At 58.9% G+C, this 461,373-nt stretch carries 388 protein-coding genes, 2 tRNA genes, 2 other RNA genes and 11 pseudogenes (1 of these 403 running past the window's edge); 220 read left to right on the top strand and 183 right to left on the bottom strand.

The features are described 5' to 3' along the window. Window positions 1–197: 197 nt before the first annotated feature. The 3 genes from V476_RS07615 to V476_RS07605 all read left to right on the top strand — a co-directional run bounded on the left by V476_RS07615 (window position 198) and on the right by V476_RS07605 (window position 4,476). The gene (locus V476_RS07615) at window positions 198–2,516 is read left to right on the top strand and encodes a mechanosensitive ion channel family protein (protein ID WP_024961302.1); all 2,319 of its coding nucleotides are present in this window, start codon (window positions 198–200) and stop codon (window positions 2,514–2,516) included. 153 nt (window positions 2,517–2,669) lie between these two features. Further along, window positions 2,670–3,554 (top strand): sugar nucleotide-binding protein, encoded by an 885-nt coding sequence (locus V476_RS07610; protein ID WP_074955834.1) that lies wholly within the window; start codon window positions 2,670–2,672, stop codon window positions 3,552–3,554. After that, on the top strand, window positions 3,547–4,476 hold the full coding sequence (locus V476_RS07605) for an NAD-dependent epimerase/dehydratase family protein (protein WP_024961301.1): 930 nt from the start codon (window positions 3,547–3,549) through the stop codon (window positions 4,474–4,476). Before V476_RS07610 ends, V476_RS07605 begins: the two co-directional genes overlap by 8 nt. Before the next feature lie 1,128 nt (window positions 4,477–5,604). Here V476_RS07605 and V476_RS07600 read toward each other — a convergent pair. From V476_RS07600 to V476_RS07580, 5 genes are all read right to left on the bottom strand, one after another. Further along, on the bottom strand, window positions 5,605–6,291 hold the full coding sequence (locus V476_RS07600) for an OmpW/AlkL family protein (protein WP_024960730.1): 687 nt from the start codon (window positions 6,289–6,291) through the stop codon (window positions 5,605–5,607). A gap of 103 nt (window positions 6,292–6,394) precedes the next feature. After that, window positions 6,395–6,919, bottom strand: coding sequence for a DUF3299 domain-containing protein (locus V476_RS07595; RefSeq protein ID WP_004412093.1), 525 nt, complete (start codon window positions 6,917–6,919; stop codon window positions 6,395–6,397). 8 nt (window positions 6,920–6,927) lie between these two features. Continuing rightward, window positions 6,928–8,193 carry an ABC transporter permease gene (locus V476_RS07590; RefSeq protein WP_003391841.1) on the bottom strand — a complete coding sequence of 422 codons (1,266 nt, stop codon included), beginning with the start codon at window positions 8,191–8,193 and terminating at the stop codon, window positions 6,928–6,930. 1 nt (window position 8,194) lies between these two features. Next, window positions 8,195–8,905 carry an ABC transporter ATP-binding protein gene (locus tag V476_RS07585; protein ID WP_004415925.1) on the bottom strand — a complete coding sequence of 237 codons (711 nt, stop codon included), beginning with the start codon at window positions 8,903–8,905 and terminating at the stop codon, window positions 8,195–8,197. 69 nt (window positions 8,906–8,974) lie between these two features. Continuing rightward, window positions 8,975–9,562: a DUF2796 domain-containing protein gene (locus V476_RS07580; protein WP_003317056.1), complete on the bottom strand. Its 588-nt coding sequence runs from the start codon at window positions 9,560–9,562 to the stop codon at window positions 8,975–8,977. Between the two features lie 301 nt (window positions 9,563–9,863). Here V476_RS07580 and V476_RS07575 point away from each other — a divergent pair, with 301 nt between their 5' ends. Together V476_RS07575 and V476_RS07570 are read left to right on the top strand one after the other, a co-directional pair. Beyond that, window positions 9,864–10,286: a nuclear transport factor 2 family protein gene (locus tag V476_RS07575; RefSeq protein ID WP_003317055.1), complete on the top strand. Its 423-nt coding sequence runs from the start codon at window positions 9,864–9,866 to the stop codon at window positions 10,284–10,286. A gap of 61 nt (window positions 10,287–10,347) precedes the next feature. Next, a complete protein-coding gene (locus V476_RS07570; protein WP_024960729.1) occupies window positions 10,348–10,701 on the top strand; it encodes a hypothetical protein in 354 nt (117 codons plus the stop codon). Between the two features lie 54 nt (window positions 10,702–10,755). Here the strand turns inward: V476_RS07570 and trxA are convergent, their stop codons facing one another. From trxA to V476_RS07555, 3 genes are all read right to left on the bottom strand, one after another. Further along, entirely contained in the window at window positions 10,756–11,628 is an 873-nt protein-coding gene (gene trxA, locus V476_RS07565) for a thioredoxin (RefSeq protein ID WP_003349508.1), read from the bottom strand. A 269-nt stretch (window positions 11,629–11,897) separates the two neighbouring features. Then, the gene (locus V476_RS07560; RefSeq protein WP_003391846.1) at window positions 11,898–12,551 is read right to left on the bottom strand and encodes a class I SAM-dependent methyltransferase; all 654 of its coding nucleotides are present in this window, start codon (window positions 12,549–12,551) and stop codon (window positions 11,898–11,900) included. After that, on the bottom strand, window positions 12,548–12,997 hold the full coding sequence (locus V476_RS07555) for a hypothetical protein (RefSeq protein ID WP_003317052.1): 450 nt from the start codon (window positions 12,995–12,997) through the stop codon (window positions 12,548–12,550). The genes V476_RS07560 and V476_RS07555 overlap by 4 nt, the downstream gene beginning before the upstream one ends. Window positions 12,998–13,173: 176 nt before the next feature. On the opposite strand from V476_RS07555, the gene nrdR reads away from it, so the two are divergent. The 9 genes from nrdR (at window position 13,174) to V476_RS07510 (ending at window position 19,852) form a co-directional block, all read left to right on the top strand. Further along, window positions 13,174–13,638, top strand: coding sequence for a transcriptional regulator NrdR (gene nrdR / locus V476_RS07550; protein ID WP_003317051.1), 465 nt, complete (start codon window positions 13,174–13,176; stop codon window positions 13,636–13,638). A 41-nt stretch (window positions 13,639–13,679) separates the two neighbouring features. Next, entirely contained in the window at window positions 13,680–14,780 is a 1,101-nt protein-coding gene (gene ribD / locus V476_RS07545) for a bifunctional diaminohydroxyphosphoribosylaminopyrimidine deaminase/5-amino-6-(5-phosphoribosylamino)uracil reductase RibD (RefSeq protein WP_161780167.1), read from the top strand. A gap of 47 nt (window positions 14,781–14,827) precedes the next feature. Then, the gene (locus V476_RS07540) at window positions 14,828–15,490 is read left to right on the top strand and encodes a riboflavin synthase (protein ID WP_003317049.1); all 663 of its coding nucleotides are present in this window, start codon (window positions 14,828–14,830) and stop codon (window positions 15,488–15,490) included. Between the two features lie 21 nt (window positions 15,491–15,511). After that, a complete protein-coding gene (gene ribBA, locus V476_RS07535) occupies window positions 15,512–16,603 on the top strand; it encodes a bifunctional 3,4-dihydroxy-2-butanone-4-phosphate synthase/GTP cyclohydrolase II (RefSeq protein ID WP_003421165.1) in 1,092 nt (363 codons plus the stop codon). Window positions 16,604–16,732: 129 nt separating this feature from the next. Then, a complete protein-coding gene (ribH, locus tag V476_RS07530; protein ID WP_024960727.1) occupies window positions 16,733–17,209 on the top strand; it encodes a 6,7-dimethyl-8-ribityllumazine synthase in 477 nt (158 codons plus the stop codon). Next, entirely contained in the window at window positions 17,206–17,703 is a 498-nt protein-coding gene (gene nusB / locus V476_RS07525) for a transcription antitermination factor NusB (protein WP_003317045.1), read from the top strand. The genes ribH and nusB overlap by 4 nt, the downstream gene beginning before the upstream one ends. 16 nt (window positions 17,704–17,719) lie before the next feature. Beyond that, window positions 17,720–18,685 (top strand): thiamine-phosphate kinase, encoded by a 966-nt coding sequence (gene thiL, locus V476_RS07520; RefSeq protein WP_024960726.1) that lies wholly within the window; start codon window positions 17,720–17,722, stop codon window positions 18,683–18,685. A 133-nt stretch (window positions 18,686–18,818) separates the two neighbouring features. After that, complete coding sequence (gene ribA, locus V476_RS07515) at window positions 18,819–19,436, top strand: GTP cyclohydrolase II (RefSeq protein ID WP_003317043.1); 618 nt, start codon at window positions 18,819–18,821, stop codon at window positions 19,434–19,436. Beyond that, on the top strand, window positions 19,433–19,852 hold the full coding sequence (locus V476_RS07510) for a hypothetical protein (RefSeq protein WP_003317042.1): 420 nt from the start codon (window positions 19,433–19,435) through the stop codon (window positions 19,850–19,852). The genes ribA and V476_RS07510 overlap by 4 nt, the downstream gene beginning before the upstream one ends. A gap of 48 nt (window positions 19,853–19,900) precedes the next feature. On the opposite strand, the gene V476_RS07505 is transcribed toward V476_RS07510, so the two are convergent. From V476_RS07505 to V476_RS07485, 5 genes are all read right to left on the bottom strand, one after another. Beyond that, entirely contained in the window at window positions 19,901–20,473 is a 573-nt protein-coding gene (locus V476_RS07505) for a HupE/UreJ family protein (RefSeq protein WP_024693502.1), read from the bottom strand. 26 nt (window positions 20,474–20,499) lie between these two features. Then, window positions 20,500–21,117: an urease accessory protein UreG gene (gene ureG, locus V476_RS07500; RefSeq protein ID WP_003347890.1), complete on the bottom strand. Its 618-nt coding sequence runs from the start codon at window positions 21,115–21,117 to the stop codon at window positions 20,500–20,502. Window positions 21,118–21,138: 21 nt separating this feature from the next. Next, window positions 21,139–21,813 carry an urease accessory protein UreF gene (locus V476_RS07495; protein ID WP_004412064.1) on the bottom strand — a complete coding sequence of 225 codons (675 nt, stop codon included), beginning with the start codon at window positions 21,811–21,813 and terminating at the stop codon, window positions 21,139–21,141. After that, a complete protein-coding gene (gene ureE / locus V476_RS07490; RefSeq protein WP_003317039.1) occupies window positions 21,810–22,310 on the bottom strand; it encodes an urease accessory protein UreE in 501 nt (166 codons plus the stop codon). Before ureE ends, V476_RS07495 begins: the two co-directional genes overlap by 4 nt. Window positions 22,311–22,543: 233 nt before the next feature. Then, the gene (locus V476_RS07485) at window positions 22,544–23,176 is read right to left on the bottom strand and encodes a TetR family transcriptional regulator (protein WP_002555418.1); all 633 of its coding nucleotides are present in this window, start codon (window positions 23,174–23,176) and stop codon (window positions 22,544–22,546) included. A gap of 223 nt (window positions 23,177–23,399) precedes the next feature. Here V476_RS07485 and V476_RS07480 point away from each other — a divergent pair, with 223 nt between their 5' ends. Further along, the gene (locus tag V476_RS07480) at window positions 23,400–25,466 is read left to right on the top strand and encodes an AsmA family protein (protein WP_024648031.1); all 2,067 of its coding nucleotides are present in this window, start codon (window positions 23,400–23,402) and stop codon (window positions 25,464–25,466) included. 121 nt (window positions 25,467–25,587) lie between these two features. Here the strand turns inward: V476_RS07480 and V476_RS07475 are convergent, their stop codons facing one another. Next, window positions 25,588–26,127: a ferritin-like domain-containing protein gene (locus tag V476_RS07475; RefSeq protein WP_003317037.1), complete on the bottom strand. Its 540-nt coding sequence runs from the start codon at window positions 26,125–26,127 to the stop codon at window positions 25,588–25,590. Window positions 26,128–26,337: 210 nt separating this feature from the next. On the opposite strand from V476_RS07475, the gene V476_RS29545 reads away from it, so the two are divergent. Continuing rightward, complete coding sequence (locus tag V476_RS29545) at window positions 26,338–26,424, top strand: small membrane protein YohP (RefSeq protein ID WP_441344152.1); 87 nt, start codon at window positions 26,338–26,340, stop codon at window positions 26,422–26,424. Window positions 26,425–26,490: 66 nt separating this feature from the next. Here V476_RS29545 and osmE read toward each other — a convergent pair whose 3' ends face one another. After that, window positions 26,491–26,829 (bottom strand): osmotically-inducible lipoprotein OsmE, encoded by a 339-nt coding sequence (gene osmE, locus V476_RS07470; RefSeq protein ID WP_003317036.1) that lies wholly within the window; start codon window positions 26,827–26,829, stop codon window positions 26,491–26,493. 310 nt (window positions 26,830–27,139) lie between these two features. On the opposite strand from osmE, the gene V476_RS07460 reads away from it, so the two are divergent. Further along, window positions 27,140–27,373: a hypothetical protein gene (locus tag V476_RS07460; RefSeq protein WP_003317034.1), complete on the top strand. Its 234-nt coding sequence runs from the start codon at window positions 27,140–27,142 to the stop codon at window positions 27,371–27,373. On the opposite strand, the gene V476_RS07455 is transcribed toward V476_RS07460, so the two are convergent. After that, a complete protein-coding gene (locus V476_RS07455) occupies window positions 27,370–28,251 on the bottom strand; it encodes a DMT family transporter (RefSeq protein WP_003391860.1) in 882 nt (293 codons plus the stop codon). The genes V476_RS07460 and V476_RS07455 overlap by 4 nt on opposite strands. A 152-nt stretch (window positions 28,252–28,403) precedes the next feature. On the opposite strand from V476_RS07455, the gene V476_RS07450 reads away from it, so the two are divergent. Next, window positions 28,404–28,694, top strand: a complete 291-nt coding sequence (locus V476_RS07450) for a PsiF family protein (RefSeq protein ID WP_024960724.1) — start codon at window positions 28,404–28,406, stop codon at window positions 28,692–28,694. Window positions 28,695–28,882: 188 nt separating this feature from the next. Then, on the top strand, window positions 28,883–29,893 hold the full coding sequence (locus V476_RS07445; protein WP_003347907.1) for an AI-2E family transporter: 1,011 nt from the start codon (window positions 28,883–28,885) through the stop codon (window positions 29,891–29,893). A gap of 277 nt (window positions 29,894–30,170) precedes the next feature. Here V476_RS07445 and V476_RS07440 read toward each other — a convergent pair whose 3' ends face one another. Continuing rightward, window positions 30,171–31,436: an Hsp70 family protein gene (locus tag V476_RS07440; RefSeq protein WP_003421150.1), complete on the bottom strand. Its 1,266-nt coding sequence runs from the start codon at window positions 31,434–31,436 to the stop codon at window positions 30,171–30,173. 327 nt (window positions 31,437–31,763) lie between these two features. Here V476_RS07440 and cbpA point away from each other — a divergent pair, with 327 nt between their 5' ends. Further along, the gene (gene cbpA / locus V476_RS07435; RefSeq protein ID WP_024960723.1) at window positions 31,764–32,708 is read left to right on the top strand and encodes a curved DNA-binding protein; all 945 of its coding nucleotides are present in this window, start codon (window positions 31,764–31,766) and stop codon (window positions 32,706–32,708) included. A gap of 75 nt (window positions 32,709–32,783) precedes the next feature. On the opposite strand, the gene V476_RS07430 is transcribed toward cbpA, so the two are convergent. After that, complete coding sequence (locus V476_RS07430; RefSeq protein ID WP_024692075.1) at window positions 32,784–33,914, bottom strand: sensor histidine kinase; 1,131 nt, start codon at window positions 33,912–33,914, stop codon at window positions 32,784–32,786. Between the two features lie 158 nt (window positions 33,915–34,072). Here V476_RS07430 and V476_RS07425 point away from each other — a divergent pair, with 158 nt between their 5' ends. Beyond that, on the top strand, window positions 34,073–34,459 hold the full coding sequence (locus tag V476_RS07425) for a thioredoxin family protein (protein ID WP_024960722.1): 387 nt from the start codon (window positions 34,073–34,075) through the stop codon (window positions 34,457–34,459). Further along, window positions 34,456–35,073, top strand: a complete 618-nt coding sequence (locus V476_RS28575; protein WP_027902950.1) for a thioredoxin family protein — start codon at window positions 34,456–34,458, stop codon at window positions 35,071–35,073. Before V476_RS07425 ends, V476_RS28575 begins: the two co-directional genes overlap by 4 nt. Window positions 35,074–35,120: 47 nt before the next feature. Here the strand turns inward: V476_RS28575 and ureC are convergent, their stop codons facing one another. From ureC to V476_RS07355, 13 genes are all read right to left on the bottom strand, one after another. Then, the gene (ureC, locus tag V476_RS07415; RefSeq protein WP_024960721.1) at window positions 35,121–36,821 is read right to left on the bottom strand and encodes an urease subunit alpha; all 1,701 of its coding nucleotides are present in this window, start codon (window positions 36,819–36,821) and stop codon (window positions 35,121–35,123) included. A 154-nt stretch (window positions 36,822–36,975) separates the two neighbouring features. Continuing rightward, window positions 36,976–37,281 carry an urease subunit beta gene (locus V476_RS07410; protein ID WP_024960720.1) on the bottom strand — a complete coding sequence of 102 codons (306 nt, stop codon included), beginning with the start codon at window positions 37,279–37,281 and terminating at the stop codon, window positions 36,976–36,978. Next, window positions 37,278–37,811, bottom strand: a complete 534-nt coding sequence (locus tag V476_RS07405) for a GNAT family N-acetyltransferase (RefSeq protein WP_003347923.1) — start codon at window positions 37,809–37,811, stop codon at window positions 37,278–37,280. Before V476_RS07405 ends, V476_RS07410 begins: the two co-directional genes overlap by 4 nt. A 10-nt stretch (window positions 37,812–37,821) precedes the next feature. Then, window positions 37,822–38,364 (bottom strand): GNAT family N-acetyltransferase, encoded by a 543-nt coding sequence (locus V476_RS07400; protein ID WP_024960719.1) that lies wholly within the window; start codon window positions 38,362–38,364, stop codon window positions 37,822–37,824. A 10-nt stretch (window positions 38,365–38,374) separates the two neighbouring features. After that, window positions 38,375–38,677, bottom strand: a complete 303-nt coding sequence (gene ureA, locus V476_RS07395) for an urease subunit gamma (RefSeq protein ID WP_003347927.1) — start codon at window positions 38,675–38,677, stop codon at window positions 38,375–38,377. Between the two features lie 301 nt (window positions 38,678–38,978). Next, window positions 38,979–39,824 carry an urease accessory protein UreD gene (locus tag V476_RS07390; protein WP_003317022.1) on the bottom strand — a complete coding sequence of 282 codons (846 nt, stop codon included), beginning with the start codon at window positions 39,822–39,824 and terminating at the stop codon, window positions 38,979–38,981. Window positions 39,825–39,872: 48 nt separating this feature from the next. Then, window positions 39,873–40,571, bottom strand: coding sequence for an urea ABC transporter ATP-binding subunit UrtE (gene urtE / locus V476_RS07385; protein WP_003419471.1), 699 nt, complete (start codon window positions 40,569–40,571; stop codon window positions 39,873–39,875). A 102-nt stretch (window positions 40,572–40,673) separates the two neighbouring features. Then, entirely contained in the window at window positions 40,674–41,534 is an 861-nt protein-coding gene (gene urtD, locus V476_RS07380; RefSeq protein ID WP_003391874.1) for an urea ABC transporter ATP-binding protein UrtD, read from the bottom strand. Beyond that, window positions 41,531–42,610: an urea ABC transporter permease subunit UrtC gene (gene urtC / locus V476_RS07375; protein ID WP_003391875.1), complete on the bottom strand. Its 1,080-nt coding sequence runs from the start codon at window positions 42,608–42,610 to the stop codon at window positions 41,531–41,533. The genes urtD and urtC overlap by 4 nt, the downstream gene beginning before the upstream one ends. Continuing rightward, on the bottom strand, window positions 42,610–44,199 hold the full coding sequence (gene urtB, locus V476_RS07370; RefSeq protein ID WP_024960718.1) for an urea ABC transporter permease subunit UrtB: 1,590 nt from the start codon (window positions 44,197–44,199) through the stop codon (window positions 42,610–42,612). Before urtB ends, urtC begins: the two co-directional genes overlap by 1 nt. A 188-nt stretch (window positions 44,200–44,387) precedes the next feature. Continuing rightward, entirely contained in the window at window positions 44,388–45,653 is a 1,266-nt protein-coding gene (urtA, locus tag V476_RS07365) for an urea ABC transporter substrate-binding protein (protein WP_024960717.1), read from the bottom strand. Window positions 45,654–45,908: 255 nt separating this feature from the next. Then, window positions 45,909–49,379 (bottom strand): dermonecrotic toxin domain-containing protein, encoded by a 3,471-nt coding sequence (locus V476_RS07360; RefSeq protein ID WP_024960716.1) that lies wholly within the window; start codon window positions 49,377–49,379, stop codon window positions 45,909–45,911. Between the two features lie 393 nt (window positions 49,380–49,772). Beyond that, complete coding sequence (locus V476_RS07355; protein ID WP_024960715.1) at window positions 49,773–50,234, bottom strand: copper chaperone PCu(A)C; 462 nt, start codon at window positions 50,232–50,234, stop codon at window positions 49,773–49,775. Between the two features lie 142 nt (window positions 50,235–50,376). Between V476_RS07355 and V476_RS07350 the strand changes: the two genes are divergently transcribed. Further along, entirely contained in the window at window positions 50,377–50,835 is a 459-nt protein-coding gene (locus V476_RS07350) for an REP-associated tyrosine transposase (protein ID WP_024960714.1), read from the top strand. A 2,054-nt stretch (window positions 50,836–52,889) separates the two neighbouring features. Here the strand turns inward: V476_RS07350 and V476_RS07345 are convergent. From V476_RS07345 to V476_RS07335, 3 genes are read right to left on the bottom strand one after another with little or no spacing between them, the layout of a single operon-like run. Continuing rightward, window positions 52,890–53,609 carry a cobalt-precorrin-6A reductase gene (locus V476_RS07345; RefSeq protein ID WP_024959388.1) on the bottom strand — a complete coding sequence of 240 codons (720 nt, stop codon included), beginning with the start codon at window positions 53,607–53,609 and terminating at the stop codon, window positions 52,890–52,892. Then, the gene (locus V476_RS07340) at window positions 53,606–54,718 is read right to left on the bottom strand and encodes a cobalt-precorrin-5B (C(1))-methyltransferase (protein WP_024959387.1); all 1,113 of its coding nucleotides are present in this window, start codon (window positions 54,716–54,718) and stop codon (window positions 53,606–53,608) included. The genes V476_RS07345 and V476_RS07340 overlap by 4 nt, the downstream gene beginning before the upstream one ends. Next, the gene (locus V476_RS07335) at window positions 54,718–55,920 is read right to left on the bottom strand and encodes a bifunctional cobalt-precorrin-7 (C(5))-methyltransferase/cobalt-precorrin-6B (C(15))-methyltransferase (protein WP_024650486.1); all 1,203 of its coding nucleotides are present in this window, start codon (window positions 55,918–55,920) and stop codon (window positions 54,718–54,720) included. Before V476_RS07335 ends, V476_RS07340 begins: the two co-directional genes overlap by 1 nt. A 135-nt stretch (window positions 55,921–56,055) precedes the next feature. Here V476_RS07335 and cobG point away from each other — a divergent pair, with 135 nt between their 5' ends. The 8 genes from cobG to V476_RS07295 all read left to right on the top strand — a co-directional run bounded on the left by cobG (window position 56,056) and on the right by V476_RS07295 (window position 63,672). Beyond that, window positions 56,056–57,399: a precorrin-3B synthase gene (cobG, locus tag V476_RS07330; RefSeq protein ID WP_080278435.1), complete on the top strand. Its 1,344-nt coding sequence runs from the start codon at window positions 56,056–56,058 to the stop codon at window positions 57,397–57,399. Further along, on the top strand, window positions 57,392–58,018 hold the full coding sequence (locus tag V476_RS07325) for a precorrin-8X methylmutase (protein ID WP_004415972.1): 627 nt from the start codon (window positions 57,392–57,394) through the stop codon (window positions 58,016–58,018). The genes cobG and V476_RS07325 overlap by 8 nt, the downstream gene beginning before the upstream one ends. After that, on the top strand, window positions 58,015–58,749 hold the full coding sequence (locus V476_RS07320; RefSeq protein ID WP_004415974.1) for a precorrin-2 C(20)-methyltransferase: 735 nt from the start codon (window positions 58,015–58,017) through the stop codon (window positions 58,747–58,749). Before V476_RS07325 ends, V476_RS07320 begins: the two co-directional genes overlap by 4 nt. After that, window positions 58,749–60,452 carry a precorrin-3B C(17)-methyltransferase gene (gene cobJ / locus V476_RS07315; protein ID WP_024959385.1) on the top strand — a complete coding sequence of 568 codons (1,704 nt, stop codon included), beginning with the start codon at window positions 58,749–58,751 and terminating at the stop codon, window positions 60,450–60,452. The genes V476_RS07320 and cobJ overlap by 1 nt, the downstream gene beginning before the upstream one ends. 348 nt (window positions 60,453–60,800) lie before the next feature. Then, window positions 60,801–61,616, top strand: a complete 816-nt coding sequence (locus V476_RS07310) for a hypothetical protein (protein ID WP_003391886.1) — start codon at window positions 60,801–60,803, stop codon at window positions 61,614–61,616. 58 nt (window positions 61,617–61,674) lie between these two features. Further along, window positions 61,675–62,373, top strand: a complete 699-nt coding sequence (locus tag V476_RS07305) for a hypothetical protein (RefSeq protein ID WP_024959384.1) — start codon at window positions 61,675–61,677, stop codon at window positions 62,371–62,373. Beyond that, on the top strand, window positions 62,366–63,001 hold the full coding sequence (locus V476_RS07300; RefSeq protein WP_024959383.1) for a hypothetical protein: 636 nt from the start codon (window positions 62,366–62,368) through the stop codon (window positions 62,999–63,001). The genes V476_RS07305 and V476_RS07300 overlap by 8 nt, the downstream gene beginning before the upstream one ends. 35 nt (window positions 63,002–63,036) lie before the next feature. Next, complete coding sequence (locus V476_RS07295; protein WP_024959382.1) at window positions 63,037–63,672, top strand: hypothetical protein; 636 nt, start codon at window positions 63,037–63,039, stop codon at window positions 63,670–63,672. A 7-nt stretch (window positions 63,673–63,679) separates the two neighbouring features. On the opposite strand, the gene V476_RS07290 is transcribed toward V476_RS07295, so the two are convergent. The 20 genes from V476_RS07290 to cpaB all read right to left on the bottom strand — a co-directional run bounded on the left by V476_RS07290 (window position 63,680) and on the right by cpaB (window position 86,242). Further along, a complete protein-coding gene (locus V476_RS07290) occupies window positions 63,680–64,276 on the bottom strand; it encodes a MarC family protein (RefSeq protein WP_003313945.1) in 597 nt (198 codons plus the stop codon). 69 nt (window positions 64,277–64,345) lie between these two features. After that, window positions 64,346–67,135 (bottom strand): hybrid sensor histidine kinase/response regulator RetS, encoded by a 2,790-nt coding sequence (gene retS, locus V476_RS07285; RefSeq protein ID WP_024959381.1) that lies wholly within the window; start codon window positions 67,133–67,135, stop codon window positions 64,346–64,348. Window positions 67,136–67,225: 90 nt separating this feature from the next. Beyond that, complete coding sequence (gene purD, locus V476_RS07280; protein ID WP_024959380.1) at window positions 67,226–68,521, bottom strand: phosphoribosylamine--glycine ligase; 1,296 nt, start codon at window positions 68,519–68,521, stop codon at window positions 67,226–67,228. A 130-nt stretch (window positions 68,522–68,651) separates the two neighbouring features. Continuing rightward, a complete protein-coding gene (gene purH, locus V476_RS07275) occupies window positions 68,652–70,256 on the bottom strand; it encodes a bifunctional phosphoribosylaminoimidazolecarboxamide formyltransferase/IMP cyclohydrolase (RefSeq protein WP_024959379.1) in 1,605 nt (534 codons plus the stop codon). A gap of 80 nt (window positions 70,257–70,336) precedes the next feature. Continuing rightward, window positions 70,337–70,657, bottom strand: a complete 321-nt coding sequence (fis, locus tag V476_RS07270) for a DNA-binding transcriptional regulator Fis (protein WP_002555375.1) — start codon at window positions 70,655–70,657, stop codon at window positions 70,337–70,339. Beyond that, window positions 70,654–71,667 (bottom strand): tRNA dihydrouridine synthase DusB, encoded by a 1,014-nt coding sequence (gene dusB, locus V476_RS07265; RefSeq protein WP_024693336.1) that lies wholly within the window; start codon window positions 71,665–71,667, stop codon window positions 70,654–70,656. The genes fis and dusB overlap by 4 nt, the downstream gene beginning before the upstream one ends. 317 nt (window positions 71,668–71,984) lie before the next feature. After that, the gene (locus tag V476_RS07260) at window positions 71,985–73,325 is read right to left on the bottom strand and encodes a DUF3426 domain-containing protein (protein ID WP_024959378.1); all 1,341 of its coding nucleotides are present in this window, start codon (window positions 73,323–73,325) and stop codon (window positions 71,985–71,987) included. Window positions 73,326–73,349: 24 nt separating this feature from the next. Beyond that, the gene (gene prmA, locus V476_RS07255; protein ID WP_024959377.1) at window positions 73,350–74,228 is read right to left on the bottom strand and encodes a 50S ribosomal protein L11 methyltransferase; all 879 of its coding nucleotides are present in this window, start codon (window positions 74,226–74,228) and stop codon (window positions 73,350–73,352) included. Between the two features lie 137 nt (window positions 74,229–74,365). Further along, window positions 74,366–75,709, bottom strand: a complete 1,344-nt coding sequence (accC, locus tag V476_RS07250; protein WP_024959376.1) for an acetyl-CoA carboxylase biotin carboxylase subunit — start codon at window positions 75,707–75,709, stop codon at window positions 74,366–74,368. A 17-nt stretch (window positions 75,710–75,726) separates the two neighbouring features. After that, complete coding sequence (accB, locus tag V476_RS07245; RefSeq protein WP_024959375.1) at window positions 75,727–76,182, bottom strand: acetyl-CoA carboxylase biotin carboxyl carrier protein; 456 nt, start codon at window positions 76,180–76,182, stop codon at window positions 75,727–75,729. Between the two features lie 76 nt (window positions 76,183–76,258). Continuing rightward, window positions 76,259–76,711 (bottom strand): type II 3-dehydroquinate dehydratase, encoded by a 453-nt coding sequence (gene aroQ, locus V476_RS07240; RefSeq protein WP_024959374.1) that lies wholly within the window; start codon window positions 76,709–76,711, stop codon window positions 76,259–76,261. A 129-nt stretch (window positions 76,712–76,840) separates the two neighbouring features. Beyond that, complete coding sequence (locus V476_RS07235; protein ID WP_024959373.1) at window positions 76,841–78,631, bottom strand: protein-disulfide reductase DsbD; 1,791 nt, start codon at window positions 78,629–78,631, stop codon at window positions 76,841–76,843. Window positions 78,632–78,737: 106 nt separating this feature from the next. After that, window positions 78,738–79,010, bottom strand: a complete 273-nt coding sequence (locus V476_RS07230; protein WP_004415996.1) for a DUF3613 domain-containing protein — start codon at window positions 79,008–79,010, stop codon at window positions 78,738–78,740. After that, on the bottom strand, window positions 79,007–79,744 hold the full coding sequence (locus tag V476_RS07225) for a tetratricopeptide repeat protein (protein WP_024959372.1): 738 nt from the start codon (window positions 79,742–79,744) through the stop codon (window positions 79,007–79,009). The genes V476_RS07230 and V476_RS07225 overlap by 4 nt, the downstream gene beginning before the upstream one ends. 35 nt (window positions 79,745–79,779) lie before the next feature. After that, entirely contained in the window at window positions 79,780–80,664 is an 885-nt protein-coding gene (locus tag V476_RS07220) for a type II secretion system F family protein (protein ID WP_003391913.1), read from the bottom strand. Window position 80,665: 1 nt separating this feature from the next. Continuing rightward, the gene (locus tag V476_RS07215) at window positions 80,666–81,550 is read right to left on the bottom strand and encodes a type II secretion system F family protein (protein ID WP_004416002.1); all 885 of its coding nucleotides are present in this window, start codon (window positions 81,548–81,550) and stop codon (window positions 80,666–80,668) included. An 18-nt stretch (window positions 81,551–81,568) separates the two neighbouring features. Then, complete coding sequence (locus V476_RS07210; RefSeq protein ID WP_003313926.1) at window positions 81,569–82,825, bottom strand: TadA family conjugal transfer-associated ATPase; 1,257 nt, start codon at window positions 82,823–82,825, stop codon at window positions 81,569–81,571. Further along, on the bottom strand, window positions 82,825–84,015 hold the full coding sequence (locus tag V476_RS07205) for a CpaE/TadZ family protein (RefSeq protein ID WP_003421096.1): 1,191 nt from the start codon (window positions 84,013–84,015) through the stop codon (window positions 82,825–82,827). Before V476_RS07205 ends, V476_RS07210 begins: the two co-directional genes overlap by 1 nt. Further along, complete coding sequence (locus tag V476_RS07200) at window positions 84,012–85,262, bottom strand: type II and III secretion system protein family protein (RefSeq protein WP_024959371.1); 1,251 nt, start codon at window positions 85,260–85,262, stop codon at window positions 84,012–84,014. Before V476_RS07200 ends, V476_RS07205 begins: the two co-directional genes overlap by 4 nt. Window positions 85,263–85,282: 20 nt before the next feature. Beyond that, the gene (gene cpaB / locus V476_RS07195; RefSeq protein ID WP_024662957.1) at window positions 85,283–86,242 is read right to left on the bottom strand and encodes a Flp pilus assembly protein CpaB; all 960 of its coding nucleotides are present in this window, start codon (window positions 86,240–86,242) and stop codon (window positions 85,283–85,285) included. A gap of 331 nt (window positions 86,243–86,573) precedes the next feature. Here cpaB and V476_RS07190 point away from each other — a divergent pair, with 331 nt between their 5' ends. Together V476_RS07190 and V476_RS07185 are read left to right on the top strand one after the other, a co-directional pair. Then, window positions 86,574–86,780, top strand: a complete 207-nt coding sequence (locus V476_RS07190) for a Flp family type IVb pilin (protein WP_024662956.1) — start codon at window positions 86,574–86,576, stop codon at window positions 86,778–86,780. A gap of 41 nt (window positions 86,781–86,821) precedes the next feature. Continuing rightward, window positions 86,822–87,229 carry a response regulator gene (locus V476_RS07185; protein WP_003340978.1) on the top strand — a complete coding sequence of 136 codons (408 nt, stop codon included), beginning with the start codon at window positions 86,822–86,824 and terminating at the stop codon, window positions 87,227–87,229. A 124-nt stretch (window positions 87,230–87,353) separates the two neighbouring features. Here V476_RS07185 and pbpC read toward each other — a convergent pair whose 3' ends face one another. Continuing rightward, entirely contained in the window at window positions 87,354–89,702 is a 2,349-nt protein-coding gene (gene pbpC, locus V476_RS07180) for a peptidoglycan glycosyltransferase PbpC (RefSeq protein ID WP_024959370.1), read from the bottom strand. A gap of 95 nt (window positions 89,703–89,797) precedes the next feature. Between pbpC and V476_RS07175 the strand changes: the two genes are divergently transcribed. Continuing rightward, the gene (locus tag V476_RS07175; RefSeq protein WP_003307908.1) at window positions 89,798–90,091 is read left to right on the top strand and encodes a hypothetical protein; all 294 of its coding nucleotides are present in this window, start codon (window positions 89,798–89,800) and stop codon (window positions 90,089–90,091) included. A gap of 346 nt (window positions 90,092–90,437) precedes the next feature. Here V476_RS07175 and V476_RS07170 read toward each other — a convergent pair whose 3' ends face one another. Beyond that, window positions 90,438–95,384 carry an alpha-2-macroglobulin family protein gene (locus V476_RS07170; RefSeq protein ID WP_024959369.1) on the bottom strand — a complete coding sequence of 1,649 codons (4,947 nt, stop codon included), beginning with the start codon at window positions 95,382–95,384 and terminating at the stop codon, window positions 90,438–90,440. Between the two features lie 291 nt (window positions 95,385–95,675). On the opposite strand from V476_RS07170, the gene V476_RS07165 reads away from it, so the two are divergent. Then, window positions 95,676–97,016 (top strand): MATE family efflux transporter, encoded by a 1,341-nt coding sequence (locus V476_RS07165; RefSeq protein ID WP_024959368.1) that lies wholly within the window; start codon window positions 95,676–95,678, stop codon window positions 97,014–97,016. On the opposite strand, the gene V476_RS07160 is transcribed toward V476_RS07165, so the two are convergent. The 6 genes and pseudogenes from V476_RS07160 to V476_RS07135 form a co-directional block, all read right to left on the bottom strand. Beyond that, window positions 97,010–97,915 (bottom strand): alpha/beta hydrolase, encoded by a 906-nt coding sequence (locus tag V476_RS07160; RefSeq protein WP_017278135.1) that lies wholly within the window; start codon window positions 97,913–97,915, stop codon window positions 97,010–97,012. The genes V476_RS07165 and V476_RS07160 overlap by 7 nt on opposite strands. Window positions 97,916–97,995: 80 nt before the next feature. After that, window positions 97,996–99,119 (bottom strand): annotated as a pseudogene (locus V476_RS07155) (contractile injection system protein, VgrG/Pvc8 family). A gap of 257 nt (window positions 99,120–99,376) precedes the next feature. Further along, window positions 99,377–101,290: an arginine decarboxylase gene (speA, locus tag V476_RS07150; RefSeq protein ID WP_003340965.1), complete on the bottom strand. Its 1,914-nt coding sequence runs from the start codon at window positions 101,288–101,290 to the stop codon at window positions 99,377–99,379. Between the two features lie 88 nt (window positions 101,291–101,378). Then, window positions 101,379–101,750, bottom strand: coding sequence for a translation initiation factor Sui1 (locus V476_RS07145; protein ID WP_024959367.1), 372 nt, complete (start codon window positions 101,748–101,750; stop codon window positions 101,379–101,381). A 188-nt stretch (window positions 101,751–101,938) separates the two neighbouring features. Continuing rightward, complete coding sequence (locus V476_RS07140; RefSeq protein WP_024959366.1) at window positions 101,939–102,484, bottom strand: NUDIX hydrolase; 546 nt, start codon at window positions 102,482–102,484, stop codon at window positions 101,939–101,941. Beyond that, window positions 102,484–103,563, bottom strand: a complete 1,080-nt coding sequence (locus tag V476_RS07135) for a DUF2333 family protein (protein WP_003313910.1) — start codon at window positions 103,561–103,563, stop codon at window positions 102,484–102,486. Before V476_RS07135 ends, V476_RS07140 begins: the two co-directional genes overlap by 1 nt. 264 nt (window positions 103,564–103,827) lie before the next feature. Between V476_RS07135 and V476_RS07130 the strand changes: the two genes are divergently transcribed. Continuing rightward, entirely contained in the window at window positions 103,828–105,483 is a 1,656-nt protein-coding gene (locus V476_RS07130; protein ID WP_024959365.1) for a response regulator, read from the top strand. Window positions 105,484–105,490: 7 nt separating this feature from the next. Here the strand turns inward: V476_RS07130 and V476_RS07125 are convergent, their stop codons facing one another. After that, entirely contained in the window at window positions 105,491–106,285 is a 795-nt protein-coding gene (locus V476_RS07125) for a response regulator transcription factor (protein WP_161780144.1), read from the bottom strand. 167 nt (window positions 106,286–106,452) lie between these two features. Further along, window positions 106,453–106,923, bottom strand: coding sequence for an A24 family peptidase (locus V476_RS07120; RefSeq protein ID WP_024665250.1), 471 nt, complete (start codon window positions 106,921–106,923; stop codon window positions 106,453–106,455). A gap of 75 nt (window positions 106,924–106,998) precedes the next feature. Here V476_RS07120 and V476_RS07115 point away from each other — a divergent pair, with 75 nt between their 5' ends. Further along, on the top strand, window positions 106,999–107,454 hold the full coding sequence (locus V476_RS07115; RefSeq protein WP_003313906.1) for a TadE/TadG family type IV pilus assembly protein: 456 nt from the start codon (window positions 106,999–107,001) through the stop codon (window positions 107,452–107,454). Continuing rightward, window positions 107,444–110,224 (top strand): PAS domain-containing sensor histidine kinase, encoded by a 2,781-nt coding sequence (locus V476_RS07110; RefSeq protein WP_024959363.1) that lies wholly within the window; start codon window positions 107,444–107,446, stop codon window positions 110,222–110,224. Before V476_RS07115 ends, V476_RS07110 begins: the two co-directional genes overlap by 11 nt. On the opposite strand, the gene V476_RS07105 is transcribed toward V476_RS07110, so the two are convergent. The 3 genes from V476_RS07105 to V476_RS07095 form a co-directional block, all read right to left on the bottom strand. After that, a complete protein-coding gene (locus V476_RS07105) occupies window positions 110,221–112,257 on the bottom strand; it encodes a TadG family pilus assembly protein (protein WP_024959362.1) in 2,037 nt (678 codons plus the stop codon). The genes V476_RS07110 and V476_RS07105 overlap by 4 nt on opposite strands. Before the next feature lie 137 nt (window positions 112,258–112,394). After that, entirely contained in the window at window positions 112,395–113,711 is a 1,317-nt protein-coding gene (locus V476_RS07100; protein WP_024662594.1) for a bifunctional DedA family/phosphatase PAP2 family protein, read from the bottom strand. Window positions 113,712–113,714: 3 nt separating this feature from the next. After that, window positions 113,715–114,386 (bottom strand): DNA-3-methyladenine glycosylase, encoded by a 672-nt coding sequence (locus tag V476_RS07095; RefSeq protein ID WP_024959361.1) that lies wholly within the window; start codon window positions 114,384–114,386, stop codon window positions 113,715–113,717. Between the two features lie 285 nt (window positions 114,387–114,671). Here V476_RS07095 and V476_RS07090 point away from each other — a divergent pair, with 285 nt between their 5' ends. The 12 genes from V476_RS07090 (at window position 114,672) to lipA (ending at window position 126,078) form a co-directional block, all read left to right on the top strand. After that, window positions 114,672–115,937, top strand: a complete 1,266-nt coding sequence (locus V476_RS07090) for a glutamate-5-semialdehyde dehydrogenase (protein ID WP_003421073.1) — start codon at window positions 114,672–114,674, stop codon at window positions 115,935–115,937. A gap of 22 nt (window positions 115,938–115,959) precedes the next feature. After that, a complete protein-coding gene (gene nadD, locus V476_RS07085; protein WP_161420682.1) occupies window positions 115,960–116,619 on the top strand; it encodes a nicotinate-nucleotide adenylyltransferase in 660 nt (219 codons plus the stop codon). A 60-nt stretch (window positions 116,620–116,679) separates the two neighbouring features. After that, complete coding sequence (rsfS, locus tag V476_RS07080; RefSeq protein ID WP_024959360.1) at window positions 116,680–117,066, top strand: ribosome silencing factor; 387 nt, start codon at window positions 116,680–116,682, stop codon at window positions 117,064–117,066. Window positions 117,067–117,075: 9 nt separating this feature from the next. After that, window positions 117,076–117,543, top strand: a complete 468-nt coding sequence (gene rlmH / locus V476_RS07075) for a 23S rRNA (pseudouridine(1915)-N(3))-methyltransferase RlmH (RefSeq protein ID WP_003313894.1) — start codon at window positions 117,076–117,078, stop codon at window positions 117,541–117,543. A 28-nt stretch (window positions 117,544–117,571) separates the two neighbouring features. Beyond that, the gene (gene mrdA, locus V476_RS07070; protein WP_024959359.1) at window positions 117,572–119,467 is read left to right on the top strand and encodes a penicillin-binding protein 2; all 1,896 of its coding nucleotides are present in this window, start codon (window positions 117,572–117,574) and stop codon (window positions 119,465–119,467) included. Between the two features lie 31 nt (window positions 119,468–119,498). Next, the gene (gene rodA / locus V476_RS07065; RefSeq protein ID WP_003313892.1) at window positions 119,499–120,602 is read left to right on the top strand and encodes a rod shape-determining protein RodA; all 1,104 of its coding nucleotides are present in this window, start codon (window positions 119,499–119,501) and stop codon (window positions 120,600–120,602) included. 17 nt (window positions 120,603–120,619) lie between these two features. After that, window positions 120,620–121,627 carry a lytic murein transglycosylase B gene (mltB, locus tag V476_RS07060; RefSeq protein WP_003313890.1) on the top strand — a complete coding sequence of 336 codons (1,008 nt, stop codon included), beginning with the start codon at window positions 120,620–120,622 and terminating at the stop codon, window positions 121,625–121,627. Further along, on the top strand, window positions 121,627–122,655 hold the full coding sequence (locus V476_RS07055) for a septal ring lytic transglycosylase RlpA family protein (RefSeq protein WP_003391978.1): 1,029 nt from the start codon (window positions 121,627–121,629) through the stop codon (window positions 122,653–122,655). Before mltB ends, V476_RS07055 begins: the two co-directional genes overlap by 1 nt. Before the next feature lie 240 nt (window positions 122,656–122,895). Then, window positions 122,896–124,056 (top strand): D-alanyl-D-alanine carboxypeptidase family protein, encoded by a 1,161-nt coding sequence (locus V476_RS07050; protein ID WP_003313886.1) that lies wholly within the window; start codon window positions 122,896–122,898, stop codon window positions 124,054–124,056. A 90-nt stretch (window positions 124,057–124,146) separates the two neighbouring features. Beyond that, window positions 124,147–124,422, top strand: a complete 276-nt coding sequence (locus tag V476_RS07045) for a DUF493 domain-containing protein (protein ID WP_003340907.1) — start codon at window positions 124,147–124,149, stop codon at window positions 124,420–124,422. After that, window positions 124,422–125,078, top strand: coding sequence for a lipoyl(octanoyl) transferase LipB (lipB, locus tag V476_RS07040; protein WP_003313884.1), 657 nt, complete (start codon window positions 124,422–124,424; stop codon window positions 125,076–125,078). Before V476_RS07045 ends, lipB begins: the two co-directional genes overlap by 1 nt. After that, a complete protein-coding gene (gene lipA / locus V476_RS07035; protein ID WP_002555327.1) occupies window positions 125,071–126,078 on the top strand; it encodes a lipoyl synthase in 1,008 nt (335 codons plus the stop codon). The genes lipB and lipA overlap by 8 nt, the downstream gene beginning before the upstream one ends. A 120-nt stretch (window positions 126,079–126,198) precedes the next feature. Here lipA and V476_RS07030 read toward each other — a convergent pair whose 3' ends face one another. The 6 genes from V476_RS07030 to leuS all read right to left on the bottom strand — a co-directional run bounded on the left by V476_RS07030 (window position 126,199) and on the right by leuS (window position 132,521). Then, the gene (locus V476_RS07030) at window positions 126,199–127,536 is read right to left on the bottom strand and encodes a lytic murein transglycosylase (RefSeq protein ID WP_024959358.1); all 1,338 of its coding nucleotides are present in this window, start codon (window positions 127,534–127,536) and stop codon (window positions 126,199–126,201) included. Between the two features lie 83 nt (window positions 127,537–127,619). Then, entirely contained in the window at window positions 127,620–127,775 is a 156-nt protein-coding gene (gene arfA / locus V476_RS07025; protein ID WP_002555325.1) for an alternative ribosome rescue factor ArfA, read from the bottom strand. 147 nt (window positions 127,776–127,922) lie between these two features. Beyond that, window positions 127,923–128,135, bottom strand: coding sequence for a hypothetical protein (locus V476_RS07020; RefSeq protein WP_003313879.1), 213 nt, complete (start codon window positions 128,133–128,135; stop codon window positions 127,923–127,925). A 5-nt stretch (window positions 128,136–128,140) separates the two neighbouring features. Then, on the bottom strand, window positions 128,141–129,178 hold the full coding sequence (holA, locus tag V476_RS07015) for a DNA polymerase III subunit delta (RefSeq protein WP_003368796.1): 1,038 nt from the start codon (window positions 129,176–129,178) through the stop codon (window positions 128,141–128,143). 41 nt (window positions 129,179–129,219) lie between these two features. Further along, window positions 129,220–129,825 (bottom strand): LPS-assembly lipoprotein LptE, encoded by a 606-nt coding sequence (locus tag V476_RS07010; protein WP_003340893.1) that lies wholly within the window; start codon window positions 129,823–129,825, stop codon window positions 129,220–129,222. 89 nt (window positions 129,826–129,914) lie between these two features. Continuing rightward, window positions 129,915–132,521, bottom strand: a complete 2,607-nt coding sequence (gene leuS / locus V476_RS07005; RefSeq protein ID WP_024959357.1) for a leucine--tRNA ligase — start codon at window positions 132,519–132,521, stop codon at window positions 129,915–129,917. 312 nt (window positions 132,522–132,833) lie between these two features. Here leuS and V476_RS07000 point away from each other — a divergent pair, with 312 nt between their 5' ends. Together V476_RS07000 and V476_RS06995 are read left to right on the top strand one after the other, a co-directional pair. Then, the gene (locus V476_RS07000) at window positions 132,834–133,175 is read left to right on the top strand and encodes a hypothetical protein (protein ID WP_024959356.1); all 342 of its coding nucleotides are present in this window, start codon (window positions 132,834–132,836) and stop codon (window positions 133,173–133,175) included. Window positions 133,176–133,276: 101 nt separating this feature from the next. Beyond that, on the top strand, window positions 133,277–134,047 hold the full coding sequence (locus V476_RS06995; RefSeq protein WP_024959355.1) for a YdcF family protein: 771 nt from the start codon (window positions 133,277–133,279) through the stop codon (window positions 134,045–134,047). Window positions 134,048–134,097: 50 nt separating this feature from the next. Here V476_RS06995 and lnt read toward each other — a convergent pair whose 3' ends face one another. The 5 genes from lnt to miaB all read right to left on the bottom strand — a co-directional run bounded on the left by lnt (window position 134,098) and on the right by miaB (window position 139,515). Then, the gene (gene lnt / locus V476_RS06990; protein WP_024959354.1) at window positions 134,098–135,618 is read right to left on the bottom strand and encodes an apolipoprotein N-acyltransferase; all 1,521 of its coding nucleotides are present in this window, start codon (window positions 135,616–135,618) and stop codon (window positions 134,098–134,100) included. A 28-nt stretch (window positions 135,619–135,646) separates the two neighbouring features. Continuing rightward, on the bottom strand, window positions 135,647–136,489 hold the full coding sequence (locus tag V476_RS06985) for a CorC family transporter (RefSeq protein ID WP_003368790.1): 843 nt from the start codon (window positions 136,487–136,489) through the stop codon (window positions 135,647–135,649). A gap of 5 nt (window positions 136,490–136,494) precedes the next feature. Beyond that, entirely contained in the window at window positions 136,495–136,995 is a 501-nt protein-coding gene (gene ybeY, locus V476_RS06980; protein ID WP_003319278.1) for an rRNA maturation RNase YbeY, read from the bottom strand. Continuing rightward, complete coding sequence (locus V476_RS06975) at window positions 136,988–138,010, bottom strand: PhoH family protein (protein ID WP_024959353.1); 1,023 nt, start codon at window positions 138,008–138,010, stop codon at window positions 136,988–136,990. The genes ybeY and V476_RS06975 overlap by 8 nt, the downstream gene beginning before the upstream one ends. Window positions 138,011–138,186: 176 nt before the next feature. After that, window positions 138,187–139,515: a tRNA (N6-isopentenyl adenosine(37)-C2)-methylthiotransferase MiaB gene (gene miaB / locus V476_RS06970; RefSeq protein WP_003368786.1), complete on the bottom strand. Its 1,329-nt coding sequence runs from the start codon at window positions 139,513–139,515 to the stop codon at window positions 138,187–138,189. A 139-nt stretch (window positions 139,516–139,654) separates the two neighbouring features. On the opposite strand from miaB, the gene V476_RS06965 reads away from it, so the two are divergent. After that, on the top strand, window positions 139,655–139,981 hold the full coding sequence (locus V476_RS06965) for a DUF1820 family protein (protein WP_003313868.1): 327 nt from the start codon (window positions 139,655–139,657) through the stop codon (window positions 139,979–139,981). A 42-nt stretch (window positions 139,982–140,023) separates the two neighbouring features. Here V476_RS06965 and V476_RS06960 read toward each other — a convergent pair whose 3' ends face one another. The 4 genes from V476_RS06960 to V476_RS06945 all read right to left on the bottom strand — a co-directional run bounded on the left by V476_RS06960 (window position 140,024) and on the right by V476_RS06945 (window position 143,795). Then, window positions 140,024–140,572, bottom strand: a complete 549-nt coding sequence (locus V476_RS06960; RefSeq protein WP_003313867.1) for a tetratricopeptide repeat protein — start codon at window positions 140,570–140,572, stop codon at window positions 140,024–140,026. Window positions 140,573–140,867: 295 nt separating this feature from the next. Next, complete coding sequence (gene hemL / locus V476_RS06955) at window positions 140,868–142,151, bottom strand: glutamate-1-semialdehyde 2,1-aminomutase (protein ID WP_003392017.1); 1,284 nt, start codon at window positions 142,149–142,151, stop codon at window positions 140,868–140,870. A gap of 205 nt (window positions 142,152–142,356) precedes the next feature. Then, window positions 142,357–142,974: a thiamine phosphate synthase gene (gene thiE / locus V476_RS06950; RefSeq protein ID WP_003313864.1), complete on the bottom strand. Its 618-nt coding sequence runs from the start codon at window positions 142,972–142,974 to the stop codon at window positions 142,357–142,359. A 23-nt stretch (window positions 142,975–142,997) separates the two neighbouring features. Further along, entirely contained in the window at window positions 142,998–143,795 is a 798-nt protein-coding gene (locus V476_RS06945; RefSeq protein WP_024959352.1) for a hydroxymethylpyrimidine/phosphomethylpyrimidine kinase, read from the bottom strand. Between the two features lie 365 nt (window positions 143,796–144,160). On the opposite strand from V476_RS06945, the pseudogene V476_RS06940 reads away from it, so the two are divergent. The 4 genes and pseudogenes from V476_RS06940 to V476_RS06925 all read left to right on the top strand — a co-directional run bounded on the left by V476_RS06940 (window position 144,161) and on the right by V476_RS06925 (window position 150,154). Further along, window positions 144,161–146,154, top strand: a pseudogene (locus tag V476_RS06940) (sensor histidine kinase). Window positions 146,155–146,276: 122 nt separating this feature from the next. Then, the gene (locus V476_RS06935) at window positions 146,277–147,926 is read left to right on the top strand and encodes an acyl-CoA dehydrogenase family protein (protein WP_024959351.1); all 1,650 of its coding nucleotides are present in this window, start codon (window positions 146,277–146,279) and stop codon (window positions 147,924–147,926) included. A gap of 52 nt (window positions 147,927–147,978) precedes the next feature. Next, window positions 147,979–149,442: an AMP nucleosidase gene (gene amn / locus V476_RS06930; protein WP_003392026.1), complete on the top strand. Its 1,464-nt coding sequence runs from the start codon at window positions 147,979–147,981 to the stop codon at window positions 149,440–149,442. Window positions 149,443–149,521: 79 nt separating this feature from the next. After that, window positions 149,522–150,154, top strand: a complete 633-nt coding sequence (locus tag V476_RS06925; protein ID WP_024959350.1) for a pseudouridine synthase — start codon at window positions 149,522–149,524, stop codon at window positions 150,152–150,154. Window positions 150,155–150,167: 13 nt separating this feature from the next. On the opposite strand, the gene V476_RS06920 is transcribed toward V476_RS06925, so the two are convergent. After that, entirely contained in the window at window positions 150,168–150,647 is a 480-nt protein-coding gene (locus V476_RS06920; protein WP_002555305.1) for an Lrp/AsnC family transcriptional regulator, read from the bottom strand. Between the two features lie 348 nt (window positions 150,648–150,995). Next, on the bottom strand, window positions 150,996–151,544 hold the full coding sequence (locus tag V476_RS29140) for a hypothetical protein (RefSeq protein ID WP_027902951.1): 549 nt from the start codon (window positions 151,542–151,544) through the stop codon (window positions 150,996–150,998). On the opposite strand from V476_RS29140, the gene V476_RS29135 reads away from it, so the two are divergent. Then, entirely contained in the window at window positions 151,488–152,207 is a 720-nt protein-coding gene (locus V476_RS29135; protein ID WP_024959348.1) for a DUF6515 family protein, read from the top strand. The genes V476_RS29140 and V476_RS29135 overlap by 57 nt on opposite strands. Window positions 152,208–152,213: 6 nt before the next feature. Here the strand turns inward: V476_RS29135 and V476_RS06905 are convergent, their stop codons facing one another. Together V476_RS06905 and V476_RS06900 are read right to left on the bottom strand one after the other, a co-directional pair. Continuing rightward, entirely contained in the window at window positions 152,214–153,107 is an 894-nt protein-coding gene (locus tag V476_RS06905; RefSeq protein ID WP_024959347.1) for a cation diffusion facilitator family transporter, read from the bottom strand. A 25-nt stretch (window positions 153,108–153,132) separates the two neighbouring features. Further along, window positions 153,133–153,552 (bottom strand): hypothetical protein, encoded by a 420-nt coding sequence (locus tag V476_RS06900; protein WP_003340868.1) that lies wholly within the window; start codon window positions 153,550–153,552, stop codon window positions 153,133–153,135. A 301-nt stretch (window positions 153,553–153,853) separates the two neighbouring features. Here V476_RS06900 and V476_RS06895 point away from each other — a divergent pair, with 301 nt between their 5' ends. Then, window positions 153,854–154,780 carry a Gfo/Idh/MocA family protein gene (locus V476_RS06895; protein ID WP_024959346.1) on the top strand — a complete coding sequence of 309 codons (927 nt, stop codon included), beginning with the start codon at window positions 153,854–153,856 and terminating at the stop codon, window positions 154,778–154,780. 74 nt (window positions 154,781–154,854) lie between these two features. Continuing rightward, the gene (locus V476_RS06890; RefSeq protein WP_024959345.1) at window positions 154,855–155,826 is read left to right on the top strand and encodes an alpha/beta hydrolase; all 972 of its coding nucleotides are present in this window, start codon (window positions 154,855–154,857) and stop codon (window positions 155,824–155,826) included. Window positions 155,827–155,835: 9 nt separating this feature from the next. Here V476_RS06890 and V476_RS06885 read toward each other — a convergent pair whose 3' ends face one another. Continuing rightward, the gene (locus tag V476_RS06885) at window positions 155,836–156,375 is read right to left on the bottom strand and encodes a DsbA family protein (protein ID WP_024959344.1); all 540 of its coding nucleotides are present in this window, start codon (window positions 156,373–156,375) and stop codon (window positions 155,836–155,838) included. A 199-nt stretch (window positions 156,376–156,574) separates the two neighbouring features. Next, a complete protein-coding gene (locus V476_RS06880) occupies window positions 156,575–157,270 on the bottom strand; it encodes a tRNA (adenine(22)-N(1))-methyltransferase (RefSeq protein WP_024959343.1) in 696 nt (231 codons plus the stop codon). Between the two features lie 167 nt (window positions 157,271–157,437). On the opposite strand from V476_RS06880, the gene V476_RS06875 reads away from it, so the two are divergent. After that, window positions 157,438–157,821: a RidA family protein gene (locus V476_RS06875; RefSeq protein ID WP_024959342.1), complete on the top strand. Its 384-nt coding sequence runs from the start codon at window positions 157,438–157,440 to the stop codon at window positions 157,819–157,821. 122 nt (window positions 157,822–157,943) lie between these two features. Beyond that, on the top strand, window positions 157,944–158,954 hold the full coding sequence (locus V476_RS06870; protein WP_024959341.1) for a J domain-containing protein: 1,011 nt from the start codon (window positions 157,944–157,946) through the stop codon (window positions 158,952–158,954). A 92-nt stretch (window positions 158,955–159,046) separates the two neighbouring features. Here V476_RS06870 and V476_RS06865 read toward each other — a convergent pair whose 3' ends face one another. Then, window positions 159,047–160,387, bottom strand: coding sequence for an aminotransferase-like domain-containing protein (locus tag V476_RS06865; protein WP_024959340.1), 1,341 nt, complete (start codon window positions 160,385–160,387; stop codon window positions 159,047–159,049). A 170-nt stretch (window positions 160,388–160,557) separates the two neighbouring features. Here V476_RS06865 and V476_RS06860 point away from each other — a divergent pair, with 170 nt between their 5' ends. The 6 genes and pseudogenes from V476_RS06860 to V476_RS26795 all read left to right on the top strand — a co-directional run. Beyond that, window positions 160,558–161,271: a serine O-acetyltransferase gene (locus tag V476_RS06860; protein ID WP_024959339.1), complete on the top strand. Its 714-nt coding sequence runs from the start codon at window positions 160,558–160,560 to the stop codon at window positions 161,269–161,271. Continuing rightward, complete coding sequence (locus tag V476_RS06855; RefSeq protein ID WP_024959338.1) at window positions 161,268–162,059, top strand: alanyl-tRNA editing protein; 792 nt, start codon at window positions 161,268–161,270, stop codon at window positions 162,057–162,059. Before V476_RS06860 ends, V476_RS06855 begins: the two co-directional genes overlap by 4 nt. Beyond that, complete coding sequence (locus V476_RS06850; protein ID WP_024959337.1) at window positions 162,056–163,258, top strand: MFS transporter; 1,203 nt, start codon at window positions 162,056–162,058, stop codon at window positions 163,256–163,258. Before V476_RS06855 ends, V476_RS06850 begins: the two co-directional genes overlap by 4 nt. Continuing rightward, window positions 163,255–164,157: a pyridoxal-phosphate dependent enzyme gene (locus V476_RS06845; RefSeq protein ID WP_024959336.1), complete on the top strand. Its 903-nt coding sequence runs from the start codon at window positions 163,255–163,257 to the stop codon at window positions 164,155–164,157. Before V476_RS06850 ends, V476_RS06845 begins: the two co-directional genes overlap by 4 nt. Before the next feature lie 155 nt (window positions 164,158–164,312). Continuing rightward, window positions 164,313–166,847, top strand: a complete 2,535-nt coding sequence (gene hrpB, locus V476_RS06840) for an ATP-dependent helicase HrpB (protein ID WP_024959335.1) — start codon at window positions 164,313–164,315, stop codon at window positions 166,845–166,847. Window positions 166,848–166,887: 40 nt separating this feature from the next. Then, window positions 166,888–167,262, top strand: a pseudogene (locus V476_RS26795) (SIR2 family NAD-dependent protein deacylase); the annotation flags it as partial. Here the strand turns inward: V476_RS26795 and tnpA are convergent. Further along, window positions 167,183–167,458 (bottom strand): IS66-like element accessory protein TnpA, encoded by a 276-nt coding sequence (gene tnpA, locus V476_RS26790; RefSeq protein ID WP_211254773.1) that lies wholly within the window; start codon window positions 167,456–167,458, stop codon window positions 167,183–167,185. The pseudogene V476_RS26795 and the gene tnpA overlap by 80 nt on opposite strands. Window positions 167,459–167,769: 311 nt before the next feature. After that, on the bottom strand, window positions 167,770–168,756 hold the full coding sequence (locus V476_RS06835) for a LysR substrate-binding domain-containing protein (RefSeq protein ID WP_024959333.1): 987 nt from the start codon (window positions 168,754–168,756) through the stop codon (window positions 167,770–167,772). Window positions 168,757–169,368: 612 nt separating this feature from the next. Here V476_RS06835 and V476_RS28010 point away from each other — a divergent pair. The 14 genes and pseudogenes from V476_RS28010 to V476_RS28565 all read left to right on the top strand — a co-directional run bounded on the left by V476_RS28010 (window position 169,369) and on the right by V476_RS28565 (window position 205,889). Further along, the gene (locus tag V476_RS28010) at window positions 169,369–169,545 is read left to right on the top strand and encodes a hypothetical protein (RefSeq protein ID WP_154232058.1); all 177 of its coding nucleotides are present in this window, start codon (window positions 169,369–169,371) and stop codon (window positions 169,543–169,545) included. A 237-nt stretch (window positions 169,546–169,782) separates the two neighbouring features. Continuing rightward, on the top strand, window positions 169,783–170,796 hold the full coding sequence (locus tag V476_RS06825) for a TauD/TfdA dioxygenase family protein (protein WP_024664313.1): 1,014 nt from the start codon (window positions 169,783–169,785) through the stop codon (window positions 170,794–170,796). Between the two features lie 74 nt (window positions 170,797–170,870). Beyond that, window positions 170,871–171,116, top strand: a complete 246-nt coding sequence (locus tag V476_RS06820) for an acyl carrier protein (RefSeq protein WP_003399878.1) — start codon at window positions 170,871–170,873, stop codon at window positions 171,114–171,116. A 152-nt stretch (window positions 171,117–171,268) separates the two neighbouring features. Further along, on the top strand, window positions 171,269–173,329 hold the full coding sequence (gene asnB / locus V476_RS06815) for an asparagine synthase (glutamine-hydrolyzing) (protein WP_235810960.1): 2,061 nt from the start codon (window positions 171,269–171,271) through the stop codon (window positions 173,327–173,329). A gap of 20 nt (window positions 173,330–173,349) precedes the next feature. Continuing rightward, window positions 173,350–183,045, top strand: a complete 9,696-nt coding sequence (locus V476_RS06810; protein WP_080278431.1) for an SDR family NAD(P)-dependent oxidoreductase — start codon at window positions 173,350–173,352, stop codon at window positions 183,043–183,045. A 10-nt stretch (window positions 183,046–183,055) separates the two neighbouring features. Further along, window positions 183,056–190,237, top strand: coding sequence for an SDR family NAD(P)-dependent oxidoreductase (locus V476_RS06805; RefSeq protein WP_024959329.1), 7,182 nt, complete (start codon window positions 183,056–183,058; stop codon window positions 190,235–190,237). 55 nt (window positions 190,238–190,292) lie between these two features. Next, on the top strand, window positions 190,293–197,075 hold the full coding sequence (locus V476_RS06800) for an SDR family NAD(P)-dependent oxidoreductase (protein ID WP_080278430.1): 6,783 nt from the start codon (window positions 190,293–190,295) through the stop codon (window positions 197,073–197,075). Between the two features lie 4 nt (window positions 197,076–197,079). After that, window positions 197,080–200,247 (top strand): ACP S-malonyltransferase, encoded by a 3,168-nt coding sequence (gene fabD, locus V476_RS06795; RefSeq protein ID WP_024959327.1) that lies wholly within the window; start codon window positions 197,080–197,082, stop codon window positions 200,245–200,247. A gap of 68 nt (window positions 200,248–200,315) precedes the next feature. Next, complete coding sequence (locus V476_RS06790; protein WP_024959326.1) at window positions 200,316–201,233, top strand: beta-ketoacyl-[acyl-carrier-protein] synthase family protein; 918 nt, start codon at window positions 200,316–200,318, stop codon at window positions 201,231–201,233. 138 nt (window positions 201,234–201,371) lie between these two features. Beyond that, entirely contained in the window at window positions 201,372–201,971 is a 600-nt protein-coding gene (locus tag V476_RS06785) for a LysE family translocator (protein ID WP_032628809.1), read from the top strand. 100 nt (window positions 201,972–202,071) lie between these two features. After that, window positions 202,072–203,628 (top strand): bifunctional aminoglycoside phosphotransferase/ATP-binding protein, encoded by a 1,557-nt coding sequence (locus tag V476_RS06780; RefSeq protein ID WP_024959324.1) that lies wholly within the window; start codon window positions 202,072–202,074, stop codon window positions 203,626–203,628. Between the two features lie 271 nt (window positions 203,629–203,899). Continuing rightward, window positions 203,900–204,121 (top strand): annotated as a pseudogene (locus V476_RS26785) (TauD/TfdA dioxygenase family protein); the annotation flags it as partial. A 148-nt stretch (window positions 204,122–204,269) separates the two neighbouring features. After that, window positions 204,270–205,145, top strand: coding sequence for a class I SAM-dependent methyltransferase (locus tag V476_RS06770; protein ID WP_024959323.1), 876 nt, complete (start codon window positions 204,270–204,272; stop codon window positions 205,143–205,145). A 546-nt stretch (window positions 205,146–205,691) separates the two neighbouring features. Continuing rightward, window positions 205,692–205,889, top strand: a complete 198-nt coding sequence (locus V476_RS28565) for a hypothetical protein (protein WP_003313844.1) — start codon at window positions 205,692–205,694, stop codon at window positions 205,887–205,889. 104 nt (window positions 205,890–205,993) lie between these two features. On the opposite strand, the gene V476_RS06760 is transcribed toward V476_RS28565, so the two are convergent. The 3 genes from V476_RS06760 to V476_RS06750 all read right to left on the bottom strand — a co-directional run bounded on the left by V476_RS06760 (window position 205,994) and on the right by V476_RS06750 (window position 208,263). Then, window positions 205,994–206,251: a hypothetical protein gene (locus V476_RS06760; protein WP_024959322.1), complete on the bottom strand. Its 258-nt coding sequence runs from the start codon at window positions 206,249–206,251 to the stop codon at window positions 205,994–205,996. Between the two features lie 173 nt (window positions 206,252–206,424). Continuing rightward, window positions 206,425–207,567 carry an endonuclease/exonuclease/phosphatase family protein gene (locus tag V476_RS06755; RefSeq protein WP_024959321.1) on the bottom strand — a complete coding sequence of 381 codons (1,143 nt, stop codon included), beginning with the start codon at window positions 207,565–207,567 and terminating at the stop codon, window positions 206,425–206,427. A gap of 33 nt (window positions 207,568–207,600) precedes the next feature. Continuing rightward, entirely contained in the window at window positions 207,601–208,263 is a 663-nt protein-coding gene (locus tag V476_RS06750) for a YciC family protein (protein ID WP_024959320.1), read from the bottom strand. Window positions 208,264–208,460: 197 nt separating this feature from the next. Between V476_RS06750 and V476_RS06745 the strand changes: the two genes are divergently transcribed. The 3 genes from V476_RS06745 (at window position 208,461) to V476_RS06735 (ending at window position 210,706) form a co-directional block, all read left to right on the top strand. Further along, window positions 208,461–209,165, top strand: coding sequence for a DUF2076 domain-containing protein (locus V476_RS06745; protein WP_024959319.1), 705 nt, complete (start codon window positions 208,461–208,463; stop codon window positions 209,163–209,165). 431 nt (window positions 209,166–209,596) lie between these two features. Next, window positions 209,597–210,073, top strand: a complete 477-nt coding sequence (locus V476_RS06740; protein ID WP_003313837.1) for an NYN domain-containing protein — start codon at window positions 209,597–209,599, stop codon at window positions 210,071–210,073. 21 nt (window positions 210,074–210,094) lie between these two features. Next, entirely contained in the window at window positions 210,095–210,706 is a 612-nt protein-coding gene (locus V476_RS06735) for a 3'-5' exonuclease (RefSeq protein WP_003392086.1), read from the top strand. 4 nt (window positions 210,707–210,710) lie between these two features. Here the strand turns inward: V476_RS06735 and V476_RS06730 are convergent, their stop codons facing one another. Further along, window positions 210,711–211,178, bottom strand: a complete 468-nt coding sequence (locus V476_RS06730; protein ID WP_024959318.1) for an Lrp/AsnC family transcriptional regulator — start codon at window positions 211,176–211,178, stop codon at window positions 210,711–210,713. A gap of 167 nt (window positions 211,179–211,345) precedes the next feature. Here V476_RS06730 and yedA point away from each other — a divergent pair, with 167 nt between their 5' ends. Together yedA and rhlE1 are read left to right on the top strand one after the other, a co-directional pair. Beyond that, window positions 211,346–212,260, top strand: coding sequence for a drug/metabolite exporter YedA (yedA, locus tag V476_RS06725; protein WP_024959317.1), 915 nt, complete (start codon window positions 211,346–211,348; stop codon window positions 212,258–212,260). Window positions 212,261–212,322: 62 nt separating this feature from the next. Then, window positions 212,323–213,651 carry an RNA helicase RhlE1 gene (gene rhlE1, locus V476_RS06720; RefSeq protein ID WP_003340788.1) on the top strand — a complete coding sequence of 443 codons (1,329 nt, stop codon included), beginning with the start codon at window positions 212,323–212,325 and terminating at the stop codon, window positions 213,649–213,651. A gap of 248 nt (window positions 213,652–213,899) precedes the next feature. Here the strand turns inward: rhlE1 and V476_RS06715 are convergent, their stop codons facing one another. Both V476_RS06715 and V476_RS06710 read right to left on the bottom strand, forming a co-directional pair. Next, on the bottom strand, window positions 213,900–215,138 hold the full coding sequence (locus tag V476_RS06715; RefSeq protein WP_024959316.1) for a TIGR03862 family flavoprotein: 1,239 nt from the start codon (window positions 215,136–215,138) through the stop codon (window positions 213,900–213,902). A gap of 105 nt (window positions 215,139–215,243) precedes the next feature. After that, on the bottom strand, window positions 215,244–216,161 hold the full coding sequence (locus tag V476_RS06710) for a histone deacetylase family protein (RefSeq protein ID WP_003313832.1): 918 nt from the start codon (window positions 216,159–216,161) through the stop codon (window positions 215,244–215,246). Window positions 216,162–216,281: 120 nt separating this feature from the next. Between V476_RS06710 and V476_RS06705 the strand changes: the two genes are divergently transcribed. The 3 genes from V476_RS06705 to V476_RS06695 all read left to right on the top strand — a co-directional run bounded on the left by V476_RS06705 (window position 216,282) and on the right by V476_RS06695 (window position 218,447). Beyond that, window positions 216,282–216,851, top strand: coding sequence for a GNAT family N-acetyltransferase (locus V476_RS06705; protein WP_003313831.1), 570 nt, complete (start codon window positions 216,282–216,284; stop codon window positions 216,849–216,851). A gap of 139 nt (window positions 216,852–216,990) precedes the next feature. Next, on the top strand, window positions 216,991–217,860 hold the full coding sequence (gene tesB / locus V476_RS06700) for an acyl-CoA thioesterase II (RefSeq protein ID WP_003313830.1): 870 nt from the start codon (window positions 216,991–216,993) through the stop codon (window positions 217,858–217,860). Further along, window positions 217,857–218,447, top strand: coding sequence for an HAD family hydrolase (locus tag V476_RS06695; RefSeq protein ID WP_024959315.1), 591 nt, complete (start codon window positions 217,857–217,859; stop codon window positions 218,445–218,447). The genes tesB and V476_RS06695 overlap by 4 nt, the downstream gene beginning before the upstream one ends. Before the next feature lie 282 nt (window positions 218,448–218,729). On the opposite strand, the gene V476_RS06690 is transcribed toward V476_RS06695, so the two are convergent. The 4 genes from V476_RS06690 to V476_RS06675 form a co-directional block, all read right to left on the bottom strand. Then, complete coding sequence (locus V476_RS06690) at window positions 218,730–219,719, bottom strand: hypothetical protein (RefSeq protein ID WP_003313828.1); 990 nt, start codon at window positions 219,717–219,719, stop codon at window positions 218,730–218,732. A gap of 4 nt (window positions 219,720–219,723) precedes the next feature. Beyond that, window positions 219,724–220,617 carry a KPN_02809 family neutral zinc metallopeptidase gene (gene ypfJ, locus V476_RS06685; RefSeq protein ID WP_003313827.1) on the bottom strand — a complete coding sequence of 298 codons (894 nt, stop codon included), beginning with the start codon at window positions 220,615–220,617 and terminating at the stop codon, window positions 219,724–219,726. A 170-nt stretch (window positions 220,618–220,787) separates the two neighbouring features. Continuing rightward, window positions 220,788–222,074, bottom strand: coding sequence for an MFS transporter (locus V476_RS06680; protein WP_024640227.1), 1,287 nt, complete (start codon window positions 222,072–222,074; stop codon window positions 220,788–220,790). A gap of 138 nt (window positions 222,075–222,212) precedes the next feature. Then, a complete protein-coding gene (locus tag V476_RS06675) occupies window positions 222,213–222,644 on the bottom strand; it encodes a BRO-N domain-containing protein (protein ID WP_004416053.1) in 432 nt (143 codons plus the stop codon). Between the two features lie 501 nt (window positions 222,645–223,145). Here V476_RS06675 and V476_RS06670 point away from each other — a divergent pair. Together V476_RS06670 and V476_RS06665 are read left to right on the top strand one after the other, a co-directional pair. Next, window positions 223,146–224,276: a DUF6861 domain-containing protein gene (locus V476_RS06670; RefSeq protein WP_024959314.1), complete on the top strand. Its 1,131-nt coding sequence runs from the start codon at window positions 223,146–223,148 to the stop codon at window positions 224,274–224,276. Continuing rightward, a complete protein-coding gene (locus V476_RS06665; protein ID WP_024664288.1) occupies window positions 224,276–224,761 on the top strand; it encodes a hypothetical protein in 486 nt (161 codons plus the stop codon). Before V476_RS06670 ends, V476_RS06665 begins: the two co-directional genes overlap by 1 nt. Before the next feature lie 173 nt (window positions 224,762–224,934). Here the strand turns inward: V476_RS06665 and trmA are convergent, their stop codons facing one another. Then, window positions 224,935–226,020 (bottom strand): tRNA (uridine(54)-C5)-methyltransferase TrmA, encoded by a 1,086-nt coding sequence (gene trmA / locus V476_RS06660; protein WP_003399943.1) that lies wholly within the window; start codon window positions 226,018–226,020, stop codon window positions 224,935–224,937. Then, window positions 226,017–227,312, bottom strand: coding sequence for an NCS2 family permease (locus V476_RS06655; protein ID WP_003396212.1), 1,296 nt, complete (start codon window positions 227,310–227,312; stop codon window positions 226,017–226,019). The genes trmA and V476_RS06655 overlap by 4 nt, the downstream gene beginning before the upstream one ends. Before the next feature lie 265 nt (window positions 227,313–227,577). On the opposite strand from V476_RS06655, the gene V476_RS06650 reads away from it, so the two are divergent. The 6 genes from V476_RS06650 to V476_RS06625 all read left to right on the top strand — a co-directional run bounded on the left by V476_RS06650 (window position 227,578) and on the right by V476_RS06625 (window position 234,351). Further along, complete coding sequence (locus tag V476_RS06650; RefSeq protein ID WP_024959313.1) at window positions 227,578–228,108, top strand: (2Fe-2S)-binding protein; 531 nt, start codon at window positions 227,578–227,580, stop codon at window positions 228,106–228,108. Beyond that, on the top strand, window positions 228,105–229,094 hold the full coding sequence (locus V476_RS06645) for an FAD binding domain-containing protein (protein ID WP_016569011.1): 990 nt from the start codon (window positions 228,105–228,107) through the stop codon (window positions 229,092–229,094). The genes V476_RS06650 and V476_RS06645 overlap by 4 nt, the downstream gene beginning before the upstream one ends. Then, a complete protein-coding gene (locus tag V476_RS06640; RefSeq protein WP_024959312.1) occupies window positions 229,091–231,292 on the top strand; it encodes a xanthine dehydrogenase family protein molybdopterin-binding subunit in 2,202 nt (733 codons plus the stop codon). Before V476_RS06645 ends, V476_RS06640 begins: the two co-directional genes overlap by 4 nt. Window positions 231,293–231,711: 419 nt before the next feature. Next, window positions 231,712–233,151, top strand: a complete 1,440-nt coding sequence (locus V476_RS06635) for a cytochrome ubiquinol oxidase subunit I (protein WP_003396216.1) — start codon at window positions 231,712–231,714, stop codon at window positions 233,149–233,151. Window positions 233,152–233,154: 3 nt separating this feature from the next. After that, window positions 233,155–234,162, top strand: coding sequence for a cytochrome d ubiquinol oxidase subunit II (gene cydB / locus V476_RS06630; protein WP_024959311.1), 1,008 nt, complete (start codon window positions 233,155–233,157; stop codon window positions 234,160–234,162). A gap of 21 nt (window positions 234,163–234,183) precedes the next feature. Next, window positions 234,184–234,351, top strand: coding sequence for a DUF2474 domain-containing protein (locus tag V476_RS06625; protein WP_002555239.1), 168 nt, complete (start codon window positions 234,184–234,186; stop codon window positions 234,349–234,351). Window positions 234,352–234,443: 92 nt separating this feature from the next. On the opposite strand, the gene V476_RS06620 is transcribed toward V476_RS06625, so the two are convergent. Together V476_RS06620 and V476_RS26780 are read right to left on the bottom strand one after the other, a co-directional pair. Next, window positions 234,444–235,568: a methyltransferase gene (locus V476_RS06620; protein ID WP_024649106.1), complete on the bottom strand. Its 1,125-nt coding sequence runs from the start codon at window positions 235,566–235,568 to the stop codon at window positions 234,444–234,446. Window positions 235,569–235,697: 129 nt separating this feature from the next. Beyond that, window positions 235,698–235,931: a helix-turn-helix domain-containing protein gene (locus V476_RS26780; RefSeq protein ID WP_003340758.1), complete on the bottom strand. Its 234-nt coding sequence runs from the start codon at window positions 235,929–235,931 to the stop codon at window positions 235,698–235,700. 336 nt (window positions 235,932–236,267) lie between these two features. On the opposite strand from V476_RS26780, the gene V476_RS06610 reads away from it, so the two are divergent. Then, window positions 236,268–237,044: a ferredoxin--NADP reductase gene (locus V476_RS06610; RefSeq protein ID WP_004416059.1), complete on the top strand. Its 777-nt coding sequence runs from the start codon at window positions 236,268–236,270 to the stop codon at window positions 237,042–237,044. Between the two features lie 412 nt (window positions 237,045–237,456). Here V476_RS06610 and mscL read toward each other — a convergent pair whose 3' ends face one another. Then, a complete protein-coding gene (gene mscL / locus V476_RS06605; RefSeq protein ID WP_003313807.1) occupies window positions 237,457–237,903 on the bottom strand; it encodes a large-conductance mechanosensitive channel protein MscL in 447 nt (148 codons plus the stop codon). A gap of 196 nt (window positions 237,904–238,099) precedes the next feature. Between mscL and radA the strand changes: the two genes are divergently transcribed. After that, window positions 238,100–239,467: a DNA repair protein RadA gene (radA, locus tag V476_RS06600; RefSeq protein ID WP_002555235.1), complete on the top strand. Its 1,368-nt coding sequence runs from the start codon at window positions 238,100–238,102 to the stop codon at window positions 239,465–239,467. Between the two features lie 14 nt (window positions 239,468–239,481). Here the strand turns inward: radA and V476_RS06595 are convergent, their stop codons facing one another. Then, window positions 239,482–239,856, bottom strand: a complete 375-nt coding sequence (locus tag V476_RS06595; protein WP_003313806.1) for a PilZ domain-containing protein — start codon at window positions 239,854–239,856, stop codon at window positions 239,482–239,484. Between the two features lie 284 nt (window positions 239,857–240,140). Here V476_RS06595 and V476_RS06590 point away from each other — a divergent pair, with 284 nt between their 5' ends. The 3 genes from V476_RS06590 (at window position 240,141) to yjiA (ending at window position 243,514) form a co-directional block, all read left to right on the top strand. Next, complete coding sequence (locus tag V476_RS06590; RefSeq protein ID WP_004416062.1) at window positions 240,141–242,216, top strand: carbon starvation CstA family protein; 2,076 nt, start codon at window positions 240,141–240,143, stop codon at window positions 242,214–242,216. 27 nt (window positions 242,217–242,243) lie between these two features. Continuing rightward, the gene (locus tag V476_RS06585; RefSeq protein WP_003313802.1) at window positions 242,244–242,441 is read left to right on the top strand and encodes a YbdD/YjiX family protein; all 198 of its coding nucleotides are present in this window, start codon (window positions 242,244–242,246) and stop codon (window positions 242,439–242,441) included. A gap of 95 nt (window positions 242,442–242,536) precedes the next feature. Then, window positions 242,537–243,514, top strand: a complete 978-nt coding sequence (gene yjiA, locus V476_RS06580; RefSeq protein ID WP_024959310.1) for a GTPase — start codon at window positions 242,537–242,539, stop codon at window positions 243,512–243,514. Window positions 243,515–243,619: 105 nt separating this feature from the next. Here the strand turns inward: yjiA and glyA are convergent, their stop codons facing one another. Continuing rightward, window positions 243,620–244,873 (bottom strand): serine hydroxymethyltransferase, encoded by a 1,254-nt coding sequence (glyA, locus tag V476_RS06575; protein WP_024959309.1) that lies wholly within the window; start codon window positions 244,871–244,873, stop codon window positions 243,620–243,622. A gap of 342 nt (window positions 244,874–245,215) precedes the next feature. On the opposite strand from glyA, the gene V476_RS06570 reads away from it, so the two are divergent. Beyond that, window positions 245,216–247,954, top strand: a complete 2,739-nt coding sequence (locus V476_RS06570) for a HopW family type III effector protein (protein WP_024959308.1) — start codon at window positions 245,216–245,218, stop codon at window positions 247,952–247,954. An 84-nt stretch (window positions 247,955–248,038) separates the two neighbouring features. Here the strand turns inward: V476_RS06570 and V476_RS06565 are convergent, their stop codons facing one another. The 4 genes from V476_RS06565 to V476_RS06550 form a co-directional block, all read right to left on the bottom strand. Continuing rightward, entirely contained in the window at window positions 248,039–249,490 is a 1,452-nt protein-coding gene (locus V476_RS06565) for an amidase (RefSeq protein ID WP_024959307.1), read from the bottom strand. Between the two features lie 47 nt (window positions 249,491–249,537). Further along, window positions 249,538–250,431: a SphA family protein gene (locus V476_RS06560; RefSeq protein ID WP_080278425.1), complete on the bottom strand. Its 894-nt coding sequence runs from the start codon at window positions 250,429–250,431 to the stop codon at window positions 249,538–249,540. A 138-nt stretch (window positions 250,432–250,569) separates the two neighbouring features. After that, the gene (locus tag V476_RS06555; RefSeq protein ID WP_024959305.1) at window positions 250,570–251,562 is read right to left on the bottom strand and encodes a helix-turn-helix transcriptional regulator; all 993 of its coding nucleotides are present in this window, start codon (window positions 251,560–251,562) and stop codon (window positions 250,570–250,572) included. A gap of 138 nt (window positions 251,563–251,700) precedes the next feature. Beyond that, window positions 251,701–255,537, bottom strand: coding sequence for a sensor domain-containing protein (locus V476_RS06550; RefSeq protein ID WP_024959304.1), 3,837 nt, complete (start codon window positions 255,535–255,537; stop codon window positions 251,701–251,703). A 382-nt stretch (window positions 255,538–255,919) separates the two neighbouring features. Here V476_RS06550 and ettA point away from each other — a divergent pair, with 382 nt between their 5' ends. Continuing rightward, complete coding sequence (ettA, locus tag V476_RS06545) at window positions 255,920–257,584, top strand: energy-dependent translational throttle protein EttA (protein WP_003399986.1); 1,665 nt, start codon at window positions 255,920–255,922, stop codon at window positions 257,582–257,584. Window positions 257,585–257,644: 60 nt separating this feature from the next. Here ettA and V476_RS06540 read toward each other — a convergent pair whose 3' ends face one another. From V476_RS06540 to V476_RS06525, 4 genes are all read right to left on the bottom strand, one after another. Then, window positions 257,645–258,142, bottom strand: coding sequence for a GreA/GreB family elongation factor (locus V476_RS06540; RefSeq protein WP_024959303.1), 498 nt, complete (start codon window positions 258,140–258,142; stop codon window positions 257,645–257,647). Window positions 258,143–258,216: 74 nt separating this feature from the next. Next, on the bottom strand, window positions 258,217–258,570 hold the full coding sequence (locus V476_RS06535; protein WP_003313791.1) for a lipoprotein: 354 nt from the start codon (window positions 258,568–258,570) through the stop codon (window positions 258,217–258,219). 134 nt (window positions 258,571–258,704) lie between these two features. Next, complete coding sequence (locus V476_RS06530; protein WP_003396257.1) at window positions 258,705–260,561, bottom strand: Lnb N-terminal periplasmic domain-containing protein; 1,857 nt, start codon at window positions 260,559–260,561, stop codon at window positions 258,705–258,707. Window positions 260,562–260,623: 62 nt separating this feature from the next. After that, window positions 260,624–261,112 (bottom strand): DUF3015 domain-containing protein, encoded by a 489-nt coding sequence (locus tag V476_RS06525; RefSeq protein ID WP_002555221.1) that lies wholly within the window; start codon window positions 261,110–261,112, stop codon window positions 260,624–260,626. A 276-nt stretch (window positions 261,113–261,388) separates the two neighbouring features. Between V476_RS06525 and V476_RS06520 the strand changes: the two genes are divergently transcribed. The 5 genes from V476_RS06520 to bamJ all read left to right on the top strand — a co-directional run bounded on the left by V476_RS06520 (window position 261,389) and on the right by bamJ (window position 266,131). After that, window positions 261,389–263,824: a Lon protease family protein gene (locus V476_RS06520; protein WP_003424634.1), complete on the top strand. Its 2,436-nt coding sequence runs from the start codon at window positions 261,389–261,391 to the stop codon at window positions 263,822–263,824. 179 nt (window positions 263,825–264,003) lie between these two features. Further along, the gene (locus V476_RS06515; protein WP_004416072.1) at window positions 264,004–264,333 is read left to right on the top strand and encodes a PA4575 family protein; all 330 of its coding nucleotides are present in this window, start codon (window positions 264,004–264,006) and stop codon (window positions 264,331–264,333) included. Between the two features lie 122 nt (window positions 264,334–264,455). After that, window positions 264,456–264,944, top strand: coding sequence for a TIGR00645 family protein (locus V476_RS06510; protein ID WP_003313787.1), 489 nt, complete (start codon window positions 264,456–264,458; stop codon window positions 264,942–264,944). A 108-nt stretch (window positions 264,945–265,052) separates the two neighbouring features. Beyond that, the gene (locus V476_RS06505; protein WP_004411837.1) at window positions 265,053–265,361 is read left to right on the top strand and encodes a DUF6482 family protein; all 309 of its coding nucleotides are present in this window, start codon (window positions 265,053–265,055) and stop codon (window positions 265,359–265,361) included. A 152-nt stretch (window positions 265,362–265,513) separates the two neighbouring features. After that, window positions 265,514–266,131, top strand: a complete 618-nt coding sequence (gene bamJ / locus V476_RS06500; protein ID WP_003340445.1) for a BamJ family beta-barrel-assembly machinery protein — start codon at window positions 265,514–265,516, stop codon at window positions 266,129–266,131. Between the two features lie 79 nt (window positions 266,132–266,210). On the opposite strand, the gene V476_RS06495 is transcribed toward bamJ, so the two are convergent. Both V476_RS06495 and V476_RS06490 read right to left on the bottom strand, forming a co-directional pair. Beyond that, window positions 266,211–266,453 (bottom strand): PA4570 family protein, encoded by a 243-nt coding sequence (locus tag V476_RS06495; protein WP_002555214.1) that lies wholly within the window; start codon window positions 266,451–266,453, stop codon window positions 266,211–266,213. 257 nt (window positions 266,454–266,710) lie between these two features. Then, window positions 266,711–268,294 carry a peptide chain release factor 3 gene (locus V476_RS06490; RefSeq protein WP_003396266.1) on the bottom strand — a complete coding sequence of 528 codons (1,584 nt, stop codon included), beginning with the start codon at window positions 268,292–268,294 and terminating at the stop codon, window positions 266,711–266,713. Between the two features lie 344 nt (window positions 268,295–268,638). Between V476_RS06490 and V476_RS06485 the strand changes: the two genes are divergently transcribed. Genes V476_RS06485 through V476_RS06470 form a run of 4 tightly spaced genes read left to right on the top strand, consistent with a single transcriptional unit; the run spans window position 268,639 to window position 272,081 of the window. After that, on the top strand, window positions 268,639–269,352 hold the full coding sequence (locus V476_RS06485; protein WP_003340453.1) for an ABC transporter permease: 714 nt from the start codon (window positions 268,639–268,641) through the stop codon (window positions 269,350–269,352). Window positions 269,353–269,366: 14 nt separating this feature from the next. After that, the gene (locus tag V476_RS06480; RefSeq protein WP_024959302.1) at window positions 269,367–270,260 is read left to right on the top strand and encodes a glycine betaine ABC transporter substrate-binding protein; all 894 of its coding nucleotides are present in this window, start codon (window positions 269,367–269,369) and stop codon (window positions 270,258–270,260) included. Between the two features lie 13 nt (window positions 270,261–270,273). Then, complete coding sequence (locus V476_RS06475; protein WP_003396269.1) at window positions 270,274–270,927, top strand: ABC transporter permease; 654 nt, start codon at window positions 270,274–270,276, stop codon at window positions 270,925–270,927. Continuing rightward, complete coding sequence (locus V476_RS06470) at window positions 270,924–272,081, top strand: osmoprotectant ABC transporter ATP-binding protein OsmV (RefSeq protein ID WP_024959301.1); 1,158 nt, start codon at window positions 270,924–270,926, stop codon at window positions 272,079–272,081. Before V476_RS06475 ends, V476_RS06470 begins: the two co-directional genes overlap by 4 nt. Window positions 272,082–272,121: 40 nt before the next feature. On the opposite strand, the gene V476_RS06465 is transcribed toward V476_RS06470, so the two are convergent. Both V476_RS06465 and V476_RS06460 read right to left on the bottom strand, forming a co-directional pair. After that, on the bottom strand, window positions 272,122–274,338 hold the full coding sequence (locus tag V476_RS06465) for a M60 family metallopeptidase (protein WP_373365889.1): 2,217 nt from the start codon (window positions 274,336–274,338) through the stop codon (window positions 272,122–272,124). Further along, window positions 274,335–274,715 carry a hypothetical protein gene (locus V476_RS06460; RefSeq protein WP_032628804.1) on the bottom strand — a complete coding sequence of 127 codons (381 nt, stop codon included), beginning with the start codon at window positions 274,713–274,715 and terminating at the stop codon, window positions 274,335–274,337. The genes V476_RS06465 and V476_RS06460 overlap by 4 nt, the downstream gene beginning before the upstream one ends. 468 nt (window positions 274,716–275,183) lie before the next feature. On the opposite strand from V476_RS06460, the gene V476_RS06455 reads away from it, so the two are divergent. The 4 genes from V476_RS06455 (at window position 275,184) to V476_RS06440 (ending at window position 281,534) form a co-directional block, all read left to right on the top strand. Then, on the top strand, window positions 275,184–276,347 hold the full coding sequence (locus V476_RS06455; RefSeq protein WP_003313775.1) for a type III PLP-dependent enzyme: 1,164 nt from the start codon (window positions 275,184–275,186) through the stop codon (window positions 276,345–276,347). Between the two features lie 282 nt (window positions 276,348–276,629). After that, entirely contained in the window at window positions 276,630–277,829 is a 1,200-nt protein-coding gene (locus V476_RS06450; RefSeq protein WP_024959300.1) for an alpha-xenorhabdolysin family binary toxin subunit A, read from the top strand. A 35-nt stretch (window positions 277,830–277,864) separates the two neighbouring features. Continuing rightward, complete coding sequence (locus tag V476_RS06445) at window positions 277,865–278,878, top strand: alpha-xenorhabdolysin family binary toxin subunit B (protein WP_024959299.1); 1,014 nt, start codon at window positions 277,865–277,867, stop codon at window positions 278,876–278,878. A gap of 133 nt (window positions 278,879–279,011) precedes the next feature. Then, window positions 279,012–281,534: a PepSY domain-containing protein gene (locus V476_RS06440; protein WP_024959298.1), complete on the top strand. Its 2,523-nt coding sequence runs from the start codon at window positions 279,012–279,014 to the stop codon at window positions 281,532–281,534. A gap of 86 nt (window positions 281,535–281,620) precedes the next feature. Here the strand turns inward: V476_RS06440 and V476_RS06435 are convergent, their stop codons facing one another. The 11 genes from V476_RS06435 to V476_RS06385 all read right to left on the bottom strand — a co-directional run bounded on the left by V476_RS06435 (window position 281,621) and on the right by V476_RS06385 (window position 296,791). Further along, window positions 281,621–282,595, bottom strand: coding sequence for a peptide ABC transporter ATP-binding protein (locus tag V476_RS06435; RefSeq protein ID WP_017278997.1), 975 nt, complete (start codon window positions 282,593–282,595; stop codon window positions 281,621–281,623). Beyond that, a complete protein-coding gene (locus V476_RS06430) occupies window positions 282,595–283,563 on the bottom strand; it encodes an ABC transporter ATP-binding protein (protein WP_003419031.1) in 969 nt (322 codons plus the stop codon). The genes V476_RS06435 and V476_RS06430 overlap by 1 nt, the downstream gene beginning before the upstream one ends. A gap of 10 nt (window positions 283,564–283,573) precedes the next feature. Continuing rightward, window positions 283,574–284,485 (bottom strand): ABC transporter permease subunit, encoded by a 912-nt coding sequence (locus V476_RS06425; protein ID WP_024959297.1) that lies wholly within the window; start codon window positions 284,483–284,485, stop codon window positions 283,574–283,576. Window positions 284,486–284,495: 10 nt separating this feature from the next. Beyond that, window positions 284,496–285,506 (bottom strand): ABC transporter permease subunit, encoded by a 1,011-nt coding sequence (locus V476_RS06420; protein WP_003400038.1) that lies wholly within the window; start codon window positions 285,504–285,506, stop codon window positions 284,496–284,498. A 74-nt stretch (window positions 285,507–285,580) separates the two neighbouring features. Then, complete coding sequence (locus V476_RS06415; protein WP_024959296.1) at window positions 285,581–287,176, bottom strand: ABC transporter substrate-binding protein; 1,596 nt, start codon at window positions 287,174–287,176, stop codon at window positions 285,581–285,583. 66 nt (window positions 287,177–287,242) lie between these two features. Continuing rightward, window positions 287,243–288,658, bottom strand: coding sequence for an OprD family porin (locus V476_RS06410; protein WP_003313762.1), 1,416 nt, complete (start codon window positions 288,656–288,658; stop codon window positions 287,243–287,245). Window positions 288,659–288,814: 156 nt separating this feature from the next. Beyond that, window positions 288,815–290,407: an ABC transporter substrate-binding protein gene (locus tag V476_RS06405; protein ID WP_024959295.1), complete on the bottom strand. Its 1,593-nt coding sequence runs from the start codon at window positions 290,405–290,407 to the stop codon at window positions 288,815–288,817. Window positions 290,408–290,726: 319 nt separating this feature from the next. Next, complete coding sequence (locus V476_RS06400; RefSeq protein ID WP_024959294.1) at window positions 290,727–292,352, bottom strand: ABC transporter substrate-binding protein; 1,626 nt, start codon at window positions 292,350–292,352, stop codon at window positions 290,727–290,729. Between the two features lie 257 nt (window positions 292,353–292,609). Next, window positions 292,610–294,217 carry an ABC transporter substrate-binding protein gene (locus V476_RS06395; protein ID WP_024649438.1) on the bottom strand — a complete coding sequence of 536 codons (1,608 nt, stop codon included), beginning with the start codon at window positions 294,215–294,217 and terminating at the stop codon, window positions 292,610–292,612. Between the two features lie 96 nt (window positions 294,218–294,313). Further along, window positions 294,314–295,870 carry an HET-C-related protein gene (locus V476_RS06390; RefSeq protein WP_024959293.1) on the bottom strand — a complete coding sequence of 519 codons (1,557 nt, stop codon included), beginning with the start codon at window positions 295,868–295,870 and terminating at the stop codon, window positions 294,314–294,316. 207 nt (window positions 295,871–296,077) lie between these two features. Beyond that, window positions 296,078–296,791, bottom strand: a complete 714-nt coding sequence (locus V476_RS06385) for an SIMPL domain-containing protein (protein ID WP_003395099.1) — start codon at window positions 296,789–296,791, stop codon at window positions 296,078–296,080. Between the two features lie 192 nt (window positions 296,792–296,983). Between V476_RS06385 and V476_RS06380 the strand changes: the two genes are divergently transcribed. From V476_RS06380 to V476_RS06335, 9 genes are all read left to right on the top strand, one after another. After that, entirely contained in the window at window positions 296,984–298,243 is a 1,260-nt protein-coding gene (locus V476_RS06380; protein ID WP_024959292.1) for an ATP-binding protein, read from the top strand. Then, entirely contained in the window at window positions 298,240–298,803 is a 564-nt protein-coding gene (locus V476_RS06375; RefSeq protein WP_003395104.1) for a response regulator transcription factor, read from the top strand. The genes V476_RS06380 and V476_RS06375 overlap by 4 nt, the downstream gene beginning before the upstream one ends. An 89-nt stretch (window positions 298,804–298,892) precedes the next feature. Then, window positions 298,893–300,611, top strand: coding sequence for an ABC transporter ATP-binding protein/permease (locus tag V476_RS06370; protein ID WP_024959291.1), 1,719 nt, complete (start codon window positions 298,893–298,895; stop codon window positions 300,609–300,611). Between the two features lie 113 nt (window positions 300,612–300,724). After that, window positions 300,725–301,474 carry a FadR/GntR family transcriptional regulator gene (locus V476_RS06365; RefSeq protein ID WP_003313750.1) on the top strand — a complete coding sequence of 250 codons (750 nt, stop codon included), beginning with the start codon at window positions 300,725–300,727 and terminating at the stop codon, window positions 301,472–301,474. Window positions 301,475–302,042: 568 nt separating this feature from the next. Continuing rightward, the gene (kdgD, locus tag V476_RS06355) at window positions 302,043–302,954 is read left to right on the top strand and encodes a 5-dehydro-4-deoxyglucarate dehydratase (protein ID WP_003313748.1); all 912 of its coding nucleotides are present in this window, start codon (window positions 302,043–302,045) and stop codon (window positions 302,952–302,954) included. Between the two features lie 164 nt (window positions 302,955–303,118). Beyond that, a complete protein-coding gene (locus V476_RS06350; RefSeq protein ID WP_003395109.1) occupies window positions 303,119–304,504 on the top strand; it encodes an MFS transporter in 1,386 nt (461 codons plus the stop codon). A 10-nt stretch (window positions 304,505–304,514) separates the two neighbouring features. Beyond that, the gene (garD, locus tag V476_RS06345; RefSeq protein ID WP_003395112.1) at window positions 304,515–306,068 is read left to right on the top strand and encodes a galactarate dehydratase; all 1,554 of its coding nucleotides are present in this window, start codon (window positions 304,515–304,517) and stop codon (window positions 306,066–306,068) included. A gap of 238 nt (window positions 306,069–306,306) precedes the next feature. Continuing rightward, the gene (locus V476_RS06340; RefSeq protein WP_003340505.1) at window positions 306,307–306,546 is read left to right on the top strand and encodes a PLDc N-terminal domain-containing protein; all 240 of its coding nucleotides are present in this window, start codon (window positions 306,307–306,309) and stop codon (window positions 306,544–306,546) included. A gap of 190 nt (window positions 306,547–306,736) precedes the next feature. Beyond that, complete coding sequence (locus V476_RS06335) at window positions 306,737–306,931, top strand: hypothetical protein (protein ID WP_003313744.1); 195 nt, start codon at window positions 306,737–306,739, stop codon at window positions 306,929–306,931. Between the two features lie 252 nt (window positions 306,932–307,183). On the opposite strand, the gene V476_RS06330 is transcribed toward V476_RS06335, so the two are convergent. The 3 genes from V476_RS06330 to V476_RS06320 all read right to left on the bottom strand — a co-directional run bounded on the left by V476_RS06330 (window position 307,184) and on the right by V476_RS06320 (window position 310,304). After that, on the bottom strand, window positions 307,184–307,384 hold the full coding sequence (locus V476_RS06330; protein WP_016568993.1) for a hypothetical protein: 201 nt from the start codon (window positions 307,382–307,384) through the stop codon (window positions 307,184–307,186). A 219-nt stretch (window positions 307,385–307,603) separates the two neighbouring features. Further along, window positions 307,604–308,389 (bottom strand): sulfite exporter TauE/SafE family protein, encoded by a 786-nt coding sequence (locus tag V476_RS06325; RefSeq protein ID WP_003400068.1) that lies wholly within the window; start codon window positions 308,387–308,389, stop codon window positions 307,604–307,606. Between the two features lie 91 nt (window positions 308,390–308,480). Then, window positions 308,481–310,304: a sensor domain-containing phosphodiesterase gene (locus V476_RS06320; RefSeq protein ID WP_003395119.1), complete on the bottom strand. Its 1,824-nt coding sequence runs from the start codon at window positions 310,302–310,304 to the stop codon at window positions 308,481–308,483. Window positions 310,305–310,667: 363 nt separating this feature from the next. Here V476_RS06320 and V476_RS06315 point away from each other — a divergent pair, with 363 nt between their 5' ends. Next, window positions 310,668–311,123 carry a GNAT family N-acetyltransferase gene (locus tag V476_RS06315; RefSeq protein WP_024959653.1) on the top strand — a complete coding sequence of 152 codons (456 nt, stop codon included), beginning with the start codon at window positions 310,668–310,670 and terminating at the stop codon, window positions 311,121–311,123. A 13-nt stretch (window positions 311,124–311,136) separates the two neighbouring features. Here V476_RS06315 and V476_RS06310 read toward each other — a convergent pair whose 3' ends face one another. The 5 genes and pseudogenes from V476_RS06310 to V476_RS26760 all read right to left on the bottom strand — a co-directional run. Then, a complete protein-coding gene (locus V476_RS06310) occupies window positions 311,137–311,646 on the bottom strand; it encodes a GAF domain-containing protein (RefSeq protein ID WP_003340514.1) in 510 nt (169 codons plus the stop codon). Between the two features lie 414 nt (window positions 311,647–312,060). Continuing rightward, window positions 312,061–312,849: a methyl-accepting chemotaxis protein gene (locus V476_RS29275; protein ID WP_370683556.1), complete on the bottom strand. Its 789-nt coding sequence runs from the start codon at window positions 312,847–312,849 to the stop codon at window positions 312,061–312,063. Between the two features lie 69 nt (window positions 312,850–312,918). Continuing rightward, a pseudogene (locus V476_RS29270) lies at window positions 312,919–313,686 on the bottom strand (MCP four helix bundle domain-containing protein); the annotation flags it as partial. A 266-nt stretch (window positions 313,687–313,952) separates the two neighbouring features. Next, the gene (locus tag V476_RS06300) at window positions 313,953–314,876 is read right to left on the bottom strand and encodes a proline iminopeptidase-family hydrolase (protein ID WP_024959654.1); all 924 of its coding nucleotides are present in this window, start codon (window positions 314,874–314,876) and stop codon (window positions 313,953–313,955) included. Window positions 314,877–314,971: 95 nt separating this feature from the next. After that, window positions 314,972–315,076, bottom strand: a pseudogene (locus V476_RS26760) (LuxR C-terminal-related transcriptional regulator); the annotation flags it as partial. Between the two features lie 22 nt (window positions 315,077–315,098). On the opposite strand from V476_RS26760, the pseudogene V476_RS06295 reads away from it, so the two are divergent. The 4 genes and pseudogenes from V476_RS06295 to V476_RS29265 form a co-directional block, all read left to right on the top strand. Further along, window positions 315,099–315,221: pseudogene (locus V476_RS06295) on the top strand (ABC transporter substrate-binding protein); the annotation flags it as partial. A 166-nt stretch (window positions 315,222–315,387) separates the two neighbouring features. Next, window positions 315,388–316,566: a Na+/H+ antiporter NhaA gene (gene nhaA, locus V476_RS06290; RefSeq protein ID WP_024959656.1), complete on the top strand. Its 1,179-nt coding sequence runs from the start codon at window positions 315,388–315,390 to the stop codon at window positions 316,564–316,566. Window positions 316,567–316,667: 101 nt separating this feature from the next. After that, window positions 316,668–317,678 (top strand): annotated as a pseudogene (locus V476_RS29065) (PAS domain-containing protein); the annotation flags it as partial. Between the two features lie 54 nt (window positions 317,679–317,732). Then, window positions 317,733–317,966, top strand: a pseudogene (locus V476_RS29265) (methyl-accepting chemotaxis protein); the annotation flags it as partial. 90 nt (window positions 317,967–318,056) lie between these two features. Here the strand turns inward: V476_RS29265 and katG are convergent. Next, window positions 318,057–320,327: a catalase/peroxidase HPI gene (katG, locus tag V476_RS06280; RefSeq protein WP_024959658.1), complete on the bottom strand. Its 2,271-nt coding sequence runs from the start codon at window positions 320,325–320,327 to the stop codon at window positions 318,057–318,059. A 389-nt stretch (window positions 320,328–320,716) separates the two neighbouring features. On the opposite strand from katG, the gene V476_RS06275 reads away from it, so the two are divergent. Next, window positions 320,717–321,148: a GNAT family N-acetyltransferase gene (locus tag V476_RS06275; RefSeq protein WP_024959659.1), complete on the top strand. Its 432-nt coding sequence runs from the start codon at window positions 320,717–320,719 to the stop codon at window positions 321,146–321,148. Between the two features lie 15 nt (window positions 321,149–321,163). Here the strand turns inward: V476_RS06275 and V476_RS06270 are convergent, their stop codons facing one another. Further along, a complete protein-coding gene (locus V476_RS06270) occupies window positions 321,164–322,249 on the bottom strand; it encodes a GGDEF domain-containing protein (RefSeq protein WP_024959660.1) in 1,086 nt (361 codons plus the stop codon). Between the two features lie 810 nt (window positions 322,250–323,059). Between V476_RS06270 and V476_RS26755 the strand changes: the two are divergent. Beyond that, window positions 323,060–330,578, top strand: a pseudogene (locus V476_RS26755) (Tc toxin subunit A-related protein). Window positions 330,579–330,847: 269 nt separating this feature from the next. Here the strand turns inward: V476_RS26755 and ssrA are convergent. The 3 genes from ssrA to smpB all read right to left on the bottom strand — a co-directional run bounded on the left by ssrA (window position 330,848) and on the right by smpB (window position 332,429). Further along, window positions 330,848–331,239, bottom strand: a transfer-messenger RNA (tmRNA) gene (gene ssrA, locus V476_RS26750). Between the two features lie 114 nt (window positions 331,240–331,353). After that, window positions 331,354–331,638 (bottom strand): hypothetical protein, encoded by a 285-nt coding sequence (locus tag V476_RS06255; protein ID WP_024959661.1) that lies wholly within the window; start codon window positions 331,636–331,638, stop codon window positions 331,354–331,356. 308 nt (window positions 331,639–331,946) lie between these two features. After that, the gene (gene smpB / locus V476_RS06250) at window positions 331,947–332,429 is read right to left on the bottom strand and encodes an SsrA-binding protein SmpB (RefSeq protein ID WP_003313649.1); all 483 of its coding nucleotides are present in this window, start codon (window positions 332,427–332,429) and stop codon (window positions 331,947–331,949) included. A gap of 113 nt (window positions 332,430–332,542) precedes the next feature. Between smpB and V476_RS06245 the strand changes: the two genes are divergently transcribed. Genes V476_RS06245 through V476_RS06235 form a run of 3 tightly spaced genes read left to right on the top strand, consistent with a single transcriptional unit; the run spans window position 332,543 to window position 334,695 of the window. Beyond that, window positions 332,543–333,946 (top strand): sodium-dependent transporter, encoded by a 1,404-nt coding sequence (locus tag V476_RS06245; protein ID WP_024959662.1) that lies wholly within the window; start codon window positions 332,543–332,545, stop codon window positions 333,944–333,946. Window positions 333,947–333,953: 7 nt separating this feature from the next. Continuing rightward, complete coding sequence (locus V476_RS06240) at window positions 333,954–334,388, top strand: type II toxin-antitoxin system RatA family toxin (protein ID WP_003340547.1); 435 nt, start codon at window positions 333,954–333,956, stop codon at window positions 334,386–334,388. Next, a complete protein-coding gene (locus V476_RS06235) occupies window positions 334,381–334,695 on the top strand; it encodes an RnfH family protein (protein WP_024959663.1) in 315 nt (104 codons plus the stop codon). Before V476_RS06240 ends, V476_RS06235 begins: the two co-directional genes overlap by 8 nt. Window positions 334,696–334,770: 75 nt before the next feature. Here the strand turns inward: V476_RS06235 and V476_RS06230 are convergent, their stop codons facing one another. Beyond that, the gene (locus V476_RS06230) at window positions 334,771–335,292 is read right to left on the bottom strand and encodes an outer membrane protein assembly factor BamE (protein ID WP_003431549.1); all 522 of its coding nucleotides are present in this window, start codon (window positions 335,290–335,292) and stop codon (window positions 334,771–334,773) included. A gap of 98 nt (window positions 335,293–335,390) precedes the next feature. Here V476_RS06230 and fur point away from each other — a divergent pair, with 98 nt between their 5' ends. Further along, on the top strand, window positions 335,391–335,798 hold the full coding sequence (fur, locus tag V476_RS06225; RefSeq protein ID WP_003313643.1) for a ferric iron uptake transcriptional regulator: 408 nt from the start codon (window positions 335,391–335,393) through the stop codon (window positions 335,796–335,798). A gap of 44 nt (window positions 335,799–335,842) precedes the next feature. Here fur and recN read toward each other — a convergent pair whose 3' ends face one another. After that, the gene (gene recN, locus V476_RS06220) at window positions 335,843–337,516 is read right to left on the bottom strand and encodes a DNA repair protein RecN (RefSeq protein WP_003418848.1); all 1,674 of its coding nucleotides are present in this window, start codon (window positions 337,514–337,516) and stop codon (window positions 335,843–335,845) included. A 270-nt stretch (window positions 337,517–337,786) separates the two neighbouring features. Here recN and grpE point away from each other — a divergent pair, with 270 nt between their 5' ends. From grpE to greA, 7 genes are all read left to right on the top strand, one after another. Then, window positions 337,787–338,350: a nucleotide exchange factor GrpE gene (gene grpE, locus V476_RS06215; protein ID WP_003313642.1), complete on the top strand. Its 564-nt coding sequence runs from the start codon at window positions 337,787–337,789 to the stop codon at window positions 338,348–338,350. 111 nt (window positions 338,351–338,461) lie between these two features. Continuing rightward, window positions 338,462–340,378 (top strand): molecular chaperone DnaK, encoded by a 1,917-nt coding sequence (dnaK, locus tag V476_RS06210; RefSeq protein WP_003313641.1) that lies wholly within the window; start codon window positions 338,462–338,464, stop codon window positions 340,376–340,378. A 326-nt stretch (window positions 340,379–340,704) separates the two neighbouring features. After that, window positions 340,705–341,847 carry a molecular chaperone DnaJ gene (gene dnaJ, locus V476_RS06205; RefSeq protein WP_003395180.1) on the top strand — a complete coding sequence of 381 codons (1,143 nt, stop codon included), beginning with the start codon at window positions 340,705–340,707 and terminating at the stop codon, window positions 341,845–341,847. Between the two features lie 21 nt (window positions 341,848–341,868). Next, window positions 341,869–342,672 (top strand): 4-hydroxy-tetrahydrodipicolinate reductase, encoded by an 804-nt coding sequence (gene dapB, locus V476_RS06200; RefSeq protein WP_024959664.1) that lies wholly within the window; start codon window positions 341,869–341,871, stop codon window positions 342,670–342,672. A gap of 216 nt (window positions 342,673–342,888) precedes the next feature. Further along, window positions 342,889–344,025 carry a glutamine-hydrolyzing carbamoyl-phosphate synthase small subunit gene (gene carA, locus V476_RS06195; protein ID WP_003395184.1) on the top strand — a complete coding sequence of 379 codons (1,137 nt, stop codon included), beginning with the start codon at window positions 342,889–342,891 and terminating at the stop codon, window positions 344,023–344,025. Between the two features lie 136 nt (window positions 344,026–344,161). Further along, on the top strand, window positions 344,162–347,383 hold the full coding sequence (carB, locus tag V476_RS06190; protein WP_003340565.1) for a carbamoyl-phosphate synthase large subunit: 3,222 nt from the start codon (window positions 344,162–344,164) through the stop codon (window positions 347,381–347,383). After that, window positions 347,380–347,856, top strand: coding sequence for a transcription elongation factor GreA (gene greA / locus V476_RS06185; protein ID WP_003340567.1), 477 nt, complete (start codon window positions 347,380–347,382; stop codon window positions 347,854–347,856). The genes carB and greA overlap by 4 nt, the downstream gene beginning before the upstream one ends. 79 nt (window positions 347,857–347,935) lie before the next feature. On the opposite strand, the gene V476_RS06180 is transcribed toward greA, so the two are convergent. Further along, a complete protein-coding gene (locus V476_RS06180) occupies window positions 347,936–348,247 on the bottom strand; it encodes a YhbY family RNA-binding protein (protein WP_003340569.1) in 312 nt (103 codons plus the stop codon). Window positions 348,248–348,350: 103 nt separating this feature from the next. Between V476_RS06180 and rlmE the strand changes: the two genes are divergently transcribed. The 16 genes from rlmE (at window position 348,351) to V476_RS06100 (ending at window position 364,361) form a co-directional block, all read left to right on the top strand. Further along, window positions 348,351–349,001, top strand: a complete 651-nt coding sequence (gene rlmE, locus V476_RS06175; protein ID WP_003313635.1) for a 23S rRNA (uridine(2552)-2'-O)-methyltransferase RlmE — start codon at window positions 348,351–348,353, stop codon at window positions 348,999–349,001. 193 nt (window positions 349,002–349,194) lie between these two features. After that, complete coding sequence (ftsH, locus tag V476_RS06170; protein ID WP_003313633.1) at window positions 349,195–351,099, top strand: ATP-dependent zinc metalloprotease FtsH; 1,905 nt, start codon at window positions 349,195–349,197, stop codon at window positions 351,097–351,099. A gap of 8 nt (window positions 351,100–351,107) precedes the next feature. Then, window positions 351,108–351,959, top strand: coding sequence for a dihydropteroate synthase (gene folP, locus V476_RS06165; RefSeq protein ID WP_024959665.1), 852 nt, complete (start codon window positions 351,108–351,110; stop codon window positions 351,957–351,959). 16 nt (window positions 351,960–351,975) lie between these two features. Beyond that, window positions 351,976–353,319 (top strand): phosphoglucosamine mutase, encoded by a 1,344-nt coding sequence (gene glmM, locus V476_RS06160; protein WP_003395197.1) that lies wholly within the window; start codon window positions 351,976–351,978, stop codon window positions 353,317–353,319. A 66-nt stretch (window positions 353,320–353,385) separates the two neighbouring features. Further along, window positions 353,386–354,141: a triose-phosphate isomerase gene (gene tpiA, locus V476_RS06155; protein ID WP_024959666.1), complete on the top strand. Its 756-nt coding sequence runs from the start codon at window positions 353,386–353,388 to the stop codon at window positions 354,139–354,141. A 4-nt stretch (window positions 354,142–354,145) separates the two neighbouring features. Next, the gene (gene secG, locus V476_RS06150) at window positions 354,146–354,526 is read left to right on the top strand and encodes a preprotein translocase subunit SecG (RefSeq protein WP_003313628.1); all 381 of its coding nucleotides are present in this window, start codon (window positions 354,146–354,148) and stop codon (window positions 354,524–354,526) included. A 45-nt stretch (window positions 354,527–354,571) separates the two neighbouring features. Then, window positions 354,572–354,657: transfer RNA gene (locus V476_RS06145), tRNA-Leu, on the top strand. Window positions 354,658–354,752: 95 nt separating this feature from the next. Further along, window positions 354,753–354,829, top strand: a tRNA-Met gene (locus tag V476_RS06140). Between the two features lie 130 nt (window positions 354,830–354,959). After that, window positions 354,960–355,418 (top strand): ribosome maturation factor RimP, encoded by a 459-nt coding sequence (gene rimP / locus V476_RS06135; RefSeq protein ID WP_002555126.1) that lies wholly within the window; start codon window positions 354,960–354,962, stop codon window positions 355,416–355,418. A gap of 59 nt (window positions 355,419–355,477) precedes the next feature. Beyond that, window positions 355,478–356,959: a transcription termination factor NusA gene (gene nusA / locus V476_RS06130; protein WP_003340582.1), complete on the top strand. Its 1,482-nt coding sequence runs from the start codon at window positions 355,478–355,480 to the stop codon at window positions 356,957–356,959. 27 nt (window positions 356,960–356,986) lie between these two features. Further along, complete coding sequence (gene infB, locus V476_RS06125; RefSeq protein WP_003424545.1) at window positions 356,987–359,512, top strand: translation initiation factor IF-2; 2,526 nt, start codon at window positions 356,987–356,989, stop codon at window positions 359,510–359,512. 159 nt (window positions 359,513–359,671) lie between these two features. Beyond that, window positions 359,672–360,088 (top strand): 30S ribosome-binding factor RbfA, encoded by a 417-nt coding sequence (gene rbfA, locus V476_RS06120; RefSeq protein ID WP_003424544.1) that lies wholly within the window; start codon window positions 359,672–359,674, stop codon window positions 360,086–360,088. 3 nt (window positions 360,089–360,091) lie between these two features. Next, complete coding sequence (gene truB, locus V476_RS06115) at window positions 360,092–361,009, top strand: tRNA pseudouridine(55) synthase TruB (RefSeq protein WP_003400189.1); 918 nt, start codon at window positions 360,092–360,094, stop codon at window positions 361,007–361,009. 159 nt (window positions 361,010–361,168) lie between these two features. Further along, the gene (gene rpsO, locus V476_RS06110) at window positions 361,169–361,438 is read left to right on the top strand and encodes a 30S ribosomal protein S15 (RefSeq protein ID WP_002555121.1); all 270 of its coding nucleotides are present in this window, start codon (window positions 361,169–361,171) and stop codon (window positions 361,436–361,438) included. A 175-nt stretch (window positions 361,439–361,613) separates the two neighbouring features. Beyond that, window positions 361,614–363,719, top strand: coding sequence for a polyribonucleotide nucleotidyltransferase (pnp, locus tag V476_RS06105; protein WP_003340592.1), 2,106 nt, complete (start codon window positions 361,614–361,616; stop codon window positions 363,717–363,719). 288 nt (window positions 363,720–364,007) lie between these two features. Continuing rightward, window positions 364,008–364,361 carry a BON domain-containing protein gene (locus V476_RS06100; protein ID WP_003400195.1) on the top strand — a complete coding sequence of 118 codons (354 nt, stop codon included), beginning with the start codon at window positions 364,008–364,010 and terminating at the stop codon, window positions 364,359–364,361. Between the two features lie 150 nt (window positions 364,362–364,511). On the opposite strand, the gene V476_RS06095 is transcribed toward V476_RS06100, so the two are convergent. The 3 genes from V476_RS06095 to V476_RS06085 all read right to left on the bottom strand — a co-directional run bounded on the left by V476_RS06095 (window position 364,512) and on the right by V476_RS06085 (window position 368,971). Further along, a complete protein-coding gene (locus V476_RS06095; RefSeq protein WP_003340594.1) occupies window positions 364,512–364,850 on the bottom strand; it encodes a DUF2845 domain-containing protein in 339 nt (112 codons plus the stop codon). After that, a complete protein-coding gene (locus tag V476_RS06090; RefSeq protein ID WP_024959667.1) occupies window positions 364,847–367,831 on the bottom strand; it encodes a DUF748 domain-containing protein in 2,985 nt (994 codons plus the stop codon). The genes V476_RS06095 and V476_RS06090 overlap by 4 nt, the downstream gene beginning before the upstream one ends. A 123-nt stretch (window positions 367,832–367,954) precedes the next feature. Beyond that, window positions 367,955–368,971, bottom strand: a complete 1,017-nt coding sequence (locus V476_RS06085; RefSeq protein WP_024959668.1) for a class I SAM-dependent rRNA methyltransferase — start codon at window positions 368,969–368,971, stop codon at window positions 367,955–367,957. Between the two features lie 157 nt (window positions 368,972–369,128). Here V476_RS06085 and V476_RS06080 point away from each other — a divergent pair, with 157 nt between their 5' ends. Both V476_RS06080 and V476_RS06075 read left to right on the top strand, forming a co-directional pair. Continuing rightward, complete coding sequence (locus V476_RS06080; protein ID WP_024959669.1) at window positions 369,129–370,712, top strand: alkaline phosphatase D family protein; 1,584 nt, start codon at window positions 369,129–369,131, stop codon at window positions 370,710–370,712. A gap of 107 nt (window positions 370,713–370,819) precedes the next feature. Beyond that, entirely contained in the window at window positions 370,820–371,761 is a 942-nt protein-coding gene (locus V476_RS06075; RefSeq protein WP_016568918.1) for an AEC family transporter, read from the top strand. Here the strand turns inward: V476_RS06075 and V476_RS06070 are convergent. The 6 genes from V476_RS06070 to gatC all read right to left on the bottom strand — a co-directional run bounded on the left by V476_RS06070 (window position 371,758) and on the right by gatC (window position 377,241). Continuing rightward, window positions 371,758–372,141, bottom strand: a complete 384-nt coding sequence (locus V476_RS06070; protein ID WP_003340604.1) for a carboxymuconolactone decarboxylase family protein — start codon at window positions 372,139–372,141, stop codon at window positions 371,758–371,760. The genes V476_RS06075 and V476_RS06070 overlap by 4 nt on opposite strands. A gap of 33 nt (window positions 372,142–372,174) precedes the next feature. Further along, the gene (locus V476_RS06065; protein ID WP_024959670.1) at window positions 372,175–373,206 is read right to left on the bottom strand and encodes a calcium/sodium antiporter; all 1,032 of its coding nucleotides are present in this window, start codon (window positions 373,204–373,206) and stop codon (window positions 372,175–372,177) included. Between the two features lie 78 nt (window positions 373,207–373,284). Further along, on the bottom strand, window positions 373,285–373,653 hold the full coding sequence (locus V476_RS06060; RefSeq protein WP_003307318.1) for a septal ring lytic transglycosylase RlpA family protein: 369 nt from the start codon (window positions 373,651–373,653) through the stop codon (window positions 373,285–373,287). A 378-nt stretch (window positions 373,654–374,031) separates the two neighbouring features. Further along, complete coding sequence (gatB, locus tag V476_RS06055; RefSeq protein ID WP_024959671.1) at window positions 374,032–375,477, bottom strand: Asp-tRNA(Asn)/Glu-tRNA(Gln) amidotransferase subunit GatB; 1,446 nt, start codon at window positions 375,475–375,477, stop codon at window positions 374,032–374,034. Between the two features lie 10 nt (window positions 375,478–375,487). Further along, on the bottom strand, window positions 375,488–376,939 hold the full coding sequence (gatA, locus tag V476_RS06050) for an Asp-tRNA(Asn)/Glu-tRNA(Gln) amidotransferase subunit GatA (RefSeq protein WP_003395221.1): 1,452 nt from the start codon (window positions 376,937–376,939) through the stop codon (window positions 375,488–375,490). Between the two features lie 14 nt (window positions 376,940–376,953). After that, the gene (gene gatC, locus V476_RS06045) at window positions 376,954–377,241 is read right to left on the bottom strand and encodes an Asp-tRNA(Asn)/Glu-tRNA(Gln) amidotransferase subunit GatC (protein ID WP_002555109.1); all 288 of its coding nucleotides are present in this window, start codon (window positions 377,239–377,241) and stop codon (window positions 376,954–376,956) included. A 205-nt stretch (window positions 377,242–377,446) separates the two neighbouring features. Between gatC and mreB the strand changes: the two genes are divergently transcribed. The 8 genes from mreB (at window position 377,447) to tldD (ending at window position 388,714) form a co-directional block, all read left to right on the top strand. Beyond that, window positions 377,447–378,484, top strand: a complete 1,038-nt coding sequence (gene mreB / locus V476_RS06040) for a rod shape-determining protein MreB (RefSeq protein WP_002555108.1) — start codon at window positions 377,447–377,449, stop codon at window positions 378,482–378,484. A 231-nt stretch (window positions 378,485–378,715) separates the two neighbouring features. Beyond that, window positions 378,716–379,783: a rod shape-determining protein MreC gene (gene mreC, locus V476_RS06035; RefSeq protein WP_003340611.1), complete on the top strand. Its 1,068-nt coding sequence runs from the start codon at window positions 378,716–378,718 to the stop codon at window positions 379,781–379,783. After that, window positions 379,776–380,258, top strand: coding sequence for a rod shape-determining protein MreD (gene mreD / locus V476_RS06030; protein ID WP_024959672.1), 483 nt, complete (start codon window positions 379,776–379,778; stop codon window positions 380,256–380,258). Before mreC ends, mreD begins: the two co-directional genes overlap by 8 nt. 67 nt (window positions 380,259–380,325) lie before the next feature. Beyond that, window positions 380,326–380,928: a Maf family protein gene (locus tag V476_RS06025; protein ID WP_004416173.1), complete on the top strand. Its 603-nt coding sequence runs from the start codon at window positions 380,326–380,328 to the stop codon at window positions 380,926–380,928. Beyond that, window positions 380,925–382,382 (top strand): ribonuclease G, encoded by a 1,458-nt coding sequence (gene rng / locus V476_RS06020; protein ID WP_003364105.1) that lies wholly within the window; start codon window positions 380,925–380,927, stop codon window positions 382,380–382,382. The genes V476_RS06025 and rng overlap by 4 nt, the downstream gene beginning before the upstream one ends. 180 nt (window positions 382,383–382,562) lie before the next feature. Continuing rightward, window positions 382,563–386,378: a YhdP family protein gene (locus V476_RS06015; RefSeq protein WP_024959673.1), complete on the top strand. Its 3,816-nt coding sequence runs from the start codon at window positions 382,563–382,565 to the stop codon at window positions 386,376–386,378. Window positions 386,379–386,426: 48 nt separating this feature from the next. Continuing rightward, window positions 386,427–387,272, top strand: coding sequence for a carbon-nitrogen hydrolase family protein (locus V476_RS06010; RefSeq protein WP_024648082.1), 846 nt, complete (start codon window positions 386,427–386,429; stop codon window positions 387,270–387,272). A 2-nt stretch (window positions 387,273–387,274) separates the two neighbouring features. Further along, window positions 387,275–388,714 (top strand): metalloprotease TldD, encoded by a 1,440-nt coding sequence (tldD, locus tag V476_RS06005; protein ID WP_003413412.1) that lies wholly within the window; start codon window positions 387,275–387,277, stop codon window positions 388,712–388,714. A 48-nt stretch (window positions 388,715–388,762) separates the two neighbouring features. On the opposite strand, the gene yjgA is transcribed toward tldD, so the two are convergent. Then, window positions 388,763–389,284, bottom strand: coding sequence for a ribosome biogenesis factor YjgA (gene yjgA / locus V476_RS06000; RefSeq protein WP_003364101.1), 522 nt, complete (start codon window positions 389,282–389,284; stop codon window positions 388,763–388,765). 107 nt (window positions 389,285–389,391) lie between these two features. On the opposite strand from yjgA, the gene pmbA reads away from it, so the two are divergent. The 4 genes from pmbA to V476_RS29060 all read left to right on the top strand — a co-directional run bounded on the left by pmbA (window position 389,392) and on the right by V476_RS29060 (window position 392,256). Then, window positions 389,392–390,738 carry a metalloprotease PmbA gene (pmbA, locus tag V476_RS05995; protein ID WP_003313601.1) on the top strand — a complete coding sequence of 449 codons (1,347 nt, stop codon included), beginning with the start codon at window positions 389,392–389,394 and terminating at the stop codon, window positions 390,736–390,738. Between the two features lie 288 nt (window positions 390,739–391,026). Then, window positions 391,027–391,488 carry a tetratricopeptide repeat protein gene (locus V476_RS05990; RefSeq protein WP_024959674.1) on the top strand — a complete coding sequence of 154 codons (462 nt, stop codon included), beginning with the start codon at window positions 391,027–391,029 and terminating at the stop codon, window positions 391,486–391,488. Next, on the top strand, window positions 391,489–392,100 hold the full coding sequence (locus V476_RS05985) for a superoxide dismutase (RefSeq protein WP_024959675.1): 612 nt from the start codon (window positions 391,489–391,491) through the stop codon (window positions 392,098–392,100). 27 nt (window positions 392,101–392,127) lie between these two features. Further along, window positions 392,128–392,256, top strand: a complete 129-nt coding sequence (locus V476_RS29060; RefSeq protein WP_080278461.1) for a hypothetical protein — start codon at window positions 392,128–392,130, stop codon at window positions 392,254–392,256. A 9-nt stretch (window positions 392,257–392,265) separates the two neighbouring features. On the opposite strand, the gene V476_RS05980 is transcribed toward V476_RS29060, so the two are convergent. The 10 genes from V476_RS05980 to V476_RS05935 all read right to left on the bottom strand — a co-directional run bounded on the left by V476_RS05980 (window position 392,266) and on the right by V476_RS05935 (window position 399,306). Beyond that, window positions 392,266–392,538, bottom strand: a complete 273-nt coding sequence (locus tag V476_RS05980; RefSeq protein WP_003395235.1) for an HPr family phosphocarrier protein — start codon at window positions 392,536–392,538, stop codon at window positions 392,266–392,268. Between the two features lie 16 nt (window positions 392,539–392,554). Then, window positions 392,555–393,412 (bottom strand): RNase adapter RapZ, encoded by an 858-nt coding sequence (rapZ, locus tag V476_RS05975; protein ID WP_003377550.1) that lies wholly within the window; start codon window positions 393,410–393,412, stop codon window positions 392,555–392,557. A 2-nt stretch (window positions 393,413–393,414) separates the two neighbouring features. Then, on the bottom strand, window positions 393,415–393,879 hold the full coding sequence (gene ptsN, locus V476_RS05970) for a PTS IIA-like nitrogen regulatory protein PtsN (RefSeq protein WP_024959676.1): 465 nt from the start codon (window positions 393,877–393,879) through the stop codon (window positions 393,415–393,417). A gap of 10 nt (window positions 393,880–393,889) precedes the next feature. Further along, window positions 393,890–394,198 (bottom strand): ribosome hibernation-promoting factor, HPF/YfiA family, encoded by a 309-nt coding sequence (gene hpf / locus V476_RS05965; RefSeq protein ID WP_002555091.1) that lies wholly within the window; start codon window positions 394,196–394,198, stop codon window positions 393,890–393,892. A gap of 75 nt (window positions 394,199–394,273) precedes the next feature. Then, window positions 394,274–395,767 carry an RNA polymerase factor sigma-54 gene (locus tag V476_RS05960; RefSeq protein WP_003340639.1) on the bottom strand — a complete coding sequence of 498 codons (1,494 nt, stop codon included), beginning with the start codon at window positions 395,765–395,767 and terminating at the stop codon, window positions 394,274–394,276. Between the two features lie 183 nt (window positions 395,768–395,950). Beyond that, window positions 395,951–396,676 (bottom strand): LPS export ABC transporter ATP-binding protein, encoded by a 726-nt coding sequence (gene lptB / locus V476_RS05955; protein WP_003313594.1) that lies wholly within the window; start codon window positions 396,674–396,676, stop codon window positions 395,951–395,953. After that, window positions 396,677–397,225: a lipopolysaccharide transport periplasmic protein LptA gene (gene lptA / locus V476_RS05950; RefSeq protein WP_003424523.1), complete on the bottom strand. Its 549-nt coding sequence runs from the start codon at window positions 397,223–397,225 to the stop codon at window positions 396,677–396,679. After that, window positions 397,212–397,784, bottom strand: a complete 573-nt coding sequence (gene lptC, locus V476_RS05945; RefSeq protein WP_024959677.1) for an LPS export ABC transporter periplasmic protein LptC — start codon at window positions 397,782–397,784, stop codon at window positions 397,212–397,214. Before lptC ends, lptA begins: the two co-directional genes overlap by 14 nt. Before the next feature lie 8 nt (window positions 397,785–397,792). Next, on the bottom strand, window positions 397,793–398,332 hold the full coding sequence (locus V476_RS05940) for a KdsC family phosphatase (RefSeq protein WP_003413390.1): 540 nt from the start codon (window positions 398,330–398,332) through the stop codon (window positions 397,793–397,795). Next, window positions 398,332–399,306 (bottom strand): KpsF/GutQ family sugar-phosphate isomerase, encoded by a 975-nt coding sequence (locus V476_RS05935; RefSeq protein ID WP_003313590.1) that lies wholly within the window; start codon window positions 399,304–399,306, stop codon window positions 398,332–398,334. Before V476_RS05935 ends, V476_RS05940 begins: the two co-directional genes overlap by 1 nt. Before the next feature lie 304 nt (window positions 399,307–399,610). Here V476_RS05935 and V476_RS05930 point away from each other — a divergent pair, with 304 nt between their 5' ends. From V476_RS05930 to hisC, 10 genes are all read left to right on the top strand, one after another. After that, window positions 399,611–400,420 (top strand): ATP-binding cassette domain-containing protein, encoded by an 810-nt coding sequence (locus tag V476_RS05930; RefSeq protein WP_003313589.1) that lies wholly within the window; start codon window positions 399,611–399,613, stop codon window positions 400,418–400,420. Further along, the gene (gene mlaE, locus V476_RS05925; RefSeq protein WP_003313588.1) at window positions 400,420–401,217 is read left to right on the top strand and encodes a lipid asymmetry maintenance ABC transporter permease subunit MlaE; all 798 of its coding nucleotides are present in this window, start codon (window positions 400,420–400,422) and stop codon (window positions 401,215–401,217) included. The genes V476_RS05930 and mlaE overlap by 1 nt, the downstream gene beginning before the upstream one ends. After that, entirely contained in the window at window positions 401,217–401,684 is a 468-nt protein-coding gene (gene mlaD, locus V476_RS05920) for an outer membrane lipid asymmetry maintenance protein MlaD (RefSeq protein ID WP_003313587.1), read from the top strand. The genes mlaE and mlaD overlap by 1 nt, the downstream gene beginning before the upstream one ends. Window positions 401,685–401,694: 10 nt before the next feature. Then, a complete protein-coding gene (locus V476_RS05915; RefSeq protein ID WP_003395243.1) occupies window positions 401,695–402,345 on the top strand; it encodes an MlaC/ttg2D family ABC transporter substrate-binding protein in 651 nt (216 codons plus the stop codon). Next, the gene (locus tag V476_RS05910; protein WP_003313585.1) at window positions 402,342–402,647 is read left to right on the top strand and encodes an STAS domain-containing protein; all 306 of its coding nucleotides are present in this window, start codon (window positions 402,342–402,344) and stop codon (window positions 402,645–402,647) included. The genes V476_RS05915 and V476_RS05910 overlap by 4 nt, the downstream gene beginning before the upstream one ends. A gap of 115 nt (window positions 402,648–402,762) precedes the next feature. Continuing rightward, window positions 402,763–403,002 (top strand): BolA family protein, encoded by a 240-nt coding sequence (locus tag V476_RS05905; protein WP_002555079.1) that lies wholly within the window; start codon window positions 402,763–402,765, stop codon window positions 403,000–403,002. Between the two features lie 22 nt (window positions 403,003–403,024). Further along, entirely contained in the window at window positions 403,025–404,290 is a 1,266-nt protein-coding gene (gene murA / locus V476_RS05900) for a UDP-N-acetylglucosamine 1-carboxyvinyltransferase (protein WP_003395244.1), read from the top strand. Between the two features lie 153 nt (window positions 404,291–404,443). Beyond that, complete coding sequence (hisG, locus tag V476_RS05895) at window positions 404,444–405,079, top strand: ATP phosphoribosyltransferase (RefSeq protein WP_002555077.1); 636 nt, start codon at window positions 404,444–404,446, stop codon at window positions 405,077–405,079. 123 nt (window positions 405,080–405,202) lie between these two features. Further along, window positions 405,203–406,549 (top strand): histidinol dehydrogenase, encoded by a 1,347-nt coding sequence (gene hisD / locus V476_RS05890; protein ID WP_024959678.1) that lies wholly within the window; start codon window positions 405,203–405,205, stop codon window positions 406,547–406,549. Then, on the top strand, window positions 406,549–407,601 hold the full coding sequence (hisC, locus tag V476_RS05885; protein WP_024959679.1) for a histidinol-phosphate transaminase: 1,053 nt from the start codon (window positions 406,549–406,551) through the stop codon (window positions 407,599–407,601). The genes hisD and hisC overlap by 1 nt, the downstream gene beginning before the upstream one ends. A gap of 849 nt (window positions 407,602–408,450) precedes the next feature. Here hisC and algW read toward each other — a convergent pair. After that, the gene (algW, locus tag V476_RS05880) at window positions 408,451–409,611 is read right to left on the bottom strand and encodes a Do family serine endopeptidase AlgW (RefSeq protein WP_003340656.1); all 1,161 of its coding nucleotides are present in this window, start codon (window positions 409,609–409,611) and stop codon (window positions 408,451–408,453) included. A gap of 111 nt (window positions 409,612–409,722) precedes the next feature. On the opposite strand from algW, the gene V476_RS05875 reads away from it, so the two are divergent. From V476_RS05875 to cysN, 4 genes are all read left to right on the top strand, one after another. After that, entirely contained in the window at window positions 409,723–410,481 is a 759-nt protein-coding gene (locus tag V476_RS05875) for a Nif3-like dinuclear metal center hexameric protein (protein ID WP_003364071.1), read from the top strand. 153 nt (window positions 410,482–410,634) lie between these two features. Next, complete coding sequence (cysD, locus tag V476_RS05870) at window positions 410,635–411,552, top strand: sulfate adenylyltransferase subunit CysD (RefSeq protein WP_024959680.1); 918 nt, start codon at window positions 410,635–410,637, stop codon at window positions 411,550–411,552. A gap of 58 nt (window positions 411,553–411,610) precedes the next feature. After that, a complete protein-coding gene (locus tag V476_RS05865; protein ID WP_024959681.1) occupies window positions 411,611–411,952 on the top strand; it encodes a four helix bundle protein in 342 nt (113 codons plus the stop codon). 53 nt (window positions 411,953–412,005) lie between these two features. Next, on the top strand, window positions 412,006–413,904 hold the full coding sequence (gene cysN / locus V476_RS05860; protein ID WP_016568910.1) for a sulfate adenylyltransferase subunit CysN: 1,899 nt from the start codon (window positions 412,006–412,008) through the stop codon (window positions 413,902–413,904). A gap of 113 nt (window positions 413,905–414,017) precedes the next feature. On the opposite strand, the gene V476_RS05855 is transcribed toward cysN, so the two are convergent. Continuing rightward, window positions 414,018–414,461, bottom strand: a complete 444-nt coding sequence (locus V476_RS05855) for a Z-ring associated ZapG family protein (RefSeq protein ID WP_003340664.1) — start codon at window positions 414,459–414,461, stop codon at window positions 414,018–414,020. 145 nt (window positions 414,462–414,606) lie between these two features. Here V476_RS05855 and V476_RS05850 point away from each other — a divergent pair, with 145 nt between their 5' ends. The 3 genes from V476_RS05850 to zapE all read left to right on the top strand — a co-directional run bounded on the left by V476_RS05850 (window position 414,607) and on the right by zapE (window position 417,782). Then, window positions 414,607–415,236: an alpha/beta hydrolase gene (locus V476_RS05850; protein ID WP_024959682.1), complete on the top strand. Its 630-nt coding sequence runs from the start codon at window positions 414,607–414,609 to the stop codon at window positions 415,234–415,236. 39 nt (window positions 415,237–415,275) lie between these two features. After that, complete coding sequence (locus V476_RS05845; protein WP_024959683.1) at window positions 415,276–416,625, top strand: tryptophan--tRNA ligase; 1,350 nt, start codon at window positions 415,276–415,278, stop codon at window positions 416,623–416,625. 62 nt (window positions 416,626–416,687) lie between these two features. Next, window positions 416,688–417,782 carry a cell division protein ZapE gene (gene zapE, locus V476_RS05840; protein WP_024692202.1) on the top strand — a complete coding sequence of 365 codons (1,095 nt, stop codon included), beginning with the start codon at window positions 416,688–416,690 and terminating at the stop codon, window positions 417,780–417,782. A 64-nt stretch (window positions 417,783–417,846) separates the two neighbouring features. Here zapE and V476_RS05835 read toward each other — a convergent pair whose 3' ends face one another. Beyond that, window positions 417,847–418,794 carry a GlxA family transcriptional regulator gene (locus V476_RS05835; RefSeq protein ID WP_003418804.1) on the bottom strand — a complete coding sequence of 316 codons (948 nt, stop codon included), beginning with the start codon at window positions 418,792–418,794 and terminating at the stop codon, window positions 417,847–417,849. Between the two features lie 452 nt (window positions 418,795–419,246). Between V476_RS05835 and rplM the strand changes: the two genes are divergently transcribed. The 4 genes from rplM to V476_RS05815 all read left to right on the top strand — a co-directional run bounded on the left by rplM (window position 419,247) and on the right by V476_RS05815 (window position 421,418). Continuing rightward, complete coding sequence (gene rplM, locus V476_RS05830; protein WP_002555065.1) at window positions 419,247–419,675, top strand: 50S ribosomal protein L13; 429 nt, start codon at window positions 419,247–419,249, stop codon at window positions 419,673–419,675. A gap of 14 nt (window positions 419,676–419,689) precedes the next feature. After that, entirely contained in the window at window positions 419,690–420,082 is a 393-nt protein-coding gene (rpsI, locus tag V476_RS05825) for a 30S ribosomal protein S9 (protein WP_002555064.1), read from the top strand. Between the two features lie 281 nt (window positions 420,083–420,363). Beyond that, window positions 420,364–420,981 carry a glutathione S-transferase N-terminal domain-containing protein gene (locus tag V476_RS05820; RefSeq protein ID WP_003424513.1) on the top strand — a complete coding sequence of 206 codons (618 nt, stop codon included), beginning with the start codon at window positions 420,364–420,366 and terminating at the stop codon, window positions 420,979–420,981. Window positions 420,982–420,998: 17 nt separating this feature from the next. After that, window positions 420,999–421,418 carry a ClpXP protease specificity-enhancing factor gene (locus V476_RS05815; RefSeq protein WP_003418802.1) on the top strand — a complete coding sequence of 140 codons (420 nt, stop codon included), beginning with the start codon at window positions 420,999–421,001 and terminating at the stop codon, window positions 421,416–421,418. A gap of 60 nt (window positions 421,419–421,478) precedes the next feature. Here V476_RS05815 and V476_RS05810 read toward each other — a convergent pair whose 3' ends face one another. The 4 genes from V476_RS05810 to V476_RS05795 all read right to left on the bottom strand — a co-directional run bounded on the left by V476_RS05810 (window position 421,479) and on the right by V476_RS05795 (window position 424,995). After that, window positions 421,479–422,057: a BON domain-containing protein gene (locus V476_RS05810; protein ID WP_003313570.1), complete on the bottom strand. Its 579-nt coding sequence runs from the start codon at window positions 422,055–422,057 to the stop codon at window positions 421,479–421,481. Beyond that, on the bottom strand, window positions 422,054–422,647 hold the full coding sequence (locus V476_RS05805; RefSeq protein ID WP_003418801.1) for a phosphoheptose isomerase: 594 nt from the start codon (window positions 422,645–422,647) through the stop codon (window positions 422,054–422,056). Before V476_RS05805 ends, V476_RS05810 begins: the two co-directional genes overlap by 4 nt. 162 nt (window positions 422,648–422,809) lie before the next feature. Then, complete coding sequence (locus V476_RS05800; protein WP_024959685.1) at window positions 422,810–423,184, bottom strand: YraN family protein; 375 nt, start codon at window positions 423,182–423,184, stop codon at window positions 422,810–422,812. Then, the gene (locus V476_RS05795) at window positions 423,181–424,995 is read right to left on the bottom strand and encodes a penicillin-binding protein activator (protein ID WP_024959686.1); all 1,815 of its coding nucleotides are present in this window, start codon (window positions 424,993–424,995) and stop codon (window positions 423,181–423,183) included. The genes V476_RS05800 and V476_RS05795 overlap by 4 nt, the downstream gene beginning before the upstream one ends. Window positions 424,996–425,275: 280 nt before the next feature. Between V476_RS05795 and rsmI the strand changes: the two genes are divergently transcribed. The 18 genes from rsmI to lpxC all read left to right on the top strand — a co-directional run bounded on the left by rsmI (window position 425,276) and on the right by lpxC (window position 444,709). Continuing rightward, window positions 425,276–426,145, top strand: a complete 870-nt coding sequence (gene rsmI, locus V476_RS05790; RefSeq protein WP_024959687.1) for a 16S rRNA (cytidine(1402)-2'-O)-methyltransferase — start codon at window positions 425,276–425,278, stop codon at window positions 426,143–426,145. Between the two features lie 85 nt (window positions 426,146–426,230). Continuing rightward, window positions 426,231–426,588: RNase P RNA component class A (rnpB, locus tag V476_RS26355), an RNA gene on the top strand. Window positions 426,589–426,895: 307 nt separating this feature from the next. Beyond that, window positions 426,896–427,351, top strand: a complete 456-nt coding sequence (gene mraZ, locus V476_RS05785) for a division/cell wall cluster transcriptional repressor MraZ (RefSeq protein WP_003406034.1) — start codon at window positions 426,896–426,898, stop codon at window positions 427,349–427,351. 2 nt (window positions 427,352–427,353) lie between these two features. Beyond that, the gene (gene rsmH, locus V476_RS05780) at window positions 427,354–428,295 is read left to right on the top strand and encodes a 16S rRNA (cytosine(1402)-N(4))-methyltransferase RsmH (RefSeq protein WP_080272655.1); all 942 of its coding nucleotides are present in this window, start codon (window positions 427,354–427,356) and stop codon (window positions 428,293–428,295) included. Further along, window positions 428,292–428,585: a cell division protein FtsL gene (gene ftsL, locus V476_RS05775; protein WP_003340690.1), complete on the top strand. Its 294-nt coding sequence runs from the start codon at window positions 428,292–428,294 to the stop codon at window positions 428,583–428,585. Before rsmH ends, ftsL begins: the two co-directional genes overlap by 4 nt. Beyond that, window positions 428,585–430,312: a peptidoglycan D,D-transpeptidase FtsI family protein gene (locus V476_RS05770; RefSeq protein WP_010427469.1), complete on the top strand. Its 1,728-nt coding sequence runs from the start codon at window positions 428,585–428,587 to the stop codon at window positions 430,310–430,312. The genes ftsL and V476_RS05770 overlap by 1 nt, the downstream gene beginning before the upstream one ends. Next, complete coding sequence (locus V476_RS05765; RefSeq protein WP_024959688.1) at window positions 430,312–431,775, top strand: UDP-N-acetylmuramoyl-L-alanyl-D-glutamate--2,6-diaminopimelate ligase; 1,464 nt, start codon at window positions 430,312–430,314, stop codon at window positions 431,773–431,775. Before V476_RS05770 ends, V476_RS05765 begins: the two co-directional genes overlap by 1 nt. Beyond that, entirely contained in the window at window positions 431,768–433,138 is a 1,371-nt protein-coding gene (locus tag V476_RS05760) for a UDP-N-acetylmuramoyl-tripeptide--D-alanyl-D-alanine ligase (protein WP_024959689.1), read from the top strand. Before V476_RS05765 ends, V476_RS05760 begins: the two co-directional genes overlap by 8 nt. After that, window positions 433,138–434,220 (top strand): phospho-N-acetylmuramoyl-pentapeptide-transferase, encoded by a 1,083-nt coding sequence (mraY, locus tag V476_RS05755; RefSeq protein WP_003313553.1) that lies wholly within the window; start codon window positions 433,138–433,140, stop codon window positions 434,218–434,220. Before V476_RS05760 ends, mraY begins: the two co-directional genes overlap by 1 nt. A 5-nt stretch (window positions 434,221–434,225) precedes the next feature. Further along, a complete protein-coding gene (gene murD / locus V476_RS05750; RefSeq protein WP_003424496.1) occupies window positions 434,226–435,572 on the top strand; it encodes a UDP-N-acetylmuramoyl-L-alanine--D-glutamate ligase in 1,347 nt (448 codons plus the stop codon). After that, window positions 435,569–436,783, top strand: a complete 1,215-nt coding sequence (gene ftsW / locus V476_RS05745) for a putative lipid II flippase FtsW (RefSeq protein ID WP_003313551.1) — start codon at window positions 435,569–435,571, stop codon at window positions 436,781–436,783. The genes murD and ftsW overlap by 4 nt, the downstream gene beginning before the upstream one ends. After that, complete coding sequence (gene murG / locus V476_RS05740) at window positions 436,773–437,843, top strand: undecaprenyldiphospho-muramoylpentapeptide beta-N-acetylglucosaminyltransferase (RefSeq protein ID WP_024959690.1); 1,071 nt, start codon at window positions 436,773–436,775, stop codon at window positions 437,841–437,843. The genes ftsW and murG overlap by 11 nt, the downstream gene beginning before the upstream one ends. Continuing rightward, a complete protein-coding gene (gene murC, locus V476_RS05735; RefSeq protein WP_003424493.1) occupies window positions 437,836–439,296 on the top strand; it encodes a UDP-N-acetylmuramate--L-alanine ligase in 1,461 nt (486 codons plus the stop codon). The genes murG and murC overlap by 8 nt, the downstream gene beginning before the upstream one ends. After that, on the top strand, window positions 439,293–440,252 hold the full coding sequence (locus tag V476_RS05730) for a D-alanine--D-alanine ligase (RefSeq protein WP_003424491.1): 960 nt from the start codon (window positions 439,293–439,295) through the stop codon (window positions 440,250–440,252). Before murC ends, V476_RS05730 begins: the two co-directional genes overlap by 4 nt. Window positions 440,253–440,255: 3 nt before the next feature. After that, window positions 440,256–441,125 (top strand): cell division protein FtsQ/DivIB, encoded by an 870-nt coding sequence (locus V476_RS05725; protein ID WP_003395370.1) that lies wholly within the window; start codon window positions 440,256–440,258, stop codon window positions 441,123–441,125. A gap of 14 nt (window positions 441,126–441,139) precedes the next feature. Further along, on the top strand, window positions 441,140–442,396 hold the full coding sequence (gene ftsA / locus V476_RS05720) for a cell division protein FtsA (protein WP_024959691.1): 1,257 nt from the start codon (window positions 441,140–441,142) through the stop codon (window positions 442,394–442,396). Window positions 442,397–442,497: 101 nt separating this feature from the next. After that, the gene (ftsZ, locus tag V476_RS05715; protein WP_002555041.1) at window positions 442,498–443,685 is read left to right on the top strand and encodes a cell division protein FtsZ; all 1,188 of its coding nucleotides are present in this window, start codon (window positions 442,498–442,500) and stop codon (window positions 443,683–443,685) included. A gap of 112 nt (window positions 443,686–443,797) precedes the next feature. Beyond that, entirely contained in the window at window positions 443,798–444,709 is a 912-nt protein-coding gene (gene lpxC, locus V476_RS05710; protein WP_003364012.1) for a UDP-3-O-acyl-N-acetylglucosamine deacetylase, read from the top strand. Window positions 444,710–444,826: 117 nt separating this feature from the next. On the opposite strand, the gene V476_RS05705 is transcribed toward lpxC, so the two are convergent. Continuing rightward, entirely contained in the window at window positions 444,827–445,282 is a 456-nt protein-coding gene (locus V476_RS05705; RefSeq protein ID WP_003313540.1) for a DUF721 domain-containing protein, read from the bottom strand. Window positions 445,283–445,587: 305 nt separating this feature from the next. On the opposite strand from V476_RS05705, the gene secA reads away from it, so the two are divergent. The 4 genes from secA to V476_RS05685 all read left to right on the top strand — a co-directional run bounded on the left by secA (window position 445,588) and on the right by V476_RS05685 (window position 451,293). Continuing rightward, window positions 445,588–448,329: a preprotein translocase subunit SecA gene (gene secA, locus V476_RS05700; RefSeq protein ID WP_003313539.1), complete on the top strand. Its 2,742-nt coding sequence runs from the start codon at window positions 445,588–445,590 to the stop codon at window positions 448,327–448,329. Between the two features lie 109 nt (window positions 448,330–448,438). Continuing rightward, a complete protein-coding gene (gene argJ / locus V476_RS05695) occupies window positions 448,439–449,656 on the top strand; it encodes a bifunctional glutamate N-acetyltransferase/amino-acid acetyltransferase ArgJ (RefSeq protein WP_024959692.1) in 1,218 nt (405 codons plus the stop codon). A gap of 57 nt (window positions 449,657–449,713) precedes the next feature. Then, on the top strand, window positions 449,714–450,340 hold the full coding sequence (locus tag V476_RS05690; RefSeq protein ID WP_024959693.1) for a glutathione S-transferase family protein: 627 nt from the start codon (window positions 449,714–449,716) through the stop codon (window positions 450,338–450,340). A 2-nt stretch (window positions 450,341–450,342) separates the two neighbouring features. Beyond that, window positions 450,343–451,293, top strand: a complete 951-nt coding sequence (locus V476_RS05685; RefSeq protein WP_024959694.1) for a Nudix family hydrolase — start codon at window positions 450,343–450,345, stop codon at window positions 451,291–451,293. Between the two features lie 262 nt (window positions 451,294–451,555). On the opposite strand, the gene V476_RS05680 is transcribed toward V476_RS05685, so the two are convergent. Genes V476_RS05680 through V476_RS05670 form a run of 3 tightly spaced genes read right to left on the bottom strand, consistent with a single transcriptional unit; the run spans window position 451,556 to window position 455,151 of the window. Next, window positions 451,556–452,134, bottom strand: a complete 579-nt coding sequence (locus tag V476_RS05680; protein WP_003313533.1) for a cob(I)yrinic acid a,c-diamide adenosyltransferase — start codon at window positions 452,132–452,134, stop codon at window positions 451,556–451,558. 15 nt (window positions 452,135–452,149) lie between these two features. Beyond that, complete coding sequence (locus tag V476_RS05675) at window positions 452,150–454,186, bottom strand: sensor histidine kinase (protein ID WP_003313532.1); 2,037 nt, start codon at window positions 454,184–454,186, stop codon at window positions 452,150–452,152. Between the two features lie 44 nt (window positions 454,187–454,230). Then, window positions 454,231–455,151 carry a putative 2-dehydropantoate 2-reductase gene (locus V476_RS05670; RefSeq protein WP_024959695.1) on the bottom strand — a complete coding sequence of 307 codons (921 nt, stop codon included), beginning with the start codon at window positions 455,149–455,151 and terminating at the stop codon, window positions 454,231–454,233. A gap of 169 nt (window positions 455,152–455,320) precedes the next feature. On the opposite strand from V476_RS05670, the gene V476_RS05665 reads away from it, so the two are divergent. Both V476_RS05665 and V476_RS05660 read left to right on the top strand, forming a co-directional pair. Then, window positions 455,321–455,800 (top strand): YajQ family cyclic di-GMP-binding protein, encoded by a 480-nt coding sequence (locus V476_RS05665; RefSeq protein ID WP_003304827.1) that lies wholly within the window; start codon window positions 455,321–455,323, stop codon window positions 455,798–455,800. 121 nt (window positions 455,801–455,921) lie between these two features. Next, on the top strand, window positions 455,922–456,752 hold the full coding sequence (locus V476_RS05660; protein WP_003395337.1) for a mechanosensitive ion channel family protein: 831 nt from the start codon (window positions 455,922–455,924) through the stop codon (window positions 456,750–456,752). 175 nt (window positions 456,753–456,927) lie between these two features. Here the strand turns inward: V476_RS05660 and V476_RS28810 are convergent. The 5 genes and pseudogenes from V476_RS28810 to V476_RS05635 form a co-directional block, all read right to left on the bottom strand. Continuing rightward, window positions 456,928–457,443, bottom strand: a pseudogene (locus V476_RS28810) (hypothetical protein). 40 nt (window positions 457,444–457,483) lie between these two features. Next, window positions 457,484–459,046 (bottom strand): type VI lipase adapter Tla3 domain-containing protein, encoded by a 1,563-nt coding sequence (locus V476_RS26725; RefSeq protein WP_032628976.1) that lies wholly within the window; start codon window positions 459,044–459,046, stop codon window positions 457,484–457,486. A 27-nt stretch (window positions 459,047–459,073) separates the two neighbouring features. After that, window positions 459,074–459,343 (bottom strand): PAAR domain-containing protein, encoded by a 270-nt coding sequence (locus tag V476_RS05645; RefSeq protein ID WP_024959698.1) that lies wholly within the window; start codon window positions 459,341–459,343, stop codon window positions 459,074–459,076. Then, window positions 459,340–461,028, bottom strand: a complete 1,689-nt coding sequence (locus tag V476_RS26720) for a type VI lipase adapter Tla3 domain-containing protein (RefSeq protein WP_161780150.1) — start codon at window positions 461,026–461,028, stop codon at window positions 459,340–459,342. Before V476_RS26720 ends, V476_RS05645 begins: the two co-directional genes overlap by 4 nt. Further along, window positions 461,025–461,373, bottom strand: the end of a protein-coding gene (locus tag V476_RS05635) for a T6SS effector phospholipase Tle3 domain-containing protein (protein WP_024959700.1). 1,694 nt of this gene lie beyond the right edge of the window; 349 of the gene's 2,043 nt are visible here — the last part of the coding sequence; the start codon falls outside the window, past its right edge; it ends in the stop codon at window positions 461,025–461,027. The genes V476_RS26720 and V476_RS05635 overlap by 4 nt, the downstream gene beginning before the upstream one ends.

Genomic DNA, 461,373 nt, shown 5'->3' with positions numbered 1-461,373 from the left:
TTCCGGCACTGGGGGTTTTGCATAGTTCAGTCGAGAAGACTGAGCGTACTGCCCTGACGCGTTTTTTCTGAAACATTGCCTCATCGTATTTGCATGCCAAAACCGAACTTGCCGCGCATACGGGAATCAGTTCATTGGGGTCGGGGCTTGCCTTGCCCTGTCCATGGTTTGACTTGCCCATTGAAGGAGAGAACTGCGTGGCGTCTCAGCTGAAAATCTTGATCCTTTCGGGTCTGCTGTTATTCGCAGGCAGTTTCAATCTCCAGGCGGCCGATGTACCTGCATTACCGATGGGCGCCGCGGTGCCGGCAGACGACAAGGCTGCTGAAAAGGTTGACCCCAAAGCCGACCCCAAGGCCGCTGACAAACCCGCCGCGAAAGCGGATGACAAGGCGGCGGACAAGGACAAGGCCGATGCGAAACCCGCCGATGGCGCAGAGCCTGCGGCCGAGACTCCTGAGTTGCTGGTGCAGGGTGGGTTGCTCGGTGCCATCAGTACCAGCATCGATGACGTCCAGGAAAAGCTCAATCTGGATGACAACCTGTTCGAAGCCTGGCAACTGCGCGCCGATCGCGCCGCCGACGAGCTGGAAACGCTGGTCAACAAACGCACCACACGCTCCCCATGGAGTGTCGCCGGGGACTTCCTCGCCCTGTCTTTTGTCTGGATCGCATCGTTTGCGGTTCTGACCACGCTGGGTCGTTTTCTGGCCGTACGCTTGTGCCGCACACCGTTCATGCGGGTGCGTGCCCGCAGTCAGGCGCTGCTCAAATACGTATTGCCGTTTACCCTGCCAGCCATCGTCTGCCTGCCGTTGACCCTTTACGTCAGCCACTTCATGCCGTCTTCGGTAGGCCGTGCGCTGGCGCTGTGTTTCGCGTATGCAACCAGCAGCGGCATCGTTTCGACCTCGGTACTGCTCTGCGTGATCGTGATGTTCAACTTCGGGCACAAGCGTGCCGGCGTGCGCATGATCCGCCGCTACGCGCCGAGGCCCCTGTTCGTGGTCGGCTTCCTGGCGGCGCTGAGCGATGCGTTGACCAGTCCGCAGATCGCCCGTCAACTCGGCAGTAACGTCACCACCAGTGTTGCGGTGTTTACCGGGCTGTTCGCCTCGGTGGTGTTCTGCATGCTGATCATCAAGGTGCGTCGCCCGGTGGCCCACCTGATTCGTAACCGCTCCTTGAGCAGTCGTCTGCAGCGGCCCGCGCTGCAACAATCGTTGAAGATATTCTCCAAACTGTGGCACCTGCCGATCCTGTTGATGATTCTGGTCTCGGCGATCAACCTGATTGGCGCTGGCGAGGACAGTCAGCAAGCGCTGCGGTGTGCGTTGTTCACCACCATTCTGCTGATTGCCACGGTGTTCCTCAGCACCGTGTTCCAGCACCTGTTCAAACCGACCGAGACCCTGGGCCGCGGCGGGCATGTGTACAAGGCGCGTCTGTTGAGCCTTGTGTACGCGGTGTTGCGTATCGCGCTGGCCATCGGGTTCATCGAGATACTGGGGCGGATCTGGGGCTTCTCGATGTTCGAGTTTGCCCAACGCAATACCCTGGGCCGAGTGATCAGTGATTCGCTGAGCAGCATCGGTCTGATCTTCGTCGTCACCTGGCTGTTGTGGGTAGTGCTTGACACTGCCATTCAGGAAGCCCTGAAACCGCCGGTCAATCATCGCAGCGGACGCCAGCCGAGCACGCGGATCAAAACCATTCTGCCGCTGCTGCGTAACGCGGTGAAAATCATTCTGGTGGTGATTTGCGCGATCACCACCATGGCCAACCTGGGCATCAACGTGGCACCACTGCTGGCGGGTGCCGGTGTGGTCGGTCTGGCCATCGGTTTCGGTTCGCAGCAACTGGTGCAGGACGTGATCACCGGCCTGTTCATCATCATCGAGGACACCTTTTCGGTGGGCGACTGGGTGGTGCTCAGTACCGGGCATTCCGGCTCGGTGGAAAGCCTGACCATTCGTACCGTGCGCCTGCGTGACGGCAAGGGGTTCGTCCACTCGGTGCCGTTCGGGCAGATCAAGGCGGTCACCAACCAGTCGCGGCAATTCGCGTACGCGTTCTTCTCGGTGCAGTTCACTTATGATTCGGACATCGATGACGCGCTGGCGTTGATCCGCGAGACAGGCCAGTCGATCAGCGAAGACATCCTGCTCAAGCACAACCTGCAGGGGCCGCTGGAGGTCTTCGGCGTCGACCGCATGGACCTCAACGGCGTGGTGCTGACCGCGCAATTTCGTACCTCTTCGGGCGGTCAGTACGCGGTGGGGCGCGCGTTCAACGAGCGTCTCAAGCGCCTTGTGGACAAGAACCCGAACGTGCGTTTTGCGCAGACTTATCCACAGATGGTCATGGGGCCGGGCTTCAATAACCCGCAGGCTGGCGTCGAAGCCGAAGGGCCGCCCGCGCCCTCGGACCCTGCCATGGCGACACCTTCTGCGCCCGCGCCGGCGCCGCTCAGTCTGTCCAAGGGCAACAGCACGCCCGGCCCGGCAGCTCAGTAACTCAACCGACGCACAGGGACGCTGCAACGCTTTGTCGCGGCGTCATTAGCCCGCCAGGCTGCGCAACTGTTGGGGGTTGGCAGGCAACGTGTTATGTTTGCAGGCGTTTTTCAATTGTTCGTTTGATTATCTGATACCGAGCCTGCTGACTCTATGCGAATGCGCCTTATGCTGTTGGGCGGCGGGAATGCCCTCGGGCAGGCGCTGATTCGTCTGGGTGCAGAGGAAGACATTGGCTTCCTCGCACCACGTCCACCGCAAGACGGCTGGGATGTGGCGAGCCTCACGCAACTGCTTGATGACACCCGTCCCGATGCCCTGATCAACCTTGCTTACTACTTCGACTGGTTTCAGGCGGAGACCGTGAGTGAAGCGCGCCTGACCCATCAGGAGCGCTCTGTCGAGCGTCTTGCCGAACTGTGTCAGCACCACAACATCACGCTGGTTCAGCCGTCCAGCTATCGTGTATTCGATGGTTCCCGCGCGACGGCCTACAGCGAAAAAGACGATCCTGTACCCCTGGGCCTGCGCGGTCAGGCCCTGTGGCGTATCGAACAGAGCGTTCGGGCGACCTGCCCGCAACATGTGCTGGTGCGTTTCGGCTGGCTGCTGGATGACAGCACCGATGGCGTGCTGGGCCGCTTTCTCTCGCGTGCGAAGGAACCCGGAGAGCTGCTGCTCGCCGACGATCGCCGCGGCAACCCGACGCCGGTCGATGATGCGGCACGGGTGATCATTTCGGTCATCAAGCAACTCGACTGCGAAGCGCCGCTGTGGGGCACCTACCACTACGCCGGACACGAGGCGACCACGCCACTGGCGCTGGGGCAGGCAGTGCTCACCGAAGCGCGTCTGCTGCACGCGCTGGCCATCGAATCGCCCACTGCGCAGGCTCATGCCGCGCGTCCCGATGCAGCCGAAGAACCGCAGCACGCGGTACTGGCCTGCAAGAAAATTCTCCACACTTTCGGCATCAAGCCCCGCGCCTGGCGGGCCGGCCTGCCAAGCCTGCTGGATCGGTATTATCGACATGTCTGACGCTCCTGTTCTGATCACTGGAGGTGCGGGTTTCATTGGCTCGCACCTGACCGACGCATTGCTTGCCAGCGGGCAGGCCGTGCGTATCCTCGACAACCTCTCGGCAGGCAAGCGCAGCAACTTGCCGCTCGATAACCCGCGGGTCGAACTGATCGAAGGGGACGTGGCCGATGCCGACCTGGTCAAGCGCGTGGCGCAGGGCTGCAAGGCCGTCGTGCACCTGGCGGCAGTGGCCTCGGTGCAAGCGTCGGTCGATGACCCGGTGCGTACTCACCAGAGCAACTTCATCGGCACGTTGAATATCTGCGAGGCCATGCGCGAAGCGGGCATCAAACGGGTGATCTTCGCTTCCAGCGCGGCGGTGTACGGCAACAACGGTGAGGGCGAAGCGCTCACCGAGGACACCACCAAGGCACCGCTGACCCCTTACGCCTCGGACAAGCTGGCCAGCGAGTATTACCTGGATTTCTACCGTCGCCAGCATGGCCTGGAACCGGTGATCTTTCGCTTCTTCAACATTTTCGGGCCACGCCAGGACCCATCGTCGCCGTACTCCGGTGTGATCAGCATCTTTGCCGAGCGCATCCGAAAAGGCCTGCCGATCAGCGTGTTTGGCGATGGCGAGCAGACGCGGGATTTCTACTATGTCGGGGATCTGCTCAAGCTGCTGCTGCAGGCCTTGTCACGGGAAGGCGCCATCGAAGGCGCGATAAACGTCGGCCTGAACAAGACCACGTCGCTCAACGAACTGCTGGCTGCGCTTGCGCAGGTTGTCGGCAAGCAGCCGGAAGTCACTTATCAGGCACCACGCTCGGGTGACATCAAACACTCCCGCGCCAGCAACCAGCGCCTGTTGGAACACTTCACCCTCGACGAGCCAACGCCACTGGTGCGCGGGCTTGAGTTGTTGATGGGGCAGTGAGCCCTACATCGAATGTAACTGCCTATTCGCGAACAAGTTCGCTCCTACAAAAGCCTGTGAGCACCTGTAGGAGCGAACTTGTTCGCGAAGGCGCTATTGCAGACGCAGAAATTACATCGAATGTAACTACCTATTCGCGAACAAGTTCGCTCCTACAAAAGCCTGTGAGCACCTGTAGAAGCGAACTTGTTCGCGAAGACGCTATTGCAGGCGCAGAAAGTACATCGAGTGTAACTACCTATTCGCGAACAAGTTCGCTCCTACAAAAGCCTGTGAGCACCTGTAGGAGCGAACTTGTTCGCGAAGACGCTATTGCAGGCGCAGAAAGTACATCGAATGTAACTGCCTATTCGCGAACAAGTTCGCTCCTACAAAAGCCTGTGAGCACCTGTAGGAGCGAACTTGTTCGCGAAGCCGCTATTGCAGACGCAGAAATTACATCGAATGTAACTGCCTATTCGCGAACAAGTTCGCTCCTGCAAAAGCCTGTGAGCACCTGTAGGAGCGAACTTGTTCGCGAAGCCGCTATTGCAGACGCAGAAATTACATCGAATGTAACTGCCTATTCGCGAACAAGTTCGCTCCTGCAAAAGCCTGTGAGCACCTGTAGGAGCGAACTTGTTCGCGAAGCCGATATTGCAGACGCAGAAATTACATCGAGTGTAACTGCCTATTCGCGAACAAGTTCGCTCCTGCAAAAGCCTGTGAGCACCCGTAGGAGCGAACTTGTTCGCGAAGCCGCTATTGCAGACGCAGAAATTACATCGAATGTAACTACTTATTCGCGAACAAGTTCGCTCCTACAAAAGCCTGTGAGCACCTGTAGGAGCGAACTTGTTCGCGAAGCCGCTATTGCAGACGCAGAAATTACATCGAGTGTAACTGCCTATTCGCGAACAAGTTCGCTCCTGCAAAAGCCTGTGAGCACCTGTAGGAGCGAACTTGTTCGCGAAGACGATATTGCAGGCGCAGAAAGTGCATCGAATGTAACTGCCTTCGGACCAGCCCGCTCCTGCAAAAAGCGCGGCATTACTTCGTCATGGAGTTGGTACGAGATCATCAGGTCTACAAAACACAAAGGCACCCAATAAGGGTGCCTTTGTGTTTGTGGCGCTTGAGACGTTCAGGTCAGAACTTGTAACCCACGCCCACCATGTACACCCACGGGTCGATGTCCACGTCGACCTTGGTCTTGCCGACGGCCAGGGCTGACGGGCCGTCCACGGTTGCTTTGGTGTCGATGTCGACGTACCAGACCGAGGCGTTGAGCAGTACGTTGTCGGTGATCATGTAATCCATGCCCAACTGCCCGGCCAGGCCGACCGAGTCCTTGAGCTTGAGGTTGCTGAAACCCTGATTCTTACGGTTGCCGGTCAGGTCGGTATCGAAGAACGTGGTGTAGTTGATGCCCACGCCAGCGTACGGCTGGAATTTCGACGACGGTTCCATCGGGTAGTACTGCAACGACAGCGTCGGCGGCAGTTGTTTGATATCGGCCAGCTTGCCATCCAGGCCAGGCCCGAGGCCTTTGACCGATACGGTGTGGTTGAACGGTGTGGCGGCCAGCAGCTCGACGCCGACGTGCTGGGTCAGCATGTAGGCGAAGGTCAGGCCCAGCTGGTTTTCGCCGTCGACAGTCGCTTTGGTGCCGGAAACCTTGGCACCGTCGAGGCGCACTTCGCCGCTGTCTTCATTGGGCTGGACGTGCGCGACACCGGCGCGAACGATGAAGTCGCCGGACTGGTAGGCGTGTGCCGCGACCGGGGCGGTGAGGGTAAGCGCGACAAGGGACGCGCGTAGCAGATGCTTGTGCATGGAGGCTCCAGAGATCAGTCAAAATTTATGGGCGTAATGTTAAAGCGCTGTCGAGCGGCGACTTTGACTCAGCTCAATGAAATCGCTGGGAACCTCGTGATCCTTATGAATCCGGCAACTCGTAGACAAGAATCTTGTCTGCCTGCATCTGATAACCCGCTTCTGCCAGTTCGCTGGAAGACGACTTGGCCTGCATCGGTCCTTCGATCCAGTACGGCTGATACAGCTCATCGACCTTCACACCCAGCTCGCTCGTGACATGCACGATCTGGTTCGCCGGTGGTGGCGGCACATGAATGCAGGCGCCGAAATACGGCACCAGCAAAAACTCCGTCACCCGGCCTTCCTCACTGACCTCGAGCGGCACGATGTAGCCCGGTAAGCGCACCAGTTTGCCGTCCAGTGCCTTGACCACTGGCGCATGCGGTGCCAGTTGGTGGGCCGCAGGCGCTGCCTCCATGGCCAGTGCATCGGACAGCTTGGACATATCGTGCAGCGGAGCCGTTACCGGCTTCACCACAGGTGCATCGGGTGGAATCATGTCATTCCAGGTCAGCTCACGCGGCTCGGCGGCCCACACTTGAGTGGTAACCGAGAACAGCAGAGTGAGTAGCATGCGCCGCATCATGAAGGTCCTCATAAACGAATCGACAGTCCATCGGCCAGTGACTGCCTGTAGGCTCGCCAGGCTGGCACGGTTCCCATCAACAGCGCGCAGCCGAGAATGGCACCGAGTAATGTCCATTCATATTGGCCAGGTGGCATAGACGACAGGTACAGACCGTAGTTGTCGAGCACGTAGTCGCGGGCCACGAAGATGCCGATATAGAGCAGCGCAAGGCCGCTGATGACACCCGCCAGCGCCAGGGCGAAGGCTTCGAGTATAAGCAGACTTGCGATATGCCAGGGGCGCGCGCCGACCGAGCGCAGGATGGCCATTTCCCGGCGCCGTTCATTGAGGCTGGTGAGAATCGCAGTCAGCATGCCGATCAGTCCGGTCAGCACCACGAACAGCGAAATCACGAACAGCGCCTTTTCAGCCGTACCCATCAGGCTCCACAGCTCCTGCAGTGCCACGCCGGGCAGAATCGCCAGCATGGGCTCGCCACGGTATTCGTTGATCTCGCGTTGCAGGCTGAAGGTGGAAATCTTGCTGTTCAAGCCCAGCATGAAGGCAGTGATCGCCGTCGGCGTCAGGTCCATATTGCGCGCCTGATCGGCTGAGATGCGCTCGTTGCCGCGTGCCGGGGCGCCGTTGTGCCAGTCGATATGAATGGCTTCCATGCCGCCCAGGCTGATATGCAGCGTGCGGTCCACCGGCGTGCCGGTCGGCTTGAGGATGCCGACCACAGTGAATGGCTTGTCGTCATGCTTGACCAGGCTGATCGCGGCGACACCGTGCGCCAGTACCAGCTTGTCGCCCAGCTTGTAATGCAACGCCTTGGCGACCTCCGAACCCAGCACCACTTCAAAGGGATCGGTCTTGAACTCGCGTCCTTCGGCTATTTCCAGGTGCTGTTGGCGACCGAACTGATAATGCTCGAAATACGCTTCATTGGTGCCCATCACCCGGTAGCCACGATGGGAGTCGCCCAGCGAAACCGGGATCGCCCACTTGACCTGCTTGCTGTTGGCGAAGTGCTCGAAGCTGTCCCAGCGAATGTTGTTGGTGGCATTGCCGATGCGGAACACCGAGTACAGCAACAGGTTGATCGAGCCGGAGCGCGCACCGACGATCAGGTCTGTGCCGCTGATGGTGCTGGCGAAGCTGGAGCGCGCTTCGGTGCGGACCCGCTCGACGGCCAGCAACAGGCAAACCGACAGCGCAATGGCGAAGGCAGTGAGAAACGCGGTGAAACGGCGATTGGCCAGGCTGGCCATGGCCAGACGAAACAGATACATCTCAAATCTCCACGGCGACGGCGGCGCGATTCAGGTCGCTCAGCGACAGATTGCGATCAAACAGCGGTGCCAGGCTCTGGTCATGACTGACAAACAGCAGGCTGGCCCCGGCCTCGCGGCACTCGGCGAACAACAGGCGAATGAACGCCTCGCGCGAATCCGCGTCCAGCGCAGACGTAGGCTCATCGGCAATCACCAGCTCCGGTTGACCGATCAGCGCCCGGGCGGCAGCGACTCGCTGTTGTTGGCCGATGGACAGCGAGTCGGCGCGGCGTGTCAGCATCGCCGGGTCTTTCAAACCCAGGTGGGCGAGCAGGGTAGTGGTGGCTTTCTCGACGCTGCCGTGGCGTTGCCTGGCACGCTCGGCGCGGACCTTTGAAAAGTGACAGGGCAGTTCGATGTTTTCTCGCACCGACAAAAACGGCAGCAGGTTGAACTGCTGGAAGATGTAGCCAGTGTGATCGACGCGAAAGCGATCACGAGCGGCCGAAGAGAGGGCCGACAGTTCCTGGTTCAACAGGCGAATGCTGCCGCTGACCGGTTTTTGTACACCGCCCAGCAGGCCCAGCAGCGTGGTTTTACCGCTGCCACTCGGGCCTTTGAGGAACAGGGTTTCGCCGCTTTGCAGGCGGAACTCGGGGATGTCCAGCAGTTGCGGATGGCCGGGCCAGTTGAAGCGCAGGTCCGACAGTTCGATCAGTGCTTGGGTCATAGGCTGACTCACGCTCGGTTGGAAATTAAAAGACCGGGCCAGGCCCGGTCGTTGTACTGCAGGGTGCTATCAGAATTTCAGCGTCGGGTTGGCTGCGATCACTTCTGCGCCTGACTGGCCGCCTGGCGAAATCAGTTGTACCTGAAGCTTCTTGGTGTCGGGAAAGGTTATGAAGATTTGCGACAGGTCGAGCTTCTTCAGAATGGCCGGTGCGTCACAGACGAACTTGTAGTGGCCATGGATTTCACTGTGCTCGTGATGATCGGCATCGCCAGCATCGGCGTGCTCGTCGTGATCGTCATCCTTGTCACCAAACAGCGGGCTTTCCAGCTTCACCGAAGTGGCCGAGCAATTGGCGGCATCGGCAATGCTGAACAACGCGTTGGGCTTGAGCAGCAATTCGCGCGCCTTGGCAACTTTGGCCTTGTCTTCATCCGAGGTCGCAACGTGTTCGAAGCCGACGATGTTCATGGCCGGGCTGTCGAATTCGAATTCCAGCGTCTTGCCTTCAAGCACCACATCCAGACGTCCGACGCCGTGCTCGTGCGCACCCAGACTGCCATGTTCATCGCCATGATCGTGGTCGTGTTCTTCAGCCGCGTGCGCAGCAACGAGTGGCAACAGGGCAAAAGGCAGGGCGAGTAGCAGACGGCGCATAGCGGGCTCCAGAACAATAATCGAGAAAAACTGTTATGTGATCTTATAACAAGTGACGGCCTGCGTGGACGTGTTTTTATCCAGACGCCTGTTGACCGGGCTGCAGCAAAGCGCTATTGACGGTCTTGTCGAGCATACCCGGTCCGGTGCTTATGCCTAAGTAGTCTCACACTTCGCGTCATCAAGTCCTACTCTGGAAGATGAAAATCGCTACACCTGCGCCGGATGCGCAGGAAGGTTTTCATCGCCAGTCAGGGCCTGCGCTCGACCTGGGCCGAGTGCGACATCAGGGAAGATACTCATGAACAAGCTCCATTCGAACAGAGAAGTCCTGCGTGCTGTGTACAAGGATATGACACGCATCACCGAATTCGCCGACGCTGACATCGTGCTGCACAAGGCGGATCAAGGCGCTGGCGGTGGCTTGTCCATAGCCATCGGCAGGGAGGCAGTGCTTTCCCACCAGATCAATCTGATCAGGCGTACCCATCAGACCCTGTACATGGATGTCCACGACATCATCGCCAATGATCACTTCGGCTCGGTGTTGGGCGAGATGCGCGCCAGTTGTGAGGGCCGGAAAATCATCATGCCGTTTTGCGACCTGTGGCGGTTTCGCGATGGCCGAATTATCGAGTGCTGGGAAAACGTCTATGACGTGCGGGCGCTTGGCAATTTCATCAACGGCAAGGAACCGGTCCTCAACCAGTGGCGTTACGGTTGATCATGGGAATGCGCGCCAGCCTGTGGGAGCATGTACGCCTGACTGTCAGCAGGTGCACATCATGTTGCGTATTCGTGGAACCGTAGGCCAGTGGCCGGTGGATTTGACCCTTGAACTGGACGAAGGAGACTGGGCGCAACTGGGCGCGCAGCTCAAGGGCGCGGCCCCGGAGGCACCTACCGCCGCTGCCGAGAACAAGCCGCTCAACCAGGACGACAGGCTCTGGCAAGTCGCTCAGGAATTGCTGCACAAGGCCGGGCAGATGAGTGGACCGGATCTGTTGGGGCAACTGGAAGGGTTGGCGGGCAGTACCGCTGCGGGCAAGCATCTGCTGGTGCGCTTGCGTCACTCGGCGAACGTGAAAGTCGAGAGCGGCGGAGATGCGCCGCTGTACAGCTGGGTCGAAGCGACGTGACCTGACCGCGCTCAGCAACAACAGGCACCCGAGCGGTGCCTGTTGCTTTGTACATTAGTACAGCGCGGCAAACAGCTTGCGACGGTACGCTGTTACCAGCGGGTGATCGTTGCCCAGCAGGTCGAATACTTGCAGCAGGGTCTTGTGCGGCAGGCCCTCGGCGTAATTGCGATTGCGGATGAACAGCTTGAGCAGGCCCTCGAGCGCAGCTTCGTACTGTTGACGCGACAACTGCTGAATCGCCAGTTGCAGTGCTGCTTCATCGTCCTGAGGATTTTGTGCAAGACGGCTTTTCAGTTCGGCAGCGTCCGGCAGGGTCGCGGCTTGCGCGAGGAACGTCAGCTGGGCCTTGGCACCGGCCAGTTCGGCCTTGTGTGCATCACCGGTGACCGCATCCAGCACGGCCTTGGCCTCGCTCAATTCGCCACGTTCAGCCAGGCAGCGCGCATACAGAATCAGCGCCGCGCCATTGGTGTTGTCCTCGCCCAACAGCACCTTGAGCTGTGCTTCGGCTTCGGCGAAACGACTTTCCGCAAACAGCGCCTGTGCCTGCTTGAGCGGGTCGGCGGCTGGCGGTGGCGGCATGACCACGTGCTGGTCGAGAATCTTGCGGATTTCCGACTCGGGCTGGGCACCGGCAAAGCCATCTACCGGCTGGCCGTCCTTGAACAGCACCACGGTCGGCAGGCTGCGAATGCCGAAGCGCGCTACGATGTCCTGCTCGATGTCGCAATTGACCTTGGCCAGCAGCAGCTCACCCTGATAACTCTCGGTGATTTGCTGCAGCAGGGGCATCAAGACCTTGCAGGGCGCACACCACTCGGCCCAGAAATCCACCAGCACCGGCTGGTCGAAGGACTTGTCGATCACCAGTTGATCGAAGTTCGCGGCGGTTGCGTCGAAGATGTAAGCAGTTTCCTGGCTCATTGCACGTCTCGAAGAATCTGAATGCTGCCAACTATAAAGCCCGCAGGGCAATGCTGAAAGCGGTGTCGTCTATTGGACATGATCGTGCCCACACTCATTGCTATTGATGCTGGCCGAAGGCCGTGGGAGCGAACCGGGCGACGCTTCGCTTGTTCGCGAAAGGGGTGGAAAGCTCTCTTGAAATTTATCGTTTGAACGACCGTCTTCGCGAACAAGTTCGCTCCTACAAAAGCCATTTAGCTGAGCAATCCCGGACTGTTATTTAGCGCTCACCGCGCCGCGTGATAGAGGCTCACGTCGCGAAATTCGTGCGGCTCGGCCAGGTCCGGCAGGGTGTGCGCATGGAGCATCGTCAGACGCTGGTAGGCAGCGTGCTTGAAGTCGCGCACGCGGGAATCGGCCACCAGTGCCTCGCGGCCTCGGGAGAGGAACTGGTCCAGCAACGGCAGGTTGGCGCGGTCGTAGAGCACGTCGGCGACCAGAATCAGATCGAAGCGGTCCGCCTCGGCAAAGAAATCCGTCGAGTAGCGCAACGGCACCTGATTGAGTTCGGCATTGGCCCGGCAGGCAGCGAGCGCCAGTGGGTCGAGATCACAGGCCACAACCTCAAGCGCCCCGGCCCTGAGCGCGGCAATGCCTGCTACACCCGAGCCCGCACCGAAATCCAGTACCCGTTTGCCAGCCACCCAGTGCGGGTTTTCAGCCAGAAAACGTGCCAGAGCCAGGCCGCTGGCCCAGCAAAAGCACCAGTACGGTGGATCTTCCAGAATGCGCCGCGTTTCATCCGGGCTGAAGGCGCGGTCCATGTTGGCATCGTCGATCAGCCACAGCTTCAACTCTGTGCCCGGCAGCGCAGTGATGGTCAGCCGGGCGTCGCCAAGCAGTTCGCTCAGCGTGCGTTGCAGATGTTGCGGAGCGATCATGGCGCCTTGACGAACTGCAACTGCCCCAGAGCCTGAGTTGCCGGCTGATCGATACGCATCGACGGCAGGTGCAGGATCAACTGCCCGGATTTACTGGCGCGACCGCGCAGCTCGACACGTCCGCCGACCGGAAAGGCTTCCGGGTTGAAGCGCAACTGGAACGGCAATGATTGACCGTTGCCCTTGAGCAGGGTGTTGGTCAGCAGCTTCTGCGGACGTCCGCGCTCGTCGATGACCAGCATTGCCAGCTCGACCTCGGCGCCAGCCGGCACGCCCAGCAATTGCCCGCTGAGTTCACGTTGGTACGGTTGCAGTGGCCCCGGCCCGGCAGGCAGCTTGATCGAAGGTGCGACCGGTGGCGGCGCAGCGGGTTTCGGCGCGTCATTGCTGCTGCACGCGGCCAGCAAGCCGATGAAGCAGAGTAGAAAAGCTGGGCGTAACGTCATCAAGAGCTCCACAAGGCAAAATTCGAAAGGCTGGGTGACGCCAAGCGTGCAGTATTACCGAGCCCGGACAATTTCACACCGCTTTAATGCGCGTCTCTATACCGTAAACCCTCAGCCTTGTCTTGCCAGCAGGATGCGCTAACATGGCGCTCCTCATTCTTTTGTTGCCAGCCACCATGCACTGTCCCTTCTGCGGTGCCAATGACACCAAAGTCATCGACTCCCGCCTCGTCGCCGAAGGCGAGCAAGTACGCCGCCGACGCGAGTGCCTGGCCTGCGGCGAGCGCTTCACCACGTTCGAAACTGCCGAGCTGGTCTTGCCGCGTCTGATCAAACAGGACGGCAGCCGCCAGCCTTTCGATGAAGAAAAACTGCGCGCCGGTATGCAGCGCGCGCTTGAAAAGCGTCCGGTGAGTGTCGAACGCCTGGAAGCGGCCCTGGTTCACATCAAACACAAGCTGCGCGCGACCGGCGAACGCGAAGTCAAATCGCTGGTAGTGGGTGAGCTGGTCATGACCGAACTGCAGAAGCTCGACGAAGTGGCCTACATCCGCTTCGCTTCCGTGTACCGCCGCTTTCAGGACCTCAACGAATTCCGTGAAGAAATCGACCGTCTGGCCCGCGAGCCGGGCAAGGAATAAATGCATTGCTGACTGAACAGGCGGCTCTCGACGTTCATTACATGGCGCGAGCACTCGAGCTGGCGCGCAAGGGGCTCTACTCCACACATCCCAACCCGCGAGTCGGCTGCGTGATCGTGCGTGAAGGCCGGATCGTTGGCGAAGGCTGGCATGCGCGCGCCGGTGAGCCGCATGCCGAAGTGCATGCGTTGCGCCAGGCTGGCGAGCTGGCCAGAGGTGCGACCGCCTACGTCACCCTCGAACCGTGCAGTCACCAAGGGCGCACACCGCCCTGTGCCGATGCACTGATCGAAGCCGGGCTGACGCGGGTTGTCGCGGCGATGCAGGACCCTAACCCCGAAGTCTCTGGCCGTGGCCTGTTGCGCCTCATGAATGCCGGCATCGGCGTTCAATGTGGCGTGCTGGAAAGCGAAGCGCGAGCGCTGAACAAAGGTTTTCTTAAGCGCATGGAGACCGGCCTGCCTTACGTGCGGGTCAAAATGGCCATGAGCCTGGATGGCCGCACAGCGATGGCCAGCGGTGAAAGCCAGTGGATCACCGGCCCTGAGGCACGTTCTGCCGTGCAACGCCTGCGGGCGCAGTCGAGTGTGGTACTCAGCGGCGCCGATACGGTGCTGGCCGACAAGGCTCGTCTCACCGTTCGCCCTGATGAATTGGGGCTCGATGCCGAACTGACCGCGCTGGCCGCTGCACGTGCACCGTTGCGCGTGTTGATCGACGGCCGTTTACGCGTGCCGCTCGATGCACCGTTTTTCCAGGCAGGCAGTGCACTGGTCGTGACCTGCGCCGCTGCGTCGGCGCGAGGTCGTTATCAGGAAGAGGGCCACGAAATGCTCGCCTTGGCCGACAGCGCCGGTCATGTGGACCTGCGCCGGTTGATGGGCGAGCTCGCCGCGCGGGGCGTCAATGAAGTACTGGTCGAGGCCGGTCCGCGACTGGCGGGGGCTTTTGCCCGGCTCGGGCTGGTCGACGAGTTTCAGCTCTTCATTGCCGGCAAGTTTCTCGGCTCATCGGCCCGTCCGCTGCTCGATCTGCCCCTGGCGCAGATGAGCGAGGCATTTGAGCTGAACATTGTGGAAATGCGTGCTGTCGGTAATGACTGGCGAGTCATCGCTCTCCCTGTGCGCACACCCGGCGTATAATTCCCGGCTTTCGCCTTGCGCGCAGCCCTTGTTCTCCCGGAGGACCCATGTTTACCGGCATTATCGAATCCATTGGCAGCATCCGCGCCCTGACTCCCAAAGGCGGCGACGTCCGCGTTTATGTGGAAACCGGCAAGCTTGACCTGACCGACGTCAAACTCGGCGACAGCATTGCCGTCAATGGCGTATGCCTGACCGCCGTCGAATTGCCCGGTGATGGCTTCTGGGCTGATGTCAGCCGGGAAACCCTGACCGTCACCGCCTTTGTCGACCTGAAGAGCGGCAGCCGGGTCAACCTGGAAAAGGCCCTGACCCCGACTACACGTCTGGGTGGCCATCTGGTCAGCGGTCATGTCGACGGCGTCGGCGAAATCGTCGCCCGTGCAGATAACGCCCGCGCCATTCAGTTCACCGTGCGTGCGCCACGTGAGCTGGCCAAATACATTGCCCACAAAGGCTCGATCACGGTCGACGGCACCAGCCTGACCGTCAACTCGGTCAACGGCGCGGAGTTCGAACTGACCATCGTGCCTCATACCTGGAGCGAAACGATCATGGCCGACTACCAGCCCGGCCGTAAGGTCAACCTGGAGGTCGACCTGCTGGCGCGTTATCTGGAGCGCCTGCTGCTGGGTGACAAGGCCGCCGAGCCGGGCCACGGCACGATCACCGAAAGCTTCCTGGCCGAGAACGGCTACCTCAAATCCTGAATTGATTGAAGGGGGTGCCGCGTGGCGCTCAACAGTATCGAAGAACTGGTCGAAGACATTCGCCAGGGCAAGATGGTCATCCTCATGGATGACGAAGACCGCGAAAACGAAGGCGACCTGATCATGGCCGCCGAATGCGTGAAGCCCGAGCACATCAACTTCATGGCGCGTTTCGCCCGTGGTCTGATCTGCATGCCGATGACTCGCGAGCGCTGCGAAACCCTCAAGCTGCCGCTGATGGCCGCGCGCAACGGTTCAGGTTTCGGCACCAAGTTCACCGTTTCCATCGAAGCCGCCGAAGGCGTGACCACCGGTATCTCGGCAGCCGACCGCGCACGTACTGTGCAGGCTGCCGCTGCCAAGGACGCCAAGGCCGAAGACATCGTCAGCCCGGGCCATATCTTCCCGCTCATGGCTCAGGCGGGTGGCACCCTGGCACGCGCCGGTCATACCGAAGCGGCCTGCGACCTGGCGCGCATGGCCGGTTTCGAGGCGACGGGCCTGATCTGCGAAGTCATGAACGACGACGGCACCATGTCCCGTCGCGCCGAACTCGAAGCATTTGCCCAGCAACATGACATCAAGATCGGCACCATCGCCGACCTGATTCACTACAGGATGATCCACGAACGTACCGTTCAGCGGATTGCCGAGCAGCCGATGGACAGCGAACTGGGCAGTTTCAACCTGGTGACCTACCGCGATTCGGTCGAGGGCGACGTGCATCTGGCGCTGACTCTGGGCACCATCTGCGCCGAAGAGCCCACGCTGGTTCGCGTGCACAACATGGACCCGCTGCGTGACCTGCTGATGGTCAACCAGCCCGGCCGATGGAGCCTGCGCGCCGCCATGCGCGCGGTTAACGAGGCGGGCAGCGGCGTGGTGCTGCTGCTCGGCCACCCGCTGGATGGCGATGTCTTGCTGGCTCATATTCGCGAAACTGCCGGTCAGCAACCGATCAAGACACCGACCACTTACAGCACGGTCGGTGCCGGTTCACAGATCCTTCGTGACCTCGGCGTGCGCAAAATGCGCCTGATGAGTTCGCCGATGAAGTTCAATGCGATATCCGGTTTCGATCTGGAAGTTGTAGAATACGTGCCCTCCGAATAAATACCGGCAGGTCGGGGCGTGTGAAAGATGGTTTTTCGCAGGTTTTGGCCTGACAGGCATGATTCGTGGCCTAATATCCCTCAAAGTCCGCCCCAAGGCGGGCTTGCTCTTTAATACGAGACTCACCGAATGACCTTGAAGACCATCGAAGGTACCTTCATCGCCCCCCAAGGCCGCTATGCCTTGGTAGTTGGCCGTTTCAACAGCTTCGTCGTGGAAAGCCTGGTTAGCGGTGCCGTTGATGCGCTGATACGCCATGGCGTGAGCGAAAGCGACATCACCATCATCCGTGCCCCGGGTGCGTTCGAGATTCCACTGGTTGTGCAGAAAGTTGCCCAACGCAGCGAGTTCGCGGCCATCGTCGCGCTGGGTGCAGTGATCCGTGGCGGTACTCCACACTTTGAATACGTGGCAGGCGAGTGCGTCAAGGGCTTGTCTCAGGTGTCCATGGAATTCGGCGTGCCGGTCGCTTTCGGCGTGTTGACCGTCGACTCCATTGAACAGGCCATCGAGCGTTCCGGCACCAAGGCCGGCAACAAAGGCGCTGAAGCCGCTCTGTCCGCTATCGAAATGGTCAGTCTGCTGTCGCAGCTGGAGGCCAAGTGATTTCCGACGATACCGACCAGTTCAACCCGCGCGACGCCAAATCGCCGGAAGCCGCCAAGGGCAAAAGCGCCAAGCGTCGTGAAGCACGTCAGATGGCAACCCAGGCCCTGTATCAGTGGCACATGGCCGGCCATTCGTTGAACGAGATCGAAGCGCAGTTCCGTGTCGACAACGATTTCAGCAACGTCGACGGCACCTACTTCCATGAGCTGCTGCACGGCGTGGCAACCAACAAGACCGAGATCGACACCGCGCTCTCGCCTTGCCTTGACCTGACCATCGAAGAGCTCGACCCGGTTGAACTGGCCGTGCTGCGGCTGTCCACCTTCGAACTGCTCAAGCGCATCGATGTGCCTTATCGCGTAGTGATCAACGAAGGCATCGAGCTGGCGAAAGTCTACGGCTCCACTGACGGCCACAAGTTCGTCAATGGCGTGCTGGACAAGCTGGCGCCGCGCCTGCGTGAAGTCGAAGTGAAGGCCCACAAGCGCTGATTCGCGCCTGACCTTCATGGGAGAGTTCGAGCTGATCCGCAATTACTTCGCCGCCGCGCCCTGTGCGCAGGTGGGCGAGGAAGTTGCCCTGGGGATCGGCGACGACTGCGCGCTGCTGGCGTTAGCGCCCGGTGAGCAGTTGGCGATCTCGACCGACACCCTGGTTGCCGGGGTACATTTTCCTGATGCCTGCGACCCCTTTCTGCTTGGCCAGCGTGCGCTGGCGGTGTCTGCCAGTGACCTGGCGGCCATGGGCGCCCGGCCTGTCGCGTTCACCCTTGCCCTGACCCTGCCGCAGGTCGATGCCGCCTGGCTGCAGACCTTCGCTCGCGGCCTTGACCAGATGGCGCAAGGCTGTTCGCTGCGTCTGATCGGTGGTGATACCACGCGCGGTCCCTTGAGCCTGACCCTGACAGTGTTCGGCGCTGTGCCGGCCGGATCAGCCCTGACCCGCGCGGGTGCTCAGGCGGGTGACCTGTTGTGTGTCGGCGGCATGCTGGGTGATGGCGCAGGTGCGTTACCGCTGGTATTGAAGCAGCGCAGCGCCGAGCCCTCGATCGCCGAAGCATTGCTGGCCCGCTACTGGTCGCCGCAACCGCAACTGGCGCTTGGGCAGGCCTTGCTCGGCAGGGCGACGTCGGCGCTGGACATCTCCGATGGGCTGCTGGCCGACTGCGGACACATCGCTCGCGCGTCGGGTGTTCGTCTGGTGGTTGAGCGGGACCGGCTGCCGATGTCTGACCAGTTGCTGACCTTGTTCGATCTGCCTTCTGCCCGACAGGCCGCGCTCAGCGGTGGCGACGATTACATCCTGGCCTTCACACTGCCTTCCGAACACTTGCCGACTTTGCTGAAAGAAGGCTGGCCGGTGCATGTGATTGGCCGGGTAGAGCAGGGGCAAGGCGTCATTCTTGTTGACGACACAGGTCAAGACGTCACGCCTGACACGCGTGGCTACCAGCATTTTGGCGGTGAGCAGTGAGCCGATGAGCGCTTCTATCTATCGAACTTTATGATCTAAATGCCCGAGAATTCACCCTGAGCGTCTGCAGGAACCTGCTGTTACAATGCAAATCTTGCGAATTTCCAGTCTTCATACTGATCAGGAGCACACGGTGCCCGTCGTCTTTGTCGCCGCTTCCAAACTGCCCACTCCCTTTGCAGAGTTTGCCATGCACGGCTTTATCGAGTCGGCAACCGGCCGTGAACACGTCGTCCTGAGTCTGGGCGATGTGGCGGACGGTGAGCCGGTTCTGGGTCGCGTACATTCCGAATGCCTGACGGGCGACGCCCTGTTCAGTCAGCGTTGCGATTGCGGTTCTCAACTGGAAGCCGCCCTGCGCGCCATTGCCACCGAAGGGCGGGGCGTACTGTTGTACTTGCGCCAGGAAGGGCGCGGTATCGGTCTGATGAACAAGATCCGCGCCTATGAGCTGCAGGATGGTGGTGCCGATACGGTTGAAGCCAACGAGCGGCTGGGCTTTGCTGCCGATCAGCGTGACTACGCGATCTGCCTGCCGATGCTTCAGCATCTGGGCGTGCAGTCGTTGCGGCTGATGACCAACAACCCGCGCAAGGTGAAGGCCTTGACCGACATGGGCATCACGGTCGCCGAGCGCGTGCCGCTGCACACCGGACAAAACCCGCACAACCGCCTTTATCTGGCAACCAAGGCGGGCAAGCTGGGGCACATGATGGGCAACGAACATCAAAGCGAGGTCGGCCCCGCGTGACACGCAGCGAGGTTCGTCAAAAGCTGGAGATGCAATGGTGGCGTCAACTGGGTCTGACCCTGGCGCCATTGCTGGTGGTCTGTCTATTTTTCGGTGCCAGCGAGCCGCTCATTCCGGTGTTGGCGATCCCGCTGTTCATCGCCGGCATAGGCTCGATGTTCGTCAGCCTGAAACCCTTCGGCGCCTACAAGCGCGCGCTTGCGGTCACCCAGGCTGCACTCGATACACCCGAGGAGCCGGCAGCGTGGCTCAAGCTCGCGGCCATTCGCCGCCTGGCGTTCCTGGCCGCCGGGTTGCCCGCCTGGATCGCCGCCATCGCGGTTCTGTTCGGTCTGCATCCCTTGCCGGTCTGTCTGCTGGCGTTTGCCAGCGCAGTGCTGCTCTACCTGTACCGCATTCCTGCGCCTTCGCGCTGATCATCCCCAACTGACGCGGACACGATCAGCGCGAAACTCGATCAGGGATCAGGCTGCCAGCAACCACACACCCGCTGCCGCAGAGGCTGCACCGGCGATACGCACCAGCGGTGCTGCCGCCTGAGGCAACATGCGAACCACTGCATAACCCAGCGCGTGCAAGGCCGCAGTAGCTGCAACGAAACCTGCTGCATACGCCCACGGGCTGGACATTTCCGGCAGTTCAAGGCCATGCGCCACGCCGTGGAACAAGGCGAACAGGGCTGTTGCGGCGACCGCCAACGCCAGCGGCGGACGTACTGCCAATGCCACGGCCAGGCCCAGAGCCAGTACCGATGCTGCAATGCCGCTTTCCAGCGCAGGCAGGTTCAGACCTTCAAAGCCCAGCATGCCGCCGATCAGCATGGTGCCGACGAAGGTGCACGGCAGCGCCCAGCGTGCCGACCCTTGTTGCTGCGCAGCCCACAAGCCGACGGCAAGCATGGCCAGCAAATGATCCAGCCCACCGATCGGGTGGCTGATACCAGCGATCAGGCCGTTATCGCCATGACCGGGGTGAGCCAGCGCCAGAGTCGGCACCAGCAACAGCGCGAGGGCGCCAAGGGCTTTTTTGTAGTTCATCGACGGGTTCCTTTTGGTTGTTGAATTCAGGCTGCTGCATTCAGCAGGCCCTGGCGCTCAATGAAGGCAATGATCTGTTCCAGACCCTGACCGGTTTTCTGATTGCTGAACACGAACGGCTTTTCGCCACGCATCCTGCGCGTGTCGCTGTCCATCATTTCCAGTGACGCGCCCACCAACGGGGCGAGGTCGATCTTGTTGATCACCAGCAGGTCGGACTTACAGATGCCCGGACCGCCCTTGCGCGGCAGTTTGTCGCCGGCCGACACGTCGATCACGTAGATGGTCAGGTCGGAAAGCTCCGGGCTGAAGGTCGCGGAAAGGTTATCGCCACCGGACTCGACGATGATCAGGTCCAGGCCTTCGAAGCGGCGATTGAGCTGGTCGACTGCTTCCAGGTTGATCGAAGCGTCCTCGCGAATGGCGGTGTGCGGGCAGCCGCCGGTTTCAACGCCGATGATGCGCTCAGGTGCCAGTGCCTCGTTACGCACCAGAAAGTCAGCGTCTTCTCGGGTATAGATATCGTTGGTCACCACGGCCAGGTTATAGCGGTCGCGCAGTGCCAGGCACAGCGCCAGGGTCAGCGCCGTCTTGCCGGATCCGACCGGGCCACCGATTCCGACGCGCAGAGGTTGGCTGTTCATTGAGTTCTCCATAAGGACTGATCAGGACCGGAATAACCGGCTGTATTGACGTTCGTGCGCCATGCTCGCCAGGGACAGACCGAAGGCTGCGCTACCGGCATGGCAGGGATCTTGTGCGCTGGCACTGACCTGCGCCTGCTGCAATAACGGCAACAGTTCGCTGGTCAGGCGCTGGGCGGCTTGCTGGCCCAGCGGCAGGGTTTTCATCAGCACGGCCAACTGGTTTTCAAGCCAGCTCCATAGCCAGGCGGCCAGCGCATCCTGCGGGCTGATCTGCCAGGCGCGTGCGGCCAGCGCCCAACCAAGGGCCAGGTGCGGCTCGGCAGTCTGCTGCAGAAAATGGCGCGCATCACGATCCAGTTCAGGCAGGCCATCGAGCAACTGCTTCAAGGAGTAACCCATCTGCCGGCTTTCCAGATGCAGCTCGCGAGTCTCGCGGCTGGCGCGATGCTGTTCGCTGACTTGCAGCAGCTGACCCCAGTCACCGGCTGCCGCTGCTTCGCAATGAGCCAGCAGCAGGGGCGCCTCGAAACGCGCGAGGTTGAGCAGCAGTTGATCGCCGATCCAGCGGCCCGCGGTCTGCGGGTCCACCACAATGGACTGCTCCACTGCCATTTCCAGCCCTTGCGAATAGCTGTAGCCACCGATAGGCAGCTGCGGGCTGGCCAAGCGCAACAGCGCCCAGGCGCTGTTCACTTGCGCACGCCAAACTGGTGCATGCGCGGCGGATAGTTGAAATCCTCCTCGCCTGCGCGCGAGTGATGATGCCCGCCGCCGTAGGCGCCATGTTCCGGCTGGAACGGCGCTTCGATGGTGTCGACAGTGGCGCCCAGCTGGTCGAGCATCGCCTTGAGCACGTAATCGTCGAGCAGGCGCAGCCAGCCATCGCCGACTTGCAGGGCCACGTGACGATTGCCAAGGTGATAGGCCGCGCGGGTCAGTTCAAAGGTGCTGCTGCACGTGACGTGCATGAGTTTTTCGGGACGCGCGCAGACACGCACCACGCGGCCATCCTGGGCTTGAAGAAACTCGCCATCGCGCAGCGGCGACTGGCCGCGTTGCAGAAACAGGCCGACGTCTTCGTTTTCCGCACTGAAGCAACGCAGTCGGCTTTTGCTGCGTGCCTCGAAATTCAAATGCAGTTCGGCGGCCCATTCGGCCTGAGGTTCGATTCGGTCGTGAATCACCAGCATCAGATAGCTTCCAGCCAATTGCGATGCTTCAAATCAGAGCAAGGGGCTTGCCAACAGTGCAGCTTACGGCGAAATGGCTGACAGAAGCGGGTGATGCGAGTATCGACACGCGCCGCATCGCTCTATTTAGGTGCGCAAGCGAGGTGGTGCCTTAATTTGGTGCGAGTCTTTTGGTTGATGGGAGCGTTAATAGTGAGACGTTTTTCTCGGGACGAAGCAGAGCGTTCCGACCGTCAATCGTGACTGCCCAGCCCCCGCCAATGCCGTGCGCCAATGAAGATGAAGCGCAGTTGCTGGGTGATCTTCGCCTGAGGTGTCAGGTGCGGGGCCAGTGAGGCAGGGGGCGGGTCGATCAGTTCCGGCAGCATCGCGAACACGCTTTTGACCACCAGGTCGGCGATGATCGACAGTGCATCGGCATTCAGGTGCTGCCATTTGGGCATCTTTGCCAGATCTGCGGTGAGGTCGGCGCTGATGCCTTCACGCAGCGCTCCGAGCGCCTGGCGCACCTTCAAGGAGCCGCCGTATTGTTCGCGCGCCAGAAACAGGAACTGCGAGCGGTTGGCTGCCACGCGTTCAAGGAATATCTTCACCGACGCACGAATCAGCCCGCCCATGGCGAATTCGTTGTGGCGCACCAGCCGGATGGTCTCGCGAAAGGTCTGGCCGACCTCGCTGACCAGCGCCAGCCCCAGCTGGTCCATGTCTTCAAAGTGCCGGTAGAACCCGGTCGGCACGATGCCTGCCGTGCGCGCCACTTCGCGCAGGCTCAGGCTGCCGAAGCCGCGCCCGCTCTCCATCAATTGATGGGCAGCATCGAGCAGGGCTCTTCGGGTCTGTTGTTTCTGTTCGGCGCGGGGCAGCATGGCTCAAACGATTCTTGGATTAGGCTGGGTTGCACTTTAGCAAATGCGCTTTACCTGCGTCGAAAGGGTTTTCAGTCAGGCTCCTTGACCAGTAATAGTGCATGAGTGCTGGCCTTCGATGCATTTTCGTATTCAAATCAAACCCTCGGCGCGTTTGTCAGTCGAACATTCATGTCGTATTCAGCGCGCCAGGGTCGGGGCGCTGTTTTCTGGAGAGTGACGCATGACGCGCAGCCGCAAGATTTTCGCCTGGACAGGTGCCACGTTGCTGGTGGTGCTGGCTATATTGGTCATTGTGATCGTCACTTTCGACTGGAATCGCATCAAACCCACCCTCAATGCAAAGGTCAGCGAAGCGCTGCATCGTCCGTTCGCCATCAATGGTGATCTGGATGTGCGCTGGACGCGTGAGCCCGAACTCGGTGGCTGGCGTGCCTGGGTGCCGTCGCCGCACTTTGTCGCCGATGACCTGAGCCTGGGTAACCCTGAATGGTCGAAGACCCCGCAGATGGTGACCCTCAAGCACGTCGAATTTCGTCTCTCGCTGCTGCCGCTGCTGGCGCAGCAAGTGGTTATCCCGCGTATCGATCTGACCGGCCCCGAGGCTAAACTCGAGCGTCTGGCCGATGGTCGCGCCAACTGGGTGTTCGATCTGCCCAAATCCGACCCGAATGCCGAGCCCTCCAAATGGGTGATGGACATCGGCGCGATCAAGTTCGACAAGGGACTGGTGAGCTTCAACGACCAGAAACTCAACGCCAATCTGGACGTGGTGATCGACCTGCTCGGCAAGCCGATCCCGTTCAGTGAAATCGTCGGCAGCAAGGAAGCGAAAAAGGCCCAGGACAAGGGTGCTGTACCGCAGGACTATGCGTTCGGACTGGCGGTCACCGGCCAGTATCACGGTCAGAAGCTGAGCGGCACCGGCAAGGTCGGCGGTCTGCTCGCGCTCAAGGATGCCAATCAACCGTTTCCGGTACAGGCTGACGTGAAGGTCGGTGATACCCATGCGCTGATCGCCGGGACCCTGACCGATCCACAGAACCTGGGCGCGCTGGATCTGCGCCTCAAGCTTTCCGGCGCGAGCCTGAGCAATCTTTACCCGCTGACCGGCGTGACCCTGCCGGATTCTCCGGCGTACTCCACTGATGGCCGCCTGATCGCCAAACTGCACGACCCGGCTGGCGCCAACTTCCGTTACGAAGGCTTCAACGGCAAGATCGGCAACAGCGATATCCACGGCGATCTGGGCTTCGTCGCCAGTCAGCCCCGGCCCAAGCTGAGCGGCGTGCTGGTCTCCAACCAATTGCTGTTCAGTGACCTCGCGCCGCTGATCGGTGCGGACTCCAATGCTGCGCAGAAAAAGCGCGGTGGCGAGAGCAAGCAGCCTTCGGGCAAGGTTCTGCCTGTCGAGGAGTTTCAGACTGATCGCTGGCGGGCGATGGACGCCGACGTGGAGTTCACCGGCAAGCGCATCGTGCAGAGCCCGGATCTGCCGTTCACTGACCTCTACACCCATCTGGTTCTCGACGATGGTCAGTTGAGCCTCGAGCCGCTGCGCTTTGGTGTGGCAGGCGGCAAGCTGGACGCGGACATTCGCCTGAACGGGCAAAACAAACCGATGCAGGGCAGGGCTAAATTGTCGGCGCGCAATTTCAAGCTCAAGCAGTTGTTCCCGACCTTCGAACCGATGAAAACCAGCTTCGGTGAGCTGAACGGCGACGCCGATATCAGTGGGCGCGGCAACTCGATTGCAGCCTTGCTGGGGTCTGCCAACGGCGAAATGAAGATGCTGGTGAACGACGGCGCGATCAGTCGTGGCCTGATGGAAATTGCCGGGCTCAACGTGGGCAACTACGTAGTCGGCAAGCTGTTCGGCGACAAGGACGTGAAGATCAATTGCGCGGCCTCGAACTTCGGTATCAAAGACGGGTTGGCGACCAGCCGGCTGTTTGTCTTCGATACCGAGAACGCCATCATTTACATCAATGGCACCGCGAACCTGAAGACCGAGCAACTGGACCTGCAGATCAACCCTGAGTCCAAAGGCTTCCGCGTGTTCTCGCTGCGCTCGCCGCTGTACGTCAACGGCCCGTTCGCCAAGCCCAACGCAGGCGTACAGTCCGGTCCGTTGTTGCTGCGTGGAGCCGGCATGGTCCTGCTCGGTGCAACCGTAGGTCCTGTTGCCGGTTTGCTCGCGCTGGTCGCCACTGGCGACAGCGAGCCGAATCAGTGTGGTCCGCTGCTGGAGCAGATGCGCACCGGCAAGGCGCCGAAGACGGTGAAGTAACGCTCCATCTCTCGTGCCCGCGCTGGAGCGTGCGCAACGATGTTCACGCATCTGGCTTGAGAAAATGCCGGCCACAAAAAAGCCAGGACACAGGTCCTGGCTTTTCATTTGCTGCTGCGGCTTACAGATCGTTAAGAATGTCTGCCATGTCATCGGCGTGCTCTTCTTCCTGAGCAAGGATTTCTTCGAAGATGCGGCGTGTAGTCGGGTCGCTGTCGCCGAGGTATTGAATGATCTCGCGATAGCTGTCGACGGCGATGCGCTCGGCAACCAGATCTTCGTAGACCATTTCTTTCAGTGTGTTGCCAGCCACGTACTGCGCGTGGGAGTTCTTCGACAGGGTGTCCGGGTTGAACTCCGGCTCGCCGCCCAGTTGCACGATACGCTCGGCCAGTTTGTCAGCGTGCTGCGCTTCCTGCTCTGCGTGTTCCAGAAACTCGGCTGCCGCGACGCTCGCTTTCAGGCCCGACGCCATGTAGTAGTGGCGCTTGTAGCGCAGCACACAGACCAGCTCGGTAGCCAGCGATTCATTGAGCAGGCGCAGGACCGTTTCGCGGTCAGCGCTGTAACCTTGAGTCACAGCACCATCCTCAACGTTCTGGCGTGCGCGCTGGCGCAGAGTATTTACATCGGAAAGCTGTGATTGCGGTGCAGAATTCATCATTTATCTCCAGGACTCATCAGGTTTTGCTGTCCCGCTCTGTGTATTGCCCGGCAGGATCAGCAAGGGTTGTGAGTGCTGGAGAAGGGAAAAAGTTTTATCGGATTTTCGTCGGTGCGCAAGGTTGTGACTGAATGTAAAAATATAAGAAACGAGTGCTGAGCCCCGCGGTCCCAACCTTGAGACCCAAATAAATCGTGGAGATACACAATGCTCAAGTTCCTGGGAAGCACCGTTGGCATCATCTTTCTGATCGGCCTGGTCGTGGTTATCGCCCTGTTCAAGCTGGTTTTCTAAAAAAGCATTCAACAAAAAGCCCGAGGCATACAGGCCTCGGGCTTTTTGTTTGTACCTGCGTTTTGATTACATCGCTTTTTCGTTCTTCTCGCGTTGTTCGCAAGTCATGAAACCTTTGTTGGTTACACGGCCGTCGCTGTTGAAGCTGACATGGTAAACCTGTTTGTGGCCGTCTTTGTTCATGACGTAGTTGTTGCAAGTGCCCGGGTTGACCCGGCGCTCGATGGTGCTCGACGGCTCACCGCCGATGGTCAGGACCTGCTGGCGCGTCATGCCGTTCTCGACCTGCTTGACCAGCGGCTCGTTGCGATAAGTGACGTAGTCCACCGGGTTCTGCACGGTTGTGTTGCTGCAGCCAGCCATCGTCGCCAATACAAAGGTCGCCGCGAAGAGTTTTTTGTACATCGTTATTGCTCCACATGTCAGAGCCGGTTTTGGCCCGGTACGCCTTGGAGCAGAGGAGAGGCCAAGAGTTCGAAAAAAAAGATGGCGATGAGGCAGTACCTTGCATCCACCCTGATGCCGGTGCTGCCCCCCCCGAACGGCATGACGATCGGGCATGAAAAGCGCTTTGAATATTCCTCGCACGTTCCCGAAAGGCCGAGGTCAATCTGATGGCATGGTTGAGCGTTTTGCTCAGCCTTGGGCTCGGTCATCGGTTGTCGGACCGTAGTTCGTTAATCAGCCGTTCCTCAGTGACGGCCAGGAAGATGCGATGAGCGATAAAGAGCTGTATGAGATCGAGTACACCCTGCTCGGCGAGCACCACGTAGACATTATCGAGAATCTGGACGTGCCCATCATCGAAGTCGTGCACGAACTGGCGCTCAAGCATCACGTAGAGCTGGACGAGCTGCCAATGGGTGAAGCCGGGCTGCCCCTTGCCGCCGGCATCACCGATGTGTCGATTCACAGCCTGGAGGGCAGCGAAGGCAGCGCGACTGTCTAATCCGCCTTTGACCGCAGCGGCGTTGTCCAGCGTTCCGCTAGGATGACGCCGCACAGGGTCAGCGCTCCGCCGAACAGGTGATAGAGCGCCAGTTTCTCGCCCAGTGTCGCCGCGGCAATCAAGGCCGTGGCGATGGGCATCAGGTTGAAGAACAGTGTTGTGCGGCTGGGGCCCAGGCGCATGATCGAGGTCATCCACAGCCACGGCGCGAGCATCGACGTTGGAATCGCGGCATACAGCACCATCGGGATGTTGCTCGCATTCAGGCCGGTTTTCGCCGACAGCATGAACGGCGGCAGTAAAACGATAATCGCCAGCAGGATCTGTACGTAAAGCAACTGCAGGGGCGGCAAACGCAACTGCCACTTCTTCAGCAGTGTGCTGTAGACCGCATACGACGCGGCGGCCACCAGCACCATCGCATCGCCCCGATTGACCCCCTGCTCGATCAGGCCGGCCGGATTGCCCGCCGAGACCACGACCACCACACCCGCGAATGACAGCGCCGCCCCCAGCAGCGCACCCGAGGTCAAGCGAGTGCCGAGGCAGGCTATCGACAGCCCCAGCGCCATCATCGGCACCATCGACTGAATGATCCCCATGTTGGTGGCCGTCGTCAGGCTGGCCGCGAAGTACGCCAGGCTCTGATACAGCGCTGTGCCAAGCACGGCCAGAATGAAGATCTTGCCCAGTACCGGTCTGATTGCCGCGCGGTTCGCCCACACCGGCCCGAGCATGAACGGCGTGAACAGCAAGCCGGCCAGCGCCCAGCGATAAAAGCCTATTTCAGCCGGAAAGATCACCCCGGCAGACGCCTTGGTGACGGCTGTGTTGATCGCCCAGATAAGGACGGTGATCAGCGGGAAAGCGTATTGCATAAGGGGATCATCGTTAAAGCGAGGCGTAATTATCCGCCTGTTTGTCGAGAATGCCAGCGGCGATATTCGGTGCCCCGTCACAGACTGCAGACGCTGACTACACTGAATCTCAGCCTGTGCCGCCCGGCGCAGTGGATCTGGAGAGTGGATCGATGAACAAGCTCGGTATTCCTGTGTTGCTCGTTGGCTTGATGTTGTCTGCCCAGGGTTTCGCTGCGACCGCGCAGCAGAACAAAATGACCACCTGCAATGCCGACGCCAGCACGAAGTCGCTCAAGGGCGATGAGCGCAAGGCGTTCATGAGCACTTGCCTGAAAGCGGCACCGCCGCCGGCGGCCACTCAGCAGGAGAAGATGAAAACCTGCAACGCGACCGCCAGCACTCAGGCGCTCAAGGGCGATGAGCGCAAGAGTTTCATGAGCGATTGTCTCAAGAAGAAATAATTTTTCAGTCGGCATCTTTACTGCGGGCAACAGGCGCGGGTGCAGTAAACACTGCACTTTCGCGCTGTTCTCGAGCCGATCATCGGGCAGATGATTGCGGCTTGTTTTTTACCGCTTTCGGATCACTGGTTATGGGCCAAGAAGGCTGGCAGACTGCCCACCTTCCTTGTGTTGCCCGTTGAGGGTCTATGCCAACGTTTTCTGCGCGTCAGGTGTTAATAGCCAGCTGGATTCTTGTATTTGGCGGTCTGTTATTGGTGTTGCCATTCAAGTTGTTGCCCAGCCTGCTGGCTGGACTGTTGGTGTTCGAGCTGGTCAACATGTTGACTCCCAAGTTGCAACGTCTGATCTCCGGCGAACGGGCCCGCTGGCTGGCTGTGGCGCTGCTGGGCACGCTGGTGGTCAGCCTGCTGACACTGATTTTTGCCGGTGCCATCAGTTTTGTGCTGCATGAAGCCGAAAATCCGGGTGCCTCGCTCGACAAGTTCATGACCCTGGTCGACCGCGCTCGTGGTCAGTTGCCTCCGTTCATCGATGCTTATCTGCCTGCCAGTGCAGCGGAGTTTCAGGTTTCGCTCGGGCAATGGCTGCAGAAGCACGTGGGCGAATTGCAGTTGATCGGCAAGGGGGCGGCGCACATGTTCGTCACCATGCTGATCGGCATGGTGCTGGGCGCGATCATTGCCTTGCAGCGTATCTCCGATGTGCATGCGCGCAAGCCGCTGGCGGCTGCTCTGTTCGATCGGCTGCACTTGGTCAGCCGGGCGTTTCGCAACATTGTTTTCGCCCAGATCAAGATTTCCCTGCTCAATACGGCGTTTACCTCGGTGTTCCTGGCCATCGTATTGCCGCTGTGCGGGATTCACCTGCCACTGACCAAGACCCTGATCATCATGACCTTCCTGCTCGGCCTGTTGCCGGTGGTGGGTAACCTGATGTCAAACACGCTGATCTTCATCGTTGGCATGTCCATCTCGATCTGGGTCGCGCTGGCGGCGCTGGGCTACCTGATCGTGATCCACAAGGTCGAGTACTTCCTCAATGCGCGCATCGTGGGCGGACAGATCAACGCCAAGTCGTGGGAGCTGCTGCTGGCGATGCTGCTGTTCGAAGCCGCATTCGGTCTGCCGGGCGTGGTCGCAGGGCCGATTTACTATGCCTACCTGAAGAGTGAGTTGCAGAAGGAAGGGTTGGTCTAGTGCGCTTGCGTAGATAGGCGTCCGAAAGAACGCCTATCGTGACAGTTCACCGCGTTGGCATGCAGCTCTGGACGCTCTGCGTCTGCGGTGCTGCAGAGCATCCACATGGCTCGAAACACTCCCGCCCGTGGGAGTGAGCTTGCTCACGAAGAGGCCCGTGCAGCCGCTGGAAGTCCATTGGTCAGGTAATCCGTCTTCGCGAGCAAGCTCGCTCCCACAAGATCAGCGATCTGTGACGCGGAGCATCACGAAGGGCATTCCCACAATAGGCGCATGACTAGCCGTAACGCTTCTTCGCTTCGATGGCCAGGCCGCTGCCGATGCTGCCGAAGATGTTGCCTTCGACGTGGCGCGCGTTGGGCAGCATGTTCGAGACGCTGTTGCGCAGGGCAGGGATACCGCTTGAACCGCCGGTGAAGAACACCGTGCTGACCTGTTCGACACTCACTCTCGCATCGTTCAGCAAGTTCGTCACGCTGTTGCGCACGCGCTCAAGCTGGGCGTCGATGGCGGCTTCGAACATCACCCGGCTCAGGTCCACGCTCAGGCCGGCTTCCACTCGATCCATGAGCAGGTGACGGCTGTCGGCGTGAGTCAGCTGGATCTTGGTTTCTTCCACTTCCATGGCCAGCCAGTGCCCGGCACGCTGTTCGATCAGTTTGAACAGGCGATCGATACCGCCAGTGTCTTCGATGTCGTAGCGCATGCTGCCCAGGGCCAGTTGCGATTTTTGCGAGTACACGGCGTTGATGGTGTGCCACGTCGCCAGGTTCATGTGGTGGCTGGTCGGCATGTACGCACCGCTTTTCATGCGGCTGCCATAACCGAACAGCGGCATCACGCCTTGCAGGCTCAACTGCTTGTCGAAGTCGGTCCCGCCGATGTGCACGCCACCGGTGGCGAGGATGTCCTGCTGGCGATCATCGTGCTGGCGTCGCTCGGGCGACAGACGCACCAGCGAAAAGTCCGAGGTACCGCCGCCGATGTCGACGATCAGCACCAGTTCTTCGTCCTGGATGGTGGACTCGTAATCGAACGCCGCAGCGATCGGTTCGAACTGGAACGACACGTCCTTGAAGCCGATCTTGCGTGCTACTTCAGCCAGCGTATCTTCGGCTTCCTGGTCGGCCTGGGCGTCGTCATCGACAAAATGCACTGGACGACCCAGCACGACTTGCTCGAATTCGCGTCCGGCCGTTTGCTCCGCGCGCTTTTTCAGCTCGCCGATAAACAGGGCCAGCAAATCCTTGAAGGGCATCGCCGTGCCCAGCACGCTGGTGTCATGTTTGATCAGCTTCGAGCCCAGTAGGCTCTTGAGCGAGCGCATCAGGCGGCCTTCGTAGCCTTCCAGATACTCGTGCAGCGCCAGGCGGCCATACACCGGGCGGCGCTCTTCCATATTGAAGAACACCACCGAAGGCAGGGTAATCTTGTCGTCCTCCAGCGCGATCAACGATTCCATGCCGGGTCGTTGCCAGCCGACAGTGGAGTTGGACGTGCCGAAATCGATGCCGCAGGCACGGGCCGGGGATTGGTCATTCATGTCTTTTACGTTCCAGTCAAAAAACGGCCGCGCAGTTTATGTCAGCGCGGGCAAATTGCGTAGCGCGACACGTCGCTTATATTTACCTGGCTGTATTTGCGGCCAAGCCTTGAACTGAAGCCTATTACCCCCAATCTTGAAGGGATTCCCGGTAGACGCTGTTGTCGGACATTAGGGTGTCGAGCTATCGACCCGCCGACAAAGGCAGCTGGTCTATCTGTATATTTTTCGACGTTAGGTAATCCAGATGCCTCGTGACAGAGGGAGCTGGGCGCGTGACGCCAGCGTATCTGGCTTTGCCGGATAATTCGGATGGGTGATCGTTACATGGATTTCAAAGACTACTACAAGATACTTGACGTGGAGCCGACTGCGGACGACAAGGCGATCAAGACCGCTTATCGCAAACTCGCGCGCAAGTATCACCCGGACGTCAGCAAGGAAGCAGGCGCCGAAGACAAGTTCAAGGAAGCCTCCGAAGCGTATGAGGTACTCAGCAGCCCTGAAAAGCGCGCCGAGTATGACGAGCTACGCAAATACGGTCGTCAGGGCCGTCCGTTCCAGACCCCGCCTGGCTGGCAAAGCCGCGCCGGCGCGGGGGCAGGCGGGTTCGAGGAAACGGCAGACTTTTCGGAGTTTTTCAGCTCCATTTTCGGTGGCCGGCCACAACAGGGCGGGCGTACCCGCAACCCTGGACGCACCGGGCAGGACGTGGAGATGGAACTGGCGGTGTTCCTCGAAGAGACACTTTCGGGGGAATCCAAGCAGGTCAGCTTCAAGGTGCCGCAGCACAGCCCCAACGGGCAGCGCATGAGCGATATCACTAAAACGCTGAATGTGAAGATTCCGGCAGGCGTAGTCGATGGCGAGCGTATTCGCCTGAAGGGGCAGGGCGCACCTGGCGTGGGCGGTGGTGCCCATGGCGACTTGTACCTGATCATTCGCCTGGCCCCGCATCCGCTGTTCGAGGTCGAGGGCCATGATCTGGTCATCACCGTGCCACTGGCCCCCTGGGAAGCCGTGCTGGGTACCAAGGTTGCCGTGCCAACGCTGACCAGCAGGATCAACCTGACCATCCGCCCGGACAGTCAGAACGGGCAGCGTCTGCGGATCAAGGGTAACGGCTTGATGAACAAGAGTGGCGAGCGCGGCGATCTTTACGCGCAGTTGAAAGTAGTCGTGCCCAAGCACACCGACGAGGCTACCCGGGCGCTCTGGCAGAAACTGGCAGACAGTTCGTCGTTCGATCCTCGCGCGCAGTGGAAGGGTTGAGCGGAGCGCTCTTGCGATTCTGTCTTTTCTGCCTGGGCTGATGCGGCACCCGCATCAGCAGGCAGTCAGCCTCGGTCAGTTTTTCGGCAGCACCACATTGAAGGTCGTGCCCTCGCCAATGGTCGAGGTCACAGTGATGCTGCCGCCGTGGGCGTTGACCACTTCCTTGACGATGAACAGGCCAAGACCCAGGCTGGTCGACGTGCCGCGTATTTCGCTGTTTTCCTCGGTGCTGCGCACCAGCGGATCGAAGATCGTCCCGATAGCGTCTTCGGCAATCGGTTTGCCTTCGTTGTGTACCACCAATATCACCGCTTTCTCGGCACCCGTGACAGTCACCGTTATCTCGTGACTGGCGGCACCATGCTGCAGGGCGTTGCCGATCAGGTTCTGTAACATCTGGCTGATCCGCCCGGCGTCCCAGTGGCCCTTGGTGTTGCCTTCGATGTTCAGCACCGGCACAGAGTCCGGTCGCCCGGCGCAGGCTTCCTCGATGGCCTCGCGGCAGGCGCTGGCCAGGTCCATGTATTTGCGCTCCACCGGCAGCCCGGCGCCCAGACGACTGCGCACGAACTCCAGCAGATCGCTGACCATCGAGCCCATGTGGCGGGTGCTGGTCTGGATACGTGAAACATAGGACTGGGTCTTTTCGTCCAGCGTTATTTTGCGGGCCAGCAACTCGGTGGACATGCTGACGGCTTGCAGTGGCGCGCGCAGATCGTGACCGAGAATGGCGAGAAAGATATCCCGTGAGCGCCCAACCCGCTCCGCATAGGCCGCGGTGGATTCGGCAAGCGCCTCGTCGATGGCTTCGTTGAAGCGAATCACGTCTTGAAAATCGGCCAGTTGCGGCGCTGCCAGGCTTTCTACCCAGAGGCGGATGACGCTGGCGCGCAGATGGCGAAACTCCGACGTCATCTGCACCAGATCAAAGCCGACCTCATGGCGCAACTCGCCATGGCTGCTGGCTGCTTCGTCCAGGCTTGGTGTCTTGTTCAGCTCTTCGCCTCTGGCCTTGGCAATCTCCTCGCTTTTGCTCTGCGCGGTCTTCATGTCCCGTGCTGCGGCGAGCAAAATCGAACTGGCATGATCCCGCAGCTCGGCCCTGGTCATCGTTTCTGCCGCCGGTTTCAGGGTTCTGGCGAAGTCTTCCCATTCATCGACGATGCGATCCACATGAATAACGATGAATTCGGAAAGGCGCATGGCCGGTTACCTTTGGAGGAGCGTGACGAAAGATGGCGCATATTATCGCCTTTACAGAGCACGACAAACAGAGTGTTTACTGTCATTTCTGTCAGTAGACGTGCTATTCGCTTCGTCCTATGTTTCCTCCGGGGATTATACGAACGGAGGGCCGGGACATGAGTGTCATTACGGTTACAGATGCAACCTTTCAACAGGAAGTTCTTGAAGCCAGCAAGACGAAGCCGGTCCTGGTCGAATTTTCTACCAGAGGTAAGGAAAGCAAACAAAAACTGCCTAATGCCAGTGCAAAAATGGACGCTGTCATAGACGAACTGGCCGTCGCGTACGCCGAGAAAATCAAGTTCGTCAGGGTCGAGATCGAGTTGGGTCCGGACTTGAAGGACACTCTGAATCCGGTGACGTCGAATACGTATGCCATCAACCACGGTCCGACGACCGTGCTGATCAAAATGGCCGAAATAGTTGGTGGTTATGACAAGCAGTACGTAGAGGACACGTTGAAAGCGTTTGCCGGCATTGTTGATGAGGGAGAAATTTCATGATCAATGCTGAATTATTAACGCTTGTCGAGGCGCGTATCACGCTGGCGGAGCAGGTACCGGCCGGCGCCAACGGTAAAACCAGTAACCGATACGATATGGCGAAAGGGAAACTCAGTGTTTTTCGCGTGCTGAGGCGTACCTTGCAAGGCAAGGCTACCGCAGAGGACCTGGGGACGCTGGACGCCATCAATGATACGTTGCAGGCATTGAAGATACTGGAGTCGGACGAGACATTTCTGAATCGCAAGGAAAAAACAGTTAAAGCAATAACCGTCTCGGATGACGATGATTTCAATAGCGAGTTCTCTAAAGCCAACCCTCTGGTGTTGGTCGAATTCAGCCGACCCGGGGTCAATGAGTATAACGAACCTGACCACAGCACACGGACTGGGGCGACTCTCGACGAGCTTGCGCCCGAGTTCAAAGGCACGGTCGTGATGCTTCGGGTGCCGATGGACAGCTGTGCAGCGACAGTTCAACAGTACAATGTGACCGTCGCGCCGACTGTTATCTTTTTCAAGAACGGTGTAAAGCTTAAGGAAACCGCTGATTTTCATCTGAAGTCCTGGTACAGGACCGAAATCAAAAAGCTGGACCCCAAACAGTCAGTCTGAGCTGAAACATCCCAGGGCCTTCGCACACCGAAGGCCCTTTTTTGGGTTCAAAACAGAAAGTACCGCTGCGCCATCGGTAGCACATCCGCAGGCTCGCACCACAGCAACACCCCGTCGGCCTTGACCTGATAGGTCTGCGGGTCGACTTCGATGTCCGGCAGGTAACCGTTGTGGATCAGGTCTTTCTTCTGCACGGTACGGCAGCCTTTGACGACACCGATCTGCTTCTTCAGGCCCAGTGACTCCGGTACACCGGCGTCGAACGCTGCCTGGCTGATGAACGTCATGCTGGTGGCGTGCAATGAGCTGCCGTAGCTGGCGAACATCGGGCGGTAATGAACCGGTTGCGGGGTCGGGATCGAAGCGTTGGCGTCGCCCATCAAGCTGGCGGCGATGGCGCCACCCTTGAGGATCAGGGTCGGTTTGACGCCGAAGAACGCCGGGCGCCAGAGCACCAGGTCCGCCCATTTGCCGACTTCAATGGAGCCCACTTCATGGCTGATGCCGTGGGTGATCGCCGGGTTTATGGTGTATTTGGCGATGTAGCGCTTGGCGCGGAAGTTGTCGTTGCCTGGGCCATCCTGCGGCAGTGGACCACGCTGTTTCTTCATCTTGTCGGCGGTTTGCCAGGTGCGCATGATCACTTCACCGACCCGGCCCATGGCCTGGCTGTCGGAGCTGAGCATGGAAAACGCGCCCAGGTCGTGGAGGATGTCCTCGGCGGCAATGGTCTCGCGGCGAATGCGGCTTTCCGCGAAGGCCACATCTTCGGCGATGCTCGGGTCCAGGTGGTGGCAGACCATTAGCATGTCCAGGTGCTCGTCGATGGTGTTGCGGGTGAACGGCCTGGTCGGGTTGGTCGAGCTCGGCAGCACGTTGGGTGAGCCGCAGGCCTTGATGATGTCCGGCGCGTGACCGCCACCGGCACCTTCGGTGTGATAAGTGTGAATCGTGCGGTTCTTGAACGCGGCCAGGGTGGTCTCGACAAAACCCGACTCGTTGAGGGTATCGGTGTGGATCGCCACCTGCACGTCGTATTCGTCGGCCACGCTCAGGCAGTTGTCGATGGCCGCAGGCGTGGTGCCCCAGTCCTCGTGCAACTTCAGACCGATGGCGCCTGCCTTGACCTGTTCGATCAGCGGGCCGGGCAGGCTGACGTTGCCCTTGCCGGTGAAACCGATGTTCATCGGGAACGAGTCCGAGGCCTGGAGCATGCGCGCCATGTGCCACGGGCCGGGTGTGACAGTGGTGGCGTTGGTGCCCGTGGCCGGGCCGGTGCCGCCGCCGATCATGGTCGTCACGCCGCTCATCAGGGCCTCTTCGATCTGCTGCGGGCAGATGAAGTGGATGTGCGTGTCGACGCCGCCAGCGGTGAGGATCATGCCTTCGCCGGCAATGACCTCGGTGGCTGCGCCGACTGCAATGGTCACGTCCGGCTGAATGTCCGGGTTGCCCGCCTTGCCAATGGCCGCGATACGCCCGTTCTTGATGCCGACGTCTGCCTTGACGATGCCCCAGTGATCGATGATCAAGGCATTGGTGATCAGCGTGTCGACTACGTCAGCGGCCAGCAACTGGCCCTGGCCCATGCCGTCACGAATGACCTTGCCACCGCCGAACTTCACTTCTTCACCGTAGGTGGTGAAGTCCTTCTCGACCTCGATCCACAGCTCGGTATCGGCCAGGCGAACCTTGTCGCCGACGGTGGGGCCGAACATGTCTGCGTAGGCTTGTCGGCTTATCTTCATCTATCGTACCTCGGATTCAGAGCGGCAAGTTGCAGGCCGCAAACTGTAATGTGTTCAAAGCGACAAGCTGAAAGCTGCAAGCCGCAAGTCTTTAGTCGTCATATGCTTTTCTCTTGAAGCTTGAAGCTTGAAGCTTGAAGCTTGAAGCTTGAAGCTAAAGCTCCCCCATCACCCGACCGGCAAACCCGTAAACCTTGCGCAAACCGGCCAGGTCCACCAGCTCGACTTCGCGGGACTGGCCCGGTTCGAAGCGCACGGCGGTGCCGGCCGGAATGTTCAGGCGCATGCCCCGACTGGCGACGCGGTCGAAGGTCAGTGCGTCGTTGGTTTCGAAAAAGTGGAAATGCGAGCCCACCTGAATCGGCCGGTCGCCGCTGTTGGCGACAGTCAGGCTGAGGGTGCGGCGTCCGGCGTTGAGTTCGATGTCGCCGGGCTGGATCTGGTATTGACCAGGGATCATGTCGGTTGCCCCAAGGTTTTGAAATAAATGGCGGTCGGCCGATAGCGACCGTCCGGTGTCGCGCAATAATCCGGCAGTTCACCGACACGGTGGTAGGCCAGTGAGCGATAGAACGCTTCAGCCGTCGAGCCTGCTTCGGTGTCCAGGTGCAGCAGTCCACGCTTGTGTTTCACGGCCGCCTGCTCAACGGCCTCCATCAACTGCCTGCCCAGGCCACGCCCGCGAGCCGCAGGCAGCACCATGAGCTTCTGTACTTCGGCGCGGTTCAGGCCATTGGGCTTCTGACACAGCGACAGTTGCGCACTGGCCAGGACGTTTTCGTTCTCGACCACCACCCATAGCAGCAGAGTGCCAGCGGCGACGTCGACTCTGAGCCCGTCGCACCAGCCGTAGGCCTGCGCCATGTCGAGGTCGGCCATGAAACCGACCGACGCGCCATCATGAACCGTATCGAACAACAGTTGCGCCAGACCCTGGCGGTAATGCGCGAAGCTTTCGGCGGTGACGCGGCGCAGCTGTGCTGGGTTCATGGCGTGCTCTCTAAAGGGCGGAAGGGGCTTGTGAAACCGGTGGCTGAGCACCGGGCGACAGGTCGAGCTGCATGAACGTCAGGTCCAGCCAGCGACCGAACTTGGTGCCGACCTGGGGCATTTGTCCGGTGGTCTTGAAACCCAGGCGATCATGCAGGGCGATGGACGCCGCGTTACCGCTTTCTATGGCCGCGACCATCATGTGCTTGTCACAGTCGCGGGCGCGCTCGATCAAAGCGGCCATCAGGCGCGGGCCCAGGCGTTTGCCACGCTGGTCGGAGCGCACGTAGACCGAATGCTCGACCGTATGGCGAAAGCCTTCGAACGGCCGCCAGTCGCCAAACGACGAATAGCCAAGCACGTCGCCTGCGTTGTCGACGGCCACCAGAATCGGATACGCCTGGCTCTGGCGAGCTGCGTACCAGGCCTGGCGGTTAGCCAGATCAACCGGCTGCTCGTTCCAGATAGCCGTGGTGTTGAGCACCGCATCGTTGTAGATGTCCAGAATGCCCGGCAGATCGTCCGGCAGGGCATCGCGAATCACGTCCGGCATGATCACTCCTTCAGGCAATCGGCTGATGCACGGTGACGAGTTTGGTGCCATCCGGAAAGGTGGCTTCCACCTGGATCTCCGGGATCATTTCCGCGATACCTTCCATGACCTGATCGCGAGTCAGCAGGGTCGTGCCGTAGTGCATGAGCTCAGCGACGGTCTGTCCGTCACGCGCACCTTCGAGCAGCGCCGCAGAAATATAGGCCATGGCTTCCGGGTAATTGAGCTTCACGCCGCGCGCCAGACGCCGTTCGGCGACCAGTCCGGCGGTGAAGATCAGTAGCTTGTCTTTTTCACGTGGTGTCAGGTCCATGGGGCTTCCGTTTGTTCAAATTCGGTGGTTGATCGTTCCCAGGCTGAGCCCTCATCGTTATGTATAAGTCTGTTTTGGGTTCTGGCCGAAGGCCGTGGGAGCGAACTTGTTCGCGAAGGGGCCGGTGTAGTCGCCGAACATGCAGCGCCTAAAACATTGTCTTCGCGAACAAGTTCGCTCCCACGCCCTGCGGGCAGAAGCGCTAAAAGCCCCGATTTTCGGGCTTTTCAGGACTTATGTACCACGCTGAGTGCATCAGCGCCGAGGGTGTAGCCTGGAATGCAGAGCGTCCAGTCATCAATCAGGTATTCCAGATTCTTGGCGTTACCGCCTCGCGTCCCAGCAGGGCTGGGCGCAGGTATTTCCAGATTTGTATCAGCCAGGCCCGGGCGTGCAATGCTTCGTCTGCCAGACAGCGAGCGACCAGCAGACCGGGCAATTGAGTCAGGTCGCCGCGTACCGGGTTGGGCATCGACAGCGAACGGCAGGCCTCGAGCAGCTCGCTGCCCACTTCGCCGGTCATCAGCAGGGTGGCGAACACGGTTCTGCCGTCCAGGCCGATGGGCGAGCCCAGCAGCCCGTCGCCACCGATAATGCGTTGTCGCTCATGCCAGAGCAATGTGCCGTCGCGACGGATATCCAGATGCGATTGAAAATGGCCGTGCTCGAACCGCTCGCCACTGGCCGGCCGGCCCAAAGCCACCACGTCCCAGTAGCATAGCTTTGCATCACCGTGCAGCTCTATCCGAGTGCTCAGTTCTGCCTGGGCATTGCTGAAGACGATGGTTTCCTGCGGCAGCCATTCCAGTGTCGCACCGGGCTGGACGTGCAGTTCCAGTTGCTGAAAGGCCGGGCTGGCGGCGCGATACCATTTGGCCGCGCCGGGGCTGGTCAGCTGTGCCCAGGCATCGGCACCGACGGTGGCCGAGATATCCAGCCGGTCACCCCCGGCGATACCGCCCGGTGGATGAACGATGATGTGCTGGCACACCTCCGGGCCTTCGGCGTACAGATGCTTTTGCACCCGCAGCGGTCCTTTGTGGCGCCGCAGTGTCGGGCGTGTGCTGTCATCGAAACGGCCGTAACCCAATTCCAGCTCGGCGTGCCAGCTGGGGGTGAAGAGGGCGGTGTTGGCAGGCAGGTTCATGGTGTCTTCATTGGTTTGTCGAATGCTGCACGATAACGGATTGACTCATCAAATGGTGACCAGACCTCGAACGCCGTCGCTCTCCATGTTCTCGCCACGGCCCTGCTGGACGATCTCGCCCCGCGACATCACCAGGTACTGATCGGCCAGTTCCGCAGCGAAGTCGTAGAACTGCTCGACCAGCAGAATCGCCATGTCGCCACGCTCGGCGAGCTTTTTGATAACTACGCCGATTTCCTTGATCACCGAGGGCTGAATACCTTCGGTGGGCTCGTCGAGAATCAGCAGTCGTGGACGGCTCGCCAGTGCCCGGCCTATGGCCAGTTGCTGCTGCTGACCACCGGACAGATCGCCGCCGCGGCGGTGCTTCATTTGCAGCAGCACCGGGAACAACTCGTAGATGAAGGCCGGCACTTCCTTGGCCTCGGAGCCCGGAAAACGGGACAGGCCCATGAGCAGATTTTCCTCGACCGTCAGCCGGCCGAATATTTCCCGGCCTTGCGGCACGTAAGCAATCCCGGCATGTACCCTTTGATGCGTCTTGAACTGGGTGATGGTCTTGCCTTCCCATTGCACCGAGCCTTCCTTCGATGGCAGCAGGCCCATCAGCACGCGCAAGAGCGTGGTCTTGCCCACGCCGTTGCGGCCCAGCAGGCAGGTGACTTCACCGACCTTCACATCAAACGACAGACCGCGAAGAATGTGGCTGCCGCCGTAATATTGGTGGAGCTGGCTAACAGTGAGCATGAGGGCCTCATGAGTTATAAGCTTCAAGCTTCAAGCTGCAAGTAAAGAGCAGCACGTTGTTTTTGCTTCTAGCTTGCAGCTAAAAGCTTGCAGCTGGACGCGCTAGCGCCCTAAATACACTTCGATCACGCGTTCGTCGGCCTGTACGTCGTTCAGCGAGCCTTCAGCCAGCACGCTGCCCTGGTGCAGCACGGTGACATGGTCGGCAATCGAGCCGACGAAACCCATGTCGTGCTCAACCACCATCAGCGAATGCTTGCCGGCGAGGCTCTTGAACAGCTCGGCGGTGAATTCGGTTTCGGCATCGGTCATGCCCGCGACGGGCTCGTCGAGCAGCAGTAATTGCGGGTCCTGAACCAGCAGCATGCCGATCTCCAGAAACTGCTTCTGGCCGTGGGACAGCAAGCCCGCAGGACGGTGCATCGAGCTGGTCAGGCGGATCGTTTCCAGCACCTCACCGATCCGGTCCTGTTGTTCGCCGCTCAACTGCGCACGCAGACTGGCCCACACCGATTTGTCTGTCTTCTGCGCCAGCTCGAGGTTTTCGAACACGCTCAAGGCCTCGAATACCGTGGGTTTCTGGAACTTGCGGCCGATGCCGGCCTGAGCGATCTGCACTTCGGTCATCTTCGTCAGGTCCAGCGTTTCACCGAACCAGGCCTTGCCGTGGCTGGGGCGGGTCTTACCGGTGATGACGTCCATCAGCGTGGTCTTGCCCGCGCCGTTGGGGCCGATGATGCAGCGCAGTTCGCCTACGCCGATGTATAGATTCAGATCGTTCAGGGCCTTGAAGCCGTCGAAGCTGACGCTGATGTCTTCCAGCGTCAGGATCGTGCCGTGGCGAGTGTTGAGGCCTTTGCCGGCGCTTTTGCCGAATCCCACTGCGTCGCGGCTGGTGCCAGCGTCGGAGTTTGGCGCCAGGATCGGTTCCAGCATGAAAGACGGGGTCGGAGTGGTTTTCATTGCTCGCTCCTTTTCTTCAGCATGCCGATCACGCCCTTGGGCAGATACAGCGTGACGATGATGAACAGCGCGCCAAGGAAGAACAGCCAGTATTCCGGGAAGGCCATGGTGAACCAGCTCTTCATGCCGTTCACCAGACCTGCGCCCAGCAGCGGGCCGATCAGCGTGCCGCGGCCACCCAAGGCTACCCACACAGCGGCTTCAATCGAGTTGGTCGGCGACATTTCGCTGGGGTTGATAATGCCGACCTGCGGCACATACAAGGCGCCAGCCAGACCGCACAGCACGGCGCTCAGGACCCAGACGAACAGTTTGAAGCCGCGCGGATCGTAACCGCAGAACATCAGGCGGTTTTCCGCATCGCGCAGCGCGGTCAGCACGCGGCCGAACTTGCTCTGCGCCAGGCGCCAGCCGATGTACAGGCTGGCCACCAGCAGTGCGACCGTGGCCATAAACAGCGCAGCTCTGGTCCCTTGGGCACTGATGCTGAAGCCCAGAATGCTGCGGAAGTTGGTGAACCCGTTGTTGCCGCCAAAGCCGGTCTCGTTGCGAAAGAACAGCAGCATGCCGGCGAAGGTCAGCGCCTGGGTCATGATCGAAAAGTAAACGCCCTTGATCCGCGAGCGGAAGGCGAAGAAGCCGAATACCAATGCCAGCAGTCCCGGTGCCAGGACCACCAGGCACATCGCCCAGAGGAAGTGGTCGGTGCCCGCCCAGTACCACGGCAGCTCGGTCCACGACAGGAAGGTCATGAAGGCCGGCAGACCATCGCCAGCGGCCTGGCGCATCAGGTACATGCCCATGGCGTAACCGCCCAGGGCGAAGAACAGGCCGTGGCCCAGCGACAACAGCCCGGCGTAGCCCCAGACCAGGTCCAGCGCCAGCGCGACAATGGCGTAGCAGAGAATCTTGCCCACCAGGGTCAGGGTGTAGGCCGAGACCTGAAAGCTGTTATCGGCAGGCAGCAGCGACAGCAGCGGCAGTGCCAGCAGCACCGCCAGTATTACGCAGCCTGCGGTCAGCGTGCCTCTGGGCCCGACTTTTTGCGCGGCAGTTACTATCAATGGCTGGCTCATCAGTCAATCACCCGTCCTTTCAGTGCGAAGAGGCCTTGCGGACGTTTCTGGATAAACAGAATGATCAGCGCCAGGATCAGGATCTTGCCCAACACGGCGCCGATTTGCGGTTCGAGAATCTTGTTGGCGATGCCCAGCCCGAAAGCCGCCATCACGCTGCCGGCCAGTTGCCCGACACCGCCGAGCACGACCACCAGGAACGAATCAATGATGTAGCTTTGCCCAAGATCAGGACCCACGTTGCCGATCTGGCTCAGGGCAACACCCCCCAGACCCGCGATACCTGAGCCCAGACCGAAAGCCATCATGTCGATGCGTCCGGTCGGTACGCCACAGCAGGCGGCCATGTTGCGGTTCTGGGTGACGGCGCGCACGTTCAGGCCCAGGCGGGTCTTGTTCAGCAGCAGCCAGGTCAGCACCACCACGAACAGCGCGAAGGCGATGATCACGATGCGGTTGTAAGGCAGCACCAGATTAGGCAGCACCTGGATGCCGCCAGACAGCCATTGCGGGTTGGCGACTTCAACGTTCTGCGCGCCGAAGGCCAGACGCACGGCCTGAATCAGCATCAGGCTGATGCCCCAGGTGGCCAGCAGGGTTTCCAGTGGACGGCCATACAGATGACGAATAATCGTGCGCTCCAGGGCCATGCCGATCGCGGCGGTGACAAAGAACGCCACCGGCAACGCGATCAGCGGGTAGTACTCGATGGCCCCCGGTGCGTAGCGCTGCAGCATCAGTTGCACGACGTAGGTTGAGTAGGCCCCCAGCATCAGCATCTCGCCGTGGGCCATGTTGATTACGCCCAGCAGGCCGAAGGTAATCGCCAGACCCAGCGCCGCCAGCAGCAGGATCGAGCCCAGCGACATGCCGCTGAACGCCTGGCCGAGGATTTCCCCGATCATCAGCTTGCGCTTGACCTGCGCCAGGCTGGTTTCAGCCGCCACGCGTACCGAAGCGTCGGTTTCCACGCCAGGTGCCAGCAATGATTCAAGGCGGGTACGCGCCAGCGGGTCACCGGTTTCGCCCAGCAGTCGCACGGCAGCCAGACGTACTGTCGGGCTGGTGTCGACCATTTGCAGGTTGGCCAGCGCCAGGGTCAGCGCGCTTTTGACGCTGGAATCGGATTCGCTGGCCACGCGTTCGGTCAGCAACTCAAGTTGTGCAGGGCGCGCGCTTTTTTGCAATTGCAGGGCGGCGGCCATGCGCAGTCGTGTGTCGGCTGCCAGCAACTGATGGCTGGCCAGCGCCGTTTCAACCAGGCCACGCAGCCGGTTGTTCAAGCGCAATTTACGCGGTTCGTCAGGCGTTGGAGCATCGACGGCGGCAGGGGCCTGTGCATCGACGGCCACGTATTGATCGTTGTTTTCGATCCAGGCGCGCTTGCTGCTGTCGGCACCCACACGGCCATCGCGCAAGGCTTCGAGCAGCTCGACACGTTCCGGCACAGGCTTGGCGGCCCAGGCTTCCAGCAGTTCTGCCTGTTGCGAAGAACTGGCTGCGACAAAGTCACTGGCATCGCCGGCCTGGGCAGCCAAAGGCAGCAGCAGGCTGATGGTGAGGATCAAACGGTAAAAATAAGAAGGCATATCAATATGGCCTTGGCTGTTTTTGATTCTGGCCGAAGGCCGTAGGAGCGACCGGGGCGGATCGCCGCCCCGGTCGCTCCTACGCCCTGTGGGCAGAAGCTTTGAAGCCCCGTATTTCGCGGGCTTCAGGACCTGTATATGACGCTTGGCGACGAGCGTGGGAACGATCAGCAGTCGGCTTTTATCCTTCAGTTGCTCTTCGCCGGGGTGTCCGGCTTCTTGTCGTTGCCAGGGATGTACGGGCTCCATGGCTGGGCGCGGATCGGCTCTTTGGTCTGCCACACGACGTTGAACTGTCCGTCGTCCTGGATTTCGCCGATCATCACGGGCTTGTGCAAGTGGTGGTTGGTCTTGTCCATGGTCAGGGTAAAGCCCGACGGCGCTGCGAACGTTTGGCCGGCCATGGCTTCACGGACCTTGTCCACGTCGGTGGATTTGGCTTTCTCGACCGCCTGCGCCCACATGTGAATGCCGACATACGTGGCTTCCATCGGGTCGTTGGTCACAGCCTTGTCAGCGCCTGGCAGGTTTTTCTTTTTGGCGTAGGCCGTCCAGTCAGCCACGAACTTCTTGTTGACCGGGTTTTCCACCGACTGGAAGTAGTTCCAGGCGGCCAAATGGCCTACCAGTGGCTTGGTGTCGATGCCGCGCAGTTCTTCTTCGCCTACCGAGAAGGCCACAACCGGTACGTCGGTAGCGTTCAGGCCCTGGTTAGCCAGTTCCTTGTAGAACGGCACGTTGGAGTCGCCGTTGACGGTGGAGATAACGGCCGTCTTGCCACCGGCGGAGAACTTCTTGATGTTGGCCACGATGGTTTGATAATCGGAGTGACCGAACGGGGTGTAGACCTCTTCGATATCGGTATCTTTCACGCCTTTGGAATGCAGGAATGCGCGCAGAATCTTGTTGGTGGTACGCGGGTACACATAGTCGGTGCCCAGCAGGAAGAAGCGCTCGGCCGAGCCGCCATCTTCACTCATGACATATTCGACGGCAGGGATCGCCTGCTGGTTAGGCGCGGCGCCGGTGTAGAAAACATTGGGCGACATCTCTTCGCCTTCGTACTGCACCGGGTAGAACAGCAGCCCGTTGAGTTCTTCGAAGACCGGCAGCACTGATTTGCGCGACACCGATGTCCAGCAGCCGAATACCACGGCGACCTTGTCCTGGGTCAGCAACTGACGGCCTTTTTCCGCGAACAGCGGCCAGTTGGACGCAGGGTCGACGACGACCGGCTCCAGCATCTTGCCGTTGACGCCGCCTTTGGCGTTGATTTCGTCGATGGTCATCAAGGCCATGTCCTTGAGCGACGTCTCGGAGATGGCCATGGTGCCGGACAACGAATGCAGAATGCCGACCTTGATGGTCTCGGCAGCCTGAACGGTCCAGGTCAGTCCCATGGCGGCGATCGATGCGGACAGGGTAAAGGCTTTGATCAGGCTGCGACGCTTCATCGACTGCTCCCTTAGTACATTATTTGATGGTTTGGCGGCGGTACATTTCATTGCGCTTTCAAGCTTTAGCAAGGTCTGGGCCAACGTAGAAACGTCGCAAAATGAAACGAATGTGTCGCGGTTCGTGGAGGGTGTGCACCAAGGTGGAACCCGGCTTTGCCCCGCGGGCGCTCCGGGCTCTGCAATGGTGCAAGGCTGCTTCGCAGGAGCGCCAGCCAGTTACGGCCGGCTTCCCGGATCAGCCGCGTGAGGGTTTCAGACCCAGAGTTCCTGTTCTCCGGTATAGAGATCGTAGGTCTGATCAACCAGTTGTTCAGGCGCATCAAACCAGGCAAACAGCTGTCCGTTGATTCGTTTGGTCGCGCCCAGTTGCACGTATGTCCCCGGCGCAATGGCCACGTGATCACCAAGAAAACCGGTGAACATGTTCTTCTTGGGCACCGCCGGTGCAAAGATGAAAAACACCGGGTGGTTTTCGGCATTGGCGTTGCGACTCACGAACCCGTCCTGGCTCCATCTGGAGGCATTGGCTCGCGACACCGATGCAGACTGCACGCCATTGTCGGTAAACACTGCACCCACTTCGCGCTCAAGGCAGGCCACCCCGTCGCTGGACACATAGGTGGCGCGAAATGCGGTGCCTTCCCACGCCTTGAGCTTATGGAACTGATTTAGAAACTTCCGTGTCCTGGCGTTGCGCACGCCGCTTCGCAGCAGCGGATTGATGTCCATTGAACCGCCTTCTACGTAGGCGGTGATTTCGGAAAAGTTTTCTGCGTTGGACGTCTTGGCCAGCGCCAGGTAGTCGGTCTCGAAACTCAAGCGTTCGGCGCTACTTGCTTCCTCCAGAGAAGCCGGCCAGAGGATTGTCAGGCTGGTCAACCGAGCCTGGGCATTGCGGATTGCGGACTGACTCATGCGCGGGATCTGTGTGCCCACGATTTTCCAGACGCCGGTCGTGCTGCGAAGAGCAAACTCCTGCCCGTGCACCAATTGCGTGGTATCCATCGGGTTTACCCGATAAAGGCGTGAGTGGCCGAACACGTTGGCCCGTCGGCTTATGAAGCAGGTCTGGCCTTCTACCTCAATGGCGACGAAGCGTTTGGGGTCCATGGCAGCGATCAATTTCGAGTCTGCGAAACGCGGCGCCTTTGAATGCGACAGGAGGTAGCCGATCTGTGCCTGACCATCGCGACCGACTCTGCGTACCAGGTGCGGACGTCTCACCGTTTTTGCGGCGATTCCTGCCGGCTTCAAGGCCAGCGCCAAGTGGCCGACCAAGGCAATGGCAAGGTAGCTGAGGGCGCTCAGAAACTCCTCGGCGGCGCCTTCCAGGTCGTTGTCATCGATTTTCGAAAAAGCGCTCCAGGTTTGGTAAAGGCCAGCGCCCAGCGAGGCAGGCATCATGATCGGGCCAGGCAGAAACAGAATCGCAATGCTCGCGATCAGATCGAATCCCCGACCCGATTGCCCTGTACCGGTGGTCAGGCTCATCTGCCGTTTGGCTTCGTTGATTAGATGGTTGATCTTGGTCTCATGATTTTCCTCGTAAATGTCTTTGCTCTGGCTGACAAACACGACCGGGCGCAGCAGCCTTGACGGGATCGGTAGCAGCGTCAGTTGGGTGAATACTTCGGGCAGACGCCAATGCTTCGCTTCCTTTTCGTACTGCATGGCATGCAGCGTCTCAATACGCCTGGAAACCGGTATTTGCTGAATCAGATACTGCTGGAAGGGTGCCTCTTCCAGAAAACTGGTGGTCAGGTGATACATGCTGTTGAACCAGCGGAAAACGACACCGTCGGCAGCATCCAGCGTGCACAGCACCAGCGGCCCCTTCTCGAATGTTCCGGCTGGAGCAATCAGCATCACGTTGGTCATCTTGAATTGGTTGACGCTGAAAAAACGAACTTCAATGACTTGCTCGTTGATGGTTCGCCGTCCTTGAATTCCTGGCGAATCCAGCACAGCCTTGATCCACTCTCGCCCGGTGGGTGCAAAAGCCTGTTGTTCGATCTCCAGCAGCGCCATCTTCATCTGAGCTCGCAACATGGCTTTTTCTGACCGCTTGAGCTGCTGTGCATACGCCGAGGTTTTCAGGTGCAGGTCAAGGTAATCACTGAGGTGTCGGGGCTCTTCCAGCGTGGCAATCAGCTCCGTTACGGCCTGCTTGTCCAAGTGCGCAAGGGGGACGCCTTCAGCGTCGACAGCGCGTAGAAGCACGGCATCCTTGGCCTTGGTGTGCAGGGCTTGGGTATGTGCCAGTTGCCTGAGCGAAACGCTCTCAGTCTTGGTTTCTGGCAATACAGGCGCGCCGGGAATATCGAGCACTTCGATGCCCGTCCAGTAGGTCAGTGAAATATTGATCTGTTGCGCTGTTGCAGCGATGGATAGCCGGTTCAGCAGTTGAGCCAGTTGCTGGTCGATAAAGCGCGTCGGATAGGTGCGGCTGTCGTTTTCCGCCTGGCCGAAGTGCTCCTTGCTGGCTTTGCGCATGTTCACCACCTGCTCGCCAAATCGCTGTGCCTGACGATGCCATGCCTGACGCTGCGTCAGCGTCATGGTTTTCCACCAATCGGGCATCTGGTTTTGCACCAGATCGCTGTCGAACCCGTCGAGTCGCCAGTGGTTGTCGAAGTAAATCCTGGGTTTCAGCAAATTCGCTATCATTTGCTCGAAACAGACCGCGTCCATCTTCTGAGAGCGGGCCAGCTGTACAGTCTGAGCGAAGACCGACTGCTGCGCGACAACCTGCCGGGCAAGCAGCAGGCTGAGAAAATTGCCGTCCATCAGGGTGTATTGCCATTGCAAGACAGGGGTGGGGTTGGTGGGGCTTGCCTGCCCGGCGGTGACGCCGTCTCCCAAACGTCCTCGGTACTCGGGTTCAGTCACTCGCTGAACAAGCGCATCGTTCAACTGTTGCAATGAGGCAAATGCTTCCAGCCCGTCATGGGGCGTAAACAGCAGGACATCTTCCAGCTCTTCCAGGTCTGGCTGGACCGGCGCATCACGAAGACGCCGGGCAATGGCAAACGCGCCGTAAAGTGACAGCGAGGGGCCGTCGCCGTCTCGTGCCGACAGGCTGTAAACACTGTGCGGCTGTAAGTCTGCGAAACCCTCTGTCGCATTTGTGGCACAGGGCCCGAGGGCGGCCGAAAGCAGGCTGTAGTGCCCGGTTGTCATCTTTCCCAAGGCGATCAGCACTGCACATTCGGATGTCAGGCACTCGATCTGCTCTGCGACAAACCGGCTGCTCCGGGTTTCGCCATCAAGCGTCGCAGTGCTCCAGTAGTCTGCAAGATTTTGTGTATAGCACTGCTCCAGTTGCTCGCTGACCTCGGTGAAGAACGTTACGGTCGCTGCCCGCCCCAGCGGCTGAATGGCTGGTGGCTTGACGTCAGGTTGCTGTGTGTCAGGCGTTGGGGAAGGCGTGTCAAGAGGTGGGTGGAGAGCGACTACATCATTGTCGATCAATTGCAAATGGCCGGTGAAGTATTCGATCAGGCCAGGGATCAGTGGAACCCTGTGTATGTTGCTCCCGTGGTCGAATTCGACCTCGCTGTCACGGTAGGTCAGCCAGGTCGTCTCGACATCCAGCTCGGGTTTGAGGGGGTGAAGCAGGGTACGGGCCAGTTCCTGGGTCGTCTTGCTGAAGTCGGGTGGATAGGTATCGCTGGCAAGCGAGGCGTTTAGAGCCTGGGTTGGTGCGGTGCGCGGTAAGGTCATGGTGCCGATTCGTCTGCATGATGGATGATCCGCTAGAGGCATATGCCGGGCGGTTCATTTCATATAGTCAGGCTTGAAGGCACGCGGGTATCGGCCTGCGCAGTCAGGGGACTGCAGCATCGGCTGTCTGATCGGTAGGAAGTCTCGGGAACGCGCAAGATTGAGGTGAGGGCGGGGCCTGAAACCGGGTATGAGGAGGAATTCATCACAACGCCACTCAGTGGTTTCAGGCCCCGCAGTGAGCAATCTAAGCTGTTGCCGCTGTTTTGGCAAAGCGCGAAAGCACTATTCGATCAAGCGCCCGGAGAATCAGCATCGGTCCTGGGTGCCAGGAGTGTCGCCGCGACAGTATCGCTGAAGACATCAGCTCTTGGCCCTGCCCGTGAAAACTACTCAGTGCTGATGTTCCGGAGCCTGTTTTTGTACCACGACCTGCACCTCGACATCCCCCGCCTTTTCGAAATGCAGAGTCATTGGAAAGCGCTGGCCGACGACCAGCTTGGAACGGTCCTTGATGTCCAGCAACATCACGTGCCAGGCCATCGGGGCGAAAGCCACCTTCGCGCCAGCCGGTATGTCGACCGCTTGAACGTGCTGCATTTTCATCAGCCCGTCGGCATGTACATGCTCATGCAATTGCGCCTGCCCGGCGATGGGCGTGTCGACGCTAATCAGGCGGTCAACGCTGTCACCTTTGTTCTCGAGGGTGAAATATGCCGCCACCGTCGGTGCGTTGGGCGGTAGCTCCATTGACCATGGATGGCCAATCAGCAATGACCCGGCCTTGTACTCATGGGCATGGACGACACAGGCTGGCAGCAGCAGTGCGGCCAGCAGCAATGCTTTTTTGAGCATGGGGAGATTCTCCGGGGATTCGATGAAGGAGTGAAAGGTAGCTCAATTGGACATCCGAAACACTTGGGCAAACCTTTGAGCGCTGCTGAGTGAGCCCGTTTCGTACAGTCGTTCCCCGGCATGCAGCCATTGGGTGATGAGGATGAATGAAAGGGCACAGTCACATCGTTTGCGCTTGGGGCGATTCTCCGGTAAGGGCCAAATGTATTTAGTCACCGCAAAAACATTTCAGAGAAATCCTGTTTTTTCCGATTGGCGCATGGGTCGTCTGCTGGTTGATGAACTTCGACAGGTTCAAGAGCAGCAACTGGCCGAGTCATTAGCCTGGGTGGTAATGCCCGACCACATTCACTGGCTGCTGCAGTTGAATAGTCACTCATTATCCAGCGTTGTACAGCGCGTTAAATCGAAAAGCGCGAACGCCATAAACAGAGCCAGAGGCTGCAGTGGACCTTTTTGGCAAAGCGGGTTCCACGACGTCAGCATCCGCACTGAAGAAAGCCTTTTGGATTTTGCCCGTTATATCGTTGCCAATCCTGTTCGAGCCAACCTGGTCAAAAGCGTGCGCGATTATCCCTTATGGGACGCAATTTGGCTGTGAAAAACCGGCCTCTGCGTGAGCAAGCTCACTCCCACAGGTCCGAGGTGTTTTCAAGCTATGTGGCTTATTTCCGAAGGCTCGGGGTATTTCGAGCCATGTGGATATTCTGCAGCACCGCTGAGCTTGCTTGCGAAGGCGCATTAACGGATCAACAGATTTTCAGCGGCTGCACCGGCCTCTTCGTGAGCAAGCTCACTCCCACAGGTCCGAGGTGTTTTCAAGCTATGTGGCTTATTTCCAAAGGCTCGGGGTCTTTCGAGCCATGTGGATATTCTGCAGCACCGCTGACCTTGTGGGAGTGAGCTTGCTTGCGAAGGCGCATTAACGGATCAACAGATTTTTAGCGACTGCACTGGCCTCTTCGTGAGCAAGCTCACTCCCACAGGTCCGAGGTGTTTTCAAGCTATGTGGCTTATTTCCAAAGGCTCGGGGTCTTTCGAGCCATGTGGATATTCTGCAGCACCGCTGACCTTGTGGGAGCGAGCTTGCTCGCGAAGGCGTATTAACGGATCAACAGATTTTCAGCGGCTGCACCGGCCTCTTCGTGAGCAAGCTCACTCCCACAGGTCCGAGGTGTTTTCAAGCTATGTGGCTTATTTCCGCAGGCTCGTGGTATTTCGAGCCATGTGGATATTCTGCAGCACCGCTGATCTTGTGGGAGCTAGCTTGCTTGCGAAGGCGTATTAACGGATCAACAGATTTTCAGCGGCTGCACCGGTCTATGCGTGAGCAAGCTCACTCCCACAGGTCCGAGGTGTTTTCAAGCTATGTGGCTTATTTCCAAAGGCTCGGGGGTATTTCGAGCCATGTGGATATTCTGCAGCACCGCTGACCTTGTGGGAGTGAGCTTGCTCGCGAAGGCGCATTAACGGATCAACAGATTTTCAGCGGCTGCACCGGCCTCTTCGTGAGCAAGCTCACTCCCACAGGTCCGAGGTGTTTTCAAGCTATGTGGCTTATTTCCGCAGGCTCGGGGTATTTCGAGCCATGTGGATATTCTGCAGCACCGCTGATCTTGTGGGAGCTAGCTTGCTTGCGAAGGCGTATTAACGGATCAACAGATTTTCAGCGGCTGCACCGGCCTCTTCGTGAGCAAGCTCACTCCCACAGGTCCGAGGTGTTTTCAAGCTATGTGGCTTATTTCCGCAGGCTCGGGGTATTTCGAGCCATGTGGATATTCCGCAGCACCGCTGATCTTGTGGGAGCTTGCTCGCGAAGGCGTATTAACGGATCAACAGATTTTCAGCGGCTGCACCGGCCTCTTCGTGAGCAAGCTCACTCCCATAGGTCCGAGGTGTTTTCAAGCTATGTGGCTTATTTCCAAAGGCTCGGGGTATTTCGAGCCATGTGGATATTCTGCAGCACCGCTGATCTTGTGGGAGCTAGCTTGCTTGCGAAGGCGCATTAACGGATCAACAGATTTTTAGCGACTGCACTGGCCTCTTCGTGAGCAAGCTCACTCCCACAGGTCCGAGGTGTTTTCAAGCTATGTGGCTTATTTCCGCAGGCTCGGGGTATTTCGAACCATGTGGATATTCTGCAGCACCGCTGACCTTATGGGAGCTTGCTCGCGAAGGCGTATTAACGGATCAACAGATTTTCAGCGGCTGCACCGGCCTCTTCGTGAGCAAGCTCACTCCCACAGGTCCGAGGGCTTTTCAAGCTATGGGGCTTATTTCCGCAGGCTCGGGGGTATTTCGAGCCATGTGGATATTCTGCAGCATCGCAGACCTTGTGGGAGTGAGCTTGCTTGCGAAGGCGCATTAACGGATCAACAGATTTTTAGCGACTGCACTGGCCTCTTAGTGAGCAAGCTCACTCCCGCAGGTCCGAGGTGTTTTCAAGCTATGTGGCTTATTTCCAAAGGCTCGGGGTCTTTCGAGCCATGTGGATATTCTGCAGCACCGCTGACCTTGTGGGAGCGAGCTTGCTCGCGAAGGCGTATTAACGGATCAACAGATTTTCAGCGGCTGCACCGGTCTATGCGTGAGCAAGCTCACTCCCACAGGTCCGAGGTGTTTTCAGGGGTATCAGTGAGGACTAAAGACCGCTCATTAATCCAACCCCAAGGCCTCCAGCACCTCATCCACACCCCAGAACAGCCGGTCGACGTCAGGCAACTGTGGGCGTTTGAGGATCAGGACGGGCAGGCCGTGTTCGCGGGCGACGTCGAGTTTGGGTTCGGTGGAGCTGCTGCCGCTGTTTTTGCTGATCAGTACGTCGATGCGGCGCTGTTCGAACAACTGGCGTTCGTCTTCCAGCATGAATGGGCCGCGTGCGCCGATCACTTCGCAGCGTTCGTTGCCGGGGTAGTCGTCCAGTGCCCGGAGTGTCCAGAACTGGTGCGGCGGTATTTCGTGCAAGTGCTGCAAGGGCTCGCGACCCAGCGTGAACAGCGGGCGCTTGAAAGGAAGCAGGGCAGTGGCCAGTTCTGACCAGTCAGCCACTTCGCGCCAGTCATCTCCCGGACCTGCCTGCCACGCGGTGCGGCGCAAGGCCCAGCAGGGAATGCCAGCCAGTTTGGACGCACGCGCTGCGTTGTGGCTGATCTGCGCGGCGTAGGGATGGGTGGCGTCCAGCAGCAAGTCGACGCCCTGTTCGCCCATGTACCGCGTCATGCCCTCGGCGCCGCCATAACCGCCGACCTTCATTTGGCAGGCCAAATCAGACGGCACCCGGCCCACGCCCGCCAGGCTGTAGATGTGCTCAGGCCCAAGCCTTCGCGCAATGGCCAGAGCCTCGGTAATACCGCCCAGCAGCAGTATGCGTTTCATGTCGCCTCTCTCTGTGAGTGAACGCCAGCCTGACCCACCAGCCCGCCCTGACGATCAATTGCGAAAACCTCCACCTGAACGCTCGCAGGCACGATGCTGCGCGCAAAATTCAGCGCATGGCGACACACTTCGTCACCCAGTGGCACACCCGCCGCGGCGCTTATCGCCAGCGCTTGCTGACTGGTGTTGGCTGCAAGGATCTGCTGTTGCAGGCCTGCATCCGCGCCAACATCCTTAGCCCATTGCGCCAGCTGTGGCAGGTCGATGCTGGAATGGCGGCTGTGCAGGTCCATATGTCCGGCGGCCAGCTTGCTGATCTTGCCGAAGCCGCCGCACACGCTCAACTTATCCACAGGCACCTTGCGCAAGTGCTTGAGCACCGCACCGGCGAAGTCGCCCATCTCGATCAGGGCGATGTCCGGAATTTTGTAGACGCGGCGCATGGTGTCTTCGCTGGCATTGCCAGTGCAGGCGGCGATATGCCGATAGCCGTTGGTGGTGGCGACGTCGATGCCCTGATGGATCGAGGCGATATAGGCTGCGCAGGAGAACGGCCGGACGATCCCGCTGGTGCCGAGAATCGACAGTCCGCCGAGAATGCCAAGGCGCGGGTTCATGGTCTTGAGCGCCAGCGCCTCGCCGCCCTCGACGCCGATCGTGACCTCGAATCCGCCGCTGTAGCCTTGTTCTTCGGCCAGTTGCAGCAAGTGCTCGGTCATCATGCGCCGAGGCACCGGGTTGATGGCCGGCTCACCGACTGCCAGCACCAGCCCGGGGCGGGTCACGGTGCCGACACCTGCACCTGCAACGAAGCGCACGCCCGCTGCTGTTTGCAGCCTGACACGGGCAAACACCAGCGCGCCGTGGGTGACATCCGGATCATCGCCGGCATCCTTGAGGGTTGCGGCTTCCGCGAAGTTATCCACAAGCCGGCAGAATTCCAGGCGCATCTGCACCTGTTTGCCCTTTGGCAGGACGATACCCACCGCGTCGCTGACCTGCCCGCAGAGCAACAGTCGCGCCGCCGCCAGGCTGGTTGCGGTCGCACAGCTGCCAGTGGTCAGGCCACTGCGCAGTGGCGCAGGCTGTTCGGCGGTTTCTTCGCGCATCAGGGTTTGACTACGTCCAGCAGGGTGATCGGCAACGCCTGACGCCACGTGTCGAATTCACCGAGGGGCTGCGCGTGGGCGACGTGGATACGGGTCAGCTCGCCGCCATGCCGTTCGCGCCAAGCCATCAAGGCGGTTTCGCTTTGCAGGGTGACCGCATTGGCGACCAGTCGGCCGCCCGGGCGCAGCTGTTCCCAGCAGGTCTCCAGTACGCCGATACGCGTCACGCCACCGCCGATGAAAATCGCATCCGGGCGTTCCAGACCACTCAATGCCTGAGGCGCGCTGCCCCGCACCACTTGCAGGCCAGGCACGCCGAGTGCGTCGCGGTTGAATTCGATCAGTTGCTGGCGGCCTTCATCGGCTTCGATGGCCATCGCCCGGCAGGTCGGGTGCGCGCGCATCCATTCGATGCCGATGGAGCCGCAGCCCGCGCCGACATCCCACAACAGTTCGCCCGGTAGTGGCGCAAGGCGGGCGAGGGTTATGGCGCGTACGTCGCGCTTGGTGAGCTGGCCGTCATGTTCGAAGGCGCTGTCCGGCAGACCTGAAATGGGGCTCAGACGGATGGCGCTGGCGTCGGCGCGACAATCGATGGCAACCAGGTTCAGCGCAGCGATCTCGGGGTTGCCCCACTCGCTGGCCAGCCCTTCGACGCGTCGCTCGGCTTCGCCACCCAGATGCTCCAGGACGGTCATGCGGCTTGGACCAAAGCCGCGCTCGCGCAACAAGCCGGCAATCACGGCGGGGCTGCTGCCGTCGTTGCTCAACACCAGCAGACGCATGCCATGGTGGAAGTGTGCGTTCAGCGCCGCTACTGGCCGTGCAACCACTGACAGGGTGACGACGTCCTGCAGCGGCCAGCCTAGGCGGGCTGCTGCCAGAGAGTAAGAGGAGGGCGCGGGCAGGATGCGCATTTCATCAATGCTGACCACGCGTGCAAGACTGGCGCCGACGCCGAACATCATCGGGTCGCCACTGGCCAGTACGCAGATCTCGGCACCCCGCTGCTCGAGCACAGGGTTCAACGAGAAAGGACTCGGCCACGCACGTCGCTCGGCGCGAATGCACGGTGGCAGCAACGCCAGCTGGCGCGGGCCGCCGAACACCTGATCAGCGTGCAGCAGAGCGTGTCTGGCGTTCTTGCCGAGCCCTTTGTAACCGTCTTCTCCGATTCCCACGACTGTCAGCCACGGTGACATGTACCTACCTCAATCCGAACTTCCGACAGAGCGCCTTTTCATGCCTGCGGACAAAGCAGGCATAATACCGCGCCCGACGGGGTACAAGTGCTCTAATCAACGTCCGTTTCCAGCCAGTTCACATCGGGTGACCCATTGAACGAGCAGCAGTCCGCTCGCACATCCTCTGCAACGCTACGCCCCTCGGCCTGTCCGGGGTTGCTGCGTATCGTCCCGGCACTGGACGGCGGGATCTGCCGGATCAAGCTGGCGGGCGGGGTGATCACCAGTGCGCAGGCCATGGCCGTTGCCGAGGCCGCACGCACCTATGCACACGGCGTTATTGAAGCCACCAACCGCGCCAACCTGCAGATTCGCGGCATTGGTGCTGATCATGACGGGTTGATCAGTGCCTTGATGGCGGCAGGGCTCGGCCCCGCCAACCCGGCCAGCGACGATGTGCGCAACCTGATGCTTAGCCCGACGGCCGGGCTGGACCCGCAGATGCTCTTCGATGCCCGGCCGCTGGCGGCGCAGATTCTCGACGCGCTGGAACATCACCCGCGTTTTCATGAGCTGTCCCCCAAGTTCGCCCTGTCGCTGGACGCTGGCGAAGCGCTGGTCATGCTCGAACACCCGCACGACGTGTGGCTGTCGGCGCTGAAATTCGATGACGAAGTGTTGCTGGCGTTCGGGTTGGCCGGCTGTCCGGCCCGTGATCGACCGCTGGCCGCTGTTCCTGTGGCCGAGGGGAAGACGCTGGTTGTCGCACTGCTGGAGCTGTTTCTCGACCTGGCCCGCCCCGAGCACACCCGGATGCGGCACCTGCTGGCCGAGGTATCGACCGCCGATCTGCTGCGCGAGCTGTCGACTCGGTCCGGCTGCACAGTGCGCACCGATAAGGCGATCGCCGATTGGCAGCGTCCGGCCATTCAGGGCACTCGGCATATCGGTGTTTATCCACAGGCCCAGCCTGACCAGGTTGCGGTGGGCGCTGCAGTACCGTTGGGGCGTCTCGATGCGGCGATGCTTTCCAGCGTGGCGCAACTGGCGGCGGATCAGGGCGATGGCACTCTGCGTCTGACCCCCTGGCAAAGCCTGTTATTGCCCAACGTGCCGGTCGAGCGCGCGACGGCGGTGCTGGGCGCGTTGCAGGCATCGGGTTTCCTCGGGGCGGCCGAGCAACCGCTGGCGCAGATGCTCGCCTGTACCGGTTCTGCCGGGTGCGCCAAGGGGCTGGCCGACACCAAGGCCGACGCCCTGCAACTGGCTGCCGTGCTGGCTACCGGCCAGGCTGTTCACTTGAGCGGCTGCACGCGTTCCTGCGCCGCCGCCCACGTAGCGCCAGTAACCTTGCTGGCTGTCGCGCCGGGCCGTTACGATCTTTATTTTCGCGATACAGCGCATGCCGGTTTCGGCGTGCTGCGCGCGCGCAACCTTACTATTAAAGCAGTCGGTGCGCAGTTGAACGCCGGCTCACGGAGCAACATGCATGATTGATTACATCCGCGATGGTCAGGAGATATATCGCAACTCTTTCTCGATCATTCGCGCCGAAGCGCGTCTTGACACGATCCCTGCCGACCTGGAAAAACTCGCCGTGCGCGTGATCCATGCCTGCGGGATGGTCGAAGTCATCGAAGACCTGCGCTTCTCGCCGGGTGCCGGTGCTGCCGGGCGCAACGCTCTGGCCGCCGGAGCGCCGATCCTGTGCGATGCGCGGATGGTCTCCGAAGGCATTACCCGCACCCGTCTGCCCGCCGATAACCCGATCATCTGCACCTTGCATGATGAAGGCGTACGGGAAATGGCCCTGGAGCTGGGCAATACGCGTTCTGCGGTGGCGCTCGAGTTGTGGCGTCCGCACCTGGAAGGCAGCGTGGTGGTCATCGGCAACGCGCCGACCGCGCTGTTCTACCTGTTGGAAATGCTCGATGCCGGTGCGCCGAAGCCTGCGCTGATTCTCGGTTTTCCGGTCGGTTTTGTCGGCGCCGCCGAGTCCAAGGCGATGCTCGCCGCCGACAGCCGCGGCGTGCCGTTCGTGATCATGCAGGGCCGTCGTGGCGGCAGCGCCATGGCCGTGGCCGCTGTCAACGCACTGGCCACGGAGATCGAATGATGCAGGCACGCGGTCGATTGATTGGCCTGGGCGTCGGCCCCGGCGACCCGGAGCTGATCACCGTCAAGGCCCTGCGCCTGCTGCGCGAGTCGCCGGTGGTGGCGTATTTCGTGGCCAAGGGTAAAAAGGGCAACGCATTCGGCATCATCGAAGCGCATCTGCAGGACGTTCAGACCCTGATGCCGCTGGTCTACCCGGTTACCACCGAGGCATTGCCGGCAACACTGTCCTACGAAAAGCTCATCAGCGACTTCTACGACGAATCCAGCCGGCACATTGCCGCGCACCTGGACGCCGGACGCGATGTGGCGGTGATCTGCGAAGGCGATCCGTTTTTCTATGGCTCCTACATGTACCTGCATGATCGTCTGGCCGAGCACTACGACGCTGAAGTGATTCCGGGCGTGTGCTCGATGCTCGGCGGTGCTTCGGTGCTGGGCGCGCCGCTGGTGTATCGCAATCAGAGCCTGTCGGTGCTGTCCGGTGTGCTGTCCCACGATGACCTGAAACGCAAGCTGGCCGATGCCGACGCGGCGGTGATCATGAAACTGGGGCGCAACTTCCACAAGGTCCGCGAAGTGCTGATCGAACTGGGGATGGCCGGGCGTGCGCTGTATGTCGAGCGCGCCACGATGAGCAACCAGAAAATCGTTCCGCTGGATCAGGTCGACCCGACGTCGTCTCCCTATTTTTCGTTGATTATCGTCCCTGGCGACAGGTGGCAAGGCTAATGACCTCCATGACTCCGGCCATCGTCATTCTCGGCAATGGCAGCCTTGCTACCGCGCGGCGCATTCAACAGCTGTTTCCCGATGCGCTGATTCATGGCCTGGCCGAGCGCGTGCAGGGTGCCGACCGTACTTACAGTGAGTTCGGCGCGACGCTGCGCCAGTTGTATCAACAGAACACGCCGATCATCGCCATTTGTGCGGCCGGTATCGTTATTCGCACCCTGGCCGCCGTGCTGCTGGAGAAGGGCGCCGAACCGCCGGTGCTCGCTGTGGCCGAAGACGGCAGCGCCGTGGTGCCGCTGCTCGGCGGCCTTGGCGGGGTGAATGTTCTGGCGCGCAGCATCGCCAGCGGGCTTGGCGTTGCGCCGTCGATCACTACCAGCGGCGAGCTGCGTTTCGGCACCTGCCTGCTCAATCCGCCAAGCGGCTATGCGCTGGGCGATCTGGAGCTGGGCAAGCGTTTCGTTTCCGACCTGCTATCCGGTGAACCCGTGCGCATCGAGGGCCAAGCCCCGTGGCTGGCTCAGGCGCAACTGCCCGAAGATCCACAGGCGGCGCTGGCCATCCATGTCGGCAGTGCCCTGCGCGAGCCTTCACCCCATGAATTGCTGATCTACCCGCGTAATGTGCTGGTTGCGCTGACTGACCTCACAGATCAACTGGTTGAGCACGTGCGCTCGGCCCTGCGCGAAGCACGTATCGCCGGGCAGTCTCTGGCCTGTTTGTTGGCTGCCGAGGAGCAGATGGCCAATCCGCACCTGCACAAGGCTGCCGCCGAGCTGGACGTTGCGGTGCGATTCGTCAGCGCCGCTGCGGCCAGCGAGATGGCCATGAAGGCTGTGCCGCAGCTGTTGCCACCGCTCTGCGTCGACGCCCACACAGCGATTGCTGTCGCGGCGCAACCGCTGGAGGTGCAGAGCATCGGTCGCGGACGTGGCCGCGTTGCAGTCATTGGCCTGGGCCCTGGTGCAGCAGATCTGATGGTGCCTGCGGTCAAGGCCGAACTGGCACGTGCCAACGATGTGCTGGGCTATGAGACCTATGTGCGCATGGCGGGGCCGTTTCGTGCCGACCAAGTGCTGCACTGCACTGACAATCGCGAAGAAATGCAGCGTGCCCGACATGCCTTCGAGCTGGCTGCTCAAGGCCGCTCGGTGGTCGTGGTGTCGTCCGGTGATCCGGGAGTGTTCGCCATGGCGTCAGCGGTGCTTGAAGCGTTGCATGAGTCGGATAATCCTCACTGGCATGCGGTCGAGCTGGAGATTCTGCCCGGTGTCTCGGCCTCTCTGGCCACCGCAGCCCAGGCCGGTGCGCCGCTGGGGCATGATTTCTGTGTGCTGTCGCTGTCCGACAACCTCAAGCCCTGGGAGATCATCGAAAAGCGTCTGGACCTCGCCTGCCAGGCCGATCTGGCTCTGGCGTTCTACAACCCGATATCGCGCTCCCGACCTTGGCAACTGGGGCGCGCGCTGGAGATTGTCCGCCAGCATCGCATCCCTGCAACGCCCGTGACGCTGGGGCGCGACATCGGCCGTCCTGGCCAGACTCTGAGGGTTATCACGCTCGGCGAGTTGACCCCGGAGCAGGTGGACATGCGCACCATGGTCTTGATCGGCTCTTCCCTGACGTGCACCTTTGCGCGCCACGAAGGCGGCAACTGGGTCTATACGCCGCGTTGGTACGGCAACAAGCCTACGGCGTGAGCTCGCACACGTGTAATACCAGCTGCTGCCTATTGTGGGAAAGTGCTGAAGTGGTGATCTCACTTCAAGCCTGTGAGTTGGTGTTTCGGCTCACAGGCTTGAGCGAATCGGCTCTCTTCAATCTGCGTAGTCTGTAGTCCGACGCCAGAAATCTCACCGGAATGTTCGCTCACCCGCGGTAAACCGGGAGGCAGATGGCGCGTCGAATTTCGCTCTGCGTGTCACGTTCGGCAGCCTGGTGCGCGAAAGCCATCACGGGGCAAACGGGAAGCACCGAGAAAACTGCCTGATTTATTTCGTTAGTCTCGATTCAGTCCACCAGGACTCATGAATTAAAGGACTAATGAAATGACACAGGAAAAAACCATGAACAGCACTGACAACCTCGATTACATCGCCGCCTGCGAGCTGGCTGAATGCCCATCTTCGTTCGGCGCGTACGCGGCGGCGGCCAATCCAGGCTTACTCAAGGCGCGTGACGTCACTGACGCGAAACCCGGCAATGAGGCGGCGGTGGTCGCAGGCAGTCTGCTGGCATTTGCCGCCGGGATGTCGGCGCAGAGCAAGCAGGACGTAATAAATTCCTTTCTGTTTGCCACCCTGGTGGCCAACAAGGCGTTCAGCGCTCAAACCCAGGGTGATCAGTGGTATGACAAGTTCAACGAAGTGCTTTCGAAGCTGGGCTGGCTTTCCACTCAGTGGAACTATGCGCGTTATCGTGCCACCCATCAGCGTTTCACGATGGACGAATTGGGTCTGGAGATCCTTGGTTCGGCCATTGCAGCTGCCGCGTTACCTGGGCCTGCATCGCTGCTGATGCTCAAGGTGGCTGGAGATGCAATCGCCGCATTGAGGGCCAAAAAAGAACCCCTGCGCCTGTTCGAGAGCCAGACCAAGGCACATCGTGGCGGTAGCTTCCGTATCGCCTCCTGTATCGAATCCGAGGACAGCATCGTCAGTCTGGCCATGGCAGCGGTCAGTTTTCAGGCTGACAGTGACGTCACCAACGTACTGTTCTGGGAGTGGCAGGACACCAGTGTCCAGACCTGGAAGGGTGAGGACAGCCTGTTGCTCAATACGGCGCTGTATGCGCGCCATCGCGACATGATCCAGCAACGGCTGGACGATAATGCCAGACGTGCGATTGCAGATTTCGAAATCTGACCGGAGTGTTGGCGGAGGCATGGACTGCCTCCGCCTTCGGGATAAAAGGAATTTTCCCATGAAACAGGAATTGGATGCCGTAGTCGTCAATGCGGGCTGTTTGATGTTTTTCCCCGAACCGCAGCGGGTATCCCTGAAAAACGATGTGCTGGATTCGATGCTGTACGTGCAGTTGGCCGCATCGAAGCAACACTCGAAGTTTGCCGAACCCGAAAAATGGAATGAAACCCGTCTCGCCGCAGCGCAGCGTTTCGGTTGGTTGCCGAGTGCCAACGAACACACCAGCCAGCCTTTGCCGGAAGAGTCTGTCGAAACGGTGTGGAGTTGCATGACGCGTGCGCTCGCCCCCTTCGTGCCAGCCGAGACGCTCCGGCATGCGGAGGCGTTCATGCGTAAGGTGGGCAATCAGTCCTTCACGAACGAAGCGCTTCATCTGCTGCGCAGCCAGACCATACAGAGCGGTTTGAATCACGCGGGCAAGTTGCAGGTCAGCGTGCTTCTGCAACTGGCGTTCGTCGACACCCGGCAGAACCTGAAACTGGCGCAGTTTCAGTTCGCCACACGTCAGCCGTTGTCATCCGGGTTTCTTTTCGAGGTCATCGAGCCGACAAGTGTCTACGGCAACATCGCTGTGACTGTCTATGCAATGCAGCTGTTCGAACAGGTCTATTCGCAGTTTCGCGATGGCATCGACACCGTGCTGTCGAGCAAGCGCGCGGGTCTGATCATGTCGCTTGGGGGCAGTTCAGATGTCTGATCCGGATGAAGCCCTGCTGACGGACGCCGGCCTGCTGTCCTTCGCCCGCAATGTTGAACCTGATTTGCGCCAGAACATAATCGATTGTCTGCGCCATGCCCGACTGGTCGCAGATGATCACCATTCTTCCAGGACGAAGTGGCGTGCATGGCTGGAGGCTTACCAGCGCTCGATTGCCGCCACTGGCGGTTTGCGGAGCGCCGGGATCAACGATGCCCGATTGAAAATCCACAGTTTCAGGGATATCGGAAAACTGCAGCTACCCGTGGTCGATAATGCCGGCGAGCTTCGCCAGTTGTACCGCAGTTCGTTCGACAAGTTATTGAGCAGTGATCATGCGGCGAGTTTTTTCAGCAGTTGGTTCACGTCCGGGCGTTCTGAAAGCTTTCAGCTCATGCCATGTGCAATGCGCAGTAAGGACGAAGTGTCGATCCTCCTGTGCAGCCTGCAGATGACCACCCTGGCGCTGCGGCCCGCGCGTTATTTCTGGCAGATAGTGGGCGGCGAAATGCAGGTGCATGCCGTCGCTACTGCGTTCCGCTTCAGTCGCCAGAGCTTCGAGCCGTTTCGCCAGACTGTGCAGGACGCGCTTGCTGATCGTGCCGCAGCCGAAATCATCAGTCTTTAATAACCTCGAAAAGCCCATGGAAGGGAGTAACGCAAATGAGTGCAGATACAGAGAATGCGGCCTATCTGGGCAATATCCCCAGTATGGTCGCGTTTCTGCCCGGACTTGCGAGCGAGGAGCGCACGGATATTCAGAACGTGCTTCTGGACGCTCAGTTGTTCGCGGGCAGGCAGTTTGATTTCAAGACCCAGTGGGGCAGCTGGATGCATTACTACCGCAGCCGCCTCAAGACGTGCGGCATACAGCAAAAGGGCCTGGTCTTGGGTGACTCACTGGTGGTGAGCAGTGTCGACGATTTATTAGAGGCGACGTTCAAGGTCAGTCATCCCGCGGATCGCAAGCGTCTTAGCGACATGGTGCAGCGTGCGGTTGCTGCAGTGGGGGTCAATCAGGCAGCGGAGTCGTATTTTCAAAACGGCTTGGATCAGGGACGTCTGGGCAGTTTTCAGGTCGTACCCTACGAAAAGTATGAGTCTGGCAGGATGCTCCTCTTGCTTTGCAGTCTGCACCTGAGCGTTGACGACCATGCGCCAGGAAGACGGAGACTGCTGTTTCACTTCAAGGGCGGCAGTTACATCTTTGACAGCAAGGTGTATGCAACTCACCGTGACGAGGTTATGCGTTATCTGGACGGCAGGGCGCTGGGGCTGGTGCGGTCTGCAAGTATCTGAACCCTGTCTAGGGCAGCAGGTAGCCCCTGATGCCAGTGAAAATGATTTGCGCGGCCAGCGCACAGACAAACAAGCCCATCAAGCGGCTGACAATCTGCAAACCCTGATCACCGAGGATTCGTTCGATACGGTTGGAGAGGTAAAGCACGACGCCGACGGTGAGGCTGGCCAGCGCAATACTCAGGATGGCGGTAAGTTTGTCGTCCCAGTGGGGCTGGCTGACGCCCATGACCAGCAACGCACCGATCGTGCCGGGGCCGACGGTAAGCGGGATGGTCAAAGGAACGATAGTCACATCCTGCTGGATATTATCGGTCTGCACCGCTGACTTGCCCTGTGCCATGCCCAGTGCCGATATGAACAGCACACTGCCGGCACCGATTCTGAACGCATCCACCGTGATGCCGAATACATCGAAAATAACCCGTCCGAACAGGTAGAGCAGCACGCTGGAAACCAGTGTCGCCAGTGCCACCTTCCAGGCCAGGCGCCGCTGCTCCTTGCGCGAGTGACCTCGCGTGAGGCTGATGAAGCAGGAAAGAACGAAAAACGGGCTGTAAAGCACCAGCATTTTCAGATAGACGCTGAACAACACGTGAAGCATGGCTTCGACTCACAGCAGCAGGTGGATGGCAGCGCCAGTCTATCAGGCCATAGGCCTTTCCCGTTGCTGTCAGTTTTGCCGATAGCGCTCGTCGTCAGCCGTCAGCCCGCGGGCCTTGTCACGGTGCGCCACCCAGTGCTCTACCAGTTCGCGCAACTGGGACAGCTCGATGGGCTTGGCCATGTGGCCGTCCATGCCAGCCTGGCGTGCCCGGTCCTTGTGCTCGGTGAGAATATGCGCGGTCAGTGCAACGACCGGGGTACGTACGCGCTGATTGCCGACTTCCCAGGCGCGCAATTGCTCGGTGGCCGAGAAACCGTCGAGTATCGGCATCTCGCAGTCCATCAACACCAGGTCATAACGCTGCGCCTTCATGGCACGTAACGCTTCCTCACCATTGCTCGCGGTATCGGGGTTGAGGTTGAGCTTGCCGAGCATGCCGCGGATGACCTTGGTCGAAATGCTGTTGTCTTCGGCCACCAGAATCCGGAAGTCGCCAGGGACGTTGACCGGCGGAGCCACGATCGGGCCGGGCTTGTTCGACACGACACCCTTGTTCAACTGGGTCAGTTCATCTGCCAACGTGGTCTTGAGCGTGTAGCCTGCTACCGGTTTGGCCAGAATCCGCTTGATGCCGGAGTTGCGCGCGATGATCTTGCTGGGCGCATTGCTGATGCCGGTCAGCATGATCAACAGAATGTCGTGGTTCAGGCTTGGATCTTCCTTGATCTTGGCGGCCAGTTGCATGCCGGTCATGCCCGGCATGTTCTGATCGAGCAGGACCACATCGAAATAGTCGCGCAGGTGCGCCTTGGTTCTGAGCAGGGCCAGGGCCTCCTTGCCGGACGCCACGGCGCTGACATTCAGGCCCCAGGCGCTACATTGCTGGACCAGCACTTTGCGGCATGTGTCGTTGTCATCGACCACCAGCACCCTGGCATCTTTCAGCGGGCTGTCCAGATCGATGGTCGGCTGTTCAAGCAGCTTTGCGTCCAGCGGCAGGTTCAGCCACAACGTATTGCCTTGCGCACCAGTGCTCTGAATGCCGAATTCGCCATCCATCAGCACGATCAGCTGACGAGCGATCACCAGTCCGAGGTGGCCGCCGAGCCGGCTGCTGGCCAGGAAGTTACGGCTGTGCAGTTCGGCGTGCAGCAGCTCTTCGCGCTCTTCATCGGAAAGCGATTCGCCGCTGTCCTGAACCGAAATGCGCAACCGCGTATTGCCGCTTTTCGAGGACTCGAGGGCGACGGCCAGAAGAATTTCACCTTCGTCGGTCTTCTTCAGGGCGTTTTCCAGCAGGCTCAGCAGCGTCTGGCGCAGGCGAGTCGGATCACCGTTGATGACACGCGGCACCTGAGGCTGAATCTGGCTGATCAGCTCGACCTGTTGCTGCTCGGCCTTGGCGCGGAAGATATTCAGGCAGTCCTCGACCAGCGCGCCGATGTCGAACTGCACGTCGTCCAGTTCGATCTGCCCAGACTCAAGCTTGGTGATGTCGAGAATCTCGTTGATCAGCGTCAGCAGTTCGTTACCAGCACTGTGAATGGTCTGCACGTAGTCGCGTTGTTTGACCGACAGCGGCGTGCCGAGCAGCAGTTCGGTCATGCCCAGCACGCCATTCATCGGGGTGCGAATCTCGTGGCTGATCTTCGCCAGGAACTCGGCCTTGGCGTTGATTTCGGCGGTGCTGGCTGCCTGATCGCGGCTGATGCTGAACCGGTCTTCGGTGATGCTGCGATGGCGTTCGCTGAGCGCCAGGCTCATCAGCAGTCCGCTGATGCAAAACACGCTGAGCAGCGCCAGTATCAGCCATTGCGGCGGCACCAGGCTCAGCCACAGCAGGCCGGGCAGGACCACCATGTAGCCGATATTGAAGGTGATCATCCCGAGGACAAACAGGCGCGCCGAGCGATAGCCCTTCTGCCAGTGCCACATCGACACCGCGAGAATGCTCAGGGTGGTCAACGAGACCAGGCCGAACGTCAGGATATTGATCGGCAACTGCTCGTCGAACAGCACCAGCGAGGCGCCGATCCCCATGAGCACCGCGGTGCCCAGCAACAGACGGTCGAGCTTGCGGGCATTGCGGTGGACGAAGAAATAGTAGGTGTAGATCAGTCCTGCGACAGCGGCCAGCAGCAGTGCCAAGTGCGCGCTAGGGGTTTGCGCGATATTCCACGGGTCGATCGGGCGCAGCAGGTTGAGCAGCAGCAGGGCACTGAGCCCGAGTAACGATTCGCAGGCGGCCAGCCACAGATTGCTGCGCGACCGGGTGTGTCCGTAACGCGTCAGGTTCTGCACGATCAGCATGGACAGCGCGCCAAAAAGCAGCCCGAACAGCAACGGCTGGGTCTCGTTGGCGGCGCTTTTTATCGCCGGTTCGAGGGTGATGCTGGGGCGCATTTTCTGTGCAGAGACGAGCTTCAGGTAGATATCCAGAGGGGCCGAGCTTTGCGGAACCGGTAGCAGGAAATCGTTGGACGGCAGTCGCTGATCTTCAATCGGCACGTCATTGCCGGTGCGCACGTGGTCAATCTGTTGATCGCCGTCCATGACATACAGATCGGCGCTGGACAGATCCGGGGCGAAGATGCGCAGGAGTTGTTCGTGCTGGGTCGGTTGCAGGCGGTAATGCAGCCACACGGCACCGCCGCGATCCGCAGCCGTGACACGTTCCAGTTCGGTGGGGCTGAATTGATTCTGATAGCGCGCCGAGCGGATTTCATCCAGCGTCAGGTGGGCCTTTTCGTCGAGCAGCGTCGACCAGCCTGCACCATGCTCGGCCTGCGCCGAAAGCATGAACAGCAGGGTCAGCAGTCCGACGGTTGAGGCTATGGCAATCCTGAGCCCGCGCACAATGAAATCCCTTCGTGAGTGAATGCCTGGTAAAACCGCGAATACCGGACCAACCGGCCAGCCTCTGGTTGAAGAGGCTGGTCCGATCGATTACTCCTGGTCTTCGCCACGCTCACGGGCAATGGCACGGTAGCCAATGTCCTTGCGGTAAAAACACCCTTGCCAGTCGACTTTTGCGGCCAGCGCGTAGGCATTTTCCTGCGCGTTGCCGACGCTGTCACCCAGCGCTGTGGCACACAGTACACGACCACCGCTGGTCACGACACGCTCATCCTGCAAGGCCGTGCCTGCATGGAAAATCTTGCCTTCGAGCTGTGCTGCTGCATCCAGACCCTCGATGACTGCGCCTTTGGTGTAGTCGCCAGGATAGCCTCCGGCGGCCAGCACGATACCCAGGCTCGGGCGCGGGTCCCACTGTGCTTCGATCTTGTCCAGCGCTTGCGCCAGCGCAGCTTCGACCAGCAGTACCAGACTCGATTGCAGGCGCAGCATGACCGGCTGGGTTTCCGGGTCGCCGAAGCGGCAATTGAACTCGATGACTTTCGGGTTACCCGCTTTATCAATCATCAGACCAGCATAGAGGAAGCCGGTGTAAACGTTGCCTTCATCGGCCATGCCCCTGACGGTCGGCCAGATCACCAGGTCCATGACACGTTGATGAACCTCGGCGGTGACCACCGGGGCAGGGGAGTATGCGCCCATGCCGCCGGTATTCGGCCCGCTGTCGCCGTCGCCGACGCGCTTGTGGTCCTGGCTGGTGGCCATGGGCAATACATTCTTGCCGTCGACCATGACAATAAAGCTGGCCTCTTCGCCGTCGAGAAACTCTTCGATGACAACGCGTGAACCGGCGTCGCCAAAGGCGTTGCCAGCCAGCATGTCACGTACGGCGTCTTCGGCTTCTGCCAGGGTCATGGCGACGATCACGCCCTTGCCTGCGGCCAGGCCGTCGGCCTTGATGACAATCGGCGCGCCTTTTTCACGCAGATAGGCCAGGGCAGGCTCGATTTCGGTGAAGTTCTGGTAGTCGGCAGTAGGAATCTTGTGACGCGCCAGGAAGTCCTTGGTAAACGCCTTGGAACCTTCAAGCTGCGCAGCACCGGCGGTCGGGCCGAAGCAGTCCAGGCCACGGCTGCGGAACAGGTCGACGACGCCTGCAACCAAAGGCACTTCAGGGCCGACGATGGTCAGCGCAACGTTTTTTTCAGCGAAGTCCGCCAGTTGCTCCAGTGCCAGAACGTCGATGGCCACGTTTTCGCATTTGGCCTCGATCGCCGTGCCCGCATTGCCCGGTGCGACAAACACCTTCTGCACGCGTGGGTCCTGGGCGACTTTCCATGCCAGGGCGTGTTCACGACCGCCGCTGCCAATGATCAAAATATTCAAAACAGACTCCTTTGGAGTAGCTACAAGCTGTTAGCTACAAGCTGCAAGTAGAAGCGGGGGCAGCTTGCGTGCAGCTCATGGCGTTGAATGGTTAGTGCGTTAGGCTTTAGCTTGAAGCTTGAAGCTGCCCTTAGTGCCTGAAATGACGCATGCCGGTAAACACCATCGCGATGCCGGCTTCGTCGGCCGCAGCGATCACTTCATTGTCACGCATCGAGCCGCCTGGCTGGATGACAGCGGTTATGCCGACCTTGGCCGCGTTGTCGATGCCGTCACGGAACGGGAAGAAGGCATCGGAGGCCATGACGGCGCCCTGAACCTGAAGTCCGGCGTGTTCAGCCTTGATGGCGGCGATACGCGCCGAGTTCACGCGGCTCATCTGGCCAGCGCCGACGCCGACGGTCTGGCGGTTGCGGGCGTAGACGATGGCGTTGGACTTGACGTACTTGGCGACTTTCCAGGCGAAGATCAGGTCATGCATTTCCTGTTCGGTCGGCGCACGCTGGGTAACGACCTTGAGGTCGGCCTCGGTGATCATGCCGATGTCACGGCTCTGTACCAGCAGGCCGCCATTGACGCGTTTGTAGTCCCAGGCAGGCAGACGCTCGCTCCACTGGCCGCTGGTCAGCAGGCGCACGTTGGCTTTGCTGGCGACGATGGTGCGGGCTTCGGCGCTGACGCTTGGTGCGATGATCACTTCGACGAACTGGCGCTCGACGATGGCCTTGGCGGTTGCAGCGTCCAGCTCGCGGTTGAAGGCGATGATGCCGCCAAATGCCGACTCGGAGTCGGTGGCATAGGCCAGTTCGTAAGCCTGACGAATGCCGCCTTCATCATCCGGGCAGACCGCGACACCGCACGGGTTGGCGTGCTTGACGATCACGCAGGCCGGTTTGACGAAGCTCTTGACGCATTCCAGGGCGGCATCGGTATCGGCCACGTTGTTGAACGACAGCTCCTTGCCCTGCAACTGGGTGGCGGTAGCGATACCAACCTCGGCAGGTTTGGCTTCGACATAGAACGCCGCGCTCTGGTGCGGGTTCTCGCCATAGCGCATTTCCTGAGCCTTGACGAACTGGGTGTTGAAGGTGCGCGGGAACTGGCTGCGGCCTTCGGTACTCAGGGTTTCGGCGGTCTGGTCGACGCCGCCCAGGTAGTTGGCGATCATGCCGTCGTAGGCGGCGGTGTGCTCGAATGCCTTGAGCATCAGGTCGAAGCGCTGAGCGTAGGTCAGGCCTCCGGCCTTGAGGCTTTCCAGGACCTGGCCGTAATCGCTGGCATTGACCACGATGGCGACGTCCTTGTGGTTCTTCGCCGCGGAGCGGACCATGGTCGGGCCGCCGATGTCGATGTTTTCGATGGCGGTCGGCAGGTCGCAGCCCGGCTTGGAAACAGTGGCTTCAAACGGGTACAGATTGACCGCAACCAGATCGATCGGCTTGATGCCGTGCTCGGTCATGATGGCGTCGTCTATGCCGCGACGACCCAGAATCCCGCCATGGATCATGGGGTGCAGGGTCTTGACCCGGCCGTCCATCATTTCAGCGAAGCCGGTGTAATCGGCCACTTCGACTGCCGCGACGCCGTTGTCCTTGAGCAGCTTGAACGTACCGCCAGTGGAAAGAATCTCGACGCCCAGCGCTTCAAGCTCGCGGGCAAACTCAAGGATTCCTGTCTTGTCGGATACGCTGATCAGAGCGCGGCGGATCGGCAGGCGGGTAGTCTGGTCGGTCATCTCGATTTCCATCAAAAGCAAAAGAAGTCAGCAAAAAAAAGCGACCGCGGTGCAAGGTCGCCTTTTCTGTTTTGAATGCTTTAAAGCAGATCGTACTGTTTGAGTTTCTTGCGCAGCGTACCGCGATTCAGTCCCAGCAGCTCGGAGGCCTTCGTCTGGTTGCCCTTGACGTAGTTCATCACGCTTTCCAGAAGCGGAGCCTCGACTTCCGACAACACCAGGTTGTAGACGTCAGTGACGGATGCGCCTTCGAGGTGGGCGAAATAATTGTGCAGCGCCTTCTCGACACTTCCGCGCAGGGTCTGACCCTCTTCGCTCGGCGTGTTGAGGTGCTGTTTCAAATTGACGTTGTCGCTCACGGGTGTTGTTCCACTCACTAAAGTCTCGGTCATCATCGTCATGCGGCCACCTCTTTATCATTCTCGTTATCCGGGCCCTTGCAGCCTTGGCTGAAGAACTCCCGGACGTTGGCGCACTGTGCTTCCGTATCTTCCAAACGATTGAAGTGGGCGCGAAACTCTCTGGCGCCCGGCAGGGTTGCGAGATACCAACTGACGTGTTTGCGTGCAATGCGCACGCCCATCACGTCTCCATAGAAAACGTGGAGCGCTGCCAGATGCTCAAGCAGAATGCGTTCCACTTCACTCGACTGCGGCGCCGGCAGTGTTTCTCCGGTCCGCAGGAAGTGTTCTATCTCGCGAAAAATCCAGGGACGCCCCTGTGCGGCCCTGCCAATCAGTAATCCGTCTGCACCGGTGGCCTTCAGCACGTGCCGGGCCTTTTGCGGTGAATCGATGTCGCCATTGGCAAAGACCGGTATCGACACGGCCTGTTTAATCTGGGCGATGGTGTCGTACTCGGCCTCGCCGGTGTACAGGTCGGCACGGGTTCGCCCGTGTACCGCCAGTGCCGTGATGCCCGCCTGCTCGGCAATTTTCGCCACTGTCAGGCCATTTCGGTTGTCACGATCCCATCCGGTGCGGATCTTCAGCGTGACCGGTACATCGACTGCAGCCACGACGGCCTGCAGGATGTCGTTGACCAGTTGCTCATCCTTCAACAGCGCCGAGCCTGCTGCCTTGTTACAGACTTTCTTGGCCGGGCAACCCATGTTGATGTCGATGATCTGGGCGCCCAGTTCGACATTGGCACGTGCTGCGTCTGCCAGCATCTGCGGATCACCACCGGCGATCTGTACCGAGCGCGGCTCGGGATCACCTTCGTGGATCATGCGCAGACGCGACTTGCGGCTGTTCCACAGGCTCATGTCACTGGTGACCATCTCCGAAACCACCAGGCCGGCGCCGAGTCTTCGGCACAGCTGACGGAAAGGCTGGTCGGTGACGCCCGCCATCGGGGCGAGAATCAAGCCGTTTTGCACTGTATATGGGCCGATGCGTACTGCCGACATAGCCTTACCTGTTGTGGAGGCCAAATCATCCGCAGGCCGTGTAAAAAACTGTTTCACCCGGTCTGCAACGGCTCATCCCGCCAGCCGCATGCGCCACCGCCAGATCGAACCGAGAGTTTGAAAAAGGGTTGGCATGATACCCGCTCTCGATGACTGGATAAAGGCTGAATTGGATAAAATCTGAACAGTTATTGCCGGGGCTCGACCACCTCGATAAGAGGGTATTTTGCCGCGAAATTTCTGCGATCGTGCAGCGTTCTTTGATGAAATTTACGTGTAAAGAAGCAGTCTTGACCGACACTTCGGCGTCGGGCGTGTCATTCCGGCGAGCGGAAGTTCAGGCTGTAGTTCACGGCCTTGGCACCTGGATCAAGGATATCCAGCGCGATATGGATCGGCGTCTGCGGCGGCATCTCTTCCTTGCCGGCCATTTCGCCACTCAGGTATTCACTGGGCTTGAACCGACGACTGGCAATCAACTGACCGCCGGTATCGGAAAAACGCAGCTCCAGCAGGGGAAACGGCTGGGAAAAAGAGGCGCGGTTGTAGATGATCGCGTCGACCACCAAAGCCCCCTGAAACTCCGGGTGACTGCGCACGACCAGGTTGCTGCTCTTGAGCTGGGAAATGTCGACTTTGCTCGGCACCTTGCAGCCAACCTGCGGGCAAATCTGCTGAAACAACGGGCGGTACTGGTCCTGGCGTGCCAGCTGATCGAAGTGATACCAGACGTACTGTCCCGCCAGGCCCGCCAGCGCCAGCACGATCAACAGCCCCCAGGCCAGGCGTCGGCCCCAGCGCGGTTTGGGCCGTTGCCAGTCCAGCTGTAAAGGGTCGTCGGTCAGGTCAAGGAGCGTCTGGTCGCGCACTGCCGGTTCGTTGCGGCTGCGCTTGCCCCGCGGTTCAGGCTCCGGCTCATGGTCGTCGTCTTCATCATCGTCATCCACCGCTGACCAGCGCTCGACCTTCTGGGCAGGCGCGGCCTTGCGCTGGATGATGACTGGCATCGGCGGCTCGTCATCGTCCAGATCCTTGTCCAGTGACAGTGACGGCTCGGTACGTTTGTCGTCCTCCGGCGGCTCGGCAGCTTCTGCAGAGTCGCTATCCGGGATAACTTCTGCATGCAGCTCGGGCAGTTGCTCGACATCGTCGTTATGCAGCGTATCGACCCATGCCGCCTCATCGCTCTGCCGGCTGTCACGCTTCGCCGTCAGGCTCACAGCGTCGTTGTCGATGTCGCTGACCGGGCGGGCAAAGGTGTCAGGCCTGCGCGTCTCGCGTTGTTCGAGGCGGGCCAGTTCTTCGTCCAGATTGAGATTGTCCAGATCCAGTTCGCTGACCTGCCAGGGGTCGTCCTCTTCGGGCACCTTTTCCGGCTCCGGCTCCGGCTCCGGCTGTGGCTCCGGCTTCTGCTCGGGCTCCGGCACTGGCGTCGGCAGGGGCTCCGGTTCGGGCAGGGCTGCGACCACCGGCGAGGCTGGCAGCGCCTCTTTTTCGGAATCATCGCTTGCGCGTTGCTCGAGCAACTGCCGCGCTGCGTTGAACACCTGCAGGCAGGCGCCACACCGCACCACGCCACGGGCCACGCTCAGTTGAGCGTGACTGACTCTGAAACTGGTCTGGCAGTGCGGGCACTGGGTGACGAAACTGTCGGTCATGCGGCTGTCCGGTTGAAGCGGCGGTTAACGGCGGCGACCCGTGATGCGTACCCAGCCATCTCGGTTAGCGATCGGGTCCAGATCAAAACTGTCAGCATAGGCTGCCGCAACTTCCTCACCCTGTTCGGCAAGGATGCCTGACAGTGCCAGGCGTCCGCCGGCTCTGATCAGGGTAGCCAGTTGCGGCGCCAGGGAAACCAGCGGGCCAGCCAGAATGTTGGCGACCAGCACATCGGCCTGCTGGTGTGGCAGATCCTCGGGCAGGTACAGCGGGAAGCGTTCGGCCGCGATATTGTTGCGTCCGGCATTGTCACGAGAGGCTTCCAGTGCCTGCACGTCTATATCGGTACCAACGGCCTGTTCGGCACCCAGCAGCAGTGCGGCGATGGCCAGAATGCCCGATCCGCAGCCGAAATCCAGCACGTTGCAGCCTTCGAGGTCCTGGCCGTCCAGCCACTCGAGGCACAGCGCGGTGGTCGGGTGGGTCCCGGTGCCGAAGGCCAGGCCTGGATCGAGCAACAGATTTACGGCGTCCGGTTGCGGCGCAGCATGCCAGCTCGGCACGATCCAAAGACGCTTGCCGAAACACATCGGCTGGAAGTTATCCATCCAGCTGCGTTCCCAGTCCTGATCTTCGATGACTTCGGCGCTGTGTTCGGGCAATTCTTCGCCGGTCAGCAGGCTCAGGTACGCCAGGGCCATCTCGGCGTTGGTGTCGGCTTCGAACAGCGCCAGCAGGTGGGTATGCGTCCACAGCGGCGTGGTATTGAGTTCGGGCTCGAAAATCGGCTGGTCTTCAGCGTCCATGAAGGTCACGGACACGGCGCCGACTTCAAGAAGGGCGTCTTCGTAGGTTTCGGCTTGTTCTGGGCTGATGGCGAGACGGACTTGCAGCCAAGGCATGGCGGATTACCTTCGATTTGGAAATAAGTGCGGCTAGTAAGGCCAGTGCGGCCGCAGGAAGCGGGCAAGTTTACTGCTATGCGCTGCAAACAACAAAGCCGCATCACTGCGGCTTTGTCGTTGTGAAGCAGACTGGCTTATTGATTGGCCAGTTTGTGCTCCAGGTAGTGGATGTTGACTCCGCCTTCGCAGAAGCCTTCATCGCGGGTCAGGTCGCGGTGCAGCGGGATGTTGGTCTTGATCCCGTCGACCACGATTTCGTCCAGGGCGTTGCGCATGCGTGCCATGGCCTCTTCGCGGGTCGCGCCCCAAGTGATCACTTTACCGATCAGCGAGTCATAGTTGGACGGTACCTTGTAGCCGCTGTACAGGTGCGAATCGACCCGTACGCCGTTGCCGCCCGGTGCATGGAAATGCTTGACCAGACCAGGGCTTGGTACGAAGGTCTTCGGGTCTTCGGCGTTGATCCGGCATTCCAGCGCATGACCCTTGATGACCACGTCATCCTGGGTGTACGACAGTTTGTTGCCGGCGGCGATGCTGAGCATCTCCTTGACGATGTCGATGCCTGTGACCATTTCCGAAACCGGGTGCTCCACCTGAACACGGGTGTTCATTTCGATGAAGTAGAAACGACCGTTTTCGTACAGGAACTCGAACGTACCCGCACCGCGATAGCCGATATCGATACACGCCTTGACGCAGGCAGCCAGAACATCCTCGCGCGCCTTTTCATCGATGAACGGTGCCGGCGCTTCTTCCAGAACCTTCTGGTGACGGCGCTGCAGCGAGCAGTCGCGATCGCCCAGGTGGATAGCCTGACCCTGGCCGTCGGAAATCACCTGGACTTCCACGTGACGTGGGTTGGTCAGGTACTTTTCCAGGTAGACCATCGGGTTGCTGAACCAGGCGGCTGCTTCGGCGCGGGTCTGCGACGCGGCTTCGATCAGGTCTTCTTCGCGATGAACCACACGCATGCCGCGACCACCACCGCCACCGGCGGCCTTGATGATCACCGGGTAACCGACTTCACGGCCAATGCGCAGAGCGGTGTCTTTGTCTTCCGGCAGCGGGCCATCGGAACCGGGAACGGTCGGTACATTGGCCAGCTTCATGGCGTCCTTGGCAGAAACCTTGTCGCCCATCAGGCGAATGGTGTCTGCTTTTGGACCGATGAAAGCGAAGCCAGATTTTTCAACCTGTTCGGCGAAGTCGGCGTTCTCGGCGAGAAACCCGTAACCCGGGTGGATCGCCGTGGCGCCGGTCACTTCGGCAGCCGAAATGATCGCCGGAATGTTCAGGTAGGACAGATTGGCCGGTGCCGGACCGATGCAGACGGTTTCGTCTGCCAGGCCCAGGTGCATCAGCTCGCGATCTGCGGTGGAGTGTACAGCGACGGTCTTGATGCCCAGTTCTTTACAGGCACGCAAGATGCGCAAGGCAATTTCGCCGCGGTTGGCGATCAGAACTTTTTCCAACATCGCAGGCTCTCCCCGGGTCAAACGATTGTGAACAGAGGCTGGTCAAACTCAACCGGATGACCGTTTTCTACCAGGATGGATTCGATCACACCGCTGGCGTCTGCCTCGATGTGGTTCATCATTTTCATCGCTTCGACGATGCAAATGGTGTCGCCTTTCTTGACGGTCTGGCCGACTTCGACGAATGCAGGCGAAGTAGGTGCCGGGGTACGGTAGAACGTACCGACCATTGGCGACTTGACCACAAAGCCGTTCAGTTTCGGAGCCGACGGTACTTCTGGCGCAGCCGGAGCGGCGGCAGGTGCGGGTGCGGCTACCGGCGCTGCAACCGGAGCGGGCGCGTAGTAAGGCTGCGCAGGGGTCTTGCTGTGGCGGCTGATCCGTACGGATTCTTCGCCTTCACGAATTTCCAGCTCGTCGATGCCGGACTCTTCCAGCAATTCGATCAGTTTCTTGACTTTGCGAATATCCATTAATCAACTCCCAAGGTTCTGTAAGGGCAATGTGTCGGCCGGCTCAAGCCATACGGTCAGCTTCAGGCTGGACTCGTCATGACTTGGCACTGGCGGCCAGTTGTTCCAGGGCGGCTTCCAGGGCCAGTCGGTATCCACTGGCACCCAGGCCACAGATCACTCCTACAGCGACATCTGAAAAGTAGGAGTGATGGCGGAAAGGTTCGCGTTTGTGCACGTTTGATAAATGCACTTCGATGAATGGGATGCTCACTCCCATCAGCGCGTCACGTATTGCAACGCTGGTGTGCGTAAAAGCGGCCGGATTGATCAAAATAAAATCCACACCCTCACCGCGGGCGGCGTGAATGCGGTCGATCAGTTCGTACTCGGCGTTGCTTTGCAGATACATCAGATGGTGGCCGGCATCGCGAGCGCGCTGCTCCAGGTCCTGATTGATCTGAGGCAGAGTGACGGTGCCGTAGACCCCGGGTTCCCGAGTGCCCAGCAGGTTCAGGTTGGGTCCGTGAAGGACCAGGATGGTCGCCATTGCGTGTTCCTTTTATTGTCTGCGAGCGGTTTACGCCCGGCGACTATGCCGGAAGGGCAATAGACTGTCCAGTTAACAACAGTAGCAAGCACAATGAGCGATATTCGCGCAAAGTTTGTGACTAAGGTGTCAGTTTTGGTCATTGGCGCTGTTCAGGCGCTCTATCAGGCCTGCTGCGTCGATTTCGCCGAGGACCCGGACAGTTTGCCGTTCTTCGCCGTTTTTATCGAAAAAAAGCAGCGCTGGCGGGCCAAACAGCTTGTACCGGTCGAGCAGGGAGCGCTGCTCTGCGTTGCTGTCGGTCATGTCGAAACGCACCTGTTTGTAACCCGACAAACGGGCGATCACGCCCGGGTCAGGCAGGACTTCGTGTTCGATGACCTTGCAACTGATGCACCAGTCGGCATACCAGTCGAGCACCAGCGGTTTGCCCTCGCTTTGGGCTTCCTGCATCACACGGTCCAGTTCGGCAGAGGTGGTGATCGTTTGCCACTGTGATGCGGCCGAAGCTGCCGCCCCGCTATTCGCCGTGGCGTACTCGCGGCCCAGCGGGCGCATGGGGTCGGTCTGCCCGGACAGCGCGCCGTACCAGCACGCCAGCGCATAGACCAGCAACGCCAGCCCCAGCAACTGGGCGAGTTTCTGCCGTGTGGTTTTGACGTTGAATTCCAGCGCGCCGAGAAACAGGGCGACACCGGCCGACAATAGGCCCACCAGCAACAGCGTGACCTGCCCTGGCAGCACACGGCTCAGCAGGCCGATTGCCAGCCCCAGTAGCAGCACGCCGATGGCGTTTTTCACCGTTACCAGCCAAGGGCCGCTTTTCGGCAGCCAGGTGGCACCGCCGGTGGCGATCAGCAACAGCGGCGCGCCCATGCCCAGCCCCAGCGCAAACAGTTTCAGAGCACCGCCGAGCGCATCGCCGCTGGCGCTGATATACAACAGCGCACCGGCCAGAGGCGCCGATACGCAAGGTGATACCAACAGGCTGGAGACCACGCCCAGCACCGCTGCACCCCACAATGAACCGCCCTGGGTCTTGCCGGCGATACGGTCCAGGCGAGAGCTGATCGATTGCGGCAGGCGCAGTTCGAAAGCGCCGAACATGGCTATGGCGAAGATCACAAAGAATGCCGAGAACGGCACCAGCACCCAGGCCGATTGCAATCGTGCCTGCAGGTTAAGGCCTGCACCGAACATCCCCATCAGCGCGCCCAGCAGGGCAAAGCACGCCGCCATTGGCAGTACGTAAGCCAGAGACAGGCTCAGCCCGCGTAACCCGCCAACCTGACCGCGCAGTACCACGCCGGACAGGATCGGTAGCATCGGCAGTACACACGGTGTGAAGGTCAGGCCTACGCCGGCGAGAAAAAACAGTGCCAGTTCTTTCCAGCTCCAGCCTGCCGTGGCGGCGGGTGGGGTGGCAGAGGCCTGATTGGCCGGGCTGGCGGCCACATCACCGATGCTCAAACGTTCGGTTTCAGGTGGGTAGCACAAGCCCTTGTCGGCGCAGCCCTGGTAGGTGACGGCGAGGGTGAAGGGGCGTTGTTCGCCGGGTTTGCGTGGCAGGTCGATATCGAGAATGCCGTGGTAGACCTCGACATCGCCAAAGTACTCGTCGTGTTTCTGCTCGCCCTTGGGCAGTTGCGCTTCGCCAAGGCCGATGTCGGCAGGCTCGGTGCGGAACTGGAAGCGGTGGCGATACAGGTAGTAGCCATCGGTGGCGACCAGCCTCAGCTTGATCGACTCCGGCGTTGTTTCGATCAGGCTCAACTGAAAGGCCTGACGCACAGGCAGGAAGTCCTTGCTGTTATCCAGCGAGCCACCGCCCAGGGTGGATGAAGGTCGGCTATCCAGCAAACCGGCTGCGGAGGCGGGTAGGGCCAGAATCAATAACAGCAGGCATAACAAACGGCGCATGGCAGTCTCGAATATCGAAAGTCCGCGCATGATAACGGAGTGCCCGGCGGCGTGCCGAGGGCAGGTTGTAAGAGTGGGTGTCAGCAGGCCCACGACCGTGCCGGAATTATTTCTTGCCCGAGGAAAAGCTGCCACCAGCCTCCTGATCGTAAAAATCCGGGATCTTGTACTTATACGTGTCCAGCCAGCGTTGCAGGCTGAGGTCGCGCTCTGCCGCGGTATTGACCTGCGGCGTCGGCGAAGCAGCCTTGCCGCTGGCCTGAAGCTGCAGCCAGGTCTCGGTCTGCCGGGTTTCAGAGGTCGCAGTTTCGTTGTTGTCCGCCCAGGCATCACCTGCGCTCAACAGCAGTACACACCCGGTGAGTATGATGCGTTTCATGGTTGTACCTCCTGGGACTGACGATCATTTTGCCCTGTCAGGCTCGCAATGGGCCGTGCAGATGCTCGAGGAGCGGCAGGGGGCTTTCGCAATTGCTCGGCACGCGCCTGGGCATCGGTCACCTGTTCAGGCGTCAGCCCGGCCCGCGACGCCAGTTCGGCGGCTTGCGTCCAGTTGTTCTGATAGATCAGCAGCGTGGCCAGGTTCACCGCCGCCAGCGAGTCCGATTGTTTGAGCTCCATGGCCGTCAGGAACTGAAAGCGTGCCTGTTCCAGTTTCAGCTGGTTGAGGTAGACGACGCCCAGATCATTGCGGATCTTTTCATCGGTCGGTTGCAGCTTGCTGGCCATCAGCAGGTGTTGCTGTGCCAGCGCGTTGTCGCCGCGCGCTGCGGCCAGTTGCCCGAGGCCATGCTCACCCTCGGCTGCCCGGCAGGTGCCCAGCAGGCTGCGGTACAGAGGCTCGGCCTCGTTGCTGCCCAAAAGCCGCAACACCCGGGCCTTGCGCAGGCGAACCTCGCCCAGGCTGTCGGGCAGGCTTTCCAGGTTGGCAAGGCTGGCATGCAGGCGGCCTTCATCGGCCATGTTCTGAGCCAGATTCAGGGAGAACTCCTGATCCGAGGTCAGCTTGGGGCACTGGCCCGGCTGAGCCGTGGTCTGCGTCCAGAGGGGGCGACCATCACTGGCGCAGCCGCCCAGCAACAGCAGCCCGAATAGTACGATCACTGGTTTCATTGCAATGCGTCCTTTCGTGCACGGGTAACACCGGGTCAACTGCCCAGTGCGCGGCTGATTGCCATAAATCCTGGCCCGGCCAGCACAATCAGCAGGGCGGGGAACAGAAACACCATCATGACCACCGACATCTTTGCCGAGAGTTTGGAAATGTATTCTTGCAGGCGGGTCAGGCGTCGGTCATCGATCAGTTGCTTGAGCGTGAGCAGAGACTTCAATGCGCCGCCGCCCTGATGAATCAGTTGATTGAGGATCACACAGGTGTCGCTCAACTCGTCGACGTCCAGCAGGGCGGCGGTTTTTCTCAGTTCTTCGCCCAGTTCCAGACCCGAATCGACACGCATCAACACCACGCGGATTTCCTCGGACAGCACCGGCAGCAGGTCTTTGCCTTCGTTGCTGAGCACCCGAAGCGCCTGCTCGACCGCCATGCCGGACTCGAACAGGATGCGCAGCAACGGGATGAAGGTGGAGATTTCCACCACCACTTGTTTTTGACGGCGCCGAGCCACGGTCGCCAGAATCCGCTTGGGCAGCAGATAGCCGGCGCCCAGGGCAAAGATCGGCGCGATCAGCGGTTGCTGGATGCCTTTGAAAAACAGCAGTTGGCCGAGGATGACAATGACCATCAGGCCGACCGGGACGCCGACCTGGCAGGCCGCGAATAACGAGCGTTTGCTGGCGCGCCGCCAGCCGATGCGGTTGAGCAGTATCTGGGTTTCCGAATCCAGGCTGATGCTGCGTTGACCTATGCGGGTGTCACCGAGCAACCGCAACAGGCTGCCGATGCGGCTCTCACGGATCACCTGGCCCCTTAAGCGTCTGGCCACCAGACGTTCATTACTACGTTGACGGGCTATGCCTGACAACAGCACAAATGCGGCAGCGGCAAGCATCATGGCGGCGAATAACAGTTCCATCTCAAATGCTCCTCAACATGCGCCACAACACCACGCACCCCGTGGCCTGCAGGGCGAAGGCCGCGCTCAGCATGATCTTGCCGCTTTCGTCGTCCCACATATGCAGCAGATAGTTGGGGTTCACCGCCAGAAAGTAACCGGCCATGCTGATCGGCAGCAGGGCCAGCACCACGGCAGTCATTCGGGTTTCGCCGGTCATTGCGCGCAATTGGCGACCGGCCTGTTCCCGATCACGAATCAGCTTGATCAGGTTTTCCATCAGCTCGCTGGCATTGCCGCCGTAGCGGTGATTGACCCGCAAGCCGATGGCGAACAGGTGAAACTCATCGCGCTCATACAGTTCGGCAAAGTCCCTTGCCGCATCCGGCAGGCTGACCCCCAGTTGTACGTTACGCTCGATCCGGCTCATGCCGTCCTTGAGCGGCTGGTCGGTGGCGTCGATGCCGTGCAGCACCGCGTCGGCCAGGGTTCTGCCGGACTTGAGGCTGCGCACGGTATGGTCGAGCAATTGCGGCAGTTGCTGGATCATGCGGCGCACGCGCACCTCATAGCGCCATGAAACGAACACACGCAGTGTCAGAGGCACCGCCAGCAGCACGCTGAGCGCACCGACGACGCCGGCCGTTGCGTAGCCGATCAGTATCAGCAGCGCATACAGCGACAAGGCCAGGCCCATGCGCTTGGTCGGCTGTCCCAGCCCGGCGCGCAAAAAGGCCCGATCCAGGTAGCTCCAGCCGGTCTTTTCGGCCACGGGCTGCACTTGCCCGGCCATCAGCCGCTGCCGGACCCGTTCACTGGCTCCCTGATTGAGCGCCAGGTAGAACATGCGAATGGACGCAATAAACAGCAGCAAGGAGATCAGGCCCAGTACCAGAGACGCACTCATGCCGACTCCTTGAGCATGTCAGTAGCCGGGCCGCAGCTTGTCGCCAGCGGCGTGGGCTGCTTCGCGCATGAAGCCGACCCCGGTGCGGCGATCAACGCGAAACAGGGTATTGGTGACATAGATGTCATCGCGGATGCCGACCACTTCCACCACTTCACTGACACAGCGGCGCCCGTCAGGCAGGCGCGTCAGCTGGATAATCACATCCAGCGCCGCGCAGACCATCTGGCGCAGGGTCTTTTCCGGGATCAGCCGCCCGGTCAGGCCCACCAGCGTTTCCAGGCGCAGCAGGGCATCCTGTGCATTGTTGGCGTGCACGGTACTCATCGAGCCGTCGTGGCCGGTGTTCATCGCCGTCAATACGTCCAGCACTTCGACGCCGCGGATCTCGCCGAGGATGATGCGGTCCGGGCGCATCCGCAGCGAGTTGCGGATCAGGTCGCTGGCGCGCACCTCGCCGTGCCCTTCGGCGTTGGGCGGGCGGGTTTCCAGGCGCACCACATGCGGGTGACTGAGCTGCAGCTCGGCAACGTCCTCGATGGTCACCAGACGCTGATTGCTGTCGATCAACTGGCTCAGCACGTTGAGCATGGTGGTCTTGCCCGTGCCGGTGCCGCCGCTGACCAGAATGTTGCAGCGCTTGCCGACGGCCTCCTGGAAGAACTCGAAAATCGACTGATCGATGGTCTGCATGGCCACCAGGTCGGCGCTCTTGAGCATGTCCTTGCGGAATTTCCGGATCGACAGGCAAGGGCCGTCCAGCGCAATGGGCGGAATGATGGCGTTGACCCGGCTGCCATCGGGCAGGCGTGCGTCGACCATCGGTGAAGACTCGTCCAGTCGCCGCCCGAGTGGTGCCAGGATGCGTTGCATCACACGCTCGACGTGGTGCGAATCGATAAAGCGCAGGTCGGTGTGGTGCAGCACGCCATCGCGCTCGACAAACACCTTGCCTGGCCCGTTGACCAGAATTTCCGTCACTGAGGTGTCGCGCAGCAGCACCTCCAGCGGGCCGAAGCCGGTCAGTTCGTCGACCAGTTCTTCAGCCAGGCGCTCCATTTCGTAACGCGAGATGGCCAGCCGTAGCCGTGCGACGTATTCGGCCACCTTGTCGATGACGAATTGCGCCAGGGCCGGTCGTGAGCCTTCGAGCAGACTTTTGCCGCTTTCTTCCATGCCGTCGATGATGTAGCGGTGCAGCACCAGTTTCAGGCCTTGCCCGTCATCAGGCTTGCCTTGCGTGCGCGATGAGACGCCAAACAGTTTCTCCGCCATTACCGGTTCCCCCACAGTCGAGCGAGCCAGCCCTGATCGGGTTTCTCGCGTGCCTCGGCATGCCGTGCCAGATGCTCGCCAAGCCGCCGCAGCCCGGAGCACAGAGCGTCGCGTGACGCCAGTTCGAACAGCGTCACGCCTTGATTCTTGGCGTTGAGGCGCAACTCCGGCGCAAGCGGCAATACCGCCAGCACCGGCAGGCCGAAGGTTTTGCTCACGGTTTCGGAGTTGGGCGCGACCGAGCGCTGATAACGATCGACCAGCAGGCCGGCGTGCTGCATTTTCATGCCTTTTTCGCGCCAGTTGTTGAGCACCGTCAGGTTGCGTCGACAGCCCAGTACGCTCTGGTCGGTGTACCACAGCAACTGATCGCAATGGCTGACCAGCGAGCGCAAGGCTTCGCTGTCGGGCTGCCCCACCAGATTCACGACCACATGCTGAAAATGCTGGCGCAGCGCGCTGAGCAGCATATAAAGCTCGGCGGCGCTGGACTGTTCCAGATGATCGTCGGCTTCGCTGTAGGCCAGAATGCGCAGGCCGCTTTCGCTGGTGGTGAAGGCGCTGTCGATCAGCGTTGCATCGAGCCTGCGCAAGTGGCGCAGGGCGTCACCGAAGCTGAAGGTCGATTCAAGACCGAGCATCAACAGGCTGTCGCCGCGTGGCAGGCCGAGGTCCAGCAGCAGCGTGCGCTGCCCGCTCTTGTGCACGACCATCGCCAGGTGCGTCGCGATCAAGGCCCCGTCGTCATCGCTTTGTACGCCATACAGCACCGACAGGCCGCTCATGTTCGGGTTGGGCGTCACGGCGGGCAGGCGCTTACTCAGACGTCTGACCAGGCCGGCGACCTCACTGGAGCGAGAGCCATAGGCAACGAAATCCCTGGCTCCGGCGCGCATGGCATTGAGCACCAGCTGGTTATCCATGCCATCGCCGAGCGCAACGATGGCCAGCATCGGTTTGGCTTCCAGCGCACTTTCGATCAGGGCGCTCTGGGTCATCAAATGCTCACGGTCCAGGCCGACGAACACCACGCTGGCGAACGTCACGTCCACCAGCGCCAGCAGGTCGTCGAGGCTGCCCGTACCGGCACTGACCACCTGGCCCAACGAACCTAAGGCACTTTGCAGCCACTCCAGATCGGTATTGTTACGGGTGATTGCCAGGAAGGTCTGGCTCAGGCTCTGGCTCATTTGGATAACCCGTCGCGGCGGTCGAAATCGCCGTTTTCCAGAAAATACAGACGCGGGAAGCTCGGGTCATAGGTGCGCAGCCCCTCACCCGGCAGCGAAGGCAGCCGGGCGTTGGCGGCCAGTGGCTGGACCAGATGCGGAGTGACGATCATCAGCAGTTCGCGCTCGTCGCGCTGGATCTGTGAGCTGCGAAAAAAGGCACCGAGAATCGGGATGTCGCCGAGGCCGGGAAACTTGTCCACCGAACCACTGTTGCTGGAACTGATCAGGCCGCTGACCACGAAGCTCTCGCCGTCGGCAAGCGCAATGCTGGTGTCGGTACGGCGGATGTTCAGCGCTGGCACTGTGGTCCCGGCGATGGTGATACCGGCCGAGAAATCCAGCTCGCTGACTTCCGGCGCGACCTTCAGCAGAATCCGGTCCCGGCCCACGACAGTCGGGGTCAGGGTCAGGCGCACGCCGAACTCCTTGTACTCGATGGAGATACCGTTGCCTTCGCCGTTGGGCACCGGCACCGGGAATTCGCCGCCGGCCAGGAAGCTCGCGCTTTGCCCGTTGAGGGCGACCAGGCTGGGGCGTGCCAGGGTGTAGGCGTAGCCGCTGTTTTCCATGGCATTGATCATGCCCAGCACCTTGCTGCTGCCACCGCCCCAGACGATATTGAAATTGCTGTTGTTCAGCGGAATGCTCGGCGTTATGCCGCCCACAGCGCCAGGTGTGACGTTGACGCCCGGCACCGTGCCGGGCGCGCCGAACAGAAAGTTGCTCGAGCCTTTGCCGAAGATCGAGGTGCTGGCCTCCTTGAGCTTGGTGCGGCTGACTTCGATAAAGCGGATGTCAGTCTGCACCTGGCTGGGTAACTGCGCATCGGCAGACGGCGCGGTGACACTCTCGACCATGGCGGTCGTCGCCCGGCCACGCACGAAGACCATGCTCTGGCGCGGCGTACTTGCGCAGGCCGTCCAGACCATCAGGCTGGTCGTCCCCTGCGCGACGCCAGTCAACAGAAAACCGTCGGTGCCGTTGACATGCACATCGGCGATTTTCGGATCACCCACGGCGATGCGGGTGATGGGCACCGCAGAGCGGACCTCCTGTTGAATGCCTTGGTCGATTTCCACGGCCGCCGGCATCGCGGCTAGGCCGGCACAACTGCCCGAAGCGGCCCACGCGCCTGGTGCGCACAGTGCTGCGATGACTAACGCCAGCAAACGGGGTTTTATAACTGGCACGGAACAACAGCTCATCAAATGCAATCCTTGCTCAATCAGGGAGTTTGTTGCGTGATCTGGTTACCGCGTATGACCTCGACAGCGCGAGACGTACGCGGGGTTGCGCCTGCTGTTGGCGCGCTGGCCGGCCCCAGGCTCAGTTGTCTGAAGCTGACCAGTTGGCGGTTGGCTGAATCGAGTCGCTCGGCAGCCTCTGGGCCGCCGGCTTCGTTGGCCCAGTAATCCTGCAGGTTGCCCTCGTCGGCGCTGCGCACGGCCAGACGCAGCACACCGGTTTGCGACGCAAGCATCAGGCGCGCCACCAGGGCTTGCGGCACCGCGACCGTGACGGTTCGCGCGTTGATCCGCTGCTGCTCCTGTTTGAGGCGTTCGTCAGCGTTGAGGTCCTGCACCGGCTTGCCGTTGCGGTCCGGACCGAGCAGCGCGCCAACGCCGAGAATCCGCAGGGCAGGCACCACGACCTGGCTCGACCGATTCGGATTGCTCACGTCTTCAGGTAGGTAAAGCAGTACATCCACGTAGTCGCCGGGGCTGAGTTGCCCGGAGGCGCCCGTCACTTCATCGACCTGTAACGCCAGGGCCCGCTCGTGTGGCCGAATCATTCGCGCCAGGGTGCCGCCTGCTTCGAAGTTGCTCTCCGTAAGCCAGCTTCCGGCGGTCAGCGTGCGCCAGCTGCTGCGCCCGACGATCTTGTCGATAGCTTCAAAGCTGCCAGGTGGGGCGACCTTGAGGCGCTCGATGGTCAGGTCATCGGCCGTGATTGCGGTGTAGGCAGGGATATCCCTGGCCAATACCACTACGTTGTGACGCAGAGCTTCCTCGACGTGAGGAGTCGGAGGTGTCTGGATCGCTGTTTCGGTGGTGACAGGTTCGCTGGGCGGAATGACAACTGCAGGTGCCTCGGCTGGTTTGCTGACGGCGATCCCCAGATACGCGGCAATCAACGCCCCCAACAGAAACAGGACAGCAAGCACCAGGGTAATGCGACTGCTCATGGCAACTTTTCCCTTTGTCATCGCAGGACAACTTCAACACACGCGGTGCGGCAATTTCACCAGCAGGTAATAGAGGACGATGGCAAATGTCCGTTATGTGAAGGTAGCTCATGGCAATCAAAGCGCCATTCGGCTTTGGTATAAAAATGCTTTCGGATGAATGGCATAGCCGTGTCGGCAGTCTGCGCAACGGATTGGGCAAACCTATAACTTTCCGGTTAATGCTTTGTTGAGATTGTGGGTTTTTTGATTGAAGGCAATGCTGATATTGCGAGGAGATACATGCGCACGAAGGTTTATTGGCGCCACTGAAGGCGCAAGGAGAAATGAGATGTTCCTTACCCAGTTGTACGTCAGTGTCTATACTAGTATTCAGTCTTTTTTGAAGGACAAGGAGGGGGCATCGGCGATCGAGTACGCAGTGATTGTAGCCATGGTGGCGCTGGTTCTGTTTGCTATGGTGACGCCAATGGGCGACGCTGTGAAAGCTCAATTCAACAAAATTATCCTCGCCTTGGGTGGCACGGTGGCGAGTTAGTTTACTATTGTGACTTGAGTTCACCCTGTTGAGAGAACCACATGGCTGTCCACCCCATCCGCCAACAACTGCTTCTGGTTGATGACGAAGAGGACGCAAACGAGGAATTGGCAGAACTGCTCGAAGGCGAGGGGTTCTGCTGTTTCACGGCGTCTTCCGTCAAGATGGCCTTGCACCAGTTGACCCTCCATCCGGATATCGCGCTGGTGATCACTGACCTGCGGATGCCGGAGGAAAGCGGCATCCAGTTGATTCGTCACCTGCGCGATCACACCTCACGTCAGCATTTGCCCGTTATCGTCACCTCCGGCCACGCCGACATGGATGACGTCAGCGACCTGCTGCGTTTGCACGTGCTCGACCTGTTCCGCAAACCGATCTATCACGTCCGTTTGCTGGAAACCCTCAACAACCTGTTTCCCGAGCCGAAGGTTTTTCAGGTTCAGTGACGACAGGCTCGCGCCCTGCAGCATGTTCACGCTGGGGTATGGGCACGAAGTCAGCGGCCTGTCGTTCCTCACGCTCCAGCGTGCGAATGCCTTTCGTGACGCTCTGCGTCACACCCGTCTGCGTTCACTCCACCACGCTGAATTCAACCCGCGCCGTCTGGCCGCTCTCGTCCAGCACGCTTAACTGATAACGCCCCGGTTTGCTCAGGGTGGGGGTGAAGTCTTGCCGGGTGTCGGTGTCTGCCAGAGGTTTGCCATCGATAAACCACCAGCGATGACCACTGCCGCCGAGTGCCGAGAGCGTGAGGCGTAAAGCCTGACGACTGGCGGCAGGCAGGCGCAGGTTGTCGCCTTCACGCACACCGACAATGCTCAGCGGGGGCGCCAGGTTGAGGTTCTGTGGCGGGCAATCCGGGTCAGCGGGTGGCAGGCGTGCATCACGCCGCTCTGCTCTGGGTAGCCAGGGCTCCAGAGGCGCAGGCCACAGCGCGATGTCCTGCGCTTGGGCGTCCGGGCAATTGGCCGCAACGCGCAGCCCTTTGGCATTGACCCAGACACGCTCCTGCAAACCCAACCCGAGCGGTTGGTCGGCCGCTTGCAGGGTGGGCGGCGTGGTGCCGTCCAGCGTCCAGGCGAAGCGTTGGCGCCGGCAATTGGGGTCGCTTTTGCTCATCGGTTGACCCAGCGGCCAGCAGATGGCTGCCACACCGACGTTCAGCGGCACGGGTTGCACCGGTGCGGCGATCCCGCGCTGACTGTCGCGATTGACCAGCACATCGTGCACCTGAAGCATCAGCGGCGCCGCCGAAGCCAGCCCGAACTGCCCTGGCACCGGTGTGCCATCCGGCCGGCCGATCCAGACACCAACCAGGAAACGCGGCCCGACGCCAATCGCCCAGGCATCGCGGAAGCCATAGCTGGTGCCGGTTTTCCAGGCCAGTTGCGGGCGCTGTACCAGCTCGGCGCGCGGGTCGATGTCTGGGCGCGACTGACCACTGAGAATGCGTCGAATGATCCACGCAGCGCCCGGTGACATCATCCGCCGTTCACGCAGTCGGTCCTGCGGTTGCAGTCGAACATCGGCACTGCGCCCGCCGCGCGCGAAGGCGCTGTAGCCTGTCACCAAGTCCTCTAACCGACTGCCTGCGCCGCCAAGAATCAGCGCCAGACTCGGCTCGGCCAGCGGCGGCAGGGTCAGGGGGACGCCGCCATTGCGCAGTTCGGCGGCGAAGCGCTTCGGCCCGTAGACCTCCAGCAACTGCACGGCAGGCAGGTTGAGGGACATCGACAGCGCCGAGCTGGCCGCCACCGGCCCGCCGAAACCGCTCGAAAAGTTGCCTGGTCGATAGTCGCCATAGCGCCGCGGTACATCCTGCATCAGGGATTCGGAGTGGATCAGCCCGGCGTCCATGGCCATGCCGTACAGGAACGGCTTGAGCGTCGAGCCCGGCGAACGCAGGGCAGTGACCATGTCCACATGGCCGAAACGCTTGGCGTCGTTGATGTCCACCGAGCCGACGTACGCGCGCACGGCCATGTTTTCCGCCTCGACCACCAGAATCGCTGCCGACGTTCGCTCCGGGAGGCGTGCGCGCCAGCCCATCAGCAGGTCTTCCATGCGCCGTTGCAGTGAGGCGTCCAGCGTGGTGCGGATCAGTGGCGGGCTGTTGGGTCGATTCAGGCGTCGGGCCAGCAGCGGCGCCAGGCTAGGCTCCTGTCGCGGCGCCAGCCATAAAGGCTCTTCCAGTGCTTCGTTCACGCTTGCTTGCGGCCACACCTGAAACTCTGCCAGGCGCCTCAGCACCTTGTCGCGGGCCTGTTGCGCGCGCTGCGGGTGACGGTCGGGACGCAGGCGGCTTGGCGCCTGTGGCAGCACCGCCAGCAATGCCGCCTCGGCGCGGGTCAGGTTTTGCGGCGACTTGCCCAGATAGGCCCAACTGGCGGCTGCGACGCCTTGCAGTGTGCCGCCGAACGGGGCGCGATTGAGGTACAGACTGAGGATCTGATCCTTGGACAGGTGCCACTCCAACTGCAGCGTGCGCCACAGCTGACGAAACTTGCCGGACAGCGTACGTGAATGCGGATCGAGCAACCGCGCCACTTGCATCGACAGTGTGCTGCCGCCCGAGACTACACGGGCACCGCTGAGGTTTTGCCAGGTGGCGCGTAACAACGCCAGCGGGTTCACCCCGGGGTGGCTGTAGAACCAGCGGTCCTCGTAGGTCAGCAGGGCTTCGAGGTAGTAGGGCGAGACCTGCTCGTTGCTGATCGGGTAGCGCCACACGCCGTTGGCGTCGGCAAAGCGCCACAACGGTGTGCCGTCCTCGGCCAGGACGACGCGAGCCAGATCGTCCCTGGGCAGTGGCAGCGGCCAGAGTCGGTCAGCCAGCCAGAGGAGGGCGATCAGCAGCATGATCGCGCCCGCCAGCCACTTGAATGTTCGTGGCAGGCGCAGAAGAAATTCAGGTTTCAACGCAAAGAGCCTTTATGATCCACGGAACCTGACACGCATTGCGACAGCCAAAGCGGACAGACCATTTTCTTCACGACCCCAATCAGGACGTACATATGCAGGTAGAAGGCTTTTTTGAATGGCTCGGGCAGGCCATCGGCGCGATCATTCGCTTCTTTGTCGACGGTCTGGCGTGGTTGTTCAACGGGTTTACCCATGCTGGGGGAAATTTTGTCGATGGCTTGTCCCGCACGCTGGGCATGGACACCTCGCTGATCAGCATCATCGCACTGGTCATCGGCCTGATGCTGCTGTACTCGGCGGTCCGCGCCTTCATGCGCGCTTCGATCATCCTTGGCATCATCTGGCTGGCGCTGGGCCTCTGGTTGCTGAGCTGGATCATTCATTGATGCGTTGAAAGGCTAAGCCGCCGCCATGGTGGGTGAACGGGGCGACGCCTTCGCGAGCAAGCTCGCTCCCACTGGATCTGCGGTGTGTCGGGGCAGTTGTGTATGGTGCCTCGATCGTTTCTGTGGCGCACATCTGAGACACTTTTTACTTTTGTAGGAGCGAACCGGGCGACGCTTCGCTTGTTCGCGAAGGCTCTGGTACGGGCGATACATCTTCAGCGGATGTACCGGCCCTTTCGCGAACAATGCGGATCGCCGCCCCGGTCGCTCCTACTGGAGCTGTGGTGTGTCGGTACGTTTGCGAGCGAGCTTGCCCTAACTGTCACGCATTCCAGTCAGTAATCGATCATTTTCCCTTCACCACCATCTGCGCTGGCGCTTCGCCCAGGGCTTGCCAGTTCGGGCGGTACATGCATTCGACCTGCGGCGGCGGTACGCGGTAGGTGCCCGGGGTGACGGCTCGCGCCAGGTAGAGCAGGTGCACGGTGCTGCTGCCCTCGATGTCCAGGGCTGCCACGTAGCGGTCGCCACGATATTCCTGATGTTTGATCCCGGCGTTTTCCATCGACTCGCGGATGGTTTTCACGTCTTCGCTGGCGTCTTCCAGGCTCGCCGCGCTCTGCGCCAGGTTCTGGTTTTCCAGCTCCAGGCCCGCAGGCAGCAGGTCCACCACCAGCGCATCCGGCACGCGCTGTTTGGCACCGATCTCCAGGTGCACCAGCACCAATTGCCCGGTTTTCAAGGCGCCGATGTTCAGCGGTGCGCCGCTCAGGTTCAGGTACTCACGGCGAATGCTCAGGTTTTCGCCACCCGCAGCAGGCGCCTGGGTTGGATAACCGGAGACGGTCAGTTGCTGGTAAAGCGCTTCGCTGCTCTGGTTGTGCACCGAAAGCGGCGAGGCCAGCAGCGAACCGTCCAGCTTGAGGCCCGGCTGCCGGTTGCTCAGTTCGCGGGTTTGAGTGCCGCTGGCGATGCTGGCGGTCCAGTCCTTTTCCGGTTTGCCCAGCAGGTTACGGCCAGCCATGAACAGTGAATTGCTTTCCTGCGTGGACAGGTAACGATTGGCGGCCACCTCATCGGCCAGGGCGAACAGGCGCTCATCACGCTTGTCTTTGGCGAGGTCGTTTTCTTCCAGCAACGCCAGTATCAACGCCTGATCACGCAGCGAGCTGCCGTAGTCGGCCAGCCATTCATTCTTGCGGCTGGCGGCCAGACCCGCCATCAGGACCTGGTCGGCGCGGGGTTTGTCGCCCATCTTCTCCAGCGCGACTGCCAATTGCACCAACGGCAGGCCGGAGCGCGCATCACTGCGGCGGTCGAACAGGCTGCGCAAGGCCGCGAGCGGTGCCTGCTGACTGCGCGACAGCACCAGCCCGGCATAGGCCTGCACTGCGAAGCGCGTATGTTCGGCGTTCTGGCTGTAATTGACCTGAATCTGGCCGGCATCCTGTAGATAACGCAGCAGGCGTTCACTGGCTTTCTTCAGCGCATCCGGCGGTACGGCAAAACCCTGATCGCGGGCGCGCAGCAGGAAGTCGGTGACATACGCCGTCAGCCAGTATTCCTCGTCGCTGTCCGAGCCCCACAGGCCAAAACTGCCGTTGTAACGTTGCATGCCCAGCAGCCGCTCGATGCCGATCTCGACCTTGCGCTTGCGTTCGGCATCCGTTTCGCCGGTCAGACCCAGGCGTTTGAGGGTTGCGGCATCCGCATACAGCGACGGGTACAGGCCGCTGGCGGTCTGTTCCAGGCAGCCGTAGGGGTAGGCTTTCAATGCGCGAATCTGTTCGCCGAGGTTCAAGGGCGGACGGTTCGACAATGACAGCAGCGCCTCACGACCGGCCGGTTCGAACGCTTCCAGCGCGCCCTCCGGCAGGCTCCAGGGCTGATCATTGAGCGTGGCGCGATAATGCTTGAGCATCGCCGGGTAGGCAGGGCGCACACCGACGGTCCATTCGCGAGTAAAGGCCGGCAGGTTTTCGCCCGGCAGTTCCAGACCTTCGACCAGTACCTTGATTTTGCCCTGACCCAGGCCGCCTTGCGCCAGCACCGGAACCTTCAGGGTGACGCGCTGGCCCTCCTTGAGCTGCAGGGGCTTGCTCTGGTCGCCGCCCGGAAGGCTCAACTGGCCCTCAGCGCTGATTTTCACGTCCAGCTTCTGTGCCTTGCCCGACAGGTTGGAAACGTCCAGCGCCACGCTGGTCTGGTCGCCACCGGCAAGGAAGCGCGGCGTCGACAGTTCGGCGATGATCGGCGCAGCAACCACGGTTTTCGCCTCGGCCATGCCATAGCGGTCGTCGGTCCAGGCTTGAGCCATGATTCGCAGCTCGCCGTTGAAGTCCGGTATATCGACGCTGACTTCACCTTCACCGGCGTCATTGAGCGTCACCGGCGCGCTTTGCAACGCCACGATGGTGACGCTGGTGTCCGGACGTTTGCCGCCCTTCGCCAGTGCATCGCCACCGAACGCCATGCTTGCCAGTCGCCCCTGGCCGGCTTCGATCAGTTGACCGTAGATGTCCAGTTGGTCTGCTCCGTACTGCTTGCGGCCAAACAGGCTGGCAAACGGATCGGGCGTTGCGTAACTCGTGATATTGAGGATGCCGACGTCCACCGCCGACACCAGCACGTGGACTTGTTTGGGGACGCTGCCGTCAGCATTTTTGGCGGCGACCTTGAGGGTCAGCGGTTGTCTGGGGCGCATTTTCTCCGGCGCGGTGACCGTCAGCGCCAGCTTGCGCTGCGCCCGGTCCAGCGGCAGGTGCAGAACACCCACGGCGCGCTTGGGTGTGACATTGGCCTTGCGCTCGCCGGGACGTATCACCAGAGCGGTGACGTACAGGTCGTGGCGCGCCCATTTTTTGTCCAGCGGGATGTCATACGATTTGCCTTCGGCAGGCACATCGATTTCCTGCCACCACAGCGGCCCTTCACTGGACTCGACCAGCAGATAACCCTTGCCCGCAGCCGGCGGGGTGACAGTGATTTTCGCGGTGTCGCCATCGTTGTAGGCCGGCTTGTCCAGCGCCAGCTTCACCTGATCCGGTCTGACCGCGCCGCCGTCAGTGTTGTCCTGCCAGCGATAACCGGCCCAGAAGCGCAGGCTGCTGACCATTCCGGTGGACGGATCTTCCACCTCGACACGGTAAGGACCCCATTCGACCGGGAAGCTGACCCTGGCGGTGGCGTCCTTGGAGATGCTGACGGTCTCTTCGTTGAGGTTGAGGAATTTCTCGTTGAAGTGGTAACTCCAGCCGTCGTCGGCCGAGTAGTTCCAGTAGTAATCGCGACGCTCGCGGATCAGCCGGACTTTCACGTTGTCAGCGGCCAGCTTGTTGCCAGCCGCGTCGGCCATGACGATTTCAAAATCGGCCGGGCCGTCGCCGTTGGTCTGCGCCTCGCCCTTGGCTTCGTCGTCGTAGTCGTCACCACCCGTGCTGCTGCCAAACAGTGCACGCACGCCGGGCAGGTGTTCGGCAGGCCAGATCGGCTGCACCAGACGACGGGTGATCGGCCGCCCGCCAGACTCTTGCAGGCTGGCTTGCAGAATCAGTTGCAGCGGCGATTTGGCCTGCGCCCACTCGCTCTGCACAGCGAGCGTCGAATGGCCTTCGGCATCGAGGGTGACGGGTTCAAGCTCCAGATCATGCTTGAGGTCTTCTTCGGTGATCGAACCGAACTGATAACCCGGCAGCTTCGGCACCGCCTCGCGCAGCGGGCGGACATAGACCTGACCGGTCAGCGTATTGCCCGAAGCGGGCGCGCCATACAGGTAGCGGCCCGTGATATCGAATTGCGGGTTGTCAGCAGGCGCCACCGGCGTGTCGCTGCCCTTGAGCTCCAGCGCCAGACGCTCGGGCAGGAAGTCCTCGACCTTGAACTCGTAGAGTTGCGGTTTGCCGTCGCCCAGGTCGAACACCAGTTGCCAGCGTCCGGTGGGGGCTTCGTCGGCAAGCGGCAATTGATACTGGTAGAAATCGTTGCTGTCAGCCTCCCAGACGAATTTGCGGCTGACCTGATCATCGGGACGGCGCACTTCGACGGTGACGGGCTGCGGCTTGACGGTGTTGCCGTCGCTGTCGCGCAGCAAGCCGTTGAGCAGCACGGTTTCGCCGGGGCGATACAGGTCGCGCGGGCCGAAGATGAAGAATTGCAGCGGGTGAGCCTGCGGGCCGGAGATATCGAACTCGGCCAGGTCCAGCGCCGAGCTGTTGAGGCGCAGCATGCTGGTCTGTTCGTCCTTGTGCGCCAGTACCACGGCAGCCTTGGCCGGCAACGGCAGTTGCGCGTGACCGTCGCTGTCGGTCTTGCCCTGGGCGACGACCTTGCCGTTGTCGTCATACACATCGACGCTGATATCACCCAGCGCCTTGCCACCCTCGAGCGCTTGAGTGAAGACGTCCAGACGATTGCTGTAGCGGTGCACCGACAGGCCGATGTCACTGAGCGTCAACAGGGTGGCCGGCTGCGAGTAACTGTAGGTGCCCGAGGCGCGCATCACCGCCAGATACACACCTGGCTGTTGCAGGGGCTTGATACCGGCAATCGGCAGCAGCAGGGTTTCACGGGTGTTGCGCGCGGGCTTGAGGTCGAAGCGGCCGCTGTAGACCAGGTCGGCCATGGGCAGCAGCTCTTCGGAACTGTAGCTGGACAGGCTCGACGCACCGTCCCATTGGGCGAGGAAGTTCGGCATCGAGTCGGGTTTGATGCGGAAGAACTCGACATCCACCTTGTCGACGTTCAGCGCGATCACCGGCAGGCCCTCGGCCAGACGGGTCGGCAACAGGCTGCCACGGCTGGCGAAACCGACAGAGGGCTGCAGGTCGCGGGTTTCCAGACGGCTTATGTATTCGGCGGCGAGTTTGGCCTTGTTGACGGCCAGCAAACCGGCATCGACGGTCAGGACCAGTTTGCGCTGCGGCTCCAGGTGGCGCAGGCGCAATTCCATGAGGTTGTCAGATAGCTCCCAGGCACCGTCGACCTTGCCGCTCTTGCTGTCCACCAAGTGAAGTTTTTCGTCGAATTTCTGCTCGGGGTCGAGCGGTACCGAGAGGCTCACCGACAGGGTGCTTGCGCCGTCGACCTGGATTTCCGATACATCGATGACCGTCAGTTCGCGGCCTGCGTAGCGCTTGCTCAGCGCGGCGAGGTCGACTGCGGGTTTGGGCTTTGTGTCGGTGACCGTTGCCTGGGTCGTGGGGGCCGTAGCGGGCGCGGGTTTATCCGTGGAAGAAGAATCACAGGCGCTCAGCAGCGCAAGCGCGCAAGCCAGAAACAATCCTTTGTTTAACATGGGGGCACTCATCGGCAACGGTAGAGAGGATGCGACTATATAACAGTCGTGATGACAAGTATTACTGTCAGATTGACCCGTAAGGTCATCTATCGAACGGACTGACTATCGTGCCATTGCGCGTTGGCATGCAGCGGGTGACGCAGAGCGTCACGAAATGCATTCCCACTGGAGCGTGCGCAACGATAACGCCGCCGCTTTCGAGGCATGAGTACCGTTTCCGGACGTATCGAAACGCTGGGACACCCTGCGTTTGATCTGGCTACAATGCCCGCCTTGCCGGGGGTTCTCATGTCTACGTTGCTCACTGACTGGCGTCATCGCTCAACCCATCGTCGCGTCTGGGCGCTGGCGACGCCGATGATTCTGTCGAATATTTCCGTGCCGTTGGTGGCGCTGGTCGACAGCGCGGTGATCGGTCATTTGCCCCACGCCCATCAACTGGGCGCCGTGGCGGTGGGCGCCACGCTGTATACCTTTCTCGCTTGGGCCATGGGCTTTCTGCGCATGGGCACTACCGGTTTTGCCGCGCAGGCGGCAGGGCGCAGTGACAGCGCTGCCTTGCGCCGGATTCTGTTGCAGGGGCTGCTGCTGGCTGTCGGGTTGGCGTTGCTGCTGGGTGTGATCGCCTTGCCGTTCAGCCATCTGGCGCTGACGATGATGCAGCCGTCTGCCGATCTGCAGCAAATGACCCTGGAATTCTTCCATACCCGACTGTTCGGCCTGCCTGCGGCGCTGGCCAGTTATGCGTTGGTCGGCTGGTTTCTGGGCGCACAGAACGCTCGGGCGCCACTGGCGATTCTGCTGGTGACCAATGCCGTCAACATCGTGCTCAATCTGTGGTTCGTCATGGGGCTGGACTGGGGCGTGGTCGGCTCGGCACGTGCTTCGGTACTCGCGGAGTGGACGGGCGTGGTGCTCGGTCTGCTGCTGGCGCGCAACACCTTGCGCGCCTGGCCTGGGCGGATCGTCTGGTCGGCCTTGCGGCTATGGAGCAACTGGCGGCCCTTGCTGGCAGTCAACCGTGACATCTTTCTGCGCACGCTGGCGCTGCAATCGGTGATGTTCCTGATCACCGTGCAGGGCGCTCGCCTGGGGGATGCGACGGTCGCCGCCAATGCCTTGCTGCTCAATGGCCTGCTGTTGACTGCCCATGCCCTGGATGGGCTGGCGCATGCGGTCGAAGCGCTGTGCGGGCATGCCATCGGCGCGCGGGACCGGGATACGTTGCGCCGCTCCCTAGTGGTCGCTGGGGGCTGGTCACTGATTTCCAGCGTAATGTTCGCGCTGTTCTTTCTGGTGGCTGGGCATGCCTTCGTCAGCCTGCAGACCGATATCCCGGAGGTGCGCGCCACTGCGATGACGTATCTGCCGTATCTGGCGCTGATGCCGTTGCTGGCCGTCTGGAGCTATTTGCTGGACGGCCTGTTCATCGGTGCCACGCGTGCGCGGGAAATGCGTAACGCGATGCTGTTCAGCGCAGCGTGTATCGCGCCGCTGGCTTATCTGGCTTCCAGCCACGGCAACCACGCCCTATGGCTGACGTTCCTGGCCTTTACCCTGCTGCGTGGCCTTAGTCTGGGGACCATTGCCTGGCGGCTGACACGCAGTGACGGCTGGTTCGTTCACTGAGCTTTCGACCCGGTTGCGGCGTTCTTTTCAGACGCCGTTTGCGGCGTGTGCTTGACGAACATGTCCACCTCGTCGACCACTGGTGCCAGACCGCTTAGCAATTTGGCGAATGCGCCGACCAGCGTGCCGTGGTTGGTGCGCGAGAAGTACAGGTCGCGCACCGGCACGCCGGCTTCCCGCAACGACCTGGCCAGGCCGCCCGTGTTGCGCTTGGGGTTGACCAGCGAGTCGGTGTTCGAGGCCATCAGCAATGCCGGTGGTGCGCTGGACGTGACGTGATTGATGGGTTGCGAGTCGGGCGGTGAATTGGGGAAGAAGAACACCGGCTTCACGTCCGGGTTCTCGATGGGCAGGAAGTCGTAAGGCCCGGCCAACCCGATCCAGCCGCTGAGGATGGAGGGCGACAAGCCTTCGCGAGCCAGCCAGCGCGGGTCGAGCGCGAGCATTGCGGCGTTGTAGGCACCCGCGCTGTGGCCCATCACGTACAGGCGGCTCGGATCGCCACCGTAGGTGTTCGCATGCTTGTGCGCCCAGGCTAGCGCCTTGGCCGAGTCTTCCAGAAAGCTTGGGTAACGTACCTGTGGATACAGCCTGTAGTCGGCGATAACCACCACCATGCCTCGTGCGGCCAGCGCTTCGCCGACGAATGCGTAATTGGCCTTCGAGCCGCTGTTCCAGCTGCCACCATAGAAAAACACCACGACCGGTGCCTTGGCCGGTTTTGCCTTGGGCGTGTAGACATCCAGTGTATTGCGTGGATCCGGCCCGTAAGCCAGATTGTAGACATGATCGACAGGGCCGCTGGGGTTCAACGTATTGAGCAGCTTCAAAGGCGAGCAGCCGGACAAGGCTGCCAGTACGGCACCGGTCATCAGTGTCAGGAAAATCACTCGGATCATAGCGGAGGGGCTCTGGAAGGTAAGTCGGATATGCCTGAGACCGTCACGCTTCGTCCCAGTGCCGCACAGTTGCTGCTACGTCATTCAGTGGCGTGCGGATCACTCGGTGGGCTGGCGAAGCTGATGCGCGGGCTGCTCAGCGTAAGACCGCTGTCATCTATCTGTACCGTGCTTGCCCCGGCATCGACGGTCAGTGTGCTGCCTTCAGCCAGTTCTACGCGGGTCCCGTCCGCCAGTTGCAGTTGCCGGTCTGGCCCGGTGATCAGTTGCCAGTCGAGGTGCATCTCGACGTTATCGGCAGGTGCCTGATCACATCTGTGGCCGCCAGCGTCTGCCAGCGCTGACAGGCAGCCGGTGATCTGCGGCGGGCGTTTATCGTCTGCGCAAAAGCTCACTATCACTGCCATGCCACCCCGACACTCAACATCCAGCCCCGCAGCCAGATGCAGCCAACAGCCCGCGTCGGGGCCCTCCGGACGTTGCCAGTCCCATTCGAGGCGCACGTGCACCCGACCTGACGCATCGGTCCTTGCCGGTTCGCCGTCGCTGCCGATGATCCAGCCACGCTGCAGTGGCGCGATGGCAGGGCGCGGTGCCGGGGCAGGTGCTGTGAACCCGGTCTCCCAAGGGCTGGCGCCAAATACCAGCAGGTGGCGGCGACGCGAGTGGACGAAATGGTAGTGAATGCCTTCTTCTGCACACAGCCGCTGGACAAGTTGCAGGTCGGATTCCTGATACTGCACGCAGCTTTCGCGCTCTATGCATTCTGTCTGCGGTCAAAGCGGAAGGCGTTCTTCAAACCATGTTCTTCCAGCACCTGGGCGATGATCTGCGTGGCAGTCATGTGCTGAAAGATACGTGAGTGCTGACGCAGTCCGAGGCAGGCCAGTCGAGGCCCCATCAGCAGCGTGTAGCAGGCCGGGCCGGGGTGGTAGTGCTTGCGGGTCGCGCCGTGGATCTGACCGTGAAAGCCTTGTCCTTGAAAACTCTGCCCCGGAAAACCCTGCTCGCTACCACAGCTCAGCCAGGCAGGCTTGTACATCAGGCTGGTCAGGTCCAGATCGAAGCCGTCGCCGAGGATTTCCAGCTCGATGGCATACGGCTGGCTGATCGCTTCGGTTGCGCCGAACGATACGACGCTGAAACGGCGCTGCAGGCGGGCAATCTCCAGATAAAAGAACGGCGCGCTGTCGGGGTCGGGCATGGAGGGCTTCTCTACCGGGAATGCGACCGCAGATTCTCGCGCAGAAGCCGGGCAGGGTAGAGGTCTGCAGGTAGAACAGGACGTTGCCTACAGCAGATGTTGGTGGGGGATTACGTCGAATGGGTGGGTTGTATGAGCGCGGGGCATGGGGGGCGGTGGTTACGGGCACCTCTCGTCCCTCACGCTCCGCGTCACGAACTGCATGCCAATGCGGAGCATTGGCATGACAAGCAGTTAGATCTGGCTCCGCGCGAGGATCAGGACGACAGGTACGACGAGCGGGTCAGTCCCAGGCGCAAGGCATCGAGGAAGTAGGTGCGCTCGCGTGGGGTGATCTTGGCGCTGGCGACCTTGTCCCGGTAATGGGTCATCAGTTCTTCCGGCGACAGGTGCACATAGCGCAGCATGTCTTCGATGGTGTCGTGAGTTTCGATGCCGGCGTGGTAAACGCTGCCGTCCGGGTTCTGGTAGATGTTCACCGAGTCGGTATCACCGAACAGGTTGTGCATGTCGCCGAGAATTTCCTGGTAGGCACCCACCAGGAAGATCCCCAGCAGATAGTCTTCGCCTTCGTTCAGCGAATGCACCGGCATGCTGGTCTCGATGCTCTGCTCATCGACGTACTGCTTGATCTTGCCATCCGAATCGCAGGTCAGGTCCTGAAGCACGGCGCGGCGCACCGGCTCTTCATTCAGGCGGTGCAGGGGCAGAATCGGCAGCACCTGGCCAATGGCCCAAGTGTCCGGCAGGCTCTGGAACACCGAGAAGTTGCAGATGTACTTGTCGGCCAGCTTGTCATTGAGCTCGTCCAGCACCTGACGATGGGAGCGTTGACGGGCTTTCAGCGAGTTGTACAGGCGGCGGCAGACGGCGAAGTAGCATTGCTCGCCCAGTGCCTTTTCCGACAGGCTGATCTTGCCATCGGCGTACTGGGCGGCGATGTCGCTCATGTAGTGCGTGGCGCGCCAGTAGGTTTCGGTGACCATCTCGATGTCGGTCGGGCCGAGCAGGTCGACCAGCCATTGCACGGTTTCCGGCAGGCTGGCCTTGTCGGCGATTTCCGGGACTTCGTCGTTGTGTTTTTCGACGTCGGTCACCTGCACCACCAGCATGGCGTGGTGGGCGGTCAGCGAGCGGCCGCTCTCCGAGAAGATATGCGGGTGCGGCAGGCTTTGCGCGTCGCAGAATTCCTTGAGCATGCCGACCACCACGCCTGCGTAGTCGTCCATGTCATAGTTGATCGAGCTGGCGTTGCGCGAGTGCGTGCCGTCGTAATCGACACCCAGACCACCACCGACATCGATGTAGTCCACCGGCAGGCCAAGCTTGCGCAGTTCGCCGTAGTAACGGATCGCTTCCTTGAAACCGTGCTGATAGTCGGCCAGGTTGGCGATCTGCGAGCCCATGTGGAAGTGCAGCAGGCGGATGCCCTGATCCAGGCCGGCCTTGCGGAAACGCTCGACCACCGACAGCAATTGCGCAGCCGACAGGCCGAACTTGGATTTCTCGCCACCGGTATCCGCCCATTTGCTCGACGCCAGGGAAGACAGGCGCACGCGCAGACCGACCTGGGGAGCGACTTTCAGCTCGGCGGCTTCTTCGATCACCAGTTCGACTTCGGACTCTTTCTCGATGACGATGAACACGTTATGGCCCAGCTTCTGGCCCATCAGCGCCAGACGGATGAACTCACGGTCCTTGTAACCGTTGCAGACGATGGTGCCGCCTTTGGGCGCCAGTGCCAGCACGGCCATCAGCTCAGGCTTGGAGCCCGCTTCCAGGCCGATGGAGACGTTCTGCGTGGCGATGATGTTTTCCACCACCGCTTCCTGCTGGTTGACCTTGATCGGATACAGCGCGGTGTATTGGCTCTGGTATTCCAGGCGCGCGATGTTGCTGTCGAATGCGCCGGTCAGCTGGCGCACGCGGTCTTGCAGGATGTCGGGGAAGCGCACCAGCAGCGGCAGCGACAGGCCGCTCTTGCGCAGATTGTCGACCTGTTCGTAAAGATCGATGGGCGAGCTGTCCGGCCCGTTGGGACGGACTTCAACGCGTCCCGCTTCGTTGATTGCAAAATAACCCGCGCCCCAATGGCGAATGCCATAAACGCTGCGGCTGTCCGCAACGGTCCATTGGCTGCCATCGTCTTTGCGTGTGCGTCGTACGGACATCGAAGTCCCCTATAAAGAAGTCGTAGCGCCAGCCAGTAGCCAGCTGGGCGCATTGTAATGAGTGGAAATGACGATTTGATTCGCGGGTTCAGCCGCCGGACTTTTTAGCCTTGAAGCCTTTTTTGATCAGCTCTGCCAACAGCAGTTCTACGTGATCACCCTGAATCTCGATCACGCCTTCCTTGAGCGATCCGCCGGTGCCGCAGCGCTGCTTGAGGGCCTTGGCCAGCTCTTTGAGCGGTTCTTCGGCCAGCGGGACGCCGCTGATGGTGGTGACGGTCTTGCCGCCCCGGCCCTTGCTTTCGCGACGTACACGGGCAATGCCGTCCCCTTCGGGGATGGCCGTCTGTTTGCAGGTGCACTCGGCAACGGCTTGACCACAATCGGGGCAGTGGCGCCCAGCGTCGGTTGAAAATACCAGGCCACCCAGGGCGGCGAGAGAAGCGGCTTTTTTAGCCACGCAAACATCCTCTTGTTGAGGACTGAAGATGGGTCGGGCTCGTACGAGCCATCGACCGCGAAGCCCCACTCTGGCAGGGGCAGCGCTACTGAAACGGCAGGGCCGGTCCAGTTTGAAAAGGTCGCGCAGTGTAACGGCAAACCGGCCGGTTGCTAAGGGGCTGGATGCGCCAATTTCTGAACACTCGCTTACTGCTCGTTCTCTATCTGTTTGAGGTAGCGTTTCAGCGCCGCCAGGGAGTCAGGGCACCAGGGATTGTGCTCAGCCTCTTGCAGCACGTCGGCGATGGGCATGAAGCGTGCCTCCAGGACCTCTTCAGGTTGCAGTTTCAACGGCCCGTCCCACACGGCTGAAAACACTGCACACCAGAGCCGGTTGCCCGGCTGATCGAAGAAAAACTGTTCGTGGGCCTGCAGCGGCACGCCACTGACCCCCAGCTCTTCTTCCAGTTCTCGCGCGGCAGAGGCCGCATAGCTTTCATCCGCCTGGACCATGCCGCCTGCGGCTACATCCCAGTAGCCGGGATAAATAGCTTTGCTCAAGGTGCGTCGATGCACACACAGCTCACCCAGACTGTTGAACAGCAGGATATAAGTGCCGCGTCCGATCAGCCCGCGTTCACGCAAGTCGGCACGGACCAGCGAACCGAGCAGTCGATCCTGTTCGTCGACCCAGGCGATCTGCTCGGCATCCGAGGCGGCGCGATGCGCGGCCTCGTTGGCAGGTATGGACATCAGCCCTGATTCAGCAGCTGGCGCAAGTCAATGACTGCGGCGTTGGCACGCGAGATGTAGTTGGCCATGACCAGTGAGTGGTTGGCGAATACGCCGAACGGGCTGCCGTTGAGAATCATCGGGCTCCACATCGGCTCTTGCGAGGCTTCCAGCTCACGAATGATCTGGCGCACGCTGACCGTCGCGTTCTTCTTCGCCAGTACATCGGCAAAATCAACCTCGATGGCGCGCAGCAGGTGCGACAGCGCCCAGGCCTGACCGCGTGCTTCGTAGAACACGTTGTCGATTTCCAGCCATGGCGTTTCGACGATTTCCTCATCGACCTGCGGCACTTCACCGGGTTTGACCGACACAGCGGCTTCGGTTTTCAGCGTGCTGTTGAGTTTGACCCGGCCAACGCTGGCCGACAGGCGTTGCGACAGCGAACCCAGACGGGTGCCGACATCGCCCAGCCAGTTGTTCAGGTTGTCGGCGCGGGCGTAAAACAGCGCGCCTTTCTGGTTGGGATCGGACAGGCGTGCCTGGTAGCGGCTCAGGGAGTTGATCCCCTCGGCGTACTGCGACTCGCTCGACGGCAGGAGCCAGCTGCGATTGTTGAAGTTGAACAACGGCTCGGCACGCGCCAGATCGCCGTCTTCAGCCGATTGCGACTGGGAGCGGGCGAAGTCTTTGCGCAGCGCACGACTCAGGTCACGCACCTGAACCAGCACGCCGTATTCCCAGCTCGGGATGTTGTCCAGCCACAGGCCCGGTGGCATGCGGTCGTTGGACAGGTAGCCACCGGGCTTGCTAAGCAACGTGCCTGCTACGGTCTTGAGCGTTTCAACCGTCGTGTAGCCGATGACCATCTGTTTGCCTTCGCGCTCGGCGGCGGCTTGCGCATTCTGTTGCACCGGGAACAGGGCAGGCTCCTTGCTCCAGTACCAGCCGACTGCCAGTGCGACGAGCAGGTAGATCAAGATCAGGGCGCCCAGCGCGCGACTGTAGAACAGGTTACCCAGGTAACCGCGGCGTTTGGTCGATGAAGTGTCTGCGGTGCGCGCACCCGCGCTGCCTGCGCGGTTCTTCCAATCCAGCATGGTAGGGTCCTTTCGATCTTGAGTTGAATGCTTCACGAGGCGTTCGACCGCAACCTTACCTCAAGGTGCGGCTGACAGACATTATCTTGAGATTTGAACTGTAACGATCATAGGCGCAGTCTATGCATCGATTGAATTTGCATACTGGCTATGCGCCATCAAAATGTTGTCAAATAAGTGACTTACGACGCTGTTCTGTTGTAACGGAGGTGCTAGCATAGCGCCATCAGCCGTATCGCTCAGCAAAACCACAGTAGTCTGAATATGACCTACCCTGAAGACCCTAGCCGAGATCGCCTGAAGCACCACTTTGCCCAGCGGGTCATTCACCAGGCGCGCCAGATTCTAGAGACGTGGCAACGTCTGCAGAAGGCCGAATGGTCGGTCGGCGATATGGCCGAGCTCAAGGAGTCCACGCAGCGTCTTTCGCGCTTTGCCGAGCGCTTCGAGCAGGTTGAACACAGCGCTCTGGCACAGGAGATCAGTCAGGCCCTGGATGTGGTGGAAGCCAATCGCGGTCGTCTCAACAGCCGTGTCATCACCGATCTCAATCGCCTGATGCAGCGCCTTTCCCGAACCGGGCTGCGCCATGGCGATCGTTTCGAGCAAACGGCGCTGCCACCGTTGCGCAAGCCCGTCTATATAGTGCTTCAGGATCACGAGCGGGCCGAGCGCCTGGCCAAGCAGCTGGAGTTCTTCGGTCTGGCAGCGCTGTCGTTGCACAATGTCGCCGAGTTTCAGCGGGCAATGGCACAGCGGCACCCGGCAGCGATTGTCATGGACGTCGATTTCAGCGGACCCGGCAAGGGGCTTGAATTGGCCTCCCAGGCTCAGGAAGGGCTGGAGCAGAAGCTTCCGCTGCTGTTTTTCAGCGTCAATGAAACCGATACGCCCACCCGCCTGGCCGCGGTCAGGGCTGGTGGCGAAGAGTTTCTGACCGGCGCGCTGGAAGCGTCGAGTCTGCTGGAAAAGATAGAAGTCCTGACCTGCGTGGCTCAATACGAGCCTTATAAAGTGCTGATCATCGACGACTCGCGCGCGCAGGCGCTGCACACCGAGCGTGTTCTGAACGCTGCCGGAATCGTGACGCGGGTGTTGCTTGATCCGATTCAGGCGATGTCCGAACTGGCCGAGTTTCAGCCTGACCTGATCATCCTCGATATGTACATGCCGGGCTGTACCGGCACTGAGTTGGCCAAGGTCATCCGCCATAACGACCGTTATGTCAGCGTGCCGATCATTTATCTGTCGGCCGAAGACGATCAGGACAAGCAGCTCGATGCCATGAGCGAAGGCGGCGACGACTTCCTGACCAAGCCGATCAAACCCCGTCACCTGATCACCACCGTGCGCAACCGCGCTGCCAGGGCGCGAAACCTCAAGGCGCGCATGGTCCGTGACAGCCTGACCGGGCTTTACAATCACACGCATATTTTGCAACTGCTGGAAGATTGCAGCTTTCGTTCGCGACGTGAAGGCAAGCCGCTGTGCTTTGCCATGCTCGATATCGACCACTTCAAGAGAGTCAACGACAGCCACGGGCACCCGATGGGGGACCGTGTGATCAAGAGCCTTGCGCTGTTTCTCAAACAACGCCTGCGCAAAACCGACTTCATCGGTCGTTACGGTGGTGAAGAATTCGCTATTGTCATGCCGGACACTGATATCCAGAGCGCCCACGGGGTACTGGATGACATTCGCCATCGTTTTGCAGAGATCCATTATCCGGCGCAGCCCGCCGATCTGTTCTGCACTTTCAGCGCCGGCGTGGTAGCCCTCGGTGCCCATGACGACAGCCTGAGCCTTGCCTCGCAGGCGGATACTGCGTTGTATTGCGCCAAGCATGCGGGCCGCAATCGCGTGCACTCGGTGCTGGTCGACATGCCTTATCACGTCGTGCGGACCGAAATCGAAGCCTGATACCTGCTCAGTCCTGGCTTTCGATCTGTCTGTGCCGCTCCGCCGATTTGCCCGGTGAAAATGCCAGCGCCAGTTGTGTGCGGTTGTGCATGTGCGTCAGGCGCAGTACTTGCGAGACATAGAGTTTTACAGTGTTTTCAGTTATGCCCAGTTCGCAGGCGATCTGGTAATTGGTCAGCCCGGTACTGACCAGGCGAGCCACGTCCAGTTGGCGAGGTGACAACTTGGCCAGTGCCACCGGCATCTGCCCATCACGTTCCTGACGGTCACGCGCTTTGCGCGCGGGTTGGGAGTTGTTCTGGACGCTGTCCAGATTCTTGTAAAGGTCGTCGATGGAGGCGGCCAGGAACTGGAGCTTCTCGTTGAGCAGGCCCAGTTGCTGACGGTTTTTCTGCCGCTCGTGCAGGGCTTGTACTTGCAACTGCACACCTTCGAGCAATTCTTCCAGATCAACCGGCTTCTGGTAGTAATCGGCTATGCCGGCCCGAAGCGCCTTGATGACGTCTTTCTTCTCGGCCTGGCCGGTCAGCATGATGGCCTCGAACAGGTGCGTCTTACCGCCAGTCATCTTCATCGCTTCGACCATCTCGATGCCATTCATGCCGGGCATTTCCAGATCACAGAGTACGATGCCGATGGTGCTGTCGGCGCTGAAACGCTCGATGGCCTCAAGGCTTGAGTGGCAACGCACACACTCATAGCCGCTGCTTTCCAGAAACTCGCAGAGTTCTTCAACGATAAGGGGCTGGTCATCGACCACCAGAACTTTCGTGAGCGGGTCGTTATCCACAGGCAACTCCATGCTGTTAGGGGGCCGTTGACGGCGCCCCGATCCATTCAGCAAAACATGACTCGGCGTTATTCGATCAGTGCGGGTATTGATGACAGTACGCCATCGCGATGACTTAACCGTAGTCGTACTTTCTGACTATGTACATAGCAATAAAATTTTCCCGCAGCGTTAGTCGACTAGTGGAGCAGTGCCGTGCTCAGGAGTAAGCCTGCGAACAAGAAAGGTGAAAAAGGATATTTATCTGGCGCCGTGGGGTTCATATACCGATAGCGTTGCGTAACCCATTGCTGTGTCGGGGGCCAGGCACGCTTTGCGACGATAAGCCAGGTCGCCATGGCAACCCCGGCGCCAATAAACGTACCCAGTAGATAGGCACTGTTCGAGGCCAGCGCCAACGCCGTCATCAGTTTGACGTCTGCGGCACCCAACTTCCCGAGTGCATAGCCTGGCAATGTCAGCGCCAATGCCAAGGTCACGGCCAGCAAGGCCTCCCGCGCAGGCGAGCCGAGCCAGGTCATACCGGTCAAAGCCAGGTAGATAATAGCCAGCGCTGCGGCGCCGAGTGTCAGCCCGTTGGAAATCTGCTTGCAACGCGCATCCTGTTCGGCGCAAATTGCAAACCATATCAACAGGAAAAATAATTTCATCACGCCGAAGACATCCTGTTATCGGGAAAGAATCTATGCTGTGTTGATGCACTACATGTCAGGGTAGACGTCGATATGAAAACTGTTCTGCAACATACCTTGCCCCGTCGTCAACAGGGGGCCGCCGCTATTGAATTCTCTGCGGTGTTCGTTATTTTCTTTGCGGTGTTCTACGGCATGGTGAGTTATAGCCTGCCGTTGCTCATGGTCCAGTCATTCAATGCCGCCGCCAGTGAAGCGGTGCGCAGAAGTGTGGCCCTCAGTCCAACAGTTACCGGCTATAACGATTTGTTAAAGAGTCAGGCTCAGAGTGTGGTCATGAACCAGTTGTCGTGGATACCCCCTGCGCTGGGATTCAATATCAACCATACCAGCGTGACCTATAGCGCAGGCATTCTGACCGTGACCATCCAGTACCCCAAGACCCGACTGGCTCAGGTACTGCCCTTGTTGACTCTTCCAGGCATTGGCGAGGTTCCACGCTTGCCGAACAACCTGACTGCACAAGCGAGTCTGCAACTTGTCCCTTGAAAAGAATCGTTTGAGCCGTTGGCTGGGCCGTGGTGAAGCAACGCAGGTGCCGCAGCCCTTGGCTGTATCGAGCGAGCCCGGTCCGATCGGTGCGGATCTCTATCTGCTGCTGGATGACGAAGGCCGTATACAAAGCATCAGCCCGCACTTGCTCGCCCGGCTGGACGTCGCTGCGCCACTGCCGGCGGCTCAGCGTTTGATGAGTCTGCTGCTGCCCAACAGTGCACTGGTCATTGAAGGGGTGCCGCGTGACTGGCTGGGGCACATGCTCGACCTGGACTTCAAAGGGGACGATGCACACACCTTGCACGCCAGAGGCTGGGTGCAGGCGCATGGCAAGGGCTGGCTCTTGCAATTGCTGGATATCAGCGACCTGATGGAGGAGGCCAGTGCCGCGCGGAGCCGCCAGCAGTGCCTGCGGTTTGCCGGGCAGATGGCTGAGCGTGTGCGAGCGTGCAACGTCGAACGCCTGACTACGGTGGTGAGCGAGCAACTGGAGGAGCTCGCGCAGCTGTGGCGCATCCCTTGTGTGGCGCTGGTGTTACCGGAGGCCGGCGGTGTCGGCTGGCGTGTTTATTGTCAGTACAGCGCGCATACGGCGCCCGAGTTGTGGCAGGTCGGGCAGCGGCTGGGCACTGCGCTGGATCGATTCAACGTCGACGCTACACAGCAACTGAGGTTTGGCGGCACTGTCGATGAGGGCGCGCTGCAAAGTGCTTTCGGTAACGCTGACGGTTTTCTGATCCCCCACAGCCGCGATAACGTTGCCAAGGCCTGGTTGATGTTCGGATTTTATAACGCGCAGCAGCAGGCTCCGGACCTTGGCGAGCGCGAGTGGCTCAACCTGTGCTCAGCCTTGGCCGGGCCGGTTCTTTTTCGAATGTCCGAGCAACATAACCGTCACCATGTCGAACGCCTGGCGGTGCTTCAGGACCTGCTGGGCACCGGTTGGTGGGAATTGCTGCCGGATCGTGACGAGGTTCTGCTGGCACCGCAGCTGGCTCGCAGTCTGCGTCTGGGCGACCGGGTCGAGAGCCTGTCGCGTCAGGACTGGCTGGCACTGATTCATCCCGCCGATCGACAGGAGCTGTCCAGTCGTCTCGCGCAGTTGCGCGACAAAGGCACGCCGCTGTTGCTCTGTGTACGTCTGGCACAAAATGACCCCACTCAGGAAACCCTCTGGTTTCGTATCCAGGGGCAGGCATTGATCAGGGGCCAGGTTCAGCGAGTGCTGGGGTTCATGCTGGACGTCAGCGATATCAAGAATCAGGAAACCGAGGCCGCCGCCGCGCATGCCCGGCTGGATAACCTGATTGCCAGCTCGCCCGCCGTGATTTACGTGCAGCGTTACGATCACGGCAACCTGGAGCCAACCTTTTTCAGTGACAGCCTGACGCCCTTGCTGGGCTGGACGCTGGCCGATTGCGTCGATGGGCAACTGGCGGGATACATCCATCCCGAAGACCACGACATCTGGTTCGAGCGTAACCGGCAACTGCTGCGTGAAGGCTTCGTCAGCCGCCGTTTCAGGTTGCGCAACAGGAACGGCCAATACCACTGGCTGCTGGACGAGGCGCGACTGCTGCGTGACGACCTCGGCATGCCGGTGGAGGCGGTGGGGCTGTGGCTGGACGTGACCGAGGCCACCCTGGCCGCAGAGCATATACGGCGCAGCGAGGAGCGTTACCGCATTCTGGTCGAGGATTCGCCGGCGATGATCTGCCGCTACACGCCGGACCTGGTGTTGAGTTTCGGCAACCGGCCGCTGGCCAACTATATGGAGTGCACACCCGAGCAACTGACCGGGATCAACCTCGGAGACTGGCTGTCGGACGAGCAGCGTGAGGCGTTCATCAAGCGTATCAGCCAGCTGACTCCGGAAGCACCGGTGAGTACCGAGGAAATCTGTATCGAGCTGCCGGGACGCGAGTATGCCTGGTGGATATGGGCCGACCGAGGGGTATTCGATGAGCACGGCAAGCTGGTCGAAGTGCAGGCGGTGGGGCGTGACAACACCGATGTACGCCGCTCGCGCATGCAGTTGAATCAGAGCGCGAAGATGGCAACGCTTGGCGAGATGTCCACCGGTCTGGCCCATGAGATCAACCAGCCGCTCAACGTCATGCGCATGGCCGTGGTCAACGTTCTCAAGCGTCTGGGCCGGGGTGATGTAGACATCGAATACCTCACTGAAAAACTCAATCGCATTGACACTCAGGTGCAGCGCGCTGCCCGGGTAGTCGATCACATGCGGGTATTCGGTCGCCGCTCTGAAGTAGAAGAGCAGTTGTTCGATCCGGCTCAGGCGGTCGAAGGCACCATCTCGATGCTGGCTGAAGGCATGAAAGGCAAGGGCGTGCAGCTTCGGGTCGGCGGGATGATCGACGCGGTGCGGGTTCGCGGCCATGTCGATCAGCTTGAGCAGGTGCTGATCAACCTGATGGTCAACGCCCGTGATGCCTTGTTGTCGCGCCGGGAAAAGGACCGGGATTTCGAGCCGTGGATCAGTGTCGAGGCCGAGCGCGATGAAAATATCATCCGCCTGGCGGTCCAGGACAACGGCGGGGGCATCGATCCGCGGTTGCTGGAACGCATTTTCGAGCCGTTTTTCACCACTAAACCGGTAGGTGTCGGCACTGGCCTGGGCTTGTCCGTCAGTTACGGCATTGTCGACCAGATGGGCGGCCAGCTCAGCGTCGCCAACGTCGGCGAGGGCGCTCGATTCCAGATCGAGCTGCCGATCTTCAACGCCGATCAGACCGGCAGCTAGATCACCAGTGTCGCCTGACCCAGGTTGCAGCTCAGGTTGGTGCCGACGTCGGTGGCCCCCATGCTCACACCCAGTGATTCGAACAACGGGTCGACGACTGACGTGAGCAAGCGTGTCAGGGTGTCGTCGACAATCGCATCCAGCGCCAGGGTCAGGCTGTTCAGTGTGGCGGCCGCACCGGTGATGACGTTGCCCAGCACATTGCTGGTCGCCGGTTTATACACATTCACTTTGACGCTTGAAGCCGTGCCGTTGAGCAAGGTGCTCGGTTTGGTGTGCGCAACGCGTGTCAGGTAAAACGGGGCGCTGCTGATCTCCGGCAGGTTGGGCGAGCTGAACGTCGTGCTGGTCACCGTCGAGCTGCCCAGTGCCGACTGGCTGACGTTGTCGAAGGTCAGGCCGATACCGCCACCCCCGAAAGGCTTGCGCGCGGTGCAGTTACCCAGCAGCCCGGCGACCTTCTGGCAGGTCATGGTGCCGATATCGATGACTGGCACCGGCACGGCGGTGATGGCCGCCGGATCAGTGCTGGCGGGGAAGGCAGACGAACTGTCGATCGAGCCGATCTTGGCGCTTAGTAATGCTGCGTCGGTCTTGACGTTGAGGGTTTTGCTGGCGTTGCTGGTGCAGGTAAAACCGCTGACGTAGCTGTCGGCGCTGGCCAGTGACAGGCTCATGTCGATCCTCGGGCCTGCGCTCGACGAACTGTCGGAGGTCAGAAACTTGAAGTCGGTCACCATGCAACTGGTGAGTCCCAGCGCGCAGGTGGCCGAGGTCCCCAGCCCGGCGAGGTTCAGGCTCAGTGCACTGTTGAGGAGCGGCGTGAGGCTGCCAATCACTGAACCCGCGGTATTGACCAGCGAGGTCATCGTGCCGAGCACCGGCAGGTTGATCGACACCAGTGCGCGCATTTGTGCCGTGCGCACGTAAATCCGATTTGCACCGTTTCGCGGGTCGAGCGGGTCGATCTTGCTCGGGTCGCCGATTGCCGACAGCTGAGGCGGCTCGATGACCTGAATGCGTGTGGTGACCTGCGCGAGCCCGGCGATATTGACCTGGGCCGCGGTCAGAACGCCGCTTTTTTTGTTGGCCAGTTGCGCGAGGCCCTGGACCAGATCCATCAGCCGCAGGTTGGTATTCAGTGCGGCGAGGTCCGCGCCGCTCTGCACGGACAGCAGATCACCCAGCAGCACTGTGGTCGCCCCAGAGGCCAGCTTCAAGGCTTGCAGGCCCTGAATGGCGGCGGCACCGCCCAGTGTTGCGTTGGGGCTGATGACATTGATCGCGCTCTGCAGCAACTGACTGACCGAAACCGAGGTGTTGAGTACATCGTTGTAACCAACCGCCGTGAGGCTGAGGTCGGTTTTCAGCCTGTTCAGGTAGCTCAGCAGGCTCAGGTTGGTGTCTGCAATGCCTTGCCAGTTGGCAACACTTAGGTTCAGCGTACCCCCCAGCAGGCTGCCCACCACCGGGTTGAGGAGGGCTGCGCCGGTACTGTCCACAGTGACTCCCGCACTGCGGATGGTCAGCGCCGCCAGCGGCGCGGCACTGGCGGCCACGGCGGTGGCGCTGATCGTCACATTGGGTGGGGAAGGCGTCTTTTCGAACAGTGCGCCAATGCCGGCTGCAATGCTGCGCGGCACCGGATGAGCCGCGACCACCTGAATAGCCAGCGCCTGCGTCGAGTCGGCGACAAATACGCGAGGCCCTGCGACGTCCACGGTGAGTGTTCCGCAGCGAGTCACCAGGGTGCGGCCATCGGTATTCGGGACGAAGCCGTTGCGCGTGGCGCTCTGATTAGCGAAATCGGGCGCCGAGGCGGCTGTGCCGCTGCACGTGCCTCTACGGCCCGCCGCTTCCAGTGCGGCAATGTCCGCAACCCGCTGCAACGAGCGCTTTTCCAGATACAGCCTGCCGCTGTCGATAACGGTCAGCGTGCACAGCAATGCCAGGCCCATGGTCAGCGCCGCCATCAGGCCGATCGCGCCGCGTTGCCGGGAGGGTATCGCCGTATAACCATCCAGTGGAGACATCAACACTCCTTCGATCACGCCATCGCACACTCATTTGTCCCTGAAGAGTGTAGTCAACGCCTCGAAAGAGCGCTGGCAAGGTGCCAGATGTGAGAAGAGTCGCACCCGTCATGTGCGGGCGCGATCAGGTCTGTCGATCAATACTGGTAACGCAGCACGCCATGCGACAGGGCACGAACGGCGAAGATACCCAGCAAGGCGGTCATGGCGGGCACGACGAGCCACCAGACGCGCACCGACATGGCCGGCAAGGGGGCCTTGCGTTGAATGAACGCCAGGCTGGCGGCGCAAACGCAAAACGCCAGAAGCATGCCGGCGAGAATATCGGTGGGCCAGTGAACGCCCAGGTAAACCCTCGACAGCGCGATTGCCAGAGCCGGAATACCAGCGACCAGCATCCAGGTCAGGCGCAGCCGTACGGGTTGGCCACGTCCGGCCAGCACTCCCAGGGTCATGAACAGCGCAAAGGCTGCCGAGCTGTGACCGCTGGGCATGCTGTACGTCGTCAGCGGCTCTAACAGCACTTCCGGGCGAGCGCGGGCGAAAAATGTTTTCAGGATGCCGTTGGCGATTGCGGTGCCCAGTGTGGCTGTCAGAGCAAAGGCTGCGTGGCGCCATTGCCTGGCAACCGCCAGCACGATGATCAGCAGGCTGGCGGCCAGCAACTGCGCCCTGAAATCGCCGATGCTGGTGACGAACACCACGATATTCTGCGTGGCTTCGCTGCGGTGTTCCTGGATGAGCGTCATCAGGCCGTTGTCGAAGTCGGCCAGCAACGGGAAGCCGAAAAATAGCGTTGCGACCAGCATCAGGCTGAGCGCGGAAATCAGTCGGGTTGCGTAGCGTTTCTGGCGAATACTGCTCTGGATGCTCAGCCCGAACAGGACGGCCAGGCCGCCGCCAACCACGGCCGCCTCGGGCCAGAAGCCTTCCGGCAGTGGCAGGCGAATCGCTGCGCCTGCCGCCCAGCCCGGCATCAGGTAGGCAATTGACCAGCCTGCCGCCGCCAGCACGCTGACTGCCACGAAGCGCGGCAACGGCATGTCGCACATACCGGCGATCATCGGCAGCATCGGACGCAACGGGCCGATGAAGCGTCCCACCAGCAAACTGGCAATGCCGTAACGGTGGAAGTATTTTTCCGCACCTTCCATCCACTCCGGGTGCGTGCGCAAGCCGGGCAATTGACGGATATTCTGATGAAAGCGCCGGCCTACGAAGTACGACACCGCGTCACCCAGCAGCCCGCCGAGAAAACCCAGCAACAGCACTTCGCTCAACGGCAGTATGCCGCTGCCCGCCAGGGCGGCGATGGCAAACATGATGACCGTGCCCGGCACGACGATCCCGACGATCGCGACGCATTCAATGAAGGCCACCAAAAAGATCGCGACAGCCACCCAGGAAGGATTTGCGGTCAGCCAGCCAGTCATTCCATTGAGCAGATCGCCCATCGGTCAGTTTCCTTGATCGAGAAATAAGTAGTCGCGGCCTTCGACCTGACCGCGTCTGAGAGGGTTCCGTGTGCAGAAACGGGCGTAACCGGCATCCACGAAGCGATACATCAAGTGCTCATCGCGCCCGGCAGGAATGCCCAGTCGGGTGGTCTGGATAATGCGTTCGGGTGTCTGACCGATGTCCTCGACCAGCAATTTTTCAGGGTCAAAGCGCTTGGCGTCCCACACCGGGACTTTCAGGCCGAGCGCCTTGCACAGCAGCGTCTGGCCAGCGCAAAGCCGTTGCGCCGGGCGCATCGCGCCGCTGGCGTCGGGGTTGTTCAGTTGCATCTGCGCCAGCGCGTTTTCGTCGCTGGTTGCGTCGGTCCAGGGAAACGCCGATTTGATCAGCACGGCATTGCCCGGCCCCTCGGCGCTGAAATTCAAAGAATCGCCGCCGCGTGCGTAATACATATAGATGTGCCCACCGTCGAGAAACAGCGCCTTGCGTTTCTCGGTATAGCCCAGCGAGGCATGGCTGCCCTTTTCGGCGCAGTAGTACGCTTCGGTTTCGATGATCCGCGCGGCCAGCCACAGGTCGCCCACCTTGTGGCGGATGACCTTGCCCAGCAGATCGCGCGCCAGCAGTTGGGCATCGCGATGAAAGAAGTGGTCGGGGAGGGCTGTGGGCATAATCGGGCGGGTACATTGAGAAAGAGCCCGATAATAACAAGCGCAACTTTAATTTCAGCTGAATGTGTCTGGATTAGGCGCTTTGTTGTTTCTGAACGTGACCGAATCATGACAAGCCGTTATGCCCATGCAGGGCGCCAGCCTGCGCATGGCCGCCGGCAACGCCTGCCACGGTGACGAAAAATCTGCGCACTGATATCGACCATCCGCCTGTCTGCGCTGTCGTTCGGGCGGCACGACAGCTATAATCAGCCGCTTTCCTCTTTGCCAAGACCTCTGAGACCAATGACTGAGTCCGTTCTTGACTACATGACCCGCCTGGGTCGCGCCGCCCGCGAAGCTTCGCGAGTGATCGGCCGTGCCAGCACTGCGCAGAAGAATCGCGCCCTGCAAGCCACTGCCGCCGCTCTGGACGAAGCTCGCGCCGAGCTGTCTGCCGCCAATGCGCTGGACCTGGCCAATGGTCAGGCGAACGGCCTTGAGCCGGCCATGCTCGAGCGTCTGGCCCTGACCCCCGCACGTATCGACGGCATGATCGTCGGGTTGCGTCAGGTAGCAGCGTTGGCAGACCCGGTCGGTGCGATCCGCGACATGAGCTATCGGCCGTCAGGTATTCAGGTCGGCAAGATGCGTGTGCCGCTGGGTGTTGTCGGAATCATCTACGAGTCACGTCCGAACGTGACCATCGATGCGGCCAGTCTGTGTCTGAAGTCCGGAAACGCGACCATCCTGCGCGGTGGTTCCGAAGCCATTCATTCCAATCGCGCCATCGCGGCCTGCATCGAGCGCGGCCTGGCCGAGGCCGGTCTGCCCGCTGCTGTCGTGCAAGTGGTTGAAACCACCGACCGTGCAGCCGTGGGCGCGCTGATCACCATGCCCGAGTACGTGGACGTCATCGTTCCGCGTGGCGGCAAGGGGTTGATCGAGCGCGTCAGTCGCGACGCGCGGGTGCCGGTCATCAAGCATCTGGACGGCATCTGCCATGTGTACGTCAGTGCCCACGCCGATCTGGCCAAGGCGCAGAAGATCGCCTTCAACGCCAAGACCTACCGTTACGGGATCTGCGGCGCGATGGAAACCCTGCTGGTCGATCAGACCATTGCCGCCGACTTTTTGCCGTCGATGGCCGCGCAGTTTCGCGAGAAGGGCGTCGAGTTGCGCGGTTGCGAGCGTACCCGTGAGCTGATCGACGTGATCCCGGCCACCGAGGACGACTGGCACACCGAGTACCTGGACGCGATTCTGTCTATTCGCGTCGTGTCCGGGCTGGATGAAGCCATCGAGCACATCAACCATTACGGCTCGCATCACAGCGATGCCATCGTGTCGGACCACCAGAGTCAGGTGCGCCGGTTCATGGCCGAGGTCGATTCCAGCTCGGTCATGGTCAATGCGCCGACCTGCTTCGCTGACGGGTTCGAATACGGCCTAGGTGCCGAGATCGGCATTTCTACTGATAAGCTGCACGCCCGCGGTCCTGTTGGTCTTGAAGGGCTGACCTGCGAGAAATACATCGTGATCGGTGACGGCCAATTGCGCGGACAAGCCTGACTTGAATAGCCCCATGACCGCGCTGCCCAGACGTATCGGCATGCTTGGGGGCACGTTCGACCCGGTTCATATCGGTCATTTGCGCGGTGCGCTCGAAGTGGCCGAACTGCTGGAACTCGATGAGTTGCGCCTGACGCCCAGCGCCAGGCCTCCGCATCGTGACATGCCGAGCGTCACCGCCGAGGATCGTCTGGCGATGGTTCAGAGTGCCGTTGCGGGTGTGTCGCCCCTGACGGTGGATGACCGTGAACTGAAACGTGACAAACCGTCGTACACCCTCGACACACTGGAATCGATGCGCGCCGAACTGGCGCCTCGCGACCAGTTGTTCCTGTTGCTGGGTTGGGATGCCTTTTGCGGGCTGCCGACCTGGCACAGATGGGAAGAACTGCTGGAGCACTGCCATATCGTGGTGCTGCAACGCCCGGACGCGGACAGCGAGTCGCCGGATGCCATGCGCAATCTGCTGGCGGCCCGCGCAGTCAGCGATCCCAAGGCCCTGAAAGGGCCGGGTGGACAGATTACATTCGTCTGGCAGACGCCTTTATCGGTGTCTGCCACCCAGATCCGTCAACTGCTGGCCAGCGGTAAGTCGGTACGTTTTCTGGTGCCAGACGCGGTACTGGCCTATATCGATGCACGCGGACTTTACCGCGCGCCGAACACTGATGGGTCGTCCTGAAACTGCTTTGATCGACAAGCGTCTGGACGGTCCCACACATACGAGCTGAATGAGTTTTATATGACAAAGCAAAAAATGAGCAGTGAAGACGTCATCAATGTTGCGATTGCAGCCCTTGAAGAGGTCAAGGGTGCCGACATCCTGACCATCGACGTGCGCGACAAGACCAGCATCGCTGACTACATGCTGATCTGCACCGGTACGTCCAACCGTCAGTTGAACGCACTGGTCGATAACGTCCGTGACAAGGTCAAGGCTGCCGGCCTGAAGCCCCTGAGCGAAGAAGGCAAGGGCGACAGCGACTGGGTTCTGCTGGACCTGGGTGATGTGATTGTCCATGTGATGACCGCTGCGGCACGCCAGTTCTATGACCTCGAGCGCTTGTGGCAGGGAGCAGAACAAAGCCGTGCTGCCAGCGCTGCGCACCACACACCGGGCAACGAATAAGGCTTTGATGTGCGTCTGCGTCTGATCGCTGTGGGTTCGCGCATGCCCAAGTGGGTGGAAGAAGGTTGGCACGAATACGCCAAGCGGATGCCCTCCGAGCTTGCGCTTGAACTGGTGGAAATCCCGCTCAATACCCGAGGCAAAAACGCCGACGTCGCGCGCTTTATCCGTCAGGAAGGCGAGGCGATGCTGGCGAAAGTGCAGCCGGGCGAGCGGATTGTCACGCTGGAAGTGCAGGGCAAACCGTGGAGCACCGAACAACTGGCGGTCGAACTCGATCGCTGGCGTCTGGATGCGCGTACGGTCAACCTGATGGTCGGCGGCCCCGAGGGGCTGGCGCCTGAAGTCTGTGCCCGCAGTGAACAACGCTGGTCTCTGTCGCCGCTGACCCTGCCGCACCCGTTGGTGCGCATCCTGATCGGCGAGCAGATGTATCGCGCCTGGACGGTCCTGTCCGGGCACCCTTATCACAAGTAGCACCGTCTTTACTGTGAATACGGCCTAAATGTCTCAACCGATCCGCCTCAAAGACCACGAAAAGGACGCACGCCTGGTGCGCGGCAGGGTCGTGTTCGGAGCAGTGGCGGTCGTGTTGCTGGTGTGCGTGCTGATTGCCCGGTTGTATTACCTGCAGGTCATCCAGTACGAGTATCACTCCACGCTTTCGGAAAACAACCGCGTTCACGTTCAGCCGATTCCGCCCAGCCGTGGGCTGATCTACGACCGCAACGGCGTTGTGGTCGCCGATAACCGGCCCAGTTTCAGTCTCAGCATGACCCGTGAACGCGCAGGCGAGTGGTCCAGCGTGCTCGACACCATTGTCGAGATCCTGCAGCTCACCCCCGACGACCGCATCATCTTCGAAAAGCGCATGAAACAGGGGCGTCGACCATTCGAGCCGGTGCCCATCCTGTTCGAGCTGAGCGAAGAGCAGATCGCCCTGATCGCCGTCAACCAGTTCCGCCTGCCGGGCGTCGAAGTGGTTGCGCAACTGGTCAGGCACTACCCGCAAGGGCCGCACTTTGCTCACTCGGTCGGCTACATGGGGCGCATCAACGAAAAAGAGCTCAAGAGCCTCGACCCGATCAATTACAGCGGCACGCACCATATCGGCAAGACCGGTATCGAGCGTTTTTACGAGCCCGAGCTGCATGGTCAGGTTGGCTACGAAGAGGTCGAGACCAACGCCCGTGGTCGCGTGTTGCGTGTGCTCAAGCGCACCGACCCGATCCCCGGCAAGGACATGGTCCTGAGCCTGGACATCAAGCTTCAGGAAGCCGCCGAAGCCGCACTGGGCGGGCGTCGTGGCGCGGTTGTCGCGCTGGACCCGGCCACCGGTGAAGTGCTGGCGATGGTCAGTGCGCCGAGCTTCGATCCGAACCTGTTTGTCACCGGCATCAGCTTCAAGGCCTATGCCGAGCTGCGCGATTCCATCGACCGGCCGCTGTTCAACCGCATCCTGCGAGGGTTGTACCCGCCGGGCTCGACCATCAAGCCTGCGGTGGCGATTGCCGGGCTGGATACCGGTGCAGTGACGCCTGGCTCACGGGTGTTCGATCCGGGCTATTACCAGCTGCCCAATTACGATCACAAGTACCGCAACTGGAACCGCACCGGCGATGGCTGGGTCGATCTGGATACGGCGATCATGCGTTCAAATGACACGTACTTCTACGATCTGGCGCACAAGGTGGGCATTGATCGACTGGCGACCTATATGAACAAGTTTGGTATCGGGCAGAAGGTCTCGCTGGACATGTTCGAAGAATCTCCCGGCCTGATGCCTTCCCGCGAGTGGAAGCGCGCCACGCGCCGGCAGGCCTGGTTCCCCGGCGAGACGCTGATCCTCGGCATTGGTCAGGGCTACATGCAGGCAACGCCGTTGCAACTGGCCCAGGCGACCGCGCTGGTGGCCAACAAGGGGGTGTGGAACCGTCCTCACCTGGCCAGAACCATCGAAGGCAAGGCACCTGTGGATGAAAACCCGATGCCGGACATCGTGCTGCGCGACCCGGCCAACTGGGGACGCGTCAATCACGGCATGCAGGAGGTGATGCACGGCGCGCGCGGTACGGCGCGCAAGGCCGCCATCGGTGCGCAGTACCGGATTGCCGGCAAGAGTGGTACGGCCCAGGTGGTGGCCATCAAGCAGGGCGAGAAATACGACCGCACCAAGGTGCAGGAACGTCACCGCGACCACGCCTTGTTTGTCGGCTTCGCCCCGGCCGACAATCCGAAAATCGTTGTTGCAGTGATGGTCGAGAACGGCGAGTCCGGTTCCGGCGTTGCTGCCCCCGTCGTACGTCAGGTCCTGGACGCCTGGCTGCTCGACGAAAACGGCCATCTCAAACCCGAGTACGCCGGTTCCCTGAATCTGGAGGCTGCGGCCCGTGAAGAGTAATTTCGACCGCATCCTGTCCAGTGAAGACGTGATGCGTCGCCGCGCCACGTTTCTGCAGCGCATTCATATCGACGGTCCATTACTGATCCTGCTGCTGACGCTGGCGGCGGGCAGCCTGTTCGTGCTGTATTCGGCCAGCGGCAAGAACTGGGACCTGCTGATCAAGCAGGCCAGTTCGTTCGGCATCGGTCTGGTGGCAATGGTGGTGATCGCCCAACTGGAGCCGCGCTTTATGGCGCGCTGGGTGCCGGTGCTGTATGTCATCGGCGTCCTGCTGCTGGTCGTGGTGGATGTCATGGGCCATAACGCCATGGGTGCGACGCGCTGGATCAACATTCCCGGGGTCATCCGCTTCCAGCCTTCGGAGTTTCTCAAGATCATCATGCCGGCGACCATCGCCTGGTACCTGTCCAAGCGCACGCTGCCGCCGCATTTGAAGCACGTGGCGGTCAGTCTCGCCCTGATCGGTGTGCCGTTCATTCTGATTGTGCGCCAGCCAGACCTGGGAACGTCCCTGCTGATTCTGGCGTCGGGTGCCTTCGTGCTGTTCATGGCCGGCTTGCGCTGGCGCTGGATCATCAGTGTACTGGCGGCGGCCGTACCGGCGGCGGTGGCCATGTGGTTCTTCTTCATGCACGACTACCAGAAGCAGCGCGTACTGACGTTTCTGGACCCGGAAAGCGATCCGCTGGGGACCGGCTGGAACATCATTCAGTCAAAGGCTGCGATTGGTTCGGGCGGCGTGTTCGGCAAAGGCTGGTTGCTCGGCACGCAGTCGCACCTCGACTTTTTACCGGAAAGCCATACCGACTTCATCATTGCAGTGTTGGGTGAAGAGTTCGGCCTGGTGGGCATCTGTGCGTTGCTGATCATTTATATGCTGCTGATCGGTCGCGGGCTTGTGATCACCGCACAGGCGCAGACATTATTCGGCAAACTGCTGGCCGGCGCGTTGACCATGACATTTTTTGTTTACGTTTTCGTCAACATCGGTATGGTCAGTGGCCTGCTGCCAGTGGTGGGGGTGCCTTTGCCCTTCATTAGCTACGGCGGAACTTCGCTCGTGACCCTACTGTCAGCGTTTGGAGTTTTGATGTCGATCCATACACATCGTAAATGGATCGCTCAAGTTTGATTAAGGTGAACTATTCAATGCAAGTAATGCGTAACTGGGCTCGATATGCTCCGGTGGTCGGTCTGGTGGGCATCCTTGGATCGGTGCAAGAGGCGCTGGCGGGCGACTACGACGGTTCGCCCCAGGTGGCGGAATTCGTCGGTGAGCTGACTCGCGATCATGGTTTTGCCGGTGAGCAGTTGATGAGTCTGTTCCGGGAGGTCGAGCGCAAGCAGGCCATTCTCGATGCCATTTCCCGCCCGGCCGAACGGGTCAAGCAATGGAAAGAGTATCGGCCGATGTTCATCACCGATACGCGCATCGCTCGCGGTGTCGACTTCTGGCGTCAGCATGAGGCCGCCTTGGCGCGCGCCGAGCAGGAATATGGCGTGCCGGCGCAGATCATCGTGTCGATCATTGGTGTAGAAACCTTCTTCGGCCGCAATACCGGTAATTACCGGGTGATCGACGCCTTGTCGACGCTTGGCTTCGATTACCCGCCACGCGCCCAGTTCTTCCGCAAGGAATTGCGCGAGTTTCTGCTGCTGGCTCGCGAGCAACAGGTCGACCCTCTGACCCTCAAGGGTTCGTACGCCGGGGCAATGGGGCTGCCGCAGTTCATGCCGAGCAGCTTCCGCGCCTACGCGGTGGATTTCGACGGTGACGGTCATATCAACATCTGGACCGATCCGGACGATGCCATCGGCAGTGTCGCCAGCTATTTCAAGCGTCATGGCTGGGTGGCCGGTCAGCCGGTGGTCAGTCGTGCCACGGCGCGTGGCGACCGGGTTGACGAGGGGTTGAGCCCTGCGCTTGATCCGGTAATGTCGGTCGGGGAGTTGCGACAGCTGGGCTGGGCGAGTCATGATGCGCTGCGCGACGATATGCCGGTGACGGCGTTTCGTCTGGAAGGCGACAATGGTCCTGAATACTGGCTGGGTTTGAACAATTTTTATGCAATCACTCGTTATAACCGCAGTGTGATGTACGCCATGGCCGTATATCAGCTGTCTGAATCGTTGGTTCAAGCTCGAGGCGTCAAGTAATGCGGGCATCGCCGATTCTTCAATCATTCAAGCTTCTGGCGTTGACTGGCCTGGCAGTGCTGGTCGCCAGTTGCTCGTCGCCATCGCGCACGACAACCTCACCGTCGCCCAAGGGCGGCGCCGTGGTGCGCTCGATGCCGGGGCTGGACATCAACCGTGCCCACAAGGACGGGGCGCCGTGGTGGGACGTGGATGTCTCGCGTATCCCTGATGCAACGCCAACCCTGCACACCGGCGCCTACAAGGCCAACCCGTATACCGTGCTGGGCAAGACCTACTTTCCGATGAGCGATGCCAAGCGTTACGTCGCTTCTGGCACTGCCTCCTGGTATGGCACCAAGTTTCATGGTCAGAACACCGCCAACGGCGAGGTGTATGACCTGTACGGCATGAGTGCCGCGCACAAGACCCTGCCGCTGCCCAGCTACGTCAAAGTGACCAACCTGGACAACAATCGCACGGTGATCCTGCGCGTCAACGATCGCGGGCCGTTCTATTCCGACCGCATCATCGACCTGTCCTACGCGGCCGCTAAAAAGCTCGGCTATGCCGAAACCGGCACTGCACGGGTCAAGGTCGAAGGTATCGACCCGCAGGAATGGTGGGCGCAACGAGGCCGTCCGGCGCCGCTGTTGCTCAATCAGCCGCAGGTCGTTGCTCAGGCGACGCCGCCTGCGCTGTCCACTTCGACCGGCACCGTCGAGCAGTACACACCACCCCCTCAGCAGCACGCTGCACCCGTCGTGCCTATGCAGGTTGACGCAAAAAAAAACGCTTCAGGACAAGCCGCTGGGCTATTTCTCCAGGTGGGAGCCTTCGCCAACCCGGACGCTGCGGAACTCCTGAGGTCGAAATTGAGCGGGATGGTTCGAGCGCCGGTGTTCGTCAGCTCGATAGCGCGCAATCAGCAAACGCTCTATCGAGTGCGGATGGGACCGATCGACACGCAGGGTGAAGCCCAGCAGCTGCAAAACAGCGTCAGGTCGGCCAATCTGGGCCAGCCGAGCGTAGTGACATCGGATCAGTAAGTTTTTCGACAACCGTTCTCCGGCAATAATGGGGGACGGTATGCAGTCGCAGGCGGCGCAGATTTGCTTTCAGGGCAAGCGTTGCAGGTAACTGCCCACAAGGTCGTGTGTCGAACAGGCGACTTTGTCAGCCAGGGTTACAGCCTGGCGCCACGAGCCGTACCGAGGCGTTTCGCTTCGCCGGTCTGTTCAGTTTTGCCCGCAAGGGCATGTTTGCCCATTAGGATTCTCGAGAGACGGATGAACATCACCACCTTTGCAAAACGTTTGTGCCTGCTTGTTCCACTGATCATCACCCCGACTGTGTGGGCGGCAGAGCAGATGACGCCTGCTGCACCACAACTGGCGGCCAAGGCCTACGTGCTGATGGATGCCACCAGCGGCAACGTCCTGGTCGAGAACAACGGTGATCAGCGTCTGGCTCCTGCGAGTCTGACCAAGCTGATGACCGCCTACATCGCGACCCTGGAAATCCGTCGCGGCCAGATTGGCGAAAACGATCCGGTGACGATCAGTGAAAACGCCTGGCGCACGGGCGGTTCGCGGATGTTCATCAAGGTCGGCAGCCAGGTCACGGTCAGCGATCTGCTGCACGGCATCATCATTCAGTCGGGCAACGACGCCAGCGTCGCGATCTCCGAGCATATTGCCGGCAGCGAAGATGCCTTTGCCGACATGATGAACAAGACTGCTGCCGATCTGGGCATGACCAACAGCCACTTCATGAACCCGACCGGTCTGCCGAACCCTGAGCACTACTCGTCGGCTCACGACATGGCGATCCTGGCACGCGCGATCATTCACGAAGACCCGGCTCACTATGCGATCTACTCGCAGAAAGAGTTCTTCTGGAACGGCATCAAGCAGCCTAACCGCAACCTGCTGCTGTGGCGCGACAAGACCGTTGACGGTCTGAAAACCGGTCATACCGATGAAGCTGGCTACTGCATGGTGTCGTCGGCAGTACGTGACGGCATGCGTCTGATTGCCGTGGTGTTCGGCACCAACAGCGAACAGGCTCGTGCAGCTGAAACCCAGAAGCTGCTGACCTACGGCTTCCGTTTCTTCGAAACCCAGAACTTCTACCAGAAGGGCACCGAGCTGGCCCAGGCCACTGTCTGGAAAGGCACCGAGCGTCAGGTCAAGGCCGGTCTGGCTGAAGATCTGAGCATGACCATGCCAAAAGGTGACATGAAGAAGCTGTCTGCCAGCATGACCATGAACCCGCAACTGGTTGCGCCAATCGCCAAGGGCGACGTGATCGGCAAGGTCGAGGTCAAGAAAGACGATCAGGTGGTCCACACCGCCAATCTGATCGCTCTTGATGGGGTTGAAGAAGGTGGTATTTTCCGCCGCGTGTGGGATAGCATCCGCCTGTTCTTTTACGGCTTGTTCAACTGATCCAGTAACCAATGCCGACCTTCTCGCGGCCTGCTCATGATCTGAGCGGGCCGCGTGTCCGTCGTCACGGCTTGTGAGACCTTTACTGCCATGACTGATACCGACATCAAGTCGCACAAAATCGAATTTCCCTGCAATGACTATCCGATCAAGGTGATCGGTGACACCAGTGTGGGCTTTACGGCGGCCGTGATGGAAGTGCTTGAAAAGCATGCCACGGTCGACCTCAAGACGCTCGCCGAGCGTCAGAGCAGCAACGGCAAATACACCACTGTGCAATTGCACATTGTCGCTACCGGCGAAGACCAGTTGCGCGATATCAATAGTGCCTTGCGCGCTACGGGTTTCGTGCACATGGTGCTCTGATGGCGGCTACGCTGGGTTTTCGTGATCTGGGCCTGATCGATTACGAAACCGCCTGGCACGCCATGAAGCGCTTTACCGACGAGCGTGGTCGCGAGGCTGCCGATGAAGTCTGGCTGGTCCAGCATCCGCCGGTTTTCACCCAGGGACAGTCCGGCAAGGCCGAGCATTTGCTGCTGCCGGGTAATATTCCTGTCGTACAGGTCGATCGTGGCGGCCAAGTGACTTATCATGGCCCGGGCCAACTGGTGGCTTATCTGATGCTGGACGTCAGGCGCCTTGGTTTCGGCGTTCGCGATCTGGTCACCCGGATCGAGAACACCCTCATCGCCTTGCTCGCCGACTACGGCGTCAAGGCTGCAGCCAAGGCTGATGCCCCCGGCGTATACGTTGACGGCGCGAAAATAGCGTCGCTCGGTCTGCGCATTCGCAACGGCTGTTCGTTTCATGGTCTGGCGTTGAACGTCGACATGGACCTTGAGCCGTTTCGCCGCATCAACCCTTGCGGATACGCCGGACTGGCCATGACCCAACTGAGCGATCAGGCAGGGCAGATAGAATTTTCCGAGGTAAGTGCCCGACTGCGTGCGCAGCTCGTCAAACACCTCGACTACGCTGAGCAGGCGACCCTTACGGGCGGAATAAACCATTATGACTGACACCGTGCAAACCCTGATCCCGACGCTGGATGTTTCCGAGCGAGTGGCCCGTCCGAAAGTCGAAGCGGGCGTCAAGCTTCGCGGAGCGGAAAAGGTTGCGCGCATCCCGGTCAAGATCATCCCGACGGTAGACCTGCCGAAGAAGCCTGACTGGATTCGCGTACGCATCCCGGTTTCTCCGGAAGTCGACCGTATCAAGCAATTGCTGCGCAAGCACAAGCTGCACAGCGTCTGTGAAGAGGCATCCTGCCCCAACCTGGGCGAATGCTTCTCCGGTGGCACTGCAACGTTCATGATCATGGGCGACATCTGCACCCGTCGCTGCCCGTTCTGTGACGTGGGCCACGGCCGTCCGAAGCCGCTCGACGTCAACGAACCGAAAAGCCTCGCCATCGCGATTGCCGACCTGCGCCTGAAGTACGTGGTTATCACCTCGGTGGACCGTGACGACCTGCGTGATGGCGGTGCTCAGCACTTCGCCGACTGCATCCGCGAAATCCGCCTGCTGTCGCCGGGCGTACAGCTCGAAACGCTGGTACCGGATTACCGTGGCCGGATGGACGTTGCGCTGGAAATCACCGCCGCCGAGCCGCCGGATGTGTTCAACCACAACCTGGAAACCGTACCGCGTCTATACAAGGCTGCGCGTCCGGGTTCGGACTACCAGTGGTCGCTGACCCTGCTGCAGCGCTTCAAGCAGATGGTACCGCATGTACCGACCAAGTCCGGGCTGATGCTGGGGTTGGGCGAGACCGACGAAGAAGTCATCGAAGTCATGCAGCGCATGCGCGAACACGACATCGACATGCTGACCCTGGGTCAATACCTGCAGCCTTCGCGCAATCACTTGCCCGTGCAGCGCTTTGTCCACCCGGACACCTTTGCCTGGTTCGCCGAAGAAGGCTACAAGATGGGCTTCAAGAACGTCGCGTCCGGGCCGCTGGTACGCTCTTCGTACCATGCCGACGAGCAGGCCAAGATCGCCAAAGCGATGCTCTGACAACACGGCGCAAAAACAAGAAGGGCCAGGTAGTGATACCTGGCCCTTCTTTTTTGCGGTTGATTATCGTGCCGATGCTCCGCGTTGGCATGCCGTTCTGGACGCTCTGCGTCCTCCCGATTACTGCCCGACAGGCTTGCGCAGGTTTTCCAGCAATTCATGCGTCGGGTAACCGTCGGCTGGCCAGCCGAACGACTGCTGCGCACTGCGGATGGCCTTGCGTGTATTGGCGCCGATAATGCCGTCTGGCGCGCCTGCGTCGTACTGGCGTGCAGAGAGCAGGGTTTGCAGCTCAATGCGCTCTGAGCGGCTCAGCGGCAGGTCTCCGCGTGGCCAGCTGCCCACTACATAGCCCGCGCCCTTGAAACGATCGGAAAGCAGGCTGATCGCCAGTGCGTAGGAAGTCGAGTTGTTGTACTTGAGAATCGCGCGGAAGTTGTCCAGCACCAGAAAGGCTGGCCCGCGATAACCGGCCGGCAACAGCAAGGCGGCTTGCTGCTGGCTGGCGGCGACCGGAATGGCTGAGCCGTCCGGTTGTTTCAGGCCCAGTTGCTGCCATTCAGCAAGACTTTTGCGGGTCGTCGAGTCGGCCAGCGAGTAATCGAATCCCGAGCCGAGCACCACTTCAAAGCCCCAGGGCTGACCACGCTGCCAGCCAGAGCTTTGCAGGTAGTGCGCGGTGGAGGCGAGGGCATCGGCAGGGGTGTTCCAGATATCACGTCGGCCATCGCCGTCAAAATCCACGGCATGGGTGTTGTAGGTAGTCGGGATGAACTGGGTCTGGCCCATCGCACCGGCCCACGAACCGAGCATTTTGTCCGGGGTGATGTCGCCATGCTGGATGATTTCCAGCGCGGCCAGCAACTGGCTCTGTGCAAAGCCGGGACGACGGCCTTCGTAGGCCAGCGTTGCCAGTGAGCGAATGACGGATTGCGTACCCTGGAACGACCCGAAGTTACTTTCCATGCCCCATACCGCGACCAGCGCCTGACGATCCACGCCGTACTGCTGCTCGATCTTCTGCAGGTCGTCGGCATACTGCGAAAGCAGCGCCTGACCCTTGCGTACGCGTGCGGCAGAGATGGCACCGTCGAGGTATTCCCAGACCGGGCGGCTGAATTCAGGCTGGCTGCGGTCGGCCTTGACCACGCTCATGTCTGGGGTGACGCCGGCAAATGCCAGATCGAATACGTCCGCGCGGATACCCGCCTTCAACGCCTGGGCACGAAAGCCGGCCTGCCATTCGCTGAAGCTGACGGCGGGCTGAATCGTGAGGTTCTCATCAACGACCAGCGCTGGCGTAGGCGCTACGGCAGGAGCGTTTGTCTGCACCTTGCTGGATTGAAGAGGCGTGGCATCGGCTGCAGTGGGTTTTTCTGCGCAGGCTACCAGGGCAACAAGACTGGAGGCAGCGATGAGTTGGCGCAGCTGCGGGCGATGGGTAAAACGAGAAGGCATGCTTGAGTCCAAGGGTATTACCGTTAGGTGCAGACCATAACACGGCTAAGCGGTTGAAAGCGCCCCGGAAATGTTGCTCGATATCAGGCTGCCATAAAGCAGGAAGCCTCCCAGCTTTTAGACTGGAAGGCTTCGCGGCGGTAGCTGCCTTTGCCCTTGGCGGGTTGTTCCTGACGACTGCGGAACAAAGGCTGGGCGATGATGGATTTGGCCTTGTTCGGCCGCTTTGGCTTGCTCATGGCGGGTGCTCCTGATGGGTGTTGTAAAACGCTGCGAATCATCGGGCAGAACGGCGCGTGTGTCTAATAGTCGTGTGCTATGACACTGAGCGCGTAGTTGGCCGGGTGAATGAATACCTGTGGGAGCCAACTTGCTCGCGAATTTGATCAAAAATCAAACTGATGCAGTAGCGCCATCATGATGATTGCAAGGGTGGCAACTCCCATGCCTGTCGCCCAATTTGCTGCTGGGGTTTCCGCAAACCAGGAGCCTTTTACAGGGTATTTGCCAAGCGTCAGGAGTTTTACGATTGGCCATCCGACCGGATAGAAAATGGCACGAGCGACGACTTCAAACAGGCCAGTAGGCAGGTCGCACATGAGGCCTACTCCGCAGGCAGCGCCAATCGTTGCCCTGCCATCAGCAGCGCCAGCCGGCTCAGGCTGCTCCATGGCGAGCCTGCTGCCTGGCCTTTGATCTGCGCATCAATGCGTTGCGCATCCATGAGCAGCTGGCTCCAGCGTTTTGCCGAGTGGCGTTGCAGGGCCTTGCTCATCAGTGGCTTGCGCTTGTCCCAGATCGGCGGACGTGCCGAGCTGAACACCTTGTCCAGCGGCACGCCCTGGCTGAATTGTTGCGACATATTGGCCAGAGCGCGCAGTTCGCGGGTCAATGCCCAGAGAATCACCGGCGTTTCGACCCCTTCACCACGCAGTCCTTCGAGCATGCGCAACGCATGGGCAGCTTCGCCATTAAGGACGGCATCGGTCAGGCCAAACACATCGAAGCGTGCACTGTCGGCCACCGCCGCCTGCACGGTCTCGACGGTGATCTGGCCTTCTTCGGCCATCAGCTTGAGCTTTTCGATTTCCTGCGCGGCGGCCAGCAGGTTGCCTTCGACCCTGGCCGCGATCAGTTCGACGGCGTCCTGAGTCGCCGCCAGACCCGCCTGCGACAGGCGCTGGCGAATCCATTGCGGCAGTTGTCCGATGTCCACCGGCCAGATTTGCACGAACTGGGTTTGCGCACCCTCGACCAGGGCCTTGCCCCATTTGGTTTTCTGCGCACTGCCATCGAGCTTGGGCAGGCTGATCAGCAGCAGCGTGTCTTCGGCGGGTCTGGCGCAATATTCCATAAGCGCCGCAGCACCCTTGTCGCCGGGCTTGCCGGAGGGCAGACGCAACTCCAGGAGACGGCGTTCGGCAAACAGCGACATGCTGGCACCCGCCTGGAGCAATGTGCCCCAGTCGAAGCTGGCGTCGGCGCTGAATACCTGCCGCTCATCGAAGCCTTGCTGGCGTGCGGCCGCGCGAATGGCGTCAGCTGCTTCCTGGCAGAGCAGCGGGTCATCACCGCTGATCACATAGACGGGCGCAAGTGTGCCTTGCAAGTGCTTGCCGAGTTGGGCGGGGGCGAGTTTCATGATTCAGAGGATGTCGGGGCCGGAAAACCGGCCCCGAACACTTATCTGGCTGGAACTTCGACAGGCGACTGCTGAGGTGTCTCGTCGCGGATTCGCTGAGCAGCCTCGAGTGCGTCGGCTTCGGCCTTGGCAACTGCGTCGGCCTTGGTCTGCAGTTCGTCCAGACGCGAAGGGGTCAGTTGCTGCAAGCGCGCCATCAGTTTCTGGATCAGGTCGTTGCGCATTTCCTGACGAACCTGAGAGGCTTCCTGATCGGAACCGGTCAGGTTGTTGCCGTCGTGCACGTAGGAACGGTCTGCGGTGACTTTATCGCCAAGCAGGAAGCGATCCCTGTCGCCATGCACTTCATAGGTCAGGGTGGTGGTCAGCTGGTATTCAGCCGAGCGACCCGAGCCCGAGTAGCTGATGGCGCGCTGAGTCTCGGCTTCGTTGGTCAGCATCAGCTTGTAAGGCGCGCCGGTGTAGACCTTGACGCCAGAGCTGGTCAGCAGGCGAGTGAGCTGAGTCACGGTTTCGCCATAGGCGTTGCGGGCGCTGACATCCAGCTCCTTGATCGCCAGCTCGGTGGTACCGGTGCCACGCAGCTGGAAGCCACAGGCACTCAACAGAACAGCCAGGCCCATCACCAGCAAATTGCGTTTGATCATCTTGATGCTCCCCTTGAATCCGTTTGGGCCGCCAGTGCGTGCCCTGGAAATATGTTCGGCGCCCTGCGTTTGCCGGGCGCCCGATCCAATCAGCTTGCGACGATGTTGACCAGCTTGCCAGGCACGACGATCACCTTGCGAATGGTCAGGCCATCAGTGAAGCGCAATACGTTCTCGTTGACGCGTGCAGCCGCTTCGACTTCTTCGCGGCTGGCACTGGCAGGCATCTCGATGTGACCGCGCAGCTTGCCGTTGACCTGAATCACCAGTTGCAGACTGTCCTGCACCAGCGCATGTGCGTCGAATGCAGGCCAGCCCGCGTCGATGACCGGTTCATTGTGGCCCAGTTGCTTCCACAGTTCGTGACTGATGTGCGGCGTGATCGGTGCCAGCAGCAGGGTGACGGTTTCCACGCCTTCCTGCATCAGTGCGCGATCCTGCGGTGTGTCCTGCGGCGCCTTTTCCAGCACGTTCATCAGCGTCATCACTTGTGCGACAGCGGTGTTGAATTTCTGGTTCTGGCCAATATCCTGGCTCGCCTGTCTGATCGCTTGATGAATCGCGCGGCGGATGGTTTTCTGCTCATCGGACAATGCCGCAGCGTCCAGGCCGGTCGATGGGCCTTGAGCCACATGCGCCTGGGCCAGACGCCATACGCGGCGCAGGAAGCGATGTGAGCCTTCGACGCCCGAGTCGGACCATTCCAGGCTCATATCGGGCGGGGAGGCGAACATCATGAACAGACGGCAGGTGTCGGCACCGTACTGGTCGATCATGGTCTGCGGGTCGATGCCGTTTTTCTTCGACTTCGACATCTTTTCAGTGCCGCCGATTTCCACCGGCAGGCCGTCGCTGGTCAGTGTGGCGCTGATCACCTTGGCCTTGGCGTCTCTTTCGAGGGTCACGTCGGCCGGGTTGATCCAGGTCTTCTTGCCGCTGGTTTCCATGCGGAAGTAGGTTTCGGCGTTGACCATGCCCTGGGTGAGCAGGTTCTTGAACGGTTCGTTCGAGGTCACCAGGCCTTCGTCGCGCATCAGCTTGTGGAAGAAGCGGGCGTAGAGCAGGTGCAGGATCGCGTGTTCGATACCGCCGATGTACTGATCCACCGGCAGCCAGTGGTTGGCAGCGTTCGGCTCGACCAGTCCACCCTCGTAATGCGGCGACGCATAACGGGCGTAGTACCACGAGGACTCGACGAAGGTATCCATGGTGTCGGTTTCACGCTTGGCCGGTGCGCCGCATTTCGGGCAGCTGCATTCGTAGAACTCGGGCATGCGCGCCAATGGCGAGCCTGCGCCGTCGGGCACGACATCTTCCGGCAGGACAACCGGCAACTGGTCTTCCGGGACCGGCACGTCGCCACAGGTGTCGCAATGCACGATAGGGATCGGGCAGCCCCAGTAGCGCTGGCGGCTGATGCCCCAGTCACGCAGGCGGAACTGGGTACGGGACTGGCCCAGGGATTTCTTGACCAGCGCGGCTTCAATGGCGTCGAACGCGTCCTGAAAAGTCAGGCCGGTGAATTCGCCGGAATTGATCAGCTCGCCGTGCTCACCGTAGGCCGGTTGCCATGGGGCAGGCGTTTGATCGCCGGCGCTGGTGCGGACCACGGGCTTGATCGGCAGGCCGTACTGGGTGGCGAACTCGAAATCACGCTCATCGTGCGCCGGTACGGCCATGACCGCGCCATCGCCGTAGTGCATCAGCACATAGTTGGCGACCCACACCGGCAGTTTCTCGCCGGTCAGTGGATGCTCGACGAACAACGAGGTCGCCTGGCCTTTCTTTTCCTGCGTGGCAACGTCGGCTTCGGCAACGCTGCCGCCTTTGCATTCATCGATGAACGCTTGCAGTGCGGGGTTGCCTTGCGCCGCCAGGGTTGCCAGCGGGTGTTCAGCCGCCACCGCGACGTAGGTCGCCCCCATCAGGGTGTCGGGGCGGGTGGTGAAGACTTTCAGGGCACCGGCTTCGCCGATCGAGGCCTGGTCGTACGGAAACTGCACTTCCATGCCGCGCGAACGGCCGATCCAGTTGCGCTGCATGGTCTTGACCTGTTCAGGCCAGCCCGGCAGTTCGTCGAGGCTTTCCAGCAGCTCATCGGCGTACGCGGTGATCTTGAAGTAGTACATCGGGATTTCGCGCTTTTCGATCAGCGCGCCGGAACGCCAGCCACGGCCATCAATGACCTGCTCGTTGGCCAGTACGGTCTGGTCGATCGGGTCCCAGTTCACGGTGCCGTTCTTGCGGTAGATCACACCCTTTTCGAACAGGCGAGTGAACAGCCATTGTTCCCAGCGGTAGTAATCAGGCTTGCAGGTGGTGACTTCGCGCGACCAGTCAACCGCCAGACCCAGGCTCTTGAGCTGGGTCCTCATGTAGTCGATGTTTTCGTAGGTCCACTTGGCCGGTGCGACGTTGTTGTCGATGGCGGCGTTTTCAGCCGGCATGCCGAAAGCGTCCCAGCCCAGGGGCTGCAGAACATTCTTGCCCAGCATGCGCTGGTAGCGGGAGATCACGTCACCAATGGTGTAGTTGCGCACATGACCCATGTGCAGCTTGCCGCTCGGGTAAGGAAACATCGACAGGCAATAGAAAGTGTCCCTGCCTGGCTGTTCACTGACTTCAAAAGACTTTTGCTCATCCCAGAACGTTTGGGCGGCGGCTTCGATTTCACGGGGCTGATAGAGTTCGTGCATGGCTACTTTTTACTAAGGATTAGTGACCCTTGACCTCTTCATTGCTTCGCCGAGTCAGGTCGGCACCGCGTGGCGGACAATTGCAACTGTCTGTGCGGTGCGTTCGGGCTCAAGAGCGCGGAAGTGGAATTACAGGAAGCGCAGTAGCATACATGAGGGCCGTCTATCGAGGGAAACCCTGATTGCTCCACTTGTGGGCTCAACGCCCGGCTGACAACCTCATCTGGCCGTTGGTCGTTGTTCCCTACCGGTTCTTGCAGCAGCGCTAAGCTCAAACGCGAGGGTGATGATTATCTTCGATGAGGTGAGCGGATGACAGAGTTGCAGCATGTTGTAAGCCTGACCCGGCTGTATGAGCGTCTGATCGACCGTCTCGGTCTTGCACTCGAGACGGCGAGTACCTCGGTCCGGCTCCGGAACGAGTCGCCTGCCGAGCTTGAGCTCAAGGGGCTGAGTCGTGCCGAGTTCCAGTTGATTGAAGCCTATCTCGAAAAAGGTTCCGGGGAAGCAGGCGCAGTTGTCGCGGACACGTCCACGAGCAGCGGTCTGATTACTGCGGAGCATGGCAGGTCGCCCCGTGCGTCAGCCACCATCGTCTGGCTGAAGGACCGGGGACGAGCCAAGGCATCAGTGCGGCTGGGCCGTAACTCTTAGTCTCTGTACGAAAAGTGGCTGGCTACCTCGGGCTTCCTGTTTCAGACATTGTCGCGTGTCTGCAAACATTCTAGGCTGCGGGCACTCATGGAGATGTCCCGATGCCGCTGCGCTACCTGCTCAAAGCCCTTCTTTTGCCGCCCGGCATTCTGTTTGTCCTGCTGATCCTTGGCTGGTGGTTGCGTCGCACGCGGCCGCGTCTGGCTGCGACTTTTTTCGCGGTCGGCCTCGGCGGATTGTGGCTGATGAGCCTGCCGGTCGCCGTAGAGTTTGCCGCTCGTAAGCTGGAGCAGGTCCCTCCCTTGCCGCAACAGCAGTGGGCGACACTGGCGCAGCAGGCGGATGCCATTGTGGTGCTGGGCAATGGGCGCGAGCGCAACTCGCCGACCTGGGGGACAGACACGCCCACCGGTCTTGGACTCGAGCGCTTGCGTCTGGCGGCTCGATTGGCGAAAGAGTCCGGGCTGCCGATACTGACCTCTGGCGGCCTGCATTTTGACCAGCCGCCCAGCGAGGCGTCGATCATGGCGCAGTCGCTGCAGGACGATTTTGCTATGACGGTGCGCTGGCAGGAGGGGCTGAGCCGCACCACGTGGGAAAACGCGACCATGAGCGCCGCAATTCTGCAGCCGCAAGGTATCAAGCGCGTGGTGCTGGTGACTCAGGCCTGGCATATGCCGCGGGCACGCTGGAGCTTCGAGCAGGCGGGTTTCACGGTGGTAGGTGCGCCGGTCGGCTTTCTGGGGGTCGACAACGCCAGGTCTTTTGGCGGCTGGCTGCCTGAAAGTCGCGTGTTCACGCAGAGCGGGGTGCTGCTCAATGAAGCCGCAGGCTTGCTGGTGTATCCGTGGATCTATCGGAAAGGGCAATGATCATCTGAAGCCGATTTCACCTGCAGGCAGATGAAACCGGCTTCGTGCAGTCAGACGGTCTTGGAAATCCGTGCCGCCATCAACGCCCAGCCAAACAGCAGCAGGCAGACAATCGCCAGCGGCCACGAGCGCCAGTGCAGATAAGGCGTGAGTTCATGCATCGGCACCACTTCGCCGTACAGCACGCCGCGTTCGAACTGCGGAATCTGCTCGGTGATCTTGCCGAACGGGTCGATCAGCGCGGTCACGCCGTTGTTGGTTGCCCGGATCATCCAGCGACCCGCTTCAAGCGCGCGCATCTGGGCCATCTGCAAGTGTTGCAGAGGGCCGATCGAGGTGCCGAACCAGGTATCGTTGCTGACCGTCAGCAGCAGGTCGCTTTGTGCCGACAAGCCAGCGGCGAACTCTGGGTAGACCACTTCGTAGCAGATGAACGGCGCGATGCGATAACCCTTGGCCTGCAATAACGCCTGATCGTTCGGCCCGCGCGCGAAGTCCGACATTGGCAGGTCGAAGAAGGAAATCAGCCCGCGCAGCAGGTCCTGCAGCGGCACGTACTCACCGAACGGCACCAGCTTCTGCTTGTAGTAGGTGCCGTCACCCTGACCCGTGACCGTGATGCCGTTGTAATAACGATACTCACCGCGCCCGGTTGGTTCACGCACCGGTACGCCGGTGATCAGCGCCGCGCCGCGGTCCGAAGCGAACTTGCCCATCATCGACAGATAGCCTTCTGCGCTTTCCTTGAGCACCGGCACGGCGGTTTCCGGCCAGACGATCAGGTCTGCCTGCTGCGAGCGGAAGGTCATGTCGCGGTACAGCGCCAGCTGGTCGTTGAGCTTTTGCGGGTCCCACTTCATGCTTTGTTCGACGTTGCCCTGCATTGCCGCGACTTTCAGTGGCGCGCCGGACGGCGACGTCCAGGCGTGCCCCTTGAGGGCCAGGCCTGTCACCCACGGGGCCAGCAACAGCACCACGCCCATGGCCAGAAACGATTTGCGTGCACGCAGGCGGTGCAGGTTGCACAACAGTGCAGCAGTCATCGCCAGCGAGAACGAAATCAGCCATACGCCGCCGACGGGGGCGAGCCCGGCCAGTGGGCCGTCGAGCTGACTGTAGCCGGAATAGAGCCACGGGAAGCCGGTGAGAAACCAGCCGCGAAACGCTTCCTGCCACAGCCATAGCGCTGCGAAGGCCAGCGCATCGGCCAGCGGTGCCTCATTGCGACGCAGCCAGCGCGCCCAGACCCAGGCGGGCAGGGCGAAGAACAGGGCAATGGCGGCGATGAACAACAGCATCAACAGCCCTGCCAGCAACACGGACGCGCCGCCGTAGGTGTGAATGCTGACGTAGATCCAGCTGGTGCCGGCGCCGTACAGACCGAAGCCATAGCACCAGCCGCGGGCCAGTGCCTGGCGCGGGTTCAGGTCGCGCAAGCCCAGGTAGAACATCGCCACTGCCACCAGCACCAGAGGCCAGATGTCAAAAGGCGCCAGGGCCAGGGTCGTGAGCCCGCCAGCCGCCAGGGCCAGCAGGTTACCGGGCCAGCCGGGGCGGGTTATCCAGCGCATGTAGATTCCTTAAAGCAGCATCAAGTGTTTACGGACGTGAAATGGGCGTCACGCGCAGCAAATGAATGCGACGGCTGTCAGCGCTCAGGATGCGGAAACGATAGGCACCGATTTCAGTGATTTCGTTGCGCTTGGGCAGATGGCCGAAGGCATTCATCACCAGACCGCCCACGGTATCGAACTCGTCGTCCGAGAACGTGCTGTCGAAGAATTCGTTGAAATTCTCGACCGGCGTAAGGGCCTTGACCAGGAAGTCGCCGCTGGGCAGCGGTTTGATGTAGCTGTCTTCCTCGACGTCATGCTCGTCTTCGATATCGCCGACGATCTGTTCCAGCACGTCTTCGATGGTCACCAGACCCGCCACGCCGCCGTATTCGTCAATGACGATGGCCATGTGGTTGTGGTTGGCGCGAAACTCGCGCAGCAGCACGTTGAGACGCTTGGACTCGGGCACGAAGGTGGCCGGACGCAGCAGCTTCTTGACGTCATCGCTGTCGCCGTCGGCCTTGAGGATCAGCGGCAGCAGATCCTTGGCCAGCAGCACACCGAGCACGTCATCGTGGCTCTCGCCGATCACCGGATAGCGCGAGTGCGCAGCGTCGATGACCGCCGGCAGAAATTCACGGGGTGTCTGGGTCGCCTTGATGCTGATCATCTGCGAGCGCGGCACCATGATGTCGCGCACTTGCAGATCAGCCACTTGAATGGCGCCCTCGACGATGGCCAGCGCTTCGCTGTCCAGCAGTTTGTTCTGGTGGGCTTCGCGCAGCAGCTCAAGCAGCTCCTGGCGGTTTTTCGGCTCATGGACAAAGGCCTGGGTCAGTTTACCCAACCATGACTTTTGCCCGTTGCTCGATCGGTCTTCGCTCATAGCCCTTACTCGTGGTCCTTGCTTGGTATGTCTGAATGGGGAAGGTCGGCACTTTCGTCGTCAGCGTAAGGATCGGGATAGCCCAGCTCCTCAAGCAACGTTCGTTCCAGTGCTTCCATTTCTTCGGCTTCTTCATCATCGATGTGGTCGTAACCCAACAGATGAAGGCAGCCATGAATGACCATGTGCGCCCAATGCGCGTCGATGGACTTGCCCTGTTCAACGGCTTCACGGTTGACAACCGGAACGCAGATGACCAGATCGCCCAGCAACGGGATGTCCAGCATGTCGTCTGGAACGTCCGCCGGGAATGAAAGCACGTTTGTTGCGTAATTTTTGTGTCGCCAGGTGTTATTGAGCTCACGGCCTTCGGTTTCGTCAACCAGGCGGATGGTCAGCTCGGAGTCGGCACTGCGCTGACGCAAGCCCATTTCACACCAGAGGCGGAATCGGGCTTCGTCAGGGGCGCTTGTCTCGCTTGCAATCTGCAGGTCCAGCTCAAGCATCGCGGTGTGTGTCCCGTGGGTAACTGTTGTTGCCCGACGGACCATCGCTGAGGCGGTCGTCGAAACGCTCGTAGGCTTCGACGATGCGCTGCACCAGCGGGTGGCGAACCACATCCTTGGGTTTGAAATGCGTGAAGCTGATGCCCGGCACGTCCTTGAGCACATCGATGACATGCGTCAGCCCGGAGCGAGTGCCCTTGGGCAGGTCGACCTGGGTGATATCGCCGGTGATCACGGCCGTGGAGCCGAAGCCGATACGGGTCAGGAACATCTTCATCTGCTCGACGGTGGTGTTCTGACTTTCGTCGAGAATGATGAAGCTGTTATTAAGGGTGCGTCCGCGCATGTAAGCCAGCGGTGCCACTTCAATGACCTGTTTCTCGATCAGCTTGGCGACGTATTCGAAACCGAGCATCTCGTACAGCGCGTCATACAGCGGACGCAGGTACGGGTCGATCTTCTGCGCCAGATCGCCGGGCAGGAAGCCCAGCTTCTCGCCAGCCTCGACCGCCGGGCGCACCAGCAGGATGCGTCGAATCTGCTCGCGCTCCAGTGCATCCACCGCGCAGGCCACCGCCAGGTAGGTCTTGCCGGTACCCGCAGGGCCGATGCCGAAGTTGATGTCGTTGCTGAGGACTTCCTTGACGTAACGCTGCTGGTTCAGGCCGCGCGGGCGAATCATGCCCTTTTTGGTGCGTAGCGAGACGCCGACTTCGGCGGCAGGGTGATTGTCCAGGCCGTCCACCCCCGATTCCTGAAGGAACAGGTGGACCATGTCCGGCGTCAGTTCGGTACCTTTGGTTTCCCGGTACAGACGGCGCAGCAGGTTCTCGGCGGAATGATTTTGTTTGGGGTCGCCAATGAGCTCGAATTGATTACCGCGATTGCGGATCTCGATGTCCAGGCGTTGCTCGATCAGGCGCAAGTGCTCGTCGAGTTGCCCGCACAAGTTGGCGAAACGATGGGCCTCGAAAGGCTCGAGGGTGAAACGATGAGGTTCTATGGGTGCGTTCAAGGTCGTTTAATGGCCGTCCGGCGGCAATTGAGATGTATTGAAGAATACCCCTAGCGCTGGTTGTGCGAAAGCTTTGCCTTGTTAAAGGCTGCGCCAGGGATTCACCGTGCTCAATGGTAGGGACCGCGCAGAAACGAATTCATTCGGCGATTCGTTTCTGCGGCGACACTCAAGCTTTACTGTAGCAGCGAGCCGCGCAACGAGTGAGGCTGCGCGTCATCGATGTGTACATCGGCAAACTGCCCGATCAATTTGGGGTTGTCGCAGCGAAAATTGACGATCCGGTTGTTCTCGGTGCGCCCCTGCAGTTCGCCTGGGTCTTTCTTCGAGTAGTCGGTCACCAGAATGCGCTGGATGCTGCCCACCATCTGCCGGCTGATCTCGAAACCCTGCTGGTTCAGACGATGTTGCAGCGCGGCCAGTCGCTCTTTCTTCAGCGCTTCCGGCGTATCGTCCTTGAGATCCGCAGCGGGCGTGCCCGGACGCGGGCTGTAGACGAACGAGAACGAGAAGTCGAAACCCACGTCCTCGATCAGCTTCATGGTGTTGTCAAAATCCTTTTCGGTCTCGCCGGGGAAGCCGACGATGAAGTCGGAACTGATACTGATGCCCGGCACCGCGGCCCTGAGCTTGCGCAAGCGGGACTTGTATTCCAGCGTGGTGTGGTTGCGCTTCATGGCCGCCAGAATGCGGTCAGAGCCCGACTGCACGGGCAAATGCAGGTGTTTGACCAGCTCCGGCACTTCCGCGTGGGCCTGGATCAGGCTGTCGGAAAATTCCAGCGGGTGCGAAGTGGTGTAGCGAATGCGGTCGATGCCATCGACGGCGGCGACTACGCGGATCAGGTCCGCCAGGTCAGCAACGCGGCCGTCGTGGGTGGTGCCGCGATAACCGTTGACGTTCTGCCCCAGCAGGGTGACTTCACGCACGCCGTTTTCGGCCAGGTGGATCACTTCGCTCAGCACATCGTCGAACGGACGACTGACTTCTTCGCCGCGGGTGTAGGGCACCACGCAGAACGTGCAGTATTTGCTGCAGCCTTCCATCACCGACACGTACGCGCTCGGGCCGTCGACGCGCGGCTCGGGCAAGTGGTCGAATTTTTCGATTTCCGGGAACGAGACGTCGACCTGCGGCAAGCGGGTCACGCGTGCGGCGTCGATCATTTCCGGCAGGCGGTGCAGGGTCTGCGGGCCGAACACCACGTCCACGTAGGGCGCGCGATCGCGAATGGCTGCGCCTTCCTGGCTGGCCACGCAGCCGCCGACAGCGATGACCATTTCCGGATTGGCCAGCTTCAGCTCACGCCAGCGGCCCAGCTGGGAGTACACCCGGTCCTGGGCGCGCTCACGAATCGAGCAGGTATTGAGCAGGATCACGTCGGCGTCTTCCGCGCGAGCGGTGACTTCCAGGGCCTGATGTTCGCCCAGCAGGTCGACCATGCGCGAGCTGTCGTACTCGTTCATCTGGCAACCGTGGGTTTCGATATAAAGCTTTTTGGCCATGCGTGATGATCAACCGTGTCAGTGAACCGCGCATTATAAGGATGAAGGGCTCGGGTTCCTAGCGTCGGCTGTCCGACGAGGCGGGCGGACATGCTATAGTCCGTGCCCCTTTTTCATCTCTGATCGTTACCCGCCCGTTATGACCAAACGCGAAGCTCCAATCTACAAGGTGATTTTCCTCAACCAGGGACAGGTGTTCGAGATGTACGCCAAGCAGATTTACCAAAGTGATCTGTGGGGCTTTCTGGAAGTTGAAGAATTCGTCTTCGGCGAGCGCACGACCGTTGTGGTGGACCCCAGCGAAGAGAAGCTCAAGGCCCAGTTCGAAGGCGTGGTGCGCAGTTTCGTGCCGATGCATTCGATTGTGCGCATCGATGAAGTCGAACGCATGGGCACACCGAAGATCAGCGAAGCGCGCGGCACCAGCAATGTGATGCCGTTCCCCATGCCGATGCCGGAAAAGTAAGCGTTGCAGGTGTGAATCGCGATTGCCCTGAAAGATTCCTGATCAGGGCAACGGAGAGAAAGGACTGCGCCCTTCGGCGGTCTGCAGTTCAAGCAGGTACTTGCGGAAAATCTGCCCAAGTACCTGAGTGGCCACTTCGAGCTCGTCACGCGGCATCTTTGCCGAGACTTCGTCGGCAGCGTCAAGCGCCTCTTCCGAGCCATTGACCGCGGCCATTTTCAGCACGACGTAGGCCTGAATGTTGTTGGCCTGCACACCTTCGCCACGGCTGAACATCAAGCCCAGTTGGTACTGCGCTTGGGCATGGCCCTGCAGTGAAGCCTGCTCGAAATAATTCAGCGCCTGCGGCAAGTCGCGAGGTGCATTTTTGCCCTCGTAATAGAACTCACCCAACTCGTACTGCGCCTGCGCGTCCCCACCCTTGGCGGCCTGCTGGCAGGCTTCAAGCGCTGCAGGCAGGTTCTCTGGCTGGGTATTGAGGGTGCAACGACCCATCGCCGGGACTAACAACGAGTTGCCGCCGGCACTTGCCAGCAGGGGATAGACAAGCAACAGGCAGCCCAATACAAGGGTGCGGCCGGTGCGGTTCATGGGAGTCGACTTACCTCTGAAAAAGGTGCGGGCATGCCCGACCAGCTAAACGTGCTGGCTGCGCATTATGAAATAAGCAGAGCCAACCTTACAAAGTCTTTACGGATTTTCTGCTGCACGGCTTTAAAACGTCCTTTTTTCGGGCGGATTACCTGAAAGAGGGTTGTCGTCAGCCTGTATGTGCAGTGTTCGCATTGCATTGTAGAAGCAAAATACGGACTTAACGTTCAGTTTCATTCGTAGCCATCACTCGCGCCGGTTCACTGACACCCTGCGCGGGTGATGCCTGACGAGCTTATTTCAGCGCAGCGAATGCTTTTTCTGCGGCATCCAGAGTCAGCTTCAGCTCGGCATCGCCATGGGCGATAGAAGTGAAACCCGCTTCGAATGCGCTCGGCGCGAGGTACACGCCGCCGTCCAGCATCAAGTGGAAGAAGCGCTTGAAGCGCTCGGAGTCACTGGTCATCACGTCTTCGAACGTGACGATTTCTTCGGCTTCGCTGAAGTACAGGCCGAACATGCCGCCGGCCTGAGTCGTCACAAACGGGATACCTGCGGCATCGGCGCGCTGTTGCAGACCTTCGAGCAGGCGGCGGGTGTAGTCGCTCAGTTCGTCGTGAAAGCCGGGACGGCTGATCAGGCGCAGGGTGGTCAGGCCGGCCGCCATTGCCAGCGGGTTGCCCGAGAGGGTACCGGCCTGATAGACCGGGCCGAGCGGTGCGATGTGCGACATGATTTCGCGTTTGCCGCCAAAGCAGCCGACCGGCATACCGCCACCGATGATCTTGCCGAAGGTGCTCAGGTCGGGCGTCACTCCGTAGTAAGCCTGGGCGCCACCGAGGGCTACGCGAAAACCGGTCATCACTTCATCGAAAATCAGCACCACGCCGTGCTCGTCGCACAGGTCGCGCAGGCCTTGCAGGTAGCCAGGCGCGGGCGGCACACAGTTCATGTTGCCAGCCACTGGCTCGACGATGATGCACGCTACTTCCTGACCCACTTCGGCCAGCAGGTCACGCACGGCGTCGAGGTTGTTGAACGGCACGGTCAGGGTGTGTTTTGCAAAGGCCGCAGGTACGCCGGGCGAGCTGGGCACGCCCAGGGTCAGCGCGCCGGAGCCTGCCTTGACCAGCAGGCTGTCGGAGTGACCGTGGTAGCAGCCTTCGAACTTGAGGATGCTGTCGCGGCCGGTGAAGCCACGGGCCAGGCGAATCGCACTCATGGTCGCTTCAGTGCCCGAGCTGACCATGCGGACCATCTCCATGGACGGCACCAGTTCGCAGACCAGGTCGGCCATTTCGGTTTCCATGGCCGTCGGTGCGCCGTAGGACAGGCCGTGTTCCAGCTGGCTGCGCACGGCATCGAGCACGTCGGGGTGGCTATGGCCAAGAATCATCGGGCCCCAGGAGCCGACGTAATCCACATAACGCTTGTCGTCTTCGTCAGTCACGTAGGCACCCGCAGCGTGCTTGAAGAACAGCGGCGTGCCACCCACGCTCTTGAAGGCGCGAACCGGCGAATTGACGCCACCGGGGATGTGTTTTTGGGCGTTGGCGAACAGTGTTTCGGAACGGGACATGATCGGGTCTCTGCTTTGAAACGGGGAATTCGTGTCTACGCTGGGGTCAGCCGAGGCGGGCAGCTTCAGGGTGGGCTGCTTTATTGGGTGGCATGAGCCAGAGAAGGCGCAGGAACACGCACTATATCAAATGAAGCGCGGCTGCGAATGAGGATCCACGTACTTGTGGGAGCGTCGCCCGGTTCGCCCCCACAACGATTCCGCTCTACAACAGCGCCGTGAAAGCTTTTGCCCGGCGTGTCACTTCCTGGGTATTTTCAGCGCCGAACAAACCGTGCACCACGGCGAGCAGGTCGGCGCCGTGCTCGACCAGTTGCGGCGCGTTCTCCAGGGTAATGCCACCAATCACCGCGATCGGCAGGTGGACCCGGGCACGCACCTGAGCGATCAGGTCCAGCGGTACGGCGGGGGCACCGGGTTTGGTCTGTGAGTTGAAGAACCTGCCAAATGCCACGTACGTCGCGCCATCAGCCTTGGCTTGCTCGGCCAATTCCACGCGGCCATGACAGGTAGCCCCGACAATCGCCTTGTGCCCCAGCAGGGCGCGGGCATCGGGCAGCGAGCCGTCCGACTGCCCCAGGTGCACGCCTACCCCCAGGCGCGCAGCCAGCTCAGCGTCATCGTTGATGATCAGCCGGGTCTTGTAGCGTTCGCAGAGTTTGAGCAGTTCGGTCGCTTCGCGCAGACGGCGGGACTCGTCACTGTTCTTGTCGCGGTATTGCAGCAGCGTCACGCCGCCGTCCAGCGCAGCTTCGACGTACGAAAGAAATTTGCCGGACAGCAACTGGCTGTCGGTAATGGCATACAGGCCACGCAGTTTCATGAATCGACCCTCATGGCGATGTGTTACGAGCAAAAATCCAGCGGCAGCCGACGTGGCACGAATTGCCCCCGGCCCAACTGTTCGGCATCCCTCAGGGTCCGCCAGGTGTAGTCGAGTGCCGATTTCACCGCGCTGACCAGTTCCTGCCCCTGAGCGATGCGCCCGGCCAGTGCGCTGGCCAGGGTACAGCCAGAGCCGTGGTAACTGCCGGGCAGACGTTCGCAGACGAAGGTGTGGGTCTGGCCGCCGCGCAGGTACAAGCGGTTATGTATTTGCTGCTCATCACCATGGCCGCCAGTGATCAACAGATATTCACAAAACGGCAGTAGTCTGTCAGCGCACTCATCCGCAGTGCCTTCGGGCAGCTCGGCAAGAATGCGGGCTTCCGGAAGGTTCGGCGTAGCGATGGTCGATAGCGGCAACAGGCGCTCGCGCATGGCGTAGCCGACCTCGTCCTTGCCCAGTCTGCCGCCGCCGCCAGCGCGTAACACCGGGTCACAGACCATGGGCAAATGCGGGTGAGCCAGAAGCAGATCGACTATCGTATCGACCATGTCCAGTGAGCCCAGCATGCCCAGCTTGACGGCTGCTACGCTCGAATCGTTGAGGACTGCATTGGCTTGCGCCATCACCCACTCGCGATCCAGCACGCGGAAATCACTGACGTTCACGGTGTCTTGCACGGTGAGCGCGGTAATCACCGGAGCGGCATGGCAGCCCTGGGCTAGCAGGGCTTCTATATCGGCCTGCATACCGGCGCCGCCACTAGGGTCGTGACCGGACAGGCAAAGGACTACGGGGCGGGAGCTATAGATATTCATGGTGCGCGAGCTTATCACTAAACCTTTCGCGGGCCGCTCGGGGTGCCGGTTTTTTCTTGTGGATCAAGCTCAAGCGGCGACAACCGCAGGCTCGACAAAACCTTAAAAAGTACTCATGTTTGCTCTGCAGTCACCGATACAGAGCTATTACCTTGATTTTGATCGCGATACTGTCTTTAAGCTATTAGCGGCTATGCTTGATTGGCAAGGCTGACGAGTGACGGTTCGGTTGTTTATTGATGTCTGCCGGTACATGTGCACGTTCAATGGTGTGTTTGAATCATTAGCCTGTTTCAAGGATAGAAATTTGCGGGACGTCGTAATCAATGGATGGATTGAACGCGACGACCTACCTTGGGGCTTCAATGCGCTATCTGTTGATCATTCTGGCTCTTTGGCTGCCGTTGCAGAGTCATGCAGTCGAGTTTGATGAAAACACTCGTTTTCTGTCGTTGGGCCGTGCCATTCAGGTATTCGAGGACCCGACCGGCGAGGCGACCATCGAAAGCGTCAGCGCCGCCTCTCACGCCGGTGCCTTTCAGCCCGTGCCTGCCGGAACCTTCAACGCCGGTTATTCACGTTCCGCCTTCTGGCTGAAAGTCGAGCTGACGTATCGCCCCACAGATGCCAGCATTCATAACGACTGGCTGCTGGAACTGGCCTATCCGCCAATGGACCACATTGACTTCTACGGCCCGGATGCCGACGGGCAGCCGACTCGAGCCTGGCATACCGGCGATATGCTGCCGTTCTCCAGCCGTCAGTTCGCCCAGAACAACTACCTCTTTCAGTTGGACCTGCCGCCTGGCCAGACGCGAACCCTGTACATGCGTATTCGCAGCGAAGGCGCTGTTCAGGCACCGCTCTACCTCTGGTCCACCCACGCCTATCTGGATGCGCAGCCCTCCAAGGTTTACGTCTTCGGTCTGATCTACGGCGTGCTGCTGGGCATGCTGGTCTACAACTTGTTCATCTACCTCAGCGTTCGTGAGGTGGATTACCTGTATTACCTGCTTTACGTCGCCTCGTTCGGGCTTTACCAGATGTCGATCAACGGCGTTGCCATCGAATACCTGTGGCCTGACAGCCCTTGGTGGGCGAATGCGTCGACCCCCTTCCTGATATCGCTGGCGACGTTATTCGCCTGCCAGTTTTCGCGCAGCTTTCTGGGTACGGCACAATTGAGCCGCTGGCTTGACCGCCTGCTGCTGGCGGTCATCGGCGCTGCCGTACTGGTCATGGGCATGGCCTTGTTCCTCAGCTACGGGCCGGCCCTGCGCGGCGCGGCTCAGCTGGTCATGGCAGGCGCCCTGACGATCTATCTGGCGGGTATCGTTGCGGTCGTCAAAGGCGAAAGGGTCGGGCGCTATTTTGTGCTCGCCTGGTCGGTGTTCATGGTCAGCGGACTGATCTTCGGCTTGATGCTGCTCGGCTATCTGCCCAATACCTTCCTGACCATGTACGCCTCGCACATCGGCACGGTGCTGGAGATGGCCTTCCTGTCGATGGCGCTGGCCGACCGTATCAACCACGCCCGCCGGCAACAGGCGCAAACCTTGCTGGCTGCCGGTCAGGATCTTGAGCGTCTCAACCAGCAACTGGCCAACAGCAACCGGCTGAAGGACGAGTTCCTCGCCACGCTCACCCATGAGTTGCGCACGCCGATGAACGGCGTGATCGGGTCGCTGGAGGTCATGCAGACGCTGGACATGGACGATGAACTCGAGATGTATCAGCAAACCGCCGCCAGTTCGGCGCGCGACATGATGAGCATGATCAATGGCATCCTGACCCTCACCGAGCTGCAGGCCGGTGTGCTGTACGCCGACTGCGAGTCGTTTGCGCCCGAGGATCTGGCCTACAGGCTGGAGGAGCGCTTCAGCGGTGCGGCTCAGGCCAAGGGCCTGATATTGACGCTCGATCTGGACGATAAACTGCCGCCGAACCTTCGCGGCGACGCGAGCAAGCTCTACCAGTGCATCGAGTGTCTGGTGGACAACGCGTCAAATTCACCCGCAAGGGTGCTGTGCAGGTGCGTTTCAGCGGTCATCCGCAGGACCTGGAGCGCCTCTACCTGCGGGTCGAAGTGATGGACAGCGGTATCGGCTTCAGCCGCCTGGACGAAGCCCGGCTGTATCAGCATTTCTTTCAGGTCGACGGCTCCATGACCCGGGAATACGGCGGGCTGGGCATCGGCCTGGCGATCTGCCGGAAACTGGTCGAGCTGCAGGGCGGCGAATTGAGTCATCGTTCCGAACCCGGCAAGGGCAGCTGTTTCACGCTGAGCGTCCCGATGCTGATGGTCGTGCCGGGCGCAGTGCGCAGGGCGCCTGAACTCAAGGCTCAATGGGGCATATAAGCGGCCTTATAGCGTCATCAGCTGAAAGCGCCGGCGGTTAGGCGGCTACGGCACTTTTGCGAGGGGCGGGTGCGTGATTCACTGTGTGCATATTGCGTGTGTACGCAGGCCGGAGATGACTCATGAACCTGAATCAATTCGCCGAAACCCACGAAGTCACCAATCAACCGCCGCCGCTCGACGGGGCAAACCTTTACCGTATCGACGTGCCGCTTCAGGAATGGAACAGCCGATTCGGGGCGGGCTGGGCGCAGCCGCGTATCGACGCCTACGGTGCGCTGGCAGGTGGCCCGTTGATGGCAGCGGGCTTTCTGGCCAATCGGCACAAGCCCGAGTTTGCCAGCCATGACCGTTACGGGCACCGCATAGACCTGGTCGAATTCCACCCGGCGTATCACCAGTTGATGAGCGCTGCCATCGCGCATGGCATCCCATCGTTGCCATGGACCGATCCGCAGCCCGGTGCGCATGTCGCACGCGCGGCCATGAGTTATCTGCATACCCAGGCAGACCCCGGCAGCGGCTGTCCGCTGACCATGACCTTCGCCAGCGTTCCGGCACTCAAGTTGCAACCGGACCTGGCTGAAATCTGGCTGCCCAAGGTCCTGTCGACTGAGTACGATCCACGCAACGTGGGCATTGCGCACAAGAACGGCGCGACCATCGGCATGGCCATGACCGAGAAGCAGGGCGGCACCGACGTGCGCGCCAATACTACGCGTGCGCTCCCGGTGGGGGCAGGCGGCCCCGGCCAGGCCTACGAACTGGTCGGCCATAAGTGGTTCTGCTCGGCGCCCATGTGCGATGCCTTCCTGGCCCTGGCGCAGACCGACAAGGGCCTCAGTTGTTTTTTGCTGCCGCGCCACCGGCCGGACGATACGCGTAACGAGTTTTACATTCAGCGGCTGAAAAACAAGCTCGGCAACTGGTCCAACGCCTCCAGCGAGGTCGAGTTTCGCGGCGCGCTGGCATGGATGATCGGTGAGGAAGGGCGCGGCGTGCCGACCATCATCGAAATGGTCGCCATGACCCGTTTCGACTGCATGATCGGCTCCAGTGCCCTGATGCGTCAGGCGCTGACCCAGGCAACGCATCATTGCGCGCACCGTGCGGTCAGTGGTCGGTTGCTCGCCGAGCAGCCGTTGATGCAGAACGTGCTGGCTGACCTGGCACTGGAAAGCGAGGCCGCGCTGGCCCTGACCCTGCGGATGGGGCGCGCGCTTGACCACCAGGATGATGATCACGAAAAGCGTTTCGTGCGCCTGATCACGGCAGTGGGCAAATACTGGATCTGCAAGCGCGCCCCGGCCATGATCAACGAAGCCGCCGAGTGCCTGGGCGGCGCCGGTTATGTCGAGGACAGCATTCTGCCCCGCTTGTACCGCGAAGCGCCGGTCAACTCGACATGGGAAGGCTCCGGCAACGTGCAATGCCTGGATGTGCTGCGAACCCTGTCCAAAGAGCCCGGCGCACTCGATGCGCTGTTCGACGAACTGGGCGACGGGCATGGCGACCGGCATCTCGCGGCGCACATCGACAAGCTCAAGGCCGCGTTTCGGGACACCGGCGACATCCAGTACCGCGCCCGTCAACTGACCGAAGACATCGCCATCGCCTTGCAGGGCAAGTTGCTGCTGGAAGCGGGTAACGCGGCGGTCAGTGACGGCTTCATTGCCGGTCGACTGGTGTCCAGCGGGCGAGTGTATGGCGCATTGCCCAAGGGCGTCGACGTAGAAACATTGCTGCAAAGGGCCTCGCCGCAGGTGGCATGAGCACGCGAACCCGTTACGATGCACGTCTGCAAGATCAGACAGGACATGAATCGTGACCCAAGCCTTTGTTGTTGTCGACACCGCCGAGCAGGCTGTAGAGCGGCTCGCCGAGCTGCATGAACGCGCCACCAGTGCGCTGAGTCAGGCGCTCAAGCGCTACCTGAAAGACCGCGTAGAACCCACCGCCGAAGAGCGCGCGCAATTCAGCTATCCGGAATTGCGCCTGGTCTACAAATGCCAGGGCGAAGTGCCGGTGACCACGCGCGCCTATGCCAAGGTGCAACTGCCGGGTACTTACAGCGTCACCGTCACGCAGCCCAAGGCTTTCAAAAAGTACCTGCTCGAACAACTTGTCCCGCTGATGAACGATTTCACCGTAACGGTCGAAGTCGGCATGAGCGAGCAGAGCATTCCTTATCCTTACGTGGTCGAGCAGGGCGATGAGCTGGCCGGCACGGGCGTCACCGCTGCGGCGCTGGCACGGGTGTTCCCGAGCACCGACCTGTCGGCCGCCACCGATGGCATTGCCGACGGCCTGTATGACTGGGCCAATGTCGACCCGCTGCCACTGGCGCTGTTCGACGCTGCGCGGGTGGATTTCTCGCTGCGCCGTCTGGTGCATTACACCGGCAGCGACTGGCGCCACGTACAGCCGTGGATTCTGCTGACCAACTACCATCGCTATGTCGACCAGTTCATTCTGCACGGCCTGGAAAAGCTCCGCGAAGACCCGCGTTTCGTGCGCATGGTCCTGCCGGGTAACGTGGTAGTCGACAAGAGCATGGGCCAGGACGAAGCCCAGGCCATCGTCGCCAGCGTGGTCTGGCACCGCTATCAGATGCCGGCCTACCACCTGATCGCCGAAGACGGTCACGGCGTGACGCTGGTCAATATCGGCGTCGGCCCGTCCAACGCCAAGAACATCACCGATCACCTCGCCGTGCTGCGTCCGCATTGCTGGCTGATGATCGGTCACTGCGGCGGCCTGCGTCAGTCGCAGACCATCGGCGATTACGTGCTGGCTCACGCCTACATGCGTCGCGACGGGATTCTCGACCGTGTGCTGCCGCCGCATATCCCGATTCCGGCCCTGGCCGAAGTGCAACTGGCCTTGCAGGAGTCGGCTGCGCAGATTACCGGCGAGCGCGGCGAAGAGCTCAAGAAGCGCCTGCGCACCGGCACGGTGTTGACCTATGACGACCGTAACTGGGAACTGCGCTGGGCTCAGGAACGTCCGCTGATCAACCTGTCGCGCGCAGTGGCGGTCGACATGGAAAGTGGCACCATCGCCGCTCAGGGTTATCGCCTGCGTGTGCCTTACGGGACGTTGCTGTGCGTATCCGACAAACCGTTGCACAGCGAAATCAAGCTGCCGGGTTCGGCGAATGCGTTCTATGAGCGTGCGGTGAGCCAGCATTTGAAGATCGGTATCGCTGCGCTCGACCTGCTGCGCACCGAGCTGAACTCGCTGCACTCACGCAAACTGCGCAGCTTCGATGAGCCGCCATTCCGTTGATGGCTTGCCGTTAATAGATTGGTATTTGCACGAAGGGCCACTAAAGTGGCCCTTTCTGTTTTCCGATTGCCGAATTCTCATGTCCCGCACCCAACGCCCCGTTTCCCGCCGTCCTGCCTCCAAACCGGCAGGTGCTGCCCGGCGTGTCGCCAAAGCGCCACCGGCCGAGCCGAAGCTGATCCTGTTCAACAAGCCTTTCGACGTACTGACCCAGTTCAGCGATGAGGAGGGGCGGGCCACGCTCAAGGACTTCATCAAGATCCCCGGTATCTATCCGGCTGGGCGCCTGGATCGCGACAGCGAAGGTTTGCTGCTATTGACCAACGACGGCCAGTTGCAGGCGCGCATTGCCGATCCCAAGCACAAGCTGGCCAAGACCTACTGGGTGCAGGTCGAAGGCGAGCCGAGCGATGAGCAGTTGCAGCAGTTGCGCGACGGTGTCCAGCTCAACGACGGGCCGACCTTGCCCGCCGAAGCGCGGCAGCTCGATGAGCCGCAACTCTGGCCGCGTAACCCGCCCGTGCGCTTTCGCAAGAGCGTGCCGACAAGCTGGCTGGAGCTGGTGATCAAGGAAGGGCGCAATCGGCAGGTGCGGCGCATGACTGCTGCAGTCGGTTTGCCGACCCTGCGGCTGGTGCGGGTCAGGATTGGCGACTGGACGCTGGAGGGCCTGGATCAGGGCCAGTACAGGGAAGTCGCCGCAAAACTGTGACGCAGGTGCCCGCTCAGTTACGCAGGTGAGTCAGCGGCATTTCGGTGCTGGCCAGCACTTGATTGAGCACAAAGCTCGATTTGACGCTGGTCACGCCTTCGATGCGGGTCAGATGGCCCAACAACAGTTTCTGATAGTGATCCATGTCCGGCACCACCACTTTCAGTTGATAGTCCGCGTCCATGCCGGTCACCAGGCTGCATTCCAGTACCTGAGGCAGGTTGCGGATCTGCTGCTCAAAGTTCTCGAAACGCTCGGGGGTGTGTCGGTCCATACCGATCAGCACGTAGGCGGTCAGGTTCAGACCCAGTTTCTTGCGATCCAGCAGGGCAACCTGGCGCACGATGTAACCGTCGTCTTCCAGTTGCTTGACCCGGCGCGAGCAGGGTGACGGCGACAGACCAATGCGTTCGGCCAATTCCTGGTTGGATATCCGTGCGTCCCGTTGCAATTCAGCCAAAATGCTCAGGTCGTATCTGTCGAGCTTGCTCACGATGCACCCCATTATCAATTCAATTGCGCTGGATTATTCATCTGAAGTCAAAAATTGCGCAAGTAATGTTTTAATCCGCAATATTAGCAATCTTCTGCCTCGGCCTCAGGCCTATTCTTTTAAACAGAATCACTGCCCGGACACAGCGTCCAGCGCGACCCGCCGAATCAGGCCAGTCGCGGCCTCCCACCCGACAGGGTGTGTCAGGCCCCCGGGCTACATACTGTCCAGAAGACGGCATGAGGTGAGCCAGCGTCAAAAGCGCTGCGCCAGGACGAAGTATCTCAAGGGGGCCATTTGGTCCCCTTTTCTTTGCCTGCTGATAAAGTGCGCAGAACGGCGCTACGCTTAAACAGTCTTAATGACGTCAACCCGCGCTCTAGTGAGGAAAGCATGAAATCTGGCATCTGGCAGTTTGCGGGTGTAAGTCTGTTGTGTCTGAGCATCGGTGCTCAGGCGCTGGCCGACGAACGTGATGAACCACCGCGCAATCCGCTTTACGGCAGCCCTGGTGAAAACGCGCAGCAGCGTCAGCAGCAACAGCAGCGTGCTCAAGAGCAGATCAACCAGCAGCGGCAGATCCAACAGCAGCAAAACCAGCTGCGCCAGGTCGAGCGTCAGCAGCAACAGCAGATCAACCAGCAGCAGACCAATCAGCAACGCCAGATTCAGGAGCAGCAGAATCAGCAGCGTCAGGTCGAGCGTCAGCAACAGCAGCAGATCCAGCAACAGCAGCTTCAGCAGCGCAACATCGAGCGCCAGCAGCAACAGCAGATCGAGCAGCAACAGCGTGATCAGCAGCGCCAGATTCAGCAGCAGCAAAACCAGCAGCGTCAGCAGTTGCGCCAAGCCCAGGACAACCTGCCGATCCAGAGCGGCCCGAAAGAGACGTGGCAAACCCAGCCGCCGCGTCAGGGCTATTACCAGGACATTCCACGCGGCAACAACCGCAACTGGCAGGCCGGCAACGGTCGCCCCAATGACCGTTGGGAAGGGCGTCCCGACGGGCACGGCAATGGCTGGGGGCCAGGTCCGCAATATCGGCCTGGCTATGCGATAGATCGCGTACCGGGTGGCTACTCGCGTATTCCCTATCGTGGTCAGGACTATTACTACTCGGGTGGCTACTGGTATCGCCCGCAAGGCCCGCGTTATGTCGTGGTGACACCGCCCTACGGCGTGCGTGTCAGCAGACTACCGTCCTACTCTCAGGAAGTATGGATCGGCAGCAGCCTGCTGTTTCTGGCTGCCGGCACCTATTACGCCTACCAGCCGGACAGTCAGGACTACGTGGTGGTCAATCCGCCGCAGAACGAAGCCGTGTATCAGGCTCCGCCGGCCGAACAGCAGGGCAATGGCTACGATCCGGTGGCCTACCCTGCAAACGGGCAGAGCCCGCAGCAGGTCGAGCTGGATAAATACCAGTGCTACCGCTGGGCTGCGGAGCAAAGCGGTTTCGACCCGGCCAATGTCACCGGCCAGCCGCCGCCTGACGTGGTCGATCTGTATCGTCGCTCGATGGGCGCGTGCCTGGCGGGGCGAGGTTACAGCGTCAACTGATGGCGGTCAGGCACTGGCCTGCTTGACGACTTCCTGAGGGTCGGCGTGTACCAACACCTCGGCCTTCGGGAATTGCTTGTGAATGGCGTCAGCCACCTGATCACAAATTGTATGGGCGACCGATAGCGTCAGGCTACCCGGTAGCTCCAGGTGCAACTGCACAAACCAGTGATTGCCAGAGATTCGTGTACGCAGATCATGCGCCCCGAGCACGCCCGGCACTTCGCACGCCAGTGCCAGCATTTGAGTACTGACATCGGCGGGCAATTCCGCATCCATCAGCACCGATATCGTTTCGCGGGCGATTTGAAAGGCGCTCCACAAGATATACACCGCGATGCCCAGACCAAAATACGCATCCAACTGCTGCCAGCCGAAATACGCCAGCGTCAGCGCCACCAGAATGCTGGCGTTAAGCAGCAGGTCTGAACGGTAGTGCAGCGAATCAGCGCGGATCGCTGCCGAGCCGGTCGCCTTGATCACCCGGTATTGCAGAGTGAGCAGTGCGATCGTCAGCGCGATGGAAACCACCATCACCACCATGCCCAGCAGCGGTGCGCCCAGCGGTTCCGGGTTCTGGATGCGCTCGACGGCCTGAACGGCAATCAGCACACCACTGACGGTGATGAACAACGCCTGCGCCATGCCCGACAGCGCTTCCGCCTTGCCGTGGCCGTAGCGATGATCGTCATCGGCAGGGCGCAATGCGTAATGCACCGCCAGCAGGTTGAGGAACGAGGCAGCGCCATCCAGCAGCGAGTCGGTGAGACCGGCCAGCAGGCTCACCGAACCGCTCAGCCACCAGGCAACGCCCTTGGCCAGGATCAGCGTCGTGGCGACCGCCAGCGAGGCCCGCGTCGCGAGCCGCAGCAGTCGGGAATGTTCGGCAGTGGTGCTCATGACGCTTCCTTGAACGGGATCGATATCAGGCAGCCGGGACCAGGCCCAGTGCTGCCAGTTGCTCGACGCTGCCTTTGTGCTGGATCAGGCGTGGATCGTTCAACGGCAGGGAACGGCCCAGCTCGGTTTCAATGATGGCTTGCAGCTTGGTGTTGTCGACACTGCCATCAGCCTTGAGCGCCTTTTGCAGCTTTTGCGGATCGATCTGCGCATGCTCGCCGGGCCCGTAATAGATCGCGCCGGTGGCGAAGTCCACCGCAAACGCAATCACGCCCGGAACGATATAGAACAGCAGCGCGAAAGCATCCAGCGCCGCAATCGCCGGGTCAACCTTGCCATCGATCTGACCACGACGATCAGGATAGAAAATGCTGCCGCAGGCGGAAATCTGAGTCAGCAACGTGGCGACCAGAACGCCACCGATCAAGCGAGAAGGAATGCGCATGGAAAGCTCCTGAGATGAAGAGGGCAACTATACAAGGCAATGACTGCAAGGCTAAGACTATTGAGTGATGGCGTGGTTCTGCGGCCGTGAAGTTAAACCAAATGGGATGCGAAGCGCCCCGAACGGCGCAATCGTAGTGGTGGGATTGAGCTTGCTCACGAAGGGGCCTGAGCGGGCGCTGAAGATTATCGAATGTGAGATCGGCCAGGAAAACAGCCCCCGCGCCGATGCCCCTTACCGACCACGATTAACATCTGGTTTACTGTGCCGCACGATAACTACAAAAACTCAGGAGTCATGTATGCAACCGATTCGTCTCGGTCTGGTGGGTTACGGCAAAATTGCGCAGGATCAACACGTCCCTGCCATCCACGCCAACCCCGCGTTTGAGCTGGTGGCCGTGGCTACGCAAGGCCAGCCGTGCGCCGGGGTAGAGAATTTCAAATCCCTGGGCGAACTGCTTGCGAGCGGGCCGCAGGTCGACGCGATTGCGTTCTGTACGCCCCCGCAAGGTCGCTTTGCCCTGGTGCAAGAGGCGTTGGCTGCCGGCAAACACGTGCTGGTCGAGAAGCCGCCGTGCGCGACCCTGGGTGAGGCGATGGCGTTGGTGACCCAGGTGCAAGAGCAGGGCGTCAGCGGTCTGTTCGCCTGGCATTCGCGTTACGCGCAGGGTATCGAAGCGGCGCGTGAGTGGTTGTCCACCCGCACCCTGCAGAGCGTGCAGATCGACTGGAAAGAAGACGTGCGCAAATGGCACCCCGGTCAGGCGTGGATCTGGCAGCCCGGTGGCCTTGGCGTGTTCGATCCGGGGATCAATGCCCTGTCGATCGTGACGCATCTGGTGCCACTGCCATTGTTCGTCGAGTCTGCCGAACTGCGCGTGCCGAGCAATTGCCAGTCGCCTATCGCTGCGTCCATCAAAATGTCCGACACGCGCCATCTCGATATCCGCGCCGAGTTCGATTTCGACCATGGTCACGACGAGCTCTGGAGCATCGAGATTCGCTGCGCCGAAGGCACGTTGCGTCTGGACAACGGCGGTGCGCTGTTGAGTATCGATGGCGTGCCTCAGTCTGTTTCGGAGGAGGGCGAGTACGCCGCGGTGTATCGCCACTTCCAACAGCTGATCGGCGATAAAGCCAGTGACCTGGACCTGCAACCGTTGCGGCTGGTCGCGGACAGTTTTTTCGTGGGCAGTCGGGCATCCGTTGAACCGTTCTACGACTGAGAGCCTCTCAGGTACAGGTGGGGCAAATCGCGTTGCGCGCCCCCGCATACGTCAGCCTGACAAGAGAGCAGAAATTGGACACAAAACAGCCTTGGCCTTCCAGTGAGCAAGAGTTGGTAGAAGTACGACGGTTTAATAAAACCCTCGCGCGGATGCCGCGTTTCCAGATTCGCAATCGCGTCACGCCCCGGTTGATTCAGGCGCTGTTGCGTGCAGCGCAGATCGGCAGCGCCCTGAAACCGGGAGGGCATGACCTTCGCATCGAAAAAAGAACGGTCAGCTCGGATAACGTAGCTGTGCCCGTGCGCATCATCCGCCCCAAAGGCAAACCCCGGGGCGTGGTGTTCGACATCCACGGCGGCGGATGGGTGATCGGCAATGCCCAGATGAACGATGATCTCAACGTCGGCATGGTCAATGCCTGCGACGTGGCCATTGTTTCGGTTGATTACCGACTTGCTGTGACAACCGCCATCGAGGGCCTGATGGAGGACTGCTTTTCTGCCGCCTGCTGGCTGTTGGGGAAGGACTGCGAAGAGTTTGCCGGCCTGCCGGTTATCGTGGTCGGCGAATCCGCTGGCGGGCATCTTGCCGCAGCCACCCTCCTGAAATTGAAAAGCCGACCTGATCTGCTCAAGCGCATAGTGGGTACAGTCCTGTACTACGGCGTTTACGACCTGACGGGGACCAAGAGCGTGCGTACCGCAGGGCCGGAGACGCTGGTGCTGCATGGTCCGGGCATGGTCGGCGCCATGCGCGCGCTCACCCCTGATCGAAGCGACGATAAACGCCGTGAACCGCCATTGTCACCACTGTATGGCGATTTGGCAGGCCTTCCGCCCGCACTGATGTTCGTCGGAGAGATCGACCCGCTGCTGGATGACACACTGCAAATGGCCGAGCGCTGGGCCAACTCGGCAGACGTCGAAATGCACCTCATGCCCGAGTCGCCGCACGGCTTCATCCACTTCCCGACCACGTTGGCGCGCAAGGCGCTGGCGCGCAGCCGCGAGTGGATCAATGAGCGGATCGATGCGCTGGGTTGAGCTCGTCGCTCAACCTATCTCCGCGACCCACTTCGATACCGGGTCGCCACTGCTCAAGCCCGGCTGCACAAGACCGTCGATCATGAAGGTCGGCGAGACGTGTATGCCGTTCTGGCGAGCGTATTTGGCATGCCATTTCACGACCTGCTCAAGCTCGGGATTGGCGAAAGCCTCTGCCAGCGCGAGGCCGCTGTAACGCTCGATGCGCGCGATGATGTCGTTGGGCGTCGCGTCCATGTTCGGGCCGGTGGCGTGGTGTTCGAACTCGAATTCCTCACGGTGTGACGCAACCGCCGCCATGACCGCCTTGGCGCTTTGCTTGCCGCCTTCAAGGGTCGCAGCCGCCAGAATGCAGCGCACGATGACACCTGAAAACATGTGCCAGGGCTGCGACTGCAGGCGGATTTTGACCGTGACCCTGTCTTCTCCGGCTTGAGCCAGCAGCTCATCGAGCTTGAAGAAGGCCTTCACCGAAAAGGGGCAGGTCGGCTCAAGGAAGACTTCGAACAGACGAGGCCCGTGGCCCCAGGAAAGTGCTTCGGAATGCATGGTCGTTTTACTCCCGTCGATGGTTGTGTAGAAGACGCGCCGGGTATAGGCACCAGAAGTGTTCTCCCGGACACCTCTCGTTCCTCACGCTCCGCGTCACACATTGCAGCGCTGACGCCTGAACCAGATGCAGGCACCCTTAAAGCCTGACCTGCGGATCATGCGGGTTTGAGAGCCGGTTCGGGCATGAGTTCGATTTTCAGGCCAGCAACGCGGTAATCCAGCGGACCTGTTGCGCAACGTCCTGCAGCTTCTCTTGGTTCACGGCTTGCTGCGCGCGTTCGAAGTTGCGCAGCGTCTTGTGCTTCTTGCCCAGCAGACGCTGCCACTTGAGCAGAAATGCCGGGCTGCGCGCCTGCATCTGCAGCGGGCCGAAAAACAGCTCCTCAGCCGTGTACTGCACGGGGCCTGTGCGTTCGGCGACGATGATTTCGTAGTCGAAACGATTTTCCCGCAGCACCTCTTCGCTGACGATGCGGTAGTCATGCTTCATCAGCCAGACGCGCAACGGTTGCTCGCCGCCGTTGGGTTGCAGGATCAAGCGTTCCTGACCGCTCAGGCGCGCCTTGCCCGCTTCAAGGATGTCGCGAATCGTCTCGCCGCCCATGCCGCAGAGACTGATCGCCGTGATCGCGTCTTCCGCTTCGATCGCTGCCAGACCATCGGCCAGGCGCACGCTGACCTGATCCTCCAGATCGTTCTCGCGCACGGTACGCTCGGCTGCGCAGAACGGCGTCAACGCCACCTCGCCAGCCACCGCTGCCGCAATGACACCACGGTTCAGCAGCGCCACCGGCAGATAGCCGTGATCCGAGCCGATATCGGCCAGTCGTGCACCGGGTGGCACATGCGTTGCCACACACTCAAGGCGCATGGACAATCTCTGTTCGTTCAACGGCAACCCCTTTCACCCCAAACGCCCGACAGCATGGCCGGGTCCGGGCGCGATTCTGTAGAGCAACGCGGCGCATTTCAACTTTCCGCGCCAAAGCCCACGGCTCGACCCCCACCTGTCGCTCGCGTAGGCTTGGCGTTTTCCATCCTTTGCAAAGCAGAGATCCCATGGCAAACGCAGACATCACCTTCACCCCCGATCCAGACCCGGAGTCCATCTCCTCGGACGTCGCCGACTTCAACGGCGTGCTGGTCAGCACCCAAATCCCCACTCATCCCGACGGTAGCCTGGAACTGGGTGGCATCACCGAGCAGAGCGAATGCACCCTGCGAGCCCTGAAAGACGCCCTTGAACGCGCCGGCAGCTCGATGGACCGGGTCATGCACCTGACCATCTACCTGACCGACATGGCCGATCGCGCTGCATTCAACGAAGTGTACAAACGCTTCTTCAAAAAACCGTGGCCCGTGCGCGCAGCGGTGGGCGTGGCGGCGTTGGGGGTTGAGGGGATGCGGGTTGAAGTGACGGCGATGGCGGCCAAGGCGGGCTGACCGTAATGCACACACCTGACTGATGCTCGCGTCAGCGCTTTGCACCTGTGCAGAGTTGCATATCCCGTGGAACCGGATCTCGTTGCTTGCCACCAAGGCGGTATGAGTTTCCGGAGAAGCAGATGATCAACCTCACTAACCTTGCATCTTCGTTGGCGCGTGTGGCGCTCAGCGATTCGACAAAGCCAACGATAGACCGCGCAATGAACGTCGTCAGCCATATCGCTGGCAAAGTGGCGTTGCAGGTCAACAGCTCATTGCTGGAGCAGAAAAGCCGGCTCAACGAGCGTCAGCAGAAAGGCCTCGAGGTGATCCTCGACGCATTGCTCGGCAAGGAACCGGTGACCCATGTCGAGACGCACGGAGGGGGAGGCCGATTCAATCTGGCGCGAGCTGCCTTCGACGTGGCCAGCGTTGTCTGGGAGCGCGACCAGTCGATGCGCAACGTGATGAGCTTTTTGGGCGTCAGCGACAGTCAGGGCAAGATGTTGTTCTCTCTAGGCAAGACGCTGGCCGACGCGATGGCCAGTCTCGAACCTGAGCATGGCAAGCACAACAGTGAGGCGAACTACGCATTCTTCTCCAGCAACTTGAAGCTGAACAAACTGATGAATGACATCGCTGACCAGGTGATCAACGAGATTCGTCAGCAAAGCACCGATCGCGTGCGACGACCCACACCGGGACCCTCCTGGAGACCTGAAAGCACTCAACAGCAAGCACGCCCACAAACGCCTCCAAGCGCTCGCCCCCAGGCCAACAGCGCGCCACCACCGCCGAAAGCTCAGCCCAATTCAGGCGCTCAGCGGCCGTCAACAGAGCGGCCCCACAAAACACCCGCTACTGGCGCGTCCGCGAAGGTGGACGATTCCGCCCCCGCCAAGCCACCCGTCAAGCAGTTGTACGAGCACCTGGGCCTCTCGGACATGACGGCGGACCTCTCCGCAGTCAAAAAGGCTTACAAGAAAGCCTCGCTGAAGAATCATCCTGATAAGAACGTCGGTAACGAGGCTGAGGCGACTGAGCGTTTCAAAGTAATTTCAAACGCGTTCAGGATTTTGTCCGATCCTGAATTGCGCAAGAAATACGACAATGGCCTTATTGATGAGAACGGTAACGAGTTCAAGACCTGACTTTTCGGCGTGAGGCGTGCTGGCGGCAGTGCTATTGAGCCACGGGCTCAAGGCGCAAGCAGCCCCGATAACTAAACGCTGCTCTTCGTTGATCACACTGAAAAGCGTTCTTCTATTGCCTCGGAAAAATGCGTGCAGTTTATTCGCGCAAAACGCTGGTAGTCGCGCGACACCGAGAACGCCGAGCCTGGCATCAGCAGGATTTTGTGTTGTTCAAGTTCCTTTATGAAGGGCTCCAAGTTAGGGATGTCCGGGTGATAGGCCCAAATGAACATTCCGCCCTGCGGTGCTATATCGAATTGCCAGCCTCTCGCTCGCAGGGCGCGTTGAGTCTGGATCTGCTGGCTGATAAGCCTTTGTTGAACATCCTGCATGTGCCGGGCATAAGTACCGTCCGCCAGAATGGTGTTGACGAACCGCTCGCAGAACGCCGGAACGGCAACGCACGTCAGTAGTTTCAAGCGTGTCAGCGGCTCAATGAGCTCTTGTGAGCAGGCGATATAACCCACGCGCAGCGAAGCAGAAAGGCATTTGGAAAAACTGCCGACGTAGATCACACGATCCAGATTATCCAGCTCGGCAAACGTCTGGCGGACAGTAGGACTGAAGTCGCCGTAGACATCATCTTCGACCACAAAGAACTCATGCTCTACAGCAAGACGCAAAACCTTGAAGGCGTTGTGCGGGCTGATGTTGCTGCCGGTCGGATTGTGGAAGGTGCTATTGCAGAAAAACGCTTTGACCGTGTGCTTCGCCAGATAACTCTCCATCTCGGCGATGTCCGGCCCGTCCTGAGTCCGCCTTATACCCACAACATGGCCGCCCGCCAACTGAATCAACCTGATCAGGTTGCCATTGCCCGGCTCGTCCACAAAGACATGGTCACCGGGCTTGATCAATAGGCGGGCAACCAGGTCCAGGCCCTGCGTCGCTCCCAGAGTGGTGAGGATCTGACTGGGTCTGATGTCGATGCGGGTGAGACGCTTCAGGTGTACGCACAGCTGTTTGCGCATCGGGAGATAGCCGGAAATGTCGCCGTATTCGGCCAGCGAACTTTGTTCCAGCCGCGCCGTGCGTCGAATGGCCTTGGCCAGCAATTCGGTATCTCGCCATGCCGGTGGCAGCCATCCACATCCCAGCTTGGTGTAGTGCGGTCCTGCCTGTAGCAGCCTGAACAGTGGGTCGGCGCTCATGCACTCTATTTCCCGCACGTTATCTACATGGGTGACATGACTGCTCACAAAGTAACCGCGTCCGGGAGACGCCGACAACACGCCTTCACTCACCAGGCGAGCATAAGCCGAGACGGCGTCGTGATAGCTCGCGTCGGCAGTCAGGGCCAGTTTCCTGATCGACGGCATGCGTTGTCCAGCCAGCCACTCGCCTGATTCAAGGCGCTGCTTAAGCGAGTCATAAAGGACGTTGTTGGGCATGGCGGCTTCGTCAAACTGATAGAAAAAATAGCCTAACAGTTAATCAGAAAGCTCGTCGACTGTGTGCGCTTTTGGGGTGGGCGAGTGCGATTATGCGCTTGCTGGTATTTGAGCCAGCAGGGCGTCAGCTGCGCAGAAGCCCCTGAAATCAGAGACCGGATATCGAGATAATGCCAAATATGGACATACGATCAGTACCTTCTTCCCGACTCGCCGCCGCAGGTGGTCAGGAGTCGTTTCAACTGGTCAAGAACCTTGTCATCGCAGCATTGCTGGAATGCTGTTCTGTCGAGGAGTTCAATGAATTAAAAGAAACCCTTCTCATTGAGTGCGTTACCGAGCAGTCGCACGAGGATCTATTGATGTTCGCGCGCAAGGACCCGGCCTCTTGCGGCGATCCTTCGGTCATTGCAAGGACTTACACGTCCTTCGCAGCGGTAATGCATTACCGCCTGGCCCACTGGGTATACCGAAATGCAAAAAGAAGCTGTAACTCTCACGAACAGTCTCTGGCAGCCATCATTTCCAGGCGAGGAAAAATGCTCTCTGGCGCAGAAATCCATTTCCGCTGCAGCATAGGTGCTCGACTCATTATCGATCATGGATTTGGTACTGTAATTGGTGAGACCGCCATACTTGGCGATGACTGTTATATTCTCGGAGGTGTAACACTGGGAGCCAGAGGTATCAGCAGTAATCCTTCTATATCGCGTCATCCCAAAGTAGGCAATCGCGTGCAGATAGGCGCCTTTTCAAGCGTATTGGGTCCGTTGAACATAGGTGACGATGCATTCATCGGACCGCGCTGTATCATCACCCAAGACGTTCCCTCGGGTGCTCGAGTGCAAGTGAAAACATCACTCCAGGTGGTAATTGAGCAATGATCGCCACGACTCAAGATGTGTTGCGTAACACGGGAAAACTGTATTACAAAGATCGGTACTTGGGGTCCACAAATACCAATGTGACGCGGTTGTACCCAGATGCTATTGAGCTTGATTGCACGGTTGCCTACCCCGAGGGAGGTGGGCAGGAAGCTGATTTCGGTACTATAGAATTACCCATTGGTACCGTGCGATTTATCTGGGTAAAAAAGCTCTACGGCACACCCATTCATCTGGAGGGCTTCAAGGGAGGAAAGTTAGGCGGAGTTATCCTCCATATGGTGCATCCTGACGATCTCTACCTCCTTGACTCAATAAGTGAAGGCATGGCTGCTCTGATCAGAATTGATATCTTGCGTCGCGAACGACTGAGTCTATCTCACAGCGCTAGCCATTTTTTGTATGCCGCTGCCACCAGCCTGAGCGAGGAACTAAAGCATTGGACTATCGGCTGTCACATTAAAGAAAACTCGGCACGCTTTGATTTTCTTGTTGAAGAGTCCTTTAGCAGCGATGACATCAGTGAAATAGAACGACTCGCAAATGAGTTGATCTCCCACCACGACGTGATCAAAAACTATGCAGTCTTTGGTGTTGAGGACGCACGCATGTGGAGTTACCAAGGCATCAAGATTCCCTGCGGTGGCACTCATCTCGATAATCCTAGGGCCATAGGCCGCCTGAACGTGCGTCGAAAAAGGTTGGGTAAAGGTAAAGAACGGCTGATCTGTGACTTTCCCAACGCTGAAATTGATTTGTCCCCCTACCATGAGCGCGCCCTACGATGAGTACGCTTCCGCGACGCACCTATCTGTATTTCATCGCGCAATCCATTAACCTGACCACCGCTGTAATGTCAGTGACCATGGCCGCTATTGTCGGCTCAGCATTGGCACCTGAAGCCCGCTTTTCAACGGTGCCGTATGGTTTACAGTTCCTGTTTTTGATGCTGGCCACATACCCCGCTTCCAGGCTGATGAGCCGGATCGGTCGGAAAAAAGCCTTCATGTCTGGCGCCATACCGCTGGTGGTATCCGGTTTGAGTGGCTTCTGGGCAGTCGAGCACCAGGATTTTTCGATACTGATGTTTAGCCATTCGGCACTCGGGGTTTATATCGCTTTTGCCAACTTCAACCGATTTGCTGCAACTGACAACCTTGATCAAAAGTTAAAGCCCAAAGCCATCTCTCTGGTTGTAGCCGGTGGGGTTATCGCCGCAGTGGTTGGACCGATACTGACTGAGCTGCTTAGGGACGTGGGCGGCTACTCTCTATTTTCATTGTGCTATGTCTCGTTCATCGGTCTGGCTGTACTGTCTTTTCTGGTCGCCGTTTGCCTGCCTGACGATCCGGTGATGCCATTAGTTTCCAGAGGAAACCCAGAGACCACGCCGCCGCACGTGATGACTTCGACGATCTTGATCGCTATGTCTGTTGCTGCAATAGGCTACGCAATTATGAACGTGCTGATGATTCAGGCTTCAATGCACATGAAGCACATGCACGAGGATTTTTCGGATGTGCGCCTGGCGATCCAGTGGCATGTGATAGCCATGTTTGCTCCGTCTTTTTTTACGGGGGCGATCATCCAGAAGCTAGGGATCAAAACCACACTCTGCGTAGGCGTCCTCATGCTGGCTGGCTGTTCAGCCATAAACATGGGATCAAGCTCTTACGGCGCCATGGTCTTCGCTCTGATCATCCTTGGCTCAGGCTGGAATCTAACCTACGTGGGAGGCGGAGCACTTCTGGCTCAAGCTCTTCAGAACAGCTCGCAAGCCTTGCGCATGCAGGGAAAAAACGATCTGGCTATCGCTATTTTCGCAACGATCGGTGCGTTTACTCCTTCGCTGTTGCTCAGCACGGTAGGCTGGTCTGGTACCAACGCTATTTGTATTGGGCTGTGTATCGTGTTGTTAGCTGTAATTGTCGCGCTGTTGGACCAAAAACCAAAAGCGGGCCACGCTATGGAGGGAGGCATTAAGTGAGTGTACTTATCAGAACTCATGATCGAGTTTTAACCAAGCTGGAAATGAATAATCCAGGAGGTAGTCACAAATATCGCGCAGCTAATTTAATTGTAAAAAATGCGCTACGCAATGGAAGAATTATTCCCGGTATAACTACTGTAATTGAAAAGACGGGTGGCAATTTTGGTTTTGGTCTGTTATCTGCCTGCCACGCGTATGGTATTCCGGTTGAGCTAGCAGTTGGCCTCGGTTTCAGTCAGACCAAAAGAGATTTGTTGGAGTGCTTTGGTGCCAAATTGATTGGCAAGGATATGTTGAACGCAGGCGCATCGCCGAGGGATGTCGTTGCCCATCATTTAGAGTTTCAGGTCGAAATGGGCAAGTCTTACTACTATACTGATCAGTTTAATAACCAGATTGGGATCGAGGCATATCGCTGCCAGACCGCATTCGAGCTTGCCTGCCAATTAGAAGAGGCTAAGGCCGACAAAAAGCTGCTGTTTATAGGCTGCGCAGGGACGGGGGCGAGCTTTACCGGTATTACCTTGGGCTTGAAGGACAATGGTTTCAATGTATCTACTGTCTTGGTCGACCCCTCGGGTTGCGACTCCAAGAATGGTGTTTTTTCAGACCATCGTTTTGAAGGGATGGCGGTTGGCGTCTGCCCACCCTTTCTGGACTGGTCCTTGGTAAACAGCTGCTATCAAGTCGAGCATGGCGAGATGCTGGCGGCGCAACGCGGGTTCTATATTCAAAGCGGCACTTTTGTCGGTAATACCGCAGCGGCATGTCTGTCAGTCGCTCAGCGTCTTGCCAGCCTTCCGGAATACGCGGAGACCACGTTGGTGACAATCGCTTATGACAATGGGCTCTGGTATCAGGATTTACAAAGGTCAGTGACACTAAGTGCAGCTTAGTGACGTTTATGTAAGGCTAGAAAATCGTCTAGGATTATGGGGTGTCAATTTTTAAAAAGGTGAGTAGAGGGAGGGCTTTCTAAAGCGTTACACCAATACTCCCCTGATTCCCAACCCCACCCCGGTATACTCCCCGCATCTCTCCGGGAGCCCCCATGATCTCGTTACCCATCGATGCCGTCCTGCCAGCCTTGCGCCAGGCCTTGTCCACACGCCATGAAGCCGTACTCGAAGCCCCTCCCGGCGCGGGCAAGACCACGCGCGTGCCGCTCGCGCTGCTTGAGGAAACCTGGCTGGCCGGGCAGACCATTCTGATGCTGGAGCCTCGGCGGCTGGCGGCGAGAGCGGCTGCCGAGCGCTTGGCCAGCGAGTTGGACGAGAAGGTCGGCGACACGGTGGGTTACCGGATTCGTCTGGAAAGCCGGGTCGGCCCGAAGACGCGTATCGAAGTGGTCACCGAGGGGATCCTCACGCGTCGTTTGCAGGACGATCCGGCGCTGGAAGGTGTGGGGCTGCTGATTTTCGATGAGTTTCACGAACGCAGCCTGGATGCCGATCTGGCCCTGGCCCTGAGTCTCAATGGCCGGGAACTGTTTCGCGACGATCAGCCGCTGAAGATTCTGCTCATGTCGGCCACGCTGGAAGGCGAGCGGTTGGCGGCGTTGCTGGACGATGCGCCGGTGGTACGCAGTGATGGGCGGATGTTTCCGGTGAGCATGCAGTGGGGACGTCCTTTTCAGCCTGGTGAGTTTGTCGAGCCGCGTGTCGTGCAGACGGTATTGGATGCGCTGGGCAGCGAGTCCGGCAGCCTGCTGGTGTTTCTGCCGGGGCAGGCCGAGATTCGTCGGGTCAACCAGCAACTGGCAGAAGCACTGGGCGAGCGCGCCGACATTCTGCTTTGCCCTTTGCATGGCGAGCTTGATCTGAATGCGCAACGCGCGGCTATCGAACCGGCTCCCAAGGGCACGCGCAAGGTGGTGCTGGCGACCAACATTGCGGAAACCAGTCTGACCATCGACGGCGTGCGTGTGGTGATCGATGCCGGGTTGGCGCGGGTGCCGCGTTTCGATCCGGGCAGCGGCATGACGCGTCTGGAGACTCAACGCATCTCTCGTGCCAGCGCCACCCAGCGCGCCGGACGGGCAGGGCGGCTGGAGCCGGGCGTGTGTTACCGGCTGTGGTCCGAAGCGCAACACGATCAACTGGCCGCCTACGGGGCGGCAGAAATTCTTCAGGCGGACCTCGCCGGGCTCGCACTGCAACTGGCCCGCTGGGGCGTCACGCCTGCGCAACTGGTCTGGCTCGACGTGCCGCCAGCCGCGGCTTATGCACAGGCGCAGGATTTGCTGGTGCGCCTGGAGGCATTGAACAATCAGCCGGGTCAGCCGCCAGCCCTGACGCCACACGGTCAGGCGATGGCTGAGCTGCCTGCTCATGCGCGCATCGCCCATCTGCTATTGCGCGGCCATGCGCTAGGGCTGGGCGAACTGGCGTGCGACGTGGCGGCCTTGCTGGGCGAGCGCGATATCTTGCGCGACGCTGGCGCGGACCTGCACAGCCGCCTGACCCTGCTGGCCGGCACCGAACGCGCGGCGCGCGGCGCACAAGGCGGCGTGCAGCGGGCCAGACAGTTGTCGCGGCAATATCGCGGCTATCTGCGCGGCGCAGCGAACAGCCCGGTCGGCGATCCGGACCACTCCCGCTGGCTGGGCGCCTTGCTGGCCTTGGCCTACCCGGATCGCGTCGCACAGCAACGCCGAGCGGGCGGAGCCGAATACCGACTGGCCAACGGCCGCGCGGCACTGTTCGCCGAGGCTGATGCGCTGATGAAACAGCCTTGGTTGGTCATCGCTGATCTTGGCAGTCGTCAGGGCCAGCGCGAAGAACGCATCTACCTCGCTGCCGAGTTCGATCCGGCACTGTTCGATTCGGTGTTGGCCGAGCAGGTCATCAGCGTGGACCAGATCGACTGGGACGAACGCGAAGGTGTATTCCGCGCCGAGCGACAGCGCAAAGTCGGTGAACTGATCATCAGTCGCGAACCACTGACCGGCCTCGACGAGACAACCCGCAGCCACGCGCTGCTGGCGCTGGTGCGTCGCAAAGGCCTGGAACTGCTGCCCTGGACGCCGGAACTGCGTCAGTGGCAGGCGCGTGTTGCACTGTTGCGCGGCCTGGATATAGAGAAAAGCTCAGCGAGCGAGTGGCCTGATCTGAGCGACGCGCAACTGCTGGCGACACTCGAAAACTGGCTGATGCCCTACCTGGGCAAAGTTACCCGGCTCAGCCACTTCAGCCAGCTCGACCTGTCCTCTATCCTGCGCAACCTGCTGCCGTGGCCATTGCCGCAACAGTTGGAGGCAATGGCACCCCAGACCCTGCAAGTGCCCTCTGGCTCGAATATCCGTATCGACTACAGCGAACATCCGCCGATTCTGCCGGTGCGGTTACAAGAGTTGTTTGGACTGTCCGATACCCCACGCATTGCCAATGGGCGGCAGGTGCTGAAACTGCACCTGCTGTCCCCGGCACGCCGCCCGGTGCAGGTGACGCAGGATCTGGCTAACTTCTGGCGGTCGACCTACATTGAGGTAAAGAAGGATTTGAAAGGGCGGTATCCGAAGCATTACTGGCCGGATGATCCGTTGGTGGCGGAGGCGACGGCGCGGGTGAAGCCGAGGGGGACGTAGAGGGCAAAATACTGGTTAAACCTTCTGGACTGGATGTTCTGTGCCTGAATTTGGAAGCGCCGCTAAGGCCCTGTCCCACGCCCCCGAGATCGTCATTTTCACGGGTGCGGGAATCTCAGCTGAAAGTGGCATCCCCACGTACAAAGATCCATTGACCGGTATTTGGGCTCCATACGATCCGCGCAATATGGAAACAGCCAAGGCCTTTCGTGAAAATCCTCCGTTGGTATGGGGATGGTACCTGTGGCGGCGCCAACAGGTCTCTAAAGCAGCTCCCAATGATGCACATCTCGCGGTGAGCCGACTGGCCAAATCAGGGTATAACGTCTCCGTGATCACTCAAAACATTGATGACTTGCATGAACGAGCGGGATCTGTGGATGTACTGCATCTCCGTGGGAGTTTGCACCGGCCGGCGGCATGGCTAACGGAATAAATGCAGGTGGGAGCGCCGGGCTTTTCTGCGCTTGCAGCCGAATCCATTTGTGGACGAGGTTTGCGTTGAGACTATGGCTGAGTGCGACGCAGGCAATCGAGGCGCCGGGTTGGGCACACTCCTGAATGACTTGGGCTTTGAAGGGCTTGGAATAGGAACGGCGTGTTGGCTGCATGAAATACCCGCTTAAAAAGCTAGAACGGGTGTCCACTTAAATTTAAGTGCACACCATGCCCTGGCTTTGTGGGGCTGGGTAGATGACTGGGTCGGACGCATACGGATGGATATTGATGTGTGCGACGATAGGAGAAAGGTGTGTGTACGGCTGCGCGGTTTTAGTGTACGGGTGATGTTAAATGGTTTGCGGTGTTGCAACTGTAGCTCAGTGACTCGTCACTGCCTGATGGCAAATGGCGATTTATGCCTATCTACGTGGTCTCCATTGCCATCCATGGGGGGCAGAGCATCGAACTCCTAGTCTCATTGTTAGTATATCTGGAGCTTGAGCATGCTTTGATTCCGGTCGTTCCTCAATGGATTTTTGTGTGCGCTAAAGTCTATGGACTCTGTGAGGAGGCGTTGCAGTACAAGATGTTTAGAGGCTTCTTTACTGAGCCAGTCAAGGAAGTCCCTGACGGGCGGATTTCGTTCTCTGCCAGGTACACAGGCCGAGACATAATGGGTCCCCGTTAGTTTAACCTCGGGCTTGTATGGCGTTAAAAAGCCTCGGGTAACACTGTCAACGGCTAAGACGTCGCTGGCGAGCACCATCCCATAGCCAGAAGTTGCAGCTTGCAAAGCATGATGTTCATCGTCGTACTCCATGAAAGTGGCGTTGGCCAGCCAATCGTCGTGTCCCGCCGCTTGGCACCAAGTCGTCCAGTCGAATGGGTTATGGCCATCAGCCTCCCAACGAACGTTGATGAGTGGGGACCTTGTTTCTCCAGATAAGGGCGTCCTGTAGGGCGTATAGGCCTGAAAGCTTTCGTCCATTAGATGTAGCTGATAGGTATCAGGGACCTCTTTGAAAACGCTGCGAATAGCCACGTCGATACTGGCATCTCTGTGCAGGTCTGCCTGTGTTCTGCTGGTGATGATGTTGACTTGCATCGTTGGATGGCGGCGGTAGAAATCCCCTAATCTGGGAATGAGCCACAATGAGGCAAATGCATGGGTGGTTGTGACGGTGATTGCGTTCTCGTCGGTCTGTGAGCGTAGTTGACTAAGGCTTTGGTTTATGCTTGAAAAATGCTGATGGATATTCTTGTATAAATCAAGCCCTTCAGTCGTTAGGGTGACTCCCTTGGCTACTCGCTCAAAAAGCAATAAGCCGAGCCAGTGTTCTAGTGATTTTACTTGATGTGAAATCGCTGAAGGCGTAACAAAAAGTTCAATGGCAGCCGCTTTGAAGCTGCTTAGTCGAGCCGCTGACTCGAACGATCGTAGAGACTTTAAGGGGATTTTTGAAAACATATTAGCCAGCACTCCATTGTTTGGGCGAATACATGGGCTATAATGTTTGTCCGGTTATTTTGGTATGTCAATCTTGCCGTGGACTTGTCCCCGTAAAGCCGTACACCAACCCCTGCTAAATTGATACGGCTCCAAACGCCTGAGCTTTCTCGGTGAGCGATAGTTCAAGGCGCTGTGCGGATGCTGTTCATTATAGTATTCGAAGGCATTGCCAGGTTATACAGAGCCAATTTCTCGATCTGGCTTGGACGCTTACGCCACGCAGCCACCCTTGATCATCTTTATGAAGCTCTTGGCCATGCCGTTGTTCTGCTGGCTGCGAACTGGGGTGGTTACCGGTTGGATGCCGAGCAACTTCACGCTCTGGTACTCGGTCTATCTTAGCCGCGGGTTTCCCTTGTCGTCCCTTTTGTCCCCCCACCTGTCCCTCCACTTCATCGTCGGATGAGGTCGAATGGTATTGAACACCATCGGACAGGGAAACACTGGGCGCATGGGTGAGGTCCAAGCTCCGTCTCCAGGCTATCAGCGGCAAGATAACGGGGTTATGGTTGGGTGATCGTGGTTTCTGAGCTGGACGTCACCTTAGAAGGTTATTGCCCAGGTGACCCCTTGGGCGGCACCACCGACAGTGCCAATAAGGTCGCCGATTTTCCTATGGGGAATACGATTGATGGCTGGAATAGAGGACTGATTAAAGAGCTGAGCGAAGTGATATTTATTGGCTATCTATGTGTGGCCCGCAAACGGCGAGCAAGAAGCCATCAAGGAATAGATGAAGCGGAATGAATAAAATACATCAAGGATGAATTTATATAATTTGTTGGTATTTTCATTCAGTGATAGTTTTTGCTGAAGCGTTAAAGCAGTGGCGAAAATCCTGGGTTCGGCCAGGGCGATGTTCTTGACTCCATGCTGAAAGAAATCTGAATAGGAGGGCGGTGAGGTGATTCTTACAGACCCGAGCTTCAAGGTATTTATAAACGTTAACTCAATCAGTGTAGATTAAAGTTCTGGGGGGTTGTCATGGGTTTAAAATTATCAAGTGTTCCTTTTGAAATATCATACCCAGCTCAGAGTTTTGGCGTCGAAATCGAGAATTTAAAACTGCACAAAAATCTGTCCTTTGACACGATCGCAGCGATAAAAAAATGCTTGGCATATCGCGGGTTTGTGTTATTCAGGAATCAAAATCTTACACGAAGAGAGCAAATCGCAGTCACGCGACTGCTGGGCAATCCGAACCTGAAGTTACACTCTTGGGCGCCGCAGATAGAGACAGCTACTTTTGGTGATGACGAGGTGATTCCTAATGGGCTGCCGCTAATTAATCATGGGGAGATTTTGTATTTTGTGAACGGCCCGGATTTTTGCGACAAAACTCAGGATGAGCATGCGATATGGGATGAGAAAGACAATCATACCAAGGGTAAGGGAACTTCGTGTTGGCACACTGGCGACTCGGAAGCCATAAACGTTGAAACGATTAATTGCTTATATGCAGAGCTGGCTGCCGCACAAGGCGGAGCAACGTTATTTTGCGACACCGTTGCCGCCTATAATGACTTGGAAGACAGCCTGAAAAAGCGTATTGATAATCTTCGAGTGGTTCACTACTTTGTCGATCCTCAGCGTACTGAACCGGTCAACCAACCATTAGTTAAAACCAATCCGATCACCCGGCAAAAATATCTTTATCTGAACTACAACACTATGGAGCGTGTTGAAGGGCTGAGTAAGTCAGAGAGCTACAGACTCTTAAAGTTTCTGTTTGATCATCAAATTAAAGATCAATACGTTTATGAGCACTTTTGGAAGCAGGACGATTTTCTGATCTGGAATTGCAATGGCACCATGCACAAGCGTGGTGCGCTGATCTCGAACCACAACAGGATCATGCGTCGGACGCAAGCTATTATTCCGGAGTTTACCAGCTACTACGAACGGGATAAAAGCCTGGCAGTGACCAGTCATGATAATGAAGACTGGCATCCATATCCTTTTGAACGCGCAGAATTGGAGTCGGCCGGGTCGGCTTGATCTATTCGTTGAGGGTGCGTTTAAAAGTCCTTCCGTTGCGGTGGAATGTGCAATGGCTATGAAAGAGTGAATACATGAAAGAAAAAATCAAATCCTATCTGACCCAAAATTTCTTATTTGAGTTCGATGAGGATATAACAGAACAAGATGATCTCATCAAACTCGGCTTGATCGATTCGGTAGGTTATATTCAACTTATTTCTTTCTTGAAGAAGGAGTTTGGTATTGTGTTCACCCAGGAAGATATGATGGGCAATGTGCTGGTTTCTATCCAGAATATGGTAGAGTTTGTCGAGAAACGGGCAACGGCCACCCGGTAGTTCCGAGGTGCGGTTTAGAGGCCCACCAGTCCATCAGATACTGTTGTCAGTCAGGCAGGGCAGCTAAAGTTTGTCGATGCTTTTCTCCGTAATATTATTCGGTGTTTGTGGCGCGTGCGCGTTGACCTTGGCAAAAAAACTCCAAGCCGTGATTGGGACTTTCGACCTTCGCTAAGGCGGTAGGGCGCTACAGTTCTGTTTGGGGTGCCAACTTAAACTTTGGTGGGTTTATTTTTATGTGTGGGATAACTGGCTTCTTTGGTGTTAAAAATAAAAATCTCGATGAAACCACCGTCATAAAAAATATGCTTTCAATGATTGAACATCGAGGCCCCGACCAGGCAGGGTATTATGTCAATAATTCCATGGGCCTCGGCACCATGCGTTTAAGTATTATTGACCTTGCGGCAGGTATTCAACCCCTCAGCGATAGCACAGGTCAGTATTGGATTTCATACAACGGTGAACTGTATAACTACATCGAGCTAAGGCGTCGATTGCAGGTCTTGGGACACCATTTTTCCACTGAGTCCGACACCGAAGTGGTGTTGCGCAGCTGGATGGAGTGGGGTGATGAGGCCCTGGAAAAATTTAATGGCGCTTTCGCCTTCGCCATTTATGACACGGTTAAAGATGAAGTATTTATAGCGCGCGATCGCTTTGGTAAGCGCCCGCTGTTTTATACGCAAACCGACGGTGGTTATCTTTTTGCTTCAGAGATGAAGTGCTTTTTTGGCTTTCCAGGGTTTGAGTTCAAGTTTGACGAAATGTCCTTGTCCTCAATCCTCGCCCATTGGACACCCCTGCCATCGCAAACCCCGTTTCAGGGCATTCGTCAGCTGCCACCTGGGTCCATCATGACCTTGCGAGGGGCTCAGTGTGAGATCCGGCCCTACTACGCCCTGGATTTTCGCGCTGTGGATTTTGATGGCACTGAAAATGAAGCCAAGGAAGAAATCCGCAACACTCTTGAGCAGGCGGTCAAGCTCAGACTGCGCAGTGACGTGCCTATGGGGCTGTACCTCAGTGGTGGTGTTGACTCCTCCGTGTTGACCAGTATTGCGGCAAGGATCATCAAGCAAAAGCCGCTGCGCACGTTTTCTGTGGAGTTTGAAGATAAGAACCTGGATGAGTCGAGTGATCAACAACTCGTCTCTGCGTTGTTCTCGACCAAGCATGAACGGCTGATTATTAACCATAAAGACATTGTTGATAATTTCTCGGCGACGGTTTTCCATGCTGAAGTGCCGTTGTTTCGTACCGCGCCCGTGCCGATGTACATGTTGTCCAAGCATGTTCGCTCGACCGGTATCAAAGCGATTCTGAGCGGAGAGGGAGCGGATGAAGTATTTCTGGGCTACAACATCTTTAAAGAGACTCTGTTGCGCTCCCAGTGGGACACCACTGATCACGATGAGAAGAAACGCTTGCTGGCCAAGTTGTATCCTTACATGAAAAGCTTCAGTGAAGACAATGACTCGAACTTGATGGGTTTCTATAACGCTTATGCGAAAGAAAAAATCCCTGGGTTGTTCTCCCACGAAATACGTTTTCAAAATGGGCGCTTTGCCAGTCGGTTGCTGAAAACCAAGAATGATCCATTTGCTGGCATTCAGGCATGGGTGGCGAAAGACTCGGTGTACAGCGCGTTAAGCCCAACGCAAAAAGCCCAGTGGCTGGAGTTCAATACCTTGCTTTCCGGGTATCTCCTCAGTAGCCAGGGCGAGCGAATGGGCCTTGCTCATGGTATTGAAAACCGCTGTCCATTCCTCGACATCAATGTGCAGAAACTCGCCTCTTCCATCAATTTGCGTTTTGACGATGGCTTTACTGAAAAGTACATGCTGCGCATGGCCTACGATGGAATTCTGCCGGACCGTATCATTCATAAAGCCAAAACACCGTATCGTGCGCCGGACAGCGGGCCGTTTGTCGAACACGCCCTCGATTATCTCAATCATCTTTGCGAGTCCAATGCGCTGGACGCCATCGAGCTGATTAATCCGGTGTTTGCAAAAGCACTGATCAAAAAAGTGGTCGAACGAACCCTTGCCGGCGGTGAAGACATAACAGTCAGAGACAACCAGGCGTTTGTCTATCTGATGTCCTTGATCGAGCTGGATAAATGGTTTGTCAAACGTCAGGGCGCGGCTTATATCAATCCTTGCCGGGTGGATAAGTTGTTGGTTCAAGCCGTAGACGCAAGGCACTAGAAACCAAAGGGACAACGTTTATGTCAAGCACAAAAACTGACCTAGATAGCACCCAGGTCGCTATTGTCGGGGTTGGCCTTCGCCTGCCTGAATCAGACTCTATTGATGCTTTCTGGAGCAAGCTTAAAGCTGGAAAGTCCCTGATTAGTGAGGTGAATGAAAAGCGTTGGTCGAAGGCTGAGCTTTACGGTGATCCTAAAACTGGCGGCGATAAAACATCGAGTATTTGGGGCGGGTTCGTCGACGATATCGAGTGCTTCGATGCCAATTTCTTCGGGATTTCGCCCCGTGAAAGCAAGTTCATGGACCCCCAGCAACGTATTGCCATGGAAATGGCCTGGCATGCCTTTGAAGACGCAGGGATATGCCCATCCAGCGTGAAGGGGACGAACACCGGCGTTTTTATGGGGGTGTGTCACTGGGATTACGCTGAGCTGTTGGCGCTGAATCACACGCCGATTGATCCTTACTTTCCGACGGGAACGGCGTACTCGATTTTATCCAACCGGATCTCTTATTACTTTGACCTCAAAGGCCCCAGTATCAGCATTGATACCGCCTGTTCAAGCTCGCTGGTGTCGTTGGCGTTAGCGGTCAATGCCATCAAGTCCGGCGAGTGTGAGATGGCCTTGGCCGGGGGGGTGAATTTAATCTGGAGCCCGCAGCATTTTATCGCCTTTACCAAAAATGGAATGCTCTCTAAAGATGGCAAGAGCTATACCTTCGATGACCGCGCCAATGGTTATGTACGCGGTGAGGGCGGCGGGCTTTTGCTGCTCAAAGCGTTGGACAAGGCCATTGAGGACGGGGACAACATCTACGCCGTGGTGCGAGGTATTGCCAACAACCATGGGGGTAAAACCGGCTCACTGACCGTGACCAACCCTCAGGCGCAAGCGGACCTGATCGCAGAGCTTTATCGACGCAGTAATATTGATGTTCGCGATGTTAGCTATATCGAAACCCATGGCACCGGCACGCCGTTGGGTGACCCTATCGAGATCCACGGGCTTAAGAAAGCCTTCGCTCAGGCGAGCCACGCTGTCGATGACCCGCAGTCCAGGAAGAACTACTGCGGTATTGGCTCGGTTAAAACAAATATTGGACACCTGGAAGGTGCAGCGGGTGTTGCCGGGATTATCAAGATTTTAGCCGCGTTAAAAAATAAAGAACTGCCCGGAAACCTGAACTTTAAAAGCATCAACCCCAAGATAGAACTGACAGATACGCCTTTTTATATTGTCGACAAGCATCAGCCTTGGGCGAGTCCTGCGGAGGGCTCGACAGGGCGCATCGCCGGTATCAGTTCATTTGGATTTGGTGGTAGCAATGCCCATGCGGTGATCCAGGAGTTCATTCCTGAAACCGCGCAGTTGTCAGCCCGTGCAGTCGCTGATAACCATCCCGTGTTTGCGATCCCTGTGTCGGCCAAGTCAAGTGAGTCGTTGGTGGCGTATGCCCAGCGCCTGCTGGCGTTTCTGGAGGACAACCCTTCTGACCTGGCCGGCATTGCCCATGCATTACAGTGCCAGCGCGACGCGCTCACAGAACGCGTGTGCTTTGTGGTTGAGTCTATCGACGAACTGAAACTGGCGATTCGGAGCTTTATAGATACACGCGCTGCTGCCGAGCACACATTTGTAGGTAACTCTTACGATGCCGGAGAAGGCAAGAAACTTAGGAGTTACGCCGAAGAAAATCGAGCGTCACTGACTGAAAACTGGATGACCAATCACGATATGCTCAGCCTGGCCCAGTACTGGGTTTTTGGGGTTGCCGTCGATTGGAATGACCTTTATCTCGACGCTAGCCTGATCCCCGCGAAAGTCCGCTTGCCGCTTTATTCATTTGAGCGCACGGCTTACTGGTTCCCCAAAAAGAACGCTGATGTGGCCAAGCCAAAACAGCCGGGTACAGTCGAATTTACGCTGTCGAGTAAAGCCTTCTTCCTGGAAGATCACACGGTGAATAACCAATCTATATTGCCGGGTGTGCACTATCTGGAAATGATTTTATCGACGATTCCCCGTGCCGATAAAATGATCAATGTCGACTTCTCAAACGTATTTTGGTTATCGCCATTTGCCATCGAACTGTCCGACGACGACGTCGATATCAGAAAGTCGATTTACCTCGACTTCGACAGTAAGCAGGCTGATGCAAACGCTGCCTCTGGGCCGCCAGGCAAAGGCTTTCGTTTTTATACCCATCCCAAAAATATCGAAGGGCAGGCTAAAGATAACGTTCGTGTTCATGTGCAAGGCGAGTATCAGCCGGGTTCAACGGTAGCCGATCGTATTGACCTGCCGGACATGTCGTCATTCAGGAAAATTCACCGCGATCAATGCTATCAATACCTTCAGAGCACAGGTATTTACCATGGCCCGAGGCTGCAGGGTGTCGAGCAAATCCATGTCGGCGTGGATGAAGTCTGGGTAAAGGTTTCAATCGCTGGGAGTCAACAATCATTCTCTGCCCACCCGGCAATTCTCGACTCGGTATTGCAGGCCGGTATTGCGACGGCGTTGTCCAATAACGCCTCACGTTATCCCTATGTTCCTTTTTCACTCGACAGTTTATCGGTCTATCAGATTTTCCCCACGACCGTCTGGGCTCGTATCCGTGAGAAAAATCGATTTGCCGGCACTAAAGCCTCGTTGACCTTTGACCTGAATATTTTTACCGAACAAGGCGAACAGGTAGCGTCGGCGAAAAACTTTACGATGTTCTTATTGCGCAGTCCCGTGGGTGAGCAAATGACCAGCAAGAACAACAGTGGCTCGAATGAACCGAGTAGCCAGAATCTTTATTTTTCGAAACAGTGGGTTGTTGACAGTACAAACCATCAACAGCCGCCAATAAGCTCAACAGCGCCCGCAGATCGTGCTAATCACGTGCTTGCCCTTTATGTGGGCAGTACGATTCAGGATGATCGCTGGATCGCCAATTATCGTAATCAGGTGTCTGCGCAAACGTCCTGCACGTTCCAGTCGATGGCGCTCTCTTCCCCTGAGGCAGTGAGCAGCGCACAGACGATTGAAGCGTACTCCCACGTTTTTTCATACATTAAGAAACTCCTGGAAACCAAGCCTAAAGCTATTCAACACCTTTTGGTCTGCGCCTCCTCGACACTGCCGGATGTGATCCGCTCCAGCCTGACTGCGCTGCTGCGGGTCGCGCACAATGAAAACCCACGGATCCAGGGCCGCTTTGTATCGATAGAAAACTCTCCGCTGGTCGATTCCGGATCGATCATCGCCCGTGAGCTTCTCATCGCCGACGGAGCATTTAGCGTACGTCATGATGCGCAAGGCCTGCGTCGGATAGAACGGATTACAGCGCAACCCGTAAGGCCTGTTCAGGGAAAAATTCCGGTGCTTAATGAACAGCCGGTGTTCTGGATAACCGGCGGGCTGGGGGGTATTGGTCAACTGATTTCCAGGCAGCTCGCAGCGGATTTTCCGGGGTGCACGCTCTACTTGACCGGGCGCAAAACCGCCGCCGAGCAGCAGGCTGTTTTCTCTGCCTTGAAAAGTGAAATACAAGCACGGGGTGGCAAGGTCGATTATCAGCCACTCGATATTACCGATGTCGTTGAGGTCGAGAATTTCGTCGCTGCACTGAAGAATACTCATCACAGCGTTGATGTCATATTCCATGCCGCTGGCCACATTGCCGATAACTTCATCTTGCGTAAAGAGGTCAAGGATTCGCTGCCAGTGCTGTCGCCAAAGCTCGATGGGACGCTGGCTATTGATCAGGCGATCAAGCGTCTGCCATTAGGCAAGTTCGTGCTGTTCTCTTCGGTGGCGAGCACGTTTGGCAATGCTGGCCAAAGTGACTATGCCGCAGCCAACGCCTTTTTGGATGCCTTCGCGATTGATCGCAATCAACGGGTGCGCGAGGGGGAGGGGACCGGGCAGACGATCGCCATTAATTGGCCGCTTTGGCAAGAAGGTGGCATGAAAATGGACGCCGGCACCTTAGCATCGGTGCATGAAACAACCGGCATGGAGCCGCTTCCCACCCATGAAGCGATGCACGCGTTGCGTTATGCGCTGACCACCACCGATGATTCTCCGATCCTCGTCACGTACGGCAACCAGGAGAAAATCCACGCTTACATCGCAGGCCTTAACCAGCGCAGCGTTGTGCCTGAGGGGGGCAGTCAGGAGAGTCCTGATCCCTCGAAGAGCGGTGATGACGTCGATAATGAGGCCCTGTTTCAATATGCCCAGGACTATCTGAAGGGCAAGTTGGCTATCGTCATTGAACGCGACGCCAAGACGATCCGAGGCGATCAGAAAATCGAAGAGTACGGCTTTGACTCGATTATGGCGGTAGAAATGATCCGCCAACTCGAGGGGCAATTCGGTCAGTTATCAAAAACGCTGTTTTTCGAATACTTCACGATCAATGAAGTGGCCGATTATCTGATGGATGAATACAGCGAAAAACTAAAGAGCCTGTACCTGGAGGGCAGAGCGCCTGTCGTCGAGGTCGCAGCTCATACAGACACGCCCTCTAAAGACAAACAAGTCGCTGAAGAGGCGGCTGCCGCACCGGCACCGTCGATCAACAAGCAAATTGAAGCAGTACCTGTCGCCAGTCAGGTCGCCGCCGATGACCGTGATCAGCATGATATTGCGATCATCGGTCTGTCCGGACGTTATCCTAAATCGAGAAACATGGATGAACTCTGGGAGTTGTTGAAAAGTGGCCAGCATGCGTTCGAGAAGATCCCGGCGGATCGCTGGAAGCACGACGCTATTTACTACAAAGAACGCGATGTGTGGGGTAAGTCGACGATCAAGACCGGTGGCTTCCTCGACGACATAGACAAGTTTGATCCGCGTTACTTTCAGATTTCTCAACTCGAAGCCGAGAAGATGTCACCGGAAGTCCGGCTGTTCCTCGAAGTGGGCGTCGAGGCCCTGGAAGATTCAGGCTATTCAAAAGAGTCGTTGCAACAGCTGTATAAAGGCGACGTGGGTGTTGTCGCGGGCACCATGAGCAACCACTACAACTTGTATGGTTTCCAAAACAACCTCACGCGGGGCGGTTCTGCCAGCGGCAGCTACACCGGCACGATCCCGAACATGCTGTCGTATTTTTATGGGTTCACCGGCCCGTCCTTGTTTGTCGACACCATGTGCTCGGCGACATCGACCTGCATCCATGTGGCTGTGCAAATGCTGCGGTCTGGTGAGTCGAAAATAGTCGTGGCGGGGGGCATGAACTTGCTCCTGCACCCTTACAACCTGATCTCCAGTTCCCAGGAACATTTCACCACCAAAACCTCAGATGTCATCAGAAGCTATGGGATTGGCGCCGATGGCACTATTTTGGGCGAAGGCGTGGGTGCCGTGGTCCTGAAAACCCTGGCAGATGCCAAGCGTGATGGCGACAACATCTGGGGCATTATCAAGGGAACGGCCCTGTCCAATGCTGGCGTACGCAATGGTTTCACCGTTCCGCAGCCGCATATGCAGGCTCTGGCGATAGAAAAAGCGATTGAAGATGCGCAAATTGACCCGCAAACCATTGGTTACTTCGAAGGCCATGGTTCGGGTACCGAACTGGGCGACCCGGTCGAAATAAAAGGCGCTACCCAGGCCTTCCGAAAATACACCGATAAGAAGCAGTTCTGTCCGATTGGCTCGATCAAGTCGAACGTTGCCCACCTTCTAGCGGCCGCTGGTATCGCCGGTATCTCGAAGATCTTACTGCAGTTCAAGCACCAGCAGATCGTGCCGTCGCTGGGTGCGGATACGCTCAACAGCAATATTCGTTTCGAAGACTCACCGTTTTATGTGCATAAAGAACTGCAGTCGTGGCCAGCTCCTCGTTCCGAAAGCAACCTGGTCTTACCGCGTCGAGCATCGATCACCTCCATCGGTGCTGGAGGGATGAACTCGCACATGATTTTGGAGGAGTATGTCGACCCTCGGACGACCAGCCGCAGCCCGCGCCAGACCCAGCAACAGCTGTTTGTATTTTCGGCGACCAATCGTGATTCGCTGGTCAGGAACCTGCAGGGTTTTTCAAGCTACCTGAAAGACCACCGTGATGTATCGCCCGTCTCGCTGGCCTACACCCTGCAAGTGGCCAAGAACCAGATGAAATGCCGCCTGGCATTCTGCGCAGGCAGCGTCAATGAGGTCATTGGGTCGATTGATAGCTGGCTGGGTGGTCTTTCCAGCAACCGTTCCGTGCGCTTCGTGGACAGTGCGTCGGGTGCGACCAAGGAGTTCTCCAGGAGGGAACTGAGTCAGGCTATCGAGAGCGCTGAGCTTGAGACATTGGCCGAGTACTGGACCAATGGCTCGACCGTGGACTGGTTTGCCTTGCATGGCTTGAATGACCAAGCGGCCCTGGGTGCGATGATTAAAGTACGCATTCCGGCTTATCAGTTCGAGAAAAAACGCTGCTGGTTTGAGGTTCTGGAAGACGCCCCAAGCGTTATTGATCCTCTGGGCAACCGCAACAAATATCACCCGCTGGTCCGTGACAACACCTCCGACCTGAGCGGCATCCGTTACTCCGCTGATTTGATCGAGATTGAAATCCTCGACTACCTTTACCGGGTCAAGAAACAGCCGCAGCTAATCACGTTCAGCCTGCTCGATGCGGCGATTGCAGTGATGAAGCAGGCTGATCCGCAAAGCGGCTACACCTCTGTGCGTTGGGAGTTGCTGGCGCCTACCCCTGTTGTGCCTTCGCAGCTGTGTTATGCGGTGGCATTGAATGATCAAACGGGGCAATTTTCTGACGTTTACATCTCTTCCACAGCGGATGCGTCGACGCCGCATCAACTGTGTGCACGGGTCGAATTTGCCGTGCAAGCTGGCGATGGACGCAGGGTTCTCCAGCAGCCTTTTCCCGCGTTTGCGAATGCGACCGTTCGGGAAAGCCTTTCCGGTGCACAGGTCAGCAAAGCGCTGGAAGAGCACAAAATCGTTTTTGGCGATTACGTCAATGCTATCAGCGAGCTGCAGTTGATCGGTGAACAGCGCTATCGCGTGCACTTGAAAGATACTGATTATCGACACAATCACTTTGCCCGCAACACGACGTTTTTATCCGAACTCGGTTCGGCGTTGCAACAAGCCGTCCTCTACATCGCCTTGCGCCAAGGACTGGACCATTGGAGCGACTACGCGCTTTGCGCCTGCAATGTCCAGCTGGATTTAGCGTCTGTGTCGAAGGTCAGCAGCCTGCTGTTCTCCCTCGAATCGTCGGGGCAAGCGTTGCGCGGAACGATTGCGTTGGCTGATAAGAATGGCACTTTGTTGTCCCTCTTGGACGATGTGTATATCGCCAATAGCCAAGCCATTGAACCGCGTGCCGCCAAGACCATTGAGACGGCCAGCTTCCGCAGCCAACCCGTTTTCCGCCACGAGACTGCCGAGTCTCCGCGACCAGTCGCCGCCGCTGGCACGGAGTCCGACGGTCTCGGCAAAGCCGTGTCTGCCATCGTCGCTAAGCTTTTGAAGTTTGATGAATCCGAAGTGGACGCAAGAACCAGCTTCTACGAGTTCGGCTTTGACTCCATCGGCTTAACCCAGTTGAGCAAAGAAGTTAACGAGACGCTGGGCGCCAGAATCACCCCGGCCGTTTTCTTTGACTGCGAAAATATTGAGGCCTTGTGTTTTTACCTCAAGGATCAAGGCGTCAGCGGCACCAGTGAAGAGGCGCCACAGAACAGCGCCTCTGCAGTGAACCAGGCTGCAACGCCGGTTTCTCGCGTCGAGAAACCAGAGGCCGAGCGGAATCACCGTCTTCCGCATCCTCATGAATCCATCGCGGTCATTGGTATGGCCGGACGATTCCCGGGGGCCGCGTCGGTTGAAGCGTTGTGGTCGAACCTGCTCAATAACCAAGACAGCATTCAAGACTTCCCCTACCAGCGTTACAACCAGGACACCCAAGCGGCGTTCGCCGGTGTGGCTTGCGTCAAAAAGGGTGGCTACCTGGATAAGGTAGACGGGTTTGATGCGGCGTTTTTCAATATTTCGCGGGTTGAAGCGGAGTTCATGGACCCACAGCAACGCCAAGTCCTGGAGGTGGTCTGGCACGCCGTTGAAAACGCCGCTTATGACCCCAGCCAGCTGCCTTCGGACACCGGGGTATTTATCGGGGTCAGCAACAATGACTACCGGGCATTGCTGCAAAAAGACCAGGAGCTGGACGGTTACATCGCCACGGGCAACTCTCACGCCATGCTGGCGAACCGTGTGTCGTTCTTCCTGGACATCCACGGCCCGAGTGAGTCGATTGACACCGCGTGTTCCAGTTCACTGGTCGCTATCCATAATGCCTGTGAAAGCCTGCGTTCGGGCTCGGCGTCCTTTGCCATCGCCGGTGGGGTCAATCTGTTACTCGACATCCAGGGCTTCGCCGAGCCTGACCATGCAGGCATGTTGAGCCTGGATGGGCGTTGCAACACCTTCTCGCGCAATGCCAATGGTTATGTTCGAGGCGAGGGTGTGGGCGTGGTCATCCTGAAGCCGCTTTCGCTGGCGCAGAAAGACGGCGACAACATCCTGGCCGTGATTGAAAGCAGTGCGCATCAGCATGGCGGCCGGGCCAAGTCGCTGACGGCGCCGAATGCCAAGAGCCAGGCTGAGCTGTTGCGTACAACCCTTAAAAAGATCGACTTGAGCCAACTGCAATATGTTGAGGCTCATGGTACTGGCACCGAGCTTGGCGATCCTGTAGAGGTCAATGCGCTGAAACAGGCGGTGACGGAAACGCATGGTTTGCCGATTTATCTCGGCGCGCTGAAAAGCAATATCGGGCATCTGGAGTCAGCCGCAGGCGTGGCCGGCCTGATCAAAGCGGTGAAAGTACTCAGCGAGCGGACGGTGCCCGCCAATCTTCACTGCTCACCTTTGAACCCCTATATCGAACTGCATGACAGCCGCTTCGTGATCAACGAACGCCAGTCCAGCTTGAAGGCCAGTGATCAGGGGATTTTCGCGGCGGTCAGCAGTTTCGGATTTGGCGGCTCGATTGCCAGCGTCGTTCTGCGCCGTTATGAAAGCAATCGGACGACTGCTCGTGCGCACCGGGCGTTTTCCGGGCACGAGGTGGTTCTGGTGCTGTCGGCGAAAACTCGCCGTGGGCTGGTCTCGCAAGCGATCAATTTACGCCAGCACCTGTCCAGTCATCCCGAGCAGATTGAGGAGGTGGCTTACACCCTCCAGGTTGGGCGTGCCGCGCTGTCTTACCGTTTGTCGATTGTGGCCATGGATAGCGCGGATGGCCTGAACAAACTCACGCGGTTTATTGAAAGTGAGGCCGCACTGTCCGATGCAGACTTCTCGACCGGGGCCAATGAGTTAAACCACGTGTCCATCTTTACCGGGCATATCAAGGGCTCGACAACCGAGAAAATGTCCAACGAGGCACTGCCAGAACTGCTCACTTTGGACAATGCCAATAGGGTGGCGGAGCGGTTTGTTAAAGGCGTTAAGTTTAACTGGAATTTGCTCTACGGAGGCGCACGGCCTAATCGGGTTGTGTTGCCTGGTTATCCTTTCGAACAGCAGCGGTATTGGCTGCCTAAAGACCAAGTGACCACCTGGTATGACGTCGATAAGTTTTCAAATGAGCAATTTGTAGAGCACTCATTTTATGAAAATTTACTGGACAGAGTGCTTGTGGACGATCTGGATACCGAGACGGTCCTGCAGCTATTGAGAAAGGATTAAGGGTGTCGTCATGAATAACTCCAATGAGATTGCTAACTTTCAGCGTTACATTATTGATCAACTCAAAGCGGGTCGTATTACTAAAGAGCAAGCGGTTCAGGCGCTGGCCAAAACCGACGCCACCGGGGGCCGTATGCGTGAAGAGCAGTCCGGGCCGCCGGGCAGTACGCGTTATGTGCCGGTGTGGCGCGATGCGCCGCTTGGGCGCGCGCTCGATGTGGCTCAGGCTCACGAACAGCATTGCGTGGTGGTCGTAACGGAGCACGGTCATGAGCGGTTGGTGGATACCTTGAAAGCCCGCCTGGATCAACGCCTGCTGGCCCGGATGACGGTAGTGTCGGCTCCCGAAGAGGCGGCCGCCAAAGGCACGCTTGCCGACCAGATGAGCGGTTTGGCCAGTGCGATGATCCTCGACGTTTTCGTCAGTTTGAAGGCGCAGGTCACGGCCATTTTGCAGCATGGTAAAGGCCGGAAAAGCTCGGCGGATACGCTGCTCCAGGTGTTTTTTCTGAGGCCCGATAGTTACGCTGAAGACAAAGTAGCGCACGAATCTGTGTATGTCGGAGTGGAAGCGGCTATTTCAGCCATGCTGAAAACCCTGAATAAGGAGCACCCGAGCATTACCACTCAACTGGTGGCGCTTGATGAAGCCTCCTTGGGTCAGTTAAGCCAAAATAGCCTGGCCGAGGAACAGCACAGTCACGCGGCGTATGTGCGCTACCTCAAGAATGTCCGTTATGTTCAGGTGTTTGAAACGCTCAGTGACCGTTCTGAGGGTGCGTCGTTGCAACGCTTTATAAAAACCGATGCGAGTTATCTGATTATAGGTGGCGTAGGCGGTATTGGTTTGCACTTGGCAGATTACATTTTGCGCCAGGGGCAGCAGGCCCGCGTCGTATTGACCGGGCGCCGCAGTGAAGACGATCTGCAAAGTAATACGCCGTACCTGCAATTGGTAAACACCTACGGAAAGTCCCGGGTTTCCTATCTCACGGCGAACGCGGCGAGCTACTCGGACCTCAAGTCGCTGTTGATCGAGGTCGTCGCCTCCCATCACCTCGAAGGGATTTTCTACTGCGCCGGCACGTTGAATGACAGTTTTCTGGTCAACAAAACCGTCGAGCAGTTTGAAAATACCCTGGAAGCCAAAGTCAGTGGCAGCATCCATCTGATTCAGGCTGCAAACGACGTCAGTCAACAGACTGAAACGGGCTTTGACTTCATTCTATTTTGCTCCTCTTGTGCAGGCCAGTTAGGTTTTGTCGGCCAGATCGACTATGCGGCCGGCAATGGATTCATTGATGGTTTCAGCGACGCTCGAAACAAGGTCGGGGGTAACGGCTTTGATCGCCTGTTGTCGGTGAACTGGCCGCTCTGGGAAAACGCCGGTATGGGTGTTGATCAGCAGGCGCTGAAAGAACTCCACGTCGAGTACGGTCTGTTGCCGTTGCCGGTCGATGTGGCCCTCAATCACGTGAATACGTTGTTACTGGCCGCCGATACCCACCGTGTTCTGGTGACCTATGGCGATCCGGTGAAAATTGATAGCCAGTACGTTAACGCTAAACCACAGCGGAACCTGCAAACCCCGGCGCTCAGTCAGCAAACGGCTCAAGCAGCCAGCGGGAAGGGCGCAGTGACATCGGTTGAGACTGCCTATGATCCATTGGTCGCTCACCTCAAACAGTTGATCTCCAGCGTCCTGAAGCTGGAGACAAGCAAACTCGACACCTTCGAGCCGTTGCAAAGCTACGGCCTCGACTCGTTTTCCATCATGCGGATCAATCAGGCGTTGAGTGAGCATTTCTCTCGACTGTCGAAAACGCTGCTGTACGAAGTGGAATCCATTCATGACCTGGCCACCACACTGAGCCAGTTGCAACCCGACGCGGTGCAGGCGTGGCTCGGCGCGGTTGCCCCGGCAGCGAGCCAACAGGCTCCGCAAGCCTCTGCCCGTCAGGACGCTCAGCCGCGTCCGGCAGTGCCCCGCGCAGTGGATGCGCAGGCCGGTGATGCGGTCGCCATTATTGGTATTAACGCGCAGTTTCCGGGGGCGGCGAATATCGAAGCGTTCTGGGAGCTGTTGCGCAACGGCGTGAACGCTGTGACCGAGATTCCTGAGTCGCGCTGGTCCCTGGAAGACTTCTATGCCACGGACAAAGTCGAGGCCATCAGAGACGGTAAATCCTACTGCAAGCAAGGCGGGTTTCTTGAACAGGCTTATGATTTCGATGAGCAGTTTTTCAAGCTCTCACCACGAGAAATCCTCGCCATGGATCCGCAGGAGCGGCTGTTTATGCAGTCTTGCTGGCGTGCCCTGGAGGACTCTGGTTACACCAAAGATAAAATCAAGCAGCAGTATGACGGCGACGTTGGTGTCTACGTCGGCATTACCAAGACTGGCTTCAATCTCTACGGCCCGGCACTCTGGAATCAAGACGAACGCACGATTCCGACGACCTCGTTCAGTTCTGTCGCCAGCCGTATTTCTTATCTCTTCGACCTCAATGGGCCCAGCATGCCCATCGACACCATGTGTTCATCGTCGCTGGTGGCGATTCATGAGGCGGTCCATAGTCTCAAGGCCGGGCGTTGCCAGATGGCGATTGTCGGTGGCGTGAACCTGTATCTGCACCCCGCAAGCTATGTACAACTCTGTGCGTCCAGCATGCTGTCGCAAAAAGGTCAGTGCCACAGTTTTGGCGACCAGGCGGACGGCTTTGTACCGGGTGAAGGTGTCGCGACGCTTATTCTGAAGCCGCTTCGGCAGGCCCAGGCAGACGGCGACCGGATTTACGCAACAATCAAAGGCTCGGCGGTCAATCATGGTGGCGCCGCCAAAGGCTACACCGTGCCGAACCCCAAGGCGCAAACGGCGGTGATCGAGAAAGCCCTGAACAGCGCCAATATCACAGCGGGCGAACTCAGCTACATCGAGGCTCACGGCACCGGGACGGAACTCGGTGACCCCATCGAGTTGAACGCACTCAAAGCCTGTTTCTCGGGTAATGACCTGCCTGAGTCTTCCTGCGCGATTGGCTCGGTAAAAAGCAATATCGGCCACCTGGAAGCCGCCGCCGGTCTGGCCGGAGTGATCAAAGTGGTGCTGCAGATGCAGCACCGGGTCCTGGTACCCAGCCTGCACGCACAGACGATCAATCCTAACTTGGAGTTCGACCAGTCGCCGTTCTATTTACAGCGGGAGCTGATCGAGTGGCCATCGCGCAACAACCGCAATCGTATCGCCGGTGTTTCGTCGTTCGGTGCGGCGGGGGTGAATGCCCACGTTATTCTGGAGGAGTACACAGCGCCGCAGCAACAGGTCGTTGGCGCACCTGTCGGGCAAGAACATGTCCAGGCGTTGGTTTTCCCTTTCTCTTCGAATACCGAACAAGGCCTGAAAAGAAACTGCCGTCGGTTCCTGGATTTCCTTCAGGCGCAAGCGCCTGAAGCCTCCACTGCAATGGATATTGCGACGTTTATTCGCGCCACGCTTCGGGGGCTGGATAACAATCTCTCGTTGAATCAGGTTGACGATTCAACCCCCCTGGTCGATGCCGGGCTCAAACCATTTGATTTCTATCGACTGTTCGAGGCCGTCAACACCCGCTACGGGCTGAATCTGTCGATGCTCAACTGGCAAGGCAGCGTATCGATTGGGCGACTGGTGGCGGTTATTCAGGGCGGCGCTTCATCGTCGACCGTACCCGCGTTGCGTGACGTCGCGTTCACGCTGCAAACGTGTCGAAATGCCCATCAACATCGCGTCGCGATTTGTGCCAGGGATCTAGCCGGTTTTATCGAGCGTCTCCAGCGCTTCCTTGGCGAGGAAGACCCTCAGGTTAATGGTAGCGGCCTGTATGCCGGGGTGAAAACTCACCGGTTTGAAGAGCTTTCCAAGCAAAAAGCGCTGGCCCACGACCGCGTTCAGATTGCTTTTGCCCACCACGAGTCGGACGCCTTGGCGCAACTGTGGGTCAATGGCAGCTTTGAGCAGTGGGAAGGTTTGTACAGCGATGGGCTGCAACCGAAAAAATGCCGGATACCCGAGTATGCCTTTGCGGCCAACACCCATAGCTTCCTGGACAAAGTCGGTTCGAACGCAAGGGCCGTCAGACACCTGGATCAGCCATCAGAAGCAGGGAAGGTGAGCGCCGAAATCATCAGTCACGTGCCCGTTTGCCTTGAAGTGCCGGCCGTTGCCGGATTCATTCGAGAAAGACTGGCCAATGTACTCAAGATGGATGAGGCGTCGATCAACAATGAGGTGTCGTTTGTCGATTACGGTCTGGACTCCATTTTGGGCGTTGATTTAATCCATTCGCTTAATGAACAGTATCGTCTCGGTTTGAAAACCACGTGTATCTACGATTATCCGAATGTCGAGGATCTATCCCGCCATGCCCATGGGCTGATTACGCCTGTGACGATCGTCGACTCGTCGACTCAATTCGCTCGGCCAGCGCCTCAGCTACTCAGCGAGTCGCCTGCAACTGGCCAGGAACGCAACCAAAAGCCGATTGCAATTATCGGCATGAGTGGCCGTTTTGGCGGTGCCGATGATACCGAGGCGTTCTGGAACAATATCCGCGACGGCAAAGACAGCACCGAATCGGTGAATCGTTGGGACCTGGCGGACTATCTCAATCAGGAAAAGTATCGCGACGGTGTTTGCCAGCGCGGTGGATTCCTCAATGAAATTGATAAGTTCGATGCGATCTTCTTCAACATTTCCGGGGTTGAAGCCACGTATATGGACCCACAACAACGCCTTTTCCTCGAAGAGGCGTGGCATGCCCTGGAGGACAGTGGCTATGCAGGCAGTCGCCTGACCCCTGAAGTGAAAGATCAGTTCGGCATTTACGTCGGCGGCTGGACTGGCGACTACAACGAAGTGTTCGAGGCCAGTGAGGCTCCGGCGCAAGCGCTGTGGGGCAACATGGGCTCGATGATTGCGTCGCGGATTGCCTATTACCTGGATTTCAAAGGGCCGGCGCTGACCATCGACACTGCGTGTTCAAGTTCGTTGGTGGCGATCCATCAGGCTTGTAAAGACCTGCGACTGGGGATCGCCAATACGGCGATTGCGGGCGGTGTATTTGTACAGACGACGCCGCGCTTGTACGTGCAGGCGACACAAGCCGGGATGTTGTCGCCCACCGGGACGTGCTCGCCATTTGATGAAAACGCCGATGGTTTTGTCCCCGGCGAAGCGGTCGGGGCGATTATTCTTAAACGTTTGGACGATGCCTTGGCCGATGGCGACAACATTCGCGCGGTCATCTACGGTGACGGCATCAACCAGGACGGCAGAACCAACGGCATCACGGCCCCAAGCGCCGTCTCGCAAGAGAAGTTGCTGAAACGGGTGTACAAGGATTTCGGTATTACCGCTAACGACATCTCCATGGTGGAGGCCCACGGCACCGGCACCAACCTGGGCGACCCGATTGAGTTCAACGCACTCTGTGCAGCCTTCACCACGGACTCCGCGCACAAGAATTACTGCGCCTTGGGCTCGGTCAAAGCCAACATTGGCCACACCCAATTTGCCGCCGGTATCTCGAGTGTGATCAAGTCGGTGCTGGCACTGGAACACAGCACCATTCCGCCGCTGATTCACCACACCAAAGGCAACTCGCGAATTGATTTGGCCGGTAGCCCGTTTTATGTCGCGAAATCTTCACAACCGTGGCAAGCCAGAAATGGCCGGAGGCTGGCAACGATCAGTGCCTTCGGTGCCAGTGGCACCAATGCACACGTGGTGCTCGGTGATTTACCCCAGCCGGTACGGCACACGGCGGAGAAGTTTGGGCCGCAGTTGATTCTGCTGTCGGCGAACTCTGACCCACAGTTGGTCAAACTCCTGCAGAAACTGCGTGAGCACCTCGAGTCTGACGCGACGGTGTCGCTGACCAACATCGCTTACACCTTGGCCTGCGGGCGCAGGCACTTCGGCAAGCGCGTGGCGATTCTTTGCCGCTCGGTTTCTGAACTGGCCAATGCACTGGGCTCCCTGCTGTCAGCAGCCAAGCCGAGCATGCAAATCTTTACGCCGAGCGACTTGGGGCAGGGCAATGCCCAGGCTTTGCTGAAACAAGCGCACGTCTATATTGAAAACGGCCAGGTCAACGACGCTTCGTTCCAGGGCAGCATTTGTAGCCTGCCGGCCAGTCCTTTCAATTCCATGTCGTTCTGGGCGTCTTCGAAGGATAAAGCGCCGGCGAAACAGGCCTCCGTTGCACGTCCGAGTCCTCCCGCATCAGCCCCACGAGCCACGGCGGCAAGGTCAAAAGCCGCCAGCAAGTACTGTGAATTCACCCTGACGGTGGATGATTTCTTCATCGCGGATCATTTGGTTATGGGGCAGAAAGTCCTGCCCGGCGTGATGTATATCGAGCTGATGAAACGCAGTGTTTGCGCGGTGTATGGCGACAAGTTCAAGAATGCCTACCAAATAGCGCTGAACGATATTGCCTGGGTTCAGCCGATGGTCTTTACCGACGCCACGCCACGCTTACCGATTATTGTGGAAGTGACAGAGCGAGGCGACAACGCTGACCTGAAGGTGCTGAGCCGAGATAAAAAGCAGCTGTATGCCCAAGCCATCTGTGAGTTGTCGTCAGGTCAACAGGTGCTGGCAGAAGATCGGTCGTTCAGTCACCTGAAAGCACAGGGGATCCGGTTCGATGAGATTGACCTGAGCGCGGCAGGGCTGGCCCAGTATCGAAAAGTACCGGCAGCGCAATGCTATGACTTGTTGCGTCGCCATGGCATTACCCACAAGACCCGTTTGCAAGGTATCAAGGCCCTCTACTTTTCGCCCTCGACGGTCATCGCTCAATTGCAACTGCCGTCGATCCTGGCGAATAAACAGTCGCCTTTTTCGGTTCATCCCTGCCTTGCAGACTCTGCACTTCAGGCCATCTCGATTCTCGCTGTAGCGCGGGATAAAGCCAAACAAACCAGGGATCAGGGTGGGGTGCAAACCCGGGTTCCTTTTGCAATAGACCGCTTTCAACAGTATCGGGAAATTCCACTCAACGCCTGGTCGGTTGGGCATGTGCTGAATGATGGCAAGAAAGAAATCTGGACCATTGTTATCTACGACGCGCAATCCAATGTCTGTGCGGTGCTGGATGGTTATCGCCAACGGATACTGTCCGGTGTGCCGCGATTGTCTGAAGCTTAAACAGGTCCTGGTGTTTGGGTGCTATTGATTGTTACCTCTGGGTAGAAGGTTTGATATGAGCAATGCCGTGCATAACATTTATGCCGTTAATCGTTGGCGGCCAATAGCGGGCAGCCCGTCGTTGGCGACCGATGAAAGCGTTCTGGTTATTATTCCAGTTACTTCTGCGGCGGGTGTGTCACCAAACAGGCAGAGATTATTGTCGTTGGTTGGCGGTCAGGCTCACTGCAGCTTTACTGCGCTGGATACGCTGGAACGTATGACCGCGACACTGGCGGACTACATCCCGGGAACGATTAAAAGTATCCTCTGGATCGGCGGTAGCCTTGATGTCTCTGTGCACGCAGAGGATCAAAGTTTACAGTATGGTATCGAAGAAAAAATCTTCTTCAGGTTCTTCAAGGCGTTGCTGGAATTAAAGGCTGATGAAGTCAGGTTGTCGATCACGGTCGTCACCAAGAATAACTTCAATGTCAACAACGAAGGCACTAACACAGCGGTCAACGCCGGGTTGCACGGGTTTGTCGGTGCCGCTGCGAAAGAATACAGCCATTGGACGATAAGCTTGCTTGATGTCGATGACGCCTTTGTGGCGCGTGCGACCTCAAACCCCTCGCTGGTGCGCTCGTCGCAAGGCATTGAAAAAAGAAAAGTCAAAGGACAGACGTATTGCTGCCGCGACGATCAATGGTATGCCGAGCACCTGGAGGTGTTGCCGGTTGAAAACGGCAGTGAGCCGGTCAAGCCGATCTACCGTGACAACGGGGTATATCTGATCATCGGTGGTGCCGGTGGCCTGGGCCAGGCCTGGACCGAAAGTCTTTTGCAACGGCACGATAGCCAAGTCATTTGGGCAGGTCGAAAAGCCATTAATGATGAAATCCGTCATTCATTGCGTGCCATGGAGAGACTCGGTCGTGCTCCCCTGTACGTATCGGTTGATGCCACCCAGCCACACCAAATGGAGCAATTACGACACACCATCCTCCGTCAATATGGCCGGCTGGACGGCATTATTCATTCGGCAATCGTCCTGGAGGACAAGACGGTTGCCAATATGTCTGAAACAACCTTTAGTTCGGCCCTTGCTGCGAAAGTGGATATTTGCCGAAACATCGAAAATTACTTTGCCGATCTAGACCTCGACTTCATCGCCTTCTATTCCTCGATCCAGAGCTTTGCTCGCCAGGCCGGGCAGAGTAATTACGCTGCGGGGTGCACCTTTAAAGACAGTTTTGCCCATTACTTGCGGGCCAAGTGCGCAACTACCCATGTCAAAACCATGAACTGGGGGTATTGGGGAACCGTCGGCATTGTCAGTGATGCGTCGTATCAAAAGGTGCTGGAAAAAAGCGGGATGGCGTCAATCAACCCAACCATCGGCATGTTGGCCTTTGAGGCGTTGATTGCAGGGGATCATTTACAGGCCAGTTTTATCGCTGCCTACGATCCAGAAAAAATAACATTGATAGATAAGGTGACACTTCATCAGAACACTACAGAATTTGGTTTTGTGCAATCAACAACTCAGTTAAATAACGATGTCGTGGAGGGCTGTATGATGGAATATGTGTATCGGAATGAACACTATATGGCCCTAAGGGAGGAAGGCGTTTTTTACCTGGAGGACATGGACAGCTACCTTTGCCGGATCGTCGCTGCCGATCTTGAAACCTTGGGCGTGTTTTCCGGTACTGAGTTTTCCGTTGAAAACGTGCTTCGCAAGACCGATATTCGCGCAGGTTTTTCGCGCTGGTTGACGGAGACCCTGATGAGCCTTGTGCGCCAAGGCTACCTTCGTCACGACGCCGGTCAATTCAGCAAAACGGCAGAGTTTCCTGAGAGCGATGCCAGCGCAGCCTGGCTCTCCTGGAACACCGCAAAAGTTGAATGGCTGCTGGATGAAAATAAATCCGCTCAAGTCAAACTGGTTGAAGCCTTGCTGATCCATACCAAGGAGATACTGACCGGGAAAATAAAGGCCACCGACATCATGTTCCCTGACTCTTCGATGCGCATGGTCGAGGGTATCTATAAAAACAACCGCGTTGCTGACTACTTCAACCTGGTGCTTTCGAGGACGGTGGTTGACGAAATCAACACGCTGCTGGCCGCTGACCCTCAGCGGAAAATTCGCATTCTGGAAGTGGGCGCTGGCACCGGCGGTACAACCGCCGTGTTACTCAAGCACCTGGCGCCGTTTCACGCCAACATCGCAGAGTACTGCTACACCGACCTTTCGAAGTCGTTTCTGTTTCATGCCCAGCGGGAATACGGGCCAGGCAATCCATTCTTGCGCTACGAGATTTTCAACGTAGAAAAGTCGGTTGATGACCAACCACTGCAGCGTGATTACTACGATATTGCAGTTGCCACCAACGTGTTACACGCCACCCGTGACATTGCCGCCTCGATTCGCCGGGTCTGGGAAGTTTTGAAAGATCAGGGCTCATTGATCGTCAACGAGCTCAGCCGCAATACCTTGTTCAACCACCTCACGTTTGGTTTCCTCGACGGTTGGTGGTTGTACAACGACGATCACATCAGGGTGCCGGGCTCTCCGGTTCTGGAGCCTGCCACGTGGCACAACACCGCCCTGCAAGTGGGTTACGGCTCTACGCAGTTCCCCGCCGAGCTGGCCCACGACATGGGGCAGTTCGTGATGTTGATGCGTGCGCAAAAGCACGCCGCGTCCCTTGCCCCCAAGGTCGTTGAGTCCGGATCCAGTCATTCATCAGGGAACGAGTCCTCCATGCATACCCCGTCAAATACCCCTTCGGCTGTCAACGTTGCAATGTTGAAAGCCAAGAGCCAGGCGTTTTTCACTGATCTGATCGCCGACGTCGTTCAGCTTCCTGTCGATGAAATCGCGCTGGACCTCTCCCTCGAAAAACTGGGATTCGATTCTATCCTGGTCGTCACCCTCACCAATAAACTGCGTGAGCATTTCGAGCAGGTCAGCAGTTCCCTGCTGTTTGATATTGATAGCGTCGAAGGCATCATCGATTACTTTATCGAGCAAGATAAACAGGCCTTGGCGGCGTTGCTGGGTATTGATTTCAGCGATGCACAACCACCTAGTGCTGCCCCGGTTGCCGTTGCTTCTCACACCCAGGCCCCTGCCAGCGCACCTGCGGTTACTGAGTTTGACGTGATCGACCTGGGCGCATTCTCCCTTCAAGAGGTTGACGCCCCGTCGGCGTCACTGCCTCAGGTGTTTGATTTCCAGGAAACCTACCCTGAACCCCGTCGTTCCGGCGATATCGCGATCATCGGGCTGAATGGTACTTACCCTGGCTCGCGGACCCTGGACGAGTTCTGGGAAAACCTGTCGCAAGGTCGTGACCTGGTGACCTCAGTGCCCAAGGCAAGGTGGGAGCAAACCGGCTTTAATCGGGTCGAAAATCCGGAAAATTTCAAGGGCGGCTTTATTGACGGCTTTGACGAGTTCGACGCGGAGTTCTTCGACTTCAGTGAAACCGATGCGCTGCTGACAGATCCTCAGGAGCGCAAATTCCTCGAATGTGCCTTCTCGGTGCTGGAAGATGCGGGCTACACCAAAGAGTCCCTGGCCGAAAGTGACATGACCACCGGTGTCTATGTCGGCGCGATGTACCAGGAGTATCAGTTGCACAGCGAAACGGCTAAAGGTCTGTACGAAGGGCAGGCCATCTCCAACAGCTTTGCCTCCATTGCCAACCGTGTTTCCTACATCCTGAACCTGGAAGGCCCTAGCGTCGCCATAGACAGCATGTGTTCGTCATCGCTGTCCGCCGTGCACCTGGCATGCTCTGCGTTGAAGCTTGGGGAGATTGATTACGCGATTGCCGGCGGGGTCAATCTGACCTTGCATCCCAACAAATATGGTGTGCTGAAACAGGGCGGCGACCTTTCGCAGACCGGTAAATGTGCGAGCTTTTCCGAGAGTGCAGACGGCTATGTACCGGGAGAAGGTGTTGGTGCGGTCTTGTTGAAACGCTACGAGGATGCGCTGCGCGATGGCGACCACATCTATGGGGTGATTACCGGGTCGCTGATCGTTCACGCAGGCAAGACCAATGGGTATACCGTTCCAAGCCCGAAAGCTCACAGCAAGCTGATCTCAAAAGTGGTCCAACAGGCCGGCATTCGTTCTGCGGACATTTCGTACATTGAAGCGCACGGTACGGGCACCAATCTGGGCGACGCCATCGAAATTCATGGGCTGAGGCAGGCGTTTTCCATCGATCAAGACTCGGCACAACAAGGTAAGTTCTGCTCGGTAGGCTCGGTGAAATCGAATATCGGTCATTGCGAAAGTGCCGCAGGCATGGCCGGTTTGACCAAGATTCTGCTGCAACTGAAATACCAGCAAATCGTCCCTTCGCTCCACTCGAAGAAAATTAATAAAAACCTGCAGATCGAAAAAACCTCCTTCTCGATCCCCCAGTTGCTGTCCCATTGGCGTCTGCCGAATAAAGAGGTCAAAAAGCGGATTGCCGGCCTGTCGTCCTTTGGCGCGGGCGGTGCGAATGCGCACTTCATCATCGAAGAGCACGAGGAAGTGTCGAATCAGGTCAATTACACGATGGATTACCCGGAACTGATCGTGTTGTCCGCAAAATCAAAGGAGGCGCTACACCAGAGAGCTGCGCAGTTGCTGGGCTACATCCACTACAACGCTCAGCACAACACCTCCCTGAACAACCAGCCACGATACTGGTTGGGCAACATTGCCTATACGCTGCAAACCGGCCGCACTCAAATGCCGTACCGCCTGAGCTTCCTGGCGGACTCCATCGAGCACCTTGAAGACAACCTCGATGCATTCCTGAATGATAAAAAAAGCAAATCCCCGCTGCATGTCTGCTATGCCGGCGAGATGGACGCCACAGCGAAGCTGTTGTACGAGGATAACTCCCTTGAGCTGATTCTTTCTGAATGGCTGAAGCAAGGTAAATACCAGAACATCGTCGCGCTCTGGGCCAAAGGGGTGGTGATTAACTGGGGCGGCCTGCTGGGGAAAAGAGGGCAACGTATCAGCCTGCCGACCTACCCGTTCTCACAAAACCGTCATTGGTTGCCGATGGGCAACCACACGGCCGGCGTGTCTCAAAAAGTCGAGGCAGCCCCTGTGCAGCAGCGGGTGAAAACCGTAGCCGCTATGGTTGAACCGGTCGTTGAAAAAGTCGCAGGGAAGATTGTTCAGAAAACCGTTGAGCCGGTGGTTGGCGAGCCGGTCATTACGGCACCGGTGGCGGTCGAAAAAGTCACCGCCGAACCGAAGTCGTTGTTTATTCATCGCTGGAACAAGGTGGACGTGAGCCCACATCCGAAACTGGCGCAGGCCGATACGAAAATCTGTGTCGTTGGCCTGGACACCCTGGATTACTTCCAGCGAGATCTGGAGACCTGCGGCCTCGATGCCGGCTCTTCAGAATGGCAGCAAGTCCTGCCGAACGGCTTTGCCCAGTCTTTCGCTGATCTGGCCAAGTCCGTCTCACGCCAACTGGCGAAGAAGGTCAAAGCCTGGCTGGCGGACAGCACTCAGCCTTTGCACCTGCAAATCATCATGCCGTTCGATCGCCAGTATCAACTCTATGCAGCATTGACCGGGGCGTTGGAACAGCACGTGCTGGGTGCTGCCAATGTCAAACTGACGATTATTTACTGTGAAGCCTTGTGCTCGTTTGCCAACATTTCGACGCTGATCAACCGTGCAGCAGACACACAGACTCACATCGCTGAATACCTGTGTGCCCACGACAGTATCTATGCCGGCAGCGTGCAGAAAGTCAGCCAGCCGGAATCAGGCTCGTTACTCAATGACAACGGTGTCTATGTCCTGGCAAACGGCTTGAATGAGGTGGGCCAAAGTGTGATTCGTGCGATTGATGATGAAACCAGCGGATGCCATATCGCAATCCTGGGTGACGCGCTTTCAGCGCCAGACATCGATGAGCAAATCGGGTTACTTCAGAACAGCCTGGACAATACCAAAGTCGGCTACTACGCGGCTGAACTTGATGATAGAAAGTCCGTGTTCAATGCACTGTTGCTGATAAAAGACCAACTGGGCGATGTCCAGGGTGTGCATTACATTGTTCCGGCCGATGACAAGGTTCAGCAGCATAAGGAACCGTTGAAAGACAAGGCGCTTATTCGTCATCTCGCGGCACTGATTAACCTAGATGAGGCGACCTATTCATTTGACTCCCAGCTGCAATCGTTCTCCATCGTCATGACCGTCGAGGAACACGACAGTAAACAGCTCAACACCCTGGCAAAAACCTTTGCTCGTTATCGCGCGGCGTTGCAGGGTAGTGGTTACCGCGAAGGCAAGACCGTAGCGCTGGAAGTGGAGGGCAACGCGGCCAATGACATTGCCACTGCATTTATTCACGCCCTGGACAAAAACCATTCGGATGAGCAATTCGCGTTCATCTGGAAGGCCGCAACTCTCGCTGACAACACGCCAGTCATTCAACCGCAGGTAACCGTGGAACCTCCCGTTGCATCGCCTGCGCCACTGGCAGCGGTCGCGCAAAAACAGCCAGCCTATTCGTTTGATGGCGCCAGTGACGAGTTGCAGGCAACGGTTTCCTGGTTGGTTTCAATCTCCTCGGAGTTGCTGGACAAGGAGTCAGCTTCGTTTAGTCCTGTAGCAACGTTTACTGAGAACGGCTACGAGTCGATCAGCATTGTTGGGTTGTGTGAGTTGATCAACAGCCGTCTGGGGCTGGCGATCTCTGTGGTGGTGTTTTTCGAGCACGACACCATTCAGTCGTTGGCACAGTACCTGGTGGCTGAGCACGGCGACCAGATTGAAGAAGTGTTAGAAACCGACGTGGAGGGCTGATGCAATGAATGTCAGGACCGATGCGCTCGCCAGAGACACCGCCTCGCCGCTGAACCAGGGGATGGTCTATCCCCTGCACAGGGTATTTATGTTCGGCGGGCAGGGGTGTCATTACTATCAGATGGCGAGCCATCTATTCCTGACGCATTCAACGTTTCGTGAAGCCATGCTGCGGCTGGATCTGATAGGCCAACGCATACTGGGTAAATCGGTAATCGCGGAGATTTATCGTAAAGACAAGTCTCGCAGCGATGACTTCTCCTCTATCACGTTCACTCATCCGAGCATCGTGATGGTGCAACTGGCACTGGTCTCAACCCTCGCTGCTGAAGGGATCACCGCTGACTCGGTGATCGGCACGAGTTTGGGGGAGTTCATTGCCGCTTGTGTTGCCGGTGCCATTTCGGATACGGATTTATTGGCTGCAATCTGTGATCAAGCCTTATTGATCGAGCAGTTTGCAGGACAAGGCAAGTTGCCGAAAGGCGGCATGCTGTCGGCATTGATTACCCCGGATGAAAGGGACGCACTGCTCGCCGAGTTTCCTGAAGTTGCTGTTGCGGGTGTGCATCACTCACGACACGTCACCTTTTCGGGAGATACGTGGGTGATTGATGCGTTGGAAAAGAGCTGCCAGCAACGAGCTTTTTTATATCAGCGGATCGCTGTGGACTACGCCTTTCATTCGCCTGCCATACGCCCGTTAAAAGCGGCTTCTTTAGCGTCGATAAAAAAGTACACAACCGGGGCATTCACGCTGCCTTTTTACTCCTGTGCAACGGTTGCGCGGTGTCGTGTGATTGACGCCGAGCACTTTTGGGGGATCGTTGAGTCCCCCATCAACTTTGCAGACACCATCGACTTGATAGAGGCAAGCGCCACAGGCGCGACGCCTGTGTATGTTGATCTTAGTCCTTCCGGATCGTTGCATGGATTTGTCAAACAGCATCTGGGTGCGTTCAGGGCAAAGCAGGTCCCTGTGAGCCTGACGCTGATGTCCTTGATGAGTAACGACACGACTCAATACCAGGCCGGCGTGCTGACCCTAAAGCGCCTTGCAAAGGCGTATAGCGAAAGCGCTATCGCTCAACCCGGGCCTCAAGACACTACCTTGGTAAATCATTCTATGGAAAAGACTCGAACAAGCGTGGTCGGCAATAATCCAGCAAAGAACACTGCCCTTGTTTTTCCGGGGCAGGCCTCACAGCGAGTGGGCATGGGGCGTGAATTGTTCGAACGTTTCCGTCGGCAGACTGAAATCGCCAGTGATATTCTGGGATATTCCATTGAGCAGCTGTGCCTGGAAGACCCACAGAAGCAGTTGAACAAAACACAGTACACGCAACCTGCGCTGTATACCGTGTGTGCATTGCAGTACCTCGCCTATCGGGAAGATAACGAGGTGGTGATCGAGTTCCTGGCCGGGCACAGCCTGGGAGAATATGCGGCGCTGTTCGCCGCGGATGTCTTTGACTTTGAAACGGGACTGCGCATCGTCAAGCACCGCGGGGAATTGATGTCTTCCGCGAATGCCGGTTCCATGGCCGTGATCCTGAATTATAAAGCTCAGGATCTGCAGCAACTGCTCAACGATAACGGCATTACCAGCATTGATATTGCAAACATCAACTCTCCGGATCAGTTGGTGATTGCAGGGCCGCATCAGGCGCTGGAGGCGTTTGAAGGCATTATCAACTCGCTGGCGGGCACCTACATTCCTATTCCGGTGGGGGCACCTTTTCATTCGCGCTACATGCAGCCGATAGCACAAGATTTTGAGCGGTTTCTCGAGCCTTTCACGTTTCGACCGATGAATAAAACGGTGATCAGTAACGTCACCGGTTTGCCCCATCAGAATGAAATGCTGAAGAACCAACTGGTGAAGCAACTGTACAGCCCAGTGCAGTGGTTGGACAGCGTTCGTTACTTGATGGGGTTGGAGGTCGATGAGTACGTAGAGATCGGTCCTGGTGATGTGCTCACCAAGTTGACCACCAAGATCCGCAATAAATGCGCGCCATTAGTCTTGGGTGAGAAAGTCATTCGCCAGGTGCCAGGCAGCACAGAGAGCTTGGAAAGCAAGGTTGCCCGGCAGCCTGCGAAAGACGGGTTGTTTAAGGCTTTCAAAAGTCGCTGGAGCCGGGGGGATGAGTTTTGTAGTCATTTTGGCCTGGCGTACCCTCATGTCCTGACGCTCTCGGAAGATAATCTGGATTATTCTTTTATAGAGCGTGCACAGGCGTGCGGACATCTAGCTTTTCAGGCAGTTCCTTGGACCGCTGAGGCGATTGATTCCGGTAGCCTGGACAGCATTCTGTCGAGATTGGGCGCCAAAAGATCCAATGACTCCGGGTGTGTGGGGGTGGCTATTACCCACAGTGAAAACGATAAGGTTCTGTTTTCAAAAGTTCTGGCGCATCAGTTGAACGCTGTCGCCCTGACCGGCGTCTACGGTATGACGACTGAACTGGTCTACTACCGGGTTATTTCGGCCTACCAAGGGCGTTTTAGTAGTACCCCACAAAAGAACAAGTTGTTTATCCGCGTGGATGATCCTCGCTGTGTTCAGGGCTTTTACCAGAAGCTACCGCAAGGTGTTCTTGAGCGTTTGCACCTGCAAGGGCGAATTGATGCTGCTCAGTTTGAGTTTGCGAAAAACATCGCTGCCTGTGATGCCATTATTCTCAATAATGAAGAGCATGACCTGGAGGCATTGATGGGCATTAACCGGTTGAGGGTTGAACACCCTGAACTGGATATAAAGATTGGCATCGAAGGCGCGCTGTCGGCCCCGAACGACTTCACTCAAGGGACGCTCAGTCAAATAGATTTTTTTGTCAGCAGTGAGTTGAACGTGCTGATAGGCGATTCTTTTTTGCCTGGACTGATCAGGCAGACCCTTTTTTCCGCAAGCGACGCCTTTATAGTGGATCTCCCAGATCCTAAGACGATCCATTTTGGTGGGCGAGCCAAGACGTACATCACTAATGATCCAGCGATTCGCCAGCGTGCGGGTAACGCCCATGGTTGGCTGTCGGATGATCAAAGGCCAACGCTATGCAGGTTGCTACCGTCCAACTATCTGGCCATTTCCGAATGGCTCAAGGTTCAGTTCGTCAATAAACAGCCCTCGTTGGCTGAGTTAAGCTCGGCTCTTTTGAATGGCGTATAGGCTGCCAGGGCTTTGAGTAGTTGGACTGTCTCTTTTTTGTATATATTTAATTGCCAGGGAATGCCGGTATGTCCAATCTGTTTATTTCTAACGTCGTGTTTGATTTCGGCGAGTCGAAGTCAATTGATAGCTTGTCATCTTGCATTAGTCCTGATGAGCTTAAGGCCTTTCGGGCGGGCGGCTTTGAATATTATGTAAATGAAAGTCGTGACGTTTATGCTGTGTGCGGAAAGGTAGCCGCGAAGGTCCTGGATGAGAGCCATGTCGGTCGAGAGGATGTGACCGATATTGTCTATATCAGCTCAACCAAATTCATTGACAAGGTCGTTGGCCTGAGTGTCTACCTCTCGAAGTTGGCAGCGAATATCGGTATTCATAAGGCGACGTTATATGCCTTGTCTGCGGGGGAGTGCGGTAATTTCGTTCATGCCTTGCGTTTTTGTGGGCAGATTCTGCAGGAGCGCCCAGACAGTAAGGTTTTGTTGGTATTCGCAGAAAAGCTGATGACTGACGAGGAGCGGCATTATCCTGGAACGGCGATTTTAAGTGACGGGGTGGCCGTTTGTCTGGTGACCTGCGAAAAAACCAGAAACTGCTACGAGGTTATCGCGCGGTCGGAGGCCACCGACCACCGAGTCACTAAGGCTTATGCTGAACAGAAAAATATTGATGCGTTGCGGCTCGCCTTGACCGCAATTCATACGCTGTCTAGGGATATTTTTTTGAAAGTTGATTTTGATAAAAGTGCTATAAGCCACTTCATAACCAATAACTTTATTATGCACTTGTCCAAAATGTACATTATGGAGGTCGGCGGCGACGCCTCAAAACTCAGGCTGCCAACGCTGCCTCCGAAAGCACATGTTTTTACGATTGATAGTTTGTTGAATCTGACTGGGACCCCGATGGATGATGGTGATTTGGCCTTTTGCCTGAGTTTTGGCATGTTTTTTTGGGGGGCATGCATCGTTAAGTACCATGCCTGAAAAAGCTTTACGACCGCGTGTTTATGCCTTGGGGACGTACGCGCGCGGACGGGGTCGAGTTGCGGGGCGCGCGGTGAGTGACCAGGTATTCAATGATTTTTTGTCGAGTGAAATGTTGCTATTGTGCAAGGGTGTGATATGCATGAACTACTGAAGGTAGCGATTGAGTCTGCTGTACTGTTATTTGTTCCGGGACCGACGAATACGTTATTGCTGGCGGCCGGTGTGTCCAAGGGGTTTTTGAAGTCTGCTGGTTTACCGCTGTTCGAGCTTTCCGGCTACGTGATTGCGATCACCTTCTATTCCATTCTGATCGAATATGTCTCGGGCAATACAGTTTGTCTGTTTTTCATGAAGGTGTTCTGTGCGGGCTATATATCTTACATGTCTTGCAAGACGTGGAAGCTTTCAGGTGACTTTTTAAAAGCGACCGAAACTATTTTGGGATTTAATATATTTATTACTACGCTGTTTAATCCGAAAGCATTTATTGTGTCTTCGATCATCTTTTCCGTTACGCTTATCGACGATCCGCTTTTAATTGCTCAGGAAATGCTGGTCTTTTCTGGGGTTATGTTGCTGGCGTCCCTTTTTTGGCTGAGCGTCGGAACTTTTGTCAATCTCCATTCGCAAGAAGGAGGGGGCACAAGGCAGGTAATACTTAAAGCCTCAGCATCGGTATTGATGATGTTTTCTTGCGCTATATTATATTCAGGTGTTTCCAGCCTGCTGAGCTAATACTATTGATGACCCATATGAGCTGGACAGCGGTTTGCACAACCGTCTGTAGCCGCAATCATACCCTCCATGAATCTCCCCAAACTCCGAAGGATCACACGTGAGCCAGTCCCTGATTGCTGCCCTGCAAAACCCGGCCCTGTTCCCCCATCCGGTGGATCAGTTCCACGTCATCGAGACCCATATTTCCTGGGTCCTGCTTACGGGTAACTACGCTTATAAAATGAAGAAGCCGGTGAATTTCGGCTTCCTCGATTTCACCACCCTGGAAGCCCGCAGCCACTTTTGCAATGAAGAGCTGCGCCTCAACCAGCGCCTGACCGATAATTTGTATCTTGAAGTGTTGCCAATCACCGGCAGCGCAGAAGCACCGCAATTGGGCGGCGACGGCCCGGTAGTCGACTGCGTGCTGAAAATGCGCCAGTTCCCACAAAGCCAGCTGCTCAGCACCTTGCAAGCCAACGGCGAACTGACCAGCGCGCACATCGATGAACTGGCCAGGCAGATCGCGCACTTTCACCTGAATGCCCCGAAAGTGCCGGCCACACACTCCGCCGGCACGCCACACGACGTCATGGTGCCGGTGCTGCAGAACTTCGAGCAGATCCGCCCTTTCCTCAGCGACAAGGCTGACCTGGCACAACTGGAAGCCTTGCAGGCGTGGGCCGAAAGCAGCTTCGAGCGCCTCAAGCCACTGTTTGAACAACGCAAGCTCAATGGTTTCATCCGCGAATGCCACGGTGATATTCACCTGGGCAACGCCACTATGATTGATGGCCATGTGGTGATCTTTGACTGCATCGAGTTCAACGAGCCATTCCGCTTCACCGATGTGTATGCCGACACCGGTTTCCTGGCGATGGACCTGGAAGACCGTGGCCTCAAAAGCCTGGCGCGGCGCTTTATCAGCCAGTACCTGGAACTTACCGGCGACTACCAAGGCCTGGAGCTGCTGAACTTCTATAAAGCCTACCGCGCCCTGGTACGCGCCAAGGTTGCACTGTTCAGCATGCCTTCCGAGGCAGACGCGGTGCAGCGCGCAACCACCCTGCGCCAATACCGCAACTACGCCAACCTGGCAGAAAGCTACAGCACTACCCCCTCGCTTTTCCTGGCCATCACTCACGGCGTGTCAGCCGTCGGCAAAAGCCACGTGGCCATGCGCCTGGTAGAAGCACTGGGGGCAATTCGCCTACGTTCGGATGTAGAGCGCAAGCGCCTGTTCGGCGAGCAGCATGTCGAGAACAAGCCGCAGGCAGGGATCTACACTGCAGATGCCAGCGCCGCCACCTACGCGCGCTTGAACGAGATCGCCGACACCGTAATGCGCGCTGGTTTCCCGGTGGTACTGGATGCGACCTTCCTCAAGCGTGAACAACGCGACGCTGCGGCGAAAATCGCTGAGGCCACCGGCGCACCGTTCCTGATCCTCGACTGCAATGCGCCACAGGCCGTGATCGCCGCTTGGCTGGCACAACGTCAGACACACAAGAACGATCTGTCCGACGCCACCCTGACCGTCATCGAAGGGCAGCAGGCCAATCGTGACCCGCTCAGCGCCGAAGAGTTGCTGCTCAGCAAACGCGTGGAGACCAATGAAAGCGGGACGCTTGACGCGTTGGTTGCGCAAATTCGTCAGCGACTGTCCCGTTCGTAAGTAAAATTTATTGACATCACGCCCTCGTCAGATAAGGGGCAAGAAATACTGGCATTTTTCTTGACCCTTTTTGCGCCTTTTTCATGCTGACGTTGCCGACAGTGGCATCGTAACTCCATCGAGCCTTCCTCGGTCATCCGCAGTGCCGACAGCATAGAACGGCACCATCTATCTTTTTGCGTAGGCTGAATCAAATACATCGAGAGTGAATTTAAGTCATTTGCTGCCTGAATATGCCAGCTATAGCCTTAATCGAACAACATTACCCCCCCACCTGTTCAGCCTGCTGCAGAGTCACGTCCCACGGCTGGAAAATACTGTGCGCTGGCGCTGGCATAGCGGTGACGTAGCGATCTGGGATAACCGCGCCACCCAGCATTACGCGCTGGATGATTAATGAACCCAAGAGCGCATCGTACGCCGGGTGACCTTCAAGGGCGAAGTACCGGTGGGCGTGCAAGGACAGCGGAGTCAGGTCACGAAAGGTCCTTAAAGCGGAATCTGGACGTTGCAAGCCAAATTGCAAGTGTCGATCGAAAAAACCAGCTATAGCAGACCAACAACTATTGATGGTGTAAAACGTGAAGGATAATCATGCAAAAAATATTAGTTGGCCCATAGTACGGTACAGGAAAGCTATGATGCTCACTTCACAGAAAAACGTTATTAATACGGGTATTCCAAGTCGAACTGCTTTTCAGGTTGCCGAACTCCGGGCCGCTCATCAGCTGCTGGATGAACCCATCATATTCAACGACCCGTTGGCCTTGCCGATTCTTGGCGAGCAGGCGGCAACCGACCTGCGACAGTATCCATTCCAATCCAACGATCTCCATGCGCGAGGCATACGTGCTGTCGTGGTTACTCGTAGTCGATTAGCTGAAGATGAACTCAAAAAATTTGTACACTCCGGAGTGAAACAATATGTCGTTTTAGGTGCCGGCCTTGATACATTCGCTCTCAGGAATACTTATCTTGAAGAGGGCCTTCATGTATTTGAAGTGGACCATCCATCTACCCAAGAATGGAAGAGAAGTCTACTTAAAGAAGCGTCCATAAACGTACCTGACTCATTGACGTTCGTGGCGGTTGATTTTGAAAGTAACACCTTAGCCGAAGAACTGCAGAAAGCCGGTTTCCGCGCAGATCAACCTGCATTTTTTTCTTGGTTAGGCGTGACGATATACATATCCCAGGAAGCGATACATGACACACTAACGTTTGTCGCGTCGCTGCCAAAAGGAAGCGGCGTAATTTTCGATTACGGCGTCACCCCTACGTTGCTCGATCCCATTGAAAATGCCATAGGCGATCATCTTGTGAGTTTGATCGGGCAACTGGGTGAGCCATGGAAAACATGGCTTGACCCCGCTGTCATTGAACATGAGCTTCAGAGTATAGGATTTCAGTCCGTGAGAGACTATGGCTCTGTTGAACTGAATGAGCTCTATCTGGCTAGAAGAAAGGATGGTTTGCGAATGCTCGGAACATTTCGATTGATATGTGCGAAGATTTGAGTATGGGTTTGCACGGATCTAATAGGTGCGGTTTCGTGTATACAGTTGTTGCTTCAACCCTCTAACGCTACGTGACGGTCCCAAGCAAACGGCCCGCCTTGTTAGGGCCGTTTCGCTTTGTTATGGGCAGATCTTGCCGAGGGTGTCAATCCTCTCAAAATGTCAATCCTCCATAGCGAGATTGACAGTCAACGGTGTTGCTGACGAAAACGCCAGAAGCCCACTAATTTAGAAGCTACAACGCTGTCAATGTCGCAGGTGCTAGGTGATAGAAAGCATTACTGGCCGGATGATCCGTTGGTGGCGGAGGCGACGGCGCGGGTGAAGCCGAGGGGGACGTGAGGTCCGGGAGCAATGGCTCGTAATCCAGTAGACCGAGAGGCTAAGCCGTCAAGCTCTGCCAACCGATCACGTTGAACTGCGTCAGGCTAATTAGGGGCTCGGTTTTTCCAGCGGACTTTATAAAGCAAAAGCGCAAAAATGACGGCAAGAGGCTATCTATCCGGTTAAGCTGTCCGCCACTCAACCAATGGACAGGAATCCATAATGAAAACTAACTTCGCTTTGTTGTTGCTGGCAGTCATCTCTATCTCGGGCTGCGTTCAAACCGCTTACAGCAAAAGCATCGCAGTGACCAAGGATGCATCGGGCCGTGTTGTGCAGACCGTTGAAACAGAGACGGTCACGCAGCCAGGTCAAGGTTATGAAATGCGTCTTGAGAAAATTCAGGGCGTGCAACGTTGAGTTGATCTCTAGAGGGAGAACCTCTTTATTCTGGTCACTTAGCTTGCAAGCGAGACAGTGACCCAGAGAACGCCAGGGCGCAAAGCCCTGGCAGGCAGCAGATGTCACTTTTTCTTTTTAGCCGGCTTTTCAGCCTTTTCAACCTTGTCTGATTTCTTGGCCTTTTCTGGCTTGCTATCAGCTTTTTTGGCTGCTTTCTTTGGCTCGGCGTCTTTTTTCTTGTCTTTCTTTTCGGAAGACTTGGAAAGCGTCGAGGCCGCTTCGGATTTCTTGGCAGGTGATGCCTTCTTGTCTTTCAGATCCTTGCTGGCTTTCGAGGCTTCGCCTTTACTTTTCTTGTCTTCTTTAGCCATGTTGATCACCCTTTGGTGTATGCCGGTATTGGCACGTCGCCCATGGAAGTATCCATGGGCTAATCATTAGGCGAGCGCGCTCAGAAACGGTTCAAACTGTTTTGATACTGTCGGCTGTGAGGACGCCATTCGAAAGTTTGGTGGCCAGCCAGAATATTGAAACCTGCATGCCGCTTTCTACCTCAAGGCAAAACCGGCAACAAAAATCTTCCAATCACCGGCAAATGATCAGATATCAGCAACGTATCATCCCGCCGCACGCGTGCACTGACCCGCTTCAGGCTCGGGCTGTAGAACAGATAATCCACCGTCCGGTCCGGCCCGTTGATGCGGCTGTCGTTGGGGAAGTGCGTCAGCCATTTGCTGCGGTCGATGCCGCTGGATTCGGCGTTGTCGGGGATCATCGGGTATTTGTCCCATAGCTCGTGCAGTTCGCTGTCGGCGGCGTAGCCAAGGCGCTGCTGCTCGGGGAGGCGCTGGTATTGGCCCAGCGGCAGCAGGTTGAAGTCGCCGCCGATCAGCCAGGGCGTGCCGCCGCTTTCCAGCTTGTCCAGCTGTGTTTCTGTGGCAGCGACCTGTTTTTGTGCGGTGTCGCCGGCGTGTCTGGCGGTGGTCAGGCTGGTATTGATGACGGCCAGTTTGCCGCCGTCACGCAAGGGTAGGTAGCTGACCAGCAAGGCATCCTTTGGCTGAAACTGACGGCTGATGATGTTGGCGTCGGGCACCGGCAGTTGTATACGTTCGGCGCTGTCGATGTGGAAGCGGCTGAGGGTCGCGAGTTTTCTGCCGACGCTGCCCCAGATATGCGGGTTGGGTACGAACTCTGACTTCCAGTAGAAGGCCTGCGTGCTGCATGGGTAGAGGTCCGCGACACGTTCCTTGATCAGCGCCAGCTGATCCTGATAGTCGGAGTTCTTGGCGCCATCGTCGACGCCTTGCAGCAGCACGATGTCGGGTTGTTCGTCACGGATGACCCGCGCCACTTCATCCAGATTGTAGGCAAGGTCTTCATGGGTCGGGCGTTCGTCCGGGCCGCTACCGTCGGCCATGTCGTACCAGAACACGTAGCGTTTGCCCGCCAGGTACTGGATGTTCCAGGTCATGACTTTCAGCGCTTGCCCCGGCACCAGTTTCGGTGCCTCGACCGCAGGGTTGCAACTGGCCGTGAGTAATTCACGGGCTGGAGGGCGCCAGGTCAGTTGGAAAACCAGTAACAGCAATACGGCGACCAGCAGCAAGCCGTACAGGGTCAGACGTAGCAGTAAACGGGGCATCGGCTCGACTTGGAGCGCCTGGCGCTCAGTGAGGGATTCGGCAGTGAGCATACCGAATCGACGCGCCTGACGTCAGCCTTTGCTTCAGGCGCGGTGCGCGGGTTCGCTGATCAGCATGAACAGGCGAAACGTCACGATGGTGGTGAACAGCTGCAGGAAGCTGCCGATGCTGTCGGTGATCACGGAAACCGCTGCGCTTTGCGGTTCCGGAAACAGGTACAGGCTGGCGCCCTCGAGCAGCCACAGGGGAATATAGACGCTCAGGACACACACCAGAATGCGCGTGAAGTGTCCGGTGGTCATCTGCATGCTTTCGCGCATGGCCATGAACGGCGTGCGCTTGCGCAGAACCAGCAGGTACTCGCTGAACGCCAGTTTGATCATCACCCAGATGCCGGGTACGACGAACAGTGAAAGGCCGAACATGATTAGCAGGGTGCTCATGGCCGAGAGCACGGCGAAGGTCGGCCACAGGCGCACTGCCATGGCCAGTACATCGCGGGTGTGTACGTCCTCGCCACGGCTGCGTGCGTCGAGAAACAGGATCAGCGCGGCCGTATAGACAGGGTAGAAAAACAGCCCGATCACCAATGCGTAGGCAGGTGACGTGTCGGCGGACATGGCGTTGCCCAGCGCTTGTTTGGCCAGCACTTCAAGGATCACGACAGGCAGGCACAGCAGCGCGATACTGCCGAGATTGCGCCGAAAGAAATAAAGCGAATCCTGGATGATGTTCAACGGGTTCATGGAGATAGATCGCAGGCTAAAAGCAGGCGCACACTTTAGCCCATGGCCCCTGTCGAACCAAGCACAGTGGTTTTCGGCGCACGCCTTGTTATCTTTTTCTTCATGTCATTGAAGCGCGTCGATGAGGCCCCATTTTCTACACATGGTCCTGCCATTGCGGCAGGGAAGAATTCCAGTGGCAACTCAGTGAGGTGGTCATGAACAGCGAAGAGCAAACCCTGATTGACGGTCTTTTCTCGAAACTGAAAGACGCTGAAACGGCATCCGCCCCGCGAGATGCTGCGGCCGAGGCGCGTATCAAGGAGCATCTGACCCGTCAGCCCGCTGCGCCGTATTACATGACGCAGGCGATTCTGGTGCAGGAAGCGGCGGTCAATCAGCTCAATCAGCAGGTAAAACAGCGCGACGAGCAGATTCAGCAGTTGCAGGCCGAGCTCCAGCAGGCCAAGGGGCAAGCCTCATCCGCGCCAGCGAGTGGCGGGTTTTTGTCGAGTATCTTTGGCAGCAGCGCCCCGCGCGCATCGCAGCCGCAACCGAGCCAGCCTTCCAGTGGCGGCTGGCGTGATGGTGGTGGTTTCAATCCTGCACCTGCGCCCGCAGCGCCGCAGGGTGGTTATGCCGCGCCGGCTCCGGCTGCCGGCAGTGGCTTTCTTGGCGGTGCGCTGAAGACTGCGGCCGGTGTAGCGGGCGGTGTGTTGCTGGCAGAAGGTATCAGCAGCATGTTCGGCCACCACAGCCAGCCGCAGGAGATCGTCGAAGTCATTCACGACGCGCCACAGGCTCAGGACACCGGCTTGTCCAATGACCAGGGCGGTTGGGGACAGCCGGATCAGCAGTACACGGCTGACGACAATTTCGACGATGTTGGCGACAGTTTCTCGGACGATGATTCGTTCGTTTGAGGATGTGACAGTCGTTCTTCATGCTCCCACGCTGGAGCGTGAGGAGCGATAGGTGCCCGCAAGGTCGCTGATCGTGCCTGGACTCTGCGCTCATCGTTATACGCAAGTCTGCTCTTGATTCTGGCCGCAAGCCGTGGGAGCGAGCCGGGCTACGCTTCGCTTGCTCGCGAAGGGGGCTTTATAACCGTCGAAAATACATCGTCTGAAACACCGTCTCGCGAACAAGTTCGCTCCTACGCCCTGCGGGCAGAAGCTCGAAAGTCACGTTTTCCGGGCTCTTAAAGATTTGTGTATGACAATGCGCGCTGGAGCGCGGGAACGATAATCGCTGTGTCGACCTCAATTCCTTCCTCAAACTGGCATACTGGGCGCCGATTCACGTTCCGGATCGCTGTAACCCGTGGGCATGTTGCCCGCCATGAGGAATTGCGGTGAAGAAGATCGCGGTGTTCGCCGACGTGCAGAACCTGTATTACACCGTGCGCCAGGCGCATGGCTGTCATTTCAATTACGCCGCCTTGTGGGCGGATATCAGCAAGCGCGGCGAGATCGTTCACGCGTTTGCGTACGCCATCGATCGTGGCGACAGCAAGCAACAGCAGTTCCAGCAGATCCTGCGCAATCTGGGGTTCACGGTCAGGCTCAAGCCCTACATCCAGCGTAGCGACGGTTCGGCCAAAGGGGACTGGGATGTCGGCATCACCATCGATATCATGGATTTCGCGCCGCAAGTGGACGAAATCGTGCTGGCGTCGGGTGATGGCGATTTTGACATGTTGCTCGAACGCGTGATCAGCAAGCATGGGGTCGAGGCGGTCGCCTACGGCGTGCCGGGGCTGACCGCGAACTCGTTGATCCGCGCCGCCAGCCGTTACGTGCCGATCGAAGGCGCGTTGTTGTTGAAATGAATTTACAGGGCCAGGCCAGTGTTGGAACGTATTGCAGTCATCGACTTTGAAACCACCGGTATCTCCCCAGGCCATAGCTGCCGGGCGACCGAGATTGCGGTGGTGATCATGGAGCAGGGGCGTATCGTCGAGCGCTTTCAGAGCCTGATGAATGCGGGCGTGCGTATTCCTGCGTTCATCGAAGGGTTGACCGGCATCAGCAACAACATGATTCGTACCGCCCCCAGCGCCGAACGGGTGATGGGCGATGTGGCGGATTTTGTCGGTTCGACACCGCTGGTGGCGCACAACGCCTCGTTCGACCAGAAGTTCTGGGATTACGAGTTGTCGCGTATCGAGCGCACGCGCGAACAGAGCTTTGCCTGTTCGCTGCTGCTGGCCCGACGGCTGATGCCCGGCGCACCGAACCACAAGCTCGGCACGTTGACCCGCTATGCGCGCCTGCCCGACACCGGCAAGGCTCACCGGGCGATGGCCGATGCGGAAATGGCGGCCAACCTGACGGCGTACCTGACCAACGAATTGCGCCAGACCCACGGCATCTCTGCCATTTCTCACAAGATGCTGTGTTCCCTGCAGAAAGTCCCCGCCGCCAAGATCAGCGAAACGCTGAAGCGCCAGCGCGGCGTCTGAACTGTCAGTGCTCCTGTTTGCCGTTGCTGATCAAGTAATCGGCCGGCAGGCTGCGCTCCACTGCCGTCGACAGCACGATTGACGTCTTGCTGAAGCCAAATTTGGCGATGCGGTTGATCAGGTCTTCCAGGTGCGGCATCGAATCGACCGCCGCGCGCATGATCACACACGGGTCGCCCGTCACCCGATAACACTGGATCAGTTCGGGGACTTTCCACAGGTCCTTATAGGCCTGCTGATTGCCATGGCTGCCCATGCGCAGTTCGATGATGCATTGAATCGGCAGGCCGACTTTCGACATATCGACCTTGGCCTCGTAACCGGTAATCACGCCACTGGCTTCCAGCTTGGCGACCCGCTCGGCCACCGCGGGCGCGGACAGGTTGACCAGTTTCGCCAGCTGCGCAAAAGACGCCCGGCCATTTTTCAGCAGCTCATCGAGCAGAATCCGATCGTATTTATCCAGGGTCATGGCGTGCCTCGTACCGAGCAATGGGCGTTTTTAAAAGAAAAGGAAAGCAGGCCTGACAAGCATTGAATCGTAAGTTTCAGCGCGTTTTAAACAGGTTTGTCTGCTTAATATCCGACTTCGGCCTTCATACAATAGGTCAACCATAACAATGATCCCAGAGCCTAGCCATGCCTCAATCCGTTCGCGTTTCGCCCTTGCTCATCGGCGCCTTTCTGGCCTTATACCTGATCTGGGGCTCTACCTATCTGGTGATCCGCATCGGCGTGGAATCATGGCCGCCGTTGATGATGGCCGGTGTGCGCTTTCTGATTGCTGGTTGCCTGATGTACGGCTTTTTAAGGTTTCGCGGCGTGCCGGCGCCGACCTGGGCTGAGTGGAAAGCCGCGTTCGTGATTGGCTTCCTGCTGCTGGCCTGCGGTAACGGCGGTGTGACCCTGGCCGAACACGCAGGCGTTGCGTCAGGTGTGGCAGCGCTGGCGGTGGCGACCATGCCGCTGTTTACCCTGCTGTTCGGGCTGTTCTGGGGCAATCGCACCACTAACCTTGAATGGGCAGGCATCGTGCTGGGCCTGATCGGCATCGGCCTGTTGAACCTCGGCTCCAATTTGCAGGCCAGCCCTTATGGCGCCGCCGTGGTGATCTTTGCCGCCGCCGCCTGGGCGTTTGGTTCGGTGCTGAGCAAGCACCTGTCGTTGCCGAAGGGGCCGATGGCCAGTGCGGCGGAAATGATCACGGCGGGAGCGACGCTGCTGATCGGCAGTGCCTTGAGTGGCGAGCGTCTAACGCATATGCCGACGGCGGCGGGCTGGGGCGCGCTGCTGTATCTGGTGGTGTTCGGCTCTATCGTCGCGTTCAGCGCTTATATGTACCTGCTCAAGAACGTGCGCCCGGCAGCGGCGACCAGCTACGCCTACGTCAATCCGGCTGTGGCAGTGATGCTTGGCGTGGTGTTCGCTGGCGAAACGATTGGTGTCGAAGAGTGCATGGCCATGGTGGTGATCATCAGTGCCGTGGTGCTGATTGGCCTGCCGCAATGGCGCCGGTCGCCGTCGCAAGAGGCCGTATCGACACGCACAAGCTAACCGAGGCGCGCCGGACAGGTTAAACTGCGCGCCTTGCGTTGAATCTTTCCTACGGTATTTCCATGACATTCGCCTCTCTCGGCCTGATCGAACCCTTGCTGCGCGCCCTCGAAGCGCTCGGTTACCAGACTCCGACGCCTGTACAGACTCAGGCAATTCCTCCGGTACTGGCGGGCCGCGATCTGATGGCTGCTGCGCAGACCGGCACCGGCAAGACCGCAGGTTTTGCCCTGCCGCTGCTGCAACGGCTGACCATGGAAGGCCCGAAAGTCGCGCCCAATTCGATTCGCGCGCTGGTGCTGGCGCCGACCCGCGAGCTGGCCGATCAGGTTCATGAAAGCATTCGTCAGTACGCCGAGCATCTGCCGCTGACCACCTACGCGGCTTACGGCGGCGTGAGCATCAACCCGCAGATGATGAAGTTGCGCAGGGGCGTGGACGTGCTGGTCGCGACCCCAGGCCGCTTGCTCGATCTGCACCGCCAGAACGCGGTCAAGTTCTCCCAGTTGCAGACGCTGATCCTCGATGAAGCTGACCGGATGCTCGACCTGGGCTTTGCCGAGGAATTGCGCGGTATCTATGCGGTGTTGCCCAAGCAGCGCCAGACCCTGCTGTTCTCCGCGACGTTCTCCGACGAGATTCGTCTGCTGGCCGCGCAGATGCTCAATGACCCGCTGACCATCGAAGTCAGCCCGCGGAATGTCGCGGCGTCGTCGGTCAAGCAATGGGTCGTGACTGTCGACAAGAAGCGCAAGGCGGATCTGTTCATCCATCTGATGAAGAAGCATCGCTGGGGGCAGGTGCTGGTGTTCGCCAAAACCCGGGTTGGCGTCGATCAACTGGTGGATCGCTTGCAGGGTTTGGGCATGAACGCCGACGGCATTCACGGCGACAAGCCGCAGGCCACCCGCCAGCGCGCGCTGGACCGCTTCAAGAGCAACGAAGTGAAGATTCTGGTGGCCACCGACGTGGCGGCGCGCGGTCTGGACATCGATGACCTGCCGACCGTGGTCAACCTGGACCTGCCGATCGTGGCCGAGGATTACATCCACCGTATTGGCCGCACCGGCCGTGCAGGGCTGACGGGGGAGGCGATTTCGCTGGTGTGTGCCGATGAGGTTGAGTTGCTGTCAGCCATCGAAGTGCTGACCCGCCAGACCCTGGAGCGCAAGGAAGAGCAGGATTTCGAGCCGGAGCATCGCGTGCCGAGTACGGATGCCAGCGGCCAGATCCTGAAAAAGCCCAAGAAACCGAAAAAACCCAAGGTGTCGGGCAGCAAGCGCAACCTGGGCAAATGGGTCGACAGCGGCGAGTCCGAGCCTGCGCCGGTGGTCAAACCGGTGCGTAAAGTACCGGTCTTCAACACCGGTCCGCGCAAGAAGAAGCCTTGAAGCGCAGTGCGCATTCAACGCGGACGGAGCGCTCATTGCTACATACAAGTTCGTTTTTGATTCTGGCCGGAGGCCGTAGGAGCGAACTTGTTCGCGAAGGGGCCTGCATAATCGCCGAAAATGCATCGATTGAAACACCCTCTTCGCGAACAGGCGAAGCGTCGCCCGGTTCGCTCCTACGCCCTGCGGGCAGAATCAAGAGCGGACTTGTGCACCACGATCAGCGCGGAGCGTAGGGGCGATCATGATCAGCGCGATTGCAGCCACTCGACCATCCCCAACCCCGCAGCGCGGCCGCTGGCGAAGCAGGCGGTCAGCAGGTAGCCGCCGGTCGGTGCTTCCCAGTCGATCATTTCACCGGCGCAGAATACGCCGGGCAGTTGCCTGAGCATCAGACGCTCGTCCATGGCCTCGAAGGTAACGCCGCCTGCGGTGCTGATGGCCTCATCAATGGGGCGCGGTTTGATCAGGGGCAGTGGCAGCGCCTTGATGGCCTCGCTCAACAGCTGCGGATCGGCAAACGCTTCACGAGGCGCAAGCTCGCGCAGCAGCGCTGCCTTGGCGCCGTCCAGCCCCAACTGGCTGTGCAGATGCTTGGACATCGAGCGCGAGCCGCGGGGTTTGCTCAGGGCTTTTTGAATGTCTGTCAGCGCTTTGCCGGGCAGCAGATCGATATCCACAACTGCTGAGCCGTGAAGGTTGATCTGTTCACGAATCTGCGCCGACAGCGCATACACCAGGCTGCCTTCCACGCCCGTCGCGGTCAGCACACATTCCCCCAGACGCAGGGCATGGCCATGCAGGCCCATCGCGACATTTTTCAGTGGCGCACCGGCAAACTTGTCGCGCAGCAGGTCGCTCCAGGCGCTTACCTCGAAACCACAGTTGGCGGCCTGCAAAGGCGCAACCTCGACCTGCCTTGCCTGTAGCCATGGCAGCCAGGCCCCGTCAGACCCCAGCCGCGCCCAACTGGCGCCGCCCAGCGCCAGCAACGTGGCTGCCGGCTTGATCGCCAGTTCACCGTCAGCATGAGTAATGCGCAGGCTGCCATCAGCGTTCCAGCCCGACCAGCGATGCCGCGTATGAATCGTGACACCGGCATCGCGCAGCCGCTTGAGCCAGGCGCGTAGCAGGGGGGCGGCTTTCATGTCTGTGGGAAACACGCGCCCCGAGCTGCCGACAAAGGTCTCGATGCCTAGTGCATGAATCCACTGGCACAGCGCATCAGCGTCAAAGCCGCGCAACAGCGGTGCGATCATCGGCGAACGTTCGGCATAGCGCGCCAGAAAAGCCGGGTAGGGCTCTGAGTGGGTGATATTCATACCGCCCACCCCGGCGAGCAGAAACTTGCGCCCGACCGACGGCATGGCGTCGTACAGATCGACCCTCAGTCCGGCCTGGCTCAACACTTCTGCTGCCATCAACCCCGCAGGGCCGCCTCCGATGATGGCGACGGTTCGGGAAGCGGAGGAGGCGAGGTCGGTCATGGTCAGCGAAGATCGATGGCAGAGGGGTGGGGCATTCTACCCGAGCGTTCTTTCAAGGTGTGGCGCACGTCATGCGCTGCGACTGAGGCGAAGTACCGCGCAGGGTCACAGGCCCATGTCGTTCCAGACCCGTTGCGCACTGTGATGGAGGATCCCGTGGCGCCTTGCGAGTGCCTGGCGGTCCTTGCTGTAGCCACCGCCGATCACGCCCATGACCGGAATGTCGCGACTCAGGCAGTGACGCAGCACCGCTTCGTCGCGATTGGCCAGCCCCTGGTCGGTGAGCTGCAGATAGCCCAGCGCATCATCCTTGTGGACATCCACGCCTGCGTCGTACAGCACCAGGTCCGGCTTGTAGAACGGCAGCAGGTAGTTCAGCAGGTCGTCGACCACGTTCAGGTAGTCGGCGTCGCCCATGCCCATTGGCAGCGGGATGTCCCAGTCGCTCTGCGCCTTGCGTGCCGGGAAGTTCTTTTCGCAGTGCAGCGACACGGTAATGGCATCCTCGGTATCGGCCAGAATGCGCGCCGTGCCGTCACCCTGATGCACATCGCAGTCAAAGATCAGCACCTTGTCCACGCGGCCGCTTTGCAACAGGTACTGACTGATCACCGCCAGGTCATTGAAAATGCAGAAACCCGCCGGGTAGTCATAGTGCGCATGGTGGGTGCCGCCCGCCAGATGGCAGGCCAGGCCATGCTTGAGAGCCTGTTCGGCCGTCAGCAGCGAGCCGCCTACCGCACGGATGGTTCGGCGTGCCAGAGCCTCGCTCCACGGCAGTCCGAGACGCCGCTGGTCTTCGCGCGACAGATCACCGCTAAGGTAGCGGCTGATGTAGGAAGGGTCATGAGCCAGCGCCAGAATGTCCGCCGGGCACAACTCGGGACGCATTAATTGAACGTCACTGGTCAGGCCGCTGTCGATCAAGTAATCGCGCAACAAACGAAACTTGTCCATCGGGAAGCGATGATCCGCCGGGAATTCCGGGCTGTAGTCTTCGTGGTAGATAAGCGGTAGGGACATTTTGCGTCCGTTGAAGGGCCGAAGCCCGATAGTGCCAGTAAAGTATCCGTACGCCCAGTTGTGTGGCGCAGCGGACGGCTGCACTGAAGCCCATTCATGTCTCGTGACACGGGAGAATCGATGGAACCGATACTCAAGCTTGATAGCGCCCGACTGCGGATGCGGCAGTGGCGTGACGATGACTTGCCGGCGTTCGCCCGGATGAGTGCGGACCCTCGCGTCATGCGCTATTTTCCGAAGCCCCTGAGCCATCTTGAAAGTGCTGCCATGATCGGGCGGCTGCGTGGTCATTTTGCCGAACTGGGTTTCGGGCTCTGGGCGCTGGAGCGCAAGGACACCGGCGAGTTCATCGGTTTTACCGGGCTGCATGTGGTGGGTTTCAAGGCGCCTTTTACACCGGCCGTGGAGATCGGCTGGCGCCTGGCTTATGACCACTGGGGCCTGGGCTTTGCCAGCGAGGCGGCCTGGACCGCCTTGGGCTGTGGTTTCGAGCGCCTGGAGCTGAAGGAGATCGTGTCGTTCACGGCGGTCAATAATCAGCCGTCACAAAAGGTGATGCAGGCAATCGGTATGCAGCAGGATGAGTCCGGCAGTTTCGATCACCCGAACCTTGAGGACGGCCACCCGCTCAAGCCGCACGTGCTGTACCGGATCAGCCATGAGCAGTGGCTCAAGACGCTGAAGCCTTGATCAGGGTGCAGATTGAATTAAGCCAACCATCTTAAGTCTGTATCATTCCGTTCCAGTGGGATGGGCCCGAGGCCTGTCGGAAAATGCAGCGACTGCTGTTGCCGTACCAGTGCAAAGTCGATGTACGAGAGGAATGAGAATGAGCCAAGTGCTGGATGATCTGGTTGAGTTGCTGACGCTGGAAGCCATTGAAGAAAACCTGTTCCGCGGGCATAGCCAGGATCTGGGCTTTCGCCAATTGTTTGGTGGTCAGGTACTGGGTCAGTCGCTGTCCGCCGCCAGTCAGACGGTCGAAGAGGACCGTCATGTTCACTCGCTGCACGGCTACTTCCTGCGTCCCGGCGATGCCGGTTTGCCGGTGGTCTATCAGGTGGACCGCGTACGTGACGGCGGCAGTTTCAGCACGCGCCACGTCACTGCCATTCAGAAGGGCAAGCCGATTTTTACCTGCAGCGCTTCGTTCCAGTACGACGAAGAGGGCTTCGAGCACCAGGCGACGATGCCGCAGATTGTCGGCCCGGAAGACCTGCCGTCCGAGCTGGAGTTGCTGACCCGCCGCGCGCACCTGATTCCTGAAGCGATGCACGACAAGTTTCTGCGCCCCAAGCCGATCCAGTTCCGCCCGGTGACCTCCGAGGATCCCTACGATCCCAAGCCCGGCGAGCCCGTGAAATACGTGTGGTTCCGCGCCGATGGCAGCCTCTCGGATGTGCAGGCGCTGCATCGTTACATGCTTGCCTACGCCTCTGACTTCAACTTGCTGACCACCTCATTGCTGCCACACGGCAAAACCGTCTGGCAGCGCGACATGCAGGTTGCCAGCCTTGACCATTCGCTGTGGTTCCACAACGACCTGCGCACCGATGACTGGCTGCTCTACGCGATGGACAGCCCCTGGGCAGGCAACTCGCGCGGCTTCTCGCGCGGCAGTATCTTCAACCGCGACGGGCAACTGGTCGCATCGGTCAGTCAGGAAGGGCTGATCCGACATCGTAAGGATTGGGCATGACACTCGAAGGTATACGGCACTGGGTGTTCGACATGGACGGTACCTTGACCGTCCCTATCCACGACTTCCCGGCCATCAAACGTGAATTGGGCATCCCCCAGGACGACGACATTCTTGGGCATCTTGCTGCGTTGCCCGCTGAGGAATCGGCGGCCAAGCACGCCTGGCTGCTGGAGCATGAACGCGAGCTGGCGCTGGCTTCGCAGCCTGCCGAGGGCGCGGTCGAGCTGGTTCGTGAATTGTCAGCGCGCGGTTATCAGCTGGGCATACTCACCCGTAACGCTCAGGAGCTGGCCTATATCACCTTGAAGGCCATCGGCCTGGATGACTGCTTTGCCGTGGAGGATGTACTGGGCCGCGACGAGGCGACTCCCAAACCGGACCCGGCAGGTTTGCTGCAGCTGGCCACTCGCTGGAGTGTCGAGCCGGAGCAGATGGTCATGATCGGCGACTACATGCATGACCTGAACTGCGGCCGTGCGGCGGGCGCCAAGACCATTCTGGTCAACCTGAAGGACAACCCATGGCCAGAGCTGACTGACTGGCACGCGGTGGACTGCACGGAGCTGCGCGGGATGCTGGGGTGATCTGAGCTGTTTATCGTGCCAATGCGGAGCGCTCATCGTGATCCACAAGTCTGCTTTTGATTCTGGCCGAAGGCCGTAGGAGCGAACTTGTTCGCGAAGGGGGCTGTATAAGCGCCGAAAATGCATCGACTGAAACACCGTCTTTGCGAACGAACTAAGCGTCGCCCGGTTCGCTCCTACGCCCTTCGGGCAGAAGCCTGGAAGCCCTTTATTCCAGGCGGTCTAAACCTTGTATGTAGCGTTGAACGCGGAGCGTGGGGACGATAGTTATATCCAGATCACTCAAAACGGCTTGAACAGCACCGCCTGGCCTTGCGGTGATGTGAAGATCCCGTCGCCGTTGTGGCCTACTTTCGGCACGATCACCAAACGCTGGTTCAGCCCTTCCGGGTGACGCTTCTGCAGATAGTTGAAGTAGTTCTGCCCACGAATCAGGCGGTAGGCGCCTTGCGCTTCGGCGGCGCAGGTCTTGTCCAGCGCCGGGTGATTGCGGTCGGTGTCCAGCTCGCCCATCAGGTAAGTGATGTCGCGCTTCACGTAATTCTTCTCGATGTCAGCCGGCTTTTCCTTGCCCGAGTAGAACGGCATCTTGTTGAGGCCGTATTTCCAGTCGTTGAAGTTCGGGCAGCTTTGCGCAGTTACCGGTTCAGGCCGTTCCGCGTCGAAGTAAGCGTAAGACGACGGATTGGCGATCACGTAGCGCAGCTTCACCCCTTCACGTTGCAGCAGCGCGTCTTCCTTGCCGCCGATCATCGCGTAGCGCTGCACCACCTGCGCACCACCGGAGTGCCCGGCAATGACGATTTCCTTCAGGTTGGGGAACAGCTTGCTGTCGCTCAGGCGCTTGAGGATGTGGTCCAGCACCAGGAACGAGCTGACCGGCTTGGGATCGGTGGACGTTGCGCCTTCCATCCAGCTGTTCTGGCGCCAGCGCAGGATCGAGTCAGGCAAGTGGTGCGCAACGATATCCCTTTCATCCAGAAATTGCGGGGCGATCAGCAAGGTCTTGCCGCGCTCTCGGGACTGGTTGGCCGCCCGTTCGATGCTGCGCAGGTAGGTTTGCGCGTTGCGCAGGCGACCGTGCAGGACGATCACCACGCGTTCGATCTTCGGCTTGGGATGTACCCACTCCTGGCTCAACCCGAGGGTCGCCTCGGCACCATTGATGGCGAGGCGATCCGGGCTGATGGAATTGACCGCTTGATCCTCGGCATGCGCCCCGAGGCTCACGAAGGCAGTGCTCAACAACAGGACCAGAAGCGGTTTAATCATGTGCTCAGAGACTCTTGGCGGCGAATGTATCGCATTGATTGATTTGACCTTGGGCAAAGCCTGCCTTGAACCAGCGTACACGCTGTGCAGACGTGCCGTGAGTGAAGGAGTCTGGGGCGACTCGACCACTGCTTTGCTGTTGCAAGCGATCATCGCCGATAGCGTTGGCCGCGTTCAATGCTTCTTCAATATCACCCGGCTCGAGCCAGTTCAAACGATTTTGTGCGTTGTAGGCCCAAACACCGGCAAAGCAGTCCGCTTGCAGCTCCTGGCGGACCAGTAAACCGTTGGCACCTTCCATTTTCTGCCCGGCCTGGCGAGCCTTGTCGACCTTGGCGGAAATGCCCAGCAGGGTCTGCACATGGTGCCCGACTTCGTGGGCGATCACGTAAGCCTGAGCGAAGTCGCCAGCGGCGGAAAAGCGCTGGGCCATTTCACGGAAGAACTCCATGTCCAGATAGACCTGCTGGTCAGCCGGGCAATAGAACGGACCGGTTGCCGAAGTGGCGCGACCGCAGGCGGAGTTGACCTGGCCGCTGAACAGCACCAGCGTAGGGTCCTTGTATTCGCGACCGTTCTGAGCGAATACGGCGCGCCAGGTGTCTTCGGTATCGCCAAGGATGCTGCGCACGAATTCCGCCTGCTGGTCGTTGGCCGGCGGCGCTTCACGCGTTTGCGCGCTGGGCGGGGCGCTCTGCTCGGTCACTTGACCGGTCAGTTGCCCGAGAATCTGCATCGGGTCCTGGCCGGTCAGCAGGCCGATGGCGACGATGATCACGATGCCGCCGATACCCAGCCCTTTGCCGCCGATGCGCATGCCACCACCGCCGCCACCACTGCTGCCGCCATCGCGCGCATCGACTACGTTGTCGCTGCGTCGGCCTTTTTTCCAGAGCATGTCGGATCCCTCTTCTTTTCGTGCAATGAGTGTCGCTGCTGATACGCGAATACGCCAGTCCGGCGTTCCGGCCAGCGTCGTGTGCAGAATGCGAGGGTATAGAGGTGTAACGGGGCTGATTGGTTCGCGCAAGCTGTGCCGTGGCTGTGTTTTGCTGAAACCTGCCGCTGTCAGGCCTGTTTCACGGGCTGCGCGTTGAGCACGTCCGGCGGCGAGGCGTCGGCAAAACGGTCGACCTGGCGCAACGATTTGAAGCCCGTCATCCAGGCGCCGACCACGCCCAGCGTGCAGACACCCCCCAGAATTGCGGCAGGGATTGCGCCGACCAGCGAGGCGCTGGTGCCTGCGCGGAACTCGCCCAGCTCGTTGGAGGAGCCAATGAACAGCATGTTCACCGCATTGACCCGGCCGCGCATGTTGTCCGGCGTCGAGAACTGCACTAGCGCCGAACGGATGAATACGCTGACCATGTCGGCCGCGCCCGCGATCAGCAGGGCCAGGCACGATAGCCAGAACAGTGTCGACAGTGCAAACACCAGATTCGCTACGCCGAACAGGCCGACGGCGAGAAACATGGTCATGCCGACGTTGCGCTGCAACGGGCGCATGCTCAGGTAAATGCCGACGCCCAGTTCACCCAGGCTCATCGACGCACGCAGCATGCCCAGCCCTTGCGGCCCGAGGTGCAGCACTTCATGGGCGTAGATCGGCAGCAGCGCCACCACGCCGCCGAGCAGCACGGCGAACAGGTCCAGCGAAATGGTGCCAAGGATGATCGGCCGCGAGCGAATGAAGGCAATACCCGCGGTGAACCGGCCCCAGGCGCTGGAGCCCAGTTCCACCGGTTTACCGGCAAAGGGCGTTGCCACGGGGGCCAGAAAAAGGATGCCGGCAATGAATGCTGCGACGCAGACCGAATACGTCAGCTCTGCGCCGCCCAGCCAGTACAGATAGCCACCGATCAGTGGGCCTCCGACGGTCGAACAGCGCATGATCACGCTGTTGGTGGCGATGGCCGAGGCCAGTTGGTCGCGCGGGACGATCTGCGGCAATAGGCTTTGCAGCGCCGGACCGGTAAAGGCGCGGGCGCAGCCGTACAGCATCAGCGCGCCGTAGATCAGCCGCAGGTCTTGCAGCTTCAGCGCCGAGAACACCAGCAGAATGACGCCACAGATCGCCTGCACACCCCAACTGAGCATCAGGATGACCTTGCGGTTGTAGCGGTCGATCAGATCCCCGGCAGGCATCAACAGCAGCAACATGGGAATGAACTGAGCAAGACCCACATAGGCCAGCGCCATCGGCTCGCGGGTCATGTCATAGACCTGCCAGGCAACGACCACCGCCTGAATCTGCATGGCAAACACTGCCATCAGGCGCGAGAGGATAAAACTGACGAAACCGGGTTGGCTGGACAACTTGACCGGTACAGAAGGCGCGGAAGACTCGGAGCTCAAGAAAAAGGATCCCATCGAAGCAGCTGATTCAGGTTTTTGGTTTATACCCCAGCGTATCGATAGGAAGCTAATAAATATTCTGACAGTTTCGCGGTGATGAGCATGAACAGATGCACCCTTGCTCCTTATGCAGAGTGCTCACGCGGCGAACTTTTCTCTTGCAGGCGGCAGGCCAAGCATTCGACGCCACCAGACCACCGTAATGTGACGTGCAGGCGGTGTGAATTCGCTACGTAGCGTCGGAATTACTTCGCTGCTGAGCCATAGGCGCAATGCGCGGTTTTCCGGCACGTAGTGATGCACCAATAGCGCGTAAATGCCTGAATCGCTGATCATCAGGCATTTTTGCCATTCGCCATGACTGTGCAGCCACACATGGCGGTGTTGATCGCTGTCCAGTTTACGGGTCGAGCGCTCGTCCAGCGCCTTGCCCATCAGCCGAGCCATGTCCTGCAGGGAAAACCAGCATTGATACCCTAGGCGCACGGCACGCAGCGCACGGTGATGGCGGATGAATATCAGGGGGTCTACACAGTCGGTGCAAAGGATAAGTTTCGGGTCGGTCTTCATGGGGCACTCAGTCTTTGATGTTGAGTCACCAGCTGTCGTCGCTAAACAACAGGGTGGCGACTGTGCGCAGGTTAGCGAACCGGCCATCAAAGAAACCGGCAGACCCAAAGGCCTCCCACACACAGTCACCATAACAAGCACTCACGCATTGTAATGCGTGAGGCCGGTTGCGGTGTACTGATGCTTTTGATGGTTCGGATCGCTAAATCCGGCCGCTGATTCAGCAGCGACGGCACGCAGACTAGAGTGGGGTTGGCGTGTGGACAAGTAGTCAACCGCGGGATCAGATTAGTCCTACATGTTGTAGCTGCTTATTCCCACAAATGAGGCTCAACGATGTCCAGCCAGAGGCACAGCGCTCGAAGGACATTTGAGCAAGTTGGCGCGTTGTAAGAACTTTCCGAATTTCACTGTTTTGATGTGTGCCCCCAAAACTCTTGCGCGCCTTCTGGTAGGTTCCATTGGCAAGGGCTGTATCAAGAGTTGTCAGGGAGACACTGAATGTTGTTTTTCCACATGCTGCCTTCGTGGAGTGAGCTGCGACAAAGGCTGAACCACGACATGGGGTATCAGCCAGGCGGCCACTTTCGCAATCACCGTAACGAACCTGCACCTTCGCGATCGCTGATCATTCGTCGTTTTGATTGCGTAAGAAGGGTATTCGTCCTCGCTGAATGGGAGGCTGGTCGCATATTGGTACAGCGTTTTTCGGACCTCGACATCGCCAGCATCATCAAGGATTTGATCAATGTTGTTGCCCAGACGGCCATGATTGTAGTGGGCAGTGCCTTTACCGGAGGCTTGATAGGCGCAGGGGTTGGCTCAGCTTTCTTCGGGGTAGGTGCTTATCCCGGTGGCGCTCTCGGCACTGCGCTGGGATTACAGACCAGTACCTTCATTTTGGGAGTGCTGGGTCTGAAGTCCATCGCCGAGTACGTTGTCGATGGATTCCCGCACATCGTCGGCTATTACTTGAGCGGCATCAAAACAGCATGGCAAGGGCCTCGCGAACAAGGGCTAAACCCGTTCATGAGCGACGATCCTTACGCCCAGAACAGCGCCACTCAAGACATCGCAAAAGGGCACGTGGAAGTCGTGCTGCTGTTGTTGGGCGCGATGGTTGAATACCTGACACGTGGCCGAGGCGACGCACGCCTTCTCGCGCAGGAAATGCGAGCCAGCCCCAGAGGCGAACGACTGGGGCAGTGGATGCTGAAGCATGAGGATGCGCTGAAGAAGCGATCTGATTTGCAGAGGCCGGGGTCGAGCAAGAGTACGCTGGATGCTCAAGACGCTTTTACCCCCGTACCGTACTCTAACCGTGAAGGCGAAAAGAACCTAGAAAATGCAAAAGGCATAATCAAAGCGAGTGAAACTATTGGTCAGCCTGTAGAGGCTGTGATAAACGGACGCAAACGGCTGTTACGCGTTGATATCGAACCCAATGGTAAGCTTCAAATACAATCGGGTGGAGGAAAAGACTCCATCGTGGATTTCAGGCCCGATCTTTCCAAGCCGCTGGCCCCTCAGATCGATAAAGCCTTTAAACGCCTGCCTCAGTCCGTAAGAGATGAGTTGATCCGGAATGCGGAGAAAGGTCTGAAACGCTTGCAGGAAACGGGGAATATGTAATGACTGATAAATACGCTGTTGCTTTGGAATCGGGTGGCGTGTTGCCCGAAAGAGAAAATTTGATCCTCCAGGCATGGGGCGATGTACCGGTCTCGTATGTTCAAGATGAAGAACTTTTAAGTGCCTGCAGTTTTCTAGATTTGAAGATAAATAAATGGGAGGTCAATAAGCAATGGAGTACTCAGCAAGAAAGTGAACCTTGGATCAGGATGGAAATACTCAGAGGTCAGGCGCTTGAGGACTATTTTCAACACAATGGCAAAACCCTGCGTAATGCGGGTCAGTACAAAGCGCTGCTCATACTCGAACTGGACGAGGGGGGCGTGGAAGTTGATGTTTTCTTGTTCATGCGCCTAATCTCAGTCTTTAGTGAAAGTTTTAAGGTTTACCGTTTTTGCGATGGTGTTCAGGAAGTTGATGAAAAGGCCCTTGCTTCTATATCGGCACGAAATACTGTTATGGAGCGATTGGTTGGGTGCTGGTAACTATAGAGATTAAGAATCTCCAGGTAAATATCGAGGGTCGCTTGGGGCGCGGCTGAGCTGCCACTATATTTATTTTTCTGGTGCTAGATAGGAAGCGAGAAACGATAGGACGCGAAGCGTCCAGAACTACATGCCGACGCAGAGCGTCGGCAAGATAGTCAGTCAGAGGGGCCTCAGCGCCTAACCAGCAGCACGCCCGATTCCATGTGGTGGGTGTACGGAAACTGATCGAACAGTGCGCAGCGCTCGACCCTGTGGGTGTCGTGCAGTTGGGCGATGTTGGCGGCCAGGGTTTCCGGGTTGCAGGATATGTACAGAATGCGCTCGAAGCGCCGGGTCAGTTCGCAGGTGTCCGGGTCCATGCCGGCGCGGGGCGGGTCGACGAACACGCTGCCGAAATCGTAGCTCTTCAAGTCCACACCGTGCAGACGGCGGAACGGGCGCACTTCATTCAGGGCTTCGGTCAGTTCTTCGGCGGACAAGCGCACCAGCGTGACGTTGTCCACGCCGTTGTCATCCAGGTTGCTTAGCGCCGCATTGACCGAGGTCTTGCTGATTTCGGTCGCCAGTACCTTGCGCACGCGGGTGGCCAGCGGCAGGGTGAAGTTGCCATTGCCGCAATACAGCTCCAGCAGGTCGTCCTGCCGCTCGCCCAGCGCATCGAAGGCCCAGTTGAGCATCTTGCCGTTCACCGTGCCGTTGGGCTGGGTGAAAGCGCCTTCCGGTTGCCGGTAGCTGAAGGTGCGGCCAGCCACGTCGAGCTTCTCGGTCACGTAATCATGGCCGATGACCAGCTTCTGACCCTTGGAACGGCCAATCAGGCTGACGTCCAGTTCGGCGGCCAGTTGCTCGGCTGCGGCCTGCCATTCGGCGTCCAGCGGGCGGTGATAGCACAGGGTGATCATCGCGTCGCCTGCCAGCGTGGTCAGGAAGTCCACCTGAAACAGCTTGTGGTTCAACGTCGGGCTGGCTTCCCAGCGCTCGCGCAGCACCGGCATCAGCGCGTTTATGCGCTCGCTGGCGATCGGCAGGCCTTCGAGCAGGATCGGTGTCCTGTTATCGCCCGGCGCGAACATCGCGTAGTAGCGCTTCTGGTCTTCGCGCCACAGGCGGAACTCGGCGCGCAGCCGATAGTGTTCGCGTGGCGAGTCGAACACCTGCGGCTCGGGTGCATCGAACGGCGCCAGCAACTCGCGCAGGCGGACGGTTTTTTCTTCGAGCTGACGGTCGTAGCTCGCAGGGTCGAAGGGAACACTCATGCGTTGAACCAGCCCAGCTTGATCACGAACAGGATCGACAGAATCACCAGCGCCGAATTCAGCTCGCGCCAGCGTCCCGACAGCAGCTTGATCGCTGTCCAGGAAATGAAGCCAAAGGCAATGCCGTTGGCGATGGAGTAGGTGAATGGCATGGCCAGGGCCGTGATGACTACTGGCGCTGCGACCGTGATGTCATCCCAGTCGATTTCCGCCATGCCGGACGCCATCAACACGGCGACGAACAGCAGCGCGGGTGCCGTCGCGAAGGCGGGCACGCTGCCGGCCAGTGGAGCGAAGAACAGCGCCAGCAGAAACAGCACGGCGACCACCACGGCAGTCAGACCTGTGCGGCCACCGGCGCTGACGCCCGCCGCCGACTCGATGTAGCTGGTGGTGGTCGAGGTGCCCAGCAGTGAGCCGGCCATCGCGGCAGTACTGTCGGCGATCAGCGCACGGCCCATCTTCGGCATGTGCCCGTCCTTGCCCATCAGCCCGGCGCGTTTGGCCACGCCGATCAGGGTGCCGGAGTTGTCGAAGATGTCGACGAACAGGAAGGCGAAGATGATGCTGACCAGACCGACGTCCAGCGCACCCATGATGTCCAGTTGCATGAAGGTCGGTGCCAGCGAAGGCGGCATCGACACCACACCGCCAAACGGCGAGAAGCCCAGGGCGATGGACACCAGGGTCACCGCTAGGATGCCGATCAGCACGGCGCCGCGCACCTTGAGGTAGTCCAGGGCTACGATCAGAAAGAAGCCCAGCGTCGCCAGTACCGGGGCGGGCTGCTTGAGATCGCCCATGCCGACCATGGTCGCCGGGTTGCTGACCACGATTCCGGCGTTATGCAGGGCGATCAGCGCCAGGAACAGGCCGATACCGGCCGCAATCGCCGAACGCAGGGGCAGGGGAATGCTGTTGATGATCCATTCACGGATGCGGAAGATGGACAGGATGAAGAACATCACCGCTGAAATGAACACCGCGCCCAGCGCTACCTGCCAGCTGTGGCCCATGTGCAGGACCACGGTGTAGGTAAAGAAGGCGTTCAGGCCCATGCCCGGTGCCAGAGCAATCGGGTAGTTGGCGATCAGGCCCATCACCGTCGAGCCGATGGCCGCTGCCAGGCAGGTGGCGACGAATACCGCGCCCTTGTCCATGCCGGTTTCGCCGAGGATGCTCGGGTTGACGAACAGGATGTAAGCCATCGCCAGGAAAGTCGTGACGCCCGCAAGAATCTCGGTCCGCACGTTGGTGTTGTGTGCCTTGAGTTGAAACAGCCTTTCCAGCATGTCTGGCTCTCCGTGACGCGGCGCGCGTCGTGAATGATCGACTCCAACAGCAATGCACAGACTGCAGGGCAGCCCGTTTGATTTTTGCGGGTCGGAAAAAGCCGCGCATCATACCAGCAGCTTGGCGGGATGGCTGCCTGTGGATGACGGCCTTTCGATGACAAGTACGCTCATCAAGAAAGCCTGAACGTTGCAAACCTCGCGAAGTCCCACCCCTTAAGACGCATAAAAAGTGCGCTAAGTGACCGCCTACCGTGAGGTTTCCATGAGTGCAACGACCCCGAACCCCCAGGACTTCGCCGCCCACGCGATTTCCCTAACCCTGAACGGACAGCTCCGCCAACTGGATGTGCTGCCCTGGACCACCTTGCTTGACCTGCTGCGCGATCAGCTCGATCTGGTCGGCACCAAGAAAGGCTGCGACCACGGCCAGTGCGGTGCGTGTACCGTACTGCGCGACGGCACGCGCATCAATGCCTGCCTGACGCTGGCGATCATGTGTGACGGCGCCGAGCTGACCACCATTGAAGGCCTGGCCGATGGCGACCAGTTGCACCCCATGCAGCAGGCGTTCATCAAGAACGATGCGTTCCAGTGCGGCTACTGCACGCCCGGGCAAATCTGCTCGGCTGTCGGGCTTGCCAATGAGGGGCGCGCCAGCACGCATGCCGAGATTCAGGAACTGATGAGCGGTAACCTGTGCCGCTGCGGTGCCTACAGCAATATCCTCGCCGCCGTCGAAGAGGCGCTGCCTCAGTTCCACAATGCAGCGCCGAAGCCGGAGGTGAACGCATGAATCCGTTCACCTACAGCAAGCCGACCGACATCACTGCGGCGGTCAACCTGAGCGGACCGGCCACGCGTTTCATTGCGGGCGGCACCAATCTGCTTGACCTGATGAAAGAAAACGTCGCCACGCCCGAGCACCTGATCGACATCACTGGCCTGCCTTTAAGGGATGTCAGTGAGACCGCCTCGGGCGGTGTGATGATCGGTGCGTTGGTCAGCAACGCCGACCTGGCCTATCACCCGCTGATCGAAGCGCGTTACCCGCTGCTGAGCAAAGCCGTGCTGGCCGGTGCTTCGCCGCAGCTGCGCAACATGGCCAGTACCGGCGGCAACCTGCTGCAACGCACCCGCTGCTACTACTTCTATGACACCGGCGTGCCGTGCAACAAGCGCGAGCCGGGCAGTGGCTGCCCGGCGCGCACCGGCCTGAATCGCATTCACGCGATCCTGGGTGCCAGCGAGGACTGCGTCGCGACTCACCCGTCCGACATGTGCGTGGCACTTGCTGCGCTGGAGGCCGTGGTGCACGTTCAGGGACGTGCCGGTCGCCGCACCATCGAGTTCGCGGATTTCCATCGCCTGCCGGGTGATGCGCCGCAACGTGACAATCAGTTGGCTGACGATGAGTTGATTGTCGCCGTCGAGCTGCCTGCAAACGGCTTTGTCAGCCACAACGCTTATCTGAAGATCCGCGACCGTGCGTCCTACGCGTTTGCCCTGATATCGGTGGCTGCCGCCATCGATCTGGACGGCGACGTGATTCGCGACGTGCGTCTGGCATTGGGCGGTGTCGCGCACAAGCCGTGGCGCGACAAGGCCGTCGAAACACTGTTGGTCGGCAAGCCGGTCACCCGCGAGAACTTCGCCGCTGCCGCAGACGCCATGCTTGAAGATGCCCAGCCTCTGGAGCACAACGGTTTCAAAGTCAGACTGGCCCGCCGCGCGATCATCCGTGCCCTGAGCGATGCCGCAACAGGAGGGAGCGCCCAATGAACCAGCCATTTTCGCCAATGGGCAAGCCTGTGGACCGCGTCGACGGCCGATTGAAAGTGACCGGTGGCGCACGTTACGCCGGCGAATACCCTGAAGAAGGGTTGCTGTATGGCAGCGTGGTCTCCAGCACCATCGCCAACGGTCGCGTCGCCAGCATCGATACAAGCGAAGCGTTGAAGGTTCCGGGTGTGGTCGCTGTCATTGACCACACCAATCGTCCGTGGCTGGCCAGTTACGACGAAAACTATGAGGACGCCGATTCGGCCGACGGTTCGCCGTTTCGTCCTTTTTACAACGACAACGTGATGTACAGCGGCCAACCACTCGCGCTGGTCGTCGCCGATACGCTGGAGCTGGCGCGGCACGCCGGCTCGCTGGTGCGTATCGAATACGAGCAGCAGGAGCACCAGACCGATCTGCAGGCTATGCTCGACACCGCCTATGACGCGCCTGCCGAATTGCCGCCGCCGCGTGGCAACTTCGAGGGGGAACTGGCCAGCTCGGCGTTGAGCGTGGACGTGACGTACAGCACGCCCAGCGAATACCACAACCCGATGGAACCGCATGCGTCGACCGTCCTGTATCAGGCCGACGGCAGCTTGCAGATTCACGACAAGACCCAAGGCACGCAAAACTGTCAGGACTACCTGCACAAGGTCTTCGGCCTGGAAAAGGACAAGATCCGTGTGCTGGCCGCCTTTGTCGGTGGTGCTTTCGGTTCTGGCCTGCGCCCGCAGTATCAGTTGCCGCTGGCGGTGATGGCTGCACTGCACCTCAAGCGCTCCGTGCGCCTGACGCTGACCCGGCAGCAGATGTTCACCTTCGGTTATCGCCCGCGCACTGTTCAGCGCCTGCGTCTGGGCGCGGCTGCCAACGGTCGTTTGCTGGCGGTCGGTCATGAGGCCATCGGGCAGACTTCGCGCTTCGAGGACTTCAGCGAGCACGTCGTGGAGTGGAGCGGCATGCTCTACCACTGCGACAACGTGCAGCTGACCTACAAACTGGTGCCGCTGGACGTCTTTACGCCGCTCGACATGCGTGCGCCCGGTGCTGCCCTGGGCATGATCGGCCTGGAATGCGCCATGGACGAACTGGCTTACGCCTTGGCCATCGACCCGGTGCGCCTGCGCCTGACCAACTACGCCGAGCGCAACGGTAACGAAGACAAGCCGTATTCGAGCAAGGAATTGCGCGAATGCTACGCACAGGGTGCCGAACGCTTTGGCTGGTCCAGCCGCAACCCTGAGCCCCGCAGCATGCGCCAAGGCCGCCAGCTGGTTGGCTGGGGCATGGCGGGTGGTGTCTGGGAGGCCATGCAGATGAAGGCCAGCGCCAAGGCGCGCTTGCAAGCGGACGGCAAGCTGGTGGTCAGCAGTGCTACCACCGACATCGGCACCGGCACTTACACCGTGATGACGCAGATCGCTGCAGAGTCGTCGGGTATCGAGGTGGATAACGTCAGCTTCCTGCTGGGCGACTCTTCGTTGCCGACTGCGCCGTTGCAGGGCGGCTCGTTCACGGTGTCTTCAGTCGGTACTGCGGTGCAACAGGCCTGCCAGGCGTTGCAGCGTCAGGTACTGGAAGTTGCCAAAGGGCTGCATCCGCAATTCGCTTCTGTAACGCCGGATGAGGTGCGCTTCGAAGCGGGCAAGCTGTATGTCGGCGATCAGGCGCTATCGATGGCTGAACTGGCAGCGTCTCAGGCCCATGGTGTCATTGAGGTGCAAGTCGACGCCGAGCCGGACAAGAAGCGCGAAGCCTATGCGGCAGCCACGCACTCGGCGGTGTTCGTCGAAGTGCTGGTCGACGAGGATCTGGGCACTATCAAGGTCAATCGTGTGGTCAGTGCCGTCGCAGCGGGCAGGGTAGTGAACCCGAAAATGGCGCGCAGTCAGATTCTGGGTGGCGTTGTCTGGGGCATGGGCATGGCGCTTCAGGAAGAGGCGATGCTTGACCACGACCTGGGCCGTCCGATGAACCACAGCCTGGCCGAGTACCACATCCCGGTGAACGCTGACATTGGTGATATCGACGTGCTGTTTGTCGAAGAGCACGACGACATTGTCAACGCGCTGGGTTCCAAGGGCGTCGGCGAGATCGGCATTGTGGGTGTGCCGGCAGCGATTGCCAACGCGATCTATCACGCCACCGGCAAACGGATCCGCGAGTTTCCGATCACGCTGGATAAGCTGTTGTAACAGTAAACGCACAGCCAACTGCCTATCGTGCCAATGCTCTGCATTGGCATGCAGTGGGTGGCGCTCTGTGTCCTCTTGTGCAGGCGGTGCGGCGCAGATGTGACGCGCAGCGTCACGAGCTGCATTCCCACAGCCGTGAGGAACGATAGGTGTCCGGAAGGGCTCCGCGTCTGCACTTGCTCTGCAGGTGAGACAAACCGCCACGCGACAATAGACCACACAACTTTAATGGCTGAACAGGACTACTCTTTGATGGTCGATTGATCTGCGTCATTGCGTTAAGGCAATGATCAGTGCATCGACCAGCGTTTTCGCTTTTGGAAACGCCAGAATAAAGAAACACAAGCACTCATTACCGTGGGGGCAATCGCTGTTGGCCTGTGGCCGGCAGCACGTTTCATCTGAGAGAGGAACATCTTATGTTCGGTTTAGAGGCTATAGATCTCGCCCGGATTCAGTTCGCATTCACGATTTCGTTCCACATCCTGTTTCCTGCCATCACCATCGGTCTGGCAAGTTACCTGGCTGTGCTCGAAGGTCTGTGGCTGAAGACCCGCGATGACGTCTACCGTGACCTGTACCACTTCTGGTCGAAGATTTTTGCAGTCAACTTCGGCATGGGCGTGGTTTCCGGGCTTGTCATGGCCTACCAGTTCGGCACCAACTGGAGCCGCTTCTCCGACTTCGCAGGTGCTGTGACCGGGCCGCTGCTGACCTACGAGGTACTGACCGCGTTCTTCCTGGAAGCGGGCTTCCTCGGCGTGATGCTGTTCGGCTGGAACCGTGTCGGCCGCAGACTGCACTTCTTCTCCACGGTAATGGTTGCCATCGGCACGCTGATCTCCACCTTCTGGATTCTGTCGTCCAACAGCTGGATGCAGACACCGCAAGGGTTCGAGATCATCGACGGTCGGATCATTCCCACTGACTGGTTCGCCGTGGTCTTCAACCCGTCGTTCCCTTATCGCCTGACGCACATGGCCATTGCCGCGTTCGTGGCGACGGCGTTCTTCGTCGGTTCGTCGGCCGCCTGGCACCTGTTGCGGGGCCGCGACACGCCTGCGGTGCGCAAGATGCTCTCGATGGCCATGTGGATGGCCCTGCTGGTGGCGCCTGTCCAGGCTGTCGTCGGTGACTTCCACGGTCTGAATACGCTCAAGCATCAGCCTGCGAAGATTGCGGCCATCGAAGGTCACTGGGAGAACGTCGGTGACGAACCGACCCCGCTTATCCTGTTCGGCATTCCCGACATGAAGGAAGAACGAACCAAGTACGCGGTGGAAATTCCGTACCTGGGCAGCCTGATCCTGACCCACAGTCTCGACAAGCAGGTGCCTGCGCTCAAGGAATTCAAGCCCGAGGATCGCCCTAATTCGACAATCGTGTTCTGGTCGTTCCGGGTCATGGTCGCCCTTGGCATGCTGATGATCTTCACCGGCCTGTGGAGCCTGTGGCTGCGCAAGCGCGGCACGCTGTATAACTCGCGTCCGTTCCTGTACCTGGCGTTGTGGATGGGGCCGTCTGGCCTGATCGCGATTCTCGCCGGCTGGTTCACCACTGAAATCGGCCGTCAGCCGTGGGTCGTGTACGGCCTGATGCGTACCGCCGATGCCTCGTCCGGGCACAGCGTGGCGCAGATGAGCATCACCCTGGTGCTGTTCGTGGTCGTCTACTTCGTGCTCTTCGGCACAGGCCTTGGCTACATGATGCGTCTGGTTCGCAAAGGGCCGAAGGCCTATGTCGAACATGTGCCTCACGGTGGTCCCGGCCAGCAACGCACACCGGCCCGTCCGCTCTCCGCCGCTGTTGAAGGCGAAGAAGATGGCGACAATCTTGACCGTCACGGCAAGGGGATTTAAGCCATGGGTATCGATCTTCCGCTGATCTGGGCCATCATCATCGTCTTCGGCATCATGATGTACGTGGTGATGGACGGCTTCGATCTGGGTATCGGGATTCTCTTCCCGTTCATGAAAGACAGTTCCGACCGCGATGTGATGATGAACACCGTTGCGCCGGTCTGGGACGGCAACGAAACCTGGCTGGTGCTGGGCGGTGCGGCACTGTTCGGTGCATTCCCGCTGGCCTACTCGGTGGTCCTGTCTGCGCTGTACCTGCCGCTGATGTTCATGCTCATGGGCCTGATTTTCCGTGGCGTGGCATTCGAGTTCCGCTTCAAGGCGACCGAACTGAAGCGCCACTGGTGGGACAAGGCGTTCATTGGCGGCTCGCTGGCTGCGACCTTCTTCCAGGGCGTGGCGCTGGGTACCTACATTGAAGGTATTCCGGTGGTCGATCGCCAGTTTGCCGGGGGCTCGCTGGACTGGCTCTCGCCGTTCCCGATGTTCTGCGGGCTGGCCTTGATCGTCGCCTATGCGCTGCTGGGCTGCACTTGGCTGATCATGAAAACCGAAGGCTCGCTGCAGAAGGCGATGCATGATCTGGCGCGTCCGCTGGCCCTTGCGGTGCTCGCGGTCATGGGCGTGGTCAGCCTGTGGACGCCGCTGGCCCACGCTGATATCGCGCATCGCTGGTTCAGCATGCCCAACCTGTTCTGGTTCATGCCGGTACCGATTCTGGTGCTGGTGACCATGTATGGTCTGTTCAAGGCGGTGGCCCGCAATGCCCACTACACGCCGTTTCTGCTGACCCTGTTGCTGATCTTCCTGGGTTACAGCGGTCTGGGCATCAGTCTGTGGCCAAACATCATCCCGCCGTCGGTATCGATCTGGGCAGCCGCCGCGCCGCCGCAGAGCCAGGGCTTCATGCTGGTGGGCACGCTGTTCATCATTCCGTTCATCCTGGGCTACACCTTCTGGAGCTACTACGTGTTCCGCGGCAAGGTGACGGCTGCAGACGGTTATCACTAGTCCGAACCGAGGAGAATGACGATGTCTGGTAAAAATTCCATGCACGATCCTGATCCGGCGCTGAGCAAGCCGCTCTGGCAACGACTGGCCTGGCTGGTCGGAATCTGGGCGGGCAGCGTATTCGCGCTGTTCATCGTGGCCAGCCTGATGCGCATGTTCATGAGCGCAGCGGGCCTGACGACACACTGATACTGAATTCCCGTTCGTGTCTGCGGACACGTTTTGCGACCCTCTTGCCACTCGCGTGGCAAGGGGGTCTTTTTTTGTGCCGTGGGCGTGGGTTACTTGCGGGCTTTCAGGATCACGAATTTCGGCGTAGCGGCGACTTGTTCGACGCCGCGGAACAGGCGCGACAGCTTGGTGTGATAACCCAGGTGGCGATTGCCGACGATGTACAGCGCCCCGCCAGTCACCAGAGCGGCCCGGGCCTGAAGGAACATCCGCCAGGCAAGAAAGTCGCCGACCACTTGTTGCTGGTGGAAGGGCGGGTTGCACAGCACCACATCCAGCGAATCAGGCTCCTGCATCTCCAGACCGTCGCCTGCTTGAATCCGTACGTCGCGATCACCCAGCGTCGCTTGCCAGTTCTCGGCTGCCGATTGCACGGCCATGAACGACTCGTCGACCAGCGTGTAGTGCGCCTGCGGGTTGTCCAGCGCACTGGCGATGGCCAGTACGCCGTTACCGCAACCCAGGTCCGCGACCCGTGCCGTGCCAAGATTTTTTGGCAGATGCGGCAGGAAAGCGCGGGTGCCGATGTCCAGCCCGTCGCGGCAGAACACATTGGCATGGTTGAGCAGTTCGATGGCCGGTTCATCCAGCCGGTAGCGCGTCGGGTAGGGCGAGGTGCGCACTTCCATGGGCTGTGGCGTGGCAAACAACAGCCTGGCTTTTTTCACTGCCAGCGAGGCTTGGACCGGTCCGACATATTCCTCCAGCAAGTCGCCAGCCGAACGCGGCAAATGCTTGACCATTGCTGCAGCGATAACCCGTGCGCCGGGGGCCAGCTGGCCTTGCAGGCGTATCAGTTGCTCCTCGAGCAGCGCCAGGGTCTTGGGCACACGAATCAGCACCCAGTCGAATGGCCCCTGCAACGCTTCGCTGGCCGGAATGTGCGGTACTGCGTCGTAGCTCATGCCGTTGCGCGCCAGATTCTTTTCCAGCGCCTGTGCCGCCAGAAACGAGTCGGTACTGCTGATCACCGTGGCATGCGGCGCGAGACTTGCCGCCAGCGCGCCGAAACTGTCATTGAGCACCAGAACCCGGCTTGGCAGGCTCAGCCCTGTTTGTGCAACATGATTGAGCAGGTACTCGTCAGCGGCATCGAAGGCCTGCAGGGGCTCATCCTGTTGCTCGGGTTGGCGAATGAGATCAAGTTCAGCGAAGGGACTGATGAGCAGGGGCATTGGCGGGAGAACTCTGTGCAATCGAAGGTATGTCAGTGAGCCCGATGACAGGTGGGCTCGCTGAGACAGACGATTTTACGTATTTTTTCGTTTCGATACCTGTCTGATTACGCGGTGATTGCCCGTTTGTCAGAACATCCCGCTGAGTGCGGCTTGTACGGCGGCAGCCGTCTTGTTGCAAACGCCCATTTTTTGAATGGCGCTGGCAATGTGGAAGTGAATGGTGCGCTCCTTCAGGCAGAGGATCATTGCGATGTCGCCAGCTGTTTTGCCTTCAGCGGACCATTTGAGGACTTCGATTTCTCTCTGAGTCAGGTTTTTTGCTGGCGAGGGCTGTGAGAAATTTATGTCCATTGTGTTCATGTAGCCTCCTTGCAGTACGTGTACAGACCTTGCTGGGTGTTTATCCAGTCTAGGAACAAATAGACCGCAATCCGTCAGGCTGCGGATCAGCCGGACGGATGGGCTGATGGCACTTGGCAGCGTGTTCTGTGGCTGTCGGCTGAAACCCTCGCGCAAGAGGGGTCGGGGTAATCGGCTCTGTGGACGTTCGACCCTGCAAGGGCTGATCCAAGAACCAAATACTCTAAGCGGCAGAGCCCGTTGCCGGGTAATCCATCACAAATAGCCGGTGTTTATCGAGCCTGCTTTGCGTGACACTGGGCTCTGTTTTCCATATTCAGGAGTTCAAAGCGCACCATGACCGTCAGTGACGACAAATTCACCCGACAGACACTGCAGCGTGTCACGCCGCTGACCGCGAACCTGTTTACCCTTCGCACTACGCGTGATCCCGGTTTTCGCTTTCGTGCTGGACAGTTTGCGCGTCTCGGGGTGACCAAGGCCGACGGTTCAGTCGTATGGCGTGCCTACTCGATGGTTTCTTCTCCGCATGACGAGTTTCTGGAGTTCTTTTCCATCGTGGTGCCGGATGGCGAGTTCACCAGCGAGTTGAGCCGCTTGCGTGAGGGCGACAGTCTGTTGGTGGAAAAGCAGGCGTTTGGTTATCTGACCCTGGATCGCTTTGTCGATGGGCGCGATCTATGGCTGTTATCCACAGGGACGGGTGTCGCACCGTTTCTGTCGATCCTTCAGGATTTCGAGGTCTGGGAGAAGTTCGAGCGGGTGATTCTGGTGTACAGCGTTCGTGAGTCGCGCGAGCTGGCTTATCAGCAGTTGATTGCCGAACTGATGCAGCGTGAGTACCTGGCTGAATACGCGGACAAGTTTCTGTTTCTGCCTACGGTGACCCGCGAGCAGCATCCGGGCGCATTGAATGGACGTATTACGCAGTTGATCGAAAACGGGGAGCTGGAGCGCGCGGCCGGCATTGCTCTCACGCCGGAGCATTCGCGGGTGATGCTGTGCGGCAATCCGCAGATGATTGATGACACTCGGGCGATTCTCAAGCAGCGCGAGATGCGCTTGAGCCTGTCACGCAAGCCTGGGCAGGTGGCGGTGGAGACGTATTGGTGAGGGTTGGCGGCTAACGATGGCTGTCGTGCCGAGCATTGGCACGACAGTCACATAACTATCGTTCCTCACGCTCTGCGTCACACAGCTGTTCTGTGATGTCAGGTAGATTGAGGTTCGACTCAGGTCACCTTTTCGCCCCTCGGCGACTTACTTTGAGGGACCAAAGTAAGCAAAGTCCTTAGCTCCGTTTCCGGCCCGACTTCGTCGGGTTCCTTCGCCCTGTCACTGATCCGGGGGGCGCCGCAACGCGCCATCCATGGCGCGGTGCGGCTAGCCTGGCGTCCTGCCAGGCTACCCCCGGATCAGCGCCAGGACTCAGCCGTCACTTACGTCGCACTCTGCGTTGTCAGTGCCATCGCGGTTGAAAAGCACTGCTTAGGGCCGATGGCCTGCAGGTGCAGGCCTTACTCAATCAAAGCGTACGCGCAGGATCCACGGTAATGGGCGCTGCCGGTTTGCTCTGCTCTTTGAGCAGGTCGCGTATCTCGCCCAGCAGGACTTCTTCTTTGGAGGGTGTTGGCGGCAGGGTAGGTGCCTTGGCTTCTTCGCGTTTCAGGCGGTTGATGGCCTTGACGCCCATGAAGATCGCGAACGCGACGATGATGAAGTCGAGGACGGTCTGGATGAACTTGCCGTACGCCAGCAGTACCGCAGGTGCAGTCCCTTGCGCGGGACGCAGGGTGACGGCCAGGTCGCTGAAGTCCACGCCACCAATCAGCAGGCCCAGCGGCGGCATGATGACATCGCCGACGAACGAGGAAACGATCTTGCCGAATGCCGCGCCGATGATAATACCGACGGCCATATCAACTACGTTGCCTTTGACCGCGAATGCCTTGAATTCCTTAAGCACGCTCATGGGGTAATTCCTTGTAGCAGATAAATTTGATCCGGATGAGTGTAGCCCAGACGTACTGCTGCCGCCCGTGCCACATTCAATCGACCGGAGTCGTCCATGTAAGTTTTATCCGGTTTTCAAAAGCAGTCGTCGCCCAGCGACTGGCAGGTGTTGCAACCTGCGTTATCATGGGCGTTTTCTAACGACTGGGGTTGTCATGGCCAAGGCCAAACGCTTGTACGGCTGCACCGAGTGCGGCGCGACATTTCCCAAGTGGGCGGGGCAGTGCAGCGAATGCGGTGCCTGGAACACACTGGTCGAGACCATGATTGAAAGCGGTGCCGCCGCGCCGCCCACCGGGCGTACTGGCTGGACCGGTTCGCAGGCGCAGATCAGGACCCTGGCGGAGGTCAGCGTCGAAGAAATCCCGCGCTTCTCCACCAACTCCACCGAGCTGGACAGGGTACTCGGCGGCGGTCTGGTTGACGGTTCGGTGGTGCTGATTGGCGGTGACCCCGGCATCGGCAAGTCCACGATCCTCTTGCAGACGCTGTGCAACATCGCCCAGCGCATGCCTGCGCTGTATGTCACTGGTGAGGAATCCCAGCAGCAGGTCGCCATGCGCGCCCGGCGCCTGGGCCTGCCGCAGGACAAGCTGCGGGTCATGACCGAAACCTGCATCGAGACCATCATTGCCACTGCCAAGGTCGAGAAGCCCAAGGTGATGGTGATCGATTCGATCCAGACGATTTTCACCGAACAGCTGCAGTCGGCCCCTGGCGGCGTGTCGCAGGTTCGTGAAAGCGCCGCCTTGCTGGTGCGTTACGCCAAGCAGAGCGGCACGGCGATCTTCCTGGTCGGCCACGTCACCAAGGAAGGCGCCCTGGCCGGTCCGCGTGTGCTTGAGCACATGGTCGACACCGTGCTGTATTTCGAGGGCGAGTCGGATGGTCGCCTGCGCCTGTTACGAGCGGTGAAGAACCGCTTTGGCGCGGTCAATGAGCTGGGCGTGTTCGGCATGACCGACAAGGGCCTGAAAGAAGTCTCCAACCCGTCGGCGATCTTTCTCACTCGTGCGCAGGAAGAAGTGCCGGGTAGTGTGGTCATGGCCACCTGGGAAGGCACGCGGCCGATGCTGGTGGAAGTGCAGGCGCTGGTGGACGACAGTCACATGTCCAACCCGCGCCGTGTAACGCTGGGACTGGATCAGAATCGTCTGGCGATGCTGCTGGCAGTCCTTCACCGTCACGGTGGCATTCCTACTCACGATCAGGACGTGTTCCTCAACGTGGTAGGCGGCGTGAAAGTGCTGGAAACCGCCTCCGACCTGGCCTTGATGGCCGCAGTGATGTCCAGCCTGCGCAATCGTCCGCTGCCGCATGACTTGCTGGTGTTCGGTGAGGTTGGGCTGTCCGGTGAAGTCAGGCCGGTGCCCAGCGGTCAGGAGCGCCTCAAGGAGGCCGCCAAGCACGGCTTCAAGCGCGCCATCGTGCCCAAGGGCAACGCGCCGAAAGAAGCGCCGCCCGGCTTGCAGATCATTGCCGTTACGCGACTTGAGCAGGCCCTCGATGCGCTGTTCGAGTAACTTCGCCCTGATGATTATTCCTGCAGTTCGATCAAGGCTGCCAGTTCCCGATCCAGTTCCTCGGGGTCTCCGAGGTTCAATTCGACCAGCCGCCTAAGGTGGCTGATTGACTCCAGCCCAATGTGCCGGCAAACGAATCCCAGTTGCCGGTTGTTGTCATGGGTGATTTCGACATCCATTTTCACATGGGCATCGTTGCTTAGAATGATGTCGACTTCAAAGGGCTGCGTCTGATCACCGTTCCACGGATCAGGCCGGTCGATCAGCAACCCTTTGAGGGACAGGTCGACCAGTTGCACTTTCCAGCTTTTGTCGCCTTGCTTCAGATCGGTCTTGGCATCAAAGGCAATGCGTTTGAAACGACGGCGATCTTCGGGTGAGTCGGTCATCGAATGAACTCTCTTGGTGACCGCCACCGGAGTCAGCGGGCAGGTCGTTATCTGATCGATTCTGTTGTCCATGCACGATAGACCGGAAAGCAATTGCAGAACAGTTCTGCATCGCTGTTTTGTGATCGGAACGCCATCTGTCGAGGCCATTCCAGCCCTCTATGCCGGGTATCTGCCGCAATTGATCAAATTTCGACCTAGACCTTGGTTGGGGGTGGTCTTTCGCTGATCCGGCGCTAAACTCGCATGGCTTGCCTTCTAGTCAACTCTGCTGGAATAAAAAAATGAAAAATAATAATAGTCTGATGCGCCATGTTCCCTGGCTCATCGTCGCAATTGTCGGGGCATGTGCCCTTGGGGTCGTGGCCTTGCGTCGCGGAGAGGCGATCAACGCCTTGTGGATCGTGGTCGCCGCGGTAGCTATCTACCTGGTTGCCTATCGTTACTACAGTCTTTTCATCGCCACTCACGTCATGCAGATCGATCCGCTGCGTGCGACACCGGCGGTGGTCAACAACGACGGTCTGGACTATGTGCCGACCAACAAACACATCCTCTTCGGTCACCACTTTGCAGCCATTGCTGGCGCAGGCCCGCTGGTAGGCCCGGTACTGGCAGCGCAAATGGGCTATCTGCCCGGTACGCTCTGGCTGATTGCCGGCGTGGTGCTGGCCGGTGCGGTGCAGGACTTCATGATCCTGTTCCTTTCGACGCGCCGTGACGGACGCTCGTTGGGCGACATGGTCCGCGAGGAAATGGGCCGTATTCCCGGCACCATCGCGCTGTTCGGCTGTTTCCTGATCATGATCATCATCCTCGCGGTGCTGGCGCTGATCGTGGTCAAGGCCCTGGCTGAGAGCCCGTGGGGCATGTTCACGGTCATGGCGACGATCCCGATCGCGATGTTCATGGGCATTTATATGCGCTATATCCGTCCAGGACGCATTGGTGAAATCTCCATCGTCGGCGTCATTCTGTTGCTCGGCTCCATCTGGGTCGGCGGCATGGTTGCGGCGGATCCGACCTGGGGGCCGATGTTCACGTTTACCGGCGTGCAGATCACCTGGATGCTGGTCGGTTATGGCTTTGTAGCGGCCATGCTGCCGGTCTGGCTGCTGCTTGCGCCCCGTGACTACCTGTCGACCTTCCTGAAAATCGGCACCATTCTGGCACTCGCGATCGGCATCCTGATTCTGGCGCCCGAGCTGAAAATGCCGGCCCTGACCCAGTTCACCAACGGCACAGGCCCGGTCTGGAAGGGCGCACTGTTCCCGTTCCTGTTCATCACCATTGCCTGCGGTGCAGTGTCGGGTTTCCACGCACTGATCTCGTCGGGCACGACGCCCAAACTGCTGGATAACGAGAAGAACGCCCGTTACATCGGTTACGGCGGCATGCTGATGGAGTCCTTCGTGGCCATCATGGCGATGGTTGCCGCGTCGGTGATCGAGCCGGGCGTGTACTTCGCCATGAACAGCCCGGCCGCGGTGGTCGGCAGTGACGTGGTGACCGTTGCGCAGACCGTGTCCAGCTGGGGCTTTGCCATCACGCCGGAGCAACTGACCGCTGTCGCGAAAGACATCGGTGAAAACACTGTTCTGGCCCGTGCCGGTGGTGCTCCGACGCTGGCCGTCGGTATCGCGCAGATTCTCCATCAGGTGCTGCCGGGTGAAAACACCATGGCGTTCTGGTACCACTTCGCGATTCTGTTCGAGGCGCTGTTCATCCTGACCGCAGTCGACGCCGGTACACGTGCCGGACGCTTCATGCTGCAGGACTTGCTGGGCAGCTTCGTCCCGGCCCTGAAGCGCACCGAGTCGTGGACGGCCAACGCCATCGGTACCGGCGGTTGCGTGGCGCTGTGGGGCTATCTGCTCTATCAGGGCGTGATCGATCCGCTGGGCGGCATCAATACCCTGTGGCCGCTGTTCGGTATCTCCAACCAGATGCTTGCCGGTATCGCCCTGATGCTGGCCAGCGTGGTGCTGATCAAGATGAAGCGTCAGCGCTATGTCTGGGTGACCATGCTGCCCGCTGTCTGGCTGCTGATCTGCACCGTGACCGCTGGTTTGATCAAGCTGTTCGACGCCAACCCTGCGGTAGGTTTCCTGGCTCTGGCCAAGAAATACAGCGCGGCGGCCGATGCCGGTCAGATTCTGGCCCCGGCCAAAACCATGGACCAGATGCAGCACGTTATCTTCAACGCTTACACCAACGCCGGGCTGACCATATTGTTCCTGTTCGTGGTGGTCAGCATTCTGTTCTACGCCATTAAAGTCGGCCGTGCGGCCTGGAGCACCAAGGAGCGCACCGACAAGGAAGCTCCGTTCCAGGCGATGCCGCCAGCGTCACAGGTGTGATGATGGTTACCCACAGAGGATTTGCCCATGTTCAATGACCTGAGTCGCCTCGGCAAATACCTCGGTCAGGCCGCGCGCCTGATGGTGGGCATGCCGGACTACGACACCTATGTCGAGCACATGCAGAACACTCATCCGGACAAGCCGGTGATGACCTACGAGCAGTTCTTTCGGGAGCGGCAAGAGGCCCGTTACGGCGGCAAGGCCGGTCCGAAGTGCTGTTGATCCGCTGATCTGCGTTATGGTTTGATCCGACGCGCCGCAGGCCATCACCTGTGGCGCGTTTTCATTTCAGCTGAATGCCTCACGCCAGGAGCCTTATGACTGAGTTGCAACCCATCCCCGTGACCGTGCTGACCGGTTTTCTGGGCGCCGGCAAGACCACCTTGCTGCGCCACCTGCTCAAGGCCGAACACGGCCTGAAAATCGCCGTGATTGAAAACGAATTCAGCGATGCAGGCATCGACAGCCAGTTGCTCGGCACCGACCCTGTGCAGATCATGACCCTGTCCAACGGTTGCGTGTGCTGCACCATCCACACTGACCTGACCAAGGCGCTCTACCTGTTGCTGGAGCGTCTGGACAGCGGCGAGATCGCGTTCGACCGACTGGTGATCGAATGCACCGGGCTGGCCGATCCCGCGCCGGTCGCGCAGACCTTTTTCATCGATGAAGAGCTGCGCGAGCGTTACATCCTCGACGGCATCATTACCCTGGTCGACGCCGCGCACGCCGATACCCACCTGGCGCAAACCATCGCCCAGGCGCAGATCGGTTTTGCCGACCGGTTGCTGGTCAGCAAGCGTGATCTGGTTGACGACGCAGCCTTCGAGGCCCTCAGTGCACGCTTGACCCGCATCAACCGCCGTGCGCCAATCCGTATTGTCGAGCACGGCAGGATCGACCTCGCCGAACTGCTCGACGTACGCGGCTTCAACCTCAATGCTGACCTCGGCGGCGGCATGATCCTGCGCCCGCTGGCCCCGGTCGGCAATTCCGCTGACCGGATCAGCAGCCTGGTCCTGCGCAGCGAAAAACCGCTGAACCTGGACCGCCTCAGCGAGTTCATGAACGAACTGCTGGAAGACCACGGCAAACAATTGCTGCGTTACAAGGGCGTGCTCAACATCGAAGACGAACCACGCAAGATGGTGTTTCAGGGCGTGCTCAAACTGTATGGCTTCGACTGGGACACCGAGTGGGCCGAAGGCGAAAAACGCGAGAGCGTGATTGTGTTCATTGCCGATGAATTGCCGGAGGAGAAGATTCGGGCGGGGTTCGAGAAGGTATGCGGTTGAGAGGTCGAACAGCGGCTGAGCTTCTGCCCGTACAGTGAACCGCCCAACAAAAAGCCCCGGCTCTCACGAGTCGGGGCTTTTGGTACTGCGTTTAAACCAGGCTTATCAAGCGCCGTAAACCGGCAGCTTGGCGCAGATGGCCTTGACCTTCTCGCGAACCGCGCCGATCACGGCTTCGTTGTTCAGGTCAGCCAGGATGTCGCAGATCCAGCCGGCCAGCTCCTTGCACTCTGCTTCCTTGAAGCCGCGAGTGGTCACTGCCGGGGTGCCGAAGCGCAGGCCGGAGGTGACGAACGGGGAGCGTGGGTCGTTTGGTACGGAGTTCTTGTTGACGGTGATGAAGGCTCGACCCAGAGCGGCGTCGGCGTCTTTACCGGAGATGTCCTGTTTGATCAGCGACAGCAGGAACAGGTGGTTCTCGGTACCGCCGGAGACGACGTCGAAGCCACGCTCGATGAACACACCGGCCATTGCCTTGGCGTTCTTCACCACTTGCTGCTGGTAGGTCTTGAACTCAGGCTGCAGCGCTTCCTTGAAGCACACGGCCTTGGCTGCGATGACGTGCTCCAGCGGACCGCCCTGGGAGCCAGGGAATACTGCAGAGTTCAGCTTCTTCTCGATCTCGGCGTTGGCGCGCGCCAGGATCAGGCCGCCACGTGGACCGCGCAGGGTCTTGTGCGTGGTGGTGGTCACGACGTCGGCGAATGGCACCGGGTTCGGGTAGACGCCTGCGGCGACCAGACCGGCTACGTGAGCCATGTCGACGAACAGGTAGGCACCGACCTTGTCAGCGATTGCACGGAAGCGCGGGAAGTCGAGGATCTGCGAGTAGGCAGAAAAACCGGCGACGATCATTTTTGGCTTGTGCTCGACAGCCAGGCGCTCGACTTCGTCGTAATCGATCATGCCGTTGGCATCGATGCCGTACTGAACGGCGTTGTACAGTTTGCCCGAGGACGAAACGCTGGCGCCGTGGGTCAGGTGACCACCGTGAGCAAGGCTCATGCCCAGAATGGTGTCGCCGCCTTGCAGCAGGGCCAGGTAGACCGCCGAGTTGGCTTGCGAACCCGCATGTGGCTGAACGTTGGCGTAGTCAGCGCCGAACAGTTCCTTGGCGCGGTCGATGGCCAGTTGCTCGATAATGTCGACGTACTCGCAACCACCGTAGTAGCGCTTGCCTGGATAGCCTTCTGCGTACTTGTTGGTCAGGGCCGAGCCTTGAGCTTCCATGACGGCCGGACTGGTGTAGTTTTCCGAGGCAATCAGCTCGATGTGTTCTTCCTGACGCAGAGCTTCTTGCTCCATGGCGGCAAACAGATCGGCGTCGTACTTGGCGATAGTCAAATCACGGCTGAACATGGCAGTCCTCAAGGGGGCATGGCGGAAAAGGCGACTATTCTACCCCATCGGGTTTTATCTGGCATATGAAAGGCAGTCATCTTGAACAGTGAAGGCGTTCACGCGGGTTTCGACAAGGGCCGAAATCATGGCCGTGCTGCAGGCGCAAGGCTTGTTCTGTGTGGGGCCCGACCACATGAGATTGTCGAGGTCGATTGAGTCATCCGCGGCGTGAACCAGGCACATCCACTCGAAATTTCAGCGATCACGCATCGATTTACCCTCAACTACCGGAACCGTTCCGGGCCGGACGACACTCAGTCGGTCTGTTGCCCGTACCCACCGACAGTAGGTAAAAACGCCATGACGCCCTCTCAGATCACGCGCTCCTCTCATTCCTCATTGCCGGAGGTTGCTCCTGCGTCCGGCGATGCAGCCGGCGTTAGTGAGCAAGCTCCGCAGCAGGCTCGTACCGTAGCGTTTTTTGCCTCCGGCGAGCTGGCTGTGGCATTTGGTCGCACCTCGGCCGCGCCAGCGCAGGACTCTGTGCGTCTGTTGTCTGCTCTCCAGCGTGAGCTGAATAAACAGCAGCCGTCCTGGCCCACAGTTGCCCAGCTCTGCCACAGCCTGGCCGAGGTCGCCACGACCGAGCAGGGTTGGCACCAACTCGCCAGCGAGGATCAGGCGCCGGCGCTGAAAGACCTGCTTGAGCGCTGTATTGGCCGGCTGGCGGACATGCCTGCTTCTCACGCATCTCACGACTCGCTGTCACTGGCCTGCGAGGGGCTCAGGACCGCGCGGCTGCACCAATCCGCCGCTCGTTTGACTGCCAAGTCGCCTGCCTTGGCCCTGGCGGTTCCGGATCTGCTGGCGTTGACTCATCTGGATCCCGAGACGCTGGGCGCAGAGCCACCCGTTGTTTCGTCTTACACGCTCTTCAGCCATTTCGTGCGCACGGCCAAGCAGCGTACGGCGGATTTGAATGAAAGCCTCCAGCGTCAACCCGAAGCGATCGTCAGTCTGCTGCGCTCACATGCCGACACGCTCAATCACCTGGAGACGTTGCCCGGCGCATTGCAGGCATTGACCGAAAATTGCCAGGACGCGCCAGCCTGCAATGAATTGCGCGAGCTGGCGGAAGTGGCGGGGGCGCTGCTGCAGCTATTGCGCGAACACGATCTTTTGCCGAGGCCGGAAGAAATCTCCATCGAGCCAGGCGAAGCACCTGCACCTGGCCACGAGCCTGCCGAGCCCCGGCTGACGAGAACCCAGGCATTGCTCAAGGCCGGCGGTAATCTGGTGCGCAAGTTTGATGCATACGGGGCGCTCGCGCCGATGGACGACAAGGGGTTGCTGGCCTTGATGCGCACCCCGGCGCCACACCTGTCGCCCGATCAGATGCATGCCTTCCTGAACAAGCATGTGCTGCATCTCACGCAGGAACAACGCGATATCGTCAGCAATACCCCATTGCCCTTCGCCCCTGAAGGAGACATCGAGGCCCGGTGCGGCATGGGGTTCGATGAAAAACTGCGGTTGGCGCTGGCCAACGGTTCGCTGGTGTTGAGCGAGGAGCAACTGGCACGTCTTGGTCATTTGCCAAGTGCTGCTACCACGACGTCCGATGTTGTGAAGACGCTGCTGGAAAAGCCATCGTCGGCGCTGAGCGAAGCCGAGCGTGACATGTTGGGCGCAATCGTTCAGGCCAACGGTCAGGGTCAACTCGACGCCTGGCGCGCTCACAACGAAAAGTTGCCTGCAGTGTTGAGCCGCTCGGGGCTACCCTCTGATGTGAAAGACGAGTTGCTCAGCCTTAACCAAAGCATGAATGCCGAACTGGGCACGCTCAAGAACGGCGCCTCGCTCAAGAGTCGCGTCCTTGCAAGTCCGGCGATGCTGCTCGCGCTGGCACCCTTGCCACTGGCCGTGGCGTTCGTCAGCAAGGACAACTCCTACAGCTCATCGCTGGTTGCCCACTTCACCAAGAACGCAGTGTTCATGGCTGGCCTGATGATGAACGAGCTGACCAACGCGCGGACCAATGTCGATCACGGCCTGAACCGCTACTTCGTCACCGTGCTGGCCAACGCCATCGTGGCACAGCCCACCTTTGCCAGGAACGAACACCTGCTGGAGCAGGTCGGCTTCGGTATCGCAACGGCCGTGGCATCGGGCGCAGCCACGCTCGGCGTATTCAACCGCGAATCGATCGTCGCCGCCTTCAAGCTCGCCAAGAGCAAGCTTTCCAGGCAAGACACCGGGAACGCCAGCCTCCCGGAGGAAGACCATCTTGCCGTGGTCAGGCATTTCGACGTCAGCGAGCATTTTGCCCAGCAGATGAAAGTGGCGACCGAACTGTACAAGCAAGACAAAAGCATCACCGACATCATGAACTCGAGCCTGACGTACCTGGGTACCAAAAGCAGCGAGTTCCAGGCCAGGTTCGAAGGCGCCGATGCCCTGCGCGCAGGGCTGCAGCTGGCCGAGGGGGAGCGTAAGGCGGACCCTGACTTCTACACCAAGCTGGGCCTGGTGGCCTTGACGGCGAGTATCGGTGCGGCGCTGGTGATGTTGATGAAAAGCATGGTCGGCAAAGCCGATTACGCGGCGGACGGCGTCTGGTGCGTATCGGAGATGCTCAAACTGGCCATGAACCCTGAAGTCGACATGCAGAAGGCGGTTCAGGTCTTCAAGGAAATCGTCGGCCTGAATCTGGTGATGACGGGGTTTCTGGGCGTCAACAAAGTCTGGAATTTTCTCGACAAGGGGATCAAAGGCTACGCCTCCGGTGCTGCGGTCCTGACCGCAGCCAACCTCACGCTTCCCGGTATGGTTGGAGAAGTGGCTGGCGCAGCAGCCGGCAAGGGGTTGAGCTACCTAACTGACAAAGGCAAGGCGGCGCATCAGGCTGGCAGGGCGGCAGCGTCCTGGGCCGGAAATTACGTCAGCACCTCGCGTCTGGGGGGCGCGGTCGGCACCCTGCAAACGGCAATTCCGGGCAGGATCGCAGGCGGGCAGGTAGTGGCCGGTCTCTACGACCGCTTCCGGTACCTGACCGGGTCGCTTCCGGCGTCTGCACAGCAAGCGGCTGGCGAGCCATAAGCCTGTAGCCGGTAGACCGCCGCCAGCAACGCAGGCGGTGGTCTTGCCTGGCTTACCACCATCACCGCCAATAATCCCTTCGCATCAACCCGCGCAAGCGTTTAACGGCGGCCTGCGTGCGGCCCACGGCTGGGCGCGCTCCAGTTGGCCGGCGAGGCTCAGCAAGGTCAGTTCGTCGCCAAACCGCGCGGCAAAGTGAGAACCCAGTGGCAGCGAATCGGCTGTCCAGTAGTGGGGCACGGACATGGCTGGCTGGCCAGTCGCGTTGAAGATCGCCGTGTAGGGCGAGTAGCTGTGTGAAAGCGCGATGAAGTCCTGCAGGGACCGGCTGTCGTCGTCGAAGGCCAGCTCCCCCAGGCGGGGCGGCGCGCGGTTGAGCGTCGGGGTGAGGACAATGTCGTACTCTTCGAAGAAGCCGGCCATCGCCCGGCCCAGTGCATGCATCGATTCGACCGCGGAAATGTAGCGTGTCGCCGACAGTTGCCCGCGTTCGCGCAGAATGACGCGGGTGCGCGGCTCCAGTTCGTCCATAGAGACCGGGAAACCGCGCATTTTGCCCAACAGATCGAGGTAGCCCTGGGTGTGTGAACCGATGATGTCGAACGTCGCATCGAGGAATTCAGGCAGCTGGATCGGCAACGTCGCCGGGACCACGCAATGCCCTAGCGCCTCTAGCAAGGCCGCCGTGTGCTGCAGTGCAGCCAGGGCTTCCGGTTCGGCGGGCCAGGGTGATATTGCCGAGATCAGAGCGATTTTCAGGCGCCTGGGATCGCGTCCCGCGGCGTGTGCAAACGGCGTCGCCGGCATGGGCGCCGCATAGGGAGCCCCCAGGTCACTCCCGGCAGTGGCGTCGAGCAGGGCGGCGCTGTCGCCTACCGACAGGGTGATCGCATGGGCTGTGCTCAGGCCTGCCCAGCCCTCGCCGACCATCGGGCCGGACGGCAGCAGGCCACGCGATGGCTTGAAGCCGAATACGCCGCAGCAGGAGGCCGGTACGCGAAGCGAGCCGCCGCCATCGTTGCCATGGGCGAAAGGAATGGCGCGCGCCGCAACCAGCGCTGCTGCACCCCCGCTGGAACCGCCCGCGCTGTATTGCGGATTCCAGGGATTGCGGGTCGCGCCGAAGCGTTGCGATTCGGTGCTGTAGGACACGCCGAATTCAGGCGCGGTGGTCGTTCCGATCAGTTGGCAGCCTGCCTGACGCAGGCGGCTGACGATTTCGCAGTCGATGTCTGAGCGAAACTCGCCCAGCGCATGCGAGCCACTGGTCATGCGAGCTCCGGTCATCGGGGTGAACATGTCTTTCACCAGCGTTGGTACGCCTGCCATGACGCCCTGTCTGACGCTGCTCCCGCTCGCCTGGCTGCGCGCCTGATCGTAAAGCCTTTCGCTGACGGCGTTCAGGCCTGGCTCGACCTGTTCTACCCGCTCAATAGCGGTTTCCAGCAGCTCGCCGGGGGTCACCTCGCCATTGCGTACCAGTGTTGCCAGGCCTCGGCCGTCCAGCGTATTGAATAATTCGTGCAGGTCTTTCATCGATCGTCTCCAGGATTGAAAGCGTGTCGTCGCGTTGCGCACGCCACTTAAAAGCTGATGCCGGTACGCAGCGCTACGGTGTAGCCCTCGGCACGGTTGTGGGCGTCGAACTCCTTGTAGGCGTGCAACCAGATGGGCGGCAGACCGGCACCGGGTTTGAAGTAACTCACTGCAGGGCCTGCGGCGAGTACTCGGGCGCGATTGCCGCGGGTCAGTCCCGGCGCGTCGTCGTCCGACAGCTGTCGGTAGTAGTAGCCGCCAATGCCGACGGTCCAGTCGCCCACATGCTGGCCCACTGCAAACTCATGTCGGTACTCAACGCCACTGCGGTAATCGGTGTCGGGGTTACGCGCGTTTATATCGATCTGGAAACTCGAGGAAACCTCGAAGCCACCGGGTGAAATGTAGGTCGCGTTCAACAGCGGAGAAACCGTCCAGTGATGAGTACCAGGGCTGACCAGACGGTTTTTGTCATAGTCCCCGGTGGGCGCCTGAAACATCAGTTGGGCATTGATGCCCAGCCCCGGTCCGAGCTTCCAGTCCAGGATGATCGGCACCACTTGCAGGTCCGCCTGACGAAACAGCGATGCACTGTCGCTGAAGACCCGTTGCCCCCCGGCGTTCACGCCCAGGTCTGCATCCATCTTGAAGAAGATCGGCACCACCGCGAAACCATAGCGGGCCCCAAAAAACTCCTGCTCGGTCATTCGCAAATAAGCGAGGCCGATTGCCAGGACGTTGATCTGGAAATCGTTGGGGCTGTCATTGCCGTGGCTGTCCTTGATGACATTCGCCCGGTAGTTGCTGATGCGCATGCCGACGGTGCCATTGGGGGTGATGGGCGGCATGAAGCCTGCGCCAAAGTCGAAAACGCCGGCGGCTGTCGTAGGTGCAGCATTTTCGGTGGCGCAGGCTGTGGGCGATAACCACAGGATCGCCATGGCGAGCCCTGAAGCGCTAAGGAAGTGGTTTTTTAATGACATCGGTAAGCGCCTTGTTATTTTTATGGGCGAGCACAGCCCTCCCTTGCGGGGTGGCAGTTATTGGAAAAACCGGAAATGGGCTGGAACGCGTTGGCGTCAGCCGTCAGTCAAATGCAGTAACTGAGCGATCTGCGCTTTACGGGTGACACCGAGCTTGTTGTAGATCTTTCTCAAGTGGTGCCGGACGGTGCAGGGCGACATACCGATGTTGCGCGCGACTTCCTTGTACGTCTGTCCGACCGCAAAGCCTCGGGCGACCTGAAGTTCGCGCGTGCTCAACAATTCCAGACTGCTGCGTCGACGCGCCGTCAATAGAACGAGGTCGCCCACCGGCTGCGACGTGATGTGCAGGTTCTGACTCGAATAGCCCTCTTGAGGGTTGCATTGTCTGGGCAGACGATTGGACGGTCTGTCGGGCCATTCCGAGCCCAGCATCGACGAGAACGCAGGCTCCATGGAAAGCAGCACGCCGTAACGATCGCTCACCGCCATGGCGGTCTCATCGTAGGCGCCCTGAGTTTCCCGCAGGGTCGTGAGCGTGCGCAGATAACTGGCCTGTTCGGCGGCGATCAGATGCGGCATCAGCCACTCGATCAGGCATTTGTCCAAGGGCGAAAAGGGCGTGTGGTCAGCCGAGCGAAACAGCGTCAAATGCACGCCCTGCTGGGTGTGCGGGTCGGTCAGGACAATGCCCAGAGCGAAACAAAGGTCGTACTGGCGTCCGAGTTCGGCCAGCGCGGGAGGTGCATCCGCTGCCGTACAGTGAATAACCTGACAGACGCCTTGGGTCTGATGCATTCTGCCGACGCTGGCATCCGAGGTCTTGAGTTGCTCCCACTCGGCGGGATAGCCGGTGGGCAGGCCGAGCAAAAAGGAACTGTGCTCGACGGGCCAGTTGTCACGCCAGGTGGATCTTCCCCACCAGGCCTTGTCGAACGGCACCAGCGCGCACGCCCGCTCAAGCGCCTGTTGATGAAACGTAGAGATCGACGCGCTGCTGACCTCGGTCTGAAGCGCGAGAATCACCTTGTTCAAGGCTTCAACGACCTGACAGGAAACACTGTCCAGGGATGTTGTATCGCTGATCATGCTACCCCCTTGTGTTCTTTATTATGGGTAGAGCGCTCGCTGTCATCGACGCTGTGCGAGGCAGTGGCTCAAGTCTACTCATATTCAAGGGTTCGGCTATCGTTCAAATGTACGATGGCCGGGGCGCGAGGCCCGCATTCAATCCAGCATGAACAACGCATCATTGCTGAATTGCGCTTCGAACTGCGCAGGGGGCATCGGGCGGCCGAACAGGTAGCCCTGGACTTCGTCGCAGTCGTGTTCGCGAAGAAACTCCAGTTGTTCATGGGTCTCCACGCCTTCGGCGATCACCGAGAGGTTCAGGCTGTGAGCCATGGCGATGATTGCGCGGGCGATCTGGGCGTCCTGTTCGCCGGATGGGAGGCCATCGACGAAGGTGCGGTCGATCTTCAGCACGTCAATCGGGAACTGTTTGAGGTAGTTCAGCGACGAGTAGCCGGTGCCGAAGTCATCGACGGCGATGCTCAGGCCAAGGTTTTTGAGGCCATCGAGGATCTGCATGGCCTCGTTGACCTCGCGCATCAGGATGCTTTCGGTCAGTTCCAGCTCCAGGCAGGCGGGTGACAGGCCGGTCTGTTCGAGTATGTGAGCGATACGCTTGCCGAGCTGGCCGTCCGAGAACTGCCGTGCCGAGATGTTGACCGACACCTTGGGCACGCGAACCCTGGCCTGATGCCAGTGTTTGAGTTGGCGGCAGGCTTCGGCCAGAACCCAATCACCGACCTCCACGACCAGCCCGAGCTCTTCGAGCACCGGGATGAAGTCGTTGGGCGGTACCAGCCCGCGACGTGGATGGCGCCAGCGCAGCAGGGCTTCTGCGCCCGTCAGGCGTTTGCCGTCGCCGCTGAACTGCGGTTGGTAGAAGAGGGTGAACTCCTTCTGCTCCAGGGCGTGGCGCAAGTCGCTTTCCAGCTCCAGACGCTCCAGAGCGGTGGCGTTCATGTCTGCCTGATAGAACTGGAAGTTGTTCTTGCCGCGCTCTTTGGCGTGATACATCGCCGTGTCGGCGTTCTTCATCAACTGACTCAGTTCCTTGCCGTCCTGCGGGCTGAGGGCGATGCCGATACTGGCGGTCACAAAGAACTCGCGGCCTTCGAGTACGAAAGGCGTTATCAGGCTGGTCAGAATGCGTTCGGCAACGTGAATCGCGCGATTCAGCGCGGCTTCGCGGGTTTCATCCGGTTCCAGCAGCAGGGTGAATTCATCCCCGCCCATGCGGGCCACGGTGTCATCCACCGATACGCAGGCGAGCAGGCGCGTGGCCATTTCCTGCAGCATCCGGTCGCCCGCGGCATGGCCCAGGGAGTCGTTGATCGGTTTGAAGCGGTCGAGGTCGAGGAACATCAGCACCACCCAGGCCTGCTGGCGCTCGGCGTGCTGCAGCGCCGAATGCAGTCGATCCTGAAACAGGGTGCGGTTGGGCAGGTGAGTCAGCGCGTCGTAGTAGGCCAGACGGTGGATGCGATCCTCGCTGGCCCTGCGCTCGCTGATATCGCTGAAGAAGCACACGTAGCTGGCCAGGTCGCCTTCATCGTCGAGGACTGCGGTAATGCCGACCCAAGCCGGGTAGTGTTCGCCATTACGGCGCTTGAGCCGGATTTCACCTTCCCACGTGCCTTGTCCGTTCAACTGCCTGAGGATGTGGCGCAGCCGGGTTTCCTGTTCGGACTCCACGGTGAGCATGCCCGGCAGTTGATCGAGCACCTGAGCCACTTCATAGCCACTGACGCGGGTAAAGGCCTCGTTGGCCTGCACGATATAGCCAGCGGGGTCGGTAATCAGAATGGCGGATGTCGAATGCTCGAATACGGTGGCAGCCATGCGCAGGTCTTTCTCGGCCCGACGCTGCTGACTGATGTCCCGGCCCACGCCGAAGATCCCCTCGAAATTGCCGTGTTCGCCCCACACCAGAACCACGCGCAGTTCCACCGGGATCTTGCGACCGTCGGCACGCAGGCAGTCGAACAGGAACATTCGGATGGTGACTTCTTCGCGCAGCCTGGCGAGTTCCTGAGGTTTGTCGAGGACCTTGTCGATGCGGTCCATGAGCGCATCGAAACCGACTATTTGCTGGGGGGTGGCAATAGCGGCGGACCAGCCGTTCTGCAGGATCCACTCGGCGCTGTAGCCCAGCGCACGTTCTACCGAAGGGCTGACGTAGTTGACTACCAGCCGGCCGTCGGTGGAGAAAATCACATCACTGATGCTTTCGGCGAGCATGCGGTAACGCTGTTCGCTGTCACGCAGTGACTGGCTGGACGCGACCTGCTCGGTAATGTCCTTGGCAATGCCGATGATACGGGTGACCCGGTCTTCTGCGTCCCAGGCCAGCGCCTGCTCGCGAATGTCGAAAGACCGCCAGTTGCTCTCGCGGTCCCGGAAGCGCAGCACGCGTTGCAGTAATTCATTGTGCCCGTGGTGACGCTGGCGCAGGCGCATGTCCTGATAGTTTCGGGCGTCCTCAGGGTGCAGCAGGACTTCCCAGAAGAACTCGCCCATGGCGTGCAGTTCTGACTTGCTGTAACCCAGCGTGTAGCCGAAGTGGTGGTTGCTGTAGATCACCCGCTGGCTGAGTACGTCCTGAACGTACAAATGGTCCGGTACGGTGCGTACCACGTCGGACCAGAAGCTCTCGCGGTCCAGCAACGACAGCTCGACCTGTTTACGGCTGGTGATGTCGCCAATGCTGAGAATCACCGCATCGAAGTCGCTGCGTGTCTCGGGCAGGCGCATGACCAGCCACAGGTGCTGATCCTCACCGCTTGCGCGGGTCAGGCAGATTTCCAGTTCCAGTCGTGGCTGCCCGGCGAGAACCGCCTGAATGATCGGAATGCCGACGCCCGGACGCGAGCGTGATTCGCCCTCGATCAATGGTTGCCATGCCTGTTCGCGGTGCTCGATGTCCAGCAGGCTCAAGGCAACTTCGTTGAGTTCGCTGATGCGCAATTGCTGCAGCAGGCGTTTGAGCGAGGCTGGCTGGCTTTTGAGCAGACGCTCGAAGTCCTCGCCGGTCCTGACCTCAAGTGCTTCCAGTTGCTCTTGAAGGCCGGACATGTCCATGACACAGATCGCGACGCCTGCGCCTTCGAAGATATCCCGGTAGCGGCGCCTGCTCTGCAGCATCTGACGCTGGCGTCGGCGCAGGCTGATCAGCGCGATCAGCGGCAGGATCGACAGCAGCAGGCCGATCAGGCACTTGCCGATCAGTGGCGCAAGCAGTTCGCTGCGGGCCTTGTAGGTGTCGAACAGCCCCCGCAGTTGCCAGTCACTGTTGCTCAGCGGCTGCAGCAGAATGGTATCGGACAGACCACTGTCCGCTTCGTTGGCCGGCACCTGTTCATGGAGAATGACCCGCTGCGTCTTGCGCTGTTCAAGACGCCACAGGTGCTGAAAGTTCTGCGCCGGCTGGCTGGCAAGTTCTTTCAAGGCGTCGGGTGCCACGCGCACTGCCCAGTAGTCGCCGCTCACGCCGTTGCCCAGGCGAATCAGTATATAAATCTGGTTGCCGTCTTCGGAGCCGGTATAGAAGTAGGGGCGACCGCGCGCCTGCTTCATGGCTTGTTCGAGAAACTCACCGTCGCGCGAGACCTCGGCACTGTCACTGACAATTTCACCCTCCCGATTCAGGCGAGCGACGCTGCGCAGTGCGGGCAGGGCAGTGCGCAGGTTCACCAGCGTCGTCGGCTGCTCCAGCCGCTCCCCCGAGGATAGCGCCTCGTCCAGCAGGTTCATGGCGATCTGCGCCTTGAGCGCCATGTTCAGACTCATCCGGTCTGACAACTGGACGCTGTACTCCAGACTGCGCTGACGCTGGCGCTCCTGAGTCTGATGAAATTGCTCGATCAGCTGCCAGAGCAACAGGGCAAGCACCACCAGAACCAGGCCCGCCAGCATGCCTTTCACTGACCCACGCAGAGGCCTGGTCGCACTGTCTGTAGCAACACTTGATGACGACAGAGGCGTTGAAGTGGGCAAATCGCTGTTCCTGACTGCTGGACTGAAGCAGTGGTGCTTTAGATAAAATAGGCGGTCGCCCAAAGAGGGCGGCTAGCATGCCTTTAGTTGTGGCAAAGTGCCAGTCCCATTGGGCCGTATCGTTTGCCCTGCACGCAGCATTCGGGTAGCTTTGCGCAACGTGTGGTATCCACCGACTCCTGCATGAGTGACTCCACTTTTTGCAATATCGATCAGGCTTTATATTTGCCAGCACTGCCCCGATATATTTCCAACTGAGTTTATTCAAGGCTCGGAACGGTCTCGCGGCAAGTCTCAAGGACAAATAAAAGCTTTTTTCCGGCCGGAGCTTTAAGCTCGTTACCCAAATCGGTCCTCATTACAGACGCTAGGTTTTCATTTCATGGCTCAATACGTCTACACCATGCATCGGCTGAGCAAAGTTGTGCCGCCGAAGCGTGAAATCCTGAAAAACATCTCTCTGTCTTTCTTTCCCGGTGCCAAGATCGGCGTGCTGGGCCTCAACGGTTCGGGTAAATCCACGCTGTTGAAAATCATGGCGGGTGTCGACACCGAGTTTGATGGTGAAGCGCGTCCGATGCCGGAGCTCAATGTGGGTTATCTGCCGCAGGAGCCACAACTTGATCCGAACAAGACGGTCCGTGAGGTCGTGGAGGAGGCGGTCAGCGTGATCAAGGACGCTCAGGCGCGTCTCGATCAGGTCTACGCCGAATATGCCGAGCCGGATGCTGATTTCGACAAGCTGGCGGCCGAGCAGGCCAAGCTCGAATCCATCCTGCAGGCCAGCGATGGCCATAACCTGGAGCGTCAACTGGAAGTCGCCGCCGACGCGCTACGCCTGCCGGCCTGGGATGCGAAGGTTTCGGTCCTTTCCGGTGGCGAAAAGCGCCGTGTCGCGCTGTGCCGCCTGCTGCTCTCCGCACCGGACATGTTGCTTCTCGACGAACCGACCAACCACCTGGATGCCGACTCGGTCGCCTGGCTGGAGCATTTCCTTCACGACTTCCCGGGAACTGTGGTTGCGATCACGCACGACCGTTACTTCCTGGACAACGTGGCTGGCTGGATTCTGGAACTCGACCGCGGCGCGGGTATTCCTTACGAGGGCAACTATTCCGGCTGGCTTGAAGCCAAGTCGGACCGCCTGGCGCAGGAATCCAAGCAGCAGACCGCTCACGAAAAAGCCATGAAAGACGAGCTGGAATGGGTCCGCAAGGGTGCCAAGGCGCGTCAGTCCAAATCCAAGGCGCGTCTGCAACGCTTCGAAGAGATGCAGTCGCAGGAATTCCAGAAGCGCAGCGAGACCAACGAGATCTATATCCCGGCCGGTCCGCGTCTGGGCGACAAGGTTATCGAGTTCAAGAACGTCACCAAGGGTTATGGCGACCGCGTGCTGATCGACAACCTGTCGTTCTCCATGCCTAAAGGCGCCATCGTTGGCGTGATCGGCGGTAACGGTGCCGGTAAGTCGACATTGTTCCGCATGCTGATGGGCAAGGAACAGCCGGATTCGGGCAGCATCGAAGTCGGTGAAACCGTGCAGCTGGCCTGCGTGGATCAGAGCCGTGATGACCTGGACGGCAGCAAATCGGTGTTCCAGGCCGTGTCCGACGGTTCCGATGTGATCCGTATCGGTAACTATGAGATTCCGTCGCGTACCTACGTCGGTCGCTTCAATTTCAAGGGCGGCGATCAGCAGAAGTTCGTCAAGGACCTGTCCGGTGGTGAGCGTGGTCGTCTGCACCTGGCGCTGACCCTGAAAGAGGGCGGCAATGTGCTGCTGCTCGACGAACCGTCCAACGACCTCGACGTGGAGACCCTGCGTTCACTGGAGGAAGCGCTGCTGGACTTCCCGGGCGCTGCCATTGTGATCTCTCACGATCGGTGGTTCCTTGACCGTGTAGCCACGCACATCCTGGCGTACGAAGACGATTCGCAAGCGATCTTCTTCGAAGGCAACTACACCGAGTATGAAGCCGATCGCAAGAAGCGTCTGGGCGAAGCGGCTGCCCAACCGCACCGTGTGCGTCACAAAAAGCTGGCCTGATCAGAGTTCAGGCATGCGCCGCTCCTTGCAAGGAGCGGCGCTGCCGCTGGTCGGCCTGGCTCACGCGTCAGGTTCGATCAGCAGCACTTCAATCGACTGATCGCCCGCCGGGCGCTGCCACAACACTTCATCGCCTTTCTGCGCACCGATCAGGGCGCGGCCCAGTGGCGACCCCCAATTGATCTGTCCTTTGGCTGCATCGGCCTGATCCTCTCCCACCAGATGCACGCGCTGCTGGTTGTCCTGTTCATCCGCGAACGTTACCCAACTGCCTATCTGCACTTTTTCGGTCGACACGGCCGGTGCGACGACCTGCGCGCTTTGCAGGCGCTGGTTGAAGTAGCGCAGGTCGCGTTCCAGATCGGCCAGTCGCTGCTTGTCTGCCGCTTCGCCCAACGCGGTTTGCGTGCTGTGCTGCGCCTGCAGGTTGCTGACGTGTTTCTTCAACATGGTCAGGCCTTCGGCCGTGACGTAGTTGATCTGTGTACTGACCAGCCGCTCGACCGGTTGCTCGGCCTCGGCGGCAGCGTTGTCTTCGTTTACGAATGCGCGGCTCATGAAATGTCCTCCCTAATAGGCTTTGGGCCACAGCAGGGCATCATTGGTTTCGTCGATTTTTCAGGCTTTGTGGGTCAGTTCGGGCGGTAGGCCTTGGCGGCACTGCGGGTCTTTTCCCGCTCCCAGGCACGGTCACGCTCATTGAAGACCTGGCCGGGATCGAGCCGGTCGCGATTGTCCTGCGAGGTCTCGCACTGACGAAAGCCATCGGTCCAGCCCTGGGCGTAGAGCTTGTCTTTCAAGTAACGGGGCACGTTTTTGCGGAATTGGCCGGTAGTGGCGCCTGCTGCATCCCTGCCGCTGCTGCAGCCGTCCTGATAGCCGTCTGCAAAACCCGGCGGATAACCCTCCGCCAGCATCTGGTCACGGGTGGACTGACAACCCGCCAGCACGATGGCCAGCGACAACAACAGCCAATACCGCTTCATGGTGATTCCCTCTGCTTATGAGAGGAGTCTAGAAGGTAATTTGTGAGTTATTTGTAAAAGCGATGTAGGGAACGTGTAATGGCAGTGTGCTTTTATTTTCGACGCACACTGCCGGCGACTCGCTACTGATCCGGTCAGTAGTGATACCACTTCACCTCAAGCATCACTTCGTTCTGTGGCGAACTCATCTGGCTGAATTCACGCTGGGCGCTCAGGCGCAGGCCGAGGTTGCGGGACAGCTCCCATTGCTGGTTGAGACTGACGCTGCGGCGCACTTCGCCATTGGTGAAATAGTCGCCCTTGGCTTCCAGGCTGAGGTTGCCCAGCGGGTTGCGCCACAGCACGCCCGTGTTGAAGCCTGCAGCGGGGGAGATGAATTCGGCGAAATCGTTATTGTGTTCGACCCGCACGGTGCCCAGTGCGAAGCCAAGCATGTCATCGGCCAGTTGCCAGGTGCCGCCGCCACCACCGTTGACATGGCTGACGAGGTTTTCGTCGCCGTGCTTGCCGAGAACCCGTTCCAGGCCGCCGGTGACTTGCCATGACCAGGGTTTCAGCAGTTCAGTGCGCGGAGTCAGTGAGCGAATGGTCGCCAGGTCCAGTTGCTGCACCTGCCAGTCATTGCCTTCGTATTGACGCACCTTGAGCTGAAGAATCTCGATCTGCGCACCCAGCGGGAAGCCATAGGCGTTGTCGTTCAGGTCGTGATAGGCCATGCGCAGGCCATATTCGGCAAACGCCTTGTCACCGCGTGTGCCCGCTCCCAGCTGCCAGGTGCGTGATTCATGGCCTTCTTCCGGCAGGCCGGGGCGCGGGATGTCCAGTTGTGGCGGCGGGTTCTGGTTGATCGCCTGCAACAGTTCGAAGCTGCGTTGCGAGCGTTGTGTATCGCGCTCAAGGCCGTTGGCGCGGTAGCGTTCCAGACGATACGCGGCGTCCTGAATCAACGCGCGGCGTTCCTTGGGCTGCGCAAGGTACTCGCTGTTCTGCAGTTGCTTCTGGTCGGCGCTGACCTTCAATACCCACTGTTGCTCGTCTGCATCGAGCGGTTCGGCGCGGCTCAGCAGTTCGCGTTCGCGTGACGGGCGATAGTCGATCTTCTCCACCAGCCCGGCGGCCTTGATCGCCTTGACCGTATCGGTTGGGATCGCGGTCAGGCCGAACTGATCGGTAAGCTTCAGGCCCGGGCGGGCGACCTGCAGCAATTCCAGCAGCCGGTACGAGCAGTTTTCGTCGAAGAAGAAATAACTGAAGCGGATCTGTTTCAGCTCCCAGACGTGCTCGACCATGCGCCCGGTTTCTTCCGCAGTCAGGTTCAGCCGGTATTCCCAGAGGTCACGGTTTTCCAGGCTGCGGTATTCCGACAGTTTTTCCTGATACGGCACTAGCGCAAACAATCCAGGATAGCCGCCTGCCAGACCTTTCCACGCGTACAGAATGCTGTTGTCCATGCCTTCGATGTAGGCACCGAAGTTGATCGCGTAGCTCAGTAAGGTGGTGTTGTTGGTTTTCGCGCTGGCCGGATCGATGCGCAGCAGCGTATGACCAAACATCGACGAGGGGCTATTGAGGTAAGCGGCCGGGAAAATCAGCACCGTGCTGTCCGGGGCCACATCCTTGTACCAGGCCTTAAATTCCTTGCAGTCCGGGGTCGGCAGGCCCGTCAGGTGCAACTGGTCACGCAGCCAGCGGGTGCGTGCCGGGTACACGCACTGGGCGTGGGTCTGTTCGTTACTGACGGGTGCGTAAATAGCGTCGAGTGTTGCGCTCAGCTCCGCCTGCGGGTCGTGTGCACCGTTAGCGGCGAGAAAGAATTTCGGGTCTGTGACATAGCTGCGCCAGCCACCGAGCTTGCCGGCCTCGTAGTGACCCAGGGAAATCCAGAACGGTTCATTGGCCAATTGCTGCAAACGTTCAGCGCTGGCATGAGGTGCCGCGGACAAAAAAGGGGCACAGACGAACAGCGCCAGCGATACAAGACGTTTGAGCATAGAGGGCAACTAGTCAGAAAAGGGAATCCCGCCCTTTGCGAACAAAGGGCGGGCGAACGACTTTAAGCCTGGGTAGCGTACTTGGCCAGAGTCGGATCGTTTTTCAGAACATTGACGGTGTTGGTGTGGACGTCTTCGGCAGTGGCGTCGGCCTTGCTGAAGATTTGCGAGAAGTGCTCGTGAGTGACGGCGGCGAAGTGCTCGCGGTCTTCTGGTGCAACGCCCAGTACCACAGCGTAGGTCGTCAGTGCTTCGCCCTGACCCATGGCCATGTCCTTGGAGAGTTCATCCATCATGCCGTTCATGGCAAGCCAGGATTTACCGCCATAGGTCAGTGCGCCGTTGGTGGAGCAGCCGTTGGTGCCGGAGGTCATGCCGAAGGTGGCGTTACCCGAAGTACCGTTGGTGGTCGAAGCCAGGAAGTGAGCTGGAGTACCGCGTTGACCTTCAAACAGCATGTTGCCCCAACCGCAGTCAGGACCGCCTGGTGCTTGAGCCATAGCGTTGATCGATACAGCGGCGAAGAGCGTTCCAAGAAGAATCCGTTTCATAGCTTTTTCTCTTTTTAGTTCAGCCAAGGGTCGAGTTTCTTGAGTCGTTACATCAAGACAGGCGGCCAACCAACAACCACCTGTGCAGTTTGGAGTTTAGGCACGTTCCAAGGGTTCCGTCATCGATTACAGATTATTGCTTGAAAACGGCTTTTTTAAGGACGTGGCTCATGGCAGCACCCACGCAAATGCTTTTCGGCTCTTTCCTGCCTTGCAAGTCGTGTACAGCGAGCGCCAGAATGCCGACATCTGCCCCGCCTGATGTAAGGATTACTGATGCCCGATTCTGTCGCAGCCAACCTACGCCTGGCGCCCAACGCGCTGACCCGTCCGTTTTCCGCTGAGCAGTTCAGCTTTGCGACCACTCATGAGCTCGAACCTTTTCGCGGTGTCCTTGGCCAGGAGAGAGCCGTAGAGGCCCTGCAGTTCGGCGTTGCCATGCCGCGCCCCGGTTACAACGTATTTGTCATGGGCGAGCCCGGCACCGGGCGCTTTTCGTTCGTCAAACGCTACCTCAAGGCCGAAGGCAAGCGGATGCAGACGCCGTCGGACTGGGTCTACGTCAACAATTTCGACGAGCCCCGCGAGCCCAAGGCACTGGAGCTGCCTCCAGGCACAGCTCATGAGTTCACCGCCGACATCGGCGGCCTGATCGACAACCTGCTGGTGACCTTCCCGGCGGTTTTCGAGCACCCGTCTTACCAGCAGAAGAAAAGCTCGATCGACCGTGCGTTCAATCAGCGTTACGACCGTGCTCTGGACGTTATCGAGCGCCTGTCACTGGAAAAGGACATCGCCCTGTATCGCGACAGTTCCAACATCGCGTTCACGCCGATGGCCGATGGCAAGGCGCTGGACGAGGCCGAGTTTTCGCAACTGCCCGAAGCGGATCGCGAGCGCTTCCACGAAGATATCTCCGCGCTCGAGGAGCGTCTCAACGAAGAGCTGGCCAGCCTGCCGCAGTGGAAGCGCGAGTCCAACAATCAGCTGCGTCAGTTGAATGAAGAAACCATCACCCTGACCCTGCAACCCTTGCTGGCACCTCTCTCGGAAAAATACGCCGAGAACGCTGCGGTCTGCGCCTACCTGCAGGCCATGCAGGTGTACCTGCTCAAGACGCTGGTCGAGCAGTTGGTCGATGACGCGAAGACCGACGCCCAGGCGCGCAAGCTGCTGGAAGAGCAGTACAGCCCGAGTCTGGTGGTCGGGAATACCCGTGATGGCGGTGCGCCGGTGGTTTTCGAACAGCACCCCACCTATGACAACCTGTTCGGGCGCATCGAATACAGCACCGATCAGGGCGCGCTGTACACCACGTATCGGCAACTGCGCCCCGGCGCGCTGCATCGCGCCAACGGCGGTTTCCTGATTCTGGAAGCCGAGAAGATGCTGGGCGAGCCGTTCGTCTGGGATGCGCTCAAGCGTACCCTGCAATCGCGCAAGCTGAAGATGGAGTCGCCGTTGGGCGAGCTTGGCCGCGTTGCCACCGTGAGCCTTACGCCGCAGGTGATCCCGTGGAACGTCAAAATCATCATCATCGGTTCGCGTTCGCTGTACTACACCCTGCAAGACCTTGATCCTGACTTCCAGGAGATGTTCCGGGTGCTGGTCGACTTCGATGAAGAGATTCCGATGGTCGACGAAACGCTCGAGCAATTCGCTCAGTTGCTCAAGACCCGGACCTCGGAAGAGGGCATGGCGCCTTTGACCGCCGACGCAGTGGCGCGGCTGGCGACTTACAGCGCCCGCTTGGCCGAGCATCAGGGGCGTTTGTCGGCGCGTATCGGCGACCTGTTCCAGTTGGTCAGCGAGGCCGATTTCATCCGCCAGCTGGCCAACGACGACAAGACTGACGCCGGGCATATCGAGCGTGCGCTCAAGGCCAAGGCCACCCGTACCGGGCGGGTTTCGGCGCGGATTCTCGATGACATGATGGCTGGCGTGATCCTGATCGACACTGACGGCGCGGCAGTCGGCAAGTGTAACGGCCTGACGGTTCTGGAAGTCGGCGACTCGGCCTTCGGCGTGCCCGCGCGCATTTCCGCCACGGTTTACCCGGGCGGCAGCGGGATCGTCGACATTGAGCGCGAGGTCAACCTCGGCCAGCCGATTCACTCCAAGGGCGTGATGATCCTCACCGGCTACCTCGGCAGTCGTTATGCCCAGGAATTCCCGCTGGCGATTTCCGCGAGCATCGCGCTCGAGCAGTCCTATGGTTACGTGGACGGCGACAGTGCGTCGCTGGGCGAGGTCTGCACGCTGATCTCGGCGCTGTCACGCACGCCACTCAAGCAGTGCTTCGCGATTACCGGTTCCATCAACCAGTTTGGCGAAGTTCAGGCGGTGGGCGGGGTCAATGAAAAGATCGAGGGCTTCTTCCGCCTCTGCGAAGCCCGTGGGCTGACAGGCGAGCAGGGCGCGATCATTCCGCAGGCCAACGTCACCACGCTGATGCTGGACGAGCGTGTAGTGCAGGCTGTACGTGCCGGGCAATTCCACATCTACGCGGTGCGTCAGGCCGATGAGGCGCTGAGCCTGCTGGTTGGCGAACCCGCCGGTGCGCCTGACGAGCATGGCGAGTTCCCTGAAGGCAGCGTCAATGCGCGCGTAGTGGAGCGTCTGCGCGATATCGCAGAGATGCTCAGCGACGAAGACCTCAAGGAAGAGCTGGAAAAGGAGCCTGCGCAGTTGCAGCCTGAACTCAAGGTCTGACAGCGCAGGCGCAGGCGCAGGCGCCGGGCGGTGAGTGCCGCCCGGTGCTCCGTTCATCAGGGATAGTTTCTCGCGGGGTGGTTTTCTTCTAGTCTTGAGGTGATCGCAGTGGCCAAGGAGATTGGCGTGCATCCTGCTAAACGAGAAGGATGAATACTGTTGCTGATCAGGAGCGCATCATGCAGCGTAGCCTTTGCCTTACCCGAGAATGCATGGGGCTGATGACCCGTATCGAGTGTGTCATCCGGCCTCTGCGCAGTGACAGCGGACAGTGGATGGTGCTCTTCGCGGCCGGAATGGCTGCAGAACAGCCTTCCGCAATCAAGTCCCAGGGGCCTTTCAGAGGCTTGCCCGAAGCGCAATCGGTGCTCACCAGCGTTATCGAAAGCCTGTCGTTGCATGGTTATCAATGTGCCGATGACGTACCCATCTGGGCCCTGCACGTCCAGGCTGAACTGCGCCGTATCGATAGCGACAGGATGGTCTGTCAAAGCTCGTCGCTGTTCTAGGCTTCAATCCGGTTCCTCAGCAGCGCGCTAACGGCCGCTGTGCGATATTTTGTCGCACGCTCAGAGCGGCGCATTACCGCTGATATACTCGCCCGCTCCTTTAAAACACCTTGCGAGTATCAATGGAACGTTTTTTTGAAAATGCCATGTACGCATCGCGCTGGTTGCTGGCGCCGATCTATTTCGGCCTGTCCCTTGGCCTGCTGGCGTTGTGTCTGAAGTTTTTCCAGGAAATCTTTCACGTCATTCCCAACATCTTCTCGCTGGCCGAAGCAGACCTGATTCTGGTGCTGCTGTCGCTGATCGACATGGCGCTGGTCGGTGGCTTGCTGGTGATGGTGATGATCTCCGGCTACGAGAACTTCGTGTCGCAGCTGGACATCGACGAGGACAAGGAAAAGCTCAACTGGCTGGGCACGATGGATTCGTCTTCGCTGAAGATGAAAGTTGCAGCATCGATTGTGGCGATTTCTTCCATCCACCTGTTGCGAGTGTTCATGGATGCCACCAACATCAAGCCCGAATACCTGATGTGGTACGTGATTATCCACATGACGTTCGTGATATCGGCGTTTGCGATGGGCTATCTGGACAAGGTCACCAAGCACTGAGACAACGCTGAATGACAGGGGCGGGCATTATCGTTTCTGGCATGTCGGCGCTGTGTGTTGTAAAACGTCCGTTCCGATGCATCAGGCGTTTGCGCAGGAGGTTCGATCATGAATTATCAGGAATTTATCGGCCACGCCCAGGCCGGGCGGGTCGATGAGCTGAACCTGATCTCCATCGAAGGCGGCATCTATCTACTGGATGTGCGCATGAATGGCACTTCGGTGATGCTCAAGGACCCAGCGGGCAAGACCCTGCATCTTCGCTCGGTAGAGCACGCCCGGGACTTGCTCAAGGACATACCGGTGGTGCCTTTTTACCTGGTCCATTGCGTGGTCCATGACGAGCTGTGCGGCATGCCGGTTAATGACCGCTCTGAAATGCGCCTGCCGATCTCGTTTCATTCTTCATGGTCCTGATCGCCTACTGCGGATTGCTGCTGCGGTAGGGGCTGCAGCGGCAATTGTGCTAGGCTGCTCGGCCTTTTGGTTCGGGGCGCATCAGCGTATAGCGTGATTGCCGTTCAGGTTTTGCGTGATACCGACTGCGTGCCCCTCTACGGAGCAGTGTCATGTCCGAAGTCAATCTGTCCACCGACGAAACCCGCGTCAGCTACGGCATTGGCCGTCAGTTGGGCGATCAGTTGCGCGACAACCCGCCACCGGGCGTCGATCTGGAAGCCATCGTGGCAGGCCTGCGCGATGCGTTTGGCGGTCAGCCAAGCCGTGTCGGTCAGGAAGAAATGTCCGCCAGCTTCAAGGTCATCCGCGAAATCATGCAGGCTGAAGCAGCCGCCAAGGCTGAGCAGGCCGCAGGCGCCGGCAAGGCCTACCTGGCTGAAAACGCCAAGCGCGAAGGCGTGACCACGCTGGCTTCGGGTCTGCAATTCGAAGTCGTGACCGCTGGCACTGGCCCTAAGCCAACCCGTGAAGATCAGGTACGCGTTCACTACCACGGCACGTTGATCGACGGTAACGTCTTCGACAGTTCCTACGATCGTGGCGAGCCGGCCGAATTTCCGGTCAGCGGCGTGATTGCTGGCTGGACCGAGGCGCTGCAACTGATGAACGCCGGCAGCAAATGGCGTCTGCACGTGCCGAGCGAGCTGGCTTACGGCGCTCAGGGCGTAGGCAGCATCGCACCGCACAGCGTGCTGGTGTTTGATGTGGAACTGCTGGACGTTCTGTAAGCGACCCGGTCGATGCAGATAGTCGCTGAACGGATCGCGCCGATTCGTTCAGCGACGCAGTTGTGCTGATGCTTCATGCTCAGTGCAACTCACCCATGGGGCGCAACGCCCGCGCGTAGCAGAACAGAAACAGGTTTCTCACCAGCTCCTTGAGCACCAATGGCTCGCTGGAACTCAAACTGCACACATCCAGATCGCCCTGATCGCGTAACTCCTCCAGCGCTTCCTCTTCCAGTACGGCACACACTTCCCCCGTCTCGCGATGGAGAATTCTCAGGTAAGGGTGGGGTCTGTCCAGCCATGCATCGATCAAATAGGTCATGTCTCATCTCCTGTGCAAGTCAGATGAGAATAATTCTTATCGGGATAATAGCAAGGCTCTATTGAGATTAATTCTCATTTTGCGCTGAATGGTTGATCCAGATCAGCGAATGCCGGTCGAGAGAGGACGCGGAGCGTCCAGAACGGCATGCCGACGCGGAGCATCGGCACGATAGTTAGAGAACTATCGTTCCTCACGCTCCAGCGTGGGAGTGCCGTTCGTGACGCTCTGCGTCACACAGCGATGCCATCAGCCGGTCAGTGGTGCTCGCGGGTGGCGCGGAATTTCACGTCGGGCCAGCGTTCTTCCATCAGCGCCAGGTTCACGCGGGTAGGGGCGAGGTAGGTCAGGTGACCGCCGCCGTCCACTGCGAGGTTTTCCACCGCCTTGTTCTCAAACTCTTCGAGCTTCTTCTTGTCGTCGCAGTCGATCCAGCGGGCTGACCACACAGTGATTGGCTCGTAGGCGCATTCAACCTTGTATTCTTCCTTGAGACGGCTGGCGACCACATCGAACTGCAGCACACCGACGGCGCCGAGGATGATGTCGTTGCTGCGCTGCGGGAAGAACACCTGCGTGGCGCCTTCTTCGGCCAGCTGTTGCAGACCCTGACGCAGTTGCTTGGACTTGAGCGGGTCCTTCAGGCGTACGCGACGGAACAGCTCTGGTGCGAAGTGCGGAATACCGGTGAACCCCAGGGCTTCGCCTTCGGTGAAGGTATCGCCGATCTGGATGGTGCCGTGGTTGTGCAAGCCGATGATGTCGCCGGCGTAGGCTTCTTCCAGCTGCTCGCGTTCCGATGAGAAGAACGTCAGCGCGTCGCCGATCCGAACGTCCTTGCCCAGGCGCACATGGCGCATCTTCATGCCCTTGTCGTAACGGCCCGAGCAGATACGCATGAAGGCGATGCGGTCGCGGTGCTTGGGGTCCATGTTCGCCTGGATCTTGAACACGAAGCCGCTGAATTTCTCTTCCGCCGGCTCGACGGTGCGCTCGTTGGCCACACGTGCCAGCGGCTTGGGCGCCCAGTTCACCACGGCATCGAGTACATGATCGACGCCGAAGTTGCCCAGCGCGGTACCGAAGAACACCGGGGTCAGCTGACCGTCGATGAATTCCTGCTGGTTGAATTCGTGGCAGGCACCCTGTACCAGCTCCAGCTGCTCGACGAAGCGCTCGTATTCATCGCCCAGGTGGGCGCGGGCTTCGTCCGAATCGAGCTTCTCGATGATTTTGGTTTCGGTGCGCTCGTGGCCGTGACCCGCGGTGTAGACAATGATGTAGTCATCGGCCAGGTGGTAGACACCCTTGAAGTCCCGGTAGCAACCGATCGGCCAGGTGATCGGAGCCGCCTTGATCTTGAGGACCGCTTCGATTTCATCGAGCAGCTCGATCGGGTCGCGGATATCACGGTCGAGCTTGTTGATGAAACTGACAATAGGCGTGTCACGCAGACGGCAGACATCCATCAGCGCGATGGTGCGCGGCTCGACGCCTTTACCGCCGTCGAGGACCATCAAAGCCGAGTCGACCGCCGTCAGGGTGCGGTAGGTGTCTTCGGAGAAGTCTTCGTGGCCCGGGGTGTCGAGCAGGTTGATCATGTGGTCGCGATACGGAAACTGCATCACGGACGTGGTAATGGAGATACCACGCTGTTTCTCCATTTCCATCCAGTCGGAGGTGGCGTGACGGTCGGATTTACGCGACTTGACCGTACCGGCGACGGAAATGGCCTTGCCCATCAGCAGGAGTTTTTCCGTGATGGTGGTTTTACCCGCATCCGGGTGGGAAATAATGGCGAAAGTGCGGCGTTTCGCGACTTCGGCGGCCTGTTGGGTCATGGGAAATCGCCTGGGATGGGATTGAAAAAGGGCGCAGATTATAGCTCAACTCGCGGCAATAACCGAACCGTTCAGACAATAAACGATGGCCAGATAATGTCTCGTGTGGGAACCTTTCAGGTCGTGGAGACGTCCACTCCCCCGTCAAGGCTCGCAACGAAGCCAACGCAAGGGGCTGATTCATCAGCATGTTGGTTTGACGAAGCTGCGCTTATGGCTTGTGTTTTCGCCGAGGTTAAACCCTTACCGGCGACCCACCCGCTGCTCTTCGCGAACGTTATTGCCGGCGTCCTCCCCGGACGTCCAGGTCAACGCGTTCGCCGACTGAAATAAGGAGTCCGCCTGTGGCAAATCGCTATGGCAAGGGGCTATTGGGAGGTGCGGTTGCGATCGCACTCCTGGCCCTGCTGATCCACTGGATCGGCGTTAGTACTATCAAGCAATACCAGGATGACCTGCTGTTCTATCTTCAGGCTCATCTGATTCTGGTTGTGGTTTCAATGTTGGCGGCCCTGGTGGTCGGCATCCCTGCGGGCATTGCCCTCAGCCGACCGAGTATGGTTGGACGCGCCGAACGCTTCATGCAGATATTCAATATTGGCAACACCGTTCCTCCTCTCGCCGTTCTGGCCATTGCCCTCGGGATTCTCGGGATCGGCAGCGGGCCGGCGATCTTCGCGCTGTTTCTTGCCTCGCTGTTGCCGATCGTGCGCAACACCTACGAAGGCCTGAAAAACGTACAGGGTTCACTCAAGGAAGCTGCCGTCGGTATTGGCATGACTCCGCGCCAGGTGCTGTGGCGTGTCGAGTTGCCCAACGCTGTACCGATCATCATCGGTGGCGTGCGGGTCGCACTGGCGATCAATGTCGGGACCGCGCCGCTGGCGTTTCTCATCGGTGCCAATAGCCTTGGCAGTCTGATTTTCCCGGGCATTGCGTTGAACAACCAACCGCAATTGGTGCTGGGTGCGGCGTGTACCGCTCTGCTGGCGCTGCTGCTCGATGGTCTGGTGATACTGGCCAGTCGTCTTTGGCTGGAACGCGGACTGGCTCGCTGAGCGAAGGAAATCTCATGAAAAGAATATGCTTGTTTTTAGGCTTTGCCTTGCTGTTTCCGGCATTGGCCCAAGCTGCAGAAAAGCCGCTGTTGCGTGTCGGCGCACGGGTGTTCACCGAACAGACCATCCTCGCTGAACTGACCGCACAATACCTGCGGACCAAGAACTACGACGTGCAAATCACTGGCGGCCTGGGCAGCAACCTGGCGCGCAGCGCACAGGAAAGTGGTCAGCTGGATCTGTTGTGGGAATACACCGGTGTGTCGCTGGTGTCCTACAACCACATCGACGAAAAACTCGACAGCGCCCAGACCTATGCGCGGGTCAAGGAAGTCGATGCAAAGAAAGGCCTGATCTGGCTTTCGCCGTCGAAGTTCAACAACACCTATGCGCTGGCGCTGCCGCAGAAGATTGCTGACAAGTACCCGCAGGTCAACACCATGTCCGACCTGGCCAAGGTGTTCAAAGACGAAGCCAAAGAAGGGCATCTGGTCGCGCTGGACACCGAGTTTGCCAACCGGTCCGACGGCCTGGTCGGCATGGTCAAGCATTACGACATGAATCTGGGGCGTGAAAACACTCGGCAGATGGACTCGGGCTTGGTGTACACCGCGCTGCAGAACGGTCAGGTGTTCGCAGGGCTTGTCTACACCACAGATGGTCGCCTGAACGCGTTCAAGCTCAAAGTGCTACAAGACGACAAGCACTACTTCCCGGACTACACCGCGGCGTCGGTGATTCGTCAGGAATATCTGGATAAGCATCCGGACATCGAGACGCTGCTCAAGCCGCTGGCTGATCTGCTGGACAACCAGACCATGATCGACCTCAACGCTCGTGTCGACGTCGGCCATGAAAGCCCATCCGCGGTTGCTGCAGATTTTCTGCGTCAGCACCCATTGAATTAAGGAAGGAGACGATATGAGTTTCTTGAGCGCCTTCTCCCATCTGGACTGGGCACAGGTCCTGCACCTGACCTGGCAGCACATTACGCTGGTTGGCATCGCCGTGACCCTGGCGATTGTCGTCGGTGTGCCGTTGGGCGTGTTGATGACGCGTTTTCCAGTGCTGGCGGGCCCTTTGCAGGCCAGCGCCACGGTGTTGTTGACCGTGCCGTCGATTGCCCTGTTCGGCCTGCTGCTGCCGTTCTACTCCAAGTTCGGCCAGGGCCTTGGCCCGATGCCGGCGATTACCGCGGTGTTCCTTTACTCGCTGCTGCCGATTATGCGTAACACCTATCTGGCCCTCACAGGCGTAGAACCGGGTATCCGCGAAGCCGCCAAAGGCATCGGCATGACCTTCGGCCAGCGTCTGCGCATGGTCGAGCTGCCTATCGCAGTGCCTGTGATCCTCGCCGGTGTGCGCACCGCCGTGGTGATGAATATCGGTGTCATGACCATCGCCGCGACCATCGGTGCCGGTGGTCTGGGTGTACTCATTCTTGCTTCTATCAGCCGCAGCGATATGTCGATGCTGATCGTCGGCGCGGTACTGGTCAGCATTCTGGCCATTATCGCCGACCTTCTCCTGCAATGGCTGCAACGCACGCTGACTCCAAAAGGATTACTGAAATGATCGAACTCCAGAACCTCTCCAAGACTTTCCAGAGCAACGGCAAAGAAGTGAAGGCTGTCGATTCGGTCAGCCTCACGGTCAACGAAGGCGAAATCTGCGTCTTCCTCGGCCCGTCGGGCTGCGGCAAGAGCACCACGTTGAAAATGATCAACCGCCTGATCATGCCAACCTCCGGCAAAGTGCTGATCAATGGCGAAGACACCACTGGTCTTGACGAAGTGACCCTGCGTCGCAACATCGGCTACGTGATTCAGCAGATCGGTCTGTTCCCGAACATGACCATCGAAGAGAACATCGTGGTCGTGCCCAAACTGCTCGGTTGGGACAAGCAGCGTTGCCATGACCGTGCTCGCGAACTGATGAGCATGATCAAACTGGAGCCCAAGCAGTACCTGCATCGTTACCCGCGTGAACTGTCCGGCGGCCAGCAACAGCGTATCGGCGTGATCCGTGCCCTGGCAGCCGACGCACCTTTGCTGTTGATGGACGAACCGTTCGGTGCGGTCGACCCGATCAACCGCGAGATGATCCAGAACGAGTTCTTCGAGATGCAGCGCGCGCTGAACAAGACCGTGATCATGGTCAGCCACGACATCGACGAAGCCATCAAGCTGGGCGACAAAATCGCTATCTTCCGTGGCGGCAAACTGCTGCAGATCGATCACCCGGACACCTTGCTCGCTCATCCGGCTGACGACTTCGTCAGCAGCTTCGTCGGCCAGGACAGCACTCTCAAGCGTCTGCTGCTGGTCAAGGCCGAAGATGCGGCCGACAACGCGCCGTCGGTCAGTCCGGAAACCCCGGTCGCCGATGCGCTGGAAGTGATGGACGAAAACGACCGCCGCTACATCGTTGTTACCGACGGCGAGAACAAGGCAATGGGCTATGTGCGTCGTCGTGACCTGCACCGTCAGCAGGGCACGTGCGCGCAGTTCCTGCGTGAATTCAACGCCACTGCCGCTTACGACGAACATTTGCGCATCCTGCTGTCGCGCATGTACGAGTTCAACCGTGCCTGGCTGCCGGTGCTGGATGCCGAGAACGTGTTCCTGGGTGAAGTGACGCAAGAGTCCATTGCGGCTTATCTGAGCTCGGGCCGTTCGCGTGGCATGAAGACCAGTATTGTTTCGCCAGCCGAGCAAGTGGCTTCCTGACCGGCTGCGTTGCCGCCAGCGTCATGGCTGGCGGCAATGTTCACACTTGGAACTTCTCCAGGCCACATTGAGTGGCGTCGCTTTCCTGCAATGCAGACGCCGTCATGGCGTCTGCAGCATCGCTCTCATACAACGTTGTCACGACCCCCTGATACTCGACGTTCACTACACAGTGGTCATTACCCTCAAACTTCTCGCGGCTGATCCAGATCCGGCCGGACAGAGTTGAGTAGTAGGCTTCGCCTTGGGTGATCTCGGAGGCATAGAGGTCGTTGACGAAAAGCTTGTAGTTATGATTTTTGAACGTGTCTCCCTCGAAATACACCTCCAGCACGTCATCTGTTCTAACGACCTTCGCGACGGTCAGTCGTAACAACAGGCTCTGGGCAATGGCCAGATAAGAACGGTACGCTGCCCGGTTTGTCACGCTGATGAGCGGGTTGCCGTTGACGGTCATGTACAGGGCATCAACGCTTGCCTGATCGACACCTGCTACCAGTCGGGTCATCGTGGAGTCCGTGAAGAGCTGGCGGATAGGCAGGGCGATTTTTGACTGTTCGACGTTGCCGGAGAACAGGGTATAGGTTTTCCCGATGCCTCCAGCTGCCGTGATGGTCACCTCTTGATGGCCTACGCCGCCGGGGCGTATCCAGGTGTTATCGATGAGTTCGGAGCCGTTGGGGTAGCCTTTTTCAAGCGTCGCATAAGGAGGGGCTCCGAAGATAATTGTATAATCATGACTCTTGAAAGCCTCATCCTCGAACGTGACCTGAACAAGTCCTGCGCTGACGATCACGCTTCTTATGGTTTTTTGCAGGAGCAACCGTTGTGCACGGTTCAATAGGCGACCGTGCAGTTCATCGGTCCGGTCTTCATCCAGATTGGAGAAAAGAACGTCAAGCCTTGGCTGGGTAATGCCGGGTCTGAGTTCAGTGCAACGGTCATCGGTAAACAATGCCTTGATATTGAACAGCAGGATGGGGCGTGATGCCGTACTGGCCACAGCATATAGCTTGCCCCCAGCAACCACCTTGACCGACGCTTCGTCCCCTTCGGAGATGGGTGTGCTGGCTTCCACGTAGGCGATGCCTTCTTCGATACGCGCTTCACAACCCACGCATTCGCCATTGTCTACCCACGCCACTAACGCTCCGTTGAGCGTTATCTCGTAACGGTATGGCGTGTACCATTGCTCGGCAACGGTAAACTTTATCCGGTCTTGAAAGGTACCGTGCACGCTGGACAGGATATGCGCAAGCTGCGGGATATAAGTGAGCAATGGCAGATCGATTGGGATCGTCGTCTCAGCGTCATTTTCCCAAATGGCCAGTGTCAATACGGGCAGGTCGGCGATCTGGTTGAGGGTTGCAGGGGTTGGGTACAATCCCCAGCGATCAAAGAATTCCGCCAGGTTGAGATGGCTCAGCAGCGAGGTTTCGACGATGAAGCGCTGCGCTTTATCGTCGTTGACGGTGGGCGGGTTGTTCATGAGCCGATAGCGCTGGTGCAATTGCGGGTAAAACGAAGTACCGAAGCTAAGACGCAATTGCCAGAGCATGACAAGCTTGTGTCCGGCCTCCTTGATGTTGTCGTACTCTCGCAGGCTACTGGCCAGGTACTCTTTCATGGGGAGGTAACTGGAGTCGGCGCCTGTAGCACGATCAAGGAAAAACTCTTGGGCGGCCATCGAGTAGAGATTGACTGTGACCTCTGTCATTCCGGTGCCGGTGCCCCATGTCATGGGGCTGAGTTGTCGTTGATGGCCGCTTTCGTGCCAAGGGCCCCAACCATCATCAGGTGCGGTTGACAGTAATCGCGCCAGCGCAGCCGATCCGTTAAACCCCATATGACCGTCTGTAGCAAACATATAAAGCCGGTCCGCTTCCACGTAGAAATGTTTACTGGGATCGAGCGCCCATTCCGTCGTGCCGTAATCGATCAGGCCTGAAATCCCATCCTGCGCTCTAATGGCATCATCGAAATTGCCCATCAGCTTTACGGGATCGGTCAGGTAGAGCTGTGCGCTCTGATAGCGCACCACGACAATAGCCCTCGGGCTGGTAAGCAGCACGACAGGCGCTTGGCTGTAGTGCGCCATTTGCTGTTCCCATTCCAGATTGGTCATATCCATCATGAAAAACGGCACATGGTTGTACTGTCCTGTTATGTCCAGAACCACATGACCAAGCGGGTCCAGATTGGTACAGCCCAGCAGGCCTGTGTTGGTAGCGACAAGAACGTTCAGGCCACGTTTCAGCGGGTACGAGGTGGGGGTATCCAGTTCCGGCACACATGACCAAGCGGGTCCAGATTGGTACAGCCCAGCAGGCCTGTGTTGGTAGCGACAAGAACGTTCAGGCCACGTTTCAGCGGGTACGAGGTGGGGGTATCCAGTTCCGGCACCCCGATCACTGCAGACACCAGATTCATGTACAGACTGGTTGCGGTTATTTCCAGCCGATCGCCTTTCGTTACATAAATGTTAGTCGGCTGAAAGTCGGTGTGTCCTCTGGCCCGGGCCTGCCGTTGGCGATGACTTTCGGCAGAGCCGAAGCCGAAGGCTTGCCATCGGGTTTCTGCTTGAACTGCACTGGGCGCAACGGAGCTGGCGGCGTGGGGGTGTCGGTCATCCATGATCGTTACCTGAAAAGGCGGTCTGAGCTATTTATTGAGCGCGCGTCCTCTGCATCCGTCTACTGACAGAACTGACAGGCTGATTCGCTTTGCCTGGCGTTGAAAAATTGATGGCCTGGAGCGCTGCGAAAAGGCAATGGCGACGGAGGTGGGGAACATCTGCCTGTCATGCAGGTCGGTTAAACAGGTCTTTGGGAAGGCAACTCAAAAGCCCTGTGCAAAAACGCGACATTTTTTGTTGATATCCGGCCCCTCAGGTCCTAAAGTTCGCGCCGAACGTCCATGCTGGAAACGATCCATCCGGCTCAAGTACTGACGACGAGACAGCAAGGCCAGGAAGGCAGCCCTTCAGGGCCTTTTTGCTTTCGGCGACATGCCTTGGGAAGTAGGCGAACCAAAGTGGGGATACGGAGGGCGTTCATTTGTACCCATTGACCAATACCGTTTGCCAATAGGAGTTCCAGCAGCATGCCGATCAATGTCGAAGACTACTACTCAGCCGAAACCTTCAAGAAAATGAAGGCGTTCGCTGACAAGCAAGAAACCCCGTTCGTGGTCATTGATACTGACATCATCAGCAAGGCATATGACGACCTGCGTGCGGGCTTCGAATTCGCCAAGGTTTATTACGCGGTCAAGGCCAACCCTGCCGTTGAAGTCATCAATCTGCTCAAGGAAAAGGGTTCGAGCTTCGACATCGCGTCGATCTACGAGCTGGACAAGGTCCTGAGCTGTGGTGTCGGCCCGGAGCGTATGAGCTACGGCAACACCATCAAGAAATCCAAGGACATTCGTTACTTCTACGAGAAGGGCGTGCGTCTGTTCGCCACCGACTCCGAAGCCGACCTGCGTAACATTGCCAAAGCGGCACCGGGCTCGAAAGTCTACGTGCGCATCCTGACCGAAGGTTCGACCACGGCCGACTGGCCTCTGTCGCGAAAATTCGGCTGCCAGACCGACATGGCCATGGACCTGCTGATTCTTGCCCGCGACCTGGGTCTTGTGCCTTACGGCATCTCGTTCCACGTCGGCTCGCAGCAGCGTGACATCAGCGTCTGGGACGCTGCCATTGCCAAGGTCAAAGTGATCTTCGAGCGTCTGAAAGAAGAAGACGGCATCGTTCTCAAGCTGATCAACATGGGTGGCGGCTTCCCGGCCAACTACATCACCCGCACCAACAGCCTGGAAACCTACGCCGAAGAGATCATCCGCTTCCTGAAGGAAGACTTCGGTGATGACCTGCCGGAAATCATTCTCGAGCCGGGCCGTTCGTTGATCTCCAACGCCGGCATCCTGGTCAGCGAAGTGGTACTGGTTGCCCGCAAGTCGCGTACCGCGGTCGAGCGTTGGGTATACACCGACGTGGGCAAGTTCTCCGGTCTGATCGAAACCATGGACGAAGCCATCAAGTTTCCGATCTGGACCGAGAAGAAAGGCGAAATGGAAGAGGTGGTCATCGCCGGTCCTACCTGCGACAGCGCCGACATCATGTACGAAAACTACAAGTACGGCCTGCCACTCAACCTGGCCATCGGTGATCGTATGTACTGGTTGTCCACCGGCGCCTACACCACCAGCTACAGCGCAGTGGAATTCAATGGCTTCCCGCCGCTGAAGTCGTTCTACCTGTAATTTCCTTGCGTCAAAAAAAACCCATGAACATGGGTTTTTTTTTGCCCGTAAAAAATAATTATATAAGTCTCGGTGCGCTGAAACGTGCAGTAAGTGAGGGGCGTGTTATTAAACGTTTGCGGGGTAATATAATAGACTCAGCAGAATGTGTTGCTTATTCCTACAGGTGTTGTCCGTTCCGCTCACTGTGTGAAGTCGATACCCTTTGTTAATTTCCAATGACCTTGAAGCACCGATTTATAGTCGGCGCAAAACAGGCTCTACATAATAAGGAAATTAATCATGGTTACGACCGTTGAACCGCAATTTACGGACGGCGAAGCACACAGCGTCGAAGAAGTCAGTCGTGTCAGCAAGGACTTGATGGATGCCCTGACCAGTCGGGGCGCAGAGGTGGCGCGTGCCCCGGGCTTGTTGATTACCAACGAAGATGTTCGCCGCATCAGGCGTTATGTCAATACGGGCCTGGAACTGCCGACCACACTGGACGAAGTCAGCCAGCTGACAGGGGGGCAGGGCAACGGCATTCCCGGCCTTGGGGCAGAAGCGATCGTCGAGCTGTACCTCGGTATTCAAGCCCATGCCAGGAGCTGGTCGGCAATTGAAACCGCCATGCAGAAAGTCGGCAGCGACCTCTACGTTTTCTCGGGCAATCTGATCGCCATTGCAACGGATGTGGTGGATTTCATCAAAGGACTCGATTCCTACCAGACCCTGCAAGTGGGGGACCTGACGCCGTCGCAGATTGATGCAATGCCCCCCGTCGCACTGATGGACCAGGACAGCAAGAAACTGCCCGGGCTGTTGTCGCTGGTCGATGAACTCAAGGTACATATCAAGAACCATAGTGCCAGCACCACGCGAACCCGAGTCGGGGTGACCGATTTCAAGCGTCGTCTAAAAGACGAGATAGCGCCCGGCGTGGCGTTGAAAATAAGGTTGGCCGGCTCCGGCGACGCTGATGACGAAATTGCCCGGCTCACTGCGGACGTCGATCAGCTCAACGGACGCATCAATCATAAACTTGCCGAGTACGAAGAGTACTGCGAATACAAGTGGATCGGTTTCTGGTGGGGACTTGTCGGCGGGGCTGTTTCCCTGTCCATCTTTGGCCCGAAGGCATCGAAGGCTCTCGATGAAAAAGATCGTCTGATTGAAGAAAAACGCCAGATAGAGAAGCAGATAAAACAATCCAACGCGTTGTTGAGCGACTTGCTGGCCTTCGAAACCAGTCTGCAGGATTTGAAAGCCAGAGTCGACGGGGCGGCCAGTAGCGTCAGTAATATAGAGAGCCTGTGGGTATTGTTGGAAGAGCTGGTCGACGCCTCCTACGATCGTATTAAAAATACCAATAACGCCTTGTACCTGGTCAGTTTCGTTTCCCGCTTCCACACCCTCATGAGCAATTGGAGGGAGATTCAGGTCCAGGCCTTCGATCTGTTGACCGCTTTTAACAATGCACTGGACGAACCCGTTGCGTGAGTGTTGCCCACCTTAACGTTAAAGAGAATGCTGTTATGAATGTTCATGTACTTGCTACGCCCGCTCAACTGCCCACACCTGATATGGAAATCATTATTGCCAGTCGTGAAAAACTCAAGCGCGAGGCCGATAGGCTGGGTGATATTTATTTACCGGTCATGAACGAGGCCTTGCACAGCCTGCTCAGTGAGGTCGGTCATGTCGACAAGGAAGCACTGGATACACTGACGCTTGTTCCGCATATGTACAACAGCGAAGAGATGCTGCCTTTTCTTGAGGCTGTCCAGAAGTTGAGAGGTGATCCTGAAGACGCTAAAAGCAGCGCTGCAATTGCTGACTTCAACGAGGAGATCAGCCTGCTGCTGGATACAAGGGAGGCCTCTTTGAGCAGCCAGGCCAAAGCGCTGGACAGGGCGCTCATCAATCTGGAGGCTGTGCGGGTCGATGGCGTAGAGCACCTGACGCCTGCCCTTGAGCAGGAAATCGCTGTACTGGAGGCCAGGCTGGAAACTGAGCATGCGCGTCTGACGGAAGTTATACGGCAGGCCGCAGCGGTCAACGATCTCATTAGAGATGTCGAAAGCCTCAGCTTTTTCGACAAGTTGAAGCCGCTGGTTGCTTCTCTGGAGAGGCTGGCGGATGTCGATCCCCTGAATCCGTTGATCGGCTCCGTTAAAGCGGGTATCGCCGGTGTTTCCAATATTCTGGATCTGCTGGACGCGGCCGTCGACTATGATCATCTGATCGCTCTGAGGGAACGACTTCAGACGCAGATGACAAGACTGCAGGAAACGACTGACGCGACTCGCGCAGCGCTGGAAACCGAAGTGAGCAAACGCGGCCAGCTCTCGGGGCTCGCCTCGGTCGAGGTCTGCAAGACCGACTACGTTCGCGAGATGAGTAAATTGCTCGAAGCGTTGAAACGTGTCCTGGCCAGCAGCCGCCTGCCTGAAACCGCAGTGATCGAGAAGCGAGTCGAGCACTTCAGCCGTCAGGCGGATGCGCTAAACAACTATCTGATCGATTTGCGCAGAAGCTGGCGCAGTTGATCAGCCGGCATCATCCCGCCTGCCATGCCTGGCGGGGTTTTGGTTTGGGGCAAAAGACACGTTACAGATAGACAGGTCATGGCCGTCAGTGCATTAATTGCGCCGCGAAATATGAGTGAGAGTGGCGAGCGTGCTGAAGAAAGTCCTGTTTCAGTTGCACTGGTTCTTCGGGATCACGGCAGGTCTGGTGTTGACCCTCATGGGGATGACCGGTGCGCTGTATTCGTTCGAGGACGAAACTCTCGACGTGCTGAATCCGGATGTGCTGTTGGTCGAGCCGCGCGGTGCCACGCTGCCACCTGTTGAACTGGTGCGCAGGCTGGAGGCCGCGACCGGCCTGACGGTCGCTATCCTGCGTGTCGAAACCACCGGCAATCGTGCTGCCCAGGTATTTTTCACGCCCAAAGCGGGTGAGCGTCGAGGACCCAAACGCAATTTCGACCCCTACACGGGTGAGCTGAAAGGCAATGCGGTAGGGGAGGGGTTTTTCGACTTTGTCCTGAAGCTGCACCGTTATCTGGCCATGGGCGAGGCGGGCAAGCAGGTTACGGCGGCGTGTACGCTGATTCTGGTGTTCTTTTGCCTGTCCGGGCTTTACCTGCGCTGGCCTCGCGCAGCGCGGAACTGGCGGGTCTGGCTGACCGTTGACTGGGCGAAGAAAGGCCGCAGTTTCAACTGGGACCTGCATTCGATCTTCGGCACCTGGTGCCTGTTGTTCTACCTGCTGTTCGCCCTAACGGGACTCACCTGGTCGTATGACTGGGTGAGCAACGGCCTGAATAAACTGATCGGGAATTCGCCGCTCGAGGAAGGCGTCGCTGCGCCAGCCAAGGCTGCGGGAAGATTACCGTTGGCGGTCGATTATGTGGCGGTCTGGGACAGTATCCAGAAGGCTGCAGGGCCGGACTTGCTGGCTTATAACCTGCGCCTGCCTGCTGCGGGCGGTCAACCTGCCACCGTGTTTTACCTGCTCAAGGATTCTCCGCACCCGCGTGCGCTGAACACCATCACTCTTGATCCGGCCAATGGTCAGGTCAGCTCGGTCGTACGCTATGCCGAACGCAGTTTCGGTGCGCAACTGCTGGCCAGCAATTACGCGCTGCACGTCGGCAGCTACTTCGGGCTCGTCGGTCGAGTCATCATGACCGGCGCATCGTTGCTGATGCCGCTGTTCTTCATTACCGGCTGGTTGCTGTACCTGGATCGACGCCGCAAGAAGCGTGATATCGAGCGTGCACGCGGCGAGGTTCAGGGTGATGACCACGACGATGACGCATCCTGGCTGGTCTGTTTCGCCAGTCAAAGCGGCTTCGCGGAACAATTGGCCTGGCAGACCGCTGGCCAGTTGCAGGCCTCAGGATTGTCGGTGCGCGTGAAGCGGCTGGGCGATCTGAGCGAAGACGAGTTATGCCGAAGCCGCAATGCCTTGTTCGTCGTCAGTACCTTTGGTGACGGAGAGGCCCCAGACAGTGCCCGACGTTTCGAGCGCAAGCTGCTGGGTCGCCCGCTTTCACTGGACCAGCTCAATTATGCTGTTCTGGCGCTAGGCGACCGGCAGTACCCACATTTCTGCGGCTTTGCCCATCGTTTGCACGGCTGGTTGACCGAGCGGGGCGGGCGCAGCCTGTTCCCGCCTGTTGAAGTAGACAGCGCCGATCCGGCAGCCCTGCAACACTGGCAACAGCAATTGGTGCAGTTGACCGGTTGCGTGCCAGCGGCACACTGGCAGACACCGGTTTTCGATAACTGGACACTGGCCCGGCGCGTGCTATTGAACGCTGGCAGCAGTGGTTCGAAGGTTTACCTGCTGGACCTGACGCCGCCAACCTCTGCGCACTGGCAGGCGGGGGATCTGGTCGAGGTGATGCCGCGCCACACGCTGCGGGTCATCGAGCCGTTTCTGGCCGGGCTGGGTGTCGATCCGGGCGCATGGGTAAGCGTGGATGGCTTGCAGGAGCCGCTCGCGCAGGCCTTGGAAAGCTGCCAGTTACCGCACAGCCGTTCGCATCTGGTGGGGCTGCATGCGCAGGCGTTGATCGATGCGCTGGTGCCAGTCTCTGTACGCGAATATTCGATTGCCTCAATTGCGCAGGACGGCTGCCTGCAGCTTATCGTGCGTCAGGAAGTGCATGCCGACGGCAGCCTGGGGCTGGGCTCGGGATGGCTTACCGAGCATTGTGCCGTTGGCGGTGCCGTCAGCCTGCGTGTGCGCCGCAACAGCAGCTTTCATCTGCCTGCCGAGCCGGTGCCATTGATCCTGCTGGGCAATGGCACCGGGCTGGCCGGTTTGCGCAGCCTGCTCAAGGCGCGTATCGCTCAAGGGCAGGTGCGCAACTGGTTGTTGTTCGGCGAACGTAACCGGGCGCATGACTTCCATTGCAGCGCCGAATTGCAGGGCTGGCTGCAGGCTGGTCATCTGACGCGCCTGGACCTGGCCTTTTCCCGCGATCAGGCAGAAAAAATCTACGTGCAGGATCGCTTGCGCGAAGCGGCCGATGAACTGCGTGTGTGGCTCGATGAGGGGGCAGCGATTTACATCTGTGGGAGCTTGCTGGGTATGGCGGCGGGCGTGGATCAGGTGTTGAACGAGGTGCTGGGCGAGCAGGCAGTCAGCGAACTGATCGAGGAAGGGCGGTATCGGCGGGACGTGTATTGACTAGCGAAGATCGGACGCAGAGCGTCCAGAACTGCGTGCCCACGCTGGAGCATGGGCACGATAGTCTTGTAGCTTGTAGCTTGTAGCTACGCCGCTACAAATTGCTCGGCGTAATGGCAAGCCACCTGGCGGTTATCCACCAGGCGCAGCTCTGGCACTTCGGCTGCACAACGCTCGGTCGCATACGGGCAGCGCTTGTGGAAAGCGCAGCCGCTTGGCGGGTTGAGCGGGTTGGGCAGCTCGCCGACGATCTTGATCTTCGGCTTGAGCGGGTCCGGGTGGATGGTCGGGGTCGCCGACAGCAGCGCCTGGGTGTACGGGTGCAGCGGACGGTTGTAGATCTCTTCCTTGGGACCCATTTCCGCAGGCCGGCCCAGGTACATCACCAATACCGTATCGGCGACATGACGCACCACCGACAGGTTGTGGGAGATGAACACATAGGCGGTGTTGAATTCCTGCTGCAGGTCCATGAACAGGTTCAGTACCTGCGCCTGAATCGACACGTCCAGCGCTGAAGTCGGCTCGTCCGCTACCAGCACCTTGGGTTGCAGCATCATCGCCCGTGCCAGCGCGATACGCTGACGCTGACCGCCGGAGAACATGTGCGGGTAGCGCTGATAGTGCTCAGGGCGCAAACCGACCTGGGCCATCATTGCCTGCACTTTCTCGCGGCGCTCGGCGGCTGACAGGTTGGTGTTGATCAGCAGCGGCTCGCCGAGCTGATCCCCGACTTTCTGCCTTGGGTTGAGCGATGCATAAGGGCTCTGGAAGACCATTTGCACGTCCTTGCGCAACTGCTTGCGCTCGGCCTTGCTGGCCCCGGCAACTTCCTGGCCGGCGATTTTCAGCGAGCCGGATGAAGGCTCTTCGATCAGCGTCAGCGCGCGTGCCAGTGTCGATTTGCCACAGCCGGACTCGCCGACTACAGCCAGGGTCTTGCCGGCTTCCAGTTCGAAGGACACGCCATTAAGCGCACGCACCAGCGCCGTGCCCTTGAACAGGCCGCGGGAGACTTCGTAGTGACGGGTAAGGTCGCGGGCGGTCAGTACGACGCTCATTACGCCACCTCCTGATTCAAGGGATAGAAGCAGCGTGCCAGGCTGTGCGCCTTGGGATCAAGGGCAGGGCGTTCGGTTCGGCAGTTGTCGCGCACGTACGGGCAGCGCGGTGACAGCAGGCAACCCTGTGGACGGTCATAGCGGCCCGGGACCATGCCCGGCAGCGTGGCGAGGCGCTCGGCGCCCATGCTGTGCTCGGGAATGGCGGCCAGCAAGGCTTCGCTGTACGGGTGGGCAGGAACATCGAACAGCCCCGGCACCTGGCCGACTTCGACAGCCTGACCGGCGTACATCACGCAGACACGCTGGGCGGTTTCCGCCACCACAGCCAGGTCGTGAGTGATCAGCACCAGTGCCATGTCCTGCTCTTTTTGCAGGCTCAGCAGCAGCTCCATGATCTGCGCCTGAATGGTCACGTCCAGGGCGGTGGTCGGTTCGTCGGCGATCAGCAGTTTTGGTTCTCCGGCAATCGCCATGGCAATCGCCACACGCTGGCTCATGCCACCGGACAGTTGGTGCGGGTAAGCATTCAGGCGCGCGGCGGCGCCAGGGATCTCGACCTTTTCCAGCAGTTCCAGTGCACGCTGGCGTGCGGCCTTGCCCGACATGTTCAGGTGCTGGCGCAGCACTTCCTCGATCTGGAAACCCACGGTGTAGCTGGGGTTCAGAGCGGTCATCGGGTCCTGAAAGACCATCGCCAGGTCTTTGCCGATGATGCGTCGACGCTGCCGCGAGTTGAGCTTGAGCAGGTCGTTGCCGTCGAAATTGAGTGCGTCGGCGGTGATGATGCCGGGGGAATCGATCAGCCCCATCAGCGCCATCATGGTCACCGATTTACCGGAACCCGATTCGCCGACGATGGCCAGTACTTCACCCCGGTCTACGCTCAGGGACAGGCCGTCCACAACAGGTACGGCCTTGGTGTCGCCGAAGCGGACGTTGAGATTCTTGATTTCAAGAAGTGACATGCGAATCTCCTCAGGCGGCGTTCTTGAGTTTCGGGTCCAGCGCATCGCGCAGACCGTCGCCCATCAGGTTGATTGCCAGCACGCTGAGCAAAATGGTCAGACCGGGCAGGCTCACGACCCACCAGGCACGTTCGATGTAGTCGCGCGCTGAGGCGAGCATGGTGCCCCACTCAGGCGTCGGTGGCTGTACGCCCAGACCCAGGAAGCCCAGCGCAGCGGCGTCGAGAATCGCCGACGAGAAGCTCAGGGTGGCCTGAACGATCAGCGGTGCCATGCAGTTGGGCAGCACGGTGATGAACATCAGGCGCGGCAGGGTGGCACCGGCCAGACGGGCAGCCGTCACGTAGTCGCGGTTCAGCTCGCCCATTACCGCAGCGCGGGTCAGACGAACATAAGAAGGCAGCGACACGATGGCGATGGCGATCACGGTGTTGATCAGGCCAGGGCCGAGAATCGCCACGATGGCCACAGCCAGCAGCAGCGAGGGCAGGGCCAGCATGATGTCCATCAGGCGCATGACCGAAGGGCCGAGCACGCGAGGGAAGAAGCCCGCCAGCAGACCCAGCAGAATGCCGGGGATCAGCGACATGACCACCGATGCCAGACCGATCAGCAGCGACAGGCGCGAACCCTGGATCAGGCGTGACAGCAGGTCGCGGCCCAGTTCGTCGGTGCCGAGGATGAATTGCCATTGACCGCCTTCGAGCCACACCGGCGGCGTCAGCAGGAAGTCGCGGTATTGCTCGCTCGGGTCATGGGGGGCAGCCCACGGCGCGAACAGGGCGCAGAACACGATCAGGGTCATGAACATCAGACCGGCAACCGCGCCTTTGTTTTTCGAGAAGGCTTGCCAGAATTCTTTGTACGGGGATGGGTAAAGCAGGCTTTGATCGACTGCTACCGCAGGAGTAGGGGTGCTCATATCGATGATCTCAGCGCTGGTGACGAATGCGTGGGTTGGCAAAGCCGTAGAGGATATCCACCACGAAATTGACCAGGATCACCAGACAGGCGATCAGCAGAATGCCGTTTTGCACGACCGGGTAGTCCCGGGCGCCAATGGCCTCGATCAACCACTTGCCGATACCCGGCCAGGAGAAGATCGTTTCGGTCAGTACCGCACCGGCCAGCAGCGTACCGATTTGCAGACCGAACACGGTCAGTACCGGAATCAGCGCGTTGCGCAGGCCGTGAACGAAGACCACACGGGCAGGCGACAGGCCTTTGGCACGAGCGGTACGCACGTAGTCTTCACGCAGCACTTCGAGCATCGACGAGCGGGTCATCCGGGCGATCACCGCCAGCGGGATGGTGCCCAGCACGATGGCCGGCAGAATCATGTGGTGCAGGGCATCGAGGAACGAACCCTGTTCGTCACTGAGCAGCGTGTCGATCAGCATGAAGCCGGTGACTGGCGGAATGTCGTACAGCAGGTCGATCCGCCCGGAAACCGGGGTCCAGCCCAGCGTTACCGAGAAGAACATGATGAGGATCAGGCCCCACCAGAAGATCGGCATGGAATAACCGGCGAGGGAAATCCCCATGACCCCATGGTCGAACAGGGACCCTCGCTTGAGGGCGGCGATCACCCCGGCCAGCAGGCCGAGAATACCCGCGAAAATCAGCGCCGCCAGCGACAACTCCAGGGTTGCCGGGAACAGCGAAGTGAATTCGGACCAGACACTGGTGCGCGTACGCAATGATTCACCGAGGTCGCCCTGGGCGAGCTTGCCGATGTAATCGATGTACTGGGCGTAGAGGGGTTTGTTCAGACCCAGACGTTCCATGGCCTGAGCGTGCATTTCCGGATCGACACGGCGCTCACCCATCATGACTTCGACCGGGTCGCCCGGAATCAGACGAATCAGGGCGAAGGTCAATAAGGTGATGCCGAAGAAAGTGGGTATCAGCAACCCCACTCGGCGGGCGATAAAACTAAACATCTTGGTGTGTACCTCATCAGCCGGTTAGGCGTGCTCCGGCGAGTCTCGGGTTATGAGCTCGCCGGATTATTTTTCTACTTCACCCTGGTAGTGGTGAAGTTGTTATTGGTCAGCGGGCTTATTTGAAAGCCTTCGACATCTTTGCGCATTGCAACGAACAGTTTCGGGTAAGCCAGGCTGATCCAGGGCTGTTCGTGATTGAACACTTGTTGAGCCTGCTTATAGAGGGCGGCACGTTTCTCTGGTTCGGTTATTTTCCGGGCTTGAGTGATTGCGTCCTCGAACGCCTTGTTGCACCAGCGGGCATAATTCTCGCCATTTTTGGCCGCGTCGCAGCTCAGGTTGGGGGTCAGGAAGTTATCCGGATCGCCATTGTCGCCAGCCCACCCTGCAAACACCATGTCATGTTCACCTTTTTTGGCGCGCTTGAGCATTTCGCCCCATTCCATGATGCGAATGTCTATCTTGATCCCGACCTTGGCCATGTCCGATTGAAGCATCTGTGCGCCTACCATCGGGTTCGGGTTGGTCACTGCGCCGCCATTTCGAGCAAACAGGGTGAACACCTGACCCTCAGGTACGCCGGCTTCCTTGAGCAGTGCACGGGCCTTGTCAGGATCGTATGCAGGGCTCTTGCTGTCGGTGTCGTAACCCATCATGGTTGGTGGATACGGGCCGACACCCTCCGTGGCCTTGCCTTCGCCAAACAGTGCCCTGATGTACGATTTCTTGTCGAAGGCCAGATTGATCGCCTGCCGCACGCGCACATCGCTCAGGTATTTGTGCGAGGTGTTCATGGCCAAGTAGCTGGTCATCATGGACTCCATCTCGGCGATCTTGAGATTGGGGTCGGCCTTGATGTTGGCAATATCGTCAGGTTTTGGGTAAAGCGCAACCTGACATTCATTCGCCTTGAGCTTTTGCAGGCGTGTGTTGTTGTCCAGAGTGATGGCAAAGATCAGCGCTTCACTCGGCACTTTGCCTTTCCAGTAATTCGGGTTGGCTTTATAGCGGACTTGGGCGTCCTTGGCATAGCGAGTCAGGATGAACGGGCCGGTGCCAATCGGTTTGCTGTTGAGCTCGGCGGTCTTGTTGCTCTTGAGCAACTGGTCGGCGTATTCGGCGGAATAGATCGAGGTGAACGGCATCGCCAGATCACGCAGGAATGGCGACTCGGGATGCGTAAGGGTGAGCTTGACGGTGGAGTCGTCAACTTTTTCGACGTCCTTGAGCAGGTCCTGGAAGCCCATGCTTTCGAAATAGGGGTAGCCGACCAGCGAAAGTGCGTGCCACGGATGCTTGGGGTCCAACTGGCGCTTGAAGCTCCAGACCACGTCATCGGCATTCATTTCGCGGGTGGGCTTGAAGTAGTCGGTGGTGTGGAATTTGACGCCCTTTCGCAGTTTGAAAGTGTACGTCAGACCGTCGGGGCTGATCTCCCAGCTTTCAGCCAGGCCCGGTACGGTATCAGTGGTGCCTGGGGTGAAAGCTACCAGGCGTTCAAGAATGGTTTCGGCCGAGGCATCTGCCGTGACGGCGGTCGTGTACTGCACGATATCGAAACCTTCAGGGCTCGCCTCGGTGCAGACCACCAGCGGTTTGGCCGAAACGGTTGCGGCGGCGCTGAGCAGCGCAATGGCAATCGACGCGCGGAGCGATAGCAGTTTCAATAGAAGCCTCCTTGTTAATCGAATAAGCCGTGACTGACTGTGTGTCAGTCACGGCTACGGGACCACTTAAAGAATGTTGAACGGAACAGTGGTCACCAGGCGGAATTCGTTGATGTTGCCATCAGCCTGATTCTCGCTGGCGCGGTGAGTGGTGTACGTGGCGCGGATCGCAGTAGCCTTGAGCGGGCCGGACTGCACTGAGTACGATGAACCGATACCGTATTCGTAGTGAGTCTCGCCGTCCATTGCGTTTACGCCGCTCGCTGTCCGGACACCATTGATTGTCTGGACGTCGCCATAGACGTTGCCTTTGTATTTGGTACCGTCGATGTCCCAGCCACGTGCCTGGTAGATGTTGAATTTCAGGCCCGGCACGCCGTATTCGGCCATGTTCAGTACATAGGCGATCTGCAGGGACTTCTCGTTCGGGCCGTTGAAGTCCGAGAGCAGGGAGTTGGCCAGGAAGATCGCGTTGGTATCGTGCGCATAGTCGAAGTACTCATCGCCAGACACTTGCTGATAGGCAAGGCTGATGCTGTGAGCGTTATGCGTACCGGTGAAGGACAGGCTGTAGGTGTCGTTGTCGATAGGGCCTTGTTTGCTTTGACCCGAGTCCTTGGTTTTGTAGTAGTTCAGGTTGGTGCTGAGCGCCAGTGCCTTGCTGTCACCCAGTTCGTGGGTGAAGCCGAAGTAGTACTGGTGCCAGAAGTCTTCCAGGTTCGATGCATAAAAGCTGGTTGTCAGGCTGTCGGTCGGCTTGTAGTCAGCGCCGAACATGTCCAGACGGTCGGCGGTCTGGCTGCGATCACCGTACTCGGAGCGGAACTTGTCCAGACTCTGTTCCATACGTGGCGACACGCGGTCGAAACTACCTGCTTGAAAGGACAGGTTATTCAGCTCATCGCTCTGTACGGCAACACCCTGGAAGCTGGACGGCAGTGCGCGGTTACCGATGAAGGCGATGACCGGGGTGTTCACCGATTGGCGACCCATGGTCAGGACGGTGTTGGAAACCCGCGCCTTGACGTTGCCCAGGCCCATCTTGCTCCACTGACCGACTGCATCGCCGTCGCTGTGTGCCAGGGTACGGTTGGAGTTGCCGGCAAAGTCATCGGTATCACGGTCCAGCGCAATGGCGTTGTACAGCGCCAGTTCGGTGGAGAAACCTACAACGCCCTGCGTATAACCGGAGGTGTAGTTGACGATCGTGCCCTGCTGCCAGTTGATGCGACGCGAGGTCTGCTCGGCAACGCCGTTGTCGTTGTAGCGGAACACTTCGCCGCGGCGCTTGAGTTCATTGGCGTACCAGTTACGGGTCGTGCCGGTCAGGTGTTGATCTTCGATAAAGCCGTTGGCGTCGGCCTGTGCATTCTTTGAACTCAGCTCGGTCGGTACGAACGCCTGGCTTGCCGGTTCAGCCTGAACCAGTGCGCCAAACGACGAGAGAGACAATGCCAATAACGCAGTGCTAGTTGTTTTCACGATGTGCAGCTCCCTTTATTACTTTTTTATATGCCAGTTCTTTGAGCCTGGCTTTTGGTGGTGCAGGACTTTGGGTCCTGCGTTGTTATAGGTATCGACGCGCAAGTGCCCGCTCTCGCCGCGACACAAGACGGCGAGGGCGTGCGGGGTTTTCGATCAATCGACGATGCTGACGCCTGAGAAGTTATTGCGACCGAACGGGCTAACGTGGAAGTCCCTGACCTCGGCGCGCAATGGCTGATTGACGGTCGAGTGGGCAACCTGTGTGATCGGCACCTGCTCTTTGAGGTAGCGCTGCGCCTGTTGGTACAGGTCGGTACGCTTCGCGCGGTCAGTGGTCGCAACCGCGGCCTTGACCAGTTGGTCGTATTTTTCGTCGCACCACATCGAGTAGTTGTTGCCGCCAATCGCCGCGCAGCTGTAAAGCGTGCCCAGCCAGTTGTCCGGGTCACCGTTGTCGCCGGTCCAGCCGATCAGCGAGATATCGTGCTCGCCATTTTTGGTGCGTTTGAGGTATTCGCCCCATTCGTAACTGACGATCTTGACCTTGATGCCGACCTTGGCCCAGTCGGCCTGAAGCATTTCTGCCATCAGCTTGGCGTTGGGGTTGTAAGGACGCTGAACCGGCATGGCCCACAGGGTCAGTTCGGTGCCTTCCTTGACGCCAGCGGCACGCAACAGGGTCCTGGCTTTTTCCGGGTCATAGGGCGCGTCCTTGATGGTGGTGTCATAGGACCACTGGGTCGGTGGCATGGCGTTGACCGCCAGCTGCCCCGCACCTTGGTAAACCGCGTTGATGATTGCCTTCTTGTTGACGGCCATGTCCAGCGCCTGACGTACTTCCAGCCTGCCCAAAGGTTCGTGGCGTACGTTGTAGGAAATGTAGCCGAGGTTGAAGCCAGGCTTCTCGATGATCTGCAGGCTTTTGTCTGCCTTGAGGCTGGCGAGGTCTGCCGGGCGCGGGTTGACCGAGACCTGGCACTCGTTGGCCTTGAGCTTTTGCATGCGCGCAGAGGCGTCGGTCACGATGGCGAAGATCAATTGGTCGATTTTCACCCGGCTCGGGTCCCAGAAATCCTTGTTGCCCTTGTAGCGAATCTGCGAATCCTTCTGATAGCGCTGAAACACGAATGGCCCTGTACCGATAGGCTGCTGGTTGATGTCGCGCACGTCACCCTTGGCCATCAGTTGCTCGGCGTACTCGGCGGAGAGAATGCCGGCGAAGTTCATCGCGATGTTCTGGATGAATGCCGCATCGACCGTATTGAGGGTGAACACGACGGTCAGCGGGTCGGTCTTCTCGACGGACTTGATCTTCTTGTTCAGGCCCATGCTGGTGAAGTAGGGGAACTCGGTCGGGTAAGCGACACGGAACGGATGATCGGGCTTGAGCATGCGATTGAAGGTGAACAGCACGTCGTCGGCGTTGAAGTTACGGCTGGGCTTGAAGTTCTTGTTGCTGTGGAACTTCACACCCTCGCGCAGATGAAACGTGTAGACCAGACCGTCTTTCGAGATGTCCCAGGAAGTCGCCAGCGCTGGAACCACGGTGGTATCGCCTTGCTTGAATTCGGTGAGTCGGTTGTAGATCGGCTCGGATGCATCGTTATCGGTGGAGGAGGTGTATTGCGCACCGTCGAAGCCAGCCGGGCTCGCTTCGGAGCAAAACACCAGATTGCTTGCCGCCTGGGCAAACGGGGCCAGTGCCAACAGTCCCAGGCACGACGTCATCGCAAGAGTTTTACGCATGATGATCCCTATCCTCGAAGGATGAGCCGAGGCTCGAATGTCTAACTGACCCAAAGGCGTCGCCCCACGCAACTTCGCATGACATGCCCGGCACACCTGGACACGAAGCGACGGGCTTCCTGCCATTGCCGTTGCCCTTCGACGGTAAGTCGTCAGAGGTCCGCGGTATATAGGCTCGAAGGCTGCAAAGCTCGTAGGAAATATCTTAGTGATAGTAGAAGAATGCCGTTATCGGCACTTTTTCAACCCATCGCTCGGGGCTTATATTCAAGTAGAGCGGTTTGCTGCGCCGGGTGAGCGGCGCAGCAAACAGTCGCGTTTACTTGCCGCTCACGCTCACACCGTAAAAGGAGTTCAAGCCAAACGGGCTGATCTTGAAGTCCTGCACGCTGGTACGCATGGGTTGATAGACCGTCGAGTGCGCAATAGGCGTCATTGGCACGGCGTCTTTCAGGAGGTGTTGCGCCTGTTTGTACAGCTCGGTGCGCTTGGCCTGATCGGCCTGATCGGCCTGATGGATCAGCGTGTCGAACGGCTTGTCGCACCATTTGGCAAAGTTGTTGCCATTCAGGGCGTCGCAGCCGAACAGGGTGCCGAGCCAGTTGTCCGGGTCACCATTGTCACCGCTCCAGCCAATCAGCATGGCGCCGTTCTCGCCATTCTTGGCGCGCTTGATGTACTCGCCCCATTCATAGCTGACGATCTTGGCGTTGATACCGATCTTCTTCCAGTCGGACTGGAGCATCTCGGCCATCAGTTTGGCGTTCGGGTTGTAAGGACGCTGAACCGGCATCGCCCACAGGGTGATTTCGGTGCCTTCCTTGATGCCGGCTTCCTTGAGCAGTTGGCGAGCCTTCTCGGGATCGTACTTGGCGTCCTTGATGGTGGTGTCATAGGACCACTGGGTCGGCGGCATGGCGTTGACCGCCAATTGACCTGCACCCTGGTAAACCGAGTCGATGATCTGCTGCTTGTTGACCGCCATGTCCAGTGCCTGACGCACTTTCAACTGAGCCAGCGGGTTTGGATGATCTTCGCCCTTGATCTCAGGCATCACGTTGTAGGCGATGTAACCCAGGTTGAAGCCTGCCTGATCGGGCATCTTCAGGTTCTTGTCGGCCTTGAGCGGTTCGAGATCGGCAGGGCGCGGATAAGCGGTGATCTGGCATTCGTTTTTCTTGAGCTTCTGCATGCGCACCGATGCATCGGTGGTGATGGCGAAGATCAGGTTGTCGACCTTGACGTCTTCAGGCTTCCAGTAGTCCTTGTTGCCGGTGTAACGGATGTTGGAGTCTTTCTGGTAGCTCTTGAACACGAACGGGCCAGTGCCGATCGGCTGCTGGTTGATCAGCTCCGGCTTGCCTTCCTTGAGCAGCTTGGCAGCGTATTCTGCGGACTGGATGGACGCGAAGCTCATCGCCATGTTCTGGATGAACGCGGCGTCGACCTTGCCCAGAGTGAACTTGACGGTGTGGTCGTCGATCTTCTCGATTTTGGTGATGTTGGTGTCCATCGCCATATCGGTGAAGTAAGGGAATTCGGTCGGATACGCTTTGCGGTAAGGCATGTCCTTGTCGATCATGCGATTGAACGTGAACAGCACGTCATCGGCATTGAATTCACGGGTCGGCTTGAAGTACGGCGTGGTGTGGAATTTGACGCCTTCGCGAAGATGGAAGGTATACGTCAGGCCATCTTCGGAGATGTCCCATTTGGTCGCCAGGCCCGGCACTACGGCGGTGCCGCCGCGCTCAAACTGACTCAGGCGGTTGAAGATGGTCTCTGCCGAGGCGTCGAAGTCAGTACCTGTGGTGTATTGACCTGGATCGAAGCCGGCAGGGCTGCCCTCGGAACAGAACACCAGATTCGATGCAGCGTGAGCGAAAGGTGCGCTGGCGAGCAGGCTGGCGCCGATCAGAAACGGAATGACCGCGTGTTTGAGCATGGTTGCCTCAGTTGTTGTCATTTTTGATTAGAGGGAACGACCTCGTGAGCCGATCCGTCCGATACTTATGCAGGGGCCATACCCAAAGCAAGACAGTGAGGCGAAAGAAGCGACAAAGAGTGGCACGATCGTACAGGAATGTCGCGAAAGTGTAACTTTCTTGAGAGTTGATCGTTTGCGCGACGCTTTTTCGATTGTTTCGCGCACCAATAAGGCGCAACCGGGTGAGAAAAATGCACCCGGTTGGAGCCGTGTTGTTACTTCACTGTTCCCAGGCTGACACCATAAAAGGGTGTCAGGCCGAAGGGACTGATCTTGAAGTCCTGCACTTCCTGACGCATTGGCTGAAACACCTTGGAGTTGGCAATCGGGGTGATTGGCACCTGCTGCTTGAGAATGTGCTGAGCCTGCTGATAGAGCTTGATGCGCTCATCGCGGTCGCTGGTCAGCTTGGCCTGCTGCACCAGCTTGTCGTAAGCCGGGTCGCACCATTTGGCGTAGTTGCTGCCTTTGACGGCTGCGCAGCTGTAAAGCACGCCGAGCCAGTTGTCGGGGTCGCCGTTGTCACCGGTCCAGCCGTAGATCATTGCGTCATGTTCGCCGGCCTTGGCGCGCTTGATGTATTCGCCCCATTCATAGCTGACGATGTTGGCCTTGATACCGATCTTCTCCCAGTCGGACTGGATCATCTGTGCTGACATGCGTGCGTTGGGGTTCGACGCGCGCTGGACGGTCATGGCCCACAGGTCGATTTTGGTACCCGGCGCCACACCTGCTTCCTTGAGCAGTTGTCTGGCTTTGGTCAGGTCGTGCGGAGCATCCTTGATGGTCGGATCGAAGCTCCACTGACCCGGCGGCAGGGCATTTTCAGCCAGTTGGCCTGCGCTCTGATAAACCGCTTTGATGATCGCCGGTTTGTCGATGGCCATGTCCAGCGCCTGACGCACCTTGAGCTGGTCCAGCGGCGGATGCGTGACGTTGTAGGCCAGGAAGCCCAGGTTGAAGCCGGGCTGGCTGAGGACCTTGAGTTTCGGGTCCTTTTTCATCTCCTCGATGTCCTGCGGACGCGGGTAGCCGCTGACCTGGCATTCGTTGGCCTTGAGCTTCTGCAGACGCACGGCGGCATCGCTGCTGATCGAGAAGATCAGGTTGTCGATCTTTACATCCTCCGGCTTCCAGTACTCGGTGTTGCCGGCGTAACGGATCTGCGAATCCTTCTGGTAGCGCTTGAAGACGAACGGGCCAGTGCCGATGGGCTTCTGGTTCAAGTCCTCGGCCTTGCCTTCCTTGAGCAGTTTGTCTGCGTACTCGGCAGACTGGATGGAGGCGAAGCTCATGGCCAGGTTCTGCACGAAGGCCGCATCGATGTTGTTCAGGGTGAACTTGACGGTCAGCGGGTCGACTTTCTCGACGCTCTTGATCGTCGTATTCAGGCCCATGTCGGTGAAATAGGGCGACTCGGAAGGATATGCCTTGCGGAACGGGTGGTTGGCATCGAGCAGACGATTGAACGTGAACAGCACGTCATCGGCGTTGAACGTACGAGTCGGGGTGAAATAATCCGTGGTGTGGAATTTCACGCCGTCGCGCAGGTGAAACGTGTAGGTCAGGCCATCCGGCGAAACGTCCCAGCGCGTGGCCAGGCCCGGCTCCACTTCCGTACCGCCACGCTTGAACTGGGTCAGACGGTTGAAAACGGTTTCGGCCGAGGCATCGAAGTCGGTGCCGCTGGTGTACTGGCTGGGGTCGAAACCGGCAGGGCTGGCTTCAGAGCAATACACCAGCGTGCTTGCCGCTTGGGCCAAAGGTGCGCAGGCCAGCAGTGCAGTGGTCAGCAGCAGCGGTTTGAAAAGTGTGTGTCCCATGGATCCCTCGCGTGGTACGGCAGTAACCGTGCTTGAAAGTCGACAATCAGGTAGACAACGGATAGTGCCGTACTTGGTCGGGGTCGGACAATACGCTTACTTGCCGGTAATCCTCGTCCAAAGGTCTGCCAGTGAAACACTTTCAAAAAACACGCTCAGAAAATCGCTGCCGTCCTGGCTGAAACGCTGCAAGTCCTTTTTCGCGCTGTGCTGCAATTGAAGTCTGGACTGGTCCAGCTCGCTCTTGAGCGTCGCCCGCTCGACCTGTTCGGGATTGGCCTCGGCCCATTCCCGGACAATCGAGTCCTGCCAATCGCAGTCCATGGGGTGAGTGAAGAACCGCGTTGCAACCTGGACCGGATGTTCGGCGCCTTCCTTGCCATGCCACTGGCCCAGAACTGCCTGACCTACTTGCAGCACGGCCGTTCTTGCCAGTCTTGCGGCAAGTGTGTGCAGCGGGTGCTGCGCATGATCCTTGGCCAGTTGCGAATGTGACGGATCGGTCGAGCCGCTGCTATTGGGGTCTTCATCAAGCAGGGTCTGCAGGTCGTCGACGCTGTTGCCAAGCCAGATGGCCAGACTTTGCATGACGACGCCGAATGCATTGCCAAGCAATCGCCCTGGCGTACCGATGAAAGCGTAGAACTGTTCGACCTGTTCGGAGAACGGCTGGCTGGCCCATTGGTCCCGCGCGTCGAGAAAGGCCTCGTAACCCGCGAGCAGTCGCGGGTCAGGGTGCTCGCTCAGAACGATCTGAATAATCTGGTCGCGTTCGTAACGTTCCCCAGCCTTGATCGCTTCGAACGGCTTTTCATCTGTCGAGAACATAATCCTGCCAAGCGGCGCAGCGAGGCTGGCGATGATATCGCTGCCGCTGAACGTACCGGTTACCAGAGGCAAACGGTGCTTGCAGTCTGCTTCGGACGTCCACGGCAGAATGCGCTCATGGCCGAGTTTGATCAGGCTGAGTTCGGCGAAGTTGGAGTGGGCGAAGAAGTCTTCGAGAATGTGCAGCGCCGAGCCCATGTCACGTAGACCGTCGGTAGACCCTGGGCCGCCATTGACCGCCGATTCCAGCCCCGCAGCCATTACCTGCACCGAGCGCTGAATGTAGCGCTTCATTGAGGTGTCGGGGTCGACCTTCAATAGCGGATCGTCGGGCAGCACCCAGGCGTCGAAGTCGGCGTCGCGTTCCTTTGGGTTGGCCGGTTTGGGGTCAGGGGTTCTGGGGTTGTCGATGTGTTCAGCAGGGCGATAGACGCCGAGTCGCTCTGCGGTCACCACGAAGCGCGAGCGGTCTGTCTTCATCAGATCGGTGAATTCCTTGACTGCCAGTACGTCCACGATACGCGTCAGTGCGTCACGCGAAAGCAGGTCAGGGAAGCTTTTCGGCATGCTTGTCGCCCTGACGATTTTTGGATCGAGCAATTGCGAATAGTCGCGCAGCCAGTTGCCGAAATAGATCGCGCGGATTTCCTCAGGTCTGAAGCCGGCAGATTCGAGAACGCTCTCGATGGCACCGTGAGTATGTGTGTGTTCGTCGCCTTCACCGGCTTCGAATCTTAAGGGGATTGGAAGCGGCTCGCGGTAGGTATTCATGTTCTGATCAATGACAGCCGCAGGGTTGCGGGAAGCGTTATGCGGGGGATTCATCCTTGATTCCTTGATGGCAATGCGCGCTTTGGCCGGGTCACTCAGCCAGGGCGACAGTGTTCGAAAGTGAGACGGCAAGTTTCGCGAGCCGCGAGCTCACCGACAATCAGGCAGCGCATCAGCAAACGTAGGAGATTGCCGAGGAAGAAAGGGAGAAAGGAGGTGGGGCGTGGAAAAGGGCGGTAGTCGACACTACCGCCCTGTCATTCAAGGAATCGCGACTTCGATCACACCATCCGCCGCGACGCTGACCTGGCTGGTGCCTGCTTCGACGTCGGGCGTCGGCGCTGCGTCTTCACGCAACGACTTGGCCATCATCATGACCGGCGCGCGCAGATACGGCTGCGGGTAGCCCGAGGTGTTCAGGTTCAGGTTGACCAGCTTGTAGCCTGTACCGCCCAGCGCCTCGGTGACCAGTTGTGCACGAGCCTTGAACGCAGTCACGGCGTCCTTGAGCAGGGCGTCTTCGCTGGTCTTGCGCGTCGATGGCGAAATCGAGAAGTCCATACCGCCCATTTTCAGGTCGGTCAGCAACTCGCCGGTCAGCTTGGACAGCACGGCAAAGTCTGCACTTTCCAGGCGCAGTTCGGCGCGTTCACGCCAGCCGGTGATCTTCTGGCCTTTATCGTCGTAGACCGGGTAGCTATTGCGGCTGCCCTGGCGGATCTTCACGTCCTTGACCTGGCGCGCCTGTCCCAGCGCCTTGTTCAGCGTCTCGGTGATCTGCGCAGCCAGTTTGGCCGGATCGCTGTCCTGCGCTTCGGTGTACAGCGTGACGAGCATCAGGTCGCGCTGCACCTCCTGGTTGACCTCTGCGCGCAATGAAATCTGGTTGTAACGGGCTTCTTCAGCCATGGCGGGCAGGCTGGACAAAGCAGCGGCCAGCGCGACGAGGGTGGCGGCAGGGCGAAGGTTGAACATGAGAGCTCCTTGTTATCAAACGGCCTCCGACGGTGGTCGGGCGGCGCAAAGTGTTGTGACTGTAGCGCTTTGGTCCTGTTCCTGCGACGGCCGAGTGCTTCGGTGTGCGGTGCGTTGACGCACTTTTCCAGTTTTGCCTCCCGCTTGGTTATACTCGCTACGATCCGCCTGGAGCACTCATCAGGAGAGCTCATGCTCGCCCCCGTTCAAATGCTTTCAGCCACACGGCAAAACCTGTGGCGCCTGACATTCATCCGTATTCTGGTGCTGGCCGCGCAGGCCGGCTCGGTCGGTATGGCCTGGCTGTTCGACTTTCTGCCGTTGCCTTGGCTGCAGTTGTCGATCACTTTGGGGTGCTCGCTGGTGCTCTGCGGGCTGACGGTCATTCGTCTGCGCACCTCGCTGCCGCTCACCGAGCTTGAATATGCACTGCAACTGGCGCTGGACCTGCTGATCCACAGTGCGCTGCTGTATTACTCGGGTGGCTCGGCCAACCCGTTCGTTTCCTATTATCTGGTGCCGCTGACCATTGCCGCCGCCACGCTGCCGTGGCGTTACTCGCTGATTCTGTCCGGCTTTGCGCTGAGCATGTACACCTTGCTGATGGTGCGTTCCTATCCGCTGGAAACCGATTCCATCGCCCGGGAAAACATGCAGATCTACGGCATGTGGCTGAGCTTTGCATTGGCCGCTGCGGTGATTACCTTCTTTGCTGCGAAGATGGCAGAAGAGTTGCGTCGCCAGGAGCAACTGCGTGCCGAGCGTCGCGAAGAAGGCCTGCGTGATCAGCAGTTGCTCGTCGTCGCGACCCAGGCCGCAGGGGCCGCCCATGAATTGGGAACGCCGCTGGCAACCATGAGCGTGCTGCTCAAGGAAATGCGCCAGGATCACAGCGACCCTGCGTTGCAGGATGACCTGTCCGTGCTGCAGGAGCAGGTCAAGCAGTGCAAGCAGACCCTGCAGCAACTGGTGCGCGCCGCCGAAGCCAATCGGCGCATGGCTGTCGAACATCAGCCCGCCACCCGCTGGCTGGACGAGTCCCTCAACCGCTGGCATCTGATGCGCCCGGAAGTGAGTTATCGTTTCTATCAATTGGGCAAAGGCGAGGCGCCGATGCTGGCGCCGCCGCCGGATCTGACCCAGGCACTGCTCAACCTGCTCAACAACGCTGCCGATGCCTGCCCCGATGGCCTTGAAGTCAATCTGGACTGGGACAGTGCGGAAATCTGCATCAGCATTCGCGACCATGGCGCGGGTGTGCCGCTGGCGATTGCCGAACAGATCGGCAAACCGTTCTTTACTACCAAGGGCAAAGGTTTCGGCCTGGGTCTGTTCCTGAGCAAGGCCAGCGTCACCCGTGCGGGTGGCTCGGTGAAGCTCTACAGTCATGAAGAAGGCGGTACGCTCACCGAGCTGCGCCTGCCCCGAGATACGCGAGGAGAAGAAGCATGAGTGACGATGACATCCAGGTCGAAGGCGAAGAGCTGCCGCACCTGTTGCTGGTCGATGACGACGCGACGTTCACCCGTGTGATGGCGAGGGCCATGAGCCGTCGTGGGTTTCGCGTGAGCACCGCCGGCTCGGCTGAAGAAGGGTTGGCCCTGGCGCAACAGGACATCCCCGAATACGCCGCGCTGGACCTGAAGATGGACGGCGATTCCGGTCTGGTGCTGCTGCCCAAGCTGCTGGAAATGGACCCGGACATGCGCGTGGTGATTCTCACCGGTTATTCGAGCATTGCCACGGCGGTCGAAGCGATCAAGCGCGGCGCGTGCAATTACCTGTGCAAACCGGCTGACGCTGACGACGTACTCGCGGCCCTGCTGTCCGAGCACGCCAACCTCGACACCCTGGTCCCCGAGAATCCGATGTCGGTGGATCGCCTGCAGTGGGAGCATATCCAGCGCGTGCTGACCGAGCACGAGGGCAATATTTCAGCGACCGCGCGGGCGCTGGGCATGCACCGCCGGACCTTGCAGCGCAAGTTGCAGAAGCGCCCCGTGCGGCGTTAATGAAGGTTTTTTCATAGTGATCGCGTAGGCGTTTTTTTGCTTCATTGTGCTCAGGCATCGTACGTTCAAAGAGAGCGAGCCTGAACCACATGAATCGCAATGCTGAATATTCTGCCGTCAACGATACTGTGCAAGGAGCATTTCTACCCCGCGTCTGGAAGCTGATAACGCCGTACTGGCGCAGTGAGGAAAAGACCACTGCCTGGCTGCTGCTGGTCTCGGTGATCGCGCTGTCGCTGTTCAGCGTGCAGGTCTCGGTATTCTTCAACAGCTGGTACCGAGACTTCTACAACGCTTTGCAAAACAAGGATCTTGCTGCGTTCACCCACCTGATCCTGTACTTCAGCGGCATCGCCGCGATCGCCATTCTGGCTGCGGTCTATCGCCTGTACCTGACCCAGTTGCTGACCATCCGCTGGCGTCGCTGGCTGACGGAGCAACACTTCGCGCGCTGGCTCGCCGACAAGAACTACTACCAGCTGGAGCAGGGTGGTTACACCGATAACCCTGACCAGCGTCTGTCCGAAGACCTCAATGAGTTCACCACCAGCACGCTCAGCCTGGGGCTGGGACTGATGAGCTCGGTGGTCAGTCTGGTGTCGTTTTCGGTAATTCTCTGGGGCGTGTCGGGCAGTATCGAGCTGTTCGGCGTGACCATTCCCGGCTACATGTTCTGGGCGGCCATGCTTTATGCACTGGTGGGCAGCCTGCTGACACACTGGATCGGCAAGCGGCTGATCCCGTTGAACAACCAGCAGGAGCGATTCGAGGCAGACCTGCGTTTCGCGCTGGTGCGTGTACGCGAAAACGCCGAAAGCATTGCCTTGTCCGAGGGTGAACGCAATGAAAACCAGCGCCTGAGCGGGCGCTTCATGATGATCTGGAATAACTTCCGGGCCTCGATGAAGGTCCAGAAACGGCTGACGTTCTTCACCTCGGGCTATTCGCAGATTGCGCTGATCTTTCCGTTCATCGTGGCCGCGCCACGGTATTTCGCCGGCAAGATCGAGCTGGGCGATCTGATGCAGATCAACTCGGCATTCGGCAACGTGCAGGAGAACTTCAGCTGGTTCATCAGCGCCTATAGCACGCTGGCGTCATGGCGCGCCACCAGCGACCGTCTGCTCAGCTTCCGCCAGGCCATGACTGACAATGAAGGTCGGCAGCCGGCCATCGAAAGAATTCACGCCAACGACACGCTGGACCTGCGCAATCTGGGCTTGAGCATCGCCGGTGGGCGTCAATTGCTGAGCGACGCCAGTCTGCAGGTCGGCGCGGGAGAGCGGGTGATGCTCAGCGGTCGCTCGGGCAGTGGCAAAAGCTCGTTGCTTAGGGCGCTGGGCGGTCTCTGGCCTGAGGGTTCGGGACAGATTCGCTTGCCCACCGGCACGGCGCTGTTTCTGCCGCAACGGCCTTACCTGCCCATCGGCACATTGCGTGAGGCGATGAGTTATCCACAACCCGCTGAACATTACCCGGCCCAGCGCTTTGCCGAGGTACTGGAGCAGTGCCGTCTGGCGCACCTGATACCACGTCTGGACGAAAGCAATCACTGGCAGCGCTTCCTCTCCCCGGGCGAGCAGCAGCGGGTGGCGTTCGCTCGCGCGCTGTTGGTCGCGCCGAACTGGCTGTATGTGGATGAGGCCACTTCGGCCATGGACGAAGATGACGAAGCGGCCATGCACCAGGCAGTCATCGACGGGCTACCGGGCATGACGCTGATCAGTGTCGGGCACCGCAGCAGCCTGAAACGCTTCCATGGCCGGCATGTGCGTGTCGAGGGCGGCAAATTGATCGAGCAAGCGTGATCAGCAACGTTTTGAGGTTGATGCTATAGGGGGCACGGCGCTTTTGAGGGTGTGATCATACAACCGCTGAGCTATGATTAGTCCATGTTTAGCAGTCCAGAGATCGATGTTGGATGGAAAATCAAAGCGCTCTGCCCCGCGCCCGCAGAAAACACCGCAGCCTCGCGCAGGAGCTGGTGACAGAGTTGTCCGAGCGTATTCGCAGCGGTCAGCTCAAGCGCGGCGACAAACTGCCCACCGAATCCGCAATCATGGAAGAGCAGGGCGTCAGCAGGACGGTCGTGCGTGAAGCGATTTCGCGTCTGCAGGCCTCTGGTCTGGTCGAGACCCGTCATGGCATCGGCACCTTCGTGCTCGACACGCCGAGCCCCAGTGGCTTCCGGATTGACCCGGCGACCATCGTCACCCTGCGTGATGTACTGGCGATTCTCGAATTGCGCATCAGCCTTGAAGTCGAGTCGGCGGGCCTGGCAGCCCAGCGGCGCAGTGATGAACAACTGGCAGCCATGCGTTCGGCGCTGGACGCGCTCAATGAAAGTGCGGCACACGCCACCGATGCTGTGGCGTCGGACTTCCAGTTCCATCTGCAGATTGCCTTGTCGACCGGCAATCGCTACTTCACCGACATCATGACCCACCTGGGCACCAGTATCATTCCGCGTACCCGGCTGAATTCGGCGCGTCTGGCGCATGATGACCAGCAGCACTACATGGATCGGCTGAGCCGCGAGCACGAAGAAATCTTCGACGCCATCGCCCGCCAGGACTCCGATGCGGCCCGCGCGGCCATGCGCCTGCACCTCACCAACAGCCGCGAACGCCTGCGCCATGCGCACGAAGAGGCTGAATCGCAGCGGGCTTGAGGCTCAAAAAGAGGGCGCAGAACGTCCTGAACTGACCCCAAAAAGTTGGACGGTTGACTATCGTTCCCATGCTCCGCGTGGAAATGCAGTTCGTGACGCTCTGCGTCACACAGCGGCTTTTCTTTGTCAGGTGGATTTGGGTTCGGCTCAGGTCACCTTTTCGCCCCTCGGCGAGTTACTTTGATGAGGCCAAAGTAACCAAAGCCTTTCGCTCCGTTTCCGGCCCGACTTCGTCGGGTTCCTTCGCCCTGGCACTGATCCAGGACTCAGCCGTCACTGACGTCGCACTCTGCGTCGTCCGTGCCATCGTGGTAGAAAAGCACTTTTGCGGCAGTGGCTGCGGTTTGACTATCGTTGCGCACGCTCCAGCGTGGTAATGCCGGTCTTGACGCTCCGCGTCAAACATCTGCGCGGCAGCGTAAAAATAAAAACCGGACCTCGTCCTCTCCCTCTGAAAAAACCCGAAAATCCCTGTTGAGTGATTTTATTATCAGTTGTACGATGACTTACGACATCGGCGCTGACCCGGTGATCCTCTAACAATTATGTCCTCCAGGGTGTTCGAATAATGAATCCACAAGAACTGAAGTCCATCCTCTCATCCGGTCTGCTGTCTTTCCCGGTTACCGATTTCAATGCCCAGGGCGACTTCCATCGCGCCGGCTACATCAAACGTCTCGAGTGGCTGGCCCCTTACGGCGCAAGCGCGCTGTTCGCCGCGGGCGGCACCGGTGAGTTTTTCTCCCTGGCTGCCAGCGAATACTCCGAAATCATCAAGACTGCCGTCGACACTTGCGCCACCAGCGTGCCAATCCTGGCCGGTGTAGGCGGTGCGACTCGTCAGGCCATCGAGTACGCTCAGGAAGCCGAGCGCCTGGGCGCCAAGGGCTTGTTGTTGCTGCCGCATTACCTGACCGAAGCCAGCCAGGACGGCGTTGCCGCTCATGTCGAAGCCGTGTGCAAATCGGTGAAGATCGGTGTGGTGGTCTACAACCGCAACGTCTGCCGCCTGACGCCAACCCTGCTGGAACAACTGGCCGAGCGTTGCCCGAACCTGATCGGTTACAAGGATGGCCTGGGTGATATCGAACTGATGGTTTCGATCCGCCGCCGTCTCGGTGACCGCTTCTCGTACCTGGGCGGCCTGCCGACCGCTGAAGTCTATGCCGCTGCCTACAAGGCGCTGGGCGTGCCGGTCTATTCGTCCGCAGTGTTCAACTTCGTACCGAAACTGGCGATGGACTTCTACCACGCCATCGCCCGCGACGATCATCAGGCGGTCGGCAAGTACATCGACGATTTCTTCCTGCCTTACCTGGAAATCCGCAACCGCAAGGCTGGCTATGCTGTGAGCATCGTCAAAGCCGGCGCGAAGATCGCCGGTTATGACGCAGGTCCGGTGCGCGCGCCGTTGACTGATCTGACGCCAGACGAGTGCGACATGCTCGCTGCACTGATGGACAAGCAAGGCAAGCAATAACATCTGCCACGACAAAGCCGCTGAGCGATCAGCGGTTTTGTCGTTGCACTGCATGACCCTTACAGGTGGCAGAGGTCGTCGCCGTGACGCTGCCAAGGGGCCTGTAACGCTACACCCAAAAACAGCTTTACCCGCGTAAAAAAATAATCAGTGGGAGCTCTACCATGCAAAAGTCCAAGCCGACGCACGTCCGCTATTTGATCCTGTTGATGCTGTTTCTGGTCACCACGATCAACTATGCCGACCGCGCCACCATCGCTATCGCTGGTTCCAGCATTCAGAAAGACCTGGGCATCAGTGCCGTCACGCTGGGCTATATCTTCTCCGCATTCGGCTGGGCCTACGTGGCCGGTCAGATTCCCGGTGGCTGGCTGCTCGACCGTTTCGGGTCGAAGAAAGTCTACGCCATGAGCATTTTCACCTGGTCGCTGTTCACCCTGCTGCAAGGCTATGTGGGCGAGTTCGGCGTCTCCACGGCAATCGTTGCGCTGTTCATGCTGCGCTTTCTGGTCGGTCTGGCCGAAGCGCCGTCCTTCCCGGGCAACGCGCGCATTGTCGCCGCCTGGTTCCCGACTGCCGAACGCGGTACTGCTTCGGCGATCTTCAACTCGGCGCAGTACTTCGCCACCGTGCTGTTCGCTCCGCTGATGGGCTGGATTGTCTACACCTACGGCTGGCAGCACGTGTTCGTGGTGATGGGCGCGTTCGGTATCGTGTTCTCCATGATCTGGATGAAGGTCATCTACGGCCCGCGCAACCACCCGATGATCAACGAGGCCGAACTGGAGCACATTTCCAGCAATGGCGCGCTGGTCGATCTGGATCAGGACAAGGGTAAAGGCACGCAAAAAACAGCCAGCAGCGGTCCCAAGTGGGATTACATCCGCCAGTTGCTGACCAACCGCATGATGCTGGGTATCTACCTCAGCCAATACTGCATCAACGGCATCACCTACTTCTTCCTGACCTGGTTCCCGGTGTACCTGGTTCAGGAACGCGGCATGACCATCCTCAAGGCCGGCATCATCGCGTCTCTGCCAGCGATCTGCGGTTTCATCGGCGGGGTGTTGGGCGGGATCATTTCCGACTACCTGCTGCGCAAGGGCCATTCGCTGACCTTCGCGCGCAAGGCGCCGATCATCGGTGGTCTGCTGCTGTCGACCTCGATCGTGACGTGCAACTATGTCGATATCGAATGGGTGGTGGTGGGCTTCATGGCCCTGGCATTCTTCGGCAAGGGCGTGGGTGCGCTGGGCTGGGCTGTGATGTCCGACGTATCGCCCAAGCAGATCGCAGGTTTGAGCGGCGGCCTGTTCAACACCTTCGGTAACATTGCATCGATCACCACTCCGATCGTGATTGGCTACATCATCAGCAGCACCGGCTCGTTCAAATGGGCGCTGGTGTTCGTGGGCGCCAACGCGCTGCTGGCGGTGATCAGTTACATTTTCATCGTGGGTGAAATCAAGCGTGTGGAATTGAAAGAGCCGCCTGCCAAGGGGCCATTGCTGAACGACTCGGTCAGCGACCTTTCCGAAGCAAAATCCTGAGGAAACCGTGATGAACCTGATTCAACATGCCGATTCGCCACGTTATATCCGGCTGCATCCACTGGATAACGTCGTGGTTGTGGTCAACGACCAGGGTGTACCGGCCGGAACCGAATTCGACAACGGCCTGGTCACTGTCGATAACGTACCGCAGAGCCACAAGGTCAGTACCGTTGACCTGGCCGTGGGCGAGGCCGTGATTCGTTACGGCCACACCATTGGCTATGCACTGCAACCGATACCGCGCGGCAGTTGGGTCAGGGAAGACCAGCTGCGCATGCCTTCCGCGCCGGCGCTGGACAGCCTGCCGATGTCCGATGCGGTGCCGGAAAAGCAGGCGCCGCTCGAGGGTTACACCTTCGAGGGCTATCGCAACGCTGACGGTACTGTGGGCACTCGCAACATTCTCGGCATCACCACCACCGTGCAGTGCGTGACCGGTGTGCTCGACCATGCGGTCAAGCGTATCCGTGACGAGTTGTTGCCCAAGTACCCGAACGTCGATGACGTCGTGGCGCTGACCCACAGCTATGGCTGCGGCGTGGCTATTACGGCCACCGATGCCTACATCCCGATCCGCACGGTGCGCAACCTGGCACGCAACCCGAATCTGGGCGGCGAGGCGCTGGTGATCAGCCTGGGCTGTGAGAAATTGCAGGCCGGGCAGGTCATGCATGAAGGCGACAGCTCGGTGGACCTCAGCGAGCCCTGGCTGTATCGGCTGCAGGACTCTAGCCACGGTTTCAATGAAATGATCGAGCAGATCATGGAGCTGGCCGAGACGCGTTTGAAAAAGCTGGATCTGCGGCGTCGCGAGACGGTTCCTGCGTCCGAGTTGATTCTGGGCATGCAGTGCGGCGGCAGTGATGCGTTTTCCGGCATTACCGCCAACCCGGCGCTGGGTTATGCATCCGATCTGCTGCTTCGCGCCGGTGCGACGGTGATGTTTTCCGAAGTGACCGAAGTGCGGGATGCCATCTATCTGCTGACCTCCCGCGCACAGGATCAGGACGTCGCACAGGCACTGGTGCGGGAGATGGACTGGTACGACCGCTATCTGGCCAAAGGTGAGGCAGATCGAAGCGCCAATACCACGCCGGGTAACAAGAAGGGCGGGTTGTCGAACATCGTCGAGAAGTCCTTGGGGTCGATCGTCAAGTCGGGCAGCAGCGCCATCAACGGCGTACTTGGCCCAGGTGAGCGTGTCAGCAGCAAGGGGTTGATCTTCTGCGCGACACCGGCCAGTGACTTCGTCTGCGGCACCTTGCAACTGGCTGCCGGCATGAACCTGCATGTATTCACCACTGGACGCGGTACTCCGTATGGTCTGGCGATGGCGCCTGTAGTGAAGGTCTCGACCCGCACCGAGCTGGCCCAGCGCTGGCCTGATCTGATCGACATAGACGCCGGACGCATCGCGACCGGACGCGCGAGCATCGAGGACCTGGGCTGGGAGCTTTTCCACTTCTACCTGGACGTGGCCAGCGGCAAGAAGAAGACCTGGACCGAGCATTACCGGCTGCACAACGACATTACGCTCTTCAATCCGGCACCGATTACCTGACTGGAGGGTGGAGCGTCACGAACGGCATGCCCACGCTGGAGCGGGAGGAACGATCTGTGTCGGAATACGCCTGTCGTGCCCATGCTCTGCGTTGGTACGAGGTTCGGGACGCTCTGCGTCCGCGCTGAGCACCCGGTCACAATCCGAAATATTCTCTGAACTTTAAGGTCCTTTTTGACCTCTTCTACAGTAGGGCAGCCGGTCTGGCTGCCTTCGTTGATGGTGCAGGAGATTTCAAATGGGTTGGATATCGGAAAATCATTTGTGGTTGTTCGCAGCGCTGACCGCCCTGATCGTGATTTCGGACATCTGGGCAGTACTGCGTATTCGCAAGAGCAAGACACAATCCAGCAACAAGCTGATGTGGATCATTGTCGTTGTTGCCGTGCCAATCGTTGGCGTGCTGGCTCTGCTGATTGCGGGTCCGCGTCATGTGGACACACCGGCCAGACCTGAGCAGCAAAGCACCAAGTACTGACCCCGCTTTTCAAAAATACCCCGCCTGCGGGCGTGGGTATTTTTCCCTCTAGAGTGTTCCCTCCTGTTTTTCAGCACCTTTGCTCACAAAGGTGAGATGTCGGCTGGCAAAAATAAAAAACTCTGCAATTCTTCTGCAATGGTGAGGTGTTTACATGCTTGCCATCCAGACGTGAACAAGGAGAAAGCGTATGTCGATCATGACCAAGTGGGCGTTACAGGCAGCTGCGTTGTTTGTGTTGGGCTGGATGGCAGTTTCGGTAGCAAGCTGGAGCAATGACGTGGCCAATGGCACCGGCAGTGATCGGCTGGCAGAGCTGAATGCTGGCGTATTGAGCAGCCCGGTGCTGGCTGTGTCATCGTCGCCGGCAGCGCAAGGGGAGTAATCCTGCCGGATCAGCGCGAGAGCACCGGCACTTTTCTGCAGGCAAAAAAATGGCCCACAACGGGGTGGGCCAAATGGGATTCATCAAAGGAGTGGGGTCAATTTACGCAGCCGGACGTGAAGGGGATGTGAAACGGATGTCATGGAAACGAGAAGTGGTTCGATAATTCAAGCGGCGTCATGACAAGGTGAAACAGCGTCGACCACTGTCTGGCAACGCTGTGTCGAGTGATTCGCAGGGGAGGGAGTCGGTCTAGCGGGCGGCCGCCTGAACGCTTATTTCAGGGGCGGCGCGGCGTGCCATATGCGGCAGCGAATGAGGCGCGTCGATTCTGGATTTCATGCGGTCGGCAAATTCTCTGGCTTCCTGCCAGCTCCGGCATTTGACCGGATAGTCGTCCAGTATTACAACCCAAGCGTCGCCATATACACCTTCTTCAATTCGGATGAGCATTGTTGGCATCTCCTTTCAGTGAGGGTAAGTCTGTGCCGGGTCATCGGCGCTAAAGCAGACGCCCGAAATCCTGCGCCGAAAATCGGTGTCTCGCTACAAAAAATTACAATTCCCGATGAGTGTGCACGGGCTGCAAGCAGATGGGATCTGCAGCTTTCAAGGCTGTGTTCGTGGGCAAGCCTGACTCAGAAATGTGACAGGCTGATGGATAAGCGCCGATCAGAACGCCAGCTTGAAACCGATCGTGCCCAGCATGATGGCCAGGAAGGGCCGTAGCAGGTCATCGGAGACGCGGCCTGCCATGTGGCTGCCCAGGTAGATGCCGGGCAGTGAGCCCATCAGCAGCCAGCCCAGCAACTCCCAGTTCATGTTGCCCATGCTCGCATGACCCAGACCTGCAACCAGCGTGAGAGGCACCGCGTGGGCGATCTCCGTACCCACCAGACGCCGGGTCGGCAGCAGTGGATAGAGGATGAACAACGCCACCGTGCCCAACGCACCCGCGCCGATGGAGGTGAGTGCGACCATGGTGCCGAGGATCAGACCGGTGATGACGGTCAGTACCGTCAGGCTGGTGCCGCTGAAAAACGAGTAGCCGTCCCCGCGTCGGTGAGCAAAGGCCAGCAGTTTTTTCTTGAACAGCACGGCGAGTGCGGTCAGCAGCAGCACAAACCCGAGGGCCTGTTTGATAATCGCGTTAAGCGCCTCGGGAGCGGTATGCAGGGTGCTCAAAAACCACAGCGTCATGAGCACCGCCGGCACGCTGCCCAAGGTCAGCAGCCCGGTGACTTTCCAGTCGATGTTGTCGTTCTTGCGATGGACCAGAACCCCGCCGGATTTGGTAATCGCCGCGTACAGCAAGTCGGTGCCGACCGCCGTGGCCGGATTGATGCCGAACCACAACAGTATCGGCGTCATCAGCGAGCCGCCGCCGACTCCGGTCATGCCAACGATGAATCCGACTACCAGCCCTGCAACGACGAAACCCAGACCACCCGCTTCCATATCCAACCTTTTTCAAGCAAACGCATAGGCAAAAAGTGGCGGGCAGCATAACGGCTTGTGGTGTAAACGGTTATGAAGATGTGTTCTAAGGTTATAACCGTTTGTCGCGCACGATTGCCGCTTCTGCGGCTTGGGCAGCACTCTGCAGGCGTTGGTTCGGGCCGATCCAGTTCAGAAGAGCCTCGGCTTCCATGGGTTTGGCGATCAGGTAGCCTTGGCCTTCATCGCAACCCCACTGCTTGACCAGGCGACGAATCTCATCGGTTTCGATGCCCTCGGCCACGACCCAGTAACCGAGCTTCTTGGCCAGACCGATCAATGCCTTGACCAGACGCTGATCGGTTTTGTCGGACGCCAGATTACGGATCAGCGACTGGTCGAGCTTGACCGTCGTCGCAGGCAACTGCCGCAGGTAATTCCAGTTGCTGTAGCCCGTGCCGAAGTCATCGATTGCCACATCCATGCCCATCTGACGCATGCGCTCCAGTTGGTGGCGTACTTCTGCCGGGTTGTGCATCAACGCGCCTTCAGTGAACTCCAGCTCGAAGCGGGTAGGGTCGATCTTGTGCTTGCCCAGCAGACGGATCATCCGGTCAGTGAACGCAGGGCCGGTGAGGTCTTCGGGCGTCACGTTGATCGCAATACGAAAATCGAAGCCCTGTTGCTGCCAGCGAGCGGCCTGTTCGATAGCACTGGTCAGCACCCAAAGGCTCAGCGGGCGCATCAGCGCGGTCTTCTCGGCCAGCGGCACGAACTCGGCAGGCCCGATGGCCCCGAGCGTGGGGTGATTCCAGCGCAGCAGGGCCTCTACCGACGTACACAGGCCGGAGTCGAGGTCGATGCGCGGCTGGTAGACCAGACGCAGTTGATCGTCAGCGTGCACCGCCCCGGTCAACGAACTGAGCAGTTTGAAAGCACGCTGCTGGGCGGCGTCGAAATGCGGTTCATACATCGCCCAGCCGAGATCGCGGTCGCGGGCATCGTCGGCGGCGCTGATGACCATGCGCATCCAGTCCTGTTCTTCGGCCGGATTGCGGTTCAGGGTCACGACTCCCAGGCCGACCTGCATCTGTACCGGAATGCCCCGGCACTCAACGGGCGTCTCGAAGTCTTTGAGGATGGTGCGAAACAGGTGTTCGGGCGTGCGATCGCCAGCCAACAGAAAGCCGAAGCGCGTAGGGCTGACCTTGTACAGGGAACAGGTCGGCGGCAGCAGGCACTCCAGTCGGCTTTTGATCGCCGTCACCAGATCCTGCGAGAAGCTGTAACCCAGGGCCTTGACGATGTCGTTGAGGAACGCCGAGGTAATCATGTCCACCACGACCAACTGATAATCGACACTGGATGCCACTGCCTGACTGATGTCTTCCTGCAGGCGCGAGCGGTTGTACAAGCCGGTGGGCTGATCAATGAAGCAACTGAGCCTGAGGCCGACAATGCGCTTCATGACCAGTGAGGCAAAGCGCTTGAGCATCTGCGTCTGGTACTCGCTCATCGGCTCGCGCGGCTTGGTGTCGATCACGCACAGGCTGCCCAGGGCAATGCCGTCATCGGTGATCAGTGGCGCGCCTGCGTAGTAACGAATGTCAGGGTGGCCGGTCACCAGGCTGTTGTTCACGAAGCGTTGGTCGAGCGTCGCGTCGGGAATCTCGAACAGCGTGTCGGAAAGGATGGTGTAGGCGCAGAAGGACACGTTACGCGGTGTTTCACGGGCATTCAGGCCAACCCTGGCGCGGAACCACTGACGATGCTCATCGACGATCGAGATCAGGGCAATCGGCGTCTCGAAAAATGCAGCGGTCATCGCGACGATTTCATCGAATACGTCATCGGACGTATCTTCAAGTACGCACAGCTCCCGTATGCGCAACAGACGTTGCGTTTCATTCAGGGGAATGGGGGCACTGGCGTTCATGATGATTCTCAATGGGTACTCGATGATGACTATATGACATCACGAAACTCACTTTAACAGACGAAAAGATTCCGACCACAGCGGCGAGATACCGATTAATCGGCCGCAGATCGGATTTTTTGAACGCTATCGTTGTTCAAGCCGCACACGGCGAGGGGTTGGCCTTTTATTTACGGTATGTTGCCAGTGCTACCATTCGTCGACTGGCCGAAAATAAGTAAATCGAGTGCCGTCACGCAGGCTCTTCGGCTACGTTTTTTGCGTGCTGAGTGAGCAAAGGCTTCATCTTATGAAGGCGTGTGTTGCCTGCCTGCTCTCTCTGAAAATGAGCTCACCCATTGCAAAGTAATCAGGAGCCACACCATGAACATCGAGGTGCGACCCGCCCGCATGGCGGACGCTGATGCCATCAGCCGCGTGGTATTGGCGGCCTTGCGAACCAGCAATGCCAAGGACTATCCCGCCAGTGTGATCGAGCGCGTGCAATTGAGTTTCAGCCCGGCTGCGATCGAGCAGCTCATGCAACAGCGGCAAGTGTTCGTGGCGTCAGAGGGTCACGTGGTGATAGGCACTGCGAGTCTGGAGGGCGAGGTCGTGCGCTCGGTATTTGTTGACCCTGACAGGCATCGGCAGGGGATCGGGCGTTTGTTGATGGCCGAGCTGGAGGTTGTCGCACGCAAGGCGGGCGCGGCGCGGATGGTTGTACCTTCATCCTTGACTGCGCGGGAGTTCTATCTGGCGCTGGGCTTCAGCGTGGTGCGGGAACATCTGGAGGGAGAAGAGCGCACATTGATCATGGAGCGGCAACTGCGCGTTTGAGGCATTCCATGCCTTAAGCGGTGACTTCCTGTATCTCCTGCATTTCCTGCAGTTGATAGTGCGCGTACAGGGTGCTGGCTATCAGCGTGCAAAACACTTTCAGGGTATCGAGGGTATTGGCGTCATCGAGTGGCGCAGGCTTGGTATCCAGGCCGCACAGGGTGCCGAAGAAATCGCCGTTGGGAAAAATGATCGGCAACGAGAAGTAGCTCTGGAAACCGTACATTTTAGTAATGGGATGCTCTGCGTAGACGGGGTCGGTCGCGACTTCGTTGATTACGATAGGCTGGCGGTGCAGACGCAACTCATTGCAAAACGTGGTCTCCAGCTTGAGCTGATGACCGGCTTCCAGCCCGAACTGAATTTCGTCGTAAACAGCGCATGCGGTCCAGCTGGCCTCGGTGACTTTGGCAATGGCCGCAAATCTTAGCCCGGTCAGCCGGGTTACCAGCCTTAACAGACTGGAAGTGGCCTCGATTTCACTGATGACTGCCAGCTCTGCGGAAGTCAGGTTGTTGTTCAAAATGTCTCACCCTGGTCATAAAAAGCACTGATGCGGCCTTGGCAGTACGCCGGGCGCTGCCGATCCCGTGCAGGAAGTGATCGTGTCATACCTGATCGTGGCTTACATGAAATATTTTGTTGTTCGCCGCCAACTATCGAATGACTTTAATGCCCCTGTCAACGTTGCGGGCTTTTTCAAATAGTCCGGGCTCGTGAACAGGGTCTTTAGGGATCCTGTTTCAACTAAGGAAAGCGATGCGCCTGAAAGTCTGTCAGCAGGGTTGCGCGGGTTACAGGTTTTGAACGCAGAGGCTGGGGAGGGGAGGGGAGGAGTGATTGCAGGTTTTTTACCGAACGCTACTGACTCTATAAAAGAAGGGCAGTAGACGAATCTGCTGCCCTCTGTCATGTCCGGTCGGCGTAGATGTCTGGGTTACGTCTTGAAGCGCAGCACCAGATCATTCAGGTTGACCGCCAACTGCGACAGTTCGGTACTGGCGATTAGTGTCTGCCGGGTGCCTTCACTGCTCTGCACGGCAAGGTCACGAATGCTGACCAGGCTTCTGTCGACATCGCGCGCTACGTGCGCCTGTTGTTCGGAGGCCGCGGCGATCTGCAAGTTACGGTTATTGATCTCGAGTACCGAGTCGGTGATCTGGCGCAGCGACTCCCCGGCGTCTTCTGCGGTCTTGCGAGTGCTGTGAACTTCCTGGGTGCTCCTTTGCATGGACTCGACCGTGGCGGAAGAACCGGCCTGAATCGCTGAAATCATCTGTTCGACTTCTTGCGTGGACGTCTGTGTGCGGTGCGCCAGAGCCCGTACTTCATCGGCTACCACAGCGAAGCCGCGACCCTGTTCGCCGGCACGCGCGGCTTCGATGGCTGCGTTGAGTGCCAGCAGGTTGGTCTGTTCGGCAATGCCGCGAATTACGCCCAGCACTTTACTGATGTTCTGAGCCTGACCGGCCAGCGCGGTGACTTGTGCAGAAGAGCCCTCGACCAGACCCGTCAGGTTGTGCATGGCTGTCAGGGTTTCAGCAACGCGCTGGTTACCCAGGTCAGCGGAAAGGCTCGACTGTTGGGCGGCCTGCGAGGTCGAGGTAGCATTACGAGCGACCTCTTCTACGGCAGCACTCATTTCGTTTACCGCAGTAGCTGCCTGCTCGATTTCGCTGTTCTGCTGCTGCAGTGTGCGGTCGGCACTTTCGGTGATCGACGTCATTTCGACGGCGGCGGTGCTCAGTTGCGCGGAAGCGCCGGAAATTTCGTGAATGGTGGTACGCAGGTTGCCCGACATGGTGTTGAGGGCCGTCATCAAGCGTGAGGCTTCATCGCTGCCGCTAACGCTCAATTGCCGGGTCAGGTCACCGGCGGCGATGTCTTCCGCCAGTTTCAGCGAGACGCTGATCGGGTCGACAATGCTGCGTGTCAGTGCAATCGCGAGTACCACGGTAAGCAGGAACGCTGCGATCAGCACAATCATCAACACGTTGACGCTGTGGTCGTAGACTGCAGTGGCATCTTTCCCGGAGACGACCGCCTCTTCAGCATTGTGCCCACGTAGCACAGTGAGTTTTTCCTGATAGGCAGCGGCCTTTTGGGCCTGCTCTCCGTTGGCGAGGGAGACCGCTTTGTCGTGATCAGCGCTGTCCAGTGCGACGACCTGTTTCAAGCCATCAATGTAGACGCCCATCTTGTTATTGGCCTCTTCGAATTGCGCCCGGTCGGCTTCGCCCGACAGCAGGTGTTTTTGATAGAAGTCACTATTGGCACGCAGCGCCTCGATCGCTTCCCGAACCTTGGCTTCTGCGGTGGCGTGTACGCTCGGATCATTGCTGGCAAGCATCCTGATGCTTTCCAGGCGAGCGTGAAGCAGGGCGATCTGAATGTCGTCGACGACTTGAATGCTGGGCAGTGAGTTTTCTTCTATGTTCTGCTCGGCTATGCGCAGGTGGCCGATCTGTACGTAGGAGAAGGCGCCCAGACCGATCAACAGCAAGGTGATGACGCCAAAACACAGGGAAGCCCTGCGTGAAATGCTTAACGATCTGAGGTTCATGGTTGCCTCCAGCGGCAAAACAGGCGGAAGGCAAATACGTTCCTTCCAATGACTGTTTTTCTGCTGAAAACGAGAGAGCTTTAACAAAAGGGGGATGAAAGTTATTTCATAATAGCGTAATGACATTATTTGCTGCCGGGCAATCGCGTAGTGTGAAAAGTTCCAGTAACACTGTGAATAAAGTTAGCCATTATTTGAGTGACCGTCATTAAAGTATTCACTCTAATACTGCAATTCTCAGCGCGCGAATCCATCAGGCCTCGACGTCAAGCTGCGGACTCTTCAACGTGTTCCACCAACGTGTCCAGAAAACCTGCGATGCGTCCCATGCAGGCCATTCGTTCTTCTGCATGGGGCATGTGACTGGACTCTTCGAAGACAGACCAACTGATATCGGGGACGTTATCCACGTAGGGCTTCACGACGAGCGGTGTGGCTTCGTCATACTTCCCGGAAATCAGTAAGGCAGGAACGCTGATGAGCTTCAGGCGATTGACGATGGTCCAGTCCTTCATCGTGCCGATGACGTGGAACCCGGTAGGACCATTCATGGCGTGGTAGACGGTCGGATCGGCGTTAATCTCGTCGAAGGTACGTTTTACCTCCTCCGGCCACGGTGTGATGCGGCAGACATGACGGTCATAGAACACTCGCGAGGCTTTCAGGTATTCCGGGTCTTTCAACGTTTCCGCTTTTTCGTGCTTGAGCAACGCGGCCTGGACCTCAGCTGGCAGATCCTCGCGCAGCCGGTTGGCCTCACTTACCCAGGTGTGCATGTCTGCGGGGGAGTTGGCGATGATCAGCGCCTTCAGCCCTTCGGGCTGACGCACGGCATGCTCTGAAGCCAGCATGCCGCCCCACGACTGGCCCAGCAATGCGTAATTGTTTTCGATGCCCAGGTGCTCAAGCAGGTTGTCGAGTTCGCTCAAAAACAGATCGACTGTCCAGAAGTCGCGCTTCACCTCGCGCAGGTGGGTCGACTTCCCGTTACCCAACTGATCGTAGTGGATAACGGCCCTGCCGGTGCTGGCGATGTCCTTGAACGAATCGACGTAGTCGTGCGTACAACCGGGACCGCCGTGCAGAATGACCAGTGGAGTGTCGGGACTGTGCAGGTCGCCTGTGATGCGATACCACGTATGATAGTCGCCAAAGGGCGCAAAACCTTCCTTGATCGTCATATCTGCCATGTCGGCGGTCCCTGCTGGATAGTTTGAGGGCACCATAGCGCGGCGTCTTGCGTTTCATAACTATAGAAAATGATAGGTTTTGGCCTATAAACCGGTCAGTGGTCGAGTAAGCGGTAGTGAACGGCACGCACCACCGCCTGCACACGGTTTTTGGCCCCCAGCTTTTGCATGGCCGAATTCAGATGCAAGGTCACCGTGGATCATCTGCTGATCAACCACGATGCGGGCGTCAACTGGATCGACCTCTACCACAGCCCCTACATCAACGTGTCGCACAAGAACATCAAGCACTTGGGCCAGAACCCGTTTGGCCGCTTTACGCTCGAAGAAACGGTCAAGAAATGACATGAGCGGGGCGCCCGTCTGATCGGCAGGCGTTGTTCAACGACGTTTTTCAGCGCGTATTCGGCCGGGAAACGTTAATTTGTATCCTCAGGTTTACCTGAGCTTCAACAGGCTCTGCGGATGGTAAGGTTGCGGCCTTTTTGCGCTGTACCCCCGCGGAGCCGTCATGCATAAACCCACCCCCCGTATCGAATCCCCGAATGCGCTGGCGTTCATCACGCGTTTCTTCGCTGCTGAATCCGCAGGCGGGCTGATGTTGATGGCGGCTGCGCTGGCGGCCCTGATCGTTGCCAACTCACCGCTGGCCGACAGCTACTTCGCCGCGCTGCACGCAGTGTTCGCCGGGTTGTCGGTTTCGCACTGGATCAATGACGGCCTGATGGCAATCTTCTTCATGCTGGTTGGCCTGGAGATCAAGCGCGAGGTGCTCGCCGGCCAGCTCGCCTCCTGGAGCCAGAGGGCCTTGCCGGGCTTTGCGGCGCTGGGCGGCATGGTGGTTCCGGCGCTGATCTACGTGGCGTTCAACTGGGGGCGGCCAGACACTATCGGCGGCTGGGCCATTCCGGCAGCGACCGACATCGCATTCGCCCTGGGTGTGCTGTCACTGCTGGGCAAGCGCGTGCCGCTGTCGCTGAAGATCTTCCTGTCTGCACTGGCGATTCTCGATGACCTCGGCGCGGTGCTGATCATCGCGCTGTTCTACACCAGCGATCTCTCCATTCCCATGCTGCTGGCAGCGCTGGGCTCCATCGCCGTGCTCGTCGCGCTGAATCGTCTGGGTGTTAAAAAACTGCTGCCTTACCTGGTTGTAGGCGCGCTGCTGTGGTTCTTCATGCTCCAGTCCGGTATCCACGCCACCCTCGCGGGCGTCGCGCTGGCGCTGTGCATCCCGTTGGGCAAACCCGATGAAGAGGCTCGCTCGCCACTGCTGCATCTGGAAGAAAAGCTGCACCCGTGGGTGGCGTTTGCCGTCGTACCGATCTTCGGTTTTGCCAACGCTGGCGTATCACTGTCGAGCATAACCGCCGACAAGCTCGTGGACCCGGTCCCGCTTGGCGTTGCGCTAGGGCTACTGGTCGGCAAGCAGGTCGGCATATTCGCCATGGCCGCGCTGGCGATTCGCGCAGGCCTGGCCCGCTTGCCGGACGGCAGCAACTGGGGCCAGTTGTATGGCGTCGCAGCATTGTGTGGTATCGGCTTCACCATGAGCCTGTTCATTGGCGCACTGGCCTTCCCGGGCGCGCCGGAACTGGTCGACGAGGTCAAGGTGGGCGTGCTGATCGGGTCGGTGTTGTCGGCTGTGTTGGGTGTGGTTGCGTTGCGCAGGTTTGCGCCGCGGGGGTGAATCTGATTGCAATCTGGCATTACAGAAACCGGGCGGCAGGACGATAAAGACGGGACGTGCCAGGGACTCGGCCAACTTCTCCTACTTTGAGAGCCCACAGCATGCTTCACCTGTTCAGCCCCCGTCGTGACAAAAAAGCCCTTCAGCAACTGATCTCCTCGCTAAAGGGTGGCACTGAGCCCTCAGTAGGGGGATGTGCTGAAAAAAGCGCGGTACTCGAATGCTGGAGCTCTCTGAGCACCCAGCGTCGCCTCGACGAGCAACGTATTGCCGCGCTTGAGCAAGAACTGGAAACCGCCCGCCACCTGCTGGGCGAAGCCTCTGCCTCGGCCGCCGCTTATGAAACCCGCTTTGATCTGGTCAACCGCGCGTCGAGCGAGGGCCTCTGGGACATGGAGGTGGTCGCGGGCGATCCGGTCAACCCGAACAATCGATTCTGGTGGTCGCAGCAACTGCGCAAGCTTCTCGGTTTCAACGATGAGCGCGACTTCCCCAACGTATTGGCGAGCTGGGCAGACCGGCTTCATCCTCAGGATAAACAAGCCACGCTGGATGCATTTGCCAAACACCTGAATGACCGTTCCGGCAATACACCGTATCGCGTCAAGAATCGTCTGGCGATGAAGGACGGCACTTATCGCTGGTTCTATGCCCAAGGCGAAACGTTAAGGGACGCACGCGGAACGCCGTTGCGGGTCGCCGGATCTCTGCGGGATATCCATGATGAGCTTGAGCGTGATCTGGAACACGATGTGATCATTACCCGATTCGAACTGGCTCGAGAGATGCTCTCCGACGGTCTTTGGGACATGGAGGTCATTGCCGGCGACCCGGTCAATGCGCGCAATCCTTTCTGGTGGTCTCCACAGTTCAGGCGTCTGCTGGGTTTTGAAACGGTGGAAGAGTTTCCCGACGTACTGGATAGCTGGGCGTCACGGCTGCACCCTGAAGACAAGGAACGAAGCCTGACGGCGTTCGGTGCGCATTTGAATGACCGGACTGGCAAGACTCCGTTCGATATCGAGTACCGCCTGAAGATGAAAACCGGGGAGTATCGCTGGTTCCGTGCGCGCGGCCAGACTCGCCGCAATCCCGAAGGTGTTCCGCTGAGGGTGGTGGGGGCGTTGGTGGATGTGCATTTGAAGCATGAGCAGGACGCTCTTCGCGACACCGAAGCACAGCATCAGAAAAACCTGGAAGAGAACATCGCTCAACTGACCCAGATAGTTGGCACTATCCAGAGCATTGCCAGCCAGACCAACCTCCTGGCGCTCAATGCGGCAATCGAGGCTGCACGCGCCGGTGACGCAGGGCGAGGCTTCGCGGTTGTGGCGGATGAAGTCCGCAAGCTGGCGACCAGAACGACCGAAGCGACGGAGCAGGCGGCAAGCATGATGAGCCGCTGATAAAACCAGCGTCCTCTGCTAGATCGCAGCAAACAAAACGCCTCCACAAGGGAGGCGTTTTTTCAACTCAGCACATCAAACACATCAGGCCAGGTCGAAGCGGTCCAGGTTCATCACCTTGGTCCAGACTGCCACGAAGTCTTTGACGAACTTCTCGTGGGCATCGGAGCTGCCATACACCTCGGCAATCGCACGCAACTGAGCATGCGAGCCGAAGACCAGATCGACACGGGTGCCGGTCCATTTCACTGCGCCAGTCTTGCGGTCACGGGCCTCGAAGGTATCAGTGCCACCCGCGGTCGCTTTCCACTCCACACCCATGTCCAGCAGGTTCTTGAAGAAGTCGTTGGTCAGGGTGCCTGGCTGATCAGTGAAGACGCCATGCTTGCTCTGTCCGACGTTGATGTTCAAGACCCGCAGGCCGCCCAGCAGTACAGTCATTTCCGGTGCAGTCAGGGTCAGCAGTTGCGCCTTGTCGACCAGCAACGATTCTGCCGAGACCTTGTAATGCCCCTTCTGATAGTTGCGGAAACCATCGGCGATCGGCTCGAGGAAGCTGAACGACTCAACGTCGGTCTGCTCCTGAGACGCATCAGCGCGGCCCGGTGCGAACGGAACAGTGACGTGCTGACCTGCATGTTTCGCAGCCTGTTCGACACCTGCGTTACCCGCCAGGACAATCAGATCGGCGATTGAAACCTTCTTGCCGTTCGACTGAACCGCGTTGAATTCGCTCTGAATGCCCTCGAGGGTGTTCAGCACGCCCGCCAGCTGCGCAGGCTGATTGACCGCCCAATCCTTCTGCGGAGCCAGACGCAGACGGCCGCCATTGGCACCACCGCGCTTGTCCGAGCCACGGAAGGTAGAAGCTGCCGCCCAGGCCGTCGATACCAGCTGCGAGACCGAAAGGCCCGAAGCGAGAATCCTGGCCTTGAGTGCGGCCACATCCTGATCATCCACCAACGCATGATCGACGCTTGGAATCGGGTCTTGCCATAGCAGCTCTTCGGTCGGTGTTTCCGGGCCGAGGTAGCGGGCAAGCGGGCCCATGTCACGGTGAGTCAGCTTGAACCAGGCACGGGCGAACGCGTCGGCCAGTTGCTCGGGGTTGTTCAGGAAGCGACGCGAGATCTGCTCGTAAGCCGGATCGAAGCGCAGCGCCAGGTCAGAGGTCAGCATGCTCGGTGCATGACGCTTGGATGGATCGTGGGCATCCGGGATCTTGCCGGCGCCAGCGCCGTTCTTCGGCGTCCACTGATGCGCACCTGCCGGGCTCTTGGTCAGTTCCCATTCGAAGCCAAAGAGGTTTTCGAGGTACTCGTTGCTCCATTTGGTCGGCGTCGAAGTCCAGGTCACTTCCAGGCCGCTGGTGATGGTGTCGCCACCCTTACCGCTGCCGAATTTGTTCCTCCAGCCAAGACCCTGCTCTTCAAGGCCGGCTGCTTCAGGCTCAGGACCTACGTTGTCGGCAGGGCCGGCACCGTGGGTCTTGCCGAAGGCGTGACCACCGGCGATCAGCGCCACGGTCTCTTCGTCGTTCATCGCCATGCGACCGAAGGTTTCACGGATATCCCTTGCCGAAGCAACCGGATCCGGTACACCTTCAGGGCCTTCAGGGTTCACGTAAATCAAGCCCATCTGCACGGCGGCAAGCGGGTTTTCCAGATTGCGTTCGCCGCTGGCGGTACGGCTTTCTTCGTTGGCGTGATTCTCCGGCTCGGCCACCAGCGTGCCGTCGCCCGGTTGCTGCATTTTCTTCTGCACGCCGTAGCGTTCTTCACCACCCAGCCAGGTGGTCTCGGAACCCCAGTACACGTCTTCTTCCGGTTCCCAGACATCCGCGCGACCACCGGAGAAACCGAAGGTCTTGAAGCCCATGGATTCGAGCGCGACGTTACCGGTCAGTACGATCAGGTCAGCCCAGGAGATCTTGCGGCCGTACTTCTGCTTGATCGGCCAGATCAGGCGGCGCGCCTTGTCCAGGCTGACGTTGTCAGGCCAGCTGTTGAGCGGCGCAAAACGTTGCTGACCGGCACCTGCACCACCACGACCATCGCCTGTGCGGTAGGTACCGGCGCTGTGCCAGGCCATACGAATGAACAGCGGGCCGTAGTGGCCGAAGTCTGCCGGCCACCAGTCCTGAGACTGGGTCATGACGTTGCGCAGGTCCTGTTTGACCGCCTCGATGTCAAGGCTCTTGAACTCCTTGGCATAGTCGAAACTCTCGCCCATCGGGTCGGAGAGCGAGGAATGCTGATGCAGGATCTTCAGATTCAGCTGCTTGGGCCACCAGTCACGGTTGGTGGTGCCGCCGCCGGCAGCGTGGTTGAAGGGGCATTTCGATTCAGTTGACATGCTTGATACACCTTTTTGTCATTTGCATCCGGCCATCCAGTCCACTTGTGGGACCTCCGACAGTGATGACGGAACTCAACAGCACTGGGTTCATGCCGGCCGTTCGTTCAACGATCAGGCCAGCTCTACAGATACGCAGCACAGCGATCATCAGATTGCTGCGAGCCGAGCCCACAACGTGCGTCGCAAACTTGAGCTCATTGTTATCTCCTTATCAGGGTGAAACCGCACGACTTTCGCCGATGCTTATGCAGATTAGCCTTCTTCACGAAGATTTCTAATAGAAAGAACATTACGGGGCGATAGGCAGACTCTGGCAGCGCTGTCATCAAGGCATCAAGCGGCTCTGCTAACCTGTGCAGCCCATGAGACGGCAGGCTGCTTAGCCCATGATCACGATTCGCAGCATGACCCTGGACGACTACGACGCGGTCATCGAACTGATGCGCAGCACACCGGGCATTTCCCTGCGCGACGCCGATTCACGCGAAGCCACCGCGCGCTACCTCGAACGCAACCCCGGCATGAGTTTCGTCGCCGAGGCGGACGGCGCCTTGTGCGGCTGCGTGATGTGCGGGCATGACGGACGCCGCGGTTATCTGCAGCATTTGATTGTGCTGCCCGAGTATCGCGGGCGCGGTATTGCCCATGAGTTGGTCGAACGCTGCCTCGAGTGTCTGGACGCGCTGGGTATTTACAAATGTCATCTGGACGTGATGAAGAGTAATGAAGCGGCCGGGCGTTATTGGCAGGGGCAGGGTTGGACGCTGCGGGAGGATATCGATCGGTATTCGAAGGTGCGGCGGTACGGGAATGTTTGAAGGGGGAGATGGGCGCTACACATGCGTAGGCGCGTCAACTGATTGCGTCGCTTGATTCTGCTTCGTCGTACTTACAGCGCTCGACGAAACTATCCTGCCCTCAAAGGAAATACATTTTCTGCCACTGCGCTTGGCGTGATACAGGTTCTCATCGGCCTCTTTCAACAGGTCACTGACCGTTTCAACCCGCGACAAACTCGCCACACCTCCACTGAATGAATAGGGGACTTGAGCCGCTTCATCCTTTTGCGCGAGCGTCAACAACTCTTCCAGTGCGTGTACAGCGTCTGTGGCGTTCGCCGCCGACAAGATCACGCCAAACTCTTCCCCACCCAAACGCCCAAAGGCGATCAGCCCCTTTGTGCCTTTTAGGAGTGTCGCAAACCCAACAAGGACATTGTCGCCCACGTCGTGACCATGGGTGTCGTTGATACTTTTAAAGTGATCCAGATCAATCATGGCAAACCACAACGACGATTTTTCAGCGCACGCCAGCGCAGTATTCAGACTGGCAACCAGTGCGCGGCGATTGGGCGCATGCGTCAGTGTGTCGGTTTCGGACAGTTCCTGATAACGGTCCCTGGCTGTCATGGTCTGCATGACCAGGCTCAGGAAGGTTGCATTCAGGCAGCCGCCCAGCAAGGTCGAGCTGATCAGGAACACATAAAACAACGGCGCATGGTTGACGCCAACAGCCGTCAGGTCCATTTGCCACATGATCAACCAGATCAACGCCGCCGCAGCGATGTAATCAATGAACTTGACGAAGAATACGCTCATTCCTGTGATGAGCAGGGAGGTGACCACCAACCCCCACATCGATGCTTCCACGCCCATGCGTTCGACCTGTTCATTGAACAGAAAGGTCAGCGATGCCATGTAAATGATGCCGAACAGACGCCACGCCAGCATGCTCCTGCTATTGGACGTGACAATAATCGACAGCGCCGCCCCCGCCAGCGCGCAGCAGATGAATATATCCAGTGATCGATCAATGGACGGATTCAGGCACCAACTGATAACCCAACTGAAAAGACCGATCAATTGAGACAGCTTCAAGGGGACGAAAATAGAGTTTTTCAGGTTTCTTCTTTGCGGCATGTGCAGCTTCCATACTTATGCCAGCCGAACCGTTATCGACGGCACACGCCTTGATTGAGAGGGGTGATGATATATGGCCACTATACCTCATTGCCAGATGAGGGGGGATGGCCGCTGGTCTTGCTGTGGACGGTGCGCGCGGGCCTTGTTGAATGAGGGCCAGGGCAGCGGCCGGTCTGATCTACAGTTGTTTGCGCAGCCAGGTGTAGTCCGATGGTCAGGTGTAGACAGCATGGGCGCTTCCGCCCTGGTCCATGAATACGGGCAATACGAAGATTGCCTCCAGCTCTCTGCTCTTGAGATGGATCAGCCCTGGTGCCACAGGAATTCCATCGACGCGGGCCAGGTAAATAATCTTTTCCACCCAGGATCTGTATTTATCCGAGGTTCACAGCGTTACGAATTGCTCAGCCAATCCGATACGTTTTGCAACGCAAAGTGACAGGAAACGTTGAATAAAAGCCCACGGAGACGTGAGACGCTTGAAACATTAAACGTAAAGTGAGTTATTTAGAAAACAGGACACTGGAATAAGCGCGACGTCATCAGCTATATCGATCTATAAAACCTGCTCGCCTAAGCATTCTCGCCTAAAAGACGAGCGTCCGGTTTCAACCGGTCATCATGAGTTTAATGGATTCATGTTGCTAAAGATTAGTTCATGACTACGCTCAGCTATCATGAACAACACTTGAGCGCCAGCCCCCCTCACTCTGAGAGGTGGCCATGTATTTCCGACTGTGATTGTGACAGTGCTTTCATAGCCCCACACATAGCCATGTGTGCGCATTTAATTATAAGGATATTTCCATGGGTCTTAATAGAATGTCCCAAATAAAACGCTTGTCAGCGCGTGCGGGGCTGGATTCACTGGCTGCGCAGGCGCTGACATCCGTCGCAGCCTTCCGCCAGAAGCTATCGACTCGCAAGTTATTATTCAGTGAGGTCGATGAACTGTACGAGGCTGCCCGAGAGGAGCGAGAGGCGGCGCTAATTTACGAGAAATGCTTGCTGGCTCGATCCTCTCCATTGCTGAAAAACGCAGTGCGTTTGGGCATCAACCCTCCGGGCGAATCGCTACGTGATTATGAAGAACAGTTTGGTAATCGCGCCAGTGCCTATACTTCACCAGGCTCTGTATCATCGATGTTCTCACCCGCGGCCTACCTGACGGCTCTCTACCGCAATGCTCGCGGCTTGTACCCGGAAGAGTCGCCTTATCACATTGATAAGCGCCGGCCCGACCTAAAGGGGTTATTACTCAGCCAGAGCAATATGAGCAAGGAGGTTTCTGCACTCTCGCTCTCCAATGAGGTATTAATGACCTTGGCCGGCAAGGAGATGGCGGTTGATGATCAAAATGCGGTATTGGAAGCCCTGGCTGAATTTCGACTCAGTGCCTCGACCCCGTATCACCACCCCCATGCACGTCTGCGTCAGAGTCGTATACAGAAGGACCCCAAGTTTAAACAGTTGGCGGCTAACCCTAGGGTAACGGGGTTGTTTTCCGGGGCCACCATGGCGGCAATGGCGTTTGATATACCCCCTGAGTTGTACAGGATTCTGACCGAGGAGATCACTGAAGAAAACGCTGAGGCATTATACATTAGTAATTTTGGAGACTTACCAGCGGAATACTTGATGAGCTCGCAGGGGTTGCGTAGTTACTACGGTCTTAGTGATGAAGAGGTAGCGCTATTTATCTATCGGCCGCAAGGGGGAGGTGAGCTCGGTGAATATGTTAATAATGTATTGACGGTAACGTTGGATGAAAATATCTATCGTCTGCAAAGGATCTCCGGTGCTAAATTTAATTTTTGCTGGCTCTTCCCTGAGAAGGATGGGGTGTTTAAGATTAAGTTTAATTTTTATGATGCATATCCGGGCGGCGGCATGTTTGGGCTGCGGGTCAATAAAGATGATGGATTAGGTGATGTGCTGTACGATAATAGTGAGGGGCCTAATCATGAGGTTGGTATAACCTACACAATTACTATACCCTCAGAAATACCGCAGGGTGAATTTTCGCTTTATTTGACCAGGTATAATCCAGTCGATCAAAGTACTATCCCGGCTTCTTGGATTAATTACAATGTTTCTGTTGTATCCCAGCCTGAGAGTCATATTCTGAAATTGAACAAGGCCATCCGTCTATGGCGTGCCACTGGCCTCCATCCTCATTCCTTGGAAATCATTGTCAATAGCGTAAATCCTAATAATATTACCGATGAGACATTGCAGCTTCTGTTCCAGGTTCAGCGCTGCGTACAGCGTTATGGCGTTGAGCCTGAAGAAGCGTTGGTGCTCTGCGGAGGATTGTTGTCTCAATCGGGGTATGACGACAATCAAAGCCTGTTTGATCAGGTGTTTAATAGTCCACCGCTCAATGGCGAGTCATTCGCGCCGTCGACGACCCAGATAAACCTGCTGCCGGATAACGCGGCTGACCACTCTTTTGAAAAAGCTGTTTTGAAACGCGCGTTTAACGTTGATGATGTGGGTCTTTTTACGTTGCTAAGTATATTCGACAATAGCGTATCTACAGGCGCATTTACCCTTAACCTGAAAAATCTTTCAGCGATGTACGCCTTGAGTCGTTGGGCCCGACTGCATGGGCTTAGTGTGGCGGAGCTAGGGCAATTACTAAAAGTTGCTGACTTACCCAGGCTCACCTCCGAGCTAGAGAATACTCAGCTATGGTCAGGTTGGCTGCAAAAGGTCGACAGCCTGACGCAGTGGCTTAACGCCCGAAAACTGACCGTTGCCTCCGTTGAGCTGCTAACACGCCCCACATTTATGCAGGTGGCCAGCACCGAAATTTCGGCGCTACTGGACGAAGTCAAGCGAGTGATAGACGCTAACGGTGACGTCGATACGTTGGCTAAACGTATCTCTCTTCTTGCACCCGTTTTGGTTTCCTCTTTAGCGCTACCGTCCGCCGCAGTGGCTGAGTCGGTTCTTGCTTGGGCCAATGGCCTCCAACCCGCTGAGTGGACTGTGGACCAGTTCTGGGACGGGGCGGCGACCAACGATGTGAAGGCCGTTGCCTTTTGCTACGGCCTGGCGCAATTGGCGCTGATCTATTACGCCACAGGTATCAACCCCCAAGCCTTTTCATTGTTTGTAGCCAGTCCTGCTCGGCTCTTGGGTCCTGTGCCAGAGACTGTGGTGTTGCCGCGTGCTTTGGCAACGGTACAAGCGCTGTGTAACTTTAGTGCCTGGCTAAAAAGCCTGGGTGATGGTGCGTCTACCTTATTGGCAGCCTTTGTGGCGGATACCCTTACCCCGGCCGATCTTGCCATTGCGCTGAATGACGATGCGGCAAGGTTCGAGCAGGCTACTGAGCAAGCATTTGCCGAGGCTCAAGCAGCCTCAGACACACAGCTGAGTGCGTGGTCGGAGATCGACGCTGTGTTGCAGTGGGCGGCATTGAGCGCCGCCTTTGGTGTGACACCCGTGAATATCGGGGAGCTGCTTGCGCTGGACTATGCAGCAGATAATCAGCCGGCATGGGACGACTGGGTGCGCGTTGCAGATGCGTTCTCAGCCGGACTATCGCAAAACGAGACGAAAGGCATGGAGGCCGCTTTGGCCTCCGGACTCAGCGCCGCCCTGTGCGGTTATTTGCTCAAGTCCGGGACGACTGCCCAGTTGGCAAATAGCTCCCGCGAAGGGCTTTATCAATATCTGCTTTTGGACAACCTTAACGGGCCGCAGGTCATGACCTCTCGAGTGGCTGAAGCCATCGTGAGCTTGCAGACATTTATACAACGGACCTTAAGTGCGCCCGAGTCACAAGGTTTCGTGGATAAGGCGACAGTGACGGGGCAATTCTTTACCGACTGGGAACGCTATAACCAGCGCTACAGCACCTGGGCAGGCGCGGCGAAGTTAGTCTACTACCCGGAGAACTACGTTGATCCCACGGTGCGTCTGGGCCAAAGCGGCATGATGAATACGATGCTGCAAACGTTGGGGCAGGCGCAACTCAATACCGATACGGTCGGGGACGCATTCAACACCTACCTCAACAGTTTTGAGGAGGTGGCCAATCTCAGGGTGATCAGTGGCTATCACGACAACCTGGACGTCCACGAGGGGAAGACCTACTTCGTCGGAACTAACCAGAGCGAAGTGCGTGAATTCTACTGGCGCAGTGCGGATGAAGGCCGGCGCGGTGAAGACGGCCAATTAGCGGCGAACGCCTGGACAGACTGGCGCAAGATAGAGTGTGCCGCACAGCCGTGGGGAGACTGCATCCGGCCAGTGATTTTCAAATCGCGCCTGTATCTGTGCTGGTTAGAGCGAAAAGACGTGACACCGCCTGATGCGCAAGGTATGCCGGGCACTACGAAAGTGTTTGATTACGCCATCAATATTTCCTACCTGCGTTACGACGGCAACTGGACGTCACCGAAAATCATTGATGTGACTGACAAAATAAAGTCATTTGCAGGGGCCATTGAGTCGGGCAATGAGCCGGTCATTGAGCCGCCAGGGCTGTATTGCACTAGTTATGACGCTGAAACAACTATGGCGGTGCTGCTCTATAAAAAAGGGGAGAGTTATACATCAGATGAGCCGGCTGAAAGTGACATGCATTTAGTCTATGTTTATGAAGACATGACGTCGGATCAGAGGGAAGACTCCGCTCCCACTTTTCTTGCATCCATGAAGTACGAGCTTGATACCGCTAAAGAAAATATTATAAATAATAAATATACTCACGGGTTGAGTGTGTTGGGGGAGGTGCCTGCTTGGGCGTATTCGCAAAATTATAATTTCTCATATTGGTCTGGAAGTTATACGGTTGACTCAAATGGGTCAGAACTTAATGCGCTACTTTCCATCGCTAAGCAGGTAAAGATTTCACCGCACATTCCTGAGGCTGTAAAAACGATATCTTTAATTGATAGCAGCTTTACTGAAGTGTCTTTATTTAGACAATTGCACTCTGATGACGACAATGTATGGTTTGTTAGATATAATAAAAAAATAGGTGTGCTTTTTAGATATTCTATGTCGCTCACAAAGCCTCTTGCGGTCACTGTGAATTATGAAATTCATGGCCCCCAGGTTTTAGTGGGTGGTAGCGTAAGTTTAAGTTCATATTACGTAGTGGTTTATGATGATCCGTTTCCTGATTCGATGCTTGCTCCGGGTGAGCGTGGCCATTATGTGAGGATAGATTTTTTATACGACCTTTATGGATTTTATACGCAACCTCAATGGATGCTCAATACGCTTCACCCTCTTTCACCTGAAGTCGTTATATTAAATGTTTATGACGGCAAAAAAAATCAGACTTTTTCGGCCATAAATTATGTCGATCCTCTTCCTCCATTTAATGGCGAAGATGGGATACTTTATAATTTTAACGTTAATGATATTGAAATTAGTAAGGACTGGGGGGGGGACTCCCTCTTATGATTTGGCTTTCAGTTTAACCGTTTTAAGTGCTGATCATATGGATTGGCTTGTCACCCTAAATCGCAATGCTTCTGATGCAACAAACATCATCAAAATAAAAAACACCCATGAAAAAGCTCAATATATGGAGGTCGACGCCTATCGCACACGTCTCAATACACTGTTTGCCCGCCAGTTGGTGGAGCGGGCTGCTTCAGGTATTGACACTATTCTTAGCTACGAGACGCAAGAGATTCAGGAACCTCAGCTGGGCGAGGGGTTTTTTGTGACGCTTAATTTGCCCGTCTATGACCAGGCGCAACACGGCGATGAAAAATGGGTAAAGATTTATTATCAATCATTTGCTGAGGTTGATGATAATTATCTCGCGTGGTCGGGGAATCTCAGTGATCAGGCTATAACTCCAGTGGAGCTGTTTGTTCCTTATCCTGGCGGCGGCTGGTTTTTAGAACAAGAGATTCACCTGCGGATACAGTATCAAGGTGCAGACTTCAATAGCGCGAATAACCAAAGTGTTTGGATTGGTTACTTACCTGACAGTCGACCTGTCGATATCGCGAGACCCGGGCATGCGGGGGCTCTTGCTCAGTATATAGTCCACAGCGTTACGGGGCGTGATAATAGCACCGTACCGATGGACTTCTCAGGCGCCAACGCCCTGTACTTCTGGGAGCTGTTCTACTACACCCCAATGATGTCGGCGCAACGCTTCCTGCAAGAACAACAATTCACGTTGGCTGATCAATGGTTGCGCTATGTATGGAGCCCGTCGGGTTATGTTGTTCGCGGTCAGCATGTCGACCGTAACTGGAACGTGCGCCCACTCCAAGAGGACACCAGTTGGAACGACGCCCCGCTCAAAGCCGTAGATCCTGATGCCGTGGCGCAAAATGACCCTATGCACTACAAGGTCGCTACCTTCATGCGGGCATTGGACTTGCTTATTGCTCGAGGCGACTCTGCCTACCGCAAGCTTGAGCGAGATACCCTCACCGAGGCAAAAGTCTGGTACAGCCAGGCTCTGAACCTGCTGGGTGAACAGCCCTACATCCGCGCTAATGCGCAGTGGACTGAGCCATCGCTAGGCGAGGCATCCTCTCAGGCGTTGGCTGAGCAACACGTGACCGTATTGAGCTTACTGCGCGAGGGGAGAGCCGAAACCCTTAAGGCTATGGCATCTACAAACACGGCCGCGGCGAGTGCAATGTTCCTGCCTGAAGTCAACGAGGTGATGCAGGGCTACTGGTTAACGTTGCGCCAACGCATGTACAACTTGCGGCATAACCTGACGCTAGATGGCCAGCCGCTGCTGTTACCGCTATTTGCAAAGCCTGCGGATCCAAAGGCCCTGCTCAACGCTGCCGTGGCCGCAGAAAGTAGTGGCGGGTCAGAGCTCCCCGTCACCTCTCTCCCTCTTTGGCGGTTTGATCCGATGCTGGAAAGTGCTCGCGGGCTGGTATTTCAACTTATTCAGTTTGGTAATGCGGTGCAGGGCGTGCTCGAGCGCCAAGATGCAGAATCACTGAATGCCTTATTGCAAAACCAGGGCACTGAGTTGATGGCCAGCAGTATCCGCGTACAAGAGGGCATGCTCAGAGATCTGGAGGCCGAAAAAGCGGTCCTTTCTCGCACCAAAGACAGTGCCCAGCTACGATTTGACAGTTACTCGCGCTTATATGATGAAGACCTCAATGCCCGCGAGCGCCTGTCTCTGGATGCACAAAAAAGCGCAAAATCGCTTGCTACCGGAGCCAAGATGGTACATATGACGGCGGCTACTCTGGATCTTGCGCCTAATGTCTTCGGGCTGGCCAATGGGGGGATGAACTTTGGTGCTGTAGGCAACATAGTGGGTCTTGGCATTACCATAGACTCCGACGGTTTGATGATGGACAGTTCCCGCATTTCGCAGGAAGAGATGTACCGTCGCCGGCGTGAGGAGTGGGAAATCCAGCGCAACAATGCAGAAGGTGATATCCATCAGATTGAGGCTCAGCTGGCGGCTCTGGATGTACGCATAGAGTCTGCTGAACTGCAGAAAACTCACTTGGAAATGCAGCAAGGACAAGCACAGGCGCAGTTAGACTTCCTGCAGACCAAGTTTAGTAATAGCGCTCTTTACAGCTGGCTGCGTGGTCGTTTGGCAACCATTTACTTCCAGTTTTACGACCTGGCTGTGTCTCGTTGCCTGATGGCCGAAAAGGCGTGGCACTGGGAGAGTGGTAAGAGCGATACCTACATTCGCGGTGGTGGATGGCAGGGTACCTGGGCCGGACTTACCTGTGGCGAGGGACTTATGCTCAATCTGGCGCAGTTGGAAACCGCACGGATGAAGTGGTCTAAACGTGCTCTTGAAGTCACACGCACTGTTTCGCTGGCTGATTTTTATCGCAGCACATTGGCAGAATCCGATCAGTTTGAGCTGTCAGCTGCGGTGTCGGCGTTGCTGAACGGTGATACGCCTCCAGAGGGCAGCGCCGAGCGTGTCAGGCTGGACGAAAGCGGCGCGTTAACGGCGTCAATTACACTGGCGGATCTGAATATAGTTGATGACTACCCCAGCGGGCTGGGAGATCAACGCCGAATCAAGCAGGTCAGCGTATCACTGCCCGCCTTGTTAGGACCTTATCAGGATGTTCAGGCGGTACTCAATTATACCGGTGGTGTGAACGAGTTACCGCAGGGCTGCGACAACATGGCAATCTCGCGAGGCGTGAATGACAGCGGTCAGTTTCAGCCCGACTTTAATGACCCGCGTTGGTTACCGTTTGAAGGTGCAGATATCAGGGAGGGCAGCATGATAATCAGCTTCCCACAGGCCGAAACGAAACAGAAGGCGCTGCTGGAAAGCCTGAACGATATCATTTTGCACATTAGCTACACGATCCGCTCTTCATAATCTCCCTGGCTGGATCCGCCTGGAGGGGCGGGTCCTTTGAAGAGCCATGTGGATGACCTGGTTTCCATGGCATCGCTGCCCCCCAGTGCTTCTTGGGTCATCATTCGCGGTGCTAGCCGCTTGCCCGTGCGCTTCCAGAAGTTCGCATCAGGTGCATGGAGTACCCTTTTGAGCGCCAATATCAATAGCACTCCAAAAGCGTCGAAACCCCTGTATTTCTGGGTCACATACACAAAAAAAGACGCCCTAGGGCGCCTTCATTTGCAATTTGGTGGAGCCGGGGGGATTTGAACCCCCGTCCGCCAGTACTCCGCTGTCGGTACTACATGCTTAGCCGTGTCTATTAAGTTAACCCTCAGCGACCCGACGGGCAGGGTGCTTTGGGCGAGTTGTGTAAGTTTTAGTCGCTTCGTCCACAACGTACTAGGCGACGATCCTGTTCTATATGACAATCATTTCGGGTTTACAGGCATCCCCTAATGATTGCTGGAGCCGAAGCTGCCAGAAGGAAGGCTAGCACCGCTTACGCGGCGAGAGCGTATTCCCCGTAGGTTTCGTCATTGGCAACTATAGAAAGTTGCAACAGTGGATTTACGAGTTCTGTTACCAACTCGGCATGCACCTAAAGTTTCATCACCGGCGTCGAATCCAAATCGGCCCCGAGACTGCTTTCGCAATCGCTGGGGCGCAGTGTACGCCAATTGGCGTGACACGTCGACCCGTCTGCTGCAATCGTTCAGGCCAGCCAGGGTAGCTGGCTGGCCTGCTCGAAGGTTTACTTGGTGCCTTCGCTGCCCGAACCGGTGTTCTTCAATGACGTGATAGCTTTCTGAGTGATCTCAATGCATTTTTTCTCGTCTTTTTGATCTTGGGCCGCCTTAGCGCTCTTCACCGTGGTTTCGAGCATATCCTTGTTTCCGGTGCTCAGGTTTGTGTTGGTAGAGTTTTGGGCGTTTTCAAGAGTCTTGATATTGGCAGAGCACAAATCATCGGCGGCAAAAACCGGCGAAGCCAACAGGGCGGCGCTGAGGAACAATCCAGTGAGGGCGGTACGCTTCATGTGTCTCTCCTTGTAACCTGTGGACTCGGTATGGCCGGTGTTTGAGGCCGTCGCCCGAGGGGTTTGAAAGCCCGTTTAACAGTTGGGCCTAAAGGATTGACTGTGGTGTAACGCAGGCGTTCTATTTTATTTTCGGAATACTGCGAAATAGCCACATTGCGCATTCAAGCACCAAAATGAGGCGATCTTCGCTTTGAGGTATCGAACGGGTTGAGGCGGGGGAGTGGAGCGGTGTGTGCGGGTAAAGGGGTCGATATGAAGTGCCAAATGTCCGGGTCAGGACATCTGGCACACGCCAGCGCCGGGACCTAGTCTTCCTTGCCCTTGGAGCGCACGGCACGCTGGAGTTCACGGTCCGAATCGCGTTCGCGTTCGGTGTGACGCTTGTCGTATTCCTTCTTGCCTTTACCCAGCGCAATTTCGCACTTGACCAGGTGCTCCTTCCAGTAAACGGAAAGGGCGACGCAGGCATAGCCTTTCTGCTGAACCGAGCTGGTGAGCTTTTCGAGCTCGCGCTTGTTCAGCAGCAGTTTGCGGGTGCGTGTCGGGTCAGCGATGACGTGTGTGCTGGCAGTCTTGAGAGGCGTGATGTGGCAACCCATCAGCCAGGCCTCGCCATCCTTGAGCAGCACATAACTGTCGACCAGCTGTACCTTGGTGGCACGCAGGCTTTTTACTTCCCAGCCAGACAGGACCAGACCGGCCTCGAACTTGTGTTCGATGAAGTAATCGTGACGCGCTTTCTTATTTTGCGCGATGGTCCCTGTGGGGTGTTTCTTGAGCTTAGCCATAGGGGGCGCATTATAGGCAGTTGCATCAATGTCGGCTACGGGAAAGCGCGTGCTTGAGCACAAAGGTTGAATCCCGGACAATGCGCGATCTTTTTTAGCTGGGCGTTTCGATAATGTCGACGGACAAGGTTTCGGTCCACGGTAGCTGGGCAAGTCGCTGGGTGTTCATCCTGGCTGCCACCGGCTCTGCTGTGGGGCTGGGCAGTATCTGGAAATTTCCGTACATGGTCGGTGCCTATGGCGGCGGTGCATTTGTACTGGTTTTTCTGGCGTGCATTGCGCTGATCGGTATTCCGGTGATGATCGCCGAGACGCTGATTGGCCGTCGTTCCCGGCTCAGTCCTGCGAATGCGCTCAAGACGCTGGCGCAGGAAGCGGGGCATTCGCCGCGCTGGTCCTGGGGTGCGTTTGCCGGGATGATCACGGCGCTGCTGATTCTCTCCTTTTATAGTGTGGTGGGCGGCTGGTCGCTGGATTACATCATCGACATGGGGCGCGGCGACTTTCAGAGTGTGTCGCCGGATCAGGTCGGTGCTTATTTCGGTGCGGTGATTGCCGACCCGTGGCGTCTGATTCTGTGGCACACGATTTTCATGCTGCTGTCGGCGGTGGTGATCGGCAAAGGTGTCGAGGCCGGGCTGGAGAAGAGTCTGCGCATCATGATGCCAATGCTTTTCCTGCTGATGCTCGCGCTGTTGGGCTATAGCCTGACCACCGGGCATTTCATGGAAGGCGTGCATTTCATGTTCGACTTCAATCCCGAGAAGGTGCTGGATGGCTTGCTGCCTGCGATGGGCCATGCGTTCTTTTCCCTGAGCGTCGGTGTCGGCTCGATCATGGTCTACGGCGCGTACATGACCAAAGGCGCGTCGATCAGCAGCACCGTCGTCGGCATCGCGTTGCTCGATACCTTCGTTTCGCTGTTGGCCGGCCTTGCGCTGTTCCCGATCGTGTTCGCCGCAGGCCTGAACCCCAGCGAGGGGCCGGGCCTTATGTTCGTCACGCTGCCGTATGCATTCGGCAACGTCGCGTTCGGCCAGTTGATGGGCATCGTGTTCTTCGTGTTGGTGGCCGTTGCAGCCTGGAGTTCGGCGATTTCGTTGCTTGAGCCGATGGTTGCCTACCTGGTCGAGCGCACCCGTATTCGCCGCGCCTGGGTGACGTTCTGGCTGGCCTTTACCTGCTGGTTTGTGGGCTTGGGCACGGTGTTCTCGTTCAATATCTGGCAAAAAGCCAAGTTTTTCGTGAACGATGGAGGCGCATTCCACCTCTATCAATGGGGCGCATCGACTGGCCTGGACTTCTTCGGAGTCATTGATTTCTTCACTTCGCGGATCATGTTGCCGCTGGGTGGGTTGTGTTTTGTAGTATTCGCTGGTTGGGTGATGGGCCGTGAGACGGTGCGCGACGAATTGTCGATTCGCAGTCCACTGCTCTTCAACCTGACGTACTTTTTGATGCGCTACGTGGCGCCGCTCGGCATTCTTGTGGTGTTTGCCGCTCAGCTCTGGAAATGACGCTCACATGACTACGCATATACAACGCTCTGCTTTACTGCCGTACCCGGCCAGGTTCCTTTATGACCTGGTCAATGATGTGGCTCGTTATCCCGAGTTCCTGCCGTGGTGTTCATCCGCTACCGTGGTTGAGGCTAGTGAGGCGCAGATGCGCGCCAGCCTGGAGATCGCCAAGGGCGGTCTGAGCCAGAAGTTTATGACGCGCAATACGCTGGTTCCCGGCGAGTCGATCGTGATGGACCTGGTCGAAGGGCCGTTCGAACAGTTTCACGGTGTCTGGACGTTCAAGCCGCTGGGTGAGAAAGCCTGCAAGATCAGTCTGGATCTGTCCTTCGATTATGCCGGCACCATCGTTCGCGCCACGCTGGGGCCGCTGTTCAATCAGGCAGCCAACACGCTGGTGGATGCGTTCTGCCAGCGAGCGAAAGAGCTGCATGGCTGACGCATCGATTCAGATAGAGGTGGTTTACGCCTCAGTGCAGCGCCAGGTATTGAAGACGGTCGATGTCCCGGCCGGCTCTTCGGTACGTCAGGCGCTCGCACTCAGCGGTATGGACAAGGAGTTTCCCGAGCTGGATCTGAGCCTGTGCGCCGTCGGTATATTCGGCAAGGTGGTGGCTGATCCTGCTGCGCGGGTGCTGGAGGCGGGTGAGCGGATAGAGATTTATCGTCCGCTGGTGGCCGACCCGATGGAGATCAGGCGTCTGCGTGCCGCCAAGGCGCGTGAAAAAAGAACGCCTACAGGATGAGTTCGGGCTGAACGCTGGCTGAATGGAAGACACAAAAAAGCCCGGCATGCCGGGCTTTTTGTTGGGCGCTTTGGACTACCGGGTGTTGGTGTCCAGCGGCTCCTGGGTCGGGACCGGTACTGTCTCGACGCTGTCCACGTCCTTCTGGATTGTATCCAGCAACGAACCTGGCTTGGCCGGTTCCTCAGGCTGCTGCACTGGCTGGTTCTCTGCCGGGACAGTGGTGTCGCTGCCCTTGCCGAGAATGGCTTCATCGCGGCTGACGCCGGGCATGAAGTCGCCAGATAGGCTCACGAGCTGGTCATTGCCGTTGAATATAAGGCTGACACGCTCCTGCTGGCGTTCACCGCCACCTGGCTGCAGGCTGTACAGGTAATCCCACCGATCGGAGTGGAAAGTGTCGGTCAACAGGGGGTTGCCCATGATAAACCGTACTTGCCGCCGGGTCATTCCGGGGCGTAACTGGTCTATCATGTCCTGCGTGACGACATTACCCTGCTGGATGTCGATTTTGTAAACCCCGGGGAATGAACAACCGGCGAGTGCGAGCAGTCCCACGAAGGTGAAACTGGTTAGCAAGAGCTTGGTGTTTTGCATCGGTGGGCGACTTCCACTATCTTGGCTGGGACAACGTAAACTCCGATCATACCTGCATTAAGAGAAGCTGCGAAGCAGCGTCTGCGAGAAAGCTGACCATGGTTGAAAATAACGAACTACGTAAAGTAGGACTCAAGGTAACCTTGCCGCGGGTCAAAATACTGCAAATGCTCGATTCTGCAGAGCAACGCCACATGAGTGCCGAGGATGTCTACAAGGCTCTCATGGAGGCCAGCGAGGACGTCGGTCTGGCCACGGTTTACCGTGTTCTGACTCAGTTCGAGTCCGCTGGACTGGTGGTGCGCCACAACTTCGACGGCGGTCATGCTGTGTTCGAGCTGGCTGATGGCGGCCACCACGACCACATGGTCAACGTGGAATCGGGTGAGGTGATCGAATTCTTCGACGAAGAAATCGAGAAGCTTCAGAAAGCCATTGTCGAAAGACACGGCTTTGACCTGGTGGACCACAATCTGGTGCTCTACGTCCGTAACAAGAAGGCGTAATCAGCAACAGGGGCGACCGCGGTCGCCTTTGTGCTTTCTATCGCTCAGCTTTTAGCCGTAACGACCATCTTTTTGGCGTGCGCCAGAGATTCCTTGGTCAGGTCGATGCCGCCCAGCATGCGGGCGACTTCTTCTATACGTTCAGTCTTGCTGAGCCTGGATACGGCTGTGCGCGTTGCGTCGTTGTCCCGCACCTTATGCACGAACAGGTGCTGATGGCCCTGCGCCGCGACCTGCGGCAGGTGAGTGACGGTCATGACCTGGCCGCGCTCGCCCAGGCGACGCAGCAGTTGCCCCACGATCTCGGCGGTCGGTCCGCCAATCCCCACATCCACTTCGTCGAATACCAGCGTCGGCACCCGCGAGGTTTGCGCAGTGATGACCTGAATCGCCAGGCTGATGCGCGACAGTTCGCCACCCGACGCGACTTTCGCCAGCGCTTTCAATGGCTGGCCGGGGTTGGCGCTGACCAATAGCTCTACCTGCTCCAGGCCGTGAGGCGAGGGTTCTACGCTGGCGTTGGCTTTGAGGTCGATCTGGAAACGACCGCCGGGCATGCCCAGACGATGAATTTCCTGTTCTACGGCGCTGGCCAGTTTCGTCGCCGAATTGTGACGCAGGTCGCTCAGCTCGCGGGCTTTATCCTGATAGTGCCGCGCGAATGCTTGCACTTCATGCTCCAGCCGTTCGATGGATTCGTCGTTGGCATTCAGCGTTTCTATTTCATCCAGCAGCTTTTGTTGCAGTGTCGCCACTTCGCCTGGCTGGATGCGGTGCTTGCGCGCCAGCGTATAGATAGCATCGAGTCGTTCTTCAAGCTGTTGCAGGCGGGCAGGGTCGGCATCGAAGTGATCCAGAAAGCGATTCAGCTCGCCTACCGCTTCTTCTACCTGTATCTGCGCGCTGGACAGCAGCCCTGTGGCCTCGCTCAGGGCGGACGGGGAATGGTCGACGCTGCCAAGGCGATGCAGGCTGGCGGTCAGGGCATTGAGCACGTTGCCGGAATCGCTTTCGCTGCACTGCTCGACCACTTGTCGGCAAATGCTCAGCAGGCTTTCGGCGTTGGTCAGGTCCTTGTGTTCCTGTTCGAGCTGTTCGAGCTCGTTTTCGCCCAGGCTCAGGCTTTCCAGTTCTTCGAGCTGATAGCTCAGCAACTGATGCCGTGCGCGTTGCTCGTCACCCGAATTGGAGAGGCGCTCGAGCTCCTGCCGCGTCTGCCGCCAGCGCTGGGCCGCGAGATGAACCTGACGGGCCAGATCGGTCGCACCCGCGTATTCGTCGAGCAGGCGTCGGTGGGTGTCGGTCTTGAGCAGCGACTGGTGTTCATGCTGGCTGTGAATATCGATGAGCAGTTCGCCCAGCGCCTTCAGGTCGCCCTGAGGGCAAGGCGAGCCATTGATATAGGAGCGTGATCGCCCTTCGGCCGTGATGACCCGGCGCAGGATGCAGGGGCCGTCGTTGTCCAGGTCGCGCTCTTTGAGCCAGGTCTGTGCCTCGGGAATATCGCCCAGGTCGAACGTGGCCAGGATGTCGGCCTTGTCGGCGCCTGGCCTGACCACGCCGCTGTCGGCACGGTCGCCCAGGGTCAGGCCCAGGGCGTCGAGCATGATCGACTTGCCAGCACCGGTTTCGCCGGTGATGACGCTCATGCCTCGATCCAGTTCAAGGTCAAGGTGTTCGACAATGGCGTAGTTGTGTACGGAAAGGTGCACCAGCATTGAGCGGCTCCCGGGCTGTTTGTCTGGTTATTTATACAGTGTTTTATTTGTGGCTGACAATGCCCTTGCTTAGCTCGATTTGATCGGTCTGAAGTGGTTTTTAGTCCCTCTTGTGTCAATGCGCCATTTTTTGCCGGGCCGGAATCCGGATTATTTGTCAGGGAATGCGTATCTCGATCACAAGAAACCCTTGAAGCCGGAAAATCCGATCCCATATAGGTGGGCAGAAGCGCGAATCGGGATCGCGGACGTTTTTAGAGGAGAAGATGTATGGCTGACGAACAGAATCTGGATGCGCAGGCTCAGGATCAGGCTGCCGAGGCGGGCGCGGGCGATGAACTGACAACCCGTGTGCAGGTGCTCGAAGAGCAACTGGCCGCTGCGCAGGACCAATCCCTTCGCGTGGCTGCGGATCTGCAGAATGTCCGCCGCCGTGCCGAACAGGATGTTGAAAAGGCGCACAAGTTTGCGCTGGAAAAATTTGCCGGTGATCTGTTGCCGATCATCGACAGTCTGGAGCGAGGCCTTGATCTGTCCAGTCCGGACGATGAAAGCATTCGCCCGATGCGTGAAGGCATCGAGCTGACCTTGAAGATGTTCCAGGACACCCTCAAGCGTTATCAGCTGGAAGCCATTGATCCGCACGGCCAACCGTTCAGTGCCGACCAGCACCAGGCGATGGCCATGCAGGAAAGTGCCGACGTTGAGCCCAACACGGTGCTCAAGGTATTTCAGAAGGGTTATCAGCTTAATGGTCGCCTGTTGCGCCCGGCCATGGTCGTGGTCAGCAAGGCACCATCGCCTGCAACGCCGTCAATCAACGAGCAGGCTTGAAATCAGCTGTAAGGCCCCCATTTAAAGGTCAAGCGTTTAAGAGCTACCGCACGGTGTCAACGCACTGGCGGCAACCAAATCCAAGTTTTGCAAGTTTCGGGAGAGTCAAAGATGGGCAGAATTATCGGTATCGACCTGGGGACTACCAACTCCTGCGTCTCAATTCTGGAAAACGGTAACGTCAAGGTTATCGAGAACGCTGAAGGTACTCGTACTACACCTTCGATCATCGCCTATGCAAATGATGGCGAAATCCTGGTCGGTCAGTCCGCCAAGCGTCAGGCGGTCACCAACCCGCACAACACCCTGTACGCGGTGAAGCGTCTGATCGGTCGCAAGTTCGAAGAGGATGTCGTTCAGAAAGACATCCAGATGGTCCCTTACAAGATCGTCAAGGCTGACAACGGTGACGCCTGGGTTGAAGTGAATGGCCAGAAAATGGCGCCTCCTCAGATTTCCGCTGAAATCCTGAAGAAAATGAAAAAGACTGCCGAAGACTACCTCGGTGAAGCGGTTACCGAAGCGGTCATCACCGTTCCGGCCTACTTCAACGACAGTCAGCGTCAGGCTACCAAGGACGCTGGCCGTATCGCCGGTCTGGACGTCAAGCGCATCATCAACGAACCTACCGCAGCTGCGCTGGCGTACGGTATGGACAAGGCCAAGGGCGACCACACTGTCATCGTTTATGACCTGGGTGGCGGTACTTTCGACGTCTCGGTCATCGAGATCGCTGAAGTCGATGGCGAGCACCAGTTCGAAGTGTTGGCCACCAACGGTGACACGTTCCTGGGTGGTGAAGACTTTGACATTCGTCTGATCGACTACTTCGTTGACGAATTCAAGAAAGAAAGCGGCATGAACCTCAAGGGTGATCCGCTGGCCATGCAGCGTCTGAAAGAAGCTGCCGAAAAAGCCAAGATCGAGCTGTCTTCCAGCACCCAGACCGAAGTCAACCTGCCTTACATCACTGCAGACGCAACCGGTCCTAAGCACCTGGTAGTGAAGATCTCCCGCTCCAAGCTGGAATCGCTGGTTGAAGACCTGGTTCAGCGCACCATCGCTCCATGCGAAATGGCGCTGAAAGATGCTGGCATCGACAGAAGCAAGATCAACGACGTGATTCTGGTCGGTGGTCAGACGCGTATGCCGCTGGTTCAGAAGCTGGTGACCGAGTTCTTCGGCAAAGAAGCACGTAAAGACGTCAACCCTGACGAAGCCGTTGCCATGGGTGCTGCCATTCAGGGCGCAGTCTTGGCCGGTGACGTCAAAGACGTTCTGCTGCTGGACGTCAGCCCGCTGACTCTGGGTATCGAAACCATGGGCGGCGTGATGACTGCGCTGATCGAGAAAAACACCACGATTCCTACCAAGAAATCCCAAGTGTTCTCGACTGCCGATGACAACCAGAACGCGGTAACCATCCACGTCCTGCAGGGCGAGCGTAAGCAAGCCGGTCAGAACAAGTCCTTGGGCAAGTTCGACCTGGCCGAGATTCCACCTGCTCCACGTGGCGTGCCACAGATCGAAGTGACCTTCGACATCGACGCAAACGGCATCCTGCACGTTGGCGCGAAAGACAAGGCCACCGGCAAGCAGCAGTCCATCGTGATCAAGGCCAACTCCGGTCTGTCCGAGGAAGAAATTCAGCAGATGGTTCGCGATGCTGAAGTCAACTCCGAAGAAGATCGCAAGTTCGAAGAGCTGGCCTCTGCCCGTAACCAGGGTGATGCGCTGGTCCACTCGACTCGCAAGATGATCGCTGACGCGGGCGACAAGGTCACCGCTGAAGAGAAGACTGCGGTAGAAGCTGCACTGGTTGCTCTGGAAGCCGCTATCAAAGGCGACGACAAGGCTGCCATTGAAGCCAAGGTCGAAGAGCTGTCCAAGGTTTCCGCGCCAATTGCTCAGAAGATGTACGCCGAGCAGGCTGAAAACCCGGACGCTGCGGCCAAGCCAGCTGAAGAAACTGCCAAGGCTGACGATGTCGTCGACGCCGAGTTTGAAGAAGTAAAAGACCACAAGTAAGCGCAGGCTCACTTGAAAGCCGGTTGACCTCTTTCGAGCGCTGACTGGTAGGATGTCGCCGCGCGGGAGCTTGCTCCCGCGTTGGCGTGTCTGGAACAAGCAAAAATTTCGGCGTGTGGAGTTGCTCCGCACGCCACGTGGCAAGATCGCGACGCTCCTGCGTGGCGAATCATTCTGCCGCTTTCTCGGCCGGATGCATCTGGCTGCTGAACGAAGACCAGGATCGTTGAATCGACGTGAGTTGGGTCCGGGCCTGTATGGGGCTCAACGAGTTTGTGCGGCTCAGGAGAGCCTTCGCCGAACGTCCTCAAGAGTGCGGAAGAATTATGGCAAAGCGTGATTATTACGAAGTGTTGGGAGTGGAGCGAGGCTCCAGCGAGGCGGATCTGAAGAAGGCTTATCGCCGTCTGGCGATGAAGCATCACCCTGACCGCAACCCTGATGACAAAGCATCGGAAGAGCTGTTCAAAGAGGCCAACGAAGCCTACGAAGTGCTTTCCGACGCCAGCAAGCGCGCGGCCTACGATCAGTATGGCCATGCCGGTGTCGATCCGAGCATGGGTGGCGGCGGTGGTTTTGGTGGCGGTGCCGGTGGCGCCAACTTCTCCGATATCTTCGGCGATGTGTTCAGCGACTTCTTTGGTGGCGGCCGTGCCGGTGGCGGCGGTGGTCGTGGCGGCGCTCAGCGTGGCAGTGACCTGCGCTATACGCTGGAGCTGAATCTGGAGGAGGCGGTTCGCGGTACTAACGTGAATATCCGCGTTCCGACGCTGGTCAACTGCAAGCCGTGCGACGGCAGCGGTGCCAAGAAAGGTTCTTCGCCGGTCACATGCCCTACGTGTGGTGGCATTGGTCAGGTGCGCATGCAGCAGGGGTTCTTCTCTGTGCAGCAAACCTGTCCGCGCTGCCATGGCCACGGCAAGATCATCTCTGACCCGTGCGATTCTTGCCATGGTGAAGGTCGCGTCGAAGAGTCCAAGACGCTTTCCGTCAAAGTGCCGCCAGGTGTTGATACTGGTGACCGCATTCGTCTGTCTGGCGAAGGCGAGGCGGGTACCCAGGGTGGTCCGACCGGCGACCTGTATGTCGTGATCAATGTGCGCGAACACGCGATCTTCCAGCGTGATGGCAAGCACCTGTTCTGCGAAGTGCCTATCAGCTTTACCGATGCAGCGCTGGGCGGCGAGCTTGAAGTGCCGACGCTCGATGGTCGCGTCAAACTGAAAATCCCCGAAGGTACCCAGACCGGCAAGCAGTTCCGCTTGCGTGGCAAGGGCGTCGCTCCAGTGCGTGGCGGCGGTGCAGGTGACCTGATGTGCCGTGTTGCAGTCGAAACCCCGGTCAACCTGAGCAAGCGCCAGCGCGAACTGCTTGAAGAGTTCCGCACCTCGCTTGAAAACGACGAGTCCCATTCTCCGAAAGCCAGTGGCTGGTTTGAGGGTGTGAAGCGTTTCTTCGGCGATCTGTAAGGCTATCAACGGGAGCAGGGCATGCGACGTATTGCTGTAGTAGGCGCCGCCGGGCGTATGGGCAAGACCTTGATCGAGGCGGTTCAGCAGGCGCCGGGCGCCGGGCTGACCGCGGCTATCGATCGTCCTGACAGCACGCTGGTAGGCGCTGATGCGGGCGAACTGGCTGCGCTGGGTCGTATCGGCGTGCCGTTGTCAGGTGATCTGGCAAGGGTGGCGGACGAATTCGACGTTCTGATCGACTTTACTCATCCTTCGGTGACGCTGAAAAATCTCGCGTTCTGTCGCAAGGCAGGCAAGGCGATGATCATTGGTACCACTGGCTTCAGTGCGGAAGAGAAGCAGCGTCTGGAAGAGGCGGGCAAAGACATTCCAATCGTCTTTGCTGCCAATTTCAGCGTCGGTGTGAACCTGTGTCTGAAGCTGCTCGACACCGCTGCACGCGTTCTGGGTGATGAGGTCGATATCGAAATCACCGAGGCGCACCATCGGCACAAGGTCGATGCGCCGTCCGGCACCGCCTTGCGTATGGGTGAAGTGGTTGCCAATGCGCTGGGTCGCGATCTGGAAAAAGTCGCGGTCTACGGTCGTGAAGGCCAGACCGGCGCGCGTGATCGTCAGACCATCGGGTTTGCGACCATTCGTGCCGGTGACGTTGTGGGTGATCACACCGTGCTGTTCGCAGCGGACGGTGAGCGGGTCGAGATCACGCACAAGGCATCCAGTCGCATGACCTTCGCCAAGGGTGCTGTGCGGGCTGCAATGTGGCTCGACGGCAAGGCGCCAGGGCTTTACGACATGCAGGATGTGTTGGGTCTGCATTGATTTCATACAGGGTCATTCGTGGTCTTGTCGCATTTTCCCGCATTTCAGGCTCATTGGTGGTAGACCAAAATGGGCCTTTTCTGTAAGCTACAGCTTTAGTGTGTCCACTAAAAGCGCGCAGATGATTCCATAAGAAAGCGGGGTGACGTAACTACGTCATTCCGCTTTTTTGCAGCCTGCGATCGCCCTTTCAGGTTTTATTTACGGGAGGTCTTCTTGACTAAGCCAGCCATACTCGCCCTTGCTGATGGCAGCATTTTTCGCGGCGAAGCCATTGGAGCCGACGGTCAGACCGTTGGTGAGGTGGTGTTCAACACCGCAATGACAGGCTATCAGGAAATTCTTACCGATCCTTCCTACGCCCAGCAGATCGTTACCCTGACTTACCCGCATATCGGCAACACCGGCACCACCCCTGAAGACGCAGAGTCGAATCGCGTCTGGTCCGCCGGCCTGGTCATTCGCGACCTGCCTCTGGTCGCCAGCAACTGGCGTAACAAGCTGTCCCTCGGTGATTACCTGAAAGCCAACAACGTCGTTGCCATCGCCGGCATCGATACGCGCCGCCTGACCCGCATCCTGCGTGAGAAAGGCGCCCAGAACGGCTGCATCCTGGCCGGCGATAACATCACCGAAGAGGCGGCCATCGCCGCTGCCCGCAGCTTCCCGGGCCTCAAGGGCATGGACCTGGCCAAGGAAGTCTGCACTAAGGACACCTACGAGTGGCGTTCCAGCGTCTGGGATCTGAAAACCGACAGCCACCCTGAAATTGCCGCCTCCGAGCTGCCTTATCACGTGGTCGCCTACGATTACGGCGTCAAGGTGAACATCCTGCGCATGCTGGTCGAGCGCGGTTGCCGTGTAACCGTGGTGCCGGCGCAAACGCCTGCCAGTGAAGTGCTCGCCTACAAGCCGGACGGCGTTTTCCTGTCCAACGGCCCTGGTGACCCGGAGCCGTGCGACTACGCCATCAAGGCGATCAGAGAAGTGCTGGAAACCGACATTCCGGTGTTCGGCATCTGCCTCGGCCATCAGCTTCTGGCGCTGGCCGCGGGTGCCAAGACCGTGAAGATGGGCCACGGCCACCACGGTGCCAACCACCCGGTCCAGGATCTGGACACCGGTGTGGTCATGATCACCAGCCAGAACCACGGTTTTGCGGTGGATGAGGCAACCCTGCCGAGCAACGTTCGCGCCATTCACAAGTCGCTGTTCGACGGCACCCTGCAGGGTATCGAACTGACCGACAAGAGCGCATTCAGCTTCCAGGGTCACCCTGAAGCGAGTCCGGGCCCGAACGACGTCGCGCCTTTGTTCGATCGCTTTATCGAAGCCATGGCCAAGCGCCGCTGACCGGTTGCCTTGAGACTGTAATACGCAGGTGCCCAGGGCGGCCCCGGACTCAATGTCCGGTCGCTGCCGCCCAGGCCACCTCAGACAAATGTTCAAGACGGCTTGCCGACTGACCTGCGGATTTGAGTGACAACCCATGCCAAAACGTACAGATATTAAAAGCATCCTGATTCTCGGCGCCGGCCCCATCGTGATCGGCCAGGCCTGTGAATTCGACTACTCCGGCGCCCAGGCCTGCAAAGCTCTGCGTGAGGAGGGTTACCGTGTCATCCTGGTGAACTCCAACCCTGCCACCATCATGACCGACCCGGCCATGGCTGACGCCACCTACATCGAGCCGATCAAGTGGCAGACCGTTGCCAAGATCATCGAAAAAGAACGTCCGGACGCACTGCTGCCAACCATGGGTGGCCAGACGGCTCTGAACTGCGCACTGGATCTGGAGCGCGAAGGCGTTCTGGAGAAGTTCGGTGTTGAAATGATCGGCGCCAACGCTGACACCATCGACAAGGCAGAAGACCGTTCGCGCTTCGACAAGGCGATGAAGTCCATCGGCCTGGCGTGCCCGCGCTCCGGTATCGCGCACAGCATGGAAGAAGCCAACGCAGTTCTTGAAAAGCTCGGCTTCCCTTGCATCATCCGTCCGTCGTTCACCATGGGTGGCACCGGCGGCGGTATCGCTTACAACCGTGAAGAGTTCGAGGAAATCTGCGCCCGTGGTCTGGACCTGTCTCCAACCAAGGAACTGCTGATCGACGAATCGCTGATCGGCTGGAAAGAGTACGAAATGGAAGTTGTCCGCGACAAAAAGGACAACTGCATCATCGTCTGCTCGATCGAGAACTTCGACCCGATGGGTGTGCACACTGGTGACTCGATCACCGTAGCGCCGGCACAGACCCTGACCGATAAGGAATACCAGATCCTGCGTAATGCCTCGCTGGCAGTGCTGCGCGAGATCGGCGTTGAAACCGGTGGTTCCAACGTTCAGTTCGGCATCTGCCCGAACACCGGCCGCATGGTCGTCATCGAGATGAACCCGCGTGTATCGCGTTCCTCTGCACTGGCTTCCAAGGCGACCGGCTTCCCGATCGCTCGCGTTGCCGCCAAGCTGGCAGTGGGCTACACCCTTGACGAGCTGTCGAACGAAATCACTGGCGGCAAGACCCCGGCGTCGTTCGAACCGTCGATCGACTACGTCGTCACCAAGCTGCCGCGCTTTGCCTTCGAGAAATTCGCCAAGGCCGATGCACGTCTGACCACTCAAATGAAGTCGGTCGGTGAAGTCATGGCCATCGGCCGTACCTTCCAGGAATCCCTGCAGAAAGCCCTGCGCGGCCTGGAAGTCGGTGTGTGCGGTCTTGATCCGAAGCTGGACCTGAGCCATCCGGAAAGCATGAGCACGCTCAAGCGCGAGCTGACTGTGCCGGGCGCCGAGCGTATCTGGTACGTCGCCGACGCCTTCCGCGCCGGCATGACGGTCGAAGAAATCTTCGCCATGAACATGATCGACCCTTGGTTCCTGGTGCAGATCGAAGACCTGATCAAGGACGAAGAGAAGATCAAGACCCTGGGTCTGTCGGCAATCGACCGTGACGTGATGTTCCGTCTCAAGCGCAAGGGCTTCTCCGACGCGCGTCTGGCCAAGCTGCTGGGCGTTACCGAGAAGAACCTGCGGACGCATCGTCACAAGCTCGAAGTGTTCCCGGTCTACAAGCGCGTCGACACCTGCGCAGCCGAGTTCGCAACTGACACCGCGTACCTGTACTCGACCTACGAGGAAGAGTGCGAAGCCAACCCGTCGACGCGTGACAAGATCATGATCCTGGGTGGCGGCCCGAACCGCATCGGCCAGGGTATCGAGTTCGACTACTGCTGCGTGCATGCCGCGCTGGCACTGCGTGAAGACGGTTACGAGACCATCATGGTCAACTGCAACCCGGAGACCGTCTCCACCGACTACGACACCTCGGACCGTCTGTACTTCGAGCCTGTCACCCTGGAAGACGTGCTGGAAATCGTCCGTGTCGAGAAGCCGAAAGGTGTGATCGTCCAGTACGGTGGCCAGACGCCTCTGAAGCTGGCGCGTGCTCTTGAAGCTGCCGGCGTGCCGATCATCGGCACCAGTCCCGATGCCATTGACCGTGCCGAAGACCGCGAGCGCTTCCAGCACATGGTCGAGCGTCTGAACCTGCGTCAGCCGCCAAACGCCACTGTGCGCAGCGAAGACGAAGCGATTCGTGCCGCAGCGAAGATCGGTTATCCACTGGTGGTGCGTCCGTCTTATGTACTGGGTGGCCGTGCGATGGAAATCGTTTACCAGGAAGACGAACTCAAGCGTTACCTGCGCGAAGCGGTTCAGGTGTCCAACGACAGCCCGGTGCTGCTGGACCACTTCCTGAACTGCGCAATCGAGATGGACGTCGATGCGGTCTGCGACGGTACTGACGTGGTAATCGGCGCGATCATGCAGCACATCGAGCAGGCGGGCGTTCACTCCGGTGACTCCGCGTGCTCGCTGCCGCCGTACTCGCTGCCGGCTCACATCCAGGACGAGATGCGCGAGCAGGTCAAGAAGATGGCGTTGGAACTGGGCGTTGTCGGCCTGATGAACGTGCAGCTGGCACTTCAGGGCGAAGACATCTACGTCATTGAAGTCAACCCGCGCGCATCGCGTACGGTGCCGTTCGTTTCCAAGTGCATCGGTGTTTCCCTGGCGATGATCGCTGCCCGCGTGATGGCAGGCAAAACCCTGAAAGAGCTGAACTTCACCAAGGAAATCATTCCAAACTTCTACAGCGTGAAAGAGGCAGTGTTCCCGTTTGCCAAATTCCCTGGCGTTGACCCGATCCTCGGCCCGGAAATGAAATCGACCGGTGAAGTGATGGGTGTGGGTGATACCTTTGGCGAAGCGTTTGCCAAGGCCCAGATGGGCGCGAGCGAAGTGCTGCCGACTGGCGGTACCGCGTTCATCAGCGTACGTGACGATGACAAGCCTCTGGTTGAAGCGGTCGCTCGTGACCTTATCAATCTTGGTTTCGAGATCGTTGCCACCGCAGGCACCGCCAAGCTGATCGAGGCGGCAGGCCTGAAAGTGCGTCGCGTCAACAAGGTGACCGAAGGCCGTCCGCATGTGGTCGACATGATCAAGAACGACGAAGTCACTCTGATCATCAACACCACCGAAGGTCGCCAGTCGATCGCGGATTCCTACTCCATCCGTCGCAACGCCCTGCAGCACAAGATTTACTGCACCACTACCATTGCAGCAGGCGAAGCGATCTGTGAAGCGCTCAAGTTCGGTCCGGAGAAGACCGTACGTCGTTTGCAGGATCTCCATGCAGGATTGAAGGCATGATCAAATACCCAATGACCGTTCAGGGCGCTCGCGCCCTGGAAGAAGAGCTGACCCACCTGACCAAGGTGATTCGTCCCAAGTTGAGCCAGGACATCGGTACTGCGCGCGAACTGGGCGACCTCAAGGAAAACGCCGAATACCATGCTGCCCGCGAGCAGCAGGGGATGGTCGAGGCGCGTATTCGTGATATCGAAGGCCGCATGCAGAACGCTGTGATCATCGACGTCACGACTATTCCGCACACCGGCAAGGTGATCTTCGGCACGACAGTCGAAATCGCCAATGTCGAGACTGACGAAAGCGTGGTCTATCAGATCGTGGGTGAGGACGAAGCAGATATCAAGAAAGGCAAGATTTCAGTGGGCTCGCCCATTGCCCGTGCCTTGATTGCCAAGGAAGAGGGTGATGTCGTTGTCGTGAAAACGCCAAGTGGCGTGATCGAGTACGAAATCGTCGAAGTGCGTCATATCTGATGCTGGCGCCCGTTTTTACGGGTGCTTTCAGCGGCAAAAAAGAGTCAGGGCTCGCTTTTGGCGGCCCTGACTTCTGTTTTTATCCGTGTGCGCGGTGGACGTTGGACAGTTGCTTGTTTACCTTTGGGTTCTTGCGATAGATCAACGCCATTTTGCCGATGACCTGAACCAGGTCGGCAGAACCGGCCTTGCACAGTTCTGCGATGGCACCGAGACGGCTTTCGCGGTCGAGGATGTTGAGCTTGATCTTGATCAGCTCATGATCGCTCAGTGCGCGTTCAAGCTCTGCAAGTACACCTTCAGTCAAACCATTGTCAGCCACGATCAATACCGGTTTCAGATGGTGGCCAATGGATTTGTATTGTTTCTTCTGCTCTGGAGTGAGCGGCATAATCTGACCTCTGCGTCTGATCTTTTAAAAGCGGCGGCCAGTTTACCCGAGCGAGTCCGGGACCGCCCAGTTAATCACGACTCGTTTATTTTTGAGGTGCCCCGTGGCCCGTTCCAAGACAAGCCATAACTGGCTCAAAGAACACTTCGACGACAAGTACGTCAAAATGGCACAAAAGGACGGTTACCGTTCGCGTGCCAGTTACAAGCTGCTCGAGATCCAGGAAAAGGACAAACTCATCCGTCCGGGCATGACCGTGATCGACCTCGGCGCGGCGCCGGGAGGCTGGTCGCAGGTGACCAGTCGTCTGATCGGCGGTCAAGGTCGTCTGATCGCTTCCGACATCCTTGAAATGGACAGCATCCCCGATGTGACCTTCATTCAGGGGGATTTTACCGAGGATGCGATTCTTGAGCAGATACTCGAGGCAGTCGGTAATACGCAGGTAGACCTTGTGATTTCCGATATGGCCCCCAATATGAGTGGATTGAGCGCTGTAGATATGCCGCGTGCAATGTTTCTCTGCGAATTGGCGCTCGATCTTGCTGGTCGGGTACTGCGTCCCGGTGGCGATTTTCTGATCAAGGTCTTCCAGGGTGAAGGCTTCGATGTCTACCACAAGGATATCCGCAAGCTGTTCGACAAGGTGCAGATGCGCAAGCCGTCGTCGTCCCGCGACAGGTCCCGCGAGCAATACCTGCTGGCTCGCGGCTTCCGCGGCATTGATGGCGCGGCCAGCATCGAACGTTTTTGACAAGGCGCGATAGCTTTTTTCAAATGGCGTTACCGATGCAGCATGACTGAACATTATGTTGTCAAAGTTTCACAAAGGGTTACAGACGGTGTCTGCCGTATCTGTAGGTTCTGTAGTAAGTTAGGCCGGTGAATATCATGCGAGGCACGCTTGCTGCGTGGAGCTTGCTTCAGAGGGTAGCTAATTGAACGATATGGCAAAGAATTTGATCCTGTGGTTGATCATCGCGGCTGTCCTTGTGACGGTGATGAACAACTTCTCCAGCCCGAACGAGCCGCAGAACCTCAACTATTCCGAGTTCATCCAGCAGGTCAAGGATGGCAAGGTCGAGAAGGTTTCTGTTGACGGCTACGTCATTACGGGCAAGCGCAGCGATGGCGACACCTTCAAGACCATCCGCCCGAACATCCCGGACAATGGCCTGATCGGTGATCTGGTCAGCAACAACGTCGTGATCGAAGGCAAGCAGCCTGAGCAGCAGAGCATCTGGACCCAGTTGCTGGTGGCCAGCTTCCCGATACTGGTGATCATCGCGGTGTTCATGTTCTTCATGCGTCAGATGCAGGGCGGGGCGGGCGGCAAGGGCGGCCCGATGAGCTTCGGCAAGAGCAAAGCGCGTCTGTTGTCAGAAGATCAGGTCAAGACGACCCTGGCTGACGTTGCCGGTTGCGACGAAGCCAAGGAAGAAGTCGGCGAACTGGTCGAATTCCTCCGCGATCCGGGCAAGTTCCAGCGCCTGGGCGGTCGTATTCCGCGCGGCGTGCTGATGGTCGGCCCTCCAGGTACTGGTAAGACGCTGATCGCCAAGGCCATTGCCGGCGAAGCGAAGGTCCCGTTCTTCACGATTTCCGGTTCCGACTTTGTCGAAATGTTCGTGGGTGTTGGTGCGAGCCGCGTTCGCGACATGTTCGAGCAAGCCAAGAAACACGCGCCATGCATCATCTTCATCGACGAAATCGACGCAGTCGGTCGCCACCGTGGCGCCGGCATGGGCGGTGGTCATGACGAGCGTGAGCAGACTCTCAACCAGTTGCTGGTCGAGATGGACGGTTTTGAAATGAATGACGGCATCATCGTGATTGCCGCTACCAACCGTCCTGACGTGCTGGATCCGGCTCTGCTGCGTCCGGGTCGGTTCGACCGTCAGGTAGTTGTAGGTCTGCCGGACATTCGTGGCCGTGAGCAGATCCTCAAGGTTCACATGCGCAAAGTGCCAATGGGTGAAGACGTCAACCCGGGCGTTATCGCTCGTGGTACGCCGGGCTTCTCCGGTGCGGATCTGGCCAATCTGGTCAACGAAGCGTCGCTGTTCGCTGCTCGCTCCGGCAAGCGCGTTGTAGAGATGAAAGAGTTCGAGCTGGCCAAGGACAAGATCATGATGGGCGCCGAGCGCAAATCGATGGTCATGTCCGATAAGGAAAAGCGCAACACGGCTTACCACGAGGCGGGTCACGCTATCGTTGGTCGTCTGGTGCCAGAGCATGATCCGGTCTACAAGGTTTCCATCATTCCGCGCGGTCGTGCGCTGGGTGTGACGATGTTCCTGCCTGAAGAGGACCGTTACAGCCTGTCCAAGCGTGCGTTGATCAGCCAGATCTGCTCGCTGTATGGTGGTCGTATTGCGGAAGAAATGACCCTGGGCTTCGATGGCGTCACAACCGGTGCCTCCAATGACATCATGCGTGCCAGCCAGATTGCCCGGAACATGGTCACCAAGTGGGGTCTGTCTGAAAAGCTCGGCCCGCTGATGTACTCGGAAGATGAAGATGCAGGTTACCTGGGTCGCGGCGGCAGCCAGAACTCCAGTGTTTCCGGCGATACTGCCAAGCTTATCGACTCCGAAGTGCGCAGCATCATCGACCACTGCTATGGCACCGCCAAGCAGCTGTTGACGGATAATCGCGACAAGCTGGAAGCGATGGCCGACGCGCTGATGAAGTACGAAACCATTGATGCCGACCAGATCGACGACATCATGACCGGTCGTACTCCGCGCGAGCCGCGTGACTGGGGTGGTGGTTCGGGTACCAACGGTACGCCGATCACGCCTGACCCTCGTCCGGAAACTCCGATTGGCGGCCCTGCCGCCGAGCACTAAGGTCTGACATGACATCTGCGCTGTACCCAACCCGGTTGCCTTGCGGCAACCGGGTTCTTGATTTGGCCCATACGCACGTGATGGGCATCCTCAACGCAACCCCAGACTCATTTTCCGATGGCGGCCGCTACAGCCAGCTCGATGCGGCGCTGCGTCACGCCGAGGCAATGGTGCAGGCTGGCGCGACGCTTATCGATGTCGGTGGCGAGTCAACGCGTCCGGGCGCGCGTCCTGTCTCTGCGTCGGAAGAGGTCGAGCGTGTGGCTCCGCTGGTCGAGGTCATCGCGCGCGAACTGGATGTGATCATCTCTGTGGATACCTCCACCCCTGAGGTCATGCTGGCGACGGCTGGACTGGGTGCCGGGCTTATCAACGACGTTCGCGCGCTGCAGCGCCCAGGCGCGCTTGAGGCGGCCGCAAGCACCGGTTTGCCGGTCTGTCTCATGCATATGCTGGGCGAGCCCGGAACCATGCAGAATGACCCGCACTACGATGACCTGGTGGGCGAGGTCTGTGCCTTCCTGGCTGAGCGCATGAAGCAGTGCGTCGCTGCAGGAATCGGTCAGCAGCAGATCATTCTTGATCCGGGCTTTGGCTTTGCCAAGACACTGGAGCACAATCTGAGCCTGTTCAAGCATATGGAAGCGCTGCATGCGCTCGGCCGCCCTTTGCTGGTGGGTGTTTCGCGCAAGAGCATGATCGGTGCTGTGCTGGGGCGTCCCGTCGACCAGCGTCTGTCCGGCGGGCTCGCCCTGGCGGTTCTGGCGATGGCCAAAGGGGCAAGAATTCTACGTGTGCATGATGTCGCCGAAACGGCTGACGTGGTGCGCATGATCACAGCTGTCGAAGCAGCTGAATAACAACAGTGGGGCATCCATGACTACCAGAAAATATTTCGGAACCGACGGCATTCGCGGTCGTGTAGGGCAATTCCCGATCACTCCCGAGTTCATGCTGAAACTGGGTTGGGCCGCCGGCATGGCTTTCCGCAAGATGGGCGCCTGCCGGATTCTTGTCGGCAAGGACACGCGCATCTCCGGCTACATGTTCGAGTCGGCCCTCGAGGCCGGCCTCTCCGCTGCGGGCGCTGACGTTCTCTTGCTGGGCCCGATGCCGACACCGGCCATCGCCTATCTGACACGTACCTTTCATGCCGAGGCTGGCATCGTCATCAGCGCCTCGCATAATCCGCACTACGACAACGGCATCAAGTTCTTCTCCGGTCAGGGCACCAAGCTGCCTGACGAGATCGAAATGATGATCGAAGAGCTGCTTGACGCACCGATGACCGTGGCTGAGTCCGAGAACCTCGGCAAGGTCTCGCGGATCAACGATGCGGCCGGGCGATACATCGAATTCTGCAAAAGCAGCGTGCCTACCAGCACCGACTTCGCCGGCCTCAAGGTCGTCATCGACTGCGCTCACGGTGCGACTTACAAGGTAGCGCCCAACGTATTTCGTGAGCTGGGCGCGCAGGTCGTGGTGCTTTCCGCGCAACCTGACGGGCTCAACATCAACAAGGACTGTGGCTCCACGCACATGGAAGCCCTGCAGGCGGCCGTGCTTGCCGAGCATGCGGACATGGGCATCGGTTTCGACGGTGACGGCGACCGCGTGTTGATGGTTGATCACACCGGGACCATCGTCGATGGCGACGAATTGCTTTACATCATCGCCCGCGACCTGCATGAGCGGGGTCGCTTGCAGGGCGGCGTCGTCGGCACATTGATGAGCAACCTGGGGCTTGAACTGGCCCTGGCCGAGCAGGGTATTCCTTTTGTTCGGGCCAATGTAGGTGACCGCTATGTGATCGCCGAGCTGCTAGAGCGCAACTGGCAGATAGGCGGCGAAAACTCCGGTCATATCGTCTGTTTCCAGCACGCCACCACCGGTGATGCGATTATTGCCTCGTTGCAGGTGATACTGGCCCTGCGTCGCAGTGGTGTGAGCCTGGCCGAAGCGCGTCTGAAATTGCGCAAATGTCCGCAAATCCTGATCAACGTACGCTTCGCCGGGTCGGGTGTTGACCCGGTCTCGCATCCGTCGGTCCAGGAGGCCTGCGCTCGCGTCACCGAGCAGATGGCCGGGCGTGGCAGGGTACTGCTGCGCAAATCGGGTACCGAGCCGCTGGTGCGCGTCATGGTCGAAGGCGAGGACGAAACGCAGGTCAGGGCGTACGCCGAAGAACTCGCAAAACTGGTTACTGAAGTTTGCGCCTGATTTCGGCTTGCCAGTGTCGGAACTGTTGGGTAACATCTGCGCCCACTTTGACCCACGAGGTGTAGCATGCGTCGCCCAATGGTAGCTGGTAACTGGAAAATGCACGGTACCCGCGCCAGCGTCGCTGAGCTGATCGAGGGTTTGTGCAAGCAGTCTTTGCCAGGCAGCGTCGATATCGCCGTAATGCCTGCCAGTCTGTTTACTTGTCAGGTAGTCGAAGGGCTCAAGGCAACGTCGATCATCGTTGGTGCGCAGGATGCAGCCATGCAGGCTGAGCAGGGCGCGCTGACGGGTGAAGTTGCATCGAGCCAGCTGGCTGATGCAGGTTGCAAACTGGTACTTGTCGGGCACTCCGAGCGTCGTCAGTTGATTGGCGAGCAAGAGGATGTTCTGAACAAGAAGTTTGCGGCGATTCAGGCGAAAGGTCTGACACCTGTGCTTTGCGTAGGTGAAACGCTGGAAGAGCGCAAGGCGGGGCAAACGCTTGAAGTGGTAGGGCGTCAGCTGAACAGTGTCATCGCCGAGTTTGGCGTCAACGCACTGGTCAACGCTGTTATTGCCTACGAGCCGGTCTGGGCCATTGGCACCGGATTGACTGCTTCGCCTCAGGAAGCCCAGGAAGTGCACGCAGCAATCCGTGCGCAACTGGCACAAGAGAATGCCGAAGTCGCACAAGGCGTGCGACTTCTCTATGGCGGCAGCGTGAAGGCGGCCAATGCGGTCGAGCTCTTCAGCATGCCGGATATCGATGGGGGGCTCATTGGTGGAGCTTCCCTGAATGCAGATGAGTTCGGTGCGATCTGTCGCGCCGCGGGAAACTGAAAAAATGCTGGAAACAGTCGTAATCGTTTTTCACCTGTTGGGCGCTCTGGGCGTTGTCGCTCTGGTATTGCTGCAGCAGGGTAAAGGTGCCGACGCAGGCGCGTCGTTCGGAGCAGGTGCATCAAATACTGTCTTCGGAGGTCAAGGAACCTCTACCTTTCTCAGTAAGTTTACTGCTATACTTGCGGCATGTTTTTTCATAACCAGCTTGGGGTTAGGATACTTTGCTAAAGAGAAAGCTCAACAGCTGACTCAAGTAGGTTTGCCAGACCCCGCAGTACTGGAAGTGAAGCAAAAGCCGGCAGCAGATGATGTACCGGTTCTCGAAGGGCAAAAGCCAGCCGCTGTTCCAGCTGACGTACCTCAAGCCCCAGAGAAGAAGTAATACAGAATTCGGCGATGTTCGTGAGGTCGCCAAAAGAGTTGTAATGCCGAGGTGGTGGAATTGGTAGACACGCAACCTTGAGGTGGTTGTGCCCATAGGGTGTAGGGGTTCGAGTCCCCTTCTCGGTACCAATTAACAGGAGAGCCCGCACTAGCGGGCTTTCTTGTAGGTGGATGTTGGATTGACCCAGCAATGGATCGGTCGTATACTTCCGCCCCAGCTTTGTCGCGGGGTGGAGCAGTTTGGTAGCTCGTCGGGCTCATAACCCGAAGGTCGTTGGTTCAAATCCAGCCCCCGCAACCAGTTTTAGCGGAGCCCCTTTTAAGGGGCTTTTTGTTAGCTGGACAGTACATGACGTCGATGTTCAGCGGCGTTTTCAGGGATGGGCTTTTGCCCATTTTTTTATTTCTAAAGCATGCACGAGGGGGTTCAGGTGTCGAGCAAGCTAGAACAGTTGCAGGACTTGTTGGCCCCAGTGGTCGTGGCCCTTGGCTACCAATGCTGGGGAATCGATTTCAGTTCCCAGGGCAAGCATTCGGTGCTGCGCATTTATATCGACAAGGAAGGGGGTGTTCTGGTCGACGACTGTGCAATCGTCAGTCGCCAGATCAGCGGTGTATTGGACGTAGAAGATCCAATCAGCACCGAGTACACCCTCGAAGTATCTTCTCCTGGCATGGAGCGCCCGCTGTTCACTATTGAGCAGTTTGCTTCGTACGCCGGGGAACAAGTGAAAATAAAGCTGCGTTCACCTTTCGAAGGTCGACGCAACTTTCAAGGCCTTCTCCGCGGGGTGGAGGAGCAGGATGTCGTGGTGCAGGTTGAAGACCATGAGTTCCTGTTGCCGATCGACATGATCGACAAGGCCAACATTATTCCCACGTTTGACTGAGACGTGCCGGTTACTGCGGATCCCGCGGATCCAATGGCTTGCGAAAGGCGAGGCGTACGATGAGCAAAGAAGTACTGCTGGTTGTTGAGTCGGTGTCCAATGAAAAGGGCGTTCCGGCAAGTGTCATTTTTGAAGCGCTGGAGCTGGCTCTGGCCACTGCTACCAAGAAACGTTTTGAAGATGAAGTAGAATTGCGTGTAGAGATCAATCGCCAGACAGGCAACTACGAGACTTTCCGTCGCTGGACAGTTGTCGAAGACGAAGATCTGGACGATCCTGCTTACGAATTGGCCGTGGATCAGGCCCAGGCGAAAAAGCCGGGTGCTGTTGCCGGCGACCTGATCGAAGAAAAAATCGATTCCATCGAATTCGGTCGTATCGCTGCGCAGACCGCCAAGCAAGTCATTGTGCAGAAAGTTCGCGAAGCCGAGCGTGCTCAGGTAGTCGACGCCTACCGCGAGCGTCTGGGTGAAATCATTTCTGGTACTGTTAAAAAGGTTACACGTGACAATGTCATCGTTGACCTGGGTAACAATGCCGAAGCCTTGCTGGCTCGTGAAGACATCATTTCCCGGGAAACTTTCCGGGTCGGTGTTCGCGTCCGTGCTCTGCTGAAGGAAATTCGCACCGAAAACCGTGGCCCTCAGCTGATTCTGTCGCGTACCGCGCCAGAGATGCTGATCGAGCTTTTCCGCATTGAAGTGCCGGAAATTGCCGAAGGTCTGATCGAGGTGATGGCTGCCTCCCGTGACCCGGGTTCTCGTGCGAAAATCGCTGTTCGCTCCAAGGATAAACGAATCGACCCGCAAGGTGCCTGTATCGGCATGCGCGGTTCGCGAGTTCAGGCTGTTTCCGGCGAGCTGGGTGGCGAGCGTGTGGATATCGTCCTTTGGGACGATAACCCGGCGCAGTTCGTGATCAATGCAATGTCCCCTGCAGAAGTAGCGGCAATCATCGTAGATGAAGACGCGCATGCAATGGATATCGCAGTGGGAGCGGACAACCTGGCCCAGGCTATTGGTCGTGGCGGTCAGAACGTGCGTCTGGCAAGTCAACTGACTGGCTGGACCCTGAACGTAATGACCGAATCGGACATCCAGGCCAAGCAGCAAGCTGAAACCGGTGACATCCTGCGCAATTTCATCGAAGAACTCGAAGTCGATGAAGAATTGGCACAGGTGCTGGTTGATGAAGGCTTCACCAGCCTGGAAGAGATTGCCTACGTACCGTTGGAAGAAATGCTCAACATCGACGGCTTTGACGAAGACATCGTCAACGAGCTTCGCGCTCGTGCCAAGGATCGTTTGTTGACTAAAGCCATCGCTACAGAGGAAAAGCTGGCAGACGCCCATCCGGCCGAAGACCTGCTCTCGCTTGAGGGTATGGACAAGGATTTGGCGATGGAACTGGCGGTGCGCGGCGTAATTACCCGCGAAGACCTGGCCGAGCAGTCTATAGATGACCTGCTCGACATCGACGGCATTGACGATGATCGTGCCGGCAAGTTGATCATGGCCGCCCGAGCCCACTGGTTCGAGTAATTGGGCGCGGCCTGAGGAGAGAAGTGCATGACGCAAGTCACGGTGAAAGAACTGGCCAAAGTGGTCGACACACCGGTAGAGCGCCTGTTACAGCAGATGCGTGAGGCAGGTCTGCCGCACACCGCCGCCGAGCAAGTTGTGACCGATAACGAAAAACAAGCCTTGTTGACGCACTTGAAAAGCGGTCACAAGGCCAAGGTGGAAGAGCCTCGCAAGATTACCTTGCAGCGCAAAACCACCAGCACCCTGCGCGTTGCTGGCAGCAAGAGCATCAGCGTTGAAGTGCGCAAGAAGAAAGTCTTTGTGCAGCGTAGCCCGGAAGAGATCGAAGCCGAGCGCAAGCGCGAGATGGACGAACGCCGTGCGGTAGAAAACGCCGCTCGTCAAAAGGCTGAAGAAGAAGCCAAGCGTCGCGCTGAAGAAGATGCGCGCAATCAGCCTGCTGCTAGCCAGCCTGCTTCGGCTGCTGCCGAGCCTGTTGCCGCCGCCGAGCCTGTGCGCGAAGCATCGCCAGCCGCTGCTCCGGCACCGGCCAGCGCAGCGCCTTCTGCCGATGCTCGCAAGCGTGACGAACAACGTCGCCCTGACAAGCCTCGTGCTGACGACCGCAACGCCCGTGGCGGCGACGGCGAGCGTAAAAACGCTCCGCATCGCGCTTCGGTCAAGGAGAAGGCTCCGGCCCCTCGCGTTGCTCCTCGCACTACCGACGAAGAAAGCGACAGCTTCCGTCGTGGTGGTCGTGGCAAGGGCAAGCTGAAGAAGCGTAACGCGCATGGTTTCCAGAGCCCTACCGGCCCGGTCATCCGTGACGTGGCCATTGGCGAGACCATCACTGTCGGCGAATTGTCGGCACAGATGTCGGTCAAGGCTGCTGAAGTCATCAAGTTCATGTTCAAGATGGGCACCCCGGTGACCATCAACCAGGTACTGGATCAGGAAACTGCCCAGTTGATCGCCGAAGAGCTGGGCCACAAGGTCACGCTGGTCAGCGACAACGCCCTGGAAGATTCCCTGGCCGAATCGCTGAAGTTCGAAGGTGAGTCGTTCTCCCGTGCACCGGTTGTGACCGTAATGGGCCACGTCGACCACGGTAAGACCTCGCTGCTCGACTACATCCGTCGTGCCAAGGTTGCAGCTGGCGAAGCCGGCGGCATCACCCAGCATATCGGTGCCTACCACGTTGAAACCGAACGCGGCATGGTCACGTTCCTCGACACCCCTGGTCACGCTGCGTTTACCGCCATGCGTGCCCGCGGTGCCAAGGCAACGGATATCGTGATTCTGGTTGTTGCAGCTGACGACGGCGTGATGCCTCAGACCATCGAAGCTGTTCAGCATGCTGTTGCGGCTGGCGTTCCGCTGGTTGTTGCGGTGAACAAGATCGACAAGCCTGGTGCTGACCTCGATCGTATCCGTAGCGAGCTGTCGGTCCATGGTGTGACCTCCGAAGAGTGGGGCGGTGATACGCCTTTCGTTTCGGTTTCCGCGAAGATGGGTACTGGCGTCGACGAATTGCTGGAAGCTGTTCTTCTGCAGGCCGAAGTCCTGGAACTCAAGGCAACTCCGTCGGCCCCTGGCCGTGGTGTTGTTGTCGAGTCCCGTCTGGACAAGGGCCGTGGTCCGGTCGCTACTGTTCTGGTTCAGGACGGTACGCTGCGTCAGGGCGACATGGTTCTGGTCGGTTCGAACTTCGGCCGCATCCGCGCCATGCTCGACGAGAACGGCAAGCCGGTCAAAGAAGCAGGTCCTTCCATCCCTGTCGAGATCCTCGGCCTGGACGGTACACCGGACGCTGGCGACGAGATGAGCGTGCTGTCGGACGAGAAGAAAGCCCGTGAAGTGGCTCTGTTCCGTCAAGGCAAGTTCCGCGAAGTCAAACTGGCCCGTGCTCACGCTGGCAAGCTGGAAAACATCTTCGAGAACATGGGTCAGGCAGAGAAGAAGACGCTCAACATCGTCCTCAAATCTGACGTACGCGGTTCCCTCGAAGCGTTGAACGGCGCCTTGAACGGCCTGGGTAACGACGAAGTGCAAGTGCGCGTGGTCGGTGGCGGTGTCGGTGGTATCACCGAGAGCGACGCCAACCTGGCACTGGCCTCCAACGCTGTACTGTTCGGCTTCAACGTGCGTGCCGACGCTGGCGCGCGCAAGATCGTCGAGCAGGAAGGTCTGGATATGCGTTACTACAACGTGATCTACGACATCATCGAAGACGTCAAGAAAGCCCTTACCGGCATGCTTGGCAGCGACGTCCGGGAGAATATCCTGGGTATCGCCGAAGTCCGCGATGTGTTCCGTTCGCCGAAATTCGGCGCGATCGCAGGGTGTATGGTTCTGGAAGGCACTGTCTACCGTAACCGTCCGATTCGTGTTCTGCGCGAAGACATCGTTATCTTTGAAGGCGAGCTGGAATCCCTGCGCCGCTTCAAGGACGACGCTGCCGAAGTACGTGCAGGCATGGAATGCGGTATCGGCGTCAAGAGCTACAACGACGTCAAGGTCGGTGACAAGATCGAAGTCTTCGAGAAGGTCCAAGTGGCTCGCAGCCTCTAAATCGCGAGCTTCAGGAGTCATGGTGGAAGCCTTGCATGTAAATGCTCTGCTTTCCTCATGGGCTCTAAACGCAACGCCCGGTCTGGCAAGTGTCAGGCCGGGCGTTTGCCGCTTTCAGACTGTCAGGGTTTGGTCCCGGATCAGTAACAGGTAACAAGCATGGCAAAAGAATACAGCCGTACCCAACGTATCGGCGATCAGATGCAGCGCGAACTGGCGCAGCTGATCCGTCGCGAAATCAAGGACCCACGCGTGGGTCTGGTCACCATCACCGCCGTAGACGTCAGCCGTGACGTGGGTCATGCGAAGATTTTCATGACCGTCATGGGCCAGGACAGCGCGGAAGAAATCGCGCAGACCATCAAGGTGCTCAACGCTGCTGCAGGTTTCCTGCGTATGCAGTTGGCCCGTGAGATGAAGCTGCGCAGCGTGCCTCAACTGCATTTCCACTATGACGAAAGCGTCGTGCGTGGCGCGCATCTCTCGGCACTGATCGAGCGTGCCGTGGCAGAAGACGGCCAGCATCAGGAAGGCCCTGCATCGCCGGATGCAAAGCCTGAAAGTACCGAGGAATAAAGAGTGGCTCAGGTCAAGCGTATACGCCGCAATGTCAGCGGGATCATCCTGCTCGACAAGCCACTGGGTTTCACTTCCAACGCCGCTCTGCAAAAGGTTCGCTGGCTGCTCAATGCCGAGAAAGCCGGGCACACCGGCAGCCTTGATCCTCTGGCAACGGGCGTTCTGCCGTTGTGCTTTGGTGAAGCGACCAAGTTCTCTCAGTACCTGCTCGATTCAGACAAGTCCTACGAGACCCTGGCGCAACTGGGCAAGACCACTACCACTGCCGACTCTGAAGGCGAGGTTTTGCTCACGCGTCCGGTGACCGTTGGTCGCGACGATATCGAAGCGGCTCTGCCGCATTTTCGCGGACAAATCAGCCAGATACCTCCCATGTACTCGGCCCTCAAGCGTGATGGCCAGCCACTTTACAAGCTGGCACGTGCAGGGGAAGTAGTGGAGCGCGAGCCCCGTTCTGTTACTATTGCGCGCCTGGAATTACTTGCTTGCGAAGGCGATACGGCACGTCTGTCCGTCGATTGCAGCAAAGGCACCTATATCCGCACACTGGTCGAGGATATCGGTGAGAAGCTTGGTTGTGGTGCTTACGTCGCAGAGCTGCGTCGTACCCAGGCCGGGCCTTTCACGCTGGCTCAGACAGTGACGCTGGAAGAGCTCGAGCAGGTGCATGCCGACGGCGGCAATGAAGCGGTTGACCGTTTCCTGATGCCATCGGACAGCGGTCTACTGGACTGGCCGCTGTTGAAGTTTTCGGAACACAGTTCGTTTTACTGGTTGCATGGTCAGCCAGTACGCGCGCCGGACGCACCGAAATTCGGTATGGTTCGCGTGCAGGATCACGAAGGTCGCTTCATCGGTATCGGTGAAGTCGCCGAAGACGGGCGCATTGCGCCGCGTCGCCTGATTCGGTCAGAGTGACCGAAACCAGTCCAGCCGTCGGCTTGCTGGCGAGTGGGGTGGAACGAGGATGGCTGTCAACAGGCACGGTCATACCTCATTTTTTAATACGAGGATCTGTCCTCGGCCTGTTGGAAACGTTTCTCCGGAAACGCTTCCTTGCACAAAAGGATTGCCCACATGGCACTCAGCGTTGAAGAAAAAGCTCAGATCGTAACCGACTACCAGCAAGCTGTTGGTGATACTGGTTCGCCAGAAGTGCAAGTTGCACTGCTGACCGCCAACATCAACAAACTGCAAGGCCACTTCAAGGCCAACGGTAAGGACCACCACTCGCGTCGTGGTCTGATCCGTATGGTAAACCAGCGTCGCAAGCTGCTGGATTACCTGAAAGGTAAGGACGTTAGCCGTTACAGCGCCCTGATCGGTCGTCTGGGTCTGCGTCGCTAATAACGACGTTGCTAGAGGTTGGTTGTCTGTCACGATCCGTCGGGTTTTCCCGGTGGTTCTGGCAGGCTCCCAGCCTCAAGTTTTATCTGGGCTGTGGAAGGGGCCGATTCCCCACGCTGCCCAAGAATTCGCAAGAAACCAGTTCCCCAAGAGCCACAAAGAAAGGTAGGAAACCGTGAACCCGGTAATCAAAAAGTTTCAGTTCGGTCAATCGACCGTAACCCTCGAGACAGGCCGTATCGCCCGTCAAGCCTCTGGTGCAGTATTGGTCACCGTTGACGACGACGTCAGCGTACTCGTGACTGTGGTCGGCGCCAAACAGGCTGACGCTGGCAAAGGCTTCTTCCCTCTGTCCGTGCACTATCAGGAAAAAACCTACGCTGCCGGCAAGATTCCTGGTGGTTTCTTCAAGCGTGAAGGCCGTCCTTCCGAGAAAGAAACCCTGACTTCGCGCCTGATCGACCGTCCGATCCGCCCGTTGTTTCCAGAAGGCTTCATGAACGAAGTGCAGGTTGTCTGCACCGTCGTCTCCACCAGCAAGAAAATCGATCCGGACATCGCTGCGATGATCGGTACTTCGGCTGCCCTGGCCATCTCCGGTATCCCGTTTGACGGTCCGGTCGGTGCTGCCCGCGTTGCTTTCCACGAAAGCACCGGTTACCTGTTGAACCCGACTTACGAGCAGCTGCAGGCTTCGAGCCTGGACATGGTCGTTGCCGGTACTTCCGAAGCGGTTCTGATGGTTGAGTCGGAAGCCAAAGAGCTCACCGAAGACCAGATGCTGGGCGCTGTGCTGTTCGCGCATGACGAGTTCCAGGTCGTGATTAACGCCATCAAGGAACTGGCTGCCGAGGCCGCCAAGCCTACCTGGGCCTGGCAGCCTAAGCCTGAAGCGACTGAACTGCTGAGCGCTATCCGCTCCGAGTTCGGCGAAGCGATCTCCCAGGCTTACACCATCACCGTCAAAGCCGACCGTTATGCGCGTCTGGGCGAGCTGAAAGATCAGATCGTTGCCAAACTGGCCGTGGAAGAAGGCAGCCCGTCTGCCAGCGAAGTCAAAGCCGCTTTCGGCGAAATCGAATACCGCACCGTTCGCGAAAACATCGTTAACGGCAAGCCGCGTATCGATGGCCGTGACACCCGCACCGTTCGTCCTCTGAACATCGAAGTCGGCGTTCTGCCAAAGACTCACGGTTCGGCACTGTTCACCCGTGGCGAAACTCAGGCGCTGGTCGTTGCCACGCTGGGTACTGCACGTGACGCACAGCTGCTCGATACCCTCGAAGGCGAGAAAAAAGACCCCTTCATGCTGCACTACAACTTCCCTCCGTTCTCGGTGGGCGAGTGTGGTCGCATGGGCGGCGCAGGTCGTCGTGAAATCGGTCACGGCCGTCTGGCCCGTCGCAGTGTCCAGGCCATGCTGCCAGGCGCTGACGTGTTCCCGTACACCATCCGTGTCGTATCGGAAATCACCGAGTCCAACGGCTCCAGCTCCATGGCTTCGGTCTGCGGTGCTTCCCTGGCTCTGATGGACGCTGGTGTGCCGATGAAGGCGCCGGTTGCCGGTATCGCCATGGGTCTGGTCAAGGAAGGCGAGAAGTTCGCGATTCTGACCGACATCCTGGGTGACGAAGACCACCTGGGTGACATGGACTTCAAGGTAGCCGGTACCTCCAAAGGTGTTACCGCGCTGCAGATGGACATCAAGATCAAAGGCATCACCGAAGAAATCATGGAGATCGCCCTGGGCCAGGCCCTGGAAGCTCGCCTGAACATCCTCGGCCAGATGAACCAGATCATCGGTCAGTCGCGTAACGAACTGTCGGCCAACGCTCCGACCATGATCGCGATGAAGATCGACACCGACAAGATCCGTGACGTGATCGGCAAGGGTGGCGCAACCATCCGTGCCATCTGCGAAGAGACCAAGGCTTCGATCGACATCGAAGACGACGGCTCGATCAAGATCTTCGGCGAGTCCAAGGAAGCGGCTGAGGCAGCACGTCAGCGCGTTCTGGGCATCACCGCAGAAGCGGAAATCGGCAAGATCTACGTCGGCAAGGTTGAGCGCATCGTCGATTTCGGCGCATTCGTCAACATCCTGCCGGGCAAGGACGGTCTGGTTCACATCTCCATGCTGAGCGATGCTCGCGTAGAGAAAGTGACCGACATCCTCAAGGAAGGTCAGGAAGTCGAAGTACTGGTACTGGACGTGGATAACCGCGGCCGTATCAAGCTGTCGATCAAAGACGTAGCCGCAGCGAAAGCGTCGGGCGTCTGATCGATCTGAGCGGCATGTAAAAAAGGACTCTTCGGAGTCCTTTTTTTATGAGCGCAATTAGAGGCTTACCAATGGAGCATGCAAACTGCTCGGTGCAAACATGCATCTTGCAACCCCGGGTTTGAGCGAACGGGCAATCTGCACGACTCAGCAAAATAGAGAAAAGCATAAGCTATTGATTATAAAGGTTATTTTGACTGTCTCATTTTTGGCACACCGCTTGCGATACACCTGTTAACCCTGCCACCACATGCTGGTGCAGATTTTGAGAAAAACAGGAGTTATCGTATGAAGAAGTTTGCTATTGCCGCTGCTACCGCTACTGCCCTGACTCTGACCATGGCCAATGCTGCTTTCGCACAGACCTCGGCCCAAGCGCCAATGGTTCTGGCAGCTAACACCACTACTCAAGAAGTCAAAGAAGACGTGTCGGATTCTTGGATCACCGGCAAAGTCAAAGCTGATCTGGTAACCGAGAAAGGCATCCCTGGCACCGACATCAAGGTTGAGACCAACAAAGGCGTGGTTTCCCTGTCCTCCATGGTAAAAGTGACTGAAGCTCAGAAAACTACTGCCGTCGCTATCGCCAAGAAAATCAAAGGCGTTAAAGACGTATCGGCTGCTGGCCTGAAAGCCGAGTAATCGAATACTGCTCATGAACAGCCGCAGTCATTGATTGATGGAAGGTTCATGCGAGGCTACAAGGATGTAGCCATTAAAGGCCCCTACTGAAGAGTCGGGGCCTTTTCTATGGGGTGACGAAAAAAAGATGAAGGGCAGGGAAGCAGGGGATCAGTTGCGGCGTTTGCTCTCGATGCCCACCAGGCGCCCGCCTTCGAAGCGCAGGTACTGATACATGCCGTTATCAGGACCGTATATCCACTCCTCGATTCTCACGGCTTCGGACCTTCGATAATTGCTATTGAAGGTTTCCTGAGTGCCGAGCACTTCCTGGCTGACCGGTTCGCCGCACTTCTGCTGGACTTCGAACGCCCGGTCACCGGTGCTCACCAGTTGGCTGCCGCAACGCAGGGTCGAACTGGCATACGCTGATGCGACAACTGACCCGGCCATGGCGGCGAGGGTCAGGTTGATCAGTCGTTTGATTCGGGTGTGTGCCAAAGGCTTCATTCGCTGTCGAGGTGGAGGGGGCTGATGACTTTACCATCCGGTTGGGCCTGGCCCAGTTGCGCGTCGACGAAGTACACGCGAGCGTCTTCGAGCTTGCCCTTGTCCACCAGGTAATCCTTGATGCTGCTGGCTCTGCTCTGGCCCAGTTCGCGCAGCAGCACCTCGTTGCTGCTCCAGAACTTGAGTACGGCGGCACGCATCTGGGCAGCACGTTGTTCCTTGCCCAGACTGGTCCATTCAGCGGGCGGTTGCTGTTTCAGGCGTGTCCTGTAGATACCTTCGAGCATAGGCGCCTTTTCCTCTTCCGGGACCTCTATCAAGCCGGCCTTGGCTGGAACCTTGTCGCCGCGTCGCTGGAGGATCTTGTAATACGTGTACTGGTATTCGCGTTCCAGCCTTTGCTGGGCGATCAATGGACCGTCACTGCTGGCGGCGCTGGTGCCTTCGATCTCCAGCTTCAGGTCCGGACGCTCCTTGAGCGCTACCGAGAGCTTGTCCAGGGCCTTTTGCGCCTCTGCTGACAAGTCACTGGAGCCTGGCACGAAACTTACGCTGCCGAGGTCCTCGGAGCTTCCACCGGCAACCAGCCCGCCGAGCATCTTGAACGGGGCCTGCGCGGCACGCAGTACCAGGTTGCGCAGGGTCTGCCAGACAATCGGCATGACGCTGAACTGCGGGTTGTTCAGGTCGCCTTCGATGGGCAGCTCGAGGGAAATGCGCCCCTTGGTATCCTTGAGCAGTGCGACCGCCAGACGAATAGGCAGGTCCAGCGCATCCGGGCTGTCGACCCGCTCACCCAGTTGCAGTTGCTCCACCAGCACCTTGTTCTGGGCCTTGAGCTGGCCCTTGGTGATCAGGTAATGCAGGTCGAGATTGAGCCGACCCTTGCGGATCCGGAAGCCTGCGAATTTGCCGGAGTAAGGGGTCAGGTTGGTCAGCTCGACGCGCTTGAAGCTGGTGGTGATATCCAGGCTGGCCATCGGGTCGAACGGGTTGAGGCTGCCCTTGATGGTCACCGGCGCATAGCGGTCGACCTTGCCCTCGATGTCCACCGGTGCCGGTGTAGGCTTGCGGTTGTCGATGGTGCCGATACGACCGTTAAGCTGCTGCACGGCGGTGGCGAAGTTGGGGGTCAGGGTCATGTCGGCAAAGTTTGCCGAGCCATTGTTGATATTCACTTCACCCACGTAGATCGCCAGCGGGTTTTCCTTCTTGCCTGCGGCTTGGGTTTTGGCTGCCTTTGGCTGGGCGGCTGTCTTGCCGATAGCTGCGTCGGCTGGCTGCGGGATCAACAGATCGTCGATGTTGGTGGTGCGGTCCTCATTGATCATGAAGCGCGCGTAAGGCTGATCCATGTTCACTTTGGCAATCGACAGGCCCTTGCCGTGCTGGTAGTCCAGGCCCTCCAGCGCCAGTTGCTGCCACTTCAGGAAGTCGCGCTGTTTGAGCGTATCCAGCGTGTGCAACTGATTGACCTGCGCTTTACCGGTGACGTTGAACGCCAGTGGCTCGGTGCTTTTCAGGTCGACCGCCAGATCGCTGCCGAGCATGCCGCTGCGCAGCTCCAGACGAATGAACGGGCTGATGTAGGCCTGGGCGAGGCGCAGGTCGATGTCGCGGGTGGTTACGTTGAGTCGTGCGCTGACCGGGTTGAGGTTCACGTCACCGGCGGCAGTGAGATTGCCCTGTTTACCCAGCCCGGTATCCAGCTTGAGCGTGAAGGGCGCCTTGTTCAGGCTGTCGAAATTCTGGATGTCCAGATTCAGCGGGCCAACGTCCAGCGCGACCGGCTCTTGAGGCACGCGATCTGCCAGATGAACCATGTAGTTGCGCAACTGCACATCCCGCAACAGGACCTGCCAGGGTTTGCTCTGCGCCACAGGTTGAGCGCTGGCTTTGGCGGTGGTCTCGGTGGCCGGGGCTGGCTCGGCGGCTTTTTCGTCCACAGCCGGGGTGTGCGCTGCTGCGGGCTTGCCCGCTTGGCTGGCAAACAGTTTTTGCCAGTCCAGTTGCCCGTCGGCTTCACGCGCGGCCCAGGTTTCCAGCTTCTGGCTGCGCACCTTGCCTACGGTAACCAGCTGCTTTGCCAGGTCGACCGATGTTTCGCTGACGTCCAGGCGTTGCAGGCGTACCAGTGGGCGACCGTCGGGAGCGTTGAGCGCGAATGGCGCGACACTGGCCGACACGTTGGTCAGCTTCAGCTCGGTTTCCTTGGACAGATTCAGTGTGTAGGCCGTGCTGAAATTCAGCACGCCGTCCTCGAGCGCCAGCGGCAAGGCATCACGCACATAAGGCCACCACAGCTTCATCTTGCTGTCAGTGACTTTCAGCGTGCCCTCGGAGGCGATCGGGATCAGGCTGATACGGCCGACCCAGTCGATCTGCCCACCGTCCGGCCCCGCTGCGACCAGGGTCATATCGGCGTTGTCTTCAGGCAGAGTGCTGAGGTTCTTGAGCTCGAAATCCAGCGCGTCGTAGAGAAACTCGATGGGTTGGCTGGGGCGCAGGTCCTGGAAGTGAACGTAGCCTCCCGCCAGTTTGATTTCGTCGATACGCAGTGGGAATGGCTTAGTGGCGGGTTCGTCCTTTGCCGGTTCGCTGGCGGGCAGCTTGAACAGTTGTGCCAGATTGAGCTTGCCCTGTTTGTCGAACAGCAGCTCGGTGCGCGGTTTGATCAGCTCGACGCGTTGCAGATGCAGAGCCCGCGTCCACAGACTGTTGATTTGCAGATTGGCATAAAGCTTTTCAAACGCGACCTGCTCCTTCCCCGGCGTGCCGATATTCAGACCCCAAAGTGTCAGCTCCAGGGTGAAGGGGTTGAATTCCAGGCGTTCGAGCTTTGCTGGCACCGTGGCGTAATTGGCCAGTTGCTGGTTCGCGATCCGCAGAGCGACGCCGGGAAGAATGAAAAATCCCAGCAAACTGTAGAGCGCGATCACAGCCAGCAGGGAGCCAAGTGTGCGTTTCAATCCTCTGGACATGGGCAGCGGCGTCTCTCTCTTTTGGAAGCCCTTGGAGTATGGCATGCCTGTTCGGTTCCGAAGGCACTGCCATCGCGGCTTGTAGGAACTTTCCGGTTGTACTTTACGATATCAAGCGCCGGATCAGAGTTGCAGAATCAGCGTTTTCAGCGGCGGTTGATTATCCTGAGACGGGAAGTCTGCGGCGGGGCGCATCTCCTGGCAGTCGCGTACCGGACGCCCAGCCTTGGTGGCGCAGCGCAGTACCTGCTCACGCCAGTCCTGCATGCTGACTTTCGCCAGATTGTTGCAGCAGATCAGCACACCATCGTCCGCCGTGGTCAACAGCGCAGGTTTGAGCAGGCTTTGATAGTCGCGCAGCAAATCAACGGTGCCGAATGCGCTCTTGGCCCAGGCCGGTGGGTCGAGCAGGACCAAATCATATTGGCGCTGTTGCAGTTTCACGTAGCTGGGCAATTGCTGGCTGCGGCGTGCAGCAATGGGCAGGCCGGCCAACTGGCGGATTGCCGGAAAATAATCCGACTGGATGAATTGCATGGGTGGCAGTTGCGGATTGAGCGCACCATTCTCGCGACCCACCGCCAGATTGCCCTCGGCGAAGTCCAGGTTGCACACTTCACTCGCGCCACCGGCCGCAGCACTCAGACCGACGCCGCAGGTGTAGGCGAACAGGTTCAGCACGCTTTTGCCGGCGCTGTGCTGCTTGACCCAGCCGCGTGTGTTGCGCAGGTCCAGAAACAACAGCGGGTCCTGGCCTGCATGTCGGCCGCGGACTCGGTAATTGAGCCCCCATTCGTGGCCGACATGATCGGCCAGCGCTGCTTCTTCAGCCTTGTACACGGTGTCATGGCGATCCACGCGCGAGTTGCCCTGCGAGCGATCGTTATAGACCAGCAGGGTGTCCAGGCTCAGGCGCGTGTTGACTTGTTCATGCAGCGCCAGCAGGGCATCGCGATCCAGGCGGGTGTGAAAACTCTGCACCAGCAATTGCGGGCCGTAGCGGTCGATGGTCAGCCCGCTGGCACCTTCCTGGCTGCCGTGAAACAGTCGATAGCAGTCCGTGCCCTGTCCATGCAGTTCGTCAAGCAACGCCTGGCGATGATCGAGGGCGACGCTGAGCGCCTGATTCAAGGAAGACATGCTGAGCGCCTCGGGCTGGAATAAGGCGCGGGAGTTTACCAGTTACCGGGCGTCGGGGGTTTTTGAAGTCTGCCATGCGCTTGATCTGCTGCGTTGTCATACAGCGCCAATATTCCCCTGTTACGGTGCTTTTTTGCCTGTCAGCGAGGGGATAACCGTGAGCCAGTTCGATCTCAAGCGTCGCCGTGTCATCCAGGCCGTCGGAACGGTAGGTGCCGGTCTGCTGTTACCAGGTGTTGCGCCGGCAGTCATCGCCTCGGTGCAGGATCGTCCGAAGATGATGGATGGCGTGCAGTCCGGCGATGTGTTCGGCGACAAGGCGATCGTCTGGAGTCGTAGCGACCGGCCTTCGCGCATGGTCGTCGAGTGGGACACACGCAGCATGTTCACCCAGCCACGCCGCGTGGTGTCGGCGCTGGCCGATCAGCGTAGCGACTTCACCGCGCGGGTCGAGTTGAGCGGGCTGCCGGTCGATCAGGCGATTTTCTACCGGGTGTCTTTCGAGGATGCGCAGAGCGGTGTCGTCAGCGAGCCGTGGTTCGGCCATCTGCGCAGCACGCCGCAGCAGCGCCGCGACATCCGCTTCGTCTGGAGCGGCGACACGGTGGGGCAGGGCTTTGGCATCAACCCCGATATCGGCGGCATGCGTATCTACGAAGCCATGCGTTTGCGCTTGCCGGACTTTTTTATCCACAGCGGTGACACCATCTACGCCGACAGCCCGGTGCCGGAGCAGCTCACCACGGAGGGCGGGCGTGTCTGGCGCAACATCACCACCGAGGCGAAGAGCAAGGTAGCGGAGACCCTCGACGAATACCGGGGCAACTACCGTTACAACCTGATGGATGAAAACCTGCGCCGCTTCAACGCCGAAGTGCCGCAGATCTGGCAGTGGGATGATCACGAAGTGACCAACAACTGGTCGCCCAGCAAACAGCTCGATGATCGCTACAAGGTCAAGGACATCGGCCTGCTGTCCTCGCGTGCCCGCCAGGCTTATCTGGAGTACGCGCCGCTGCGCTTGCAGGAAGCCGACAACGGCGGGCGCATTTATCGCAAGATCCCCTACGGTCCGATGCTCGACGTGTTCGTCCTCGATATGCGCAGTTACCGCGCCGGCAACGATGCCAACCTGGCCGACAAACCGAGTCCGACCACCGCATTCATGGGCCGTGAGCAACTGGACTGGCTCAAGCGCGAGCTCACTGCATCGCGTGCGCAGTGGAAAGTGATCGCGGCGGACATGCCCATTGGGCTGGGCGTGCCGGATGGCGAGGTCAGCCCCGGCGTACAGCGTTGGGAGGCCATCGCCAACGGCAATGACGGCCCGGCGTTGGGGCGTGAGCTGGAGGTCGCCGAATTGCTGGCGTACCTGCGCGCGCAGAAGGTTCGCGATTGTGTCTGGCTGACGGCCGACGTGCATTACTGCGCCGCGCATCATTACCAGCCGGATCTGGCCGTATTTCAGGACTTCGACCCGTTCTGGGAGTTCGTCGCCGGGCCATTGAATGCCGGTAGCTATGGTCCCAACGTGCTGGACAAGACCTTTGGTCCCGAGCTGGTGTTCCAGAAGGCGCCCCCTGCGCAGAACACCTCGCCGTTTGCGGGTTTTCAGTTCTTTGGCGAAGTGAATATCGACGGGCAGACCGGTGAGATGACCGTGGCACTGCGCGATCTGGACGGGGTCTCGGTTTTCGAGCGCAAGCTCCAGCCTGTGAAGGAAGTCAGTCGCATCGTCTGATAAATAGCCGTCGCGGCGGGGTGATCAGGGTTTCGGAAATTCCGTGCAACATGCTCGCCGTCGGTGGCCTATCATGAGCTACCTAACGACGGGACCGGACGCGTTGCATGCTGGCTATTTTTCTCGAAACCCTGAACATCACCGCCCCGGTGTTTGCCATGCTGTTTCTGGGCGTGTTCCTCAGGCGAATCGGCGCGATCAATGATGGTTTCATCGTTGCGGCTTCCGGGCTGGTGTTCAATGTCACCATGCCTGCGCTGCTGTTTCTGGGCATTATTCACGCCGACCTGCGCACCGCCCTGCAGCCCAAACTGCTGATTTTTTTCAGCATCGCCACGCTTCTGAGTTTTGCATTCGCCTGGTGCTGGGCGATCTGGCGCTGCCCGCACGAAGAGCGCGGGATCTACGTCCAGGGCGCGTTTCGTGGCAATAACGGGGTTATCGGTCTGGCCCTGGCGGCCAGCATGTACGGGCCTCCTGGCATTTCACTGGGCGCCATTCTCGCCGCGTTGGTCATCGTCTTCTACAACACGTTATCGACGGTGGTATTGGCGGTTTACAGCCCGGTGATCAAGTCCGATCCCTGGAGCATCTTCAAAAGCGTGCTGGCCAACCCACTGATCATCAGCGTGATCATCGCCTCACCCTTCGCTTACTTCGCCATCGGCCTGCCCAAATGGCTGGAAACCTCTGGCAGCTACCTGGCCCAGATGACCCTGCCGCTGGCACTGATCTGCATCGGCGGCACGTTGTCGCTGGCTTCGTTGCGCAAGAGTGGAAAGCTGGCTATCAGTGCCAGCGTCATGAAGATGATCACGCTGCCAGTGCTGTGCACGCTGGCCGCCTGGCTGGCGGGTTTTCGCGGCGCTGAATTGGGGATTCTGTTCCTGTATTTCGGCAGCCCGACAGCGGCAGCCAGCTACATCATGGCGCGCACGGCCAACGGCAATTACGAACTGGCCGCTGCGATCATCGTCATCACCACGCTGGCGGCAGCAGTCACGACCAACGTGGGGATTTTCATCCTGCAATGGGGCGGCTGGATTTAATCCGCTTTGACGTAACTGTCGATCACTTCCTGCGCCGCACGAAACGCGTCGATGGCCGCTGGCACGCCGGCGTACACCGCGCAGTGCAGCAGCGCTTCGCGAATCTCCTCGACCGTGCAGCCATTGTTCAGTGCGCCACGAACGTGGCCTTTCAGTTCTTGCGGGCATTTCAGGGCGGTGAGGGTGGCCAGGGTGATCAGGCTGCGGGTTTTCAATGGCAGGCCCTCGCGACTCCAGACGCTGCCCCAGGCGTGCTCGTTGACGAAATCCTGCAGCGGCTGGCTGAACTCGGTGGCATTGCCCAGCGCGCGGTCGACGTAGACATCGCCCATCACCTGGCGACGGATCTGTTCGCCTTCGCTGATCGTCTTGTCCGTCATGGCCTTGCTCCTTGTATCAATGCGGGTTGGAGGTCAGTGCTGGCGTCGCCAGGCGCGAATTGTGCCCCAGACAACCACAGCGCCCAGCACAGGTAACACCAGCGTGAGCATTTTGCTTTCAAGCCGTTCGGCCAGCGCCATACCGGTGCTGATCGACAGGATATGCAGCCCGTAGGTCAGGTACAACGACAGCAGAAACAGGCCTTCCAGACGGTCTATCCGGTATCCGGAGTAGAACAGCGGCACGCACAGCAACGACACGCCGAGCATGATCGGCAGGTCGAACACCAGTGCATTTGGCGAGATCGTCAGCGGCACCGGGGCGACCAGTGCGGTCAGCCCCAGAACGCCCAGCAGATTGAACAGGTTGCTGCCGATCACGTTGCCCACGGCAATATCACGCTCACCACGAAACGCTGCGATCAGCGACGTCATCAGTGCCGGCAATGATGTGCCAATGGCAATGATGGTCAGACCGACGATGCGTTCGGAAAGCCCCAGGTGTATGGCAATCACCACTGACGCGTCGACCAGCAGGTGTCCGCCAGCGGTCAACAGCAGCAAGCCACTGGCAAGCATGAGGATGCGCGTGACGGTACGAGGTTTTTCGGTTGTCTCGGCATGTCCGTGACGCGGCGCATGACCGCCCTGACGGATGATGACGATCAGGCAGAACAGCAACCCGGCAAGCAGCACTGCGCCGTCCAGTTTGCTGAATTCGCCGCTCCAGGACAGGCCGATAGCCAGCAGGCAGGCGCCAATCATCAGCGGAATGTCGACGTGCAAAACCTGACGGGCAACGCGTAACGGAATGATCAGCGCGCATAGGCCAAGGATCACCAACACATTGAAAATGTTACCGCCGATGACACTGCCCACAGCGATGTCGGTGTTATCGGCAAACGCGGCTTGCAGGCTTACTGCCATCTGCGGCGCGCTGGTGCCCATTGCCACGACGGTCAGGCCGACGATCAGTGGCCGGACCTTGAAAATCGCCGCCAGATGCACCGCTGCGCGCACTGACAGTTCTGCCCCGATCAGCAGCAATAACAAGCCACTGAGCATCTGGATGAGCGCGGGGGCGGGCAAGGCCGATAGCTGGAGAATACGAGTGTCCTTATCGGAGGTGATCGAGAGTCGGGGTTAATCCAGGGCCTGTACGCGGACTGGCGCTGTCCCGCTGCGCAGCATACCCAGTTGTTCGGCCGCTTCGCGAGAGACATCGATCAGACGGCCGCGCGTGTGAGGGCCGCGATCGTTGACGCGTACCACTACCGACCTGTCGTTGTCGAGGTTGGTGACTTTAACGCGCGTGCCGAAAGGCAGCTGTCGATGCGCAGCGGTCAGCGCATTCTGATTGAACGGTTCGCCGCTGGCAGTGCGGTTGCCATGATGGCGGGCGCCGTAATAAGCGGCGGTGCCGGTCTCGTCATAACCATGGGGGTCGATGATGTGATTAGCGCATCCTGCCAATAACGTCAGCAGGCTGCAGGCAAAAATAAGGCGGCGCATGGGGTGGGTTCCTGAGTGCCGGAGTAGTTGTGGTTGACGCTCGTGCCAAGGCTCCATGTCGGCATGCATTTCGTGACGCTCCGCGTCATAACCCGGTGTCGCAGCGCGTACTCGACAGCGGACGCAGAGCGTCCGGAACTGCATTCCCACACAGAGCGCTCATCGTTATACACAAGTCATGAAGAGCCCAGAAGGCGGGGTCTTTGACCATAATCGCGATGTGAATAAAGACCTCTGTGGGAGTGAGCTTGCTCACGAAGACCTTGGTCCAAACGCCCTGTCTCTAGAGGCTGTACCGGCCTATTCGCGAGCAAGCTCGCTCCCACAAGACTCGTGTATGACGCTGATCGCATAGCGTGGGAACGAGAGTGACGCGGATCAGCCCTCCAGCTTGGCCTTCAGCAGCTCATTGACCTGCTGCGGGTTGGCCTTGCCTTTGGAGGCTTTCATCGCCTGACCGACAAAGAAACCGAACATCTTGCCGCGTTTGGCTTCGTCCGCTGCACGATACTGTTCGACCTGTTCCGCGTTGGCTGCCAGCACCTCGTCGAGCATCGATTCAATGGCGCCGCTGTCGGTGACCTGCTTCAGGCCGCGCTTTTCGATGACTTCATCAGCACTGCCTTCACCATTGGCCATTGCCTCGAAGACCATTTTCGCGATCTTGCCGGAAATGGTGTTGTCGGTGATGCGTTTGAGCATGCCGCCCAACTGCTCTGCACTGACCGGCGACTGGTCGATCTCCAAGCCCTGCTTGTTCAGCAGGCTGCCCAGCTCGACCATGACCCAGTTGGCTGCCAGTTTGGCGTCACCGCTGATGCTCACCACTTTTTCGAAGTAGTCAGCCTGCTCGCGGCTCGAAGCCAGTACGCTTGCGTCGTAGGTCGACAGACCGAACTGGCTCTGGAAGCGTTCGCGTTTCTGCGGCGGCAGCTCTGGCAAGGTGGCGCGGGTTTCTTCGAGGAACGAGTCCTCGATGATCACCGGCAACAGATCCGGGTCGGGGAAGTAGCGGTAATCGTTGGCTTCCTCCTTGCTGCGCATGGCGCGGGTTTCGTTGGTGTTCGGGTCATACAGGCGCGTCTGCTGGATAACCTTGCCACCGTCTTCGATCAGATCGATCTGGCGCTGAATCTCGCTGTTGATCGCTTTTTCGATGAAGCGGAACGAGTTGACGTTCTTGATCTCGCAGCGCGTGCCGAACTCGACCTGGCCCTTCGGACGAATCGATACGTTGCAGTCGCAGCGCAGCGAACCTTCGGCCATGTTGCCGTCACAGATGCCCAGGTAGCGGACAATCGCGTGGATGGCCTTGACGTAAGCCACGGCTTCCTTGGCGTTGCGCATGTCCGGCTCGGAAACGATCTCCAGCAGCGGGGTGCCGGCACGGTTCAGGTCGATACCGGTCATGCCCTGGAAGTCTTCGTGCAGGCTCTTGCCCGCATCCTCTTCCAGGTGCGCACGGGTGATGCCGATGCGCTTGACGGTGCCGTCTTCAAGGGGGATGTCCAGGTGGCCCTTGCCGACAATCGGCAGCTCCATCTGGCTGATCTGATAGCCCTTGGGCAGGTCCGGGTAGAAGTAGTTCTTGCGGGCAAACACGTTGTGCTGGCCGATTTCGGCGTTCACTGCCAGGCCGAACTTGACGGCCATGCGCACGGCTTCCTTGTTCAGCACCGGCAATACGCCAGGCATGCCCAGGTCGACGAGGCTGGCCTGCGTGTTGGGCTCGGAGCCGAACGTGGTCGCGCTACCGGAAAAAATCTTTGATTGGGTCGAAAGCTGGGTATGAATCTCCAGCCCGATGACGACTTCCCATTGCATGTGTTTCTCCTCAGAAGCCTTCAGGTGCGCGAGTGTGCCAGTCGGTGACTTGCTGATACTGATGCGCCACATTCAAGAGACGGCCTTCCTGGAAATACGGAGCGAGCAGCTGCACGCCGACCGGCAGACCGTCGACGAAGCCCGCAGGCATGGACAAGCCAGGCAGGCCCGCCAGGTTGGCGGTGATGGTGTAGAAGTCTTCCAGGTATTCGGCAATCGGATCGTTGGTCTTGGCGCCGATTTTCCAGGCCGGGTTGGGCGTGGTCGGGCCGAGAATCACGTCGACATCGGCGAACGCACTCATGAAATCGTTCTTGATCAGGCGACGGATTTTCTGCGCCTGCAGGTAGTAGGCGTCGTAGTAACCCGCCGACAGCGCGTAGGCGCCAACCATGATGCGTCGCTGGACTTCCGGGCCGAAGCCTTCGGCGCGAGAGCGCTTGTACAGATCAGTCAGGTCTTTCGGGTCTTCGCAGCGGTAGCCGAAACGCACCCCGTCGAAGCGCGACAGGTTGGACGAGGCTTCTGCTGGGGCGATGACGTAGTAGGCCGGGATCGCGTGCTGCAGGTTAGGCAGACTGACTTCCTTGACGATCGCGCCGAGCTTTTCAAGCTCCTTGACACTTTCATGCACCAGCTGCGCGATGCGTGGGTCGAGGCCTGCGCTGAAATATTCTTTCGGCACACCGATACGCAGGCCCTTGAGCGAGGTATTGAGGCTGGCGGAGTAGTCCGGAACCGGCTCGTCGATGCTGGTCGAGTCCTGCGGGTCGAAACCGGCCATGCCTTGCAGCAGCAGTGCGCAATCTTCGGCCGTGCGTGCCATCGGTCCCGCCTGATCGAGGCTGGATGCGTAGGCAATCATGCCCCAGCGCGATACGCGGCCATAGGTCGGCTTGAGGCCCGTGAGGTTGGTCAACGCTGCAGGCTGGCGAATCGAGCCACCGGTGTCGGTGCCGGTCGCGGCGGGCAACAGACGTGCAGCAACAGCAGCTGCCGAGCCGCCCGAAGAACCGCCAGGGACGCATTCCAGGTTCCACGGGTTTTTCACCGCGCCGTAATGGCTGGATTCGTTGGCCGAGCCCATGGCGAATTCGTCCATGTTGGTCTTGCCCAGCGTCACTGTACCGGCCGATGCCAGACGCGAAACGACCGTGGCGTCATAGGGTGCCTTGAAATTGTCGAGCATCAGCGAGCCGCAGCTGGTGCGGATGCCCTGGGTGCAGAACAGGTCCTTGTGGGCCAGCGGGGCACCGAGCAGCGGGCCGTTTTCACCGGCTGCACGGCGCGCGTCTGCCGCCTGCGCCTGGGTGATGGCCAGGTCTTCGGTGAGGCTGATGAAGCTGTTGAGCTGCGGGTCGAGCGTCGCGATGCGCGACAGCAGAACGCGAGTCAGCTCTTCGGAAGAAAACTTTTTATCGGCGAGTCCGCGAGCGATCTCGGCCAGAGTCATTTGATGCATGCAGGCGCTTTCCCTTACTCGATGACTTTCGGAACCAGATACAGCCCGTCTTGGACCGCTGGTGCGATGGCTTGGTAAGTGTCACGACGATTTCGCTCGGTGACGGCGTCTTCGCGCAGGCGCTGGGTGGCTTCCAGCGGGTGAGCCAGCGGCTCGATGCCAGTGGTGTCGACCGCTTGCATCTGATCGACCAGCCCAAGAATACTGTTAAGTGCTTCGGTGGTACGCGGGATATCGGCGTCATTGAGACCCAGTCGGGCCAGATGAGCGATCTTTTCCACGTCGGAGCGTTCAAGCGCCATGGGGTATCTCCAGTGGAATGCTTATGGATTTGCTTTGTTGCCAATTGCGGAACACTATCGCGTTATTACTGTCTCAAGCCGCTAACGTCGAGGGTAGTGTTCGGAAAACCGCCAATTTAGCATATTGGCTCCTTGCCCAAAATCCCTGTCGTTGTTAGAGTTTGCCGCACTTTTTTTACCACGCGTTCCCTAGGGTCCCTTTCCCATGTTCAAGAAACTGCGTGGCATGTTTTCCAGTGATCTATCCATCGACCTGGGCACTGCCAACACCCTTATTTACGTGCGTGAGCGCGGTATCGTTCTGAATGAACCCTCTGTCGTTGCCATTCGTACTCACGGCAACCAGAAGAGTGTCGTGGCCGTCGGTACCGAAGCCAAGCGCATGCTGGGCCGTACTCCAGGCAACATCGCAGCCATTCGTCCAATGAAAGACGGCGTTATCGCCGACTTCAGCGTCTGCGAAAAAATGTTGCAGTACTTCATCAACAAGGTTCATGAAAACAGCTTTCTGCAGCCCAGCCCTCGTGTGCTGATCTGCGTTCCGTGCAAATCCACTCAGGTCGAGCGTCGCGCCATTCGCGAGTCGGCCCTGGGTGCAGGCGCACGCGAAGTATTCCTGATCGAAGAACCGATGGCCGCTGCAATCGGTGCCGGTCTGCCGGTGGAAGAAGCTCGCGGTTCGATGGTTGTCGACATCGGCGGCGGTACCACCGAAATCGCCCTGATCTCCCTGAACGGTGTGGTGTATGCCGAATCCGTACGGGTCGGCGGTGACCGTTTCGACGAAGCGATCATCACCTACGTGCGCCGCAATTACGGCAGCCTGATCGGCGAATCGACTGCCGAGCGCATCAAGCAGGAAATCGGTACTGCCTATCCGGGCGGTGAAGTGCGTGAAGTCGACGTCCGTGGCCGCAACCTGGCCGAAGGCGTTCCACGTGCGTTCACCCTGAACTCCAATGAAGTGCTCGAGGCACTGCAGGAGTCGCTGGCGACCATCGTTCAGGCGGTCAAGAGCGCTCTGGAGCAATCGCCTCCGGAACTGGCCTCGGACATCGCCGAGCGTGGCCTGGTCCTGACCGGTGGTGGTGCGCTGTTGCGTGATCTGGACAAGTTGCTGGCGCAGGAAACCGGTCTGCCGGTGATCGTCGCCGAAGACCCGCTGACCTGTGTGGCGCGTGGCGGTGGCCGTGCGCTGGAAATGATGGATAAGCACACCATGGATCTGCTCTCCAGCGAATAATTCGCCGGGGTGCCTTTCACGGAGTCTTTTGTATGCAGGTGGCGGATATGCTACCTGTATGCATCAGGCTGACGCCGAAACAGGGTGCCTATCTCTTTCATTTGTCCAGGCCGGTTATATACCGCATGAATAATTGCCAATCGAAGTTCGATCCAACGATCGCATGCCCCGGAGGAGCGGCCTATTAAACCGCTTTTCTCAAAAGGCCCGTCGCTGGGTGTACGTCTGCTGGTGCTGGCCGTTCTGTCGGTTGCGTTGATGGTTGTCGACGCCCGCTTTACGATCCTCAAGCCCGTGCGCAGCCAGATGTCGATGGTGCTCATGCAGTCCTACTGGATCGTCGACCTGCCACAGCGTCTGTATCAAGGCGTCGCCAGTCAGTTCGGCAGCCGCACAGAGCTGATCGCCGAAAACGAAAAACTCAAGACCGAAGCCCTGCTTTTGCAAGGTCGCCTGCAAAAGCTGGCGGCACTGACCGAGCAGAACGTTCGGCTGCGTGAGCTGCTGAACTCTTCGGCGCTGGTCAACGAAAAGGTCGAGGTCGCCGAGTTGATCGGCATGGACCCGAACCCCTTCACCCATCGCATCATCATCAACAAGGGCGAACGCGACGGCGTGGTGCTCGGCCAGCCTGTGCTCGATGCGCGCGGCCTGATGGGGCAGGTGGTCGAATTGATGCCCTATACCTCACGCGTTCTACTACTGACTGACACGACCCACAGCATCCCGGTGCAGGTCAACCGCAACGGTCTGCGTGCCATCGCCAGTGGCACCGGTAACCCGGAGCGTCTGGAGCTTCGGCATGTGGCGGATACCGCAGACATCAAGGAAGGCGATCTACTGGTCAGTTCGGGCCTTGGTCAGCGTTTCCCGGCCGGTTACCCGGTGGCGACGGTCAAGGAAGTGATTCACGACTCCGGCCAGCCGTTCGCGATCGTTCGAGCGGTGCCAACCGCCGCGTTGAATCGCAGTCGCTATCTGTTGCTGGTGTTCTCTGACGGTCGCTCGCCTGAAGAGCGCGCTGCCGATGCGGCGCAAGCACAGGAATCCCTCGACAAGGGCGTCGAGCCTTCCGTGATGGCAACACTGCCGCCGCCGACACCGGCTTTCCCGATGTGGCCGCAGGCATTCGTTCCGGTCTTTCCGGGCAGCACGCTGACGCACAAGCCGGCGGCGCAGTCGGCAACACCTGCACCGGCGGCAACGCCCGCGACACCTGCAAGGCCTGCTGCCCGGCCCGCGGCGTCACAGCCGCCTGCCTCCAGACCTTCCACTGCCCGGGAGCCTATCGATGGTTAGTCATGTTTCCGGGCGCAACGGCTGGGTGGTCTGGCTGACGTTTGCGATCGGTCTGCTGCTGAGCGTTTCGCCGCTGCCGCAATTCATGGAAATCTTCCGGCCGCTGTGGCTGGCTCTGCTGCTGACCTTCTGGGTTCTGGCGCTGCCGCACAAATACGGTATGACCACCGCGTGGATACTGGGCCTGATGGAGGATGTTCTGTACGGCACATTGCTTGGCCAGAATGCCCTGATCCTCAGTCTGATTACCTTTCTGGTGATGTCCCTGCAGCAGCGCCTGCGCATGTTTCCGATGTGGCAACAGTGCCTGGTGCTATTGGTGGTATTCGGTCTGGCGCAGCTCTGGCTGAGTGCGCTGACCGGCAACCGTCAGCCTACGCTGGCGCTGGTGCTGCCCGCGTTGGTCAGCGCTCTGTTGTGGCCCTGGATCAGTTATGGCCTGCGTGGATTGCGCAAACGTTTGAAAATCAATTAAGCGCAAGGTGAGCGCGACGCCTCGCTGCGTTGTTCGCGCTCACCCGTACAGACACGGAGATGTCCTTATGCCCTCGCTTTATCTGGCTTCTGGCTCGCCGCGCCGCCGCGAACTTCTGACTCAGATCGGTGTGCCCTTTACCGTACTGAGCGCTCAGATCGACGAAACTCCTTTCGACCATGAAACCCCGGCTGCCTATGTCGAGCGTCTTGCGCTGGGCAAGGCTCAGGCTGGGCTATCCGTGCTGTCAGCCGAACAGCAGGCCTGCGTGATGGGGGCCGACACGGCGGTGGTGCTCGATGGACGCATTCTCGGCAAGCCGGTCGATGAAGCGGATGCGCTGGCCATGCTCATGGCCCTGTCCGGGCGCGAGCATGACGTACTGACGGCTGTGGCGCTCTGTGATCGGCAACGCAGCGAAACCCGTATTGTTACCAGTCGTGTGCGCTTTCGCCCGATTCAAACCCATGAAGCCCAAGCCTACTGGACCAGTGGTGAGCCCGCCGACAAGGCTGGCGGCTATGCCATCCAGGGGTTGGCAGCGATTTTCGTCGAGGGTCTGCAAGGTAGCTATTCTGGGGTGGTGGGTCTGCCCCTGTGCGAAACCGCAGAACTGCTTGGCCATTTCGGCATACCCTGCTGGCAATGCCTGGAAGGTGACAAGTCATGAGTGAAGAGATTCTGATCAACATCACGCCGATGGAATCGCGCGTGGCCGTAGTGGAAAACGGGGTTCTGCAAGAGGTGCACGTCGAGCGCACCCAGCGTCGCGGCATCGTCGGCAATATCTACAAAGGCAAGGTTGTGCGGGTGCTTCCCGGCATGCAGGCGGCGTTCATCGACATTGGTCTGGATCGCGCGGCGTTCATTCATGCATCGGAAATATCCATGCGTGAAGGGCCTGCGGTCGAGAGCATCGCGTCGCTGGTACATGATGGCCAGAGCCTTGTCGTGCAAGTCACCAAAGACCCGATCGGCAGCAAGGGCGCACGGCTGACCACGCAACTCTCCATTCCGTCGCGTTATCTGGTGTACATGCCGCGCACCGCGCATGTGGGCATCTCGCTGAAAATCGAGGACGAAGCCGAGCGCGAACGACTCAAGAAAGTGGTCAGCGATTGTGTTGCCCAGGAAGGTATCAAGGAAGCTGGAGGTTTCATTCTGCGCACCGCTGCCGAAGGCGCCGGGGCTGATGAAATCCTGATGGATATCCGCTATCTGCGCAGGCTCTGGGATCAGATCGGCGAGCAGATCAAGACGGTCAGCCCACCCACGGTGATTTACGAAGATCTGGGCCTGGCGCTGCGCACCTTGCGCGATCTGGTCAGCCCGCGCATCGAGAAGATCCGTATCGACTCGCGGGAAACCTTTCAGAAAACGACTCAGTTCGTGGCCGAGCTGATGCCGGAAATCGCCGACAGGCTTGAGCACTATCCGGGCGAGCGGCCGATCTTCGACCTTTATGGGGTCGAGGACGAAATCCAGAAAGCGCTCGAGCGCAAGGTGCCGCTCAAGTCGGGCGGCTATCTGGTCATCGATCCAGCCGAAGCGATGAGCACCATCGACGTCAACACCGGCGCGTTCGTGGGGCATCGCAACCTCGAAGAAACCATCTTCAAGACCAACCTGGAAGCTGCCACGGCCATCGCCCGGCAGCTGCGCCTGCGCAATCTGGGCGGCATCATCATCATCGATTTCATCGACATGGAAGACGGTGAACACCAGCGTCAGGTGCTGCGCACGCTTGAGAAGCAGCTGGAACGCGATCACGCCAAGACCAACATCATCGGCATCACCGAACTGGGTCTGGTGCAGATGACCCGCAAGCGCACCCGCGAAAGTCTCGAACAGGTGCTGTGCGAACCGTGTCATTGCTGCGCAGGGCGGGGCAAGCTGAAGACCCCCGAGACCATCTGCTACGAAATCTTCCGGGAAATCCTTCGCGAGGCCAGGGCCTATCAGGCAGTGGGCTATCGTGTTCTGGCCAATCAGCGCGTGGTGGATCGCCTGCTCGACGAGGAGTCCGGTAACGTGGCTGAACTGGAGAGCTTTATTGGCCGCACTATCCGTTTTCAGGTAGAAACCATGTACTCGCAGGAACAATACGACGTGGTGCTGCTCTGAGGGTGCTGATCGTTTGAAATCTATGACAAGTGCCCTAAGGGTTTCTGGCAGGTATGCCGTTTTATCGAGAATGATGCGTGGCGAATGAGCAAAACCTGTACCTGACCGCACCTGCGCATCCGAGCCGGAATCCGTTCGCCGACTCTGCTCCTTGCACCCCGCAGTGGAGGGCCTCCTGAGATGGGACGTCTTCCTCGCCTCGTCGCAACCCTGACCCGCTGGGGGCTGAGCCTGTGCGCACTGATTTTGGTGCTTGCGGCGCTGTACGTGAGTCTCGGCCGTCAATTGACGCCGCTGGTTGCCGAATACCGTGTCGACGTGGAAACCCGTGCCAGCAGCGCGCTGGGCATACCGCTGAGCATCGGCAGCCTGGAGGGCAGCTGGAGCCGCTTTGCCCCGGTACTGCTGGCCCACGACGTGATGGTCGGCGAGGGTGCCAGTGCCCTTCGTCTGGATCGCGTAAGGGTTGTTCCTGACCTTTGGGAGAGCCTGCTGGCGCGTGACATGCGGATCGCTCATCTCGAGGTGGACGGCCTGCAGTTCAGCCTCAGGCAGGATAAGGGCGGCGCATGGTCGGTTCAGGGCTTGCCGGTGCACAACGACAGCCCGTTCGACCCCGAGCAGGTGCTCAGGCAGATGCAGATGGTCGCGCATCTGTCGTTGCTCGACAGCCAGGTCACGGTGCAACCGTTTGACGCCGCGCCGCTGACCCTCACCTATGTAAACCTCAGTCTGGACACCGGCAGCTACGCCCAGCGACTTGACGCACGCCTGACCCTGCCGGATGGTCAGCCGGTCGCGCTCAACGTGCGCTCGCGCATCCAGGCCAGTCAGTGGAAGGACGGCGAGGCCGACGTCTACGCCAGCCTGCCGCAAAGCGACTGGGCCAAGTGGCTGCCGAAAAGCCTCACTCGCGAATGGACACTGTCGAAGCTGCAGGCCGGCGGCGAGGTCTGGTTGAGTTGGGGCAAGGGCACCGTGCAAAGCGCGACCACGCGCCTCAATGCACCGCAGGTCAAAGGCGTTTATGCCGGTCGCAAACCCTCGACGATCGATAACCTTGCGCTGAACGCATGGTTTGCACGGACTGATACAGGTTTCGACCTGAACCTCGATTCACTGGCGATGAGCCTTGGCGACACGCGTTGGGAAAGCCGTGTGCAACTGACGCAAACCGCCGCGACCCCTGACAGCGAAGAGCTCTGGCATGTACAGGCGGATCGTCTGGACCTGACGCCTGTCACGCCGCTGATCGACTCGCTCGCGCCCCTGCCTGACAAGGCCATGGCAGTGGTCGACGGCCTCAAGGTGACAGGCGGGCTGCATAACGTGCTGCTCGACTACCGGCCGCAGGCAGTCGGCGACAAGCGCCTGAGCTTTGCCGCCAATCTGGACAGGGTGGGTTTCAACGCGTATCGCGGGGCGCCTGCGGCCGGAAATGTCACCGGTGCCATCAGCGGTGATCTGGGGCAGGGCGAGCTGCGCCTCGACACCGACGACTTCATGCTGCACCTGGACCCGATCTTCGCCAAACCCTGGCGTTACCAGAAGGCCAATGCCCGTCTGACCTGGAAACTGGATGACCAGGCGTTTACGCTGATCGCCCCGTACATCAAGGTGCTCGGCGACGAAGGCAAGATTGCGGCGGACTTTTTGATCAAAATTCATCTCAATCATGATCAGGAAGACTACATGGACCTGCGGGTCGGCATGGTTGACGGCGACGGCCGTTACACCAGCAAGTACCTGCCGACAGCGCTCAGTCCGGAGCTTGATCATTGGCTGCGCACCGCCGTGGTGAGTGGCGCGGTCAAGCAGGGTTTCTTCCAGTATCAAGGGTCGCTGAACAAGAACTCGCCCGATACGGCGCGTGTCATTAGTCTGTTCTTCGATGTCAGCAACGCAACACTGGCGTTCCAGCCGGGCTGGCCGTCGCTGACCGGGGTGGATGGCAAGGTCTACGTCGAAAACAGCGGTGTACGTGTCAAGGCAAGCAAAGGCCAGTTGCTGGATACCAAGGTCAGCAACGTGCTGGTCAATATTCCTCATGTGCCGTCAGGTCAGGACAGTCACCTGCTGGTGGACGGTAATTTCTCCGGAAATCTGGTCGACGGCCTGAAGATTCTCCAGCAGGCGCCCATCGGTACGGGCAGCACGTTTGCCGGATGGCAGGGCGAGGGCCCTCTGGACGGCAAGCTGAAGCTGGATATACCGCTGGCCAAGGGCGTCGAGCCAAAGGTCGTGGTGGACTTCAGCACCGACAATGCGCGCTTGAAACTGGCTGACCCGGTGCTGGAGCTGACCCGCCTGAAAGGCGACTTCCGTTTTGACAGCTCCAGCGGGCTGAGCGGCAAGGGCATCAAGGCCCAGGCATTCGATCGCCCTGTCACCGCAGAGATCGCCGCCGAGGGCAAGCCTGGCGACAACGTGACGCGCATTGTGGCGAACGGGCAAATCACCGTGAAGCGGCTCACCGACTGGCTGAACGTGACCCAGCCGTTGCCGGTCTCCGGTGACCTGCCGTATCAGTTGCAGCTGATTCTGGACAGCAAGGACAGCCCGCTGGTAATCAACTCCACCCTCAAGGGCGTGGCGATCGATTTGCCCGCACCGTTTGGCAAGACCGCCGATCAGGAGCGTCCCAGCGAATTCCGCATGACCCTGCAAGGCGCGGAGCGCAGGCTCGGCGCGGCCTATAACGATCAGGCCAACTTTGCGTTCGCAGCACCGAATGGCAAGTTTGCCGAAGGTCGTGGCGAGCTTTATCTGGGGCGCGGCGGGGCGATCGTGCCGGACGCCAAGGGCTTGCGGATCCGCGGGGAGTTGTCCGAACTGGACATCGCGCCCTGGCAGGAACTGGCCGCTCGCTACACGGGGAATGATCCGGGCGGCAACGCAAAACAACTGCTTAACAGCGTTGATCTGCAGATCGGCAAACTGACCGCGATGGGCACCACACTCAATGACGTGCGTGTCCAGTTGCAGCGCAACGCGGCAGCTTGGGCCCTGTCGCTGGACAGCGCGCTGGCCAAGGGCACAGCAACGCTGCCCGACGCCAAGTCTGCACCGATCGGCGTCAACATGCTCTACGTTCGACTGCCTGCATCCGATCCGACAGCGACCGTGGTGGAAAACGCGCCTGATCCTCTGGCGGATATCGACCCGCACAATATCCCTGCGCTGGACGTGAAGATCTCCCAGCTGTTTCAGGGTGATCAGTTGCTCGGGGCCTGGGCATTGAAAACCCGGCCGACACCTGCCGGCATGCGCATGTCGGACATGAGCCTGGGGCTCAAAGGCATTCTGCTGGAGGGTGACGCTACCTGGGAGGGTACGCCCGGGGCCAGCAGCAGTTCGTTCAAAGGCCGTCTGGCAGGCAAGAACCTCGCGGATGTGCTCAAGGCCTGGAACTTCGCACCCACTGTCACCAGTGAACGCTTCGAGATGAACGTGGACGGACGCTGGCCGGGTTCGCCTGCCTGGGTCGGTCTGAAGCGCTATTCCGGCAGCCTGGATGCCACGCTCAACAGAGGCCAGTTTGTTGAGGTCGAGGGCGGTGCTCAGGCGTTACGGGTGTTCGGGCTGTTGAATTTCAACTCCATCGGCCGGCGTCTGCGCCTGGACTTCTCCGACCTGCTGGGCAAAGGCCTGAGCTACGACCGGGTCAAAGGGCTGCTGGTGGCCAGCGACGGTGTCTATGTGACGCGCAACCCGATCACCCTGACCGGGCCGTCGAGCAATCTGGAGCTCAACGGGACGCTGGACATGGTTCGCGATCGTGTCGATGCGAAGCTGCTGGTGACCTTGCCGGTGACCAATAATCTGCCTATCGCTGCGCTGATTGTCGGCGCGCCCGCCATTGGCGGGGCACTGTTTCTGGTCGACAAGCTGCTGGGCGACCGGGTTGCGCGTTTCGCCAGCGTGCAATACAAGGTCGAAGGGCCCTGGAAAGAGCCGAAGATCACGTTCGACAAGCCATTTGAAAAGCCCCAATAGCGTCTCATGGAGTACAGTGGTGGCCATGTCATTCAGGAGCGGGTTGCCATGTCCTTCGCGGTGATTCAAATGGTCAGCCAAAGCGATGTCCTGGCCAATCTGGCCAGCGCCCGACGTCTGCTGGAACAGGCAGCCGAAGGTGGCGCGCGGCTGGCGGTACTGCCCGAAAACTTCGTCGCAATGGGGCGCCGCGACGTCGCCGATATCGGGCGTGCCGAGGCTCAGGGGCACGGACCGATCCTGCCATGGTTGAAACTGGCCGCTCGCGACCTCAAGTTATGGATTGTTGCCGGAACCTTGCCACTGCCGCCGGATGAGCGGCCGGATGGCAAGGTGACGGCGTGTTCGCTGTTGATCGATGAGCACGGTGAGCAGGTGGCCCGTTACGACAAACTGCATCTGTTCGATGTGGATGTCGCTGACAATCGTGGCCGCTATCGTGAATCGGATGACTACGCTCATGGGAGCAGGGTGGTGGTAGCCGATACGCCTGTGGGGCGTCTGGGGCTGACCGTCTGTTATGACCTGCGCTTTCCCGAGCTGTACACCGCGCTGCGTGAAGCCGGTGCTGAGCTTATTACCGCGCCGTCAGCGTTCACTGCGGTAACGGGGGCTGCGCACTGGGACATTCTGATCCGCGCGCGTGCCATCGAAACCCAGTGTTACGTGCTGGCGGCGGCACAGGGCGGGGTCCATCCGGGGCCTCGCGAGACTTACGGACACGCGGCCATCGTTGATCCATGGGGCCGCGTACTGGCCGAGCAGGCGCAGGGTGAAGCGGTGCTGCTGGCCACACGCGACAGTGAAGAACAGGCGTCCATACGGGCGCGGATGCCGGTGTCCAGTCACCGGCGCTTTTTTTCGCAGGGCGCCATGCGGCCTGCTTCGGAGTGAATATGAGTGATCTGTCCTCAGTCAGCGAACACCTTCTGGCACCCGGTGGCCTGAGCCTCGACAGCCTGCAGTCCGTGCTGGGCGATCTGGCCGGGCCAGGAATCGACGCGGCTGATCTGTATTTTCAGGGCATGATCTCCGAGTCCTGGTCGCTCGAAGACGGGATCGTCAAGGAAGGCAGTTTCAATCTTGATCAAGGCGTGGGCGTGCGTGCCCAGTCGGGTGAGAAAACCGGCTTTGCGTACAGCAACGCGATCACCCCCGAGGCCCTGCGCACCGCTGCACAGGCCGCGCGCTCCATTTCTCGCGCTGGCCAGAATGGTCGCGTGCAGGCTTTCACCTCGCAGGACGTGGCGCAGTTGTATGCCCCGGATAACCCGCTGGAAGTGCTGAGCCGCGCCGAGAAGGTCGAGTTGCTCAAGCGCATCGACGTTGCGACGCGTGCGCTGGACTCGCGTATCCAGCAGGTTTCGGTGAGCATGGCCGGTGTCTGGGAGCGCATCCTGGTGGCCGCCGCGGATGGCAGCCTGGCCGCCGATGTGCGCCCGCTGGTGCGTTTCAACGTCAGTGTTATCGTCGAGCAGAATGGCCGTCGCGAGCGGGGCGGGCATGGTGGCGGTGGGCGTACCGACTACCGTTATTTCCTGACCGACGATCGCGCCATGGGCTATGCCCGTGAGGCCCTGCGTCAGGCGCTGGTCAACCTGGAAGCGATTCCTGCACCGGCAGGCACCTTGCCGGTGGTGCTCGGCTCAGGCTGGTCCGGTGTGCTGCTGCACGAAGCGGTGGGGCACGGCCTTGAGGGCGACTTCAACCGCAAGGGCAGTTCGGCCTACAGCGGGCGCATGGGCGAGATGGTTGCGTCGAAACTCTGCACCATCGTCGACGACGGCACCCTGGCGGGGCGTCGTGGCTCGCTGAGTGTCGATGACGAAGGCACACCGACCGAATGCACGACGCTGATCGAGAACGGCGTGCTCAAGGGCTACATGCAGGACAAGCTCAATGCACGCCTGATGGGCGTGGCCCGCACCGGCAACGGCCGTCGCGAGTCCTATGCCCACCTGCCGATGCCGCGCATGACCAACACCTACATGCTGGGCGGGCAGAGCGATCCGCAGGAAATCATCGCCTCAGTGAAGCGCGGCATCTACTGCGCCAACCTGGGCGGCGGTCAGGTGGATATCACCAGCGGCAAGTTCGTGTTTTCGACCAGTGAGGCCTATTTGATCGAAGACGGCAAGATTACTGCGCCGGTCAAAGGGGCTACCTTGATCGGTAACGGGCCGGAAGCCATGAGCAGGGTGTCGATGGTGGGTAACGATCTGTCGCTGGACAGCGGCGTCGGTACGTGCGGGAAAGATGGCCAGTCGCTGCCGGTCGGTGTGGGTCAGCCTACGCTGAAAATCGACGCGATCACTGTGGGTGGCACCGGTAGCTGAATGTGAGTCGGGGCCGGCTGCTTGTTGCTGCCGGCCTCGAGGGCGAAATCAACGCAGACCGCGTTGAAGTTCGTCCAGCTCACGGATGTATTTGAAGATTTTGCGGCTGGTGGCCGGCGGTTTGTTGCGTGCAACTTCGTGTTGCGCCTGACGGATCAGCGAACGCAGCTGCTGACGGTCGGCATCGGGGTATTCGACAACGAATTTCTCGAGGTCGGCGTCATCGCCCGCGATCAGGCGATCACGCCAGCGCTCCAGATTGTGGAAACGTTCATTGTATTGGCGAGTGGAGGCATCGAGTTGGTCCAGCAACACCAGAATGGCTTCCTGGTCCTGATCGCGCATCAGCTTGCCGATGAACAGAATATGCCGCTTTCGCGCGATGTTCGCCGTGTGCTTGGGCGCTTCGGCCAGGGCCTTGCGCAAAGCGTCGGTCAGCGGCAGCTTGGCCAGCACATCGGCTTTGAGTGTTGTCAGTCGCTCGCCGAGGTCGACCAGAGCATGCAGCTCTCGTTTGACCTGGGTTTTGCTTTTCTCCCCGTCGAGGGAGTCGTCGTAAGAATCAACCATGGGGGCAGTCCGCAAAGAAACGCCGCCATGATAACCAGTCGTGGGCCGCTTGTCCGGCCCGGTCGGTATTCGGCCTGTGCTGAAAGAAGAATTTGATGGAGAAAGTCATGAGTGCAACCCAAAGCGTCGGCCCACAAGCCTTGCCCGAGCTGCAGGAACAGGTCGAGCAGATCATCGCCGAAGCCCGGCGTCAGGGCGCCAGCGCCTGCGAAGTCGCCGTGTCGGTGGATCAGGGGCTGTCGACATCGGTCCGTCAGCGTGAAGTCGAAACCGTCGAGTTCAACCGCGATCAGGGCTTTGGTATCACCCTGTATGTCGGGCAGCGCAAGGGCTCGGCCAGCACGTCGGCAACCGGCGCCGACGCGATTCGTGAAACGGTCGCCGCTGCACTGGCGATTGCCGAACACACCTCCGAAGATGAAAGCTCCGGGCTGGCCGACGCTGCGCTGATGGCCAAAGAGGTCATGGATTTTGACCTTTATCACACCTGGGACATCACGCCCGAGCAAGCCATCGAGAAGGCGTTGCTCTGCGAAGCGGCGGCCTTCGATGCCGACAGCCGCATCAAGAACGCCGATGGCACCACGCTCAATACCCATCAGGGCTGCCGTGTATACGGCAACAGCAATGGCTTCATCGGTGGCTATGCGTCAACGCGGCACAGCCTCAGCTGTGTGATGATCGCCGAGGGCGAAGGCCAGATGCAGCGCGATTACTGGTATGACGTCAACCGCCAGGGCGAGCTGCTGGCCGATGCGCAGAGCATTGGTCGCAAGGCTGCGTTGCGTGCAGCGAGCCGTCTGGGTGCGCGCCCTGTGCCGACCTGTGAAGTGCCGGTGCTGTTTGCTGCGGAGTTGGCAGGCGGCCTGTTCGGCAGCTTTCTCGGTGCGATTTCCGGCGGCACCCTGTACCGCAAATCGTCGTTCCTCGAAGGCGCGCTGGGTCAGCGCCTGTTCCCCGAGTGGATGACCATCGATGAGCGCCCGCACTTGAAGCATGCGATGGGCAGTTCGGCGTTCGACAGTGATGGTCTGGCGACCTTCGCCAAACCATTCGTGGAAGGTGGGGATCTGGTTTCCTACGTGCTGAGCACGTATTCCGGCCGCAAGCTGGGCATGCCGAGCACCGCCAACGCGGGCGGTGTGCATAATCTGTTCGTCACCCACGGTTCGGACGACCAGGCTGCGCTGATCCGGCGCATGGGACGCGGCTTGCTGGTGACCGAACTGATGGGCAGTGGCCTGAACATGGTCACCGGCGACTATTCGCGCGGCGCGGCAGGCTTCTGGGTCGAGAATGGCGAGATTCAGTTCCCGGTTCAGGAAGTGACCATTGCCGGCAACATGCGCGACATGTTCAAGCAGATCGTCGCCGTCGGCAGCGATCTTGAGCTGCGCAGCAACATCCGCACCGGCTCGGTACTCATCGAGCGAATGACCGTGGCGGGGAGCTGATCAGCCTGCCTCGTCAGCCCCGCACCTGACTGAACGCGTGCCAATGCCGCATTGGCTTTGGCGCGCAGTTCTCGGCATTCCGTGTCACACATCCCGACTGCGCTTCGCCCCATGATCAAGAGCGATCGACAGCGTTTGCGGCCTTGCATCATCCCCTCCTCAAGAATCAATCTCATCAACTCGCTTGTGTTGAGTCAAAATCTCATTTAATAATGAATATCATTTGAAGGTGTGCTGTGGCCGTCAGGATCAGTTGATCCGGCCAGCCTGCGCCTCTGGAGGTATGTCATGCAGCATTGGAAACGCACCATTGAACAGGCCAATCGCTGTTTCAGTCTCGGTGAGTGGGTCGAAGCCCGTGAGCTGTACCTTCAGGCGCTGGCCTTGGCGCAGGTGCTGTTCGAGCGGTGGCCGGACGTGGACGAAGCCGTCGCGGCGTGTGTGATCTCCCATCACAACCTGGCGGACCTGCACCTCAGCCTGGGGCAGCCGGAGGAAAGCGCCGAATACCTATGCGCCATCCATCAACACCTGTTGCAGACCATGCAGAGCCAACGCCTGCCTCCCGCCCTGCGTGAAGCGGCCTTGCGCCATAGCAGCAAAACCTACGCCGAGCTATTGAGTTTCATCAGCGAGCATGGCGAGTACCCGCGCACCCATCGTTTGCTGAACAGCAACGGCGAGCACACGCGTTCATCGCTGCAGCGCACTTCAGCCACTCAATCCGGACTTTTCTACGGAGCACATTGAATGTCTCATACATTGCCAGCACTGCCTTACGCCTACGATGCGCTCGAGCCGCACATCGATGCGCAAACCATGGAAATCCACTACACCAAGCATCACCAGACGTACATCAACAACCTCAATGCCGCGGTCGAAGGCACCCAGTTCGCGGACTGGTCTGTGGAGAAGCTGGTCGCCAGCGTCCAGCAGTTGCCTGAAAACCTGCGCCCCGCGGTGATCAATCAGGGTGGCGGCCATGCCAATCACTCGTTGTTCTGGGAGGTCATGGTGCCAGGCGGGGGAGGCTTGCCCACAGGCGCTGTCGCGTCGGCCATCGATGAGCAACTGGGCGGCTACGAAAGCTTCAAGGAGGCATTCACCAAGGCCGCGTTGACCCGTTTTGGCAGTGGCTGGGCATGGCTGAGCGTCACCCCTGACAAGAAGCTGGTGGTGGAAAGCAGCGGTAATCAGGACAGCCCGCTGATGAATGGCAACACGCCGATTCTGGGGCTGGACGTGTGGGAGCACGCTTACTACCTGCGCTATCAGAACCGTCGTCCCGAATACATCAATGCGTTTTACAACGTGATCAATTGGGATGAAGTTTCCCGACGTTACCAAGCTGCTCTGGCCTGACTTCTGTAACCTGACCCAAGGCAGTTTATGCGCTCAGGAATATTCGCCATCGGCCGAGTGCGGTTGTTGCGTCAGGCAGTCGGCACTGTGCTGCTGATGGCGGGTATGGCGTTACTGGTCGCTCATGGGGTGAGCTGGCTGCGAATGCACTGGTGACGGGTGGGCTTACTCGCCCTCATCAAACTTGTTATCAATCAGCTCAACCAGTCCGTCGAGTGCTTCCTGTTCGAATTCACCTTCGGTGTGCAGGTGGATCTCGGTGCCCTTGCCGGCAGCCAGCATCATCACGGCCATGATGCTTTTGCCGTCGACCATGCTCTCCGGAGTGCGGCCGACCCTGATCTTGCAGGGGAACTTGCCTGCGACGCCGACGAATTTGGCGGCGGCGCGGGCGTGCAGGCCCAGTTTGTTGATGATGGTGATTTGACGAACGGGCATCGCAGTGTAAATCCTTTCAGCTAAGGTCGCGGTGGCGGACCTGAACGTTCTTGAGTGATTGTTGCAAGACCTGGCCAAGCCGTTCGGTCAGGTAGACGGAGCGGTGATGCCCGCCGGTGCAACCGATGGCAATGGTAACGTAAGAGCGGTTGCTGGCTGCGAAGCGCGGTAGCCATTTATTGAGGTAGGAGAAGATATCCTGGAACATCTCTTCTACATCGGCCTGCGCGGACAGGTAGTCGATAACCGGTTGTTCCAGGCCCGAATGGTCGCGCAGCTCAGGCTTCCAATAAGGGTTGGGCAGGCAGCGCACATCGAATACCAGGTCTGCATCGACAGGCATGCCACGCTTGAAGCCAAACGACTCGATCAGGAACGCCGTACCCGGCTCGGGCTTGTTCAGCAGGCGCAGTTTCAGTGCGTCACGCAGCTGGTACAGGTTCAGGTGAGTGGTGTTGATCTTCAGATCGGCCAGGTCGATGATCGGGCCGAGCAGGGTGGTCTCATCCCGTATCGCCTCAGCCAGCGAGCGGTCCGCTGTGCTCAGCGGGTGGCGACGTCGGGTTTCTGAGAAACGCTTGAGCAGGGTGGCTTCGTCGGCGTCCAGGTAAAGCACGTCGCATTGGATATTGCGTGAACGCACTTCATCCAGCATCTGCGGGAAGCGTGTGAGGTGGCTTGGCAGGTTACGGGCATCTATCGAAACCGCCAGCAAGGGTTCGGCGAGTTCGGTGTTGATCAGCGCGCGTTCGGCCAGTTCCGGCAGCAGGCCGGCTGGCAGGTTGTCGACGCAATAGAAACCGTTGTCTTCCAGCACATCGAGCGCCGTACTCTTGCCTGAGCCGGAGCGGCCGCTGACGATGATCATGCGCATGGTCAGTGGCCGTTCTGCACGTCCAGCACCACTTGATAAAGCGCTTCACCGCTTTTGGCACTGCGTAGGCGTTCACGCACATCGGCGCGGTCAAGCATGCTTGCGATCTGGCGCAGCAGCTCCAGGTGTGCATCGGTGGCGGCTTGCGGGACCAGCAACACGAAAAGCAGGTCCACTGGTGCGCCATCGATAGCATCGAAGTTGATAGGGTTGGTGAGGTGAATGACCGCACTTACGGGCTCGTCACAGCCGGGGAGGCGGCAATGAGGGATGGCAATACCGTTGCCAAAACCGGTCGAGCCCAGCTTTTCGCGGGCAACGAGGCTTCCAAGCACCGTGTCGACATCCATGCCCGGTACTTCACGAGCGATCAGATTGGCGATGTCTTCGAGTACACGCTTTTTGCTGTCACCCGGCACGTTCACGAGCGAACGGCCGGGGGTCAGGATATTTTCGATTCGGATCATTAAATGGGCGTTAGCGAGCGGCCGCACCTTTGAGGATGCTTTGCTGCTTTTCCTTATGCTTGAGCAATTGTCGATCTAGCTTGTCAGTGAGCAGGTCGATGGCAGCGTACATGTCATCATGTTCAGCATTGGCAACAACCTCTCCACCATGGATGTGCAACGTGGCTTCGATCTTCTGCTTGAGCTTTTCGACCGTCATCGTGACCTGCACGTTGGTAATCTTGTCAAAATGCCCCTCGAGCTTCTTGAGCTTGAGCTCAACGTATTCACGAAGGGGTTTGGTCACTTCCAGTTGGTGTCCACTGATGTTGACTTGCATACAGCTTTCTCCTTTGCCAGTGCATAAAGAGGCAGGCATGACGCCTGCCACTGGGACGCTGTGGCTCGGCCTGTATCACATCAGTCGCTTACGCTCACTGGAAGGGGCGATCCCGAGAGACTCACGGTACTTGGCGACTGTGCGACGGGCTACTTGAATGCCTTGTGCCTCCAGTAAACCAGCGATCTTGCTATCACTCAACGGCTTTTTCTGATTTTCCGCCGCAACCAGTTTTTTGATGATTGCGCGAATTGCCGTGGACGAGCATTCGCCGCCCTCGGAGGTGCTCACATGGCTTGAGAAGAAGTATTTCAGCTCGTAAATGCCACGTGGGGTGTGCATGAATTTCTGCGTGGTCACCCGCGAGATGGTCGACTCGTGCATGCCCACTGCCTCGGCAATGTCATGGAGGACGAGCGGCTTCATGGCCTCGTCGCCGTACTCGAGAAAACCGCGCTGATGTTCGACGATCTGCGTGGCGACCTTCATCAGTGTTTCGTTGCGGCTTTGCAGGCTCTTGATGAACCAGCGTGCTTCCTGCAACTGATTGCGCATGAAGGTGTTGTCTGCGCTAGTGTCGGCGCGTCGCACGAAGCCTGCGTATTGCGGATTGACGCGCAGGCGTGGCACCGACTCCTGATTGAGTTCGACCAGCCAGCGTTCGTTGTCCTTGCGCACGATGACGTCCGGAATGACGTATTCGGCTTCGGTGGATTCGATCTGCGAGCCTGGACGCGGGTTGAGGCTCTGCACCAGCTCGATGACCTGGCGCAGCTCGTCTTCCTTGAGCTTCATGCGCCGCATCAGCTGGCCGTAATCGCGGCTTCCGAGCAGGTCGATGTAGTCGCTGACCAGGCGTTGTGCTTCTGTCAGCCAAGGTGTTTTCGCCGGCAGTTGGCGCAGTTGCAGCAGCAAGCATTCGCTCAGGTTGCGTGCGCCGATGCCGGCAGGTTCAAACTGCTGGATGCGGTGCAGTACCGCTTCGATTTCGTCGAGCTCTATGTCCAGTTCGGGGTCGAACGACTCGAGAATCTCATCGAGCGTCTCGTCGAGGTAGCCCTGGTTGTTGATGCAGTCGATCAGCGTGACCGCCACCAGGCGATCCTTATCGGACATCGGCGCAACATTCAGTTGCCACAGCAGGTGGCTTTGCAGGCTTTCGCCCACAGAGGTGCGTGTGGTGAAGTCCCACTCGTCATCATCATTGCTTGGCAGGCTGCTGGCGCTGGTCTGGTAGATGTCTTCCCATGCAGTATCGACGGGCAACTCATTGGGAATGCGTTCGTTCCATTCGCCTTCTTCAAGGTTATCCACGGTAGGCGCGGATTCCTGATAAGTCGGTTCCTGAACGTCGGGGTTGGGCTTTTGTTCGATGTTGTCGGCAAGCGGATCGGAGTGGTCGAAGTCGTCGCCTTCTTCCTGCCGCTCCAGCATAGGGTTTGACTCCAGCGCCTCCTGGATCTCCTGCTGGAGATCCAGAGTGGAAAGCTGAAGTAAGCGGATTGCCTGTTGCAGCTGCGGTGTCATCGTCAGCTGCTGGCCCATTCTCAAGACTAGCGATGGTTTCATGGCAGGGGCTAAACACCTTATTCGCCGGCGCGCATGCGCCATCTACTACAGGCGCCGTGGCGCCAACTTAAGCAAATTATATGCCTGAAACCTGTGCGTTTGCCTAGAGTGGTATGACAAATAAAATGTTGTCAATACACTGCGTAGGCATCAATCGGCTGCGAAGCGCAACGGGGCAGTCGATTAAAGGCGGAACTCGTGGCCGAGGTAGACCTCTTTCACCAGCTGATTCGCCAGAATGGTCTCGGAGTCGCCTTCCGCAATCAGCTGTCCATCGTTGACGATGTAGGCCATTTCGCAGATATCCAGCGTTTCCCGGACGTTGTGGTCAGTGATCAGTACACCGATACCCTTGGCCTTGAGATGGTGAATGATCTGCTTGATGTCGCCTACCGAAATAGGGTCGACACCTGCGAACGGTTCATCCAGCAGGATGAATTTCGGCGCGGTGGCCAAGGCTCGAGCGATTTCCACGCGGCGACGTTCACCGCCGGACAGGCTCATGCCCAGGTTGTCGCGGATATGGGTGATGTGGAACTCCTGCAGGAGGCTTTCCAGTTCCTTGCGGCGCGCACCGGCATCGAGCTCCTTGCGGGTCTCGAGAATCGCCATGATGTTGTCGGACACCGACAGCTTGCGGAAAATCGAGGCTTCCTGAGGCAAATAACCGATGCCCGCGCGGGCGCGACCGTGCATGGGTTGATGGCTGACATCCAGATCGTCAATCAGCACACGACCCTGATCAGCCTGGACCAGACCCACTATCATGTAGAAACAGGTGGTCTTGCCGGCGCCGTTCGGGCCCAGCAGGCCGACGATCTGGCCGCTGTCGATGGAAATGCTCACATCGCGCACGACCTGCCGGCTTTTGTAGCTTTTAGCCAGATGCTGGGCTTTGAGCGTCGCCATTTACTGGGCCTTCTGAGGTTGATCGGTTTTCTTTTTCGGCTGGATGACCATGTCGATACGCGGACGTGGTGTAGTCACCTTGGCGCCGCCATTGGCCCGACCAGCGGTGACGACCTGTCTAACCGTGTCGTAGACGATTTTCTCGCCTTCCGAGGTGTTGCCATCATTGATGACCTTGGCCTTGTCGATCAGGACGATACGGTCCTGGCCAGCGTAATACTGGATGGTGACGGCATAGGCCTGCACGATCGGTTTGTCTACGGCAGGCTTCTGCTCGTAGTAAGCCAGGTTGCCGACGGAGGTGAAGACGTCGACTTCGCCCTGGGCATTACGCGTGATTGTCACGGTGTTGCCCGTGATTTTCATCGAGCCCTGAGTGATGATGACATTGCCCTTGTAAGTCGCCACGCCTTTCTTGTCATCGAGCTGAGCATCGTCAGACTGGATGTGGATAGGCTGATCTCGGTCGGTTGGCAGGGACCAGGCGCTCGCGCTTCCCAGTGCTGCGCCCAGGCCGAGCAATAAAGGAAGAGTTTTAACGAGCCTCATACTGTCCTCTTACGTTGGACAGCAGGTCCATCCTGCTGTCTTTCAAATACGCTTTCATTCCCTTGGTCGTAGTGACACCGCCCGCGCCGTCGATTCTAACGTCTTGGTCGGTCTGCGCATATTCCTTCTGAGGAAATACGGTCATGCGGCTGCTGGTAATAATGGTCGTGCGCTGTTTTTCATCGGTGCGTTCAACACGAACGGAATCCATCAGCTCGACCTGATCGCCGTCGGACGAAACTTCACCTCGTTTGCTTTGCACGTGCCACGGAAATGCTCCGCCGCGGTACATGTTCAGATTGGGTGTCGTCAGCAGGCTCACATCTGTGGCCTTCACATGCTCGACCTTGTCGGAGGTCATGTCGTACTGAAGTGTGCCGTCTGGCAGGTACTGCACGCTGCGAGTATTGATCGCATAGTAGTCGATCGCCGTGTCGTCAAGCGACGCATCAGGCTGGTCCATGAAGCTTTCCGGGCTGATGTTCCAGTAACCGACCGCTGCCAGCAGCAGCGCCAGTACCCCGAGAAGCAGGAACTTGCGAATTTTTTTAGTGAACATAATGGCTTCTATAAATAGGCGGAGTGAGCCGCTTCAAGGTTGCCTTGCGCACTCAGAATCAGTTCGCAGAATTCGCGCGCTGCACCTTCGCCGCCTCGCGCCCTGGTTATCCCGTGTGCGTGCTCGCGTACAAAGCCGGCAGCATTGGCCACTGCCATGCCCAGACCGACGCGTCTGATGACGGGCAAGTCTGGCAGATCATCACCCAGATAGGCGACCTGTTCGTAACTCAGGTTGAGTTCTGCCAGCAACTTGTCCAGTACCACCAGTTTGTCTTCACGTCCCTGAAACAGGTGTTCAATGCCCAGGCTCTTTGCCCGGCGCTCGACTATCGCGGTCTTGCGGCCACTGATGATCGCGGTGGTGACCCCCGAGGCTATCAGCATTTTAATGCCTTGGCCGTCGAGAGTATTGAATGTCTTGATCTCGCTGCCATCTTCCATGAAGTAAAGGCGGCCATCGGTCAGTACGCCATCGACGTCGAAGACTGCCAGCTTGATGGCCTTGCCGCGTTGCATGAGATCCTGGGTCATTATTTCGGTTTCCATTACATGACGCCTGCGCGCAGGAGATCCTGCAGGTTGAATGCGCCAACCGGACGGTCGTTCTGGTCTACGACAACAAGCGCACTGATTTTGTTGTCCTCCATGATCTTCAGCGCCTCGGCAGCGAGCATCTCGGCATGGGCGGTCTTGCCATGAAGCGTCATGACCTCATCGATGATGGTCTGGCGGATATCGACAGGCCGGTCCAGTGTCCGGCGCAAGTCTCCGTCAGTGAAGATGCCGGCCAGTGTGCCGTCGGCTTCGACGATAGCCGTCATGCCCAGACCTTTACGAGTCATTTCAAGCAGCGCATCGCGCAGCAGAGTGCCGCGTTGCACGCTGGGCAGTGATTCGCCGGAGTGCATCACATTCTCGACCTTGAGCAGCAGGCGGCGACCCAATGCGCCGCCCGGATGGGAGAATGCGAAATCTTCGGCGGTAAAACCACGTGCATCGAGCAGCGCCACGGCGAGAGCGTCGCCCATGACCAGTGCGGCGGTCGTCGAGGACGTCGGTGCCAGGTTGAGCGGGCAGGCCTCATGCACGACATGCGCGTTGAGGTTGATGTCGGCAGCCTTGGCCAGAATGGACTCGGAGTCGCCGGTCAGGCTGATCATCTTTATGCCCAGGCGCTTGATCAGTGGCAGCAGGGTGACGATTTCGTTGGTGCTGCCGGAGTTCGACAGGGCCAGGATGATGTCATCGCGGGTGATCATGCCCATGTCGCCGTGGCTGGCTTCGGCCGGATGCACGAAAAACGAGGTGGTGCCGGTACTCGCCAGCGTGGCAGCGATCTTGTTGCCGATGTGTCCGGACTTGCCCATCCCGACCACGACCACACGCCCTTTGCTGGCGAGGATCATTTCGCACGCGCGCACGAAGTCGCCGTCAAGACGTTCAAGCAGGCCTTGTATGGCTTCTATCTCAAGGCGAATGGTGCGTTGCGCCGATTGGATCAGGTCACTGGATTGGTTCATGTCTGGAGAGGATCAGCCTGCTGAAAGGCGGCGATTATAGCGGTAATGAACGATTCCCTCACGTCTGATCGTCGTTGTGTTGTTTTTAAACGAATTTCCTACGCACCTGCGTGTCTGTATTCAAGCCTGTGGCCATAACATTGTGGTACAGAATAATTCAGCGAATACCTGAACCGCTCGGTTCTCTTCTTGGGGGCGGGTGGCTGCGGTGATATAGTTCGCGGCCTGTTCGGCACGCTTGGGCAGCCTCTCGGTGTTCAAAAACCGGCGGCTCGGGGTGGAAGCTGTATCGCAAGGAGTTTAGATGAGTCCTGATGACGCCTATGCGGTCGAGTTGAAAGGTGTGTCTTTCAAACGCGGTGCGCGCAGCATTTTCAATAACGTTGATATTCGTATTCCGCGCGGCAAGGTCACCGGGATCATGGGGCCGTCAGGCTGCGGCAAGACGACCCTGCTGCGCCTGATGGGTGCCCAGTTGCGCCCGAGCGAAGGGCAGGTGTGGGTCAACGGCCAGAATCTGCCGGAGCTGTCGCGCAGTGATCTGTTCGATGCTCGCAAGCAGATGGGCGTTTTGTTTCAGAGCGGTGCGCTGTTTACCGATCTGGATGTTTTCGAAAACGTCGCCTTTCCCCTGCGCGTGCACACCGAGCTGCCGGAAGAAATGATCCGCGACATCGTTCTGCTCAAGCTTCAGGCCGTAGGCCTGCGCGGCGCGGTGGAGCTGATGCCGGACGAATTGTCGGGCGGCATGAAGCGTCGTGTCGCGCTGGCGCGCGCAATCGCTCTTGATCCGCAGATTCTCATGTATGACGAGCCCTTCGTCGGGCAGGACCCGATTGCGATGGGGGTGCTGGTGCGTCTGATCCGCCTGCTCAACGACGCGCTGGGTATTACCAGCATCGTGGTGTCGCATGACCTCAGCGAGACTGCGAGCATTGCCGACTACCTATATGTTGTCGGCGACGGGCAGGTGCTGGGGCAGGGTACGCCTCAGGAACTGATGTCCTCGGACAATCCACGTATTCGTCAATTCATGACCGGCGAGCCTGACGGTCCTGTACCGTTCCACTATCCGGCGCCGGATTTTCGCGAAGATCTATTGGGGAAGCGCTGATGCGCAATAAGTCACTGATGGACCGGGTTCGCCTGCTGGGGCGGTCGGCCATTGATATTGTTACTGTTCTGGGGCGCTCCGGTCTGTTTCTGGTGCATGCCTTGCTCGGTCGCGGCGGTGCGGGCAGCAGTTTTCAATTGCTGGTCAGGCAGCTGTATTCGGTAGGTGTCATGTCGCTGGTCATCATTGTGGTGTCCGGCATGTTTATCGGCATGGTACTGGCGCTGCAGGGGTTCAGCATCCTGACCAAATACGGTTCGGAGCAGGCGGTCGGCCAGATGGTTGCCCTGACCCTGCTGCGTGAGCTTGGTCCTGTGGTGACGGCCTTGCTGTTCGCCGGTCGTGCAGGGTCGGCATTGACCGCCGAGATTGGCAACATGAAATCCACCGAGCAGCTGTCGAGCCTTGAAATGATCGGTGTCGACCCGCTCAAGTACATCGTTGCCCCGCGTCTGTGGGCCGGGTTCATCTCGCTGCCGATTCTGGCGATGATTTTCAGCGTGGTCGGTATCTGGGGAGCTTCCTGGGTGGCGATCGATTGGCTGGGAGTCTATGACGGTTCTTTCTGGTCGAACATGCAGAACAGCGTTTCTTTCACGAACGATGTGCTCAATGGGGTGATCAAAAGCGTCGTATTTGCCTTCGTGGTGACATGGATTGCCGTTTTCCAGGGTTACGATTGCGAGCCTACTTCCGAGGGGATCAGTCGAGCGACGACCAGAACCGTCGTTTACGCCTCGTTGGCCGTGCTGGGACTGGACTTTATTTTGACCGCTTTGATGTTTGGAGATTTCTGATGCAAAACCGTGCCATCGAAACCGGAGTCGGTCTGTTCCTGCTGGCGGGGATACTGGCTCTGCTCCTGCTGGCCCTGCGAGTCAGTGGTCTGAGCACGAGCGCAAGCACCGACACCTATAAACTTTATGCCTACTTCGACAATATTGCCGGTTTGACTGTCAGAGCCAAGGTAAGCATGGCTGGCGTCACGATCGGCAAGGTGACGGCGATCGATCTGGATCGCGATACCTTTACCGGTCGCGTCACACTGGAAATTCAGAAGAAGGTCGATAACCTGCCTTCGGACTCGACTGCGTCGATTCTGACGGCCGGTTTGCTGGGTGAAAAATACATTGGTCTCAGCGTCGGTGGCGATGACAAGCTGCTCAAGGATGGCGGGACTATCCATGACACGCAGTCGTCGCTGGTGCTGGAAGACCTGATCGGAAAATTCCTGCTCAATACTGTTAGTAAAGACGCCAAGTGAGGAGCTTCAAATGATCTCTATTCTGCGCCGTGGCCTGCTGGTATTGCTGGCCACTCTGCCAATGCTGGCGAATGCCGCGGCCACCCCGTCGGCTCATGACCTGGTGGAGCGCACCACCAAGGAACTGTTGAGTGACCTGGCGACCAATCGCGAGCAGTACAAAGCCAACCCAAGCGCGTTCTACGATGCACTGAACCGCATCGTCGGTCCTGTCGTGGATGCCGATGGCATCTCCAAAAGCATCATGACCGTGAAGTATTCCCGCAAGGCGAGTCCCGAACAGGTGAAGCGTTTCGAGGAAAACTTCAAGCGAAGCCTGATGCAGTTCTATGGCAATGCCTTGCTTGAATTCAACAATCAGGGCATCACCGTCGCACCTGCCAAGGACGAAGGCAATGACCGCACCAGCGTTGACATGCAGGTAAAGGGCAGTAACGGCGCGGTTTATCCGGTGTCCTACACGCTGGTCAAGCTGAACGACGAGTGGAAAGTGCGTAACGTTGTCATCAACGGTATCAATATCGGCAAACTGTTCCGTGATCAGTTCGCTGATGCGATGCAGCGCAACGGCAACAACCTGGACACCACCATCAACAACTGGGCTGGCGAAGTGGCCAAGACCAAATCTACCGTCGATGCTACGCAGAAGCCGGTGCAATGACCGAATCTGCCGTTCGCCTTGTCGGGCCGGGTGAGCTCAGGCTGATTGGTGTGCTGGATTACCGCACAGGGCCGCAACTGCGCAAGCAGGGTGCGGCACTGATCAAATCCGGTGATCTGGCAGACCTCACGCTGGACTGCTCGGGTGTCGAGAAGTCCAGCAGCGTCGGCCTGGCCTTGTTGCTGGCGTTCATGCGCGATGCCCGGGATGCGGGCAAGTCCATGACGTTGCGCTCGCTCCCCGAAGACATGCGCCAGATAGCTCGCGTATCAGGTTTGACCGAGCTGCTGGACGCCCACTGAAAAGCACTATCGAAAAAGCCCTTTATCCGGGACCTGCTTGTCGGGCTTCGCATAACATGGGCTTTTTTTGTATGATGCCAGACCCGCGCGCGTACAGCGCCGATCGAGGTTAAGCATGCAGGCCGTAGAAGTTAAAAGCTTCCTTGAAGGAAAGCTGCCGGAAATCAAAGTGGAAGTCGAAGGCGAAGGCTGCAACTTCCAGCTGAATATCATCAGCGACGAGTTGGCCGGCCTGAGCCCGGTCAAACGTCAGCAACAGATTTATACCCATCTGAACCCCTGGATTGCCGATGGCAGCATCCACGCGGTGACCATGAAATTTTTCAGCCGCGCTGCATGGGCCGAGCGTTCCTGAGCCAATTGGTGTCGAGACTCTAATGGATAAACTGATTATTACCGGCGGCGTTCGTCTTGATGGCGAAATTCGCATTTCCGGGGCAAAGAACTCTGCCCTGCCGATCCTTGCCGCCACGTTGCTGGCGGACGGACCCGTCACTGTTCAGAACCTGCCGCACCTGCACGACATCACGACCATGATCGAGCTGTTCGGTCGCATGGGCATCGAGCCTGTGATCGACGAAAAGCTCAGTGTCGAAATCGACCCGCGAACCATCAAGACTCTGGTCGCGCCGTACGAACTGGTGAAAACCATGCGTGCGTCGATTCTGGTGCTGGGCCCGATGGTCGCTCGCTTCGGCGAGGCCGAAGTGGCTCTGCCAGGTGGCTGTGCCATCGGTTCGCGTCCGGTCGACCTGCACATCCGTGGCCTTGAAGCCATGGGCGCGATCATTGACGTCGAAGGTGGCTACATCAAGGCCAAGGCACCCGAGGGTGGCTTGCGCGGTGCCAACTTCTTCTTCGATACCGTGAGCGTGACCGGTACTGAAAACATCATGATGGCTGCCAGCCTCGCCAACGGTCGCAGCGTGCTGCAGAACGCCGCACGCGAGCCAGAGGTTGTCGATCTGGCCAACTTCCTGATTGCAATGGGTGCCAAGATTCACGGCGCAGGTACCGATACCATCACCATCGATGGCGTCAAGCGTCTGGGCCCGGCCACCTACAAGGTCATGCCTGACCGTATCGAGACCGGCACCTACCTGGTGGCCGCTGCCGTTACCGGCGGTCGCGTCAAGGTCAAGGACACCGATCCGACCATCCTCGAAGCTGTGCTGCTCAAGCTTCAGGAAGCCGGTGCGGAAATTACGACCGGTGAAGACTGGATCGAGCTGAACATGCACGGCAAGCGCCCAAAGGCGGTCAATGTGCGTACTGCGCCTTATCCGGCGTTCCCGACCGACATGCAGGCGCAGTTCATCTCGCTCAACGCGATTGCCGAAGGCACGGGGGCGGTCATCGAGACCATCTTCGAAAACCGCTTCATGCACGTGTATGAAATGCACCGCATGGGCGCTCAGATTCAGGTTGAAGGCAACACCGCCATTGTTACCGGCACCGAAGTGCTCAAGGGCGCGCCAGTCATGGCGACCGACCTGCGTGCATCGGCCAGTCTGGTGATCTCGGCGCTGGTTGCCCAGGGCGACACGCTGATCGACCGCATCTACCACATAGACCGTGGTTACGAGTGCATCGAAGAGAAGCTGCAAATGCTGGGTGCCAAGATCCGCCGCGTTCCGGGCTAGCAGCATGCGGTCCTGATGCCACTGGCATCAGGGCCGCCTGTTCTGTCGCGGGTGTAATTTCTGATTCGTTTCACTTCAGGTCAACAGGCCTGAGGGTTGTCATGCGCCGCTTGCGTCGTGACAAAAGTTTCCTGATAAGGATTTACGTTTCCCATGTTGACCATCGCACTGTCCAAGGGCCGCATTCTTGACGACACTCTGCCGCTTCTCGCTGAAGCCGGCATAGTGCCAACCGAGAATCCGGACAAGAGCCGCAAGCTCATCATCCCCACGACTCAGGCCGATGTGCGCCTGCTGATCGTGCGTGCCACCGACGTACCGACCTATGTCGAGCATGGTGCCGCCGACCTGGGTGTCGCGGGCAAGGATGTGCTGATGGAATACACCGGTCAGGGCCTATATGAGCCGCTGGACCTGCAGATTGCCAAGTGCAAGCTGATGACCGCGGGTGCCATCGGTGCGGTCGAGCCCAAGGGGCGTCTGCGCGTGGCGACCAAGTTCGTCAACGTCGCCAAGCGTTACTACGCAGAGCAGGGCCGTCAGGTCGATATCATCAAGTTGTACGGCTCCATGGAGCTGGCACCGCTGATTGGCCTCGCAGACAAGATCATCGACGTGGTCGACACCGGGAATACCCTGCGCGCCAACGGCCTGGAGCCCCAGGAGCTGATCGCGACCATCAGCTCGCGTCTGGTGGTGAACAAGGCCTCCATGAAGATGCAGCACGCACGTATTCAGGCTCTCATCGACACCCTGCGCAAGGCAGTGGAGTCGCGACACCGTAGCTGATCCCCACACGCAACGTTGAGTTGCGTCCAGCTATCCGTGTCATAGCCAAATTTCTCAGGTGCCTGCGCGGATAGCTTGGTAGCTTTAGGCTCCTGAGCATCCGCCAATTATTGAGGCCCCGCTATGACCACTCCCACTGCAATTCGCCGACTCGACGCTGCTGACCCGGATTTCGCACGACATCTGGATCATCTGCTGAGCTGGGAAAGTGTGTCTGACGACTCGGTCAACCAGCGCGTGCTCGACATCATCAAGGCGGTGCGTGAGCGTGGCGACGCGGCGCTGGTCGAGTTCACCCAGAAGTTCGACGGGCTGCAGGTTGCGTCGATGGCTGACCTGATCCTGCCCCGCGAGCGCCTGGAACTGGCGTTGACGCGCATTACTGCGGTTCAGCGCGAAGCCCTGGAAAAGGCCGCCGAGCGTGTGCGCAGCTACCACGAAAAGCAGAAGCAGGATTCCTGGAGCTACACCGAGGCCGACGGCACGGTGCTGGGCCAGAAGGTCACGCCGTTGGACCGTGCAGGTCTGTACGTGCCGGGTGGCAAAGCTTCCTATCCGTCTTCGGTATTGATGAACGCCATACCGGCCAAAGTGGCAGGTGTGACCGAAGTGGTCATGGTCGTGCCGACGCCGCGTGGTGAAATCAACGAGCTGGTGCTGGCTGCTGCCTGCATTGCAGGGGTCGACCGGGTGTTCACCATTGGCGGGGCGCAGGCTGTTGCCGCGCTGGCTTACGGCACTGAAAGCGTGCCGAAAGTCGACAAGGTTGTTGGCCCTGGCAACATCTATGTGGCGACCGCCAAGCGTCACGTCTTCGGTCAGGTGGGGATCGATATGATCGCTGGTCCTTCCGAGATTCTGGTGGTGTGTGACGGCCAGACCGATCCTGACTGGATCGCCATGGACCTGTTCTCCCAGGCCGAGCACGACGAAGATGCCCAGGCCATTCTGGTCAGTCCGGATGCCGAATTTCTCGACAAGGTGGCGGCCAGCATCACCCGTCTGCTGCCGACCATGGAGCGGGCGGCCATCGTCGAAACGTCGATCAACGGTCGCGGCGCCCTGATAAAAGTGTCTGACATGGCCCAGGCCATCGAAGTCGCCAATCGCATCGCGCCCGAGCACCTCGAATTGTCGGTCGCCGATCCGGAAGCCTGGCTGCCGCAGATCCGCCATGCGGGTGCGATTTTCATGGGGCGCCACACCTCCGAAGCGCTGGGCGATTACTGCGCAGGTCCCAACCATGTGCTGCCTACCTCCGGCACGGCGCGTTTTTCCTCGCCGCTGGGCGTCTACGATTTCCAGAAGCGCTCGTCGATCATCTATTGCTCGCCGCAAGGTGCGTCCGAGCTGGGCAAGACAGCGTCCGTGCTGGCTCGTGGCGAGTCCCTGAGCGGCCACGCGCGCAGTGCCGAATATCGAATCACTGACCCTGACTGGAAAGCAGGCAACACAGAGGACGGCAAATAATGAGCAAATTCTGGAGCCCTTTTGTCAGCGATCTGGTGCCTTATGTGCCGGGCGAGCAGCCGAAGCTGACCCGCCTGGTCAAGCTCAATACCAATGAAAACCCGTATGGCCCTTCGCCAAAGGCCATCGACGCCATGCGCGCTGCGCTGACCGACGACTTGCGCCTGTACCCGGACCCCAACAGCGATCTGCTCAAGCACGCTGTCGCCGATTACTACAAGGTGCAGCCCAATCAGGTGTTCCTGGGCAACGGCTCGGACGAGGTGCTGGCGCACATTTTTCACGCCTTGTTTCAGCACGATGCTCCGCTGCTGTTCCCGGATATCAGCTACAGCTTCTATCCGGTGTATTGCGGCCTGTATGGCATCGATCACGAATTGGTCCCGCTGGATGAGCAGTTCCAGATTCGTGCCGAAGACTATGCCAGACCGAATGCCGGGATCATCTTCCCCAACCCGAATGCGCCGACCGGTTGCCTGCTCGGTCTGGACAAGGTCGAGCAGATCATCAAGGCCAGCCCGGACTCGGTGGTGGTCGTCGATGAAGCGTATATCGACTTTGGTGGCGAGACAGCTATTACGCTGGTCGATCGTTACCCGAACCTGCTGGTCACCCAGACCCTGTCCAAGTCGCGTTCGCTGGCCGGTCTGCGCGTCGGCCTGACGGTGGGGCATCCTGACCTGATCGAGGCGCTGGAGCGGATCAAGAACAGCTTCAACTCCTATCCGTTGGACCGCATGGCCAATGTGGGCGGGGCGGCCGCCTTCGAGGATCGCGAGCACTTCGAAACCACCCGCAACAAGGTCATCGAAAACCGCGAGGTACTGGTCGAGCAGTTGCAGGGCAAAGGCTTTGAGGTTCTGCCATCGGCAGCCAACTTCATCTTCGCCCGCCACCCGCAACATGATGCCGCAGCACTGGCCGCCAAATTGCGCGAACAGGGCGTCATCGTCCGTCACTTCAAACAGCAGCGAATCGCCCAGTTCCTCCGCATCAGCATCGGCACGCCAGAGCAGCATCAAGCGTTGCTGGAAGGTCTGAGCGACATCTGAGAAGCGGATCGGTCAGCCCGAAAACGGGCTGACTCTGCGCCGTCACTCATCGCCGACCTGTGTGAGTAATCCACATGGCTCGAAAACACCCCCGGACCTGTGGGAGCGAGCTTGCTCGCGAAAGGGTCTGTACAAGCGCCGAAAATGCATCGACTGAAACACCGTCTTCGCGAGCAAGCTCACTCCCACAAGGTCATCATTGCCGCAGGGCATTTGCATGGCTCGAACACAGCCGACCTATGTGAGTAATCCACATAGCTTGAAGACACCCCGGACCTGTGTGAGTGTTTCACATGGCCCGAAAACACCACGGCCCTGTGTGAGTGTTTCACATGGCTTGAAAACACCCCGGCCCTGTGGGAGCGAGCTTGCTCGCGAAAGGGGCTGCACAAGCGCCGAAAATGCATCGACTGAAACACCGTCTTCGCGAGCAAGCTCGCTCCCACAAGGTCATCAGTGCCGCAGGGCATTCGCATGGCTCGAAACACAGCCGACCTGTGTGAGTAATCCACATAGCTCGAAAACACCTCGGACCTGTGTGAGTGTTTCACATGGCTCGAAAACACCCCGGACCTGTGGGAGCGAGCTTGCTCGCGAAAGGGGCTGCACAAGCGCCGAAAATGCATCGACTGAAACACCGTCTTCGCGAGCAAGCTCGCTCCCACAAGGTCATCAGTGCCGCAGGGCATTCGCATGGCTCGAAACACAGCCGACCTGTGTGAGTGTTTCATGTGAGTGTTTCACATGGCCCGAAAACACCTCGCTCTCACGCCCTCCGGGCAGAAGCGTGGACACCTTTTATTCCCGGCGTCACAGATCTGCGTTGTACCGCACTTCCAGGTGCTGGCGTCACTCCGGCGCGGCGACGGGTGTTGGGGCGGGCGGTGGGCGCAGGCCGACTTCGGCGCTCAGGCGCATTTCCTTGCCGTTACGCATCACGTCGATCGCAATCTTGTCCTTGGGTTTGGTGCGCGCCACCTGGTTCATCGAGCGACGACCGTCGCCGGCAGGTTCGCCATTGATGCTCAGGATCACGTCGCCCAGTTGCAGCCCGGCTTTCTGCGCCGGTCCGTCGCGGAAGATGCCCGCCACGACGATACCTGGACGATCCTTCAGCCCGAAGGATTCGGCCAGTTCCTGAGTCAGAGGTTGAACTTCGATGCCCAGCCAGCCACGAATGACCTGACCATGCTCGATGATCGACTTCATGACATCCATAGCCAGCTTGGTCGGAATGGCGAAGCCGATGCCCTGCGAGCCGCCGGACTTGGAAAAGATCGCGGTATTGATACCGATCAGATTGCCGCTGGCGTCCACCAGCGCGCCGCCCGAGTTACCCGGATTGATGGCCGCATCGGTCTGAATGAAGTCTTCATAAGTATTGAGGCCCAATTGATTGCGCCCGGTGGCACTGATGATGCCCATGGTCACGGTCTGGCCGACCCCGAACGGGTTGCCGATCGCCAGTGCCACGTCGCCGATGCGGATGCTGTCAGAGCGCGCGATGGTAATCGCCGGCAGGTTTTTCAGGTCGATCTTGAGCACCGCCAGGTCGGTTTCCGGGTCATTGCCGATGACCCGGGCAATGGTTTCGCGGCCGTCTTTGAGCGCGACCACGATCTGGTCCGCGCCGGTGGTGACGTGGTTGTTGGTCAGTATGTAGCCTTCGGGGCTCATCATCACGCCAGAACCGAGGCTCGATTCCATACGCTTCTGCTTGGGCGTGTTGTCGCCGAAGAAGCGTCGGAACTGCGGGTCTTCGAAAAGCGGGTTGTTGCCCTTGTTGACCATCTTGGTGGTATAGAGGTTGACCACCGCGGGCGCTGCGGCAATGACCGCGTCGGCATAGGAAGACGGACCTTGCATGACATTGGTGGTCTGTGGGGCCTGTTGCAGATTGACATCCAGGCTCGGCAGACCGACCCACTGCGGGTAGCGCTGAATAATCAGCATGGCGATAAGCACGCCAGCCAGCAATGGCCAGCCGAAAAAACGCAGTGCCTTGAACATTTAACAAGTCCTGATGGTTGCGGGCGCAGAAAGTTTTGCCACGGGTGCGCCATAATGGCGGGCATTATACGAGTACAACGCAGCTCTGAACTGCATATTTAGGAGTCTTTTATGGCTGTTGCCCTGAGCACCCTGGTCGAAGAAGCCGACCGCTATCTGAACAGTGCCCGGATTCAGGATTACTGCCCCAATGGCCTGCAGGTCGAAGGGCGGCCGCAAGTCATGCGCATCGTCAGTGGCGTGACGGCCAGTCAGGCCCTGCTGGACGCGGCAGTCGACGCTCAGGCTGATCTGGTTCTGGTCCACCACGGTTATTTCTGGAAGGGCGAAAACCCGTGTGTCGTCGGCATGAAGCAGCGTCGCCTGAAAACTTTGCTCAAGCATGACATCAGCCTGCTGGCCTACCACCTGCCGCTGGATGTGCATCCCGAGGTGGGCAACAACGTGCAACTGGCGCGTCAACTGGACATCACGGTCGAAGGTCCTCTGGACCCCGAAAACCCGCGCGTGGTCGGGCTGATCGGTTCGCTGTCCGAACCCATGACTGCGCGGGATTTCGCTCGTCGCGTGCAGGACGCGCTGGGGCGTGAGCCATTGCTCATCGAAGGCAGTCAGATGATTCGCCGTGTCGGCTGGTGCACGGGTGGGGGGCAGAACTACATCGATCAGGCGGTGCTTGAGGGCGTCGACCTGTTCCTCAGTGGCGAAGCGTCGGAGCAGACGTTTCATAGCGCACGAGAGAACGACATCAGCTTCATCGCCGCCGGCCATCATGCCACCGAGCGCTATGGCGTTCAGGCACTGGGCGACTACCTGGCGCGGCGCTTTGCGCTCGAGCATATCTTTATCGACTGTCCGAATCCGATTTGAACGATCAAACAGCAGGGCATATGCATAGATCGTTTCGATCTAGTTGCATCGCTGATTAGCGATATCACGCATGTTAAAGTGCCCGGCTCGAATACGGCCCGCTGGCCGCCCCGGGGTTTCCCGGTCCATAACGAACGCAATCCGTGAGTAGCCATGGTTGACAAACTGACGCATCTGAAACAGCTGGAGGCGGAAAGCATCCACATCATCCGCGAGGTCGCCGCCGAGTTCGATAACCCGGTGATGCTGTACTCGATCGGCAAAGATTCGGCCGTGATGCTGCACCTGGCGCGCAAGGCATTCTTCCCCGGTAAACTGCCATTCCCGGTCATGCACGTCGATACCCGCTGGAAATTCCAGGAGATGTATCGCTTTCGCGACCAGATGGTCGAGGAAATGGGCCTGGACCTGATCACCCACATCAACCCCGATGGCGTGGCGCAGGGCATCAACCCGTTCACCCATGGCAGCGCCAAACACACCGACATCATGAAGACCGAGGGCCTGAAGCAGGCGCTCGACAAGCATGGTTTCGACGCCGCCTTTGGCGGTGCCCGACGCGACGAAGAGAAGTCCCGGGCCAAGGAACGCGTCTACTCGTTCCGCGACAGCAAGCACCGCTGGGACCCGAAAAACCAGCGTCCCGAGTTGTGGAACGTCTACAACGGCAACGTCAACAAAGGTGAGTCGATCCGTGTGTTCCCGCTCTCCAACTGGACCGAGCTGGATATCTGGCAGTACATCTACCTTGAAGGCATCCCGATCGTGCCGCTGTATTTCGCCGCCGAACGCGACGTTATCGAGAGGAACGGCACGCTGATCATGATCGACGACGAGCGCATCCTCGAGCATCTCACCGATGAAGAGAAGTCGCGCATCGTCAAGAAAAAGGTCCGTTTCCGCACCCTGGGCTGCTACCCGCTGACCGGTGCCGTCGAGTCCGAAGCGACCAGCCTGACCGACATCATTCAGGAAATGTTGCTGACGCGAACTTCCGAACGCCAGGGCCGGGTCATCGACCATGACGGCGCTGGTTCGATGGAAGAAAAGAAACGTCAGGGTTATTTCTAAGGAGCAGCTTTTAGCTTCAAGCGGCAAGCTACAAGAAAATTAAAAGCAGGGGATCGAAATGGACTTCGAGAGACTCTTGGTATGGCAAAGAGTAAAGGCGCTGGCGGTCATTCTCTACAGGCAAACGGCGTCTTGCCCTGATCTGGCTTTCAGAAGCCAGATCACACGCTCTGGTTTGTCGGTACCAAGCAATATTGCTGAGGGCATGGAGCGATTCACTGCCAAGGACAAATGTCGCTTTTTGTATATTGCGAAAGCCTCGTGCGGCGAGCTGAGAACTCAGCTCATGATCGGCAGTGAAATCGGTTATATCCCTGAGGCAGTTGCAGCAGCATTGATTACTGAAACCCGCGAGCTCTCGAAAATGCTGTGCGGGCTGATCAACAAAATTTCTGAATAGCTGTACGCCGACAAGCTTGCCGCTTGAAGCTTACAGCTTGGAGCTCAACCGCTATGAGTCACCAATCTGATTTGATCAGCGAGGACATCCTCGCCTACCTGGGCCAGCACGAACGCAAGGAAATGCTGCGTTTTCTTACCTGTGGCAACGTCGATGACGGCAAGAGCACGCTGATCGGGCGTTTGCTGCACGACTCCAAGATGATCTACGAGGATCACCTGGAAGCCATCACCCGTGACTCGAAGAAGTCCGGTACCACGGGTGATGACGTCGATCTGGCGTTGCTGGTGGATGGCCTGCAGGCCGAGCGGGAGCAGGGCATCACTATCGATGTCGCTTATCGCTATTTCTCCACGGCCAAGCGCAAATTCATCATCGCCGACACCCCGGGCCACGAGCAGTACACCCGCAACATGGCCACCGGTGCGTCGACCTGTGACCTGGCGATCATTCTGGTGGACGCCCGCTACGGCGTGCAGACCCAGACCCGTCGTCACAGCTATATCGCCTCGCTGCTGGGCATCAAGCATATCGTCGTCGCCATCAACAAGATGGACCTCAACGGCTTCGATGAAAGCGTTTTCGAGTCGATCAAGGCCGATTACCTGAAGTTTGCCGACGGCATCGCGTTCAAGCCGACCACCATGGCTTTTGTACCTATGTCGGCGCTCAAGGGCGACAACGTGGTGAACAAGAGCGAGCGTTCGCCCTGGTACACCGGCCAGTCGCTGATGGAAATTCTCGAAACGGTCGAAATCGCCAGCGACCGTAACTATGCGGACCTGCGTTTCCCGGTGCAGTACGTCAACCGTCCGAACCTGAACTTCCGGGGTTTCGCTGGTACGCTGGCCAGCGGCATCGTGCACAAGGGCGACGAGATCGTCGTGCTGCCGTCGGGCAAGAGCAGCCGTGTGAAGTCCATCGTCACCTTTGAAGGCGAGCTGGAGCAGGCGGGGCCGGGTCAGGCGGTGACGCTGACCATGGAAGACGAGATCGACATTTCCCGTGGTGACCTGCTGGTGCATGCCGACAACGTTCCGCAGGTCAGCGATGCGTTCGATGCCATGCTGGTGTGGATGGCCGAAGAACCGATGCTGCCGGGCAAGAAGTACGACATCAAGCGCGCCACCAGCTATGTGCCAGGCTCCATTGCCAGCATCACCCATCGGGTCGATGTGAACACGCTGGAGGAAGGCCCTGCCAGCTCGTTGCAACTGAACGAGATCGGCCGCGTCAAGGTCAGCCTTGATGCGCCCATCGCGCTGGACGGCTACAGCAGCAACCGCACCACGGGTTCGTTCATCGTCATCGATCGTTTGACCAATGGCACCGTTGCGGCGGGCATGATCATCGCCAAGCCGGTTTCAGGTGGCGGCTCGCAGCACCATGGCGAACTGGCTCACGTCTCCACCGAAGAGCGCGCGCAGCGCTTCGGTCAGCAACCGGCCACTGTGTTGTTCAGCGGCCTTTCCGGCGCGGGCAAAAGCACGCTGGCCTATGCGGTCGAGCGCAAGCTGTTCGACATGGGCCGTGCGGTCTATGTCCTGGACGGTCAGAACCTGCGTCATGACCTGAACAAAGGCTTGCCACAGGATCGTGCAGGTCGTACCGAGAACTGGAGCCGTGCCGCGCATGTGGCGCGTCAGTTCAACGAAGCCGGCCTGTTGACCCTGGCCGCATTCGTTGCTCCGGATGCCGAAGGGCGTGAGCGCGCCAAGGCGCTGATCGGCAAGGATCGCCTGCTCACCGTCTATGTACAGGCGTCGCCAACGGTCTGCCGCGAGCGTGATCCGCAGGGCCTGTATGCCGCTGATGGCGACAATATCCCTGGCGAGTCCTTCCCGTATGACGTGCCGCTGAATGCCGATCTGGTGATCGACACGCAGACACTCAACGTGGAAGAAAGCGTCAGGCAGGTGCTGGATCTGCTGCGCAGCCGCGGCGCGATCTGATTCATATCCCCTGGCAGGGGGCTTGCCTCCGCAAGGGATTGCAGTTTCGATGCTACAAAAAAAGCCCGCCGCAGATGCTCTCTGCGGCGGGCTTTTTGTGTGGCTGCGAAAGCTTACTTCTTCAAGCCGTAATGCTCATCCAGCATGCCCGGGGAGTTGGGCGACTTGGGCGCGTAATCCTTGGGTGTTTCAGTGTCACGTGGCGGGGTCAGGCGGTCGCGATGATCGCGGTGCGCATGATTGGCCTCAGGGTGCAGGGCGGCCAGCAGGCGTTGGCGGGTCAGCTCGTCGAGAGCCAGACGGTTGGCGCCCTCGGCAAGGTGTTCCTGAACATCCTGATAGCTCTGTGAAAGCTTTTGTACCAGATTGGCCGTGCTGTTGAAGTGCGTGACTACCTCGTTCTGATAGGCGTCGAAACGCTCCTGAATGTCATCCAGCTGGCGCTGGGTGCTGTTCGGAACGGTGTTGGGCAGCAGGCGTGCCACCAGAAAACCAATGACGACACCGGCCACCAGGGCGAGCGTCGGCAACAACCAGACTAAGAGCGAGTGTTCCACGAGTCCTTCCTCTATAAACGGCTTTGCTTTACGTTAACGGCTCGAACCTGCGCTGTATACCCGCGACGTATCGTTGATATGCATGCCGCAGACAATCAGCTAGACGAGTCGACCCATTTCGAGGTCACGGAGTTCTGTTTTGCTCATGCGTGAAACCCCATTATTTATCGATGGCCCTGAAGGCCAGCTCGAAGCGCTGTATCAGGATGTCCCCGACGCCCGAGGTGTTGCACTGATCTGTCATCCTAACCCGATACAGGGCGGAACGATGCTCAATAAAGTCGTCTCGACGTTGCAGCGTACCGCACGCGATCAGGGTTTGATCACGTTGCGCTTCAATTATCGCGGCGTCGGTGCCAGTGCCGGTACCTCGGTTGCCGGGCCAGGCGAGATCGATGATGCCCAGGCTGCCGCCCAATGGCTGCGGGCGCAACATCCTGATCTGCCGATGACCCTGTTCGGATTTTCCTTTGGCGGCTACGTTGCTGCAAACCTGGGTGGCAGGCTGGAAGCGCAGGGTGAAAAGCTCACGCATCTGTTTCTGATTGCGGCTGCGGCGTCGCGCCTCAAGGACCAAAGCGTACTGCCCAAGGCTTGCCCGCTGACGATCATTCAGCCGGAGAACGACGAAGTGATCGACCCTGAGACGGTCTATGCATGGTCCGCCGCGTTGCAACGTCCCCATGAGCTGCTGAAAGTGGCAGAATGCGGACACTTTTTTCACGGCAAGCTGACTGATCTGAAAGATCTGCTCCTGCCGCGACTTTCCAGCTGATTGCAGCCCGTATTGCATCCTATTGATAAGCGACCTGCCATGACCACTCGTATCCTGACCGGTATCACGACCACCGGCACTCCCCATCTGGGCAACTACGCGGGCGCGATTCGCCCGGCCATTGTCGCCAGCCGTCAGAGCGACTTCGACTCGTTCTACTTTCTGGCCGACTACCACGCGCTGATCAAATGCGATGACCCGCTGCGGATTCAGCGCTCGCGTCTGGAAATCGCAGCGACCTGGCTGGCGGCGGGGCTGGACGTCGATCGTGTGACCTTCTATCGCCAGTCGGACATTCCTGAAATCCCGGAACTGACCTGGTTGCTCACCTGCGTCGCGGCCAAGGGCCTGCTCAATCGCGCCCACGCCTACAAGGCGTCGGTGGACAAGAACGTGGAAGGTGGCGAAGACCCGGACGCAGGCATCACCATGGGTCTATACAGCTACCCGGTGCTGATGGCTGCCGACATCCTGATGTTCAATGCGCATCAGGTTCCGGTAGGTCGCGACCAGATTCAGCACGTTGAAATGGCCCGTGACATCGGTCAGCGTTTCAATCACCTGTTCGGCAATGGCAAGGAATTCTTCGTCATGCCCGAGGCGCTGATCGAAGAGAGCGTGGCTACGCTGCCAGGTCTGGACGGTCGCAAGATGTCCAAGAGCTACGACAACACCATCCCGTTGTTCAGCGGTGCCAAGGACATGAAAAGCGCGATATCGCGCATCGTCACCGACTCGCGTGCCCCGGGCGAAGCGAAAGACCCGGACACCTCGCACCTGTTTACCCTGTACCAGGCTTTCTCGACGGCCGAGCAGTGCGCCGAGTTCCGCGCTGACCTGTTGCAGGGTCTGGGTTGGGGTGAAGCCAAGAATCGTCTGTTTACGTTGCTGGATGCACAGCTGAGCGAGCCCCGTGAAAAGTATCTGGGGCTGATCGAGCGTCCTGCCGATCTAGAAGACATCCTGCTCGCTGGCGCGCAGAAAGCCCGACGTGTCGCCACCCCATTCCTCGAGGAATTGCGCGAGGCGGTGGGCCTGCGGTCTTTCCGTACCGTGGTGCAGAACGCCGACACGGGTAAGAAAAAGGCCAGCAAGGGCGCTCGTTTCGTCAGCTTCCGTGAAGACGACGGTAGCTTCCGTTTCCGTCTGCTGGCAGCCGATGGCGAGCAGTTGCTGTTGTCGCGCAACTTTGCCGATGGCAAGGCTGCAGGCGTGGTCAGCAAGCAGTTGCAGCAGGGCGGCGAACTGGACCTGCGCAGCGAAGACGATCGCTTCACGCTGTGGCTGGACGGCGCCTGCGTGGCGGACAGTCCGGTATTCGCCAACGCTGCCGCGCGCGACAGTGCCATCGAAACACTCAAGCTGGCGCTCGCTCCTCAACAGGACTGATTGCCAATCCCCGGGGTCGTCGCTACAGTGACGACCCGTTTTTGTTGCCTTGCTAACGAATTATGACGCCCCTAGAACGATATCAAGCTGATCTGAAACGCCCGGACTTCTTTCACGATGCCGCGCAGGAAAACGCTGTGCGCCATCTGCAGCGCCTGTACGACGATCTGATCGCCGCTCACGACAGCAAGCCCGGCCTGTTCGGCAAACTGTTCGGCAAGAAAGAGCAGACGCTGGTCAAGGGGCTGTACTTCTGGGGTGGCGTAGGCCGCGGCAAGACGTATCTGGTCGATACGTTCTTTGACGCGCTGCCGTTCAAGGACAAGGTCCGTACGCACTTCCACCGCTTCATGAAGCGCGTGCACGAAGAGATGAAGACCCTCAAAGGCGAGAAAAACCCGCTGACGATCATCGCCAGGCGGTTTTCCGATGAGGCGCGGGTCATCTGTTTCGACGAGTTTTTTGTCTCCGATATCACCGATGCCATGATCCTCGGCACGCTGATGGAAGAGCTGTTCAAGAACGGCGTGACGCTGGTGGCCACTTCCAACATCGTTCCGGACGGCCTGTACAAGGACGGCCTTCAGCGGGCGCGTTTCCTGCCGGCCATCGCGCTGATCAAGCAGAACACCGACATCGTCAACGTCGACAGTGGCGTCGATTACCGTCTGCGTCACTTGGAGCAGGCTGAACTGTTCCATTTCCCGCTCAACGAAGTTGCACAGGAGAGCCTGCGTAAAAGCTTCAAGGCGCTGACTCCGGATTGCGCGGAAACCATCGAAAACGATGTGTTGATGATCGAAAACCGCGAGATCCGTGCGCTGCGCACCTGTGACGATGTGGCGTGGTTCGACTTCCGTGAGTTGTGCGACGGCCCGCGCAGTCAGAACGACTACATCGAGCTGGGCAAGATCTTCCATGCCGTGCTGATCAGTGGCGTCGAGCAGATGGACGTCGCCACCGACGACATCGCCCGACGCTTCATCAACATGGTCGACGAGTTCTACGATCGCAACGTCAAGCTGATCATCTCGGCCGAGGTCGAATTGAAGGACCTGTACACCGGTGGCCGGTTGATGTTCGAGTTTCAGCGCACCCTCAGCCGTCTGCTGGAAATGCAATCCCACGAGTTCCTCTCGCGGGCGCACAGGGCCTAGTCGCAGCGGCAAGTTTCAAGCTGCAAGCCGCAAGCTAAAAGCCCAGGCTCTTGCAGCTTGCAGCTTATAGCTTCTCCCTCTGACCCTCGAACTGTTGCCGATACTGATTGGGTGACAGCTCGGTGTGCTGGCGGAACAGTCGGGCAAAGAAGCTGGCGTCGTCGTAGCCCACTTCGTAGCTGATGGTCTTGATGCTCTTGCGCGTCCCCGACAGCAATCCCTTTGCCGTTTCGATCCGCAGCCGTTGCAGGTAATGCAGCGGCTTGTCGCCTGTGGCGGTCTGAAAGCGGCGCATGAAATTGCGAATGCTCATGCCGTGCTCACGGGCCACGTCTTCAAAGCGGAACTTGTCGGCAAAGTGCTCTTCCAGCCAGTGCTGGATCTGCAGAATGACCACGTCCTGATGAAGCTTCTGACCGCCAAAACCGATTCGCCCCGGCGAGTAGGTGCGACGCACTTCATAGAGGATGTCGCGGGCGACGGCCTGGGCGACATTGGCGCCGCAGAAGCGCTCGATCAGATAAATGTACAGATCGCAGGCCGAGGTCGTGCCGCCCGCGCAATACACGTTGTCGGCGTCGGTCAGGTGCTTTTCCTGATTGAGCAGGACCTTGGGATAGCGCTCGGCGAATGCGCTGAAAAAGCGCCAGTAGGTCGTCGCTTCCTTGCCGTCCAGCAAGCCGGCTTCGGCAAGCCAGTAGACACCGGTGGCTTCGGCGCAGAGTACCGCCCCATTGGCGTGCTGTTCGCGCAACCACGGCAGGATCTGTGGGTAACGCTGGCAGAGGGTTTCAAAATCGTCCCAGAAGGCCGGGATGACGATGATGTCGCTCTGGCAGAGCGCGCCGTCGACCGGCAGGGTGACATCGCTGAAGCTGCTGACCGAAAGCCCGTCCGGGCTGACCAGGCGCGTTTCGAAGGCGGGTACCAGGCCATGGCCCAGTTGCTTGCTGTAGCGCAGGCTCGCGAGATGGAAGAAATCCTTGGCCTGCATGACAGTGGAGGCAAACATCTTGTCCGTGGTCAGGATGCTTACGCGGCGCAGAAGAGTGGCGTGTTGGATCGGCATAATCGTTATTCTTATATGGGTAAATGGTCAAGCAACGGCTGGATCGTCTTATTTTTTGCCAAAACTGTCCAGCCTCGTTACGTGGGGCTCCTTGGCAGGGCTCCCATGATGGCTTTGTGCTAAGAGGGTAAATATCCGCCAATCCACGCCCCGCAGGCAATAAACAGAATGTGAACAAAAAATCCGGTTGAGGTTATTTTTACAGTCTGTATAATCCGCCAGCTCTTTGCAGTGGAAGTGATGCGCCGTCTGCCGAAGAATCTTGCCGTATAACGGACGCGCTGACCCGAGCCCCCGATAGCGTCTGTTTCCGGCTGCCTTTGACTTGTCAAAGTACGCACTATTCAGTAAGATCCGCCGTCTAATTTTCAGGGCGGCCCCTGAGGCTATAAAGAATGAAAACTTTTACTGCTAAACCGGAAACAGTTAAGCGCGACTGGTTCGTCGTCGACGCTGCTGGTCAGACCCTGGGTCGTCTGGCCACCGAAATCGCGAGCCGTCTGCGTGGCAAGCACAAACCGGAATACACTCCGCACGTTGATACTGGCGACTACATCGTCGTGATCAATGCCGAGCAGATCCGCGTTACTGGTGCCAAGACCACCGACAAGATCTACTACTCACACTCCGGTTTTCCGGGCGGGATCAAGTCGATCAACTTCGAAAAGCTGATCGCCAAAGCTCCTGAGCGCGTGATCGAGACCGCGGTCAAAGGCATGCTGCCTAAGAACCCGCTGGGTCGCGACATGTATCGTAAGCTGAAAGTCTATGCGGGCGCTGTACACCCTCATACTGCTCAGCAGCCCCAAGAACTGAAGTTTTAACGGAATAGTTCATTATGTCGGCGACTCAAAATTACGGCACTGGCCGTCGCAAGACCGCAACCGCTCGCGTTTTCCTGCGTCCGGGTACTGGTAACATCTCGATCAACAACCGCTCCCTGGATAATTTCTTCGGCCGCGAAACTGCCCGCATGGTAGTTCGTCAGCCGCTGGAACTGACCGAGACAGTTGAAAAGTTCGACATCTACGTCACCGTTATCGGTGGCGGTGTGAGTGGTCAGGCTGGCGCAATCCGCCACGGTATCACTCGCGCTCTGATGCAGTACGACGAGACACTGCGTGGCGCTCTGCGTAAAGCAGGCTTCGTGACTCGCGATGCTCGTGAAGTTGAACGTAAGAAAGTCGGTCTGCGTAAAGCGCGTAAGCGTCCGCAGTACTCGAAGCGTTAATACGCTCTTCGTTCAAAGAAAGAACGTCCATCCCCTCGCGGGGCTGGGCGTTTTTTTATGGGCGTGATTTTTACGGTCAGGATGTTTTTGCGTTGCTCCTTTTACGTCGATATTGTGAAATTTATCCGCCTGTCGACGAAGATTACGGAATTTACATCGCGTAAATGAGCTATCTTGTGGCCCGCGACGAACACCTGTCCTGTTGCGTTCATTATCGGATGCGCCCTTCAAGCGCGTTCGTTCGTCTGTCCGATAAATTTTAACAAGCGAGGAGGATCGCCATGGGCGTGACCAACCGGTTGGCCTGCTACTCCGACCCCGCCGACCACTATTCTCATCGCGTACGCATTGTGCTCGCCGAGAAGGGTGTCAGCGCCGAAATCATTGAAGTGGTGGCAGGTCGTCATCCGCCGCAGCTGATTGAAGTAAATCCATACGGCAGTGTGCCGACCCTCGTTGATCGTGACCTGGCGTTGTACGAGTCGACCGTGGTGATGGAGTACCTGGATGAGCGCTATCCACATCCGCCTCTGCTGCCCGTCTATCCGGTTGCTCGTGCCAACAGTCGTTTGCTGATCCATCGTATCCAGAGAGACTGGTGCGGCCTTGTCGACCTGATTCTGGATACGCGCAGCAAGGAGCCTGCTCGTGTTCAGGCGCGCAAGGAGCTCCGTGAGAGTCTGGCCGGAGTTTCCCCGTTGTTCGCGGAAAAAGCTTTTTTCATGAGTGACGAGCTAAGTCTTGTTGACTGCTGTCTACTCCCCATACTCTGGCGTTTGCCAATTTTGGGTATTGAATTGCCGCGGCCTGCCAAGCCGTTGCTTGATTATATGGAGCGCCAATTTGCGCGTGAGGCTTTTCAGACGAGTCTGTCTGATGCCGAACGTGAAATGCGCTAAGGCTTAAGGAGCCGTTAATGAACTCCAGTCGCCCTTATCTTGTTCGTGCTCTCTATGAGTGGATCGTCGATAACGATTGCACCCCGCATGTGCTGGTCAATGCGGATTACCCGGCGGTGCAGGTCCCACAAGGATTTGCCAATGACGGGCAGATTGTCCTGAATGTTTCGCCGAGTGCCGTGCGTCATCTGCATATGGATAACGAAGCGGTGAGCTTCGAAGGCCGCTTCGGCGGTGTGCCGCACACGCTTTATGTACCTGTCGCTGCCATCCTGGGTATTTATGCCCGCGAGAACGGTCAGGGCATGGTTTTCGATCTGGAGCCTTCCATGGAAGAGGGTGAGGAAATAGAGATCGAGATCGAAGACGATACGCCTCCGCCAGACAGCGAACCGCCGCGTCCGAGTGGCAGGCCGAGTCTGAAGGTCGTGAAGTAAAAAACGGGCAATAAAAAAGGCGATCTTCGGATCGCCTTTTTCATGCCTGCCGGTTACCCGTCAGTCGATGTACTCGAAGAGTTTGACGATCTTCTGTACGCCGGAGACGCCCTGTACCAGGTTGGTGGCGCGATTGGCTTCGTCCTGGGTTACCAGGCCCAGCAGGAACACGATGCCGTTCTCGGTCACCACCTTGATACGCGAGCCGGGGATGGATGCGTCGGCGATCATCTGGCTTTTGACCTTGGTCGTCAGCCAAGCATCGTTGTTGCGCGCCAGCAGCGATGAGGGTGCCATCACCTGCAGCTCGTTGTTGACCTTCTTGACGCGCTGAACGGCGCTGGCGGCCTGTTCGGCCATGGCCTTGAGGTCGGCGCGCGGTGTCTGGCCAGCCAGCAGCACGATGCCGTTGAAGCTGGTCACGACGATGTGCGAGCCCTCTGCGAGGTCAGGGCTGGCCTTGGAGATGTTGACGGCTGCCTTGGTCTCGATCAGCGAGTCATCGATCTTGCTGCCGAAGGTGCGCGTGCCGCGATCGTCTTCGATCGGTTTTTCGCGAGTGGCCGTGATCACCGAACTGCATCCGGTGATGCTGAGGCACAGTGTCAGAACCAGTAGGCTGAGACGATTAGGGGTCATTCTTCACTCCCGAACAGTTGGCTGTCGATCAAATCGCAAAGGCAATGGATCGCCAGCAGATGGACTTCTTGTATGCGTGCCGTGACATTGGCGGGTACGCGGATCTCCACATCCTCAGGCAATAGCAGTGAGGCCATGCCGCCACCGTCGCGTCCCGTCAATGCTACGACAATCATTTCGCGATCATGTGCGGCCTGGATGGCCTGAATAATATTCGCCGAGTTGCCGCTGGTAGAAATAGCCAGCAATACATCGCCTGGCTGACCCAGCGCGCGGATCTGTTTGGAGAAGATTTCGTTGTAGCTGTAATCGTTTGCGATCGAGGTGATCGTCGAGCTGTCGGTGGTCAGTGCAATTGCCGGCAGGCTCGGCCGCTCACGTTCGAAGCGGTTGAGCAGTTCCGAGGAAAAGTGCTGTGCATCGCCAGCTGAACCGCCGTTGCCGCACGCGAGCATCTTGCCCTCGTTGAGCAGGGCATTGACCATGACCTGACTGGCTTGCTCGATAAAGGGTGCAAGGACTTCCATCGCCTGTTGCTTGGTTTCGATGCTGGCCTGGAACAGCCGGCGAATTCGGGATTGCATGTCCATCAATGTGACCTTAATTAGAGCGTACGGCGGCGGGACGGATGCGCCGGGTTCTCCCGGGAGCTATCCGGCACACAAGGTGTGCAGCCGGCAAAACAAATAGCGAAATCGGTGAGGGCTGTAGTGTATTGCAGGTCATGACTCAAGTCGGGCCACTGCGCCAGGTCAGCTGTCAAAAGCGCTCTTGATCCAGTTCAGCGGTGCAGCCTTGCCGGGCTCGCCTTCAATGGCGATCACGTCGAAACGGCAGGGGTGATTGGCCCAGGCCGTTGCATGCTGTAGAAAAAGCTGTGCGGCGGTGACGAGTTTCCCCTGCTTGCGAAAATCGACGCTTTCCATGGCACCACCCCATCCTGAATGGCGACGGTAGCGAACTTCGACGAATACTACTGTATCGCCGTCAAGCATGACTAGATCAAGCTCGCCGCGTTTGCATAACCAGTTTTGTTCAATCAGGCGCAGCCCCTGTTGTTGCAAAAACTGCAGGGCGAAGGCTTCGGCCTCGCGCCCTGCTTGCTGGCGGGTGCTGCGTTGCATCAAGGAGCGGTGTCCGGCAGGCGCTGGATCTTGCCGTCGACGAATTCGGCCCATGGCAGCTGACGTTCGACACGGCGGCCAGGGTTCAGGCTAAGGCTGCCGGACAGCCCGTCAATGCGGCTGTCAGGCATCGCCTTGAGCTGTGCGAGGCGCGGTGCCAGGCGATAGGCGTCGATACCCATCGCATACAGGCGACCCAGGCTGCCTGCAGCCTGTGGCCATTGCGCGGTGACCTGCTGGCGCAGCGGGTCTTCGGCGTTCAGCAGCCATGGCGTTTCGCAGAAGCGCACGCCATTGAGGTCCATGTATTGCGCATGATCGTTGCTGTTGGTGAACAGGTGCGAAGTGGCGTAGACCGGAACGTCACCTGCGTACTGAAAGACCATGGTGGGTTTGATCTGCTGCGCTTGCTGTGGGGTCGCGGCGAGGAACATGAAGTCGATGTCCTGGCGACGGCTTGGCTGAGCGGCGACTTGAGTGCCGGCCGTGCTTTGCAGGCGCTGCGCGCGGCCTTCGCTGTTGCGCAGCTGGAACAGGTCGGCGACCTGCTGTGCCAGTTCTACAGGCTGATCGACGTGCTCTGCAGCGATCAGCGTGCCGCCCTTGGCCTGCCAGCTCTTGCGGAAGGCATCCAGCACGCGGTCGCCCCATTCGCCTTTCGGAACCATCGCCACGGCGCTGCGCTTGCCGTCTGCCCAGGCGCGACGTGCAACCTCGCGGGCTTCGTCTTCTGCGGCCAGGCCGAACTGATACAACTGCGCCGGGCCTTCATTGCTGGTATCGCTGTAGTTCAGCGCCAGGGTGGTGATAGGCAACTGCTGACGGCTGTTCAGCTGTTTGACGAGGTTCTTTTCCAGCGGACCGACGACCAGTTGCACACCAGCGGCCTGAGCCTGACGGTAGAACTCGTCCATCGAGGTGATTCGCGAGCTGTCGAAGACCTGGATGGCCGGAGGATTCTCGCCTGCTTGCTGAGCCTGGAAGTGCGCGGCCATGAAGCCTTCGCGCAACGCTTTGGCAACTGCGGCCAACTGACCGTCCTGCGGCAGCAGCAGGGCAATTTTGGTAATCTGCTCGCTGGTCAATGCGCGCAGCTGGGCGAGGGCGGTTGGCAGTTGCTGTGCAGCAGGGTGTTTAGGGTTCTGCGCTTTCCAGTTGTCGATGGCAGTCTGTTGCTGCTCGAGCGTGCCTGCGCCCTTGATCGAGCGAGCCAGATTCAGCCAGCCGCCCATGTCGTCGGTGGCTGTGCTCTGCAGTTGCTCGGCAGGCAGGGCGGAGACCAGTGTCCAGATCGCGTCATTGTTGGCGCTGGCGTCTGCGCCTTGTAGCAGCGGGCCGGCGTAAACACGTTCATGGGCGGCTGCGAGTGCCTGGCCATCGGCTTCCAGGGCGCGCGCCTTGACCATGTGAGTGCGGACCTGCTGCTCGACCGACAGTTCGCCCAAGCGTTGCATGCTTGGATGATTCAGCGCGGTCAGCGCTGCCTTGGGCTGATTGCGGCCCATCGCCAGCTCAGCGGACAGTGTGCTGGCGAAAACCTGCAAGCCGGGCTTGAGTTGATCGATTTGCACCTGTCCGAGGATCTGCGCAGCGCGTCCTGCGTCGTTCTGGCGGCTGGCCAGATCGGCAGCACTCAAGCGCAGCGTTGCGGCCTGCTCGGGTGTTTTGGCGCTGGCGGCCTGCTCGAGCAATTGCTCGATGCTGGCATCAGGGGTTCGAGGCAGCTCGCCAAGGCTGGACGAGGGCGAGCTGGCACAGGCTGCGAGGAGGGCAGCGAGGCAGAGGGCAGAGAGCAGCCGCAGACAAGCGATCATTGGTATGTTCCTGAAACTCGAGCGAATTAACGGGGGATTGTACCCAAGCGCTGGCCGGGGTGCGATGTCGATGGTATTTAAAGCCGTGATATCAGTCGCGTTAAGGTCATCTGGCGGCCAAATCGTTCAATTGGCGAGGTGCGCCGCGTTTCTTGCTCGGGTCTGAACATGTTTTCATTCCTTTTTTGTCGGCATCCTGACGCGCGAACCGTTCCGCCGGGCCGCAGCCTGTACAATGCATTTTTTCCAAGCACCTGTTTTAACCTGCGAGGTTTGCGTTTTGACTGTTCCGGTTGTTTCGAATTCCACTCCGGGTTCGCTTTATGTAGTGGCGACTCCTATCGGCAATCTGGACGACATGAGTGTGCGGGCCTTGAAGGTGTTGCGCGACGTCGCGTTGATCGCAGCTGAAGACACGCGTCATTCCGCACGTCTGATGCAACACTTCGGCATCTCCACGCCATTGGCTGCCTGTCACGAACATAACGAACGTGATGAGGGTAGTCGTTTCATCACGCGTCTGCTGGCCGGTGATGACGTCGCACTGATTTCCGATGCGGGCACGCCACTGATCTCCGATCCCGGTTATCACCTGGTGCGCCAGGCGCGTGCCGCAGGTGTGCAGGTCGTACCGGTGCCGGGTGCTTGCGCCTTGATTGCGGCTTTGTCTGCGGCCGGGCTGCCGTCGGATCGATTCATTTTCGAGGGTTTTCTTCCGGCCAAGTCTGCGGGTCGCAAGGCCAGGCTCGAGCGTGTCAAAGAAGAACCGCGCACGCTGATCTACTATGAAGCGCCGCACCGCATCCTGGAATGCCTGCAGGATATGGAGCTGGTCTTCGGTGCTGATCGTCAGGCGTTGCTGGCGCGTGAAATAACCAAAACTTTCGAAACCCTCAAGGGTCTGCCTTTGGGTGAGCTGCGGGCATTTGTCGAATCCGACATTAATCAGCAGCGTGGCGAGTGCGTGGTGCTGGTGGCTGGCTGGACGCCGCCGCATGACGAGGACGTCATTGGTGAGGAGGCTCGGCGGGTGCTGGATCTGTTGCTTGCAGAGATGCCGCTCAAGCGTGCCGCGGCACTGGCTGCCGAAATAACCGGCGTGCGCAAGAACCTGCTGTATCAGGTGGCGCTGGAGAAGCAGAAGGAGTAACGGCCTGCTTTTGAAAGGGGTAAGGGGGACACGCATGCTATTAAAGCTTGTTCTTGTTGGCGTGTGCCGCTAACCTTGTCGGCGGAGAGTCGATTGGACAGTCGCTGCCTCTTGTTGTTCCGCAACAAGGGGGGGAGGAAAGTCCGGGCTCCATAGGGCGGAGTGCCAGGTAACGCCTGGGAGGCGTGAGCCTACGGAAAGTGCCACAGAAAATAACCGCCTAAGCACTTCGGTGCCGGTAAGGGTGAAAAGGTGCGGTAAGAGCGCACCGCACGTCTGGTAACAGTTCGTGGCAAGGTAAACCCCACTCGGAGCAAGACCAAATAGGGTTCCTAGGCGTGGCCCGCGCTGGAACCGGGTAGGTTGCTAAAGGCGTCCAGTGATGGCCGTCGTAGAGGAATGACTGTTCTCGACAGAACCCGGCTTACAGATCGACTCTCCACCTTTTTTCTTCCCCTTCGTTTCAAGCAGCAAAACCCCTCCGTAATACCAAAAAAATCTTACAGCTCATAAATCACATTAACTTTGAATCGCAACGATTTGAGCTGTGTGGGATTTATCCGTCGGATCCTTCTCAGAATTACCCTTTTATCCCCAATACCTCTCCTAAATCTCCGAAATGTAAGGGTTTTCCTTAAGACCGTGCCTTGACGGTGTGGTGGCCGCGTTCCTATAGTGTGCGCAAGTGGCAGAAAGTGGCACGAAGTGGGTTTTTTTAGCGCAAAAAGCTAATATTCGGAGAATGCGCCTGTGTTCCGTGGTGCCAATGCGATCAATCTCGATGCCAAGGGCCGTCTCGCTATGCCGAGCCGGTACCGTGACGAGTTGGATTCGCGTAGCGCCGGCCAACTTATCGTGACCATCGATGCCGTTGATCCATGCCTTTGCCTTTACCCGCTTTCCGAATGGGAGCTGATAGAAGCAAAACTTCGTGATCTGGCGACCTTTCGTGAAGAGAACCGCCGTCTGCAAAGGCTTCTGATTGGTAATGCTGTCGATCTGGAACTCGACGGGAGTGGGCGTTTTCTGGTACCGCCGCGCCTACGCGAGTACGCGAAGCTGGATAAGCGCGTAATGCTGGTGGGCCAGCTGAACAAGTTTCAACTGTGGGACGAGGACGCCTGGAATGCTCTTGCTGATGCTGACCTGGCTGCCATTCAAAAACCTGGCGCGATGCCCGACGAATTACGTGATTTGATCCTGTGACTATGAATAGCGGCTTTACCCACATCACCGTGCTGCTCGAAGAAGCCGTGGAGGCTCTCGCGGTGCGCGCCGATGGCTGCTATCTGGACGGCACGTTCGGACGTGGCGGGCATAGTCGTCTGATACTCAGCCAGCTGGGCCCAGATGGTCGGCTTCTGGGATTCGACAAGGACCCTCAAGCGATTGCCACCGGGCAAGCGCTAGCGGCCGAAGACGGCCGCTTTGTCATTGTGCAGCGCAGCTTTGCCGAATTGGGATCCGAGACCCAGGAACGCGGTTTGGCGGGCAAGGTCAGTGGCATTCTGCTGGATCTGGGTGTGTCGTCCCCGCAGCTGGATGATCCCGAGCGCGGTTTCAGCTTCATGAACGACGGTCCTCTGGACATGCGCATGGACCCTACCCGTGGTGTAAGCGCTGCCGAGTTCATCGCGACTGCACCGGCTGAAGAAATTGCCCGCGTCTTCAAGGAATACGGCGAAGAGCGATTTGCCAAGCGGATGGCCAACGCGGTCGTCGCGCGTCGCGAAGTCCAGCCTTTCGAGCGCACAGCCGATCTGGCAGAAGTGCTCAAGGTTGCCAACCCTGCCTGGGAAAAGGGCAAGAATCCTGCAACGCGTGCCTTTCAGGGCCTGCGTATTCACGTAAACAACGAATTGGGCGATCTGGAAGCCGGCCTCGAAGCGGCACTGGATGCGCTGGAAGTGGGCGGCCGCCTGGTCGTCATCAGCTTTCACTCGCTGGAAGACCGCATCGTCAAGCTGTTCATGCGCAAGCTCGCCAAGGGCGAAGCCGATAACATGCCGCGCAATCTGCCGATTCAGTACAAACCGTTCGAACCGAAAATCAAAATTCACGGCAAGGCCCAGTTCGCCTCAGATGTAGAAACCAAAGCAAACCCGCGCTCGCGCAGTGCTGTCATGCGTGTAGCGGAGAAGCTCAGGTGAGCCGTCTGTTTCTGAAGCCTCTGCCCGGCGGCAGTTTCATTATGCTGCTGCTGTTCATTGCCGTCCTGATTTCGGCGATTGGCGTTTCCTATAGTGCACATTGGAATCGTCAACTGCTCAACTCGCTGTATTCGGAAATGAGCGTGCGCGACAAGGCGCAGGCAGAGTGGGGGCGGCTGATTCTTGAGCAGAGCACCTGGACTGCACACAGCCGTATCGAGACTCTGGCCACCGAACAGCTGAAGATGCGCATCCCGAGCGCTGCCGAAGTACGCATGGTGGCGCCATGATGAAGCTCGATGGCGCTCTTTATCCGTGGCGTTTTCGCGTAGTCGTAGGGCTGCTGGTGTCCCTCGTGCTCGCCATTTGCTGGCGCATCGTCGACCTGCAGGTCATCGACCATACCTTTCTCAAGGAACAGGGCGATGCACGTAGCCTTCGGCATATTCCTATTCCGGCGCACCGTGGCCTGATCACCGACCGTAACGGCGAGCCGCTGGCCGTCAGTACGCCGGTGACCACGCTGTGGGCCAACCCGCGTGAAATGCAGCAGGACAAGTCCAAGTGGCCGATGCTGGCCGCCGCCCTGGGTCAGGATCTAAAGGCATTGACCGAGCGCCTGGACTCGCAGGCGAACAAAGAATTCATCTACCTGGTGCGTGGCCTGACGCCAGAGCAGGGTCAGTCGGTCATCGACCTGAAAGTGCCCGGTGTCTACGGCATCGAAGAGTTCCGCCGCTTTTATCCTGCTGGCGATGTTACTGCACACATGGTCGGCTTTACCGACCTTGACGACCATGGCCGGGAAGGCGTCGAGCTGGCGTATGACGACTGGCTCGCCGGAGTGCCCGGCAAGCGTCAGGTCATCAAGGACCGGCGTGGCCGACTGATCAAGGATGTTCAGGTGACCAAGAATGCCAAGGCCGGAAAGACCTTGGCTTTGTCTATTGACCTGCGCCTGCAGTACCTGGCCACCCGTGAACTGCGCAATGCCATCGTCGAGAACGAGGCCAAGGCCGGCAGCATGGTGATCATGGACGTCAAGACCGGTGAGGTGCTGGCGATGGTCAATCAGCCGACCTACAACCCGAACAACCGACGCACCATGGTGCCTGCCGCCATGCGCAACCGGGCGATCATCGACGTGTTCGAACCCGGTTCGACCATGAAGCCTATCTCCATGACCGCAGCGCTGGACAGTGGCCGCTGGAAGCCGACCGACAAGGTCGAGGTTTATCCGGGCACCCTGCAGATCGGCAAATACACGATTCGTGACGTGACCAAGACCGAAGGCCCGATCCTCGATCTGACCGGCATTCTGATCAACTCCAGTAACGTCGGCATGAGCAAGGTCGCGTTCGATGTGGGCGGTGAGGCGATCTTCCGTGCCATGCAGCGCGTCGGGTTCGGTCAGTACACCGGCCTCGGCTTCCCTGGCGAGCGCGTCGGCAACCTGCCCAACTACCGCGAATGGCGCAAGGCCGAAACCGCCACGCTGTCCTATGGCTACGGTCTGTCGGTCACTGCCTTGCAGCTGGTGCATGCCTACGGTGCGCTGGCCAACAACGGCCGCATCGTGCCGTTGACCATCCTCAAAACAGATAAAGAGCCGGAATCGACCCAGGCCATTCCGGAGAAAACCGCGAAGACTCTGCAGGGCATGTTGCAGCAGGTTATCGAGGACCCGCGCGGCGTCTATCGCGCCCGTGTGCCGTCCTATCACGTCGGCGGCAAGAGTGGTACGGCGCGCAAGACGTCCATCGGCACCAAGGGCTACGCGGAAAACTCCTATCGCTCGCTGTTCGCCGGTTTCGGCCCGATGAGTAACCCGCGCTATGCCATCGTGGTTGTCATCGACGAACCGAGCAAGGGTGGTTACTACGGTGGCCTGGTTTCGGCCCCGGTATTCAGCAAGGTCATGTCTGGCACGTTGCGTCTGATGAACGTGACGCCGGACAACCTTGCGCCGCCTGAACAAGTCAACGCCGCACCGGCAGCCAAAGGAGGGCGTGGTTGATGGCCTTTAATCTGAGCAAGCTTTTCGCTCACACCGACCGCGATGCGCTGATTCGCGAGTTGACTCTCGACAGCCGCAATGTGCGTCCGGGCGACCTGTTTCTGGCAGTGCCGGGCATCAATGTCGATGGCCGCGCGCACATCGCCGACGCGCTCAAGCGTGGCGCAGCTGCCGTAGCCTATGAAGTCGAAGGGTCGATCGTTCTGCCGATCACTGACGTGCCGCTGATTCCGGTAAAAGGGCTCGCCGCGCAGTTGTCCGCGATCGCTGGTCGCTTCTATGGCGATTCGAGCCGCAGTCTGAATCTGGTGGGTGTTACCGGCACCAACGGCAAGACCAGCGTGACCCAGTTGGTGGCTCAGGCGCTTGATGCCCTCGGCCAACGCTGCGGGATCGTCGGTACACTGGGCACCGGTTTCTACGGTTCGCTGCAAAGCGGCCGCCACACCACGCCTGATCCGATTGCTGTGCAGGCGACGCTGACCGACCTGAGACAGGCCGGCGCGCGCGCAGTGGCGATGGAAGTCTCCTCCCACGGTCTTGATCAGGGACGCGCTGCGGCTCTGGCCTTTGATGTGGCGGTGCTGACCAATCTGTCCCGCGACCATCTGGATTACCACGGCACCATGGAGGCCTACGCTGCCGCCAAGGCGAAGCTGTTCGCATGGCCTGATCTGAAATGCCGGGTGATCAACCTGGATGACGATTTCGGTCGTGAACTGGCCGCTGTCAAACAAGAGTCGCGCCTGATCACCTACAGCCAGCTGGACAGCACGGCCTACCTGTATTGCCGCGATGCGAAGTTCGATGACGATGGCGTGCGTGCCACGCTGGTCACGCCTCAGGGCCAACACTTCCTGCGCAGCAGCCTGCTGGGCCGTTTCAACCTGAGCAATGTGCTGGCTGCGGTCGGTGCGTTGCTGGGCCTGGATTACGCGCTGGACGAAATTCTCAAGGCGCTGCCGAAACTCGAAGGCCCGGTCGGACGCATGCAGCGTCTGGGTGGTGCCGACAAGCCCCTGGTCGTCGTGGATTACGCGCACACCCCGGACGCGCTGGAAAAAGTACTCGAAGCACTGCGCCCGCACGCCAAGGGCCGCTTGTTGTGCCTGTTCGGCTGCGGCGGTGATCGTGACCGTGGCAAGCGTCCGCTGATGGCTGAAGTGGTCGAGCGTCTGGCCGACGGCGTATGGGTCACTGATGACAATCCGCGCTCCGAATCGCCTGTCAGTATTTTTGACGATATACGCCCTGGCTTCGTTGCTGCGGACAAGGTGCGTTTCATCGAAGGTCGCGGTCAGGCCATTGCCGAACTGATTGCCAGCGCCAATGCCGATGACGTCGTGGTGCTTGCCGGCAAGGGCCACGAGGACTACCAGGAAATCAACGGTCAGCGGCAGCCGTTCTCCGACCTGCAAGAAGCCGCCAGCGCGCTTGCTGTATGGGAGCCTGCGAATGCTTAAGCCAATGACCTTCAGCGAACTGGTTGTGCCACTCGACGCCCGTCTGGTCGGCGGCGACTGCAGCTTTGCTGGCGTCAGCACCGACAGCCGGGGCATCGAGCCTGGCCAGCTGTTCGTGGCCTTGACCGGTCCGCGTTTCGACGGTCATGAATACCTCGATCAAGTGGCTGCCAAAGGTGCGGTCGGTGCTCTGGTCGAGCGCGAAGTGCAGGGCGCCGCCCTGCCGCAACTGGTCGTGCTGGATACCCGCAAGGCACTTGCCCAACTGGGTGCCATGAATCGCAATGCGTTCGTCGACCGGCCGGTTGCTGCCGTCACCGGGTCGAGTGGCAAAACCACGGTCAAGGAAATGCTCGCGAGCATCCTGCGCACGCGCGGGCCTGTGCTCGCGACCCGAGGCAACCTGAACAACGAATTGGGCGTTCCACTGACGCTGCTGGAACTGGCACCCGAATACACCTCGGCGGTGATCGAACTGGGTGCGTCGCGGGTTGGCGAGATTGCCTACACCGTGAGCCTCGCCAAGCCGCACGTCGCCATGATCACCAACGCCGGAACCGCCCATGTTGGCGAGTTTGGCGGCCCGGACCGCATTGTCGAAGCCAAGGGCGAGATTCTGGAAGGTCTCGACGCGGGTGGTACGGCAGTCTTGAACCTGGAAGACAAGGCCTTCCCGATCTGGCGCAAGCGCGCTGGCAATCGCAATGTCCTGACCTTCGCACTGACCGACTCTGCGGCGGATGTGTACGCCAGCGAGCTTAGCCGTGATGCGCGGGGTTGCCCGGCTTTCACCCTCAACAGCCCGCTCGGCACTGCCCGCGTTCAGTTGAACCTGCTCGGCACGCACAATGTGTCCAATGCCCTGGCCGCTGCGGCTGCCGGCTGCGCAATGGGCGTGCCGCTGGAAGGGATCGTCACCGGACTGAACAACGTGCAGCCGGTCAAGGGGCGTGCCGTGGCGCAAATCGCCAGCAATGGCACGCGCGTCATCGATGACACCTACAACGCCAATCCTGCCTCGATCAACGCGGCTGTCGACATCCTGACCGGCTTCACCGGTCGTACCGTACTGGTTCTGGGTGATATCGGCGAGCTGGGCGACTGGGCCGAGCAGGGGCATCGCGAAGTCGGTGCCTATGCCGCTGGCAAGGTGTCGGCGCTGTATGCCGTCGGCCCGCTGATGACTCACGCTGTCAGCGCCTTCGGCGAGCACGCTTACCACTTTGCCAGTCAGGCTGAACTGATTGCGGCGCTGGGCGCCGAGCAGGACCCTGATACCACTTTACTGATCAAGGGCTCGCGTAGCGCTGCGATGGAACACGTCGTGGCTGCCTTGTGCGGTTCTAGCCTGGAGAAACATTAATGCTGCTGCTGTTGGCCGAGTTTTTACAACAGTTCTACAAAGGCTTCGCGGTCTTTCAGTACCTGTCATTGCGCGGGATCCTTGGCGTGCTCACTGCACTGACGCTGTCGCTGTGCCTCGGGCCGTGGATGATCCGTACCCTGCAGATGCGTCAGATCGGTCAGTCCGTGCGTAACGATGGTCCACAGTCGCACCTCTCCAAGTCGGGTACGCCGACCATGGGCGGCGCGTTGATCCTCTCGTCCATCGGTATCAGTACGCTGCTGTGGGCTGACCTGAGCAACCGTTACGTGTGGGTTGTGTTGCTGGTGACCTTCCTGTTCGGCGCCATCGGCTGGGTCGATGACTACCGCAAGGTGATCGAAAAGAATTCGCGTGGCCTGCCGAGTCGCTGGAAGTATTTCTGGCAGTCGGTGTTCGGCCTCTGTGCCGCGATCTTCCTTTATACGACTGCGCCGTCGGCGACTGAAACCACGCTGATCGTGCCGATGCTCAAGGATGTGCGCATCCCGCTGGGTATCGGTTTCATCGTGCTGACCTATTTCGTGATCGTCGGCTCCAGCAACGCAGTCAACCTGACTGACGGGCTGGACGGTCTGGCGATCATGCCGACGGTGATGGTGGGCGGTGCCCTGGGCATCTTCTGCTATCTGTCGGGTAACGTGAAATTTGCTGAATACCTGCTGATTCCCTACGTACCGGGGGCGGGCGAGCTGATTGTGTTCTCAGGCGCTCTGATTGGTGCCGGGCTCGGGTTCCTGTGGTTCAACACGTATCCGGCGCAGGTGTTCATGGGCGACGTCGGTGCGCTGGCACTCGGCGCGGCGCTGGGCACCATGGCGGTGATCGTTCGTCAGGAAATGGTCTTGTTCATCATGGGCGGCGTGTTCGTGATGGAAACCCTTTCAGTGGTCATTCAGGTTGCGTCTTTCAAACTTACCGGCCGCCGCGTATTCCGCATGGCGCCGATCCACCACCACTTTGAACTCAAAGGCTGGCCCGAGCCACGTGTGATCGTCCGTTTCTGGATCATCACCGTGATCCTGGTGCTCATTGGCCTTGCCACGCTGAAACTGAGGTAGAACGAGTGTCCCTGATCGTTTCCGACCGCTTCCGCATTGTCGTGGGTCTAGGCAAAAGCGGCATGTCCCTGGTTCGCTTCCTGGCGAACCAGGGCGTGTCCTTTGCCGTGGCCGACACGCGGGAGAATCCTCCTGAGCTGGCGACCTTGCGTCGCGACTATCCGCAGGTGGAAGTGCGTTGTGGCGAGCTGGACGTGGATTTCCTCTGCCGTGCCGATGAGCTGTATGTCAGCCCCGGTCTGGCCCTGGCAACCCCGGCCCTGCAGCAGGCTCACGCACGTGGCGTCAAACTGTCGGGCGACATTGAACTGTTCGCGCGTTACGCGAAGGCGCCGGTGATTGCCATTACCGGCTCGAATGCGAAAAGCACCGTGACCACGCTGGTCGGTGAGATGGCCGCTGCCGCTGGAAAGCGTGTGGCGGTGGGCGGCAATCTCGGCACTCCGGCGCTGGACCTGCTCAGCGACGAGGTCGAGCTGTACGTGATGGAGCTTTCCAGCTTTCAGCTCGAAACCACCGACCAGCTCAATGCTGAAGTGGCGACCGTGCTGAATATCAGCGAAGACCACATGGACCGCTACAACGGTCTGCCTGCTTACCACCTGGCCAAGCACCGGATTTTCCGTGGCGCGCGGCAAGTGGTGGTCAATCGTCAGGATGCGCTGTCCCGTCCGCTGATTGGCGAAGGCCTGCCGTGCTGGACATTCGGCCTCAACAAGCCCGACTTCCATGGTTTCGGCCTGCGTGAAGAGAACGGCGAAAAGTACCTGGCTTTCCAGTTTGAAAACCTCATGCCGGTGCGTGAGCTGAAAGTGCGCGGTGCACACAATCAGGCCAACGCGCTCGCCGCCTTGGCGCTTGGGCATGCAGTCGGCCTGCCGTTCGACGCCATGCTCGCCAGCCTGCGTGAATTCACCGGCCTTGAGCATCGCTGCCAGTGGCTGCGCGAGCACGATGGCGTTCATTACTACAACGATTCCAAAGCCACCAACGTGGGCGCCGCACTGGCGGCCATCGAAGGGCTGGGCTCGGATATCGACGGCAAGCTGGTGCTGATCGCCGGCGGCGATGGCAAAGGCGCTGACTTCAGCGGTTTGCGTGCGCCAGTCGCCAAGTATTGCCGCGCGGCGGTCTTGCTCGGACGTGATGCCGAACTGATTGCCCAGGCATTGGGCGACGCCGTTCCGCTGGTGCGTGTCGACACCGTCCAGGCTGCTGTCGAGCACAGCGCAAAACTGGCTCTGCGTGGCGACGCCGTATTGCTTTCTCCTGCATGCGCCAGTCTGGACATGTTCAAGAATTATGAAGAGCGCGGACGTGTGTTCGCGCAGGCAGTGGAGTGCTTGTCATGATCTTCGGTGTGATCAAGCCTTATCCATCGCCACTGATCAGCGGGCGCGGCATCGACCTGGACTTCCCGATGCTGGTCGGCTGCCTGGCGCTGCTTGGCCTTGGCCTGGTGATGATTACCTCGGCCTCGTCGGAAGTGGCCGCAGTGCAGTCGGGCAACACGCTGTACATGATGACCCGTCACCTGGTTTATCTGCTGATCGGCCTGGGTGCCTGCGGCGTGACCATGATGATCCCGGTCGCCACCTGGCAGCGTCTGGGCTGGATGATGCTGCTCGGCGCGTTCGGTCTGTTGCTGCTGGTGCTGGTGCCGGGGATCGGGCGCGAGGTGAACGGCTCGATGCGCTGGATCGGCTTCGGCGCGTTCAACGTGCAGCCGTCGGAAATCGCCAAGGTGTTTGTGGTGATCTTCCTTGCCGGCTACCTGATTCGTCAGCAGCAGGAAGTTCGCGAAAGCTGGATGGGCTTCTTCAAGCCGTTCATTGTGCTGTTGCCGATGGCCGGTCTGCTGCTCATGGAGCCTGACTTCGGTGCGACCGTGGTAATGATGGGCGCCGCGGCGGCCATGTTGTTCCTCGGTGGTGTCGGCCTGTTCCGCTTCTCGCTGATGGTGGTACTGGCGGTTGCCTCTGTTGTGGTGCTGGTTCAGGCCCAACCTTACCGGATGGCGCGTCTGACCAACTTTACCGACCCGTGGGCCGACCAGTTCGGCTCCGGCTACCAATTGACCCAGGCGCTGATCGCCTTCGGTCGCGGCGAGTGGTTCGGCGTCGGGCTGGGCAACAGCGTGCAGAAGCAGTTCTACCTGCCGGAAGCGCACACCGACTTCGTGTTCTCGGTCCTTGCAGAAGAGCTGGGCGTCGTGGGTTCGCTGATCACCGTCGCGTTGTTCCTGTTCGTCAGTATTCGCGGCATGTACATCGGCATGTGGGCCGAGCGCGCCAAGCAGTTCTTCGGTGCCTACGTGGCCTACGGTCTGTCGTTCCTGTGGATCGGTCAGTTCCTGATCAACATCGGTGTGAACGTCGGTCTGCTGCCCACCAAGGGCCTGACCCTGCCGTTCCTCAGCTACGGCGGCAGCTCACTGGTGATCTGCTGTGCGAGCCTCGGCCTGCTGCTGCGCATCGAGTGGGAATCGCGCAACAACATGGGCAGTGAAGAAGCCGAGTTCAAGGAAAGCGACTTCGCCGAGGACACGCCCAATGGACGCTAACGTGCTGATCATGGCGGGCGGGACCGGCGGGCATGTATTCCCGGCGTTGGCCTGTGCGCGCGAGTTCCAGGCACGCGGCTACAAGGTCCATTGGTTGGGCACGCCACGCGGTATCGAAAACGAACTGGTACCGCAGGCCGGTCTGACGCTGCACCTGATCAATGTCACCGGCCTGCGCGGCAAGGGCCGTCTGTCGCTGCTCAAAGCGCCTTTCATGTTGCTCAAGGCCCTGATGCAGGCACGCAAGGTCGTACGTCAGGTGAAACCGGTCTGCGTGGTCGGCTTTGGTGGCTACGTCACCGGCCCCGGCGGTCTGGCGGCGAAGCTGGCAGGCGTACCGTTGATCATTCACGAGCAGAACGCCGTTGCCGGTACCGCCAACCGCAGTCTGGCGTCGTTCGCCAGCCGGGTGTGCGAAGCGTTCCCGAACACCTTTGCGGAGTCGTCCAAGCGTCGCACCACCGGCAACCCGGTGCGTGTCGAGCTGTTTCTGGAAACACCGCGTCAGGCACTGACCGGACGCAAGGCTCGTCTGCTGGTACTGGGTGGCAGCCTGGGCGCAGAGCCGTTGAACAAATTGTTGCCCGAGGCGCTGTCCCAGCTGCCTCAGGACATCCAGCCCGAAGTCTTTCATCAGTCGGGCAAGAATCATGACGCAGTTACCGCCGAGCGCTATCGCAACGTGGGCGTCGAGGCGCAGGTTGCGCCGTTCATCCAGAACATGGCCCAAGCCTATGGCTGGGCCGATCTGGTGGTCTGCCGCGCAGGTGCATTGACCATCAGCGAACTGGCCGCCGCCGGCCTGCCGTCGTTGCTGATACCGCTGCCCCACGCGATTGATGACCATCAGTCACGTAACGCTGACTATCTGGCTCGCGAAGGCGCAGCCTTCGTCATGCCGCAAGCGACAACTGGCGCCGCCGAGATGGCAGCACGCCTGAAAGAGGTTTTGATGCAACCCGAACAATTGAACAGCATGGCCCGCACTGCACGCAGCCTGGCCAGGCCTGATGCAACCAGCACCGTCGTCAACATCTGTGTGGAGGTGGCCCATGGTTGAGAATCAACGCGCCATGCCACAACCTGAAATGCGCCGTATCCGTCGTATCCACTTCGTCGGTATCGGCGGTGTCGGCATGTGCGGGATTGCCGAGGTGCTGCTGAACCTGGGCTACGAAGTCTCGGGCTCCGACCTGAAGGGTTCGGCCGTGACCGAACGCCTGGAATCGTTCGGCGCACAGATTTTCATTGGCCATCGTGCCGAGAACACCATCGGTGCCGACGTGCTGGTAGTGTCGAGTGCCGTCAACACCTCCAACCCGGAAGTGGCCACTGCGCTGGAGCGCCGCATCCCGGTTGTACCGCGTGCCGAGATGCTCGCCGAGCTGATGCGTTATCGCCACGGCATCGCCGTTGCCGGTACGCATGGCAAGACCACCACCACCAGCCTGATCGCTTCGGTATTCGCTGCCGGCGGCCTGGACCCAACCTTCGTGATTGGCGGCCGTCTGAATGCGGCGGGCACCAATGCGCAGTTGGGCACCAGCCGCTACCTGATCGCCGAAGCCGATGAAAGCGACGCCAGCTTCCTGCACCTGCAACCTCTGGTCGCAGTGGTCACCAATATCGACGCCGATCACATGGCGACCTACGAAGGCGACTTCAACAAACTGAAGAAGACCTTTGTCGAGTTCCTGCACAACCTGCCGTTCTACGGGCTGGCGGTAATGTGCATCGACGATCCGGTGGTGCGTGAAATTCTGCCGCTGGTCAAGCGTCCGACGCTGACCTACGGCTTCAGCGAGTCTGCCGATATACGTGCAATCAATGTGCGTCAGGACGGCATGCTGACCTTCTTCACCGTACTGCGCCGCGACCGCGAGCCGCTGGATGTGTCGGTGAACATGCCCGGCAATCACAACGTACTCAACTCGCTGGCGACCATCGCCATTGCTACCGATGAGGGCGTCAGCGACGAGGCTATCGTTCAGGGACTTTCCGGCTTCCAGGGCGTCGGCCGGCGCTTCCAGGTCTACGGCGAGCTGCCGGTCGATGGCGGCAACGTGATGCTGGTCGATGACTACGGTCACCACCCGCGTGAAGTCGCTGCCGTTATCAACGCCGTGCGAGGCGGCTGGCCTGATCGTCGTCTGGTCATGGTCTACCAGCCACACCGTTTCAGCCGCACCCGTGACTTGTACGACGATTTCGTCCAGGTGCTGGCGGACGCCAATGTGCTGCTGCTGATGGAAGTCTACCCGGCCGGTGAAGAACCGATTCCCGGTGCGGACAGCCGTAACCTGTGCCACAGCATTCGTCAGCGTGGCCAACTGGACCCGATCTACATCGAGCGTGGTGTCGAGCTGGCGCCGCTGGTCAAACCGCTGCTGCGCGCGGGCGACATCCTGCTGTGCCAGGGCGCTGGCGATATTGGCGGTCTTGCGCCACAGCTGCTGAAAAGCCCGCTGTTCGCCGGTGCCAAAGTGGCCTCCACCGAAGGGAAGCTGAAATGACAGCCGTCGCCCAGTCCTCCCTGCGCTCGACACTCGAGCCGAAAAGCTTCGGCCGTGTCGCCGTGCTCTTCGGTGGCAAGAGTGCCGAACGGGCAGTCTCGCTGAACTCGGGTAACGCCGTGCTCAGTGCGTTGCTCGAGGCAGGCGTGGATGCGTTCGGCATTGATGTGGGCGATGATTTCCTGCAGCGACTGGTCAGCGAGAAAATCGACCGTGCCTTTATCGTTCTGCACGGACGTGGTGGTGAAGACGGCACCATGCAAGGCCTGCTGGAATGCCTGGAAATCCCTTATACCGGCAGTGGCGTACTGGCTTCTGCACTGGCGATGGACAAGTTGCGTACCAAGCAGGTCTGGCAGAGTCTCGGCCTCGCCACACCGCTGCATGCCGTTCTTGAAAACGAGAGTGATTGTATTTGCGCCGCGACGGAACTGGGCTTGCCTTTGATCGTCAAACCGGCCCATGAAGGTTCAAGTATCGGTATGGCAAAGGTGAACAGCGTCGATGAATTGATCGCCGCATGGAAAGCCGCCAGTACCTACGATTCGCAAGTATTAGTCGAACAATGGATTCAGGGACCTGAGTTCACTGTCGCGTCTCTGCGTGGCCAGGTGTTGCCTCCCATCGGCCTGGGCACTCCTCACAGTTTTTATGATTACGATGCCAAGTACCTGGCGTCCGATACTCAATATCGGATTCCGTGCGGACTTGGCGATGCGCAGGAACAGGAACTCAAACAACTTGCAGCACGTGCTTGCGATGCCATCGGCATTGCAGGCTGGGCGCGCACGGATGTCATGCAGGACGCACAAGGCAAGTTCTGGTTACTGGAAGTCAATACTGTACCGGGCATGACCGATCACAGTCTGGTGCCTATGGCGGCCCGTGCGGCAGGTCTGGATTTTCAACAACTGGTGTTGGCGATCCTGGCCGACAGCGTTCAGGCGAGGGGTTAAGGCATGTACGGCCCGTCGACACGTCCTCAGCCACCTGCACCCGGCCGCAACAAGCCGGTGCCGCGCGGCGCCAGCCGTATGGTGGCCAAGGAGCCCTTGTCGGCGCGCCTGCCCAAGGCCAACTTCAGTTTTCTGAAGCGTCTGCTCTGGCCTGTGCTGTTGGTGGTTCTGGGCTTCGGTACTTATGAGGCAGCACAGCGTCTGCTGCCGTACGCCGACCGCCCGATTACCCGCATCAACGTGCAGGGCGATTTGAGTTACATCAGCCAGCAGGCTGTGCAGCAGCGGATTGCGCCTTATGTGGCGTCGAGCTTTTTCAAGATCGATCTGGCTGCCATGCGCACCGAGCTTGAGCAGATGCCATGGATCGCGCACGCCGAGGTCCGTCGTGTATGGCCGGATCAGGTAGTGATTCGTCTTGAAGAGCAGTTGCCGGTCGCCCGTTGGGGCGATGAAGCGCTGTTGAATAACCAGGGGCAGGCTTTCACACCGCGTGAACTGTCCAATTACGAACATCTTCCCCAGTTGTTCGGCCCGCAGCGGGCCCAGCAGCAGGTGATGCAGCAGTATCAGGTGTTGAGTCAGATGTTGCGCCCGCTGGGCTTCTCCATCGTGCGCCTGGAACTGCGCGAGCGTGGCAGCTGGTTCCTGACCACAGGTGCCGGTAGTGCTGGCCCGGGTATCGAGTTGTTGCTTGGACGCGACCACCTTGTCGAAAAAATGCGCCGCTTCATCGCGATTTACGACAAAACGCTGAAAGACCAAATAACGAATATCGCGCGCGTCGACTTGCGTTACTCCAACGGCCTTGCGGTCGGTTGGCGCGAACAGGCAGCGCCGGCGACGGAAAAACCCGCCGTCGCGAAGAATTGATAAGAGGCAGGACCATGGCAAATGTGCAAAGCGGCAAAATGATCGTCGGGCTGGATATCGGTACCTCCAAGGTGGTGGCACTGGTAGGCGAAGTCGCGGCCGATGGCTCGCTGGAAATCGTGGGTATCGGTACCCATCCCTCCCGCGGCCTGAAGAAGGGCGTGGTGGTGAATATCGAATCGACCGTGCAGTCGATCCAGCGCGCAATCGAAGAAGCGCAATTGATGGCCGGCTGCCGTATTCACTCGGCATTCGTGGGCGTTGCAGGCAGCCACATTCGCAGCCTGAACTCGCACGGCATTGTGGCGATTCGTGATCGCGAAGTCAGCGCTGCGGACCTGGAGCGTGTGCTCGATGCTGCTCAGGCGGTGGCCATTCCTGCCGACCAGCGTGTGCTGCACACCCTGCCTCAGGATTACGTGATCGATAACCAGGAAGGCGTGCGTGAGCCTCTGGGCATGTCCGGCGTACGTCTGGAAGCCAAGGTTCATGTGGTGACCTGTGCGGTGAATGAGGCGCAGAACATCGAAAAGTGCGTACGTCGCTGCGGTCTGGAAGTCGACGACATCATTCTCGAGCAACTGGCCTCGGCGTATTCCGTGCTGACCGATGACGAGAAAGAACTGGGTGTCTGTCTGGTGGATATCGGTGGCGGCACCACCGACATCGCGATCTTCACCGAAGGCGCCATTCGCCACACGGCGGTCATCCCGATTGCGGGCGACCAGGTGACCAACGACATCGCCATGGCGTTGCGCACTCCGACCCAGTACGCCGAAGAAATCAAGATTCGTTATGCCTGTGCGCTGGCCAAGCTGGCCGGTGCAGGCGAAACCATCAAAGTGCCGAGCGTGGGCGACCGTCCACCTCGCGAGCTGTCGCGTCAGGCCCTGGCCGAAGTGGTAGAGCCTCGTTACGACGAGCTGTTCACCCTGATCCAGGCCGAACTGCGCCGCAGCGGCTACGAAGATCTGATCCCGGCCGGCATCGTGCTGACCGGGGGCACAGCGAAAATGGAAGGTGCGGTCGAACTGGCCGAGGAAATCTTCCACATGCCGGTCCGCCTGGGCGTACCGCACAGCGTCAAAGGGCTCGCTGATGTCGTGCGCAACCCGATCTACTCAACCGGCGTAGGCCTGTTGATGTACGGGCTGCAAAAACAATCGGATGGCATTTCGCTGTCCGGGATTGTCGGCAACAGCAGTTACAGCGACGAAACCAAGGCACCGGTGCTTGAGCGTATCAAGCGTTGGGTGCAGGGAAATTTCTAAGTTTCAACGTTTAACGGTTTCACAGCTTCAGATTCAGGGCTTCACCAGCAATATCGGCAGGCAGTAGGCAAAACTAACTAGAAAGCGGAAGGAGAGAGAAAATGTTCGAACTCGTAGACAACGTCCCGCAAAGCCCGGTTATCAAAGTTATCGGCGTAGGCGGTGGTGGCGGCAACGCTGTCAATCACATGGTCAAGAGCAACATCGAAGGCGTGGAATTCATTTGCGCCAACACCGATGCTCAAGCGCTGAAAAACATCGGCGCGCGGACCATTCTGCAACTGGGCACCGGCGTGACCAAGGGTCTTGGCGCTGGCGCCAACCCTGAAGTCGGTCGTCAGGCCGCACTGGAAGATCGTGAGCGCATTGCAGAGGTTCTGCAGGGCACCAACATGGTTTTCATCACCACTGGCATGGGCGGCGGTACCGGTACCGGTGCAGCACCGATCATTGCTGAAGTGGCCAAGGAAATGGGCATTCTGACGGTCGCAGTTGTGACCCGTCCGTTTCCGTTCGAAGGTCGCAAGCGTATGCAGATCGCCGATGAAGGCATCCGCATGCTGTCCGAAAGCGTCGATTCGTTGATCACCATCCCCAACGAGAAGCTGCTGACCATCCTCGGTAAAGACGCCAGCTTGCTGTCGGCTTTCGCCAAGGCTGACGATGTACTGGCCGGTGCCGTTCGTGGTATCTCCGACATCATCAAGCGTCCGGGCATGATCAACGTCGACTTCGCCGACGTGCGTACCGTGATGAGCGAAATGGGCATGGCGATGATGGGCACTGGCTGCGCCAGCGGTCCTAACCGTGCACGTGAAGCGACCGAAGCGGCCATCCGCAACCCGTTGCTCGAAGACGTCAACCTGCAGGGCGCTCGCGGCATCCTGGTCAACATCACCGCCGGTCCTGACCTGTCTCTGGGTGAGTACTCGGACGTGGGTAGCATCATCGAAGCGTTCGCTTCCGAGCACGCGATGGTCAAGGTCGGTACCGTTATCGATCCGGACATGCGTGACGAGTTGCACGTAACCGTGGTTGCCACCGGCCTGGGCGCGAAAATCGAGAAACCTGTCAAGGTCATCGACAACACGCTGCAGACCACCCAGCAGGCTCCTGCACAGCAGGCGTCCCGCCAGGAAGCACCGTCGGTCAACTACCGTGACCTGGATCGTCCTACCGTGATGCGCAACCAGGCACACGCAGGCGCTACAGCCGCGGCGAAGATGAACCCTAACGATGATCTTGATTACCTGGACATCCCGGCTTTCCTGCGTCGTCAGGCCGATTGATGAAATGTATCAGGGGTATTAGGGTGATTGGTGTTCAGCAAAGGCATGGTCTGCTATCATCGCCAGCCTTTGTTGATACCAGTTCGCAACTTGCGCTGAAGCGGCCCATGCCATGATTAAACAACGCACCCTGAAAAATATTATCCGTGCCACAGGTGTAGGCCTGCACTCCGGGGAGAAGGTTTACCTGACCCTCAAGCCTGCACCTGTGAATACCGGCATTGTGTTTTGCCGAGCTGACCTTGATCCCGTCGTGCAGATCCCTGCGCGTGCGGAAAACGTCGGTGACACCACTCTGTCGACCACTCTGGTCAATGGTGATGTCAAAGTCGACACGGTAGAACACTTGCTTTCGGCCATGGCTGGCCTTGGCATCGATAACGCCTACGTCGAGCTCTCTGCCTCCGAAGTTCCTATCATGGACGGCAGCGCAGGCCCTTTCGTATTCCTGATTCAATCGGCAGGCCTGGAAGAACAGGACGAGCCGAAGAAATTCATCCGTATCCTGCGTGAAGTCACAGTGGAGGAGGGCGGTAAACGCGCTACCTTCGTGCCTTTCGAAGGGTTCAAGGTCAGTTTCGAGATCGATTTCGATCACCCCGTCTTCCGTGACCGCACACAAAGTGCAAGCGTGGATTTTTCCAGCACTTCCTTCGTGAAGGAAGTCAGCCGTGCCCGGACCTTCGGGTTCATGAGTGATATCGAGTACCTGCGCAAGCACAACCTCGCACTCGGCGGCAGCGTGGAAAACGCCATCGTGGTCGACAAGGACGGTGTACTGAACGAGGACGGCCTGCGGTACGAGGACGAATTCGTCAAACACAAAATCCTCGACGCCATCGGTGACCTCTACCTGCTGGGCAACAGCCTGATTGGTGAGTTCCGGGGTTTCAAATCGGGGCATGCACTGAACAACCGTCTGCTGCGCACGTTGATCGAGCAGAAAGACGCTTGGGAAGTGGTGACTTTCGAGGATGCCAGTACGGCACCTATTTCTTACATGCGTCCTGTCGCGGCGGTGTAAGCAAGCTTTACTCTCTTTCCTTTTGTTTTTTAAAGGCTGCCCTCGGGTGGCCTTTTTTTATGGTTTTTTTTCAGGGAAGGTCAGTGCTCGCGGAGGTCGTGCAGCGATCAGGCAGGGTTACTTCCTGTCCTTCGCATGGCTGGCCAGCCGTTCCAGTGCGGCACGCAAGCGCGGATCGGTGATGCCTTCAGCGGTGGCCTGAATGTTTTCGGCAGCCACTGCCGACAGGTCGATCGTGTGCGTGGCGGCTCCGCGTGGCGCTTCAGGCGGCTGCACCTTGAACACAATGCGGGTCAGGTTGATGAATTCGTCAAAAGCCATCATTTGCCGGTGCAGGCGTTTCTGCTGGTAGCGCAGGCGCGTGGCCCAATGACCATCCGTCACGATCAGCAACAAGGTACCTTCGCGCCACGATGCCACGCGACAATGCTCGCGGGCCGCAGGCTGCAGCTGGCTTTCGAGCAGGCGCTGCAAGTGGCTCAATCGCTCAGCGTGGCGAAATATAGCCTTCAGGGGCTTGGCTTCACGCAGCAAAACCGCGGGCGGGCGGGCGTTCAGAGGACGAAAGGCCATGGAGGGATGCCTGGGTAACAAGATGAACATCTTAACAGAAAGCGTTCTGACGGCTGCTTTTCAGGGCATTTCCGTGCTTTCATAGGCAAATCAATGAGTAACTTCCCCGGCTAACGGGTTGAAGTGCTTGAAAATGGCCCCATTGTAAACCTGCCCCGTCACAGCGCTGTGCCAGCATCGTGGAATAACGCCACTTTCCTCACCATCGTTTCCGGGTAGAATGCTCGTTCGCATGCGGCCATCTGGGCTGCACGGGCGACTCACGGGGCCGCCCTCCATTCCTATGTGTGGAAGATCCTGTCGATATGTTTGCGCCTTTGTTGAAAAAACTTTTTGGAAGCAAGAACGAGCGTGAAGTAAAACGCATGCTCAAGACGGTACAGATCGTCAATGCCTTCGAAGAGCAAATGGTGGCCCTTTCGGACGAGCAACTGCGCGCCAAGACCGAAGAGTTCAAGGCCCGCATAGCCAAAGGCGAGACCCTCGATCAATTGCTTCCGGAAGCCTTTGCTGTCGCTCGTGAAGCGGGCAAGCGCGTCATGGGCATGCGCCACTTCGACGTTCAGTTGATCGGCGGCATGACTCTGCACGAAGGTCAGATCGCGGAAATGCGCACCGGTGAAGGTAAAACCCTGGTCGGTACGCTGGCTGTCTACCTCAACGCATTGTCCGGCAAGGGCGTTCACGTCGTTACCGTGAACGACTACCTCGCGCGCCGCGATGCCAACTGGATGCGTCCGCTGTACGAATTCCTCGGCCTGACCGTAGGCATCGTCACGCCATTCCAGCCGCCAGAAGAGAAGCGCGCCGCCTACGCTGCCGATATCACGTACGGCACCAACAACGAATACGGTTTCGATTACCTGCGCGACAACATGGCGTTCAGCATGGACGACAAGTTCCAGCGTGAACTCAATTTTGCCGTGATCGACGAAGTCGACTCGATTCTGATCGACGAAGCGCGTACGCCGCTGATCATCTCCGGTCAGGCTGAAGACAGCTCCAAGCTGTACACCGAAATCAACCGCCTGATCCCCAAGCTCGAGCAGCATATCGAGGAAGTAGAAGGCGAAGTCACCAAGCCGGGTCATTTCACCGTCGACGAGAAAACCCGTCAGGTCGAGCTGAACGAAGCCGGTCACCAGTTCATCGAAGAAATGCTCACCGAAGTCGGCCTGCTGGCTGAAGGCGAGAGCCTCTACTCGGCGCATAACCTGGGCCTGCTGACCCACGTCTATGCCGGTCTGCGTGCGCACAAGCTGTTCAATCGCAACGTCGAATACATCGTTTCGGACGGTCAGGTGCTGCTGGTCGACGAACACACCGGCCGTACCATGCCGGGCCGTCGTCTGTCCGAAGGTCTGCACCAGGCCATCGAAGCCAAGGAAGGTCTGAACATCCAGGCTGAAAGCCAGACCCTGGCATCGACCACGTTCCAGAACTACTTCCGTCTGTACAACAAGCTGTCCGGCATGACCGGTACGGCCGACACCGAAGCGTTCGAATTTCACCAGATCTACAACCTGGCCGTCATGGTCATCCCGCCGAACAAGCCTTTGGCGCGTAAGGACTTCAACGACCTGGTCTACCTGACGGCGGAAGAGAAGTACGCCGCCATCGTCACCGACATCAAGGCCTGCATCGCGGAAAACCGTCCGGTGCTGGTCGGTACGGCGACCATCGAAACGTCCGAGCACATGTCCAGCCTGCTCAACAAGGAAGGCATCGAGCACAAGGTTCTGAACGCCAAGTTCCACGAAAAGGAAGCGGAAATCATTGCGCAGGCCGGTCGACCTGGTGCGTTGACCATCGCCACCAACATGGCCGGTCGTGGTACCGACATCCTGCTGGGCGGCAACTGGGAGGTCGAGGTCGCCAATCTGGAAGACCCGACTCCCGAGCAGATCGCGCAAATCAAGGCTGACTGGCAGAAGCGCCATCAGCAGGTGATCGAAGCGGGCGGCCTGCACGTCATCGCTTCCGAGCGTCACGAATCGCGCCGTATCGACAACCAGCTGCGCGGTCGTGCCGGCCGTCAGGGCGACACCGGCTCCAGCCGTTTCTACCTGTCGCTCGAAGACAGCCTGATGCGCATCTTTGCCTCTGACCGGGTGAAGAACTTCATGAAGGCGCTGGGCATGCAGTCCGGTGAGGCCATCGAGCATCGCATGGTGACCAACGCCATCGAAAAAGCGCAGCGCAAGGTGGAAGGTCGCAACTTCGACATCCGCAAACAGTTGCTTGAATTCGATGACGTGGCCAACGAACAGCGTAAAGTGATTTATCACATGCGTAACACGTTGCTGGCCGCCGAGAACATTGGCGAGACCATTGCCGACTTCCGCGAGGAAGTGCTCAACAACCTGATCATCCAGCATATTCCGCCACAGTCCCTGCCGGAGCAGTGGAATGTTGCCGGCCTGGAATCGGCGCTCAATACCGACTTCGCGGTGCAACTGCCGATCCAGCAGTGGCTCGACGAAGACGACAACCTGCACGAAGACAGCCTGCGCGAAAAAATCATGGCGCAGTTGCTGGTGGCGTACAACGAGAAGGAAGACCAGGCCAGCGCCGAAGCCCTGCGCTCCTTCGAGAAGCAGATCCTCCTGCGTGTGCTGGACGACCTGTGGAAAGATCACCTGTCGACCATGGACCACCTGCGTCACGGTATCCACCTGCGCGGCTACGCTCAGAAGAACCCGAAGCAGGAATACAAGCGCGAGTCCTTCACGCTGTTCCAGGAATTGCTCGATTCGATCAAGCGCGACACCATCCGTGTGCTCTCGCATGTTCAGGTTCGCCGCGAAGATCCAGAGGAAGAAGAAGCACGCCTGCGTCAGGATGCCGAAGAGCTGGCCAGTCGTATGCAGTTCGAACACGCGCCGGCACCGGGCATCGAGCAGCCGCTTCTCGATGAAGAGGGTGGCGAAGCGCCTGTTGCCGTTGCATCCGAGCCGGTTCGCAACGACCAGAAACTGGGCCGCAACGAGCTGTGCTGGTGTGGTTCGGGCAAGAAATTCAAGCACTGTCACGGCCAGATCAACTAAGCCTTTGACTGTGTAATACCTGCGCCGCGACCGGCTTGCCCGTCGCGGCGTTTTTTCATTGATCGCCGTACCGATGCGGACGGCGCCACACTCCATGAGGAGCACCCCGATGGCTGTTGGTCTTGGTCCTTTGCCTGCGTTGCACCCGGTTCCCGGTTTTGAACTTGGCATTTCTTCTGCCGGCATCAAACGCCCGGGGCGCAAGGATGTCGTGGTCATGCGCTGTGCCGAAGGCTCCAGCGTAGCCGGCGTATTCACCTTGAATGCGTTCTGCGCTGCGCCGGTCATTCTGGCCAGGCAACGTGTCCAGGGCACCGTGCGTTATTTGCTGACCAACACTGGCAATGCCAATGCGGGCACGGGCGAACCAGGTCTTGTGGCGGCGCGGCGTACCTGCGAAAAGCTGGCGCAACTGACCGGCGTCGATGCTTCGGCGGTGCTGCCCTACTCGACGGGCGTGATCGGTGAGCCGTTGCCTGTGGAAAAGATCGAAGGCGCTCTGCAAGCCGCGCTGGATGATCTGTCTGTGGATAACTGGGCCGCAGCGGCGACCGGCATCATGACCACCGACACCCTGCCCAAAGGCGCCAGCCGTCAGTTCAGCCATGACGGCGTGACCGTCACTGTGACCGGCATCAGCAAGGGTGCAGGCATGATTCGCCCGAACATGGCGACCATGCTCGGTTACATCGCCACCGACGCCAAAGTGGCGCAGAGCGTGCTTCAGGACCTGATTCGTGACGGCGCCAACAAGTCGTTCAACCGCATCACCATCGATGGCGACACTTCGACCAACGATTGCTGCATGTTGATCGCCACCGGTCAGGCTGATCTGCCGGAAATCACCGAGGCCACAGGCCCGTTGTTCGAGGCGTTGAAGAAAGCGGTGTTCGATGTGTGCATGGAAGTCGCTCAGGCCATTGTGCGTGACGGAGAAGGTGCGACCAAGTTCGTGACCGTTGAAGTCAACGGTGGTGGCAATCATCAGGAATGCCTGGACGTCGGTTATGCCGTGGCCCACTCGCCGCTGATCAAGACCGCGCTGTTCGCCTCCGACCCGAACTGGGGACGTATCCTGGCGGCTGTCGGCCGTGCCGGTGTGCCGGATCTGGACGTGAGCAAGATCGACGTATTCCTGGGGGGCGTGTGCATCGCCAGCCAGGGTTGCCGCGCCACTACCTACACAGAAGAGCAGGGCTCGGCGGTAATGGCCGAAGAAGAAATCACCATCCGTATCGAGCTGGGCCGCGGCGATTGCAGCGAAACGATCTGGACTACCGATCTTTCTCACGAGTACGTGAAGATCAACGCGGAATATCGCACCTGATTCAATGCCCGGCGCGCCGGCATCCTGTCTTCGCGCCGGGCTCAATGGAGCTGAACCATGAGCCTGCATCTGATTATCGGCGACAAACGCTACTCCTCCTGGTCGCTGCGTCCCTGGCTGGTGCTGGAAATGACCGGTGCTCCGTTCACCGATCAGGTCATCCGCCTGAACCAGCCTGACACCCGCGCGAACATTCTCAAGTACTCGCCCACCGGCAAGGTCCCTGCGCTGCAGTGCGGGCACGGCACGATCATCGATTCGCTGGCCATTTGCGAATACCTGGTCGAACGTTTTCCGGACGCTGGCCTGTGGCCGAGTGATACCGCTGCGCGTGCCCAGGCACGTTCTGCCTGCGCGCAGATGCACAGCGGCTTTGTCAGCCTGCGTTCGAACATGCCGATGGACCTGCGCCAGGATCAGGCGCTGGAAGTGATTCCGGTCGATACCCAGAACGACATCGACCGTATCGTCGAACTGTGGGCCGAATGCCGCACTGCGGCGGCCGAAAACGGTCCGTTTCTGTTCGGTAAGCCAAGCATTGCCGACGCGTTCTTCGCCCCGGTAGCCATTCGCTTGCGCAGTTACCGTGTCGAACTGCCTGAAGAAGCGCTTAAGTACATCGAAACCATTTACCAGTGGCCTGCCTTCAAACGCTGGCAGCAGGCCGGTCTGGAGGAGTCCTGATCGTGAAACGAGTTCATGTGGCCGCCGCCGTCATTCGTGGCGCTGACGGCAGCGTATTGATTGCCCGACGTGCCGACACTCAGCATCAAGGCGGCCTCTGGGAGTTTCCTGGCGGCAAGGTCGAGGAGGGCGAGACTGTCCAGGCCGCGCTCGCACGTGAATTGCAGGAAGAGCTGGGCATCCTGGTGACGACGGCACGTCCGCTGATCAAGGTCTGTCACGACTATCCGGACAAGCAGGTGCTCCTGGACGTCTGGGAAGTCTCGGCCTTCACTGGCCAGGCGCATGGTGCAGAAGGGCAGCCGCTGGTCTGGGCCAGCCCGCGTGAGCTGGCCAATTATGACTTTCCGGCCGCCAATCAGCCGATCGTCGCGGCGGCACGTTTGCCCGGCGAGTACCTGATCACCCCTGAGGGGCTGGACAATATCGAGCTGTTGCGCGGCATGCAGAAAGCCATCGCAGGCGGCATCAAGCTGGTCCAGTTGCGTGCGCCGGGTGGTTACGACCCCAAGTACCGTGACCTGGCCGTGGATGCGGCGGGCCTGTGTGCCGGTAAGGCGCAGCTCATGCTCAAAGGGCCTCTGGAGTGGCTGGGCGACTTTCCGTCCGCCGGCTGGCACCTGACGGCGGAGCAACTGCGCAAGTACGCCAGTCGCGGGCGTCCGTTCCCTGAGAACCGCTGGCTGGCGGCGTCATGCCATAACGCCGAAGAGCTGGCACTGGCAGAGCAGATGGGCGTGGATTTCGTCACCCTGTCGCCCGTTCAGCCAACCTTGACTCACCCCGATGCGCAACCGCTGGGCTGGCCGCAGGCAACGCAACTGATTGCAGATTTCAACAGGCCGGTCTTTCTGCTGGGCGGCGTAGGCCCTGCCGAGCGTCAACAGGCCTGGGAAAGCGGCGCACAGGGCGTGGCCGGGATTCGCGCGTTCTGGCCTGACGAGATCGTCTGACGCTCAGCAGAGGACGCAGAGCGTCCAGAACGGCATGCCCACGCAGATTAACTAGCGTTATACACAAATCTGCTCTTGATTCTGGCCGCAGGCCGTGGGAGCGAGCTTGCTCGCGAAGAGGCGAGTAAAACCCCTGAAAATGGGGCGTCTGGACCGATGTCTTCGTGAGCCCGCCTCGCTCACTCCCACAAGACCTATACCTAACGACAGGACGCTGGCGTGAGGATGTCCTCTGTGCTGCTCCGTTTAATGGATATGCCCATCAAACCGGCTTGGGTGCGGGCTGCCAAAGGATCTCTGCAATGCCCTGTCTTCTGGCGATCAATCGGGCTGCGACGAACAGCAAGTCCGACAGCCTGTTGATGTACGCCAGCCCTGCGCCTTCCAGCGGCTCGACGGCATTCAGATGCTGACAGCGACGTTCGGCACTGCGCGCCAGGCTACGGCAGATGTGCGCTTGGGCGATCAGCGATGAACCGCCTGGCAAAATGAAATTTTCCAGTGGCCCCAACTCCTCATTCCAGACATCAATAGCGGCCTCCAGTCGCTCGACCTCGGCTTCGTTCAGCGCCTTGTAGGTCGGCATGGCCAGTTCGCCGCCCAGATCGAACAGTCGGTGCTGGCAGGGTGCAAGTACTTCGATCACTTCCTTGAGCGCCGGGACGCGCTGAGCTTCATCGATCAGCCCCGCCAGCAATAGCCCCAGCTGGCTATTGAGCGTATCGACCTCACCGATGGCCTCGACGCGCGGATGATCCTTGGAGACCCGACGGCCATCGCCCAGACCGGTTTCACCGGCATCGCCGGTACGCGTGTAAATCTTCGACAAACGAAAGCCCATTGATGCGATTCCTGATCAGGATTTTGAAATGACCTGCTGCTGAACGCTCACCTGGTTGGCCACCAGCGGTAGACGCAGCGTAAAGCAGGTGCCTGTGCCGAGAGAGGAATGTACCTCCATCTGGCCTTTGTGGTTGTTGGTGACAATGAAGTAGGACACCGACAGGCCCAGTCCGGTGCCCTGGCCGATTTCCTTGGTGGTGAAAAACGGCTCGAACGTACGCTTGCGGATGTTCTCCGACATGCCGATGCCGTTGTCCTCGACCTGAATCTCGGCCCACGGCGGATTGAGGCGCGTGCGCAGGGTAATGCGCCCGGGCTCTTCGCTCTCCGGCCGCTGGTGGATGGCCTGCGCGGCGTTCTTCAGCAGGTTCAGCAGCACCTGCTCCAGCTCGTTGGCAATGCACGGCACCGGGCCCAGTTCGGGGTCGAACTGACGGATGATGTGCTGGCCCTTGAAGTCGAAACCGATGGTCAGATCGAAGTCGTTACTGGCGATCTCCACGGCCTGATCGATCAAGGCCGGCAAGTCACAGGGCGATAACTGACGACTGCTCAGGCGGCTGAAATTGAGCATGTGGCTGACAATTTTTGCAGCCCTGGCACCGGCCTGCTGAATGCCGTCGAGCAGTTTCGGCACTTCGCGGCTTTCCAGGTAATGGTTGACCTGCGCCAGATCGACGCCGTCGGCCTCGGCCTGCTCGATGTTCTTCGGCAGCTCCGGAGACAGCCGCCGGCGGATGTTCTGCACGTTGTGCAGAATGGCGCCCAGCGGGTTGTTGATCTCATGCGCCATGCCTGCTGCCAGACCGCCGACGGACAGCATTTTTTCCGACTGCACCATCATTTCTTCCAGCGATATGCGCTGGGTGATGTCATCGATCCGGATCACCACGCCGCGCCCGGCATCGCCGGTCAATGGGTAGAACGTCAGCGCGTAGTGGCGGGACTCGTCATTTTTGATCCAGGTCACGCGCTCGATCTTGGTCACGCTGTGGCGCTCGACAGTGTGCTTGATCTGCGGCAGAAACGAGCGCATCGGCTCGAAGGCCAGGAAGATCGGCTGGTTCAGCGCTTCGTCCAGGGTCGTCCCGGACAATGCCGTCGCCTCCTGATTCCACTGGGTGACGTACAGCTGTTCGTCCAGTGCGATCATCGCCGAGGGCATCGAGTCAATGATGCTGTTGAGGTAGTTCTGGAAGCCGGTGAGCTTCTTCTCGATCTTGCTGCGCACCTGGACTTCCAGCTCCAGCTTGCGGTTGGTGTGGCGGGTTTCCTCGGCCAGCCCCTGAGCCTGATCGTAGGCTTCCTGCGAATCGTCGCGCGCGCGCTTGAGTTGCTGTTCGCGTGCTTCGATACGCGACAGCATGGTGTTGAACGCCTCGGCCAGGCTGCCGATTTCATCCTCGTTACCGGGTTCTGCGCGGAGTGCGTAGTTCTCTTCGCGGGTCACCTGCCGGGACAATTCTTCCAGTTGGTAAATGGGTTCAGTAATCAGGCGCCGAATCTGCCGCGCCACCACCAGCCACAGCAACACGCTGAACACGAGAATGCCCAGGCTGGCGGTCAGCGTACCGGTGTAGAACGCAGGAGGCAGCTCGCTACTGGCAACCAGCAGCAGATGCCCTGGCGGCTCGTCGCCTTTCGGTACGGTAATGACCTGCGTGCTGCGAAATTCGGTCAGGCGCCAGCTGTCCATGTCTTTGAAGTGCTTGGGCAGCTCTAGACTTTCGCCCTGATGCATCTGTTCAAGCCGCTCGCCGTTGTTGTCATACAGGGCTGCGGCACGCAACGGCCCGTAGCTTCTCAGCTCCTTGAGCAGCGCGCGTGCCTCGTTCGGCGAGTACAGGGCCCGCTCGTTGAGGTTGGCGCTGCTGATCAGCCGACCGATGGTCTGCAGGGCCTGTGGAGCCATCGCCTCCTGAGAGATGTAGTAGGCCGCGCTGATGAAGGTCAGGTTGGCGACCAGCAGTACAGTGGTCATCAGGACCAGCAGGGCAGCCAGCAGTTTCTGACCTACCGGCAGGTTTTCCAGGCGTTGGCGCAAGGGCATTGGGCAAGTCGCAGTGACGGGTGATGCGAGCAGGGTAGCGCGGGCTAGTCGGTACGCAAACCCTTGCTTGCCAGATGAGCTGTGAGACGCGTCTGCAAATGCTGCAGGTGCGGTGCCGGGCAGCCATGACGCGCTGCGACTGCGCATGCGTAACCCAGCAGGTAGCTGACTTCGGTGCGTCGCCCGTGAAGCACATCCTGGTACATGGATGAGTAATTGGCGGCGGTCGCCTGGATGACCCGCAGCACTTCCGCATGCAATTCCTGCGCAGCCGCCGGCTGGCTGCAGCGGCCCAGCAGATCGCTCAGCTCGGCGCACAGCGTGGCGACCTCGCAGGGGTGCTCGAGCAGGCCACCATTACGGCAGTCGTGCAGGACCGTCAGCGGGTTGATCGCGCAGTTGATTGCCAGCTTGCGCCACAGTCGAGTCAGGATGTCCGGCGTCCATTCGTGGGGAATGCCACTGTCGTGCAAATCCTGTAGAAGCGCGGGGGCTGTCGGGTCGGATACATCACCCAGCCAGTTGAAACCGTGGCCAGCGAACCTGACGCGCCAGTCGGACTCCAGAAACGCGCCTTCGGTGCTGGAGGCAAACAGGCAGCGCGCGTGGGGGATTTGCGCCGCCACAGCGTCCTGGCTGCCCAGGCCGTTCTGCAACAGGATGACGTCGGCCTGCGCCGTCAATCGCGGAGCCAGCTGAGCGACAGCCTGCTCGGCCTCGTAAGCCTTGCAGGCCACCAGCAGCCGTTCGATAGGTTGTTGATGGTCGGCGGTCTGTGCTTCGACCGGGTACGCATGGGCGATATCGTTTTCGACCAGCGTCACGCTGCTGCCATTGGCTTGATAGGCGGCCAGCCGATCCGCGTTGCGAAGGATCAACCGAACCGGCAGATTCGCGCGTGCCAGTCGCGTCGCCCAGAGACTGCCCAGGCTGCCCGCACCGAGAACATGCCATGTCACCGCCATCACAGCGGCACGTTATGGCGCTGAAGCGGTCTGCAGAAGGTGAAAACAAGGATGTGCATGGAAGGCTCACAGTGAACGCCGGAAAAGTCTCGTTATAATGAGCGTTCTTTCACACCGTCAAGTCATGCGTGCCCGAATTGTGCGCACGCCGTTTATCTGGAGAACATACATGCCCTCGTTCGACGTAGTGTCCGAATTGGATAAACACGAAGTCACGAATGCCGTCGACAACGCCATCAAAGAGCTGGACCGTCGCTACGACCTCAAAGGCAAAGGCACGTTCGAGTTCAAGGAACTGACTGTCACGCTGACTGCAGAAGCAGACTTCCAGCTGGAGGCCATGATCGAAATCCTCAAGCTGGCGCTGGTCAAACGCAAGATCGACGCGAAGTGCCTCGAGATCAAGGACGCTTATGCTTCCGGCAAATTGATGAAGCAGGAAGTCATCCTGCGTGAAGGCATCGACAAGGAGCTGGCGAAGAAAATCGTCGCTCACATCAAGGAAGCCAAGCTCAAGGTCCAGGCCGCCATTCAGGGCGAGCAGGTGCGGGTGACCGGCAAGAAGCGCGACGACCTGCAAGAAGCCATCGCAGCGCTGCGTGCCTACGATTCGGGCATGCCGTTGCAATTCAACAACTTCCGCGACTGATCGTTGCATTGAAAGCCAGGGAACCCTGCGTTCCCCGGCCAGTCCGAATCGCCCTGAGCATTGAAATGACGGCAGACCGCCGTGGTTTTGATCGCAGTTCGTGACGAGTAAGGAGATAACGATGGATTTAAACGCAGAAGTCGGTCATCTGTGGCAAGCGTCGCAGGCCTGGATTCCGATGATCATGGAGTACGGCAGCCGCTTGCTGCTGGCAGTCGTCACACTGTGCGTAGGCTGGTGGCTGATCAACCGGTTGACCGGCAAACTGGGCGCCTTGCTGGCCTTGCGACACGCCGATCTGGCCTTGCAGGGCTTCGTCAGCAACCTGGCCAACGTCATTCTGAAAATCCTGCTGGTGGTCAGCGTCGCGTCGATGATCGGCGTGGAAACCACCTCGTTCGTGGCGGCAATCGGTGCGGCCGGTCTGGCGATCGGTCTGGCCCTGCAAGGCAGCCTGGCGAACTTCGCCGGTGGCGTACTGATTCTGTTGTTCCGCCCGTTCCGTATCGGTGACTGGATCGAAGCCCAGGGTGTGTCGGGAACCGTCGACAACATCCAGATCTTCCACACCGTGCTGCGCACCGGCGACAACCGTACCGTGATCATTCCCAACGGCAACCTGTCCAACGGCATCATCACCAACACCAACCGTCAGCCGACCCGCAAGATCACCTTCGACATCGGCGTCAGCCATGACGCCGATCTCAAGAAGGCCTTGCAGGTCCTGCTGGACATGGCCGACGACCCGCGCGTACTCAAGGACCCGGCCCCCCAGGCTGTGGTGGCAGCGCTGGGGGAGAACGCAATTACCTTGTCCTTGCGCGTCTGGACCAGCAGTGGCGATATGGGCGACGTGACGTCGATGTTCAACATCGAAGCGCGCGACCGCCTGAAGGACGCAGGCATCGAGATCCCACTGCCGCAACGGATTGTGCGGGTGGTTCAGGAATAGTGGTTTGTGCGGTATGACAAAGCCCTGGCTCGTGAGAGTCGGGGCTTTTCTTTATTTGCAAGCTCAGGAAAAGGCTATTTCCATGGTTGATGATTGTTTTCCAGCAGTGATGCTCTGGTGTCCCTTATCCGTCGACGATGAACATGCCTTCCGGCTCCCCGGCACGAACTGTAGGTTATTTACTGTAAATGTAACCTTCGTCCTCTTCATCTTCCTCGTCGATATCTTTGAGTTTTTCTTGGTGAGGTACGGGGTAAAGACCCAGTACAGCCGCTACTCCCGCAGATATGCCCATGAGGAATGGGGTGGGCTCGGGATAATGCGAAAGTTTCCGATCGGGATCCTCTGTGGGATTAACGCCGCTGCCAGCGGGGAGCTTCATTATCTTCATACCATCGGCGGTGAGAATGCAGCGAGGCGGTACTATTTTGCCTTCAAACATTTCCACTATTTCGGCGTTGGGTAAGGGGGTGAGCGGCTCACTGACTTGGGTGCCTGCGTCACTTTGCGTGAGCGTGAAGTTCTCGCCGTTCTTCTCGATACGAAACTACGGTTTATTTTTAGGCTTCGCGGCGTAGTCGCCAATCAGTTCGTCACACGGGGATACGGAGTCCTGCGTGCAGCCTCCCATTAAAATCAATGCCGCGACTAAATTTATCCCTACAAAGGACCTACAAAAATGCGTATACATATTTTCTTCCTTGTTTACGGTTGAGAGTGTTTAGTGACCGCTAAGGCGAACCAAAGATAAACGGATCTGCGCCACGGTTCTGACTGTTCTTCGCTTTACGGGCTTCATCGGGCGGGCGGACCATTTGTACGGTCAGGCTGCCATCGGTGCCGGCGTAGACCACGGCACTGACGCCGCCATCCTTGTAACTGGCGATGGTCGCAAGATTGATCTCGACCAGCGCACCGCTGACCCCGGTATTGCCCAGACGACGACCGATGTCGTAGCCCTCTTCGACATTGCCCAGCTCAAGACCGTGGCCGTCCTTGTTCAGGTCGTGCAGGGCGTTGTTCAGGGCGATTTCCGCTTCCGGGTTGTTGGTGCTGTCGTAGAACACTCGCACAGGTTTCTGACCGTTGGGAAGCGTGTCCAGCGCCTGCACCCATGCGGCTTGCAGCGCTTTTGCTTGCAAGGCCGGTTTCAGGCGCTTGCCGTTTTCATCCTGCATGGGCGCCTTGATCGGGCGATGCAGGTAGCCAAGCACCGGCGCAGCGTCGAACTCCTTGACCTGATGCTGACCCCAACGGATCGGCAGCCAAGGGGAGGGCTCGAAGTTGCCAGGGCCACGGTTGCTGATGGTTTTCCAGAGGGTGGGGAGTTGGGCTTGCCAGTAGGCGGTGGACATGGTGCCCGGGGCGTAGGGTGTTTCAACGCCCTTGGCTTTCTCGGCAGCTTCGTACCAGTCCATAAATGCTTTGTCCCGATCCCAGTAGAAAGCCCAAAGCTTGCCTAGATCGGTATCTTTGCTCTGGTTGTCCTCTGGCTCGTTTGTCGCATAGGGACGAATATAGCGATCTACCCTGTCAGAACGGGTGACCAGCAGGCCTGTCATGCTTTCAAATACCGTTGGTACTACTTGAGTATTTTTCTGCAGGCCAGGAGTGCCACGTTTGCGATATATGTTTCGCGTGACGTCCCCGTCCTCGCTTGCGATCAGTGCTTGCGGAACTTTAGGATTAGCCTCAAAAAACTGAAACAGCCGCTCGATCATGCTTTGTGCGTAGTTGGTGCTCTCATCGTTTTGCCAGAGAAGCTGGGTGACACCTAAGGTCGCTGCATTCCGGCCGGAGTTGATCAGATTCGCTGCACGGTAGGGCTTTTCATAAGGGTTCGGAGGGCCTAAAGCAAAGGCTGGAATTGGCCAATAGGCTACTGACTCTCCTGCGGAATGCTGAAAAGCCACCCGAGTATTAATATCCGCTGTAGTTTCTCGCGAGCTCAAGGATGGGTTATAGGCTTTAGAGTCCGACGGAAATATCGATGAGGAATTGTTGCTTTTTTTAGCAATTTCTCGCCAGACAGAAGATTGATGCCAGTCATTGACTGCAAGGCCTACGCCTCGTATTTCTAGCGAGTATTTTCGTGCTTCCGCAGCCTGTTGTTCTGCATTTTTAGCAATAATCTCGGATCTATAAGCCGCCAGTTCGTGCTTTTCATTGGCAACAGCCTTGCCCCACCAATGACCGCTGTAGCTAAGCAGAACCGCACTTAAAATCCCTGCAATGCCCCAGCGGGTCACCGAATGTATGTTACGCAATTCCATATGGTTTTCCTGTGCTTCCATTGCATAGCCTGATCACAAATAAAACCCCTAAACCACTCGCACATGCATGGCATGGCTGGCCACGCCCTGGCAGCCGCACGCGAGTCGATGGCCGTGCAGGACCACCGGGATACCGTTCAGCTTCCGGGTGGGGTGGCCTTCAATAAAAGCGAATTCACCAGAGTGAAGCGGGCAGGTGGCTTTGTCGCCCAGCACGGCCGGAGGCTTGCGGTTGAGGGTGTGGGTGCCTGCCAGTTGGCAGGACACCACTCGGCCACCACTGCTGGTGGCGTCGCCCAGGCAGACCGGATAACTCACTCTGCAGGTGCCCCGCCGGTTGGCGAGCCGAAGGTGAACGGATCTGCGCCGCGGTTCTGGCTGTTCTTCGCTTTACGGGCTTCATCGGGCGGACGGACCATTTGTACGGTCAGGCTGCCATCGGTGCCGGCGTAGACCACGGCGCTGACGCCGCCATCCTTGTAACTGGCGATGGTCGCCAGATTGATCTCGACCAGCGCACCACTGACCCCGGTATTGCCCAGACGACGACCGATGTCGTAGCCCTCTTCGACATTGCCGAGTTCAAGACCGTGGCCGTCCTTGTTCAGGTCGTGCAGGGCGTTGTTCAGGGCAATTTCGGCTTCCGGGTTGTTGGTGCTGTCGTAGAACACCCGCACAGGCTTCTGATCTTCGGGCAGTGTGTCCAGCGCCTGCACCCAAGCGGCTTGCAGCGCTTTGGCTTGCAAGGCCGGTTTCAGGCGCTTGCCGTTTTCATCCTGCATGGGCGCCTTGATCGGGCGATGCAGATAGCCGAGCACTGGAGCGGCGTCGAACTCCTTGACCTGATGCTGCCCCCAGCGGATCGGCAGCCAAGGGGAAGGCTCGAAGTTGCCGGGACCACGGTTGCTGATGGTTTTCCAAAGGGTGGGGAGTTGGGATTGCCAGTAGGTAGTGGATATGGTGCCTGGGCCTAATGGATCTTTAATTCCTTTGGTCTTCTGCGCATCCTCATAGACTTTTCTGAATTTACGCGGCTGCTCCCAGTAGAAAGCCCAAAGCTTGCCCAGATCGGTATCTTTGTTCTGGTTGTCTTCTGCGTCGTTAGTCGCATAAGGACGAACGTAGCGATCCACCCGGTCCGAGCGAGTAATCAGCAGGCCTGTCATGCTTTCGAAAATAGTCGGTACGACTTGCGCATTTTGGAGGCCGGGCGTGCCGCGTTTACGATAAATATCTCGCGTAACGTCCCCGTCCTCGCTTGCAATCAGTGCTTGCGGAACTTTCTGATTGTCTTCAAAAAACTGAAACAGCCGTTCTATCATGCTTTGTGCTTGGCTAGTGTTTTCATCGTTTTGCCAGAGAAGCTGGGTGACGCCTAGTGTTGCTTGATTCCGGCCAAAGTTGATCAGATCTGCGGCACGGTAGGGCTTCTCGTAAGGATTGGGAGGCCCCAGCGCAAAAGTGGGTATTGGCCAATAAGAGACAGACTCTCCAGCAGAGTGTTTGAATGCTGCACGGGTATTAATTTTTTGGGTATTCTCTCGGGAGAGCAAAGAGTCGGTATAGTCCTCAGGGTTCTGGGAGTATATTGAAATAAAGTTATTTCTCTTTTCTTGAACTTTTCGCCATATGGATGATTGGTGCCATCCACCTACAGCGATTCCCACCCCTCGAATTTCCAACGCAGATGTTCGTTTTTGTGTTGCCTGCTGCTCTGAGACTTGTGCTGCCACATTGGATTTATAAGCCGCCAGCTCAGTTTTTTCATGAGCAACAGCGTTTCCCCACCAATGCCCGCTGTATGCTAGTAAGACGGCACCTAAAATTCCTGCAATACCCCAGCGCGTTACGGAGTTTATGTCACGTAGTTCCATGTTGGTTTCCTGTGCTTTTAGGTATACAAGAAAGACAAATCCGAGCCACAGAACAAGCAAAATCCCTATGATCCATAGGTAAGCTTTTAGCTTCGGACGAAGTGATTTTTTCTTTAAAGGGTCACTCACTTGACACCCCTCGGTTGCTGGGTGCCTTGAAGCAAAGGCGGCGGTGTCAGCGTGACTAGATCGTCGGAAGGAAACTCTCCTTCTTCGTAATAAAGATGGCTTGCGCTAACCAATTCCTGCGATTCCTCGCTAATCCTTTCCCAGCCAGGTAACTCAGTCGTTTTAGCAAACTGCTTTTTATCCATCTTCCAATCTGCAATCGCCACCAGCACATCACGCATTACCGGATCGTCCAGACATTTTGCCTGACCAATCGCAATATCCATCGCCGTGACCCAGCGTTGGTTTTCCGGACTGCGCAACAGGCCCGAGTGATAGCTATTTTCGGCCAGCACGTCTGTGCTT

Source organism: Pseudomonas syringae KCTC 12500, assembly GCF_000507185.2.
GTDB classification, from domain to species: domain Bacteria; phylum Pseudomonadota; class Gammaproteobacteria; order Pseudomonadales; family Pseudomonadaceae; genus Aquipseudomonas; species Aquipseudomonas syringae.
This window is presented reverse-complemented; position numbering and strand designations above follow the sequence as displayed.

Excerpts from the sequence above, each read along its gene's own strand:
- V476_RS07610 (WP_074955834.1), top strand. The coding sequence starts at position 2,670 with ATGCGAATGCGCCTTATGCTGTTGGGCGGCGGGAATGCCCTCGGGCAG.
- V476_RS07605 (WP_024961301.1), top strand. The coding sequence starts at position 3,547 with ATGTCTGACGCTCCTGTTCTGATCACTGGAGGTGCGGGTTTCATTGGC.
- V476_RS07600 (WP_024960730.1), bottom strand. The coding sequence starts at position 6,291 with ATGCACAAGCATCTGCTACGCGCGTCCCTTGTCGCGCTTACCCTCACC.
- V476_RS07595 (WP_004412093.1), bottom strand. The coding sequence starts at position 6,919 with ATGATGCGGCGCATGCTACTCACTCTGCTGTTCTCGGTTACCACTCAA.
- V476_RS07590 (WP_003391841.1), bottom strand. The coding sequence starts at position 8,193 with ATGTATCTGTTTCGTCTGGCCATGGCCAGCCTGGCCAATCGCCGTTTC.
- V476_RS07585 (WP_004415925.1), bottom strand. The coding sequence starts at position 8,905 with ATGACCCAAGCACTGATCGAACTGTCGGACCTGCGCTTCAACTGGCCC.
- V476_RS07580 (WP_003317056.1), bottom strand. The coding sequence starts at position 9,562 with ATGCGCCGTCTGCTACTCGCCCTGCCTTTTGCCCTGTTGCCACTCGTT.
- V476_RS07575 (WP_003317055.1), top strand. The coding sequence starts at position 9,864 with ATGAACAAGCTCCATTCGAACAGAGAAGTCCTGCGTGCTGTGTACAAG.
- V476_RS07570 (WP_024960729.1), top strand. The coding sequence starts at position 10,348 with ATGTTGCGTATTCGTGGAACCGTAGGCCAGTGGCCGGTGGATTTGACC.
- trxA (WP_003349508.1), bottom strand. The coding sequence starts at position 11,628 with ATGAGCCAGGAAACTGCTTACATCTTCGACGCAACCGCCGCGAACTTC.
- V476_RS07560 (WP_003391846.1), bottom strand. The coding sequence starts at position 12,551 with ATGATCGCTCCGCAACATCTGCAACGCACGCTGAGCGAACTGCTTGGC.
- V476_RS07555 (WP_003317052.1), bottom strand. The coding sequence starts at position 12,997 with ATGACGTTACGCCCAGCTTTTCTACTCTGCTTCATCGGCTTGCTGGCC.
- nrdR (WP_003317051.1), top strand. The coding sequence starts at position 13,174 with ATGCACTGTCCCTTCTGCGGTGCCAATGACACCAAAGTCATCGACTCC.
- ribD (WP_161780167.1), top strand. The coding sequence starts at position 13,680 with ATGGCGCGAGCACTCGAGCTGGCGCGCAAGGGGCTCTACTCCACACAT.
- V476_RS07540 (WP_003317049.1), top strand. The coding sequence starts at position 14,828 with ATGTTTACCGGCATTATCGAATCCATTGGCAGCATCCGCGCCCTGACT.
- ribH (WP_024960727.1), top strand. The coding sequence starts at position 16,733 with ATGACCTTGAAGACCATCGAAGGTACCTTCATCGCCCCCCAAGGCCGC.
- thiL (WP_024960726.1), top strand. The coding sequence starts at position 17,720 with ATGGGAGAGTTCGAGCTGATCCGCAATTACTTCGCCGCCGCGCCCTGT.
- V476_RS07505 (WP_024693502.1), bottom strand. The coding sequence starts at position 20,473 with ATGAACTACAAAAAAGCCCTTGGCGCCCTCGCGCTGTTGCTGGTGCCG.
- ureG (WP_003347890.1), bottom strand. The coding sequence starts at position 21,117 with ATGAACAGCCAACCTCTGCGCGTCGGAATCGGTGGCCCGGTCGGATCC.
- ureE (WP_003317039.1), bottom strand. The coding sequence starts at position 22,310 with ATGCTGGTGATTCACGACCGAATCGAACCTCAGGCCGAATGGGCCGCC.
- V476_RS07485 (WP_002555418.1), bottom strand. The coding sequence starts at position 23,176 with ATGCTGCCCCGCGCCGAACAGAAACAACAGACCCGAAGAGCCCTGCTC.
- V476_RS07480 (WP_024648031.1), top strand. The coding sequence starts at position 23,400 with ATGACGCGCAGCCGCAAGATTTTCGCCTGGACAGGTGCCACGTTGCTG.
- V476_RS07475 (WP_003317037.1), bottom strand. The coding sequence starts at position 26,127 with ATGAATTCTGCACCGCAATCACAGCTTTCCGATGTAAATACTCTGCGC.
- V476_RS29545 (WP_441344152.1), top strand. The coding sequence starts at position 26,338 with ATGCTCAAGTTCCTGGGAAGCACCGTTGGCATCATCTTTCTGATCGGC.
- osmE (WP_003317036.1), bottom strand. The coding sequence starts at position 26,829 with ATGTACAAAAAACTCTTCGCGGCGACCTTTGTATTGGCGACGATGGCT.
- V476_RS07460 (WP_003317034.1), top strand. The coding sequence starts at position 27,140 with ATGAGCGATAAAGAGCTGTATGAGATCGAGTACACCCTGCTCGGCGAG.
- V476_RS07455 (WP_003391860.1), bottom strand. The coding sequence starts at position 28,251 with ATGCAATACGCTTTCCCGCTGATCACCGTCCTTATCTGGGCGATCAAC.
- V476_RS07450 (WP_024960724.1), top strand. The coding sequence starts at position 28,404 with ATGAACAAGCTCGGTATTCCTGTGTTGCTCGTTGGCTTGATGTTGTCT.
- V476_RS07445 (WP_003347907.1), top strand. The coding sequence starts at position 28,883 with ATGCCAACGTTTTCTGCGCGTCAGGTGTTAATAGCCAGCTGGATTCTT.
- V476_RS07440 (WP_003421150.1), bottom strand. The coding sequence starts at position 31,436 with ATGAATGACCAATCCCCGGCCCGTGCCTGCGGCATCGATTTCGGCACG.
- cbpA (WP_024960723.1), top strand. The coding sequence starts at position 31,764 with ATGGATTTCAAAGACTACTACAAGATACTTGACGTGGAGCCGACTGCG.
- V476_RS07430 (WP_024692075.1), bottom strand. The coding sequence starts at position 33,914 with ATGCGCCTTTCCGAATTCATCGTTATTCATGTGGATCGCATCGTCGAT.
- V476_RS07425 (WP_024960722.1), top strand. The coding sequence starts at position 34,073 with ATGAGTGTCATTACGGTTACAGATGCAACCTTTCAACAGGAAGTTCTT.
- V476_RS28575 (WP_027902950.1), top strand. The coding sequence starts at position 34,456 with ATGATCAATGCTGAATTATTAACGCTTGTCGAGGCGCGTATCACGCTG.
- ureC (WP_024960721.1), bottom strand. The coding sequence starts at position 36,821 with ATGAAGATAAGCCGACAAGCCTACGCAGACATGTTCGGCCCCACCGTC.
- V476_RS07410 (WP_024960720.1), bottom strand. The coding sequence starts at position 37,281 with ATGATCCCTGGTCAATACCAGATCCAGCCCGGCGACATCGAACTCAAC.
- V476_RS07405 (WP_003347923.1), bottom strand. The coding sequence starts at position 37,811 with ATGAACCCAGCACAGCTGCGCCGCGTCACCGCCGAAAGCTTCGCGCAT.
- V476_RS07400 (WP_024960719.1), bottom strand. The coding sequence starts at position 38,364 with ATGCCGGACGTGATTCGCGATGCCCTGCCGGACGATCTGCCGGGCATT.
- ureA (WP_003347927.1), bottom strand. The coding sequence starts at position 38,677 with ATGGACCTGACACCACGTGAAAAAGACAAGCTACTGATCTTCACCGCC.
- V476_RS07390 (WP_003317022.1), bottom strand. The coding sequence starts at position 39,824 with ATGAACCTGCCTGCCAACACCGCCCTCTTCACCCCCAGCTGGCACGCC.
- urtE (WP_003419471.1), bottom strand. The coding sequence starts at position 40,571 with ATGCTCACTGTTAGCCAGCTCCACCAATATTACGGCGGCAGCCACATT.
- urtD (WP_003391874.1), bottom strand. The coding sequence starts at position 41,534 with ATGAAAACCACTCCGACCCCGTCTTTCATGCTGGAACCGATCCTGGCG.
- urtC (WP_003391875.1), bottom strand. The coding sequence starts at position 42,610 with ATGAGCCAGCCATTGATAGTAACTGCCGCGCAAAAAGTCGGGCCCAGA.
- urtB (WP_024960718.1), bottom strand. The coding sequence starts at position 44,199 with ATGCCTTCTTATTTTTACCGTTTGATCCTCACCATCAGCCTGCTGCTG.
- urtA (WP_024960717.1), bottom strand. The coding sequence starts at position 45,653 with ATGAAGCGTCGCAGCCTGATCAAAGCCTTTACCCTGTCCGCATCGATC.
- V476_RS07360 (WP_024960716.1), bottom strand. The coding sequence starts at position 49,379 with ATGACCTTACCGCGCACCGCACCAACCCAGGCTCTAAACGCCTCGCTT.
- V476_RS07355 (WP_024960715.1), bottom strand. The coding sequence starts at position 50,234 with ATGCTCAAAAAAGCATTGCTGCTGGCCGCACTGCTGCTGCCAGCCTGT.
- V476_RS07350 (WP_024960714.1), top strand. The coding sequence starts at position 50,377 with ATGAATGAAAGGGCACAGTCACATCGTTTGCGCTTGGGGCGATTCTCC.
- V476_RS07345 (WP_024959388.1), bottom strand. The coding sequence starts at position 53,609 with ATGAAACGCATACTGCTGCTGGGCGGTATTACCGAGGCTCTGGCCATT.
- V476_RS07340 (WP_024959387.1), bottom strand. The coding sequence starts at position 54,718 with ATGCGCGAAGAAACCGCCGAACAGCCTGCGCCACTGCGCAGTGGCCTG.
- V476_RS07335 (WP_024650486.1), bottom strand. The coding sequence starts at position 55,920 with ATGTCACCGTGGCTGACAGTCGTGGGAATCGGAGAAGACGGTTACAAA.
- V476_RS07325 (WP_004415972.1), top strand. The coding sequence starts at position 57,392 with ATGATTGATTACATCCGCGATGGTCAGGAGATATATCGCAACTCTTTC.
- V476_RS07320 (WP_004415974.1), top strand. The coding sequence starts at position 58,015 with ATGATGCAGGCACGCGGTCGATTGATTGGCCTGGGCGTCGGCCCCGGC.
- cobJ (WP_024959385.1), top strand. The coding sequence starts at position 58,749 with ATGACCTCCATGACTCCGGCCATCGTCATTCTCGGCAATGGCAGCCTT.
- V476_RS07310 (WP_003391886.1), top strand. The coding sequence starts at position 60,801 with ATGACACAGGAAAAAACCATGAACAGCACTGACAACCTCGATTACATC.
- V476_RS07305 (WP_024959384.1), top strand. The coding sequence starts at position 61,675 with ATGAAACAGGAATTGGATGCCGTAGTCGTCAATGCGGGCTGTTTGATG.
- V476_RS07300 (WP_024959383.1), top strand. The coding sequence starts at position 62,366 with ATGTCTGATCCGGATGAAGCCCTGCTGACGGACGCCGGCCTGCTGTCC.
- V476_RS07295 (WP_024959382.1), top strand. The coding sequence starts at position 63,037 with ATGAGTGCAGATACAGAGAATGCGGCCTATCTGGGCAATATCCCCAGT.
- V476_RS07290 (WP_003313945.1), bottom strand. The coding sequence starts at position 64,276 with ATGCTTCACGTGTTGTTCAGCGTCTATCTGAAAATGCTGGTGCTTTAC.
- purH (WP_024959379.1), bottom strand. The coding sequence starts at position 70,256 with ATGACCGACCAGACTACCCGCCTGCCGATCCGCCGCGCTCTGATCAGC.
- fis (WP_002555375.1), bottom strand. The coding sequence starts at position 70,657 with ATGACGATGATGACCGAGACTTTAGTGAGTGGAACAACACCCGTGAGC.
- dusB (WP_024693336.1), bottom strand. The coding sequence starts at position 71,667 with ATGTCGGCAGTACGCATCGGCCCATATACAGTGCAAAACGGCTTGATT.
- V476_RS07260 (WP_024959378.1), bottom strand. The coding sequence starts at position 73,325 with ATGACCGACAGTTTCGTCACCCAGTGCCCGCACTGCCAGACCAGTTTC.
- prmA (WP_024959377.1), bottom strand. The coding sequence starts at position 74,228 with ATGCCTTGGCTGCAAGTCCGTCTCGCCATCAGCCCAGAACAAGCCGAA.
- accC (WP_024959376.1), bottom strand. The coding sequence starts at position 75,709 with ATGTTGGAAAAAGTTCTGATCGCCAACCGCGGCGAAATTGCCTTGCGC.
- accB (WP_024959375.1), bottom strand. The coding sequence starts at position 76,182 with ATGGATATTCGCAAAGTCAAGAAACTGATCGAATTGCTGGAAGAGTCC.
- aroQ (WP_024959374.1), bottom strand. The coding sequence starts at position 76,711 with ATGGCGACCATCCTGGTCCTTCACGGACCCAACCTGAACCTGCTGGGC.
- V476_RS07235 (WP_024959373.1), bottom strand. The coding sequence starts at position 78,631 with ATGCGCCGTTTGTTATGCCTGCTGTTATTGATTCTGGCCCTACCCGCC.
- V476_RS07230 (WP_004415996.1), bottom strand. The coding sequence starts at position 79,010 with ATGAAACGCATCATACTCACCGGGTGTGTACTGCTGTTGAGCGCAGGT.
- V476_RS07225 (WP_024959372.1), bottom strand. The coding sequence starts at position 79,744 with ATGAAACCAGTGATCGTACTATTCGGGCTGCTGTTGCTGGGCGGCTGC.
- V476_RS07220 (WP_003391913.1), bottom strand. The coding sequence starts at position 80,664 with ATGGAACTGTTATTCGCCGCCATGATGCTTGCCGCTGCCGCATTTGTG.
- V476_RS07215 (WP_004416002.1), bottom strand. The coding sequence starts at position 81,550 with ATGAGTGCGTCTCTGGTACTGGGCCTGATCTCCTTGCTGCTGTTTATT.
- V476_RS07210 (WP_003313926.1), bottom strand. The coding sequence starts at position 82,825 with ATGGCGGAGAAACTGTTTGGCGTCTCATCGCGCACGCAAGGCAAGCCT.
- V476_RS07205 (WP_003421096.1), bottom strand. The coding sequence starts at position 84,015 with ATGAGCCAGAGCCTGAGCCAGACCTTCCTGGCAATCACCCGTAACAAT.
- V476_RS07200 (WP_024959371.1), bottom strand. The coding sequence starts at position 85,262 with ATGAGCTGTTGTTCCGTGCCAGTTATAAAACCCCGTTTGCTGGCGTTA.
- cpaB (WP_024662957.1), bottom strand. The coding sequence starts at position 86,242 with ATGAGCAGTCGCATTACCCTGGTGCTTGCTGTCCTGTTTCTGTTGGGG.
- V476_RS07190 (WP_024662956.1), top strand. The coding sequence starts at position 86,574 with ATGTTCCTTACCCAGTTGTACGTCAGTGTCTATACTAGTATTCAGTCT.
- V476_RS07185 (WP_003340978.1), top strand. The coding sequence starts at position 86,822 with ATGGCTGTCCACCCCATCCGCCAACAACTGCTTCTGGTTGATGACGAA.
- V476_RS07175 (WP_003307908.1), top strand. The coding sequence starts at position 89,798 with ATGCAGGTAGAAGGCTTTTTTGAATGGCTCGGGCAGGCCATCGGCGCG.
- V476_RS07170 (WP_024959369.1), bottom strand. The coding sequence starts at position 95,384 with ATGTTAAACAAAGGATTGTTTCTGGCTTGCGCGCTTGCGCTGCTGAGC.
- V476_RS07165 (WP_024959368.1), top strand. The coding sequence starts at position 95,676 with ATGTCTACGTTGCTCACTGACTGGCGTCATCGCTCAACCCATCGTCGC.
- V476_RS07160 (WP_017278135.1), bottom strand. The coding sequence starts at position 97,915 with ATGATCCGAGTGATTTTCCTGACACTGATGACCGGTGCCGTACTGGCA.
- speA (WP_003340965.1), bottom strand. The coding sequence starts at position 101,290 with ATGTCCGTACGACGCACACGCAAAGACGATGGCAGCCAATGGACCGTT.
- V476_RS07140 (WP_024959366.1), bottom strand. The coding sequence starts at position 102,484 with ATGTCCATACCTGCCAACGAGGCCGCGCATCGCGCCGCCTCGGATGCC.
- V476_RS07135 (WP_003313910.1), bottom strand. The coding sequence starts at position 103,563 with ATGCTGGATTGGAAGAACCGCGCAGGCAGCGCGGGTGCGCGCACCGCA.
- V476_RS07130 (WP_024959365.1), top strand. The coding sequence starts at position 103,828 with ATGACCTACCCTGAAGACCCTAGCCGAGATCGCCTGAAGCACCACTTT.
- V476_RS07125 (WP_161780144.1), bottom strand. The coding sequence starts at position 106,285 with ATGGAGTTGCCTGTGGATAACGACCCGCTCACGAAAGTTCTGGTGGTC.
- V476_RS07120 (WP_024665250.1), bottom strand. The coding sequence starts at position 106,923 with ATGAAATTATTTTTCCTGTTGATATGGTTTGCAATTTGCGCCGAACAG.
- V476_RS07115 (WP_003313906.1), top strand. The coding sequence starts at position 106,999 with ATGAAAACTGTTCTGCAACATACCTTGCCCCGTCGTCAACAGGGGGCC.
- V476_RS07105 (WP_024959362.1), bottom strand. The coding sequence starts at position 112,257 with ATGTCTCCACTGGATGGTTATACGGCGATACCCTCCCGGCAACGCGGC.
- V476_RS07100 (WP_024662594.1), bottom strand. The coding sequence starts at position 113,711 with ATGGGCGATCTGCTCAATGGAATGACTGGCTGGCTGACCGCAAATCCT.
- V476_RS07095 (WP_024959361.1), bottom strand. The coding sequence starts at position 114,386 with ATGCCCACAGCCCTCCCCGACCACTTCTTTCATCGCGATGCCCAACTG.
- V476_RS07090 (WP_003421073.1), top strand. The coding sequence starts at position 114,672 with ATGACTGAGTCCGTTCTTGACTACATGACCCGCCTGGGTCGCGCCGCC.
- rsfS (WP_024959360.1), top strand. The coding sequence starts at position 116,680 with ATGACAAAGCAAAAAATGAGCAGTGAAGACGTCATCAATGTTGCGATT.
- mrdA (WP_024959359.1), top strand. The coding sequence starts at position 117,572 with ATGTCTCAACCGATCCGCCTCAAAGACCACGAAAAGGACGCACGCCTG.
- rodA (WP_003313892.1), top strand. The coding sequence starts at position 119,499 with ATGCGTCGCCGCGCCACGTTTCTGCAGCGCATTCATATCGACGGTCCA.
- mltB (WP_003313890.1), top strand. The coding sequence starts at position 120,620 with ATGCAAGTAATGCGTAACTGGGCTCGATATGCTCCGGTGGTCGGTCTG.
- V476_RS07055 (WP_003391978.1), top strand. The coding sequence starts at position 121,627 with ATGCGGGCATCGCCGATTCTTCAATCATTCAAGCTTCTGGCGTTGACT.
- V476_RS07050 (WP_003313886.1), top strand. The coding sequence starts at position 122,896 with ATGAACATCACCACCTTTGCAAAACGTTTGTGCCTGCTTGTTCCACTG.
- V476_RS07045 (WP_003340907.1), top strand. The coding sequence starts at position 124,147 with ATGACTGATACCGACATCAAGTCGCACAAAATCGAATTTCCCTGCAAT.
- lipB (WP_003313884.1), top strand. The coding sequence starts at position 124,422 with ATGGCGGCTACGCTGGGTTTTCGTGATCTGGGCCTGATCGATTACGAA.
- lipA (WP_002555327.1), top strand. The coding sequence starts at position 125,071 with ATGACTGACACCGTGCAAACCCTGATCCCGACGCTGGATGTTTCCGAG.
- V476_RS07030 (WP_024959358.1), bottom strand. The coding sequence starts at position 127,536 with ATGCCTTCTCGTTTTACCCATCGCCCGCAGCTGCGCCAACTCATCGCT.
- arfA (WP_002555325.1), bottom strand. The coding sequence starts at position 127,775 with ATGAGCAAGCCAAAGCGGCCGAACAAGGCCAAATCCATCATCGCCCAG.
- V476_RS07020 (WP_003313879.1), bottom strand. The coding sequence starts at position 128,135 with ATGTGCGACCTGCCTACTGGCCTGTTTGAAGTCGTCGCTCGTGCCATT.
- holA (WP_003368796.1), bottom strand. The coding sequence starts at position 129,178 with ATGAAACTCGCCCCCGCCCAACTCGGCAAGCACTTGCAAGGCACACTT.
- V476_RS07010 (WP_003340893.1), bottom strand. The coding sequence starts at position 129,825 with ATGATCAAACGCAATTTGCTGGTGATGGGCCTGGCTGTTCTGTTGAGT.
- leuS (WP_024959357.1), bottom strand. The coding sequence starts at position 132,521 with ATGCACGAACTCTATCAGCCCCGTGAAATCGAAGCCGCCGCCCAAACG.
- V476_RS07000 (WP_024959356.1), top strand. The coding sequence starts at position 132,834 with ATGACAGAGTTGCAGCATGTTGTAAGCCTGACCCGGCTGTATGAGCGT.
- V476_RS06995 (WP_024959355.1), top strand. The coding sequence starts at position 133,277 with ATGCCGCTGCGCTACCTGCTCAAAGCCCTTCTTTTGCCGCCCGGCATT.
- lnt (WP_024959354.1), bottom strand. The coding sequence starts at position 135,618 with ATGCGCTGGATAACCCGCCCCGGCTGGCCCGGTAACCTGCTGGCCCTG.
- V476_RS06985 (WP_003368790.1), bottom strand. The coding sequence starts at position 136,489 with ATGAGCGAAGACCGATCGAGCAACGGGCAAAAGTCATGGTTGGGTAAA.
- ybeY (WP_003319278.1), bottom strand. The coding sequence starts at position 136,995 with ATGCTTGAGCTGGACCTGCAGATTGCAAGCGAGACAAGCGCCCCTGAC.
- miaB (WP_003368786.1), bottom strand. The coding sequence starts at position 139,515 with ATGGCCAAAAAGCTTTATATCGAAACCCACGGTTGCCAGATGAACGAG.
- V476_RS06965 (WP_003313868.1), top strand. The coding sequence starts at position 139,655 with ATGACCAAACGCGAAGCTCCAATCTACAAGGTGATTTTCCTCAACCAG.
- V476_RS06960 (WP_003313867.1), bottom strand. The coding sequence starts at position 140,572 with ATGAACCGCACCGGCCGCACCCTTGTATTGGGCTGCCTGTTGCTTGTC.
- hemL (WP_003392017.1), bottom strand. The coding sequence starts at position 142,151 with ATGTCCCGTTCCGAAACACTGTTCGCCAACGCCCAAAAACACATCCCC.
- thiE (WP_003313864.1), bottom strand. The coding sequence starts at position 142,974 with ATGAAACTGCGTGGCCTGTATGCCATTACCGACAGCCAGTTGCTGTCC.
- V476_RS06945 (WP_024959352.1), bottom strand. The coding sequence starts at position 143,795 with ATGAATATCTATAGCTCCCGCCCCGTAGTCCTTTGCCTGTCCGGTCAC.
- V476_RS06935 (WP_024959351.1), top strand. The coding sequence starts at position 146,277 with ATGAACCTGAATCAATTCGCCGAAACCCACGAAGTCACCAATCAACCG.
- V476_RS06925 (WP_024959350.1), top strand. The coding sequence starts at position 149,522 with ATGTCCCGCACCCAACGCCCCGTTTCCCGCCGTCCTGCCTCCAAACCG.
- V476_RS06905 (WP_024959347.1), bottom strand. The coding sequence starts at position 153,107 with ATGAGCACCACTGCCGAACATTCCCGACTGCTGCGGCTCGCGACGCGG.
- V476_RS06900 (WP_003340868.1), bottom strand. The coding sequence starts at position 153,552 with ATGCGCATTCCTTCTCGCTTGATCGGTGGCGTTCTGGTCGCCACGTTG.
- V476_RS06895 (WP_024959346.1), top strand. The coding sequence starts at position 153,854 with ATGCAACCGATTCGTCTCGGTCTGGTGGGTTACGGCAAAATTGCGCAG.
- V476_RS06885 (WP_024959344.1), bottom strand. The coding sequence starts at position 156,375 with ATGCATTCCGAAGCACTTTCCTGGGGCCACGGGCCTCGTCTGTTCGAA.
- V476_RS06875 (WP_024959342.1), top strand. The coding sequence starts at position 157,438 with ATGGCAAACGCAGACATCACCTTCACCCCCGATCCAGACCCGGAGTCC.
- V476_RS06870 (WP_024959341.1), top strand. The coding sequence starts at position 157,944 with ATGATCAACCTCACTAACCTTGCATCTTCGTTGGCGCGTGTGGCGCTC.
- V476_RS06865 (WP_024959340.1), bottom strand. The coding sequence starts at position 160,387 with ATGCCCAACAACGTCCTTTATGACTCGCTTAAGCAGCGCCTTGAATCA.
- V476_RS06860 (WP_024959339.1), top strand. The coding sequence starts at position 160,558 with ATGCCAAATATGGACATACGATCAGTACCTTCTTCCCGACTCGCCGCC.
- V476_RS06855 (WP_024959338.1), top strand. The coding sequence starts at position 161,268 with ATGATCGCCACGACTCAAGATGTGTTGCGTAACACGGGAAAACTGTAT.
- V476_RS06850 (WP_024959337.1), top strand. The coding sequence starts at position 162,056 with ATGAGTACGCTTCCGCGACGCACCTATCTGTATTTCATCGCGCAATCC.
- hrpB (WP_024959335.1), top strand. The coding sequence starts at position 164,313 with ATGATCTCGTTACCCATCGATGCCGTCCTGCCAGCCTTGCGCCAGGCC.
- tnpA (WP_211254773.1), bottom strand. The coding sequence starts at position 167,458 with ATGCAGCCAACACGCCGTTCCTATTCCAAGCCCTTCAAAGCCCAAGTC.
- V476_RS06835 (WP_024959333.1), bottom strand. The coding sequence starts at position 168,756 with ATGTTTTCAAAAATCCCCTTAAAGTCTCTACGATCGTTCGAGTCAGCG.
- V476_RS06825 (WP_024664313.1), top strand. The coding sequence starts at position 169,783 with ATGGGTTTAAAATTATCAAGTGTTCCTTTTGAAATATCATACCCAGCT.
- V476_RS06820 (WP_003399878.1), top strand. The coding sequence starts at position 170,871 with ATGAAAGAAAAAATCAAATCCTATCTGACCCAAAATTTCTTATTTGAG.
- V476_RS06810 (WP_080278431.1), top strand. The coding sequence starts at position 173,350 with ATGTCAAGCACAAAAACTGACCTAGATAGCACCCAGGTCGCTATTGTC.
- V476_RS06805 (WP_024959329.1), top strand. The coding sequence starts at position 183,056 with ATGAATAACTCCAATGAGATTGCTAACTTTCAGCGTTACATTATTGAT.
- V476_RS06800 (WP_080278430.1), top strand. The coding sequence starts at position 190,293 with ATGAGCAATGCCGTGCATAACATTTATGCCGTTAATCGTTGGCGGCCA.
- fabD (WP_024959327.1), top strand. The coding sequence starts at position 197,080 with ATGAATGTCAGGACCGATGCGCTCGCCAGAGACACCGCCTCGCCGCTG.
- V476_RS06790 (WP_024959326.1), top strand. The coding sequence starts at position 200,316 with ATGTCCAATCTGTTTATTTCTAACGTCGTGTTTGATTTCGGCGAGTCG.
- V476_RS06785 (WP_032628809.1), top strand. The coding sequence starts at position 201,372 with ATGCATGAACTACTGAAGGTAGCGATTGAGTCTGCTGTACTGTTATTT.
- V476_RS06770 (WP_024959323.1), top strand. The coding sequence starts at position 204,270 with ATGCTCACTTCACAGAAAAACGTTATTAATACGGGTATTCCAAGTCGA.
- V476_RS28565 (WP_003313844.1), top strand. The coding sequence starts at position 205,692 with ATGAAAACTAACTTCGCTTTGTTGTTGCTGGCAGTCATCTCTATCTCG.
- V476_RS06755 (WP_024959321.1), bottom strand. The coding sequence starts at position 207,567 with ATGCTCACTGCCGAATCCCTCACTGAGCGCCAGGCGCTCCAAGTCGAG.
- V476_RS06750 (WP_024959320.1), bottom strand. The coding sequence starts at position 208,263 with ATGAACCCGTTGAACATCATCCAGGATTCGCTTTATTTCTTTCGGCGC.
- V476_RS06745 (WP_024959319.1), top strand. The coding sequence starts at position 208,461 with ATGAACAGCGAAGAGCAAACCCTGATTGACGGTCTTTTCTCGAAACTG.
- V476_RS06730 (WP_024959318.1), bottom strand. The coding sequence starts at position 211,178 with ATGACCCTGGATAAATACGATCGGATTCTGCTCGATGAGCTGCTGAAA.
- yedA (WP_024959317.1), top strand. The coding sequence starts at position 211,346 with ATGCCTCAATCCGTTCGCGTTTCGCCCTTGCTCATCGGCGCCTTTCTG.
- rhlE1 (WP_003340788.1), top strand. The coding sequence starts at position 212,323 with ATGACATTCGCCTCTCTCGGCCTGATCGAACCCTTGCTGCGCGCCCTC.
- V476_RS06715 (WP_024959316.1), bottom strand. The coding sequence starts at position 215,138 with ATGACCGACCTCGCCTCCTCCGCTTCCCGAACCGTCGCCATCATCGGA.
- V476_RS06710 (WP_003313832.1), bottom strand. The coding sequence starts at position 216,161 with ATGTCCCTACCGCTTATCTACCACGAAGACTACAGCCCGGAATTCCCG.
- V476_RS06705 (WP_003313831.1), top strand. The coding sequence starts at position 216,282 with ATGGAACCGATACTCAAGCTTGATAGCGCCCGACTGCGGATGCGGCAG.
- tesB (WP_003313830.1), top strand. The coding sequence starts at position 216,991 with ATGAGCCAAGTGCTGGATGATCTGGTTGAGTTGCTGACGCTGGAAGCC.
- V476_RS06695 (WP_024959315.1), top strand. The coding sequence starts at position 217,857 with ATGACACTCGAAGGTATACGGCACTGGGTGTTCGACATGGACGGTACC.
- V476_RS06690 (WP_003313828.1), bottom strand. The coding sequence starts at position 219,719 with ATGATTAAACCGCTTCTGGTCCTGTTGTTGAGCACTGCCTTCGTGAGC.
- ypfJ (WP_003313827.1), bottom strand. The coding sequence starts at position 220,617 with ATGCTCTGGAAAAAAGGCCGACGCAGCGACAACGTAGTCGATGCGCGC.
- V476_RS06675 (WP_004416053.1), bottom strand. The coding sequence starts at position 222,644 with ATGAAGACCGACCCGAAACTTATCCTTTGCACCGACTGTGTAGACCCC.
- V476_RS06670 (WP_024959314.1), top strand. The coding sequence starts at position 223,146 with ATGTTGTTTTTCCACATGCTGCCTTCGTGGAGTGAGCTGCGACAAAGG.
- V476_RS06665 (WP_024664288.1), top strand. The coding sequence starts at position 224,276 with ATGACTGATAAATACGCTGTTGCTTTGGAATCGGGTGGCGTGTTGCCC.
- trmA (WP_003399943.1), bottom strand. The coding sequence starts at position 226,020 with ATGAGTGTTCCCTTCGACCCTGCGAGCTACGACCGTCAGCTCGAAGAA.
- V476_RS06655 (WP_003396212.1), bottom strand. The coding sequence starts at position 227,312 with ATGCTGGAAAGGCTGTTTCAACTCAAGGCACACAACACCAACGTGCGG.
- V476_RS06650 (WP_024959313.1), top strand. The coding sequence starts at position 227,578 with ATGAGTGCAACGACCCCGAACCCCCAGGACTTCGCCGCCCACGCGATT.
- V476_RS06645 (WP_016569011.1), top strand. The coding sequence starts at position 228,105 with ATGAATCCGTTCACCTACAGCAAGCCGACCGACATCACTGCGGCGGTC.
- V476_RS06640 (WP_024959312.1), top strand. The coding sequence starts at position 229,091 with ATGAACCAGCCATTTTCGCCAATGGGCAAGCCTGTGGACCGCGTCGAC.
- V476_RS06635 (WP_003396216.1), top strand. The coding sequence starts at position 231,712 with ATGTTCGGTTTAGAGGCTATAGATCTCGCCCGGATTCAGTTCGCATTC.
- cydB (WP_024959311.1), top strand. The coding sequence starts at position 233,155 with ATGGGTATCGATCTTCCGCTGATCTGGGCCATCATCATCGTCTTCGGC.
- V476_RS06625 (WP_002555239.1), top strand. The coding sequence starts at position 234,184 with ATGTCTGGTAAAAATTCCATGCACGATCCTGATCCGGCGCTGAGCAAG.
- V476_RS06620 (WP_024649106.1), bottom strand. The coding sequence starts at position 235,568 with ATGCCCCTGCTCATCAGTCCCTTCGCTGAACTTGATCTCATTCGCCAA.
- V476_RS26780 (WP_003340758.1), bottom strand. The coding sequence starts at position 235,931 with ATGAACACAATGGACATAAATTTCTCACAGCCCTCGCCAGCAAAAAAC.
- V476_RS06610 (WP_004416059.1), top strand. The coding sequence starts at position 236,268 with ATGACCGTCAGTGACGACAAATTCACCCGACAGACACTGCAGCGTGTC.
- mscL (WP_003313807.1), bottom strand. The coding sequence starts at position 237,903 with ATGAGCGTGCTTAAGGAATTCAAGGCATTCGCGGTCAAAGGCAACGTA.
- radA (WP_002555235.1), top strand. The coding sequence starts at position 238,100 with ATGGCCAAGGCCAAACGCTTGTACGGCTGCACCGAGTGCGGCGCGACA.
- V476_RS06595 (WP_003313806.1), bottom strand. The coding sequence starts at position 239,856 with ATGACCGACTCACCCGAAGATCGCCGTCGTTTCAAACGCATTGCCTTT.
- V476_RS06590 (WP_004416062.1), top strand. The coding sequence starts at position 240,141 with ATGAAAAATAATAATAGTCTGATGCGCCATGTTCCCTGGCTCATCGTC.
- V476_RS06585 (WP_003313802.1), top strand. The coding sequence starts at position 242,244 with ATGTTCAATGACCTGAGTCGCCTCGGCAAATACCTCGGTCAGGCCGCG.
- yjiA (WP_024959310.1), top strand. The coding sequence starts at position 242,537 with ATGACTGAGTTGCAACCCATCCCCGTGACCGTGCTGACCGGTTTTCTG.
- glyA (WP_024959309.1), bottom strand. The coding sequence starts at position 244,873 with ATGTTCAGCCGTGATTTGACTATCGCCAAGTACGACGCCGATCTGTTT.
- V476_RS06570 (WP_024959308.1), top strand. The coding sequence starts at position 245,216 with ATGACGCCCTCTCAGATCACGCGCTCCTCTCATTCCTCATTGCCGGAG.
- V476_RS06565 (WP_024959307.1), bottom strand. The coding sequence starts at position 249,490 with ATGAAAGACCTGCACGAATTATTCAATACGCTGGACGGCCGAGGCCTG.
- V476_RS06560 (WP_080278425.1), bottom strand. The coding sequence starts at position 250,431 with ATGGCGATCCTGTGGTTATCGCCCACAGCCTGCGCCACCGAAAATGCT.
- V476_RS06555 (WP_024959305.1), bottom strand. The coding sequence starts at position 251,562 with ATGATCAGCGATACAACATCCCTGGACAGTGTTTCCTGTCAGGTCGTT.
- ettA (WP_003399986.1), top strand. The coding sequence starts at position 255,920 with ATGGCTCAATACGTCTACACCATGCATCGGCTGAGCAAAGTTGTGCCG.
- V476_RS06540 (WP_024959303.1), bottom strand. The coding sequence starts at position 258,142 with ATGAGCCGCGCATTCGTAAACGAAGACAACGCTGCCGCCGAGGCCGAG.
- V476_RS06535 (WP_003313791.1), bottom strand. The coding sequence starts at position 258,570 with ATGAAGCGGTATTGGCTGTTGTTGTCGCTGGCCATCGTGCTGGCGGGT.
- V476_RS06530 (WP_003396257.1), bottom strand. The coding sequence starts at position 260,561 with ATGCTCAAACGTCTTGTATCGCTGGCGCTGTTCGTCTGTGCCCCTTTT.
- V476_RS06525 (WP_002555221.1), bottom strand. The coding sequence starts at position 261,112 with ATGAAACGGATTCTTCTTGGAACGCTCTTCGCCGCTGTATCGATCAAC.
- V476_RS06520 (WP_003424634.1), top strand. The coding sequence starts at position 261,389 with ATGCCCGATTCTGTCGCAGCCAACCTACGCCTGGCGCCCAACGCGCTG.
- V476_RS06515 (WP_004416072.1), top strand. The coding sequence starts at position 264,004 with ATGCAGCGTAGCCTTTGCCTTACCCGAGAATGCATGGGGCTGATGACC.
- V476_RS06510 (WP_003313787.1), top strand. The coding sequence starts at position 264,456 with ATGGAACGTTTTTTTGAAAATGCCATGTACGCATCGCGCTGGTTGCTG.
- V476_RS06505 (WP_004411837.1), top strand. The coding sequence starts at position 265,053 with ATGAATTATCAGGAATTTATCGGCCACGCCCAGGCCGGGCGGGTCGAT.
- bamJ (WP_003340445.1), top strand. The coding sequence starts at position 265,514 with ATGTCCGAAGTCAATCTGTCCACCGACGAAACCCGCGTCAGCTACGGC.
- V476_RS06495 (WP_002555214.1), bottom strand. The coding sequence starts at position 266,453 with ATGACCTATTTGATCGATGCATGGCTGGACAGACCCCACCCTTACCTG.
- V476_RS06490 (WP_003396266.1), bottom strand. The coding sequence starts at position 268,294 with ATGACCCAACAGGCCGCCGAAGTCGCGAAACGCCGCACTTTCGCCATT.
- V476_RS06480 (WP_024959302.1), top strand. The coding sequence starts at position 269,367 with ATGAAAAGAATATGCTTGTTTTTAGGCTTTGCCTTGCTGTTTCCGGCA.
- V476_RS06475 (WP_003396269.1), top strand. The coding sequence starts at position 270,274 with ATGAGTTTCTTGAGCGCCTTCTCCCATCTGGACTGGGCACAGGTCCTG.
- V476_RS06470 (WP_024959301.1), top strand. The coding sequence starts at position 270,924 with ATGATCGAACTCCAGAACCTCTCCAAGACTTTCCAGAGCAACGGCAAA.
- V476_RS06460 (WP_032628804.1), bottom strand. The coding sequence starts at position 274,715 with ATGGATGACCGACACCCCCACGCCGCCAGCTCCGTTGCGCCCAGTGCA.
- V476_RS06455 (WP_003313775.1), top strand. The coding sequence starts at position 275,184 with ATGCCGATCAATGTCGAAGACTACTACTCAGCCGAAACCTTCAAGAAA.
- V476_RS06450 (WP_024959300.1), top strand. The coding sequence starts at position 276,630 with ATGGTTACGACCGTTGAACCGCAATTTACGGACGGCGAAGCACACAGC.
- V476_RS06445 (WP_024959299.1), top strand. The coding sequence starts at position 277,865 with ATGAATGTTCATGTACTTGCTACGCCCGCTCAACTGCCCACACCTGAT.
- V476_RS06435 (WP_017278997.1), bottom strand. The coding sequence starts at position 282,595 with ATGAGCGTCGTACTGACCGCCCGCGACCTTACCCGTCACTACGAAGTC.
- V476_RS06430 (WP_003419031.1), bottom strand. The coding sequence starts at position 283,563 with ATGTCACTTCTTGAAATCAAGAATCTCAACGTCCGCTTCGGCGACACC.
- V476_RS06425 (WP_024959297.1), bottom strand. The coding sequence starts at position 284,485 with ATGAGCACCCCTACTCCTGCGGTAGCAGTCGATCAAAGCCTGCTTTAC.
- V476_RS06420 (WP_003400038.1), bottom strand. The coding sequence starts at position 285,506 with ATGTTTAGTTTTATCGCCCGCCGAGTGGGGTTGCTGATACCCACTTTC.
- V476_RS06405 (WP_024959295.1), bottom strand. The coding sequence starts at position 290,407 with ATGCGTAAAACTCTTGCGATGACGTCGTGCCTGGGACTGTTGGCACTG.
- V476_RS06400 (WP_024959294.1), bottom strand. The coding sequence starts at position 292,352 with ATGCTCAAACACGCGGTCATTCCGTTTCTGATCGGCGCCAGCCTGCTC.
- V476_RS06395 (WP_024649438.1), bottom strand. The coding sequence starts at position 294,217 with ATGGGACACACACTTTTCAAACCGCTGCTGCTGACCACTGCACTGCTG.
- V476_RS06390 (WP_024959293.1), bottom strand. The coding sequence starts at position 295,870 with ATGAATCCCCCGCATAACGCTTCCCGCAACCCTGCGGCTGTCATTGAT.
- V476_RS06385 (WP_003395099.1), bottom strand. The coding sequence starts at position 296,791 with ATGTTCAACCTTCGCCCTGCCGCCACCCTCGTCGCGCTGGCCGCTGCT.
- V476_RS06380 (WP_024959292.1), top strand. The coding sequence starts at position 296,984 with ATGCTCGCCCCCGTTCAAATGCTTTCAGCCACACGGCAAAACCTGTGG.
- V476_RS06375 (WP_003395104.1), top strand. The coding sequence starts at position 298,240 with ATGAGTGACGATGACATCCAGGTCGAAGGCGAAGAGCTGCCGCACCTG.
- V476_RS06370 (WP_024959291.1), top strand. The coding sequence starts at position 298,893 with ATGAATCGCAATGCTGAATATTCTGCCGTCAACGATACTGTGCAAGGA.
- V476_RS06365 (WP_003313750.1), top strand. The coding sequence starts at position 300,725 with ATGGAAAATCAAAGCGCTCTGCCCCGCGCCCGCAGAAAACACCGCAGC.
- kdgD (WP_003313748.1), top strand. The coding sequence starts at position 302,043 with ATGAATCCACAAGAACTGAAGTCCATCCTCTCATCCGGTCTGCTGTCT.
- V476_RS06350 (WP_003395109.1), top strand. The coding sequence starts at position 303,119 with ATGCAAAAGTCCAAGCCGACGCACGTCCGCTATTTGATCCTGTTGATG.
- garD (WP_003395112.1), top strand. The coding sequence starts at position 304,515 with ATGAACCTGATTCAACATGCCGATTCGCCACGTTATATCCGGCTGCAT.
- V476_RS06340 (WP_003340505.1), top strand. The coding sequence starts at position 306,307 with ATGGGTTGGATATCGGAAAATCATTTGTGGTTGTTCGCAGCGCTGACC.
- V476_RS06335 (WP_003313744.1), top strand. The coding sequence starts at position 306,737 with ATGTCGATCATGACCAAGTGGGCGTTACAGGCAGCTGCGTTGTTTGTG.
- V476_RS06330 (WP_016568993.1), bottom strand. The coding sequence starts at position 307,384 with ATGCTCATCCGAATTGAAGAAGGTGTATATGGCGACGCTTGGGTTGTA.
- V476_RS06325 (WP_003400068.1), bottom strand. The coding sequence starts at position 308,389 with ATGGAAGCGGGTGGTCTGGGTTTCGTCGTTGCAGGGCTGGTAGTCGGA.
- V476_RS06320 (WP_003395119.1), bottom strand. The coding sequence starts at position 310,304 with ATGAACGCCAGTGCCCCCATTCCCCTGAATGAAACGCAACGTCTGTTG.
- V476_RS06315 (WP_024959653.1), top strand. The coding sequence starts at position 310,668 with ATGAACATCGAGGTGCGACCCGCCCGCATGGCGGACGCTGATGCCATC.
- V476_RS29275 (WP_370683556.1), bottom strand. The coding sequence starts at position 312,849 with ATGACGTCGATCACCGAAAGTGCCGACCGCACACTGCAGCAGCAGAAC.
- V476_RS06300 (WP_024959654.1), bottom strand. The coding sequence starts at position 314,876 with ATGGCAGATATGACGATCAAGGAAGGTTTTGCGCCCTTTGGCGACTAT.
- nhaA (WP_024959656.1), top strand. The coding sequence starts at position 315,388 with ATGCATAAACCCACCCCCCGTATCGAATCCCCGAATGCGCTGGCGTTC.
- katG (WP_024959658.1), bottom strand. The coding sequence starts at position 320,327 with ATGTCAACTGAATCGAAATGCCCCTTCAACCACGCTGCCGGCGGCGGC.
- V476_RS06275 (WP_024959659.1), top strand. The coding sequence starts at position 320,717 with ATGATCACGATTCGCAGCATGACCCTGGACGACTACGACGCGGTCATC.
- V476_RS06270 (WP_024959660.1), bottom strand. The coding sequence starts at position 322,249 with ATGCCGCAAAGAAGAAACCTGAAAAACTCTATTTTCGTCCCCTTGAAG.
- V476_RS06255 (WP_024959661.1), bottom strand. The coding sequence starts at position 331,638 with ATGAAGCGTACCGCCCTCACTGGATTGTTCCTCAGCGCCGCCCTGTTG.
- smpB (WP_003313649.1), bottom strand. The coding sequence starts at position 332,429 with ATGGCTAAGCTCAAGAAACACCCCACAGGGACCATCGCGCAAAATAAG.
- V476_RS06245 (WP_024959662.1), top strand. The coding sequence starts at position 332,543 with ATGTCGACGGACAAGGTTTCGGTCCACGGTAGCTGGGCAAGTCGCTGG.
- V476_RS06240 (WP_003340547.1), top strand. The coding sequence starts at position 333,954 with ATGACTACGCATATACAACGCTCTGCTTTACTGCCGTACCCGGCCAGG.
- V476_RS06235 (WP_024959663.1), top strand. The coding sequence starts at position 334,381 with ATGGCTGACGCATCGATTCAGATAGAGGTGGTTTACGCCTCAGTGCAG.
- V476_RS06230 (WP_003431549.1), bottom strand. The coding sequence starts at position 335,292 with ATGCAAAACACCAAGCTCTTGCTAACCAGTTTCACCTTCGTGGGACTG.
- fur (WP_003313643.1), top strand. The coding sequence starts at position 335,391 with ATGGTTGAAAATAACGAACTACGTAAAGTAGGACTCAAGGTAACCTTG.
- recN (WP_003418848.1), bottom strand. The coding sequence starts at position 337,516 with ATGCTGGTGCACCTTTCCGTACACAACTACGCCATTGTCGAACACCTT.
- grpE (WP_003313642.1), top strand. The coding sequence starts at position 337,787 with ATGGCTGACGAACAGAATCTGGATGCGCAGGCTCAGGATCAGGCTGCC.
- dnaK (WP_003313641.1), top strand. The coding sequence starts at position 338,462 with ATGGGCAGAATTATCGGTATCGACCTGGGGACTACCAACTCCTGCGTC.
- dnaJ (WP_003395180.1), top strand. The coding sequence starts at position 340,705 with ATGGCAAAGCGTGATTATTACGAAGTGTTGGGAGTGGAGCGAGGCTCC.
- dapB (WP_024959664.1), top strand. The coding sequence starts at position 341,869 with ATGCGACGTATTGCTGTAGTAGGCGCCGCCGGGCGTATGGGCAAGACC.
- carB (WP_003340565.1), top strand. The coding sequence starts at position 344,162 with ATGCCAAAACGTACAGATATTAAAAGCATCCTGATTCTCGGCGCCGGC.
- greA (WP_003340567.1), top strand. The coding sequence starts at position 347,380 with ATGATCAAATACCCAATGACCGTTCAGGGCGCTCGCGCCCTGGAAGAA.
- V476_RS06180 (WP_003340569.1), bottom strand. The coding sequence starts at position 348,247 with ATGCCGCTCACTCCAGAGCAGAAGAAACAATACAAATCCATTGGCCAC.
- ftsH (WP_003313633.1), top strand. The coding sequence starts at position 349,195 with ATGGCAAAGAATTTGATCCTGTGGTTGATCATCGCGGCTGTCCTTGTG.
- folP (WP_024959665.1), top strand. The coding sequence starts at position 351,108 with ATGACATCTGCGCTGTACCCAACCCGGTTGCCTTGCGGCAACCGGGTT.
- glmM (WP_003395197.1), top strand. The coding sequence starts at position 351,976 with ATGACTACCAGAAAATATTTCGGAACCGACGGCATTCGCGGTCGTGTA.
- tpiA (WP_024959666.1), top strand. The coding sequence starts at position 353,386 with ATGCGTCGCCCAATGGTAGCTGGTAACTGGAAAATGCACGGTACCCGC.
- secG (WP_003313628.1), top strand. The coding sequence starts at position 354,146 with ATGCTGGAAACAGTCGTAATCGTTTTTCACCTGTTGGGCGCTCTGGGC.
- nusA (WP_003340582.1), top strand. The coding sequence starts at position 355,478 with ATGAGCAAAGAAGTACTGCTGGTTGTTGAGTCGGTGTCCAATGAAAAG.
- infB (WP_003424545.1), top strand. The coding sequence starts at position 356,987 with ATGACGCAAGTCACGGTGAAAGAACTGGCCAAAGTGGTCGACACACCG.
- rbfA (WP_003424544.1), top strand. The coding sequence starts at position 359,672 with ATGGCAAAAGAATACAGCCGTACCCAACGTATCGGCGATCAGATGCAG.
- rpsO (WP_002555121.1), top strand. The coding sequence starts at position 361,169 with ATGGCACTCAGCGTTGAAGAAAAAGCTCAGATCGTAACCGACTACCAG.
- V476_RS06100 (WP_003400195.1), top strand. The coding sequence starts at position 364,008 with ATGAAGAAGTTTGCTATTGCCGCTGCTACCGCTACTGCCCTGACTCTG.
- V476_RS06095 (WP_003340594.1), bottom strand. The coding sequence starts at position 364,850 with ATGAAGCCTTTGGCACACACCCGAATCAAACGACTGATCAACCTGACC.
- V476_RS06090 (WP_024959667.1), bottom strand. The coding sequence starts at position 367,831 with ATGTCCAGAGGATTGAAACGCACACTTGGCTCCCTGCTGGCTGTGATC.
- V476_RS06085 (WP_024959668.1), bottom strand. The coding sequence starts at position 368,971 with ATGTCTTCCTTGAATCAGGCGCTCAGCGTCGCCCTCGATCATCGCCAG.
- V476_RS06075 (WP_016568918.1), top strand. The coding sequence starts at position 370,820 with ATGCTGGCTATTTTTCTCGAAACCCTGAACATCACCGCCCCGGTGTTT.
- V476_RS06070 (WP_003340604.1), bottom strand. The coding sequence starts at position 372,141 with ATGACGGACAAGACGATCAGCGAAGGCGAACAGATCCGTCGCCAGGTG.
- V476_RS06065 (WP_024959670.1), bottom strand. The coding sequence starts at position 373,206 with ATGCTCAGTGGCTTGTTATTGCTGCTGATCGGGGCAGAACTGTCAGTG.
- V476_RS06060 (WP_003307318.1), bottom strand. The coding sequence starts at position 373,653 with ATGCGCCGCCTTATTTTTGCCTGCAGCCTGCTGACGTTATTGGCAGGA.
- gatB (WP_024959671.1), bottom strand. The coding sequence starts at position 375,477 with ATGCAATGGGAAGTCGTCATCGGGCTGGAGATTCATACCCAGCTTTCG.
- gatA (WP_003395221.1), bottom strand. The coding sequence starts at position 376,939 with ATGCATCAAATGACTCTGGCCGAGATCGCTCGCGGACTCGCCGATAAA.
- gatC (WP_002555109.1), bottom strand. The coding sequence starts at position 377,241 with ATGGCGCTTGAACGCTCCGACGTGGAAAAGATCGCTCATCTGGCCCGA.
- mreB (WP_002555108.1), top strand. The coding sequence starts at position 377,447 with ATGTTCAAGAAACTGCGTGGCATGTTTTCCAGTGATCTATCCATCGAC.
- mreD (WP_024959672.1), top strand. The coding sequence starts at position 379,776 with ATGGTTAGTCATGTTTCCGGGCGCAACGGCTGGGTGGTCTGGCTGACG.
- V476_RS06025 (WP_004416173.1), top strand. The coding sequence starts at position 380,326 with ATGCCCTCGCTTTATCTGGCTTCTGGCTCGCCGCGCCGCCGCGAACTT.
- rng (WP_003364105.1), top strand. The coding sequence starts at position 380,925 with ATGAGTGAAGAGATTCTGATCAACATCACGCCGATGGAATCGCGCGTG.
- V476_RS06015 (WP_024959673.1), top strand. The coding sequence starts at position 382,563 with ATGGGACGTCTTCCTCGCCTCGTCGCAACCCTGACCCGCTGGGGGCTG.
- V476_RS06010 (WP_024648082.1), top strand. The coding sequence starts at position 386,427 with ATGTCCTTCGCGGTGATTCAAATGGTCAGCCAAAGCGATGTCCTGGCC.
- tldD (WP_003413412.1), top strand. The coding sequence starts at position 387,275 with ATGAGTGATCTGTCCTCAGTCAGCGAACACCTTCTGGCACCCGGTGGC.
- yjgA (WP_003364101.1), bottom strand. The coding sequence starts at position 389,284 with ATGGTTGATTCTTACGACGACTCCCTCGACGGGGAGAAAAGCAAAACC.
- pmbA (WP_003313601.1), top strand. The coding sequence starts at position 389,392 with ATGAGTGCAACCCAAAGCGTCGGCCCACAAGCCTTGCCCGAGCTGCAG.
- V476_RS05990 (WP_024959674.1), top strand. The coding sequence starts at position 391,027 with ATGCAGCATTGGAAACGCACCATTGAACAGGCCAATCGCTGTTTCAGT.
- V476_RS05985 (WP_024959675.1), top strand. The coding sequence starts at position 391,489 with ATGTCTCATACATTGCCAGCACTGCCTTACGCCTACGATGCGCTCGAG.
- V476_RS29060 (WP_080278461.1), top strand. The coding sequence starts at position 392,128 with ATGCGCTCAGGAATATTCGCCATCGGCCGAGTGCGGTTGTTGCGTCAG.
- V476_RS05980 (WP_003395235.1), bottom strand. The coding sequence starts at position 392,538 with ATGCCCGTTCGTCAAATCACCATCATCAACAAACTGGGCCTGCACGCC.
- rapZ (WP_003377550.1), bottom strand. The coding sequence starts at position 393,412 with ATGCGCATGATCATCGTCAGCGGCCGCTCCGGCTCAGGCAAGAGTACG.
- ptsN (WP_024959676.1), bottom strand. The coding sequence starts at position 393,879 with ATGATCCGAATCGAAAATATCCTGACCCCCGGCCGTTCGCTCGTGAAC.
- hpf (WP_002555091.1), bottom strand. The coding sequence starts at position 394,198 with ATGCAAGTCAACATCAGTGGACACCAACTGGAAGTGACCAAACCCCTT.
- V476_RS05960 (WP_003340639.1), bottom strand. The coding sequence starts at position 395,767 with ATGAAACCATCGCTAGTCTTGAGAATGGGCCAGCAGCTGACGATGACA.
- lptB (WP_003313594.1), bottom strand. The coding sequence starts at position 396,676 with ATGGCGACGCTCAAAGCCCAGCATCTGGCTAAAAGCTACAAAAGCCGG.
- lptA (WP_003424523.1), bottom strand. The coding sequence starts at position 397,225 with ATGAGGCTCGTTAAAACTCTTCCTTTATTGCTCGGCCTGGGCGCAGCA.
- lptC (WP_024959677.1), bottom strand. The coding sequence starts at position 397,784 with ATGTTCACTAAAAAAATTCGCAAGTTCCTGCTTCTCGGGGTACTGGCG.
- V476_RS05940 (WP_003413390.1), bottom strand. The coding sequence starts at position 398,332 with ATGGAAACCGAAATAATGACCCAGGATCTCATGCAACGCGGCAAGGCC.
- V476_RS05935 (WP_003313590.1), bottom strand. The coding sequence starts at position 399,306 with ATGAACCAATCCAGTGACCTGATCCAATCGGCGCAACGCACCATTCGC.
- V476_RS05930 (WP_003313589.1), top strand. The coding sequence starts at position 399,611 with ATGAGTCCTGATGACGCCTATGCGGTCGAGTTGAAAGGTGTGTCTTTC.
- mlaE (WP_003313588.1), top strand. The coding sequence starts at position 400,420 with ATGCGCAATAAGTCACTGATGGACCGGGTTCGCCTGCTGGGGCGGTCG.
- mlaD (WP_003313587.1), top strand. The coding sequence starts at position 401,217 with ATGCAAAACCGTGCCATCGAAACCGGAGTCGGTCTGTTCCTGCTGGCG.
- V476_RS05915 (WP_003395243.1), top strand. The coding sequence starts at position 401,695 with ATGATCTCTATTCTGCGCCGTGGCCTGCTGGTATTGCTGGCCACTCTG.
- V476_RS05910 (WP_003313585.1), top strand. The coding sequence starts at position 402,342 with ATGACCGAATCTGCCGTTCGCCTTGTCGGGCCGGGTGAGCTCAGGCTG.
- V476_RS05905 (WP_002555079.1), top strand. The coding sequence starts at position 402,763 with ATGCAGGCCGTAGAAGTTAAAAGCTTCCTTGAAGGAAAGCTGCCGGAA.
- murA (WP_003395244.1), top strand. The coding sequence starts at position 403,025 with ATGGATAAACTGATTATTACCGGCGGCGTTCGTCTTGATGGCGAAATT.
- hisG (WP_002555077.1), top strand. The coding sequence starts at position 404,444 with ATGTTGACCATCGCACTGTCCAAGGGCCGCATTCTTGACGACACTCTG.
- hisD (WP_024959678.1), top strand. The coding sequence starts at position 405,203 with ATGACCACTCCCACTGCAATTCGCCGACTCGACGCTGCTGACCCGGAT.
- hisC (WP_024959679.1), top strand. The coding sequence starts at position 406,549 with ATGAGCAAATTCTGGAGCCCTTTTGTCAGCGATCTGGTGCCTTATGTG.
- algW (WP_003340656.1), bottom strand. The coding sequence starts at position 409,611 with ATGTTCAAGGCACTGCGTTTTTTCGGCTGGCCATTGCTGGCTGGCGTG.
- V476_RS05875 (WP_003364071.1), top strand. The coding sequence starts at position 409,723 with ATGGCTGTTGCCCTGAGCACCCTGGTCGAAGAAGCCGACCGCTATCTG.
- cysD (WP_024959680.1), top strand. The coding sequence starts at position 410,635 with ATGGTTGACAAACTGACGCATCTGAAACAGCTGGAGGCGGAAAGCATC.
- V476_RS05865 (WP_024959681.1), top strand. The coding sequence starts at position 411,611 with ATGGACTTCGAGAGACTCTTGGTATGGCAAAGAGTAAAGGCGCTGGCG.
- cysN (WP_016568910.1), top strand. The coding sequence starts at position 412,006 with ATGAGTCACCAATCTGATTTGATCAGCGAGGACATCCTCGCCTACCTG.
- V476_RS05850 (WP_024959682.1), top strand. The coding sequence starts at position 414,607 with ATGCGTGAAACCCCATTATTTATCGATGGCCCTGAAGGCCAGCTCGAA.
- V476_RS05845 (WP_024959683.1), top strand. The coding sequence starts at position 415,276 with ATGACCACTCGTATCCTGACCGGTATCACGACCACCGGCACTCCCCAT.
- zapE (WP_024692202.1), top strand. The coding sequence starts at position 416,688 with ATGACGCCCCTAGAACGATATCAAGCTGATCTGAAACGCCCGGACTTC.
- V476_RS05835 (WP_003418804.1), bottom strand. The coding sequence starts at position 418,794 with ATGTTTGCCTCCACTGTCATGCAGGCCAAGGATTTCTTCCATCTCGCG.
- rplM (WP_002555065.1), top strand. The coding sequence starts at position 419,247 with ATGAAAACTTTTACTGCTAAACCGGAAACAGTTAAGCGCGACTGGTTC.
- rpsI (WP_002555064.1), top strand. The coding sequence starts at position 419,690 with ATGTCGGCGACTCAAAATTACGGCACTGGCCGTCGCAAGACCGCAACC.
- V476_RS05820 (WP_003424513.1), top strand. The coding sequence starts at position 420,364 with ATGGGCGTGACCAACCGGTTGGCCTGCTACTCCGACCCCGCCGACCAC.
- V476_RS05815 (WP_003418802.1), top strand. The coding sequence starts at position 420,999 with ATGAACTCCAGTCGCCCTTATCTTGTTCGTGCTCTCTATGAGTGGATC.
- V476_RS05810 (WP_003313570.1), bottom strand. The coding sequence starts at position 422,057 with ATGACCCCTAATCGTCTCAGCCTACTGGTTCTGACACTGTGCCTCAGC.
- V476_RS05805 (WP_003418801.1), bottom strand. The coding sequence starts at position 422,647 with ATGGACATGCAATCCCGAATTCGCCGGCTGTTCCAGGCCAGCATCGAA.
- V476_RS05795 (WP_024959686.1), bottom strand. The coding sequence starts at position 424,995 with ATGATCGCTTGTCTGCGGCTGCTCTCTGCCCTCTGCCTCGCTGCCCTC.
- rsmH (WP_080272655.1), top strand. The coding sequence starts at position 427,354 with ATGAATAGCGGCTTTACCCACATCACCGTGCTGCTCGAAGAAGCCGTG.
- V476_RS05770 (WP_010427469.1), top strand. The coding sequence starts at position 428,585 with ATGAAGCTCGATGGCGCTCTTTATCCGTGGCGTTTTCGCGTAGTCGTA.
- V476_RS05765 (WP_024959688.1), top strand. The coding sequence starts at position 430,312 with ATGGCCTTTAATCTGAGCAAGCTTTTCGCTCACACCGACCGCGATGCG.
- V476_RS05760 (WP_024959689.1), top strand. The coding sequence starts at position 431,768 with ATGCTTAAGCCAATGACCTTCAGCGAACTGGTTGTGCCACTCGACGCC.
- mraY (WP_003313553.1), top strand. The coding sequence starts at position 433,138 with ATGCTGCTGCTGTTGGCCGAGTTTTTACAACAGTTCTACAAAGGCTTC.
- ftsW (WP_003313551.1), top strand. The coding sequence starts at position 435,569 with ATGATCTTCGGTGTGATCAAGCCTTATCCATCGCCACTGATCAGCGGG.
- murG (WP_024959690.1), top strand. The coding sequence starts at position 436,773 with ATGGACGCTAACGTGCTGATCATGGCGGGCGGGACCGGCGGGCATGTA.
- murC (WP_003424493.1), top strand. The coding sequence starts at position 437,836 with ATGGTTGAGAATCAACGCGCCATGCCACAACCTGAAATGCGCCGTATC.
- V476_RS05730 (WP_003424491.1), top strand. The coding sequence starts at position 439,293 with ATGACAGCCGTCGCCCAGTCCTCCCTGCGCTCGACACTCGAGCCGAAA.
- V476_RS05725 (WP_003395370.1), top strand. The coding sequence starts at position 440,256 with ATGTACGGCCCGTCGACACGTCCTCAGCCACCTGCACCCGGCCGCAAC.
- ftsA (WP_024959691.1), top strand. The coding sequence starts at position 441,140 with ATGGCAAATGTGCAAAGCGGCAAAATGATCGTCGGGCTGGATATCGGT.
- ftsZ (WP_002555041.1), top strand. The coding sequence starts at position 442,498 with ATGTTCGAACTCGTAGACAACGTCCCGCAAAGCCCGGTTATCAAAGTT.
- lpxC (WP_003364012.1), top strand. The coding sequence starts at position 443,798 with ATGATTAAACAACGCACCCTGAAAAATATTATCCGTGCCACAGGTGTA.
- V476_RS05705 (WP_003313540.1), bottom strand. The coding sequence starts at position 445,282 with ATGGCCTTTCGTCCTCTGAACGCCCGCCCGCCCGCGGTTTTGCTGCGT.
- secA (WP_003313539.1), top strand. The coding sequence starts at position 445,588 with ATGTTTGCGCCTTTGTTGAAAAAACTTTTTGGAAGCAAGAACGAGCGT.
- argJ (WP_024959692.1), top strand. The coding sequence starts at position 448,439 with ATGGCTGTTGGTCTTGGTCCTTTGCCTGCGTTGCACCCGGTTCCCGGT.
- V476_RS05690 (WP_024959693.1), top strand. The coding sequence starts at position 449,714 with ATGAGCCTGCATCTGATTATCGGCGACAAACGCTACTCCTCCTGGTCG.
- V476_RS05680 (WP_003313533.1), bottom strand. The coding sequence starts at position 452,134 with ATGGGCTTTCGTTTGTCGAAGATTTACACGCGTACCGGCGATGCCGGT.
- V476_RS05675 (WP_003313532.1), bottom strand. The coding sequence starts at position 454,186 with ATGCCCTTGCGCCAACGCCTGGAAAACCTGCCGGTAGGTCAGAAACTG.
- V476_RS05670 (WP_024959695.1), bottom strand. The coding sequence starts at position 455,151 with ATGGCGGTGACATGGCATGTTCTCGGTGCGGGCAGCCTGGGCAGTCTC.
- V476_RS05665 (WP_003304827.1), top strand. The coding sequence starts at position 455,321 with ATGCCCTCGTTCGACGTAGTGTCCGAATTGGATAAACACGAAGTCACG.
- V476_RS05660 (WP_003395337.1), top strand. The coding sequence starts at position 455,922 with ATGGATTTAAACGCAGAAGTCGGTCATCTGTGGCAAGCGTCGCAGGCC.
- V476_RS26725 (WP_032628976.1), bottom strand. The coding sequence starts at position 459,046 with ATGGAAGCACAGGAAAACCATATGGAATTGCGTAACATACATTCGGTG.